The organism is Pseudoxanthomonas mexicana (genome assembly GCF_014397415.1).
In the GTDB taxonomy this organism is placed as follows: domain Bacteria; phylum Pseudomonadota; class Gammaproteobacteria; order Xanthomonadales; family Xanthomonadaceae; genus Pseudoxanthomonas_A; species Pseudoxanthomonas_A mexicana.
Genome location: NZ_CP060731.1, coordinates 111,721 through 556,534 on the forward strand (window position 1 = coordinate 111,721; position 444,814 = coordinate 556,534).

Consider the following 444,814-nt stretch of genomic DNA (forward strand, 5'->3'; position numbering starts at 1 on the left):
CACATTGGCACCGTCGCGTGCCGCACGCAGGGCGATGGCCAGGCCGATGCCGCGCGAGGCACCGGTGATGAAAAGGGTCTTGCCGGCCAGTGACGTCATGGCGTGCTCCGGAAGGGAATTCGGGTGGATGCGGACATGCTCACGGCTTCGGCCCCTGCCCCTCGTTGTCTTCCCACTTCAGTACGCGCCGGGTGAGGAAGCGGTACACCGGCTTGCCGGTACGGAACCACAGATCGCGCAACCAGGACGTGCGCCTGAGCACGCGCTTCTCGGTGGGGGTGAGGGACGCAGCGCAGTATGTACGCTTGTGCTTGAGCAGATGGCGCAGGTCCTGCCGCGCCAGCAGGCGCATCCAGCGCGAACGCGGATGGCCACGGGTGGCGAGCTGGAAATCGATGATCGCCGGGCGCCCGTCTTCCAGGACCAGCCAGTTGGCTTCCTTAGCCAGATCGTTGTGGGCGATGCCGCGGCGATGCAGCTGCTTGAGCAACCGGTGCGCGGCACGGAAATAGGGAAGGTCCCCGCGCGGCGGCCGTTGGTACATCGCCGCGCCCTCCATGTAGCTGCGGTCCAGCCGGCGTCCGGTCCAGGCCAGCAACTGCGGCACATCGGCCATTCCGGCGACCTTGCGCAATGCCAGCGCTTCGCGCCGCGCCAGCCACCACGCCGGCAGTCTCAACCACAGCGGCACATGCGCCAGATCGCGGCGTACGAACGTCCCCCCCTGGCCCTGCATCAGCGAGATGCGGCCGAAGGTGTCGGCCTTGAGTGCGGCGATTTCGGAAGGCGAGCGCAGGTCCACCTGGTCATTCTACCGTCCGCGGAAGGGGGGCGCCGGTCAGCAGGCGCCGCCTATAATCCCGCGATGGAATCCTCCTGGTTCGACAACCTGCTGGCCTGGATCAGCGCGCATCCCGTGGCCGCAGGGCTGGTGATCTTCGCCATCGCCTTCTGCGACGCCGTGATCATCCTGGGCGCCATCGTGCCCGCGCTTCCGCTGCTGTTCGCCGTGGGTGTGCTGATCGGGCTGGGCGAGATCTCCGGGCCGTACGCCGTCGTGTGCGCGACCCTGGGTGCGCTGATAGGCGACGCGAGCAGCTATTGGGTGGGCCACCGCTGGGGCCCGCAACTGCGGACGGTGTGGCCATTCCGCCGCTATCCGCAATTGCTGGACCGGGGCGAGGTGCTGTTCCGCCGCAATGCATGGAAGAGCATCTTCGTGGCTCGTTTCGTGGGACCGATCCGGCCGTTCGTGCCGGCCGTGGCCGGCATCTCGCGGATGCCGTTGCGCCGCTACGGCACGGCCAGCGCCGCGGCCTGTCTGGCGTGGGCGGTGTCGTTCCTGCTGCCGGGCTGGGTGCTGGGCCACGCCTACGACGCCGTCGCCGCGGTGGCAGGCCGTCTGGCGCTGGTGCTGGGCCTGCTGGTGGTGGTGCTGGCCCTGGCCTGGGCGCTGGTGCTGTACACCTATCGCTGGTTCGCCGCGCATGCCGATGTGCTGCTCGCGCGCGCGTTGGCATGGTCCCATGCGCACCCGGTGCTGGGCCGCCACACCGCCGCGGTCTTCGATCCGACCCGGCGCGAATCGGTGCCCCTGGCACTGCTGGCGATCCTGCTGCTGGCCATCGTGTGGGTGTGGTTCGCCTTCCTGATCATCGTCGTCGGCCATGGCGAACCGCTGGCCATGGATCTGTGGGTGCACGAACTGATGCGCGCCCTGCGCAATCCGCTGGCCGACCGACCGCTGGCGGCCCTGGCCTCGCTGGGCGACGAGCAGGTGCTGGCGCCGGTTTCACTGCTGGTGCTGGCCTACCTGTGCTGGCGCAAGCGCTGGATGGCGGCCGGTCACTGGCTGGCGGCGCTGGCGTTCGGACTTGCGCTGACCGCGTGGCTGGGCGCGTCGGTGGACATCCCCAAGCCGCCGTCGGTGAGCAGTGGCTTCGGCTTTCCGTCGATCGCGGTGACCATGTCCACCATCATCTTCGGCTTCTTCGCGGTGCTGATCGCACGCGAACTGCCAGGACGCACGCGGGTGTGGCCCTACCTGGTCTCCGGCATCGTGGTGGCGTTGATCGGCTTCGCGCGGCTCTACCTGGGCGCGCACTGGCTCAGCGACGTCATCGGCGGCATGCTGTTCGGGCTGGTGTGGCTGCTGGTGCTGGGCATCGCCTACCGCCGCCGCATGGTGCGATCGTTCTGGATCAAGCCGATCGCATGGCTCTTCTATGGCAGCTTCGTGCTGGCGGGCCTGTGGCACGCGCCACGCAATGTGGAACGCATGCTGGCGCAGTTCCAGGCACCGGTGACCGAGCGCAGCGTCGCCCTGCAGGACTGGTGGACGCAGGGTTGGCAGTCGCTGCCCGCACGCCGTAACGAGTTCGACGACGAGCAGCGCTGGCCACTGGACGTGCAGATCGCCGGACCGCTGGCGCCCTTGAAGGCAAGCCTGGCCGCCGACGGATGGCGCGAACAGCCGCAGGCCGGCTGGGAAGAGGCCCTCAACCTGCTCGACAGCGATCTGCCCGACGATCAGCAGCCCGTGCTCCCCGCCACGCTCGACACCCGCGCCGAAAGCCTGCTGATGGTGCGCAAGGGCGACCAGCCGGGCGAAGTGTTCGTGTTGCGCCTGTGGCCGGCCGACACGCGCCTGCTGCCCGGCGATGTGCCGCTGTGGATCGGTAGCGCGCAGGTCCTGCAACAACAGCGTGCCTTCAACCTGGTGCGCCTGTGGCGGCCCCTGCGCGAAGCGCGCACCGCGCTGGATGCGGTGACGCGGGCCACGGCCGGACTCGACCATGCGATCGCACCTCACCCCGAGTCGGGGCTGCCGGTGCTGCGGATCTGCACTGCAGGCGGCCCTGCCCTGCCCTGACTCGTCAGGCAGGTTTTCGCAGGAGGGACGGCGTCAGTCGATCCACTCCAGCAGGCGCTGCAGCCGGGCATGCACATCGTCTTCCTGCAGCAGGGACACGCGCTGTTCGGGCGTGATCGGCAGTACCTGCGCCAGGCGCCATCCCACCCAGCCCGCATGTTCGAAGATCCGCGGCGGCAGTTTGGCCAGGTCGGTGCCCGCCTTCTCCATCATGGTCTGCAGCAGCGTACCCAGCAGTGCGTGCTCGGGACGGATTTCCCCGTCCTCGTCGGCGCACCGCCACTCGACATCCGCCATCACCAGCCCGTTGTCGCGCACGCGCGTGCGGACCACGTGGAAACGCCGATGGCCGCGCACGCGCAGGGACAACAGCCCGTCCTCGCCCATGTCGAAGTTCTCGATACGCGCTTCGACGCCGTAGGCCGCCGGCGTCGCGGGCGCCCCCGATTCGTCGCCCTCCAGGATCAGGCAGACACCGAACCCGCTCGCGGAACGCCCGCAGTCGCGTACCAGATCCAGGTAGCGCCGCTCGAAGATGCGCAGATCCATCGCCGCCCCCGGCAGCAACACCTCGTGCAGGGGGAACAGCGGCAGGGATTCGTGCGCCACGCCGGCCACTCAGCCTTGCAATGCCGCCAGGAACCGCCGCGGCGCGCCGTCGAAGCCGCCATTGGACATGAACACCACATGGTCACCGGGGCGCGCCTGCGTCCTCAGCGCCGCGATCAACGCATCCGCATCGGGCACCGTACGTGCGTCGCCACGGATGGCGGCGACGATCCTGCCGGCATCCCATGCGAGTTCCGGTCGGTGCAGGAAGACGACTACGTCCGCGATGTCCAGCGACGGCGCCAGCGCATCGGCATGTGCGCCGGAGCGCATCGAATTGCTGCGCGGCTCCATCGCCACCAGGATGCGCGCCTCGCCGACGCGCGCACGCAAGCCTTCCAGCGTGGTGTGGATGGCGGTGGGATGGTGGGCGAAATCGTCGTAGACGGTGATGCCGTCGTGCTGACCGATCACTTCCAGCCGCCGCTTCACGCTGCGGAACGCCGCCAGCGCCGGCAACACGGTGGCCACGTCCACGCCGACCGCATGGCACGCGGCCAGCGCGGCCAGGCCGTTGAGTACGTTGTGCCGGCCCAGCATCGGCCAGTGCACCTCGCCGATCTCGGTGCCGTGGTGGCGCACCGCGAAGGCGCTGCCGTCCTCACGGATCAGGCGCGCACTCCAGTCCAGCGACGGATCGAAGCCGAAGCGTTCCACCGGCGTCCAGCAACCCATCGCGAGCACTTCGGCCAGGCGGGCGTCCTCGCCATTGACGATCAGGCGGCCACGGCGCGGTACGGTGCGCACTAGGTGATGGAACTGGCGCTGGATAGCGGCCACGTCCGGGAAGATGTCGGCGTGGTCGTATTCCAGATTGTTGAGGATGGCGACCAGCGGGCGGTAATGGACGAACTTGCTGCGCTTGTCGAAGAAGGCGGTGTCGTACTCGTCGGCCTCGACCACGAACTCGCGGCCGCCGCCGATGCGCGCGGATACGCCGAAATCCTCGGCCACGCCGCCGATCAGGAAACCCGGCGAGCGGCCGGCGGCTTCCAGCAGGTAGGTCAGGATGGTCGTGGTGGTCGTCTTGCCGTGCGTGCCGGCCACGGCCAGCGTGTCGCGTCCGGGCAGCACGCGCTCGGACAGCCACTGCGCGCCGGAGATGTAGCGCCGGCCCTGGTCCAGTACAGCCTCGACCGCCGGGTTGCCGCGCGACAGCGCGTTGCCAATGACGATCTCGTCGCAGTCCGGTGCGATGTTCTGCGGCTGGTAGCCCTGCGCCAGCGCGATGCCCAGCGTCTCCAGTTGGGTGGACATGGGCGGATAGATGGCCTGATCGCTGCCTTCGACCGTGTGACCGAGTTCGCGGGCCAGGGCGGCCACGCCACCCATGAAGGTGCCGGCGATGCCGAGGATGTGGATCTTCAAGACGGGAATTCCGGAGTGACTGCGCAGACTTTAGCCGAGCCGATGGGCTTCGGCACGCGTCGTGGCATGCCAGAAACAAGAAGCCCCGCGCGTGCGGGGCTTCGGAGCACGATGGACCTGCCGCGCGGGCTCAGCCCACTTCCTTGGCCGGTGCCAGCGCCTCGGTGATGCGGGTGAACACTTCGTCCAGCGAGCCCACGCCGTCCACGACGGTCAGTTCGCCCTGCTGACGGTAGAAATCGATCACCGGCGCGGTCTGGTCGGTATAGACCTGCAGGCGCTTGCGGACCGATTCCGGATTGTCGTCCGCACGGCCCTCGGCCTGGGCGCGGCCGGCGATGCGCTCGACCAGCAGTTCGGTGGGCACTTCCAGCTGCACGGCGAAATCGAACTTCTGCCCCAGCCTGGACAGCAGCTGGCCCAGCGCCGCGGCCTGCACCAGATTGCGCGGGTAGCCGTCGAGGATGAAGCCGGCCTTCGTGTCGTCGCGCGAGAAGCGGTCCTCCAGCATGCCCAGCAGGATGTCGTCGCTGACCAGCTCGCCGCGCGCCATCACTTCCTTGGCCTGCAGGCCCAGCGGACTGCCGGCGGCCACTTCGGCGCGCAGCAGGTCGCCGGTGGAGATGTGCGGTACCTGCAGGTAGTCCTTCAGGCGCGCTGCCTGGGTGCCCTTGCCCGACCCGGGTGGGCCCAGTAGAACCAATCGCATGCTGTCACTCCCAAACTGGAATCCTGCGGGCGGTGAATCGCGCCAGGCGCCGGGCGCCGCGCTGCACCGCGTCATCTGTGTGAAGCTTACCGCATCCCCGCACCCCGGAACGAACCCCACATGGCCTCTGGCACCCTACTTTATGCGCAGTCCGGCGGTGTCACCGCCGTCATCAACGCCTCTGCGTCCGCCGTCATTACCGAAGCGCGGGCCCGGAAAATCAAGGTCTTGGCCGCACGCAACGGCATCCTCGGCGCCCTGCGCGAGGACCTGATCGACACCAGCAAGGAATCGGCCGCCGCCATCCGCGCCCTGGCCCATACGCCGGGCGGCGCCTTCGGCAGCTGCCGGGTCAAGCTGAAATCGCTGGAGGCCGACCGGGCCAAGTACGAGCGCCTGCTGGCGGTGCTGAAAGCGCACGACGTGCGGTACTTCCTCTACAACGGCGGCAACGATTCGGCAGACACGGCGTGGAAGGTCTCGCAGCTGGCGCAGGCCTTCGACTACCCGCTGACCTGCATCGGGGTGCCGAAAACGGTGGACAACGACCTGGCCGTCACCGACACCTGCCCCGGCTTCGGTTCGGCGGCGAAGTACACGGCCGTCTCCGTGCGCGAGGCCGCGCTGGACGTGGCCGCGATGGCGGAAACCTCCACCAAGGTCTTCGTCTACGAAGCCATGGGCCGGCATGCCGGCTGGCTGGCCGCAGCCGCCGGACTGGCCGGGCAGTCGCCGGACGACGCCCCGCACATCATCCTGTTCCCCGAGCGCGCCTACGACGAGACCCAGTTCCTCGCGCAGGTGAAGAAGGTCGTCGACCGCGTGGGCTGGTGCGTGGTGGTGGCCAGCGAAGGCATCCAGCATGCCGACGGCCGCTTCGTCGCCGATGCCGGCGGCGGCAAGGATTCGTTCGGCCACACCCAGCTGGGTGGCGTGGCCTCGTATCTTGCCGGCCGGGTGAAGGACCAGCTGGGCCTGAAGGTGCACTGGACCCTGCCCGACTACCTGCAGCGCTCGGCACGCCACATCGCCTCGAAGACGGACTGGGAACAGGCGCAGGCGGTCGGCAAGGCGGCGGTGCAGTTCGCGCTGAAGGGACAGAACGCGGTGATGCCGGTGATCGTGCGCACCTCCGACGCACCGTTCCGCTGGAAGATCGAAGCCGCGCCGCTGTCGAAGGTGGCGAACCACGAGAAGAAATTCCCGCCCGGTTTCATCCGCAAGGACGGCTACGGCATCACCGACAAGGCGCGCACCTACCTGCAGCCGCTGATCCGCGGCGAAGCCTACCCGCCCTACGGCACCGATGGCCTGCCCAAGTACGTGGCGTTGAAGAACGTGGCGGTGAAGAAGAAGCTGCCCGCCTGGGAGGGGTGACCGCGCGATGGCCATCCGGATCGTCCGCCTCGGCAGTCCGCGCGCCAGGGAAGAAGGCCTGCGCATCGGCACCGTGCGCAGGCCGCCGCGCGGCGTGCCGAAATCCGAGTTCGCCTCGCAGGACTGGTACGACGTCTGGTATCCCAACCTGGCGCCGAGCGCCGACCTGGTGAAGGAGGCGCAGGAGGCCGCCACGCTCAAGGCATGGGCCGCCTTCGCGAAGAAGTACCGTGCCGAAATGGGCACGCCCGAGAACGCGCGAACGCTGGACCTGTTGGCGGCGCTGTCGCATGGCAGCGATTTCTCGGTGGGTTGTTATTGCGAGGACGAGTCGCACTGCCACCGCTCGGTGCTGCGCGCGCTGCTGGCCGAACGCGGCGCCAACCTCATCGCAGGGTGAATTCGGGCAACGGTCCGGGGCCTGCGGTGGTGCCTGCATGGAATCGTCGCCACGCCGCCACGAGTCGCCGACGTTCCGCGAAAGATTGGCCGATTCCCCCGCTTGGCGGCGAGCGGACCTTGCGCTAGCGTGAGCGGCAAGGGGGGAATATGCGGACACCATGGAAGTGCGCGGGCACGGGCCTGCTGGTCATTCTGTGCGCCTGGTCGAGCGCTGCACAGGAAGCTCCGGCAACGGATGCGGCACCGCCGCCGCCCGTCGTCGCCGACGGCCCGGCTCCGCCGACAACCTGCTGCGTACTCCCGGACGGGACGCCGCTGGTGCTCGAGATCCTCGACCCCATCAGCTCGGCACGCGTCAAGCGCGGCGACATGTTCCGTCTCCGCCTGAAGGAGCCGGTGACGTTCGACGGCGTGACCGTTCTGCCGGCCGGTATCGAAGGCGTGGGCGAGATCGTCCACGCGGAACCGTCGCGCGGCGGCGGGAAGCCGGGCGAACTGATCCTGGCCGCGCGACGCCTGCAGGTGGGCGACCGCACCCTGCGACTGCGCGGCTTCAAGCTCGGCGGTGCGGGACGCGACACCAGCGGCGTCGCCCTCGGTGTCGCCCTGGGCATCGGTCCGTTCGCGCACTTCATCCACGGCAAGGAAATCGAGATTCCGGCATTGACGGCTGCGACCGCCAAGTTGGCCGAACCTTTCCCGCTCGACACGCCCGAGTCCGTACCCGATCCACTCGCGGCCGATCCAACCACATCGGTAACCGCGGCGCCGGATCTGTCTTCCCCTTCCGCTACCCCACCACCCGACCATCAGGAGTAAGCCGCATGCGCCACCCGCTGAACCGTTCACTGCTCTGTCTCGCCCTGCTGCTGCCGATCGCCGCCGTCCAGGCGCAGGATCCGGCCACCGCCACGCCCGCGCCTGCGGAATCCGCTACCGCGGAACCGGCGACGGAAGCCGCCAGCGCACCGGCGTCGGCCTCCGGCAACCGCCTGGTCGGCGCGCCTGCGGAGGGAATGGGACAGGTCGTGTTCTTCCGCGAGAAGAAGTTCACCGGCGCCGCCGTGAAGTACAAGGTCCGCGAAGGCGAGACCGAACTGGGCAAGCTCGGCAGCGGCACCTACTTCGTCGCCTCCGTCGCGCCGGGCACGCACCAGTACACCGTGCACTCCGAGGCCAAGGATGTGCTGACGCTGGAAGTGGAAGCCGGCGAGACCTACTACGTGCAGGGCTCGATCACCATGGGCTTCATGGCGGGCCGACCGAATCTCTCGCCGTCCGACGAAGCCGCGTTCAACGCCATGGCGGACGATCTCAAGCCCGCGAAGAAGTAACGCCGGGCCACGATGCATCACGGCGGCGGCTCCCTTGCGGGGCCGCCGCCGTCTTCATTTGCAGGCGGTGCCTTCCACGTCCAGCTTCGCCGCGAACAGGGTCAGCGAGGGCGCTCGCGCTGCGGTCGCTGCCTGTTGCTTCGCGTCCTGCAGGTAGATGCGCGTCTGGCCCTGCCCGTCCGCCGGCGGCAGCGCGGCGCTGCCGGGCTTGCGCCACACACGGACCACGGCCTGTTGCGAAGGGCACGAGGCGCTCGGGACGCGGATCACGTCGTTGAGCTTCCAGCCGGTTGCGGTGGATGGCTTGGCCTTGTCGAAATCGACGAAGCGCGCGCGCGGCTGGCATTGCGGACTGGTGCGCACGGGGGCATAGCGATAGGGCTGCGCCGTTTCGCCAGTGAAGGCGCCTTCCAGGCGCGCGCAGGCCTCCGGAATCTGGCGCAGGCTGTGGACGACGCCCACCGCCTGCGGCGCGGCGGCTGCCCGCTGGATCTCGGGCGCGGGCTCGGCCGCATGGACCGGGGCCGCCACCAGCAGGCATGCGGCAAGCAGCGGAAGTGCGACGGACTGACGCATGGCAACTCCTTGAAACGGATACGGAAACCTGAGCAAGGCCGCAAGGCTGGCACGGGCAGCCTGAACCGGTCCGTCACCGCTGGCGGCATGCAGCGCATCCGGTCATACTCGGGCCAGCTCCAGGGATGTCTGAACAAGGGTTTCGTGCTGCAGCCCATCGCAGCGGTCGAGTGCGCTCAATCGTTCAACAGGCTCCACCGGGATTGGGTTGCGTGTTCATGCGTTCTGCTGGACGACATCCATCAACCTTGGGAGGGGTCATGCTGGAACAACACGGTTTGACGCTGGCGCTGATCTGCGCCGGCGTGGCGATCATCTACGGCGTGCTGGCTGCGCGCTGGATCCTGAAACAACCCGCCGGCAACAGCCGCATGCAGGAAATCGCGGCGGCCGTGCAGGAAGGCGCCAGCGCCTACCTCAACCGCCAGTACACGACCATCGGCATCGCCGGCATCGTGCTGTTCGCACTGATCGGCTTCTTCCTTTCATGGCCCAGCGCCATCGGCTTCCTGGTCGGCGCGGTGCTGTCGGGCGCCGCCGGTTACATCGGCATGAACGTGTCGGTACGCGCCAACGTGCGCACGGCCGAAGCCGCCAGCAAGGGCATGAGCGCGGCGATGGACGTGGCGTTCAAGGGCGGCGCCATCACCGGCATGCTGGTGGTCGGCCTGGGCCTGCTGGGCGTGGCCGGCTACTACGCCATCCTCCATCTGCACTTGGGCTACGGCACCGCCGAGGCGCTGCATGCATTGGTCGGCCTGGCGTTCGGCTCCTCGCTGATCTCGATCTTCGCGCGCCTGGGCGGTGGCATCTTCACCAAGGGCGCGGACGTCGGCGCCGACCTGGTGGGCAAGGTGGAAGCGGGCATCCCCGAGGACGACCCGCGCAACCCCGCCGTGATCGCCGACAACGTGGGCGACAACGTCGGCGACTGCGCCGGCATGGCGGCGGACCTGTTCGAGACCTATGCGGTCACCATCATCGCGACGATGCTGCTGGGCAGCCTGATGGTCGCGCAGGCCGGCGAGCACGCCGTGCTGTATCCGCTGGTGCTCGGCGGCGTGTCGATCATCGCCTCGATCATCGGCGCGATGTTCGTCAAAGTGGGCAACGCTGATAAGAGCGGGGGCGGCTCGATCATGGGCGCGTTGTACAAGGGCGTCATCGTGTCCGGCGTGCTGGCGGCGATCGCGTTCTACCCGATCACCACGCAGCTGATGGCCGATTCCAGCTACGGCGCGATGAACCTGTACTTCTGCGCGCTGGTGGGACTGGTGCTGACCGGCGTGATCGTGTGGATCACCGAGTACTACACCGGCACGCAGTACGCGCCGGTCAAGCATGTCGCCGCGGCCTCCACGACCGGCCACGGCACCAACATCATCGCCGGCCTGGGCGTGTCGATGCGGTCGACGGCGTGGCCGGTGGTGGCGGTGTGCGCGGCCATCCTGGGCGCGTATGCGCTGGGCGGCCTGTACGGTATCGCCATCGCCGCCACAGCCATGCTGTCGATGGCCGGCATGATCGTGGCCCTCGACGCCTACGGCCCGATCACCGACAACGCCGGCGGCATCGCGGAAATGGCGGAACTGCCGCCGGAGATCCGCAACATCACCGATCCGCTGGATGCGGTCGGCAACACCACCAAGGCGGTGACCAAGGGGTACGCCATCGGCTCGGCCGCACTGGCGGCGCTGGTGCTGTTCGCCGACTACACGCACAACCTGCAGACCGCACACCCCGGCACGGTATTCACCTTCGACCTGTCCAACCACCTGGTGATCGTCGGCCTGCTGATCGGCGGCCTGATTCCCTACCTGTTCGGTGCGATGGCGATGGAAGCTGTCGGCCGCGCCGCGGGCAGCGTGGTGGAGGAAGTGCGCCGGCAGTTCCGCGAGATCCCGGGGATCATGGCGGGTACCGCCAAGCCGGATTACAGCCGCGCCGTCGACATGCTGACCAAGTCGGCGATCAAGGAAATGGTCGTGCCTTCGCTGCTGCCGGTGGTCGTGCCGATCATCGTCGGCCTGCTGCTGGGTCCGCAGGCGCTGGGCGGGCTGCTGATCGGCACCATCGTCACCGGCCTGTTCGTGGCCATCTCGATGACCACCGGCGGCGGCGCATGGGACAACGCCAAGAAGTACATCGAGGACGGCCACCACGGCGGCAAGGGCAGCGAGGCGCACAAGGCCGCGGTCACCGGCGACACCGTCGGCGATCCGTACAAGGACACGGCAGGCCCGGCGATCAACCCGCTGATCAAGATCATCAACATCGTCGCGCTGCTGCTGGTGCCGGTGCTGCCGGTGAATGGCTGGCTGGGCAGCGCCACCTCGATGGAGGCGTCCACGCATGCGGCCCCCATGGCGGCCGCCGACGTGGTGGATGGACGCAGCGCGCGCATCCTATTCGACAGCGGTTCGGCCGTGGTGCCGGCCGACACCAGTGCGCGCCTGTCCGGCGTGCTGGGCACGCTGGGCGCCGATCCGGCCACACGCGTCCGCGTGTCCGGCTTCCACGATGCCAGCGGCGATGCCGCCGCGAACGAAGCCCTGGCGAAACAGCGCGCCGAAGCCATCCAGCAATGGCTGGTGGTCAATGGCGTCGCGGCCGAGCGCATCACGCTGGACAAGCCGGCGCAGACCACTGGCAGCGGCGATGCCGACGAAGCAAGGCGTGTGGACGTGCTGGTGGAATAAGCGTACGCGCAATGCATCAGAAGAAGGGCGGCCAATGGCCGCCCTTCTTTTTGCGTTTCTGTAGGAGCGACGCAAGTCGCGACCGCACGCCATCCTCATACGGAAGCCTCACCCCTAGATGAGCAGGAAAGCGCCTGGCCTCCAGCGTACCCGCCTTTCCAACGCTTCATGACATGCGAGGCCGTGCGGTCGCGACTTACGTCGCTCCTACAGTGATTCCATCACGGATTACGACGTCGGCTGCAGCGCCACCACGCGTACGTCCACGTTCTTGCAGGCATCGTCCCTGCAGATGCCGTTCACCCATGCCTCGCCATTGCCGAACATCACGCCCTTGTAGTTGACCATCAACTCGGAATATCTCTGTCGCTTGATCGCCTCCGCAATCGGCGGCGTCATGATCCGGTCGTAGTCGCGCACGAAGGCCTCGGCGTCGGCGATCTTCAGCGGCTGGCCGTCGCGCACGGTGGCGAACGGGTAGTCGACCAGGGCCGCCACGGCGGCCGCGTCGTTCGCCGCCACCGCCTGCTGGAGCTGACGGATCACCGCCTCGTACCGGACATGGTCGCCCAGCGCCTCGTCGATGGCCTGGTTGACCGCGGACGGGTCATCGGCGATCGCGGGTGCGGGTGCGGCGGCAGGGGGCGCTGCGAAGCGACCGGCCGGCGCGGCGTCCCGGGTCGACGCGGGGGTATCGGGCGTAGCGGGCGTACAGGCCGCCAGCCACAGGGCCGCGAATACGGCCATCGATGTCTTCATCGTGCGGGTTCCTGTCAGGTGGAGACGCAGTGCGGCAGGCCATCCCCGGCGACAACGCAACGCCGGCAATGCCCCCCCATGCTAGCCAGCGCGGCGCGCGATTGCGTTCGGGAATCGTTAGTGAGCGCCGTGGTCCCGGCGCAAGCCGGGATGGAGGGCCTTCCTCCGCCCCAGCCCGCCTCTTCGCCTCAGCTCAACACCTCGGCCAGCACCTTGCGACCCATCGCCACCGTGGCCTCCTCGCCTTCCGGCACGGCCTCCGCAGCCGCGCGCGCTTCGGCCTGCTGCTTCAGGTATACCGGGCAGTGTTCCATCATGTAGTCGACGTCGAACTTCATCCGTTCGACCAGGAAATCGACGAACGCGCGCACCTTCGGCGACTGCACGTGACCGCGCGGGAACACCGCGTTGAACTCGTACTCCGGTCCGGTCCACCCCGCGAGGACGCGCTGCAGGTGGCCCTGCTCCAGGTACGGCTTGACCATCACGTCGGCGCCCAGCATCAGGCCTTCGCCGCACAGCAGTGCGCCCTTCAGTGCGGCCGGATCGTTGGCCACCAGGATGGGATTGATCGGATAGTCGTGCTCGCCATCGGTGCCCTGCAGCGTCATCGCCCAGCCGCTTCCGCGACGGTGCTTCTGCATCGCCAGCACGCGGTGGTGCTGCAGGTCATCGGGGTGGAGCGGCTCGCCATAGCGCGCCAGGTATTTCGGACTGGCGTACACCTGCGTGCGCAGCGTGCTCAGGCGGCGTGCCACCAGGTTGGAATCGGGCAGGCTGCCGATGCGCAGCGCCACGTCGATCTCACCCGAGATCAGATCCAGGTTGTCGTTGGCGAGGACCATCTCCACGCGGATCTCGGGATACTGGGCGTGGAATTCGCCCAGCAGCGGCGCGATCTTGTCGATGCCGATCGAGTACGGCGCGGTGAACCGCAACCAGCCGCGCGGACCGGCATGCAACTGGCTGACCGCACTCGCCGCTTCGCTCAGTTCGCGGGCGATGCGCTGGCAGTGCTCGTAATAGACATTGCCGGCTTCGGTAAGACCCAGCTTGCGCGTGGTCCGGTGCAGCAGCTGCGCGCCCAGGCGCGTCTCCAGCTCCTGCACCTTGCGGCTCACCGTGGTCTTGGGCAGGCGCAGCACATTGGCGGCGGCGATGAAGCTGCCCTGTTCCACCACCTTGACGAAGATCAGGGTGTCGTTGAGATCGTGGCTCATCGTTTGACTCCGGGGGGAGGGGCATTGGCCCGCTGACGGGATGATTATTCCCCTAAATCAGGACTAATCAAGTCCTCATTGGGGGCGTAATGTCACATCCATCGTCACAGCACGGGTTCCCTCGCCATGTTGCTCGCCCGCCTCTTCCAGACTCTGGACCACCCGGCCGCCTCCCAGGAGGTCCCGTCCTATCAAGCGTTTCGTCGCTCCAAGCACCTGATCCGGCAGGAAGTCGCGGGGCCGGTGGTGGCGCCACGTTCGCAGCGGGGAGGGGTCGTCAGCGCTGGCCGGCGTCTTGCCCGGCTGGCCCCGGCCGATGGGATTATCCCCGTCGCGGGAGTATTCGTCCCATGAGCGGGACAGTCGCCCATCGCCATCCGACGAGCGGCACGCCGTCCGAGGCGACGGCGTCCCTGCGCCTTGGCCGTTGTCAGCCGTTCGCCGCGGCGGCGCAGGATCGTGCAACGGAAGCGCAGGATCCGGATATCGGTCATGTCCGGCGCGCCGCCACACTGCGCGGCATGCCTCGTTCCTTTCTCCGCGCCGCGCGACGCTGGCTCGACGCCGGCGTGCGCCTGGTCGCCCGCGTGTTCCGCGCATCGGCCGTCCCGTCGTCCTCCTCCCCCGCGACGGGTCGGCCGGTTTCGCGTGCACTCTTCGCCGGCAAGGCGTTGGGGTTTCGCGAATTCACCGCGCCGCGCGCCTTCAACGATGGCGGGCGTTCGCGTTTGCGCGTGAAGACGACGGGCGCCAGCGCGCGCGTCATGCCGCTGCGCCAGCGGAGCCCGCTATGAGCCTCAGCCGCAACAGCCTGACCCCAGGTGCGCTGGTGCTCGGCGCAGGCGGCAACGTCGGCTTCGGCGTGGTCGGCGCATTGCTCGAAGCGGGCAGCCCCGTGCTGGCGGTGGGTCGCGAAGGTCCTCGCATGAGCGCGCTGGCCGAGCACTTCGACGACGAACCCGGGCTCGACCTGTTGCATGCGCCGTGCATCCACGACGACCGCGATGCCGCGCGCCTGGCCGAACAGGTCCGCGAACGCGGCCGACCGTTGCGCGCGGTGTTCGCCAGCATGGGCACGCCCCCGCAGAGCGGTCGGTTGCTGGACCGCCCCGCGAGCTTCCTGCTGGAACGCCTGGAAGCGGACCTGATCCCCCACCTGGCCGCCGCACGCCACCTGTTGCCGCTGCTCGCCGAAGGCCAGCATGCGGCCAACTACGTGCTGATCGGCGGTCCGTACGCCGAGCGCGGCTGGTCCGGCTACGGACACGCCTCGGTGACGGGCGCGGCGATGCGCATGCTCGCGCAGGTCCTGCACGAAGAAGCGCATGCACTGGGCGTGCGCGTGCAGCTGTTGTCGGTCGACAAGCCCGTATGCACGCCCGAGAACGCCATCAACGCCTGCGCCGAATGGCCGGACGCACTGGCCGTCGGACGCAGTGCGGTGTCCTTGCTGACCCGCGGCGACCGCGCCTCGCAGTCCATCGTCCCCTGGTCCGCACGCGACGCCAGGCCACCGGAGCAGACGCTCGCCTGCGACTTCGAAGAGACGCTGTGGGCGGTCGCCGGCGCCCGGCGCAACGGTCGCGCCTCGGCCTGACTGTCACGCCAACGCATGCTCCGCCGTCCTCGCAGCAACGCCTCGATCTTCCGCTTGACCTCAACCTGACTTCAGGTCGCATCCTCGCCTGCCGCTTTCTCCTCTCCCCCAAAGAGACCACCACCACCATGAACACGCATCTCTTCTCCCTCCCGCGCTCGCAACGCCTGCTTGCGCTGGGCGCTTTCAGCATCCTCGCCCTGGCTGTGCTGGCCGGCTGCAGCGGACAGGCCGCCGAGCAGGGCGCGCCCCCGCCGCCCCAGGTCAGCGTGGCCGCGGTGCCGGTCAAGACCGTCAGCCAGTGGGACGAGTTCAGCGGCCGTGTGGAAGCCATCGAACACGTCGACCTGCGCCCGCGCGTCTCCGGCTACATCGACCGCGTCAACTACACCGAAGGGCAGGAAGTGAAGAAGGGCGACGTGCTCTTCACCATCGACGCCCGCAGCTACCGTGCCGAACTGGCGCGCGCACAGGCCGAGCTGGCCCGCGCCCGCACCCAGGCCGAACTGGGCCGCAGCGAGGCCGCGCGCGCCAAGCGCCTGGCCGACCTGCAGGCGCTGTCCACCGAAGAGTACGAACAGCGCCGCGCCAACGCCGACCAGGCGCAGGCCAACGTCGCCGCCGCCCAGGCCGCAGTGGAAAGCGCCCGCCTCAACCTGGAATGGACCCAGGTGCGCGCGCCCATCGACGGCCGCGCCGGCCGTGCGCTGGTCACCGCCGGCAACCTGGTCAGCGCCGGTGACGCCGCCAGCGTGCTGACCACGGTGGTGTCGCTGGACAAGGTGCACGTGCACTTCGACGCGGACGAACGCGCCTTCCTGCGCTACGCCGAAATGGCACGCAAGGGCGAACGCCCGAGCGAACGCGACGGCAAGGTGCCGGTGCAGGTCGCGCTGGCCGACGAGAGCGACTTCCCGCACGCGGGTGTGGTCGACTTCCTCGACAACCAGGTCGACCGAAGCACGGGCACCATCCGCGCCCGCGCCGTACTCGACAACGCCGACCGCGTCTTCACCCCCGGCCTGTACGCCCGCGTGCGCCTGCTGGGCAGCGGCGAGTTCAAGGCCGCGCTGGTGGACGACAAGGCCGTGCTGACCGACCAGGACCGCAAGTACGTCTACGTGGTCGACAAGGACGGCAAGGCGCAGCGCCGCGACGTGCGGATCGGCCGCATGGCCGACGGCCTGCGCATCGTCGAGCAGGGCCTGGCCGCCGGCGACCGCGTGATCGTCAGCGGCGTGCAGAAGGTGTTCTTCCCCGGCATGCCGGTGGACGCCAAGGCCGTGGCGATGGGCGCACAGGCGCCCGCGCCGACCCAGGCCGTCGCCAAGAACTGACGCCACCCGCACCGCAATGATGGAACCCACGCCTGCCGCTCCCGCGGCAGGCGGCGGGGACGCTCTTTCTTCTTTCCAGGAAATCCACCCATGGACTTCTCAAGATTCTTCATCGACCGGCCGATCTTCGCCGCCGTGCTGTCGATCGTGATCTTCGCCGCCGGCCTGATCTCGATCCCGCTGCTGCCGATCGGCGAATACCCCGAAGTGGTGCCGCCCTCGGTGGTCGTGCGCACGGTGTACCCGGGCGCCAACCCGAAGGTGATCGCCGAAACCGTCGCCACGCCGCTCGAGGAAGCGATCAACGGCGTCGAGGACATGATGTACATCAAGTCCGTCGCCGGCTCCGACGGCGTGCTGCAGCTGACCGTCACCTTCAAGCCGGGCACCGATGCCGACGAGGCGGCGGTGCGCGTGCAGAACCGCGTGGCGCAGGCGCAGGCAAGGCTGCCCGAGGACGTGCGCCGGCAGGGCGTGACCACGCAGAAGCAGTCGCCGGTCTTCCTGATGGTCGTCCACCTGGTGTCCAAGGACGGCAAGTACGACTCGCTATACCTGCGCAACTACATGCGCCTGCACGTGAAGGACGAACTGGCCAAGATCGCCGGCGTCGGCGACGCCCAGCTGTTCGGCGGCGGCGACTACGCCATGCGCCTGTGGCTGGACCCGGACAAGGTCGCCTCGCGCGGCATGACCGCCAGCGACGTGCTGCGCGCGGTGCGCGAGCAGAACGTGCAGGTCTCGGCCGGCCAGCTGGGCGCCGAGCCGATGCCGAACGGCAGCGACTTCCTGCTGCCGATCAACGCCAAGGGCCGCCTGGAGACGGTCGAAGAGTTCGGCGACATCGTGCTGAAGAGCGGCGCCGATGGCGAAATCGTGCGCTTGGCCGACGTGGCCCGCATCGAACTGGCCGCCGGCGACTACACGTTGCGCGCACGCCTCAACGGCCAGAACGCAGCGGCCATCGGCATCTTCCAGGCACCGGGCGCGAACGCGCTGCAGATCCGCGATGCGGTGGTCGCCAAGATGGAGGAGGTCCGCAAGACGCTGCCGCCGGGCGTCGAGATCACCTCGGTGTACGACACCACGGTATTCGTGCGCGACTCGATCAAGTCGGTCGTTTCCACGCTGCTGGAAGCCACCCTGCTGGTGGTGCTGGTGGTGATCCTGTTCCTGCAGACCTGGCGCGCCTCAATCATCCCGCTGCTGGCGGTGCCGGTGTCGGTGGTCGGTACGTTCGCGGTGCTGTACCTGCTGGGCTATTCGATCAACACGCTGACCCTGTTCGGCCTGGTCCTGGCCATCGGCATCGTGGTGGACGACGCCATCGTGGTGGTGGAGAACGTGGAGCGCCACATCGAACATGGCGCTACCCCGCTCGAAGCCGCGCATCTGGCCATGAAGGAAGTCTCAGGGCCGATCATCGCCATCGCACTGGTGCTGTGTGCGGTGTTCGTGCCGATGGCGTTCCTGACCGGGGTGACCGGGCAGTTCTACAAGCAGTTCGCGGTCACCATCGCCATCTCCACGGTGATCTCGGCGATCAATTCGCTGACCCTGTCCCCGGCGCTGGCCGCCAAGCTGCTGAAGTCGCACGACGCACCGAAGGACGGACCCTCGCGCCTGATCGACCGCCTGTTCGGCTGGCTGTTCCGTCCGTTCAACCGCTTTTTCAACCGCAGCTCGCAGCGCTACGAGGGCGCGGTGTCGCGTGCGCTGGGCAAGCGCGGTGCGGTGTTCGCGGTCTATGTGGTACTGCTGATCGGCGCGGGCGCGATGTTCAAGGCCGTGCCGGCCGGCTTCATTCCGGTGCAGGACAAGCTGTACCTGATCGCCGGCGTGAAGATGCCGGAAGGCGCCTCGATCGAGCGCACCGACGCCGTGCTGAAGAAGATGGCGAAGCTGGCGATGGAGGTCGAGGGCGTACAGGACGAGATCGCGTTCCCCGGCCTGAACCCGCTGCAGTTCACCAACACCCCCAACAGCGGCGTGGTGTTCTTCAACCTCAAGCCGTTCGGCGAGCGCAAGAACAGCGCTGAGCAGATCACCGCCGAGCTCAACCAGAAGTTCGCCGGCATCCAGGAAGGCTTCACCTTCGCCTTCATGCCGCCGCCGATCCAGGGCCTGGGCAACGGCTCGGGCTGGTCGCTGTTCATCGAGGACCGCACGCGCCTGGGCTACGGCGAACTGCAGAACGCCGTGCAGGCCTTCCAGGGCGCGGCGTCGCAGACGCCGGGCCTGGGCTTCCCGATCAGCAGCTACCAGGCCAACGTCCCGCAGCTGGACGCCGAGGTCGACCGGGTGAAGGCCAAGGCGCAGGGTGTGCCGCTGACCGAGCTGTTCGACACGCTGCAGACCTACCTGGGTTCGGCCTACGTCAACGACTTCAACATGTTCGGCCGCACCTGGCAGGTGATCGCGCAGGCGGACGGCGGCTTCCGCGACCAAGTGGAGGACATCGCCAACCTGCGCACCCGCAACGCCAACGGCGAGATGGTGCCGATCGGCAGCATGGTGAACATCAAGCAGACCTACGGCCCCGACCCGGTGATCCGCTTCAACGGCTATCCGGCCGCCGACCTGCTGGGCGAGGCCGACCCGCGCGTGCTGTCGTCCGGTGAGGCGATGGCCAAGGTCACCGAGCTGGCGCAGCAGGTGCTGCCGCCCGGCATGGGCATCGACTGGAGCGACCTGAGCTACCAGCAGGCCACCCAGGGCAAGGCCGCACTGGTGGTGTTCCCGCTGGCCGTGCTACTGGCCTTCCTGGTACTGGCTGCGCTGTACGAAAGCTGGACGCTGCCGCTGGCGGTGATCCTGATCGTCCCGATGACGCTGCTGTCGGCGCTGTTCGGCGTGTGGGTCATGGGCGGCGACAACAACGTGTTCGTGCAGGTGGGCCTGGTGGTGCTGATGGGTCTGGCGTGCAAGAACGCGATCCTGATCGTCGAGTTCGCCCGCGAACTGGAACTGCAGGGCAAGGGCATCGTGGAATCCGCCCTGGAAGCCTGCCGCCTGCGCCTGCGTCCGATCATCATGACGTCGGTGGCGTTCATCGCCGGCACGGTGCCGCTGGTGCTGTCGTCCGGCGCCGGTGCGGAAGTCCGCTCGGTCACCGGCATCACGGTGTTCGCCGGCATGCTGGGCGTGACCCTGTTCGGCCTGTTCCTGACCCCCGTCTTCTACGTGGCCCTGCGCAAGCTGGCCAACCGTCCGCTGGTGTCCCACGCGCCCGCCGTGACGCACGGATGACCTATCCCGCCAGGGTCGCTCCGTGCGATCCCTGGCATCCCACCCGACAAAGGAAACCCACATGAATACTGCATCCAAGATCGCACTGGTCACCGGCGCCACCCGCGGCATCGGCCGCGAAACCGTCCGCCAGCTCGCCGAAGCCGGCGTGCACACGCTCCTCGCCGGCCGCAGTCGCGAAAAGGCGGTCGAAGCCGCGCTGGACCTGCAGTCGCAGGGCCTGCCGGTCGAAGCGATCGCGCTGGACGTCACCGACAGCGCCAGCATCGCCGCCGCCGTGAAAGAGGTCGAGCAGCGCCACGGCAGGCTCGACATCCTGGTCAACAACGCCGGCATCCTGGTCGACGACGGCAGCAAGGGCGTATCCGGCCAGTCGCTCGAGACCTGGCGCACCACGTTCGACACCAACGTGTTCGGCCTGATCGAAACCACGCAGGCGTTCCTGCCGCTGCTGCGCAAGTCCGATGCCGGTCGCATCGTCAACGTGTCCAGCCTGCTGGGCTCGATCTCCGAACACCAGAACCCGGCCTCCTTCATCTACGAGTTCAAGGGCGTGCCGGCCTACAACGTCTCCAAGAGCGCGGTGAACGCGTGGACGGTGCACCTGGCGCACGAGCTGAAGGACACCGGCATCAAGGTCAACACCATCCATCCGGGCTACGTGCAGACCGAGATGAACAAGTCCGGCGACCAGCAGAACGGCGAGCTCTCCGTGCCGGAAGGCGCGCGCACCAGCGTGCGGCTGGCGCTGATCGGCAACGACGGCCCGACCGGGGGCTACTACTACTTCGACCAGGTGCTGCCATGGTGATCCGTCCGCTCGTCATCGCCGTCGCGTCGATGGTGCTGGCCGGCTGCGTCACCGTGGGCCCCGACTACGTGGCGCCGCAGACCGCACCGGCCACGCTGCAGCACGCGGCTTCTGCCGACTACGTGGCCGACCATCCGGTCGCCGCGTGGTGGAGCCAGTTCGACGACCCGGTGCTCGACCAGCTGGTGCGCGAATCGCTGCTCGCCAACCCCGATGTGCGCATCGCGGTTTCGCGCGTGGACGAAGCGCGTGCGGTGTTCTCCGAACGTCGCTGGGACCTGGCGCCGCACGTGACCGCCGGCGTGGAAGGCACCCGCACCAAGCAGCCTGTCGAAGACCAGGGCCGCGTGGAGACCGACAGCTACTCGGCCGGCTTCGATGCGGCCTGGGAACTGGACCTGTTCGGTCGCGTGCGCCGCAGTGCCGAGGCCGCGCATGCGGACCTGCAGGCGCAGCGCAACGACCTGCAGGCGATGCAGGTGACCGTGGCCGCCGAAGTGGCGCGCAACTATTTCGAGTTGCGTGGCACGCAGAAACGGCTGGACGTGGCGCGGCGCATTCTGGTCAGCCTGGGCGAAACCCAGCGCCTGACCGAGTCGCGCTTCGACCTCGGTGCCGGCAGCCAGCTGGAAGTGCAGAGCAGCCTCGCCCGCGTGAAGGCGGTCGAAGCCGAGGTGCCGCTGCTGGAAACCGCCGAAGGTCAGTCGCGCCATCGCCTCGCGGTGCTGGTCGGCAAGCGTCCGGGCGAGCTGGACGCCCTGCTCGCACCGCGCGAGGCCCCGGCGTTCGCCAAGGCCCTGCCGATCGGCGACACCACCGAACTGCTGCGTCAGCGGCCCGATGTGCGCGCCGCAGAACGTCGCCTGGCCGCGGCCACCGCGCGCGTGGGCGTCGCCACCGCCGACCTGTTCCCTCGGGTGAGCTTGCGTGGCTTCGTCGGCTTCCTGTCCGGCGGCTGGGGCAACCTGTTCAATGGCGACAACCGCGCGTGGCAGGTGACACCGTCGATCAGCTGGGCCGCGTTCGACATGGGCAGCGTGCGGGCACGACTGCGCGCGAGCGAAGCCCAGGCCGACGGCGTGGCCGCGCAGTACGAGAAGACCGTGCTGGGCGCACTGGAAGATACGGAAAACGCACTGCTGTCCTATGCCAAGCAGCAGGCCCAGCTGAAATTCCGGCTGGAACAATCCGTTGCCGCGCGCCGTGCAGCAGAACTGGCCGAAGTCCGGTATCGTGCCGGCTCGTCGGACTTCCTCACCCTGCTGGACGCCCAGCGCACGCAGCTGGCGGCGGACGATGCGCTCGCGCAGGCCGAGGCCGGGGTCAACGTCGGCGTGGTGGCGATCTACAAGTCGCTGGGCGGCTGGGGCGAACAGGATGTCGCGCCCGCGCTGGCGGCGCAGCCCTGAGCGGGCCGTCAGGCCGCTTCCCCGATGATTCGATACATGCCGCGCCTGCGGGCGCGGCCTTCTTCAACCCTCCGAGTGTCATCCGTGTCCGCTTCACACCGCAACGCACCAAGTTCTGCCCGCCTTCCCTCCCCCTCTCGCCCCCATGCCCTGCCCCGCCTGGCGCTCGGGCTGCTCATGGCCGCAGCCGCGACCCAGGCCTTCGCCGCGGAGCCGCGCAGCGCGTGGTACGTGCAGGGCGGTGTCGCCGAGGATGCGCAGTCGCTGACCGTCGGCATGAGCCGCGACTGGCAGTGGGAGAAGCAGTACCGCTATGGCCACATCAGCGGCCAGTGGCAGGGCGAGGTCGCGCGCTGGCACAGCGACAGCCGGACCAGCACGCAGCTGGGCGTGACCCCGGCGCTGCGCTGGCGCCCGAACGGCTGGGACAACGGTTGGTTCGTCGAGGGCGGCATCGGCGTGAACGTCATCTTCCCCAAGTACGACACCCGGAAGAAGGAATTCAGCACCACCTTCAACTTCGGCGACCACATCGCCATCGGCAAGCGCTTCGGCGCCGACCAGCAGCACGAGTGGTCGCTGCGCTTCCAGCATTTCTCCAACGGCCGGATCAAGAATCCGAACCCGGGGGAGAACTTCCTGCAGTTCCGCTATACGCACCGGCTTTGACGTTTCGGCTTCTGCAGGAGCGACGTGAGTCGCGACCGCGAGAACTGAGTCTCCAGGGAACCCGCCGCAAGCGCCGCGGATACTGGCGCTGCAAGGACCATCACACCGTGCGGTCGCGACTTACGTCGCTCCTACCACGGCAACATGCATCCTCTATTTCAGCGGCGCGGCCATGACCAGCGGCGCCAGGTCGTACCCCATCCCTTCCGCCTTCGCCTTCAGCTGCTCGAACAGCGCGCGATCCATCGACGGTTCGCGCGACAGGATCCACAGGTAGTCGCGGCCGGGTTCACCCACCATCGCCCACTGGTAGTCCGGGTCCAGCGCGATCACCCAGTAATCGGCCCATACCGCGGGCAGCCACGACAGCCAGTCGGGCGCAAAACGCACCTCCAGTCGGCCAGGATGGCCTTCCACGGGCCGGGCGACGCCCTGCGACTGATCCATGCTGCCGTCCTTCGTCCTGCAGGCATTGAGTACGCCGATCTTGCCGGGCGCATCCAGCGAATAGCGGGCGGTGATGTCGCCCACGCACTGGCGCTGGAAGAACATCGGCAGGTGCGCGATCTCGTGCCATTGCCCCGCGTAGCGCGACAGATCGAGCTCGGGCACCGAAGCGACCGGTTGCGCAGCGCTTGCCGCAGCGGAACAGAAGGCGAGCGCTGCGGCGATCACGCCGCGCACCGTCAAGCGATGACTCATGGAGTTCACTCCTGGAAAAGTGGGAAGCCATGCCCCGACAGAGAAGCGGGCGCATCCTACGCTGGGATGCGCCCGCTTCGTGCCACAACCCGGGCGGCGATTACCTCGAGGCGAGCTTGAGGCCGCCGGCTTCGACGCGCTTGACGCCCTTGATCTGCTTGGCGACCTCGACGGCCTTGTCCTTCTGCGCCTGACTGGTGACGGCGCCCGTGAGGGTCACGACGCCATCGACGGTTTCGACCTTGATGTCCAGGCCCGACACGTTCTCGGTGGCCAGCAGGTCGGCCTTCACCTTGGTGGTGATCCAGGTGTCGGTAACGGGCTGTGAGGAGTCGTTCTGTGCGTTTTCCTCGGGCTCGTTCGGCGGGTTGTCTGCCAGCACATGGCCGGCAGAAAAGAGCAGTGCAGTGGCGAACGTGGCCGCCAGCAGGGAAGGGGTGCGTGCGTGCTTCATGGGAGATGCCTCCTTGTGGTGTCGCGCCGCCAGTCTCGTGGCGCCTCCGTACAGTGCATGTGAAATGCGCCGAGATGTTCAGCCAGCGGTTGCACGGGATTCATCCTGGTGCACGCCAGGTCGACACGTGCGATCCACTAAGATGGTCGCATCACTCCCTGCCCGCATGCACGCATGAACGCTCCCCTCCGCGTCGCCCTGGTCGGTTATGGTTTCGTCGGCAAGGTGTTCCATGCGCCGCTGATCCAGGCCACCCCCGGCCTGGTCCTGCACACCGTCGTCTCGCGCGATGCCGGCAAGGTGCATGCGGACTGGCCCGATGTGCAGGTCGTGGGCGATCCCGACGCGGCCTTCGCCGATCCTGCCGTGGACGTGGTGGTGATCGCCTCGCCGAACGACTCGCACGCGCCACTGGCGATGGCCGCGCTCGCGCAGGGCAAGCATGTCGTGGTCGACAAACCGTTCACGGTGACGCTGACCGGAGCGCGCGATGTCGTCGACGCGGCACGCAGGGTGGGCCGCCTGGTCAGCGTGTTCCAGAACCGGCGCTGGGACGGGGATTTCCTCACCGTGCAGCGCCTGGTCGGTGACGGCACGCTCGGGCGCGTGGCGGAATTCCATTCGCACTTCGACCGCTTCCGCCCCGTCGTGCAGGACCGCTGGCGCGAGCACGATGCGCCCGGCGGCGGCCTGTGGTACGACCTGGGACCGCACCTGATCGACCAGGCTGTGCAGTTGTTCGGCCTGCCCGAGGCGATCAGCGTCGATATCGCACGCCTGCGCGATGGCGCGCAGGCGCCGGACTACGTGCACGCGACGCTGCGGTATCCCACCCATCGCGCGCACCTGCACGCGGGCACGCTGGTGGCGGGCAACGGCCTGCGCTTCGCCGTGCATGGCACGCGCGGCAGCTACCTCAAGCACGGCCTGGACGTGCAGGAAGACCAGCTGCGCGCCGGCGTGGTCCCGGGCGCGCCAGGCTGGGGCGTGGATACCCGCGCGGGCGAGCTCGTGCGTGAGCACGACGGACGCCTCATGGCGGAAGTCGCCCATGCAGAAGCCGGTGACTATCGCCGCTACTACGCCGCACTCCGCGATGCCGTCCTGCAGGGCACCGCACCGCCGGTGACGCCACAGCAGGCGCTGGACGTCATGCGGCTGATCGAACTGGGGGTGCGGAGCAGCGAGGAACAGCGCAGCCTTCCCGTGGACTGACCTCGCTGCTGTAGGAGCGACGTCAGTCGCGACCGCACGCGATCCGCTCTATGGAATGATCAGGGTGCATGCGCAGGTGGGTCGCATGGAGAAATGCAACGACGTGCCGGTTCTGCGGTCGCGACTGACGTCGCTCCTACAAAAAAGCAGGGCACTCAGGCCACCACGTGCCCGCGATAGGTCCGGTGATGCGCCATCGCCAGCATGGCCTGGTCTTCATGCGTATCGCCATAAGCATGGATGGCGGCGTAGGCCCGCGGATCGCACAGCGTGTGCACGCGGCGCACCTTTTCCTCGCCGACGCATTGCGGGCCCGCGTAACCGGTGATGCGTCCGCCGCGCTCCGCCAGAACGGAGCACAGCAGCTCGACGCCCTGACCAGCGCACCACGGCGCCAGATAGACATCCAGCCCTCCGGACACCACCACGACGCGGTCGCCGCGCTGGCGATGCCACGCCAGCCGCGCCATGGCCTCCTGCCGCAGCACGCCGGGCAGCACATCGCGTGCAAACGCAGAGCCCTGCGCCCGCAGACGTTCCGCATCCACCCCACGCAGACCCATCTGCACGATGCTGGCACGGGTGGGATTGCCCGCCACCCAGCCACGCCGGTAGCCGAACACCACCGGCGCCAGCAGCACGCCGCCGGCGAGCAGACGCGGCCGTGCGACCGCGTAACGCATGAACGCCGGAAACGTCTCGCGCGTGGTCAGCGTGCCGTCGAAGTCGAACAGGGCCAGGTCGGGCACGTGCGGGGGCTCACTCGGACGCGGCAGGCGTGTGTTCCATTTCCTCGGCGATCATCTTCTGCATGGCAGGCATCATGGCACCCATCCGCTCCTGCACCGCGTGCATGGTGTTCTGCATCACCATCGGCATCTTCTCGATGACGGCCTGGCCAGCCGGGGTACGGTAGAACGCCAGCATGCCATGGATCTCGTCCTCACTGAACGACTTGCTGTAGATGTCGACGTACATCGGCGCCATCACGTCCCAACCCATCTCCTGCTTCATCAGCGCGGTCATGCGGGCACTGAAGCGCTGCATCCGGGCCTGGGTCTCCGGCGTCACGTCGTCGCCCAGCGCCTGTTGCATCGAACCGGCATACATGGATTCCATCTGGCCGTACACCTGCTCCAGCATCTGGCGTGCCCGGGTCACCTCCAGCAGTTCGTGCACGGAGGCCTCACTGGCGGGCGCTGCGTGCACGGTGGCAGGCGCGATCACGACGAACAACAGGCACAGCATCCACTTCTTCATGCGTATTCCCTCACCGCGCCGACCTTGGCGCCGCCGCAGCATACGGCATCCCGACTGCGGGCTAGGTGTCGCCTTCCAGCAGCCGCGCCCCCGGCCCCTCGTCGGCCAGCTCGTCCCAGGGATTGCGCAGCGGGCACGCCTTCAACGACAGGCAACCGCAGCCGATGCAACCATCGAGCTGGTCGCGCAGACGGATCAGGCTGTTGATGCGGGCGTCCAGTGCATCCCGCCAGCGTGCCGAAAGTCTCTTCCAGTCGGCGGCGGTGGGCGTGCGGTTCTCCGGCAGCGACGACAGCGCCGCCTGGATTTCCGCCAGGGGAATGCCGGTGCGCTGGGCCACCTTGATCACCGCCACGCGACGCAGCACCTCGCGCGGGTAGCGGCGCTGGTTGCCGGCGTTGCGCCAGCTGTGGATCAGCCCTTTGGACTCGTAGAAATGCAGGGTGGAGACCGCGACGCCCGCGCGCGCGGCCACCTGGCCGACGGTGAGTTCCGTTTCGATGGGAGGATGCTGTTTTCCCGGCATGGCGCATTGACCTCAAGAATGCTTGAGGTTCTACCCTGTCGTCCCGCCTCCTGGCAACCCATCCCCATGCAAGATCCGCTTCATCTGGCCCTGCTGTACGGCAGCACGCGCGAGGGCCGCTTCTGCGACACCGTCGCGGACTGGCTGCGTGCGCAGCTCGCCTTGCGGCGCGACTTCACCGTCGACGCCATCGATCCCGCCCTGCTCGACCTGCCCCACCGCCACGGCGGCGCACCGAGTGCCGACCTGGTGAATCTGCAACAACGCATCTGGCGCGCGGACACCTTCGTGGTGGTGGTGCCGGAGTACAATCACGGCTACCCCGCTGCGCTGAAATTCGTGATCGATTCGGTCCAGGCCCACTGGCAGGCCAAACCGGTCGCGTTCGTCGCCTATGGGGGCCACAGTGGCGGCATCCGCGCAGCGGAACAGTTGCGGCAGGTGTTCTCCGGCCTGCATGCGGTGCCGGTGCGCGATGGCGTGTACTTCACCCAGGCGTGGGACCGCTTCGACACCGGAGGCAGGCCGCGCGACGGCGACGCCAGCGCACGCGCCGCCCGCCGCATGCTGGACCAGCTGGCCTGGTACGGCCACGCGCTCCGCCAGGCGCGTACGGCCTGGCCCTATCCCGCCGGCTGAGCCGGTACGTTTTCCCCGGCGCGCCGATGCGCGCCCACGATGGACCGACCGATGTTCCGATTCTTCGAAACCCGCATCAATCCGTATCCGAAGGGCGAGCCGACCACGCCGCCGCGGAAGCTGCTGCCGTTCCTGCTGCACTACTCGCGTCCGCTGCTGCCGTGGCTGCTGGCGATGTCGGTGCTGACCGGCGTGATCTCCGCGCTGGAGATCACCTTCTTCGACTACATGGGCCAGCTGGTCGACTGGATGGGCAGCACCGGCCGCGACAGCTTCCTGCAGGTGCACGGGGAGAAGCTGCTGTGGATGGGCCAGCTGGTGGTGGTGGCCTACCCGCTGCTGGTGCTGGTGCAATCGCTGATCATCCACCAGACCATCTTCGGCAACTACCCGATGATCGCCCGCTGGCTGTCGCACCGCTACCTGCTGCGGCAGAGCGTGGGCTTCTTCCAGGACGAGTTCGCCGGCCGCATCTCGCAGAAGGTCATGCAGACCGCATTGTCGATCCGCGAGACGGTGATGAAGCTGATGGACGTGTTCGTCTACGTCGTCGTCTACTTCGTCGGCACCGTGGTGCTGGTGGCGCAGGCCGACGTGTGGCTGGTGCTGCCGCTGGTCGTCTGGCTGGCCAGCTACCTGGTGCTGGTGTTCCATTTCGTGCCGCGCCTGCAGAAGGTGTCGATGGCGCAGTCGGACGCGCGCGCGCAGATGACCGGCCGCATCGTCGACAGCTACACCAACATCCAGACCATCAAGCTGTTCGCCCACACGATGCGCGAGCAGGACTACGCCCGCGGCGCGATGGACGAGTTCATGGTCACCGTGCACGCGCAGATGCGGCTGGTCACCCAGCTGACCGTCGCCCTGCATACGCTCAACGCCTTCCTGCTGGCCAGCGTGGCCGGCGTGGCGATCTGGGCCTGGCTGCAGGCCTCCATCTCGATGGGCGCCATCGCGGTGGCCATCGCGCTGGTGATGCGCATCCGCTCGATGTCGGACTGGATCCTGTGGGAAGTGGCCGGCCTGTTCGAGAACATCGGCACCGTCGAGGACGGCATGGGCACGCTGGCCCAGCCGCTGGCCATCGCCGATGCGAAGGACGCGAAAGACCTGGTGGTCGCGCAAGGCGAGATCCGCTTCGACCACGTGAAGTTCCACTACGGCCGCGAGGCCAAGGTGATCGACGACCTGTCGCTGGTGATCAAGCCGGGCGAGAAGGTCGGCATCGTCGGCCGCTCGGGCGCCGGCAAGTCGACGCTGGTGAACCTGCTGCTGCGCTTCTACGACGTGGAAGGCGGTCGCATCCTCATCGACGGCCAGGACGTGGCGCACGTCACCCAGGAGTCGCTGCGCCGGAACATCGGCATGGTTACCCAGGACACTTCGCTGCTGCACCGCTCGATCCGCGACAACATCCGCTATGGCCGGCCGGATGCGAGCGAGGAGGAACTGCTGGAGGCATCACGGCGCGCGCATGCGGATGAGTTCATCCGTGGGCTGACCGATGCCAAGGGCCGCAGCGGCTACGACACCCAGGTCGGCGAGCGCGGGGTGAAGCTGTCCGGCGGCCAGCGCCAGCGCGTGGCGATCGCGCGCGTGCTGCTGAAGGACGCACCGATCCTGGTGCTGGATGAAGCCACCTCGGCGCTGGACTCGGAGGTCGAGGCCGCCATCCAGGAACAGCTGTACGCCCTGATGGAAGGCAAGACCGTCATCGCCATCGCGCACCGCTTGTCCACCATCGCCGTGCTCGACCGCCTGGTGGTGATGGACGGCGGCCGCGTGATCGAAAGCGGCAGCCACGAGGAACTGCTCCAGCAGGATGGCCTGTACGCCGCGTTGTGGCGCCGCCAGTCCGGTGGTTTCATCGGCGTGGATCTGGAAGACGCGGAAGCATGACGATGGACGATGGACATAGGGTGGGCCTTGGCCCACCGCCGCCGTGCCGGATCGCTCGCGACAGATGGCATGTGGATGATGGTGGGCCAAGGCCCACCCTACGAAGCTCGTCTCGGCATGAAAAAGCCGCCGGTTTCCCGGCGGCTTTCTCTTTATCGAGCGAAGCTCAGGATAGCCAGCTGCGCGCCTGCGCCTTGTTCGCGTACCACAGCAGGAACAGCGCGATCGCCAGCAGCACCGCCGGCATCACCAGCCCCACGGGACCATAGGCCGACCACGCCGGGGTCACCACGTAGGCACCGATCATCTGCACCAGCAGGGCGATCAGCGACAGCAGGAACATCGTCGCCGCCCACTTCTTCTTCAGCAGCATGCCCAGCGCCCCCAGCACGCCGGCGAACACCGCCACAGCGAAGGCGATGTTGAGCCAGCCGGGCGTGGCCTCGTAGACCTGGCGTTGCGCATCGGTCATCGCCGCCAGCTGTTCGGCGGACATGTTGACCTGCAGGTACCACATCGCCACGCCGATCAGGTTCCAGACCAGCGCGAACAGGCCGATGATCCAGAAGCCGAGCGGGCGCTTGGGTGCCGCGGTGGTGGTCGTGTTCATCTCCCCTCCCCAGGGTTGGTTGTCGGACCGGGGCCGAGCATACCCCTGCCCGTGGCGATACGCGCGTTACGGTCCCGCGACGCCGTCAAGCTTCATCCTGACCCCACGCATCCACCGCGACCATGCCGTCGTCGTCCACGCTCACCCGCACTTCGATCGGGCGGCAGCAGACGTGGCAGTCCTCGATGTAGCGCTGGTCGCCGGCCGAATCGTCCACCACCAGGGTGATGGTTTCACCGCAGTACGGGCAGGCGATGTCGGCGGTCGGCAGGTGCGGCATCAGGCCGACCCCAGCGGCGTCACCGACGCGATGCGGTCCAGCCACAGGTAATGGGTAACATCGGGTCGGCGGTGGTCGTCGATGCGCACCACCGCATTGAAGCCCTCGTGGCCGTCGCCATCGCGGAACACCTGCACGCTGGGGCGCGTGGTGACCACGCCGGTGATCGATCCGCCCTCGGTGAGGTGCAGTTCCACTACCGCCTCGTCGGGCAACTGCGATACCAGCGCCTCCATCCGCGCGATGTCCTCCTGCCGGGTATACAGATGTTCGGGTGCCGCGCTCATGGACCACCTCCTTGCGGGCGCCACGCTACGCGCGCCGCGGTAAACCCTCGTGAAGCCTCAACGCAGCAGGCGCAGGACATCCTCGGCCGCCGCCTCGGACGAGGCCGGGTTCTGGCCCGTCACCAGCTTGCCGTCGGTGACCACGTACGACTGCCACACCGGGCCCCGCTCGTAGTGCGCACCGTTCTTCTTCAGCGCATCCTCCAGCGAGAACGGCACCACGCTGGCCAGGCCCACGGCCTCCTCCTCCTCGTCGGAAAACGCGGTGACCCGCTTGTCCTTCACCAGCGGCTCGCCCAAGGCGCCACGGGTATGCCGGAACACCGCCGGGCCGTGGCAGACCGCGGCCACGGGCTTGCCGGCGGAGAAGGCCTGTTCGATCAGCCGGATCGAATCCGCGTCCTCGGCCAGATCCCACAGCGGGCCGTGGCCGCCGGGATAGAACACGGCGTCGAACGTCTCGTCCAGCACGTCCTTCAGCCGGCGCGTGTTGGCCAACGCCGACAGCGCCTCGGCATCCTCGTTGAAGCGCACGGTGGCCGCGGTCTGCGCATCGGGCGCATCGCTCTTGGGGTCCAGCGGCGGTTGCCCGCCCTTGGGCGAGGCCAGCACCAGCTGCGCGCCGGCATCCTTGAACACGTAGTACGGTGCGGCGAATTCCTCCAGCCAGAAGCCGGTCTTGTGCCCGGTATCGCCCAGGCGGTCGTGCGACGTCAGTACCATCAGGATCTTCATGGAATGTCCTCCAATGCAGGCCCGCAGACTGGCACTGCGGGCGATAAGACCGGGTGATCAGCCCTGCTTCACCGCATGCCCGCCGAATTCGTTGCGCATGGCCGCCAGCAGCTTGTCGGCGTAGGAATCGTCGTCGCGCGAGCGCAGGCGTTCCAGCAGCGACAGGGTGATCACCGGCGCGGAGACGTTCAGGTCGATGGCCTCGGCGACGGTCCAGCGGCCTTCGCCGGAATCGGCCACGTACGGCGCGATGCCGTCCATCTGCGGATTCTTCTTCAGCGCATCGGCGGTCAGGTCCAGCAGCCACGACCTCACCACGCTGCCATGGCGCCAGATCTCCGCCAGCGCCCCCAGGTCGAAGTCCATCGTCTGCTTGTGCTTGAGGATGGCGAAGCCTTCGGCATAGGCCTGCATCATTCCGTACTCGATGCCGTTGTGGATCATCTTGGCGAAGTGGCCGGCGCCGCTCGGCCCCACGTGGCCCCAGCCGGTCTGCGGCGTGGGTGCCAGCGTGGCGAACACCGGCTGCAGGCGCGCCACCGCGTCGGCATCGCCGCCGATCATCAGGCTGTAGCCCTCCGCCAGGCCCCACACGCCACCGCTGGTGCCGCAGTCGATGTAGTGGATGCCGGCCTCGGCCAGCTGCGCGCCGCGGCGCTGGGTGTCCTTGTAGTTGGAATTGCCGCCGTCGATCACCGTGTCGTCGGCGGCCAGCAACGGGCGCAGTAGCGCGATCGTGTCGTCCACCACCTGCCCGGCCGGCACCATCAGCCAGACGACGCGCGGCGTGGGCAGCGCGGCGACCGCGTTCTGCAGGTTCGCGTGCGGAACGATCCCGCGCGCCTCGGCCTGCTGGCGCGCCGCCTCGCCGGGGTCGTAACCGCGTACCGTGTGTCCGCCGCGTACCAGCCGTTCGGCCATGTTGGCGCCCATGCGCCCCAGCCCGATCATCGCGAGTTCCATATGTACTCCCGTGCGTTCAACGAAAAGAAAGGGGTGCGCCATTGTCGCCGCGCGGCGTGGCGACGACATGCACCGATGTGCGTACCCGACGCCTCATGGCGCCTGCAGCCAGTCGCGCAGTACCGCGGTGGTCTCCTGCGGCACTTCCATCGGCGGCAGGTGGCCGCAGCGCGCGAACACATGCAGGCGCGCGCCGGGGATGCGTTCGTGCAGCAGCCACGATTCCTCCGGCAGGGTCATGCGGTCGTCCTCGCCCACGCCGATGAGCGTGGGCACGGCGATGGCGGGCAGCAGCGGCAGCGAATCGGGGCGGTCGATGATGGCGCGCTGCTGCCGCAGGAAGGCATGGCGGCCGACGCGCTGCGCCATCGCCATCACCGCGTCACCCACCTCGCTCTCCACCCGACTCTCATGCACCAGCTGCGGCAGCAGCTTGCGGGTGACGCCGGCAAAGCGTCCGGATTCGGCCAGCGCCAGGCCGGCCTTGCGCACGGCCCGCCGCTTCGGCGGATCGGTGCGCGCGCTGGTGTCCAGCAAAGCCAGACGCGCCACGCGCTCCGGTGCCTGGCGCAGGATCTCGAACGCGACATAGCCGCCCATGGACAGCCCGGCCAGCGCAAACACCGGGGGCGCAGCATCCAGCACGCGCGCGGCCATGCCGGCCACGCTGTCGTCCAGGGTCAGGTCGGCGTGATGGACCGGCGTCAGGTCGGCCAGCGCGGCCGCGGGGTCGCGCCACAGGCGCGCATCGCACAGCAGGCCGGGCAGCAGGACCAGGGGAAGGGAAGCCATCCGCATAGTGTAGGCGCGGCCCCGCCGGCCGACCGGCGGCCACCGCCGACGGTCCGTTCCACATCCGCAACACACGCCGCTGCGTAAGCTGTCCGGGTTTACGGAAGCCTTCCCATGCATGTCCTGATCACCGGCGGTACCGGCTTCATCGGCCAGGCGCTCTGCGCCGCGCTGCTGCAGGCCGGCCATACCCTCAGCGTGCTGACGCGCGATCCCGCCCGCGCGCGGTCCCAGGTGCCGCCCGCCGCGCGGGTGCTGGCGTCGCTGGACGAGGCGCGCGATGTGGAGGCGGTGGTCAACCTGGCCGGCGAACCGTTGATGGCCGGACGCTGGAACACCACGCGCAAGGCGGCCTTCCGGGCCTCGCGGCTGGACACCACGCGCGGGCTGATCGGCTGGATGGCGCGGCAATCGGTCCGCCCGCGCGTCCTGGTCTCCGGTTCGGCCATCGGCTATTACGGCCCGCGCGGGGACGAAGCGCTGGACGAATCCGCCGCCCCCGGCAACGACTTCGCCGCCCACCTCTGCCGCGACTGGGAAACCGAAGCGATGCAGGCCGAGGGCCTGGACGTGCGCACCTGCCGCGTGCGCACGGGCATCGTGCTGGGTGCCGACGGCGGCGCACTGGCGAAGATGCTGCCGCCGTTCCGGCTGGGCGCGGGCGGCCCGATGGGCGATGGCCGGCAGTGGATGAGCTGGATCCACCGCCACGATCTGGTGGGAATGATCCAGTGGCTGCTGGAACGCGACCAGGCCGGCGGCGCCTACAACGGCACCGCGCCTACGCCGGTGACCAACCGCGATTTCGCCCGCACCTTGGGCGCGACGTTGAACCGGCCCGCACTCATCCCCACCCCCGCCTTCGCCCTGCGCCTGGGCTTCGGTGAAATGGCCGAGTTGCTGTTGACCGGCCAACGCGTGCTGCCCGCGCACGCGCTCGCGGAGGGCTTCGCCTTCCGCTTCCCCACGCTGGAGAGGGCGCTGGACGACCTGCTGCGCCCGTGACATCGCCCCCGGGTCATGCGCCCCGGCAGCCGTCAATGGATCTTGTGGGCCCTCGCGATACCGTCAGCGAGAGGAGAGCGGACCTTTCTGGGTCTCGCGCTATCCTTAGTGTGAGAAGAACGGACCTTTTTGGGCCTCGCGATACCCTTAGTGAGAGAAGAGCGGACCTATTTCGTTCTCGCGCCACCCTTGGTGAGAGAAGAGCGGACCTTTTTGGTCCTCGCGACACCCTTAGTGAGAGAAGAACGGACCTTTTTGGTCCTCGCGACACCCTTGGTGAGAGAAGAGCGGACCTTTTTCGGTCTCGCGATAGCCTTAGTGTGAGAAGAGCGGGTCATGCCCACCCTCCGTCCCTACCATCCCAACGATGCCGCCGCGCTGACCGCGCTGTACGTCCGCTCCGTGCGCCATTACGGGCCGCGGGCATACACACCCGAGCAGGTTGCGGTGTGGGCGGCGACCGCGGATGTCGCCCACACGGCGGCGCGCTGCGGCGATGGACGCCACGTGGTGGTGGCGCAGGATGAGGCCGGCAGGCTCCTCGGGTTCGCCGACCTGGAGGCCGACGGTCATCTCGACATGCTGTACGTCGCGCCGGAAGCCGAAGGCCTGCACGTGGGCTCGCAACTGTATGCCGCGCTCGAAACGCATGCACGGCGCCGCGGCCTGCACCGGATCTTCGTCGAAGCCAGCGAACTCGCCCGCCCCTTGTTCGAACGCCGCGACTTCACCCTGCTCGGCCGCAACGACCTGGTGCTGGACGGCGTGGACATCCACAACTACCGGATGGAGAAGCGATGGTGACGCCTCCGCACGCACGTCGCTGCATCGCGAACACCCGCACTCAGTCCAGTCGACCGCTCGCAATGCCCTGTCCTGCTCCCCGCAGGAACTCACGCAGATGATCGTGCCCTTCCGCTTGCAGGCTGTGATCTGCGCCGGGGTACACCACCAGACCGATGTTCTGCTTGCCAGCCGCCCGGGCCGCACGCAGGACTTCGTGCGCGGACGCGGCCGGTACGCTGCTGTCACGCTCACCGAATCCGATGATCACCGGAATCCCTAGGGCGAGGTAGTCGACCAGGGGCGCGTGATCGAAGGTATCGAACCAGTAACGGTACGGATGACCGCGCCATAGCGCCTCCGCGCTGTCGGGATGCCGCGCGATGTCCTTCCATGCCGCTTCCACGACATCCGCGCCCATCAGCGAAGAAAGGTTGTCGCGCATGCTCCAGCCGCCATCTCCGACCACGATCAGGTGGGTGATGTCGCTACGCGCGCGTGCAACCCGGGCAGCGAGCGCGCCGCCTTCGGATCCCCCCACCAACACCACGTTCTTCCAGCGCCCAGGCTCCGCTGCCAGCGTCCGCGAGACGAATTCCATGTAGTCCGCCATCCAGTGCCGCGGCAGGTTCCATGCCCTGAATGCACGCGAGCAGGTGTCGCTACCGCCCCTCTGCGCCTGGCCCGACGCCACGTGCCGTTTGTTGAGCGCCATAAAACGAGCGGGGATAGCCATGCCATCCGCGAGTGTCGGTAACCAATAACGCGCAAGATCAGTGCACCCCGATCCGCCATAGGTGAACACCAGCGTATCCACCGCCGCCGGATCGCCCCGCACGATTTCGTATACGGTGGACGTGCCCCCGTCAGAAAAGCGGAAGGCCTTGCCACTGGCCGGCGTCTGGGCCATGACAGGACACAGCATGATCGTGAGCAATACACCGAATATTCCCTTCATGCCCCACCTCCATGCGTAAGCCGTCCCCGGATCATCGCATCTTTCGCGCCTGCATCTCCCGCGCCTGCCGCGCCATGTCTTCGTAATGCGCACGCAGGTCGTCGAGTTCCTTCTCCTCCAGCTCCTCCAGGTCCAGCAGCGCGTTGTTGGCGCTGCGCGAGACGCGGATCAGTTCGTCCAGCTTGATCTGCATGGCCTCGGTGTCGCGGTTCTGGGTGCTCTGGATCAGGAACACCATCAGGAAGGTGATGACCGTGGTCCCGGTGTTGATCACCAGCTGCCAGGTATCGCTGTAGCCGAACAGCGGCCCCGTGACCGCCCAGGCCACGATGATGCCCAGCGCCAGTGCGAAGCAGGCGGGACGGCCGGTGAAGGTGGAGGCTTTCTTGGCCAGGCGGGTGAAGGCGGATGGGCGGCTCATCGGCGGCTCCGGGATCAGGGGTGAACGACGTGGCGCCACTGTAGCCGGAGCCGCGGAACGCCGTGCGGCGGGCCTCATGCCGCTTCGAGGGCAGCCACCGCCCTCGACCCGCCGAGCCTGCACGCCACGCGCGCGTTCGCAGCGCTAGCATCTCGGCATGGATGTCGCCGCCCTAAAACGCCATTGCCGCGCCCTGCCGGGCAGCGTGGAAACGCTGCATGGAGAGCCTTCGAACATCCTGGTGTACGAGGTAGGCGGCAAGCGCTTCGCCTACTTCAAGACCAGCGAGCCCGAGCGCTGGCGTTTCAGCTTCAAGGTGGCGCCGGAGCGCTTCCTGGAGCTGACCGACCAGCCGGGCATCAAGCCCGCGCGCTGGCTGGGCAAACACCGCTGGGTGACCGTGGTGGACGTGTCCTCGGTGCCGGGCGCCTACCTGAAGGACCTGGTGGCGTGGTCGTACCGCCACGCCCTGACGAAGCTGAGCCGGCGCCAGCGCGAGGCCATCGCCGGGGCCGCCGCGGATCCCGGCGACGCCGTCCGCTGACGGGCGCGCAGGCCGGATGCATCTTCATCTCCGATGCTGTCGATTCCGGCCCCGCCGGTTCGTCGGAGAACACGAGCAGGCCGTGCCGGCCCTGCACCCGACCACCCGAGGAGCCCACCATGAACGTCAATCCGTACCTGATCCTCAACGGCGACTGCGAGGCCGCCTTCACCTTCTACGCGCAGGCGACCGGCGGCGAACTGGGGCCGATGATGCGGTTCGACGGCATGGAGGGCTGCGGCGACATCCCGCCCGAATACGGGCAGAAGATCATGCATACGCACGTGATGTTCGGGCAGACCGTGCTGATGGGATCGGACAACCACCCGGCACAACCCTACGAGGGCGTGAAAGGGTGCTCGGTGTCGTTGTCGGTGGACAGCATCAAGGAGGCCGAGCGCATCTTCGCCGCGCTGTCCGACGGCGGCCAGGTGACCATGCCACTGGCACAGACGTTCTGGGCGGTGCGCTTCGGCATGCTGGTGGACAGGTTCGGCGTGCCGTGGATGATCAACTGCGAGAAAGATGCGTGATGACGGTACGGACGCGGCGTGGACGCCATGTTGACTGCCTACGTTGCGCTGCGGCTTTCACCGGCCGTAGCGCCGTGGTCTGATGCACGCCATGTCCACGACATCGTCCACCCATCGCGCGATCGATGCCGTCTGGCGCATCGAATCGGCGCGCGTGATCGCCGGTCTTGCCCGCATGCTGCGCGACCTGGACCTGGCCGAGGAGCTGGCGCAGGACGCGCTGGTCGCCGCGCTAGAGACCTGGCCCCGTGACGGCGTGCCGGACAATCCGGGGGCGTGGCTGATGACCACCGCCAAGCGCCGCGCGATCGACCGCCTGCGCCGCCTGCAGTTGCTCGACCGCAAGCACGAAGAACTCGCGCGCGAACTGGAAGACATCCAGGACGAACGCCGCAGCCGCGACGAGGACGCGCTGGACCACGACATCGACGACGACCTGCTGCGGCTGGTGTTCGTCTCGTGCCACCCGGTGCTGTCGATGGACGCGCGGGTCGCACTGACGCTGCGCCTGCTGTGCGGCCTGACCACGGACGAGATCGCACGCGCGTTCCTCGCGGCGGAGCCGACGGTAGCGCAGCGCATCGTGCGCGCCAAGCGCACGCTGGCCGAAGCCGACGTGGCGTTCGAAGTGCCCCGCGGCGACGCGTTGCAGGAACGCCTGGCCAGCGTGCTGGGTGTGGTCTACCTGGTGTTCAACGAAGGCTATGCGGCCACCAGCGGCGATGATTGGGTGCGGCCGGCGCTGTGCGAGGAAGCGTTGCGACTGGGCCGCATGCTGGCCGCGCTGACGCCGCGCGAACCCGAGGTGCACGGGCTGGTGGCGCTGATGGAGATCCAGGCCTCGCGCCTGCACGCGCGCGTGGGCAAGGACGGCGAAGCCGTGCTGCTGCTCGACCAGGACCGCAGCCGTTGGGACCAGCTGCTGATCCGGCGCGGCCTGGAGGCGCTGGCGCGCGCGGAGCAACTGGGCGGCGCCTTCGGCCCATATGCGTTGCAGGCCGCGATCGCCGCATGCCACGCCCGCGCGCGCACGGCCGACGCCACCGACTGGGTGCGGATCGCCACGCTGTACGCAGCACTGGCCCAGGTGAATCCGTCGCCGGTGGTCGAACTGAACCGTGCGGTCGCGGTGTCGATGGCGACCGGACCGGCGAGCGCGTTGCCTCTGGTGGACCGGCTGCAGGACGATCCGGCGATGAAGCACTACCACCTGTTGCCCAGCGTACGCGGCGACCTGCTGTTCAAGCTGGCGCGGCACGACGAAGCGCGCGCCGAGTTCGAGCGCGCCGCCGCGATGACCCGAAACGCGCGCGAGCAGGCCCTGCTGCTGGCGCGCGCGCGCGAATGCGCCGCGGCGGGCTGAGGCGCGCTACATCCAGCGCGACAGGCGGATTTCCGGCCCGGCGAGCGCCGCGGTCTGGTCGTATTCCAGCTCGCGCAGTTCCTGCGAGGTGTACTTCACCAGGTCGCTGACCTTCAGGCGGCGCCGGTCGCCGGCGCCACCGCGCAGCATCCGCCGCCAGTTCTTCACCAGCGCGTAGGTGAAGGCACCATGCTGGATCGCGCCGTGTTCGTACTCGTAGGCGAACTCGCCCTCCTGGCAGGCATAGACCAGCAGCGGCATGTACGGCCCCTTGTGGCCCAGCGCCTTGCGCAGCTGGCGCGCTTCGCCCAGCGGCAGCGTGCGTACCGGCAGCGCGTAGCCCAGGCGCCCGCTCATGTCGCCCAGCGGCATGGTGTCCTGGTCCACGGCCAGCTGCTTGCGCTCGGCGACCTCCAGTTCGCGCGGCACCCACATCTCGCGCGCGGCGTCCCACTTCAGCGCGCGATGGCGGATGTCGTCGGGCGGATTGAGGCCGCGCATGCGCGCGGGGCCGCCCTTGGCCATGCCGCCGGAATGGCAGCAGTCCAGCAGGATGCTGAAGTCCACGTCGTACGGCAGCTGCACGTAGCGCTCGAACAGCCAGTCGTCGGTGAGCGCGGTGTCCTCGGTCCAGTCGAAGTCGTAAGGCACCAGCGTCTCGTCCATGCGGTCCACCCGGTCGCCCAGCCCGTAGGTGGGCAGCTGCGCGCCGTGGCCGCTGTAGTACAGGATGCGCTGGTCGCCGGAACGCACTCCGTCCAGCAGCCAGTCCACGCGCTCACGGATGCCGTCGGCGGTGGCCCGCTCGTCCAGCACCACGCGGATGTCGCCGGCGTCGAAGCCCTGTTCCTGCAGCATGGCGCTCATCAGGAACACGTCGTTGACGCAGCCGGCCAGCCGCTGGTCCGGATCGGGATAGTCGTTGATGCCGATCAGCAGCGCGCGCTTGCGCGGCGTGGCCACGCGCGCGGACACGGGGCGCTGTTCGCGCAGCGCACGGGTGATGCGCGCGGTCTCGTCGTTGAGCACGTCGTACCAGAACGTGCTGACGGCCTGCGGATGGCGCAGGTATTCCTCCGCCGCGTGGTCGGCATTGCCGGGAATGTCGAAGTGCGTGTCCACCTGGCGGAAGTTGTCGGCCGCGATCGAGACGCGCGCCGTGAACACCGAGTCGAAGCGGTTGTACAGGTGGTACCAGAAGCGCGCCTTCTCGATGGCGCTGAGGCGCCCGGCCTGGTACTCGCCGCGCACGAACGGATTGCCGATCTGCGAGCCCAGCGAGACGAAGTAGCGCCCGCTGGCGGTGGCACGCGACTCCTCGTGGGTGAAGGTGTCGTAGCAGACCAGCGAGCCCAGGCTGTGGCCGAGCACGACATGCGGCTTCACCGCCTCGATGCGCTCGACCAGGCGATCGCGCGTCTGCTTGCGGAAGGCGGGACTTTCGACCCACTTCACCACCATGCCCGCGGTGTGCCGCAGGCGCGAATCGTCGCCGCGCGCGCGTCGGAACGGGGCGGTGATGCCGTTGGCCAGCAGGCGCGCGAGGGCTTCCAGCGTGTCGCCCAGTCCCACCTTGTGCTGGGCGAAGATGTCGTCGTAGTGGCAGTACTGGATGTCGAGCGTGCGTTCGGCATCGACCTGCCGGCACGCCTCGTGGATCGCGGCCTCCCAGGCCTGCTGCCACGCCCCGCCGGGCGGGTGCTGGCCCACGCCGTGTACGCAGAGGATCCGTAGTGCGGTCGCCATCGCTGCTTCCCTCGCTGGAGTGGTCCCGGCATCCGCGCAGGCGACGGTTGTCGCAAGGCGTGGAGGCCCGGACGACAGTATCGGAGGGTCACGTCGCATGCCGTGACACACGCAGCACTCCGTCGCCGCAGGCGACCGGCTTCTCGGAGGAAGCCGCCGCGCGGCAGGGATCGCGCGGCTCTTCCTGTCCAACGCCGGTGGGCGGCCGGAGCGGACAGGCTGCCCCGGCGCCGGCTCAGGCCTGGGGACCGAGATAGTCCAGCTTGCCCAGCGGTACGCCGTTGTGGCGCAGGATCGCGTAGGCGGTGGTGGCGTGGAAGAACAGGTTGGGCAGGACGAAGCCCAGCAGGTAGCCGCGGCCGTCGAACTTCAGCTCACCGCGCGTGCGCGTGGTCAGCGTGATGCTGCGGTCCTCGCTGCCTTCCAGCGCAGCCTCGTCGAAGGTACGCAGATAGGCGCTGACCGCATCCAGTCGCGCGTACAGTTCCTCGAATGTGGTTTCCACATCGTCGAAGCGCGGCGATTCCACGCCGGCGAGGCGGGCGACGGCGAACTTCGCCGTATCCGTGGCGAACTGTACCTGGCGCACCAGCGGAAACATGTCCGGCGCCAGCCGCGACTGCAGCAGGATCGTGGGCTCATAGCCCTTGTCCCGCGCATGCGCCTCGCCTTTCGCCAGCACGTGGCGCAGGTTCGCGAGCGCACGGAGAAGAACAGGGACCGAAGCCTGGTACATCGAAAGGGCGTTGCTCATGGGGCATGTCCGGGAGAGGTGGAAGGCGAGGATAGCCTTGCGGCGGCACGCTGATTAGCCGCCCGGCGCGGGAGACTGCATCCCAGACCCCGCAGGCTGCGATAGCATCATCGGCCCACCTGGAATTCCACCGCCCATGGCCTGGACCGACCTGCTGCGCGATATCCCCGACTTCCCCAAGCCCGGCATCCTGTTCAAGGACATCACGCCGGTACTGGCCGATGGCGATGCGTTCGCCGACGCGATCGCCGCGATGGCCGAGCCGTGGCGTGGCGTGGCGCTCGATGCCGTCGTCGGCGTGGAGGCCCGCGGCTTCATCCTGGGGGCGGCGCTGGCGCGCGAACTCGATGTCGGGTTTGTGCCGGTCCGCAAACCCGGCAAGCTGCCCGGGCATACGCTGTCGCAGGACTACGGACTGGAATACGGACGCGACCGTCTGGAGATCCATGCCGATGCGCTTCCGGCCGATGCGCGCGTCATCGTCGTCGACGACGTGCTGGCGACGGGCGGCACGTTGAAAGCCGCTCTCGTGCTGGTCGAGCGGCAGGGCGCACAGGTCGTGGGCACGGCCGTCCTGGTCGAACTGGGTTTCCTGGGTGCGCGCACCGGCTGGACGCACCCCGCTCCCCTGCACGCCGCTGCCGTTTACTGACGCTGGCGCCGTGCGTGCGCATGGAGCGAACGCACGGCGCGTCCATGGTGAATCAATACACCTCGAGTTCGTAGATGCGTGCGGCCGGATCGCCGTTCTGGGTCGGCGTGCTGATGTTGAGCCGTACGTAGCGCGCCGTGCGCGGAGTGATTGCGTGCGTGGTCACGCTGGCGCTACTGGCGCTCACCGTCGCCACCGTGGTCCATGTGGCGCCGTCGGTGGAGGTCTGCAGCGTGAAGGCCTTGGTATTCCACGCGGTGGCTTCTCCGCCTGCTCCGGCATGCTTGATCACGAAACTACGGACCGTGCGGGACGACCCCAGGTCGACGCGCAGCCACTTCGAGGATGCGAGCGAGCAGAACTTGTCTGTGGTGCCGCCCGAAACGCTGCCGTTGACCGCCTTCGCCGCGCTTTCATTGGCGTTGCACACGATCGATCCCGTCGCAGGCCGATTGAGCGCCAGGTTGGCGCCGACCGTGACCACATTGCTGCGGCTCGCGGTGGCGCCGTCGTCGTCGGTCACTGTCAGCGTGACGGTGTAGGTGCCATTGGCGGCATAGCTGTGGCTGGGGTTGGTTGCCGTGGATGTGGCGCCATCGCCGAAGGTCCACTGCCGCGCAACGATGGTCCCGTCGCTGTCGGTGGATGCGTCCGAGAAAGCCACGGTGGACCCTGCGACGCTGGAGCTGAAGTTGGCGACGGGCGCTGCATTGCCACCAAACACCGCATTGATCGCGCCAGCGTACTGGGCCGTGGTGCCTTGCGACCAGCATGCCTGGATATCGTCGTACAGCCAGATGAAGCCACCGACGATCCCGGCGGAATTCTTCCAGTTCGTCATCTTGCTCTGGACCGTGGCAGGACTGTCTCCCGCCGTACATCCGCTGCCGTGCTTCGACCAGACGCCCGGGTCGACCGCCATGCCCAGCGTGGTGGACCACGTGGCCGGATTGTTGCCGGCACCTCCGTCGTAGACCTGCAGGTGGATGCCGTCGACCTTGCCGGCGAGATTGTCCGCCAGGCTCTTCCAGTAGGTCATGTTGGTGTAGGGCGCCAGCGTGATCGAATAGCCCAGGCCCCACAGCATGTTGCCGAATGCAGTCGACGAGCCCAGGTCGTAGGTGCTCTCGTCATCGAAGTCGATCGCATCGGCGCCGGTGATCTGCTTCAGTGTCTGGAAGTTCTTGTAGAGAACGCTGGTCGGACCGGTGCCCTGCGCAGCGATCAGGTTCTTGATGTTCTGGAAATCGCCCGTGCCCCAACCGCCGACCGAGGCCTCGATGCGGGTAACCGAGGTCGGCGCGGTCTTCAGCGTCGCCAGGCGCGCAGGCCAGCCGGGGTCGCCGATGTAGGTGCCGTTGGAAATGATCGGATCGTTATTGAAGTGCAGATCGCCGTTGGTCTGCACATGCACGCCGAACAGGATCACCGTAGTGAAGCCCGACGCGCGCAGGTCATCCATGACGGCCTGCCCTCCGTGATAGAAGGGCCCGCCGCCATAGATGGCCGAGTCGGCGGAAGCGTGGAACGAAACAAGACAGAGAATCACAGCGAGCAGCAGAGACCGCTTCGTGCGCCGGATCCGGCGGAATCGATCGAACATCGTGAACTCCTTGCGTCGAGATGAATTGGCTGTGCGTGTCGTCGGACCCCTTGCGCATGTGAGCGCTGGAGCGTGACGGGCCGGAGCTTCGACGTGCGCCATCGATCGCGTCAAATTTGGATCGATACAATCGCAAGAAAAACGGTGATTATCGAGTGACTTAAACGCGATGACCCGTGACTTGGCCATGAAAATCAGTGCGATAGCGGGCATCACTCGAGGAGCGCGCACCGGCTCGCCGATCGGTCATCGACATATGCGTCGCGTCGCGCGCTGCAATGCAACAGGACGTCTGCGTGGAAGGTCCGGAGCGGACCGCTGCAATGTCGGTCAGGCCGTGGAAAGAGGGCGGTCAGGCCCGCGGCGCATCGAGGGTGTACATACGCCCCACCGCATTGAGTCCTGCAGAGCATTGCGAAGAAAAAAGCGAGGGGGAGGCATTGCACCTCCCCCTCTGGCGCCGAAGCGCGATGCCTGCCATGTGTCGGGCATGGCAGGCGACAGGGTCGCCCCCCTGGGGAGGGGAGGCGCCCTCTAACTGCCAGACAGGGGACGTCGGCAGATAGACCTAGAGGGTCATGGACGGCCTGCAGACACGTTCAACGGCTGGTCCGTCCTCCCCTCTGGATTTCCTGGCCGGCATCCTCTGGCCCTCGAGGCTTCCGGCGATGTTTCATGACGCCCGCATCGCCCGACTCAGATGCTTGGTGTTGTTGCGATGCAGGTAGCGCTGCACCAGGGCATGCAGGTCCAGCGCACGCGGGTCCTGTGGAGCCAGACACGCCAGCACGCCCTCCCAGTTGCCGTCCTGCGCCCAGCGTATGAAGCGCACGTAGATGCCATGCCACGAACCGAATTCGCGTGGCAGGTCGGACCAGTACGCACCGGTCTGCGCCACCCACAGCACGGCCTCGATGAAACGGCGCGCATTGCCACCCTGACGCGCACGCGCGCCGACCCGGCCCGGCAGGGCCTGCATCAGCACCTTCCATTCGTCTTCGGTCAGGCGCTGCATGATCGGCCACTGACTCGTGGCGCGCGGCCCCAACCCCGGGGGAATGGGCCAGTTTCTGGCGGGTAGCGAGGCCGCGTCGTGGTGGGCATTCCTCACACTGCCTTCGTCCTGCGGGTGCCGCCCCTCCATCATTCCGTCATTCCCCATGCGGGCGACCTCCGGCCATGGCCACCCCCCATCCCTCCGTCGTGACTGACGCCATCCGACTGCAGGCTTCGTTAAACCCGCGCATGACATACTCGTTGCCGATCATCTACGTGGAAATCTCCATGCCGTTCGTTCCCCAGGCCAGCGCGACTCCCTTCGCTCCCGACGGACCGCTCGCACAGAACCTGTGTTACGGCTCGCGTGCGAATCGCCCGCGGGGTCATTTATGGGATGGAATCGTGATGACAGGCCCAGTCCGGACATGACAGCGCGGCGGCAACCAGGCAGCGTTACGGCAAGCACCCGCCTGGACCCGTGGACGCAAGGCGACGCGGCCATGCCGATGCCGGATGAGGAATCCGTGACCCGCCTGCTGGGTGATGCCGGCAGCGGGAAACCCGACGCGTGGAACCGGATCTATGCGCTGCTCTATCGCGACCTGCATCAGATCGCGCGCGCGCAGATCCGCCAGCAGCGCCGCTCGCACGTACGCTCGCCCACGTCGCTGATCAGCGAGACCTGGCTGAAGCTGGCCAGCGCGGATTTCAGCGTCGAGAACCGCGCGCATCTGGTGGCGCTGGTGGCCAGGGCCATGCGGTTCGTGCTGCTTGATGAGGTACGGCGTGCACTGGCGGAAAAACGTGGCGAGGGCATGGACCTGCTGCCTCTGGACGAGACCACCGAGCCGGTCCAGACCTCGCGGCTGGAGCAGTTGCTGATCCTCGACCAGGCATTGACGGACTTGGGCAAGCTGGACGCCCGTCTGGCCCAGGTGGTGGAGATGCGCTACTTCGGTGGCCTCAGCGAACTGGAGATCGCCGACGTGCTGAAGGTCACCGAACGCACGGTACGGCGCGACTGGCGCAAGGCGCGCGCTTTCCTGTTCAGCCACCTTGGCGAAGGCGAGCTGCCCGAGCAGTGGTAGCCCACGGACACCGGTGCGACCGACGGCGTCCTGATCCACGCCCGTAGGGCGAACTCTGGTGTGTGAACCGATACGAATCCCCTCCTCCGACACGGCCACGCATGCCGGAACACGGTACGCCCGCCGACCCGCCCCGGGTGGCAGCACATGAATCCGACGCAGGATCGCTCTCGCGGGCGATGAGCCTGTTCGATGCGTACTCGGACATGCACGACGAAAACCAGGCTGCCGCCCTGGCCGCCCTGAGGATGCGCGACCGCCCATTGCATGACGCGCTGGTGCGGCTGCTGGTGGCCGACGCACTGGATCATGCACTGGATGTTCCTCCCTGGCAGGTGCACGCGCTGCAGGAAGGCGGACCGGCCCCGCGGCCTCGCCCAGTGGCCCCGGCAGCTGCCCCAGCCTCGCCCGACGCAACGTAGCAGCAGGCGGGCCACCCGCGCGTTCCCGCACGCCGATGCAAGGCGATCCACGCACACTGCATCATGCTGGCGACGCGGGCCGCCACTCGCGCCACACGGGACGCCACCATGTCCATGCAGGCCTATCCTGCGGGGCGCACCGCACTGCTCCTGATCGATCCCTACAACGACTTCCTCGCCGAAGAGGGCAAGTTGTGGCCGCTGGTGGCGGAGGTGGCGCGCCACGTGGATCTGCACGTCCGGCTCGAGGCCGTGCTGTCGTGCATCCGGCAGGCGGGACTGCCCGTGTTCATCGTGCCGCACCACCGCTCCGAACCCGACGACTTCAAGGGCTGGGACCATCCCACGCCCTACCAGCTGGGGGCGGCGCGCATGCAACCTTTTGCCCGCGACAGCTGGGGCGGGCAGTGGCATCCGGATTTCGCCCCGCAGCCCGGTGACATCATCGTCAGCGAGCACTGGGGCAGCAGCGGATTCGCCAACACCGACCTGGACTACCTGCTCAAGCAGCACCGCATCAGTCACGTGATCCTGGTGGGCCTGATCGCCAACACCTGCGTCGAGGCCACGGGCCGGTCCGCGGCTGAATTGGGCTATCACGTGACCCTCGTCCGCGATGCCACCGCCGCCGCCAGCGCGGCCGCGATGCATGCCGCGCACGAGATCAACGCCCCCACGTACGCGCACGCCATCCTGACCACCGAAGGCCTGCTGGACGCGCTCACCGGCCGCGCGCGTTCCTGAGGTGCGGCAAGCTCGAAGGGCCGCCGCGTGCTGTGGCGTGCGTCGCATTCCGGCTCACATTGCCGCCCGCGCACGCGCATCGATGCGTGTTCATCCCTGCATCGACGTGCGGAACTGCGACGGCGTTAGCAACTCCCCCACCCCGGGGGCTCGCTAGCATGGTGGCTCTCCGCCACCACCGCGTCCGTCCCGTACAAGGAGTGTCCATGCCCCCCCATGCCGCCGCCGCCTTCGCCGGCACCTGGCACCTGCTCCCCGAACAATGCGACTACCAGCTGGGGCACCCGCCGCGCAGCGGGCACTACCGCCTCGCCTGCACGGAAGACGGCATGCTCTCGATCAGCTCGGAATGGTTCGGCAAGAACGGCAAGCGGCATCGCGCCGCGTTCGGCGGCCGCGCCGACGGGGCGCCCTATCCGTTCCACGACACGCCGCATGCCGACGCCCTGAGCTTCGAATCGGTCTCGCCCACGCTGCTGCACTCCACCACCTGGCACGATGGCCGCGAGGTGCAGTGGTCGGAACGCGAGCTGGTCGACGGGGATACGCTGGTGATCCGCATGCGCGGCCATCTGAGCGACGGCCGCAGCTACACCAATGTCGGGGTGTTCCGGCGCCAGGCGGACTGACCCGCAGCCTGTACGTCCCGCACGCCGCAACGGCGAAGGGCGCCCTTTCCGGGCGCCCTTCGCTTGTTCCACCCTCAGGCGCGGATACGGCTCAGCGGGTCTGCACGCAGTTCTGCAGCCACAGCACGCGCTTGAAGTCGTCGTAGCGCAGGAACTGCCCCTTGAACGTCACCTTGTCGCCCTTGCGGAAGGTCAGCACGTTGGCCAGCTGGTTGGGCTTGAACAGGCAGGCCACGCCCACGCGCGGCTCGTTGTCGCCCGGCACCTGCAGCAGCCCGGAACCCTGCTCGGGGATGTCGAAGGAAACGTTGTAGTCCTGGCCATCCTCCTGCACGTAATCGACTCGACCGCGCAGGGCGTAATGACGGCCCTTGTGGCGCGCCGTCACGGCCACCGCATTGCCCTTGGCCTCGCGCGCGATCTCGCGCGAGAACACGTAGACATCCTTCACCGTCACGTCGGCGTTGTTCTGCGTCTTCGCCCCCTGCGCGGCGGCCGCACGGCCTTCCTTGCCGCCCTTCACCTTGGCCAGCAGCTGGCACATGTACGGACGGATCGCGTCCTGCTTGGCCATCTGGCCCTTTTCGGTCTTCACCGTCATCTGCACGGTGGCGGCACCGCCCTCGGCGCTGATGGCGATCAGCGTGGGGATGGCGCGCGTGGTATTGGTGGAGCGCTGTTCGACCAGCATCGTGCCGGTCTCGGCATCCTCGGTGATCACGTCCATCTTCTCGGCGATCATGATGCCGCGCATCTGGCCCATCGCGTCCTTGACCGACAGATCGGGCACGGTGACGCGGCTGGAGAAGTCGGTACCGGAGAATATGCTGCCGGACTTGCTGAAGTTGTCCTCGCATTCACCCGCGAAGGCGGCGGGCGCCACGGTCGTCAGGGCGAGCGCGATGGCGGCAAGTAGCTTGTAGGTCATGTGGTCCTCACAGAGTGGAAGTGTCGATCGATCCGGTACGACGGGCACCGCTTCCTGCCGGCACCGGCGCCGGCTCCGGCGCCCCGGCATTCTTGCAAGGGGCGAGTGTCGCCACAAGCGCGTCGACCTACAATGCGGACTGCGCCCACATCACACTTGGCGACCATGGCCTCTGCCCGACGCATCCCCCGCACGCTGGTCCGCCTCGCATTGCCGGTCTTGTCGTTGACGAGCGCTGCTGCGGGCGCGCAGGCCGATGCACCGCTCCGGACGCTCCCCGCCCAGGTGCAGGCCGACGTCGCCGCGATCGCGGAGCACCTGTCGAGCGTGCAGGAGGCGGCACCCGCGCTTGACTGCGACAAGGCCGTGGAGAACGCGCGCTGGGGCGTGGACACCATGCTGGAGGTGAGCGGGAAGAACCTGCGCAGCGGCTACCTGAGCCAGGCCGCCTACGACGCCGCCACGCCGGCGCTGGAGGCACTGCTGGCCGTATTGACCGTGCAGGACTGCCATGCCGCCACCGGCGCGCGCCGGGATTTCTACCAGTGCATGTCCAGCGACTACAACCATGTCTATGCGTGCGGCAAGGCGCATCCCTTCGAACCTTGACCGTTCGCATGCACGCGGCCACCCTTCCGGCATGAACATGCGCGTCGAGATCCTTTCCACAGCGGCTTCCTTCGAGGCCGGGCGATGAGCGGGCCCGAACTCGCCGGCTGGGTACGCGAAGGCACCGAGGCGGCGATCCCGATCGCGCAGGCGCTGGCCGTCCTGCTGGCCGCCTGGCTGCTGTTGCGCGTGCTCCGCCTCGTGGTGAAGCGCCTGTGCGCGCACTACCACCTGCCGGCGCAGGTGGCGGTCAGCGCGCGCCGGCTGTTGGGCGTCGTGGTCTACGTCTCGGCGTTCATGGTCGCGCTGGGGCGGCTGGGCGTGTCGGCCAGCGTGCTGTGGACTGCCCTGACCGGCTTCACCGCGGTGGCCGCCGTCGCGTTCTTCGCCGCCTGGAGCGTGCTGTCCAACATCTTCTGCAGCGTGCTGATCCTGACCACGCGACCTTTCCGCGTGCACGACCACATCGAGGTGCTGGAGAACGGCGACAAGCCCGGCCTGCGCGGCCGTGTCATCGACATCAACCTGCTCTATACGACCCTGCTGGAAGAAGACGCACTGCGCGGCGACACCGTGCTGCAGATCCCCAACAGCCAGTTCTTCCAGCGCACCACGCGGCGCTGGCGTTCCGGTTCGCCTCCCGCGGCGTCCTCGCCGGAGTAGGCCTGCAGGCAGGATCGGGAAGTCGCTCAGCGCGACGGACAGGCCGCTTCCACCGTGGCGTACCGGGCCCGCAGCGTCTGCCGCGCCCCGACGTAGATCAGCAGGCCGGCGACCGCCATCGCCGCGCCGACGTAGCCCGTCGAGGTCCAGCCGAGCCCGGCGGTGATCGCCATGCCGCCCAGCCACGGACCCAGCGCGTTGGCGGTGTTGAAGGCCGCGTGGTGCGACGCTGCCGCCAGCGTCTGCGCGTCGCCGGCCACGTCCATCAGGTGCGACTGCAGGATCGGCCCCAGCGCGCCCATCAGGCCGATGCCCACGGTGGCCAGCAGGATCGTCGGCAGCGTCTGCGCCATCAGCGGGAACAGCAACAGCATCGCCATGGCCCAGACCAGGACGATCCACGCGCCGCGCAGCTGCATGCGGTCGAACAGCCAGCCGCCGACGAAGTTGCCGATCACCCCGCCCACGCCGAAACCGGCCAGGCCCAGCGGTATCCACGCCGGGGCCACCCGCGTCACCTCCAGCATCGTCGGCGCGAGATAGCTGAAGACCGCGAACATGCCGGCGAAGCCGATCGCGCCGATGCCCAGCGCCTGCCAGACCGGCAGGCGGTTGAAGGCCCGCAGTTCGTCCAGCGGATGCGCCTTGGCGCCATCGATCCCCCTGGGCAACCAGATCGTCAGCAGCGTGGCGGTCGCCAGCGCGATCAGCGCGACGAAGGCGAACACCCAGCGCCAGTCGATCACCTGGCCCAGCCAGGTCGCCAGCGGATTGCCGATCAGGATGGCCAGGGTCAGCCCCAGCATCACCAGGCTGATCGCGCGCCCACGCTTGCTCGGCGGGCTGATCGCCACCGCCGTCAGTGCGGCCACGCCGAAATAGGCGCCGTGCGGCAGGCCGGCGATGAAGCGGAACACCAGCAGGCTTTCGTAGGTGGGGCCGAGCGCGCTGGCCAGGTTGCCGAGGGCGTAGAAGCCCATCAGCGCCAGCAGCAGGGTCTTGCGCTTCCAGCCCGCGCCCAGGATCGCCAGCAGCGGCGCACCGACGACGACGCCGAGCGCATAGGCGCTGATCAGGTGACCCACCTGCGGCTCGGTCACGCGCAACGAGGCCACCATGTTCGGCATCAGCCCCATGCTGGCGAACTCGCTGGTGCCGATGGCGAAACCGCCCAACGTCAGCGCGAACAGGATCAGGTCGATCTGGCGGGGCGTCAGCGCCTCGGCGACGGACGAAGAGGAAACGAGGGGCGGTGCGACATCCATCCCGCCATTATGCTGCAGCGCAACAGTAAGGGTCGACCCTGCGGATGGAACGCTGCGGCCTCAGCCGCCGCGGTACTCGGCCATCACCGCCTCGGCGTCGGGATTGGCGCGGGCGCGCTTGCGCACGAAGACGATCGGGATCGGCCCGTTCATCACCGACATCACCCGGTTCGCCTCGTCCTGCGACGACAGCGTGCTGAAGTTCGCGCTCTGCGACCGCGTGTACGGAATGCCGGCGTCGTCCAATCGTCGCGCCAGCGCCTCCGCCCGCTGCGCCGCGTCGGACGGGCAGTTGGCGGGCGCGAAGATCACCACGTGATGGCCGGACTGTCCATCCGGCAGCGGGATGTCGACGAACCCGTGGCGGCTGGATGCGCCGGATTCCGTCGCGGCCTCGCCGGTGACGCGCGCAGCCACCGCCTTCACCGCATCGCGCGGCAGGTATTCGCGCGCGGCCAGCACCGCCAGCGCCGCCACAGCGGCGAAGAAGCCCACCTTCAGCACGTTCATCGCCACTACTCCGCGCGCGCGATGTCCGCCACGGGTGCCGCCGCCTGCTCCCGCGCCGACAAGGATACGAGCGCACCCACCTGCAGCAGCAGGCCCATCATCCCGTTCCGCATATGTTCCCCTTGGAGGCGCCCCCCGGCGCGCATGCCCTATTCCATCGCACTCCGTCGGGTCGCGCAATCGGCGCCCCTGCCCGCACGTCCCGGTGCCTCGGGGCGCGGCGCTAGAATGCGCACATGAACACCATCCTGATCCCCGTCTCCATCGGCGAACTGGCCGACAAGCTGTCCATCCTGGAAATCAAGGCCGCGCGCATCGACGATGCCGGCAAGCGCGCGCATGTGCAGGTGGAACTGGAGGGTCTGCGCACGCTGTGGGACGCGCAGGTGGCGGCGCAGGCCGACCTGGCGGCCATGAAGGACGCACTGCGCGCAATCAACGAGCGCATGTGGGACGTGCAGGACGCGCTGCGCGCGAAGGAAGCCGCGCAGGTGTTCGACGCGGACTTCGTCGAACTGGCGCGCTCGGTGGCGCGCCACAACGGCGAGCGCATCCAGGTGAAGAACGTCATCAACCGCCTGGCCGGTTCGCGCTTCATCGAAGAGAAGCAGTACCAGGCCTGATAGGGGTCCTGCGCCGGACCGGGGCGCGATCGATGATCGCTCCGGGCGCCGTCATCAGGACGCCGCATGCGATCCGTGCGCCCTGAGTCCCGATGGAAGCCGTGCCGCGCGAGGATTCGTCGGGGTCAGTTCGCGCCCCGCCCTGATCGTGCCTGGATCGACCTGCTCCGGGCGGCCCTCTGTCCAGGGCGACATCAGGCCAATCCGAAGTCATTCGATCGGGACGATGCGCGGCACGGTCGTCCTCTTCCTGTTCGTGGATGGGCCGCTACGACCCGCTCGCGGTCACCGTGCACTGCAACTCCACCGTCACCTGTCCCCCCACCGGCAGGGTAGGAATGGTGATGCCGCTTCCCAGCAGGCTGCTCACCGGCACGGTGGGCGACGGACAACTCGCACCGCCGGTGGCGGTGCAGGTGGCCGTCGTGGAAGGCGTGGTGCAGTCCTGACCGGCACCGGCCGTGTCGGTCAGCAGGACATTAGTGGCGGCCAGCGGACCGTTGTTGCTCACCACGATGCGGTAGGTCACCACTTCCCCACTGATCACAGTGCCCGGATCGGCGGTTTTCACCACCTGGAGGTCTGTCTGCTGCAGCGTATTGGTGAACGTGCACTCGATGTTGGCCCCTGCCGCCGTGGCCGCCGCGTCAAGCACCACCGTACGATTGGCCAGGTCCGGCGTCGCCGTGCCGCCGGCACCCAGGCCCGTGCAGGTGATGTCGCTCACCCGATACGTTGCGGGCGAGGTGCTTTCCGTCACCGTGGTGGCGGTTGCGGCCGCAGTGAGGAGCTGGGTGGCGCCCGCGACCGGGGTGCCGGCGGTGATCGTGGTCAGCGTCTGCGCGGGCACGCCGTTGGTGCCGGTGAACCCGAAGCTGTCCACCCCGCCCACGCTGATCTTGCGGATGGTCAGCCGCGCCGTGGACTGGTCCGCGTCCGTGGCGGTGTTGTTCGCAAGGTTGGTGTCGCCGACGGCACTGGGCGGGGTGATGGTCACCGTGTTGGTCAGCTCGCCGGTGTATCCAGCCGGCACCGTCATCGTGAGCTGATAGGTGGCGACCGCTCCCGGCGGCAGGTCCAGACCGGTGTCGTTCAGCGCGCCCGTGCCGCTGGCGGCACCGCAGCGCGCACCGCCGGAGGTGGCACTGCACGTCCAGCTGACGGTGGCCGGATCGATGCCCGCCGGCACCGGATCGCTGACGATGACGTTCTGCGCACCGAACGAGCTGCTGGTGTTGCGCACCACGATGGTGTACGTCCGCACGCCCGCCACATAGGTGTCGTCCGCCAGGTCGTTGGGGCCGGATGCCGGCGTGTTCGTCTTGGTCACCGACAGGTCGGCGTCGAACAGGATCGGGGCGGCGGAGCAGTTGGCGCCGTCAGCGTTGCTGGACGACGGTGCCGTGCTCATCAGCGTGGCCGTGCCGGTGGTGGGATCGAGGGCATAGATCGAACCGCCGCTGGTGGCGAACAATCCATTGCTGAAACCCCACATCGCGATGGCGGTGAAGAGGGGCGACGTGGAGCCGATCGTCGCAACGGCGCCGGTGGCGGGGTCCACCCTGACCAGCTGGCCGCCGCTCACGCCGTACAACATTCCGTCGTACCAGGCGAAGTCCGACACCTGGATCGAGGTGCTGAGCGTGATCGGAGTTGCGGTGCGCGTGGCGATATCGATCCGGTACAGGGTGGTACCGCCGAAACCGGACATGACGTAGTAATCGCCCGTCGGCGAGATCACGCCATTGTTGTAGTTGCTCAATGGCAGCCCGGCGATCGGTCCAAGGTTCACGCTGCTGCCATCCGCCCCTACGCGTATCAGTTCATTGCCGCTATATCCCACCCATTCGATGCCATAGATGTAGTTGTCGAGTGGGTTGAAGCCGATGCCGTTGCGGGCCGAACCGGTGCCCAGGCTGGTATAGGTGAAAGGAACCGCTGCATAGCCCACGTTGTACAGCGTCGACACGGTGGCTACCGTGTCGACCTGGTCCAGGAACATCCGCCCGTCGCAGGTGCCGAACGAGGCCTGCTGGGCCTGCGCCGGCAAGACCAGCGCCAGCATCAGCAGGCAGAACACCACCAGGAATCGCACATTCATATCGAATCGCTTCTTCATTTCCTGCAAATCCATTTGTCGTTGATCCACCCGTTCGGGCGCGCCGATGCGAAGGCATCAGGCCGGGACGCGTGGCATGACGGAGGCGGTGCGCCATACCTGTTCCCGTATGCGCACGCACTTACCGCGCCCGTAGCGCGACGTAGCACTTCCGAACCCATCGAAGGCACGCGAGCGTCACCTCAGACGTTGGTGCGGCCATCGCCGTTGCCGCCAGCGCACCCGGCACCGTTCAGGCCATAGCTCAGGCCGGATGCGTAGAAAGGCCGATCGCGAATGGACAGCCACACCTCGGTGCTCAGGTCGCCGGCGTTCTCCGCGCGGTTCTGCCAGTAGCCCTGGGTGAACTGGCATGCACCTTCTGCACGGGCATCGGTCATGGCCAGCAGTCCGGCAGCGGCCATCAACAGGCCCGCCGTCGCATTGCGAAACAGCATCATGCTTGGGATCCTCGATTGGGTGGTGGTGAAGCACGGGCATCGCGCCCATGCCATCGGCCGCCTCGCACTACGCGCCACAGGCGCCATGTGCCCAGCGGCAACACCCTTTCAATTCGTGACGCGCGTCAAAAAAAGGACAGCGGACTCGCACGCAGGCGGGCCGACCAGGGGAGCAGTCGACTCACTTTTGCATCACGACGAGGGAGGCCACGCAACGCGAAGGAGATAGGCCGCTTGTGCAGCATCGGGACCTACCGGTATCCGCGGCGACGCACATCACCGTAAGAGTTCGCGCACGACGGCTCAGACGATGGCAATCCCACCGCTCCGGGGCGGGCATGCGCCACACGCTCTGCCGCGCCTCCCGCAGCGGCCGCAGTGGCTCATGCCAGCGGCCGGCGACACGCTGCCGGTTTCAGAGGGCGGACGGGAAAGGCGCCACGGTGCCGGCGCCACCGTCCACCCAACACTCACTCGCAGAACGCGATCACGTCGTTGTCGACCGGCAACTGGTCCGATCTCGGCGCGTGGTCCTTGCTGGACCGCGATGCGGGCTTGCCTTCCATCACCGCCTCCAGCGACGTCACCGTGCCGCGCGGCCGGTGGCATTCGAACGTGTACGGCAGGCCCTCCGCCGCCAGCGGCGACGGTGCATCCGCCACGTGCAGGTGCAGGTGCGGCGCATCGGACTGGCCCGAATTTCCCAACTTGCCGATCACCTGCCCCTTCGTGACCGTCTGACCCGGGCTGACGGTCACGCTGCCGGGAATCAGGTGGCCGTACGTCACGTACCGGCCCTGGCCGATATCCAGGATCACCGCGTTGCCGGCAATGGTGTCCAGCGAAATCCTGCCTTCCGGCAACTGGCCGGGCGTGTTGTCGGGCAGTTGCTCGCGCACGCTGACCACCGCACCGTCGGCCACCGCCAGCACGGGCTCCGCATAGCCGGCCCACGCCGCGTTCTGGGTGGCATCGGCCTTGAACGCGCGACCACCCGCGTCCAGCTTGACCAGGTCGATGGCGTACCGCTGGGCGATCCGTGCCTGTCCGTCCAGCACCACCTGTGTTCTGCGATGGTCGGCGTCGTTCGACAGGCCATTGGCCACCAGCCAGTCGCCGCCCTTCAGCGGCGGCCCCAGTACCACGACTTGGCTCGACGGCGCGACGGCCACGCGTGGCCCATCGAGCTGGACGCGGCTTGGATCGGCGTCCGGCGGGCCCGCGATGCTCAGGCGGTGCGAGAGTACGCGCGGCGGTGCGGCGTCCACCGGCACCTGCACTTCGATGAACAGCGTTCCGAAGCTCCCCGGCGCGAGCCTGCCGCTCGGTGTGCCGGCCGCCTGCCCCGGCACCGCCAGCATGCCGGCCAGGTCGGGTGCCGCGAAGCGGGCCAGCAGGCGGCCGTCGTCCGCCACGACGTCCAGCTGCGCCAGCGCGATCTCGCGGCTGGCGAAGTTGGACAGGCGCATCTCGTAGAGGAAGTGCCGCATCTCGCCGCTGCGGATGACCGCGGGCGGCACGGAGACGTCGACATCGAGCGGCACCACGGACGGGGGAGCCGCCTGTGCGGTTGCGCCCAGCACGCACAGGGTCGCAACCGCCACCGCGGCCAGGCCACGACGACGTGCAGGATCGAATGGGGAAGGCAGACGCTGGCGCATGGGAGGGTCCTGGCAGAGAGCCTCCATTCTTCGAAAGCGCGGAAGGCCGCCGGAGTGCCACTGGTCATGGGCCGTGTCCTGTCACAGCGGCCGGCTTGGCGGTAGAGTCGCGGCATGAGTGTGCGCACGATCGTCGAGCATGGCTGCCCGCTGACGGTACAGACGCTGGAGCGCGTGGATGCGCTGGGCGCGACGTACTGGCAGGCGCGGGCGATGTTCCGCACCGCCTCGGGCCAGGCGCGCGTGGACGTGGTCACCCGTACCCGCCACGCCACGCGCGAGGCCGCCGAACGCGCGGCGCTGGCGCTGGCGCGCGACAATGGCTGGGGGCGCGCGCAAGTCGTCGCCGCGGCATGCGGCGGGGAGCGCTCCGGCAGCGCGCCACGCCCCCTACAGGAATCCCATGATCGGCCGCGACGCACTCCTTCGTGATGGCTATGTCCTGCTGCGCGGGGCCATTCCGTCCGACTGGCTGGACACGCTCCGCGCCACCTTCGACGACGGTGTCCTGCCCTCGCATGCCTGGCCGGTGCCGCGCGGGCCCGGGTGGCGGCATGCGCTGGTGGACCTGGACCCCACGATACAGGCGGTGTGCCGGCTGCCCGCGGTGCTGGCCGCGGCCGGTACGCTGATCGGCGAGCGCTTCTTCCTGGCGCAGGTGGAGGGCCGTGAGCCACTGGAGGGCGCCGGCCACCAGGGCCTGCATCGCGACCTGTCGGCCGAGCGCTGCGGCGATACCGTCAATGCGCTGGCCTTCTTCGACGACTACGGCCCGCACAACGGCGCCACCCGCCTGGTGCCGGGCAGCCACCGCCCCGCGACCCGCGATGCGGCGCTCGATCCGGCCGACGAAGCACGTGCGGTGCAGCTGTCCGGCCACGCCGGCGACATCCTGGTGTTCGACGCCGACCTGCTGCATGGCGCCAGCCTCAATCCCAGCGGCGCGCGCCGCCGCTCCATCCTGTTCGGCTTCTTCGCCGAGCCGCGCCATGCCGCCCACCTCGTCACGGCGCACCTGCGCAACGTGCGCATGGCCACGGACGAGCGCTTCGATCCGGTGCCGTGGCCACCGGTCGCACCGACCGCGTAGGCGGTCCCCGGCACGCGTGGTACGGCCGGGGAAGTGGTAGCGTGGCCGTCCTGAGGCCACGGGCCGCCATCCGGGGGGATGCACCATGAGACCGTTGTTGCCGGGTTGGCCGACATGGTGGTTCTTCGTGCTGGCCGGACTGGCGCTGCTGCGCGCGTACACGCCGTCGACGCCGGTGCGCACGCGCGTCGCCGCCGCGCCTGCCGACGCCCCGGCGTCCGTCGTGGACGCATCGCACCAGGGCGTGCGCACGGCGCGCGCGCGCGCCGGTGGCAGGCGCGGTCCGCCCACCCCGACGGCCGCACCGGACGACCCGTTCGCGCCGGTGTACATCGTGACTTCCGACGCGACCTGGCAGGGCATCCGCGGCCTGGCCCGTGGTGTGGCCACCCCGCGCGACAGCACCGGCATGCCGCTGGTGATCGCCGAAACCCGGGCCGATCGCCTGGGCGACATCAGCCGCTACGTGCACGAGAACGAGCGCCGCTGCGGCGGCTACTTCGCCTTTCCCGACCGCGCGCAGGCCGAGGCCTTCGTGCGTGGCGACCGGGCGAAGCTGGCCATGGCCAAATCGGCGCTCGCCCGCTACGCGCTGGACAACCAGGCCACCGTCGGCCGCTGGCTGCCGCAGGTGCAGGAACAGCGCCTCTACGACACCATCAACCACCTCTCCCGCTACCGCAACCGCTACTACGCCAGCAGCCACGGCAGAACCTCGGCCGAATGGATCCGCGACCACTGGCAGTCGCTGGCCGCCGGCCGCAGCGATGTCACCACCGAGCTGTTCACCGCCTGCAGCACCTGCAGCACGCAGCCGTCGGTGATCCTCACCATCCGCGGCTGGGACCTGCCCGATGAGGTGGTGGTGCTGGGCGCGCACCTGGATTCGATCAACGGCAACACCCGCAACGATCCCAACCAGCTGGCACCGGGCGCCGACGACGACGCCTCCGGCATCGCCACGCTGACCGAAACGCTGCGCATCGCGCTGGCCGACGGCTGGCAGCCGCGGCGCACGGTGAAATTCATGGGCTACGCGGCCGAGGAAGTCGGCCTGCGCGGCTCCAACGCCATCGCGCAGTCGTTCCGCGCCGGCGGCGTCAACGTGGTCAGCGTGCTGCAGGTGGACATGACCAACTACAAGTCCGGTGCGGTCACGGACATGAAGCTGATCAGCGATTACTCCAACACCGACCTGAAGAACTTCTTCGTCACCCTGTTCGACACCTACCTGGCGCCCATGGGGCTGACGCGCAGCAACACCGCCTGCGGCTACGCCTGCTCCGACCATGCGTCGTGGACGAACGCCGGCTATCCGGCGGCGATGATGTTCGAGGCCGGCGATCCGGGCGGCAGCTTCCCCTATATCCACACGCCGTACGACACGCTGGGCACCATGGGCGAGTCGGCGCAGCACAGCGTCAAGTTCACCCAGTTCGCGCTGGCCTACCTGGGCGAAACCGCGAAGACGCGCGGCCGGGTCACGGGCGGTCCCGCGCAGGTGTTGCCGGCGCAGTGAAGACCCCGCACGCGCGCCCCTTCTCCTCTTCCGTCACAGGCGTCGACGACATGCAACGCGTGTACCGCGCCACGCGCGCAAACGAGCACTACACCCTCGAGCTGGCCGAGACCCGGATCCGCTTCACCCGCGACACGGGCACGCGCGAATCGTTCGGCGGCAACGACATGCCCTACGCGCGCTTCCTGCGCAGCGAAAAGTGGCACGACCATGTGCGCGAGATCTACGGCGAGGACGTGCTGGCGGCGGCGCTGGCCGCCGCGCGGGAGAAATGCGGCTGAAGCCGACGCGGCCTCGATGGCCGTGTCGGTCACGCGCCTAGTCCGGACGGCCGTGCAGCGCCACGTTCAGGCGGTCCACCACCATCGCCCAGTCGGCGTCGTCGAGGCGCTCTTCGCGCAGCAGCTGGGCCTGGGCAGGCGTCCAGAACGGGGCTTCTTCCAGGCGCATGCCGTCGGGCAGCGGGGAATGGGTGGCGATGAACTGCTGGATGCTGGCGTGGTCGTCGGGCAGGCCCAGTTGGGCGAACAGTTCGGAGAAGGGGTGGATGGCGTGTTCCATGGCGATGCCTCGTGGGAGAGGTGTCAGGGTAACCCTGGCGGTGTGAAGCGGGTGGTGGACGCCGCTGCCCGGACGGGTTGCAGCACCCCCGGGTGCGCTGCATGCTCTGGGCTCTTTCCTTGTCCCCTCCTTCTCGATGCGCCGCGGTCTTCTGCCTTTCGCGTTGGTGTGCGTGGTGCTGGGTGGCCTGGCATACCGCTACGTCGTTCCGACCACGGGAAGAGGCACCGCTTCCCTCATGTCCACGACGAAGACGGAATCTGCGTCGTCCCTCGATCCGGCGCAGCAGGCCAGCACGCAGAGCGGCATGACCGAGGCAGCCGGCCTCGCGGCGCTTCCGGCGCTGCACCGTGAAAGGATCGAGGTCGGCGATGCGTTGTGGGAGGCCGCCACGCCCGAGCAGGCCGCCTGGCTCAACCGCCACGGCTTTCCCACCTCGGGCCAGTTGGCCGCCTTCAATGGCGCACAGGCGGCGCAGTTGCCTGCGGACGGGCGGGCGCGTTCGCCGGTGGATGTGGTGGTGGCGGAGAGTGTGGCGATGAGCGATCCGGTCTCGAAGGCGCGGGCGTTGGCGCTGCTGCGGGGGGCGAGCGAAGCGGGGTCTTCGTATGCGCTGCAGTCGCTGGCCCGCATCGCGCAGTTGTCCGAGCGCGATCCGGTGAAGGCCGAGGGCTACTATCGCGCCGCGTTGCTGCGCGGGGACTGGCTGGTCGGCCTGCGTGAAATTCCGCGTCTTGCGCCGGAACAGAACTATGCGGCGGACCTGCGCGCCGCCCGCCTCATCGAGCAGATCAACCACGCAAGGCGGCAGCGGGGGCTTCCCGCGTTGGGCGTGGACCTGCGTCCCGGCGCCGAGGAAGCCTTCGAACTACTGTCCGACGGCAAGCGATAGCGCCGTAGGGTGGGCCCTGGCCCACCGTCTGGTTTGCACTGTGAGTGATGGGAAGGCGGGCTTGAGCCCGCCCTACGCCGCACGAAAAAGGCGGGCCGAAGCCCGCCTTCCGTCTGCATCGCGCGCCGGGTTACGCCGTCGGTTCGGGTTCGCGGCGCCGCTTGCGGTCGAAGCGGGCGCCCAGGGATTGCCGCAGGGCGTCCAGGCCTTCGCCGCGGCCGGCGACTTTCAGCAATGCGTAGCCTTCCAGCGAGGCCACCATCAGGTCGCTGCCCAGGGCCATCTCGCTGTCGGCCATGCGCTCGTACAGGCGTTGCACGCGCGCCAGGCGTGGGCGCAGGGCATCCAGCGCCGCCAGGTCGGCGCGGTAGGCGTCCACGTCGAAGTTGCGCGGCAGCACCTGTGCGTTATCGGCCAGCACGGTGACGGCCTGGCGGCAGAAGGCTTCGGACTTGTCGCCCATCTTGGTGAGTTCGCGGCGTTCGTCGGGGCTCAGGCCGATGAGGTCGGTCAGTTGGCCTTCCAGTGCGGTGATGATGGCGTCGAGGGAATTCAGGCGGTCGACGTCCAACTGCAGGGCGATGCGGTTCTGGCTCATGGTCACTCCTTGATCCACGTTGGGAATACCGGCCGGGATGGCCGGCCCTGGCAGGCTAGCGCGCGCCGCGCGCGATTGCCTCTCACATTCGCAGTGTGAGAGGCGCGATATGCCACGCGCCAACGGGGAGCGACGGGGTGTTGGGTGTGATCGATGGGGCTCTGAGTGTGAGCGATGGCGCTCGGCGTGCCATCGATGGGGCTCTGAATGCGATGTGCCGGGCTCAATGTGAGACGGATGGCCTTCGGAAGGCCATCGATGGGGCTCTGAGTGTGATGTCCCGGGCTCGTTGTGTGATGTGCGGGGCTCAGAGCGCCATCGATGGCATTCCGAGTGTGATGTGTGGGGCTCAATGTGAGACAGATGGCTTTCCGAGTGCCATCGATGGGGCTCAGTGTGAGAGCGATAGGGCCTGGAGAGCCATCTCGGGCATAGGGTGGGCTCGTCCACCTCACTCCAACGGATGGGGAGGCGGGCTGAAGCCCGCCCGCGGACCTTTACGTGGAAGGCTGGAGCTTGGCGACGCGTGCGCACGAGGCAGCGGCATAAGCCGTAAACACGGGCTCCGCCTCTGCCTTGTACCGGCTGCGCTCCTCCAGCCACATGATGTCCAACTGGGCAAGCATCAGCCCCGGGAAGAGCGCATCGTCCTCCGCATCGATCTTGAAGATGTCGATGACGGTCTTGAAGAACGGGTCGTCGCTTGAGCCGACATTTTGAACTTTCGCGGCTTCGTTCATAACACTCATGAGCTTGCCGCGCGCATGCGCATAGACCGCCGCGCTGGCGATCCTCGTGCACTTCATCGCGACAGTGCTCCGCTCCTCCACGCCCGACGCTGTTTCCGCGAGATCGATCGTCACCTTACGTTTCGAAGTGTTCTTCGCGAACGTTTCCGTGCATGCAAGCAAGGAGAGAACAAAGAACATGTACTTCATGGTGCTCCTAGATAAGGGCTCGTGGGGTTGGCCATGGCTACCCGCTTGGATTGCGCGGCGGCTGATGGGGAGGGGGGCTGAAGCGCGTAGCGCGGGCCCTGGCCCACCGCGCACATCACGCGCGGCGGGGTGCGAACCAGCGGCGAACCGAAGGCAGGAAGAGCATCGGCACCACGGCGATGCGCAGCAGGGACGACAGGCCGGTAAGCCACTCCGTGGTCCACATGCCACGGCGCACGAACATCAGCAACACGAAAGCGGAGAGCACGGTGGTGATCACCAACCAGACTCTCGCCCACCGCCATCGACGCCACAGTGCGAAGCACATGGCGAGGCAATAGATCCCGTTGACCAGGGCGATGGGAAGGAAGAGCTCGACCGTTCCCAGCGCACTTCGCCACATCGACGCCACTTCCAGCGCGTAGTGCGCCAGGTAGCACGCGAGTGTTGCCAAGAGCGCCGGAGGTACAGCTGGGTGCTCAAGCATTGGAAGCGGCGCATTCGAAGCCTGGTAGGGATTGGGGAACTCGCTCATTGCGCCACCGCACCCGACTGCGCCTTCGCCGTCAGCGCCTCGGACAGCAAGGATTCGTAGAGCTGCAGGCGGATACGCATGAGGTTGGCCACCATCATGGCGAAGTAGAACACGATCAATCCGAAGCCGAGGATGAATTGCCAAGTGGGCATGTCCAACAGATCGTCTCCGTGGCGGAAGAAAAGCCATGCCGACACCAGCACCGGCAGTACGCCGAGACGTTCAAGTCCGCCGGTGAACATGCCGATCTTGGCGGACATCTGCGCCAGTGCCAGCCGCGCCATGCGCTGGTGTTCCTCCAGGGCGGCGGTTGGACGTTCGCTCAGCCACACGATGATCGTCCGGAACAGCGGCATGTCATGGTCGAGTTGGCTGACCTGGTCGGCACGCCACCGCCAGAGCGACCAGCCCAGCACGCCGTATGAACGGGCAATCCCGGGCAGCAGTGCGAGCAGGAATACCGCGAAGCCGATCTGCGCCCACGTGATCATCCACTTGCCGGGGGTCATGATGTGGACCAGCACGAACGGGACCAGCGTGAACATGGCCGCGACGGCGCCCACGACATTGGCGATACGGAAGAGTGGCGGTGTGTTGAGGGTAGCCGCAGGGCCGTCGGGCATTTCCCTGAGCCGGCGGTCCAGTTCGGTGAAGCTCAATGTGTTCTCGATGGTCATGGGGGCGTCCCCGCCAGCTCATTAATCCACGGGTAGGGGCGACCCGTGATCCGCATCGCCCATGCTCACTTCGAACGGCAGCTCATGGCGGCATGGTGCATCACGTGGCGGGTACTTCCATCGGCTCACCGATGCCAGTACGGCGTCCTGGTAGGGCTTGGGCCCTTCCTTGATGTTGGGGCCCGGGCGCCAGTCGGTGGAAGCAATGCGGGGAGATTCGACAGACCCATCGCGACGGATGACGAATGCCACGACAAACCTTGCCTGGAACTCGCTATCCACGCTGAAGGGAAATCTGCCGTGTGGGCTGGCGATCGGCGCGACCGCGGACGGACACGTTCCGATACGAGAGACTTCTGTATGACTGCACTTGGCCGAAGACGCCTCTTGCGCATGCGTGCACGCCGCGCCATCGGGGGGATCATTGCTCGAATGTCGCGTACGGCTCTCATCTACACATCCTGACAGCAGCATCATGGTCAGCAGCAGCGGTGACGACAAGCCAAAGCGATGCCCGTGCCGACACGGTGCGCGTGCGATCTTCCCACTGCTTTCGGACACCATTGTTTCTTCGCTGCGCATGTCATCCCCTTACGCTTGTCGCCCCGGCCCGACAAGCGGGCTGGCTCTACCATTGAAAGTCGCTTCGCGCGACCGGCCGTAAGCGCCGAAGGCCCACCCTAGACCCGGCTATCACGACGCTAGAGTGGCCATCGGTCGCGAAGTCGGTCATGCCAAGTACTCACCCGATGCAGCCGCTGCACTACTTCATCCAGTAAAGCGGGCGAGTAATAGGTTTCGCGCTGGTCGTCGGACGTTGGCAAACCCGCCACGCATGCCATGCGCTCTCCATCCAGTGGGGGACTCCATCGACCGTGCACGAGGTCGTTCCTGATCTGTCTAAGTGCGTCGAGCTCATCGAAAAAGTCTGCATATTCCCTGGCGCCTTCCGAGCCGGGTGCATATACGGTGGCGACTCGCTTCCTCAGGAACTCGATCCGCGGCCCCACGCCCTGATTGTTGTAGCGATGAGTGAGACCAGGCAGCTCTTTTGCGCCATCGGTCCATACCAACTGAAGGCCGAGGCTGACGTCGAGGCGAGAGTAAGCGAACAGGAGCAACCCCAGCCGCTCAGCGATTGCGCTCTCGACCCGTTCTGCTTCGTCACCAAACAGCATCATCGGGCCACACACCCTACAGACCGCGGCGTCACGGGATAGCAATCCTCCACCGAGGTGCCAGGGCAATAGACATGATTCGATCGCGCGGTGATCTGGGTCCAGCTGTTGCCGTCGCGGTACAGCAGTGTGCCGCCGGTGCAGCGGTAGCCGGGCGGGATGGGATGGATGACGGGGGCGGGACGGGGCGGAGGGACGGTGGCCGTACGGATGGCGGCCTGCATCTCGCGTTCCAGCTTGGCGGTTTCCTGCTGGATCAGGCGCACGGCTTCTTCGGCATCGCGCTGTGCCTGGTGGCGCTCGTAGGCATTGAAGATCAGCAGCGCGGCCAGCACACCGACGCCAACGGCCACGCCGATCTTCCAGGCGAAGCCTTCATTGCTGCGGGAATGAGACGGATGCGACGGGCCACGATAGGAGCGTGGACGGAACTCGACGTCCTTCATGTCCTTGTCGGAACTGGGCTCCTGACGTTCCATGGCATCCCCTTGCCTTGTAGTTTCGACGGGTAGCGCCCGCTCTTTTCAACTCGTTCTACGCGCATGCTTGGAGCCGTGTCTTCTTCTCGTTCTTGCTCCCTTCATAGCACCTTCGTCTAGCGACTTTGCGGCAGAAGAATCGCCACTGGCGATGGACGCCATCAACGACTCACCGATAGACACGAGTGCCATCATTGAGAAGAAGAAAAAAGGAGCCGGCAGAAGAGGTGATGCGACACCAAACACGCCAATCACTATCAGCAAGAAAAGACTTAGAACCAACGTGAATGCCGAGCGAAACAGGGAGGTCATCAGGACTTTGTATCGCCCTGCATCCTCGATATTCGAGGGCTTCGCGCCTGATTCCAGTGAGGTTACGTACCGGGGATAGATGATTGCGATCCATATCCCAAAGACCGTAACGACCACTCCAGCCGCACCAATCAAACCGCCCAGCACCTCAATAACCTTAATCTCACCGCGCGCCAAATGAGCTAACGCAGCGCCAACTAGCGCTATCGCCATAACGCTAGAGCGAAATGCAACGAAATGCCATCGACCGTTCACAACGCTTCATTCAGTAGTCGCTGTAGGTGACCCGCGCCTAGTATGTTTGCAAGGCTCTCGGGATCGACCATTCCCCCTTCCGTGCGCGCGACATCCAAGACTGACTTCTCTCTCGCGTAGCTCCCGCTCAGCCAATGGATTTTACTGGCTTGCTTTGCCATCACGAACCCAACATCACTCCAAGCATCATCAACCTCGCCAGGCGCGCATTCGGCGATGATCTGCTCAAGCTTTTCGGGCGTGAGCCGCACCTTGAAGTCATACTCGAAATTAATCCCCGCACTCTGACGGTTGTTGGGGGTGAGGCCGAGGATTCCGTACGCGGATTCGTACATGGGCCTGTGCTCGGGTAGCTTGGGATAGATGATCGCGCGCCTAATCACCTTTCTTATGTTGGTGACTTGGCGCCTAAGCCAATCTGTATCACCGCCCCGTCGCACCAGCTGATACCGGAAGAGCGGCAAGAATGCCGAGTCAGCATCCCACTTCGCCATGTCTTCGCAGTACCCAAGCAACTTGGTGTCATCGTCTTCGTCCCACACACAGAAGTCGGAAGACTCTTGCATAAAACCGAGGATGTACCGTCTAAACGGCTGACTGCCGTTCAATCTATGTTCGAATCGCAGATTGAGAATCAGCCCACGCTCGGGCATCACCACAAAGTAAGCCGGGTATCCGGGACTAGCTTGCGGATCTATGTCTACGTTTGATACATCCGCTTCGCCTATAGCGGAATCTACACTCAACAGCTGGATCGAATCGTCCTTTGAGTCCGATTCATTCCACATGGCTAGCAAATAAGCCTGCTCACCTGGTATCCGACGAGCGTCGAAGCAATAGGCTCGAAGAAATGGGTCGTCAGGCTTAGGCTCGTAAGTGCACGACTCTCCGACCGTAGCTAGCTTGCCGATCCACTGGAGAAGATTCTCCATAACTGCAGCCGCATCACCAAACTCTTCGCCAGTTGCTTCGTCAAAGAATCGGCAATCTGCAATCTTGTTGTGGGTTAGGCCAAAAGGCGCTAGTGATCAGCACCGTGGCTCAGGCTTTAGACCGATATGGTTGACGTGCCGGTCTAGCGAAAGACAGGCATAAGGCGCTAGTTCCTGAAGCGCGAATAGTCATATGGCGCTAGTTCCGTCGCGCGCCCTAGCTAAGGCATTAAAATCAACGATTTGCATGCTGGCCGACTTGCTCTAGGTTCCATCTTCGCTCAAGGTCGCGCACCTGGCTGCAGGTCACCCGCGCGCAGGGTCTGACGTACGCCTCGCGATGCTGCGGGACCTCTGCGGCTACCTGCTGGGAGCGAAGCCGACCAAATACCCCGCTCCCCGTCTGAGCCACTGCTCCGGTAAGCCAGTAGTACGTGGCGAAAGTGGACATCCGATCGGAACACGGTCCGATTCGTCGCAGCATGTGCGACCGGCAAGGGGAATCCTCATGTGCACCGCCGCTCCAGGACTACCATGACAACCCCAACCGAAAGAACCAGAGCTTTGCTTTGGGCTGGCAGCTTGCTTGTCGATCTTAGCGAGGATGAAACTCTACCGTTGCCACTAAGGCGACGAGCGGTGACGATCGCAAGACATTTCCCGACAATTGAGGATGTCTCTTGGATAACTGAGTCCTTGAGAGAGTCAGTCCTCAGCATTCAAATGGCATCGCCGGAACAGGTTCTTACCGAAGAGAGCGACTTGGACTTCGCTCCTTTACGCCATTCCACAAGGCTCAGGTGGCCTGATGAGTAGCCGCGTCAGCCGCGAGATCTACTCCTGATTTCGCGCCACCACACTGTGATGACCGCACAGATTAGGCGGCGCTTTCTATCCATTAGGGGACAAGTGTCCGCCTGCCCTACTCCACCACCGCGGCACTTTTCACCGCCGCGCATCGATGCGATGTCCGCTTCCGGCCAGAAGCGGACATCGCCCAACACCAGAATTAAGCCGACCCGCGAAGCGGGTTCGGCTTGAATGAATTGTTAGGCGGCACCGCCAGCAGCCTAGCCGCCATAGCGGTCTACCAGAGAGGATTTTGCTGCTACCAGTCGATCACCGTAGTCAGAAGAGAACGGAGTGATCAGTTGCTTCTCCAAGCTGGCGAGAACCACCCCCAAGGCATGCTTCTCCGCTGTGTCCATGACTGGCTCGAGCTTTCCAGACGAAAGCAGCTCAAACAGCACCAGAGCTTCGTCGTCTGACAGTTGAACTTGAGTCGCCATAGTTCTCTCTTGCCGCCTAACACCTGAATTAAGCCGACCCGCGAAGCGGGTTCGGCTTGAATGAATTGTTAGGCGGCACTCGCGTGTTAGTCATAGATAAAACTCCCGAACTTGAACACGATGGATTCACCACGGAAGACGCCAAAAAAATTGGCGGCGTTCCTGGGGCAATAGACGTGACGCACGTGATCTCCCGGCCCAGTGAGTGCAATTGCCTCGGTCCATTCGGGTGAGGCTGCCAGATCAGGAGCGCCAAGCCTACGGGCAAAGTCCAGTGTCCCATCGCGGCTTAGTCGGACGGAAACCTCACAGCCGGCAAGTCCAATCTCTCGAGAAAACTTCCTTGGCTCCAGCTCAGGTCTGGCTGATTGATGAGCGCAGCCGCCAGTGAGCAGCGAACTGAAGAGGGCCAGTCTGAACAGTCGAGATTCAAGTCCTGAAGTGCGGAAGGTCATGCTGTGCCGCCTAACACCTGAGTTAAGCCGACCCGCGAAGCGGGTTCGGCTTGAATGATTTGTTAGGTGCCACCTAGAGGATATCGATGGGACCGTATCCGTACTTAAAATGGAACTGTCCGCCAGGGGAAACCTTGAAGAAGAACTGGCTCCATGGATGTCCTGCATCCGTTGCGGCTAAGCGCATCCTGACGAGAATCTGCATGGCGTCGTCATAGATATCAAATCCTGGGTCCAGCGCCTTGGCATCTCCCGAACGATCCATGTACGAGAAATCGGCGGTACCATGGTCATCTGCCAGCTTGCCGTGGATTTGAGCGGACGCCCAAGAGGTCGGCAATAGTGCTTCCAAGCAAGCCCATAGCGCCTGAACGTCTTTCGGGTCGATCGCTGGAATTGTCTGCATGGCACCTAACACCTTGAGTTTAGCCGACCCGCGAAGCGGCTTCGGCTTGAATGAATTGTTAGACATGTGCGATTCGAACGAAATCGCGGCCTTGGTAGGCAACACAATGTACGAGCCCAGACCCCAGGTTTGGGGGTAGTGTTTTCTGATTCGCCTCTGCGATTCCATCGTAGCTGTAGATCGAGACTTGGCTAGCGCATTGATCTTTGATGCCAGCCCACCGCTCACGTCTGCGCTGATTCGCTTCAGTCTCACCCCGCCGTCCAAATATGAGCGTCCCGCGGGCGATAGGGTTATAGAGTGTGTCGTAATTCCCAACTCGCAAAGGCTCGATCTGCTGCATGAGAGTTTGTGAATTTTGATGCACCCATTGCATCCAGTCACGTACTTGCTGCAGCGCTTGATTGAACTCTTTCGTGAACTCATCATTCTGAGTAAAAATATTTTTTTTAGGTGATTCGATTTCTACTAGGTGCATGTAGGTCCGGCCGGACATGGGCTGCACATAAGCAAAGTCAGGAATGTAATCCGCGCCAAGCTTGAATTTCCTTATTACTACGTTGCCAAGGAGGTAAATCGAGCCAGTCAGTCCTTCTGGAAATTTCTCAAAGAAATTCTGGACGTCAGGCTCATCCGCACCGCCGTTAACAACATCAAGAAGTGTCATTTGATTGGTCATGTCTAACACCTGAGTTAAGCCGCGCCGCGAAGCGGCGTCGGCTTGGACGAATTGTTAGGCCCCATGGCTGGGAAGCCTGACCGCCCCAATAGACCCGTACCCATCCATTGAAGCGACGGAGACGGGCACTGAAACCTCCACGACGCCCAGGGACGACCACCGCGACTCAAACCACTGGATAGCACAGTCGGCCAAGGCGTCGGAGACCGAAAAGGCGTCTTCCCCGGGAGACATTACAGGCAGCGGCGGCTCGAATCCGGTAGCGGTCATGACAGTACCAAATAGCTCAGCTGTTTCCGCAATTGACCGATTGAGAACATACAGATCGGGGCCCGCGAGGTGGACACGTGCTGTTAGGAACCCCTCGCCGTCTTGGTCAACGTGGACCCCAATGATCACTTCTTTCGCCTTGGCGGGCAGAGTCTGTAGCGTGATCTGGAGCCGACTAGCGATCTGATCGATGCGCGAATCGAGAACAGCTCTTACTTCACGACAATAGTGTTCTTCATCCATGGCGCCTAACACCAGAATTAAGCCGACCCGCGAAGCGGGTTCGGCTTGAATGAATTGTTAGGCCCCGACATGGTGCCGGAGACCTTTGTCAGCGGGCCAGGCCTGCCAATCGCCGCTCGGTGTGGTCTCACCGTAAGCTGATGCGGTGCGGTCATAGCCGAAGCAGTAGCCTTGAAGGTCATCCCCCAGCAGAACGATATCAGTGCGGCTGAAGGTGGCGCCGTAAACGTCTTGGGGCGCAACGGGGCCGCTGTAGATCATACGACCACTAACAGCCTCGCCCCAGCCGACATCACGAAGGTAAGCGAAGTACTCCGATGGGAGCGTCGGGTGTGCGGCCGAAAGCGCTGCAAGCTTTGTGTCCGACAACTTGGTTGTGTCCATCGGGGCCTAACACCTGAATTAAGCCGACCCGCGAAGCGGGTTCGGCTTGAATGAATTGTTAGCCCTCACTCGCTGACCAGCGGGCAAGGCGCTCGTCCAAACGCGGCCGCAATGTATCAAAGCTCGCCCAAACATCCGGCACATGATATGGGGAGGCTAGACTGCTGCCCAGCATCTCCTCGTAGTCCGCTAGGTACTGCCCGTCCTCGTAGTAGGCGACGGCGAACTTATTGCCACGATCGCTAAGGTCCTCGTCTGTGAGCTTGCCGTCGCAAACTTTGAGGAAGAACGACCCAGGTGTGGTCGTGCGATTGCAGAGCTCGTTAACTAGCTCAGGCTCCTCCACCGTGAACAATTCACCACCCAGTCCGACTAGCACCGCCCAAGCAAGGAATATGCCCGTATGGGTCGCACCAGCCGAGTCTGGTAGATCAGATGGAAAATTGCCGCCGTAGTGCCATGAGGCATCGTCATATTTCATGAGGGCTAACACCTGAATTAAGCCGAGCCGCGAAGCGGCTTCGGCTTGAATGAATTGTTAGGGTCCACCCGCGGCCCCATGGCTAACCGTCCTCCTCAATGCGAACGCCAAGTGCAAGGAGCCTTTGAATGGCTCTCCCAGCCAGGGCGTCATCGTCAATTGGGAGATAGAAGTCTCGACCCTCGGGGCTTGTATAGCAAAGGCAATAGGCACCGGACGCTCGGCTGATGAAGTATTGACGCAACTCAACACCTTGCCCGAACAGGTATTGGTCGACCCGCTCATTGGTCCATTGCTCTTTTCGGCGATCGGAAGTCATGTGTGGGGCCTAACGCCAGAGTTAAGGCGTGCCGCGAAGCGGCATCGCCTTGAACGAGTTGTTAGCCTTGCCGACCAGTGACATTGAGACCATTGCCTGAGCGGTGGCGTCAGGGCTGTCGGAGGTAGTAAGGACAAACAATAGCTCATCTTTGTCTTCTGGCCGCGACCATGAGTAGGCCGCCGTCCGGGTGTGCGGGTCTTGAGGACCAAGTGTGGCTGCGTCCTGCGCCACTGCCACCAGCGGCTCCGGGGCCGTACCAACTAACGCCGAAAAACCGACATGAGCCTCATCAGCGTTGGCGCGCTGAGCGAAAACTGCGCACACCGTGTCCTCTCGGAGCGCGACAACATATGCGGTAGAAGGCGCTATGACGAACCACGCCTTGCCTGGGTTGCCGCCAAGAAAGAACTCCGCTTTCTCGGGAGGCGCCTCCGGAGCGCCTGTGTCGCTCATTGCCTTCCGCAGAGCATCTTGTGCGTAGAAGTGCTTCATGCATGTGCCGGCGAAAAGGTCGCCGATGCTGTCAGGCGGCGGAGACGCCACAGCAAAGGCCGGAAGTAGTGCCGTGGTGGCTAGAAGCTTGCGCATACTCTGTCTCGGAAGGCTAACACCTGAGTTAAGCCGACCCGCGAAGCGGGTTCGGCTTGAATGAATTGTTAGGCGCTCGGCCCGGACTGGGTCGTGTGCGCCTGTAGCTTGGTAAAAATGGAGTGCAACTCGCGGGCGTACTTGAACTGCCGGAAGAGCCTGTGAGCGTGGAGCGCCAGAAGACCAGCAAAAGCAGCACCAACAAAGACGGGGTGGCCCGTGACCCAGCCACCAATAGCAAGCGCCAACGGGACGATCAGCTCTACGAACCACGTAGGGAAGCGAGCCTTGGAGCTTGGAGGCATCGCCGCGAAAAGTGCGACGACGCGCTGTTCTTCTTGAGATAGCTGCACTGCTTCCTCCGACGCCTAACACCAGAGTTAAGCCGACCCGCGAAGCGGGTTCGGCTTGAATGAATTGTTAGGCACCAAGCCCGCCAAGCAGATGCGCGGGCACTGGGCCACGGTAGAAGGTGCTACCAACAGGCACCGCGCGCCAGCCAGTAAATGCGCCTAGCGTGATGTGCTCAAGCGTTGCGACGCAGCCAAGGATGGTGTCGGGCTCGTCCTCACACCAAACGAAGATCGCCATGCCATCTTTTGCCGGTATTGCAGCGAGGGCATCTTTGTCCAGGGCATAGATGCTCTCGTCGCCACCAGCGGCCCAGCCGCAGGCATTGAAGTCGCCCCAAACGAAGGGCATTTGCCGATTTGGTAGATGACCTTCCATTGGTGCCTAACACCTGAATTAAGCCGGCCCACAGCAGGGCGGCGACTGAGTGCAAATATAGCCGAAGGCGCGCACTTAGGCGCCGCCCTGATGTGGGCTCGGCTTGAATGAATTGTTAGGCCCCAGCGACGCGACCCAATCAGCATAGAAGCTCTTTTGATTGGCCACAGAGGCCGGTGTTACGTCCGGGCCAGAATCAAAGATGTGTACACGAGTCTCCGCCGATCTACCAAAAGTCAAAACGTACGCAACTGTGCCCGAAGCCATTTGCCGCGACATGCGGGAGGGGTAGACGTTGAGACTTGCACCGTAGCAAAAGGGAATAAGCGAGTCCGCCTCCAACAGGTGTCGGATGCCGCAGAATGCATCAAAAAAATCATCAGCAGATGCATCAATGCGCTTGCCACGGAATAAGAATGATAAACAGCATTCGTCACCCCGACGATCGGGCGTAAGAATGCCGGATTCGTCGTCGCCGCCGCCGATTAGATAGATCTGGTGCTCTTTCATGGGGCCTAACACCTGAGTTAAGCCGACCCGCGAAGCGGGTTCGGCTTGAATGAATTGTTAGCTGCGTCCATGCATAGCCTCTTCTGCGATCTTCTGAGCTTCTTGAGCGCTCATGCCATGATGATAGTGGACGGCTAGTGGATGGTCGCTTGGTTGTAACTCAAGATATGGTCTCGCATTGCCATTCCTGGGCCGCACATTTGTCTTTAGATTGATTGTGTCAGGGTAGTACGGAAGGCGATTGCTGAACCAGCCAAAGTAGCTGTCTGATTCATCATGCTCACCCCAGGTTGACGTGTACTTGTCAAAGCTCTCTTTGCTAAGTGAAACCCAGACGCCCCATAGGAACGGCTCCTCAGCTCCATGGATGGGAAGCTCCAAAACAACCCGCGCAAAGTAGTCAGTGCCCTCGGGGTGGTCGATCTTGCAAAGGTCGTCGTTGATCTGCGCGATTGATTGCTTGTCATGCTCTGACAAGTGATCAAAGGGCATTGGGGTCTTGTAACCGAAGCTGGGCGAGCCCTCATGCAGCTCTCCGCAGCATGAGCAGGTGAATGCAAAGATCGCGGCCATGTCTGTTAGCAGCTAACACCAGAATTAAGCCGACCCGCGAAGCGGGTTCGGCTTGAATGAATTGTTAGGGCCCAACCGCGACCCATGGAAGAGCTGACCGCTTTAGGCCTACGAGAAAAAGCACAGTTGATAGCGATGGCTCGATACTAGCGGAGCTATCAAGCCGAACGGTATAGCCGAATGGCGGCGGACTAGCTTTGTAACGGATGAGCTCAACGTAATTGCCATCAGAGAGCTGGAATCCAGTTGCGAGCCAGTCACCAAGTCCACACTCGGTGCCCTCAAGAAGGTCTCCGAACACCTCGGTCACACCCAGATCGTCTAGAGGAAGTACGGCCACATCTCGGTAATCACCGCTAGGCCAGGATGTGCCAGGAGCAACTTTCACGAGTGTGGACACAGGATTGGGCCCTAACGCCAGAATTAAGCCGACCCGCGAAGCGGGTTCGGCTTGAATGAATTGTTAGGCCTCTCCGCCGGGAAGGCCCGCCACCACAAGCTTAAGCCTTGAGACCGCCTCTGTGGAGCCGAAGCGGCCGGCCGCGCGATAGCTCTCTTTTGCCGCGTCCGCGTCCGAGCAGGCCTTGGCAAGAATGGTCGCCGCCACTGTCTGATGGAGCGCGACGCGCGCAGCGTACTTGGCCAGCAAGATCTGACCTGCCTGATCCGACTCGTGGCCATCTAAGGCGAACGACCAATAGAAGTTGTCGTACTCAGCGCAGAAGTCAGCAAACGACATGTGTCCTGCAGCGCACTCACGCACAAGATGATCAGAGCGATCCAATGCCGCAAGGAGATCAATCTCTGTCGGGTACGAGTTCATATCTTGAGAGGCCTAACGCCTGAATTAAGCCGACCTGCGAAGCGGGTTCGGCTTGAATGAATTGTTAGGTGCCAGCCACGACACCGAAGAAACGACCAGAGGCTGCGGCAATCTTTGGGAGCTGACCAAGCTCGCTGGTGAGGTCGCTCGACAGCTGCCATTCTTCAGGAACGCCAAATAGCCCGTGGATTGAAATAGAGAATGTCACCACCCCTAGAGCCGAGCAACGGGCGGAAATGGAGAGATCGCCCTCAAGCGACGTGCATTGCTCGATGTCAGGCCAAGGACGCTCATAGGAAGCGAGTCGCAAGAAGAACTGAGTGAACTCGGATGAGCCGAGAGGACAGTAGATCTCTCGGACTGCATAAATCCCAGCACCTCGAAGCTCCACTGAGAATACGTATTCGCCGATGCCAAAGAACCGGAGTTCCTTGTCATTTGATGTGGACTTGATGGAGAACGAGGAGTCTTCCATGGCACCTAACACCTGAATTAAGCCGACCCGCGAAGCGGGTTCGGCTTGAATGAATTGTTAGGTGCCGCCTCACGACGTTGCACAGAACGCCTCCCAGACATCGTCAACGATCCGTTGAAGATCAGCCACGTCAGTTGCGATAGCAACAGGATCTGGCAAGTGCACGTCATAGAATCCGCGGCTGTACTGTGTATCTGATTGGAGCCTAGCGACCGTCTCCTGGCACTTGAGCTTGGAGGGCTGGTCCAGCGCAATCCAGAATCCGATGCCAGACGGATCAATGCTTGAGAAGCTAGAAAACTTGTCTGATCTTTCTATCGTGGCCATCAAATAGCGCGGAGAAACTCCGGGTCTTTTGAGTCCAGATACCTTCCTTACCCCATGCAGCCCAGCCTCTGACGAGGCAAGCACTACAACATCTATGGGCAGCGGCATGCTCATGCGGCACCTAACGCCTGAGTTAAGCCGACCCGCGAAGCGGGTTCGGCTTGAATGAATTGTTAGGTGCCAGTCGATCGCTTGTAATCAAGCGAAGTACAAAGCACCCACCCTTCAACTCCATTAGCTGTGCGAACGTAGCATGCCCAATAGTCTTTGCCATAAGTATCGTGTAGAACGTTGACATTAGCGCCGCGACTCAACGTTACGAGAGGAATTGGAGCCGGGCGATTGATTGAGCCCTCATATGCGGCCATCTCCTCGGAGCCGAAAACACTGGCCTGCTCGATCGCGCGTGATGAAACGCCGTTGGAGCAGCCGGCGAGAGTGGCGACCAAGCAAGCAGCCGTTGCTTTTATGACCTCGCGATTAGCTTGCATGGCACCTAACACCGGAATTAAGCCGACCCGCGAAGCGGGTTCGGCTTGAATGAATTGTTAGGCCTACTGGCTGTGGAGTTGGACACAGTAGTCGTAGACCGTCCAGTACGTGATGGTGATTGTATCCCCGCCAGCATCATCTTCTTCGCTGCTTTGTTGTTCCGGGTTTGCGACACAGAAGACGCCTCCAGGCTTGAGCAGCCCAATGTATGAGCGCTCCTCTTGCCACTGCGGGTCTACGACAAAGTGTCCCGCCTCTGAGTAGTCATAGGAGCCAGAACGCTTGCGATAGGCAAATGAGCCCGCGGCATCACTTTGCTCCGTCTTGTAGAGCCATCCCTCAGGGAGCTGACTTGAAGCAAGGCGAAGCTGTGCGTCAAGCCGTTGCTTTTCATGTCCTGCCCAGGTGCTATCTCCGAAGGATGGCGCTTGCACGCTCGCGCAGCCGACCAGACCAAGTAGCAGTAGAACTGACAGTGGCTTCTGAACTTTCACAGTAGGCCTAACACCTGAATTAAGCCGACCCGCGAAGCGGGTTCGGCTTGAATGAATTGTTAGGCGTCACGTCAGTGAGCCTTGGCCCTTGCGGGATGATCGAAAGGAACTATTGATGTGGGGACGTCTGATATTGGAAGGAACGGCATACTTAAAGCCCTATCTACTAGCTCGCCATCTGAAAGAGGATCAAGGCACTCCACGATAAGCCAACGTGCGCCCGGTGGATCAGGGCATCCGGCGCAGAAATCAATCAGGATATTGTCAAGCTCATCCCGCGATAGTTCGTTTTCTTCTGGCTGCGTCAACAATTGCAGAAGCCTAAGCAACTCTTCTCTTTGTCTTGCTCTCATTCATCACCTGCGAGAGTGTTGGGGTGACGCCTAACGCCTGAATTAAGCCGAGCCGCGAAGCGGCTTCGGCTTGAATGAATTGTTAGGCCACATTAGCCCGCACAGTACTGCTCTGTGTTCGGGAGCTCGCCGCCCAGCCAGCACTTGCGGATCTTGTAGCTAGCACGGTTGAAAGCGCTGAGGCTCTCATCGCCAGGCATTGGGTGCACTAGCTCAGTGGCGCCCGTTTGCTTGTCTATCTGAAAGGTGCCGGTGACGTGTCCGAGCTGTTCGAGACGCTTGGTGCCGATCCGCCGGTATTCCGTGCAGATGAACTCATAGCAGCATGCCCGGTCTGTCTCGGACTGCTTCCGGATGCCGATGTAATGCCGGTCTAGATAGTCTTCTGACTGCATGGATGTGTCCGAATGTGGCCTAACACCGGAATTAAGCCGACCCGCGAAGCGGGTTCGGCTTGAATGAATTGTTAGATGCCACCCACATATCACGCAAGTGCATCCAGAAAGCTACGGACTGCGGCCATGTCCTTGTCGGACTCAGCCTTGCGACGTAGCAACGGTGCCAGATGGTACTCAATCAGCCGCCTGTCCTCCGCGCTTGGCGGTACAAAGTCGCGAATCACACTGATTAGGCTTGTGACAGACATAAATGACGCAAACGCCTCATACCCTCGGGCGCTCGCGAATGGAATCTTAGAGAAGTAGTACTTGGCTAGCCGGATTTGATCCCGCTTTTCCCAGGATCTGTGAGGAATGACCAGCAGCGCCTCGCCCCATTGGACGTCACTGATGGGGTAGTGCTCCATCAACCAATCTGCCGCCTCCGAAGATTGCAACTCACGAAGATGGCCACAGATTTGCCTTTGCTTTTCGTCCATTGGCCTCGGTACCGTCCTATGGCATCTAACACCTGAATTAAGCCGACCCGCGAAGCGGGTTCGGCTTGAATGAACTGTTAGCGCCCGCCAACGGAAACACCGAACATCCGAGTGACAGGGCCGGTAACTAGCGCTCCGATGATTGAACACGGTGTGCCCCACAGAAGGACCGCGACATAGATCATTGATGCGCCACCGCCGGCATATGGGCGGACGCAATCAGTGTAATAGGCAAATACAAGCCACGGTGCAAACAGGAGGCACGCCCCTATCGCTCTCAATGGATTTGCCGTGGCAAGTGAAATGATTGCTGGGAGCAGTGGAACCATCAGAAAGACGCCCAAGACCGCCAGGAAAGCGAGAAAGCCATGGTCATAGCAAGCGAAGCTATTGAACGCTTGAATGCCAACGACGCCGAGGATGGCGGCGATTCCGAAAAGTATGGCTCGGTTCCGACCAATCACCATAGGGCGCTAACACCAGAATTAAGCCGACCCGCAAAGCGGGTTCGGCTTGAATGAATTGTTAGGCTGCACCCAGCACCTCTGACCATACCGCAGGCGCGAGGGCCAGCACGAGAACGATAGTAGGTCCGACTGCCGCAGCGAGCCACAGGGAAATGCGCTTATGCCGATAGACCGCAACCGCAGCCAGCATGCTCCCCAAGATGACCGCTCCCCAGAAAGTTGAATTGCCTCGGGCAAGCGGGACGTCGGGAAATACAAGGCGAACCGTAAGGTAGAGGATCAAAGGCGGCACTACTAGTCCGGAAGCAAACGCCGTGAACGAATGGCCGAAGCGCCAAGCTCGAGGGACACCTGAGGGCGTCGCTTGTGGAGGCTGGTACGGATTGCTCATGTGCAGCCTAACACCAGAATTAAGCCGACCCGCGAAGCGGGTTCGGCTTGAATGAATTGTTAGGCCCCAAGACGGATCGCTGAATCAGGATCGGGGATGCTCAAGACCTTGGCCAATGCTAACGCATTGGGACGAATCCAATCCGGAGAATCCTTGTCAAAGGGCGCGGGGAACCCGCTGAGGTTGTAGAGGGTCTTGGCACAAACCTCCTCAAAGCAGTACTGGGTATTGCTCAGGCGGTCACCGGCCCGCTCCGCGGCCAAAGTCTTGGAACGAATCCTTTGAAACAACTCGTGTCCCTCAGACCACTGACTTGGCTCGGCAGCCATCGTATCGAGAGCCAGTAAGGTCTGGCGGTCATTGCAAAGAGGGAGGAACAGCCAAACGAGCCGTTGGATTTCTGCTGCAGTTTGCGTTGCTGTCGCCATTGGGGCCTAACACCAGAATTAAGCCGACCCGCGAAGCGGGTTCGGCTTGAATGAGTTGTTAGCGCTCAAAGTTGATCGCAACGCCGTAATCTCTGGGAAGTCCAGCCCCAAACTCGCGCTGCCATGCGCGAAGTACTGCACGAACCGTGCGTGATGCGGCCCAGCGATGCGATAGCTCGATGGTACGGCAATCGCCGGAGTGACCCACGAGGTGGTAAATGCGACTAGTGACATGGGCATCGAAGTACTCTGGATCTGCGACGAACCTTAGCTCGGACCACGAAGGTTCAAAGCCGAATGTCGCGACTGCCCATTGTGCGAGGGCCTGACGAGTACGTATTCGCAAGCAATTCAGTTTTGGCTTCATGCCGCGAGGTCCTGGTTGAGCGCTAACGCCTGAATTAAGCCGACCCGCGAAGCGGGTTCGGCTTGAATGAATTGTTAGGCCCCGGCACGTGCAACCGGAGCCTCTTTGCCATGATAAGCAGAGTATGCCAATAGTACGTCTGCGGGATCGAGTGGAGCACCGCTGGCCAAGCGGCTGAGAATTGGCTCAAGCCATGTCCTAACTAAGTCATAGTGCTCGGGCCAATCGCCGAGAAGCTCACCAGCAGATATGCGCGCAGCGTGCGTGTGGTAACCAACACCGGACCAAACCCAGAATGGCCGCGTAGGGTCGTCAGGAGCAAAGTCCACTCCGATGAACTCGGAACCCGATGCTGTGCGCTCTTTTGCAATCTCGTGGCTGAGTTTGGTCATGGGGCCTAACACCTGAATTAAGCCGACCCGCGAAGCGGGTTCGGCTTGAATGAATTGTTAGGCGGCGTCCCGGGCAAGCCATGCGCTGATGGGACCAAAGGCCGCCTCAAATGTGGGTACCACCTGCTCTGAGATGAAGTCATCGTCCGGGTATCCATACCAGTACTCAATTACTAAAGCCTTGTCTCTGCGTCGGAAGTCAACGGAATGAGACTTCTTGGCACCGAGCGCAAAGAGCAAAGGGGTGGCGCCATCATGTCTGATATAGGCATGGAAGTCGTTTGCCAAGAGCCTATCAGCAATGTCTCTCAGACTAGCCTCGTCGCTATTCTCCATAGCCGCCTAACACCTGAATTAAGCCGACCCGCGAAGCGGGTTCGGCTTGAATGAATTGTTAGGCCGCGGCCGTTTTACTGGCCACGACCACCTCTAGTGCGATCTCGGCTTGCTCTACCCGCCCGTCAGGCTGTGGTTTACAATCATCGAGGGCGTAGATGATCTCAACGAAGTTTCCGGGCACAAAATAACCACGATCTTTCTGGTCGTTGATGTAGATGCCAATGGTTTCGCTTGAGCCATCCGGCCGTTCGACGGTTACGGTATTCACAGGGCCGCTGTTGTCTTGCCCGGCGCGATAGACGCGGGAGATAACGCCAGCAACACGCCTTGTGGGCATCCTTCCTGAGTTGACAGCTTGCCACCAAGAAGCGGTTGCGAATAAGCCGTACTTGCCAGCCAAGCCCATGTAGGGGCGGGAGTGGTCTTTAGTCAGCGCGTGAGTTTGCGCAAGCTGCTCTGGATCGTGATCTAGCTTCTCGGAGAGCCAATAAACGCGCTTGGCACCCTGTGGCAGGTGGGAGCAGAGCGAGACTTGCACCGACGCCCGCGTCGATCTTCTGCCTGAGATCAGTTGTAACAGACGCTTCATGCGCTCATCCGCGGCCTAACACCTGAATTAAGCCGACCCGCGAAGCGGGTTCGGCTTGAATGAATTGTTAGGCGGCGTCCCGGGCAAGCCATGCGCTGATGGGACCAAAGGCCGCCTCAAATGTGGGTACCACCTGCTCTGAGATGAAGTCATCGTCCGGGTATCCATACCAGTACTCAATTACTAAAGCCTTGTCTCTGCGTCGGAAGTCAACGGAATGAGACTTCTTGGCACCGAGCGCAAAGAGCAAAGGGGTGGCGCCATCATGTCTGATATAGGCATGGAAGTCGTTTGCCAAGAGCCTATCAGCAATGTCTCTCAGACTAGCCTCGTCGCTACTCTCCATAGCCGCCTAACACCAGAATTAAGCCGACCCGCGAAGCGGGTTCGGCTTGAATGAGCTGTTAGGCCTCAAGCTACACCGCAGACTTGCGCGCGACAAGCCAGACGCCGAGCGCCAGCAAAGCTGCACCAGCAGAGACATGAAGCAAAAGCTGGGTGAGTGAGGACGGCGGGCCAAAGGGACTGGAGTCGTTGGCGAGTTGCGCGCCTTGAGGGTCAGCAATGGCCAGTAGGCCGAAGGTGACGATGCCTAGGCCGAGCGCGGAGGCCGCATAGCCAATTGCTCTAGTTGCTCTAGCGACGAATCCCATGATGCTCGCTCTTGAGGCCTAACACCTGAGTTAAGCCGACCCGCGAAGCGGGTTCGGCTTGAATGAATTGTTAGCTGCCATCGCTGCTTGCCGGAATGAGGACCGCTTTGCGTCGCAGCATGAGCGCGGAGGCGACCTGGGCAATGCCTACGATTGCGGCGAATGCTATGACAGCACCAAGCGTGCCCATTGGGATGCGCTGTGTCCCCAACATTGTCATGGCAATTCTAAGAGCAAGTCCAACGACGGCGAGGCTAGCGACCATCGCTGCCACGGACCATGCCTGAGACCTACCGGAGAACTCCGAAACTCCAGAACACAAACTACAAACGAACTTATGGCGGACCAGCCTAAACCCCGGCAGGAAGCGGAAGAGCCCCGAGCTCGGGGTCTTGCCGCAGTGAGGACACATGAAGCTAGGCATGGCAGCTAATGCCTGAATTAAGCCGAGCCGCGAAGCGGCTTCGGCTTGAATGAATTGTTAGCGCTCTCACGCGTACTAACGCATTGTGGGCAGGCGAACCAATCGTACCTGCGAGATACTAACGGGATTACCCGGGCCGGGTGCTAAGCGACTATCCAACTGAAGTATAGGACCGGCCACGCCGACCATGACGCCGCCCACTAATCGAGCGTCACGAATGGAGAGCAGCGTGTAGCCTCGACCCACGTAACGCTTTGTTGATCCGTTGGGTGGTGTTTGAAACCCTCCATCTAGCCGAGCATGTATGGCTGGTTTGCCGGCCAAAACCGCGCAGAAATCTTCCGATGCTTCTAACAACGACCGTTGATCATCGCTGGATACATACTCAAGGCTCAACTGCGAAAGTGGCTCGCAAGGCAGGCTTTTCGCAGTCTCGATCTCATGCCTAGTGCAGCCGGCGAGAGTAATAGCACACAAAACCGCAGCAATTCTTGCCATGAGCGCTAACACCGGAATTAAGCCGACCCGCGAAGCGGGTTCGGCTTGAATGAATTGTTAGATCTGTGGCCTGCGAGCCAGAAGATCCGCTATTTGTGGGCGAGTGTACTTTGCTACTGGATCGGTATCAGGTGGATCGGAAGCGGCGACATACTCTCCGTCGTCAAATGCCAAGAACACATCCTTTGCGAAGCCGGAGAGTTCGAATGAAGACTCAGCCCACAAGAAGTTGGCCACGGCATCTGCGTCCTCATAGCTAAGGCCGCCAGAGGCGAACCCGCTGGCGATGTAAGTAGCGACTAAGTCGTAGACCTGCGCGCGACTGAACCCTGACAAGCTACATAGGTCATCAATGTCATCACTAGCGACGTACCCCGCTCGAATGCTCTTTAAGATCAGCTTGTCGAGATGCTGTTCCACGGGTCTAACACCTGAGTTAAGCCGACCCGCGAAGCGGGTTCGGCTTGAACGAACTGTTATGCGCGCCAAGGTAAGCCCGAAGTCGACTGCCCGCAACGGTCACGCGATACCCGGGAACACGGAGAAACGGCCCGTCAGCACGGAGCAGGTCGAGGCCAGCAAGGACCGAAGCCGGGAGCGCCGCAAATCTGTAAGCCATGAAGCCATCCTTTGCCGAGCGGCGCGAATGCCATGTATCCGAAGCCGAGTGGAGCGAAGCCGGGAAACGTCAGTGAATCCGACGTGTCAGCGACCGATCAACGCCGAAGCCAGTATGGGAGCAGAAGTTGCAGCATCACCGAAGCCAACAACACCAACACACCCACCCACGCATAACACCAGAATTAAGCCGACCCGCGAAGCGGGTTCGGCTTGAATGATTTGTTAGGCATTGCTGCCTAGGATGCCAGCTCGATCGCTTAGCCAGCCGGTAGGTAACTCTTCTCGTCGAATGAACCCATCGATATCTTGCTTGGCAGCGGGGGAAGCCTCTGAAAGAAGATGGTTAAAGACTCGGATTGTTGACTCATCTTTCGTGCCGTACCCATTGGCGATTGAGCCAACGAGATCTCCGGCCCGATCCGGCAGGTCCTCGATTAGTCGGGGAAGCTCGTTGATGAGGGCCGTGCAGTACGAAACTTCACCAAACCGCCACGCGGCTCGGTCGGCTATTTGGTAAGCACCGTAGTCATTCTCTGCCTGTAACGATTCAAACACTGCGAGAACATACTCAAATCCTTCCGATCCCTTAAGTGCATCGAGCATCTCAACGTAGCGATTGTAGCGAGCTTGTCTTTCGCCCCATTCAATCGAGTCATCTCCATCCTGCACGATGTTACCTACGTGCAGGAGCTCCGCTCTCCATTCTTCAAAGCTCGCGGTCATAGTTGATGCAATGCCTAACGCCTGAATTAAGCCGCGCCGCGAAGCGGCGTCGGCTTGAATGAATTGTTAGGCCGCATCTCAGTCAACGCACTCACTGACCGCGACCACGTTAGCAAGATGATCAACGCAGTTGCGAACCTTGAACTCTGATTGGTCAGTTGAGCAGTGACCCGAAGCCGTGCAATACCCCTGACACTGCGAGCTGTCACTGCAAGGAGAGCCACCGTCCGAGGACGGCCAGACGCACTCTAAACGGAAGTTCGTGCGTTGAATGATCTCTCCGCCTTTAGCGGGACAGATGCGCTCTTGCCGTGCATTCATGGCCTGCCAGTCATACGTCGAGCATCCAGCCAGAAAGACTACCAATAGCGAGAAAGCTCTCATGCGGCCTAACTACCTAATAGCCGGATCCCTGGGTCCGGTTATACGACTTATCCACAGCGCACCGTATGGTGGGCTATCCCCTTGATACGGCTCGATCTTAGGGCGGCTGGGTCCGGCTAACAAGCCGACGTATAACCGGACCCACAGAAGTCCTCGCCGAGGGTACTCTGCCCTCGTTTGACCCCCAACCGGAGCGACCCTCATGGGGTGAACTTACCTGCACCACCCCACCTCCTTTGCGGCTCATGGACCAAGTGTCCGTGGTGTGCCGCCGCCGGCATCTAAGTCGCCGAACCGAGCAGGCATACCGGTTCTGGATTCGCAGGTACATCCATTTCCATAGCCGCCAACATCCACGTGTCGTGGGACCACCCGGCATCGTCGCCTTCATCAACCACCTAGCCAGCGTGGGGGCAGTGTCGGCCTCCACTCAGTCTCAAGCCCTCAACGCGCTTCTGTTCCTCTACCGGGATGTCCTTGAGGTGGACACTGGTCACCTGAGCGGACTCAGGCGGATTCAGCGCCAGGATCGCCTGCCGGTCGTGCTGAGCGTGGATGAGGTTGCCTCCATCCTCGCGCAGATGGAGGGCATAACTGCCCTGATCGCACACCTGCTCTATGGGTCTGGGTTGCGGGTGACTGAGTGCATGACACTCAGGGTCAAGGATGTAGACATGGGCGCGGGCCTGATACACGTCAGGGCGGGGAAAGGCGGCAAGGACCGAACCACGTTGCTGCCTCGCCAACTGGAGCGTCTGCTGCAGCGACAACTATTGAGGGTTGCCGGCTTACACAAGCAGGACCTCGCGCGAGGCGCAGGATTCGCTCCACTGCCAAAGGCCTTGGAGCGCAAGTATTCCAGCGCCAGCCAGAGTTTGGCCTGGCAGTACCTGTTCCCATCTCGCGTCGTACGGACCTGCCCAAAGACCGGACGCCGCCTTCGCTGGCATGCCTCCGAGTCCGGCGTACAGGTGGCCTTCAAGGCAGCACTGCATCAAGCCGGTATTGCTAGGCATGCGTCAGTCCACACGCTACGGCATTCGTTTGCCACTCACTTGCTGGCGGCAGGCACAGACATTCGGACGATCCAACTACTCCTGGGGCATCGCAACCTGAAGACCACCATGATCTACACCCATGTGGAGCAGGCGATCCGGACAACCGTCAGCCCACTCGACCGACTGCACGCCCGATGAGCACCGTTGGCGGACATCGCTTCGATGTCCGCTTTGGGTCGGGAGCTGACATCGGCCATACGCTCGATGACAGAGCCTCGGCGCCGCAAACTGAGGCGCCGCAGCCCTCTAACTTAGGTTGTAGTGAAACTCCGAATAGTATTCTCCGGCGCCAACTGGTATCTCGGCGAGAATTGTGCTGATCTTCGATGGAATTAGCGCAACCATACGCCTTGCCTCTTCATCCGCACCTGAGGCAATCAAGGATGTGATGATCCCTCGATGGTAGTAAGGATCCAACTTCTCACGGAGGATCTTCCCAGCCCGCTCCGAGCTACCTGCCACGCAGATGCAGGAAGTAACTCCTTCACCTGTCGCTAGGTAGTTCATATAACCGATGTAAAGGCCCTTCTCGAATATTGATGAAGCATCATCGTTTTTCATATCTCAGCCCCCGTAAGCTAGGAACATTTTCTGGCCAGCATCTTTTCTGCCGCGGTCACGCTGCTCCGGCCAATGAACACCGTATAGCTGTGGCCTTGGGCGCGCGCCTTGACGTGCTTCAACTTGGAAAAGTCATTCCGCTTATATGAATTAAGTGTGCTCACACCAAGGCGACGGCATATCGAGGCCACAGACTCATAAGCACTGCCGAACTGCCGCACCGAGACCTCAAGAATCCTCACTCGACCGGCATAACTCGTTTGCTTCAAATAGCCAAGCCTTCGAAGCGACGTCACAACTGCCGCGGTGCAACCCAGTATCTGTCCCGATTCGAACAGAGTGATGAGCGAAGGCTTGTCATACAATTGCGGGAGTACTGTCTTCAGCGCTTCTGCCTGGACCTGCGCCACACCCATGCCGGAACCCGGAACTTTTCCTATCACTAGGGAGGGGTTATCAAGAAGATAGGCAAATGTGTCGGCTTTTTGCTCTGGCGAAGCAGCGGCCTCAAAGAAGAGCCTGTCCAAAGAGATAGCATCGCTATTGCGGCAATGCTTCTTTCCTTTTAATAGCTCGCCTAGCCGCTGAGCTAGCTCTCGCGTGTCTTCTCCGGACAGGCTTCCCGGAAAGGCGGAACGGTGTGCCGCCACATAGACGCCTTTGCTTACCATCACACGAAGCGTCTCAATGGAAACGCCAACGACTTTCGCAGCGTCACGAATTCCGATCGCAGGTTCCCGGGTAAGTCGCTGACGCCTTGCCCAGTCCAGGTCGACGATGAACGGTCGACTGCCCGTGGGCGAGACTCGACGCACGGGAATTTCTCCAGCGCCGATTAGCTTTTGCATGGTCAACATATGCAGTCCGAGGATCTCGGCGGCCTCACTAACAGTTCCCCACTTGATGGCATCCAAGGCAGGCGCGTTCACATCCCTCCCCGCCCGTGACAATGCGCGCTGTGTCCAGTAGTTCGCGCCAAACTTGAATACCTCGTTGGCCACGAAACGGTAGGCCTCCCCGCCGTCCGGATCGTTCTTGATCAGCCGGTCGAACACCCAGCTAAAGCATCGGTGGAAAGGAGGCTGGGACTCGGCCGTCGACAGTGTCTGACCATACATTTCTTGCAGGAGGGACTGGAAGCCGGTCGGCCAGCTTGCTAGCGCCATCGCAACGCGCTCCGCCTCGACTTCGTAGCGAAGTCTCGATTTTGGCTTGTGCTTCTTATCCTCCCCTGCGAAGTGCAATGTGCTGCTCATTACCCACGTCAGTTTGCACAACTGTCTCAGGTCTAGATTTTTCAGCACAGTCAGCGCCGTCGGACATTGAAGATCTACGTAGCCGCGATACACCTGACAACGCATCACACCCATCAGATCGCACAAAGCGGCCGACGCCGATTGAGCGTGCCAGGTCGTGATGTCTGAGCCACATGGGCACCTTTTCAGCTTGCTCCTAGACCATCGCAGCGGGCTCGAACAGTCTGGGCACCGCGACATCAGCTGGGTGCGATGAATCGGGCATGCCCTGGCCTGACTGAGGTCCCAGAAGGCTTCGCAGTGGCCATGCTCAGCCAGGCACTGCGGACATACTTTGGGAGCGCGCAATGCCATCTCGTAGGCGGGTAGTTCTTGCCCGAATATCCGGATGTACGCCCGATTGCCCTTCTGCGGCTTCAGGGACAGACGCTCTGCATCGACAGGTGAGATATCGGCCAGATCCATCAAAGCGCTTGCGTCGAGCTTCAATGTCATCTGAGGCGACGACTCGTCTCTCAAGAGTTCCTGCAAGAACGCCACGTTCGGATAGCCGTTGCGCTCGGACGTTCTGAGCAAGTATCCCGTCAGGGACTCGGTGGGATATGGCTTGGGCCTGACTACCAGCTTCACAGGACACCCCGCAATTCGCCCGACGCTTTACGTGACGATTTGTCGGACCCTCGGGAACCCTTAGAACGTAAGCTTCCCTTGGGTGCGCCTCTCTTTGTCGGCTCTTGGGGCAGGTCGGCCCTATGCACCTCAACGGCACTGCTCTGGTCGGCGACCGGTTCCGCGGCCGCATTTGCAAACACCGCCTCCCTCACCCCCCGCCCTTCCAGATCCTCCAGCGCGGCCAAGAATGGGCCGCCTGGAATCGGAAAGGACGAGGCACCCCAGATGGCGCGCTTGTAGGCGCTAGCCAGATCTTCCAGTCTGATCTCCAGCCGTTTTTGCCGAATTGCCATACGAACAGCGCGGTCGAGCAGCTTGGCTACCAGCCCGATCCTTCCGGCCGTAGCCAGAAAGACCCTCAAACTCATCTCCCGGCTAGCCAGGTTTGGCAGCTCAAAGGGATGAAGCTGTTTCTGGAACTGCATCAGCACCGCCCGGAACTGGGCGACCGAAGCTTTGTCGGTCCAGTCGAAGGTAGGCATACACAGTGGCTCGTCACAACGCTGTTTCAGCTGCTTGTGTTGTGCCACGACAGACGCCGACTCCGGCAGACCCACGGCGATCAGGCCGAACTTCGAACTCTCCAGCAGCACTTTCAGCCAGTCCGCGAGCAAAGCTGCCTTGCCACGGCCACACAGATGTTGAAACTCGTCCAGGATGACCAGCTTGCACTCCACTTCATGGAGCAAAGTATGCAAGCGCATGGTCATGCTCGAGATGGTGCCTTTGCTCCACAGCGGATCGCCCAACCCCTTGAGCAGCGATTCCAGCAACCCTTTTACCGATGCTTTGGCTGGTGCGACCGCATACACCACGGTGCGAATTGTCCGCTCATCGGCCTGGCGAGGGTGATACGTTTCAAGCACTTCGCGAACCACACTGGACTTGCCCGTGCGACTTTCACCGATGATCAGGAGGAAAATCGGTGTCGCCGTGTAGCCTATGGCGTCGTAAGCCTCAATGATTTCATCTCGGACGGCCACATAGTCCTCGTGATCCACCCGGATGCGCGAAACGATGTCCAAGTACTGACGAAGATCCTTGGGAGGGCGACGGGTCACGATGCAGCCCCCGCAGAGCGCTTACGACTTTCCAGCACCGGAATCTCGTCCGCATCCTCAAGCTCAGGCATGACCGGTGCGGCCGTCGTCGATCGGGACGGCTTTGGCGCCGGGAGAACTTTGGGCGCCGGCGGCGGATTGCTAGCTGCAGGCTCAACCGTAGGGGGCATGGCAGCCGGCTCACTTTGCATGAAACGTTGCTGAGCGTTGCGAGTGGACTTGCGCTTCCCACCCATGTCTTGCTGGATCAAGGCACGAATCCGCAGCTTGGCATCGAGCAGGGAGATCTCAGCGGCTTGATCGTCTTGGAGACGATTCTTGTAGCGTTTGCAGACACTGTGCTGCCAACGCGTCAGGCCCTTCGCATACTCCACATCCAGCGCCGGGACGTGGATCAGAGTCTTGCCGTCCGGACCGATGACCACAATGGAGCCGAGGTCATCATCACTGGTTCGGACTTCAACGGTCATGCCATCCCCATGTTCGGCGCGAAGCGCACCCAGCTCGGGGCTGTTGTAAAGCAGCGTGTCGAACTCGATACCTTTGTGCGTCAAGCGACGCGTGTGACTGACGCTGAAGGCGGCCTCGGTCGCGATGGAAGATGGGGGAAGGTAGCGATCAACGCGCTCAATCCCTTCATCCCACGCCTGTTGGGGCGTCATCTTCAGCACCGAGTGAGGTGTCTGATGGTAGATGTCAACGATCCAGATGTTGATCACGCGCTTCAATGTTTCTAGCGTCATAACCGCGTGCTTTGCAGGATCGTAGTCCCCTTTGAGTACAAGACTGGAGAATGTTTTTCCCTTCATGTCTATCAGAAGGGAGGTGTTCAATGTGCCGAAGAACCGCTCGATCTTGCCCTTGTACCAGGGCTTGCGCCGCGGACAGAACTGAACCGTGATACCAAAGCGTCCGGCACCGTTCTCCAAGGCGTGGCTGTGGAACTCCATGCCGTTGTCCACCACCAGCGTTTCCATGACGCCCCACGCGTCCCACGATGCTTTGACATCTACGATCCCGTCCTTGGGTGCCAAAGCATGGCGCAGTGCGCGAGCCATACTTACGCTGCTGGGCTCTTCAAACGATAGATAGAAGCCCAGGACGTACCGAGTATGCTCATCAAGGATGAGCGTCAGCCACGGCCTTCCCAAGGGCAAACAGGTGCGCTCATCGATGACAAACACGTCCATGCGGGTGTGATCCATGGCGGCCCGCTCCAGCGGACGCAGGGTCACGACACCCCGTCCCGACGTGCGGAACTTCAGATCTGCCACTCGCTTTCCATAACGAGCACGACAAACATCGTAGGCTGAAAGCCCGCTAATCTTCCTCTTGATGTAGCCAATGGAAGGAACGGTTAACAGCTCACTATGGATAAAGCCAGCGTTAGCTGTGGCGATCAGACCTTTGAGTTCTTTCCTTATTTCTTGGACTGGAGGACGTTCTGGTGTGAGATAGCGAGTCTGAATCAAGTCATCGACCATTTCCTCTACCGCGGGCCTGACGCGATTGTCTCTGTTTCCCTTCTCCTGCTCCCTATCCACCAAGGCACGTATGTCGTCGCCAGCGTCTTGGTAGACCCGAATCCATTGGGCAACGGTCGTGAAATGGGGCGGCCTCTTCTGAAGCGTGATCCCTGACTTCTTGTTCCTCTTCCAGACTTCCTCGATAGCCGGCACCATCAGCCGTTCGGTTCTTGGTAGCTGCTTCAGCGCCTGAACATACGTCAGCTTTACCTTCGCGACTAACTGGGCCTCCTTCGAGTACGACTGCCGGAAGGCATCGGCGCGCGCCATTTGAATGGCGCCGGTGAGCTGCGAAGTGGCTGCGTCCACCAGCTTGCCACCAAGGGTGAGATGACCAGACTTCCATGCCATCAGCAGGTCGGCCAGCTTGACCTCCTGCATACGTCCGGTGCCGAGCTCCTCGACGATCAAGGCTCCCTTGCCCAGATCTCGACAGATTCGCCAGAGCTGATCCTTGAGCTGGTAGCGTTGGGATACACAGAAGCTACCCATCACCATGTCAGGGCCTCCCGCGTTGACCCCTGGTTAGCCCACACACGCGTACGTGCGGTGAGCGGAACACTCGCATCCAGCGAAGCACGCCCCTGCACAAGCAGGTATGCGATAGAGCAGGCCGCTACACTTCCGGGGACGTCCCAGTCGAATGTGGACAATTCGGCGCAGCCCAAGCGGACAAGCCTGTCCAGTACGGTGGTCAACTGCACCTTGCATGTTGCATGGCGGGCACGGCGCAGCACGCGTATGGCGCGCTGCAGATTGTCACCACCGCGTATCTGATCCTCGGTAAGCAACTGGTACTGGACGCCTGTTGCACGCAGCGCCCCCTGCAGAAGCGCGGTCCTTTTTTGGACATTCTCATCTACATCCGACTGAAACTTGACCTCAAACAACAAAAGGCGGCCTTGGTGTGTGAGCACAGCAAGGTCCGGCACGTGGTGACGGGCTTGGCCATCCAAGTGATAGTGAATGCGTAACGCCTGTTCGCTGAAGGTCGCGACGGCGCCTTGAGCATCCAGTATCTGGATGGCATCGACTTCCAATGCCGACTCGCACTGCACGACCCGGCCCAACTTGACGGAAGTGATTTTTGATACCGGGCGTTGCGCGCCGCGGTGCACTAGATCACGTATTCTGTGCGCGCCGGCGGGCGGCAGCTCGATCCGAAGTCCATGGCTCGCGCCGTCGTACATAAGTCGCATCAACGCCTGCCTCAGGGCTGTTGGCGAATGCGGTGATGTCGCAATGCTGCTGCGCGTAGGCTGCAGCATCTGTAATGCTGGTGAATTCACGATATTTCGTCTCCCGTGACCCGGGTATGCCGCAGGTCACGTACTTGATCGGGTGGACGATCAGGGCCTGTGGACGGACAGGCAGCCGCCAGCGCTTTCACCGTTGACACGGCAAATCTGCTTGGTAAGCTGGGAGACGCTGAGGTGGCAATTTCAGCGTTTCTCGCAACGGCTCGGGTTACGACCCCGGGCCGTTGCTGTTTCCAGCCCTTATGTTGTCGACGCTGCCGGCTGCTAACGGGTCATCAGACACCTCCGAGTGGATCGGCCAGAAGTACGCGTGCTGACCACCGCTACGTCTCTGAGGGGTTGATAGCGCTGCCCCCCGGCGCGACCTGCTGGGCCATACGGCGCTGGCTGATAAGCCAATCACACGCTTCTTGAGTCAATGCAAAGAGGCCTTGGCGGCCCGGTAAGGCGAAGAGGGACACCTCTACCTCGCCTAACGACCTGGCTCGCTGGAAAGCTGCCGCGGTGCGGAAGCCCAGGAACTGACGCAGAAGCTCGCCCCCCAGCACCGGTCCGTAGCGATCAATCTGATCCGCGATCCAGTTGGATTCGTCGAATCCCGGGGCCCTTCTGGAGACAGACATGCCGATTTCCCGCGAGTTCACGTGCTCTCGTGCCAGCTTGTCTCTTAACATTCGCCCTGCCAAGCATTAGAAACGACCCGGTTTCCAAAGTGTCCAGACCCTCTCGCAGTCCTCTGATCCGTCTCCAGCGCAAGATCTGGGCTCGCCGCTTACGCATCCATCACACCCGGGGTCCAGAGTCCGCCAATGTAGGCTGGGCAGCGTTGGAGCGAGCCCTCCTGGACCAGAACGCCATAGCCAAGGCCTGCAGATCAGTCATGGAGCGGCCGCAGACCTTGGTCTCGGTGGCGGAGAAAGGGACAGATCCGCGAGGGGTACGCAGGATCCCCTCGGAGACGCTTACCGCGGCCGACATGCAGGCCCTAACCTCGTTATCTGGCGGTGACAGCTGGTCCAAAGAGCGACTTCCCTCAGGACCCCTCGCGGCAGATGAAAGCAGGACGGCTCTGGAGTATTTCGAGTTCCCTGTTGACCTGGTGGAATGCGCAGAGCAGCTACATCCAGGCTCAGGAGAGTGGATGAAGGGCCATCTGATCTGGACCCTGACCCACCCTATGCTGCCGCCCCTGGATGAGCTGCGAGAGGAGCTAGCGCGCCTAAAGTGGTCTCTCAAACTGCGAACGCCCTCGCCGCTCCAGCGCGAGGCTATGACGGGTGAGCCTGCCTTCCTTCCCCTGGACCAAGCCGCCACCCGGTATTCCGAGTCACTGACGGTCTTGTCGACGCAAGTCGACGCAAGATCGTTAAGCGTACTGGCAGGCCTGATTGCCGAGAGTCACATCATCGGTGACGAGACGCTGCTCAACATCCATAAAGAGCACTTTCAAAGTGCGGTTGATCTATTGCTCGACCACGAGTGGATGGCCAGCCTGCGCGCTCCCTTCAAACGACTTGTCGCCAGTCGCTTCATTTTCTGCAGCTGGGAGTCACCGGCACTCCAACACCGCTCCTCGATCCATGCCCCGTTTGTCGCTATTGATGACTGGGAGCGACAAACCGGTGTCACTGGATGGCGCGGGCATGATTGGTGAGACTTAAGCACGCCCCGCCAAGAATAAGACTCATGCCAACCTATCTGACGCCCACCGAAGCCAACTTCCTGGTCGATGCCATTCAGGCCGGCCTTCCCGCAATGTACGCCACGATCTACCCGTCAGATGTACAGGAGGCCTTCGCCGCAGAGGCTAGCGCCATGTTGGAAGTGGTCGAGCCGGAGCAACAGACCGCAGTGTCCGAGCGCCTGGAGTCGCTCGTGCTGGTGACCGGGGGCTTCGAGTGACCGCTGGCCCCGTTTCGATCATTCTGTTCCAGCGGCTTTTGATTCACTAGAATCCAAGAATGGACGAAGACGGGGTAGCGGACCCGCGGGCGGCGAGGCCAGTGCAATTGCGGGAAGCCAGCGGGGATAGCGGAAACGATCTGACTCAGATCAATCCGGGGGCTGCTAAGAAGGGGAGCAGGAGCTTGAAGCAAGGAAAGAAGAAGAAGGCCATTTCTTTGATCAGCGGCGTCATAGCGCAATCGCGCTTTGGCCGTCATGAGCGTTTGTCAAAGAGTGATCGCATCTCGACAAGGAAGAGGGCTGAGCCTGACAGCGTTCTCCGTGCCTTCGCCTTCAGGGTGGGCTTGGACAAAGCACTGCTTGAGGCGCGAGGAAGATTGACAACGTCTCAGGTCGAGGCGTTCTTTAAAGATGTTGAGCGCTTACTGGCGATCGATGCAGCCCGGTTCGACAACGTCCCGATAGGTTTCGCGCATCTGAGTCATATGCACGATGCGCCCGAGAAGTCACTCAAGTTCGAACTAAACTGGCTCGCTGAAAGAATGGCGAGCTCATCGGCACGCCTGAACGCGTTTCTCGCATCGCGGTCAGTCATTGAGCAAGATCTCCTCAATGGCCAGTTCGATCGAGCATCAGAACGGCTTGGTGACCTAGAAACCAGGGAAGGCGTCTCATTGTGGTCGACGTCGCTGCGCATCGCAGTTGCGCAGGAGTTGCAGGGAGATGAGGGGCAGAAACAGATCGCGGCAGATATCCGCAAACATTATCCCAAGGGCATTCTTCAATTTCTTGCCAGAAACTGGTCTCAACGCGCAGAGCGATCCGTACCCATCGGCTGGTTCTTGGACAACGCCACCCGTCGTCTTGGTGCGCTAGCTGAGGGCGATGTACGCACCTATCTTTCGTACAAGCTGCTCTCTGAGTGGCCAAAGGCGGACAAGTCCGTTGCTTCGATTCTAAGGACAGAACAGAGCCATCACGTCTTCGACATGTACGAGACCTTGGTCTCTGCGCTGCAGCACTTCGCTATCAGCGCTACATCCAAAGCACAGAGGCTCCTGGCTGCAGGAGCACTCAAGCGGATGCAGACGATCAATGATTTCAGGCTCTGTAAGCTAGCTCAGAGCTTCGGGGTCCCCGACTGGCCGCACTCGGCACCTGTTGCGCCAACGGGCATAAGCGACCTATTGATCACGGGTGCCGCGGCGTCGGCCTATCGTGCAGTCAGGAGCGCGAGGAATGATGAGGCCAGATCCGGTTTCACTGTACTTACGCGCAGCCTTATCCTCTCCAGTGCGCGCCAGCCACGCTTGCCGGCACACAAGAGCACAGATCTTGAATCAAGAATTGCGCTAGCCCTAGTCGCTCAGGCGGATCCTCTGCGCTTTGCAGCAGATGTTGATATCGATGCCGCACGTAAGCTAGGGCACCTGTACGCATGCATACCTGCAGGCACAGCAACGCGTGCCCTACATGCTGCCCTTAATGCCAGCTCGGCGACAGATCACTTCTCTCTTCTGAAACTAGCGATACTCAATTTCGGCCACGTGAGCTTCATGGACGTGGCTATCAATGCAGATCAGAAAGACGACGTGCAGAAATACCTGGCCACAATACCTGCAGGCAAGACGCGCGCCTTGGCCAATCTGTTCGGGAAGCACGCTCAGTCCAATGAACAGGATGAGATAGAACCTGGCGCGAAGGCATATGCGCTGGCCTGTGCCGCTCACCTGGCAGGAAACTATGATGCTGTCGAAGCGTTCATTGGTCCTGCTCTGCAGTCTCAATCAGTACTGCTCTCCAATGCCTCCACGACGCTCGCCCTATCCGCTTACGGTGCCAATGGAAATCTGGCACCTGCAGCCGCCTTGATCAGCACGGAGCTGGCGGTGAAGGGAAGAAGGCCCGACTCGTTGCCGATCCGATCAGCATTGGCAGATCTGAAGTGGGATGACGTGAAGCCATTCGCTGCCGACATCGCCATCTCCAATGCGTTCGCAGCTCTATCGGACATCGAGCCTACCGACAAGACCAGGACGATCCGAACCTTTGCGCTTCAGAAAGTGCTTAGGACGCTGGGGATCGACAAACCATCGAAAGTCAGGAGTATTGCTCGGAAAGAGAGGACTGCCGAGTATGCGTACTTTCTGTACCGAGCATGCTCGACAGACGTCCTTGACATGATCGGGCCACTGAAAGGCTCGAGAGCCGTTCTGGAAGAGAGACGAGAGATCTATTCTGCGCTGGTCGAGCTCAACCCCGCTCTGGCTGAAGAGTACCGCTATCAGGTCTTGACCATCTCAAAAGAGATCAGAATCGGCCAGGGCCGGCAGACCATTGACGCAAGCCGGGTTCACGTCGACATCGGCGCCTTGAAGTCGATTCTCCGGCGTGACCTGATAGACACCTATAGTCGTTACGCTCAATTGGTACGTGATGAGGGGCCAGCGGAAAGCTTCGACGATGTCATCAGAAACATGTCAAAGCCCGAAGTTCTAGTGAAGCAACTACTGGCAGCAAGCGATAGGGAATCAGACGTGCTTCTCATCCTGATGATGAGGCAGGCTCGGGACAGTTATCTTTTCAACATCCCCCATGGCCTCGATAGCTATCTAAGCAAGCGCGTGCGGCACGGCTCGATCGTCGGCCATCTGCGCGCTCCAGTAGAAGCCGAAGGGATGATCACTCAGCAACACATAGATGGAACCTACAAAGACAACGTCAAGTGGGGGCACGTGATAGCGACAGCGCGAGATCCGGAAGAGCTGATCAGAGCCTTCAACAGCTTCGCGAAATCGCTAGATCAGTACCTACTGCGCTTAAAGGATGTGCTCCTTCACGTCAGGAGTGAAGAGCGCCCAATCGGGATGTTCGACATCAAGTTTGCGCCACTCCAGTACAGGCTGGTTCGGGCCGTTGCATCGCGAGATCCGACTATAGAGATGTTCTTAGAGACTGTGCTGGCCACGTTGCGTGGCTTGCTCAATGTGTCGCTTCAGGCAGCGCATACGCAGATCAGGACAGACGCATCGCGTGACATTGGCGAGTTATTCAATCAGCTACGCGTAGCGGTATATAACTCGCTGCCACCAGGCAATGATCGCGCCGATCTCATCGGTGCTCTCAACAACGCCTCAGCCAATGCGCAGGCCGCTGTGAAGTCCGCAGCCAATTGGTTTGTTCCAACTGAAACCGAGGACGTGAAGTTTGCACTGGACGTGGTCTATGAGATTGCACTGACGTCTGTGCGCTCGTTCACGCCAGGATTCGAGCCTGAGCTTACATTCAAGGACGACACTGGGCTTCAGTTCACGGTGCAGCAAATGCCTGTCGTTCAAGACGTTCTATACGACGTTCTGAGCAATGTGGCGAAGCATTCCTCGATGCTTTCTCCCCGCGTATCAATCACAGCCTCATACGATGCCAATCAGGAGCTGCTCAGCTTCTTCGTCACAAATCAGATTGCGGAAGATCGTGACATAGCTTTACTGCGTGCAAAGTTGAGCGACACCAGATCCAAGCTAAGAGATCCAGCGTATCTAGCCAGAGCGCGAACCGAAGGCAAGTCGGGAATCGCAAAACTGGCTAGCACGGTGTTTCAGTCAGAGCACGGAAAACTCCATTTTGATGTCAATGATAAGTGCGAGTTCGTACTCGAGCTCGCTCTCTCTGTTCACCGAGATCAATGAGCATGCGCATTCTTGTCGCGGAAGATGAAGATCCAAAGCTGAATAGCATCACTGACTGGTTGGCAGTTGCAGTGCCAGAAGCAGAAGTCTTGGTGTCGAGGTCCGTGCGATCCACGATCGATATAGCGCTCGAGCACCAGCCAGTCATCGTCCTGCTAGACATGTCCTTGCCCACATTCGACATCGCACTCGGTGAGTCCGGCGGTCGGCCTCAGGGCTTCGGAGGCGCCGAGGTCCTGAGACACTTCGACGGAAACGAACTCAAGACCAAAGTGATCGTGATCACGCAGTACGAAGGCTTCGATAACAACGGCAAGAAGTTCGACTTAGAAGAGCTGTCCAATGTGTTGAGGAACGAGCACCCAGATACGTTCATTGACTGCCTTCGCTATAACGTCGTCAACGATGAATGGAAGGCCCGGCTAGAGAGTCATCTTCGGAAAATAATGGAGTGAACATGCGCGTTCTGATCGTAGACGACAACGGGCGACGAGTCGCAACCATCGTCAAGAATCTGGTAGAGCGCTCAGCGCTGGCCTATGACGATCTTGTGTGTATAAGAAGCGCCTCAGAAGCAAGACAGTGCCTTGCCAAAGAGAAGTTCGATCTGATGCTCCTGGATCTTAGGATTCCGGGGCGAATCGATGAAGACGCCGATGTAGCCCATTCACTGCAGCTCCTCGCAGAGATTGATGCGGGCGAAGATCTGCTGATGCCCGGCAAGATTGTGGGCATGACCGCTTATGACGATGCAGCTGAAGCGGCGAAGCAGACGTTTCGCGAATCTACCTGGACCCTGCTTCCTACAAGCGACTTCACCGATAGTTGGGCAGACACCATCGTCAAGTGCGCCAACTATCTGAAGAGAGAGCGCCATCAACGGGATCAGGAAGAAGAGAGCGTCGATGTCCTCATCGTTGCAGCGCTGGCATCAGAGATCGATGCTATCAAGTCTCTGGACTGGTCTTGGGGAGCATGGGAGCCTGCCGATGACACGGTATTCATTAGCCGGGGCAAGTTTGAGGCCAATGGCAAGACGTTCACCGTGGCGGCGGCGCATGCCTCAAGAATGGGCATGGTCGCTGCTGCAGTCCTGACATCGAAGCTGGTGTCGATCCTCTCGCCGAAGATCTGTGTAATGCCCGGCATCTGTGCGGGGCTGCCTGAACGAGCAGAGATTGGCGATGTGATCTTCGCCGAATGCTCTTGGGACTACCAGAGTGGTAAGCATGCGGTCGATGACGATGGAGGAACGGTCTTTCACCAGGACCCTCATCAGATATCAGTCGACGCTAAGGTAATCGCGAGAATTGATCAGCTCGCCAAGGACGCCGCTAGTCTGCGGGGGATCTGGGATAAATGGCCAAACAAGCCGAAGAACCCTTATGAAGTGAAACGAGGGCCAATGGCCTGCGGATCTGCGGTGCTTGCCAACAGCGATTACGTCGGCTGGATTCAGAAGCAGAACCGCAAGATTCGGGCGATCGAGATGGAATCCTATGGATTTCTTCATGCTATCAGTGAGGCCAACGAGCCTAGGCCGACAGCGATCGTGGCAAAGAGCGTCTGCGATTTCGCCGACAACCTGAAAGGTGACGATCATCAGGCCTATGCTTGCTATACGAGTGCAAGGACGGTGGGGCTGTTCTTGGAGCGGTACGCTGACGATCTTCGTTGAGCACGATGGTCGACATACTTTGGGGCGATTGCTAACAAATGGCGCGTGCAAAAAAGGGCTCCCGCGAGGGAGCCCTTTGTAGTCTTAATCACTAGCCGACAGGCCACTAGCAGCCTATGCCTTTCCAACTAGCAGCTTATGCCTATCCGTGCAGACCACTAGCGGCTTATGTGTACCAAACTAGGCGCTTATGTGTACCAAACTAGCGGCTTATGGGTACCCACACACTTGTATGCGGTTACCGAGACTTCTGCCATGCATCACCCGCACTTCGAATAACCACAGTTCAAACACGTCGCGCACCCGTCCATGATGACGAGGGCCTTGGTGCTGCACTTGTGGCAGAGGGTCGCAGAGGGCGGGAAGCTGGCGCCATCGCCGGTGACGGCGATGTCCTCGGCGGCGCCCAGGGCGGGCGCGGCCGGTGCAGCGGGCGCGGCGGCCGGGGCCGCGCTTACGTCAGCGTTTTTTTTTGCGCGGTCTTCGTACTGCTTGCGCTTCTCGGCCAGGATGGCACGCTGGTGCGCGCTCATTTCCGGGTCGTGGATCAGGCCGATCGACTTCATGTGCTCTTCCACGATGGCGCCCAGCTCCGCCACCAGCGACGGCATGTACACGCCACCGGCCTTGAAGTAACCACCGCGCGGATCGAACACCGCCTTCATCTCGTCCACCAGGAACGTCACGTCGCCGCCCTTGCGGAACACCGCCGACATGATGCGCGTCAGCGCCACGATCCACTGGAAGTGCTCCATGGACTTGCTGTTGACGAAGATCTCGAACGGACGGCGCAGCTCGTGCTCGGTGCCGGCGTTCAACACGATGTCGTTGATGGTCACGTACATGGCGTGCTCCACCAGCGGCGACTTGATCTTGTAGGTGCTGCCGATCAGGACTTCCGGGCGCTCGATGCGCTCGTGCATCTGGATGATGTTGTCCTGCGGGGTTTCCTTTTCCACCGTCTCGCGCGCCACCGACGCCGTGGGGACCGGCGCTGCGGCTTCGCGCGCCTTGTCTTCCGGGGTGAGCACGCTGTAGCCCTTGATTTTCTTGTCGATCTTGACGGCCATGACGGGAGAATCCTGTTCGTGTTCTGAAAGTTGTCGTCGATGGGCGGGGCCTGGCCTTCCGGGCCGGCGACCGCCCAAACCCTCCCCCGGACCCGGGGGAGGAGGGGTGAAGCATCAGGTCTTACTTACGGGCCGCTTTTTTCGCGGCTTTCTTCGGGGCCTTGCGGACGGCCTTCTTGGCCGCTTTCTTCGGGGCGGCTTTCTTCGCCGCCTTCTTCACGGGCGCCTTGCGGGCGACCTTCTTCACTGCCTTCTTGGCGGCCTTCCTGGCCGGCGCCTTCTTGGCCGCGGCCTTGCGGACGGTCTTCTTCACCGCCTTCTTGGCCGTGGCCTTCTTGCTGGCCGCCTTCTTGGTGGCCTTCTTGGCGGCCGCCTTCTTGGTCGCCTTCTTCGCGGCCTTCTTGCCGGTCACCTTCTTCTGCAGGCTGGCGGCTTCGGCCTTGGCGCTGGCACTGGCCGCGGCCAGCGTCTTCTTCGCCTTGGCGACGGTCTTCTTGACCGCCTTGGTGGCCTTGTCGGTGCGCTTGGCCACGGCCTTCTTCGCCTTGGCGATGTCGGCAGTGACCGTCTTGCGCGCCTTCTTGGCCGCCTTCTTGGCCTTGGCGACCGTCTCGCTGGCGGTGGAGGCCACCGCTTCGCCGATGCCGGCCACTGTTTCCTTCACGCTCTCGGCGGCGCCGGAAAGCGTCGCCGTGACACCATTACCGTTGCTCATGCTGCCCTCCTTGTGGGCGAGGTTGTGACGCTGCCGATGCTATACCCGATGGCGCGGGGTGGAACGGTGAAACCGGTGAATCTTTGGTTCAACTTTCTGGAGCCGCTCTCCCCGCGGGCGGGGATGGTGGCCTCTCCTTCTCCCCGCACGCGGGGAGAGGTTCTTGCCTCACCTTCTCCCCGCGAGCGGGGAGAAGGTGCCGAAGGCGGATGAGGGGCCGCTTTTCGCATGGAGCAAAAGCAGCTCGCTGCGCTCGCTCCCCTCTCCCGCCCCTTCGGGGCACCCTCTCCCACCAGGGGAGAGGGGTAAGGCCGGTGCCTCAGAACTTGCCGTAATAGCCTTCCTTCAACGCATCGAACAGGTTGGCGGCGGTGTGCATCTCGCCGTCGTACTCGATCTGCTCGTTGCCCTTGACCTCGATGACGTTGCCGTCTTCCAGCTCGAAGCGGTAGGTGGTGTTCTCCAGGTCGGCTTCCTTGACCAGCACGCCCTGGAAGGCAGCCGGGTTGAAACGGAACGTGGTGCAGCCCTTCAGGCCCTGCTGGTGGGCGTAGCGGTAGATGTCCTTGAACTGCTCGTACGGGTAGTCCGTGGGCACGTTGGCGGTCTTGGAGATGGAGCTGTCCACCCACTTCTGCGCGGCGGCCTGCACGTCCACGTGCTCCTTGGGGGAGATGTCGTCGGCGGCGATGAAGTAGTCGGGCAGCTTGGCTTCCGGGTCGTCCGAGAACGGCATGGCCTTGGGATTGACCAGTTCGCGGTAGGCCAGCAGCTCGTAGGAGTAGACGTCCACCTTTTCCTTGGACTTCTTGCCTTCGCGGATCACGTTGCGGCTGTAGTGGTGCGCGAACGAGGGCTCGATGCCGTTGCTGGCGTTGTTGGCCAGCGACAGGCTGATGGTGCCGGTGGGCGCGATGGAGCTGTGGTGGGTGAAGCGGCTGCCGACTTCGGCCAGCTCGTCCACCAGGTCCGGCGCGACTTCGGCCACGCGCTGCATGTAGCGGCTGTACTTGGCGTGCAGCACCTTGCCGGGGATCTCCTGGCCGGCCTTCCAGCCGTCCTTCGCCATTTCCGGGCGCTGGCGCAGCATGGCGGCGGTGACGGTGAACAGTTCGTCCATGATCGGCGCCGGCCCCTTCTCCTTCGCCAGGGCCAGGCCCATTTCCCAGCCGGCCACGGCCATCTCGCGGGCGATGGCTTCGGTGAACTCGCAGGATTCGGCGCTGCCGTACTTGTGCTTGAGCATGGTCAGCGTGCTGCCCAGGCCCAGGAAGCCCATGCCGTGGCGACGCTTGCGCAGGATCTCCGCCTGCTGCTGCGGCAGCGGCAGGCCGTTCACTTCGACCACGTTGTCGAGCATGCGGGTGAACACGCGCACGACTTCCTTGTATTCCTCCCAGTCGAAACGGGCCTGGTCGGTGAAGGGATCACGCACGAAGGTGGTCAGGTTGACCGAGCCCAGCAGGCAGGCGCCGTAGGGCGGCAGCGGCTGCTCACCGCACGGGTTGGTGGCGCGGATGGTCTCGCACCACCAGTTGTTGTTCATCTCGTTGACGCGATCGATCAGGATGAAGCCCGGCTCGGCGTAGTCGTACGTCGAGACCATGATCATGTCCCACAGATGACGGGCACGGATGTGGCCGTAGATCTTGCAGGCCACCAGGCCGTCGTCGCGGACGATGTAGTTCTTGTGGGTGGGCCACTCGCGCCAGACCACCTGGGCGGCGTCCTCGATGTCGATGTCGCCCTTCTCCTTGATGTTCACCGGGAACACCAGCGGCCAGTCGGCGTCCTGGTCCACGGCCTGCATGAAGCCGTCGGTGATCAGCAGCGACAGGTTGAACTGGCGCAGGCGGCCGTCTTCGCGCTTGGCGCGGATGAAGTCCTTCACGTCCGGGTGCGAGATCTCGAACGTACCCATCTGCGCGCCACGGCGGCCGCCGGCGCTGGAGACGGTGAAGCACATCTTGTCGTAGATATCCATGAAGGACATCGGGCCGGAGGTGTAGGCACCGGCGCCGGCGACGAAGGCGCCCTTCGGACGCAGGGTGCTGAACTCGTAGCCGATGCCGCAGCCGGCCTTCAGGGTGAGGCCGGCTTCGTGGACCTTCTCCAGGATGCCGTCCATCGAGTCCTCGATGGTGCCGGACACGGTGCAGTTGATGGTGCTGGTGGCCGGCTTGTGCTGCTGGGCGCCGGCGTTGGAGGTGATGCGGCCGGCCGGGATGGCGCCGCGGCGCAGCGCCCACACGAAGCGCTCGTACCAGTAGGCGCGCTTTTCGGGGGTGGCTTCGGCGTCGGCCAGGGCGCGGGCCACGCGCTGGTAGGTGCCATCGATGTCGGCGTCCAGGGCCTCGCCCTGCTTGGTCTTCAGCCGGTACTTCTTGTCCCAGATGTCCTGGGACGCCGGTTGCATGGGGATCAGGGTGGGCTGTTCCGTCTTGACCGCCTCGAGGCGCACCGTACTCATGGTTGTGTTGTTCTCCTGAAAACGACTGGAACTTCTCTAATGACTGTGGCGGGCGGGCCTGGGCCTGCCCCGGTATCTCATCGCGGACCCGGACGACGGGGACGCCGGCGCGGGCCGCCGCACAGGATGCGCTGCCCGGATGGCCGGATTGTGGTGGTGGGCCCTGCCGTTGCCGTGCTGCCCACTGCGTCCCTCGACCTCATGCGCCAATCCCCAAAGGCGCCCGATTTCCCAAGCGCAAAGCCCGACGTGAAACACCAGTGCTTGGGTCCGCTTCGTGCTGGACCGCAACATCTTGTGTCCGCACGAAGCCGTCAAACTACGCCCGGGGGTGCCCCCTGTCAACCGGATTGACATGACAATTGCATCGCCCTAAACCCGCCGTCCGTCGGCGCGCGGTGGACCCGGCCAGGGCGGCGCGGTGGGTGAACTTCATTGCCGGTTTAGGGGTCCGTGCGCAGACTCATTCAGGTTCCGCGGGACGCCCCTGGCGCCCGCTCCCTCCGACGCAACGAGCTGCCGACCGACCATGAAGAAAGCGCTGCGCCCGTTCCCCACCCTGATCGCCCTGTCCGCCGCCGCCGCGTTCGGCGGGTTCGCCGCCACCGGCCTGAACGACCTGCTGCAGAAGCCCGCCAACGCCGCGCCTGCGGCCGCGGCCGCCGTACCGGCCGCTGCCGCCCTGCCCACCGCGGTGGACGGGCAGGCGCTGCCTTCGCTGGCGCCCATGCTCAAGCGCGTCACCCCCGCGGTGGTCAGCGTGTACAGCCGGCAGACGGTGCGCGTGGCCAGTCCGCTGGGACCGTTCGGCGACGACCCGATCTTCCGCCGCCTGCTGGGCATTCCCGACATGCCGCGCGAGCGGGTGGAACGCGCGCTGGGCTCGGGCGTGATCGTGGATGCCGCGCGCGGCTACGTGCTGACCAACCACCACGTGGTGGAGAACGCCGACGGCGTGTCGGTCACGCTGAGCGACGGCCGCCAGGTGGAAGCCGAGTTCATCGGCTCGGACCCGGACACCGACGTGGCCCTGATCCGCATCCCCTCCCAGAACCTGACCGCCGTGCCGATGGCCAACAGCGACCAGCTGCAGGTCGGCGATTTCGTGGTGGCGATGGGCAACCCCTACGGCCTGGGCCAGACGGTCACCTCGGGCATCGTGTCGGCGGTGGGCCGCAGCGGCATCCCGGTGGCGGGCTACCAGAACTTCATCCAGACCGACGCCTCGATCAACCCGGGCAACTCCGGTGGCGCGCTGGTCGACCTGCAGGGCCGGCTGGTCGGCATCAACACCGCCAGCTTCAACCCGCGCGGCAGCATGGCCGGCAACATCGGCCTGGGCTTCGCCATTCCCATCAACATGGCTCGCGGCATCATGGAACAGCTGATCGCCAACGACGGCGTGGTGCGCCGGGGCACGTTCGGGGTGGAATCGCAGGACGTGGACGAGCGCGTGGCGCGCGGCCTGGGGCTGGACCTGCCCCGGGGCGCACTGGTGACACGCGTGTATCCCGGCTCGGCTGCGGCCGAGGCCGGACTGCAGCCCGGCGACGTGGTGCTGGCGGCCAACGGCCAGCGCATCGACAACCGCGCGGCGCTGCACAACTTCGAAGGCCTGCAGCCGGTCGGCACGCGCGTGGCGCTGGACGTGCGCCGCGACGGCAAGCCGCTGCAGCTCAACGTGGCGCTGAAGGAGGGCGCGCGCAGCGCCGACGGCGCCAGCCTGGATCCGCGTCTGGCCGGCGCCACCCTGAAGGAGATGGACGAGTCGGCGCGGCAGGCCGTGCGCGGCATGATCCGCGGCGCGCAGGGCGGCGTGCAGGTCGGCAACGTGGCGCGCGACAGCCGCGCCTGGAACAGCGGCCTGCGCCCGGGCGACATCATCGTGGCCAGCAGCAGCGGCGAGTTCGGCGACCTGCCGGGTTTCCGCGCCAGCTTCGAGCGCAAGCCGGCGCAGCTGGTCCTCAATATCCTGCGCGGACGCGGCACCGGCCGGCTGCTGATGCAGTGAGGGGTGCGGGGAACGGGGAACGGGGACTTAAGGTGTTCTGCATCCGAAGTTCGTGAACCTGCGGATCGCTTGATGCGTACATTCCCTGTTCCCTGTTCCCCATTCCCCGCTCCACCTAACAGCCCGTTCACTCCCGTGCATTAGAGTGGTCCCATCCCCCGCCTGCAGGAGACACCCATGAGCATGCCCACCAACACCGATGCCCTGAAGTCCAACCTCGGCGAAGCCGGTTCGCACCTGGCCTCGGCGGCCGCGGCCGCTGGCGAAGCGATCAAGGGCGCGGCCAGCGCCGCCGGCGACGAACTGCGCCTGGGCAAGGCGAACGTGAAATCCGAGCTGGCCGACAGCGCGCTGTCGGGCATCGCCGCGGCCGAAGCCGGCGGCGGCGCCGCGCGCGAGCAGGTCGACGCGCTGATGGACAAGGGCCGCGACCTGATCGACAGCGCGGCGGACCTGATCCGCGAGCGGCCGCTGGCCTCGTTCGGCGTGGCCTTCGCCGCCGGCTGGATCATCGCCAAGCTGGCACGCAGCGGCGGCGACAAGTAAGCCCGCCGCGTGAGCGACGCGCCCCGCGATACCGACACCCCCGCGCCGCCCGACCTGGCCGACACCCTGAGGGAAGTCGGTGCGGCGGGCCGCGCGGCGTTCGGTTCGGCCAAGGGGGCCGGCCGCGCGTTCCGCGGGCTGGTATCCGCCGATTTCGCCCTGGCGCGCAGCGCCTTCGGCCGCGCACTGGCCTGGGCATGCGTGGCGATCGTGTTCGGCGCCTCGGCGTGGCTGCTGGTGACGGGCGCGCTGATCGCACTGATGCAGCGCTTCGGTTTTTCGTGGTTCCAGTCGCTGTCGGTGGCCGCCCTGCTGAGCCTGGCGGTCACCGCGTTCGCGGCCTGGAAGGTGGGGCGCTACTTCGACTACACCGGCATGCATGCCACGCGGCGCCAGCTGTCCAAGCTGGGCCTGTTCGACGAGGACGCCGCCATCGACGACGACCCGCCCCCTGCCGGCACCGCGCACGATCCGCGCGCCGCCGACCACGGAGGCGCGTGATGCGTTTCGAGAAGCTGCTGCAGCACGTACAGCGCGCCGAGCAGCGGGTCGAGCTGCGTGCCACCCACGCGCAGCTGCAGTGGGCCACGCTGAAGCAGGCCTGGCGCGAGGGCTGGACGCCGGGCCGCATCGTCATCGCCGGGCTGGTCAGCGGCTTCCTGGCCGGCCGCGCCGAACCGCTGCGCGCCATGAACGGCGCGCGCTGGATGCAGATGTTCACCGCGGTCTCCAGCTTCCTGGCCACGGCGCAGGCCGCGGCCGCCGCCGAGACCGCCGAGCAGGCGGCCGATACCGCACAGGAAGCGCAGGAACAGGCCGACGTGCAGGCCGACGAGGAGCCGCTGGTGGACGAGGCCTTCGACGAGGACGAGATCGTGGTCACCGCACCGCGCCCGGCCGAAGCGGCGACCGAGCTGTCCGAGCGCTGAGGCGCCCAGGGCTGCTGTAGGAGCGACGTCAGTCGCGACCGCACGCCATCCATCGGGGGAAAGCCGGCCGTTCCTTTTCCGGTACGCGCTGCGGCGCGTTCACCCTCTTGCATGCGGCGCCGCTATCGGCGCGCGCCCGCGACTCACGTCGCTCCCACAGGGGCCGTTGCACAATCGCGCATCCTTCAGGCGACCCTCTGCCCATGAGCACACCTGCCCCACCCGACGCACCTGCGGTCCCCGCCCCGCCGCCACGCCCGCGCGCCTCCGCCCCGGTGCTGGTCTTGGCCACGCTCGCCGTCGGCTACACGCTGTGGGCCGCGCAGGACCTGCTGCTGCCGGTGCTGCTGGCGATGTTCTTCGCCCTGGTCGGCAACCCGATCATCCGCGTGCTGCGCCGGCTGTACGTGCCCCGCTTCCTGGGCGCACTGATCGTGCTGCTCGGCGGCATGGCCGTGACCGGGCTGCTGGCGCAGAAGATGCTGCCGTCGGCGATGGAATGGGCGCAGCAGGCGCCGCGCGAGATGCGCCAGCTGGCGCCCAAGCTGCGCGAGCTGACCAAGCCGGTGCAGGACGCGAACAAGGCCGCCGAGAACTTCGCCCGCGCCGCCGCCGGTACCCAGACGGGCCGGCAGCCGCAGGTGGTGCAGGCAACGCCGGACGACCCCTACGGCAAGCTGCTGGCCACGCCGCGCGTGCTGGCCTCGCTGCTGGCGGTGGTGCTGCTGACGTTCTTCTTCATGGTGTACGGCGAGAACCTGCAACGCAACGCCATCGCGCTGCTGCCCGGACGGCAGCAGAAGAAGTTCACCGTGGAGATCCTGCACTCCATCGAACGCGAGGTGTCGCGCTACGTGCTGACCATCAGCATCATCAACACGGTGGTGGGCCTGGTGTTCGCCTGCGTGCTGTACCTGCTGGGACTGCCGCTGGCCGAGGCGCTGTTGTGGGGCACGATGGCGGCGCTGCTGAATTTCGCGCCGTACGTGGGGCCGCTGATCGGGATCGTGGCGATGCTGCTGGTGGGGTTCATCAGCTTCGAGGAGCCGTTCCAGTCGATGCTGCCGGCGGTGGCGTACCTGGTGCTGCACACGATCGAGGGGCAGATCGTCACCCCGATCATCCTGGGCCGGCGGATGGCGCTGTCGCCGCTGGTGCTGATCCTGGCGCTGATGCTGTTCGGGTGGTTGTGGGGAATCATCGGATTGTTGCTGGCGGTGCCGCTGCTGGTGTGCGTGAAGCTGGTGCTGGCGCGGGTGGAAGGGATGGAAGGCTGGGCGCGGTTGTTGGAGTGAGCGCGGCGCCTTCGATGTATTGAGCCCCTCTCCCACCGGCGACCGAAGGAAGTCACTGTGGGAGAGAGGGGTTGGGGTGAGGGGCAACGAAGACCGCATCTTCGATCTGCTCTGCTGGCACAACATCCACGATCACGCTTTGGTTTCATGGCGCCTTGCGGGATGGATCTTCTTGCTCACGCATGGTGCCGCTCGCCGCGGGGGCCCTACTTTTCTTTGCTTGTGCAAAGAAAAGTAGGCAAAAGAAACACCCCCCGGCGGTCCGCCCGCCGCTGCGCGGCGGGTGCGCAGTCCCGGTGGGAATTTTCGGACGGGGCATCCTGCCCCGGCCGAAAACGGCGCACATCCTTGTGCGCCGCCCTGCGGGTTTTACCCGCCGGGACTGCCGGACCTAAGGGGCCCCGGGAGCAAAAGCAAACGCGTCCGCGATCTGCTGTTGCTGTTGCTCCTGCTTTTCGGGGCCCCCATGAGGCACGGCGAGTGGGCCGGGTAAAACCCGAAGGGCGCCGTCATGGATGACGGCGTTTTCGTATGGCACAGGGATGTGCCATACGAAAATTCCCGGCCCGCCCGCGGACCCGGAGCGAAGCGCAGGGCGTGCCGCCTGGGGCGTGTTTCTTTGGTTCCTTTCTTTGCACGAGCAAAGAAAGGGACGCCCCCGCGGCGAGCGGCGCCATGCGTGGGCCAAGCGGTCTATTCCGCAAGGCCATAAAGCGGACGGGGCGACAACATGGGAAGCTTAGAGACAGGGGCTTCGTTGCCCCTCTCCCCAACCCCTCTCCCGCAGGGAGAGGGGCCTCCTCCTGGGGCCGATGAAAGGGCCCCTGCCTGCCGGGTGTAAAATCGCCCCGATGAGCTTCCCCGTCCGCGCCATCACCCTCGACCTCGACGACACCCTCTGGCCGTTCGCCCCCATCGGCGCACGCATCGAGCGCGTCCTCGACGACTGGCTGCGCCAGCACAGCCCCGCCACCGCCGCCATGTTCCCCGTCGAGCGCATGCGCGCCGTGCGCGAGCAGGTGTTCGCCGCGCATCCGCAGCACAAGCACGACCTCAGCACCCTGCGCCGGATGACGCTGGAACACGCCCTGCGCGAGAGCGGCGCCGACATGGCCCTGCTCGAGCCCGCGTACGACACCTTCTACGCCGCACGCAACCAGGTCGAGTACTACCCGGACGCGCTGGCGGCGCTGGAGCGCATCGCCGCACGCGTGCCGGTGGCCGCGGTGACCAACGGCAACGCCGACCTGCAGCGGATCGGGCTGGGCCACCTGTTCGTGCACCAGATCCATTCGCGCGAACACGGCGCCGCCAAGCCGGAAGCCAGCATCTTCCTGGCCGCCTGCGAACGGCTGGGCGTGCCGCCGGCCGAGGTGCTGCACGTGGGCGACCACATCGAGATGGACGTGCTGGGCGCCGCACGCGCCGGCCTGCGCAGCTGCTGGATCAACCGGCCGGAAGACCACAACGGCCAACCCCGCGCCTGGACGCACGAAACCCTGCGCCCGGACCTGGAATTCCATACCCTCACCGCGCTGGCCGACTGGCTGGACGCCCACCCCGACTTCGCCACGGAACACGCCGCCGCATGAGCGCCGCCCTCGCCTACACCGATGCCTCCACCACCGCGCGTGCGCTGCACGTGCTGGACCGCACGCAACTGGCCGCCTGGCGCACGACCCAGTCCGCCACGGTCAATGCCTGGATCGACGCGCAGGGGTTCGCGGCCGGCGCGGGTTCGCTGCTGCTGCTGCCGGGCGAGGACGGGCTGGCAGGCGCGGTCATCGGCATCGGCGATCCGCTGGATCCCTACAGCTACGCACACGCACCGTTCGGTCTGCCGGCCGGCGACTGGCAGCTGGCCAGCGACCTGTCCGCCGACGCACGCACCGCGCTGCAGCTGGGCTGGGGCCTGGGCAGCTACAGGTTCGACCGCTACAAGCAGCCGGCGCGCAAGCCCGCGCGCCTGGTGCTGCCGCAGGCCGACGCCGAAGCGCTCGACCTGCTGGCGGCCAGCCTGCAGGTGCGCGACCTGGTCAACACGCCCACCGAGCACATGGGGCCGGACGAGCTGGAGGTCGCGGTACGCGAACTCGCCGCCACGCACGGCGCGCAGGTGGAGGTGGTCGCCGGCGACGCGTTGCTGGCGCAGAACTTCCCCGCCATCCACGCGGTAGGCCGCGCCTCCCACCGCGCACCACGCCTGATCGCGCTGCGCTGGGGCGATGCGGCGCAGCCGCACGTGGCGCTGGTCGGCAAGGGGGTGTGCTTCGACACCGGCGGCCTGGACATCAAGCCGGCCGACGGCATGCGCAACATGAAGAAGGACATGGGCGGCGCGGCGCATGCGATCGCGCTGGCCCGCCTGGTGATGGCACGTCAACTGCCCGTGCGGCTGACCCTGCTGGTGCCGGCGGTGGAGAACAGCATCGGTCCCAACGCCTTCCGCCCGGGCGAAGTGATCGCCACCCGCAAGGGCGTCAGCGTGGAGATCGACAACACCGACGCCGAAGGCCGCGTGATCCTGTGCGATGCGTTGGCCTACGCGGGCGAGCAGTCGCCCGACCTCCTGCTGGACTTCGCCACGCTGACGGGCGCAGCGCGCATCGCGCTGGGTCCGGACCTGCCGGCGCTGTTCGCCAACGACGATGCGGTGGCCAACGACTGGATCGCCGCCGGCGAACGCACGCGCGACCCGGTGTGGCGCATGCCGCTGTGGCGCCCGTACCTACGCTACCTGACCAGCGGCATCGCCGACCTGGCCAATGCCGGCTCGCGCATGGCCGGCGCGGTCACCGCCGCGCTGTACCTGGAGCGCTTCGTGCCGGACGGCATGAAGTGGGCGCACCTGGACGTGTATGCGTGGAACGACAGCGACCGTGCCGGCCGCCCCGCCGGTGGCGAGGCCCTGGCCCTGCGCAGCGCCTACGCGATGCTGAAGGCGCGCTACGGCGCGTGACGTTGCCCCCTGTAGGAGCGACGTAAGTCGCGACCGTGTCCCCGAAGCCACGTGAACCGGTCAAAGACGCGACGAGCGTCGCATGCCCATGCCTGAGTAAAACGCGAGCCATCGAAGCGCGGGACGCGTGCGGTCGCGACTGACGTCGCTCCTACAGAAGGCACTTCATTTCCTACAACCACCCGCGCTGCCGCGCCAGCCGGTAGGCTTCGATGCGGTTGCCCACGCCGAGCTTGCCGATGGCTTCGGACAGGTAGTTGCGCACGGTGCCCTGCGAGAGGTTGAGCTGCCGGGCGATGTCGCCGGCGGACTGGCCCTCGCCGGCCAGCCGCAGCACCTGGCGCTCGCGGTCGTTGAGTGGATCGGCGTCGGACCAGGCTTCCAGTGCGAGTTGCGGATCGATGGCGCGACCGCCGCGGTGCACCTTGCGCAGCGCCTCGGCCAGATCCTCGGCCGGCGCGTCCTTCAGCAGGTAGCCGGACACGCCGGCCTCCAGCGCGCGGCGCAGGAACCCGCTGCGCGCGAACGTAGTGACGATGACCACCTTGCACGGCAGCTCGTGCCGCTGGATGCGCTGCGCGAGTTCCAGGCCGCTCAGGCCGGGCATCTCGATATCGGTGACCAACAGGTCGGGCTTGAGCCGCTGCAGTTCGCGCCAGGCGGTCTCGCCATCGGCCGCACTGCCGATCACCTCGATGTCGTTTTCCATGCCCAGCAGCGCGGTGAGCGCGCCACGCACCATGGCCTGGTCTTCGGCAAGCAGGACGCGGATCATCGGGATGTCGTGGCAGAAAGATTGAACGTCACGCTAGTAAATCACACTCGTGAAGTGGACTGCCCATTGCAGGAGTGGTGCAGGCAAGTCTGCACCGGTAAGTCGCGACCGTACGGGTGGCGCAGCCCTGGAAACTAGCGAGGCAGCCCGCATCCGCGCACGTGTGTCGAGATGAGGATGCGTCCGGCCATGCGGTCGCGACTTACGTCGCTCCTACAGGGGCTTTCTCTGGTGCCGTCACGACATCGGACCCCGACGGCAACGGCAGCATGATCTCCACGCAGGTGCCCTGCCGCAGGGTGGAATCGATGCGCAGGCGGCCACCGCGCGATTCGACGCGCTCGCGCATGCCGCCCAGGCCGTTGCCGGGCACGGCCGCGCTGCCGACGCCGTTGTCGCGGATGCGCAGGGCGACGTGGCCGGGCGTGGACGACAAGGCGACCTCGGCGAGCGTGGCGCGCGCATGGCGCTGGATGTTGGTCACCGCCTCGCGCAGACTCAGGGCGAGCACGGTTTCCAGATCGGCGGGCAGCGCGACTTCCTGCGCGTCGTAGCGCAGGGTGACGCCATCCGATTCCAGCAGCAGGCGCGCGGAGGCGAGTTCGGCCGCCAGTCCGGCCGCGCGGATGCCGGTCACCGCACGCCGCACCTGCGCCAGCGCATCGCGGGCCACACGGCTGACTTCGTTGATCTCGTTGCGGGCGGCCTGCGGATCGCGGTCGATCAGGCGCCCGGCCAGGTCGGACTTCAGCGCCACCAGCGACAGCGTGTGGCCGAGCAGGTCGTGCAGGTCCCGGCCGATGCGTTCGCGTTCGGCCAGCGCGGCCAGCCGGCGCACTTCCTCGTGCGAGAGCTTCAGCTCGGCGCGCTTGCGCACGGTCTCCGACTGGAAGTAGTTGCCGGTGAATACGGCCACCGAGATGATCGCGGTCAGCACCGACACGAACACCGGGAACCCCAGCCACATCGACAGGCCGTGATAGGCCCCCAGCAGCGCCGCCAGCACCGCCAACCGCACCCACAGGGCGCCCGGCAGCAGCGCCACGAACGCCGCCGCGTAGATGATGTAGGTGTTGGAGAAAGCGTTGTACGCCATCAGCCCGCAGCCGAGCGCGGCGATGCCCAGCGTGCACAGCACCCGCGTCATCGCGCTGCCGCGGTAGGCCAGGAAATACATCGGCAGGAACGCTGCGATCGAGGCCAGCGTGGGCCACAGGCGCCACTGCAGGTTGCTGCCCCAGTCGCTCCCGGACGGCACCAGCACCGGCATGAACAGGAACACCAGGTAGCCCAGCAGGAAGAGGGGCATCCAGCCCAAACCCAGCGCCTCCGGCACCAGGGCGTCGCGCAGGCGGGTCAGCCGGCGCAGCAGCGGAGAGGAAGACAGGTTCATCGGGGGCTCCTTGCTCGGCGGTCCGGTCACTGCACCAGGCGGCGGCGCGCCAGCACGAAGAACACCGCGGTGATGGCGGCCAGCACGGCCAGGTGCAGCCCCAGCGGACGCCCGGCGCCGACACCGACGGCCTGCTGCGCGACCTGCGCCAGATGATACGCCGGCCATGCCGGCGCCAACGTCTGCAGGAGCTTCGGCAGCATCGTCAGCGGCACCCACAGCCCCGACAGGAACGCCATCGGCAGGTAGACCAGGTTGATCAGCGCCGGCGCGCCGCGGCCGCCGACCAGCGTGCCCAGCCACAAGCCCAGCGCGCTGAAGGGCAACACGCCGACCAGGCACGTCGCCGCCCAGGCGGCCCACTGTGCGGCCGACAGCTGCACGTGCGCCACGCCGGCCGCGAGCGCGGCGAGCAGCAGCAGGATGATCGCGGCGAACAGCAGTGCCATCGCCATCTTCGCGACCAGGTACGCACCCGGCGGCATCGGCTGCGCGCGCTTGAGCGTCAGCAGGCCCTGTTCGCGATCCAGCGCGACCGTCACGCCGAAGCCGAACAGCGCCACGCCGATCACGCCGAACACGCCATAGCCCGCCAGCAGGTACTGCGCCGCGACCGGTCCGCCCTTGCCGCCCAGCAGTACCCCGAACAGCAGGTAGAACACCGGCGGGAACAGCAGGCATGGCAGCGAGAACGAAGGCGTGCGCAGCAGGCGTAGGAATTCGTAGCGCGCTTCCAGCAGGTAGGCCCGCGTGGACGAAAACGGAACGGTGGCGACGGTATCCATCAGGCGGCTTCCTTCTGCGTATCGCGGGTGAGGGCGAGGAAGGCATCCGCCAGGCCGGCGCGCTGCACTTCCAGTTCGGTGAGTGCGGGATCCTCATCCAGCAGGCGGCGGACCACCGGCTCGGCCACCTCGACGACGATGTCGAGGCGCTCGCCCTCGCGTTGTGCGCGCTGCACGCCCGGCCAGCCCTGCACTTGCGCGGCCGGCAAGGTGGTGCTGCAGCGGATGCGCCGCTGCGCCACGTGCGCGCGGATCTGCGCCACCGTGCCTTCGGCGACGACGCGCCCGTGGTTGACCACGACGACGCGGTCGGCCAGCGCTTCGGCTTCTTCCAGGTAATGCGTGGTCAACAGCACCGCGCAGCCCTGCGCACCCAGTTCGCGGATCGCCTTCCACAGCGTCTGCCGCGCATCGATGTCCAGGCCGGTGGTGGGTTCGTCGAGGAACAGCAACTCGGGCCGTCCGCAGAGGGCCAGCGCGAACTGCACGCGCCGCTGCTGTCCGCCGGACAGCTGGCCGTAGCGGCGGTCCATCAGCCCGTCCAGCCCGGCCAACGCCATGCAGTCGGCGACGCTGCGCGGGCGCGGGTAGTAGCTGCGGGTCAGGTCGATCAGCTCGCGCACCTTCAGCGTGTCCGGCACGGCCGCCGTCTGCAGCATCACCCCGACGCGGCGGCGCGCGGCCAGGTCCTGCGGCGGCAGGCCGAACAGGTCCGCCTGCCCCGCCTGCGGACGCTGCAGGCCCAGCAGCAGGCCGATCGCGGTGGTCTTGCCGGCGCCGTTGGGGCCAAGCAGGGCGAGCACCTGGCCGGCAGGCAGCGCCAGATCCAGGCCATCGAGCGCCAGCACACGGCCATACTGGTGGCGCACGCCCTGCAACCGGGCCAGTGCGGGGGAAGGGAGGGTCGCCATGTCCATGCCAGGGCCTTGTCGGAAGATGGACACAGCCTGCGCCGTCGCCCCGCCTGTGATCAGTGGCGCCCCTCAGGCGAATCAGGTGACAGGTGTCACTGGGATGCGCGCGCCGGAGCCTCGATGATGCCCACCATCCCGGCCCCGCTGCCGTCCCGGACCGGCCGGTTCCTGCATGAAGTGACTTCCGGCAACTAGGCTTCCGTTACCCTTGCTGGTCACACTTCCCCGCATTCACCGTCTGGATACGCATGAACACGTCTGCCGACCTGCTGAAGGAACTCCGCATCGACCGCAAGGCACCGCCGCCGGAGCCCACGTCGCGCCGCGGCCTGTGGATCACGCTGGGCGTGATCGTCGTGCTGCTGGCGCTGGCGGCGGCCGGCTGGGCGTTGTTCGGGCGCGAGAAGCCGATCGAAGTGCGCACCGCGCCGACGGTGGCGATGGGCAACGGCGGCGCGGCCGCCTCGGTGCTGGACGCCTCCGGCTACGTGGTCGCGCGGCGCATGGCCACGGTGTCGGCCAAGATCACCGGCAAGGTGCGCGAGGTGCTGATCGAGGAAGGCATGAAGGTCGACGCCGGCCAGGTGATGGCCACGCTCGACCCGGTGGATGCCGACGCCAGCCGTGCGCTGTCGCAGGCGCAGGTCGAGGCCGCGCGCTCGCAGGTGGCGAACGTACAGGCGCAGCTGACCGAGGCCGAGGCGAATGCGCGACGCCTGTCCTCGCTGGTGCAGCAGCAATTGGTCGCCCGCTCGCAGTACGACCAGGCGGTCGCCGCGCGCGACGCCCTGCGCGCGCAGCTGCAGGCCGCACAGCGCAACGTCACCGTGGCCAGCCGCAGCCTGGCCATCTCCGACAATGGCGTGGACAACACCATCGTCCGCGCGCCCTTCGCCGGGGTGGTGATCGCCAAGGCCGCGCAGCCGGGCGAGATCGTCTCGCCGCTGGCCACCGGCGGTTTCACCCGCACCGGCATCGGCACCATCGTCGACATGGACTCGCTGGAAGTGGAAGTGGAGGTCAACGAGTCCTTCATCGGCCGCGTGCAGCCGAAGATGCCGATCCAGGCCACGCTGAACGCCTATCCCGACTGGCAGATCCCCGGCGAGGTGATCGCCATCATCCCCACCGCCGACCGCAGCAAGGCCACGGTGAAGGTGCGCGTGGCGCTGGCGGTGAAGGATCCGCGCATCGTGCCGGACATGGGCGTGCGGGTGAGCTTCCTGGAAGCGGCCAGGCCGCAGCAGGCCGCGCAGCCCAAGGGCGTGCGCGCGCCGGGCGCCGCCGTGGTCGAGCGCGATGGCGCGCAGGTGGCCTTCGTCGTGGGCGACGAGGACACCGTGCAGCAGCGCGCGCTGAAGGTCGCCGGCAAGCTGGGCGACGACGTGCACGTCACCGAGGGACTGGACGCGGGCGAGACCGTCGTCCTGGACCCGCCCGCCGAACTGAAGGACGGTGCCAAGGTCGTGCTGGCCGAAGACACCGAGTAAGCCTGCAAGGCGCCGCGTGAGGATGTCCTCGCGGCGGCGAACCACCGAAATACCGGGCGCCGTTCCACCGGCGCCTGTCGATCCCGGGCGACGCCCTCCGTCGTCCCACGGGCGCCCCGTGTCCTTCGAGGACGGGATCCGCCCTGTTTGAACCGCAGCATCGCCGTTCGCCTTTCCGTCTCCTACAAGGATCCTGCCGATGTCTTCCCTGGTTTCCATCCGCAACGTCACCAAGACCTACCAGCGCGGCCCCGAGAAGGTGCAGGTGCTGCATGGCATCGACCTGGACATTCCGCACGGCGATTTCGTCGCGCTGATGGGGCCGTCCGGTTCGGGCAAGACCACCCTGCTGAACCTGATCGGCGGCCTGGACACCCCCACCGGCGGCGAGATCGAGATCGAGGGCCAGCGCATCGACCGCATGAACGACGGCCAGCTGGCGCACTGGCGCAGCTCGAATGTCGGCTTCGTGTTCCAGTTCTACAACCTGATGCCTACGCTGACGGCGCAGCGCAACGTCGAGCTGCCGCTGCTGCTCACCAAGCTGGGCGCGGCGCAGCGCAAGCGCAATGCGGAGATCGCGCTGCAGCTGGTGGGCCTGGCCGACCGCAAGTCGCACCGTCCCAACGAACTGTCCGGCGGCCAGCAGCAGCGCGTGGCGATCGCCCGCGCCATCGTCTCCGACCCGACCTTCCTGATCTGCGACGAGCCCACCGGCGACCTGGACCGCCATTCGGCCGAGGACATCCTCAACCTGCTGAAGATGCTCAACCGCGAGCACGGCAAGACCATCATCATGGTCACGCACGACCCGAAGGCGGCCGAGTACGCCACCCACACCATCCACCTGGACAAGGGCGAACTGGTCGACGCCCCGGCCGCCGCGCACTGACCCGGAGGCGGACATGAAATATTTCTCGTTGATCTGGTCGGCGCTGTTCCGCAGCAAGACGCGGACGCTGCTGACGCTGCTGTCGGTGGTCGCGGCATTCCTGCTGTTCGGCCTGCTGGACTCGGTGCGCGTGGCGTTCAACTCCGGCGGCAGCGTCGCCGGCGCGGACCGCCTGGTGGTGGCCTCGCGCCTGTCGATCACGCAGATGCTGCCGTACAGCCTGCTGACGCGCATCGAATCCACGCCCGGCGTGAAGAAGGCCACGTACGCGGCCTGGTTCGGCGGCATCTACAAGGACCCGAAGAACTTCTTCCCCAACTTCTCCGTCGGCCCTGGCTACCTGGACATGTACCCGGAATACATCGTCGATCCCGCGCAGGTGAAGGCGTGGGAGGCCGACCGCACCGGCGCCATCGTCGGCGAAAACCTGGCCAAGCGCTTCGGCTGGAAGATCGGCGACACCATCCCGCTGCAGGCGACGATCTTCCCGCAGAAGGACGGCAGCAATGCCTGGCCGCTGACGCTGCGCGGCACGTTCAGGCTGGCCGATTCCAAGCGCAAGGGCGAGGAGAACCAGTTGATCTTCCACTGGAAGTACTTCGATGAAGCCAACCAGTACGTCAACGGCCAGGTCGGCTGGTACATGGTGAAGCTGGACAACGTGAACCACGCCACCCGCGTGGCGAAGGCCATCGACGCGATCTCGGAGAATTCGGCGCACGAGACCAAGACCCAGACCGAGCAGGCGTTCAACCAGTCCTTCGCCAAGCAGTTCGCCGACATCGGCCTGATCGTCACCGCGATCATGGCGGCGGTGTTCTTCACCCTGCTGCTGCTGACCGGCAACACCATGGCGCAGGCGGTGCGCGAGCGCATCCCGGAACTGGCGGTACTGAAGACGCTGGGCTTCACCAACGGCACCGTGCTGGTGCTGGTGCTGGTGGAATCGGTGCTGCTGATCGTGCTGGGCGGCGTGCTGGGCATGGGCCTGGCGTCGGTGATGATTCCGGTGGTCAGCGGCGCCAGCAACGGCATGATCGCCCTGCCCAGCATTCCCGCACAGACCTGGGCGCTGGGGCTGTCGCTGATGGTCGCCATCGGCCTGATCGTCGGCGCGCTGCCGGCGACACGGGCGATGCGCCTGAAGATCGTCGACGCCCTGGCCGGCCGCTGAGAGGAGACAGACATGAAGAAGCAATGGTTGGGCAATCTCATCTCCGTGGTGCTGCTGGTCGTGGGCCTGGTGGCCTGGATCATGTCGCCGTGGTTCGTCGTCGCCGGCCTGGCGGTGCTGCTGGCGCTGTGGCTGTTCCTCACCCGCAGCGGCCGGCTGTCGCTGGAAGCGGCCAGGATCGGCATCGCCAGCCTGCCGCAGCGCTGGGGCGCCTCGTCGGTGATCGTGGTCGGCATCGCCGGCGTGGTCGGCGTGCTGGTGGCGATGCTGGCGATGGGCGAAGGCTTTTCGGCCACGCTCAAGCAGACCGGCAGCGACGACACCGCCATCGTGCTGCGTGGCGGTTCGCAGGCGGAGACCAATTCGGTCATCACCCGCGACCAGGTGCCGCTGATCTCGACGCTGGCCGGCATCGCCAAGGACAAGGACGGCCGCGCCCTGCTCTCGCCGGAACTGTCGCAGATCGTCAACCTGCCGACCGCCGGCAGTGGCGAAGACGCCAATGCGCAGTTCCGCGGCGTCAGCGAGGCCGCGTGGGCGATCCGTCCGCACATCAAGCTGATCGAAGGCCGCAAGTTCAACATCGGCGTGCGCGAGATCGTCGTCGGCCAGGGCGCCAAGGGCCAGTACCGCGGGCTGGAGATCGGCAAGACGCTGCGCCTGGGCAACCAGGACTGGACGGTGGTCGGCGTGTTCGCCGCCGGCGACGCGCACGATTCGGAACTGTGGACCGACATCGATACGCTGTCGTCGGCCTACGACCGCCGCGCGTACCAGTCGGTCACCGTGCGCACGGCCGGCAAGCCGGGCTTCGAGCAGTTCAAGAAGGCGATGGAGAACGACCCGCGCCTGAAGCTGGACGTGCTGACCACGCGCGACTACTACACCAAGCAGAGCACCGGCCTGACCACGCTGATCAGGGTGCTGGGCACGGTGATCGGCACCATCATGGCGATCGGCGCGGTGTTCGGCGCGCTCAACACCATGTACGCCGCGGTCGCCGGCCGTGCGCGCGAGATCGCCACCATGCGTGCGATCGGCTTCCGCGGCCTGCCGGTGGTGATGGCGGTGATGCTGGAGACGATGCTGCTGGCCCTGCTGGGCGGCCTGCTGGGCGGCCTGATCGCCTGGGTGGTGTTCAACGGCTACAGCGTGGCCACGCTGGGCAGCAACTTCAGCCAGGTGGTGTTCCAGTTCAAGGTCACGCCCGGACTGTTGTGGAGCGGATTGAAGTGGGCCCTGGGCATCGGCCTGGTGGGCGGGCTGTTCCCGGCCCTGCGTGCGGCGCGCCTGCCGATCACCCAGGCCCTGCGCGCGATCTGACGGACGTTGAGGAAGTGCCGGCGCATGCCGGCACTTCTTCACGTCGGCGCGTCGAGCCACCCTCGCGACACCGCCTCGGCGACATCCTCCGGCGTGTCGATGTCGACACCGAGAACCGGCGCATCGCAGGCGATGACGCCGGCCCCGTCGGCATTCAGCACCTCGCGCAGGCCGCGATCTCCCTGTAAGTCCCGTGCGGCGCGCAACACCGTCGGCGCCACGACAGCAGGCACCCCCACGCGGTCGCCGAAACGCGTGGCGGCAGAGCCTGATGGCGCCGCACGCGCTGCTGCCAGCAGCACCTGCACGTGCACGAGATCCAGCGCCGGCTGGTCGCAGGTCAGCAGCAGCGTCGCGCGATCGTGCGCAGCGAGCGCATCCACGGCGACCCGCACGCTTCCGGCCAAGCCCTCGTTCCATCGCGGGTTGACCAGGCACTCGACCGGCAGGTCGCGCACCGCAGCCACGACGTCGTCCGCCTGCGCACCGACGATCACCCGCACGCGTGCGGCACCCGACGCCAGCGCCAGCCGCGCGGCACGGTGCACCAGCGTCTCGCCGTCGCGCGTCAGCAATTGCTTCGGTCGGCCCAGGCGCGTGCTGCCCCCCGCCGCCAGCACCACCGCGACATGCGGCACGGTCATGGCGTTTCGCCGTGCCGCCAGGCCTGCAACTGGGCGGCGATGCTCAACGCGATGGCCTCGGGGCCTTGCCCGCCCAGTCTGAGCCCCACGGGCGAGCGCAGGCGCGGCACCAGCAGCGCATGCGTCGAGTCGGGTAGTACGCGCAACAGGTCTTCGCGGCGACGCACCGGCCCCAGCAGGCCGATGAACGGGATGCGGGTATGCGCCAGCGCCTCCAGGGCCTCGCGGTCGTGTTCGAAGTGGTGGTGCATGACCAGCGCGGCATCGGGCGCGGGCTGCAGTGCGCGCAGCGCGTCGTCCGGCGCCTGCATCAGCCACGCGTCGGCGATGTCGGTATCGGGAATCCAGTGCGCGCGGCGCTCCACCACGCTGACGTGCCATCCGAGCGGACGCAGCGCCTGCAGCAGCGACGGGGTTTCCGGTCCCGCACCGAAGATCGCCACACGCGCGGGAGGTGGCACGCTGACATCGCCGGCCAGACTGACCGTCGGCGCCTCGGCATGGCGCGCCAGCGTCCAGTGCAGGCTCACCTCGCCCACCCGCACGTGCACGTCGCCATCGGCCGACAAGGTCAACGTCAGCGCGCCGTGGCCCGCCCACCACGCCTGCACGGCCGTTGCCCAGCCGGGCATGCGATCCAGCGGCAGCAGCACCAGCCGCAGACGGCCGCGACACCCGACAGCGGAGCCGGCGAACAGGTCCTCATCGTCACGGGTGTCGATCTCCATCGCACCCGCGGCACCCACGGCGGCGGCATGCCGCGCACGCCTGGCGATCTCCGGCTCCAGGCAGCCGCCGCTCAGCCAACCCACCTGCGTCTGGTCCGGACCGAACAGCGCCATGGCCCCCGCACGGACATACGTCGAACCTTCGGTGGCCATGACGACGGCCAGTGCACGGCCATCGGTGTCCTCACCGGCGTGGGCGGACGCGAGCAGCACATGAGCGGTTGCGGTCATGGCACCACGATGGCGCAAGCCGCGGGGCGAAGGCAACGCCCGGCGCGCCGGTCGGGGCATCGGGCAAGCATCCCGCAGGATCGTGCAAACATCGACCCATGCCTTCACTGGCATGCAACGTGGGCGCGGAGTATCGTCGCCCGGTCCCACGCCGACGCCAGGAGACGCCATGAAGTTGAACGTCAACGGGGCCGAGCGCGAAGTCGACGCGCCGGACGACATGCCGCTGCTCTGGGTCCTGCGCGACCTGATGGGCCTGACCGGCACCAAGTTCGGCTGCGGCATCGCGCAGTGCGGCGCATGCACGGTGCATGTCGACGGCGCCCCCTTGCGCGCCTGCGTCACGCCCGCGTCGGCCGTCGCCGGCAGGAAGATCACCACCATCGAAGGCCTGTCGGCCGACGGCTCGCATCCGGTGCAGAAAGCCTGGGCGGAACTGGACGTCGTCCAGTGCGGCTACTGCCAGTCCGGCCAGATCATGTCGGCCGCCGCCCTGCTCGCCAAGGTGCCGTCGCCCACTGATACCGACATCGACCAGGCGCTGTCCGGCAACCTGTGCCGCTGCGGCACGTACCAGCGCATCCGCGCCGCGGTGCATCGCGCGGCCGACATCGGCAAGGCGTGATCCGGTGCGGCGACGCGGGTCGCCGCCTTCCCCATCGTTCGACGGAGGCTGTTCCGTGAACCTCGAAACTTCTTCCCCGCGCCGCGACTTCCTGCGCGCCACCGCACTGGCTGGTGGCGGCCTGGTGATCGGCTTCCTCGTGCCCGGCGCGCGCCGCTTCGCCATGGCCCAGGAGGCCACGGCGGCAGCGCCCACGGCCTTCGTGCCGAACGCGTTCCTCAGCATCGCGGCGGACGACACCATCACCGTGCAGCTCGCGCATGCCGAGATGGGCCAGGGCATCTGGACCACGCTGCCGATGCTGATCGCCGAAGAACTGGATGCCGACTGGTCGAAGATCCGCGTCGAACACGGCGCGGCGGACAAGGCCTACACCAGTCCGGTATTCGGCATGCAGGGTACCGGCGGTTCGACCACCACCTGGTCCGAGTTCGACCGCTACCGGCAGGCCGGTGCGACCGCGCGGACCATGCTGCTGCAGGCGGCGGCCGCGCGACTGAAGATTCCCGCCGATCAACTGCGCACCGAGAACGGCGCGGTGGTGTCCGGCACCACGCGCCTGCGCTACGGCGAACTCGCCAACGACGCCGGCCAGCAGACCCCACCAGCACTCGATACGCTGAGGCTGCGCGACCCGAAGGACTGGAAGCTGATCGGCAAGCCGACCAGGCGCCTGGATACGCCGGAGAAGATCACCGGCAAGGCCAGGTTCGGCATGGACGTGCAGTTCGAAGGCCTGCTCACCGCGGTCGTGCTGCGTTCGCCGGTGTTCGGCGGTACGGTCAAATCCTTCGACGCCACCAAGGCGCGCGCGGTGGCCGGCGTGCGCAACGTGGTGCAGGTGCCCAGCGGCGTGGCGGTGATCGCCGACCACTACTGGGCCGCCAAGCTCGGGCGCGACGCGCTGCAGGTGGTGTGGGAGGCGGGCGACGGCGCCCAACTGGACAGCACCGCACTGCGGCAGCAGTTCTCGCAGCTGGCGACCGAAGAAGGACCGACCGCGGTGCGTGCCGGTGACGTGATGGCCGCCCTCGGCAAGGCCGCGAAGACCGTAGAAGCCGAGTACGCCGTGCCCTACCTCGCCCACGCGGCGATGGAGCCGCTGAACTGCACGGTGAAGATCGGCGACGGCGAGTGCGACATCTGGTGCGGCACGCAGTTCCCCACCCTGGACCAGAACAGCGCCGCGCGCATCCTCGGCATTCCGCCGGAGAAGATCCGCATCCACACGCCGTTCCTCGGCGGCGGTTTCGGCCGTCGCGCCACGCCGACGTCGGACGTCGTCTCCGAGGCAGTCGAGGTCGCAAAAGCCGCCAAGGCGCCGGTCAAGACGGTATGGACGCGCGAGGACGACACCCGCGGCGGGTACTACCGCTCGGCGTTCGTCGAGAAGATCAAGGTCGGCCTGGGCGAGGACGGTCTGCCGATGGCCTGGCACCAGGTGATGGTGGGCCAGTCGATCATGGCCGGCACCTTCATGGAAGCGATGATGGTCAAGGACGGCATCGACGCCACCTCGACCGAAGGCGTCGCCAATTCGCCGTACGTGCTGGGCACGCCGGCGCACCGCGTGGACCTGCATTCGCCGAAGACCGGCATCCCCGTGTTGTGGTGGCGCTCGGTGGGCCACAGCGTCAACGGCTTCGTGATGGAAGGCGTCGTCGACGAACTGGCGCACGCCGCGGGCCAGGACCCGGTGGAGTACCGGCGCACACTGCTGAAGGATCACCCCCGCCACCTCGCGGCGCTGAACCTGGCCGCTGAGAAGTTCGGCTGGGGTACGCCGCCCGCGCAGGGCCGCGGCCACGGCATCGCCGTGCACGAATCGTTCGGCAGCTACGTGGCGCAGGCCGCCGAAGTGTCGATCGAGGAGGGAAGGATCCGCGTGCACCGCGTGGTGTGCGCCATCGATTGCGGCGTGGCCGTCAATCCGGCGGGCGTACAGGCGCAGATGGAGTCCGGCATCGTGTTCGGCCTGAGTGCCGCGCTGCATTCGACGCTCACGCTCCGCGAGGGCCAGGTGCAGGAATCCAATTTCCACGACTACCCGGTGTTGCGGATGAACGAGATGCCCCAGGTGGAGGTGCACATCGTGCCCAGCACCGAGCGCATGGGCGGCGTGGGCGAACCCGGCACGCCGCCGATCGCGCCCGCGGTGGCCAACGCGGTGTTCGCCCTGACCGGCCAGCGCCTGCGCGAACTGCCGCTGCGTCTGCCGACGTCCACCTCTTCGATGCCGACCGCCTGAGGCCCGCCATGCGCATCCTGATGATGTCCCTGACCGTGCTCCTGCTGGTGGCGTGCAAGCCGCGCATCAGCGAGGAACAGAAAGCCCAGGCGCTGACCGCGTTCGCCACGGTGGAGCAGGTGTTCCAGCATCCGCGCTGCAGCAACTGCCACATTCCGGGCGACGCGCCGCTGCAGTTCGATGCGCAGACGCCGCATGCGATGAACGTGGTGCGTGGCCCGGACGGCAAGGGCGCGCCCGGCCTGCCCTGTTCCACCTGCCATGGCGAACAGAATTCGCCGGCCAGCTACGGCCCGCACGCACCGCCGGGCGCACCGCACTGGCAGCTGCCGCCGCCCGACCAGAAGATGGCGTGGATCGGCCTGCCCGCGGACCAGCTGTGCGCGATGATCCAGGACAAGGACCGCAACGGCGGCCGCGACTTCGATGCGCTGCTCAAGCATGTCGCCGAAGACAAGCTGGTGCTGTGGGGCTGGAACCCCGGTGGCGAACGCGCACCGGTGCCGGTACCGCACGACCGGTTCGTCGCGGCGTTCAAGACGTGGGCGGAGGCGGGCGGCCCCTGCCCCTCGCCTGGCGCCAACGCGACGGGCGGCGCCGCGCGCTGAGCCTTACTTGCCTGCGGACGCCGCGACCAGCGCGTCGCGGCGACGCGCGCGCCACAGGCCGTCGCTGGCGAAGATCACCAGGCCGGCCCAGATGGCGGCAAAGCCGACCGCGCGCGTGGCATCGAAGGCTTCCTTGAACACCAGCACGCCGATCAGCAACTGCAGGCTGGGCGCGACGTACTGCAGCAGGCCCACCACGGACAGCGGGATGCGGCGCACACCGTAGGCGAAGCCGATCAGCGGCACCGCACTGACCACGCCGCCGAGGACCAGCAGCAGGTCGTCGCGCCAGCCGTAGCCGTCGATGAAACCGCCGCCGTGGCCGAACTCGCCCCACACGACGTAGGCCAGGCCGGGCAGGAACAGGTACAGGCTTTCCACCCCCAGTCCGGCGACGGCATCCACCGCCACGGTCTTGCGCACCAGACCGTACAGGCCGAACGAGAACGCCAGGCCCAGCGCGATCCACGGCGGCGACCCGGCCTGTACCGTCAGCCACGCCACGCCGGCCAACGCGAACCCCACCGCGATCCATTGCGCGGGCGACAGGCGTTCGCGCAGCACCAGCACGCCCAGCACCACATTGATGAGCGGATTGATGAAGTAGCCCAGGCTGGTTTCCACCACATGCCCGGCGTTCACCGCCCAGATGTACAGGCCCCAGTTGAACGCGATCAGCAGGCTGCTGACACCCAGCAGCGGCACCGCGCGCGGTTGCGCGCGGATCTGTCGCCACCAGGCGAGGCCGTTCTTCAACAGGAGCCAGCCGAGCACCAGCACCGCGCTCCACACGATGCGGTGGGCGATGATGTGGAACGACGGCACCGCCTTGAGCAGGTGCCAGTACAGCGGCACCACGCCCCAGATCAGGAAGGTGCCGACGGTGATCGCCAAGCCTTTGCGGTCGAGCGGTGGGTGGGTCATTTCGACTGCCGCGCGCGCGCCAGCGTGATCACCACCACACCGGCCAGGATCACCGCCATGGCGCCCAGGTCGTGCGCGGTGAAGGTTTCGCCGGCGATGAAAGCACCCAGCGCCACCGCGATGACCGGGTTGACGTAGGCATAGCTGCCGACCAGCACCGGGCGCGCGTGGTGGAGCAACCACACGTAGGCGGTGAACGCGACGATGGAACCGAACACCGCCAGGTAGGCGACCGCCAGCCCGCCTTCCAGCGTCCAGTCCGCCACGTGGAAGCGCTCGCCGTGCAGCAGGCCCGCACCGACCAGCATCACGCCCGCCGCCAGCATCTGCGCCGCGGCCGTCATGAAGGGCGACGGCAGGTCGCGCCCACGCGACCACACCGAGCCGTAGGCCCAGGCGATCGGTGCGATCAGCAACAGCACCAGTCCCACCGGCGAACCGGTCAGCGAGCTGCCCGCATTGAGCCAGACCACACCCGCGAAGCCGACGATGATGCCCAGCCATTCGCCGCGCGTCGGGTGCTGTCCGCGCATGGCGCCGAACAGGCCCATCCACAACGGCATCGACGCCACCGCGACCGCGGCGAGCCCCGACGACACCGTCTGCTCGGCCAGCACCACCATGCCGTTGCCCATCAACAGCAGCAATGCGCCCATCACCAGCAGGTTCTTCCACTGCGCGGGCGTGGGCGCCGCGACGCCGCGCCAGCGCAGGAACAGGAACATCACCAGTCCCGCCGCGACGAAACGGCTGCCCGACACCATCAGCAACGGCGGGAATCCGCCTTCCAGCGCGAAGCGGATGCCGAGATAGGTCGAGCCCCAGACCACGTACACGATGGCCAGGGCGGCAGCGACGGCAAGGCCGCCACGCGCGGGCGCGGCGGCGGAAACGGAGGCGTTCATGGGAAACCGTGGGGGAATGCGGTGTGAGGCAATTCTAGGCCAGACGCGGACCGGCGGCATGTCGAACCCGCCCTCGGCCGTTTGAAACCTTTCCCATCCGACTTGAACAGCATTCAAGTCTTTTGCCGCACGTGCTTTGGTTGACGGGAGTGGCGCCAGGCGCGGCAAGGAGGCTCCCGCCTGCGTGCCGTTCTTCTCCATCGCGCATTGCCACCTCCTGCGCCATCACGACCGACATCGTTCCCGCCGCGAAGGTGGCGGATCAGCCGCGTTCCCGCGCAAGCAACTGCTGCTTGCGCGGCAATCCCCAGCGGTAGCCGCCGAGCGAGCCATCGCCACGGATCACGCGGTGACAGGGGACCACCACGGCGATGCGGTTATGCGCGCAGGCGCTGGCCACCGCGCGCGCGGCGCGCGGGGCGCCCAGCTGCCGCGCCAGGCCGGCATAGCTCACCGTCTCGCCCTCGGGCACTTTCATCAGCGCATCCCACACGCGTTGCTGGAAGCCGGTCCCCAGCAGGTCGACCGGCACGTCCGCCTCGCGACCGGCAAGGCGCTCGGCGACGGCCTGCAGGCGCGGAGCAAGGAAATCGTCACGGCCGGCTTCCACGCGTTCGAGCTGCGCATGCGGGAATTCATCGCGCAGTCGCCGTTCCAGTGCGGTGTCGTCCGCGCCCAGTTCGATCGCGCAGATGCCGCGCTCGGTGGCGGCCACCAGCGTGCGGCCGAGCACGGTGTCGACGAGTGTCCAGCGGATCGCCACGCCGCGGCCACCGGCACGGTAGGTGGCCGGTGTCATGCCGAGTTTCGCCGCTCCCTGCTCGTACAGCCGCGACGGCGAACCGTAGCCGGCATCGTAGAGCGCGGTGGTGACGTCACGGCCTTCGCGCAGGGCCGCCTTCAACGTGCCCAGCTTCTTGCGGGCCAGGTACTCGGCAGGACTCAGGCCGAAGCGCGCGCGAAACCGGCGCTGCAGATGCGAGGCGCTGAGACCGGTGTGCGAAGCCAGGTTCGCCAATGACGGCTCGCCCTCGTCGAGCAGACGGCGCGCCAGATCAAGCGGATCGGCAGCGATGGCGGTCGGGGTGGGCAAGGATCGGCGCGGCATGGTGTCCATGCGCCCAGACTAGGGCGCGCGCGACGGTGGGACTATCCGGATCTTGCGCTTGGAACGAGGAGTGAGTGCGAAGGCGTGAGGAGCGAGCAGGAGCGCATGCTGACGCTCACTCCTCACTCCTCATCGCTCACCACTGCCTCATTCGGCCCAGCGACCGGGGCCGGGCGAATCCGGCAGCACCTGCGCGGACAGCTTGCGGTCCTGGCCGAGGATCTCGATGGCATCGCCCAGGATCGCCGCCGACTCGCGCAGCAGCGGGTCCGGACGCTTGTCGGCCAGTTTCTCGCGCTGCGCGTCCTTCACGATGTCGCGCTCGGAAGCACCCAGGCCGTCATCGGCCAGGTCCTCGGCCAGCGGGTCCAGTGCCAGTCCCAGCGCCTTGCGCTCGGCCTGCCGCTGCTTGCGCTGCGCCTCCTGGCGGTCGCGCTCGGCACGGCGTTCGGCTTCGTTGAGCGAAACGTACTTCTTGGCGGCCTCGGCGCGGAACTGGGCCACGTCTTCCGACCACCACTGGAACTCCTTGTCCTTCGCCGAGCGCGCGGCGTGCAGCGCTTCCAGCCGGGGCAGCAGCGGCGCGAAGTTGCCGTACTGCAGGTGCGGCACGGCGGCGATGCGCGTCCACGGCAAGGCGTTGTCGTAGGTGCTTTCGCCGTACTCGCTGGCGTCCACACTCACCGGGAACGCGATGTCCGGTACCACACCCTTGTGCTGCGTACTGCCGCCGGCCACGCGGAAGAACTGCGCGATGGTCAGCTTCACCGAGCCGAAGCGCGGCGCCTCGTTGGCCGGCCAGCGGTCCAGGTCCACCATGTTCTGCACGGTGCCCTTGCCGAAGCTGGTCTCGCCGATCACCAGGCCGCGTCCGTAATCCTGGATGGCGCCGGCGAAGATCTCCGATGCCGATGCCGACGCGCGGTTGATCAGCACGGCCAGCGGGCCGTCCCACGCCACGCCGGTCTTGCGGTCGCTGTTGACGGTGACGCGGCCGCCGGATTCGCGCACCTGCACCACCGGGCCCTTGTCGATGAACAGGCCGGTCAGCTCCACCGCCTCGTCCAGCGAGCCGCCACCGTTATTGCGCAGGTCCATCACCACGCCATCCACGCCCTGCGCCTTGAACTGCGCGAGCAGCTTGGCGATGTCGCGGGTGGCCGAGTTGAAGTCGTTCGGATTGCGGCGACGGCCCTCGAAGTCCTGGTAGAACGCCGGCAGCTTGATCACGCCGATGCGGCGTGCGGGTTCGCCCGCGCTGGCGGGCAGCGTGATGGTTTCGGCCTTGGCCGCCTGCTCTTCCAGCTTGACCTTCTGCCGGGTGATGGTGACCTGCGCGTGCTTGCCGTCGATGCCGGCTTCCACCGGGATGTACTCGATGCGGACCTGGGTGTCCTTCTTGCCGCGGATCTGCGCCACCACATCGTCGATGCGCCAGCCGATCACGTCGGTCATCGGCCCGGACTTGCCCTGGCCAACGGCAACGATGCGGTCACCGACCTTCAGCTTGCCGCTCAGGTCGGCCGGGCCGCCGGGCACGATCTCGCGGACGGCCACCAGGTCGTCCTGGCGCTGCAGCACCGCACCGATGCCTTCCAGCGACAGCGACATCGACTGGTTGAAGTTCTCGGCGGTGCGCGGGGTGAAGTAATCGGTATGCGGGTCGATCGCGCCGGTATAGGCATTGAGGAAGGTCTGGAAGACATCCTCGGTCTTGAGTTCGTTGATGCTGCGCTGCAGGTTGGCGTAGCGCTTGTCCAGCGTCTTGCGGATGTCGTCGGGCTTCTTGCCGGCCAGCTTCAGGCGCAGCCAGTCGTTCATCACCGACTTCTTCCAGATCGCATCCAGTTCCTTGCCGTCGGCCGCCCACGGCGCATCCTCGCGGTCGTATTCCCAGCGCTGGCTGCCGGTGAAGTCGAAGTCCTGCTTCAGCAGCGCGCGCGCATAGGCCACGCGCTGGCCCACGCGCTGCTTGTAGACGGCGAAGATCTCGTAGGCCGGCGCCAGGTCGCCGCTGCGGATCGCGTCGTCCATCTTCGTCTTGTACGGGGCGAACCGCGCCACGTCGGCGGCGGTGAAGAACTGCTTGCCGCCGTCCAGCGCCTCGAAATAGCGCCTGAAGACCTCCTGCGACAGGGCGTCGTCCAGCGGACGCGGTCGGTAGGCATAGCGGCTGTCCGACAGCAGGCCGTACACCAGCTTCGAGGTGTTGGACTGGTCCGCGTTGGGCGCCACCGCAACCGCGTCGCCGTCACCGCGCGCCAGCAGCGCCAACGGGGTCGACAGGGCCAGGGCCAGCAGCAGGAAGGGGGCTTTCTTCAGTGTCATTGCGTACTCGTGGCCCGGGGGCCCGTCAGGCTGGAACGGATGGCGGATTCGACAGTCCGACAGTGCACAAAGTTGCGCGCCTTGTCATCTGCCTTTCGGCAGCCTAATGGCCGGAACGTAGGAAAAGGTGAACCCTGGCCGTGCCACGACCGGGTCGCTCGGCCCGACGGTACGCCCCGGGGGCGTTCGTCATGGAACGAGGCGTCAGCCCACCTGGCGTGCGGCGTGGGCGGCCTGCGCCGCCTGCTGGTCGGCGTGGTAGGAGGAGCGCACCAGCGGACCCGACGCCACATGGCTGAAGCCCAGCGCCATGCCGTACTCCTCCAGCGCCTTGAACTCCTCTGGCGTCCAATAGCGCAGCACCGGGTGATGGTGCGCCGTGGGCTGCAGGTACTGGCCGATGGTGACCATGTCCACGTCATGCGCGCGCAGGTCGCGCAGCGTGCCCTGCACCTGCTCCATGGTCTCGCCCAAGCCCAGCATGATGCCGCTCTTGGTCGGCAGGTGCGGATGCTGCTGCTTGAAGCGCTGCAGCAGGGTCAGCGACCACTGGTAGTCGGCGCCGGGGCGGACGTTCGGGTACAGGTCCGGCACGGTCTCGATGTTGTGGTTGAAGACGTCCGGCGGATTGACCGCCAGGATCTCCAGTGCGCGGTCCATGCGGCCCTTGCCACGGAAATCCGGGGTCAGGATTTCGATGCGGGTCGCCGGCGAATGCGCGCGGATGGCCGCGATGCAGTCGACGAAATGCTGGGCGCCGCCGTCGCGCAGGTCGTCGCGGTCCACACTGGTCACCACGACGTACTTCAGGCCCATGTCGGCCACGGTGTTGGCCAGGCTCAGGGGCTCGGAGGGGTCCGGCGGCTTGGGGCGCCCATGGGCGACGTCGCAGAACGAGCAGCGACGCGTGCACACCTCGCCCAGGATCATGAAGGTGGCCGTGCCGTGGCCGAAACATTCATGGATGTTCGGGCAGCTGGCTTCTTCGCACACGGTGACCAGACGGTTCTCGCGTAGCTTGGCCTTGAGCTTGGCCACCGAGCCATCGGAGGGAATACGCACCCGGATCCACGACGGCTTGCGCAACACGGGCGCGTCGGCGAACTGGACCGGCGATCGCGCGATCTTGTCGCCCCCCAGCTGTTTTGCGCCTGCCTCGAGCGGGGCGGGCGAGGAACTGACGACCTCAAGGGGGATTACGCGTGCGGGGGTGTCGGCCATAGGCCAATTCTAACGCTTCGCCGGTCGCCTCTGGCCGGCACCTGCCTCCGGGCACGGGAAGGCGACTGGGGCAGAGTCCCCTGAGTCAAGGGGGGCGCGGCGAAGCCGCGGGGGGTGGTGGCGCGGCTCGGGGCCCAAGGTTTGCGCAGCAGAACCTGGATTTTCATTCCTGCGCAGCAGGAATAAAAAAGCCCGCAAAGGCTGGGCCATTTGCGGGCTTGCTCCCTCCCCCACGTCGGGATGCGGGGCCATCGTGAAGGGTGCGTTACGGGTGTTGCACGCTGCACTGCAAAACAAAAACGGCGAATTCAAGGCAGTCTGATGTGATGTCACAAACATGAACGCGAGCGAAATCCTTGCCCCACCAACATGTTACCGATATCAGACCAATTTCTGTGCCGCTCGTCAGAATGCTGATTACGTTCTTCACCGCATTTACCTGAACAGGGATGGCCCAGGTCCTGTGCGGGCCGCTATCTCAGGTAGTGGGGCCTACCGTCGTACCAGGTCTTCGCGCCCACGGGATGGAACCTGCGCTGCGCCCCTCGCATCTCCACCCCCAGGCTCAGCGCGCGCCAGCGGGCGTACAGGTCGCCTTGCCGCTGGGCGCCCTGCAGGCGCAGCCGGGCCAGGACTTCATAGCGATCGTTGACAGCCCGCATCCGGTCCAGCACCAGCACGTCTCCCCGCCAGTGGACACGGCCCCGCACCTGCGCCTGGCCGGCATCGACCAGCTTGTATACCCAGACCGGATACTCCTTCTGCCGCGAGAACAGCGCCAGCAGGAAGCCGACATCGCGCATGGTCACTTCGGCCCCGCCACTGCCACTGACGGGCGAGTCGACATCCAGCCTGGCCCGGTCCAACCGGATCCGCGCCCACCAGCCGCGACGCGACTCGCCGCCCGACTCGGTGAAGCCGATGTTCCCCAGCCGGAGGGTGCTGCCATCGGCAACGAACGCACGCTGCCTCAGGTCGGCACGCCGCAGTTTCAGGTCCAGGTCGATGTCGCCACGCAACTGCAGGCCGGCCATGTGCATGCGCGCACCGCGACCGGCCACGCGCAGGGTGCCGTGGCCCAACTCGCCGGCGGCGTCCAGCGACAGGTCGCCGCTCAGCGTCCCGGCACCCCCATCGAAGCGCATCTGCGCGCTCGGCAGGAAGGCGTTGTAGACGCGCAGGTCGGGCACGCGGGCCCCGGCGAACGTGACGCGCGCTTCCAGCGTGTCGCGCAGCCGCGCGGGATCGCCCGCCGCATTCACCGACAGCCGCAGGTCGCGCCCCTGTACGTAGACCGCGGCCGGCGCCTTCGACGACGCCACCTGGAAGTGCTCCATCACCACCTGCAGGCGCGGTATCAATTGGTCCTGTGCACCGGCATCCAGCTGCAGCTCCGCACGCGCGCGCCCACGCACGCGGTTGCCCATCACCTCGGCGACGGCATCCACGCCCGGCACGGCGATGCGGCTGCCCGCGGCCAAGCGTCCCCCGGCGACCCGCACATCGGCGTGCACGTCGCCCGCGCCATCGAACGACAACCACCCGGCCTGGGCCACCATGTCCGAGAGCCAGCGCAGCGAACTGAAATGCCAGTCGCCCACGACATGGCCCGAAGCGCGCGGCAGCAAGCTGGCGAATCGCTTCAACGGCACGTCGTTGCCGCGCAGGGTGAGGTCGGCGTCCAGCGACATCCGGCCATCGTCCCGGCGCGGCATCGTGGCCTTCACCACGATGTCGCGATCGACCGCCAGCGCCAGGCCCAGCGCATCACGACGCGACGCGCCGGTCGCGTCGTGTCCTCCGAGCGGCATGCTCCACCGCACGCGGCTGCCCGGTGCCAGCCGTCCGCGCGCGAACATCACGTCAAGATCGGCCGTACCGGTACCCGGCACCAGCCTCAACGCCCCCTTTCCGTCGGGACCGATGGTGATATCCACCCCGGAGGTCTTGCCCTTCAGCGCCACCGCCAGTTCCGTCTTCAACAGCTTGTCGATCCCGGCCGCTTCGTCGCGCCGGTGCCGGTCCATGGCGAAGCGCACCTGCGCATCGGCCTCGCGCACCACCTCCGCCCCCGCGTAGGCGAGCCTGGCCTGGCGGAAGCGGACGACGGACGGCATCAGCGCCATCGGCCCGCCCCGCAGTTGCTTGTAGAACCCGACCTGGACGGTGCCATCGCCTTCTAGCACCAAGCCATCGAAATAGGCCCGCCGGACCGACGCGCTGGCGATGCGGTCGAACTGCAATTCCCAGCCGCCCGCGCGGGCCGGCGGCGCGACCAGGTCCCGCTCGACACGCCGCACCCCGCCATGCACCTCGTCCGCCCGCACATCGGACACGTGCAGCCGCCGGGACAGCAGCGGCCACAGCGCGATACGGCCTTCCAGCCGCATCGCCCTCGTTTCCCAGACAAGGCGCCGTGACTGGCCCCGCAGGACGACATCGCGCAGGCTCACGCGCCCGGGCCACCAGGTGCGGCCCGACGACCAGTGCATCTGGAAACGCTCCGGCTTCGCATTCAACGCACGCGCACCCAGCGCCGTATTGAGGAAGGCGTTGCCGGCCATCAGATAGAGCGCGTACGTGGCAGCCAGGACAATCAGTCCCCGTCGCAGCCAGCGCACGCCCGTATTGCGGAGGGAGGTCCATGCCATCCACACAGGATGCCGCATCCGGCGATCCGCACAAGTCGGCGATCCACGCACGGCGACGGCCTTCGACCTCCCGACTGTCACGCCCGCCCTGCAGACCGGCACGCGCCGCGCCACATCGAGATGATGTCCGCCCGTATCGGTCCGGACCTCAGGCGCGCTCCGACTCGGCCGTCTCACCCATGAGGGCGGCGATCGGCCGGGGCTTGCCGAACAGATAGCCCTGCAGCAGCGTGCATCCCAGCCCGCGCAGCATCTCCAGCTGCTCCTGGACCTCCACGCCTTCGGCGACCACGGTCAGCTGCATCGAGCGCGCCAGCTGCACCACCGAGGCGATGATCGACCGCGTCATGTCGCGCGCGCCTTCCTGCAGCAGCGCCGCCGCGAACGACTGGTCCAGCTTGAGGCTGTCGAACGGCAACTCGCGCAGCTGCGCCATCGACGAGTAACCCACGCCGAAATCGTCGATCGCGATGCGCACCCCCGCCGCGCGCAGGCGCTGCAGCATGGCGCGTGCGGCGGCCGGGTCGCGGGCCAGGACGGACTCGGTGATCTCCAGTTCCAGCCGGTCCGCCGGCAGCCCGACGCGTTGCAGGACGTCCATCACCGAGTCCACCAGGGACGGCGATGCCAGCTGTATCGGCGAGACGTTCACGGCCAGGAGGGTGTCCGGCGCCCAGGCCAGCGCATCGCGGCAGGCCCGCTCCAGCACCCACAGGCCGATCGGCACGATCAGTCCCGATTCCTCGGCCACCGGAATGAAGTCCATCGGGGGTATGCGTCCATGCACCGGATGCCGCCAGCGCACCAGCGCCTCGTAGCCGCGCACGCGCAGGTCGTCGGCCGCACGCAGCGGCATGTAGTCCAGCTCCAGCTGACCGGCATGGGCTGCCAGCGCCAGATCGCTGACCAGCGCCAAGCGTTCGCGCAGGCGTTCGCTCATCCGCGGCGAGTACTGGCGGAACATGTCGCGCCCCTCGTTCTTCGCCGCGTACAGCGCATTGTCCGCCTGCCGCATCAACTCGCCGGTTTCCGCCGAATCGACCACCCTCGATACGCCGATGCTGGCACGCACATCGACGCGATAGTCATTGACCCATTCCGGAATCCGCAGCACGTCCAGCAGGTGTTCCAGGCGGGCGCATGCTTCGGCGTCGGCATCCGTTGCCGGCAATCCACGCAGCAGCACCGCGAACTCGTCCCCGCCCAGCCGTGCCAGCAGGTCGCCCGGCCGACACCCCTGCTGCAGGCGCCGCGCGACCGCGCACAGCACCTGGTCGCCCACGGCATGGCCCAGGCTGTCGTTGATCGTCTTGAAGTTGTCCAGGTCGATCATGGCGACCGCATGCGGCCCCTCCCTTTCCACCTCCATGGCGTCGAGGAAGGCCCTTCGGTTGGGCAGCCCCGTCAGCGGATCGTGGTGGGCCAGGTGGTGCAGCTTGCGTTCGCGCACCAACGCCTCCGCCTCCCGCAGCCGGGCATCGGTGACCTCGCACCCCACGCCACGCCACCCGATCCATTCACCCGTGGGCGCATGCAACGGCTTGGCGCTGAGCGACCAGCTGCGCGGCTGCTGGTCCACCATTGCTTCCACCACCACGCCGCTGAACGGCCGCCCGCCGCCCAGGCGCTTCCGCAACGCGGCCGGCCCCACCGCGGCTTCGCCGCCCAGGGCGAGCAGCGCGTGCGGGGCGAACAGCGTGTCCAGTCGCTTGCCCACCAGGTCGGCGTCCAGTCCCAGCATCTGCGCGAGCCGGCTGGCCGGGCGGGTCAGCACCCCGCCGCAGTCGCTTTCCCACAGCCAGTCGTTGGCCTTGCTTTCGAAATCGCGCAACAGCAGGCCGACGATCTGGCGCTGCCGGTCCGCTGCCAGTTCGGCCTCGATGCGGCGGACGAACAGGTGCGAGGCGAACAGCAGGGCCGAAGAGAGCATCACCGCGTAACAGCACAGCAGTGTCACCGTCATGCCCTGGGCCAGGAAATCCAGCCTCGCCACCATCAGGCACGCCGATATCGTCAGGATCGCCAGCCAGGTGAAGGACACCAGCGGCGTGGTGATCCCGACCAATACGCCCGTGGCGATCAGCCCGGGCGTGTAGGCGCTGAGCAGCAGGCGGCTGGCGTCGCTGGCTGCAAGTGGCGCACCCAGGTAGATGCCCGCACCCGCGGCCAAGGCACACAGGGCGCACCAGAACATGGAAGCGTACAGGTCGCCATGTCGCAGTGACTGTTCGCCTTGGCGTTGCTGTCTGCGCGCGCAGCGGACCGCATGCCACCCCCACCCCAGGTGGACAAGCACCAGGCATGCGAGCCAGGCCCACGCGAGCGTGGCGTCGAGGAAGGGCCACATGACCAGCAGCACGCCGCCACCCGTGTAGCAGTTGGAGGCGACATACCAGGGCACGACGCGGAACAGATTGCGCAACTGCCGGTTCAGCAGCAACGCGCGCACATCCTCGCTGGCGTCGGGCAAGGTCCAGCACCGGCGCAGCCGCTCCCATGCCCCCCGCATTGCCCATCTCCTGTCAGGCGCAGCCTCTTAATGCGAGAAAAGTCACGTTAATCAGAGGCTTGCAATGGAGATATTAACCATTGAAGGGCCATGCTTCACAAGCATCGATCGCGCCCGGGGTGCTGGCATTGCCGCGGTGGGGCAAAACGCGGTGAGTCTTCGTTCTTCAAGCCGCCTGTTCCATCCCGGCTCCTCGCGCACGCCGCATGCGCACGGCCGCGGCCAAACGCTCGAGCACCTGACCGCTCGCTTCCCATCCCAGGCAGCCATCGGTGATGCTTTGACCGTAACGAAGGGGCTGGCCGTCGACCAGATCCTGGCGTCCGCCCACCAGGTGGCTTTCCACCATCACGCCGACGATGCGACGCTCCCCCGCCTCGAGTTGTGCCGCGATGTCGTCGATCACCGCGGGCTGGTTGTCGGGATCCTTGCCGCTGTTGGCATGGCTGGCATCGACCATCAGTCGCGCGGGCAGGCCGGCCTTCGCGAGCACCTGGCTCGCCGCCTCGATGCTGGCCGCATCGTAGTTGGGCGTCTTGCCGCCGCGCAGGATCACGTGGCAGTCCGGGTTGCCTGCCGTGGCGGCGATCGCCGAGCGGCCCTCCTTCGTCACCGCCAGGAAATGATGCGGATGCGAGGCCGCACCCACCGCGTCCACGGCGATTTTCACGTTGCCGTCGGTGCCGTTCTTGAAGCCCACCGGGCACGACAGGCCGCTGGCCATCTCGCGGTGCACCTGGCTCTCGGTGGTGCGCGCGCCGATCGCACCCCACGCCACCAGGTCGCTGATGTACTGCGGCGAGATCGTGTCCAGGTATTCGCACCCCGCGGGCAGCCCCACAGCATTGATGTCGCGCAGCAGGCGGCGTGCCGTGCGCAGGCCGCGGTTGATGTCGAAACTGCCGTCCAGCGCGGGATCGTTGATCAGGCCCTTCCATCCCACCGTCGTGCGCGGCTTCTCGAAATAGACGCGCATGACGATCTCCAGTTCATCGGCCAGCGCATCGCGCAACGGCTTCAGTCGCTGCGCGTACTCCATCGCGGATGCGGGATCGTGGATCGAGCACGGACCGATCACCACCACCAGGCGGTCGTCGCGCCCCTCCAGGATGTCGTGCAGCGCGGCGCGCGCTTCGGACACCGTCTGCGAAATCGCATCGTCACACGGCAGTTCGCCAATGATCGCGGCAGGCGTGACCAGTTCATCAAGCTTCCTGATGCGCAGGTCGTCGGTGTGGGGGGCCATCGGGGGGTTCTCCGGAGTCAATAAAAAAGCCGCCAGTTTCGCTGGCGGCTTCAAGGGGATTCTTCTGGTGTCTACCTAGAATGAACGCAGCCCCGCCACCGCCGTGGGATCGCGGTAATACCAAAACCAGAAGCGGGCGCGGGTCGGATTCATTGGGGCGTAGTGATATCACGCCTTTCCCAGGCGCGCGAATGTTTCATCTGCAACGTGCAGCAGCCGATCCAGGATCCAGCATGCACGTCCATGAAACGTCGCTTGCGCGCAGCAGCGCAAGCAACCGCCAGACGGTGGCCGTGGGCGATGCACCCTCCCGTTGGCGAGGTTGTCGCATTCCGCGATGTCACCGGCTCCGGTGCACCATGGCCCTGTCCCGCCGACACCTGCTCGCGGCGCCCGCCGCCCTCGCCACCACGGCCCTGCTGCCCGGCCCGCTGCTCGCTGCCGTGGCCGCGCAAACCCCCACCCTGCCCGACCTGTCCGACTGGGAGGCGGTACGCGCGCAGTTCGCACTTGATCCGGCCTACCTGCACTTCGCCTCGTTCTTCATCGCCAGCCACCCGACGCCGGTGCGCGAAGCGCTCGAGGGCTATCGACGCGCGATGGATGCGAACCCGTTCCTGGTGGTCGAACGGGCGATGTTCGAGGACGACGCGCACAACCTGCCGTTGCAGGTCTGCACCGAGGCAGCGGACTACCTGGGTGGACGCGCCAACGAAGTCTGCCTGACCCGCAGCACCACCGAAGGCCTCGCGCTGGTCTATTACGGGCTGCCGCTGAAGGCCGGCGATGAAGTGCTGACCACTGTCCACGACCATTACTCGCACCACGAATCGATCCGGCTGGCCACTGCACGCGCCGGCGCCACGATGCGCAAGATCGCGCTGTTCGCCTCGTCCGCGGATGCCAGCGTCGACGAGATCGTCGGCAACCTGAAAGCGGCGATACAGCCGGCCACGCGGGTGGTCGGCATCACCTGGGTGCACTCCAGCACCGGCATCCGCCTGCCGATCCGCGAGATCGCCGCGATGCTGCGCGGCCTTCACGACCCGCCGCTGCTGGTCGTCGACGGCGTGCACGGGCTCGGCGCCGCCGATGACACCGTCGCCACGATGGGCGCGGACTATTTCTGCGCCGGCACGCACAAGTGGATGTTCGCGCCGCGCGGCACCGGCCTGGTGTGGGCGAACGCGGCGAACTGGGGCCGCCTGCGGCCGCTGGTGCCCAACTTCACCGAGATCGAGAGCTACAACGCCTGGACCGAAGACCGACCGCCGGCCGGCCCCGCGAACGCGGCGCGGATGATGCCCGGCGGTTTCCACGCCTTCGAACACCAATGGGCGATTGGGGCCGCCTTCCGCATGCACAAGCAGATGCAGCGTCCGCGCGTCGCCGCCCGCATCACCGCGATGAACGACCAGCTCAAGCAAGGCCTGGCCGGCCTGCCGAAGGTGAAGATGCACACGCCCCGCGCGGCGGCGTTGTCGGCGGGACTGGTGGCCTTCGAGATCGATGGCGTGGGACCCAACGACATCGTGAAACAGTTGCTCGCGCGACGCATCGTCGCCAGCACCAGTCCGTACGCCGTCAGCTACGCCCGGCTGGCGCCCAGCCTGGTGAACACGCCCGCCGAAGTCGACGAGGCCCTGCGCGCGGTGCGTGCACTTGCCAGCTGAACACGCCGACACCACCGCATCCGCCAGACGGTGGCCCATGACGCGAGGATTGCGCGTTGGTTCCCCATGCCGGTCGTTGCAAGGCGACCTGCCGTTTCCTTCGCCCCACCGGATCGTCATGCCCCCGAACGACGCTTCTCCCCGCCCGCTGGACGACATGTTCGGCGAGGTCTACCAGGAATTGCGCCGGCTGGCGCACAAGCAGCGCCTTCCGCGAGATGGCGCCACCCTCGACACCACCGCGCTGGTGCATGAGCTGTATCTGCAGATGAGCCACCAGCAACCGCAGTTCACCCACACGCGGCAGTTCTACGCCTACGCGGCTCGCGCCATGCGGCACATGCTGGTCGACCGTGCGCGCGAGCGGGCGCGCATCAAGCATGGCGGCGACCTGCGGCGCACGGACTATCGCGACACGCTTGCCGGCCAGGTGACGATCGACCCGCAGCATGCGCTCGAACTCGATCAGGCGCTGCGGCGCCTGGCGCTGGACGATGCACGCGCCGCCGAAGTGGTGGAACTGCACTACTTCGCCGGGCTGCCGCTCGAGCGTATCGCCGAGCTCTGCGAGCTGAGCGTGCGCACCGTCCACCGCGACTGGCAGTACGCGCGCGCCTTCCTCGGGGCCCAGCTGGCCGCATGAACGCGGCTCCATGTCAGGGTCCGGCCCCAAAAAGCGCTTGATGGCAGACCCATTCCCGCAAGTACCCACCATGCCTTCCCTGCGCCAGTCGTTCGATGCGGTCGTGGACCTGCCCCCCGAGGCACGGCGCGACTGGATGGACCGGCACTGCTCCGACCCGACCGATCGCCACCACCTGGAGGCGCTGCTCGCCGCGCACGCACGCACCGAACCGCTGCTGCTGGACACCCCGGTGGCGGCCGTGATCCATGCGATGAAGGGCGAAGACGCCCACCCGACGCAGGCATGGATCGGCGAGCGCATCGGCGCGTTCCGGCTGATAGCGCCCCTCGGCCAGGGCGGCATGGCGAGCGTGTTCCTCGGCGAACGCGAAGACGTCGACTTCCATCAACGCGTGGCGGTGAAACTGTTGCGGCGCGGCCCGTATTCGGAACTGCAGCAGCAGCTGTTCCGGCGCGAACGGCAGACGCTGGCCGCGCTCGCGCACCCGGCGATCGCGCGCCTGATCGACGGCGGCGTCACCGACGCCGGCGTGCCCTACCTCGTCATGGACCACGTGGATGGGCTGCCGATCACGCGCCATGCGGACGTGCGCGCCCTGGACGTCACCGCGCGCCTGCGGCTGCTGTGCGAAGTCTGCCGCGCAGTGGAGGCGGCGCATCGGCAGCTGGTGGTCCACTGCGACCTCAAGCCGTCCAACATCCTGGTCACGGCCGAAGGCGCGCCCCGTCTGCTGGACTTCGGCGTCGCCCGCCTGCTCGACGCCGCGGGCGATAACGAAGGTGCGGCGGCCATCGGGCTTACCCCCGGCTATGCGGCGCCCGAGCAGTACACCGGCACCGCCGTGACCACAGCCACGGACGTGTACGCGCTGGGCGTGTTGATGCAGGAGTTGCTCAGCGGCGAACGCCCCGGCGATGCCACGCCTGCATCGTCCACGCTGAAGGGCGACCTGGCAGCGATCCTCGCGAAAGCCATCGCGACCGATCCCGCGCAACGTTACGTATCGGCCGGTGACCTGGCCGACGATCTCGAACACCAACTGCGCCACGAACCCGTGCGCGCGCGTACGCCTTCGCCGTTGCATCGCATGCGCCTGTTTGTCCGTCGTCATCGCGGCGGCGTGGCGGTGGCCGCCGTGCTGATGGTCGCCGTGCTCGCCAGCCTGTCGGCGGCGTTGTGGCAGGCGCATACGGCACGCCTGGCCGCCGCCGAGGCGCAGGACCAGGCCTGGCGTGCGCGCCACGAAGCGCAGCGTGCGAATGCCGTGCGCGATCTGTTGGTGCAGCTGTTCGAGAACGAAGTGCCGAAGGGGCCGCGCAGCACGCTGCCGGATACCGCCACGCTGCTCCAGCGTGGTGCCGAGCGCGCACGCACCGACCTGGTCGCGACGCCGGCCCTGCAGGTGGAGATGCTGGTGGTCATCGCGCGCATCTACGATGAGATGTCCCGCTACGACGACGCGCGTCCGCTGCTGGCGAGCGCTGTCGCTACCGCGCGTACCCTGCCCGCGCGCGACCATGCCGCGCTGGGGATGGCGCTCAGCCAGCAGGGACAGCTCGCCTCCAGCGAGAAGGACTACCCGGCGGCACTCGCGCTGTTGAACGAAGCACTCACGGTCCAGCGTGGCGTCGATCCGCAGGGACTTGCCGCGGCGCTGACCTACCATCGCCGCGCGATCGTCCACAGCGAAGTCGACGAGCATCAGGCCGCCATCGCCGACCACCTGACCGCCATCCGGATCCAGCAGGCACGGCTGGCCCCCCGCGATCCGCGCCTGATCCGCAGCTACGGCGCGCTCGGTACCGCCTACACGCGCGCGCACCAGCCCGGCCAGGCGGTGCGTTGGCAACGGCATGCCCTGACGTTGACGCGCGCCGCGTACGGCGACGAGCACCCCGAGACCTCCCGGCGGCTCAGCAACTACGGCATCGCCCTGATGGCTGCGGGCCGGATGTCCGAGGCCGAAGCGCCGCTGCAGGAGGCGGTCGCCATCGCCCGCCGCATCTATCGCGGGCCGAACGCGGACGTGGCCCCGCGCGTACACAACCTAGGCGGCGTCTACCTGGCGCTCGGCCGTCTCGACGAAGCGGAGCCGCTGCTCCGCGAAGCGATCGACATCGAGCATGCGATCGGCCGCGAGCGCGCGCCCGGCATCGGCTTCTCGCTGGCGAAGCTGTCCCGCATCCAGGAGCTGCGCGGCGACCTGGCGGGCGCGCGCACGCTGGCCGATGCGGCGCGCGCGCAACTGGACAAGGTGCTGCCGCCCACCCATGAACAGCGGCTCGATGCCGAGTTGCGTGCCATGCGCCTGCAGCTGGTGGCCGGCTTGCATCGCGACCTGCGCGAGGACGCCATCGATCTGCAGCGGCGGGCCGATGCCCTGAAGGAACCGTATCTGTCGGCGACTGCGCTGTACGTACGCGCGCTGGCGCATGCGCGGCAGGGCGAGGATGCACGCGCCATCGCGATGATCCGGCAGGCGCTACATATCAGCGCACGCCCGCGCTCATTCCCGCACGACCTGATCGCGTGGTACGCCACGCTGGCGCACCTGTACGAACGCACCGGCGACCCTGCGGCCGCCGCGCGCACACGCAGCGAAGGTCTTGCGTTCGCTGACCGCCTGGAGGTCCCCAAGACGCATCCCGCGCGCCGCGCATTGGTAGCGCCCGCAACCGTCACGATGGCCAACGCCCCCTGAACCACCGCGGATTGGCGCGTGTCAGTGAGCATCACCGGAAAGCGCTTGTCTCTATGGACCCACACGCAGAGACCGGACTTCCATGTTGCTCTCCCGCCACGCTACGCCCGCCCCCGATTCGCTGACCGACGCTTCCACGCCCCCTGTCTCCGCCGCCCAAGGCGACGTTCCCGAAACCCCGCTGCCCGCCGCGCCGCCTCGCCTGTGGGCACGCGTGGCGCAGCGCCTGGCCGGCGTATTCGCTCCACACCACGCGGCCCGCCAGGGCCTGCTGAAACTCGATGAAGCGTCCGCGTTCGCCGGTTGCCCTCGCGGCATCGAGGGCTGCCCCGAACATCGGGAAACGCTGTCGCTGCGCGGCCGACGCGTACAGATGGTGTCCTGGGGCGATCCGCGCCGGCAGCCCTACGTGTTGTTGCCGCCGCTGGACGCGACCGGTCGCGATGCGATGGCAGCCTGGGTACGCGCGCTGACCGCGCAGGGATTCGCCGTGGTCGCCTTCGCCCGCGAGGGCCGCACGGTGGCCACGCAGACATCGACGCTACTGGAGACCGCGGGCGACATGCTCGAAGTCGGCCGTCGCTGCGGCGAAGCGGCGGCGGTGATCGGGCACTCGCTCGGCGCCATGTCGGTCGTGCTCGCGCTGCACCAAGGCCTGCGGGCCAAGCAGGCGATCCTGGTCTCCGCACAGGCCGATCCGCGCGCCGCGCTGCATCGTTTCGTCGATCGCGCCGGGATGGGACCGCGCGTGGGCGCACGCATGCTGGCGCTGCTCGAGTCGCGCATCGGCCAGGGGCTGGACGGGCTGCAGGCACACCGCATCGCGCCGGCCATCGGCATCCCGGTGCTGGTCGTCCACGACCTGCTGGACGACGAAGTGCCATGGGACGAAGGCGAGCGCTTCGCCCGCCACCTGACCGCCGCACGCCTGCTGACCACGCTGGACCTCGGCCACCACGGCGTCCTGAACGATCCGACGGTGCTACGCGACTGCCTGCGCTTCCTCAAGGGCGAAGCGATCGGCGACAAGGTCGTGTCTTCGCCCAACCTGCCGTATGGCGTCACCTGAGCCGGTGTCGGCACGCCACCGGGACGGCGCCGCGCCCGCATGCGTCGTCCGCTTCCGCCACGCACGACGCAACCCGGGCCACGACGGCGACGATGCCAGCGGCCTCTGCCTGCGTGGCGGGCGCGGCATGCACGCGCCCGCGGCGCGCGGCGGCTGCACGCTGGTCATCGCGCTGCGCGGCACCGTCGACGTCGAGGCCGACGACGGCGTGTTCCACCTCGGAGGGCGCCGCTTCCTCGCGCTTGCCGGCAACGTACCGCGCCGGATCCTCGCCGGCCCCGGTGCCGACTGGATCCTCGTGCACGCGCCTTCGCGCTGGGTGCAGGCGCTGACCGCGCCCACGGATCGGCGTGGCCTAGCGTCGCCACTGTTGTTGCCCGCGGCGCTGCCGATGGACCGCGGCATGCTGCATCGCGTCTCGGCCCTGCTGCGCCTCGCGCCGCACCCGTGCGACGGCGAGGCAGGCCGGGAGCTGGCGGGCTTGGTGCTGGCCGCACGCGAGGCACAGACGCATGCGGTGGACTGGGTGGAACGCGCCTACGGACGCAGCGAGCGCCATCGGCGCGCCGTCGTCGCCCGCTTGCTGACGGCCCGCAACCGCATCCTCAACGCACCCTTCGATACGCACGACCTGCGCGCGCTGGCGGATGCCGCGCGCTACTCGCCCTCGCACTTCCTGCGCTCGTTCCGCGAAGTTTTCGGGATGACGCCGCACGACCTGCTCACCCACACCCGCCTGCTGCGCGCCTGTGCGCTGATCCAGGACGGCAAGCTGGCGATCTGCGAGATCGCCGCCAGGGTGGGCTACGAAAGCCGGCACGCATTCTCCCGCTCGTTCAAGCGGGCCACCGGCATCACCGCGACCCGCTTCCGCGCCTCGCACCGCTGAGCCGTCGGCGTCCCTCGCCAAAGCGCGACGATGGCGTCGCCGCGATCGAGGGCATCTCCCGCCGACCGTGGCACACGACACTGACGGCACAACACCCATCCCACTGCGCATCGGGGCACTCTCTCCCCGGTGCGTCTTTTTGTGCGCGACAAAAAGGCCGCGCCCTTGCGGACGCGGCCTCGTTCTTCCCACCCGAGGATCAGAACTTCTGCTGGTACTTCAGGTAGAGGAACCGGCCGATGTCGTAGCCGCCGTAGTACGAGTAGCCGGAGTTGGGTTGCGAGAACATAGGCGGCCCGTAGCGTTCGAACACGTTGTTCGCGCCGAGCGAGATGCTGGCGTTCCACGGCGCCTGGTAGCGCACCTGCACGTCATGGAACGTCGTCGAGGGGCGCTCATTCAATCGCAGGCGCTGTCCACCCGTCCACGGCGCGCTGTAATCGGGCAGGCTGCAGAGGTCGTCGAAGTTGCAGCGCTCCTTCAAGCCCGAGTAGTACCGCATGCCCCAGGAGATGCCCCAGCTCCCGCGCTCCCACCCCAGGTTGAGGTTGGAACGCACGCGGAAGTTGGCGCCGGTGCCCACCGACAGGCCATTCAACTGCTGCGGCGGATTGTCCTCCAGGTCGTCGGTCTTGAGTTCTAGCTTGCTGATGTACGTACTCAGCCAGCTGGCGCTGAAGGTGCCCCAGTCCGTGGCCCGGCGGTAGTTGACGTCGAAGTCGAAGCCCTCGGTCTCGACATGGCCGACGTTGATCGGCGTCGTGATGAACGAGGTGATCTGGCCGTCGGCGTCGCGCACGAACCGCGAGCCGGTCGACGCATGGCAGCGCGCTTCGATCCCGCGCAGGTAGCAGTCGTCCAGCACCTGCGTTTCGGTGTCGGCGACGATGGTGTTCTCGATGCGGATCGTCCACCAGTCGAGCGACAGGTTGAGGCCCGGTGCGAACGAGGGGCTGAACACCACGCCCAACGTCACCGATTCGGACGTCTCCGGCGTCAGGTCGGGATTGGCGCCCGCGACGAACGGAATCGGCGTCTGCGTGCCGGGGCCGTTGGCGACGCCGTCGGCGTCGTTGGCGGGCTGCCGGAAATCGACGGGCACGTCCTGCAGGCAACGCGCATTGCCCCGCGCCGCACCGAACTCGGTGTCGCAGGGATCGGTGTAGAACGAGAACGTCTGCGAGGCGCCGCCATACAGGTTGCTGACGTCAGGCGCACGGAAACCTTCGGCCCAGGTGCTGCGCACCAGCACCGAATCCACCGGCTTCCACTTCAGGCCAAGCTTGCTGTTGGTGGTGTCGCCGAAGGTGTCGTAGTTCGAGTACCGCGTCGCCGCGCTCAGCGTCAGTTCCTCGGCGAAAGGCACATCGGCGAGCAACGGCACCTGCACTTCGGCATACACCTCGTCCAGGCTGTAGCCGCCCGACGTGGGCCCTGCGGCGAGATCGGTCGAGCCGCCGGATTGGGCGAGCGCGTCGGGCGAGAACTCGCCGTACTCCTTGCGATGCTCCACGCCCACCGCGATCGCCAGGTCGCCGGCCGGCAGTGTCGCCAGCGTGCCGGTGAGGTTGGCGAAGTAGTCCTGCGTCTTCGTCATCGAGACCGCCTGGCCCACCGGAAAGATGAACTGCCGCACCGCCGGATCCATCGCCGAGCCATCACCCGGGCCGCCATAGCCGAGCGGCAACAGCGGATTCCACGGCGTGCACTCGCCCTGGCTGGTGCCCAGCGGAATGGGATTGTCCGGCGTGCCGCACTGGACCACACCCTGGCTGTTGAGGAACGAGGGACCCACCGCCATGCGCACCGCCGCGAGATTGAGGTTGCCGGTGCCGACCTGCACGCCCTTGTTCTGGTTGTACAGATAGCCGACATCCCAGTCCCAGCTGCGGCCGCCCAGTTCGAAGTAGCCCGACAGCGCGCCACTAAAGCGGTAGGTACTCAGCGACAGCCGGTTCTCGCGCGGCACCTCCCAACCGCGCCGGGTGAAGTGCACCTCGGTGGGATCCGCATCACCGCTCTGGTTGCCGACCGGGTTGTAGTAGCTGTCGATCGACATCGGTGTGTCGAACGCCTGCGACGAATACGGATAGCCCGCATTGCGCGAGAACGACGCACGATCGGTGTACAGCATGTCGCCGGCGAAGCGGAGACGGTCGCTCAGCGCGTAATCGATGTTGACGAACACCGACTTGCGTTCGATGCCCGCCAGCAGCGTGGACTGCTGGACCGGCAACGAGAAATCCGTCGCATCCAGCGCGCGGAAGCTGTCCAGGTGACGCGGATCGAGACCGGGCGTCTCGCGCCGCAGGGTGAAGTTGCCGCGCCCGGGAACGATCAGCCGGCCGTATTGGGTGGTCGCGCTCTCACCGCCCGGCCGCGGCGTCCTGCCCTCGCCCATCGGGAAGCGGTTCGCCGAGAACCAGCGGTCGATTGCCCACACGGGGTCCTCTTCGGTGTACTCCGCACCCACCGTCACCGAGCCGCGATCCGTGCCGAAGCCTGCGACCAGGTCGACCACGGTGCGCTGGCCATCGCCCTGCGAGTACTGGCCGCCGTAGACGCTCGCCTGCATGCCATCGAGGTTGCGCCGGGTGATCAGGTTGATGACGCCGGCGATCGCATCCGAGCCGTACAGCGTCGACGCGCCGTCCTTCAGTACCTCGATGCGTTCGATCATTGCCGCCGGTATCTGCGAAATGTCCTGCAGGCCGCTGGTGGTAATGCCCAACCGCTTGCCGTTGACCAGCACCAGCGTGCGGTTGGGGCCGAGGTTGCGCAGGTCGATGTACGCGCCGCCCACCGCCTCACCCGCGGCCAGGGGCGCCGTGCGGCTGACCGCCGGGCTGCCGGCGCTGGTGATGTTCTGCAGGATATCGGCGACCGAATTGAAGCCCTGCTTCTGGATGTCCTCGCGCGAGATCACCAGGACCGGCGCCGCAGTCTCCACGTCGACCTGGCGGATGCGCGATCCGGTGACTTCGATGCGGTCCAACGTGGTGGGTGGCGCGCCTTCCGGCGCTGATGGCGTCTGCGCGTGGGCCGCCGTCGCGGTGGCCGCGCACGCGACCAGAGCGACGCGGATCGCGTCGCGCAATGCATGTCGTTTCATCTGACTTCTCTCTCCCGATGGATGTCCTGCGGACGTGCTCGGTGAAAACTGCGTTAAGCACCGAAGTTCGTACGCTACGGAGCGGGTCCGGCGGAGAGGTGTCCCGCGCGCGCCTTTATGGGAGCGCTTGTTGCGGTTTCGCGATGCGCATATCGCGAAAAACAAAAAGCCCCGCATCGCTGCGGGGCTCTTCGTGGAACGGTGACGCGGGAAGCGGACTTAGAAGTCCATGCCGCCCATGCCGCCCATGCCACCGCCGGCCGGCATCGCCGGCTCGTCCTTCTTCGGGGCCTCGGCCACCATCGCTTCGGTGGTGATCATCAGGCCCGCGATCGAGGCGGCGTTCTGCAGCGCGGAGCGCGTGACCTTGGTCGGGTCCAGGATGCCGAACTCGATCATGTCGCCGAACTCGCCGTTGGCGGCGTTGTAGCCGAAGTTGCCCGAACCTTCCTTGACGCGGTTGACGATCACCGACGGCTCTTCGCCGGCGTTGGTGACGATCTCGCGCAGCGGGGCTTCCATCGCGCGCAGGGCGATCTGGATGCCGTGGTTCTGGTCTTCGTTAGCGCCCTTCAGGGTGCCGATGCTCTGCAGCGCACGGATCAGCGCGACGCCGCCGCCCGGGACCACGCCTTCCTCGACGGCCGCACGCGTGGCGTGCAGGGCGTCTTCGACGCGGGCCTTCTTTTCCTTCATTTCGATTTCGGTCGAGGCACCGACCTTGATCACGGCCACGCCGCCGGCCAGCTTGGCCACGCGTTCCTGCAGCTTCTCGCGGTCGTAGTCGGAGGAGGTCTCCTCGATCTGCGCCTTGATCTGCTTGATGCGCGACTGGATGCGCTCGGCATCGCCGGCGCCGTCGATGATGGTGGTGTTCTCCTTCGAGACCACGACCTTCTTCGCACGACCCAGGTCGTTGATGGTGGCCTTCTCCAGCTGCAGGCCGACTTCCTCGGAGATCACCGTGCCGTTGGTCAGCGTGGCGATGTCTTCCAGGATGGCCTTGCGGCGGTCACCGAAGCCCGGCGCCTTGACGGCGGCGACCTTGACGATGCCGCGGATGGTGTTGACCACCAGGGTGGCCAGGGCTTCGCCTTCCACTTCCTCGGCCACGATCAGCAGCGGCTTGCCGGCCTTGGCGACGCCTTCCAGCACCGGCAGCAGTTCGCGGACGTTGGAGACCTTCTTGTCGTGGATCAGGATGAAGGGGTCGTCGAATTCGACCTGCTGCGACTGCTGGTTGTTGATGAAGTACGGCGACAGGTAGCCGCGGTCGAACTGCATGCCCTCGACGACGTCCAGCTCGTTCTCCAGGCCCGAGCCTTCCTCGACGGTGATCACGCCTTCCTTGCCGACCTTCTTCATGGCCTCGGCGATGATGTCGCCGATGTTGCTGTCGGAGTTGGCCGAGATGGTGCCGACCTGGGCGATCGCCTTGTCGTCGGCGGTCGGCTTGGAGAGCTTCTTCAGCTCTTCGACGGCGGCCTTCACGGCCTGGTCGATGCCGCGCTTGAGGTCCATCGGGTTCATGCCGGCGGCGACGGCCTTGGAGCCTTCGCGGATGAACGCCTGGGCCAGCACGGTGGCGGTGGTGGTGCCGTCACCGGCGTTGTCGGAGGTCTTGGACGCGACTTCCTTCACCATCTGCGCGCCCATGTTCTCGAACTTGTCGGCCAGTTCGATTTCCTTGGCGACGGACACGCCGTCCTTGGTGATGGTCGGGGCGCCGAAGCTCTTCTCGAGCACGACGTTGCGGCCCTTCGGGCCGAGGGTGGCCTTGACGGCATTGGCGAGGATGTTCACGCCGCGCACCATGCGCGTACGGGCGTCTTCACCGAAACGGATATCTTTTGCAGCCATTTGAATAACTCCGGTAGGCGTGAATCCCAGGCCGGCGGCCGGGATTCGGGATTAGAGATTTGGGAATTCGGAAAGCGATGGCGGGGACGGGTGGATCGGGCATGCAGCCATCGCTGCTGCCGGTCCCGTCGCCCCATGCCGGCTCTTAGGCCAGGATCGCCAGGACGTCGTCTTCCTTGATGATCTTGTACTCGACGCCGTCCTGCTTGTAGGCCGAACCGGAGTACTGACCGTAGATCACCTTGTCGCCCACCTTCACCTTCGGGGCGCGCACGCCACCGGTGGCGTCGATGAACTTGCCCTCGCCGACGGCGATGACTTCACCCTTGGTGGGCTTTTCCTTGGCGGCGTCGGGGATGATGATGCCGCCGAGCGAGGTTTCTTCGGCTTCGATCGGCTTGACCACCAGGCGGTCGTACAGCGGCTTGATGTTGCTCATGTCAATCCTCTTAAGTGATTGATTGGACTAGGAAAGGGGCGGCGATGTTAGCAGTCTCCACCGGAGACTGCCAACGACGCGGACGCAAAAACCCGGCAACGCCGGATGCCGTCCGATGTTGGGCGGGGCCCGGCGGCTTTCAAGGCCCTCCAGGAAAATTTTTTGCCCGGGGCCGGCTCCGGCGGGTCTGCGATAATCGCCGGCCCATGCCCGTCTTCCTGATCCTGTCCACCTGCCCGGACGCCGACACCGCCCAGCGGCTGGCGCGGATCCTGGTGGAGGAACGACTGGCGGCCTGCGTCAGCCTGTTGCCCGGCGGGGTGTCGACGTACCGCTGGCAGGGCCGGGTGGAACAGGCGGCCGAGGTCCAACTGCTGGCCAAGACCCCGGCCGACCGGCGCGACGCCCTGATGGCCCGGCTGGCCGAACTGCATCCGTATGAACTGCCGGAGATCCTGGCGGTCGAAACCGCCGCCGGCCTGCCCGCCTACCTGGACTGGGTGACCGCGGAAACCCGCACCGACGCCTCACCCGAGTGACCCGATGACGCCGATCCGCACCCTGCCCGCCCTCCTGCTGCTGTTCCTGGCCTCGCTGCTGGCACCCGCGGCCTCGGCCGCGATCACCCAGGACGACCTGCTGCCGGTGGACGAGGCGTTCGTGCTGACCGCCACCGCACCGGCCCGCGACCGGATCGAGATCCGCTGGAAGATCACCGACGGCTACTACCTGTACCGTCACCGCACCGGCGTGGAGGCCGACGCGGGCTTCGCCGCGCAGCCGCTGCAACTGCCCAAGGGCAAGGCGTACCGCGACGAGTTCTTCGGCGATGTGGAAACCTATCGCGGCGAACTGGTCGCCACCCTGCCCGGCCGACCCGCATCGGGCACCGACAGCGTCAGCCTGAAGATCAAGTACCAAGGGTGCGCGGATGCCGGCATCTGCTACCCGCCGCAGACACGCACGCTGAAGGTGGCGCTGCCGCCCACGGCAGGCGACGCCTTCGTCCCGCTGCGCGGTGGCGCGCTTGCCGGCAATCTGCTGGGCCAGACGCCGCAGGCCGGCATGGACGCATTGCCGTTGCCGGAGGAGCAGGCGTTCGCCTTCGAGACGATCGCCTTCAACGGCAACGAACTGCTGCTGCGCTTCACCCCGGCGCGCGGTTACTACGTGTATCGCGACCGTACCTCGATGGCGCTGGAAGGTGCGCAGGGCGTATCGCTGCAGGCGCCGCGCTGGCCGAAGGGCAACGCGCATCGCGATGAACATTTCGGCGACGTCACCGTCTACTTCGACCAGGCCGAAGTGCCGGTGCCGCTGAAGCGCGACCGCGCCGACGCGGTGACCGCGACGCTGCGGGTGACGTTCCAGGGCTGCCAGACCGATGGCATCTGCTATCCGCCGATGACGCGGCGGGTGAAGCTGGCGATCCCGTCCGGGACGGTCACGCCCGCCAGTACGCCTGACACGCCCGCACCCGCCACCGTGGCGCCGCCGCCGACCGCGACGAGTCCGGTCGATGCCGCCGTCGCCACGCCGGATACGACCACGTCGGCAGCCTCCATCGCGACCGATGTCGAACGCACGCGCCCGCCCGAAGAAGTGCTGGCCCGCAACCCGCGCGGCACTTCCTCGCTGCTCGTCGCGCTGGCGCTCGCGCTGACCGGTGGCCTGATCCTCAACCTGATGCCGTGCGTGTTGCCGATCCTGTCGCTGAAGGCGCTGTCGCTGGCCGAAAGCGGGCGCGAGGGCGGCGATGCCCGTCGGCGCGCGCTCTGGTACACGGCCGGCGTGCTGGTCAGTTTCGTCGCCGTGGGCGCGCTGGCCATCGCACTGCGGGCGGCGGGCCAGGCGCTGGGCTGGGGTTTCCAGCTGCAGCAGCCGTGGGTGGTCGGACTGCTCGCGTACGTGATGTTCGCGGTGGGCTTGAGCCTGTCGGGCGTGTTCGCGATCGGGCATAGGCTGGCGGGAACCGGTCACGGGCTGGCGTCGCGTCGCGGCCCTGTCGGCGACTTCTTCACCGGCGTGCTGGCGGTGGTCGTGGCCAGCCCGTGCACGGCGCCCTTCATGGGTGTGGCGCTGGCGTATGCGTTCACCGCGCCCACGCCGCTGGCGCTGCTGGTGTTCGCGGTGCTCGGCCTGGGGCTCGCCCTGCCGTTCCTGCTGATCGGTTTCGTGCCGGCGCTGGCGAGCCGCCTGCCGCGTCCCGGTGCGTGGATGGGCACGCTGAAGCAGGTGCTGGCCTTCCCCATGTACCTGACGGCGGTCTGGCTGCTGTGGGTGCTGGGCAAGCAGCGCGGCATCGACGCCGTGGGGTTGGCGCTGGTGGGCCTGGTGCTGCTGGCACTGGGGCTTTGGTGGTTCCAGCGCGCGCGCTTTGGCGTTGCGCCGTGGCAGCGCGTGCTGGCGCTGGCACTCGCTGTCTCCGCGCTGGTACCGCTGGCGATGCTGCATCGACTGCCGACGGAGACAGCGGCGGCATCGACGACCGAAGGACACGCGGCCTACTCGGCCGAACGCCTGGCCGCCCTGCGCGCGGAGGGCCGCATCGTGTTCGTCGACATGACCGCCGACTGGTGCGTCACCTGCAAGGCCAACGAGAAGGCCGTACTCGATACGCCGGCCTTCCGCGAACTGCTGGCGACCCATGACGCGGTGATGATGACCGGCGACTGGACCAACGTGGACCCGGCCATCACCGCCTTCCTCGAGGCGCACGGCGCGGTCGGCGTGCCGCTGTACGTGCTGTACCCGCGGGGCGGTGGCGCCGGGGAAGTACTGCCGACCGTCCTCACGCAGGACGGCATGCGCCGGGCCTTCGAGCGCGCCGCGCGATGAAGGCGACGACCTCGCGCGTGCTGCTGGTGGCGGTGGCCGCCGGCGGCCTGGGCCTGCTGGCCAGCCTGTGGTTCAACGGCAATCCGTTCTGGCGCACGCAGGTGGGCGAGCGCGCCCTGCATGCGGCCACGAACGCCACCGCGCCCGCGCCCCCGCCCGGCGTCACGCCCGCCGGCATCGGCGACCCCATGCCGGCCATCGCGCTTCCGGGACTGGACGGCGCCATCGTCGACCTGCACGCGCGCTACGCGGGCAGGCGGCTGCTGATCAACGTGTGGGCGAGCTGGTGCGGACCGTGCATCGAGGAGATGCCCGAGCTGGACCGTTTCGCGGCGACCCAGGGCCGCGAGGGCGTGCAGGTGATCGGTCTTGCGCTGGATACGCCGGAGGGCGTACGTGATTTCATCGCCAGGGTGCCGGTGCGCTATCCGATCCTGCTGGATGCGCCCGGCCCCGCCGATGCGAGCGTCTGGCTGGGCAATGCCAAGGGCGTGTTGCCCTACACCGTGCTGGTGGATGCCGATGGCCGTATTGCGCGGCAGAAGATCGGCCCCTTCGAGCCCGGCGAGATCAGCGGCTGGGTGGAGTAGCCAAGCGCGCGACCCCGCGCCGTGCGGATCACCCTCACCCTGATCGACCGGTCCGCGCCACGGCTGCAGATTCCCGAGAATCAAACAGTCGCTTAAAACGAAGCAAACTTCGGCGAACTGGACAGCATCACCGGGTTCAAGCAGACTGCCGCCCTTCCGCTGGAGACGCGAATGGCGAAGCTGCTGGTCCTGCATGGCCCCAACCTCAATCTGCTCGGTACCCGCGAGCCGGAGGTCTATGGCCATGCGACGCTGGCGGACATCGACCGGTCCCTGGCGGCACAGGCCCAGGCCGTAGGCCACCAGCTGGACAGCTTCCAGTCCAATGCCGAGCATGCCCTGGTCGACCGCATCCAGGCGGCCCGCACCGACGGCACGGCCTTCATCCTGATCAACCCGGCCGCCTTCACCCACACCTCGGTCGCCATCCGCGACGCACTGGCCGGCGTGGCGCTGCCCTTCATCGAAATCCACCTGTCCAACCCGCACAGCCGCGAGCCCTTCCGCCACACCAGCTATTTCAGCGACAAGGCGGTCGGCGTGGTCTGCGGCTTCGGCGCCGACAGCTACCGCTACGCACTGGACGCCGCCCTGCAACGGCTGCCCGCCTGACCCCTCATTTATCTTGTTCCGCGCGCGGAACATCGTTCAACCACGAGGCTCCCATGGATCTCCGCAAAATCAAGAAACTGATCGACCTGCTGGAAGAGTCGAACCTGGCCGAAATCGAGATCAAGGAAGGCGAAGAGTCCGTGCGCCTGGCGCGTACGCCGAAGGGCGGCTATGCGGCGCCGGCGGCACCGGTCGCCTACGCCGAGCCGCGCCCGGCCGCGCCGATGCCGATGAGCTCGCCCACCGAAGCCTCCACCGGCGGCACCGCCAAGCCCGGCAACGCCCTTCCCGACGGCCACGTGGTGCGCGCGCCAATGGTCGGCACGTTCTACGCCTCGCCGGCGCCGGACAAGCCGGCGTTCGTCAGCGTGGGCCAGGCGGTGAAGGCCGGCGAGACGCTGGCCATCATCGAAGCCATGAAGATGTTCAACCCCATCGAGGCCGACGTATCGGGCACGGTGCTGTCGGTCCTGGCTGAAAGCGGCCAGCCGATCGAGTTCGATCAGCCGCTGTTCGTGATCGGCTGAGGTCCGCACCATGCTGGACAAGGTCGTTATCGCCAACCGGGGTGAGATCGCGCTGCGCATCCTGCGCGCCTGCCACACCCTCGGCATCCGCACGGTCGCGGTGCACTCCACCGTCGACCGCAATCTCAAGCACGTGGCCATGGCCGACGAATCCGTCTGCATCGGCCCCGCCGCCTCGAAGGACAGCTACCTCAACATCCCGGCGATCATCGCCGCGGCCGAGGTCACCGACGCCCAGGCCATCCATCCCGGCTACGGCTTCCTGTCGGAGAACGCCGACTTCGCCGAGCGCGTGGAGCAGTCCGGCTTCATCTTCATCGGCCCCAAGGCCGACACCATCCGCATGATGGGCGACAAGGTGGAAGCGATCCGCGCCATGCAGGCCGCCGGCGTACCGTGCGTGCCCGGCAGCGGCGGCCCGCTGGGCGACGACATCGTCGCCAATACCAAGATCGCGCGCGAGATCGGCTACCCGGTGATCATCAAGGCGGCGGGCGGCGGCGGCGGTCGCGGCATGCGCGTGGTGCATGTCGAGGGCGCGCTGAAGGCGGCCATCGAGACCACCAAGTCCGAGGCCAAGGCGGCCTTCGGCAACGGCGAGGTCTACATGGAGAAGTTCCTGGAGAATCCGCGCCACGTGGAGATTCAGGTGCTGGCCGACGGCCAGGGCAACGCCATCCACCTGGGCGAACGCGACTGCTCGATGCAGCGCCGCCACCAGAAGGTGGTGGAGGAAGCGCCGGCGCCCGGCATCACCGAGGAGCTGCGCAACGAGATCGGCAAGGTCTGCGTGGAGGCCTGCCTGCGCATCGGCTACCGCGGCGCGGGCACGTTCGAGTTCCTGTTCGAGGACGGACGCTTCTACTTCATCGAGATGAACACCCGCATCCAGGTGGAGCATCCGGTCACCGAACGCATCACCGGCATCGATCTGGTCTGCGAACAGCTGCGCATCGCGGCCGGCCACAAGCTGAGCATCAAGCAGTCCGACATCGTGCTGCGCGGCCACGCGATCGAGTGCCGCATCAACGCCGAAGACCCGGATACCTTCATGCCGCACCCGGGCCTGATCCAGCATTTCCATCCGCCGGGCGGTCCGGGCGTGCGCGTGGACACGCACATCTACGAAGGCTACCGCGTCCCGCCGAACTACGATTCGATGATCGCCAAGCTGATCGTGCACGGACCCGACCGCGAAACGGCGATCGCGCGCATGCGCGTGGCGCTCAGCGAAATGGTCATCGACGGCATCAAGACCAACATCCCGCTGCAGCAGCGCATCATGCGCGACCAGGGCTTCCAGGCCGGCGGCCAGAACATCCACTACCTGGAAAAGCGCCTGGCCGAACGCAAGAACAAGGCGATCTCGCTGGTCTGATACGCCACGGCCCCGCGTCCGCCGCGGGGCCGCCTGTGTCGAAAGCTGGGCGGGGCGCGTGTCCGGCGGGGCACCGCTCCGGCGTTGGAGGAAACGGACCCCCGACGAGAACGCACGATGCGTCCCCTGCCCCGCCCCCTGTTCCTGGCCCTCGCCACCGTCATCGCGGCCGCCCCCGCCGCCAGTGCCCCCTCCGCCGGCCCGCCCACGCAGGTCTGGATCGACGTGGCCACCCATCACATGGCCGGCATGCCCGACCTCGGCCCGCTTGGCGGCATGGCCTCGCGCATGATGGGTGGCGGAGCGCAGCAGGCGCACTATGGGCAGACGCGGATGCCGATGATGACGGGGCAATACCTCGACATCGCGTTGTACAACCGCCCCAATCCCGGCAAGCAAGCCGAACAGCGCATTCCCGCCGGGTTGCGCCTGGGCGCATCGCTGCCGTTGGTGCCGCCGGTGCGCACGCCCGCACCGCCCGAGCGCCGCGGCGAGTACGCACCGCCCGAGGGCCAGGCCCGCCTGCTGGTCTACTGGGGGTGCGGCAGCACCGTGCGCCCGGGACAGCCGAAGATCATCAGCATCAGCGCCAGTGGCGGCAAGGTGGAGGTCAGCGGCTCGATGCAGGGCCGCTATGCGCCGGATCGCGACATCGAAGCCGACCCCGCCTACGCCCTGTGGCCGAATCCGAAGTCCGGCAAGCGCGTGCCCGATGGCGCATCGCTGCAGGGCGCGCACCGGATCACCGGGCCGGGCATCCCCGAATCGCTGGCGTTCGAGCTGAAGCAGGTCGCCGACTTCATGCCGAAGATCGACCTGCAGAGCACCGGCTCACTCGCCGACGGACAGACGTGGCGCTGGACGCCCGTCGATCGCGCACAGGCGTATTTCCTCCATGCGGTCGGCACCCAGGGCAAGGACGTGGTGCTGTGGAGCAGCGCGGATGTGCCCGATGCAGGACAGGGCATCTTCGACTACCTGACCGGCTCGCTGATCGAACGCTGGACGAAGGAAAAAGTACTGCTGCCCCGCACCGCCACCCAGTGCGCGATACCGAAGGGCATCTTCGCCGGCCCCGGCGAAGCGGGGCGCGGCGGCGGCGGCGGCCTGCTCAGCATCATCGCCTACGGTCCCGAGAGCCACATCGCCTGGCCGCCCAGGCCGTCGGACCCCAAGCAACCGTGGAATCCCGAATGGAACGTGCGCGTGCGCACCAAATCCACCGGTAGCGCGATGCTGGGCATGGACCTGTCGCGGATGCAGGAGATGGAAGACGGCAGCGAAGCGCAGCCACAGGAACAGAAGAAGCCGTTGCGCAGCCTGCTGAAGGGCCTGATCGGCGGCTGACACCCCTCGATCCCGTCGAAAACGACAAGGGCCGGGAGTGCGCCTCCCGGCCCCTGCGCATGCCCACCCTGCGCGCCACGCGCGTCGCGCTACTGCGGCGCCTGCTGGGTGCCCGGCACCGGCTCCACGCCCAGCGGCGACGACGGATCGGTGATGCGCACCGTTTCGGCCGAACCGTCGGGCCATACCACCTTGATGGTGCTGCCGGGGGAGAGCGTGGAGAACGGCGTGCCGCTGCGCGCGCGGTACAGCGCGGCGACCTGCGCGGCTCCCAGGCGGCGGGCGTCTTCCGGTGCGTGGATCGTCATGTGCCCGATCCGCGACAGATCGCGGTACTCGGGGTCACGCGTCTCGATGACGAGCGTGGCCGCCGCCGCCGCGTAGGCCACCGCCACCAGGCTCCAGACCAGCAGATTGCTCCCCGGTCGCGTGCGCTTGTATTTCATCCTTCGACTCCCGTGCGGGACAGCAAGGTCCCCACCATCTCTTCCACGTTGTCTTCGCCCTGGCGGGGAATGCCGGCGTCCCGCGCGAAGCTGCTGAAATCCTGCGATTCGTCTTGCGAGCAGATGCCGCCATTGACGCAGTAGTTCGTCATCATCGATCCCTCCGGGCTGCAGTCCATGCCCAGCCTGCACGACGCGATGCGCCACGCGATCTCGCTCAGCTCGCTGCCGGAGACTTCGCCAAGCGTGTCGCGATGCGCACCGCCCGCGCTGCCCATCGCGGGCGCGATGGCGACGAAGGCGAACGGATCGCCGGAATCGAGCACGCGCTGCACCAGGTCGCGGCGGTAGTCGTCGCCGTCTTCCAGCGGACGCTCCATTGCCAGCAGCGCGGCTTCGGCGGCCAAGCTGCCCGAGCGCGCCGCCTGCGTACGCTGGTTGACGATCATCGGCAACGAGAAACCGTCCTGCGGCACGAAACGCGCGCAGCGCTGCTGCACGCGCTGGCGCGCGGACAGCATGGCCGCACCACCGGACAGGCCGAGACGCTCGATCACGCGCGTGTCCTGCGCGTAGCCGACCGGGTCTGCCGCATAGCCGGCACAGTAGTCGTGCACCAGGCTGAGCAGCCACATGGCATCGGCATCGCCGGCCGAGGCCAGCACCATCAGCTCGCGGGAGTAGGCGAACAGGTCGGCGCTTTCTTCGAACGCGCGCCTCAGCGGGGACAGCGCGGGCGTCGCGCGCAGGGCGACAGGGCGTAGCCTCGCTTCGGAAGCGGGCGGTGCATCGGCGGAAACGCCACCGGCGGTCTCCGCAGCGGGCGCGGTGGAGAACACCGACGGCGACAGGCCCGCCTGGCGCAGCGGAATCCACGCCAGCGCGCCCAGCAGGCCCACCAGCATCATCGGCATCAGCAGCTTCCGGGGCACGCGGCCATTATCCGGGCAGCGTCCAGGCCTTTCAACGCGCCGCGCGCACGCCTGCGCGCCCCATCCCGCCTTTCATCGCCCCGGGTGCGGAAGGCGCATGAGACAATCGCCGCCTGTCCACGCCCTTCGTACCCCGCATGCCCTATCTGGAACTCTCCCTGCGCTGCACCGAAGTCGAGCAGCCGCGCTACGAGACCGCCCTGGAGGATATCGGCGCGCTGTCGGTCACGCTGCTGGATGCCGATGCCGACACCGGCAACGAGCGCGCCATCCTCGAGCCGGGCGTGGGCGAGACGCCGCTGTGGAAAGCGCTGGTACTGACCGCCCTGTTCGACGCCGACGCCGATGCCTTGACCCTGCTCGCCGCGCTGGAGGCCTTCGACCCGGGACTGGACTGGACGCAGGTCGGTTTCCGCAAGGTCGAGGACGAGGATTGGGAGCGCGCCTGGCTGGACCAGTTCCAGCCCATGCGCTTCGGGGCGCGCACCTTCATCGTGCCGTGGAATCACGACGTGCCGTCCGATGCCGACGACGATGCGGCCATCGTGCGGCTCGACCCGGGACTGGCATTCGGTTCCGGCACCCATCCGACCACCGCGCTGTGCCTGCGCTGGCTGGACGCACTGGCCGCCGATGGCCTGCTGGAAGGCCGGCACGTGCTGGATTTCGGCTGCGGGTCCGGCATCCTGGCGCTGGCCGCACTCAAGCTGGGCGCTGCGAAGGCAGTGGGCGTGGACAACGACCCGCAGGCCCTGCTGGCCAGCGCGGACAACGCGCAGCGCAACGCGGTGGACGCGGACTTCAGCGTGTATCTGCCCGACGACGAACCGGTAACGACCTATCCGGTGGTGGTGGCGAACATCCTGGCCTCGGCCCTCGATGCATTGGCGGAACGGCTTGCCGCACGCGTCGCGCCCGGCGGCCGCATCGCCCTGTCCGGCATCCTGAAGGGACAGGAAGACGAGCTGCTGGCGCGCTATGCGCCCTGGTTCGATGCCCTGTCCGCGACCCGCGACGGCGACTGGATGCGCATCGACGGCATTCGCCGCTGAGCTGCGGGCGCGCCACGCCCACGGTCACAACACGCCCCTGTGCGCGCGTGGTTGAATAAGCCCATGCCGATCTCCTGCCCGCAGTGCCAACGCCCTGTCGATCCGGAACCCCAGCACGATGCATCGCCCGCGCCGTGCCCGCACTGTGGCGCCCCCCTGACTGCCTACGCCCCCGCGGGTGGCGGGTCGCCCAGTCTGGCGATCTTCCTCCACCCGGCGACAACCTCCCCACCGACGCGACAGGATGACGCATCCGGCCCGGCGGACCCGCCACCAGCGCATGCGGATGTCGCGCCACGGGATGTCCCTGAAACCGCACCTGAGGTCGACGACACTGCGCCAGGCGAGGACAGCGTGCATGCCGGTGCACGCCACGCCGCGACGACGGACATCACGCCCGAGCCGGCGCCCGGTCCTGCGCGCAGGACCACCGCCCCCCGCTTCCTGCACGCTGCGCGCACCACGTCGGTGCAGACGCGAAAGGCACGCCGGCAATGGGCGGCGGTCGTCGCGCTGACCCTGCTGCTGTGCGTGCAGATCGTGCTGGCCGATCGTGCACGACTGGCGACACAGGCGACCTGGCGTCCCCTGGTGATGGCGCTGTGCGGCGCGTTCCGCTGCGACGTGCCCACCTGGCGCGAACCGACCGCCTTCACCATGCTCAGTCGCGACGTGCGTCCGATCCTGGGCCAGCCCGGCACGCTGCAGGCGCAGGCGACCTTCCGCAACGATGCGCGCTGGGCGCAGGCCTGGCCGGTGATCCTGCTGACGCTCAAGGATGCCGACGGCCGCACGCTGGGCGCGCGCGCGCTGCAACCGGACGACTATCTGCCGCAGGACGAGCGACCGGTCCCGATCGGCCCGGGGCAGAGCGCGCAGATGGCGGTGCGCATCCGCGAACCCAGCGCGAACGTCGTCGCGTTCTCCTTCGACTTCCGTTAACGCCCCCGGTTCATCAAAAAGCGGATGCGCGCACCGCGATCAGGCGCTAGACTCCTCCCCCCGCCGCATACCCACAAGCACATGGCGGACATCTGCTGCTGTTGCGCCAGGGGATCCGATTGAACGCTGCCTCCACCCGCCAGGACTCGCCACGCGCCACTGCGCGTCCGCCGCTGCGCGAGCATGTCGCCCAGTCGGTGCGCCGCTACCTGCGCGATCTCGACGGCTGCGAAGCCGATGACGTCTACGAGATCGTGTTGCGCGAGATGGAGATCCCACTGTTCGTGGAAGTGCTGAACCACTGCGACGGCAACCAGAGCCGCGCCGCGGCCATGCTGGGCATCCACCGCGCCACGCTGCGCAAGAAGCTCAAGGACTACGGGCTGGCCTGAGGCTCCCCGGGACCGGTTGCTGCGGCGCGTTATAATCCGCGCCCCGCTCCGCACCGCCCCGCTCATGACCCTCGATCTCCTGCCCGTGCGACGGGCGCTGCTGTCCGTTTCCGACAAGACCGGCCTGCTCGACCTGGCCCACGCGCTGGCGCGCCATGGCGTGGAACTGCTGTCCACGGGCGGTACCGCCAAGACATTGCGTGACGCCGGCCTGGCCGTGCGCGATGTCGCCGAGGTCACGGGATTCCCGGAAATGATGGACGGCCGCGTCAAGACGCTGCACCCGAAGGTGCACGGGGGCCTGCTGGGCCGCGCCGGCGTGGACGATGCGGTCATGGCCGAGCATGGCATCGGCGCGATCGACCTGCTGGTGCTGAACCTCTATCCGTTCGAAGCGGTCACCGCCAAGGCCGGCTGCACCCTGGCCGACGCGGTGGAGAACATCGACATCGGCGGACCGGCGATGCTGCGCTCGGCAGCGAAGAACTTCGCGCGCGTGGCGGTGGCGACCGATCCCTCGCAATACGCGGACCTGGTGGCCCAGCTCGACGCGAACGGCGGCGCCCTGACGGCGGCCACGCGCTTCGCGCTGTCGGTGGCCGCGTTCAACCGCGTGGCCCAGTACGACGCGGCGATCAGCACCTACCTGTCCTCCGTCACCGACCCCTCGGGCGACGTACCGGCGCGCGCCGCGTTCGCCGCTCAGGCCAACGGCAACTTCGTCAAGGTGATGGACCTGCGCTACGGCGAAAACCCGCACCAGCAGGCCGCGTTCTACCGCGACCTGTATCCCGCGCCCGGATCGCTGGCCACCTTCACCCAGCTGCAGGGCAAGGAGCTGAGCTACAACAACATCGCCGACAGCGATGCGGCCTGGGAATGCGTGCGCCAGTTCGATGCGCCGGCCTGCGTGATCGTCAAGCACGCCAATCCCTGCGGCGTGGCCGTCGGCGTGGCCTGCGGCGACGCCTACGAACTGGCCTACGCCACCGACCCTACCAGCGCCTTCGGCGGCATCATCGCCTTCAACCGCACGCTGGACGCGGCCACGGCGAAGGTCCTCCTGGACCGCCAGTTCGTCGAGGTGCTGATCGCGCCGGACTACGAACCGGGCGCGCTCGATTACGCGGCCAAGAAGGCCAACGTGCGCGTGCTGCGCATCCCGCTTGCCCCGGCCTCGCGTGGTTTCATCGACACCAAGCGCGTGGGCTCGGGCATGCTGATGCAGACCGCCGACGACCGCGTGGTGACGCGCGACGAGCTGAAGGTGGTGACCAAGCTCGCGCCGACGCAGGCGCAGTTCGACGACCTGCTGTTCGCATGGAAGGTGGCCAAGTTCGTGAAGTCCAACGCCATCGTCTACGCGAAGGACCACCGCACCATCGGCGTCGGCGCAGGCCAGATGAGCCGCGTGTACTCGGCACGCATCGCCGGCATCAAGGCCGCCGACGCGAACCTGGTGGTGGAGGGTTCGGTGATGGCCAGCGACGCGTTCTTCCCGTTCCGCGACGGCATCGATGCCGCCGCCGCGGCGGGCATCAAGGCCGTCATCCAGCCCGGCGGTTCCATGCGCGACGGCGAAGTGATCGCCGCGGCCGACGAACACGGCATCGCCATGGTGTTCACCGGCGTGCGCCACTTCCGCCACTGACCGACCGCCATGTGGATCCGCGCCGGGACCCGCGACGACCATGATGCGATCCGTCGCGTCACCGACGCGGCGGTCGCCTGCCACGACGCATTCACTCTCGCCCGATCCTTGCCGGAGCACGCATGCCCATGACGAAGCGACGGTATCCCGCCCTGCTGGTGCTGCTGGCCAGCCTGTCCGCAATGACCGGCTGCCAGGACACGCCGCGCGCCCTGCAGCAGGCACGCGACACCCTCGCACGCACCCTGCCCGCGCCCTACTTCGAGGATCTGGTGACCGAATCGGTGTCGGTCGAAGGCGACCGCCTGGTGCTGCTGGTACGCAGCCCGACGGGCGATGCGGACAAGACCCGGCAGGTGCCCGGGTTCGACGCGCTACGCCAGAGCGAGCAGCAGCAGATGGCATCGCTCTGCGCGCTGCCCGCCGTGCAGCCGCTGCTGGGCACCGATGCCGTGCTGGTGCGCCGTTTCGTCGACCGCCACGACACGCTGTTCTTCGAAACCGAACTTCCCGTAAGCGAGTGCCCGGCGCCGCCGGCGTGATCGCGCCATCCCTGCATGAGGAATGCCCCTTGAAAGTCCTGGTCATCGGTTCCGGCGGTCGCGAACACGCCCTGGCATGGAAACTGGCGCAGTCGCCGCGCGTGGACGAGGTGATCGTCGCGCCCGGCAATGCGGGCACGGCGACGGAGACGAAATGCCGCAACGTCGCGATCAAGGTCACCGATATCGAGGGCCTGCTGACGCTGGCGCAGGATGAAGGCGTGGGCCTGACCGTGGTCGGCCCGGAAGTGCCGCTGGTGGCGGGCGTGGTGGATCGTTTCCGCCTGGCGGGCCAGCGCATCTTCGGCCCCACGGCGGCCGCCGCGCAGCTGGAAGGCAGCAAGGCCTTCGCCAAGGACTTCCTGGCACGCCACGGCATTCCCACCGCGTTCTATGCCGTGCATACCGATGTCGACGCGGCGCTGGCCTACATCCGCGAGAAAGGCGCGCCGATCGTCGTGAAGGCCGATGGCCTGGCGGCGGGCAAGGGCGTGATCGTGGCGATGACGCTGGACGAAGCCGAGGCCGCGGTGCGCGACATGCTGTCGGGCAACGCCTTCGGCGATGCCGGCGCGCGCGTGGTGATCGAGGAATTCCTCGAGGGCGAGGAAGCCAGCTTCATCTCGATGGTCGATGGCGCCACCGCGCTGCCGATGGCCACCAGCCAGGACCACAAGCGCGTCGGCGACGGCGACACCGGGCCCAACACCGGCGGCATGGGCGCCTATTCGCCCGCGCCCGTGGTGACCCCCGAGGTGCATGCGCGGGTCATGCGCGAGGTGGTGAACCCCACCGTGCAGGGCATGATCGCCGATGGCGTGCCGTTCACCGGCTTCCTGTATGCCGGCCTGATGATCGATGCCAGCGGTGCGCCCAAGGTCATCGAATTCAACGTGCGCTTCGGAGACCCGGAAACGCAGCCGGTGATGCTGCGCCTGCAGTCGGACCTGGTGGACCTGGTGGAAGCGGCGATCGACGGCAAGCTCGAGGCGACCGGGGCGCAGTGGGACCCGCGCCCGTCGCTGGGCGTAGTGATGGCCGCCGCGCCGTACCCGGACGCGCCGCGGACCGGCGACGTGATCGTCGGACTGGACGACGTGCCCGCGACGGCCAAGGTCTTCCATGCCGGCACGGCACTGGATGCGGAAGGCCGCGTCGTCAGCGCCGGCGGGCGCGTGCTGTGCGTGGCCGCGCTGGGCGAGTCGGTCTCCGATGCGCAGCGCAACGCGTACGCGGGCGTCGCGAAGGTGCGATGGACGAACGAGTTCCACCGCACCGACATCGGCTGGCGCGCGATCGCGCGCGAACGCGCGGACGCCTGAGCCCTACGGGGCCTGCACGAAGCTCGCCGCGTACTCGCGAGGCGCGCTGCGCAGGTACTGCGGCGCGATGGCGATCCGCTCGCCCAGCGCCGCGGCTGCGTGCCAGGGCCAGCGCGGGTCGTAGAGGATGCCGCGGGCGATCCCGACCGCATCGGCCTGCGCCTGCTGCAGGATGCCTTCCGCCTGCTGCGGCGTGGTGATCAGGCCGACGGCGATCACCGGCATGCCCACCTCGCGCTTGATCGCCTCGGCGAACGGCACCTGGTAGCCGGGCGCCAGTTCGATCTTCTGCGCCGGATGCAGGCCGCCGCTGGACACATGGAGGAAGTGGCTGCCGCGCGCCTCCAGCGCCTTCGCCAGCACGAGGCTCTGCGCCAGGTCCCAGCCGCCGTCGACCCAGTCGGTGGCGGAGATGCGCACGCCGACCGCCATCGAGGCCGGCACCGCGGCCTTCACCGCATCGAACACCTGCAGCAGCAGGCGCATGCGGTTCTCCAGCGAACCACCGTAGGCGTCGTCGCGCTGGTTGCTCAACGGCGACAGGAACTGGTGCAGCAGGTAGCCGTGCGCGGCGTGGATCTCGATCAGGTCCAGGCCCAGGCGTACCGCCCGGCGCGCGCTTGCGGCGAAGGCGGCGATGACGGCGTCGATGCCCGCCTGGTCCAATGCGTGCGGCGGATGCTGGCCTGCGCTGTAGGGAAGCGGCGATGCCGACACCGTCTGCCAGCCGTGCGGCGCTTCCGGCGGGATCTGCGCGCCGCCGTGTTCCCAGGGGCGATGCGTGGATGCCTTGCGCCCCGCGTGCGCCAGCTGCACGCCCAGCGGCATCTTCGAATAGCGGCGCGTCGCCGCCAGCGCCCGGGCGAACGCGGCCTCGGTGGTGTCGTCCCACAGGCCCAGGTCCGCCCAGCTGATGCGGCCCTCCGGCAACACCGCGGTGGCCTCGACGATCGCCAGCCCGGCACCGGACTGGGCGAGGTTGGGCCAATGGAAGGCATGCCAGTCGGTGGCCCGCCCCTCCTCCGCGGAGTACTGGCACATCGGCGCGATGACGATGCGGTTGGACAGGCGCAGCGGCCCGAAATCGAGCGGCGAGAACAGACGGCTCATGGCAAGGGGCATCAGGGACGTGGGGGCGCCACTATCCGCCCGCTCCCGGTCGGCATCAACGCCGCAAACGGAACACTGTCGGGCGCGACGGCTGGCAGCGTCACCGCGATTTGCTAGGCTGCGCGCAACCCACGGAGGGCGCATGTCCGGCTACAGCCAGTTCTCGCTGCTGACACAACGGCGGTTCCTGCCTTACTTCACCGTCCAGGCCCTGGGCGCCTTCAACGACAACGTGTACCGGCAGGCCATCATCGGCCTGCTGATCTTCCTGGGCGCGAGCACCGAGGACCGCGCGCTGTACGCCATCGTGGCGCCCGCGATCTTCATCCTGCCGTACTTCCTGTTCTCCGCCATCGCCGGCCAGATCGCCGAGAAGCTGGAGAAGCAGCGCCTGATCGTGATCACCACCACCATGGAGATCGTGATCATGTCGCTGGCGGCCGTGGGCTTCCTGCTGCAGAACCTGCCTGTGTTGCTGGTGGCGCTGTTCTGCACCGGCGTGCAGTCCACGCTGTTCGGGCCGGTGAAATATTCGGTGCTGCCGGCGATCCTCAAGCCGGAGGAGCTGACCGGCGGCAACGGCCTGGTCGAGATGGGCACCTCCATTTCGATCCTGTGCGGCATGATCGCCGGCGGCATGATCTTCCAGGTGGCCGGCGCGCATGGCCCGCAGGCCGCCGCCATCGCCATCGTGCTGCTCGCCGTGCTCGGCAACGTGCTGTCGCGGATGATCCCGCGCATGGACGCGGGCGCGCCCGACCTGAAGGTGCACTGGAATCCGATTCCCGAGTCGCTGGCGGTGCTGCGCATGGCCAAGCAGCAACTGGCCGTGCGCAACGCAATCCTGGGCGTGTCGTGGTTCTGGTTCTTCGGCACCCTGCTGACCTCGCAGCTGCCGACCTACGCACAGCTCCACCTGGGCGGGCCGGCCGATTCGGCCACGCTGTACGTGTTCGCGCTGGCGCTGTTCTCCATCGGCACCGGCGTGGGTTCGCTGCTGTGCGAAAAGCTGTCCGGCCGCACGGTCGAGATCGGCCTGGTGCCGGTGGGCGCGTTCGGCATGAGCGCGTTCCTGCTGGACCTGTATTTCGCGCGACCCGGCCTGGCGCCCGTGGGCGGGTTGGACCTGGCGCAGTTCCTGCGCCAGCCCGGCAGCGTGCGCCTCATCGTGGACCTGCTGGGGATCGGCCTGTTCACCGGCATCTTCGTGGTGCCGCTGTTCGCGTTGATCCAGAGCCGCACGCACGCCTCGCAGATGGCGCGCGTGTTCGCCGCACTGAACATCCAGAACTCGGGCTTCATCGTGCTGGCCGCACTGGCCGGCCTGGCCCTGCAGCGCGGGCTGGGCTGGAGCAGCCCGCAGATGTTCCTGGCGCTGGCGATCGCCAACGCCGTGGTGGCGATCTGGATCTTCACGATCGTGCCCGAGTTCCTGATGCGCTTCCTCAGCTGGCTGCTGGTGCGCACGCTGTACCGGCTGCGCCTGCACGGCATCGAGAAGAACGTGCCGGACGAGGGCCCGGCGCTGATCGTGTGCAACCACGTCAGCTACATGGACGCGCTGATCCTGGCCGCCACCATTCCGCGTCCGGTGCGGTTCGTCATGTACTACAGGATCTTCAACATCCCGGTGATGAGCTGGATCTTCCGCACCGCCAAGGCGATTCCCATCGCCGGCGCGAAGGAGGATCCGGAGCTGATGCGCCGCGCGTTCGAGGAGATCGACGCGGCGCTGGCGGCGGGCGAGATCGTGGGCATCTTCCCCGAAGGCGCGCTGACGAAGGACGGCGAGATCGCCGCGTTCAAGTCCGGCGTGGAGAAGATCCTGGAACGCCGCCCGGTACCGGTGGTGCCGATGGCCCTGAAGGGGATGTGGACCAGCATGTGGAGCCGGCGCGATACGCGCCTGGGCCGCATGCGCGTGCCGCGCCGCTTCCGCGCGCACGTGGAGGTGATGGCGGGCGAGCCGATGGACGGCGCGACGGCCACCGCCGATGTACTGGAGGCCCGCGTGCGCGCGCTGCGCGGCGACGCGGCGTGATGCTTCCACCCGGCCGCCATCCCGGCTAGGCTGTCCGCGGGGATCCTCGTTCGCTACACGTGCCTGCCGCCTGCGGTGGACGTTCCCGTCCGTCTTCCTGCCGCAAGAGAACCGTCATGAGCGCCATCCCGCCCGCCACGCCAGGCCCCTATGTTCCCAACCATCTGGTGTGGGCCATCCTCAGCACGCTGTTCTGCTGCCTGCCGCTGGGCATCGTCTCCATCGTGTTCGCCGCGCAGGTGGACGGCAAGCGCGCCGCAGGCGATCTGGCCGGCGCGCAGGAGGCCTCGCGCAAGGCGTTGAACTGGGCCATCGCATCGGCGCTGATCGCGCCCATCCTGATCGCGCTGTGGTTCTTTTTGTTCGGCGGTCTGGCACTATTGGGCGGCCTGAGCGGCATGTGAGCCGGCTCGCACGATCTCTCCACTCTTCACAAGGAACGCCTGCATGAGCGCCGTACCTCCCATGCCTCCGACCACCGCACCGGGCAACGTGCCCAATCACCTCGCATGGGCCATCGTGTCGACGGTGCTGGCCACCTGCCTGTGCTGCCCGCTCGGCCTGATCGGCATCGTGGCCATCGTGTTCTCGTCGCAGGTGAACGGCAAGCTCAACCAGGGCGACCTGGAAGGCGCGCAGCGCGCGTCGGCCAATGCCAAGACCTGGTGCTGGGTCGCCACGGCGTTCGCCATCATCGGCCTGCTGATCAACATCGCCATGTTCGCCACCGGCGGCATGGAGCAGTACATGATGATGATGGAACAGATCCAGCAGTCGCAGTGATCGCACTGCGTGCCCCGCACTATCTGGCACTGACGGCGGCGGCCCTTGCGGCCGCCGTCGGCGTCTGGCTGTTGCGGGAATTCGATCCGAACGCGGCGCACAGCCCGTTCCCCGGCTGCATGTTCCGTGCGTTGACCGGCTATTTCTGCGTCGGCTGCGGGCTGACCCGCGCGCTGCATGCGCTGGTCCACGGCGATCTGGCGCGCGCGTTCTCGATGAACCCGCTCGCCATGCTGCTGCTGCCGGCCATCCCGATGATGATCGCGCACGGACAGGGCTGGCGCCCGCGCACGCTGGAGCCCGTCATGCGCGTCCTGCTGGCGCCGCGGTTCTGGCTGGTCCTGCTGCCGGCCTACTGGATCGCGCGCAACCTGCCCTGGTTCCCCTTCTCGATGCTGGCCCCGGGCTGAGCAGCGCACGCGGCTACCCTTTCCTTCCACTCCATCCACCCGGAGATCCTTCGCTTGAACACCAGCCCGTCCTACGTCCCCAATCATCTCGTGTGGGCGATCCTGTCCACGCTGTTCTGCTGCCTGCCGCTGGGCATCGTCTCGATCGTGTTCGCCGCGCAGGTCAACGGCAAGCTGGCCGCCGGCGACGTCGCGGGCGCACAGGAAGCCTCGGACAAGGCGAAGAAGTGGGCCATGTGGTCGGCGATCGCCGGCGTGTCCCTGGTCGTGCTCTACATCATCTTCATCTTCGCGATGGGCGGCATGGCGGCGCTCTCGCAGTAACCGGGCAGCCAAGCCTGCGATGGAAAGGCCCGCTTCGGCGGGCCTTTTCATGTCCCGGGTCAGCCCACCCAGCCGCCGATCACGAACACCGCCAGCACTGCCAGCCACAGCAGCAGGATGCGCCACACCAGGCTCATCGCGTCGCGCAGTTCGGGCAGCTCACGCATGGCCTGCACCATGCCTTCCTCGGCGTACTCTTCGGCCTCTTCCGCCAGTTCGCCGCGCACGCTGGCGCGCGCGGCGCTGCCCAGGAAGCCGGTGTGCAGACGGAACTGCGTGCCGCCCGCTTCGCGCCAGGTCGAGAACACGGTGTCGAAGTTGCCCACCAGCGCCATCGCCAGCGTCATCAGCTGGGCCACCGGCCAGTCCAGGGCGGTGACCAGTGCGCGTGCGCCCACGCGGGTCTGTTCCGGCAGTTCGGTCGCCGACTCGCCGTCGACGGCCAGCGAGGACATGCGATAAAGCAGCGCCCCCACCGGCCCCAGCAGCAGGAACCAGAACAGCACGCCGAACCAGCGGCGCAGGGCATTGGCGAACACCGCTTCGACCAGCGCCGGACCGTCCAGCGCCGCCGCTTCGCCGGTCAGGCCCAGGCGCGCGATGGCGGCGCGGCGCGTGGGCGCATCGTGCGCGTCGATGATCGCTTCCACATCCACGTCGAGATCACGCGGACCCCAGGCATACACCAGCACCACGATGTCGAACAGCAGGCCCGGCAGACCGTACAGCGGCCCGTCCAGCAGCCACTGCAGCAGCGCGACCACCAGCAACACCGGCACCAGCGCCAGCGCGATGCCGTAGCGGCCACCCCAGAATCCGGCACTTCCGCGCCCGCCCTCGCCCAACCAGCGCAGCCATGCGTCGTACCAGGCGTGCCGGCGGAACGCCGCGACCAGCGAAGGGGCCACGTGGCCCAGCACCAGCGCCAGCACGACAGCGACAAGCGTGATCGACATGCGGTTCCTCCAGCAGGGGGATTCTAGTCCCGCCGCCCGTTAATGCCCGGTCTCGGCTTGCGTCGGCGCATCCACGCGGCGCGTCCGCATGCCGGCGTGCCAATGTTCGATCAGGGCGCGCGCGATGGAGATGGAAGGCGACAGCAGCAGGCCGGCCCCGTCGTCGTTGCCGTCCCGGGCCAGCGCCGCGCCGATCTCCCCGAAGGTGAACCAGCGCGCGTCCTCCAGCTCGCCATCGACCTGCGGCGGGTCGGGCTCGGCGACCGCGCTGAAGCCGAGCATCAGCGCGCCGGGGAACGGCCAGGGTTGCGAACCGAGATAGCGGCAATGCCGCACGCGCACCTGTGTCTCTTCCAGCACCTCGCGCGCCACGGTCTGCTCCAGCGTCTCGCCGGGCTCGACGAAACCGGCGACCACCGAGTAGCGCCTGGGGGGCCAGGCCGCCTGCCGCCCCAGCAGCAGGCGCTCGCCATCGCTGACGGCGACGATCACGGCCGGGTCGACGCGGGGATAGTGGTCCTTGCCGCAGTGGGTGCAATGGGCGATGTAGCCCGCGCGCCGGAACGTGATGGCGCCGCCGCAGGCGCTGCAGAAGCGCGTGGCGGACTGCCAGTGCAGCAGCGCGCGCGCCATGGCGAAAACGCCCGAATCGAAGGCGGGCCATGCCGCCGCCGCGCGGCGTAGGTCGATCCGGGATGGCGCATCCACCGGATGGTGCCGCGCATCGGCGGCGAACCAGGCCTCGCCGTCCTTCAGGCCGAGGAACAAGCTGGCTCCCGGGCCGCCGCCCAGCGTCGCGCCCGACATCGCGGACAACATGCCCGCCTCGTCCGCCAGCGCACGCCCGTCCTCGTCGAGCAGCAGCACGCGCGCGGACGGCCACAGGCGCGCCAACGCCTCGGCATCGTCACGCAGCGCATCGGCGCGATCCAGCGTATCGCCTGCGAAGGCGAAGCCGGCCAGCGGAACGGGGAGAGCGATCGGACCTGTCACGGAACGCGGCAGGCCGGGGTTCACATGCTGAAACTGCTGCCGCAGCCGCAGGTGGTCTTGGCATTGGGGTTGCGGATCACGAACTGCGCCCCCTGCAGGCTTTCGCTGTAGTCCACTTCCGCGCCCATCAGGTACTGCAGGCTCAGCGGGTCCACCAGCAGCGAGACGCCATCGGTATCGACGGCCACGTCGTCCTCGGCGCGGTTCTCGTCGAACTCGAACCCGTACTGGAAGCCCGAACAGCCGCCGCCCTGGATGTAGACGCGCAGCGCCAGGCTGTCGCTGCCCTCTTCGTGGATCAGTTCGCGCACCTTCGCCGCCGCGGCGGGCGTGAAGTTCAGCGGCCGGTCGATCGACTGGTAGTCGGGCGCGGCGGGTGCGGTGGGCAGTGAGACGACGGTGGTCATGGCGGAAGGATGGGGGCTGGCGGAAGTCAGTTCAAGCTCAGTGCGTGTCGGCGCCCTCGCCTGCGCCTTCCTTCGCCGCGGCCTGCGCCCACGGGAACGACTGTTCCACCGCGGCGCCGCCCTGTGGCACCACACGCGCGATGACCCGGACGGGCTTGAAGCCAGGCGGCAGCAGCAGGTCGCCTTCGACCTGCTGGAAATACTTGAACGAGTAAGGCACGCCCGGTGCATTCGGCTGCTGGCGCAGGTCGGACCAGGCCAGGCGGCGCAGCTTGCCGGCCTCGGTGCCTTCCACCGATACCAGCAGGCGGCCGGCGTTCACGGCGCCGCGATTGAGGTTCTGGGTGAGCGTGGCGGTGAAGTGCCAGGCCTGCTCGTCCTGCGGCTGCAGGGTCAGTTCGTGCACGGACAGACCGCGGCGCTGGGCGGTGGCACCGACGAAGCGTTCGTAGAAGGCCACATCGGCGCGCAGGCCGGCGATTTCCTCGTCGCGTTCGGACAGCGTGGCCTGCAGGTCGCGGTTGGCGTCGCGGCTGATCTGGTCCGAGCGCGACAGCGTAGCCACCTGCTGTTCCAGCGATTCGATCCGGCGCTGCTGCGCGCGCAGCTGCGCAGGCGTGGCGTCATCGCCCGCGCCGCCTGCCAGCCCGCGCCACAGGCCCCAGCCGCCCAGCACCAGGGCGATGGCCACGGCGATGCCGGCGATCACCGGCCCCCTGCGGAAACGGGGCGGTGGCACGGTCGGCGGAGCGGGCCTGGCGTTCATGGCCGCAGGATAGCGCGGCCGGTCCCAGCAGGCTCTGAATGCCCGGTCAGGCGTCGGCGGCCGCCCAGGCTTCCGGCTGGACCGCGCCCTCGTGCCCCGCGGCGGGCACGGCATCGGCATGCACCAGGCGCCCGGTCAGCTGCGCACCCGCGCTCATCTCCACCACCTTGTAGTGCAGGTTGCCCTGCACGCGGGCCTTGCCCGCCAGTTCGATGCGCTCGTGCGCGTGCACGTCGCCGGTCAGGCGACCGTTGATCACCACCACCGGTGCCTGCACCTCGCCCTCGATGCTGCCCTGCTCGGCCAGGGTCAGCACGGCGCGTTCCCCGGCTTCGGCGATCACCTTGCCCTGGATGTGCCCTTCCACGTACAGGCCACCACAGAACATCACGTCGCCGCGGATGGTGACCTGGGGACCGATCAGGGTGTCGATGGCGCCCACGTCGGGACGGATGGGCTTGGGCTTGAACATCTCACTTGCCTCCTGCGGCTGTGGCGGTTTTCCAGTCGAAGGCCTGCTCCACCGCCGCGTCCTCGCCGTTCAGCGTCACCTTGACGCGTTGCGGCGTGAACCCGTGCGGCAGCATCACGTTGCCGTCCAACTGCTGGAAATAACGGAAGGAATAGGTCTGTCCGGGCGCGCCGCGCTGCTGGTGCAGTTCGTCCCACTGCACGGCGGCGAGCTTGCCGTCGCGCACGCCCTCGACGCTGAAACGCATCTGCCCTTGGCTGATCGCGCCGCGGTTGAGCGTCTGCGTCAGCATGATCTGGTAACGCCAGGTGCCGCCGGCTTCCGGGGCGAACTCGGCCACATGCACGCTGAGCCCCTTGCGCTGGCTGGTCGATCCCACCAGGCGCTCGTAGAAGGCCACGTCGGCGCGCAGTGCGGCGATTTCCTCGTCGCGCTCGGCCAGCGCATCCTGGACCTCGGCGTTGGCGGCGCGGCTGATCTGGTCGGAACGGGCCAGGGTGGATTCGCGCTGGCGCAGTGTGCGCGCCTCGGCCTGCGCCGCCTGCAACGCCTGCTCCGCGCGCACCCGCGCCGCATCGGCCTGCGCCAGGCGTGGGGCCGCGGTATGGCTGGCGACGAACCAGACCGCGCCCAGGCTGGCGAGCCAGGCCAGGCCCAGCAACAGCGACGTGCCGCGGCGGCGTACGGCCACGTCGCGAGGCACGATCCGGAAGCGGGAAGGAACAGGTGCGGACATGACGGACGGGCGGCGGGCGATGCTCAGCCGGCAGCCAGACGGGACCCCTATACTCGCCGCAGTGGCGCGAGCCCACGAGTCTAACGGGAGTGGCCGGGATGTCCGAAGCGCATCTTTTCGTAATTGGGATCCTGTTGGCATGGATGGCCGGGATCCGCGTCTACCTCACCGTGTTCGGCGTGGGCCTGGCCGGCGCCCTCGGCTGGCTGGACCTGCCGCCCGCGCTGCAGGCCACCCAGTCCTGGTGGGTGCTGGGCACCTCCGGTGCGCTGGCCCTGGCCGAGTTCTTCGCCGACAAGATCCCGGGCGTGGATTCGGGCTGGGACCTGCTGCAGACCCTGGCCCGCGTGCCGGCGGGCGCCTTCCTCGCCGCGGCCACGCTGTCGCCCGACGGACAGCTGAGCGGCGGCGCGCTGGCCGCGGGGGCCGGCATCGCCCTGACCAGCCATGTACTGAAAAGCGGATCGCGTGCGCTGATGAACACCTCGCCCGAACCGGTCAGCAACTGGGCCGCCTCGGTCACCGAGGATGCCGTGGTGGTCGGCGGGCTGGCGTTGGCCTTTGCGCACCCCTGGATTGCGTTATGTCTGGTGATCGGGGTGTCGCTGCTGATCGCCGTGGCGGTGTGGTGGGTCTGGCGCAAGGTCGCGCGCGGACTGAAGCGCCTGCTGCAGACGGCGCCCTCGGCGCAGGCGACACCCCCGACCTCCGGCCCGTGACAGGGGCCGGCGCTTCGGGGATCATGGCCCTCCTGCCTCGGCCGTGAACTTGATCGCATAATGGGGCTCAGCTTGGGGAAGCCTGATGTCCGTCCTCGATTCCACGTCCCGCCCGCAGGATGAGCCCTCGCGCTCGCGCCTGCGTGCGGAAACCCCGCCGGCGCATCATTGGCGCCGCTGGGTGGGCGATGCCACGCCCGAGGACATGGAAGAGGCCCCCGATGCCGGAGAGTCCCCCACGATGAATTCCCTCCCGCAGCCCCCCGTCGACACCGCGCCGGCCACCCCGCCCACGGAGGCGCCCGCCGCGGCCGCGCCCCAGGCCCCCGAGCCGGTCGATCCCGAATCCCCGTACCGCGTACTGATCGTCGAGGACGACCGCGGGCAGGCGCTGTTCGCGCAGAGCGTGCTGCACGGCGCCGGCATGCAGGCCGAGGTGCAGATGCAGTCGGACGGCCTGCTGGACGCGATGCGCCGCTTCCGCCCCGACCTGGTGCTGATGGACCTGCACATGCCGGGCAAGGACGGCATGTCGCTGACCATGCTGCTGCGCCAGCAGCCCGAATACCTGCACCTGCCGATCGTGTTCCTGACCGGCGACCCGGACCCGGAGCGCCAGTTCGAGGTGCTGGAAAGCGGCGCCGACGATTTCCTCAACAAGCCGATCCGGCCACGCCACCTGATCGCGGCGGTCTCCAACCGCATCCAGCGCGCGCGCCAGCGCACCCAGGCGCTGCAGGCCCCGCGCCCCTCGGTCAACAGCGACACCGGCCTGCCCACGCGCACCTTCGTGCTGCAGCACCTGGCCGACTCGCTGCAGCGGCAGTCGCGCGGCGGTCTGTTCTTCGTCGAGGTCAACAGCGCGCTGAGCCTGCGCGAACGCTACGGCTACGCGGTGTTCGAACACCTGATGAACCAGGCGGGCCGCCAGCTGGCCGCCGCTGCGTCGCCGCACCCGGTGGCGCGCCTGAACGACAACAGCTTCCTGATGCTGGCCGACGGCGTGGACGAAAGCACGCTGCCGGCACTGGCCCAGCAGTTGCGCGACGGGCTGGGCAGCCATGATTTCCAGACCCGCGCCAACGAAGTGCTCAAGCTGCGCAGCTCGGTGGGCTATACCGCGCTGTCGCTGGGTTTCGCCGACGCCGGCAGTGCGCTGGAGGCGATCGAGCGTGCGGTGCTGCAGGCCCGGCTGAAGCCCGACAGCGTGGCCGAGTACGTCCCGGCCGAGATCGACGACGATGCCCCGCGCATCTCGCTGGAGGACGGGCAGTTCGAGCTGGCCTATCAGCCCATCGTGGCCGTCGCCGGCAGCGAGCAGGCGCAGTATCAGGTGCTGCTGCGCATGCGCCAGCCCGACGGCTCGCTGCTGCCCGCCTCGCAGGTGATTCCCGCCGCCGAACTGGCCGGCGGCATCGCCCAGATCGATCACTGGGTGCTGGAACACGCGCTGTTCGTGCTGGCCGAACGGCAGGCCCAGGGCCCGTCGCTGCGCCTGTTCGTTTCGCAGTCGCCGCGCTCGCTGGCGCGCGAGTCGCATGCGCAGTGGCTGCTCGACGCTCTGCGCGCGCGCGGCATCGAGGGCACGTCGCTGGTCATCGACCTGCGCCTGGCCGATGCGCTGATCCACACCGTCACCCTGCGCCAGTTCTGCCAGCAGCTGATGCCGGCGGGCGTGCAGTTCTGCCTCAGCCAGTTCGAGCCGGGCGCCGAAGCCGATGCGCTGCTCACGCAGTTGCCGCTGGGCTTCGTGCGCGTGTCCAGCAAGTACGCCAGCGCCCACGCCGACATGCAGTTGCGCGACCAGCTGCGCGGGATCATCGACAACGCCCACCGCCAGGGCCTGCAGGTGATCGGCCAGCAGATCGAGGATCCGCAGGCCGCCGCGGCCATGTGGATGGGCGGCGTCGACTTCATCCAGGGCAACCTGGTGCAGGCGGTCGGCAGCGAACTCGGCTTCGACTTCCACAACGCGGTGCTGTAACGATGCCCGCCGCCGGACGGACGCCGGTGATGCCTTGGGTGACGGCCGCGTTCGCCGCGGCATCGCTCGCGTCGGTCGGGTTGCAGCAGGCCGGCATCGCGGGCCCTTGGCTGCCGGTCGCCCTGGGCAGCGGTGCCTGCGCCCTGGCGTCCGCCATCGCGACTGCGCTGCAGTCGCGTGCGCAGGCGCACCTCCAGGCCGGCATCCAGGCGCGGGCGGCGATGGCCGAATCCGAACGCGACGGTCTGCAGCGCGACCTGCAGCGCCACGACCGCCTGGAACAGGAGCTGCTGCGCGCCAAGCAGGCCGCCGAATCGGCCGCGATGGCGAAGGGCGAGTTCCTGGCCACGATGAGCCATGAGATCCGCACGCCGCTCAACGGCATCGTGCCGATGCTGGAGATGCTGTCGCGCGCGCCGCTGGCGCCGGACCAGCGCGAGATGCTGAGTACGGCGACCGCCTCCTCGCACCAGTTGCTGCGCATCGTCGACGACATCCTCGACTACTCCAAGCTGGAAGCGAACAAGCTGGACCTGGAGATCACCGGGTTCAACCTGCGCGAACTGCTCGACAGCGTGTTGCAGCTCATGTATCGGCCGGCCGAGAACAAGGGCCTGCGCCTGAGTCTGCAGCTGGACCCGGCCGTGCGCCTGCCGGTGCGTGGCGACCCGGTGCGCCTGCGCCAGGTGCTGACCAACCTGGTGGGCAACGCCATCAAGTTCACCGATCGCGGTTCGGTCACGCTGGTGGTGCGCCGGCTGGGGGAGACGGCGGCGCAGCACCTGCTCCGCTTCGAGGTGCGCGATACCGGCATCGGCATCGAGGAGGATGCCCGCCACCGCCTGTTCCATTCCTTCAGCCAGGCCGACGCCTCCACCACGCGCCTGTACGGCGGCACCGGGCTGGGCCTGGCGATCTGCCGGCGCATCGTCGACCTGATGGGCGGGCGCATCGACGTGGTGTCCGAGGTCGGTCGCGGCTCGACGTTCTGGTTCGAAGCGCCGCTGATGAAGGTCATCGGCGACCTGCGCCAGCGCGACAACGGCGCGCTGGACCACGGACGGGTGCTGATCGTGTCGCCCGATGCACGCCTGCGCCAGCGCCTGACCCTGCTGGCCACCAACTGGGGCATGCAGCCGGTGGCGGTGGAGACCACGCAGGAGGCGATGGATCGGCTGCGCCTGGTCGGAGAGCAGGGACAGCAGGACTACCTGGCCGTGCTGGCGGACATCGGCGGCATCCGCAGCACCGCCCTGGCACTGCACCGGGCGATCGCGCGACGGCCCTCGCCGGACGCGCTGCGGCTGGTGTGGCTGTACGGCGACGAGGCCGTGCCGACCGAACTGCAGCCGCGCAGCACGCAGCTGTCGCGGCAGTCGCCGGATGCGGACCTGCGCGCGGCCCTCACCGGTGCTGCGCCGGAGCAGGACGCGACTGACCTGCTGCCGACGATGGAGGAGATCTTCCCGGAACCTGTGCGCGAGCCGGCCCAGGCCGCACCCGTCATCGATGCTTCCGCATCACCGCAGCCCCCCGCTTCCGTGACCACGCCCGCCGTCGTCGAACCGGCTGCGGCGGCCCCGGAACCCGCCATCGTCAGCGCCATGCGCACCGAGCCGCGCCTGCTGCTGGTGGAGGACAACCCGGTCAACCTGCTGGTGGCGCAGAAGCTGCTGGCCGCGCTGGGCTTCAACTGCGACACCGCCGCAAACGGCGACCTGGCCCTGAAGCGCATGCAGGCCGATGCGTTCGACCTGGTGCTGATGGACTGCCAGATGCCGGTGCTGGACGGCTACGCCGCGACGCGCCGCTGGCGCGAACTGGAAGCCGAGCGCGCCGACGGCGCCCGCCTGCCCATCGTGGCGATGACCGCCAACGCAATGGCCGGCGACCGCCAGCGCTGCCTGGACGCGGGCATGGATGATTACCTGGCCAAGCCGGTCTCGCGCGAACAGCTGGAAGGGTGCCTGCATCGCTGGCTGCCGGACCGCATGAATTTCGTGCTGCGCAACGCAGCCTTGGTCCCGCCCGCCGAACCGGCCCCGCCGCCCCCCGCGGTCGCCACCGCGCGCGCGCCGGCGCCGAGCTTCCCGGTGCTGGACCAGACCATGCTGGAGGAACTGCGCGAGATCGCGGGCGACGAGACCACGCGCATCATCACCATCTTCCTGGAGGATGCGCCGCGCCTGATCGGTACCTTGGAGAAGGCCGCGGCGGTGCCGGACCTGGACGCCATGCGCGATGCCGCGCACACGCTGAAGTCCTCCAGCGCCAACGTCGGTGCGATGGCCCTGTCCGCCGCCGCCAAGCGGGTGGAACTGGGCGCGCGTGCGCGCAAGCTGGAACGCCCGGCCGTCGCCGTGGCGCTGGTCATCGCCGAATACGCGCGCGCGCGCATGGCGCTGCAGGGCTATGCGGCGCAGCAGCTGGGCCGGCCGCTGCTGCCGGTGCCGCCGCAGGCGCGGCCGCCGTCACCGGTGCAGCCGGCGTCGGCAACGCCTCAGTCGTCGAGCTTGGTCAACAGGTAGTTCGGCTCGCCGATGCGGTCGATCACCGACAGCTGGGTTTCCAGCCAGTCGATGTGTTCCTCTTCCGAATCCAGGATGTCCACGAACAGCTGCCGGCTGACGTAGTCGGCCACCGATTCGCAATAGGCGATCGCTTCGCGCAGCGGCGGCAGCGCTTCCTGTTCCAGCGCCAGGTCGCACTCGAGGATCTCGCGCGGCGTCTCGCCGATGCGCAGCTTGCCCAGCGCCTGGAAATTGGGCAGCCCATCGAGGAACAGGATGCGCTCCGACAGCTTGTCGGCGTGCTTCATCTCGTCGATGGATTCCTTGTACTCGTGCTCGGCCAGTTCCTTGAAGCCCCAGTTCTTCAGCATCTTGGCGTGCAGGAAGTACTGGTTGATCGCGGTCAGCTCGTTGTAGAGCGCCTTGTTGAGGTACTCGATGACCTTGGCGTCGCCTTTCATGGCCATGCTCCGTGGGCGGATGGACGGCACAGGTTAGCCCGCGCACGACCCCGGTGCCGGAACGCGAATCGTGATCATCTTGGCGCGCAGGGACCCGCCGACGGCGGCGCGGCTGGCCGCGTCAGGCGGCGTTCGACAGGGTGAGGATCGGGAGCAGCGACTCGCGCGGGGCCGGTTGCGCCGCCTGCAGGATGTCCGCCGCCATCTCCAGGCAGCTGCCGCAGGTGGCGCCGGCGCCGGTCCGCATGGTGAGTTCGGCCACGGTGGCGCACCCGGCGGCGGCGGCTTCTCGGATCTGGCGGTCGGTCACGCCATTGCAGATGCAGACGTACACGGTGTCGGCGGCAGGACGGCGAGCACGGGGTGGCCCGCGACCATTCCACCTTGAATGAGAATGATTGTCAATTCTTGGCAGGTTCGCCGGTCCCGCCCCGTTTACGTGCGGGCCGGTCGCGGCCACGACGACGCGGCCCGTCCGGCACGCGGGGGGCGGCAGCGGGCAAGGCGGCAGGGATGGCCTGGGGGCCGGCCACGGAGCGGGCGAAGGTGGCCAGGTGGCCCAGGGCACGGGCATAGACGCGGCGCTTGAAGATCACCACGTGTTCCAGCGGGTACCAGAAGTCCACCCAGCGCCAGTGGTCGAACTCGGGGCTTTCGGTCAGATCCAGCCGCAGGTGGGCTTCGTCGCCGATCAGGCGCAGCAGGAACCAGACCTGCTTCTGGCCGATGCAGACCTGGCGTTCATTGCGGCGGATGGCGCGGGGCGGCAGGCGATAGCGCAGCCAGCCGGGCGTGACGCCCAGAACTTCGACATGTTCGGGCAGCAGGCCGGTTTCTTCGCGCAACTCGCGGTACATGGCCTCGACCGGGGTCTCGTCCGTGTTCATGCCGCCCTGCGGGAACTGCCAGCCATCCCGGCGCACGCGCCGTGCCCAGAACACCCGGCCATCGGGCCGCATCAACACGATGCCGACATTGGGTCGGTAGCCGTCCGGATCGATCACGATGCGGACTCCTGAAATCTACTGTCCCCGACTCTGCCACGCCCCGCTGCAGGCGACAAGCGCGGCCGCCCTGCTTGACAGGCAGGGGGTCGAAATGAAGAATACGCGGTTCACGCGGCTATGTAGCTCAGCCGGTTAGAGCACAGCACTCATAATGCTGGGGTCGGTGGTTCGAGTCCACCCATAGCCACCAGATTCCCGAGCGGAATCAACGCGTTGAGAGAAACCCGCCGAGAGGCGGGTTTTTTGTTGCCGGGACGGGAGCTGCCGGTCACGGGCGACCCCCACGATGCCGATCGCCGCGACTCCGGCGTCCCACCCCGTCATTCGTCGTGCCAGAGCTCATGGCTGTCCACGAGGACGCGAAGACGGGCTTCCTCGGCCGCAATACGCGCTTCAGTCTCGTTCAATGCAATCTGGCGCTGCATCCGCTCGGCCATCAACCAGTCCGACAGCGGGAGTTCGCCCAGCTGCCAACCGCGATGCACGCGCTGGCTGGCAGCTTGGCTGGCGTCCCATGCACGGCGCTGGGCCTGCCACTGCGCGTATCGGACGCGTACGGCTTCGACGCTTCGCTCCGCCTCGCGACGGATGTCGCGGTGCAGGGCGGCGGCGTCGCCATGCAGTGCCGCGGCCGCGGCGGATTCCGCGGCCGCGGTGGCGCTGCGGTACCGCCCGCCGATCGGTACGGACACCACCACGCCGAGCGCCTGTTCGGCGCCGCCGCGATCATTCATCAGGCGCAGGCCGATGGTGGGGTCGGCGAAGCGGTCGGCGCGACTGCGCGCAGCAAGGGCATCGGCCTGGGCGGCATCGGCTTCGAGGGCGGCGATCTCGTGACTCCGCTCGACGATGCGCCGAGCCCAGACCTCAGCGGGCTCCGTCAGCGGTTGCGGGACCGTCACCTCGGGAACCCGCGCCGGCAGCGGCAACGACGGAAAATCGGTCGTCAGCGCCTGCCGCGCGACGTCCACCGCACTGCTGGCCGCCAAGTGCTGCGCCTCGGCCTGGGCCAGATCCACTCCCAGCAGATCGAGATCCTTCTGCGCGGCATCGCCTACCTGTACGCGACGCCCCAGCGCAGCGTGCTCCCGCCGCAGGGCCTGCAATTGGGCATCCAGCTCCCTGCGCTGTGCGTCGGCGCGCAACCAGGCCGTCCAGCCGTCCAGGAGTCGGCGGGCCGCCTGGTGGCGCGCATCGTCCAGGCGCAACTCCGCAGCCAGCACGCCCAACTCACCGATGCTGCGGTCCAACGCCACCTTGCCCGGCAGCCGGAAGGCGCGCCCCACCTGCACCTCGTATTCGCGATAGCCACGCCCGCCTTCGGCCTCGTCGACGTTGCGCTGCTGGACGATGGCGCTTGCAGTGACCTCATGAGGACCCACCGCACGGGCGCGGGCCTGCGCCCGTGCCGCGTCGAGCCGGGCACGGGCAGCCTGCACTTCCGGTTGCGCGCCGATAGCCTGGGCGACGCGCAGGGGATTCGGCAGCCATTGCGCTGCGTGCACAGGCGAGACGACGAGGGACAGCAGCACCAGAAGCACGATCTTCATCCTAGCCTTCCCATCGCCAGCACAGGTTCGGTCCACCAACGCACGTCGTGGGAATCCACATGCGTACGCAACAATTGAAGTACGTCCTCGACGCGATCGGCCTCCACCACCATCCACAGCACCCGCCGCTGGATCCGTCCACGCACCTGCTCCGCGCTGGAAGCGCGGCTGAAATCGCTGCTATGACCCTCGGCATGCAGCAAGGTGAACCCGGGCATCGAGGCATCCGCGCTGATCGCTTCGGTGATGGGCTCTTCCAGCCCTGGCGGAAACAGCACGCTCAGACGCAGCAAGCTCATGCCGTGGCTCCTTCAACGGGTGCGATGCCATCGTGCGCGCGCAGGGTATCGGGCTGACCGAATCGGTAGTACAGCAACGGCATCAGCAGCAAGGTGAGCGCCGTGGCCGATACCAGCCCACCGACCACCACGATCGCGAGGGGGCGCTGGATTTCCGAGCCCGGCCCCGACGCGAGCAACAGCGGCACCAGACCCAGTGCGGTAATGCTGGCCGTCATCATCACCGGACGCACTCGCCGCCATGCGCCCTCGCGCACCACTCGCTGCATCGGCAATCCCTGTGCATGGAGCTGGTTGAACTGGGTCACCAGCACCAGGCCGTTGAGCACGGCCACCCCGAGCAGCGCGATGAAGCCCACCGAAGCCGGCACCGACAGATACTGGCCGGACATCCATAGTGCAAGCACGCCACCCACCAGCGCGAAGGGGACATTGCACAGGATGAGCAGCGCCTGCCTGGCCGAGCCGAACGTCATGAACAGCACCACGAAGATCAGGCCCAGCGCCACCGGCACCACCAGTCCCAGGCGCGCGGCTGCACGCTGCTGGTTCTCGAATTGTCCGCCCCACTGCAGCGAGTAGCCTGCGGGAAGTGCGATCCGGGACGCCACGGCTCGCTTGGCCTCATCCACGAATCCGACCAGGTCGCGCCCGTCCACATTGGCCTGCACCAGGGCGAAGCGCGCGCCGCCCTCCCGCCCGATCTTGACGGGACCACTGCCAGGCCGGATCCGGGCCAGCGCCGATAACGGTACCTCACCGCCCTCGGGCAGGCTGATCTGGATGCGAGCGAAGCGTTCGGCGGACATCCGCACCTCATCGCCTCCGCGAACGAGTATCGGCGTGCGCCGGTCCGGCTCGATGACATGCCCCGCCGCCACGCCCTCGACCTGCGCACGCAGCTCATCCTGCACATCGGCCACCGACAACCCGTAGCGCCCCGCGGCGGCGGCATTGATGTCGAGCTTGAGGTAGTCCACGCCCTCGGTCGTCTGGGTCAGCACATCACGCGCACCCGGCACCTTCTCCACGGTTGCCGCCACGCGCGTGGCAAGATCACCCAGCACCCCAAGGTCGGGACCGAACACCTTGATGGCCAGGTCGCCGCGGCTGCCGGTGAGCATCTCCGAAACACGCATCTCGATAGGCTGGGTGAAGCCGTACTCGATGCCGGGAAACTCGATGAGCTTCCGACGGATCTGCTCGATCAACCAGCCCTTGTCCGGCTCGCGCCACTCGCTTTTCGGCTTGAGCTTCAGGAACATGTCGGTCTCGTTCAGGCCCATCGGATCCAGACCCAACTCATCGGACCCGACGCGCGACACCACGTGGTCGACCTCGGGCAGGTTGCGAAGCGCACGCCCAACCGCGATGTCCAGCTCCACCGACCGCTCGAGTGAAATGGAGGGCGATTTCTGCAACTGCACCAGGATGTCGCCCTCATCCATGGTCGGCATGAAACTCTTGCCAACGCCCAAATAGCCGACGACGCCCAGCACCAGCGCCAGCCCTGCCCCGATGAAAGCCATGCCCGGCCTGGCCAACACCTTGTCCAGCAGCGGCCGGTAGAAGCCGTCGATCTTCCGCATCAGCCATGGTTCGCTGTGTGCATGCTCTTTCAGGACGAACGAGGCCACCACGGGCACGAAGGTCAAGGACAACAGCAACGACGCCCCGAGCGCGAACACGATGGTCAACGCGACCGGACTGAACAGCTTGCCCTCCAGTCCTTCCAGGGTCAGCAGCGGCAGGAAGGTCAGTACGATGATCAGCATGCCTGCGGCCACCGGCGTGGCCACCTCGCGCGCCGCCGCGTAGACCCGGTGGAGACGCGGCAGATGCGCGCCGGCGGCCTCGGGGCCGAGCCGGGCCACGGTGTTCTCCACCACCACCACCGCCGCATCCACCAACATGCCGATGGCGATCGCCAAGCCACCCAGGCTCATCAGGTTGGCGCTTTGACCGGTCAACTGCATCAGCAGGAAGGTGAACAAGGAGGCGAACGGCAGCATGGAAGCGACCACCACCGAGGCGCGCCACTCGCCCAGGAACAGCAGCAACAGGATCACCACCAGTACGGTGGCCTCCATCAGCGCGCGGGTCACCGTTCCAACCGCGCGTTCGATCAGCGCACTGCGGTTGTAGAACGGCACGATCCGGACGCCAGCGGGCAGGCTTGGCCCGAGCTCGGCCAGGCGCGCCTCGACACGCGCTATCAGCTGCGAAGCGTCGGTACCCCGCAGCGCGACGACGATGCCCTGCACCGCCTCGTCCTCGCCATCCTTGGCCACCGCGCCATAGCGCGTCAATGCGTCCACCTTCACCTGTGCGACGTCCCTGATCCGGATCGGCGGCATGCCGGCGCGCACCACGACGTTGCCGATGTCCTCGAGCGAACGCAGTGCGCCTTCGGCGCGGACGATCAAGGCCGATTCGCCGGCCCGCAGGCGGCCCGCGCCGTCGTTCCGGTTGTTCCGCTCGAGCGCATCGGCGATATCGCGCAGGCGCAAGCCGGTCGCGGCCAAGCGGACGCGGTCCGGCACCACCACGAAGCTGCGCGCATGGCCACCCAGCACGTTCACGTCCGCCACGCCGGGCAGCGTGCGCAGGGCCGGACGCAGGGTCCAGTCGAGCAGGCTGCGGCGCTCCTGCAGACTCAGGTTGCCGCCCTCGACGGTGAACATGTAGACGTCCGACAGCGGGGTGGAGATCGGCGCAAGACCTCCGCCCACATCAGCGGGCAGCAGCGGGACGACGTTGCCGTAGCGCTCGGCCACCTGCTGTCTCGCCCAGTAGATGTCCGTCCCTTCTGCGAAATCCAGCGTGATGTCGGCGATGGCGTACTTGGACGTGGACCGCAGCATCACGGCGCGCGGCACGCCCAGCAACTCCATTTCCAGCGGACCGATGACCCGCGCCTCGACTTCCTCGGGCGTCATCCCGGGCGCCTTGAGCACCATCTTCACCTGGGTGGGCGAGATGTCGGGAAACGCATCGATCGGCAGGCGGCCGAAGGCGATCATGCCAGCTGCCGCGATGCCGAACGCAACCAGCAGGACCAGCAGGCGCTGGCGCAGCGAGAACTCGATCAGGCGTGCGAGCACGGCGACTTACTCCGTCGGTGCCAGCGACTTGAGTACGCTGGCACCCGCAACCACTACCTGCATGCCAGGACGCAGGCCCTTTGCACTGACCACGGCACGCCCGCCATCGCTGCCGAGCGGTACGACCACCAGCCCGCGATAGCCGGTCTCATCGAGGAGATACAGCACCTGCTGCTCACCATGCGGGAGCAGGGCCGATGCCGGCACCTCCACCGCATCCTCCGGCGGCGGCAGGGACAGCGCCACTTCGAACTGCTGGCCCGGGACCAACGCACCCGCGTGTTCTGCGCGCGCACGCACGCGCAGGCTCTGGCTCAGCGCGTCGGTATCCGCCCCCACCGCCACCACAGTGGCGACGCCCCCATCGGGCAGGTGCACGGCAAGGCCGGGCCGCAACGTACTGTGCAGGCCGATGGGCGAGGTGAACACGATATCCAGTTCGGTACTCCCGGCCATCACGAATGCCGGGGCCATCGCCTCCATCGCTTGTCCCGGCCTGACGCCGCGCCGAAGGATGCGGCCGGCTTGAGGAGCCAGGATGTCGTATTCGCCAGGCATGCCTTCGGCGGGGCGACGCAACTGGGACAACATGGCGCTGGCCTCCGTCACGCTCGCTGACGCCGCCGCAGAACGCGCCTCGCTCTCGATCCTGCGCGCCGCCGGAATGATGCCCTCTTTGGCCAACAATGCATCCCGGCGGGCCTGCTCCTTCGCTGCGCCCGATTCGGCACGGACACGCGCCAACTCGCCCTGCAAGGCGATGAAGTCCCGGCTCTGCACCCGCAACAACGGCTGTCCGCGCCGCACCTGTTCGCCTTCATCCACAAGCACGCGCGTGACCACGCCGGCAAACGGAACGGTGACCTGGGTAGTGGTCGCGAGCGGCGACATCGCCTCCGCGGGCAGCCCCGTCACCGGCACGTCCGTCGCGGCGCGACTGCGTTCTGTCCTGATGCCAAGATTGCGTTCCTGTTGACGGGTCAACCGGACCCGTCCCTGCGCATCGGTGGAGACCGGTGTTTCGCTCGTCGGGGCATCCGCGCCCTGCGGCCACAGCCACCACGCCAATAACGCTCCAGCAACGGCTGCGATGGCTACCCAATGCGGTGCGCGCGGATGCATGTACGCCATTCCTCTGATCAGTGACCGCCTATGCTGCCCGGGCAAACTTGGGCAATGCTTAAAGACGGCATCCGCGCGTGCGGCGCGACGAGAAGGCACCACGCGGCCAGGACACGGCGCAAGCGAACGACGGCTTCTACAGCGCGGGAAGCGGCCCCAGCGTGGCAACGACCTCACCTTGCTCCAGTGCAAACACCAGCTGCAGGCCCAGGGCGCTGGCGAGCGCCTGCGAAAGCGCCAGGCCCAGTCCAGCATGATGGCGGTCTGCGTCGCGGTCTCCGCCCCGCCAGTAACGCTCGCCGAAACGCACAACGTCCTCGGCACGCACTTCGGCTGCCGCATTCGATACACACACCCGGTAGCCATCGGCGTCCAGCCGCAGCTGCACCTGCACCGGTTTCGCGGGATCGCCGTACTCACGCGCGTTGTGCAGCAAGTTGGCCAGAATCCGTTCCAGCATGCCGGTGTCCGAGTGCACCCATGCGCTTGGCGGTCCTTGCAACTGCACCGGCGGCAGTCCTGCCCACGGGACTGCGCTGGCTTCGATCAACTGACGCAACAGCATCGAGAGGTCCAGCGGATCGGGTTCGGGCGACTCCAGTCCGGATTCCCAACGAGAAAGCGCCAGCAATGCATGGATGCTGCGTTCCATGCGGGCATTCGCGCACAAGGCGGCCTCCATTCCCTTCCGCAATGCCGGCGCGTCGCCTTCGCGTAGCGCGTGTTCGACGGCGAGACGGACCTCCGCCACCGGCGTGCGCAACTCATGGGCCACGTGGCGCGAGAACCGGCGCTCCCGCTCGAGCGCCTGGTGAGAACGCTCCAATGCATCCCGCACCGCGCGCGCGTACGACTGCATCTCACGCGGCAGATGGTCGACGTGAAGCTGGGCCGCCTGCTCGGGCGACATCGCCGCCAACCTGCGGCCCTCTTCCGTCATGGTGCGGAACGCATGCCTTACCAGCAGCAGACACATGGCCACGGCCAGCAGGATGGCAAGCACGATGCCGCCCGCCATGATTCCATGCATCCGCCGCTCGGTGCGGTCCCAACTTTCGCGTTCGGTTGCCAACACCAGCCACCCGCCTCTGGACAGCGGCAGGGCCAACGCGCGCCCGCGGTGTCCGTCGGGCAGCACCGTATCGTAATGAAGGCTGGCGCCGGCGCGCCGCGGCAATGGCACCGCACCGCCCGCACTGTTCCCCGACTTGGTCTGCAGCCGGCCGCTTCCGTCGTAGATCGCAAAGAATTCCGTATGTCCGGCCAGGTCGTAAGCGGCGAGCAAGGTATCCAGGTCCGCAGGGCCGCGCCGTTGCAGTTGAACCGAGAAGGCGTCCGCCCGCGCTGCGAGAAACTGATCCAGCCGCTGGTACATCGCCAGGTCCAGCAGCAGGTCGAGTGCGATGAAGAGCATGCCGAGCAGCAGGCCGATGCCAAGCGTCAGACGCCACAGCAGGCGCCGCTGCAGCGAGGGCGGGGAATCGGCCTCAGGGGATGACATAGCCGAATCCGCGGCGCGTCTCGATGACATCCGGCGCCCCTGCCTTGGCCAGTTTGCCGCGCAGCGTGCTGAGGATGACCTCGACCACCTTGTCGGAGGCCTCGCTCTGGCTGTCGTAGAGCCGATCGAAGATCTGAGCCCGTGTCAGCAGATGGCCCCGCTCCCGCAACAGCAGCGCCATCAGGGCGTATTCCTTGGGCGTGAAATGGAGGTCCTGCCCCCTCCATGACGCACGGCGCGAACGCAGTTCGAGCTCCAGTTCACCCAATGCAAGCCGCGTCTCCCCACCTTCGCGCGGGCGTCGCGCCAGCGCCCGCAGGCGGGCCAGCAACTCATCCAGCGCAAACGGCTTGACAAGATAGTCGTCGGCGCCGGCATCCAGCGCCATCACGCGATCGACCACCTGGTCGCGCGCGGACAACATCAGCACGCGCGTCTGCGCACCCCTTTCCCGCAGCTCCCGCAGAATATCGATGCCTTCGCGACGCGGGAGCATCCAGTCCAGCACCAGGATGTCGTAGTCGTACTGGGCGGTGTAGGCCGCCGCGCTGACCCCATCCCCGGCGTGATCGCAGGCGTATCCTTCGCGTGCCAGGCTGGCATACAACGCATCTGCCAGCGTCGGCGAGTCTTCAACGATGAGAATGCGCATGCCCTCGCCCAACCATTTTCTTGGGGCGCGCACCCATGGCAGTCCGCGTCCGTGAGGCCCCCAGGGATTTGCCGGCCCGATCCGATTGTGCGCCAGCCGATCGCCGGAAAGATAGGCAACGCAGCGGCGCGGCGGCGGTGTCTCGCCCCCGTCGCGGCCCGCCTCCGGCAGTGCCATGCGCCGCTCGCCCTGCGCGCAGGACCCGTCCACGGCACCGGACAGCGGCAAAGGACGCGACCGAGCGCCCTCGGCAGGCCGGGGCTGCAGAGCTGGGCTGGGGCTGGGCCACACTCGGATGCCGGGAGGGAACAGAAGGTCCCATGACACGTTTCCGCAGGGAGAGACGACAGCATGCACACTCATGCTTGGGAAGCGCTTTGGACGCAGGAATTCGATCTGGACCGGGATCTGGCGCGGCGCGCGGCCAACCTGGCAGGGCCCATTGCCAGGCTCCTGCGCGTGGGAGCCCGTCACAGGCCTGCAGAGAGGATCGATGCCAGATGGGCGGTGCTCCTAGCCTGGAGATCGAGGGCGCAATGCCGGACCACGCCCGACGGGACGTTCGAAGCTGCGACACTACCGCATCCGGATGTGGAACACCCTCATGCACGCCCTGCGCAACCTCCTCCTCAACACCGACAGCTACAAGGCCAGCCACTGGCTGCAGTATCCGCCGGGGACCGATGCCACGTTCTTCTACGTGGAATCGCGCGGCGGCATCCATGACCGCACCGTATTCTTCGGCCTTCAGGCCACCCTGAAGGAATACCTCGCCACGCCCGTCACGCACGCCGATGTGGATGAGGCGCGCGATGTGTTCGCCGCGCATGGCGAGCCGTTCAACGAAGCCGGCTGGCGCGACATCGTCGACCGCCACGGCGGCCACCTGCCGATCCGCATCCGCGCCGTACCGGAGGGCACCGTGGTGCCCACGCACGAAGCGCTGATGACCATCGAGTCGACCGATCCAAAGGCGTTCTGGGCGCCGTCGTACCTGGAGACGATGCTGCTGCGCATCTGGTACCCCATCACCGTGGCGACCATCAGCTGGCATGCGAAGCAGACGATCCGCCAGTTCCTGGAACGCACCAGCGACGACCCGGAAGGCCAGCTGCCCTTCAAGCTGCACGACTTCGGCGCACGCGGCGTGTCCAGCCTGGAGTCGGCCGCCCTCGGCGGCGCCGCGCACCTGGTCAACTTCATGGGCACCGACACCGTCTCCGGCCTGTTGCTGGCGAAGGCGCACTATCACGAACCGATGGCCGGCTTCTCCATTCCGGCCGCCGAGCACAGCACCATCACCAGCTGGGGCCGCGACAACGAGGTAGAGGCCTACCGCAACATGCTGCGGCAGTTCGCCAGGCCGGGGGCGATCGTGGCAGTGGTGTCGGACAGCTACGACATCTTCCATGCCATCCGCCAGCACTGGGGCACCACGCTGAAGCAGGAGGTGATCGATTCCGGCGCGACCGTCGTGATCCGTCCCGATTCGGGCGATCCCGTCGCCGTGGTCCACCAGTGCCTGGACCTGCTGGACGAGGCCTTCGGCCATACCGTCAACGGCAAGGGCTACAAGGTGTTGAACCACGTGCGCCTGATCCAGGGCGACGGCATCAACCCCAGCAGCATCCGCGCCATCCTGGAGCGCATCACCAGCGCCGGCTACGCCACCGACAACCTGGCCTTCGGCATGGGCGGCGCACTGCTGCAGCGTCTGGACCGCGACACCCAGAAGTTCGCACTCAAGTGCTCCGCCGCGCGCGTCGACGGCGAATGGATCGACGTGTACAAGGACCCGGTGACCGACAAGGGCAAGCAGAGCAAGCGCGGCCGCATGACCCTGCTGCGCCATCGCGAGTACGGCGGCTTCCGCACGGTGCCCGTGCCCGCCTACGCCGCCTCGCTGGACGATGTCGAAAGGCCAGCCGGTTACGACGACGCCATGGTCACCGTCTGGGAAGACGGGCGCCTGCTGCGCGACTGGACCTTCGCCGAGATCCGTGCGCGCGCCGACGCGGCACGTCTCTAGCGCGTCATCCCTGCGGCACGCCGGTCATGTCGGGCAGGCGGTGCGCCACGCCCTTGTGGCAGTCGATGCAGGTCTTCTTGCCGGTGCCCAGCCACAGCTTGTGCACCTGCGCGGCGCGCGAGCCCTGGCGGGTGAGGTCCATCGAGTCGTAGTCGTGGCAGTTGCGGCATTCCAGCGAGTCGTTGGCCTTCAGCCGGTTCCATTCGTGCGTGGCCAGGATCAGGCGCTCGTCCAGGAACTTCTCGCGCGTGTTGATGGTGCCGAAGATCTTCCCCCACACCTCCTTCGAGGCCTGCATCTTGCGTGCGATCTTGTCCGTCCAGTTGTGCGGCACGTGGCAGTCCGGGCAGGTCGCGCGCACGCCGGAGCGGTTGCTGTAGTGGATGGTGGTCTTCAGTTCCTCGAAGACGTTGTCCTGCATTTCGTGGCAGCTGGTGCAGAACGCCTCGGTGTTGGTGGCCTCCAGCGCCGTGTTGAATCCGCCCCAGAACAGGATGCCGGCGATGAATCCGGCCACCGTCAGGAAGCCCAGGCTGTAGTGTCGGCTGGGCAGTCGCAGGGTGCGCCACAGGTCCAGTATCCGCGCCTTGGTCCGTGACCACATGGGCTACTCCTTCGCCGTCGGCGGCGACAGCACGCTGTCGATGTCGCGGAACTGGTTGGCCACCAGCACCGGCGCGTCGGTCTGCACCACGTGGCACTGGTTGCAGAAATAGCGGCGCGGCGAGATGGTCGCCAGGAACTGGTCGTCGCGGTCCATGTAATGGGTCACGCTGACCGGCGGCGCCTGGAAGGTGGACGCATTGGCGCGCGCGTGGCACAGCATGCAGCGGTTGCTGTTCCGGTCGACCTGGTAACCGTCGATCGTGTGCGGGATGGTCGGCGGCTGCATGGGGTAGGCGCGCGCACGTTTGAGGTCGGCGTTCTCCACGGGCGCCAGCGGCGGCGGGTGCCCTTCCTGGTCCACCGGCACGCCCCGGCGCAGCGCATCGATCTGTCCCGCGCCGGGGATGAACACCGCGCGCGCCTCCACCGGCACGGGTGCGGTGTCCGCCACGGCGTCCACGTGCTTCGGCCGGCCTACCAGCCAGCCCGCCACGAACACCAGCGCCATCAGCACGCCTGTCAGCGCCACCGCGATCCACAGCTGCTTGTTCTGCATGGCGAGCCTCCTAGGCGGCGACGACCTTGACCGCGCACTTCTTGTAGTCGGTCTGCTTGGAAATCGGATCGGTGGCGTCCAGGGTGACCTTGTTGATCAGCTGGCCCGCGTCGAACCACGGCACGAACACCACCCCGCGCGGCATGCGGTTGCGCCCGCGCGTCTCCACCCGCGAGCGCATCTCGCCGCGGCGCGACGCCACGATGATCTCGTCGCCGCGCTTGAGTCCGCGGTCCTTCGCGTCGTCCGGATTCATGAACACCACCGCGGCGGGGAACGCCTTGTACAGCTCGGGCACGCGCATCGTCATCGAACCCGAATGCCAGTGCTCCAGCACGCGCCCGGTGACCAGCCACAGGTCGAAGTCGTCGTCGGGCGATTCCGCCGGCGGTTCGTACGGCAGCGCCCAGATCACCGCCTTGCCGTCCTTGTTGCCGTAGAACTCGAAACCGCTCCCCGCTTTCACGTAAGGATCGGCGCCTTCGCGATAGCGCCACCGCGTCTCCTTGCCCTTCACCACCGGCCAGCGCAGGCCGCGCGCCTTGTGGTAGTCGTCAAACGGCGCCAGGTCGTGGCCATGGCCGCGACCGAAGGCGGCGTATTCCTCGAACAGGCCCTTGTGGACATAGAAGCCGAACAGCGCCGATTCGTCGTTGGCGTAACCGGGTTCGATGTCGGAAGTCGGAAACCTGTCCACGTTGCCGTTGCGGTACAGCACGTCGAACAGGGTCTTGCCCTTGAACTGCGGGTTGGCCGCCAGCAGCTCGGCCGGCCAGCACTCGTCGGTGGTGAAGCGCCTGGAGAACTCCATCAGCTGCCACAGGTCCGAGCGCGCTTCGCCGGGCGCATTCACCAGCTGGTGCCAGAACTGCGTGCGGCGCTCGGCATTGCCATAGGCGCCCTCCTTCTCCACCCACATCGCCGCGGGCAGGATCAGGTCCGCCGCCTGCGCCGTCACCGTGGGATAGGCATCGGAGACGACGATGAAGTTGTCCGGATTGCGGTACCCCGGCCACGTCTCCTCACGCAGGTTCGCCGCCGCCTGCATGTTGTTGTTGACCATCACCCAGTACGCATTGAGCTTGCCGTCCTTCAGCGCGCGGTTCTGCTCCACGGCGTGGTAGCCCACCTTCGGATTGATGGTGCCGTGCGGGATCTTCCAGATCTCCTCGGCATGCTTGCGGTGCTCGGGATTGGTCACCACCATGTCCGCCGGCAGGCGGTGGCTGAAAGTGCCCACCTCGCGCGCCGTGCCGCACGCCGACGGCTGCCCGGTCAGCGAGAACGGGCTGTTGCCGGGGGTGGCGATCTTCCCGGTCAGCAGGTGGATGTTGTAGACCATGTTGTTGGCCCACACGCCGCGCGTGTGCTGGTTGAAGCCCATGGTCCAGAACGACATCACCTTCGTCTTCGGGTCGGCGTACAGCTCGGCCAGCTGCTCCAGCCATCCGCGCTCCGCGCCCGTCATCTCGACGGCCTTCTCCAGCGTGTACGGCGCGACGAAGGCGGCGAACTCCTCGTAGCCGATCGGCTGCCCACCGTTGGGGTCCTTGGCATGCTTCGCCTTCACCTCCAGCGGATGCTCCGGGCGCAGGCCGTAGCCGATGTCGTCGTTGCCGCGCTTGAAGGTGGTGTGCCTGTCGACGAACGCCTTGTTGACCTTGCCGGTGCGGATGATGTGGTTGGCGATGTAGTTGAGGATCACCAGGTCGGTCTGCGGCTTGAAGATGATCGGGATGTCGGCCAGTTCGAAGCTGCGGTGCTCGAACGTGGACATCACCGCCACCTTCACGTGCGGATGCGACAGCCGGCGGTCGGTCACCCGCGTCCACAGGATCGGATGCATCTCGGCCATGTTCGAACCCCACAGCACGAACGCATCGGCCGCCTCGATGTCGTCGTAGCAGCCCATCGGCTCGTCCATGCCGAAGGTGCGCATGAAGCCCGCCACCGCCGAGGCCATGCAGTGGCGCGCGTTGGGGTCGATGTGGTTGCTGCGGAACCCGGCCTTCATCAGCTTGTTGGCCGCGTAGCCTTCGAAGATCGTCCACTGGCCGGAACCGAACATGCCGATGGCGTCGCTGCCCTTGTCCTTGAGCACGCGCTTGAACTGCGCGGCCATCACGTCGAAGGCCTCGTCCCAGCTCACCGCGGTGAAGTCGCCGTCCTTGGCGTAGGCGCCGTTCTTCTTTCGCAGCAGCGGCTGGGTCAGGCGGTCGGCGCCGTACAGGATCTTGGAGAGGAAGTAGCCCTTCACGCAGTTGATGCCGCGATTGACCTCGGCGTGCACGTCGCCGTGCGTGGCCACCACGCGCCCCTCCTTCACCGCCACGTTCACGCCGCAGCCGGTGCCGCAGTAGCGGCAGGGTGCCTTGTCCCATTTCAGCGTGGTCAGGTCGCCTTCGGTGACGACGTTGCTGCCGGTGCCGGTCAGCGGCAGGCCGGCCGCGGCGGCCGCCGTGGCCAGCGCGCTGTGGCGGATGAATTCACGACGTGTGCTCATGGGCATCTCCGGTCGCGGACAGGATGGACAGGGGAGGCAGTGCCTCGTCGAGCGCGTGCGCGGGCTCGGCGTGGTGGTAGACCAGCAGCACGTTCAGCACGCCCGGCACGGCCTGCAGCTGGTCCACACGCGCCATCACCGCGTGGCGGTCGGCGGATTCGCAGATGACCACGCTGCGCGTGCCGCTGGCGAGCGCCAGGTCGAGGTCGGCGTGTTCGCGGATCATCGCCGCCAGTGCGTCGGCCGCGGTTTCGCGGTGCTGGACGACGAAGCTGGCGATGTGGACTTCGGCATCGGGAGCGGGTGCGTTCAAGCGACGGCCTCCATGGCGGGTGCGTGATGCAGGGCGATGGCGTCCACGGGACAGGGAACGACGCAGGCGCCGCAGCCCGTGCATGTTTCGGGATCGACCGTGGCGGCGCCGCGCGCGCCGGGCGGCACGCGGATCGCGGATGCGGGGCACACCTCGCGGCAGCTGGCGCAGACCACGCCCTGCGCCGACAGGCAGGTGTCGGAGACGCCAGCCACGAGCGTCCACGGCGGATCGCGCGCGGGCTCGAACGCACCGCTGCCGCACGCGGCCACGCAGTCGCCGCAGAACGTGCACTCGCCCGCGCGCGCCTCGAAGCGCGGCAGGCCATCGGCGTCGCGCAACAGCACCTGCTCGGGGCAGGCGCGCACGCAGGCATCGCAGCGCGTGCACGCGGCGAGGAATTCAGGTTCTGACTTCGACCACGGCGGTCGGCATGCGGCAGGTGGCGGCGTGGCCGGCACACGACCGAACAGCAGGGCACGACGGGAAGGAGAGCGGATGTCGTCCATCGCTCAGGGCCCGGTCGGCGGCCCGGCGAACAGCAGTTGCCACATCCACACCAGGAAGCCGTAGCCGGCGACGAACAGGATCGCCATCAGAGGGAACACGACCAGCGTCAGCAGCAGGAACGCCAGGCGCTCCTGCTGTCTGCTTGCAACGGCTGTTCCTGCGCCCTGCTCCATGATGCCTACCTTGTGGGTAGGTATTGGGTGCGACGGTGCTGCGGACGCAGGCTATCACATTAATGTGACGCGTCCGACCCGCTCATCCGCTGCGGGCCTGGGTCGCCGATTGCTGCAGTGCGATCCAGTCTTCCGGCGTGTTGCAGTTGCGCAATGCCCGATCGAAGTGCGTAGCAGGCAGATGCTGCGTGTCGATGCCCTGCTGCAGGGCCCGCAGCGAGCGCTCCCGGCCTGCGCGCGCGCCCATGGCATGCATCAGCGCGCGCATGCCGTCGTCCACGCGCAGCATCATCGGCAGGGGATGGCCTTCCACGCAGGCGCATGCCGCATCCGCCGCCCGCAACGCATGCAACAGGTCGGTGGACAGCAACGGCATGTCCACGGGCACGACGATCCATGTCCCGTCGGTCAGACGCGATGCGAGCTGTGAGAGCGCCCCCATCGGTCCGGTATCGCGCGTCGCGTCGGGCACGCCGCCCATGTCAGGGCGGTCCCCGCTGACGACCACCTCGACCGCGCCCGCGTCGATGAGCATGCCGCGCATGTGCGTCAACAACGTGCCGTTCCCCCACGGCAGCAAGGCCTTGTCCGTGCCCATGCGCGAGGAACGCCCACCTGCCAGCAGCACCGCACGCCATGCGGGCGATGTCTGGCTCATGCCGGCATCCAGGCGGGCGACTGCAGATGGCTCAGGCCATGCACCTGCACGCGCGTGCCGGCGGCGACGTCGCCGAGATCGGACGGCAACGTGATCCACGCCGTCGCCTGCGAGAACGGCAACAGGCGGAACGATGCCTGCGCCTGCGCCACGTGCGCATGCAGGCGACCGTCGCGGTCGCAGCGCAGCGTGCCGTGCAGGACGGCATGCAGTCCTGCGCGCGAGCGGCAGTCGTCGGCCAGCGGCAGCCAGCACGGCGTTTCCGGCGGCAGGCCCAGCCAGGCGCGCAGCAGCGGCTCCACCAGGAAACGCAAGCCCACCGCCGTGGACAGCGGATTGCCCGGCAGGCCGACGAACATCGCGCCTTCGCGCAGGCGCGCAGCCAGCACGGGCTTGCCCGGACGCAGCGCCACCCCATGGAACAGCGTCTCGGCGCCGCGCGCCTGCAGCGCGGACGGCACGAAGTCGTAGCACCCTTTCGACACCGCACCCGTGCTGAGCACCAGGTCCGCGCCCTCGGCCAGCGCGGCGTCCACCGCGGCCTGGAAGACCGGGACCTCGTCGCCGACGCGCCGCACGAAGACCGGTTCCGCACCTGCCGCGACGAGCGCGGCACGCAGATAGGGCGAGGTCGCATCGTGGATGCCGCCCGGCGGCAGCGGCGTGCCTGCTGCCACGATCTCGCCACCGGTCGCCAGCACGGCCACGCGCGGACGCCGTGCCACCCGGATGCGCTCGATACCCAGCCCGGCGACCAGCATCACGGCGGCCGGATCCAGCACGTGCCCTGCGGGCAGCACGCACTGCCCGGGCTGCACGTCTTCGCCGCAGCGACGGATGTTCGCGCCCACCGCCACGTCTCCCTGCACGCGTATGCGCGAAGCGCCCGACGTGGCGGCAGGCAAGGCCTCTATCCGCTCCACCGGCACCACCGTGTCGGCGCGCGCCGGCAACGGTGCTCCGGTCATGATCTCCCAGGCGGACGCGTCGTCCTGCGGCGCGGGCTGTCCGGCGGCGATGCGCGCGCCGATCTCCCACTCCTGCGCCGTGGCATCCGGCCGTCCGGCCGCGACCAGCGCAACGCCATCCAGCGCCGCGTTGTCGAAAGGCGGCAGCGCCACCGGGCTGACCACCTCGTGGGCAAGCACGCGACCGATGGCATCGCCGGGGGCACAGGGCTGCACGCCCAGCCGGTCCGCGCCGCCGCACAGCCGCTCCACCGCTTCCCGGTAACCGATCACCCTGTCCCCTCGCCGACAACGCCCGGCCCAGCCTAGTGCCGGCCGCGGGCCTTTGCCAGCCGCCGCCATACCTTCACGTGACTGAACCTGCGACCGCAAGCCGCAGCCGATTGACCCATATCAAGGACAGTCGCGTGGTGCGGGCCTAGGCTGCACCCATGGCCAACCTGTCCTCCCTGTTCGATCCCGACCTGCTGCGGCGCTACGACACGCCGGGGCCGCGCTACACCTCGTATCCCACGGCGCCGCAGTTCTCGCCCGGCTTCGACGAGAGCGACCTGCGCGCCATGGCGGCGACCAGCAACGGCGACCCCATCCCGCGGCCGCTGTCGCTGTACCTGCACATCCCGTTCTGCACCAGCCCGTGCTTCTACTGCGGCTGCAACCGCATCATCACCCGCGACACGGCGCGCGGCGCGGCCTACCTGACGCGGCTGTACCGCGAAGTGGCGATGGCCTCGGCGCTGTTCGACCGCGACCGCGACGTGGAGCAGGTGCACTTCGGCGGCGGCACGCCCAACTTCCTGACCCCGGCGCAGATCACCGAAGTGATGGACGTGCTGCGGCGGCACTTCTCCTTCGCCGCACCGGCGCGGCTGGACTGTTCGATCGAACTGGATCCGCGCTTCATCACCCCGGACGACGTCGGCGCGCTCGCCGCCGCCGGCTTCAACCGCGCCAGTCTGGGCGTGCAGGATTTCGACCCCGAAGTGCAGCGCGCGGTCAACCGCATCCAGAGCGTGGAGCAGACGCTGGCGATCATCGACGCCTGCCGCACCCATGGCCTGCAGTCGGTGAACGTGGACCTGATCTACGGCCTGCCGAAGCAGAGCCTTGAGGGCTTCTCGCGCACGCTCGACATCACCCTGGAGGCGCGCCCCGACCGCCTGGCGATCTACAGCTACGCGCATCTGCCGTCGATGTTCCGCCCGCAGCAGCGCATCAACGCCGAGGACCTGCCTTCGCCCGAGGTCAAGCTGGGCCTGCTGCAGTGCGCGATCGACAAGCTGGGCGAAGCCGGCTACATCTACATCGGCATGGACCACTTCGCCCTGCCCGGCGACAGCCTGGCGCAGGCGCAGCAACGCGGCGACCTGCACCGCAACTTCATGGGCTACACCACCCACGCCGAGAGCGACCTGGTGGGCTTGGGCGTGAGCGCCATCAGCCACATCGGCCCGAGCTTCAGCCAGAACCCGCGCGACCTGGGCAGCTGGGAACAGGCCATCGACCAGGGCCGCCTGCCCGTGTGGCGCGGCATGCGGCTGGAGGAAGACGACGTGATCCGCGCCGACGTGATCCAGCAGCTGATGTGCCACGGCACGCTGGACTACCGCGATCTGGGCCGCCGGCATGTGATCGAGTTCACGACTTACTTCGCCGATGCCCTGCAGCGGCTGCGCCCGCTGCAGGACGACGGACTGGTGGAACTGCGCCCGGACGGATTGCAGGCCACCTCGCGCGGACGGATGCTGTTGCGTATCATCGCCATGTGCTTCGACCGCTACCTGCCCACCGCTGCAGCCTCGACGCCTCGCTTCTCGCGCACCGTCTGACCACTCCGGGAGTGTCCGCATGAGCTCGCCGCTGGTTTTCCCGCGCACGGACGCGAGCATCGTCGCCGACGACGGCGATGCGCTGAGCTTCTGCTCCACCTGCGCGTTCTCGCAGGCCTGCCTGTCCGAGGGCATGGACAAGCGGGCGCTGATGGACCTGCATGTGCTGGTCGAACACGTCGGCCCGCTGCGCGCCGGCGAACACGTGTTCCGCGAGGGCGATCCGTTCGGCGCCATCGCCGCCGTGCGCGCGGGCACGGTGAAGACCTACCAGATCGACCGCAACGGGCACGAGCAGGTGCTCGGCTTCCATCTGCCCGGCGAAGTCATCGGCCTGAACGCGATCCACGGCGACCGCTATCCCTGCAACGCCATCGCCCTGGACACGGTGATGCTGTGCCGCTTCTCGTTCCCGAAGATCGCACTGCTGGCCACGCGCCTGCCCAACCTGCAGCAGCACCTGTTCAAGCTGATGAGCCGCGACATCGGCGTGGCCTCGCTGTTCGCCCGCGACAACACCGCCGACGAGCGCATGGCCGCGTTCCTGATCGGCCTGTCGCGCCGGCTGGCCGCGCGCGGATTCTCGCCGCGCCGGTTCCAGCTGACCATGGCGCGTACCGACATCGCCAACTACCTGCGCCAGGCGCCGGAAACCGTCAGCCGCGTGCTGCGCCGTTTCGAGCAGGACGGCCTGCTGCACATCAAGCAGCGCGACGTCGAGATCCTCGACCTGCCGCGCCTGGAAGCCCTCGCGTTGGCCGTGCTGCGGGATTGATCGCGGGTTGCCCCGGCGCGTTTCGCGCGCCCATCCCCTTTATCGCGACACCCACGACACGGCGATGGTGTGCCGAGGCACACCCTACGTGGCTGCGGGATTGAGGGCGGCGGATCCCCTGTAGGAGCGACGTCAGTCGCGACCGCACGGCCAAACAGTCGAACAAGCCGATCGTTCGCCAGTCGGGCGCGCTGCGCGCATTCTTCACCTTGAATACCCAAGGTATTTCGGGGCGCGGTCGCGACTCACGTCGCTCCTACAGAGAGCACACCGTCCGATCCGCTCCCCGCTTGACCTGCGTCATGGAGCCCCCGTGCCGGGGCGCCGATGATGCGGCCGTTTCCCGAGGAGAGCCGCATCATGAATTCGACACGCAAGTTGTGGGTGGGGTTGGCAGCCCTGCTCATGGCGTCGTTCGCCGTCCTGCTATGGGTCGGCAGCGAGACCTACCGCCAGGCGCCACCCATGCCCGAACAGGTGGTCACCACCGACGGCAAGGTGGTCTACACCCGCCAGGACATCGAGACCGGCCGCCAGGTCTGGCAGTCGATCGGCGGCCAGCAGCTGGGCTCCATCTGGGGCCACGGCGGTTACGTGGCGCCCGACTGGGGCGCGGACTGGCTGCACCGCGAAGCGGAGGCGATCCTCGACCTGTGGGCCAAGCGCGACACCGGCGCGGACAGCTACAAGACGCTGGACGAAGCCACGCAGGCGGCCTACGCCAAGCGCGTGCAGTCGCTGTTGCGGCCCAACACCTACGACGCCGCCACCGGCACGATCACGGTCGACGCCGACCGCGCGCAGGCCATGGCCCAGGTCGCCGACCACTATCAGCGCCTGTTCGGCCACGACCCTTCCACCGCCGAGCTGCGCGAGGCCTATGCCATGCGCAACGACACCGTGGCCGATGCCGAACACCGTCGCCAGCTGACCGCGTTCTACTGGTGGGCATCGTGGGCGTCGGTCACCGAGCGCCCCGGTTCGGAGATCACCTACACGGCCAACTGGCCGCATGACGAACTGGTCGGCAACACGCCGGCGTCCAACCTGCTCATCTGGACGGTGTTCAGCGTGCTGTTCCTGATCGCCGGCATCGGCCTGCTGGGCTGGCACTACGCCACCAGCCACGGCGAGGAAATGGTGCCGGTGCTGCCGAAGAAGGACCCGCTGGCCGCCATCAAGGTGACGCCCTCGATGCGCGCCACCGCCAAGTACTTCTGGGTGGTGATCGCGCTGTTCCTGGTGCAGATCCTGCTGGGCGCGACCACTGCGCACTACCAGGTCGAAGGCCAGGAAGCCTATGGTTTCGCGCTCGCCGAAATCCTGCCCTACTCGCTCACGCGCACCTGGCATACCCAACTGGCGGTGCTGTGGATCGCGACCGCCTGGCTGGGCATGGGCCTGTACATCGCCCCGGCGATCTCCGGACACGAGCCGAAGTTCCAGCGCCTGGGGGTGAACTTCCTGTGGGCGTGCCTGTTGATCATCGTGGTCGGTTCCTTCACCGGCCAGTGGCTGGCGGTGATGCAGAAGCTGGGGCTGGCCAGGAACTTCTGGTTCGGCCACCAGGGCTGGGAATACGTGGACCTGGGCCGCTTCTGGCAGTGGTTCCTCTTCGTCGGCCTGCTGTTGTGGCTGACCCTGGTGGGACGCGCGCTGTGGCCGGCGATCCGCAAGGGCGATGATTCGCGTTCGATCGTGGGCCTGCTGTTCCTGTCGGTGGTGTGCATCGGCCTGTTCTACGCGGCCGGCCTGATGTGGGGCGAGCACACGCACCTGTCGATGGTCGAGTACTGGCGCTGGTGGGTCGTGCACCTGTGGGTGGAAGGCTTCTTCGAGGTGTTCGCGGTGGCGGTGATCGCCTTCCTGTTCACCCGCCTGGGCCTGCTGCAGGTCCGCAGCGCGACGCTCACGGTGCTGTTCGCCACCATCGTGTTCATGGCCGGCGGCGTGCTGGGCACGCTGCACCACCTGTACTTCACCGGCACCACGCCGTCGGTGATCGCCCTGGGTGCGAGCTTCTCCGCGCTAGAAGTGGTGCCGCTGGCCTATGTCGGCTTCGAGGCCTACCACAACTACAAGCTGGGCAAGGCGACGCCGTGGATGGCCAAGTACAAGTGGCCGATCATGTTCTTCCTGGCGGTCTCGTTCTGGAACCTGGTGGGTGCAGGCCTGTTCGGCTTCCTGATCAACCCGCCGCTGCCGCTTTACTACATGCAGGGCCTGAACCTGACCGCCAACCATGGCCACACGGCGATGTTCGGCGTGTACGGCATGCTGGGCATCGGCCTGATGCTGTTCTGCCTGCGCGGGCTGAAGCCGGACGTGGCGTGGAACGAGAAGCTGCTGAAGACGGCGTTCTGGGCGCTCAACATCGGCCTGGCCGGCATGGCCGCTTTCACCCTGCTACCGCTGGGCATCCTGCAGCTGATCGCCTCGATCGACCACGGTTACTGGTACGCGCGCTCGGCCGAGTTCATGCAGCAGCCGATCGTGGAGATGCTGGTGTGGATGCGCGTACCGGCCGACACGCTGTTCAGCGTGGGCGCGGTGGCGCTGGCCTGGTTCGTGTTCCGCCTGTGGGTGGCCCCGCGCCGCGAGCCTCTGCCCGCCGCGCAACCGAGCGAAGCCTGACCCTGGAACCGGCATCCGCGGATGGGGATGCCGGGCCACCTGCTGCAGGTTGCAGCCAGAGAGCCGCGCAAGCGGCTCTCTTTTTGTGCGCGGGCGTCAGATTGGAATCCTTCTCCCCGTTCACGGGGAGAAGGTGGCCGAAGGCCGGATGAGGGGCGCCGAAGCTGCAGACCCCTGCGCGTCCGGAAGCTCGCCCGGCGCAAACTCTGCGCAGCGTTTTGCCACTAACATCCACCGAGGCGGCGGACATCGCCGCTTGCTGGCGACTGGTGTTTCCACCTCAAGTGAACCCGATGCAATCGATGGAGCGATCATGGGCTACGAAATCCATATCACCCGCAAGACCGAATGGTTCGACGAAGACGGACCGGAGATATCGCTCGAGGGCTGGAAGGCCTACATCGCATCGGACCCCGAAATGCGGCTGGACGGCTACGCGGAAGCAACCATGGAAAACGGCGACGTTTTCCGCACTGAGCACGACGGCATTGCGGTCTGGACCGCATATTCCGGACATGGCGTCGACGGCAACATGGCCTGGCTCTACCCCGGCTCAGGCGGCATCGTGGCCAAGAATCCGGACAGGGAAATCCTGGCCAAGATGTTCGAGATCGCCCAGGCGCTCGGCGCCCGCGTGGTGGGCGACGAAGGGGAAGAGTACGGGGAGGATGGGGAAATGGCCGAGGCCGCCGAGGCGGTCGAAGAAGCTGCATCGCCCGGCATGAAGCAGGCCAAGCGTCCGTGGTGGAAGATATTCTGATGCGGATAGGCTCACGGGCTGGGCTGAGCAAAGCCCAGTACCCACACCGACTCGACCATGGAGCAAGAATCGTCCCGGCGGATAAAGATCACGCTGTTGGGGCTTGCAGGCTTACCCCAACCTATGCGCTGCATGATCGCGTTCCGACTGCCCGCCATACCATCCATCCACTCGCGGACCTAAAGCCACTGGATGCAAAGCTTTACATCGACGAGATCGACGAAGAGAAATATGTTGGCACTACCAAGAACTACATAAGCAGACTTGAGGAACTGGCGAACGTTTCTCAGTTGATCGCGCTTGTGGAAAGCGTCTTGGATAGCGCCATTCATATGGATCGAGATATGGAACAGTCGATTGGCGCTTTGGACCTCACCCCATGATCGCCCACATCACACCGACGCCGCGCCAACGACTGATCGCGCTCAGCAGGGCCAGTCTCCCCTTTCTCGCCGGTTGCGCAGTGGCGCTGGCCGCGCGCCTCTATTCGCAGCACGCCGCGGACCTCCCCACCTGCGAGCAGTTGCCGTGGATGCGAGTCATGGTGACGATGATGGTAGCGATCTGCACCGGCGGTGCATGGCTGTCCGGCCGCAGCGCCTTCCGAATCTGGCGCTCCGGACAGTATCCCGCCCCCGGCACCGCAGTATTGTTCCGTACCCGCGTGCGTACCGGCCGGTGGGCGCATGCGAATGCATGCGCCTATTTTGTCCTGTCGATTCTGATCGCTGCGTTTCTGGTGGCGCTCCTGAACCTGTTCCTCCTCTCCGAGGCTGGCCTGTTCGTCATCGGGCTGCGTGGCTGCGAACCTTGATCCCGGAACGCGTCGGGGCCACGCTGTCGGCAGCACAGGGAGGAACACCATGAGCATTTTCGAAGCGCTGATCCGCCTGGCATTCCCCGACGAGACGCGTCCGCTCGCGAGTGACTGCTCCGACGTCGCCATCTACCAACGTATCGGCATTCACATCTTTCCCTATTTCGGCGAAGAGGAAACGGTATACGTTGCCGAACTGACGGACGGTGCAGTGCGACAGGCGATCCGTAGCCTCGACTGGGAACAAGGATTCCACCAGGTCATCGTGGTCCGGGAGCCCGGCGTCTCGATGGAAACCAGCGGCAGCCTGCTACCCAACCATGGACTCTCCGTCATCCACGAAGACAGGACGACCAACGCCACCCTAATGGCCAGGGAGGTGCCCGAGACCATCCCCGAGCTGGAGGCCATCCAACTCGCCTTCATCAAGGGCGGCGATGCATGGCGCAGCGTACGCGAGTTCTACGCGATCAAGCGCCGCTGAACCCCCGAACCCTTCCCCCTCACCAAGGACGCGCCATGAAGACAGCATTGCCGAAGCTCCTGCTCGCCCTACCGCTGGTGACGACCTGTGCCGCGCTGGCGGCCCAGGACACGACCACCGCTGCCGACTACGGCAGGACACGCGAACAGGCCATCGAAGTCTGCAAGCCGGATGGCCAGCGTGCCTACCTGGCGCGTCTGGTGTGTCCGGACCAGTCGCATCCGAAGTTCGAACGCCGGGGTAGCGTGGGGCCGCGCAACGATCTGCCGAAGGATCTCCCGCAGGAGCAGATGATGCAGCGACTGCTGGGCGACCGCTTCGCGCCGCTCGCCGACGGCGCGACCGACCATCACATGATCGATGCCTACGCCGTGCAGTGCGGAAAGACCACCCATACGCTGTATCTCGACCTGTACCACTGCCACACGCCAGCACCCGATACGGCACCGGAAGGCTTCACGATCCTGCGCTGATCAATGCGAACACCCACCACAGCACTGCCCCGCCTTGTGACCGCGCGGTTCGCTGTCGCCGGCTTCGGCGTGTTCGCCGACCTCCTTGAGGATGGCGATCACGCGCTCGGTGGGCAGCGTGGTCATCACCATCAGCCTGCCGGTGCCGGCTTCCAGGCTGACTTCGGCCTCCGGGTCCCAGGCGCGCAGGGCCTCGGTCATGGCCTGCTGGCGTTGCGCGGAGGGTGCATGCGTGTGGTCGGACATCGGGCTTCCTGTGGTCTTGGGTGCGCGCTGGCGCGGGTGGCAGGACTGTAGGCGTTCGCCACGCGCACGGCCTTGACCGGAATCAAGGCGACACAGGCATGCGAATCGCGCCCGGCCTGACCCACGTCAAGGCGGTCGCGGGTCTGTGCGGGCACGCTGGTACCCATGAAGATCGACATCGTTCCCCCGCCTCGTCCGCGCGCCGCGCCGCCGCAGGCCGGCCTCTCGCCGGCGTGGCTGGCGCATGCACCGCACCGGCTGATGTTCTTCATCGGCGCCGGCAACGTGTTGCTGGCGATGCTGTGGTGGGCGCTGTGGCTGATGGCCACACGCTGGGGCCTGTGGACGATGCCCGAGACGCCGATCTACGCCGGCTGGCTGCATGCGTTCCTGATGCAGTACCTGGTGCTGCCCAGCTTCATCTTCGGCTTCCTGCTGACCGTGTTCCCGCGCTGGATGGGCATGGCCGACCTGAAGCGCTGGCATTACGTGCCGGTGGGCCTGGGCCTGATGGGCGGACAGCTGGCCATCCTGCTGGGCGTGGCGGGCTGGCAAGCGGGACTGACCGTCGGCCTGTGGATGGCGCTGGCCGGCTGGACCACGGCATTGCTGACGCTGGGCCGGTTGCTCGCGGACGACACCGCCAGGACCTGGCACGCGCGTTCGTGCTTTGCCGGGTTGCTGCTGGGCTGGCTGGGGCTGGTGATGTTCATCGCCTTCGCGCTGGGCGCGTCGCCCACGTGGGCGTTCGCCAGCATCAAGCTCGGTGGCTTCGGCCTGCTGCTGCCGGTGTACGTGACGGTGGCACACCGCATGTTCCCGTTCTTCGCCGGCAACGTGGTGCCGGGTTACGTGCCGTGGCGCTCGCTGCCGTGGCTGGGCGCGGTGTGGGCGCTGCTGATGGCGCATCTGGGCCTGGAACTGGCGCACGCCTACGCCTGGCTGTGGCTGGCCGACGTGCCGCTGCTGCTCCTGACCGCGTGGGCGGTGCATCGCTGGTGGCCGCGCGGGCGCATGCCGGGACTGCTGGCCGTGCTGTTCATCGGCACCGCATGGTTGCCCATCACCTTCCTGCTGTACGGGGTGCAGAGCATCACCTTCCTGACGACGGGCGAGTTCGTGCTGGGACGTGCGCCGATGCATGCGATGTTCATCGGTTTCTTCGGCAGCCTGCTGGTGGCGATGGTCACGCGGGTGACGCAGGGCCATTCCGGACGACCGCTGGAGATGCCGAAGGTGGCGTGGTTCGCCTTCGTCGCGATCCAGGGGGTGGCGGTGATGCGCATCGTGGCCGATGTCGCGCCGGATGCGATGGCGTGGCAGGCCGCCGCCGCCGTGGGCTGGCTGCTGGCGCTGGCGCCGTGGGTCGGGCGCATCGGGGGCATCTACCTGCGTCCGCGTGCGGACGGGAGGCCCGGATGAGCGCCATGATGACCTTCTACCCCGACATCAAGCTGGTCCACATGGGCGCGGCGATGACCAGCGGCACGCTGTTCGCGCTGCGCGCACTCGCGCTGCTGGCCGGCATGCGCTGGCCGCGCGCGGCGGTGGTGCGCTACACCAGCTACACCATCGACACCGTGCTGCTGACCGGCGCGATGATGCTGCTGACGATCCTGCCGGCGGGCATGTTCGCCAACGGCTGGCTGACGGTGAAGATCGCCTTCCTGGCCGCCTACGTGGGGCTGGGCATCGCCGCGTTCCGTCCCGCACGCGGCAACGGTGCGCGCACCGCACTGGTGGTCGCGGCGGCGCTGTGCTTCCTGCAGGTGTACGGCATCGCCCGCGCCCACGATCCGTGGGGCTGGCTGCTGTGGTTTGGGAGTTGAACGCCATGGATACCGCTTTCGATACCGGACTGTTGCCCGAAGCCTTCGCGACCTGCGCCTGCTGCGTGCGCGAATCGCTGGACGCCGCCGGGCTGTCGCTGGACTGCGCGCCCGACCACCAGGACCCGGAGCCGGACGCATGGCACATGCCCTGACCCTGGTGCGGCTGGACGTGCGCGACCTGGCGGCGCCGGAGCCGATGGAGCGCATCCTCGATTGCCTGCGCACCCTGCAGCGCGGTGAGCGCCTGGTGGCGCAGACGCCGCTGTTTCCCGCCCCGCTGCTGCCGATCCTGGACCAGTGGGGATTCGCATACCGGGTGCGCGATACCGAAGCGGGCAACGCCTGCATCGCGATCTGCCACGTCGCCGACCGGCATGTACTGGAGCCCCCGCAGGCGGCATGAGCGGACTGGCGTTCGCGTCGGCGCCGCGGCCGTCGCTGCCGATGCGCTTCCTGATCGCGGCGCTGGCGTGGGGCGCGGCGGCGGGGCTGTGGCTGGCCTGGCAGGGCGAGATCGCGCTGCTGTCGCGCTGGACGCCCGCGACGCTCGTGCTGGTGCACGTGTTCGCGCTGGGCCTGCTGGGCAACGCGATGCTGGGCAGCCTGGTGCAGTTCCTGCCCGTCGCCGCCGGCAGTCCCTTGCCGGGCACGCGTGTCGTGCCGTGGCTGCATGCGGCGTTCAACGCCGGCCTGGCCCTGCTGCTGGCGACGCTCGCCGCGTCGTCGCACGCGCTGGCCCTGCCGGCGGGCGGACTGCTGGGCGGATCGCTGGCGATCTTCGCGCTGCTGGCACTGGCGGCCGTCATTCGCGGCAAAGGCGCACGCGCGGTGCGCGAGGGCATCGGCCTGGCGCTGCTCGCGTTGATCGCGACGGCGGCACTGGGCCTGCTGTTGCTGGCGGCACGCACCGGTTGGCGCGGGCCTGCGGCCGCGGGCATGGTGGACGTGCACGCGGCCTTCGGCGTCATCGGCTGGGTGCTGGGACTGCTGGCCGCCGTGGGCGGAGTGACGCTGCCGATGCTGCAGGGCACGCGCACGCTGCCGGTCCCTGCATTGCGCACCTGGCAGATCGCATCGATGCTGACGCTGGGCATTTCGGTGGCGACGCTGGCGGACGTGGTGCCCGGCAGCGCCTGGCGCCTCGCGGCGTGGCCGCTGGCCGCGTTCGCCCTCACCGTATACGTACTGCAGGCGCGCGCACCGCATCGTCGCAATCCGGTCCTGCGCCGCTTCTGGCAGGCCGGCTGTGCGTGCCTGTTCGCCGCCAGCCTGCTCGCGCTGCGACCCGACGTGCCGCTGGTGCCGCTCGGCGTCCTGGTGCTGGGGGTCGGCCTGCCGCTGCTGGTCGTTGGCATGGCGCTGGAGATCACGGCCTTCCTCACCTGGATCGCGTTGCGCCAGCGCGTACCGCGCGGCGCCCGTGTGCCCGGCGTGGGCAGCCTGTTCGAGGAAGCGGACAGGCGGCGCGCCTTCGTCCTGCATGCCGTCGCGGGCGCATGGCTGGTGGCGGCCGCATTCGCGCCGGCCCTCGCCCGCAGCGCCGGCCTGGCGATCGCGCTCGCCTATGCGGTGAGCCTGCACGGGCAATGGCGCTGCTGGCGGCAGGCGGCGACGTGGCGGCGCGCTGGCGACTGATGTTCCAGCACCGCCCTCGTCCTGGAAGTCTCAACGACGGGCCGTTCGTGGCGAGCCTGTCGAACCACGCGTCGGATAGCGGCAAGGGCCCGTTGATTCCTCGCAGAACGAACGGCATCGAGGGTCAGCGACCGCTCGACGCCGTTGTCAGCCGATACCGGTGCGTCAGTAGCGCAGGTTTAGCTTCATCCAGGCGGTGCGGCCAGGCTCGTTGATCCGCACCGGATCGGCCGGATAGCCGAAGGCGCTGTTGCCGCCCAGGTTGAGGTGCTCGCTGTAGGCGCGGTCGAACAGGTTGTCGATGCCCGCCGTGAGCTGCAGGCGATCGCTGAAGCGATAGCCCCCGTTGAGCGAGAACACCGCAAAGCCCGCGCTCGGCCCAAGATCGCGGCCGACCACATTGCCCTGCGTGGTGCTGACGCGATCCTGCGCGGCCGCCACGCGCCACAGCGCGCCCCACGACCATGACCCGCGTTCATGGCTGACCGAGAAGCGCGCCTCCAGCGGCGGCATCTGCGGCAGCGCCGTACCGGTATCGCGGACTTCGCCCCAGGCGTAGGACGCGGCGCCCGACAGTTTCCAGCCCTGGGCGGGACGCCAGTCGATGCCCGCTTCGCCGCCGCGGATACGGGCGTCCACGTTGTGTGCGCGGGTGGTGCTGCCCATCATCCCGGCGGTGTAGTCGAACAGGATGAAGTCCTGCACGCGGCCCGCGTACAGCGAGGCCCAGGCATCCACCTTGGCGCCGTTGAACTGCAGGCCGATGTCCAGCTGCGTGGTGCGCTCGGGCTGTACGCCGGCAAAGGCGTTGGGCGCACCGACGGGGCCGCGCGTGGGCGAGAACAGCTCCCAGTAGTCGGGCATGCGCTGCGTGTGGCCGAGGCCGGCGTACGCGCCCCAGCGGCCACCCATGTCGTGCTCGTAGCGGACGAACGCACTGGGCAACGTCTCCCTGCGGACCCTGCCGGCGGTGGGATTGGGCATCGGCATCATGCCGCCGGCGCTGGCGCGCAGGTCCTGCGCTTCGGCGCGGTCGACGCGCACGCCGCTCATCACGTGATGGGTGTCGGTGATGTGCCAGTGCGATTCGGCGAAGGCGCCCCAGCTGTGGAACTTGGCGTCCACGCTCCACGGCAGCGCGAGGTAGCCCCCCCGCCCGCTGGCGCTGCGCCTGCGGTGCCGGCTGTCGCGCAGGTCCACGCCGGTGGTCACTTCCCAGCGCCCGGCCTGCCAGGTGGTGGCGACGCGGCCGCCGCGCGTGCGGTGCGCCACGTTGCTGGCCATCGGCATGGGCATGCTGCCGGTGGGGTCGGGGTCGCGCAGGCTGTAGTTGTCCATCACGTGGTCCACGTCATTCTGGTAGACATTGGCGACCACGGCGTCGAGCACGCCACCGATGTGCTTCTTCTCGAAGCGCAGGCCCAGGCTGTCGCGGCGGAACTGCGCGCCATCCATGCCGCGGCCGGCGTAGCGCGCCTGGGCGTCGCCGATGCCGGCGCTGAGTTCCAGCACCGTGTCTTCGTCGGGCGTCCAGCCCAGCGCGGCGTCTGTATTCCACTTCTTCCATGCCGACGGCACCCCGTCGCCGTTGCCGTCTTCGTAGTCGTCGGCCTCGGAACGGTTGGCGGACACGCGCGCATAGCCCCGCGGCGTACCGGCGCTGATGTCCAGCACCTGGTCGTTGCGGTCGCGGCTGCCGGCCAGCAGGCTGCCGGTGGCCTGCACGCCCGGCTCGGCGAAGTACGGGATCTCGCGCTCGAAGCGCACCGTGCCGGCGGAAGCGCCGCCGCCCCACAGCACCGTCTGCGGCCCCTTGACGACGATCAGGCGGTCGTAGGTTTCCGGCGCGATGTACGACAGCGCGTTGTCCATGCGCGAGGGACAGGCGCCGCTCATCGCGCCGTCGTTGGTCATCAGGTTGATGCGCGAGCCGAACATGCCGCGCAACACCGGATCGCCGTTGGTACCGCCGCTGCGCAGCGTGGCGAAGCCGGGAATGGTCTTCAGGTAATCCGCTCCGTCACTGGCCGGCACCGGCTGCCGCGGCAGTTTGGGATCGGTGACGAAGGTGGCGGCCATGGCGGGCGCCACGCCGACCACCACGATGCCGTCCAGCGTGGTGGCGGGCATCGCATCGGCGTGCGGCGCGACGTGCGCTTCCTGTGCATGCGCGATCGGCATGTTCGCGAGCGCGCCCAGCAGGGCCATGCACAGCAGATTACGGTTCATGACGCTTCTCCTCATGTGATGCCGCCATTCTCACGACGCACCCTGGAGCGCAGATGCGACAAGGTGTCGCATCGATACGCGCGCTTGACGTGAGTCAAGCCCGTGCGCGAATCCGCGCGTTCGCGCCCTTTCGATTGATTCAGATCAACGAGGCGCCGTGCGTGCATTTCCACCATGGCCGCACACCCACCGATGATCGACCGAGGAACGCACCATGAAACGCCTGTATCCCTCCCTGCTCGCCTGCGCACTCGCGGCACTGTCCGCTGCCCCCGCCTTCGCTGGCGAACAGGGCGGCCGCATCACGCCGGCCGGCGAAACCATCCACGCCGTGATGACGGCGCCGCCGATGGTGCCCCCGCCGATCACGCGCAAGACACCGGCCCATGTCGTCGTCGACCTGGAGATGATCGAGAAGGACATGCGCATGGCCGATGGCGTGACCTACAACTTCTGGACGTTCGGCGGCACCGTGCCCGGCAGCTTCATCCGCGTGCGCAAGGGCGACACGGTGGAGTTCAAGCTGAAGAACCGCCACGACTCGCACATGTCGCACAACATCGACCTGCATGCCGTCACCGGCCAGGGCGGCGGTGCGGAAGCCACGTTCACCCTGCCGGGGCATGAAACGCAGTTCTCCTTCAAGGCGCTGAACCCCGGCCTGTACATCTACCACTGCGCGATGGCGCCGGTGGGCATGCACATCGCCAACGGCATGTACGGCCTGATCCTGGTGGAGCCGGAAGAAGGCCTGCCGCCGGTGGACAAGGAGTTCTACGTGGTGCAGGGCGACTTCTACACCGAAGGCGCGTACGGCGAACCCGGCCTGCAGCCCTTCAGCCTGGAGAAGGCGATCGACGAGCATCCCACCTACGTGGTGTTCAACGGCTCGGTGGACGCGCTGCAGGGCGACAACGCGCTGACGGCGAAGGCGGGCGAAACCATCCGCATGTTCGTCGGCAACGGCGGCCCGAACCTGGTGTCCAGCTTCCACGTGATCGGCGAGATCTTCGACAAGGTCTACACCGAAGGCGGCAGCAAGTACCAGGAGAACGTGCAGACCACGCTGATCCCCGCCGGCGGTTCGGCCATGGTCGAGTTCAAGGCCGACGTGCCCGGCAACTTCGTGCTGGTGGACCACAGCATCTTCCGCACGTTCCACAAGGGCTCGCTGGGCATCCTGAAGGTGGAGGGACAGAAGAATCCCGACATCTACACGGGCCAGCAGCACGACATCGAGTATCCGGAAGCCAAGCCGGCGGCCGGCCAGTGAGGACAGGATGAAACGGATGCCGCCTTCGACCGCCACGTTCCTGCTGCTCGCGCTGGCATCGGCGTTCGCCGTCGCCGGCGACGCGGACAGCGGATACCGGCGCATCGAGGGCGGCGATTTCCGTTCGTCCGTGCGCTTCGAGGAGGACACCCGCGTGGTGCGGGTGCCCTCGTTCGCGCTGATGGCACGGCCCGTCAGCAATCGCGATTTCGCCGGATTCCTCGCGCGCCAGCCGCAGTGGCGACGCGACCGCATTCCCGCCGTGTTCGCCAGCCCGGGCTACCTGGGCCACTGGGCCACGGCCGACGCACCCGGGCCGGCGCTCGATCCGGACGCGCCGGTCGTGCACGTCAACTGGTACGCCGCCGATGCCTACTGCCGCGCGCAACAGGCGCGGCTGCCGCGCTTCGTCGAATGGGAATACGCGGCCGCCGCCGACGCCACGCGCCGCGACGCGCGCGCCGATGGCGCTTGGCGGATGCGCCAGGTCAACGACGGCACGCCGCATGCCATCGATGCGGCCGCGGACGCGCCGGCCAATGCCTACGGCGTCCATGGCCTGCACGGCGCGCACTGGGAATGGAGCGAGGATGTCGCCTCGCTGCTGGGCGACGGCGACCGCCGCGGCCAGCAGGACGGCGACGCCCTGCGCTACTGCGGCGCCACGGCCATGAGCTTCAACGACCCCGGCGACTATGGTGTGGTCAAGCGCTTCGTGCTGCTCTCCGCGCTGCCACCCGACGCCACGCTGGGCAACCTCGGTTTCCGCTGTGCCAGGAGCACGCCATGAAGATCGCCTCCCTGTTCCTTTCCCTGCTGGTCCTCGCCGCGCCGCTGCGCGCGCAGCCGCTGCCCGGCGATTCGGTCTACCACCTGCAGGCGAGTACGCAGGCCGCCGACGGGCAACCGGTCGCCTGGTCCTCGCTGCGCGGCCAGCCACGCGTGGTGTCGATGTTCTATACGAACTGCCACCTGATGTGCCCGCTGATCATCGAGAACGCCAAGAGCCTGCAGAAGCAGTTGACGTCCGCCGAACGCAAGCGGCTGGGCGTGGTCATGGTCAGCCTGGACCCGGCACGCGATACCCCGTCCGCCATGCAGGACGTCGCGCAGCGCCATCGCGTGCCGGACGGCTGGCGGTTCCTCACGCCTGCGGCCGACGACGTGCGCGCCATCGCCAGCGTACTGGACGTGCGCTACCGGTTCCGCGACGACGGCAGCATCAACCACACCAGCGTGCTGGTGCTGCTGGACGCCGACGGCCGCGTGCGCGCGCGCAGCGAGGTGACCGGTGCCGCCGCAGATCCGCAGTTCCTGACCCAGGTCAAGGCGCTGCTCGCCGGACCGTGATGTCATGGTCCCACACCCACCCAAACGATGAACGACGGAGCCACACGATGAAACTCTCCCACTCCCTGCTCGCCCTTGCCCTGTTCGGCGCCGCCGGCATGGCCCAGGCCGCCGGCAACTGCACGGTCAGCCTGAAGGGCGACGACGCCATGAAATTCGACCTGAAGGAGGCCACGGTCTCCGCCAGCTGCGCCACCATCACCCTCGAGCTGACGCACAGCGGCAAGCTGCCGGCCGCGGCGATGGGCCACAACGTGGTGGTGTCGAAGACCGCCGACCTGGCCGGCGTGGCGCGCGATGGCATGAAGGCCGGCGCGGCGGGCGCCTACGTCCCGGCCGGCGACGCGCGCGTGATCGCGCATACCGCCCTGATCGGCGGCGGACAGAAGACGAAGATCACCTTCCCCGGCAAGAAGCTGACCGCCGGCGGCGACTACAGCTTCTTCTGCAGCTTCCCCGGCCACTCCACGCTGATGAAGGGCAAGCTGGTCGTCACCAAGTAACACCGCTGCTGCGCCGCCTCCGGGCGGCGCAGTACGTTCCGGAGTCCGCGCATGGAATACGTCATCCGCCTGGACGATGCGCCCGCCGACCTGGCCGCGATCGAACGGCAGCTGCTCGATCTCGATCCCGCCGCCCTGCTCGACCGCGACGCCGCTTCCGGCGCGCTCCGTTGCTCGACCAGTGCGCTCGCGGTGGAACTGATGCTGGTCTTCGCCCAGGCCGGCCACCGGCTCGCGCCCGACGCCATCGAGCGCCTGCCGTCGGTGTGTTGCGGCGGCTGCAGCGGCTAGGTCGCGCCGCGCGCGCTCACGCCAGGCAGGGCAGCTCGACCGATACCGACAGGCCACCCCAATGCGGCGACTGCGCCAACCGGACGGTGCCGGCGTGCGCCGTCACCACTTCCTTCACGATCGCCAGGCCCAGCCCACTGCCCTCGTGGCGGCTGCCCAGCCGGCGATAGAAGCGATCGAACACACGCTCGTGTTCGTCGTCGGGAATGCCCGGACCGCTGTCGTCGACCGACAGGAAGGCGCGGCCATCGGCCTTCCACGTGCGCACCTCGACGGTGGCGCCGGCCGGTGCATAGCGCGCGGCATTCTCCACCAGGTTGCGCACCAGCAGGCCGAGCGCGATTTCGTCGCCCGACACCAGCACCGGCTGCAGATCCAGGCGCAGGGTCTGGCCCCGTGCATCGAGCAACGGCCGGGCGGCGTCGATCTCGATGCCGGCCAGCGCGGCCAGGTCAAGCCGCGTACGCGCCACTACGCGTCCCGTGCTTTCCGCGCGACTCAAGGACAGCAACTGCGCCACCAGACGTTCGACGCGCTGCACGCTGGCGGTCAGCAGCTGCTGGGACGCTTCGCGTTCGTTCTCGTCGCCGGCATGGCATGCGTTGTCGGCATGCACCTTCAGCGCGCTGATGGGCGTGCGCAGTTCGTGCGCGGCATCGGCCACGAAGGTGCGCTCGCGCGCCAGGGCAGCGTCCAGCCGTTGCAGCAGGCCGTTGATCGCATCGACCAGGCCACGCGCCTCCAGCGGCACCTGGGCCGGATCCAGCGGCGTCATCCGCTCGGGATCGCGCTGGCCGATCTCGTGCGACATGCGCCGCAGCGAGTGCGTGGCCAGTGCGACGCTCCACCAGACCAGCAGGGCGATCAGCGGCAGCGACAGCAGCAGCGGCAGCAGCGTGCCGCCGGCGATGTCGCCCGCCAGCTCCTCCCTGATGTCGGTGAGTTCGGCCGACTGGAACCATCGTCCGTTCGGCGACCGCAGGGTGAACGCGCGCCAGTGCGCGCCATCCACCACCACGTCCTCATATCCGGCCTTCAACGTCGCCAAGGGCCGCGCCGGCGCACTGTCTGAGCGCAGCAGCAGCCGACCTTGGGCGTCCCAGACCTGGAAGGCCAGCTTGTTCTCGTAGGCATGGCCGTCGTTGAACGCCAGCGCTTCGCCCACGCCGTGCGCCTGTCCGTGCCAGCCGCGCAGCACGATCGGCTCGCCCGGAAACGCGTTCAGTTCGCTGAGCGGCTCGTCGACCAGGCTGACCAGCACGCGGGTGGACTGCACCAGGCGGGCATCGAACATCTCGCCGGCTTCCTGCAGCCCGGCCCGGTAACTGAGCAGGCCCGCCGCCGCCATCACCACGGCCAGCGTGCCCAGCAACAGCCACAGCAGGGTGGCGCGCATCGATCTCATGGGGCATCCCCGACGGCATCGCCCAGGGCATAGCCCAGTCCGCGCACGGTGCGGATGATGCCGGGCTCCAGCTTGCGGCGGAGCTGGTGGACATGGACATCGACGGCGTTGCTGGCCACGTCCGCATCCCAGCCGTACAGGTGCCGCTGGATCGCGTCGCGCGCCATCGGACGACCGCGCTGCTCCATCAGCACGCGCAGCAGCGCGAACTCGCGGCGGGTCAGGTCGAGCGGCCGCCCTTTCCAGCTGGCGGTGAGCGTGGCCGGATCCAGCCGCAGCGGGCCCGATTCCAGCGTGGGATTGGCGCGGCCGGCGCTGCGCCGGATCAGCGCACGCACGCGCGCCAGCAGCTCGGCGGTATCGAAAGGCTTGCCCAGATAATCGTCCGCGCCCACGTCCAAGCCGAGGGTGCGGTCGGCCGGGCGCTCGCGCGCGCTCAGCACGAGGACCGGCACGGTATCGCCGGCGGCGCGCAGCTGGCGGATCACCTCGATGCCGTCCATCCGGGGCAACCCAAGGTCCAGCACGACCAGGTCGAAACCGCCGCCTCGCAGGGCCAGCAGCCCGCTGGCCCCGTCCTGCACCCAGTCGACGGCGAAGGCGCCACGCCGCAGCGCGGTACGGATGCCTTCGCCCAGCGACAGATCATCTTCCACCAGCAGGATGCGCATGCAGCCAGTCTGGTGGCCGTCACCTCAGTGCGCAAGGTGCGCCGTCACGTCCTTCAGCTTGGCCTGCGCCTCCTGGCGACGGCCAGCATCGGCCACCTCGCGGCCGGGGCGAGCGGGGGCCGCCAGCGCCTTCTGGAAGGCCGTGCGGGCACCGGCCCAGTCTTTCTGGTCGCGCAGGAAATCCGCGTAGAAGTAGTTGGCGTCGATGCCGTCCGGATCGATGGCCAGTCCCTTGCGCAGCATCGTGCGCGCGGCCGCATCGTCGCCGAACCCCAGCGGCCAGCCGGGCACCTGGTAATACAGGGCACCCAGGCTGGTGTAGGCGGCACCGTCCAGCGCGCCCGCATCGAGCTTGATGGCCGCCTCGAAATCCGCGCGCGCCCGCTTCACCAGGCCCAGCGCGCCCATGCCGCCCTTCTCGCCGGCCAGGCTGGACAGCACGATGCCCTCCCAGATCAGCGCCGCGGCATCGCGCGGAGTGGCCTGGCGGATCTTCTCGGACTGGTGCAGCAGTTCTTCGAACGCCGCCTCCCGCTGCGGCTTGGGCAGCTGGTAGTTGATCTGCGCCCAGCGGTCGCGCACCTGGTTGACGCTGCCCGTCGCCGGCTCGCCGGCCACGGCGATGCCGACCAGCAGCGCCGTGGACATCAGGATGAGGAAGAACATGGATTTACCGTGGCTGCGCTTCATGGGGAACGTGCTCCGTCGTGGACAGGGGTGACCGTCGCGCATGCTTGCGGACGGCGGGAAGGCGGGACCGCAGGCTGCGGTCGACAAGGCCCGGCAGCAGGCCGTTGAGACGGGCGAACAGCTTCTCCGGCCAGCCGATCTGCATGCGTGCGGTGCCGCGTTCGATGGCGCGGACCAGGTGGCGTGCCACATCGGCGGGCGCATCGCTGGCGGTCTTCAGTTCGGCGTTCAGGGCGTCGACGGCCGGCGTGTTGAAGGGCGTGCGCGTGGCACGTGGCGACAGGTACTGGAAGCGCAGCGGCGTGTCGGCGTACTCCCGTGCCAGGGCTTCGGTCAGTCCGCGCAGGCCGGACTTGCTGGCGCTGTAGGCGGCGAAGCCGGGAAACGCCAGGCTGCCGAAGGTCGAGCCGACCACGACGACCGACGCCGGCGTGTGCGTGCCCAGCACCGGCAGCAGTGCGTGCACCAGCAGCATGGGCGCCACCAGGTTGGTCTGCACCAGCCGTGCCATGTCTTCGGGGGACTGATCGGCGAACAGGCCGAACGCGCCCTGGGCGTGCGCCAGCACCAGCACCGAGGGCGTGGGGTTGGCCGCGGCCGCGGCGCGCACCACCTGCGCGCGTCCCTCGTCGGTGGCGACATCCGCTGCCACCCATGACAGAGCACCCGCGGGCAGGTGCTGGGCGAGCCGGCGCAACCTGCCTTCGTTGCGGCCCACCGCCAGCACGCGCGCGCCCGCGGCGATCAGGGCCGCGCACAGCGGCTCGCCGATGCCGCCGCTGGCGCCGGTCACCATCACCGTCCTGCCGGCGAGTTCCATCACGCCGCCTCCGCCAGGCGGGCACCGCCGTCGCGCAGCGTGCGGAAGATGTCGCCGTACAACACGTAGAAGCGGCGTGCTGCGTGCACGATGGCGGCCTTGTCGCCCTCATCGTCGATGCGATCCATCAGGCGCTTGAAGAAGCCCACATGCTCGATGTCCAGGTCGCCGTGCGAGAGCAGGTAACTGAAGGCGTTGCGGGGAAGGTCCAGCGACGTCTGCAGCGTGTTGGCGGCGCGCGTGGCGAGCGCGACGCTGGTGCCTTCCAGCACCAGCACCATGCCGAAGAAGCCCACCGGATTGCCGCGCTGGATGGTGTCGTAGGCGTAGCTGACCATCAGTTCGGTGGCGAGCGAAGGGGAAGACGCCTCCGCGGCGGCCCGGTCCTCGCCGCAGGCGGCGATGTCGTCCAGCACCCATTCGTGGTGCCCCATTTCCTCTTCGATGTACTCGCCCACCGCCGTACGCAGCCACTCCAGCCGGGCCGGCAGCCGCGCCCCGCAGGCCATCAGCAGCGGCACGGTATGGCGGACGTGGTGGAAGGCCTGGTTGAGGAAAGCCACATAGTCATCGCGCGCGATCCTGCCCGCCAGCGCGGACTGGATGATCGGGACGGACAGCAGACCGTTGCGTTCGTGCGCGGTCTGCGCGACCAGCTCATCATGGAAACTCATGCGGCAACTCCGGAGGGGGATACGTTCGGGGGGCGGCGGTAGCAGGCGTCGACCTCGGCCTGGTAGCGGCCGAGGATCGCTTCGCGGCGCGGGCGACCGTTGGCGGTCATCAGGCCCGCCTCGGCGGTAAAGGGGGCGGCGGCACGCACGAAGCGGGCGACGCGTGCGTAATCGGGGAGGCCCGCGTTGATGTCGGCCAACGCACGCGCGAGACGCGCGTCGTCGATGTCGGCACGTCGCGGCACCAGCACCGCGACGTTGTCCGCCTGGGCCTCGCCCCAGACCACGGCCTGGGCGATGGCGGGATGCGCCAGCAGTTCGCTTTCGACCCACTCCGGCGACACGTTGCGGCCGAACGCGGTGATGAAGACGTTCTTGCGGCGGCCGGTGATGTGCACGTAACCCTCGTCGTCCTGGTAGCCGAGGTCACCGGTGCGGACAGGACCGTCCGGCAGCCGCTCACCGCCGAGATAGGCGAGTGCACGCGCGCCTTCGACCTGGATCTCGCCCTCCACGATCGAGATGCGGGCGTGCGGCAGCGGACGGCCGACGCTGCCATCGCGCGTGGCCTCCGGGCGGTTGAGGCACACCACGGAGCCGCATTCGGTCAGACCATAGCCTTCGAACACGGGCAGCCCGAGCGCGCGAGCGCGCTGCAGCAGGCCCGGCCCCACGCGCCCGCCACCGACGGCGATGTAGCGCAGCGATGCGGGGAGCGGCGCGCCCTGCTCGGCCGCCATCACCAGCGCCAGCAACAGCTGCGGCACCAGGATCACGCTCTCCGGCTGGTAACGGTGAAGGCAACGCAGCAGCGTGGGCACGTCCAGGCCGGTGGCGCCGGTGTAGCCGATCTCCGACAGCGATGGCAGCGCGATTTCCGCATCCGCCAGCAGCGTCGCGTACAGGCCCGCCACGTTCTCCAGCAGCGTCGCCAGCGGCATCAGGCACAGGTGCCGACGCGGCGCCACGGCCGACGCGGCGTCGACCAGCGAGCCTGCGACAGTGAACAGGGTCTCCGCGTCCAGGCATACGCCGCGCGGACGTCCCGTGGTGCCGGACGTATAGGTGATGCAGGCCGTCCGATGCGGCAGTGCCGGTCCCGGCGTGTCGTGCGCCGGGGTGCGCCAGTACGCCAGCCGCTCGCCGTCGAGGAACCCGCTGAGCGCTTCCACGCCTGGCGGCATGGCGTCCTCGCGCGCCGTCACCACGCACTGCGCGCCGCTGCTCGCCAGCGCATGCCGCACCTGCGCCTCGGAGAAGAACACCGGCAGCGGCACATGCACGCCCCCGATCTCGCGCAGGGCCAGGTCCAGCACGAACCAGCCGGATCCATTGTCCAGGCGGCTGGCGACGCGGCGGATGCCGGTCCTGGCCAGCCACGCCACCAGCGCGTCGATCCGTGCCGCCAGTGCGGCATCGTCCAGTGTGCCCTCGGCGCTGATGACGCGCGGCGCATTCAGCCGTGTCCCGCGCAGCACGACATCCATCGGCCGCGTCATGGCGCACCCGCCAGGCAGGCATCCGGCGCGGTGCAGGCCGCCGGCCGCTCCACGCCGCGCAGATAGGCGACACCCTCGGCCAGGTTGCCGCAGATGAGCCGGGGACGCGCGTCGTAATAGCGCCCCCAGTCCGCACCGGCATCGCCCAGGCGCTCGGCGCGCGCTTCGGCCAGCTCCAGCATCGGCAGGCGCAGCCGCTCGAAGGCGTTGCGCAGCTGCTGCGTGGCGACCAGCAATACCCAGTCCATGCCGGCCGCCTGCAGGGTCAGCGCCAGCTGCAGGATCAGTTCGCGTGCGATCCCGGGCGAGGTGGCCGCGAAATTCCCCACCTCCACCACGCGGCGGCGGTCGACGTGCGCGATGCCTCGCCGTGTCATGGCATGTTCCACCGGTCCGTCCAGATAGTGCTCGACGAACAGCGGCCCCTCCGCGCCGGCGCGGATGCCCACGGCGGCGGCCAGGCGGCCGTCGCTGTCCCGGTAGGCGATCAAGTGGGGGAAGAAGTTCCGCAGGACGGCGCCGTAGCGGTCCCGATAGACGTCGGCGATGAAGGCTTCCACGGCCTCGCGGCCGGGGTCGTCGCGCTCGACCAGCTGGACGCTGACGAAGCGTCCGGGAAGGGGCGCCAGGGCGATGTGGGGACGGATCCAGTGCATGGCGGGCATGCTGGAAGCGCCGGATTAAGGCTCGATTAGGTACGAGTTAAGCGCTCATTAGATTCTCGGCACGAATTCGTGAGAATGGGCACCGCATCACCGTGCAGCTAAATTGCTTCTGAACAGGTGCGTCGAAAGCGCGCACCTCGCTCGCTGCGGCGCGACTGCACGGAACCTGCAGGGATGCAGCAGAACCCGCCTGCAAGGCCGCACAGCGCCCTTCCCCGCCATCACGTCCTCGTAGGGTCGTGATGGAAATGCCGCTTGAACGGCACCTCGCCGTCGCGCCGCGCGTCCAGTTCCTGCGCATATCGATGGCCGGCGTACACCGCGTGCGCGATCAGCCCCGGCGCCAGCGCATCGCCGATGCAGGCCACGCTGCGGATGCCCGCATCAATCCATTCCGGCTCGCGTGCCTTCAATGCCTGGTAGAGCGCATCGTCGGGCAGGCGGGCGGTGACCACCACGACCGCGTCGCACTCGAGCGAAGACGCCGCACCGCTCCATGCGTGCTCCAGCGCGAGCGTGGTTCCCGTATAGCCGGTGACCAGGTGCGATACGCGCTGCACGACGCCCAGCTCGGCCATCCGCCACTGGATGTGGCGGTAGTCCAGGGTGTTCGCGCTCCACGAGGCGATGGTGTCGTCCGGGGTAAGGTACGTGACCTCGCAACCGCGCAGGCACAGCGCCTCGGCGACCACGCTGGCGGTGTAGAAGTAGTCGTCGTCGTAGACCACCACGCGACCCTCGGGCCAGCGCCCGTCCATCAGGTCGTCCGGGGTGAACACCCGCGGGTTGTCGGCGATGCCCAGCCCGTGGCTGCACCCGAATCCGTCACGCCGCAAGTGGCAGCCCGCGGTGATGACGACGTGCTCGGCGCCGAAGTCGAGCACACGCGCCCATTCGGCCAGCCCCGGCAGGCGCGCCTCGCGCGTGACCCGCCCGCCCAGTTCACGACGCTGCCGCCGTACCTGTCGGACTACCTGACCAACTACGAGTTCGGCTGGAAGACCACGTGGCTGGACAACCGGCTGTCGTTCAACGGCTCGGTGTTCCGCCAGGACTGGGAGGACTTCCAGTTCTCCATCCTCGGCGCCAACGGCCTGACCGAGATCAAGAACGCCAACCAGGCGCGCATCAACGGTGCCGAGTTCTCGCTGGCGTTCGCGGCCACTTACAACCTGCAGCTGACGGCAGGTGCCGCGTTCTACGACGCGGAACTGACCGAGAACTACTGCGGCTTCACCGACGACGACGGCAACCCGGTCACGGAGTGCGCCGACCCCGAGGCGCCGGAAGGTACGCAGCTGCCGGTCACGCCGAAGATGAAGGGCAACCTGACCGCGCGCTACACCTTCGACGTGGCAGGCGGCGAGGCCTTCCTGCAGGGGGCGGTGGTGCACGTGGGCGACCGCAAGTCCGACCTGCGCCTGGCCGAACGCGAGATCCTCGGCGACCTGGATGCCTACACCACGGTGGACGTATCGGCCGGTTACCGCCGCAACGACTGGAAGGTGGACGTGTACGTCAACAACCTGTTCGACGAACGCGGCGAGCTGAACCGGTTCACCCAGTGCGCGGAGTCCGTCTGCGGCGCCGCGGGCGTGGTGCCGGAGTATCCGAACGGCCAGGTCTATACGGTGGTGACCCAGCCGCGCACCATCGGCGTGCGGTTCTCGCAGGAGTTCTGAGGCCGAACGCGATGGATCGCGGCAACGAAAAGCCCCGGTGCGAGCCGGGGCTTTTCACTTGTGGACGACCCGATGGCGCGGTCAGGAATCGCGATCGTCCGCGTCGCGATCATTCTCCCGCATCTCGTACCACATGCCGTTGAGGATGGCGAAGCTCGCGGCCAGGCCGGCGCCCAGGATCCAGCTGAAGTACCACATGCGACTCTCCTCAGTAGGCGTTGGGGTTGCGTCCCATGCCGTCGCCGTCGACCTTGCCGCGCAGCACGCGGAAGACCCAGGCGGTGTACAGCAGGACGATGGGCAGGAAGAACGCCGTGGCCAGCAGCATGATGAACAACGTCATGTGGCTGGACGAGGCGTCCCACAGGGTCAGGCTGGAGCCGGCCTGCGTGGACGACGGCAGCAGGAACGGGAACGTCGCAAAGCCTTCGGTCAGGATGATGCCGATGATGCTGGCCGACGACGCCAGGAACGCCAGCCCCGCCCGACCGGCACGCAACAGCACGGCGCTCAGCAGCGCACCCGCCACTCCGATCGCCGGCAGCAGCCAGGTCACCGGCCAGCGGGCGTAGTTGTCCATCCACGCGCCAGGCTTCGCCACGGCGATCTTGGCGAGCGGATTCGACGGACCGGCGGTATCCATCGCGACCTGCAGCGCGTATCCGTCGAGGCGCGCGACCCAGATGCCGCCGATCACGAACAGCACCGCTGTCGCAATGGCGGCGATGCTGCCGTAGCGCCGCGCACGCTCAGCCACCGCGCCGGAGGTCTTCATCGCCAGCATGCCCGCCCCGTGCATCAGCAGCATCGCCACGCTCACCAGCCCGCACAGCAGCGCGAACGGCGTCAGCAGGCCGAACAGGCCGCCTTCGTAGTACACCCGCAGGGTGTCGTCGAAGTGGAACGGCACGCCCAGCAGCACGTTGCCCATGGCGACGCCGAACACCAGCGAAGGCACCAGGCCGCTGGCGAACAGCGCCCAGTCCCATACCGCCCGCCAACGCGGATCGGGCACCTTGCTGCGGAACTTGAAACCGACCGGCCGCAGGATCAACGCCACCAGGATCAGGAACATCGCGATGTAGAAGCCCGAGAAGCTGACCGCATACAGCGGCGGGAACGCCGCGAAGATCGCGCCGCCGCCCAGGATCAGCCAGACCTGGTTGCCTTCCCACACCGGCCCGATGACGTTCAGCACGATGCGCCGCTCCTCGTCGGTGCGGGCCACCGCGGGCAGCAGCGTGGCCACCCCCAGGTCGAAGCCGTCCATCACCGCGAAGCCGATCAGCAGGATGCCCAGCAGCAGCCACCAGATCAGCCGCAGCGTGGCGTAGTCGAGAGGAATCGTATCCATCCGCAGTCTCCCGTCAGCCTGCCAGGGCCGGTTGAGGCGAGGGGGTGTCGGGCGCCGGGGCAGCCAGGTGCTCGGGGCCCTTCAGGATCAGCTTGCGCATCAGCCAGACCTCGACGATGGCCAGCACCGTGTAGATCAGCACGAATCCGCTGAGGGTGATCATGATCTGGTGCAGCTTCAGCCCGGATGCGGCCAGGAAGGTCGGCAGCACGCCATCGATGATCCAGGGCTGGCGCCCGTACTCGGCGATCAGCCAGCCGGCCTCGATTGCCACCCAGGGCAGCGGCAGGCTCCAGAATGCCAGCTTGAGGAACCAGCGGTACCGGTCCAGCTGCTGCCGGCTGGCCAGCCAGAACGCCAGCGCGAAGAAGGCGATGAAGTAGAAGCCCAGCCCGACCATCAGGCGGAAGCTCCAGAACAGCGGCGCCACGTGCGGGATGGTGTCGTGCGCGGCCTGCGCGATCTGCGCCTCGGTGGCGTTGCCGATGTCCTCGCGGTAGCGCTTGAGCAGCAGCGCGTGGCCGATGTCGCGCCAATGGGCCTCGAAGACGACGCGCGCGGTGCCGTCGTTGCGGTCGGCGCGCAGCCGCTGCAGCGCCTCGTAGCCCAGCAGGCCATTGCGGATGCGGCCTTCGGCGCGCTCCACCAGCTCCAGGATGCCCGGCATCTCGGTATTGAACGAGCGCGTGCCGATCAGGCCCATCACATACGGGACATGCAGGGCGTAGTGATTGGTCTGGTTCGCCTGGTCCGGGATCGCGAAGGCGTTGAAACCGGCCGGCGCCGGCTCGGTCTCCCACATGGCCTCGATCGCGGCCAGCTTCATCTTCTGGTGCTCGCTGGTGGCGTACCCGCTCTCGTCGCCCAGCACCACCACGGACAGGGCCGCCGCCAGGCCGAAGCTGGCAGCCACCGCCATCGAGCGCTTGGCGAAGTCGATGTTGCGGCCCCGCAGCAGGTAGAACGCGCTGATCGCCATCACGAACATCGCACCGGTGACATATCCGGCCGACACCGTATGGACGAACTTGGCCTGCGCCACCGGGTTGAAGATCACCGCCATGAAGTCGGTGATCTCCATGCGCATGGTCTCGGGATTGAAGACGGCGCCGACGGGATTCTGCATCCAGCCGTTGGCCACCAGGATCCACAGCGCCGAGAAGTTGGACCCCAGCGCCACCAGCCAGGTGACCACCAGGTGCTGCACCTTGCTCAGCTTGTCCCAGCCGAAGAAGAACAGGCCGATGAAGGTCGCCTCCAGGAAGAACGCCATCAGGCCTTCGATGGCCAGCGGCGCGCCGAAGATGTCGCCCACGTAATGGCTGTAGTAGGACCAGTTGGTGCCGAACTGGAACTCCATCACGATGCCGGTCGCCACGCCCATGGCGAAGTTGATGCCGAACAGCGTGCCCCAGAACAGGGTCATGCGCCGCCAGATGTCGCGCCCCGTCATCACGTAGACGCTTTCCATGATGGCGATCAGGAAGGACAGCCCCAGCGTCAGCGGCACGAACAGGAAGTGGTACATCGCGGTGAGCGCGAACTGCAGGCGGGACAGTTCGACGACGGTCATGTCGGGCATGGGGGAGCTCCTGGGACCTGGCGGCATTCTAGACCCGCCCGTCGGCGGCAGGGGGGCGACCATCTGTCGCACCCGCCATGCACAGTCTATGCTCCATCCTTGCACCCCTTCCGCCAGGGACCCTGGCGGGAGCTTTGATCAGAATCAATGCGGTCCCGATGTCCGGGGCCGAGAATCCCGCCGTGGAAAACTAGGAGAGGCCGCATGCAAGGCGTCCAGGGGACTTATAACGACAAGGTAGTGCGCCAGTTCGCGGTGATGACCGTGATCTGGGGCATCGTGGGGATGACCGTGGGCGTGCTGATCGCTGCCCAGCTGTACTGGCCCGCATTGAACTTCGACCTGCCGTGGCTCAGCTACGGGCGCCTGCGCCCGTTGCACACCAATGCAGTGATCTTCGCCTTCGGCGGCAGCGCGCTGTTCGCCACCAGCCTGCACGTGGTGCAGCGGACCAGCCACGCACGGCTGATCTCGGACAAGCTGGCGGCGTTCGTGTTCTGGGGCTGGCAGCTGGTGATCCTGCTGGCGGCGGTGACCCTGCCGCTGGGCCTGACCCAGGGCAAGGAGTACGCCGAGCTGATCTGGCCGATCGACGTGCTGATCGCGGTGGTATGGGTGGCCTACGGCGTGCTGTTCTTCGGCACCATCGCCAAGCGCAAGGTCAAGCACATCTATGTGGCGAACTGGTTCTACGGCTCGTTCATCATCGCCGTGGCCCTGCTGCACATCGTCAACAGCCTGGCGCTGCCCACCGGCCTGCTGCACTCCTACCCGGTGTACAGCGGCGCGGTCGACGCGATGGTGCAGTGGTGGTACGGCCACAACGCGGTGGGCTTCTTCCTGACCGCGGGCTTCCTGGGCATCATGTACTACTTCGTGCCCAAGCAGGCCGGCCGCCCGATCTACTCCTACCGCCTGTCCATCGTGCACTTCTGGGCGCTGATCGCGGTATACATGTGGGCCGGCCCGCACCACCTGCACTACACCGCGCTGCCGGACTGGGCGCAGAGCCTGGGCATGGTGTTCTCGCTGATCCTGCTGGCCCCCAGCTGGGGCGGCGCCATCAACGGCATCATGACCCTGTCGGGCGTGTGGCATAAGCTGCGCACCGATCCGATCCTGAAGTTCCTGATCGTCTCGCTGTCGTTCTACATGATGTCGACCTTCGAAGGTCCCATGATGTCGATCAAGACGGTCAACTCGCTGAGCCACTACACCGACTGGACCGTCGGCCACGTGCATTCCGGCGCGCTGGGCTGGGTGGCGATGATCTCGGTGGGCGCGGTCTACGCCCTGCTGCCCAAGCTGGTCGGCCGTGAGCAGATGCACTCGGTGAAGGCCATCGATACCCACTTCTGGCTGCACACCATCGGCGTGGTGTTCTACATCGCCTCGATGTGGATCGCCGGCGTGATGCAGGGCCTGATGTGGCGCGCCACCAACGCCGACGGCACGCTGACCTACAGCTTCGTCGAGGCGCTCAACGCCACCTATCCCTACTACCTGTTCCGCCTGGCGGGCGGCCTGCTGGTGCTGAGCGGCATGTTCCTGATGGCATGGAACATGGTGAAGACGCTGCAGGGCGCCAAGTCCACCGCGGCGCAGCCGATCATGGCGCCCGACGCCTCGCAAGCCCGCGCCTGAGGACCGACGAGATGAGCAACGGAAATTCCCACGAGAAAATCGAGAAGAACGTCGGCCTGATGGCGGTGCTGATCGCGGTGGCGGTGTCCTTCGGCGGACTGGCGGAGATCGTGCCGCTGATGTTCCAGGCCGAGGCGATCAAGCCGCTGGAAGGCGTGAAGCCCTACCCCGCGCTGGAGCTGGCGGGCCGCGACATCTACGTGCGCGAGGGCTGCTACAACTGCCACTCGCAGATGGTGCGCACACTGCGCTTCGAATCCGAACGCTACGGCCACTACTCGCTGGCCGGCGAATCGGTCTACGACCGCCCGTTCCAGTGGGGCAGCAAGCGCACCGGGCCGGACCTGGCCCGCGTGGGCGGACGCTACTCCGACGACTGGCACCGCGTGCACCTGGTCAACCCGCGCGACGTGGTGCCGGAGTCGAACATGCCCGCCTTCCCCTGGCTGCAGAAGGCCACGGTGGACGGCGCCGAAGTCGCCTCCCGCATGAAGTCGCTGAAGACGCTGGGCCATCCGTACAGCGAGGCCGAGATCTCCAGCGCCGCCGCCGACGTGGAAGGCAAGACCGAATTGGACGCCGTGGTCGCCTACCTGCAAGGGCTGGGCAAGGCCGCGCCGAGGGGGGGCTGAGCCATGGTATCCGGCATCGTCACGGGGGTATTGCTGGTGTTGTTCCTGGCCGGCTGGGCGTGGGCGTGGAGCCCGCGCCGCAAGGCCGATTTCGAGGATGCGGCGCGCCTGCCGCTGGGTGAGGAAGGGGAGAAGAACCCATGAGCGCTGGTTGGATCGGATTCATCGTCGCGCTGGTCGTACTGAACATCCTGGGCTGCGTGTGGCTGCTGTGGTGGACCAGCCGCCGCCGCCCCGGCGATCCCGCGCCGGAAGACACTTCGCACGTGTGGGACGGCGACCTCACCGAGTACAACAAACCGCTGCCGAAGTGGTGGATCAACCTGTTCTACATCACCATCTTCTTCAGCATCGGCTACATCGCCTGGTATGGCGGCCTGGGCATCATCCCCGGCTACGCGAAGTGGACCTCCACCGGCGAGCACGACCAGCAGAAGGCGCTGGAAGACAAGAAGCTGGAGGCGACGTTCGCGCCGTTCGCCGGCAAGCCGATCGACCAGCTGGCCAAGGATCCGAAGGCGCAGGCGCTGGGCCGTTCCATCTTCAACAACACCTGCGCCACCTGCCACGGCTCGTCCGGCCAGGGCGCCACCGGCTACCCCAACCTGACCGACGACATCTGGCACTGGGGCGGTACCCCGGACCTGGTGCTGCAGACCGTGCTGGATGGCCGTGAAGGCGTGATGCCCGAATGGGGCACCGCACTGACCAACATGGGCGGTGCCAATGCGGTCGACTACGTGATCGCCTACGTCAACGTGCTGAACAACCCCGAGGAAGGCATGAAGAACAACTTCATGGCAGCCCAGGGCAAGCCGCTGTACGATGGCCTCTGCGTGGCCTGCCACGGCGTGGACGGCAAGGGCAACCAGGAACTGGGCGCGCCCGACCTGACCGACGGCTACTGGCTCTACGGCAACAGCAAGGAGAGCATGCGTACCACGATCACCCAGGGTCGCCATGGCGTGATGCCCGCGCACCGCGAGCTGCTCGGCGAGACGCGCGCGCGGCTGGTGGCGTCGTACGTATGGTCGCTGTCGCACAAGCAGGCGGCCGGCGCGGCGCAATGACCGACTTCACCGAGCCCCGCCTCGACCATCCGCCCCGGCCGCTCGCGCAGCGCGTCGGGGCGGTGCTCTGGCCCAGCTTCTTCGCGGCCGGCGTGGCGACGATGGTGTTCTTCGCCTTCGTCGACCCGCTGACGCTGCGCGACATGACCTTCCCAGACCTGGCGATCAGCCGCGAGTTCGGCTACACGCTGGGTTTCTTCATGTTCTGGCTGGCCACCGCGGCCAGCAGCCTGTTCACCTGGATCCTGCTGCGCCCCGCCAGCCGCTTCAACCGCGCGCTGCCGCCGGACTGAGCGCGCCCGCAGCGTCCTCCTGCCGCCTGCGCGCGACGGAAGCACGCACCTGCGACAAACCGTCGCTACCTCGCGCACGCCCGCGGCGCGAGCATGACGCCAGCCAAGACAGAGCCCTCCATGTCCACGCCAGCCTCCTCCTCACCCTCCGATTCGACCAGGCGCCGCATTCCGCTGGACGTCGTCGATGCGCAGGGCAATTCCTTCTACGTCAGCGAGCGCAAGGTCTATCCGCGCGACGTCGCCGGCACGCTCAACCGCCTGCGGGTGGCGGCGGTGTGGTGGCTGCTGGGCATGTACTACGTGTTCCCGTGGGTGAAATGGGACGGTCGCCAGGCGGTGCTGTTCGACCTGCCGGCGCGCAAGTTCTACGTGTTCGGGCTGGTCTTCTGGCCGCAGGATTTCCTGTTCCTGGCCATGTTGCTGATCATCGCGGCGATGGCGCTGTTCTTCTTCACTTCGCTGGCCGGCCGGCTGTGGTGCGGTTATGCCTGCCCGCAGACGGTGTGGACGGAAGTATTCCTGTGGATGGAGCGCTGGACCGAGGGCGACCGCAGCGCTCGGATGAAGCTGGACGCGGCGCCGTGGAGCGCCAACAAGCTGCTGCGCAAGGGCGGCAAGCACGTGCTGTGGGCGGTGTTCGCGCTGTGGACGGGCTTCACCTTCGTCGGCTTCTTCACCCCCATCCTGGACCTGGGCGCGCGCCTGTGGCCGTTCGCCTGGGGCGGATGGGAGACGTTCTGGGTGCTGTTCTACGCGCTGGCCACGTGGGGCTTCGCCGGCTTCCTGCGTGAGCAGGTGTGCAAGTACATGTGCCCGTACGCGCGCTTCCAGAGCGCCATGTTCGACCGCAACACCCTGATCATCGCCTACGACCCGATGCGCGGCGAACCGCGCGGCCCGCGCAAGCGCGGCCTTGGCAGCGTGCTCGAACGCGCACGCGGGCTGCTGTCCAAGGAGACGGCGTACGACTACGTGTTCCGCGCGGGCAAGCATCCGTCCGCCGCCAGCCAGGCCGCGCACGCCAAAGGCACCATCACCTGGGACGGCGATCTGGGCGACGTGGCGCCGCTGCCGAAGTTCGCGCCCGAGGAGCTGGGCGACTGCATCGACTGCACGATCTGCGTACAGGTCTGCCCCACCGGCATCGACATCCGCAACGGCCTGCAGTACGAGTGCATCGCCTGCGGCGCCTGCATCGACGCCTGCAACGACGTCATGGGCAAGATGGGCTATCCGCAGGGCCTGGTCCGCTACACCACGCAGAACGCCATCGACGGCAAGCCGTCGCGCGTGCTGCGCCCGCGCGTGTTCGTCTACGGCGGCCTGCTGCTGGCGCTGGTGGCCGGCTGGGCCTGGGGCGTGACCCATCGCAGCGACCTGATCGCCGAGGTGCTGCGCGACCGCAATGCGCTGTACCGTGAAGTCGCCGGTGGACAGGTCGAGAACAGCTACACGCTCAAACTGATCAACAAGGACCAGCAGACGCGCAGCTACCGCGTCACCCTGGCCTCGCCCACACCCGGCATCGTCCTGCGCGGTGGCGAGATGACGGTGATCGCCGAGCCCGAGCAGGTGCTGTCGCTGCCGGTCGTCGCCACCGCCCCCGCCACGGTCACCGGCCGTCATGCGGTCACGCTGACCGTGGTCGCCACCGAGGGCGGCAACGAGAAGACCGTCGACACCAGCTACTTCGGACCCACCCCATGACGTCGAATGCCTCCCCTGCCAGCGACCGCAAGCGCCCGTTCTGGAAGGAACCCATGATGTGGGTGGTGCTGGGCATCCCGCTGGCCTCCATCGTCGCCGGCGTGGGACTGGTGGTGGTGTCGGTGCGCTCCGGCAGTGCGGACGCGGTGATGGACAAGGTGGACCGCGTCTCGCAGATCCAGACCACCGACCTGGGCCCGGACGAAGCCGCTGCCGCACGCAAGCTCAGCGCCATCGTGCAGATCCGCGCCGACCATGTGGAACTGGTGCCGGTGACGGGCGAATTCGCGGGCACGTCGCCGCTGGTGCTGACCCTGGCCCACCCGACCGAAGCGGCGAAGGACACCACCCTGACCCTGGCCCGCGATACCGCCGGCTGGACCGCGCCGGCTCAGATCGACACATCCCACGACTGGAATGTCCAGCTCGCCACGCAGGACGGCCTGTGGCGCATCCGCGGGCGCCTGCAGAAGGACACCCGGGCGGTACGGCTCGCTCCCGCGCACGGGGGCGGCTGAGTCCGGCATGGACATGCCCCTGGTGCCCTGCCACCACTGCGGTGAGCCGGTCGCCGATGCCGCCCACCGCGTCGATGCCGGTGGGCACGCGTTCTGCTGCAGCGGCTGCGCCGCGGCGGCGGCCTGGATCGAGGAAGCGGACTTGGGCAGCTACTACCGGCTGCGCAGCGCCAACGCCAACCGCGTGCAGGCCGACCGCCTGGACCTGGACAGCTGGGACCGCAGCGAACTGCTGGACCAGCACAGCCGCATTGTCGATGGCGGTCGCGAGATCGTGCTGCTCACCGACGGCATGCGGTGCGCCGCCTGCGCCTGGCTGATCGACCGCGCCCTCGCGCGCGAGGCCGGCGTGCTCGACACCACCGCCAACGCCGTCACCGGCCGCATCCGCATCGCCTGGGATCCGGCGCGCACCAAGTTGTCGGCCCTGTTGCAGCGACTGGCGATGCTGGGCTACCGGCCCTACCTCGCCACCGGCGATGCGCGCGAGCAGAAGCGGCTCTCCGACCGCCGCCGCTGGCTGCTGCGCCTGGGCGTGGCCGGCCTGGGGTCGCTGCAGGCGATGATGCTGGCCGAGGCGCTGTACCTGGATGTCAACGCGACAATGCCGGTACCCACGCGCGACATGTTCCGCTGGCTGACCTTCCTGGTCAGCACGCCGGTGGTGTTCTACAGCGGCTGGCCGTTCCTGGCCGGCATGGCACGCGAACTGCGCGCGCGCCACGTGGGCATGGACACGCTGATCGCCGGCTCCACCCTGCTGGCCTACTTCGCCAGCCTGGTCGAGACGATCCGCGGCGGCACCCACGTGTGGTACGACGCGGCGGTGATGTTCGTGTTCCTGCTGCTGGCCGCGCGCATGCTGGAGCAGCGCGCGCGCAACGTGGCGACCGCGCAGGTGGATGCACTGGCACGGGCGCAGCCGGTGTTCGCGATCCGCGAATGCGACGACGGCACGCGCGAATCGGTGCCGCCGTCCGCACTGCGGGTGGACGACGTGGTCTGCGTGTCCGCGGGTGATGGGGTGCCCGCCGACGGCGTGCTGCTCGACGGCGCGGCCGACTTCGAGGAAGCGCTGCTGACCGGCGAATCGCGACCCGTGCGCCGCCACGCCGGCGACACCGTCTACGCCGGCACCACCTGCCGCGAACGGCCGGCCCGCGTGCGCGTCACCGCCACCGGCACCGGCACGCGGCTGTCGCAGCTGGCCGAACTGGTCGACCGCGCGCAGGGCCACCGCCCGCCGATGGCGCAGCTGGCCGACCGCGTGGGCCGCCACTTCGTGCTGTCGCTGCTGGTGCTGGCCGCCTGCGTCTATGCCGGCTGGCGGATGTACCAGCCCGAGCGCGCGTTCGAAGTGACGCTCGCGTTGCTGGTGATCAGCTGCCCCTGCGCCCTGTCGCTGTCGGTGCCGGCGGTGCTCGCCGCCGCGCATGGCGCGCTGGCGCGCTGCGGCGTGCTGGCCACGCGGCCCGAGGCGCTGGACACGCTGGCGCGCGCGACCGACGTGGTGTTCGACAAGACCGGCACGCTCAGCGACGGCCGCCCGGCCTGCGTCGCGGTGGAGGTATTCGATGGCCTGGACGCGGACGCCGCGGCCCGCATCGTCGCCGCACTGGAAAAGGACAGCGGCCATCCCATCGCGTCGGCCTTCGCCGACATCGCCACGCATGCCCCGGCGCAGGCCGTGGTGGCACGGCCGGGCCAGGGCGTGGAAGGCGACATCGACGGGCGCCACTGGCGTTTCGGACGCGGCGACTGGGCGGCCGGCCGCGACGACGACGGCACGCTGTGGCTGGGCGATGGCACGCGTGGCGTGGCCCGGTTCACCCTGACCGAGAAGCCGCGCGACGACGCTGCCGCGACGATCGCGGCGCTGCGCGGCCAGGGGCTGGCCATCCACCTGGCCAGCGGCGATGGCGAGGGCGCGGTCCGCCGGCTCGCGCACGCACTGGGCATCACGTCCGCGCACGCCCGGCAGTCGCCGGAGGACAAGCTGGCGGCCGTGCGCCGGTTGCAGGCCGAAGGCCGCATCGTCGCCATGGTCGGTGACGGCCTGAACGATGCGCCGGTGCTGGCGGGCGCCGACGTGTCCATCGCGATGGGCGAAGGCGCGCCGCTGGCGCAGCAGGCCGCGGACCTGGTCGCCACCGGCCCCTCGCTGCTGCGCATCGCCGATGCCGTGCGCGTGGCGCGCCTGTCGCGCCGGCTGGTGAAGCAGAACCTGGCCTGGTCGGCCGGCTACAACCTGCTGGCGGTACCGCTGGCGGCGGCGGGCATGGTCACGCCCTGGATCGCGGCGCTGGGCATGGCGGTATCCTCGCTGGTGGTCACCCTCAATGCGCTGCGGCTGGCGCGCACCTCCACGGAGATGGCGGCATGAACATCCTGCTGATGCTGTTGCCGATCAGCCTGGTCCTGCTGGGCCTGGCCATCGCCGCGTTCGCGTGGGCGGTGCGCAAGGGCCAGTTCGACGACCTCGACACCCCGGCGCTGGACATCCTGGACGACGCACCGCCGCGTCCGTCCGCGCCCGCGCTCCGCGAAGGCGACGATGGGACCTGATGTTCCGGTGCTGCTGGCCGCGCTGCTGGCCGGCCTGGTGGGCAGCACGCACTGCGCCGTGATGTGCGGCGGGATCGCCACCGGCTTTTCCGCCATGTCGTCCCGCCCGGGCTGGGGCAGCGCGCTGCAGCTCAATCTCGGACGCGTCGCCGGCTACGCGCTGGCCGGCGCGCTGGTGGGCGCCTTCGGTGGCGGCCTGCTCTCGTTGGCGCGGCACCAGAACGCCGTGCTCGCCATGCGCGTGGGCGTGGGCCTGGCGCTGGTGGTGCTGGCGCTGCGCCTGCTCGACCAGCGCGGCCGGCTGGACTTCCTCGCCCGCCCCGGCGCGAAGGTGTGGCAGGTGCTGCGCCCGCTGCATGCGCGCGTGCTGCCGGCCGATACCGTGCCACGGCGACTGATGGCCGGCGCGCTGTGGGGCTGGCTGCCGTGCGGCCTGAGCCTGAGCCTGCTGACGGTGGCCTGGTTGCAGGCCAATGCACGCGATGCCGCGCTGACGATGGCGATGTTCGGCCTGGGCACGCTACCGATGATGGTGACCCTGACATGGTCCGGCGCGCGCCTGGGTCGCCACTGGCAGCGCACCTCGGTGCGGCGCGCGGCCGCCGTGTTCGTGCTGGCGGCCGGGCTGCTGACGATCGCTTCGCCGTGGCTGATGCAGCATCCCGCCTTGCACGGCGTGCTGGCAGCGCTCGGATGCCAGCCGCTGCCGACGTGAGCGCAAACGCGATGGAGCCACCGACCGGCGCCACGGCGAAGGCGCGCCTGCAGGCATTGGGCGCAGTCGCGCGCGCGCCCCTGCGCGCCGCCGCGGCGCTGGGCGTGATCGGCGGCGTGCTGGTGGTGCCGCAGGCGGCGCTGATCGCACTGTGCCTGCAGCGCGCGTTCGTGGAAGCCGCCCCGCCCGCCGCGCTGCTGCCACTGCTCGGCGCGCTGCTGGCAACGCTGCTGCTGCGCGCAGGCCTGACGTGGGCGGGCCGCCGACTCGCCGACCGCGCCGTCGAACGCATCCGCGTCGACGTGCGCGCGCGGATCGCGCGTGGCCTGGTCGCCCGCGGGCCGGTCTGGGTGCGCGCGCAGCAGAGCGGCGCGCTGGCCGAACGCATGGGCGCGCACGTGGACGCGCTGGAAGGCTATTTCGGCGGCTTCGTGCCCCTGCGGGCGGACGTGGTGGGCGTGCCGCTGGCGATCCTGTTGGCTGTGTTCTTCGTGGATCGCACCGTCGGCCTGGTGCTGCTGCTGACCATGCCGCTGGTGCCGGTCTTCATGATGCTGGTCGGCTGGGGCGCGCAGGCCGCCAGCCAGCGCCAGCTGCAGGCGCTCACGCGCATGGGCGGGCATTTTGCCGACCGCCTGCGCGGACTGGGGCTGATCCGCCTGTACGGACGCGGGGCATCGGAGCTGCACGGCATCCGCGCAGCGGCCGAGGAACTGCGCGTGCGCAGCCTGCGCGTGCTGCGCATCGCCTTCCTGTCGTCGGCGGTGCTGGAGTTCTTCGCCTCGCTCAGCGTGGCGATGATCGCGCTCTACCTGGGCCTGACCTACCTGGGCATGCTCGACCTGCGTACGGCGCCGCTGACGCTGGGCATGGGCGTGTTCTGCCTGCTGCTGGCGCCGGAGTTCTACGCGCCGCTGCGGCGTCTGGCGACGCATTACCACGACCGCGCCGCGGCCCTGGCGGCGATGGACGAGATCGCGCTGGTGCTGGACGACGCACCGCCTGTCGTAGCGAGCGACGCAGACGGGGGAACGCCCATCGCCGCAACACCGCTCGTCAGCGTGCGCGATGCCACGCTGCGCCATCCCGCCGCCGCGCGCGACGTGCTGTCCGACCTCACGCTGGACCTGCATCGCGAGCAGCATGTCGCCCTGGTCGGTGCCAGCGGCGACGGCAAGAGCACGCTGCTGGAAGCCCTGGCCGGCTGGCTGCCGCTCCACGCAGGCACCCTGCGGCACGCGCCCGGCCTGCGCATCGGCTACGCGCCGCAGCGCCCGTTCCTGTTCGCCGGCAGCCTGCGCGACAACCTGCGCATGGCCAAGCCCGGCGCCCGCGATGCGGAACTGGAACAGGCGGCCGAGGCCGCGCAGGTGCTGCGCTTCGCATCGCGCCTGCCGGAGGGCCTGGACACGGTGATCGGCGAACGCGGCTTCGGACTGTCCGGCGGCGAGGCGCGGCGGGTGGCGCTGGCGCGCGTGTTCCTGCGCGATCCCGACCTGCTGCTGCTCGACGAGCCCACCGCCTTCCTCGACCCCGACACCGAAGCCGCGGTGCTGCAGGCGATCCGGACGTTCGCGCGCGGCCGCTGCGTGCTGATGGCGACCCACAGCCCGGCCGCACAGGCGGCGATGATGCAGGTCTGGCACGTGCACGACGGTCGCATGCGTACGCAAGGAGGCATGCCGTGAGCCTGCATCGGCATGACGATGCAACGTCGCTGCACGACGTGCTGGCGAGGCATCGTCCGCGCATCACGCTGGCCGTGGTCCTGCTCTTGCTGACGCTGCTGGCGGGCACCGCACTGCTGGGGCTGTCCGGACACTTCCTCACCGCGGCGGCCCTGGCCGGCAGCGCCGCGGCCGGCTTCAACTTCTTCGGCCCGTCGGCCGGCATCCGCGCACTGACCTTCGTGCGCATCCTGTCGCGCTATGGCGAGAAGCTGCTGGGCCACGACGTGACCCTGCGCATCGCGCGCGACCTGCGCGCCTGGTTCTTCGCACGCGCGCTGCCGCTGGCGCCGCTGGGGCTGGGCCGGTTCCGCGTCGGCGACCTGATGGCACGGCTGATGGCGGACATCGACGCGATCGACGGCTTGCTGGTGCGCGCCATCGGCCCACTGCTCGCGCTGCTGTCGCTGTGCCTGCTCGCCACGGCGGTGACGCTGGCCGTGCTGCCACTGGCCGGCACCGTGCTGCTGGTCGCGCTGGCAGCGATCGCGGCACTGGCGCCGTGGCTGGCGGCACGCAGTGTCTCCGCCCTCGAAGGCGAGCGGGCGCAGGCCCGCACCCGCCTGCGCGCCACCGTGCAGGAAGGCATCGAAGGCCAGCAGGACCTGGTGGCGATGGACGCGACCGCGGCATGGCTGGCCGCGCTGGATGCGCGCAGCCGCGAGGTCGCGCGCTGGGAGGACCGCCGCAAGCAGCGGCTTGCGCTGGCGACGCTCGCGCATGGGCTGGTCACCGCATTCACGCTGCCAACGATGCTGTGGGTGCTGGTGGCGGCCGTGCAGGCGGAACGCATCGGCGCCGCGGCGGCGGGCGGCCTGTTCTTCATGACCGTCGCCGTGCTGGAAGCCTGCTCCGCCATCGGGCCCGCCTGGCAGGCCTGGCGCGCGGCGACGGTGGCGGCGCAGCGGCTGCAGCAGGTGGTGGATGCACCGGCGGCGCAGGGCGGTGCCGACGGCACGCGGATACCGGCAGCCTGCGGTGCGCTCGAACTGCAGGACATCGTGTTCGCCTGGCCGGGCACCACGCGGCGTGTGCTCGACGGCGCACAGCTGCGCATTGCGCCGGGCGAGCGCGTGCTGGTGGCCGGCGACAGCGGCGAGGGCAAGTCGTCGTTGCTGGCGCTCGTGCTGGGACTGCACGCACCACAGTCCGGTCGAGTGTCTTTCGCCGGCGACGACCTGCGCACCCTGGACGCGGCACGGTGGCACGCCCGCATCGCCTGGCTGCCGCAGGACGCGCCGGTGTTCTCCGGCAGCGTGCGCGAGAACCTGCAGCTCGGCGATCCGGATGCCGACGACGCGCGCTTGTGGCAGGCACTGGCGCATGTGAAGCTGGACACGCGCTTCCGTGATACCGGCCTCGACACGTGGGTCGGCGAGAACGGTGCGACGCTGTCGGCCGGCCAGGCGCGCCGCCTGGCGCTGGCGCGCGCCCTGCTGCGCGATGCGCCACTGTTGCTGCTGGACGAACCGACCGAAGGCCTGGACCAGGACACCGCGGATGCGCTGATGCGCGACATCGCGGCGGCGACCCAAGGGCGCAGCGTGCTGATCATCAGCCACGCGGCGCTGCCGGATGGCGTGGTGGATACGCGCTACCGGCTGGGGGACGGGAAGTTGACCAAAGAATGTGCGTCCCGCTCCTTATAGGAGCGACGCAAGTCGCGACCGTAGCAATGAAGCACTCGCGCGCCATCTGGTGAAAAACTCAACGGAGGCTTCGCTTTCCGATCACCCATGCGTGCTGTCCAGGCCTGCGGTCGCGACTCACGTCGCTCCTACAGAAAGCGGACCCTCAGGCCCGCGCTTCGGCCAGGGCGTCCAGGCGCTTGCGGTTGAGCAGACGCACGTGGTGCGGGTCGTCGGTGGCGATGCTGCCTTCCTGGCGCAGGCGGGTGAAGCTGCGGCTGACGGTTTCCACGGTCAGGCCCAGGTAATCGGCGATGTCGGTGCGCGTCATCGGCAGGATGACTTCGGTGTCGTCCTGGCCCTGGCGACGACGGCGCTGCGCCATGTCGACCAGGAAGCCGGCCAGCCGCTCCATCGGATTCAGGCGGGCCAGCGCCATCAGGTTGCCGCGGGTGGCGTCCAGCTCGACGCAGGCGCGTTCCAGCAGTTCGCGCTCCAGTTGCGGGTGGTCGTGGCACAGGCCGCGCATGTCGGCCATCGAGAACTCGCACAGGGTGCTGTCGGTGATGGCTTCGATGGTGTGCTTGTAGTGCGAGGTGCCCGAAAAACCGATGAAGTCGCCCGGCATCAGGAAGCCGGCCACCAGCCGGCGCCCGTCGGGCAGCAGGCGGATGCGGCGCAGCGCGCCCTTGGTCACCGTGAACACGCCGCGCCGGGCTTCGCCTTCGCGTACCAGCGGTTCGCCGGCCACCAGACGGACATCGTCGGCCAGCGCTTCCATCGCATGCGCCTTCTCCACCGGCAGGGCGGCGCACACGGCCAGGTGCCGGACCAGGCAGCCGCTGCAGCCGCGCGCGACCTGGCACACCACGCCATCGCCGGGCGCGGCGGGCACCGGGGTGTCGTTAAGGCGGAGGATGCGAAGGCTCATGGCGTCGGCTACGTGGGTCTTCGGGGGCCATGATACGCCCCCGCGTCACGTATTTACCGGCTGCGACAATCGGTCGCGGACCCGGGGCTTTCAGGCGCCGTTCCCCCATTCAGGCCCGGATTCGGTTACAGTGCGCGCCGCTTGCCTGCGGCCGTTCGTTTCCCCGATGGTCCGCCGGCGCCGGGAATCCGCTCTGGTTTCCCGCGCCCGCCCCGCTCCGACTTCTTTCGTTGCGCAAGCTCGGTCGCGCCGTTTTGGCGCCGCCGCACCCCTTCTCGCAGCGCGGTTTCAGGGAACGCTTCGAGTCACGGCCAGTCCCGCATTCCGCGTGCATGCGCCGCCACACCCGCGTGTGGCGACTGCGCACGCGTCCGGTCGGCCGCCATTGGAGCCTTACCCATGACGTTTGAAACCCTTGGCCTTGCGCCCGCCCTGCTGCGCGCGCTGGACGAACAGGGCTACACCCAGCCCACCCCCATCCAGGAACAGGCCATTCCGCTGGCCCTGGAGGGCCACGACCTGCTGGCCGGCGCACAGACCGGCACCGGCAAGACCGCCGCCTTCGGCCTGCCGCTGATCCAGTACCTGGCCACCACCCCGCAGGAAGTCCAGCGCGGCGCCCCGCGCAGGCCGCGCGCCCTGGTGCTGACGCCGACCCGCGAACTGGCCGTGCAGGTGCACGACAGCCTGCGGGGCTACGGCAAGTACCTGCGCATCCCCAGCACCACCATCTACGGCGGCGTCGGCATGGGCAACCAGCTGGATGCGCTGCGCCGTGGCGTGGACCTGGTGATCGCCTGCCCGGGCCGCCTGATCGACCACCTTGAGCGCCGCAGCGTGGACCTGTCTGGCATCGAGATCCTGGTGCTGGACGAAGCCGACCGCATGCTCGACATGGGCTTCCTGCCCTCGATCAAGCGCATCCTGGCCAAGCTGCCCAAGCAGAACCGCCAGACCATGCTGTTCTCGGCGACTTTCGCCGACCCGATCCGCGAGCTGGCGCTGGAGTTCATGCGCGAGCCGAAGCAGATCCAGGTGACCCCGCGCAACACCGTGGCCGAGACCATCACCCACCGCGTGCACCCGGTGGACGGCAGCCGCAAGCGCGACCTGCTGCTGCACCTGCTGGCGCAGGACAGCCGCCTGCAGACGCTGGTGTTCGCCCGTACCAAGCACGGCAGCGACAAGCTGGCGACGTTCCTGGAGAAGAGCGGTATCAAGACCGCGGCGATCCATGGCAACAAGTCGCAGGGCGCCCGCCAGCGCGCGCTCAGCGACTTCAAGGCCGGCCGCATCAACGTGCTGGTCGCCACCGACATCGCCGCGCGCGGCATCGACATCGACCAGCTGCCGCAGGTGATCAACTTCGACCTGCCGATGGTGGCCGAGGACTACGTGCACCGCATCGGCCGCACCGGCCGCAACGGCTCGACCGGCCAGGCGATCTCGCTGGTGGCGCAGGACGAAGCCAAGTACCTGCGCGCCATCGTCCGCCTGCTCAACCGCGACATGGACCTGCGCGACGTGCCCGGCTTCGAGCCGCAGACGCCGATCCGCTGGGGCAACAGCGCGCCGGGCAAGGCCGAGCTGCCGGGCGGCGAGCGCACCCCGCGCCGCAACGGCCCGCAGAAGCACGCGCGCCGTCCGCACGGCGACGCACCGCGGCATGCGCACGCCGGGCCGAAGAAGCACGGCGGCCAGCGCCGTGACGGCGGCCGTTCCGGCGGTGCCCGCCAGGGCCAGTCGCGCCCGGCCCGCTAAGCTGTCCCGTGCGCGCGGCACCTGTGCAGGTGCCGCGCGCCTCCCCGCTCCAGGAACCGCCGCATGGACATCTTCAAGGTCTTCACCGTCGAAGCCGCCCACCGCCTGCCGCACGTACCGGAAGGCCACAAGTGCGCGCGCCTGCACGGGCATTCGTTCCGCATCGAGCTGCATCTGTCCGGCCCGGTCGATCCGCAGGCCGGCTGGGTGATGGACTTCGCCGACGTGAAGGCGGCCTTCAAGCCCATCTACGAGCGGCTGGACCACCACTACCTCAACGACATCCCCGGCCTGGAAAACCCCACCAGCGAGCAGTTGGCGAAGTGGATCTGGGACCAGGCCAAGCCGCTGCTGCCGTTGCTGAGCGCCATCGTGGTGCACGAAACCTGCACCTCCGGCTGCCGCTATACCGGCCCCTGAGAGGGATGGAACCGGTTTCATACCACCTCTTACAAGCGTTTGATTTGTAACGGCTCCTGACCGTTCGTCGGATTTCCATACGGCGGTTATTGCATTGCAACATCGGCCCGCCTATGCTGCGACGCAACAAACGGGATTCCCCTTTCAGGAGCACGCCATGAACGCGCAATTCAACGAAAGCTTCAGCCAGTTCACGCACCAGTTCGCTGCGGCCGCCTCGCGCGCCAACCGCCTGGCCCTGGAAAGCGCCGAAACCGTGTTCGGCGTGCAGCTGAAGACGTTCGAGAAGAACATCGACGCCACCACCGCCTTCTTCGGCGAGCTGGCCGAGACCCGCGACCTCGACGGCTACAAGAACCTGTGGCCGAAGGGCCTGCAGGTGGCCAAGGACAACGCCGAGCGCGTCGTCGCCGCCAGCCAGGAAGTGTTCGGCCTGAGCCTCAAGACCGGCGAAGCCTTCGGCCAGCTGGTGAAGAGCCAGTTCGAGAGCGCGACCGACAGCGTCCAGGCCTCGGTGGCCAAGGCGACCAAGGCCGCGAAGGCCAAGTAAGCGCGCTTCAACCAAGCCCGCTTCAACCGGTTATTGCGCGGCCCTCCCCTCCCTCCGCGCAAACCCGACCCGGCAGCCCCCACGCTGCCGGGTTTTTTATTGCCCGCAGTTTTCCTGTACGAGGACCTTCGGACCCTGCTACAGGGGAATCGCGAGGTGCCGGCTGAGTTGTCCGGCGTCGATGTCCGGCGCATGCGGCAACCGTCCCCAGCACGGCACCGGCATGCGCGCCGAGAGCAGGGCGAAGTTCTCGTCGCGACGCGCCATCGCCGGATCGACTTCGTTGGCGATCCAGCCCACCAGGCGTGCGCCGTCTTCCTGGATGGCACGCGCGCTGAGCCGCGCATGGTTGATGCAGCCCAGCCGCATGCCCACCACCAGCACCACCGGCAGACGCAGTTCCTGCACGAGGTGGCGCTGGTCGAGGGTGGCGGTCAGCGGGGCGGCCCAGCCGCCGACGCCTTCCACCAGCACCATGTCGGCCAGGGGATGCAGGCGCTCGAAGGCGGACACCAGGACACCCAGTTGCACATCCACGCCGGCATCGCGCGCGGCGATCTCCGGCGCCAGCGGGGCGGGCAGCGCGTAGGGATTGACGTCATCGTAGGGCGGCCACGGATCGCTGGCCGCCTGCAGGGCCAACGCATCCTCGTTGCGCCACCCTTCGGGCGCGCGTTCGCAGCCGCTGGCGACGGGCTTCATGCCCACGGCGCGCCTTCCGTGCGCGCGGAACGCATGCAGCAGGGCCGCGCTCACCACGGTCTTGCCTACTCCCGTGTCCGTTCCGGTGACGAAAAGCCTGTCCACGGCCCGCTCCATCACGCGTCCGGGACCATTTCGCTACCGTCGCGCGCCGCCGTCGCGACGCATGGGGCCTGTGTACTCATGCGAGGAATGATAGCGGGCCCTCACCGGACGCGCGGAGTAGAATCGATGGCATGTCATTCGCCCATCAGACGCTCACCGGTAGCAAGCCGGAACAATACGCACAGCTCGCCGACCAGGCCCGCGCCCTGTTGGCCGGCGAACCGGACCGGATCGCCAACGCCGCCAACCTGGCTGCGCTGATCTACCACGCCCTGCCCGACTTCAACTGGGTGGGCTTCTACTTCTTCGATGGCCGGGAATTGGTGGTCGGTCCGTTCCAAGGCTTACCAGCCTGCGTGCGGATCCCGTTGGACAAGGGGGTCTGCGGAGCCGCCGCACGCACCCGCCAGACCCAGCGCGTGGACGACGTGGACGCCTTCCCGGGCCACATCGCCTGCGATTCCGCCTCGCGCTCGGAACTGGTGGTCCCGCTGGTGAAGGGGGATGACCTGGTCGGCGTGCTCGACCTCGACAGCCCGCGCCTGGCGCGCTTCGATGCCGACGACCAGGCGGGCATGGAACGCATCGCCGCCATTTTTCTGGATTCGTTGACATGACAGGCACCAAGCTGCGCAACATCGGCCCCAAATCCGCCGCCTGGCTCCGCCAGGTCGGCCTGCGCACGCAGGAGGATCTGGAGTCGGTAGGCGCGGTGGAGGCCTTCATCCGGGTCAAGCGGGCGGGGTTCCGCCCCAGCCTCAATCTGCTCTATGCACTGGAAGGCGCCCTGCTGGACTGCCATTGGCAGCAGTTGCCGGAGGCCCGTCGGGGCGAACTGCTGGTGGCCTACGATGCGGCCGCCGCGCTGCTGCCCCCGCCGCGCGGCCGCCCGGCCGCCGGACCGGTGACCACGACCCACACCGAGCAGGAAGAGGACGCAGGTCCCTCGCTGAACCTGTTCGACTCGCGCGGCGACGACTGACGCCGGCAAGCATCGCGAACCTTTGTAGGAGCGCCCCATGGGCGCGATGCCTTTCGCGCAGCACCCGGCGCAGAAACATCGCGAGCCGGCCTGCTTCTGCAACGGGACATGCCGGGCAAAAGCATCGCGGGCATGGCCCGCTCCTACAATGGATTTCCTGCCAGGAAATGCCCCTTGGGCACGATGGGCGCACGCTTCCCGTATACTGCGCGCGCTTTCAGGTGACCCGTGCCTCGTGCCGGGTTGAAACGGGAAGCCGGTGACCCGCGCAGGCGGCATGCCGGCGCTGCCCCCGCAACGGTAGGCGAAGAAAGCCGCGGCATCGGCCACTGTGCGTCCACGACGCATGGGAAGGCGCCCCGGCGGAGTGCCCTGCACTCGCTCGCAAGCCCGGAGACCGGCCCGGAAGTCCACTGGTTGCGATGCGGAGGGCGTCGCGGCGTGCCGCGCCGCTTCGCCTGCGCTGTCCGCTCCGCATTCCTTTCCATCGCGACTCCACGCCGAACAATGCGCGCGGGGCGCGCGATGGAGCAGTTCCGATGCAGAGCCGTACCTTTTCCTCCCCTTCCCTACTGGCCCTCGCGGTCGCGATGGCGCTGCCATTCGCGGCCCAGGCGCAGGAAGCCACCGATCTCGACGAGGTCGTCGTCTCCGGCACGCGTACCGAGGTCGCCGTCGAAGACAGCCTGGTGCCTGCGCAGGTGATCGGCCGCGACGCGATCCAGCGCAGCCAGGCGCGCTCGCTGGGCGAGCTGCTGCAGGGCCGCGCGGGCATCTCGATCGCCAACCAGGGCGGCGCCGGCAAGATCACCACGCTCAACCTGCGCGGCGCCGAATCCGATCACGTGCTGGTGCTGGTGGACGGCGTGCGCATGGGCTCGGCGACCGCCGGCCTGCCGGCGCTGCAGGACCTGCCGATCGACCAGATCGACCGCGTCGAGATCGTCCGCGGTCCGCGCTCGAGCCTGTGGGGCTCGGAAGCGATCGGCGGCGTGATCCAGGTGTTCACCCGTCGCAACACCGGCAAGGTGCGTCCGAACGTCCGCATCGGCGTGGGCAGCGACAGCACCCGCGAAGCCAGTGCCGGCATCGGCGGCGGCGTCGGGCGCGGCTGGTTCGGCGCCGATGTGGCGTACACGCGCACCGACGGCTTCAACGCCTGTCGCGGCACCGGCGGGGATGCCGCGAACCCGTTCGGTGCCGGCTGCTTCACGGACGAACCCGACCGCGACGGCTACCGCAACACCTCGGCCACCCTGCGCGGTGGCTATTCCTTCACCGATACGCTGGCATTGGAAGCCAACGCGCTGCGCGCCGAGGGCAAGAGCGAGTTCGACGGCAGCTTCACCAACCGCTCCGAGACCGTGCAGCAGGTGCTGGGCACCAAGCTGCGTTACACGCCCAGCGACAAGGTCAACCTGCTGCTGAGCCTGGGCCGCAACCACGACAAGTCCGACGACTTCCACGACGACGTGCAGTCCGGCTATTTCCAGACGCGACGCTACGTGGCCTCGGCGCAGGGCGACTTCACCGTGGCCGCCAACCAGCTGCTGACTGCGGGCATCGACTGGCAGGACGATCGGGTGGAAAGCACCACCCTGTTCGCCGTCACCCGGCGCGACAACCTGGCCGGCTTCGTCGAGTACCAGGGCCGTCTCGGCGCGCACCAGCTGCAGGCCAGCATCCGCAACGACGACAACGAGCAGTTCGGCAACCACACCACCGGCAGCCTGGGCTACGGGTTCGGTTTCGGCAACGGGTTGAAGCTGACCGCGAGCGTGGCCACCGGCTTCAAGGCGCCGAGCTTCAACGACCTGTATTACCCCTTTTTCGGCAACCCGGATCTGAAGCCGGAAGAATCCGAGAGCGTCAACCTGGGCATCGCGCAGTACGCGGATACCTGGAACTGGACGTTCAACGTCTACCAGAACAAGGTGGACCAGCTGATCTCCTACGATTCTCAGATCTTCCTGCCCAACAACATCGACGAGGCGCGCATCCGCGGCGCCGAGTTCACCGTCGACTTCACGCTGGCCGGCTTCGACATCGCCACCCAGCTGAGCCACACCGATCCGCGCAACCGTTCGGCCGGCCCCAACCACGACAACCTGCTGGCCCGTCGTCCGCGCAACACCGCGCGCATCGACGTGGACCGCGCGTTCGGCGACTTCCGCACCGGTCTGACGTTCAACGCCGCGGGCGAGCGTTACGACAACCTGGCCAATACCGATCGACTGGGCGGCTACAGCACGCTGGACCTGCGACTGGAGTACGCCATCGCGCCGGCATGGACGCTGCAGGCGAAGGTGGGCAACGTGTTCGACCGCGACTACGAAACCGTCGCCTGGTACAACCAGGCCGGGCGCACCTATGGTCTGAGCCTGCGCTACCAGCCGCAGGACTGACGTGGATGCCGGTGACCCGCCTCCCGCGGGTCATCGGCGCGCGCCCTCAATGCAGCATGCCGTGCCGATGCGAGCCCAGTGAAACGACAGGCTCGCCGCGTACCGCCCGCAGCGTGTGCACGAGCTGGTGATACGTGGATGCCAGCTGAGCGAACAGGTCCGCATAGGCGCTGCGCCCGCTGTCGGCCACGCCCTGGTAGGCGCCGCGCCCCAGGTCGATGAAGTACTCCACGCTGACGCGGCGCCGCTGCGCCAAGGCAGGGAACAGGCCTGCGATCAGCAGACAGCGGTCGCCGACATCACGCAAGGCATCGGTGCGTGCGCTGCCCACGCGCAGCTGCGCCTCCAACCATTCCAGCGCCTGCGTACGCGCCAGCAAGTGTCCGTCGCGCTGGTGCCGCAGCAGCACGAACACAAGATAGCTCTCCTGCGCTTCGTCCAGCGACTGTCCGCAGCGCGTGCAGGCCTCGCGTACCAACGACTGCCACAGCTCGGCCGCTGCACCCTGTCGAATCGTATCCATCGTCTGCCTCCCCTCGGGTCGACGACGCCGAGACTATCGCCGAAGCGCAGGACGCGCTGGCAGGCGCGCGCAGCGAGTGCCAACAGGCAGCGGCCACGTGCACAACGGCCTCGTGACCGACGTCAAACGACGGTGTCGAACAGCCCTGGCTGGGTGGCGACCTCGTCGCGATCACGGAAGCCGGACAGGCCCACGCCGACCAGCCGGTAGCGCGTCGAGGCCGGCAGGTCCACGCGTTCGCGCAGGGCCAGCGCGATATCGACGAACTCCTGTGCCGATGCCGGCGGCGCTTCGGGGGTGAAACTGCGGGTCAGGATGCGGAACTGCGCGGTCTTCAGCTTCAGTACCACCGTGCGGCCCACGCGCTCGGTCTTGCGGCTGGCCTGCCAGGCCTTCTCCGCGATGCGGACGATATGCGGTTCCAGTTCCGACAGCGGCAGGTCGGTCGCGAAGGTGTCTTCGGAGGAGATGGACTGCACCGGCTGGTCGGGTTCGACAGGCCGCTCGTCGATGCCGCGCGCGCGCCGGTACAGGCTGCCACCGAAGCTGCCAAAGCGCTGCTCCAGATCGCGCTGGTCGAAGATGCGCAGGTCGCGTACGGTGTGGATGCCGGCCGCATTCAACTTGCCCTGCATCACCTTGCCCACGCCCGGAATGCGCTCCACCGGCAGCGGTGTGAGGAAAGCCTCCACCTGGTGTGGCCGCAGCACGAACTGCCCATCAGGCTTGCGCCAGTCCGACGCGATCTTGGCCAGGAACTTGTTGGGCGCCACGCCGGCCGAGGCGGTGAGCCGCGTCTCTTCGCGGATCTGCGCGCGGATGGTTTCGGCCACGGCGGTGGCCGTCGGCAGGTCGGACTTCGGCGCGGTGACGTCCAGATAGGCTTCGTCCAGCGACAGCGGTTCGACCAGGTCGGTATGACGCAGGAAGATCTCGCGCACCTGTCGCGACACCGCCTTGTAGCGTGCGAAGTCCGGCGGCACGAACACCGCCTGCGGACACAGCCGCTCCGCGCGCACGGCCGGCATTGCCGAGCGCACGCCGAACACGCGCGCTTCGTAGGATGCCGCGCACACCACCGAACGTTCGCCGCGCCAGGCCACCACCACCGGCCGTCCGCGCAGCGACGGATCGTCGCGCTGCTCCACCGACGCGTAGAACGCGTCCATGTCGATGTGGATGATCTTGCGCATCACGCGATGATATCGGCCGCCGTACGCGATCGCATGGAGGCTTTCCGATCCGATGCGCATGCGCGTGCAGAATGCGGGCAGGCTTCGCCAAACCCTTGCCGCAATTGGGTTATGGCGATGGTACGCCGGCGTATGGAAAAACCCGCGTTGATCTGCATCAAGACAAGCGTATGCACATGTGTGCATTATTTGTGCTTCGCAGAACGGACCCCGCCATGAACGCCCCCGCCTCCTTCTCCCGCGAACAGCTGCTGGCCAGCGCGCGCGGCGAACTGTTCGGCCCCGACAGTGGCCGCCTCCCGAACGACCCGATGCTGATGTTCGACCGCATCACCGAGATCCGCCAGGACGGGGGCGCGCACGGCAAGGGCATGGTGCGTGCGGAACTGGATATCCACCCGGACCTGTGGTTCTTCAAGTGCCACTTCATCGGCGATCCGGTGATGCCCGGCTGCCTGGGCCTGGATGCGATGTGGCAGCTGACCGGCTTCTTCCTGACCTGGATCGGCGCGCCGGGCCGCGGCCGCGCGCTCGGTTCCGGCGAAGTGAAGTTCACCGGCCAGGTGTTGCCCACCGCCAAGCGCGTCAGCTACGAGATCGACATCAGCCGCGTGGTCAACCGCAAGCTGGTGCTGGCCGTGGCCGACGGCCGCATGCTCGTGGACGGCCGCGAGATCTACACCGCGCGGGATCTGCGCGTGGGCCTGTTCACCTCGACGGAGAGCTTCTGATGCGTCGCGTCGTCATCACCGGCCTGGGCATCACCTCCTGCCTGGGCAACGATGCGGATACCGTGTCGGCCGCGCTGCGTGAAGGCCGTTCGGGCATCCGCCATATCCCGCAGTACGCCGAACTCGGCTTCCGCAGCCAGGTGGGCGGCGCGCCGGAGATCGACCTTGAGGCGCAGATCGACCGCAAGCAGAAGCGCTTCATGGGCGATGCCGCCGCGTTCGCGCACATCGCCCTGCGCGATGCGATCGCCGATGCCGGCCTGGACGAGGCGCTGGTCAGCCAGCCGCGCACCGGCCTGATCGCCGGTTCCGGTGGCGGTTCGGCGGAATGGCAGATCGAAGCCGCCGATCTGCTGCGCAGCCGGGGCATCCGAAAGGTCGGGCCGTACATGGTCCCGCGCACGATGTGCTCGACCGTGTCCGCCACGCTGGCCACCGCGTTCAAGATCAAGGGCGTGAGCTATTCGATCTCCGCCGCCTGCGCGACCTCCGCGCACTGCATCGGCGCGGCCGCGGACATGATCCGCGCCGGCCGCCAGGACATCATGTTCGCCGGTGGCGGTGAAGAGCTGCACTGGGCGCTGACGATGATGTTCGACGCCATGGGCGCGCTGTCCAGCAAGCGCAACGACGATCCGACCCATGCCTCGCGTCCTTACGATGCGGACCGCGACGGCTTCGTCATCGCCGGCGGCGGCGGCATGCTGGTGCTCGAGGACTACGACCACGCGGTGAAGCGCGGCGCGCACATCCATGCCGAACTGCTGGGCTACGGCGTGACCTCCGATGGCGCCGACATGGTGGCGCCGTCCGGTGAAGGCGCCGTGCGCTGCATGCGGATGGCGCTGGAAGGCGTCTCCCGGCCCCTGGACTACCTCAACACCCACGGTACCTCCACCCCGCTGGGCGACATCATCGAACTCGAGGCGATCCGCACCGCGCTCGCCGACACGCTGCCGCCGATCTCCTCCACCAAGGCGTTGTCCGGCCACTCGCTGGGCGCTGCCAGCGTGCATGAGGCGATCTACTGCCTGCTGATGATGCGCGATGGCTTCATCGCAGGGTCGGCCAACATCGAGACGCTGGACGAAGGCGCGGCGGGCTTCCCCATCGTGCAGGCCAGCCGCGACGCCACGCTCGACACGGTGATGTCCAACAGCTTCGGTTTCGGCGGCACCAACGCCAGCCTGGTGTTCGGCCGCGTCTGAGTGAGGTTCAGCGCGCGTCCACCGCGCGCCGCCCCAGCGCGGGATCGTCGGTGAAGAAGCCGCCGATCCCCAGCGCAAGATAGACGCGGATCTCGACAAGCGCTCCCGCCTCGTTGCGCGTGCGCGGGTCGCCGCCTTCCTGCAGGGCGGCGGGCAGGAAGTGATTCTCCGGCCGGAAGGTATATGGCCACACCTGAAGGCCCGCCCTGCGCGCATCCGCCATCAATGGCGTCGGCGCCCCCAGTGCGCCGTCCTCCGTCACCGGGATCAGCTGACGCGTCCACGGCCCGATGATGTCGGCATAGCCGGCGATGTCCTGCAACCCCTCGGGCGTCGTCAGGTCTGCGTAGCGTGTCGGCTTTCCCGCCGCCAGCGCATCGCCCGGCTGCGTGTCCGCCGGACCCAGCAACTGCAGCAGGCGGATGTTCCGGTGCGAAGGCCCAAGGTGCTTGCGCAGCTCGCGCAGGTTCGCCTGTTCGAACGACTGGATCACCACCGGCACTTCGCGCGTATACGCGTGCCCCGCCAGTGCCTGCAGCAGGCGTTCCTCCATCGGCAGGCTGATGCGCTGGAAGTGGCTGGGATGCTTGATCTCGGGAATCAGGCCTATCCTGCGACCGGTGCGCGCGGCGTGCTCCGACGCCAGCGCGATGATCTCGTCCAGCGTCGCGATTTCATATCGACCGTCGTGTGCCGTGCCACGCAGTCCGGGCAATCGCTCGCGTGCGCGCAGGGTCTTCAACTCGGCCAGGGTGAAGTCTTCGGTGAACCAGCCTTCGAACGCCTCCCCATCGATCACCTGCCGGCGCTTGCGGGCGGCGAAATCCGGCCGCTGCGCGACATCGGTGGTGCCGCCGATCTCGTTCTCGTGCCGCGCGACCAGCACGCCGTCGCGGGTGGCGACCAGATCCGGCTCGATAAAGTCCGCACCGTCCTCGATGGCGCGCGCATAGGCCGCCAGCGTGTGCTCCGGCAGCACCGCGCTCGCGCCCCGGTGCGCGATCACGACGGGGCGCCCCGGCGCCTCACCGGCGATGGCAGGTATGAGAGGCGCGACCACCATCAGGAGCGGCAGCAACGTGCGGAACGGCATCGAGTGGTCCTCATGGTGTCAGCATGCCACGGGCGCGGTGCCACCCGGAAAGCACAAAGCCCGGCAGGGCCGGGCTTTGGTGCAACGCGGGAGGAGAGAGGTGCCTCGTTGCGGAGAGGATTGTGCAGGCCGCGTGTTACAGGCGGGAGACAGGCGTCACCGGCGCGTCATGACGACAGCGCCAGCCCCCCTGCCGTCGGTGCCGCATCGCCGCTTGACAAACATTACATGTAAGCAATAGCTTTCATTTCATGACAGCCACCCGTCCCGCGATCAAGGCCTCCACGTTGCATGTCCGCAACTACCGGGAGCGCATGCGCGAGCAGGGCCTGGTGAAGAAGGACGTGTGGATCCGACCCGAGTACGCCGAAGAGCTGGCCGCCATCGAGAAATCGATGCGCGACGCCGAGCGCGACGCTGGCATCCCTTACCTGCCGACCCAGCCCGCCGAAGCCGGCTGGACCGTCGCCGCCATCCGCCATGCCCTGCAGCAAGCCAGCACCGTGCGCGACGGCCGGATCAGCCTGGAGACCATCGAGGGCGCGGAGCCCAGTCTGCATCTGGTGATGCACGAGTACGGCGACCTGTCGGTGTTCCTTGCCGTGGGCGGCGAGCAGATCCTGGTGGAGGCCTACCTGTGGCCGGTCGAGGACGTCACCGACGTGGCGGCGTTCAACGCCCACGTGCTCAGCACCCACGTGCTGCTGCCTCTCTCGACGATCGGTTTGCAGCGTATAGGCGGCGTGGCGGGCTACACCATGTTCGGCGCGCTGGATACGCACTCAAGCCTCGCCAATGTGATGTTCGAGATCGAGACGCTGGCCGAGAACGTCATCAGCGCCACAGAGGCCTATCGCCCCTTCCTGCGGACGGCTACGCGGAGGAAGGCCTGATGCCCGACACGCTGAAGACCCTGTTCAAGCGCATCCAGGAAGGCATGGAAGGCGTCGCCGATGCGGTACTGGGCGACCGTGCCGAACGCTTGCTGGACGAGGAGATCCGCGCCATCGACGACGCCCTGCACGGCGCACGCGGCGAGCATGCGGCGGCGAAGGCGCGGCGCGTGGCCAACGAGCAGCACCAGGCCGCCATCACCGCCCGCATCGGCGAAGCGGAGGCCCGGGTGGAAACCGCGCTGAAGCAGGGACGCGCGACGCTGGCGCGTACGGCCGCGGACCAGGTCGTCCACCTGGAGGCCGAACGCAGCCAGCGGATGCACGAGGGGCACGTGCTGGGCACGCAGGAGCGCCAGTTCGCGCACGTGGTCGAACAGCTCGAGGGCCGTCTGCGCCGACTGAAACACCAGTTGGATATCCTGCGCGCATCCAACCGCCTGCAGCGCGCACAGGCAACGGTGGCGCGGCGCCAGCCCGGCGATGCACTGTATCCGGAACCCGCGTTCGCCTCCGCGGCGCGCATGAAACAACGCCGTGCGCCCATTGAGGGGACAGGCGTCACGGGCCAGCGCAAGCACCGCAAGACCGCCGACGATCCGGCACAGGCCGTGCTGGACCGCGCACGCAAACGCATCACATCGTCCGCGCGCAAGCGCTGAATCTGGGGGAGCCACGATGACCGAGTTCCTGAACACCGTCCTGACCTTTCCCACGCTGGTGTACAGCGTGCTGCTCGCGTTCTGCACGGTGTACTGGTTGCTGGCGGCCACGGGCATTGTCGATTTCGACGCGGTCGATGGCTGGCTGACCACCGACGGCGACACGGCCGAACCCAACGTGGTGGCCGGCATGGTGGCCAGGCTTGGCCTGTCCGGCGTGCCGATGATGCTGGTCCTGACGGTCCTGTCCTTCTTCGGCTGGCTGATCACCTACTTCGCGCACCTGTTCCTGTTGCAGCACCTGCCGGATGGCCTGCGCTGGATCGCCGGTGCAGGCACGCTGATCGTCGCACTGCTGCCCGGCGCGCTGGTGACGTCGCTGCTGCTGCGCCCGCTGGCCGCCGTGATCGCACGCCTGCGCCCCCCGGTGCCGCCGTCCGTGCTCGGTCGCGCCGGCGCGGTGATCTCGCCGTACGCCGATGCCGACACGGGGCGCGCCCAGTTCGACGACGGCGGCGCCGGCCTGATCCTGCAGGTCCGCACGCTGCCGGGCGAACGGCTGGCGCGCGGCGACCGCGTCGTGCTGATCGAGCACCTGGAGTCCGACAACACCTACCGCGTCATGTCCGAAACCACCTTCCACCAGCAGTAAGCACCCGCGCCGTCTACAAGGAGTTCCGCAATGAGCACTGCATCGATCCTTCCCTTCGTCATCGGCCTCGGCGTCCTGCTGGTGCTGGGACTGGGCTTCATCGGCATCTTCAAGGCCTTCTACAAGAAGGTCGAACAGGGCACGGCCCTCATCGTCAACGACATGAGCTCGCAGCCCAAGGTGCATTTCACCGGCGCACTGATCATCCCCGTGCTGTACAAGGCCGAGCTGATGAAGATCAGCCTGATCACCCTGCAGGTCGACCGTCGCGGCAAGGAAGGCCTGGTCTGCAAGGACAACATGCGCGCGGACATCGCGGTGGCGTTCTACCTGCGCGTCAACGAGACCCCTGGCGACGTGCTGCGCGTGGCCAAGGCGATCGGCGCCGACCGCGCCTCGGACAAGCACGCGGTGGACGAACTGTTCAACGCCAAGTTCTCCGAGGCGCTGAAGACAGTCGGCAAGAAGTTCGACTTCACCGAGCTGTTCGACAAGCGCCAGGAGTTCCGCGACGAGATCGTCGCCGTCATCGGCCAGGACCTCAACGGCTACGTGCTGGAGGACGTCGCCATCGACTACCTGGAGCAGACGCCCAAGCACCTGCTCGACCCCAGCAACATCCTGGACGCCGAAGGCATCCGCAAGATCACCGAGCTGACCGCGCGCCAGAACGTGCAGACCAACGAGCTGGAGCAGAACGAGAAGCTCGCCATCACCAAGAAGAACACCGAAGCCCGCGAGGCGCTGCTGGCGCTGGAACGCCAGCAGGCCGAGGCCGAAGCGCGCCAGCAGCGCGAGGTCGAGACCGTGCGCGCCCGCGAGGCGGCCGAAACCGCCAAGGTGATCGAAGAGCAGCGCCAGGTGTCCGAGCGCGCGCGCCTGGAGACCGAAGAGCAGATCAAGATCCGCGAGCAGGAACAGCTGCGCCAGGTGGAAGTCGCCGAGCAGAACCGTCGCCGCGCCGTCGCCATCGAGCTCGAGCGCGTGGCCCGCGCCGAGCAGCTGGAACGCGTCAACACCGAGAAGGAAGTGCAGATGCAGGAAGTCGACCGCGACAAGGTGGTCGAGCAGGGCCGCATGGAAGTGGCGAACGTCGTGCGCGAGCGGACCCAGATCGAGCAGACCGTCGCCGTGGCCGAAGAGAAGATCAAGGAGACCCGCGAGGTCGCCGAGGCCGACCGTGCCAAGCAGGTGACCGTGCTGGCAGCGGAGGCAGCTGCCCAGGAGACGCTGGTCAAGGACGTGAAGGCCGCCGAAGCGGCAGAACAAGCCGCGCGCCACCGCGCCGTCGAGATGACCGTGCTGGCCGAGGCGGAACTGCAGGCCGCCGGCAAGCAGGCCGAAGCCAAGCGCGTGCTGGCCGACGGCGTGCGCGCCGAAAGCGCCGCGCCCGGCCTGGCCGAAGCGCAGGTACGGGAAGCCAACGCCGTGGCCATGGAGAAGACCGGCCTGGCCGAGGCCCGCGTGCTGGAAGCCAAGGCCGACGCCACCTACAAGCAGGGCAATGCCGACGCGCGCGTGCTGACCGAACGCCTGACCGCCGAAGCCGAAGGCGCGCAGAAGCTGGGCCAGGCCAACGCCAGCGCGACGCAGGCGATGGGCGATGCCGAAGCCAGCAACATCGCCAAGAAGATGTCCGCCGAGGCCGAGGGCCTGACCTCGAAGTTCGATGCGATGGGCAAGATGAGCCCGGATGCGCGCAGCCACGAGGAGTTCCGCATGCTGCTGGAAACCCAGCTGCGCCAGCTGCTGGCGTCGATCGACGCCGGCAAGGCGATCTCGCGCGAGAACGCCGAAGTGCTGGCCGGGGCACTGAAGAACGCCAACATCGAACTGATCGGTGGCGACGGCGGCGTCTTCAACGCACTGACCAAGGGCATCTCGCTGGGCAAGGCGCTGGAAGGCATCGTCGGCGAGAGTCCGATCGCCTCGCAGCTGCTGGGACGCCTGGCGGGCAGCGGCCTGCCCGCACCCGGTAGGCCGGCGGAAGCCACCGACGCCTGACGTCCTGTGCCTGAGCCGGGCCGGCGACGATGTGCGCCGGCCCTGATTTCCGCATCGACCGCCCAGGACGGGCGAGGATGAGGTCCGATGTCCGATACGCCGAATACCGATGCTCCCTCCGCCGAGACGCAGGTCGACCAGGCCGTCGCCCAGGGCGGCGCCTACGATGTGCTTCGCCGGCGCCTCGACGAGCAGGGCGCGCGTCTGCGTGCGCTCGTCGAAGCACTGAACACGCGCCGCCTGCAGGAGTTCGGCGACAGCCGCATGGAGGCCATTGGCCGCCTGCGCATACGCACCGAGCACAACTCCGTCGGGCGCGACATCGTGCAGGTCGGCGACCTGCTGCTGTTCGGCTTCAACGTCTACATGGGCCTGAAGGCGACCACCTCGGTCGCCGACGTGTTCGGCATCTACCGGCTGGTGGAGACGGGCGATGGCTACGATGTGGCGCCGGTCGACATCGCGGCGACCTTCCTGGCCGATGATGCGTTCCAGCGCGACTTCAGCGAGCTGTACAGCTATTACAAGGACGCGCGGCTGCTGCAGCTGATCGTCCGTGACGGCCGCCTGCTGATGGCCTTCCAGATCGGCCTGAAGAACACGGACGTGCGGGTGTTCCGCTGGACGCTTACGGCCGAGGGCGAGGTGAACTACCTTGATGCGCGCGGCGAGCGCGACATCGTGCTGCCGCCCCCGTTCGATTTCGAATGGACGCGGGCGACCAAGGACATGGAAGTCAGCGGCCGCCACCCGCACCTGAACATCCTCGACACCCTGTTCGTCGAGACCATCGGCGGCGACCTGACGCTGAAGGTGGAGAACAACACGGAGACCGGCGCGGGCGTCTACAGCGAACCGGTCGAGGACCGCACGCAGTCGCTGGACGACGCGCACATCGAGTTCGCGCGCGTGGGCTCGCTGATCCTGCTCAAGGTGCTGCCGTACCGCGAAAGCACGTGGCGCGGACTGGTCTACAACACGCAGACCGGCAAAGCGACCCGGCTGGATGCCATCGTGCAGGCCTGCATCCAGCTGCCCGAGGACCACGGCATCATCTTCCCGGGCGGCTACTACCTGCAGAACGGCGAACACAAGGCCTTCGACGCCGCCGTGCAGCACATGCAGTACAAGCGCACGATCCGTTCGCCGAACGGCGAAGACGTGATGTACGTCTTCTACGAGCGCGAGACCGGCCAGGCCGCCCTGCTCGTCTACAACCTGGTGCAGCGCCGCCTGCAGCCGCCGGTGCTCGCGCACGGCTATGCGCGCCTGCACGACGGGCGCATGGTGCTGTTCCGCGCCGAGAACGACGACCCCACTCGCGTCCACCCGATGCAGGTATGGCAGACGCCCTTCAGTTCCGACGAGTTCGCTGCAACGCGCCCGGCGGGCACCTCGTTCATGGCGAAGCTCGGCAACGCCGAACTGGTGCGCGCGGTCTCGAACCTGTTCGACCTGGCCCGCGAAATCGAACGACCGGACGTGTCCGCGCAGCGCTACCAGCTGCTGACGCACGGCACGCGACGCCTGTTCGACCTGCACCACTGGATCGACGACGCCCAGTGCGACGGCCTGGCCACGTTGCTGCACGAGATCGCCGGCACCGGCGAATCGGTGCTGGACGAGTACGAGAAGGTGCAGGAAATCCGGCGCCAGTCCGAGACGGCAATGGCACAGGCGCAGCGCGACCACCGTGCCCTGCTCGGCCGGCTGCAGCCGGAGGGATGGAACGGCATCGGCGAGTTCGTCGACGCACTGGGCGCGGTCTCCCGGCTGCGTGGGCACCTGTTGACGCTGCGCGACTTCCGCTACATCGATACCGCCGCCATCGACGCCATGACGGCCGCGCTGCAGGAGGCGCACGAGCGGGTCGGCGCGGCGACCGGGGAGTTCCTCGGCGGCGAGAAGGCACTCGCGCCCTTCCAGCAGCGCCTGATCGAGTTGGATGCACGCGCGCAGAAGGCCGCCAGTGCGCGCGAACTGGCCGACGCCATCGAGGCCATGCAGGGCATGGCCGGCGAACTCGACATGCTGTCCGAGCTGATGGCGACACTGCGGGTGGACGACGCGACCCAGCGAACCCGCGTGGTCGACGCGCTGTCGGCCATCTACGCCCGCCTCAACCAGACCCGCGCACGCGCCACCCAGCGACGCCGCGAGCTCGGCTCCGCCGAAGCCGTCGCCCAGTTCGGCGCGCAGTTCACGCTCTTCAGCCAGGCCGTGAGCAACGCATTGGCGATGGCCACTACGCCGGAGCGTGCCGATGAGCAGCTATCGCGCCTGATGGTGCAGCTGGAGGAACTGGAGAGCCAGTTCGGCGAACACGAACAGTTCCTCAGCGACATCCTGTCCAAGCGCGAGGAGATGCTGGACGCCTTCGAGGCGCACAAGCAGGCGCTGCTCGACGAGCGCCAGCGCAAGGCGCAGTCGGTGCAGGAAGCGGCCAACCGCATCCTGGAGGGCCTCGGTCGGCGTACCGAGCGCTTCACCACGCCGGACGAACTCAACGCCTTCTTCGCCGGCGACGCCCTGATCCTGAAGCTGCGCGAGCTGGCCGGCCGCCTGCGCGAGCTGAAGGACTCGGTGAAGGCCGACGACATCGAGGCGCGGATCAAGGGCGCGCGCGACCAGGCGGTGCGCGCGCTGCGCGACCGCAGCGATCTTTTCGAAGATGGCGGCAATGTCATCCGTCTCGGTCCGCGCCACCGTTTCAGCGTCAACACGCAGCCCTTGGACCTGACGCTGATCCCGCGCGGCGACACGCTGGCCGTGCACCTGACCGGTACCGACTACCTGGAGCCGCTGCAGGAACCGGCACTGGATGCGCTGCGCGCCTACTGGGACGTCAGCCTCGAATCCGAATCGCCCTCGCTCTACCGCGGCGAGTATCTTGCGTGCCGTCTGCTGGACGACGCGCTGGCGGGCGAAGGCGGACTGCGCGTGCAGGCGCTGGAGCAAGCGCTGGCCGATCCCGAAGCGCTCGACAGGATCGTCCGCGAGTACGCCGCGCCGCGTTATCGCGAAGGCTACGAGAAGGGCATCCACGACCACGACGCGGCGGCGATCCTGCGCGCCTTCCTTCCCTTGCGCAATGCCGCGGGCACCTTGCGGCACGCGCCGGCCGCGCGTGCGCTTGCGGTCGCCTGGTGGTGCCGCAGCGACGCGATGCCGCAGGAGGCGATCGACCGCATCCGGGCCTCCCGCGCGATCGATGCCCTGTCGTCGGCGGGCCGCGCCGTGGCGACGCTGCGCGACGAGCTGGCGGCCACGATCTGCGAATGGATGCAGCGCGATGCGCTGCCCTTCGTCACCACCGATGCGACGGCGGCGGCCACGTTCCTGGTGGACACCGTCACCACGGCGACACCGACCTTCCGGTTCACCCACTACGCCGACGCCCTGGCATCCGCGCTCCGCGCGCGCCTGGTCGACGATGCCGGCGGTGCCGTGCTGGCCAGCGCACTGCAACGGCTGGAGGCGAAACCCGCCGCGGCGTGGTCGCTGCTCCGGCAGGCGCTCGAAGCCCTGACCGCCCTGCCCGACCACGCACATCTCGCCGTCTACGTGCCGGAAGCCATCGCGCTGCTACGGCATGGCCCGCACCTGACCCACGTGGTCGAACACGTCACGCTGATGGCCACCGTCGACGGCCTGCTGGGCGAACACGCGCGCATCCGCGAGGGACGCCTGGCGCTGGCGGTGGACGATCTGCCGGCCCGCTTCGCCGCGCACCGCGAACAGTTCCTGCCGGCATGGCAGCAGTACCAGGCATTGCGCGGCGAAGTGGCACAGCGGGAGCGCGCGGCGATGCGCCTGTCCGAGTTCAAGGCGCGTCCGTTGAGCTCCTTCGTGCGCAACCGGCTGATCAACGACGTCTACCTGCCCGTCATCGGCGACAACCTCGCCAAGCAGATGGGCACCGTCGGCGAGAACAAGCGCAGCGACCTGATGGGCCTGCTGATGATGATTTCGCCGCCCGGCTACGGCAAGACCACACTGATGGAATACGTGGCGCACCGGCTGGGGCTGGTCTTCATGAAGGTCAACGGCCCGGCGCTCGGCCACGAGGTGCGTTCGCTGGATCCGGCGCAGGCGCCGGATGCGACCTCGCGGCAGGAGCTGGAGAAGCTCAACCTGGCGCTGGAGATGGGCAACAACGTGATGCTGTACCTGGACGACATCCAGCACACGCATCCGGAGTTCCTGCAGAAGTTCATCTCGCTGTGCGACGGCACGCGCCGCATCGAGGGTGTCTGGCGCGGCAAGACCAAGACCTACGACATGCGCGGGCGCAAGTTCGCGGTGGTGATGGCGGGCAATCCGTACACGGAATCCGGCGAAGTCTTCAAGATCCCGGACATGCTGGCCAACCGCGCCGATATCTACAACCTGGGCGATGTGCTCGGCGGCATGGAAGACGCCTTCCTGCTGAGCTACGTGGAGAACTGTCTGACGTCGAATCCGGTACTGGCCCCGCTCGCCACCCGCGACATGGCCGACCTCTACCTGCTGGTCGACAAGGCGCGCGGAAAAGACGTCAGCACCAACCAGCTCTCGCATGCCTACAGCGGCGCGGAGATCGGCGAGATCGTCGCGGTGCTGCAGCGCCTGCTGACCGTGCGCGACATGGTCTACCGCGTCAACCAGCAGTACATCGCCAGTGCCGCGCAGGCGGACAAATACCGGGTGGAGCCGCCCTTCCGGCTGCAGGGCAGCTACCGCAACATGAACAAGCTGGCGGAAAAGATCTCGCCGGTGATGAATGCTGCCGAGCTGCAGCAGTTGATTTCCGACCACTACCTGGGCGAAGCGCAGTTGCTGACCACCGGCGCCGAGGAGAACCTGCTCAAGCTCGGCGAGCTGCGCGGCACGCTGACCGCCGAGGAACAGGCACGCTGGCAGCAGATCAAGGCCGACTTCCTGCGCAACAAGGCGATGGGCGCGGAGGATGCGGATGTCGGTGGCCGTGTGGTCGCGCAACTGGCCGACATCGCCGTCGGTCTGCAGCGGCTCGGCGAACCTGTCCCTGTGGAACCCCCTGCCCCTGCGCCATGGGAGGCATTGCTTTCCGCCCTGCATGCACTGCGCACGCCGGAGACGACCACGCCTTCCACGTCCGCTCCCGTGGCGCCTGTGCTCGATACTGCTCCCGTGCTGGAAGCCCTGCAGCAGACGATGGTGCGGCAGGACCAGCTCAACGCTGCCGTCGTCGCGCTGGCACAGGCGATGCGCAGCCACGGGCCGGCCCCGGCGTCTGCAGGTACGCGCAAGGCGAAGGCCCGGTCGCCGCGCGAAGCGGAATTCGACCAGGTCATCGCCAGCCTCGCCTTCAAGGAAGAACGTCCGACGCCCATCCTGGACATATCGCCATCGACGCCCGACACGGATGAAGAAGGAGAGCCGCGGACGTGAGCCTGCCGCTTCCCCCGGACGCCGACACCCTCGGCGTGGCCGAGCACGCCGCCGCCATCCGCGCATTGGCCCAGGCCGGCGCGGGCGATCTGCAGGCGACGCTGCGCGACCTGCGTACGGTGCTGCTGTCCGCCGATCCGCGCGCCTTGCGCCGGAGCGTCGGTTTCTGGGGCCGGCTGCTCGGTCGCGACATCCGTCTCGCCGCCGAGGCACGGTCGCTGCGCGAACGCAGCGGCATCCTGCTGCGGCAGGCCGGCTTCGAGGCATCCCGGCTGCGCAACCAGCACGCAACGCTCGTCACGCATGCGCAGCAGTTGCGCGAGGCCTGTGCGAAGCTGCAGCACGAGATCGACGGACTCGCGCACCAGCAGGCCACGACGGAAGGCGGCATACCGCGCCTAACGCATCTCATCACCCTGCGCAGCGCCTACGAGGTGACCGCCAGCCAGTTGGACCTCGTCGCCGCCAATGCGCTCGCCATCGCCGAGCGCCACGCGCAGCAGCTGCCGCGGCTCACCGTGCTGCTGGACCAGCAGCTGGGCGTCGCCGCCGGTGCCGGCCACGGAATGCAGCTATCCTCCGCCATGCAGACGATAGACGCACTGGAAGCCCATATCGAACACCTGCCCGCGCCGCCCGTCGTATCCGCGACGTCGGCGCGCACCACCCACACCCAGGAGGCCCCATGACGACGACGAACCCCGAACAGACGCTCGTGCCCGCGGCGCTGTCGCCGCAGTTGCTGACCGACCTGGGCCTGGAAAGCGCCGACATCCCGCGCATCCAGGAGGCCACGAAGGCGCTGCAGGACATCGCGCCCGGCAACCTGCACACCTACGGCCGCGAAGCGACCACCAAGACCAGCGCCTTCAGCACGCAACTGCTGGACAAGGTCCGCAACGCCGATCTGGACAGCAGCGGCGACAAGCTGGGCGAAGTCGTGCGCATCGCCCGCTCGCTCAACCTCGAATCGTTCCATGGTCGCTCGAAGCTGCCCATCCTCGGCCCGCTGATCGACAAGATGCGCGCGACCAGGGATGACCTGGTCCAGCGCTACAGCTCCACCAATCGCCAGATCGACCAGCTGATGGCCGACGTCGGCAAGACCCAGCAGATCCAGCAGCAGCGCGTGCGCGAGTACGACCAGATGCACGACATCGTGCTGGAAGAACGCCGCGAGCTGGGCGTGCATGTGGCCGCCGGCCGCGTGCGCATCGCCGAACTGGAGGCGGAGCTGGCGTCGCTGTCGGGGAAGGAAGATCCGGAATCCCGCACGCGCCGTGCCGCCCTCGATACCGCACTGCGCCTGATCGACAAGCGCGTGTCCGACCTGCAGGTACTGCAGCACGCGGCCGACCAGACACTGCCGATGATCCGCCTGATCCAGGCCAACGCGATCCAGCTGATCGAGAAGTTCAGCGCCGTGCGCGACATCACCATCCCGATGTGGCGCAACCAGTTCGCCATCCAGCTGTCGCTGGCCGACCAGCGCAACGCGGTCGAACTGGCCAATGCCATCGACGACGCCAGCAACGAACTGATGCGCAAGAACGCCGAACTGGTCCATTCGACCGCCGTCGGCACCGCACGCGCCAACCAGCGCTCGGTGATCGACATCGAGACCCTGCGCACCGTCAACGAGACCCTCATCCGCACGGTGGAGGAAGTCCGCGAGATCCACCGAGAAGGCATGGCCAGGCGCAGGCAGCTTTCGACGGAGCTCGTCGACATGCGCGAGGACCTGGAGAAGCGGTTGGCGCTGCCGACGGCGGGCAACGGCACGCCGTAGCGCGCGTAGGACGCACCCGCTGCCGGCCAGGTCCACGCATCGCCGCATTGGCAGTGCGCGTGGACGGCGAAGATCGGCGTGTGCGCCTTTCCGGATTCGATGCTGGCGACGGGGGCTGCGGCATGGTGGAGCCTGTCGACGCCACTGCGTCACGTCACATCACGTTATCGACGATTTCTTCGGTCCCGACGCTGCGCTTTCCTTCGCTCGGCGCGGCCAACGCGCTCCCGCGCGGTTAAACTGGCCCGCCGCACGGATGACCGCGCCGGGACAGCATCGGATCGAAGAGAAGAAGATGAGCGACGACGCCTATGTCACCTCCCGTCAGGCCAGTGGGTTGAAGGCCTGGGCATGCCATCCTGACAAGCGCCTGCTGGCAGGAAGCATGGACAGGACGATCGACCGCCGATGACGACCACCCTGATCCGCAACGCGGAGGTGTACGCGCCCGAATCGCTGGGGCGCCGTGATCTGCTGCTTGGTGGCGGCAAGGTGCTCTGGATCGGGACCGATGCACCCGATCTTCCCGCCGCCTTCGGCGCGCAGGTGCTGGACCTCAGTGGCCGTCGGCTGCTGCCGGGGCTGATCGACGGCCACGTGCACGTCACCGGCGGCGGCGGTGAGGCCGGCTTCGCCAGCCGGGTGCCTGCGCCGACGCTGTCGCGCTATACCCGCAGCGGCGTGACCACGGTGGTCGGCCTGCTGGGCACCGACGATGTCGCCCGCGGCACGCGCGAACTGCTGGCCCACGTCAACGCACTGCGCGAGGAAGGCCTGTCGGCCTGGGGATATGCCGGCGGCTACCATCTGCCGCCGGCCACCCTGACTGGCAGCGTGCGTGCGGACCTGGTCTTCATCGATTGCCTGATCGGCGTGGGCGAGCTGGCGATCAGCGATCACCGCTCCAGCCAGCCGACCCTGGACGAATTGCTGCGGATCGCGTCCGAAGCGCACGTGGCCGGGCTGATGACCGGCAAGGCGGGCATCGTCCACCTGCACCTGGGCGACGGCTCGCGCGGCCTGGACCTGGTGCGGCGCGCGCTCGACCAGAGCGAACTGCCCCCGCGGGTGTTCAACCCGACCCACGTCAATCGGCGCAAGGCGTTGTTCGAGGAAGCCATTGCGCTGGCGCGGCGCGGCTGCAGCATCGACATCACCGCCTTCCCGGTGGACGAAGGCGAGGACGCATGGAGCGCGGCCGATGCGCTGGTCCGCTACCTCGACAGCGGCGCACCGCGCGATCGGGTCACCGTCAGTTCCGACGCCGGCGGCTGCCTGCCCTGCTTCGACGCGCAGGGCCGCGTGTGCAGCATGGACGTCGGCCACTCCGGCGCCCTGGTCGACACGCTGCGCGAGCTGCTGACCCGCGGCATCGCCCTGCAGGACGCGCTGCCGGCCTTCACGTCCAACGTCGCCGGGCTGCTGCGGCTGCCGGGCAAGGGCCGCATCGCGGTGGGTGCCGACGCGGACCTGGTGGCGCTGGACGCCGACGGCGCGGTGACCGACGTGTTCGCCGGTGGCCGCCCGCACCTGCGCGATGGCGCGGTGCTGCGGCGTGGTACGTTCGAATCGCAAGACACCTGAAGCACCGGAGCACTCGATGCCAAGCAAGCCCGTCAACGGGGAACACCGCGGCTGGATCATCCCGATCGGCGGCGCAGAGGACAAGGACACCAACCCGCGCATCCTGGCGCGTTTCGTCGAACTGAGCGGCGGCGCCGACGCCGACATTGTCGTCATCCCGACCGCGAGCCGGCTGAAGGATTCCGGCACCCGCTACGAGACGCTGTTCCAGGGCATGGGGGCGGCGCGGGTCGAGGTGCTGGACTTCGACACCCGCCGCGATTGCCAGGAGGAAGGCCGTCTGGCGCGGCTGGCGGAGGCCAGCGGCATCTTCTTCACCGGCGGCAACCAGCTGCGCCTGTCCACCATCCTCGGTGGCACCCAGGTGGCGCGCTGCATCCGCCTGCGCAACGCCCAGGGGGTGACGGTGGCCGGCACCAGCGCCGGTGCCGGGTTCCTGAGCGAGCACATGATCGCCTTCGGTGCCGAGGGCTCGTCGCCGCGCGCCAGCAGCGTGCGCCTGGCGCCGGGGCTGGGCCTGACCAACCGCTTCGTGATCGACCAGCACTTCCGCCAGCGCGACCGTCTGGGCCGCCTGACCGCGGCGCTGGGCTACAACCCGTTCGCGATCGGCATCGGCCTGGACGAGGACACCGCCGCCTTCATCTCCCCCGACGATACGCTCGAGGTCGAAGGCAGCGGCGCGGTCACCGTGGTCGACGCTCACGACCTGCAGTTCTCCTCAATGGCCCAGGCCGGCGAGGACGATCCCGTCTGCCTGCTGGGGCTGGGCGTCCACATCCTGATCGCCGGCGCCACCTTCAACCTGCATACGCGGCGGGCTTCGGCCGGCCGACTGGCGACCCGCAAGACCTGATCCGACAAGGGGACATCCTGCATGCGCATTCTCGAACGCTCCGTCTACGTTGGCCCCTCGCAGCATGCGCACTTCCCGGTGATCCGGCTGCTGCTGGACCTGGGCGACCTGGAACAGTGGCCCACCGCGCGCCTGGGCCCCGGCTTCATCGACGGCCTGGTGGCCGCGGTGCCCAGCCTGGCCGAGCACGGCTGTTCCTACCGCGAGCCCGGCGGCTTCCTGCGCCGCATGCGCGAGGGCGAAGGCACCTGGCTGGGCCACGTGCTGGAACACGTCGCGATCGAACTCCAGAACATCGCCGGCGAGGACGTCACCTTCGGCAAGACCCGCAGCGTCGATGGCCGTCCGGGCGTCTACAGCGTGGTCTACGAATACGCCCAGCGTGAGGAAGGCATCGCCGCGGGCGAACTGGCACTGCGCCTGCTGTGCTCGCTGCTGCCCGAAGGCATCCGCCCCGCCGGCAGCATGCCGGTGGACTGGGACTGGGAACCGGCGCGCGACGACTTCATCCGCTACGCGCAGCGGCGCGCACTGGGGCCGTCCACCGCCTCGCTGGTGCGCGCGGCCGAGGAGCGCGGCATCCCCTGGCTGCGGCTGAACAACCAGTCGCTGGTGCAGTTCGGCCACGGCAAGTACCAGCAGCGCATCCAGGCCACCATCACCGGCAAGACCCCCCATATCTCGGTCGAACTGGCCAGCGACAAGGAAGAGACCAACAAGATCCTCGGCTCGCTCGGCCTGCCGGTGCCACGCCAGCATCTGGTCACCAGCCAGACCGAAGCGATCAAGGCCGCGCAACGACTCGGCGGGCCGGTGGTGCTCAAGCCCTACAACGGCAACCATGGCCGCGGCATCACCATCAACATCACTGGCGAAGACGAGATCCGCGCCGCATTCGACGCCGCACGCGAGCATTCTCGCTCGGTGATCGTGGAGACCTTCCAGGAGGGCGCCGACCATCGCCTGCTGGTGGTCAATGGCGAACTGATCGCGGCGACCCGGCGCACGCCCGGTCACGTGGTCGGCGACGGCAGCAGAACCATCACCGAGCTCGTGGAGATCGTGAACCAGGACCCGCGCCGCGGCGTCGGCCACGAGAAGGTACTCACGCGCCTCGAACTCGATCGCGAGGCGAACCTGATGATGGAACGCGTCGGCTACACGGCCGACTCGGTACCGAAGGAGGGCGAAGTGGTGTTCCTGCGCTCCACCGCCAACCTGTCCACCGGCGGCACGGCCACCGACGTCACCGATGTCATCCACCCCGACAACCGCGACATGGCGGTGCGCGCAGTACGCGCGATCGGCCTGGACGTGGGCGGCGTGGACTTCATCAGCCCCAACATCGCCGAGAGCTACAAGAACATCGGCGGCGCGATCTGCGAGGTCAACGCCGCGCCCGGCTTCCGCATGCACGTCGCGCCCAGCGAAGGCACGCCGCGCGACGCCGCCGGCCCGGTGATCGACATGCTGTTCCCGCCGGGCACGCCCTCGCGCGTACCGATCGCGGCGGTCACCGGCACCAACGGCAAGACCACCACCGCGCGCATGCTCGCCCACATCACCAAGATGGCCGGCTACACGCCGGGCCTGACCACCACCGACGGCGTGTACATCGACGGCCAGCGCACGGTGGAAGGCGACATGACCGGCCCGGTGTCGGCGCGGATGGTGCTGTCCGATCCGCACATCGACCTGGCGGTTCTGGAGACTGCGCGTGGTGGCCTGCTGCGCGCCGGCATGGGCGTACCCGAAGTGGACGTGGGCGCGGTACTCAATATCGCCGCCGACCACCTGGGCCTGAAGGGCATCGACACGCTGGAACAGCTGGCGGAGATCAAGCGCATCGTGGTCGAGGTGGCCAAGGACTGCGCGGTGCTCAACGCCGACGACGTCAACGTGCTGAAGATGTCGGGCTATACCGATGCGAAGACCATCTGCTACGTGACGATGAACCCGTCGCATGCGCTGGTGCGCGAGCACATCCGAGCCGGTGGCCGCGCCTGCGCACTGGAGGCCGGCGTCAACGGGCACATGATCACGCTGTACGACAAGGGCAGCCATATCCCGCTGATGTGGACGCACCTCGTCCCGGCCACGCTCGAAGGCCGTGCGCTGCACAACGTGCAGAACGCCATGTTCGCCGCGGCCATGGCGTTCTCGCTGGGCATCAAGCTCGACGCGATCCGCCAGGGCCTGCGCACCTTCGACACCACCTTCTTCCAGGCCCCGGGCCGGATGAACGTGTACGACGAGCATCCGTTCAAGGTGGTGATGGACTACGCGCACAACGCGCATGCGGTGGGAATGATGGCCGACCTGGCCCAGCGTCTGGACGTGGCCGGGCGTCGGATCGTGGTGGTGGCCGCCCCGGGCGACCGTCGCGACGAGGACATCCAGGACATCGCCCGCGCGGTGGCCGGTCGCTTCGACCACTACGTGGTCAAGCGCGACGACAGCCTGCGCGGCCGCGATGGCGACGAGGTCCCGCGGATCATCGCCCGCGCGCTGCAGGCGGCGGGCGTGGCGGAGACGGCGATCACTCAGATCCCCGACGAGCAGCAGGCCATCGACGCCGCGTTGCGCATGGGCAGGCCCGGCGACCTGCTGCTGGTGTTCGCCGATGCCCTGGCCCGCTCGTGGAAGCAGATCACCAAGTTCACGCCCGAAGGCGCCGAGCCGCGCAGCGCCCGTACGGTCGAATTGCCGTCGCTGGCGCCGGCGCCCAGCGCCGACGAGGCGGCGGTGGCGGCGATGGAGGGCGTGATCCGCGAGGAGCGCGGACTGGTGTTCGCACGCCACGACGAGGACAGCGATTGAGCGGTGGCGATCCACAACCGCCCGATCGCGCTCTCCACCCACGACCTGCCGCATGAGTGAATCCGTTCCCTTGCCGTTCGACGACCTGCGCCGCCTGACCGGGCCCAACCTGTACTTCGCCGGACCCGGCGCTGTGCTGGAAACAAGGGTGGGTGCCCCGGTGCCAACCGCCCTGATCGAAGACTGGAAGCGACGCATCGCCCGCGCGCGCGCCGCTCTGGGCTGGCCGGATGGCCCGGTGACGGTGCGGGAGCACGCCAGCGGCGCCAGCCTCGCCTTCGCCGCACCCGGCGACATGCTGTACACCGCCGCCGACGTGAACGAATGGGCGTGGCTGTCTGCCTTGGCTGCGGCCGGGATGACCACGGGAGAACCCGCGCTGCAGCCGGGCCATCCCTCGTTCGTCGACGAAGACGCGGACCTGCGCCTGCTGCGTGTCGTCGCCGCGGCTGAAGGCCTGCCGCGACTGCCCGCCTTGCGCGAGGCCGCGCATGCGCACGGCCTGCCGCTGCTGCTCGACGACGAGCAGCTCTCCATCGGCATGGGCAGTGGCAGCCGCACCTGGGACAACCCTGCCCTGCCGACGCCCGATGACGTGCCGTGGCAGGACGTGCACGCGATTCCCGTGGCGTTGGTCACGGGCTCCAACGGCAAGACCACCACCGTGCGCCTGCTGACCGCGATCGCCATCGCCCACGGCTGGCACACCGCCAATAGCTGCACCGACGGCCTCTATCTCGACGGCGCCCTGATCGAGGGGGGCGACTACTCCGGCCCCGGCGGCGCGCGCAGCCTGCTGCGCGATCGCCGCACCCAGGCCGCGATCCTGGAAACTGCGCGCGGCGGTCTGCTGCGCCGCGGCCTGGCGATCGAACGCGCCGACGTGGCCGTGGTCACCAATGTCAGCCCCGACCACTTCGGCGAATACGGCATCCACGACCTCGACGGCCTGGCCGACGTGAAGCTGACCGTGGCCCGCGCCATCGACGCAGACGGCATGCTCGTGCTCAACGCCGACAATGAACTGCTGCGTCGCCATGCTGCCCGTGTCGATGTGCCGCTGGCCTGGTTCTCGACCGACGACGACCATCCGCTGTTGCGGCAGGCGCGCGCCGCGGGTCGCCGCAGCTGCGGCGTGCGTGACGGCCACCTGTGGCTGTTCGACGGTACGAATACCCATGATCTCGGCGCGGTCACGGACATGCCGCTGACCCTCGGCGGCCTGGCCGCGCACAACGTGCAGAACTGCGCAGCCGCCGCCCTCGCCGCCAGCGGGCTGGGCATCGCCCCGGCGACGATCGCGGCCGTGCTCGCCCGCTTCGGCCGCGACAACCGCGACAATCCCGGCCGCCTGCAGCGCTGGGTGCTCGGTGGCGGCGTGCAGGTCTACGTGGACTACGCGCACAACCCCGACGGCCTGGCCCAGTTTCTCGATCTGGTGCGCCAGGCGCACCGCGACGGTGGCCGCCTGCACCTGCTGCTGGGCCAGGCCGGCGACCGCAGCGACGCGGCCATCGCCGACCTCGCCGCCACCGCCGCGTCGTTCCATCCCGACCACGTGGTGCTCAAGGACATGGAAGGCTATATGCGCGGACGCGAAAGCGGCGAGGTGGGCCGGGTGCTGCGCGCAGCACTAGTGCGCCACGGTGTGGCCGACGCCGCCATCGAGGAATGCCGTGACGAAACAGAGGCCGTACGCGCGATCCTGTCCGCCGCCCGCCCCGGCGACAGCCTTGCCCTGCCGGTGCACGGCGTCGGCGCGCGCGAACGCGTCAACGCCCTGCTCGACCGCCTGCAGGCGCAGGCGTGGTCGGCCGGCGATCCCGTCGCCGGCGACTGATTACTCCACCGTCACCGACTTCGCCAGGTTGCGCGGCTTGTCCACGTCGGTGCCGCGGGCCAGGGCGGTGTGGTAGGCCAGCAACTGCACGGGGATGGTGTGCACGATGGGACTGAGCACGCCCACGTGGCGCGGGGTGCGGATGACGTGCACGCCTTCGGACTCGCTGAAGTGGCTGTCCTGGTCGGTGAACACGAACAGTTCGCCGCCGCGCGCGCGCACTTCCTGCATGTTCGACTTCACCTTCTCCAGCAGCACGTCGTTCGGCGCGATCACCACCACCGGCATGTCCGCATCCACCAGCGCCAGCGGACCGTGCTTCAGCTCGCCGGCCGGATAGGCCTCGGCGTGGATGTAGGAAATTTCCTTCAGCTTGAGCGCGCCTTCCAGCGCGATCGGGTAGTGCAACCCGCGGCCGAGGAACAACGCATCCGACTTCGGTGCGAAACGTTCCGCCCACGCGGCGATCTGCGGCTCCAGGTTCAACGCGTGCTGCACGCTGCCCGGCAGATGGCGCAGCTGCTCCAGGTAATCGGCTTCCTGCTCCGGGGTGACCTTGCCTCGCAGCTTGCCCAGCACGACGGTCAACTGGAACAGCGCCGCCAGCTGGGTGGTGAAGGCCTTGGTGGACGCCACGCCGATCTCGGCGCCGGCACGCGTGTAGCAGACCAGCTCGCTGGCGCGCGGGATGGCGCTCTCGGGCACGTTGCAGATCGACAGCGTGTGCTCGTGGCCCAGCGACTTGGCGTACTTCAGCGCCTCCATCGTGTCCAGCGTTTCGCCGGACTGGGAGATGGTGACGATCAGGTGCTTGGGGTTCGCGTACGCGGCGCGGTAGCGGTATTCACTGGCGATCTCGACGTTGCACGGCACGCCGGCGATGGCTTCCAGCCAGTAGCGCGCGGTCATGCCGGCGTAGTAGCTGGTGCCGCAGGCGAGGATCTGCACGCCCTCGATGTCCTTCAGCGCCGCTTCGGCATTGGCGCCGAACAGCGCGGGCGAGAAACCGCCATCGACCACGGCCTCGATGGTGTCGGCGATCGCGCGCGGCTGCTCGTGGATTTCCTTCTGCATGAAGTGGCGGTACGGGCCCAGCTCCAGCGAGGCCAGCGACACGTCGGAGACATGCACGTCGCGCTGCACGGGCTGGTCCTTGCCGTCGAACACCTTGACCGACTGGCGCGTCACTTCGGCGGTATCGCCCTCCTCCAGGAAGATCACACGGCGCGTGGCCTGGATGATCGCGGAGACGTCGGAGGCGATGAAGTTCTCGCCCTCGCCCAGGCCGATCAGCAGCGGGCAGCCCATGCGGGCGCAGACCATGCGCTCGGGCTCCTGGCGGCTGACCACAGCCAGCGCATAGGCACCGGTCAGCTCCTTGACCGTGCGCTGCAGCGCGGCCAGCAGGTCGTCGCCGCCCTTGAGGTGGTGGTGCATCAGATGGGCGATGACTTCGGTATCGGTCTGCGACTCGAACACGTAGCCGAGAGCGCGGAGCTTCTCGCGCTGTTCCTCGTGGTTCTCGATGATGCCGTTGTGCACCAGCGCCACGCCGTGGCTGATATGCGGGTGCGCGTTGGCCTCGGTGACGCCGCCATGGGTCGCCCAGCGCGTATGGCCGATGCCCAGCCGCGCATTGAAGCCCTCGGCAGCGGCGGCGCCCTCCATTTCGGCCACGCGCCCGGTGCGGCGCACGCGGCGCACGTCCTGCTGCTCGACCACCGCGATGCCCGCGGAATCGTAGCCCCGGTATTCCAGCCGCTTCAGTCCTTCGATCAGTACCGGCACCACGTCGCGATCGGCGATCGCGCCCACAATTCCGCACATAGGCCTGCTTCTTCCTTCTGAGTGAAACGAGCGGACATTCTACGTGTCCGGTACTGGACAGGCCCTGTCCGGCGAGTGTCCGCGGACACCCGGACAGCCTTCAGCGCCGGACAACCCCCTTTTGAATCAATCATTTGCGTTTGGCACGCATCCTGCTGAGTACGGCAGGTCATTCCAAACAACGCATGCCGACGATGATTCGGGACACCTCCGCGCAAGACCGAGTGCTCAGTTCCACCCAGGCCCGCCCGGCCTGGCGCCGTTGGGTATGGCCCGCCGCGGGCGGCGCCCTGCTGCTGGCCGGCATCGTGTTCGCCGCGCGCGGCTGGCTGGCCGGCACCACGTCGGTCGACGGCGCCCGGCTGCGGATCGCCGAAGTCACCCGGGGCGACCTGGTCCGCGACATCGCCGCCGATGGCCGCGTGATCGCCGCCAACAGCCCCACCCTGTACGCAGTGGCGGGCGGCGTGGTCACGTTGAAGGTGGTCGCCGGCGACAAGGTGACCCAGGGCCAGCCGCTGGCCGAGATCGACAGCCCGGAGCTGCGCAGCAAGCTGGCGCAGGAGCAGACCACGCTGGCCGGCCTGGAAGCCGAAGCCAGCCGCGCCACGCTGGATGCCAGCGTCACCCGCGCCAATGCGCAGAAGGCGCTGGACCAGGCCGGGATCGAGCGCCAGGCGGCCGAGCGCACCCTGCAGCGCTACCAGCGCGGATTCGAGGGCGGTGCAGTGCCGCAGGTCGACGTGCTGGAAGCGCAGGACAACCTGCGCAAGGCCGAGATCGCGCTGGCCCACGCACGCAAGGACGCGGGCCTGCAGGGCCAGGGCGCGGGCCTGGATGCGCGCAACAAGCAGCTGCTGGCCGAGCGCCAGCGCGCGGTGGTGGCCGAAGTGCAGCGCCAGGTGGATGCGCTGACCCTGCGCGCGCCGTTCGATGGCCAGGTCGGCCAGATCCAGGCCGTGCAACGCTCCAACGTGGCGATCAACGCGCCGGTGCTGAGCGTGGTCGACCTGTCGGTGTTCGAAGTCGAGATCAAGGTGCCGGAAAGTTTCGCCCGCGACCTCGCCATCGGCATGCCGGCCACGCTGACCAGCGCCGGCCAGCCCTACCCGGGCGAGATTTCCGCGGTGTCGCCGGAAGTGGTGAACGGCGAGGTCGTCACCCGCCTGCGCTTCTCCGACAAGCAGCCGCCCGGCCTGCGCCAGAACCAGCGTCTGTCCGCACGCATCCTGATGGAGACGCGCCGCAACGTGCTGATGGTCGAACGCGGCCCGTTCGTCGAACAGGGCGGCGGCCGCCAGGCCTACGTCATGGACGGCAGCTCCGCGGTGCGTCGCCCGGTGCAGCTGGGCGCCAGCAGCCTGAGCCACGTCGAAGTGCTGGGCGGCCTGCAGCCCGGCGACAAGGTGGTCGTCTCCGGCAGCGACCAGTTCGGCGACGCCGAGCGCGTCTCGGTCAACTGATCCGCATCACCCGCCTTCCCCACGCGTCCTCCCCTGCGTCATTCACTCCGCACCCGAACCCGAATAAGGAACCCGCCATGCTTGAGATGCGCCAAGTCGCCAAGGTCTACCGCACCGAACAGGTGGAAACGCATGCGCTGCGTTCCCTCGACCTGCATGTCCGCGAGGGCGAGTTCGTCGCCGTCACCGGTCCGTCGGGTTCGGGCAAGACCACCTTCCTCAACATCGCCGGCCTGCTGGAGACCTTCACCGGCGGGCAGTTCCTGCTCGACGGCCAGGACGTGAGCCACCTGGGCGACGACGCGCGTTCGCGCCTGCGCAACCAGAAGATCGGCTTCATCTTCCAGGGCTTCAACCTGATCCCCGACCTCAACCTGTTCGACAACGTCGACGTGCCGCTGCGCTACCGCGGCATGCCCGCCGCCGAACGCAAGCAGCGCATCGAAGACGCGCTGGCGCGCGTGGGCCTGGGTTCACGCATGAAGCATTACCCGGCCGAACTGTCGGGCGGACAGCAGCAGCGCACCGCGATCGCACGTGCCCTGGCCGGCAGCCCGCGTCTGCTGCTGGCGGACGAACCGACCGGCAATCTGGACTCGCAGATGGCCCGCGGCGTGATGGAGCTGCTGGAGGAGATCAACCGCCAGGGCACCACCATCATCATGGTCACGCACGATCCCGAACTCGCCGCGCGCGCGCAGCGCAACGTGCACATCGTGGACGGCATGGCCACCGACCTGTCGGTGGAGCCTGCGCTGATCCGCGCGGCGCATGCCGCCGAAGCCAACGCCTCCGCGTAAGGCGCACCCCCAGCCCACCGCAGACAGCATCCAGACGACCACATGGTGGGCCAGGGCCCACCCTACGGAGCCAAGCATGTTCGGCTATTACTTCTCCCTCGCGCTGCGCAGCTTCAAGCGCAACAAGGCGCTGACCTTCCTGATGGTGCTGGCCATCGCGCTGGGCATCGGCGCCAGCATGACCACGCTGACCGTGTTCTATGTGCTGTCCGGCGATCCCATCCCGCAGAAGAGCGACAAGCTGTTCTACCCCCGCATCGACCCGCGCTCGGCGAATGGCTTCACCCCCGGCGACGAGCCGGAGGACCAGTTCACCCGCTACGATGCCGAACGCATGCTGCGCGACAAAAAGGGCGACCGGCAGGCCTTCATGACCGGTGGCGCTTCTTCGATCGAGACCGAAGACGGCAGGATCGAACCCTTCCGCATCGATTCGCGCTACACCACGGCCGATTTCTTCCCGATGTTCGATGTGCCGTTCCGCTACGGCAACGGCTGGTCGGCGGCGGATGACGAATCGCGTGCACGCGTCGCCGTCATCTCCAAGGCGCTGAACGAAAAGCTGTTCGGCGGCGCCAACAGCGTGGGCCGCGAGATCAAGGCCTCCGGCGCGACGTTCCGCGTGATCGGCGTGCTGGACGAGTGGCGGCCGGCTCCCAAGTTCTACGACATGACCCAGGACCGCTTCACCGAAGTGGAGCAGCTGTTCGTGCCGTTCTGGACGGCGCTCAGCCTGAAGATGGGCACCCAAGGCAACATGAACTGCTGGGGCGACTCCAGCGGCGACGAAGAAGGCTCGCGCGGACCCAATGCACCCTGCTCGTGGCTGCAGTACTGGGTCGAGCTGGGCACGCTTGAGAAGGTCGAGGCCTACAAGCAGTACCTGAAGAACTATTCCGACCAGCAGCGTGCAGCGGGCCGTTTCGAGCGCCCGACCAACGTGGACCTGCACAACGTCATGCAGTGGCTGGACAAGCAGGGCGCGGTGCCCAGCGACGTCCGCCTGCAGGTATGGCTGGCGTTCGGCTTCCTGGCGGTCTGCCTGCTCAACACCGTGGGACTGCTGCTGGCGAAGTTCCTGGGCCGCGCGTCGCAGATCGGCGTGCGGCGCGCCCTGGGTGCGACGCGCAAGGCCATCTTCGCGCAGTGCCTGGTGGAAGCGGGCACGGTCGGCCTGGTCGGCGGCGTGCTCGGCCTGGTGCTGGCCTGGCTGGGCCTGCTGGCCGTTCGCCAGCAGCCCGCCGGCTATGCCGACCTCGCGCACATGGATCTGAAGATGCTGCTGGCCACCTTCGCGCTGGCGATCGTCGCCAGTCTGCTCGCCGGCATGCTGCCCGCGTGGCGCGCCATGCAGGTGACGCCCGCGATCCAGCTCAAGAGCCAGTGACCCATCCATCCAAGAGGCACGTCATGGACATCCGCCCCATTCTTTCCACCCTGGCCCGCCACAAGACGGCCGCCGCGCTGATCGTGCTGGAAGTGGCGCTGTCGTGCGCCATCATCTGCAACGCGGTCTTCCTCATCACCCAGCGCCTGGAGCGCATCGACCGTCCCACCGGCATGGCGAACGAGGAGATCGTGCGCATCAGCATGGGCAACCTTGGTGACAACCCCGAGGCCGACGCGCTGGTGAAGCAGGACGTCGCCAGCCTGCGTGCGCTGCCGGGCGTGAAGGCCGCAGGCAGCATCAACCACGTGCCGTTCGACAACTCGTCGTGGAACAGCTCCATCCAGCTCGCTCCCGAGCAGGAACGTCCCAGCGCGCAGGCCAACATCTACCTGGGCGACGCCGTGGTCGAAACGCTGGGCCTGAAGCTGGCTGAAGGTCGCGACTTCAACCAGGACGAGTATTCCAACTGGACCGAGATGAACAAGCAGAACGCCCGGGTGAACCTGCCCGCGGTGATCCTGAGCCGCGATTTGGCGGAGAAGCTGTTCCCGGGCGAGAGCGCCATCGGCAAGAACATCTATTCGTGGAATGCCGACAACACGCCGCACCGTGTGGTCGGCGTGGTCGATCGGTTGATCCGCACCAACGACAACGGTGGTCCTGCCGAAGCCGGTTACACGATGATCCTGCCGGCCAGGGATCTCACCATGGGCACCTTCGTCCTGCGCACCGCACCGGAGCGTCGCACGGAGGTGCTGAAGGCGGCGCTGGCGACACTGGAGAAGAACAGCGCCCGTCGGCTCGTGCTTCGCGACGGCACGTTCGAGGACATCAAGCACAACTACTATCGCGGCGATCGCGCGATGGCCTGGCTGCTGCTGACCGTGATCGTCTCGCTGCTGGTCGTCACCGCGCTGGGCATCGTGGGCCTGGCCAGCTTCTGGGTACAGCAGCGCACCAAGCAGATCGGCATCCGTCGTGCGCTGGGCGCGACCAAGGGCCAGATCCTGCGCTACTTCCAGACCGAGAACTTCCTGCTGGCCACGCTGGGCATCGTCATCGGCATGATCCTGGCCTACGGCATCAACCAGATGCTGATGGGCAAGTACGAACTGCCGCGCCTGCCGCTGCTCTACTTGCCGATCGGGGCCGTGCTGCTGTGGCTGCTGGGCCAGGCGGCCGTGTACGGTCCGGCCCGTAAGGCCGCCTCGGTGCCGCCGGCGGTCGCCACCCGCACCGCCTGAGCCTTGCGCTCCCTGCCGCGCACGCCCCGCCGGCGTGCGCGGCCCCTCGGGGTTTCCATGTCTTCCTTCCTGCTGCTGGGACGCCACCATGCGGGCATCGGGTGGATCGCGCTGCAACTGGCGATCGGCGTGGTGCTGTGCCTGCAGGCGTGGCAGGCGCTCGTCGGGCTACATGTTGCGCGTACCACACCCGACGGGATCGACGACACCGGCCTGCTGCTGGTGCCGTGGATGCAGATGGCGCCGGCATCGGATCCGGGCGTGGCCGATGTGCTTGGCCGGCTGCGCAACGTCCCGGGCGTGCTGTCGGCCACCGCGGCCAACCAGGCGCCATATGACGCCACCGCGTGGAGCGTGCAGGTCTGGACCGCGACGCATCCCGCAACGAAGCACGTCGTGTCGGTCTTCCTCGGCGACGAGGACTTCGCCTCCACACTCGGCATGGCGACGTCCGCAGGGCGACATTTCATGACAGATGAATTCCGCGACTACCGTGGCGACCAGACCGATCTGCAGGCGGGCACCCACTCCGTAGTCGTGTCCTCGGCTCTGGCCTCCCGGCTCTACGGCAGATCGGATCCGCTTGGGCGCCCCTTGCTGATGGCCCCGGGCGCGCGGCTGCGCGTGGTCGGTGTGTTCGAGCGCCTGCCTCCACCGGCGGGCGCCCGCGATACGGGTGACCTGGCCGTGGTGCTGCCGGTGCGGATGTCGCGGGCAGCAGACGCCCGGTTCATCGTCCGCCATGCAGCCGATCCGGAGATCGTCGCAACGCGCATCCGAGCCGCGCTGTCCACCGCGCATCCCTCCGTCGTGGTGGCACATCCCGTGGACATGGCCGCGCTGCGCGAAGCGTCCCTGCATGCGCCGCGATCCCGCGCATGGTGGTGGTCGGGCGCCTGCATCGCATGGTGGCTCTCGACACTGGGCCTGCTGATGCTCGGCGGACAGCGCTGGGTGCAGGAACATGCTCGGGAACTCAGCCTGCGTCGCGCGGCCGGCGCCACCGGTCGCCAACTCGCGCGACGGTTGCGTCTCGAGTACCTCGGCCTGGCCTGCGCGGCGGCGTCGGTCGGGCTGGCGGGTGGACAATGGCTGTTGCCCCATCTTGTGCGCGGGTCTGCCCCGCCCTCGCACGGGGCGCTGGTGGCCGCCGCCGCGTGGGCGATGCTGGCCGTGCAGCTGGCCGCCGCATGGCCGGCCCATCTGGCCCGCCGCATTCCGCCGCACCTCGTCAGCCGCAGCCCTTCGGTTAGGCTATAGCGCATGCCTACCATCCTCGTCATCGACGACAACCGCGCCGTCAGCACGGCGCTGGAAGTGCTGTTCTCCCTGCACGACATCGACACCCTGCACGCCGAATCGCCGGCGGCCGGACTGGCGCTGCTGCGCGAGCAGCCGGTGGACCTGGTCATCCAGGACATGAACTTCAGCGAGGACACCACCTCGGGCCTGGAGGGCGAGCAGCTGTTCGCCGACCTGCGCAACGAGTGGCCGGACATGCCGGTGATCCTGCTGACCGCCTGGACGCACCTGGAAGCCGCGGTGAACCTGGTGAAGGCCGGCGCCGCCGATTACGTGGCCAAGCCCTGGGACGACCGCAAGCTGCTGGCCACCGTCAACACGTTGCTTGAACTGACCGAAACGCGACGCGAGCTCGACCGTCGGCGCAGCCGCGAACGCCGCAGCCGCCATCAGCTGGAGCAGAAGTACGACCTGCGCAACCTGGTCTTCGAGGACCCGGCCAGCGAACGCGTCGTCGCGCTCGCCTGCCAGGTGGCGCGCTCGGACCTGCCGGTGCTGATCACCGGGCCGAACGGTGCGGGCAAGGAGAAGATCGCCGAGATCATCCAGGCCAACTCCAGCGTGAAGCACGGGCCGTTCGTGACCCTCAACTGCGGTGCGCTGCCGTCGGAACTGATCGAGGCCGAACTGTTCGGTGCGGACGCAGGCGCCTACACCGGCGCCAACAAGGCGCGCGAAGGCAAGTTCGAAGCCGCCGACGGCGGCACGCTGTTCCTCGACGAGATCGGCAACCTGCCGCTGACCGGCCAGATGAAGCTGCTGCGCGTACTGGAGACCGGGCGCTTCGAGCGGCTGGGCTCCAACCGCGAGCGCAAGGTCACCGTACGCGTCATCAGCGCCACCAACGCGGACCTGCCCGCGATGATCCGCGACGGCAGCTTCCGCGAAGACCTGTACTACCGCCTCAACGCCATCGAACTGGCATTGCCGCCGCTGGCCGAACGCCCGGGCGACATCCTGCCCCTGGCCGAGCGCTTCCGTCCCGACGACAAGCCGCTGGGCGAAAGTGCGCGTGCGGCGCTGCTGCGGCACGCCTGGCCGGGCAACGTGCGCGAGCTGCGCAACGTCGTCCAGCGCGCCGGCCTGCTGGCGATGGGCGAGCGCATTGAGGCCGGCGACCTCAACCTGCCGAAGCCCGCGCCGGTGCGCACGGCGATCGTCGCCGAACCGGAGCGAGCCGACATCGAGACGGCCCTGGCCCGCGCCGGCGGCGTCATCGCGCAGGCCGCCACCGAACTCGGCATGAGCCGGCAGGCGCTGTACCGGCGCATGGAACGCTTCGGCATCAAGGCCACATGATCCGCCGCTCGCTCGCCGGCCGCGTGCTGTCCTGGCTGCTGCCGCTGCTGGCGGTGGCGCTGGTGCTGCCGGTCGCCCTGTCGCACTGGCTGCAGGACGACGTGCTGGCAGTGCTGCTGTCGGCGATCATCGTGCTGCCGCTGGCGGCCTGGGCCATCCATCGCGGCCTGCGCAGCACACGATCGCTGTTCCGCGCGTTGTCCGGCAGCGTCAACAGCTACCGAGACGGCGAATACAACTTCGGCATCCACTGGCAAGGCAGCGACGAACTCGCCGAGCTCGTGCGTTCGCACGCCGCCCTGGGCGAAGTCCTGCGCGAGCAGCGGCAGACGCTGGTGCAACGCGAACTGCTGCTCGACACGATGGTGCAGAACACCCCCGTGGCGATGCTGCTGGTGGCGCCCGGGGGCGACGGCGTGCGGCGCGTCGTGTTCGCCAACGTCGCCGCACGCAAGCTGCTGCACGGCGGCTGGAAACTGGAAGGCCAGGACTACGACAGCCTGCTGTCTGCCTCGCCGGTGGAGATGCGCGAGGCGCTGGCCCGTAGCGGCGACAGCCTGTTCGCCATCGGAAGCGAGGAGGAGGATGGCGAGGAGCAGGTCTACCACCTGGCCCGCCGCAATTTCCGGCTCAACGGACGCCCGCACGAACTGCTGCTGCTGCGCCTGCTGACCAACGAACTGCGCCGGCAGGAAGTGATGACGTGGAAGAAGGTGATCCGCGTGATCAGCCACGAGCTCAACAACTCGCTGGCACCAGTGGCGTCGCTGGCGCACTCCGGCGCGGAACTCGTCCGGCGCGGCAAGCATGAGCGGCTGGAGGAGGTCTTCGGCACCATCGAGGACCGCGCACGCCATCTGGAGGGCTTCATCCGCGGCTATGCGCGTTTCGCCAAGCTGCCCCAACCGCAGCTGCAGACGGTGCACTGGCGCGGCTTCCTGGAAGGACTGCGGCGCCAGATCGGCTTCGAACTGGAGATGCGCGATGCCGACGTCGAAGGCCGCATCGATCTGGCGCAGATCGAGCAGGCGCTGCTGAACCTGCTGAAGAACGCGCACGAGTCCGGCACCACCGCCGATGGCGTGTCCGTGCGCGTCAGCCGTCTGCCGGGCTGGGTGCGCATCGAGGTGATGGACCATGGCACCGGAATGAACGACGCGGTGCTGCAGAACGCGCTGGTGCCGTTCTATTCCACCAAGCGCAACGGCACCGGCCTGGGCTTGGCGCTGACGCGCGAGATCATCGAAGCGCACGGCGGCCGCCTGTCGCTGCACAACCGCGATGGCGGCGGCCTGTGCGTGGCGATCCAGTTGCCCGAAACCTGATCTGTCCGAAGGTAGGCCGGCAGCGGCACCGCGCTGCACCCGAAGCCGAACCCGCAGGGCACCGACTCCTCTCTACCACCGGGAGAGGGCAAGGGGTGAGGGCTGGCAGCCGCGATCCCGAGTCAACGGACTTTCGTCCAGATACTCCACCCATGGCGGGCTTCAGCCCGCCCTACGTCACTTCGGCTTTTTCTGCGGCCGCTGCCAACCCTCGACCGTCATCTGGCGCGCGCGCGCGACCGTCAGCTTGTCGGCCGGCGCGTTCTTCGAGATCACCGAACCGGCGCCGATCGTCGCGCCATCGGCCAGCGTCACCGGCGCGACCAGCGACGAGTTCGAGCCGACGAACACGCGGTCGCCGATCGTCGTGGTGGACTTGTTCACGCCGTCGTAGTTGCAGGTGATGGTGCCGGCGCCGATGTTGGTGCCCGTGCCGATGACGGCATCGCCCAGATACGTCAGGTGGTTCGCCTTGCTGCCCGTGCCGATGCGCGCGTTCTTCGTCTCGACGAAGTTGCCCACATGCACGCCATCGGCGAGCACGGTGCCCGGGCGCAGCCGCGCATAGGGGCCGATCAGCGCCGCGCCCTCGCTGGCAACGCCCTCCAGATCGCAGTGCGCGCGCACCTGCGTGCCGGCGGCGAGGGTCACGTCCTTCAGGCGCGTGAACGGGCCGATGACCACGCCATCGCCCAGTTCCACCCTGCCTTCCAGCACCACGTCGACGTCGATCTGCACGTCGCGGCCCACGGTCACCGTGCCGCGCTGGTCGAAGCGCGCCGGATCGACCAGGCGTGCGCCCTGCACGCACAGCGCACGCGCGGCGCGTAGCTGATAGGCGCGCTCGAGCTGCGAGAGCTGCCACGGATCGTTGGCGCCCTCGGCCTCGATGGGCTCGCCGACCAGCACCATTTCCGCCGGGGTGAATTCCTCCGCCGCCATCGCGAAGACGTCGGTCAGGTAGTACTCACCCTGCGCATTCGCGTTGGACAGGCGGGCCAGCCAGCCCTTCAGCGCGCTGCCATCGGCGGCGATGATGCCCGTGTTGATGGTGCGGATGCGGCGCTGCTCCTCGTCGGCGTCCTTGTGCTCGACGATGGCGGCCACGCGGCCGGCCTCATCGCGCACGATGCGTCCGTAACCGGAGGGATCGGCGGGTTCCGCGACCAGCACCGCCAAGCGGCCCGGCGCGTCCAGCAGGCGTTGCAGCGTCTCGCTGCGGGTCAGGGGAACATCGCCGTACAGCACCAGCACGCGTGCGCCGTCCGGTACGTCCGGCATCGCCTGCATGACGGCATGGCCCGTGCCCAGCTGCTGCGCCTGGTGCGCCCAGTGCAGATCCGCCTGGTCGGAGAAGGCCGCCTGCACCTGGTCGCCGCCGTGGCCGTAGACCACGTGCACGCCCGCGGGCGACAGCGCGCGCGCCGCTTCGATCACGTGCGCCAGCATCGGCCGCCCGGCGATGGGCTGCAGCACCTTGGGCAGCGCGGACTTCATGCGCTTGCCTTCACCGGCGGCGAGGATGACGACGTGGAGTGGTTTCATGTGACGTGTCCTTGTGGCTGTGCGGCGTCGCGATGTCGTCGCATGGTAACAATTCCCCCTTCAACGCAGATCGTGCCCGCGAGGTGCCATCGGCCCTCACCCCGGCAGGTACCATGCACGCATGAACCCTTCCTCTCCACGCCAGCTGCTGTTCCGCCAAGGCGGCAGCTTCATCGCCGTCGGCCTGGCACAGTTGCTGTTGGACTGGCTGGTCTTCGTCGGATTGACCGCGCTCGGTGTGCCGGCAGCGCCCGGCAACCTGGCCGGGCGCATCAGTGGCGCGCTGCTCGGTTTCTGGTTGAACGGACGCGTGACCTTCGCGCGCGATGGCACCGCACGCCTGGGCTGGTGGCGGTTCGCCAAGTTCCTGCTGGTGCGGGTGCCGCTGACGGTGGTGAGCACGCTCGCGGTGACCTGGGTAGCCACGTCGCTGGGCCTGGCGCACGCCTGGTTGGCCAAGCCGCTGGTGGAAGGCGTGCTGGCCGTCGTGGCCTTCTTCCTCTGGCGGCACGTGGTCTATCGCTGACCGCATCGCGCGCGCTGCGCACGCGACGGACATGAAAACGCCGGCGCGAGGCCGGCGTTTCCGATGCAGCGTCCGCGCGGAAACTTCAGTGCTTGAGGTTCTTGCGCAGGCGCTCCAAGGCGCTGAGCTGGGCGATGCTCATGGCCAGCTGGGCCTGGGCTTCTTCCACGCTCATCTTCGGATCCTTGTGCGCCAGCACGCGCTCGGCTTCTTCCTTCGCCTTGCGCACCTGCGCCTCGTCGATGTCCGACGCGCGCACGGCGGTGTCCGCCAGTACGGTGACGACCTGCGGCTGCACTTCGAGGATGCCGCCGGAGATGGCGAAGTCCAGCTGCTCGCCACTGGCCAGCGTCACCACCACCTTGCCCGGCTTCAGGCGGGTGATCAGCGGCGCATGCTTCGGCGCGATGCCCAGCTCGCCCAGTTCGCCGGTGGCGACGACCAGGGTGGCTTCACCATGGAAGATCTCCTGCTCGGCGCTGACGATGTCGCAACGGATGGTGCTCATGGAACTCTCTTTGCCGTGTAGGGCGGGCCTTGGCCCGCCGCCGGTTGCCGCGAAGGTGGGCCTGGGCCCACCCTACGTGCTTACGCCTTCTCGGCGAGCTTCTTGGCCTTCTCGACCGCTTCTTCGATGCCGCCGACCATGTAGAACGCCTGCTCCGGCAGGTGGTCGTACTCGCCGTCGACGATCGCCTTGAAGCCGCGGATCGTGTCCTTCAGCGAGACGTACTTGCCCGGCGAGCCGGTGAACACTTCGGCCACGTGGAACGGCTGGCTGAAGAAGCGCTCGATCTTGCGCGCGCGCGACACGGCCTGCTTGTCCTCTTCGGACAGTTCGTCCATGCCGAGGATGGCGATGATGTCCTTCAGTTCCTTGTACTTCTGCAGGGTGGCCTGCACGCGGCGCGCGGTGTCGTAGTGCTCGTGGCCGATGACGTTCGGGTCCAGCTGGCGGCTGGTCGAGTCCAGCGGGTCCACGGCGGGGTAGATACCCAGCGACGCGATGTTGCGGCTCAGCACGACGGTGGCGTCCAGGTGGGCGAACGTGGTGGCCGGCGACGGGTCGGTCAGGTCGTCCGCGGGCACGTACACGGCCTGGATCGAGGTGATCGAACCGGTCTTGGTGGAGGTGATGCGCTCCTGCAGCACGCCCATTTCCTCGGCCAACGTCGGCTGGTAGCCCACGGCCGACGGCATGCGGCCCAGCAGCGCCGACACTTCGGTACCGGCCAGCGTGTAGCGGTAGATGTTGTCGACGAACAGCAGCACGTCCTTGCCCTTGCCGGACGCGTCCTTCTCGTCGCGGAAGTACTCGGCCATGGTCAGCCCGGTCAGCGCGACGCGCAGGCGGTTGCCCGGCGGCTCGTTCATCTGGCCGTACACCATCGCCACCTTGTCGAGGACGTTGGAGTCCTTCATCTCGTGGTAGAAGTCGTTGCCCTCGCGGGTACGCTCGCCCACGCCGGCGAACACGGACAGACCCGAGTGCGCCTTGGCGATGTTGTTGATCAGTTCCATCATGTTGACGGTCTTGCCCACGCCGGCGCCGCCGAACAGGCCGACCTTGCCGCCCTTGGCGAACGGGCACATCAGGTCGATGACCTTGATGCCGGTCTCCAGCAGGTCGTTGGCCGAGGACTGGTCTTCGTACGACGGGGCCGCACGGTGGATTTCCCAATGGTCGGAGGCCTGCACCGGACCGGCTTCGTCGATCGGGTTGCCAAGCACGTCCATGATGCGGCCCAGCGTGCCCGCACCGACCGGCACCGAGATGGCCTTGTCGGTGTTCACGGCCACCAGGTTGCGCTTCAGGCCGTCGGTGGAACCGAGGGCGATGGTGCGCACGACGCCGTCGCCGAGCTGCTGCTGCACTTCCAGCGTGATGTCGGTGTTCTGCACCTTCAGCGCGTCGTACACCTTCGGCACTTCGTGGCGCGGGAATTCGACGTCAACCACCGCACCGATGATCTGAACGATCTTGCCCTGACTCATTGCTGCATTCCTCTAGATGAATTCTTGTGACTACGCGCGTCAGACTGCCGCCGCGCCGCCGACGATTTCGGAAATTTCCTGGGTGATCGCCGCCTGGCGGGCCTTGTTGTAGACCAGCTGCAGGGTACCGATGAGCTTGTTGGCGTTGTCGCTGGCGGCCTTCATGGCCACCATGCGCGCCGCATGCTCGGACGCGATGTTCTCCAGCACGGCCTGGTACACCAGCGACTCGATATAGCGCGTGATCACGTGGTCGAGCACGGTCGCGGCATCGGGTTCGTAGATGTAGTCCCAGTCGTGGCGGGCGACCTGCGTTTCAGCGGCGGGAAGCGGCAGCAGCTGGTCGAACGCGGCGCGCTGGGTCATGGTGTTGACGAAGTCGTTGTAGACGACGAACACGCGATCCAGCTTGGCCTCGGTGTAGGCGTCCAGCATCACCTTGATCACGCCGATCAGCTGGTCCAGCTTGGGCGTGTCGCCCAGGTGGGACACGCTGGCCAGCATGTTGACCTTGACCCGGCGGAAGTACACCGAAGCCTTCTGGCCGATGGTGACCACATCGACTTCGACGCCCTTCTCGTTCCACTGGCGGATCTCGCCCAGCATCTTGCGGAACAGGTTGTTGTTCAGGCCGCCGGCCAGGCCGCGGTCGGACGACACGATGATGAAGCCGACGCGCTTCACGTCCTTGCGCTCCACCATGAAGGGATGCTGGTAATCGGTGTTGGCCTGGGCCAGGTGGCCGATCACCTGCTTCATCGCGCGCGCGTACGGGCGCGAGGTCTTCATGCGGTCCTGCGCCTTGCGGATCTTGGAGGCCGAGACCATCTCGAGCGCGCGCGTCACCTTGCGGGTGTTCTGCACGCTCTTGATCTTGGTTTTGATTTCGCGTCCGCCTGCCATGCTCTGCTCGCTTGATTCGTCTTCGTAGGGCGGGCCTGGCCCGCCGCCTTCACGAATGGTGGGCCGGGGCCCACCCTACGCTTACCAGGTACCGGTCTGCTTGAACTCGGCGATGCCCTTCTTGAAGGCGCCTTCGATCTCGTCGTTCCAGTTGCCGGTGCTGTTGATCGTGTCGACCAGCGCGCCCTGGGTGTTGGTGAAGTGCGCGTGCAGCGCTTCTTCGAACGCCAGGATCTTGCCGACCGGCACGTCGTCCAGATAACCCTCGTTGACGGCGTAGATGGACAGCGCCTGCAGGGCGATGGACATCGGCGCGTACTGCTTCTGCTTCATCAGCTCGGTGACGCGCTGGCCGCGCTCCAGCTGCTTGCGGGTGGCTTCGTCCAGGTCCGAGGCGAACTGTGCGAACGCGGCCAGCTCACGGTACTGGGCGAGCGAGATGCGGATGCCGCCCGACAGCTTCTTGATGATCTTGGTCTGGGCGGCGCCACCGACGCGCGACACCGAGATACCGGCGTTCACGGCCGGGCGGATGCCGGCGTTGAACAGGTCGGTTTCCAGGAAGATCTGGCCGTCGGTGATCGAGATCACGTTGGTCGGCACGAACGCGGACACGTCGCCGGCCTGCGTTTCGATGATCGGGAGCGCGGTCAGCGAACCGGTCTTGCCGGTGACCTTGCCTTCGGTGAACTTCTCCACGTACTCCTCGGACACGCGGGCGGCGCGCTCGAGCAGGCGGGAGTGCAGGTAGAACACGTCGCCCGGGTAGGCTTCGCGGCCCGGCGGACGCTTCAGCAGCAGCGAGATCTGGCGGTAGGCCACGGCCTGCTTGGACAGGTCGTCGTACACGATCAGGGCGTCCTGGCCGCGGTCCATGAAGTACTCGCCCATGGTGCAGCCGGAGTAGGCGCTGATGTACTGCATCGCGGCCGACTCGGAGGCGGTGGCGGCGACGACCACGGTGTGGGCCAGCGCGCCGTTCTCTTCCAGCTTGCGCACGATGTTGGCCACGGTCGAAGCCTTCTGGCCGATCGCGACGTACACGCACTTGATGCCGGTGCCCTTCTGGTTGATCACGGCGTCGATGGCCATCGCGGTCTTGCCGGTCTGGCGGTCGCCGATGATCAGCTCGCGCTGGCCGCGGCCGATCGGGATCATCGCGTCGACCGACTTGTAACCGGTCTGCACCGGCTGGTCGACCGACTTGCGCCAGATCACGCCCGGGGCCACGCGCTCCACCGGCGCGGTCAGCGAGGTGCCCAGCGGGCCCTTGCCGTCGATCGGCTCGCCCAGCGCGTTCACGACGCGGCCGAGCATCTCCGGACCGACCGGCACTTCCAGGATGCGGCCGGTGGTCTTGGCCACGTCGCCTTCGCGCAGGTGCTCGTAGTCGCCCAGGACCACGGCGCCGACCGAGTCGCGCTCCAGGTTCAGCGCCAGCGCGTAGGTGTTGTTCGGCAGCTCGATCATTTCGCCCTGCATGACGTCGGCCAGGCCGAAGATGCGCACGATGCCGTCGGACACGCTGGTGACCGTGCCTTCATTGCGCGACTCCGCGGCCAGCTTGACCTTCTCGATACGGGTCTTGATCAGGTCGCTGATTTCAGAGGGGTTGAGCGTGGTAGCCATGGGTAAGTCCTGTGTGCCGGCTCGCGCGCGGCGGTTCAATGGGAATTCAGTGCGTCAGCGCCGACTGCAGGCGCGCCAGCTTGCCTTTCAGCGAGCCGTCGATCACCACGCTGCCGGCGTCGATCACGGCGCCGCCGATCAGCGAGGCGTCGATGGCCGTTTCGACCTCGACCTCGCGGCCGAAGCGCTTCTTCAATGCCGCCTTGATCACGTCCAGCTCACCGTCCGGCATCGCCGTGGCGGAGGTGACCCTCGCCTTGACGACGTGCTCGGCTTCGGCGCGCAGCTCCTCGAACAGGCCGGCGATTTCCGGCAGCTGCGGCAGGCGGCGCGCATCGGCGAGGATGCCGAGGAAGCGGGTGAACGCCTCGCTGGCGCCTTCCGGCGACAGCAGCGACACCGCATCGGCGGGCAGCAGCTGCGGATTGGGCAGCAGCGCGGCCACGCGCGGGTCCGCCGCGGCGTGCGCGGCGAAACCCAGCGCCTGCGACCAGGCGGCGAAGTTGCCTTCGTCGCGCGCCGTCGCGAAGGCGGCGCGGGCGTAGGGGCGGGCGACGGTCAGGGCCTGGCTCATCGATCAGCTCGTCCGGATCAGATTTCGGCGGCGAGTTCGTCGAGCAGCGCCTTGTGGGCGTTGGCGTCGATCTCGCGCTTGAGCAGCTTCTCGGCACCGCTGACGGCCAGCGCGGACACCTGCTTGCGCAGGTCCTCGCGGGCACGCGTGGCGGCGGCCTCGATCTCGGCCTGCGCCAGTTCCTTCTGGCGGTTGGCTTCGGCGATCGCCTCGTTCTTGGCCGCGTCGACGATCTGGTTGGCGCGCGCGTGGGCCTGGTCGATGATCTCGTTGGCCTTGACGCGGGCTTCCTTCAACGCTTCGTTGACCTTTTCCTGCGCCTGCGCCAGGTCCTTCTGGCTGCGATCGGCCGCGGCCAGGCCTTCGGCGATCTTCTGCTGGCGTTCTTCGATGGCAGCCAGCAGCGGCGGCCAGATTTTGGTCGCAATGATCCAGATCAGGCCGGCGAAGGCCAGCGCCTGGGCGAACAGAGTGAGATTGATATTCATCGTAAACCTGCCGGTGATGAAGGGCCCGCGCACATCGCGCCGGCCCAGCTACGCCTGGTGACTGACCGCGGGCCGAGGCCCGTGGTCAGGCGTGCACGCGACGGATCAGCCCGCCAGCTTGGCCAGCTGCTCGGTGAAGATCGTGATGAACGGGCTGGCGAAGGCGAACAGCAGGCCGACGGCGACCGAGATGATGAACGCGGCGTCGATCAGGCCGGCGGTGATGAACATGCGCACCTGCAGGACCGGGATCAGTTCCGGCTGGCGGGCAGCCGATTCCAGGAACTTGCCGGCCATGATGGCCAGACCCAGACCGGCGCCCAGCGCGGCCAGGCCGATCATGATGCCGATGGCGAGGGCGGTCGAAGCCTGGACCTGGGCGAGGTTGGTGAGGATGCTTTCCATGGTGATCTCCGGAACTAAGTGCTTGAAAGGTGGATGGTACGAAGGGAACGGTGAAGCGGAAACTCAGTGGCTGTCTTCCGACAGGCTCAGGTAGACGATCGACAGCATCATGAAGATGAACGCCTGCAGCGGGATGACCAGCAGGTGGAACAGCATCCAGCCCAGGCCGAACGTCGCACCGCCGAGCATGCCGAGGATGCCGGCGCCGCCCAGCACCCAGATCAGCAGGAAGACGATCTCGCCGCCGAACATGTTGCCGAACAGTCGCATCGCCAGGGAGATGGGCTTGCTGACCCATTCGACGATGTTGAGGATCAGGTTGAACGGCATCATCCACTTGCCGAACGGCGCCGTCAGGAACTCGTGGGTGAAGCCGCCCAGGCCCTTGGAGCGCAGCGCGAAGACGATCATCAGGAAGAACACGCTGATCGACATGCCCAGGGTGGCGTTGACGTCGGCGGTGGGCACCGGCTTCCAGTAATGCACGCCCATCAGTTCGAGCGGCTTGGCGATGAAGTCTGCCGGGATCATCTTCAGCAGGTTCATCATCAGGATCCAGAAGAAGATGGTGATCGCGATGGGCGTCACCAGCTTGCTGGTCCCGTGGTAGGTGTCGCGGGCCTGCTTGTCGACGAATTCCAGCATGATCTCGACGAAGGCCTGCCACTTGCCCGGCACGCCGGCCGTGGCCTTGCGGGTGGCCAGCCAGAACGCGAACACGATCAGCAGCCCCATCAGCACGGCCGTCACGAAGGTGTCGACATTGATCGTCCAGAAGGGACCCTCTCCGCCGACCTGGGCCGTGAGGTTCTTCAGGTGGTGCTGGATGTAGTTGGTGGGAGTAAGCGCCTCGCCCGCCATGTGTCGGAAACCTTTCGTCTAGATTGGGTTTATCGCTGCTTGCCAACCGCAACCAGCATCTGTGCCACCAGTCCGGCGACCACGCCTGCCAGGAGGGGCAGCGGGGGCAGCCTGTACAGCCCCGCGCCGATCACCAGCACGCCGATCACCACGACCCACTTCACCACCATCCCGCCGACCAGCCTGAGGACCGCCGAGACGGCCCCCAACACGCCGCCGCCGAAGGCCAGCCAGGCCGCCAACAGCGCACCGGCCACGATCGCCAGCCCCCCGACGGCCGCCGCCACTGCCTGGGGCACGCCCCGGAGCAGGAACAACAGCGCGACCAGCAGCACCGCTGCCGTCTGCCAGACGGCGGCGCGCAACACCAGCCGCCGGCCCGCAGCGACGGAATTCAGCACACGAAAGCCCTACGGAATTGGCGGGTACAAGGCAGTAAAGCGCCTCGCCGAGCCGCAAAAGTATAGCAGCGGGACAATTTCAGGGACAACCGCCAAAGGTCGAAGTGCAGGTATCCGCTCCCGGCCCGCCGGCAAGCCTTGTGCGGCCTGCATGTAACCGTTTCCCCTATTCAGAATTTTCTTCCCGGTTTTCCGGAACTTTGGAAAATCGGGCCTGTCAGTCCCTGTAGGCCTGCTGCTCAACTTCCTCGTCCGATGCTCCGTTGCAGGCCTCTCCGAAGCCCCGGCTGCCCCCGGGGCTTCGCCTTTTCTGCGCCCCCGGGCCGACGCCAGCATGGTTCAGCCACTTCACCCGTTGTCGACCCGTCTGCCGCCACGGTAACGGCTCCCCCCTGTTTCGCATGGAGCCATGATGACCCCCGCCTTCCCCCGCCGCCGCGCCACCCTCTTCTGCTGCCTGTCGCTGGCGCTCGTCGCCTCCACCGCGCACGCCGCCGACACCGACGACCGCTTCACGCTGCGCCTGGGCGCCATGAATGTGGATGCGCAGGGCGAACTGCGCGGCAGCACGGTCTTCGAGGGCAGCGACCTGGCGTTCTCCGAGGATTTCGACTTCGGCAGCAAGGAGTGGGTGCCGCGGGTGGACGGGGTGTTCCGCATGGGCGAGCGCCAGCGGCTGATCTTCGATTACTTCCAGTACGACAAGTCGCAGCGCGCCACGCTGAGCGAAGACCTGTCCTACGACGACGTGACCCTCCCCGCCGGCAGCTTCGCCAAGGGCCAGGTCGAGTTTCAGCTGGCCAGCCTGATGTACGACTTTGCGGTGGTCGAAACCGAGCGCTCGAGCATCGGCCTGCAACTCGGGGCCGAGTGGGCCAAGCTCAAGGGCAGCGTGTACGCCGAGGCCGGCGAGGACAGCTACCGGGACAGCCGCAGCGAGACCGGTTACGCGCCGGTGGTCGGCGTGCGCTTCACCACCCGCCCGTCGGACAAGTGGCTGCTGAACCTGCAGGGCCAGTACCTGGATGCGGGATGGGGCGATTTCGGCGACTACGACGGCAGCATCACCCGCGCCAACGCCCTGGTGGAATACCGCTTCACCGAGAAGTTCGGCGCGTTCGTGGGCTACGACTGGTTCAAACTGGATGTCGAACAGGCCGGCAGCGACGGCCTGCTGGGCCTGGACCAGCGCTTCAAGGGGCCGGTGGCGGGCGTGACGCTGGCATTCTGAGCCGTCAATAGAGAACAGCTATCGATTCGAACGGATCGTTTCATTGGACGGGGCGCGCGCCCACCCCATAATGAGATCAATTCTCATCTGGAGGCCTCGTCGTGAACAAGACCCTGAGCTTCGCGATCCTGCACTTCTCGGTGGCCTTCACCCTGGGCTACCTGTTCACCGGCAGCCTGCTGGTGGGCGGCATGCTGGCGCTGATCGAACCGGCGACCAACACCGTGGTGTTCCACTTCCACGAAAAGGTGTGGAAGCGGATCGAGGCCAGGCGTGCGGCGCGCGCGACCGCGTTGCCTGCCTGAGCCACGGCCGCGCAAGCAAAAGAAAGGCCACGCATCCGCGTGGCCTTTCGGTTTCGGCCCGTCTGACGGTGGGTTACTTCTTCTTCGGGATGTACAGGTCGGTGATGGTGCCCTCGTACACCTCGGCCGCCATCGCCACCGTTTCGCCGAGCGTCGGGTGCGGGTGGATGGTCGCGCCGATGTCGCCGGCCTCCGCGCCCATCTCGATGGCCAGCGCCAGTTCGCTGATCAGGTCGCCGGCATGCACGCCCGCGATGCCTGCACCGATGATGCGGTGGGTGTGCTCGTCGAAGATGAGCTTGGTGAAGCCCTCGCCGCGACCGATGCCGACGGCGCGCGCCGACGCCACCCACGGGAACTTGCCCACGCCGATCTTCAGGCCCTTGGCCTTGGCTTCGGTCTCGGTCACGCCGACCCAGGCGATCTCCGGATCGGTGTAGGCGACGGACGGGATCACCCGCGCCACCCACTCCTTCTTCTCGCCGGCGGCCACTTCCGCCGCCAGCTTGCCCTCGTGCGTGGCCTTGTGCGCCAGCATCGGCTGGCCCACCAGGTCGCCGATGGCGAAGATGTGCGGCACGTTGGTGCGCATCTGCGCATCGACCGGGATGAAGCCACGGTCGGTGACCGTCACGCCGGCCTTGTCGGCATCCAGCTTGCCGCCGTTGGGCGAACGGCCCACCGCGACCAGCACGCGGTCGAACATGCCCGATTCCAGCTCCGGCTTCTGGCCTTCGGCGGCGCTCTCGAAGTGCACGGTGATGCCCTTCTTCGACGCCTCGACCTTGGCGGCCTTGGTTTTCAGGTGGACGATGACGCCCTGCTTCTTCAGACGGTCGGCCAGCGGCTTCACCAGGTCCTTGTCGGCACCCGGCATCAGCTGGTCCATGAACTCGACCACGGTGACCTCCGCGCCCAGCGCGCGGTACACGGTGGCCATCTCCAGGCCGATGATGCCGCCGCCGACGACGAGCAGCTTCTTGGGCACCTCGGCCAGCTGCAGCGCGTCGGTGGAATCCATCACGCGCGGATCGTCCCACGGGAAGTTCGGCAGCTTCACCGCCTGCGAACCGGCCGCGATGATGCACTGCTCGAAGCGCAGCAGCTGCGTCTTGCCGTCGCTGCCGAGGATTTCCAGCTCGTTCGGCGAGACGAACTTCGCCACGCCCTGCACCGTGCGCACCTTGCGCTGCTTGGCCATGCCGGCCAGGCCCTTGGTGAACTGGCCGACCACCTTGTCCTGCTTGAAGCCGCGCAGCTTGTCCAGGTCGATCTTCGGCTTGCCGAAGCTGATGCCGATGTCGTCGGAATGCGCCGCTTCATCGATCAGGGCCGCCGCGTGCAGCAGCGCCTTCGACGGGATGCAGCCCACGTTGAGGCAGACGCCGCCCAGGGTGTCGTAGCGTTCGACCAGCACGGTATCCAGGCCGAGGTCGGCGGCGCGGAACGCCGCCGTGTAGCCGCCGGGACCGGAGCCGATCACGACGATGCGGCATTCGATATCGGCCGGCTTGCCGGTGCCCAGTGCGGGCTTCGGCGCCGATGTGGCGGGCGCAGCAGGCGCGGCGGGCGAGGGCGTGACCGGTGCGGGCTTGGCGGGAGCGACCGCAGCGCCCTCGCCTTCGATGATCGCCACCAGGCTGCCCTCGGCGAGTTCGTCGCCGAGCTTGACCTTGATCTCCTTGATCACGCCGGCGGCGGGCGACGGGACTTCCATCGTCGCCTTGTCCGATTCCAGCGTGACCAGGCCCTGGTCCTTCTTCACCGTATCGCCGACCGCGACCAGGATCTCGATGACCGGCACGCCATCGTAGTCGCCGATGTCGGGGACCTTGGCTTCGATCAGGCCACCGCCGCCGACAGCGGCCGGCGCCGCGGCGACAGGTGCGGGTGCAGCGGCGGGCGTCGGCGCAGGTGCGGCGGGAGCAGCAGGCGCGGCCGGTGCCGGCGCGGACATTGCAGCACCTTCGGTTTCCAGCACAGCCACCACACTGCCTTCGGACAGCGTGTCGCCCAGCTTGACCTTGAGTTCCTTCACCACGCCGGCGGCCGAGGACGGCACTTCCAGCGTGGCCTTGTCCGATTCCAGCGTGACCAGGCCCTGGTCCTTCTTCACCGTGTCGCCGACGGCGACCAGGATTTCGATGACCGGCACATCGCTGTAATCGCCGATGTCGGGGACTTTGACTTCGATCGTGTTCGCCATACCACTCTTCTCTTTCGTAGGGTGGGCCTGGGCCCACCGTGGTTTGTTCGGGTCGGTGGGCCGGGGCCCACCCTACGGACTTACAGCAGCACGCGGCGCATGTCGGCCAGCAGCTGGGCGAGATAGGCGGTGAAGCGCGCGGCGGCGGCGCCGTCGATCACGCGGTGGTCGTAGCTCAGCGACAGCGGCAGCATCAGGCGCGGCTGGAACTGCTTGCCGTCCCACACCGGCTGGATCGAGGACTTGGACACGCCGAGGATGGCGACTTCCGGTGCGTTGACGATGGGTGTGAAGGCCACGCCGCCGATCCCGCCCAGCGAGGAGATCGAGAAACAGCCGCCGGACATCTCGGCCGGGCCGAGCTTGCCCTCGCGCGCCTTCCTGGCCAGCTCGCCGCTTTCCTGGGCGATCTCGTTGACGCCCTTCTTGTCGACGTCGCGGATCACCGGCACGACCAGGCCGTTCGGCGTGTCGGCGGCGAAGCCGATGTGGAAGTACTTCTTCAGCGTGAGGTTCTCGCCGCTGGCGTCGAGCGAGGCGTTGAAATCGGGGAACTTCTTCAGCGCCGAGACACTGGCCTTCATCAGGAAGGCGAGCATGGTCAGCTTGATGCCTGCCTTCTCGTTTTCCTTGTTCAGCGCCACCCGCAGCGCTTCCAGGTCGGTGATGTCAGCGTGGTCGTGCTGGGTGACGTGAGGGATCATCGCCCAGTTGCGCGCCAGGTTGGCGCCGGAGATCTTCTTGATGCGCGACAGCGCGACGACTTCGGTCTCGCCGAACTTGCTGAAGTCCACCTTCGGCCACGGCAGCAGGTTGAGCCCGCCCCCGGCGGCGACCGGCGCTCCGGCGGCGGCCGGCGCGGCCACGCCACCTGCCAGCGCGCCCTTGACGTACTTCTGCACGTCTTCCTTGCTGATGCGGCCACCGCGCTCGCTGCCGCTGACCTGGTTGAGGTCCACGCCGAGTTCGCGCGCGAACAGGCGCACGGCCGGGCTAGCGTAGGCGACCTTTTCCGGCAGCACGCGGTCGGCGTTGAATTCGACCGGCGGCGTGCGCGGCGGCGAAGCTTCGGGATCGATGCCCGGCTTGTCGTCCAGCACGCGCGAGGCCGCGGGCGCGACGGCCGGTGCGGCGCGCTCCTGCGCGATCTCCCGTTGGGCGATCTTGTCGGGGGTCGGCGATACCGCGACCGGTTCGACCTTGGCGCCGGTTTCCGTGGTGGCGGTCGGTGCGGGTGCAGCGGCGGGCTTCGCCTCGGCGGCGCCTTCGCTGACTTCGATCAGCGCCACGACCGCGCCTTCGGCGATCTCGTCGCCCAGCTTGACCTTGATTTCCTTCACCACGCCGGCGAATGCCGACGGGACTTCCATCGTGGCCTTGTCCGACTCCAGCGTGACCAGGCCCTGGTCCTTCTTCACCGTGTCGCCCACGGCCACCAGGATCTCGATCACCGGCACGCCGTCGTAGTCGCCGATATCGGGGACCTTGGCTTCCTTGATGTCGGACATGGCATTACTCCGGTGCGTGCGTGAAGAGGGAACCCCTATTGTGTCCGCAGCGGCGCCACGCGCCAACCATCCATTGCGGCCGATCGATGTCTCCATCGGGACATCGGGGCCCGCATCGCGCGCAGTGGTATCGCTTTGGTCGGGCCGCCACACGATTCCCATGCGGCAATACGCACCCGCACTGTTCATCCACGGCGCCCTGACGCGCGTATCTGGATGCGGCGTTCACAGGCCCGTGCCTAGGATCGCCCCCCATCCGCAAGAGGAGATACCCATGCGCTGGCTCGTCCTGCTGTTGTCGCTCGCCATGCCCGTCGTGTCCTGGTTTTCCCAGCAGGGCGTATTCGGGCCCACCAATGGCGCCATCTCGGACCGCTACCCCACGCTCATCGTGGCCGCAGGCTATGCGTTTGCGATCTGGGGCCTGATTTTCCTGTGGGACATGGTGTTCGGTGCGTGGCAGGCGTTCTCGCGACGCGCGGCAACGGACCCACTTGCGGGGATCCGCCCCTGGGCGGCGGCGGGGTTCGCGCTGACGGCGGTGTGGATGCCGGTGTTCTCGCAGCAGCTGTTCTGGCTGGCGCTGCTCATCATCTGGTCGGCGTTGGCGTGCCTGCTCACCTGTGCGCTCAAGCTGTCGACCGCGCGCATCACCGCACCCGGCCTGACGGCCTGGGCATGGGCACCGCTGTCGCTGCACGCAGGCTGGCTATCGTTGGCCGCATTCCTCAACACCGCGCAGGTGATCGTGGCATACCGCCTGCTGCCGACCGACGCCATGCTGCCGTGGACGCTGGTGCTGTTCGCCCTGGCGACCGCGCTGCTGCTGTGGGCTAACCACCGCATGCGCGGCAACCTGCCGTTCGTGGCGGCGGCGCTCTGGGCGCTGGCCGCGGTGTACGTGAAGCAGTCCGGCTGGCGCCTCCCCGGCAGCGATACCGCCGCGCTCGTGGCGGTCGTGGTAGCGCTCGTGCTGGCGGCGCAGACCGTCTGGCTACGCCTGCGCCCGCAGCCCCGTACCGCCGTGGGCTGAGCCCTCCCGCCACGGCGCCAGCACGCTCCAGGCCTCCCGCAGCGCCTCCAGCCCCATCGCGGCGTGCGCCGGACTGGTGGAAGGCAACGCGATGCGCTGCACGGGCTGGCGGAGCTCGGGCAGGTGTGGCTCGACGTGGCGGCGGAACAGCGACGCCGCCGTGGCGCCATTGAACGCGATCACGCGCAGCTGGCCCAACGAGACGATCAAGGGCACCAGCGCATTGGCCCGCTCACTGCCGCGCACGATCGCGCTGTCCAAGCTGCCGGCGCGCCGGCATTCGCCGATCACGTCCCACAGGCCGATCCCGCCCCGCTGCAGCGCGACCAGCCGTTCCCCATACGACGCCTCTTCCGGAACGTCGGCCAGCGCGGCCATCAACGGCCAGAAGCGGTTGCGCGGATGCGCGTAATAGCGACTCGCCTGGATCGAAGCCGCACCCGGCATCGACCCCAGTATCAGTACCCGGCAATCGGATGCGACCACCGGTGGAAGACCGGTCAGCACTTCTTCCATGCGTCAGCCGCCCGAGGCCTGCCACGGCTTCACCACCAGCACGGCACCCGCCACCACCAGCAGGAGTCCGACGATGCGGAGCGCATCGACAGGCTGGCGCGCGTGCAGCACGCCGTAATGGTCCAGCACGACCGAGCCCACGAGTTGCCCGGCCACCACCAGGCAGATCAACGAGGCCGCGCCCAGGCGAGGCACCAGCAGAGTGGCCGAGGCGACGAACACCGCGCCGATCACACCCCCCATCCAGGCCCACCACGGCACTTTCGCCAGCGCCGCAGGCACGAACACAGGTCGCGTCAGCAGCCACCACGCCAGCAGCACGCCCGTCCCGACCATGAAGGACGCCAGCGAGGCGAACACGGGACCGAAGGTCTGTTTGCCGAGCGATGCGTTGATCAACGCCTGCAGCGGCAGCAACATGCCGATGAAGAGGGCCAGGGCCACGCCGGTCGCGTTCATGTCGTGTCTCGTGCGGAGGGAGAGCGACACGATACGACAACGCGCCATCGTCCCCTCACACCGCGCCACGGTCCGGCGGCAGCAAGGCCAACGCGACAGCGAAACGCGCTCAGGCAGCGCGCCTCCCCGGACAGGCGGGAGACGGGGGTCGCCGATACGACGGCGGGTCACTTCCGTGCGCGGCTGGCTTCGTATTGTGCAATATGCGCGTCCACCGGCGTGGAGGCGATCACGCCGCCGACCACCTCGGGCAGCAGGTCGTCCAGCGCCTTGAAGCGCAGGCAGCTCTTGCCCATGTCCAGCGCCTTGCCGGCGTCCGCGTACGCGTTGCGCAGCGCCACGTCCTGGGTGGAGTTGGCGTAGCACGCCGTCAGGTAAAGCGCGTAGTACTGCTTCTGCGCTGCGAGCGCGACGTACGCCAGGGGCTGTCTGTTGTAGGTGTCAGGATAGCGCGACAGCGGAACTTCCCAGCTGATCATGCCCCAGCTCATCGCCTCGACGTAGCCCGGGGGAAGATGCCGGTTGACCAGGTCGCGTACCGCAGAGACCACGGCCCGGCGTTGCTCTGGCAGTTCCGTCAGGTAGTCGTCGACCGTCTTCGCCTTGCTGCTCGCCATGCTGGCCACTCCGTTTGTACGAACAGTAGCGCAGCCGCGGGGCCCGCGTCATGCCGTGCGCCGCCGCCTCGGTGCACTGCGATATCGCATGGATCACTGAACGGAGATGGCGCGTGCGCTCAGCGACATGCACGCACCGTGAAATGCAGGTGCAGTAGCAGGACATTTCCGCCATGTTCGCGATCGGTTCACGTCGCGCAGCAGGAGATGTTCATGCAGGGGTGGTTACGGTGCGCTCGCCCTGACGGCGACGACGCATCACGCATCGCACCGCGCGGAGGGGACATAAGAAAACAGAACAGGAGATTCCTGCATGAAATCCATTCGTACCCTCACGATTGCCCTGGCTTCCCTCATTGCCATGCCTGCCCTGGCGCAGGACGCAACGACCGACACGACATCCGATGCCGCCAGCAAGCGCTTCGCCGTGGTCGGCGGCGCCGCCATCCTCAAGCCCGATCGTGATCCCGCGCCCGGCCTGAAGATCGACGGCGACGTCGCGCCGGTGATCAGCGCCAGCTGGTATGCGACCCCGAACATCGCCGTCGAGCTGTGGGGTGCCGCCGACAAGTTCAACCACCGTGTGCGCGCCGATGGCGCCGGCAAGATCGGTACCGTGGACCAGCAGCCCATCGCGCTGAGCGGCCAGTACCACTTCGGCACCGCCGACCAGGTGATGCGCCCGTTCGTGGGCCTGGGCTACTACGAGTCCAATTTCAGCAACGAGACCATCGGAGGCGACGGCGCGCACGTCGGCCTGGAGACCGCCAAGGGCGCCATCGCCACCGCGGGCGTGGACTTCAACATCAACCAGACTTGGTTTGCGCGTGCCGATGCCCGTTACATGAAGGGCGATGCAGGCGTGCGCGTGGCCGGCCAGGGCACCGGCGAAGAACTGACGATCGACCCGTGGGTCGTGGGTGTGGGTATCGGCGCACGCTTCTGATCCATCGCACCATCGCGTCGATGCGGCGGCGGGCTTCCGGGCCCGCCGCCTTTTCCTGAGGGCGGAGGGATCACCGTGTGCCGTGACCGCGCAGGCGCTGCAGGCGCGCGACACGCCACTTCACACCCCACGCGTAGACCAGGTAGTAACCGAGCAGCAGGCCGGCCACCGCCAGCAGGCTGCCGTGCCCGCTCAGCAGCGCATGGGTCGCCGGCACGCCATCGCTCTGCCAGTACTGCGCCATCTGCACGAACCCCAGCACGATGCGCCCGGCCACGATGGCGACCAGCAACAGGGCAAGCCAGGCATTGGGCTGGTAGAAGACGCCCTGCGGCGCGACCTCCCAGCGCGTGAGCCACACGCCCAGCAGGCCGAGCAGGCTGCCTGCAGCCAATCCCACCCCCGCGCCGGCCAGGCTGTCCGGCCACCAGAAAAGGCCGAACGCACTGACCGCCATGAAAATCGCCACCGACACCAGCAGGCTCCACGCGTTGAGCGCCAGCAGCCAGCTGCGGGCCATGCGGCGCGACCGCCCGTAGCGGTAGCGCTGCCACAGCGAGAGCGGCAACAGCACCACCCACAGTGCGAGCAGCAGGAATACGAACAGCAGGACGAGGACGATAGGCATGCACGCATCATGCCGCATCGCGCGTCAAGGATGTTCTGCCTCCACGTGGACCTTTTCGCGCCGCAACAGATAAAGTCCGCTGGCGACGATGATGCCCGCGCCGATCCAGGTCACGCCATCCGGCAGCACCGACCACAAGGCCACGTCCAGCAGCACGCCCCAGACCAGCGCGGTGTACTCCAGCGGCGCGATCAGCGAGGCCTCGCCACGACGGAAGGCCTCGGTCAGCGCCACCTGCGCTAGCGAACCGGAGATGCCGACGCCGGCGATGATCCAGCCGTGCGCGGGCTGCAGCGGCTTCCATGCAGGCAACGCCAGCAGCCACGCGCCCAGCGACAGCAGCACGACGAACCAGAACACCATCGCCTGCGTACTGTCGCGCTGCGCCAGCATGCGCACGGTGACCGCACCCAGCGCATAGCAGATCGCCGCGATGAGGATCGCCAGCCCGCCGCCGGTCAGCATGCCTTCGCCGGTCGGGCGCAGGATCACCAACACGCCGACCAGACCGATGACGATCGCGATCCAGCGCCCCGCCCCCACCCGCTCCTTCAGCAATGGGCCCGCCATCGCCGTGACCAGCAGCGGCGCCACGAAGGTGATGGCGTAGGCCGTCGACAAGGGCATCGTGCGCAAGCCGTACACGAACCCGGCCATCATCGCGATGCCCAGCGCGCCGCGCAGCAGGTGCAACGGCCAATGCACGCGCAGCAGCGAGCGGGCGGGCACCGTGGCCAGCACCCACAGCGTCACCAGCGGCAGCGAGGACAACCCGCGCAATGCCGCGACCTGCAGCGGCGGGTACTGCGATGAAAGCAGCTTCAATCCCGCGTCCATCAACGCGAACAGCAGCACGGCGGCCAGCATGAGCAGGACGGCGGACGTGAGCGAGGAACGGGGCGTGGCCATGCGCCATTATCGCCTCCGCTGGACACGTTCCCTCACGCCTGCGCTACCCTGCGCGCAACCACCCGCGCAGGCAGGCCGATGACAGGGATCGCTCCACGCACCAGCGCGTCGCCCCGCTCCCGCATGGCCCTGCACCTGGCCTGGGCCGCGCTGTGGCTGCTGCTCGGCATCGCCAGCCTCGAGTTCCTGCTGGCCGCCTACGGCAAGTACCGGCACCTGGATTCGGCTGCCTACGGCATGTTCATGATGCGGCGCAGCTGGCTGTGGATGCATCTGGCCGGCGGGCTCACCACGGTGCTGCTGGGGCCCGTGCAGTTCTTCACCCAATGGCGCCACCGCTATCCGCGCCCGCACCGCCTGGTGGGCCGCCTTTATCTGTCCGGCCTGCTGGTGGCCGCCACCGGCGCCGTCGGACTGATCGCCAGCTCGCCCGCACCGTTCGCCATCCGCCTGGCGTTCTCCGCGACCGCCCTTGCCTGGTTGACCACGGCGCTGACCGGCCTGGTGGCGATCAGGCGCGGGGCCGTGGAGCGGCATCGTCGCTGGATGGTCCGCCATTACGCCGTGACGCTGGCGCCGATCCTCTTCCGCCTGTCGTTGCCGCTCGCCATCGCGGGCGGGCTCGCGCCCTCGCCGGCCCTGATCGCTACCTTGCTTTGGTGCAGCTGGGTGGTGCCCCTGCTCGCATGCGAGACCGTCTGCCGGCTGGCCGGGCTGTGGCGCGCCACACGCGTGCCGCCACCCGGAGCGGTGCCGCTTGCCGGCGCACGGTAGAATTCCGCGTCCGGTACCAGGAATTCCCCCATGCCCTCCTTCGACGTCGTTTCCGAAGTCAACATCCACGAACTGACCAACGCCGTGGACCAGGCCAACCGCGAACTCTCCACCCGCTTCGACTTCAAGGGCGTGGAAGCGAAATTCGTGCTGGACGACAAGCTGATCACCCAGTCCGCGCCCAGCGATTTCCAGCTCAAGCAGATGACCGACATCCTGCGCGCGCGCCTGATCGCCCGCCAGATCGACGCCCGCTGCCTGGAGTTCGGCGACGTGGAAACCAACCTGGCCGGCGCCCGCCAGAAAATCACGGTCAAGCAGGGCATCGAGCAGAAGCTGGCGAAGAGGATCGTCGCCACCATCAAGGACGCCAAGCTGAAGGTGGAAGCCCAGATCAACGGCGACAAGCTGCGCGTGACCGGCAAGAAGCGCGACGACCTGCAGGACGTCATCGCGCTGCTGAAGAAGACAGAATTCGAGCTGCCGCTGCAGTTCGACAACTTCCGTGACTGATACGTCCGCGGCCGCCGACGGGGTGCGCGATCCCATCGACGCTACCCGCCGCTGGGTGGAACGTGCCGTCATCGGGCTGAACCTGTGCCCGTTCGCCAAGGCGGCGTACGTGAAGCAGCAGGTGCGCTTCGTGCTGAGCGATGCCAGCACGCCGGAAGCCCTGCTGGAGGAACTGGCCGAGGAACTGGTGCTGCTGCGCGACGCCGATCCCGAGCAGATCGACACCACGCTGATCGTTCATCCCGACGTGCTGACCGACTTCCTGGACTACAACGATTTCCTCGACAACGCCGACGCCGCCGTCGAGGCGCTGGACCTGCAGGGCGTGATCCAGGTTGCCAGCTTCCACCCCGACTACCAGTTCGCCGGCACGATGCCGGACGACATCAGCAACTACACCAACCGTTCGCCCTACCCCACCCTGCACCTGCTTCGCGAAGCCAGCATCGACCGCGCGGTGGAGGCCTTCCCCGATGCCGATGTCATCGTCGAGCGCAACGTGAAGACGCTGGATGTACTGGGGCATGCGGGGTGGGCGAAGCTGTTCGCGGACTGACGACGCTTTGTGCTTTCTGTAGGAGCGACGTCAGTCGCGACCGGACGCCATCAGCGCTCAGGATCGGTCTGCAAGGCACTCGTTCCCAAGCCACACGGCATCCCAGTACGGATACTTTCCAATCTCATCGACCAGTCCTGCGCGCAGAGGATTTGCGATCACATAGCGCGCCGCGACCCTGAGGTCGTCGCTGGACCGCAGCGCACGATCATGGAAGCCTGGAGCCCAGACACCGTCATGCTGCCGCCCGACCCGGAAAGATCGGGAGGTATTGGCTTTCAACCGCTGGACACAAACAGGAAGGGTCTCCGTCGCTCCCAGTTCGATCAGTCCATGCCAATGGTCCGGCATCAGCACCCAGGCCATCAGGCGCGAGCGATACCACAGTCGCTTGTCCGTGATCGCACGCGCCATGTCGTGAGCGATGACCGGATCCGAGAACAACGGTCGTCGATCACGGGTGACGAAGGTCACCAGGTAGACGTGCCCGGCAATCGACCTGCGCCCACGACGGAGACCGGCATGACCCTGCGCAGGACGATGGTGTGCGGATTGATCCATGCCTGCGAGCATGGTTTCCTACATCGCCGGCGCGACATCGGGAGATGGCGGGAAAACGGGTCGGATTTTGCCGTGCGGTCGCGACTGACGTCGCTCCTACATCAGCTCACCGGCAAACCGCCGCTCCAGCAGCCGACGCGCATCGTCCAGCGACGGCAGGATGGTGTGGCCGAGCGAACGCACGGCATCGTCCGGCTCCAGCAGGTCCGGAATCTGTATGGGATGCATGCCGGCGGCCAGCGCGGCACGCACGCCGGTAGGCGAGTCTTCCAGTACCAGGCACTGCGCCGGGTCGACGCCCAGCGACGCTGCGGCCAGCAGGTAGATGTCCGGCGCGGGCTTGGGATGCTCGACGTCGCTGCTGGTGCATATCGCATCGAACCGGGGCAGCAGGCCCGCGGCCTCCAGCTTCTTCAGGGCCAACGGACGCCGCGTCGATGTCGCCACCGCGCGTGGAATCCCGCGCGCCTGCAGGAAATCCAGCATCTCGATGATGCCGGGACGATGCGGCACGCCTGCCGCGACGACCGCGTCGTACAGCGCATGCGAACGCTGCAGCACCTGCGCGCGTTCCAGCTCACCCACCGCCTCGTCCAGCAGGTGGCGGCAGACGGCTTCGCTGTGGCCCACCATCGACAGCCACAGCATCTCGGGCAGGTCATGCCCTCGTTCGCGTGCGGCCTCCGCCAGGCACGCGATGATGGCGCGTTCGCTGTCCAGCATCAGCCCGTCCATGTCGAAGACCACCGCCATGGGCGTGAACGGCAATGCCGCCCGACTCATGCCTCGGCTCCGAACAGCTGGCGGAGATCCCCCTGATCGAGAAGGCGCCACTGCCCCGGCGCAAGGTCGCCCAGCGTCAGCCCGCCGATGCGGCTGCGATGCAACGCCTGGACGTGGTTGCCGACCGCGGCGAACATGCGGCGCACCTGGTGGTAGCGACCCTCGGTGAGCGTCAGCTGCGCATGGCGCGCATCGATGACGTGCAGGTGTGCCGGCGCGAGCGGCGTCTGCTCCGACTCCAGCATCAGCGTGCCGCTGGCGAAGATCGCGGCTTCGTCGCCGCGCAGGTCCTGCGCCAACGTCGCGTCGTAGACCTTGGGCAGGTTGGCCTTGGGCGAGATGATCCGGTGCAGCAGGCCACCGTCGTCGGTGAGCAGCAGCAGGCCACTGGTCTCGCGATCCAGCCGGCCCACGGTGGACAGCACCGGCGAACGCTCACGAAATCGCGACGGGAACAGGTCGTAGACGATGCGGCCGGTATCCTTGGTCGAGCAGGTGTAGCCCACGGGTTTGTGCAGCAGGATCGCCACGCCCGGCGCAGGGTCGAGCGGCTCGCCATCCACGCGGATGTTGTCGTGGTCGACCGGGTCGTCGGCATACAGCACCTCGCCCGCGGCGTCGGTGATCCGCCCCTCGCGGAACATCCACTGCACGTCCTTGCGGCTGCCATAGCCGAGGTTGGCGATGTGCTTGACGATCTTCATGCGCTCACCGCCTCGCCTTCACCGCGGCGATGACCTTGAAGCCATCGCGTTCGCCGGCCACGCGCACCTCGCCGAACTGATCGTTCAGGGTCTGCTCGTAAGGCAGATGGCGGTTGGCCACCAGCCACAGCCGGCCGCCGGGCTTGAGCGCGGCGGCCGCGGCGGTGATGAAGCGTTGGCCGATGTCGGGGCGATCCGCGCGGCTCTGCGTATGGAAGGGCGGATTGCTGACGATGAAGTCGTAGCGCTGCGGCAGTCCGGCGGTGACGTCGTGCCAGTGGAAATCGAGCGTTGCGCTCGCGCCCGCTTCCGCGAGGTTCGCCCTGGCCAGCGACAACGCGCGTGCCTCGGCCTCGTACAGATCAAGCGCGGTGATGCCGGGATTGCGCGCCAGCAGGGACAGCGACAGGAATCCCCATCCCGCGCCCAGGTCGGCGCCGTGCCCGGTGATGTCCGTCGGCAGGCACTCGACCAGCAGCGCGGACGCCGGATCGATCCGGTTCCAGGCGAAGACGCCCGGACGGCTGAGGTAGCGGCCGTTCTCGATCCGACGCGGCGCGTCCAGCGCCGACCATTGCGCGAGCAACGCGTCGTCGACGCTGTCCGCGCGCTTGCGCGTCCAGAACGTGCGGCAATGGAACTTGGTCAGCGTGCCCGCCAGGCCCGCGAGTTGCTTCAAGTCGGCTTCGCCCGACTTGGCGCCCTCGTTGTTGGTCATCGCGGCGACGACGACGCCATCGGGCGCCGCCAGTTGCACGGCGCGCGCAAGCAACGCGCGCGCTTCTTCGCGCTGGCGCGGCGGCAACACCAGCACCAGGGCATAGCGCGTCTCTTCGGCAGCCGCATCGGCGACGACGCGCAAGCCGGCGCGTTCCAGCAGTTCGGCGTCGGGACGGAAACTCTGTTCGCATACCAGCTGCGGCAACGGGAACTGGCGCAACGCGGCGCCATCGCGCGCTCGCAGGAACAGCACCGGCCCGGATGGCCAGGCAAGCACGCCCTGCGCGAAGGGAAGCATCAGGGCATCGAGAGCGGGATCGGAGAAGGGAGAGGCCACGATGCGGCGCGCAGGCGGGGAATGAGGCGTCATTCTAACGGCAGCCACTCGCGACCGATTCCATCACCGTCGGTCGGGCTTCGAAAATAAAATAAAAAAAGTGTTGCGCATCGCAAACAAGCGGCGTATCGTGCGCGCCCGTCGGCCACGTGGCCGTTTTTTCAGCAATCGAATTCTTCCCATGAAGCCCGCCTATTCCTTCGACAGCAAGCCCGCCCTGCAGCCCTCGCGCTGCGGCCTGGCGCTGCGTGCGAACGGCAGCGACCTGCGCGGTACCGAACGCGCACGGCACCTGGACTTCTGACATCCGGCTGACTCCCTGGGAGATCGGCCACCCCGATCTCCGAGGAACGCGAACGCCCTCGGGTCGCCATACCCGGGGGCGTTCTGTTTTCGGCGTTCGCGGAGGGTGCGCATGCATCGAGGTTCGTTTCTTTCCACCACGGAAGTTCCTTTCCGCCCTGGGGCATCCGGGTAGTGCGCGTGCGCGCCCCGATGCAGGGGCGCGGCTGCGACTGGCGCATGTGCGCTGCGTCGTGATGCCCCGACGCGGGCTGCACGTGGAGAGAACACCCACAAGGGCGCGTCGCGCCCGAACGGATTGCCGGTTGGCGACAGCCGGCAATGCGGAACATCGACCGAACACGCTACAGCGGTACGGGCTAGCGTCCCGTCCGGTGCGCGCGGCGCTGCCGCGGCGTATGCCGAAGCGGGGGAGACGGTGTTCCTCGAGCGGACGGAAGCTCAGAGGCAGAGCAGCGGCGCATGCCGTTGGCCACCGGTTCGAATCCGGTTCGTCCACCACTGGATAGCTCAGATGGTTAGAGCATCGGACGGTTAATCCGACTGTCGCGGGTTCGACTCCCGCTCCAACGCCCGCAAGGGCACATGACCTTTCACGTCATGACACCGGGACGCAAGTCCCACCCAGGAAACACCCCGTGCGGCGTGTCGTCTTTCCACGATGGAATGCGGGACGACGGCGCAACGCAGCGGGGACGGTGCCGGCACCGCGCCCTCGACGTGGAAGCGCGCAGCGTTCGACGCAGTCCACGGACCGCGCCGTCGCTGCGATGCCTCCGCCGACAGCGCCGGTCGCCCGCATCGCCTCCGTCCAGGGGCGTTTCCACCTTCTTCCGCCGATCGCCAATCGCGATGGGCACCTTTCGTCGCGGGATTCGATCCACCGCGGCGATCCGTTGAATCCGGATCGAACCACCAGAGCCAACAAGGAGAACAACGCCATGTTCTGGACCAAGAGGGTCGTGATCGGTGACGGCGAGCGCGGCCTGGTGTATCGCAACCGTCGGTTCGAGCAGCTGCTCGCGCCCGGCGTGTACCGCTGGTTCGACCCGCTGGGTCGGATCGAGGTGCGCACGTTCAACATCGCAGCGCCGGAATACGCCGGCCACGACGTCGACGCGCTGATCGCGCGCCTCGGCGAGCGCCTGGGCGAGACCTTCGTTCTCGCCGACATCGGCGTGGACGAGGTGGGCCTGGTGCTGAAGAACGGCAAGCTGGAAGACGTGCTGCCGCCCGGCACGCGGCGCCTGTACTGGATCGGCCTGGTGAAGGTCGAGGTGCAGGCGGTGGCGCTCGCCACGCCGGACGTGGACGTCGCCGTTGCGCGGCGCCTGCGCCAGTTGGGCGCGTTGTCGAAGCTGGCCGTGGTGACCGATGTGCCGGCGGAATTCGCCGGCCTGGTGTTCATCGACGGCAAGCTCGAGCGCACGCTCGCCCCGGGCAGCTACGCCTTCTGGAATTTCCAGAAGAACGTGGTCGTGGACATCGTCGACCTGCGCGTGCAGGCGATCGAGGTCTCGGGCCAGGAGCTCCTGACCCGCGACAAGGTCAGCCTGCGCGTGAACCTGGCCGCCAGCACCCGCGTCACCGACGTGGTGGCGGCGCGCACCAAGGTCGCGAAGGTCGGCGACTTCGTCTACCGCGAGCTGCAGTACGGCCTGCGCAAGGCGGTCTCCGCCAAGACGCTGGACGAGCTGCTGGGCGACAAGGCTTCGCTGGACGCCGACATCTTCGCCTACGTGCGCGGCCAGATGGCCGGGCTCGGCGTCGAGGTGCTGGGCGTGGGCGTGAAGGACGTGATCCTGCCGGGCGAGATGAAGGAGATCCTCAACGGGGTGGTGCAGGCGGAGAAGACGGCGCAGGCCAACGTGATCCGCCGCCGCGAGGAGGCGAACGCCACGCGTTCCCTGCTCCACACCGCGAAGCTGATCGACGAGTCGCCGGTGCTGATGCGCCTGAAGGAGCTCGAGGCCCTGGAGAAGGTCACCGAGAAGATCGACAAGCTCACCGTGTTCGGCGGCCTGGATGGCGTGCTGAAGCAGCTGGTGACATTGAAGTAGTACGGCCCGCGCGGTGGACGGACCCGCCGCGACGGGCCTTCTGTAGGAGCGCCCCATGGGCGCGATGCTTTTCATGGAAGAAGCGGAGACAAGCGCATCGCGCCCATGGGGCGCTCCTACAATGGACAAGGACATCACATGAACACACAAACACACTTCGAACTACTGCACGCCGAGGGCAGCACCACGCCGATCAAGGGCTGGGTGCGCGGCGTGCCCCTGGACCAGGGCGCCCACGAGCAGCTGCGGAACATCGCGGCGATCCCCTTCGTCGGCCCGTGGGTCGCGGTGATGCCCGACGTGCACCTGGGCAAGGGCGCGACCGTGGGCTCGGTCATCCCGACGCGCGGCGCCGTCATTCCGGCGGCGGTCGGCGTGGACATCGGCTGCGGCATGGCCGCGGTGCGGACCACGCTGCGCGCGAAGGACCTGCCGGACAACCTGGCGCAACTGCGTTCGAGCATCGAACGCAGCGTGCCGGTCGGCAACGGGCGCGGCGGAGAGCATTGGAAGCTGCCGGACAGCATCCGCACGCGCATCACGCAGTCGGGGCTGGAGCCACGCCTGGAGGCGATCAAGCAGAAGCACCGCAAGATCCGTACCGACAAGCTGGATCGCCAGATCGGCACGCTGGGCGGCGGCAACCACTTCATCGAGATCTGCCTGGACGAGGCCGATGCGGTGTGGGTGATGCTGCACAGCGGTTCGCGCGGCACCGGCAACCTGATCGGCAACTACTTCATCGAGCGGGCGCGCGAACAGCTGGCGCACCGTGTGCTGGGCTTCCCCCTGCCGGACAAGGACCTGGCCTTCTTCATGGAAGGCGAGCCCTTGTTCGACGATTACGTGGAAGCGGTCTCGTGGGCACAGGACTACGCCCGCGAGAACCGCGAAGCGATGATGTCGCGCGTACTGGCGGAGATGCGCCACCGCCTGCCGAAGTTCCAGTTGGAGAAGATGGCGGTGAACTGCCACCACAACTACGTGCAGAAGGAGACGCACGGCGGCGTGGACCTGCTGGTGACCCGCAAGGGCGCGGTGAGCGCGCGTGTCGGCGAGCTGGGGATCATTCCCGGCAGCATGGGCGCGAAGAGCTTCATCGTGCGCGGCAAGGGCAACGCGGACAGCTTCCACAGCTGCAGCCACGGGGCCGGCCGCGTGCTGAGCCGTACCGCCGCGCGCCAGCAGATCACCCTGTCGCAGCACCGCGAGGCGACGGCGCACGTCGAATGCCGCAAGGACGCCGACGTGATCGACGAATCACCGGCGGCGTACAAGGACATCGACGCGGTGATGGCGGCGCAGAGCGACCTGGTGGAGGTCGTCCACACGCTGCGCCAGGTGGTGTGCATCAAGGGGTGAGCTTCGGCTCGCCCCTTTTTTGCGGCTCACCCATTCCTTTGTGTGTGTAGGAGCGCCCTCGGGCGCGATGCTTTTTCTTGATCCTGCCGCGAAAGCAAGAGCATCGCGCCCGAGGGCGCTCCTACAAGCGGAAGAGCCTCAGCTCTGCAGTTCCCGCAGCGTCACCGACGGCGGCGCATCCAGCACCTTGCGCGTGGCGAACAGCCCCGCGCACAACGCAGCCAGCATGCCCAGCCCGCCGCCGATGGCGGCCAGCTGCCAGTTGGCCTTCCACGGCAGGTCGAACACCTGGGTCGCGACCACGCCCGACAATACCGACGCCGCGATCGCCGCCACCAGACCGGCCAGCAGGCCGATGGCGGCGAACTCCGAGGCCTGCGCAAGCCGCAACTGGCGACGGCTGCCGCCCAGCACGCGCATCACGCCGCCTTCGAGCAGGCGCTCGTCCTGGCTGGCACTCACCGCGGCCATCAGCACCAGCAGGCCCGCCGCCAGCGAGAACCAGAACACCACCTGCACCACCTGCGAGACCTGTTCGGCCGTGCTGCGCACCTGGTTCAGCACCGCCTCCACATCGATCACCGACAGGTTGGGGAACTGGTTGACCAGTTCGCGGGTGAAGGCGGCATCGCCCGACGGTACGCTGACGGCGGTGATGTAACTGGCGGAATATCCATCGAGCGCGCCCGGCGAGGCGACGACGAAGAAGTTGGGGCGGAAGCTCTCCCAGTCCACGCTGCGCAGGCTGGTGATGCGGCCCTCGAAACGCTGGCCCGCGATGTCGAACGCAACGCGGTCGCCGAGCTTCCAGCCCAGGTCCTCGGCGAACCCCTCTTCCACCGACAGTTCAGGCGACGACGGAGTGCGACCGCTCCAGAACTCGCCCGCGGTCACCTTGTTGTCGTCGCGCAGGGTCGCGGCCATCGACAGGTTGAACTCGCGGTCTGCGCGACGCTGCGTGCGTTCGTCGGCGCCCTGATAGTCGGCACCACTGGTGGGCGTGCCGTTGAGTTCGACCAGACGGCCCCGGATCATCGGGTAGAGGTCGACCGCCGACAACCCGCGCGCTTGCATGAAGGCCTTCACCGGGTCCACCTGGTCCGGCTGCACGTTGATGATGAAGCGGTTCGGCGCATTGGCCGACAGCGCCAGCTGCCAGCGGTCCAGCAGGTCGGTGCGCACGAAGGTCAGCAGCAACAGCGCCATCAGACCGAGGCCGAGCGCGGATACCTGTGCGATCGACGTGCCGGCGCGCCGGCTGACGTTGGCCAGCCCGTAACGCAGGCTGCCGCGCAGGCGGGAGCGCAGCCGGCGCACCAGCACGATCAACGCCCACGCCAGCAGGGCAAGCACGGCGAGCGTGCCGACGATGCCGACCAGCATCGCGGTGCCGAGCGTGGGCGAACCCGCCTTCCACCACAGCAGCGCGCCCAGGCCGACGAAGCCGGTCAGCGCGACCAGCCATGCGCTGGGTTCGGTCCGGTCCAGGTCACGACGCAGCACGCGCAGCGCGGGCACACGTCGCAATGCCAGCACCGGCGGCGCACCGAAGGCGAGCAGCACGATCATGCCCACGCCATAGCCCTGCAGCGCCGGCATGAGGCCCGCCGGGGGAATGTCGATCTGCAGCGACTGCTGCAGCCAGCGGCCAATACCCCATTGCAGGCCGAACGCGATGAGAACGCCGACCGTGCAGGCGGCCAATCCCAGCAGCACCAGTTCGCCGACGTGGATGCCCACCAGCGTGCGCTGCTGCGCACCCAGGCAGCGCATGACGGCGGTACCGGACAGATGGCGCTCGCTGTGGCGCCGCGCGGCCATCGCCACGGCGACGGCGGCGAGCACGACGGACACCAGCGCCGCCAGGCCGAGGAAGCGGCTGGCCCGATCCAGCGCGGAGCGCACTTCCGGGCGCGCGTCCTGGATGGTTTCCATGCGCTGACCGCGCGCGAGTTGCGGCTTGACCGCCGCGGTGAAGGTTTCGACCGCGGCCGCATCGCCGGCCACGACCAGGCGATAGCGCAGGCGACTGCCTTCCTGCACCAGTCCGGTGGACGGCAGGTCGGCGAGGTTGAGGAAGACTTTCGGCGCGACATTGAAGTAGTCGAGCGCCGCATCCGGTTCCTGCGTCACCAGCGCGGCCAGCTTCAACGTGCGCGTGCCGATGCCGATGGCGTCGCCCGGTTTCGCGCCCAGCGTCTCCGCGCCCGCCTGGCTGATCCAGAGCGTGCCCGGCGCGGGGAGGCCACGGGCATCTCGCTCGGCCGCACCTGCGCGATCGACGATGCGGAAGCTGCCGCGCAGCGGAAATCCTTCGCCCAGCGCGCGCAGGTCGCCCAGCGACAGCGACTCGCCGGCGCGGATCATGCTCTGCAGCTCCTGCGTTTCGGTCACGCGCAGGCCCGGTGCCGCGGCCAGCGCACGCAGCGCCTCGGTGGGCGGCGCATCGCCGCGCACCACCACGTCGCCGCCCAGCAGGCGGTTCGCCTCGATCGCCAGCGCGCGCTCGGCGCGATCGGTGACGAAGCCCACCGAGGTCACCGCCACCACCGCCAGCACCAGCGCGGCGAACAGGATGCGGATGTCGCCCGCGGCCAGGTCGCGCCGCAACTGGCGCCAGGCCAGCGCCAGCGTCCTCATGCGGCCCCACCCTGCAGGCGTCCGGCATCCAGCCGGAGCAGGCGCTGGCAGCGTGCCGCCAGGTGGTCGTCGTGCGTCACCAGCACCAGCGTGGTGCCGGCATCGGCGTTCAGCGCGAACAGCAGCTCGATGATCGCCTGCCCGGTGTGGGTGTCGAGATTGCCGGTGGGCTCGTCCGCGAACAGCAGCGACGGCCGGGTGACGAAGGCTCGCGCCAGTGCCACGCGCTGCTGTTCGCCACCGGACAGCTGGCGCGGGTAATGGGCCAGGCGCTCGCCCAGGCCCACCTTCTGCAGGATCTGCCGCGCCGGCCCTTCCACGTCGGTATCGCCGCGCAATTCCAGCGGCAGCATGACGTTCTCCAGCGCCGTCAGCGAGGGCAGCAGCTGGAAGCTCTGGAACACGAAGCCGACCTTCTCGCCGCGCACGCGTGCCCGGCCGTCCTCGTCCATGGCGGAGATCCGCTCGCCATCGAGCGTCACCGAACCCGTGCTGGGCACGTCCAGCCCGGCCAGCAGGGACAGCAGCGTGCTCTTGCCCGATCCCGATGCCCCGACGATCGCCACGGTATCGCCATGGCCGATGCGGAAGCCCACCTCCTCGAGTATCGTCAGTTCGCCGCCGGGCAGCGTCACGTGCTTGCCCAGCCCCTGCACGTCGAGGACGGCGCGGGCGGAGGCGTGGGCTTCAGTGTGCAGTCTGCTGGCGTCGGCCATGATCGTCTCGTCGGTCATTTCGTGGATCATCGGGAGCACGGTTCGCATGTTTCGTTATTTAGGCAGGTATGGGGCCGGGCGCGCACGCATGCAATGGGCGTCGGGCCTGGTCATGCTGCTGTTCGTCGCATTATTCGCACGTCCCGTCGTGGCGCAGACCGCACAGGCCGCACCCGCGAAGGCCGCCCGCACCCTTCTGGTGATGGGCGATTCGCTGTCGGCCGCCTATGGCCTGTCACCCGCACAGGGCTGGGTGGCCCTGACCGCTGACCGTATCGGCAAGACCCGGCCGGGATGGCGGGTGGTCAACGCCAGCATCAGCGGCGAGACGACTGCCGGCGGCGCGGCGCGCATCGAGGCGGAACTGCAACGCCACAAGCCCGCCGTCGTGGTCATCGCGCTGGGGGCGAACGATGGGTTGCGCGGCCTGCCGCTGGCGCAGACGCGCGCCAATCTGGAAAAGATGATCAAGGCCGCGCAGGCACGCAAGGCGAAGGTGCTGCTGGTGGGCATGCGCATGCCGCCCAACTACGGACCGGACTACACGCGCGGGTTCGAGCAGAACTACAGCGTGCTGGCGAAGCAGTACGGCACCGCCCTGCTGCCGTTCCTGCTGGAACCCATCGCGCTGGACCGCAACGCCTACCAGGCCGACAACCTGCACCCGGTCGCGAGCGCGCAACCCAAGCTGCGGGACCATGTCTGGAAGGCCCTGGAGCCCCTGCTGCGCTGAGGCCGGGCGTCCTACCTACAGCCGCGTAGGACTTTTCCTACGCGGATCCGAGACTTCCGCCGAATGTGATAACTGGCACATTCGCGCACAGTCTGCACGCCGGTTCCCTGCCCGGCGTGTTGACCGGAGTCCGTCATGCCCCGCCTGCTGTTCACCATCGCCGCCAACGACAAAGGCTGGCAACTCTACGAAGGCCAGTACGGCCGCAACTGGTTCGACAACCTGGGCGATGCGCGAGAAAGCGCCAAGCTGCTCGCCGCCACCCTGCACCAGCACCATGGCATCCCGACCGCCGTGGTGGTGGAAATGCCCAGCAACGAGTCCGTCCTGCTGGCCCGCCACGGCTGATCCTCTTACGCCGCCATCCCCGACAGCTGTCGCAGTGCCTGTTCGAACACGTCCGCAGGCTGGCCGCCCTGTATCAGGTGGCGGTCGTTGAAGATCACCGCCGGCACCGCGCGTATGCCCTGCTGCTGGTAGAAGCGTTCTCGCTCGCGGACCTCCGCGGCGAAATGGCCCGTAGCCAGGACTTGGCGGGCCTCGGCCGCATCCAGTCCCGTCGCTTCGACGATCGCAACCAGCGTGTCGTGGTCGGACACGTTGCTTCCTTCGCCGTGATACGCCTGCAGCAGGGCCCGCTTGAGCGCGAGCTGCGGTGCGGCGCCCTGTCCGCCCGCCCAGTGCAGCAGGCGGTGCGCATCGAAGGTGTTGTAGATGCGGTCGCGCTTCTGCAGGTCGAAGCGGAACCCGAGCGCCTCGCCTCGCTGACGCAGCGCCTCGCCGTTCTGGGCCAGCTGTTCCGCACTCAGGCCGTATTTCTTCCCGAGATGTTCGGCGATCGACTCGCCCTGCGGACCCATGTCGGGATTGAGCTCGAACGGCTGGAAGCGCAACTCGACCTGCAGATCGTTGCCGATGTCCGCCATGGCGCGTTCCAGTGCGGCCAGGCCGATCGCACACCAGGGGCAGGCGACATCGGAGACGAAATCGATCTTCACGGGCCTGGGCATGCGCGGGACCTCACTCGCCGGCAGAGTTCTTGTACACGTGGCCCTGCTTCATCACGAAGCCGACGTTCTCCAGCACGGCCACGTCCTGCAGCGGGTCGCCGTCCACGGCGATCAGGTCGGCGAAGTAGCCGGGCTTCAGCACGCCGACCTCCTTGTCGATGCCGAACAGCCGCGCATTGACCAGCGTGGCCGAGCGGATCGCCTGCAGCGGGGTCATGCCGAACTGCACCATGCGCGAGAACTGGCGCGCATTGAGGCCGTGCGGATACACGCCGCCATCGGTACCGAAGCCCATGATGGCGCCGGCCTGGTGCGCCTTGCGGAAGTTCTCGCGCTGGGTGGCGCCCACACGGCGCTCCTTTTCCAGCGATTCGGGCAGGAACCCGGCCTTCTCGCCTTCGCCGAGGATGTACTCGGTGTTGTAGATGTCCATCACCAGTACGGTGCCGTTCTTCTTGGCCAGCGCGATGCCTTCGTCGTCGATGAAGCTGGCGTGCTCGATGGAGTCCACGCCGGCGAGCAATGCATTACGGATGCCGGTGGCGCCGTGCGCGTGCGAGGCGACCTTGCGGCCCAGCGCGTGCGCTTCGTCGACCAGCGCCTTCAGTTCCTCCAGCGAGTACTGCGGCGCACCGACCTCGGTGCCCTTGGACAGCACGCCGCCGGTGGAACAGGTCTTGATGAAATCGGCGCCGAACTTCACGTCCTGCCGCACCTTCTGCCGCACGGCCCAGGGACCGTCGGCCACGCCGTCGCCCACCGCCTTGTACTCGGCCGGCAGCAGGTTGTTGTCGCTGCAGTGGCCGCCGGTGATGCCGATGGCGACGCCGCCGGCGAGGATGCGCGGACCCTCGACCTCGCCGTTCGCGATGGCATCGCGCAGCGCCACGTCGGCGTAACCGGGTGAGCCGGGCACACGAACCGTGGTGAAGCCGGCCAGCAGCGTGGTACGCGCATTCTTCGCGCCCTTGATCGCCGCCGCCGGCAGCGAGATCGCCAGGCGCCGGTAGCCCTGCAGGTCGGCGTCGCCGTGCAGGTGCACGTGGGCATCCATCAGGCCGGGCAGCACGGTTTTTCCCGACAGGTCGTGCACCGTCGCGCCGGCCGGCACGGGCGTGCTGGCGGCCGGACCGATGGCGGTGATGCGCGTGTCCTCGATCACGATGGCCTGGTCGGTCAGCATGCGCCCGGATTCGACATCCAGCAGGCGGCCGGCCTTGACGTAGGTCGTCGCGGCGAACGCGGGCATGCAGGCGAGGGAAAGGGCAGCGGCGAGGACACTCACCATACGGGCATGCAGGCGCATCGGAACTCCGGGCTGGAAGGGGGCTGCGCGACTCTAGCAGCCGCACGCATCCGGTGACGAAGCAGGGCGGGCGATCCCGCCCCGCATACGTGGATCAGACCGGCGTGGGATTGCGGTAGGCGAAGCCGGCCTGGTGCCAGTACGGGTACGGCTTTGGCCGCTGGCTGGCCTTGTCCAGCTTCGCGACCTGCTCCGGGGTGAGGTTCCAGCCGACCGCACCGAGGTTCTGCCTCAGCTGCGCTTCGTTGCGTGCCCCGATCACCACGGTGCTCACGGTCGGACGCTGCAGCAGCCAGTTCAGCGCGACCTGCGGGATCGACCTGCCGGTTTCCTGCGCGACCTCGTCCAGTGCATCGACCACGTCGTACAGGTAATCCAGGTCGACCTGCGGGCCGGCATCGTGGGCGGCCTGCGACTGCAGGCGGCTGTTCTCGGGCAGCGGCTGGCCGCGGCGGATCTTGCCGGTCAGGCGGCCCCAGCCCAGCGGGCTCCACACCACCGCGCCCACGCCCTGGTCGGCGGCCAGCGGCATCAGCTCCCATTCGTAGTCGCGACCGACCAGCGAGTAGTACGCCTGGTGCGCCACGTAGCGCGTCCAGCCATGCCGGTCGGCGGCGGCCAGCGACTTCATCAGATGCCAGCCGGAGAAGTTGGACACGCCGAGGTAGCGGATCTTGCCCGCCTTCACCAGCGTGTCGAGCGTGGACAGCACTTCTTCCACCGGCGGGCGCGCGTCGAAACCATGCAGCTGGAACAGGTCGATGTAGTCGGTGCCGAGCCGCTTGAGCGCCGCGTCGACGGCGTTGATGAGGTGGTGGCGGGAAGAGCCGACCTGGTTCTCGCCATCGCCGAAGCGGAAGGTGGCCTTGGTGGAAATGATCAGCGCATCGCGCGGCCTGCCCTTGATCGCTTCACCGAGGATCTCTTCGGCCGCGCCCTTGGAGTAGACGTCGGCGCTGTCGAACATGGTCAGGCCGGCGTCGAGGCAGATGTCGACCAGGCGGCGCGCTTCGGCCACGTCGGTGCTGCCCCAGGCACTGAACAGCGCACCCTGGCCCCCGAAGGTACCGGTGCCGAAGGAGAGGACGGGCACGCGGAAGCCGGACGCGCCGAGGTAACGGTATTCCATGGGGAGAGTTCCAGAAGCGGGGGAGTACGCCATTGCACTCCCCCGTTCCGCGGGCGGCAACCCCTGGGCGTGGAATACTTTGTTGCCTGCCGACGAAACGTCAGTTCGGGCTGGCGGCCGGCCGCACGATGACCTCGCTGACGTCCACGTCGTCGGGCTGTTCGACCGCATAGGCGATCGCGCGCGCCACGGCCTCGGCGGGAATCGCGACCTGGCGGAAATCCTCCAGCCACGCCTTGATGCCGACATCGCTGGTGGTCTCGGCCAGCTCGCTGGTGGTGACGCCGGGCGACACCACGGTGACGCGCAGCCGGTCGTGCTCCTGGCGCAGGCCTTCGGACAGCGCGATCACCGCGTGCTTGGTGGCACAGTAGACCGCGGCGCTCGGCCACACCCGATGGCCCGCGGTGGAAGCCACGTTGATGACCTGCCCCCTGCCCTGTTCCTGCATGACCGGCAACGCCGCCGCGATGCCGTGCAGCACGCCGCGGAGGTTGACGTCGATCATGGCATTCCACTCGTCGATCTTCAGTGCGGCCAGCGGCGACAGCGGCATGACGCCGGCATTGTTGACGATCACGTCGAGCCGGCCGTATTCGGCCTGGGCGAACGCCACGAACGCCTGCACGTCTTCAAGGCGGGTGACGTCGAGCGCACGGCAGCGCGCGCTGCCGCCGGCAGCGGTGATCTCGGCGACCAGCCGCTCCAGCCGGTCGGTGCGTCGCGCGCCGAGGACGACGTGGGCACCGCGGCGGGCGAGTTCGCGCGCGGCCGCTTCGCCGATGCCGCTGCTGGCACCGGTGATGGCGATGACTTTTCCTTGGATTCCGGACATGGGACACCTCTTGAGGGGAAGCCCGGCGCGGGCTGCGTCGGGAAGGGGCGCAGTCTGGGCGCCGATGGCGCTTGCCCGATATCGGATTCCTCCACGATCCTTGCCCGATCCTGCCCAGGCGCCTTCCGCGCCATGTCATCCACCCCGGCGCTGCGTAGACTCGTTTCCCTCCCCCGCGTTCGCACCACAGGGACAATCCATGCCCGACAACACGCCCGCCCATGAAGCCTGCCTGCGCGAACTGGCCGGCCTGATTGAACGATCCACCGGCGAAGACGGCCTGCACACCACCACGATTCCCGCGCTGCATTTCTCCCGGCTGAGTGCCCCCATGCCGCTACCGGCGCGCGGCGTGCAGGAAGCCGCCCTGTGCCTGATCGTGCAGGGCGCCAAGCGCGCGATCCTGGCCGACGAGGTCTACGACTACGATGCCAGCCGCTTCGTGGTCGCGTCGGTCGACCTGCCGGTGACCGCCCAGGTCACCCAAGCGGCCCCCGACGCGCCCTACCTGTGCCTGGTGCTGAAGCTTTCCCCGTCCACCATCGCCGAGCTCGTGACCGAGGCCGAATCAGCGAGGGCGCCGCTGCCGCCGCCGTCGCGCGGCCTGTGCCTGGCCCCCAGCAGCGTGGAACTGCTGGAGGCCGCGATCCGCCTGGTGAAGCTGCTCGATGCGCCGCAGGACATCCCATTGCTGGCGCCGCTGGTGGAGCGCGAGATCCTGTACCGCGTGCTGTGCAGCCCGCAGGGCGCGATGTTGCGCCACATCGGCATCGCCGACAGCCAGGGCCAGCGCGTGGCCAAGGCGATCCATTGGTTGCGCCAGCACTATGCGCAGCCCCTGCGGATCGACCACATCGCCCGCGAGGTGCACATGAGCCCCTCGGCCCTGCACCATCATTTCAAGGCGGTCACCGCGATGAGTCCGCTGCAGTACCAGAAGCAGCTGCGCCTGCAGGAAGCGCGTCGCCTCATGCTCAGCGAGGTGATGGACGCCGCCAGCGCCGGCCATCGCGTGGGCTATGAAAGCCCCTCCCAGTTCAGCCGCGAGTACAGCCGCATGTTCGGTGCGCCGCCGCTGCGCGACGTGGAGCGCATGCGCAACCCCGGACAGCATGAGTCCCGCCCTGAACCTTCCGTAAGTCGGCCCGTTGGCGACGTGGCCGCCGGTTTGCGGCCGGGCGCACAATCGCCCTGGTTACCTGCCGAGGAACGCCCATGAAAGCCCCCGCCCTGCTGCTCACCGCCTTCATCGCGCTGGCCGCCGCGCTGCCCGGCCAGGCGAGACCGAAGAACGTCACCGACCCGGACATTCCACGCAGTCTGCCCACCGACGGTGGCGCGGTCAGCGTCCAGTGGACCGATCCCGCACAGTTCAGCGAGATCAAGTTCAGTGGCAACCGCTGGGAGTCCGAACAGGGCACGTGGGTCGTCGACCTGGCGCGATACCTGCGGGATGAAGCCGGCCAGCGCCTGGCGCGCGGCCAGACCATGGACGTCACCATCACCGACATCGACCGCGCGGGCCGGTACGAACCCGTCGTGCGCGCAGCGATGCAGGACATCCGCATCGTCAAGGACATCTACCCACCGCGGATGACGCTGCGTTTCGTCGTGAAGGGCGCTGACGGGCAGGTGCTGGCCGAAGGCGAGCGCAAGCTGGTCGACCATGGTTTCCTGACGGGCACCAACGTCAACAGCAACGACAGCCTGCGCTACGAGAAGCGCCTGATCGACGACTGGCTGCGCCGCGAGTTCAAGGACAATGCCGCGCTGACGGCCACGCCCTGATCGCACGCCCATACCGGCGCCACACCGCGTGACGCCGGCGACGGCCACGTCGCAGAGGGGTGGCGGCGATGCCGCTGCAGGTTGTGATGGGTACGGACCGGCACCATATCGGGGTACCCCCTCCTGCGGAGCACCTTCATGACGGCCTTCGACCTCACCCCGCCGACCGATGCGCAGCGCACGGCGCTGATCGCCGGCCTGAGCGATGACGAGCGCCGGGTGCTGCTGCATCACGGCACCGAGGCGCCGTTCTGCGGCGTGTTCCTGGACAACAAGCAGGACGGCGTCTACACCTGCCGCCTGTGCGGCCTGCCGCTGTTCCGGTCCAGTGCCAAGTTCGACTCCGGCACCGGCTGGCCGAGCTTCTTCCAGCCGGTGGACGAGGCGCACATCGGCCGCATCCGCGACACGAGCTACGGCATGGTCCGCACCGAGATCGTGTGCGCGCGCTGCCACAGCCACCTGGGCCATGTGTTTCCGGACGGGCCGCCCCCGACCGGCGAACGCCACTGCCTGAACTCGGTGTCGCTGGCCTTCACCCCGAACGGTGAGCCGCTGCCCGATCCGCTGCAGCGCGGCGGGGCGGAGTCGCACGCGGCGGGGTGACGATAGCCGCCTGTCACGAGACCGGCACATGGCGACGGTAGCCTGATCGTCACCCCATCGTCGCCAGGCTGTCATGCATGGCCACCCCGCACGATCACCCAGCCTCCTTGCCGGCGTCCGCCGGATGGTCCGCCGCGCTCTGGCTGTACCGGTTCGATGGCGACGGACGCGCCCATCCGTGCGATGCGGCCACCTACGATGCGGGCACGTTGCGGCGGCCTCCCGGCGATGACTGGCACTGGCTGCACCTGGACCTGAGCGATGTCCGCAGTGCGCAGATCGTCGCGCTGCTGGCGCTCCCCGAGGAGGCGCAGGCGACGCTCCTGTCGCCCGACACGCACGTCAATCTGCAGCTCGAAGACACGGTGGCGCACGGCGTGTTCGTCGACTGGGTGCACCAGCGCGGCGTCGATCCGGCGGCCGAAGGCCAGCTGCGCGGCGACGACGGCATCGGCTGGCTGCATTTCGCCATGGCCGGACGCCTGTTGGTCACCGCGCGACGGCAGGCGCTGCGCTCGCTGGAAGCGGCGCGCCGCGCGGTGGTCGCCGGCGCAGCGGCCGATTCTCCGGTGCGTCTGCTGGAGATGGTGGCCGCACGCTTCGCCGACACGGTGGAACGCAGCAGCGACGGACTGTCCGTGCGGCTGGACCGCATCGAGGACCGCGTGCTGGCGGACAGCATCGGCGAGGAGCGCCGCGACCTGGCGCAGCTGCGCCACCAGACCGTGCGCCTGCACCGCCCGCTCACCGCCATGCGGCGCGTACTGAAACCGTTCGAGCAACGTCATGCGGGCGATGCCGACGACGCGCTGCTCGCCGCCATCGCCCGCCTCAACCAGCGGTTCGACGACCTGGACGGCGATGTCGGCACGCTGCAGGAACGCGCGCGCCTGCTGCAGGACGAAGTGGCCGCCAAGCTGGCCGAGCGCACCAACCGCCACCTGTACGTGCTGTCCATGATCACCGCCCTGCTGCTGCCGCCCAGCCTGGTCGCCGGCCTGTTCGGCATGAACCTGCCCGGCCTGCCGTTCGCGCACAGCGCCCATGGGCTGGCGTTCGCGCTGCTGCTGGGCGCCGCCTCGAGCGTCGGGGTCTACCTGCTGTTGCGGCGCATGGGTGTGGCGCGCTCCACCTGAGCCCGATGCGCCGGCGCGCTATCCTAGCGGCCTGATGACGCTCCCCCTCCGTACCGCCACCCGCTACGTCACCCCACTGCGCGAAGGCGGCTCCATGCCCGCCGTCGTGGAAGCCGACGACGAAGGCCTCTACGTGCTCAAGTTCCGTGGCGCTGGCCAGGGCCCGAAGGCGCTGGTGGCCGAAGTGATCGCCGGCGGACTCGCCAAGGCGCTGCAACTGCCGATGCCGGACCTGGCGCTGATGGACCTGGACGCCGAACTCGCGCGCACCGAAGGCGATCCGGAGATCCAGGACCTGATCAAGACCAGCGCCGGACTCAATCTGGCGATGGATTACCTGCCGGGCGCGGTGAACTTCGACCCCGTTGCCGAACAGCCCGATGCGGACCTGGCGTCGCGCATCGTCTGGTTCGATGCCTTCATCAGCAACGTCGACCGCACGGCGCGCAACACCAACCTGCTGATGTGGCACCGCAGGCTCTATCTGATCGACCACGGTGCCGCGCTGTACTTCCACCATGGGTGGGACGGCGAGGTGTCGGGCGCGGACAAGGCGTTCCCGTTGATCCGCGACCACGTGCTGCTGCGCGGAGCTTCGCGGCTGGCGGAGATCGACGGCGGCATGGCGGCCGTGCTGACCGAAGCCACGATCGCCGGCATCGTCGCCGACGTACCCGATGCGTGGCTGCAGGGCCCCGATGGTTTCGGCGATCCGGCGACGCAGCGCGCCGCGTACGTCCGATACCTGGTCCGCCGTGTGGCGCAGCGCGATGCGTTCGTGCAGGAGGCGATACGTGCGCGCGCATGACACCTACGACTACGCCGTGATCCGCGTCGTCCCGCGCGTGGAACGCGAGGAGTTCGTCAACGTCGGCATCATCCTGTCGTGCGAGCGTGCGAAGTTCCTCGAGGCACGCATCGAACTGGACGATGCGCGACTGCTCGCACTCGATCCCACGCTCGACCTGGAATCGCTGCGTCGGCACCTGGATACCATCCCGGCGATCTGCCGCGGCGGCGAAGCGGCCGCACCGATCGGCCTGCTGCCGCCGCGTGCGCGCTTCCACTGGCTCACGGCCAAACGCAGTTCGATCATCCAGACCTCGCCGGTGCACATGGGCCGCTGCGGCGACCTGGCGGCCACGCTGGAGCACCTGATGGACCGCATGGTGCGACCGCCGAAGGCCACCCTGCCGCGATGAGCGTCTACGTGGACGACGCGGTCACGCTGTGGCGTGGCCGGCGCTGGGCCCACCTGATGGCCGACACGCTGGACGAACTGCACGCGATGGCGGAACGGCTGCGCGTGCCGCGGCGCGCGTTCCAGGACAAGCGCAGCGGCGCGCATTATGACCTGACCGAGGAACTGCGCGAGCAGGCGTTGCGGCTCGGCGCCGTTGCCATTTCCCGCCATCGCGACCGCGATCAGGTCCGCGCCATCATCCGCATCGCCCGCTTGCAGTGGAGCGGACACGCGGCAGAATCCTGATGCCGTAGAGCCGAGCTTGCTCGGCTCCTTGGTCTTTCAATCTCCTGTGGTGGAGCCGGAGAGCAGCGCAGCAAGCTCCGCTCTACGGGGCACTCAGAGCTGTTGCGCCTTGCCGCTGCGGATCGCCTCATCCAGCAGGCGATCGACGTCGCGCCGCAGCCTGTCGGTCGCCGCCATCTGCTTGCGCGCCAACGCCTCCTGCTGCCGCGCGAGGGGCTCCTGCTGGCGGGCGAGCACCTCCTGCTGCCGGGCCAAGGCCTCCTGTTCGTCCTGCAGCGCCTTCATGCGGCGGTCGTTGGCGGCCTCGCGAGTGTCGGCGCCACGCAGGGCGGCGGCGGCCTGATCCTGCGCGATCTCCGCCATCTTCACGCCCAGCTCGCCTTGTCTCGAGCCCAGCTCGCCCTGGCGTTCGCCGAGCGCACCCTGCTGTTCGCCGAGCTTGCCCTGCTGCTCACCCAGCGCATGGACCGGCGCATGCGCGTCTTTCATCCGCTGCACCGTGGCGGCATCGCGCACCACGTACTGCTTGCCGTTCTTCCGCACCCACAGCACCGGGGCATTGCCCTGCTGCAAGAGCTGGGCGGTGCGGATGTCGTCACTGTGGCCCGCCATCGTCACGTCGTCGCCTTCGATCAGCACGTAGGCATCACCGCCGCGCGTATCACTGATGCTGAGGGTGCCCCGCATGCGGAGCGTGGGCGGCGGCGGTGCCGGCGGCGCGATGGTCGGCGCTGCGGGGGGAGCGGGCGGCGCCGGAGGGGCCGGCATGTCGCGCGCGTCGGCGACCACGACGGCGCGGGGCGCGGCAAGCGGCGACGGCGCCACGGTGGGCGTGGCCGGTGGCGCGACCACGATCGGCGCCACCGGTGCGGCAGGCGCGGGAGGCGCGGCCGGCGTGCCGCTGGCGATCACGCGGTACGGCACCACGCCCAGCAGCACGATGCCGATGGTCAGGGCCAGCGCGCCGGCGCGCAGGGGGGAAGCGGTGTGCTGCAGCATCAGCAGTCTCCTCTTGAGGATGCGGAACGTGGGGGACGCGCCGGCGAGTGCCGGCGACGGTGCGGTGGAAACGCCCAGCTTCACCAGCAGGCGTCCGTAGTCGTGGGGGGCGTGCTGTTCGTCCTGCAGCACGGCGGCATCGCAGGCGACTTCGCGGGCGAAGGCGTATTCGCGGGCGGCCAGGTGCGCGACCGGATGGAAGAAGAACAGGTGCTGCGCGAGCGCCGGCATCCACGCCCACCAGAGGTCGCGGCGCTGCAGGTGCGCCAGTTCGTGGTGCAGGGCCATGCGCAGGTCGTCGTCGCCCATCGTGGCGAGGGAGGAGGCCGGCAGCATCAGCACCGGACGCCAGGGCCGGGCCAGCATCGGCGAGTCGATCGCGTCGCTGACCCGCAGCTCTGGGGCCGCGACGACGCCGAGCCGCTGCGCCAGCGCGCGGTAAAGCGCCTGCACGCGGCGGTCGCGACAGGGACGCGCGTGCCGCACCAGTCCATGCAGGCGCCAGGCGTGGCGCAGCGTGTTCGCCAGCATCACCGCGACGCCCGCCAGCCAGGCGACGAGCAGCAGGACGCCGGTGTCGAGCTGCGATGCCTGCGTCGCCGGCACCGGTCCGGCCGCCATCGCGGGCACTGCGTATGTCGCTGGCTCGGCAGCCATCGCCAGCACGACCGGCGCGGCGACGGGCTCGGCCGGCAGCAGGGGCAGCGCCACCGGTGCGTACCAGACCAGGCCGACCACCATCTGCGAGGCGACCAGCCACCACAGCCAGGCCCGGGTGCGTGCATGCAGTCGCGGCAGATAGCGACACAGCACCCACACCAGGGCGGCGAGCAACAACGCCTGCAGCCCGACGGCGAGCAGCCGCGACAGCAGGCCATCGGCCAGTGCGACGAGATCCATGTCAGCCCTCCTTCCGCTTGGACTGCAGGTTGGCGACCAGCGCTTCCAGTTCGGCCAGTTCGTCGTCGCTGACCTCGGTACGCTGGGACATCCACGCCACGAACGGCGACAGCGAGCCCTGCAGGGTCTTCTCCACGAAGCTGCCGACCGCGCTGCGCATGACGTCGTCGGACTGGGCCGCCGCCGCGTAACGGTACACGCCGTCGACCTGGCGTCGCCGCAGGTACGCCTTGGCCCGCAGCCGCTCCATCATGGTCAGCACGGTGGAGCGGGCCAGCCCGCGCGGTTCGCCGAAGGCAGCGGCGACTTCACCGACGCTGGCCTCGCCGTGTTCGGACAGATGCTGCAGCAGCGCCAGTTCCTGGTCGCCGATGGACTTGCGGGCCTTGCCGGGCATGGGATCGCCTCGTGACTACAGTTGTCGTCAACTTGCCCGTGACGACAGCTGTAGTCAACCCTGCCGAAGGTCATTGCCCGGGCAGGTGCCGACGAACGGTCGTCCCTCAAGAAACGGATGACCGGGCCGATCCTGAGGAAACCCTACCCTGCGCCCATGTCGCCATGCTCATCATCGTCGGCTTCATCATCGTCACCCTGAGCGTGATCGGCGGCTACCTGGGCTCGCACGGCAAGCTCGGCGCCCTGTGGCAGCCGTTCGAACTGGTCATCATCGGCGGCGCCGCGCTGGGCGCGTTCATGGCCAGCAACCCCACCAAGGTGGTCAAGGGCACGCTGACCGCCACGCTGTCGGTGTTCAAGGGCGCCAAGTACAAGTCGTCCGATTACCTGGACGTGCTGACACTGATCCACGAGATGCTCAACAAGGCGCGTCGCGACGGCTTCATGTCGCTGGAAGAGCACATCGAGAACCCGACCAACAGCCCGCTGTTCCAGAAGTACCCCAAGATCCTTGGCGACCACCACCTGCTCGACTTCCTGACCGAATGCCTGCGCCTGATGGTGGGCAGCAACATCGAGCCGCACGAACTGGAGCCGCTGCTCGAGCTGGAGCTGGAAAAGCACCACCACGAGGCGATGGCGCCGGCGCACGCACTGCAGAAGGTGTCCGACGGCCTGCCCGGCTTCGGCATCGTGGCCGCGGTGCTCGGCATCATCGTGACGATGGGCTCGATCGGCGGCGACATCGCCGCGGTCGGTGCGCACGTCGCCGCCGCGCTGGTCGGCACCTTCCTCGGCATCCTGCTGGCCTACGGCTTCGTCTCGCCGCTGGCCGCGGCCATCGAGGCGCAGGTGGAGCAGGACAGCCGCATGTACGAATCGGTGAAGACCGCGCTGCTGGCCTGTCTGCGCGGCTACAACCCGGCGGTGGCGCTGGAGTTCGCGCGCAAGACGCTGCCCTCGGACGTGCGTCCGCCGTTCGCCGAGTTCGAAGCGCACCTGAAGGCCAACAAGTAAGCCACGGCGATGAGCGAACAGCGCCCCACCATCATCGTCCGCCGGGTCAAGAAGGTCGCCGGCGGCGGCCATCACGGCGGCTCGTGGAAGGTCGCCTACGCGGACTTCGTCACCGCGATGATGGCGTTCTTCCTGGTGATGTGGCTGATGGGCGCCACCACCAACAAGGAACGCGCGGCGATCTCGGAGTATTTCCGCAATCCCAGCCCGCTGAGCGGCAAGAGCTTCTCGCCCGCGCCCGGTCCCGCCGGCCCCGGCGGCGCCAGCACGTCGATGATCAAGCTCGGCGGCACCATGGACATGCCCAAGGGCGAGAGCGACAACCCCTTCGCCAAGCCGCCCGGCGATGCGCAGCAGGCGTCCGAGGCGCAGCGCAAGGCGGAGGAAAAGCAGCGCCTGGAATCGCTGATGCAGGCGCTGGAGGAAGCCATCGGCAAGAGCCAGGCGCTGGAACCGTTCAAGGACCAGCTGTTGCTGGATCTGACGCCGGAAGGCCTGCGCATCCAGATCGTCGACAAACAGAACCGGCCGATGTTCGACCTGGGCGGGACCGTGCTGAAGCCGTACACGCAGGCGATCCTCGCGGAGCTGGCGACCTTCATCAACCAGGTGCCGAACCACATAAGCATCACCGGCCACACCGACACCACCCAATACGCCTCCAGCCGCGACTACACCAACTGGGAACTCAGCGCCGGACGCGCCAACGCCGCGCGGCGTGCGCTGGTGGCCGGTGGCATGCACGAGGACAAGGTGTCGCGCGTCGTCGGCCTGTCGTCGTCGGTGCTGTTCGACAAGCAGAACCCGCAGAATCCGATCAACCGCCGCATCAGCATCGTGGTGATGACCAAGGCGGCCGAGGACGCATTGCAGGGCGAAGGCCGACTGCTGTCGCCGGGTGCGCCTTTGCCGGATGCCGACACCGCGATGCCGCAGGCGCCCGTGCAGGCGGTCGCCTCATCCGCCCCGATCGCCAGCGCGCCCGACCCCGGCCATCCGTGAGGCAGGCCCTTTCAGCTCGATCGTGTTGCCGTCGGGATCCTGGAAGTACAGCGACAATCCGTCGCCTTCCGCGCCGAAGTTGATGTCCGCCGGCCCCACCGGTGCGATGCCGAAACGCGCCAGATGCACCCGGAGCGCCGTTTCGTCGAAAGGATCGATGCGCAGGCACAGGTGGTCGACATTGCGCCCTTCCACGCCCGCCGGCGCCCCGCCCCGCGCACCCAGTTTTCCCGCCACGTCGACGAGATCGATCATGGAAGCGCCCGCACGCAGGTGCGCCAGGCCCAGGTGTTCTCGCTGGCGCTCGATGTGGCAACCCAGCACTTCGCCGTAGAAGCGGATGCTGCGTGCGAGGTCGCGCACGCGCAGGACGAGGTGGTCGATACGCTGGACGTCGAAGGGCGGGATCATCGCGGGTCTCCAGGACAGTCTTCACAGCGACGAACGATCCGCCCCGGTTTCGACACGGATGCGGTTCACTCCACTTCGATATCGAAGTGCATCACATCCTCGCGCGTGCCCAGCTTGGTATACAGGGCCACCGCAGGGTCGTCGCCGTAATCCGCCTGCACGAACACGACCCAGGCGCCCCGCGCGGCGGCGATCCGGCGCAATTCCGCTATCAGCGCGGTGGCGATGCCGCGGCGGCGGTGCGTCTCCGCCACCGCCAGGTCGTACAGATAGACCTCGCTGCGCGCACGTTCGAACTTCGGCAGCACATAGGCGGCCAGTCCGCCGACCACCACCCCGCCCTGCAGCGCCGCCACCGCGATGAAGGTATCGCTGTCGAGAAGGCGGGCGAGGTACGCGTCATCCGGCTGTGCCGCCGTGTAGGTCGGCACGTCCTCGAAGGCCCGGCCGAACATCCGCAGCATGTCCCGCATGAGGCCGATGTCGGACGGCCCCAAGGGGCGCGGTATGGTTTCCGGATCAGGTATCGCCATCGGTGCTGTCCTGCTGCTGCGGCGAAGGGGAGCGGGCCAGCGAACGCAGCACCTGCTCGGACACCGTGCGCAGATGCAGGTCCTGCTGCGGGAAGGGGATCTCGATGCCGGCCTCCGTCAGGGCGGCGTACAGCCGGGCCATCAGGTCGCTGCGGGTCGTGCCCCAGTCGTCGAAGCGGCGCGTCCACGCGCGGATGGCGAAGTCCAGCGAGCTGGCGCCGAACCCGGTGAACAGCACCGCCGGAGCCGGATCGTCGGCGATGCCCGGTGTGATACGCGTGGTCTCCTGCAGCAGTTGCATCACCCGCGTCACGTCGGAGCCGTAGGCCACGCCCAGGTCCACGTCGACGCGGCGGTTCTGGTCGACCAGCGTCCAGTTGGTCACCTTGTCCGACAGCAGCATGCCGTTGGGCACCACCACGTCGGCGCCGTCGTAGCTACGCACCGTGGTGGCGCGCATGCCGATGGTGCGGATGCGGCCGGCGGTGCCGCCGATGTCCACCGCATCGCCTGGCTTGACGGGCCGCTCGAACATCAGGATCAGGCCGGAGACGAAGTTGCGCACCACGTCCTGCAGGCCCAGGCCGATACCCACGCCCAGTGCGCCGAACATGAAGGCCAGTTGCCCGATCTTGAAGCCCGCCGCCGACAGCGCCGCCAGCAGGCCGACCAGCAGCAGCACGTAGTAGCTCAACGACGCCACGCTGTTGTCCACGCCGCGCGGCAGCGACATGCGCGGCAGCACTTCCTCGCGCAGCAGCGCACGCAGGGTCCGCGCGACCCACACCGCCAGCACCACGCCGATGGAGAACACCAGCACGTGGCCCAGGCTGATGGACAGCTCGCCGTACTCGAAGCGATGCGTGACGATGGCCTTGGCCGTGTCGTACACCGGCCGGAAGATACGGAAGCGGGTCATCGTGTAGGCGATCCAGCCGATCACCGCCGCCACGCGCGCCCAGCGCGCGAGCGTGTCGAGCAGGTTGCCGCCATGCCGGCGCATCAGCCACAGCCGGCGCACCTCGGGGCGCGCACCCAGCCGGCGCAACAGGGCTTCCAGCACCGTCACCGCCGCATACAGGACCAGCGCGAAGTAGCCGCTCTCGATGATGCCGGCCGTCAGCATTTCCGCCAGCGACACGTTGCCCAGCACGTTCGCGACGATCGCCACCGACAGGATGACGACGCCGCCCCAGGCCAGGCCATGCACGAGTTGCCCGGCGCGGCCAGCCACGCCGGCGTAGCGCTCGCCGCGCGAGCGCCACAGCAGCCAGCCGGTCGCGGCCAGCGCCAGCAGGGAGAGCGCCAGGTAGTACAGCCGGTAGAGGTAGTCGCTGGCCATCAGCAGGACCGCCAGGTGCTGCAGCAGGTAGAACGCGGTCGCCAGGTAGGGCCACGGCCCAAGCAGGCGACGGCCTTGCTGCGGCATCAGCCGCAACACCGGCACCAGGGCGACCAGCATCGCCAGCTGGTGCAGGAACAGCGGCGCGTTCGGCTCGAACACCAGCACGCCGATCATGGACAGCAGCAACCATGTGGAGAACGGACGTCCGACCACGCGCGACTCGGCCTCCGTCGCCAGCACCGCGGTCGGATCGAGGCGGCGGCGCCGGTGCCGCCACGCAATCCACAGCAGCACCGGCAGCAACAACAGCTGCAGCACATGCAACAGCCGCTGATTGCCGACATCCGCCGCGGCGTACTGGGCGACGAAGCTGTTCTCCTGCTGGACCTCACGCTTCAGGCTGTCCGCCACGTCCTGCCGCAGGACCGTGCGGTCCTGCACGCGCCACAATGGCGGAGCATCCAGGCGGAACAGGCGCCGGTCGGCGTAGGCGATGGCATCGTCCACCGCCTGCTGGCCGGCCTGGATGCGCGCGGCGAGCAGGTTGGCGCGTTGCCCCAGGCGGATCTGCCCGGCCAGCGGGGTGGACAGCGCCTGCTCGGCCGCCTGCAGCCGCGCGGAGACGCCCTCCACGCGCGAGCGCAGCGCATCCGGCGTGCCGTCCGCCGCCATGCCCTGCCGGGTGAGTTCCCAGTCGGCGCGGCGCAGCGCCAGTTCCGCCGCATCCTGCGCATACGGCGCCACCGAAGCCTGCATGTCGCCGCGCCAGCGCGCGTACTGGCGCGCGTCGAACTTCCAGTGGCGCTCCATGCTCTCCAGGCGCAGCACCGGCAGCGTGCGCAGTTCCCCGTAGGCGAACAGGCCGTTCTTCTCCGCCACCGATTTCTCGATGGCCGCCAGCCGCGGCACCAAGCGGCCGAGCGGATCGGCGCGCGCCGCGCGCAGCGACACTTCCTCCGCGTAGCGCTCGTCGGCATCGGCGCGGCCGGGGATGTCGGCCAGCGTGATCGCTTCGGGCGCCTTCGGCTTGGAGGGCGACAGCAGCGTGGTGACGTCCTGCGCCTTTGCGGCATTCGCCACCGACAGCACCAGGCAGGCAAGGCAGGCCAGCAGCACGCGCATGACGGGCGATCTCGGAACGGGGCGACGACGCGAGTCTAGCGTGTGCGTGGCCGTAGCGACGCGATCAGAACGCGTCGCTGCCCGGCCGGATCTCCACGCCCATCACCGCCGCCAGCTGCTGCATGCCGTCGTCGTCGCGGCGCAGCGCCATCCAGCCGGCGTAGGCATCGCCGCCGGTATTCCAGTTCCACAGCGTATAACCGTGTTCGCGCAGGCGGTCGTAGGCGGTGGCCATCAGGGCGGGCACATCGGTGCCGTCGAGGAAGTCCTCGTCGCTGGGGTCGCCGCCCCAGTCGATCTCGATGGCATAGCGCGTCGCCAGCTGGTTGACGCAGTCGATGAAGGTCTCGGTGTCCTTCCAGTCCACGTAGAAGCCGGATGTCCAGTCGATGGCGTCCTTCAACGTCCACAGCACCTGGTCGGGCTCGGTGCCCGCTTCGCCGGTGGCGTCGCGATAGGCGGCGAACTGGCGCAGCGCCGTCTCCTCGTCACCCGGATTGATCAGGACCAGCAGATTCCACACCAGCGCCTCGGTGTCGTCCAGGTCCATGTCGTCTTCGTCGTCGAAGGCGTGGCGGAAGTTGTCGTCGGGATCGAACTCGTGGTCGGGCAGTGTCATGGGCGTGGGCGATCGGACAGCGTCAAGGCTGGCTGAATATTAAGGCCATGTGATGCATCCGCGCGTGAGGGCGGCGCGTACGTGTTGCCGCAGTTCCGACACCTCACCCGACCACCCAGGAGATACCGATGAATCGCACCGTCCTTTCCGTTGCGCTGCTGGCCGCCTTCACCGCCGCCGCATGCTCGCCGAAGACCGCCGACGCCGAAGCCGGCGCGGCCCCCATGCCGGTGGCTGAAGCCAGCGACCCGGCCCCGGCCGAAGCCACCACGCCCGCCGTCGAGCAGAAGGACGTGGTGGACACCGCCATCGCTTCGCCCGACCACACCACGCTGGTCAGTGCGGTGCAGGCTGCGGGCCTGGTGGACACGCTGAAGGGCGCGGGCCCGTTCACCGTGTTCGCGCCCGTCAACGCCGCCTTCGACGCGCTGCCGGCCGGCACGGTGGATACGCTGCTCAAGCCGGAGAGCAAGGCCGACCTGACCGCGGTACTGACTTACCACGTGGTGCCCGGCAACGTCGACGCCGCCACGCTGACCCAGCAGATCCAGGCCAGCGGCGGCACCGCCACGCTGAAGACGGTGCAGGGCGGCGAACTGAAGGCGCAGGTGACCGACGGCGGCGTGACGCTGACCGATGCCAAGGGCAACGTGGCCAAGGTGACCACGGCCGACCTGAAGGCCAGCAATGGCGTGATCCATGTGGTCGACAAGGTGCTGATGCCGTAATTCCTCGACGGCAGCACACGCCGGGGCGGTCGTGGTGGGCCGCCCCAGCGTTCTTTGTTTCCGCCCGCGCGGCGGTCTATCGTGGCGGTGCCGGCGCGCTTGGCCGCATGCCGGGGAGGCCGCGCCATGTTCAATCCGCATCCCCAGGTCCAGTACCTGCCCCTTGACGGACAGGCCGCCTGCGTCGTCATCGACGATGCCCTGCTGGCACCGGAACGGCTGCCTGCGTTCGCGCAGGCGTACCGGGAGGATTTCCAGGCGGCACCGCCGGCCGTGTTCCCCGGCCTGCAGCTGCGGATGCCGGAGGAATTCACCGCCCTGCTGCACGATGTCTTCCGCGATCACGCCAGACGCGCGTTGGGGGCCCGCCGTGTGCTGCGCAGCGCCAGCCGCCTGGCGCTGCTGACATCCCCGGCAGCGGCGCTGGCACCCACGCACTGGATTCCGCGGCGCGAGCGTACCTTCACGTCGGAGCAGTGCATCGCGGTGGCGGAGTTGTTCCTGTTCCACGACACCACCCTCGGTGGCACGCATTTCTTCGCCCCGCGCGTGTCGGCACAGGTGCTCGAGCAGTTGGAACACGATGCGGACGCGTTGTCGCCGGACGCGTTCTCCCAACGCCATGCCATCGCCGCAGACTTTCCGCATGCGAGCAGCGCGTATTTCGCCCACATGCGCACGGTGCCGGCACGCTGGAACAGGCTGCTCATCCACGACGGCGCGGCCTTCCACGCGCCGGCCATCGCCGACCCCTCCCGGCTGGCAACCGATCCGCGCCAGGGAAGGCTGACGCTGCAGGCCGTCCTGGTGTGCAGCCGCAACCGCGTGGCGTGGTGAACGGCGCGCTTCGGGTATCCTGTCGCCTTTCCGCCCGCACGATGCACGACCATGTCTGATACCCCTCCCGACCGCCTGGCCTCCGATCCCCGCAGCCCCTTCCATGACGCCCAGGCGATGGACCGTGGCGTGGGCATCCGCTTCAACGGCGTGGAGCGCGACAACGTGGAGGAGTACTGCATCAGCGAGGGCTGGGTGCGCGTACCGGTCGGCAAGTCCAAGGATCGCCGCGGCAACCCGATGACGATGAAGATCAAGGGCACCGTGGAGGCCTGGTACCGCTCGCCCGCCGCCGAGTGAGCGCGTCGCCGCGCCTGCCGCGGCCGTGGCGCCGTCCATCACGAGGGCGTGGCACAATCCCGGCCTGCACGGCTCGCCGGGAGGGCGCATGAAGTTCCTGTTGCTGATCTATACCGACGACACGCTGCTCGAAGCGCTGCCTGCCGGTGCGTTCGACCAGATGATGCACGGCTGCATCACCCACGCCGACGAACTGAAGGCGCAGGGCACGCTGCTCGAATCGCAGCAACTCGAGCATGGGAGCACCGCACGCACTGTGCGTGTTCGCGACGGCAAGACACAGGTCGTCGATGGCCCGTTCGCCGAGACCAAGGAGATCCTGGGCGGCTACAACCTGATCGAGGCCGACAGCCTGGACGAGGCGGTGAAGATCGCGCAGGAGTTCCCGTGGATCGGCACCGGCAGCATCGAGGTGCGGCCGGTGCGCGATTTCGACGCGGTACGCAGGCGCGTGGGCGCCTGAGCGCGCGTCATTTGGCGGCCGCGCCGCCGAGGTGGCGCGACAGGAACCCCAGCAGCCGGTTGTAGTACGCACGGCGGTTTTCTTCGGCGTAGAAGCCATGCCCCTCGGTGCGCACGTACAGCGCTTCCACCGGCACGCCCGCCGCCTTCAATGCCTTTTCCATCCTCTCGGTGTGCGCCTGCGGGGCGATCTCGTCCTTTCCGCCCGCGGCCAGGAAGACCGGCACACGGATCTTCGTCGCCAATGACGTGGGCGAGATATCGGCCAGCGCCGCGCGCTCGTCGCCCACCCAGTCGTCCATGTAGTTGCCGAGCCACTTGGCATGGCGCGATTTCTGCCGGTGCATCAGCTCCAGGTCGTACACGCCCACGTAGCCGGCCGCGCAGCGATACAGCGCCGGCTCCTTCGCCACGCCCATCAGTGCCGCATAGCCGCCATAGCTGGCGCCGTACAGGCAGATGCGCTGCGGGTCGGCGATCTTCTGCTCTATCGCCCAGCGCGTGGCATCGGTGAGGTCGTCCTGCATCGCACCGCCCCATTCGCGTGCACCGGCCTGCATGTGCGCGCGCCCGTAGTTGCCCGAGCCGCGGAAATTGAGCCGGAGCACGGCGTAGCCGGCGCGCGCCAGCATCTGCGCCTCGTCGTCGATCTCCCAGCGATCGAAGATGCCGATCGGTCCGCCATGCGGCATCACCACCAACGGCAGCGGACCGCGGCTGCCGCGGGGGCGCGTCAGGTACCCATGGAGCGGCAGGCCATCGCGCGCCTTCAACGCGACCGATTCGCTGGGCGCCAGCGTGGCCGGATCCAACCAGCTGCGCCGGCTGAAGATCAGGTCGGCCGCGTTGGTTTCGGTGTTGAACAGGTAGAAGTCGCCCGGACTGGTGTCGTTCCAGATGTGCACGACCTTCAGCCTGCCGTCCCGCGTGCCCGAGGTGATCAGGACCGAATGACCCGGAAATGACCGCTCGAGCTTGCGGTAGAGGCGCGCCGTCTCCGATGTTTCGTCGAAGAACACCGTGCGCAGCCTGTCGTGCATGAAGAAGCTGCCCACCGGCGTGCGACCGCCCGGGGCGCGGATGATCCGGTAGGGATCGACCACCGCATCGCGGAGTACCTGCGTGCGCTCGCCGGTCACCGTATCCAGCGCCACGATCGCGTCCGGCCCGTCGCGCTGCTCGACCTGCAGGTAGGCCGTGCGGCCGTCGGGCGCAAAGCCCCTCGGCACTTCGACACGCTGCGTCGTGTTCTCGTCGTTGATCAGCGTCCAGGGAGCGTCGCTGGTGGCGCGGTGATAGAGCTTGCTGGCATTGTCCTCGCCCGCACCCAGCGCGAAGCGGACCTCACCCGTCGCATCCACGACGAAGTCGGCGCGGCGGATGGGGGCCGTCGCCACGGTGTCGAGCTTGCCGTTGTACGCGTCCAGGGTCATCAGCCGCGTGTTCGGCATCGAGGTGTCGAGCGCGTACATGCTGATCAGCACCTTGCGCGGATCGTCCGGCATCGGGTCGACCAGCTCGGCCGCGCGCGGCAGCGGGTCGTTGCCATCCAGCCCATAGCGCCCGAAGATCTGCCGGCGCACCGAGCCGTCCACGTTCGTCGCATACAGTTCGCCGGTCGCATAGGGCTGGTCGCGTGAACCGTATTTCTTCGCCACCGACACGACGACGCGATCGTCGCTGACCCACCAGACATCGTCAATGATGCTGTCGGCGCCGGCGCTGATCTTCGCGGTGATCTGACGGTCGCTGCGCCGCTGCACGGCGAGGATGGTCTGGTCCTCCAGCGGCACGGTCAGGGCGTAGTACTCGCCGGTCGGCGAGATCTTCAGCGTTTCCAGCACGTCCTGCTTCAGGAACGGCTCCAGATCCACCTGGGCCTGCGCCAGCGGCGCCAGCAGGCATCCCAGCAGAATGCCCGCACTCCGTGTTCCCCACCCCATGGATGCCTCCTTGGCATCGCTGTCCCCGCGTGGATTAAACCGCAGGGCGACGGGACGCGACAAGCGAAGGATCAGCGCGCGAGTGCGGCGGGATCCCGCTGCGGTTCCACCGGCAGCGCGGGGAGGATCGGCTGGAGTTCCTGCAACCGCTGCTGGCCACCGCGCAGCCACGCCTGCCCGTGTTCGCTGTGCAAATGGTCGCGCCCGATCCGGTCGATGGCGGCGGTATCGCCCTGCTTCGCTGCCTGCAGCAGCTGTTCGACCATGTTCGCCGGCGATGCCGCTACCGGCGTGGGTCCGATCTCGACCGGATGCCAGCGCAGGCTTTCGGTCATCGCCGCATTGCGGGGCTGGGCATCGAGGCAGTCGATCCTGCACAACGCTGGTGGCGCCAGCTCTTCCTGCCTGCCGCGGACTCCCCCCTTGTCGTACACGGAGGTGCGGTAGAAGAACTGGTGGTCCTCGGACCGATGGATGACGTTCCGCGCCGGATCGGTGGGTTCCTCGCGCTTCTGCAGGAAGGGCGGATCGCTCAGCGCGTTGAGGTAGTCGATCATCAGGTTGCCGCTGCGGATGGACAGCCCGTCCAGCGCGTAGCTTCCGCCGATGTCGCTGTGCGCACCCGCGACGGTGACGTTGAGAAAGCGCCCGCCATCGGTCACGCCGGGATCCAGCACGCGCGTGGACTGGAACAGGTTGCGTCGCTCGTCTTCGGCGGTGATCTGGAATCCCGACACCACCGAGGGCGGCAGCCGGCGATCATGGTTGCGCGGCTCACCGGTACCCACCGGATCGAACAGGCCGACGGCCTGGATGACGGTGCCGGGTTCGCGCAGGGGCGGGCGCGTGAACTCGAGCCGCTCGATGAAGCCGTTTCGATCCCGGACCACCTTCATGCCCGCGGGATCCTGGATGCCCCGCTCTTCGATCAGGCGGGTGAAGCCGGCGGCCTGCTCGGCACCTCGACTGAAGCCGATGGCGGCGATGCGGATGTCGGCGTTGGGGTTCTCCTGCAGCCATTTGGCAGCCTTATGGGTGAACTGGAGATACATCTCCTCCATCCTGGCTTCGTAAGTGCCGCCACGTATCGCATCCGAAAGCCCGGGCAACCCGCCTTGGGTTCCGGGCCCTTCGACATACCCCGTTGCGATCTGCGAAGCCTCGCCTCGCTTGTGGAGCGCCTCAACCTGCTCGCGGATCCTCGCTACATTCGTGAGGTTCTCAGGAGCATCCTTATGCAAACTGTTACCGGTTCCATCGAATGCCGCGACGAATAGTCGCTCCCGAGTCCGGTCCCCATCCACCAGGACAGGAGCCTGAAATGCCGCGAGTTGCGCCCGCGCCTGCGTGTAGGTCGCCAGGTCTTCCGGCGTTGCCGGGTAGGTTTCCACGCCATCCGGATGTCGATCGCCGCCCATCTTCACGCTCCTTGTGCGTCTTCCCGCTAGTAGGTCTTGCTCCACGCCAGAATCAGGTCATCCCGGAAGCGGCTGTACTCGTTTCCTGGGATCTGCGGGACCCGGGTAGGCACGAACGCCTTCATGTAGACGTTGATCGTCCTGTCGTTCACTTCCAGAATGATGCCGGGGTCGCCGATGTCGCCATCCACGGCTCCATTGGGCACATGATGAAGGACGCGCTGGTCCCGGAATATGCTTGCAATGTCAACGGAAGCCGAATGCTTCACACCATCCTTCGACTTCCACACCACTTGGGCTGGTTCTGGGAAATTACCGACCGAGAGATAGCTCGCATCCAGGTTCGCAGGGTACTTCTCGCCGAGCGAGGCTGAAGACAGCTGGAGCACATCGTCTGGCTCGGAGATGTGCATGAACCCGTTGTAGGTCACCCGGCAGCCATAGGTCGAGTAGCAGAACGCACCGAAGTTATGCCGCACGAACGTCAATGGTTCGCTATTCGTTGAGTTTCCCCCCCCCGAGGGCACGTGCCCGGATTCCTGCGTCATCGCCATGCCTTGGCACCCTGTGGTTACGACCATCGATACGATCATCCCTGCGAAAGCGGAGCGAACGCCATTCCTGCCGGCAGGCGCTGGTCTTCGGATCATCGCGAGGCCTCCTGCCAGAAACAGCCTTATCTGTACGACACGGTGCCACGCGACGCAAGCCGCGACGCGCTAATGTGAGCAACGCCGCGCACTGCATTCATTTACTTCAAAGCCCCACCGGCTGCATCAGTCGGTAGACGGTCTGGCCTCATCCATGTGCACGACCTCCCACAGGTGGCCATCGAGATCCTCGAAGCCGCGCTGGTACATGAAACCGTAATCCTTGGCTTCCATCGGCTCACGACCGCCGGCCGACAGTGCCTTGGCGACCATCGCATCCACCTCGCTGCGGCTGGCGACCGACAGGCACAGCAGCACCTCGGTATGCGTCCGCGCATCGCATAGCGACTTGCGGGTAAAGCCCAGGAAGAACGGCTCCACCAGCAGCATCACGTAGATGCTGTCGCTGATGACCAGGCAGGCGGCTTCGTCGTTGGTGAAGCTCGGATTGGTCGCGTAGCCGAGCGCGTTGAAGAAGGCCTTGGACGCCGACAGGTCGCGTACCGGCAGGTTCACGAAGATCTGGGTGCTCATGCGCTGCGCCTCACTGCGGGTTGCGGGCGTGGAGGTCGGCTGCCAGACGCGCTTCCTGCTCGCGCAGTTCGGGCGTCAGCGCGTCGCCGAAGTCGTCGGCTTCGAACACCGGGCGCAGTTCGATCTCCGCACCGCCATCGAACGGCGCGCGCTTGATCCATTCGATGGCTTCGTCGAGATTGCGGACCTGCCACAACCAGAAACCCGCCACCAGTTCCTTGGTTTCGCCGAACGGCCCATCGATCACCGTGCGCTGTCTGCCGTCGAACCGCACGCGTGCGCCACGCGAACTAGGATGCAGGCCCTCGCCAGCCAACAGGATGCCGGCCTTCACCAGCGCTTCGTTGAACCTGCCCATCTCGGTGAGCAGTTCGGTGCCCGGCATCTCGCCGGCTTCGGATGCGGGGCTGGCCTTCACCAGGACCATGACTTTCATGCGGGTTCTCCGTCGCGCGTTGCGCCGGGCGATCCGGCGCTTTCAGGGAGACGACGAACGGAAGGGGCGGCGATCGACACGCCGATCCCGCGCCTAGGGCAGGCGCAGCGGCAGGTCGCGGCGCGCCTGCGCCTCGTTGCCGCTGTGGTCGCGGGCGGTGATGCGCAGCAGGTAGTCGCCGGGCGCAAGCGACGCGGGCTGCCACGCGCCTTCGGCCCAGGCGCCGTCGCGCACGGTGTTGGTGACGCTGTAGCGGAACCGGGTGACGGCGCTGCCGTGCACGGTGATGCCGCTGCCCGGCGCGTAGGCCACCTGCACGGCATCGTCGGAAGGCAGGCGCTGGAAATCGATGGTCATGCGCGGCGTTTCGAAGCCGGGTACCGGTGTGCCGTCGGGGTGCAGCAGTTGGTAGCCCAATGCATGCAGACCCAGGCGCCTGCGCGGCAGGTTGCGGTCCACCTGGTCCCACGCATCCACCACGATGCGGATGCCCTGCAGGTCGCGCGGCACCACGATGCGGCCGTCCTGCTTCGCATCGATGGGCTGGTCCAGCGTATCGAACAGCGCCACTTCGTCGATCCGCGGCGGATAGACATCGGTGAAACCGGCGAAGCCCAACGCGATCGCATTGCGCTCGTAGCCGGGCGGGCCGAGGGACAGGTGCACGTGGGCCATGCGGTTCACCGTGCCCAGTGCATCTCCCACGGAAAAGCGGGTGCCGCGGCGCACGCGGATGCGGGAAGGATCGCCGCTGAGGTCATGCAGCAGCTGGAAGCGCGCAGGATCGAGCAGGTCGCCGCGGGGCGTACGCCCCACCTTCATGTGGATGTAGGCCAATGCGCCGACGGCCAGCCCTTCGCCCAGGCCATCGAATCCCCATGCAGCCGAGGGGCTGCTCACCTTGCCATCGGCGATGGCCAGCACGGTGGCACCCACATCGCCACGGATGTCGAGCCCGCCGTGCAGGTGGTGGCGGCTCTCGCCCTGGTAGTCGCCGCGCACTTCGCCCAGCGTCCCCACGACTTCGTGCCATCCGTCCTGCGGCGCGAGCGGCCAGCGGCCCCCGGTGTCGGGCAGAGGATCGTCCGGCGCGGGACCGACCGGCGTGACGGCGGCCGCCGCAGCCGCCGTCATCGGTGCGATGCGATGCACGCGATGGCTGCCCGCGTCGGTGAAATGCACATCGCCGGCGGCGTCGACGGCCAGTCCTGCGGTCCGCGAGAACCGCTGCCCCGGCAGATGGCCGGCCAGCGCCCGCCAGCGTCCATCGCGCATCACCTGCATCACGCGGCCGGTGGACAGCTCGCCGACGTACAGGTGGCCATCGTGGGTGAGCGCCAGCGCCAGCGGGCGGCGCGGCCCGGCCTGCGTGTCCAGATCGGGCTGCAGCGGAAGCGTGCTGACGCCGCCCTTCGGCCCGATGCGCCGGATCGCGTCGTTGCGCAGGTCGGCCACCCACGCGACCCCTGTCGCATCCACCGCCACGGCGGTGGGCGTATCGAAGCGCGCCTGATCGCCGGTGCCGTCCTGGAAGCCAGGGCCGTCGCCACCGGCCAGCGTGCTCACCTGACCCTCGCGGCTGATCACGCGGATGCGGTCGTTGTAGGTGTCGGCCACGTAGACCCGGCCGGCGCCGTCCACGGCCACGCCGATGGGTCCATTGAACAGGGCCTGCCGCGCCGGCCCGTCGCGGAAGCCGGGGCCGCCTCCCCCGGCGAGCGTGGTCACCACGCCCTGCGACGTGACCTTGCGGATGGCATGGTTGCCGGTGTCGGCGACATACAGGTTGCCGTCGCCGTCCAGCGCCAGCGCCGAGGGCGTATGGAAGGCGGCCGTCGCGCCCGTGCCATCGGCGAATCCCTCGCGTCCGCCCGCCAGGGTCGACACGGTACCGTCGGGCGCGATGCGGCGGATCCGGTTGTTGTCGCCCGCGTCGGCGACATAGCGCGTCCCGTCGGCCGCCACCACGATGCCCCAGGGGTCGTCGAACCGTGCCGCCGCGCCGGTCCCGTCCCGGAGCCCGCGCATGCCATCGCCCGCCACCAGCGACAGCTGCCCGGACCATCCGAACGGGGTGGCTGGCGGCCCGGATTCGGGCACGGGGACGGGGAAACGGGGGGTGACCAGGAAGGTCGCGGCGAGCGCGACGGTGGTCAGCACCACCACCGCCCAGGCCCAGGCAGTACGACTCATCACTTCAATGCAGCGGATCGGGACGCCGCATCATGGATGACGGGCGACGCGCTTGGGAAGCGCGTGCGGACCTACAGGCCGCTGGCCGTCACTTGGCAGGGGACCGTAAAGGTCACGGTCCCGCCGACCGGCAGGGTCGGCACCGCCACGCCCGCCCCCACCAGGCCCGGCAGCGAGGCCGCGCCCGGACAGGCGGCGCCGCCACTGGCGCTGCAGGTGATCGGATTGCCCGAGACCGGGCAGTCCAGGCCGGCACCGGGGGTGTCGCTGACCACCGCGCCATCGGCGGCAAGCGGTCCGGCGTTGGAGACGACGACGGTGAAGCTCGCCACCTGCCCGCTGATCACCGGGCCCGCCGCGGCCGACTTGATCACCGACACGTCGGTCACCTGCCCGCTGTTGGTGACGGAACAGACGATCGCCTGCCCGGCGTGTGCATTCGTGAGGGTCAGCGTGTTCCCGCTCAGGGTGCCGCCGGTGCACGTCCAAGCGCTGGCGGTGTAGGGTCGCGCATTGCCCGCGCCCAGCGTTTCGGACAGGGTGATGACGTTCCCGGGCGCCACCTGCACGGCGGCACCGGTATCGGTCTCGGCGGCACTGTTGGCGACGGACGTGAGCGTGGCGGTGTTCGTGCCGCCGCTGCCCGACAGGGTGGCGGTGTCGTTGACCGCGGCATTGGTCCACGTCTTGGCCAGGGCCAGCGTGGCGGGTGCGGCGTTGCTCAGCGTGCAGGTGATGGTCTGGTTGGCGCGGTAGTTGGCGGACGGAATGGTGACCTGGCGCGCGGCCGTGTCGACGTTGGCAGACACCGTGGCGCCGTTCTGGTCGGTGCAGGCGGCTCCCAGCAGCACATAACCGGAAGGAACGTTGGATTCGGTCAGCGTGATCGCCGCCGCGTGGTCGGTGAGCGGATACGTGTTCGACGCCACGGGCGTGTTCTGCGCCGTCGTGACCAGGTTGAAGGCCTGCGACAGCGCATTGCCGGCCGTGATGCCGAATGTGCCGGTGCCGCCGACGGACTGCTTGCGCACGACCATCTTCGCGCCATCGAAACTCCAGCGCAGTTCGAACTCGTCGCCCGCACCTCGGTCGCCCGCCATGTCCACCGCGAAGGTAAGCCGGGTGATGCCGGTGCCATTGAAGCGGACCGATCCGCAGGCGGTACCGTTCGACGTGGACAGGCATTCTGCCGAACCGGTCCCACCGAACGTCCCGGTCGTCGCGCGCAGGAAGCGGTTCTGCGCCGGCGTCACGGTGAACTGGTTGTTGCCCGACAGTCGCTCCAGCGCTACCGATCCGCCCGTCGCGGTGAATCCGGTCAGTGTCCAGCGCGCGCTGTTCGGCCGGTTGTTGTCGTAGTAGCCGCCAAGGCGATCTACATGCAGCACCGGATTGTCCACCGCCTTGCTGAAGGTGAACACGTAGTTACGCGTGCCGGCATTGTCGTAGACCATCGTCAGCGAGGGACCGCCGTTGACGCCACCGCCGTAGGGGTCGTTCCACCAGTTGGTGTTGTTGAAGGTGCCGGTCGAATAGGCCTCGTCCGCCTGCCCCGTCAATGTCACGGTGATGCCGTTGACGGTGGCACTGGCCGAAGCGGTGCCATTGGTCGTCCAGCCCGTGGTGATCAGCGCCAGCGCGGGGCCGGCCAGCAACAGGCCGACGAGCACCAGGCCGGCCCGGAAGGCGCCAGCCTTTCGGCGCCGCAGCGGCGCGGTCATCGCGGCGTTGGGAGCGTGCGGGTGGCGTGCGGAAGGTGCGCCGCTCGGGCGCAGATCACCATGAGCGCGGTACGACATCGACGAACGGAACCCCTGACGCGTCTGTTGACGAGGCGCTGCCCGGGTCGGACCTCCCTGATGGCCCCGCCTGCCCCTGTGGTGAACCCTCCCCGTGGCGCCGGTCCTGGCGAGGCGGGGTGGATCCAAAGTGTGATCTGTATCTTAACTTACAGACGGCACATTTGATAACCACGTCACAGTTGTGGCCACCAAGAGGCAGCCAACGGGGCGCCGATGTTCCGAACGGGAGATCTACCCGGCGGTGACCGGCCTGAACGGGGAATCCAGCACGACCGGCTGCGAAGGGGACGCATCCTCTGCTCCCATCGCCGCCCGGCATTCGGGCGACTGCTGCCGGGCCTCGCGCTCCTGGCGCCGGTACTCACGCAGGCCCGGGCCGCCCATCGAGAAATCCACGGGGATCGCCACGCGGGTGGCGACGGGCGCTCCGTCGATCTCCTCGGGCACGTAGCGCAACGAGGCCACCCAGGTGCGCAGCGCCTGCTCGAACAGCGGCAGCTGCCCCTCCTGGGCCTCGATCGTCTCCACCGTGGCGCGCCCATCGGTGCCGATCTGCAGCACCACGCGGAACGCGCCCCCCTTGTTCCGCCTCGCGGCCTCGACCGGATAACGCGGCGCCGGATGGAAGTAGCGTCCGTCCGCATAGCCTGGCCCGTTCCAGCCATAGTCCACCGCCAGCCGCATGGCGCCGTCTACCGACGGAACGGCGCACGCATCCACGAAAACGGTCGTGGCGCCCGCACGCGGCTGTTCGCCGGCCCGGGCGGGCTCGAAACGCCATTGCCCCACGCGTTGCGCGATCGCATCGCGGATCACGGCAGGCAGCTTCTGGTCCACGTCCACCTGCTGCGGCACGCCCTGCGCATCCAGCGCGACCCGCGCATGCGCACGGAAGTGGATCGGCTTGGGCGCCGGCTCGGCCGACGCCGCACTGAGGGCCACCATCAGCAGCCCGATTCCCCACATCTTGCGCATGGCTTCTCTCTCCCCAGGGTCGGTCGAAGCATAGCGCCATCCCGACTCAGCGCGCGGGCAGCGGATCTTCCTTGTAGATGGCCACATGCGGCACGCCATCGGCGCCGATCCAGCCGCGGTACATGCCCTCGGTATTGAACGGGAACGCCATGCTGCCATCGGCGCCCAGCGCGATCGCACCGCCATCGCCGCCGGCCTTGGGGATGTCGCGGTTGATCACGCTGTCCGCGGCGCGCGCGAGGCTCTGGCCGGCCAGGCGCACGCGGGCGCAGACCTCGTGCGCGGCGGCGGCACGGATGTAGTACTCGCCCCAGCCGGTACCGGAGAACGCGCAGCGGTCGTCGGCCCAGGTGCCCGCGCCGATGATCGGCGAGTCGCCCACGCGGCCGTAGCGCTTGTTGGTCATGCCGCCGGTCGACGTGCCCGCGGCAAGCTGGCCCTTCGCATCCAGCGCCAGCGCGCCGACCGTGCCGAAGTAGGCCTTGCCCGGCAGGTCCTGCGGCATATTGCTCGCCTGCGCCTGCTGCTCTTCCTTCAACGCGTTCTGCAGCTGCTGCCAGCGCTTTTCGGTGCGGAAGTAGGACGGATCGACCAGGGCGATGCCCTGCTCCTTGGCGAACGCCTCGGCGCCGCCGCCGACCATCATCACGTGGCGCGACCGGTCCATCACCGCGCGCGCCAGGGTGATCGGGTTCTTGACGCGATGCACGCCGGCGACCGCGCCGGCCTTGCCGGTGGCGCCGTCCATGATCGAGGAGTCGAGTTCGTTCCTGCCGTCGTGGGTGAACACCGCACCGCGGCCGGCGTTGAACTGCGGCGCATCCTCCAGCACGGTGATCGCGGCGGTCACGGCCTCCAGCGCGGGCTTGCCCGCCTTCAGCTGCGCGTGCCCTGCGCGCAGTGCCGCTTCCAGTGCGGTGCGCGCGACGGCTTCGTCGGCCGGGGTCATGCCGGCGCGCTCCACGCCCGCACCGCCGTGGATCACCAGCACCGGCGCATCCATCGCCACCAGCACGCCGTTGCGCACCGCGTAGCGACGCTCGGCCGCCGGGTTGTCGACGCGTCCGCTGGGCAGGTGCAGCACGGAATCCACGCCGGCGATGACGGTATCGACGCGGTCCAGGTTCATCGGCTCGTCTTCGACCTGCTTCTGCGCAAAGCCGCCCTTCACCACCGTGGCGCCGGCGCCCGGCGCGGTGGCGTACACGCGCGCGGTGCCGTCGCCTTCCACGGCGACCGCGGCATCCTCGTCCACGCCCAAGCCCAGGATCGGCCTGCCGGCCAGCGACTCGGCCTTGGCGACGAAGGCGATCAGCCGGCCCAGGCGGTTGCGCTCGCTGAAGTGCGTATCGGTGATCACGCCCTTCAGCAGCGCCAGCTGCAGGAAATCCGTCTCGATGGTGTTGTCCGGACCCAGCGGGTCGGCCAGCGCATGCGGGCTGATCACGCTGCCACCGTCCATCGCGCCGTAGAGGTATTCGCCCTGCATGGCCAGGCCGGCGCTGGTGCCGCCCAGCGGCTTGCCCGCGCGCACGTGCGCATCCAGCGCCGCGCCCACCGGCGTGCCGCGCCAGTAGCGCACGTAGCGCGACTGGTCGCCGCCGGCCAGGAAGATGCCGTCGGCGCGCTTCAGGCTGCGCAGCACGGCCGGATCGCTTGCGCTTTCGCGGTCGCTGAAGACGTAGGTTTCCACCGAGGCGATGCCGCCGACCTCGTTGAAGAACTCCTCGCCGATCTCGCCCGCCTGCGAGGCGCGCAGCACCACGATGTGGCCGTTGCCCGCCTTCTTCATGAACCAGCGCATGGCCTCGAAATTGCGGTCGCCGCCCCCCATCAGCAGCAGGCCCGGCTCGACCTTGCCCGGCGTCCTGGCCGACACGTCGCCGAGCACGTAATGGGCGGGCTTGGCCGCGAACGCCGGCAGCGCCGCCGCCAGCAACAGCATGCCCAGCGCACCGCGCCGCACCGCACTAAGGACAGACACCATGCCATGCACTCCACGTCGAAGGTCGCGGCAGGATGCCACGTACCGGTGACTTGTGGAGACGAAGCGGGGCCGCGCTTCCCCCATGCCGCGGCGCGCGCGCTTGGGCTAGAGTGCGGGCATGCCCACTGAATTCGATGCGTGGTTCGTCCGCGAAGTGCTGGTCCATGAACGGGCACTGGCGCTGTTCCTGCAACGTCACTGGCCGCACCGCGACGAATGGCACGACCTGCGCCAGGAGGTCTACGCGCGGGTCTATGAAGCCGCCGGGCGCGTGCGCCCGGACGCGCCCAAGGCCTTTCTGTTCACCACCGCGCGCCACCTGATGACCGATCGCCTGCGCCGCAGCCGGGTGGTGTCGATCGAGCCGGTGGGTGATTTCGAGTCCTCGAACGTCTACCTGATCGACGAGGTGTCGCCCGAGCGCTGGACCGGGACCCGCCAGGCGCTCAAGCGCGTGGTGGAGGCCCTGGACCGACTCCCCGACCGTTGCCGCGAAGTGGTGTGGCTGCGACGCGTGGAGGAGCTGCCGCAGAAGGCGGTCGCCGCGCGCCTGGGCATCAGCGAGAAGACCGTGGAAAAACATCTGGCCAAGGGGATGCGCCTGATCGCCGACCATCTGTACGGTGGCGACGATGCGCACGCGCCGGGCGGGCGCAGGAATGCCCGCCTTGTCATGGACGAGGACGACGGACATGACCGACAGCAAGCGGATTGAACAGCAGGCGGCCGACTGGCTGGTGCGCCGCGACGCGGGAGACTGGGCGCCGCACGACCAGCAGGCGCTGGAGGCATGGCTGTCGGCGTCGGCGCGCCACAAGGTCGCGTTCCTGAGGCTAGAGGCCGCCTGGGCCGAGGCCGGCCGCCTGCAGGCGCTGGCGGCCGGCCTGCCGGCGGGTGGACCGCCGCCGCGCACCGAGGCCGCCGGCCCCGGTGCTCCTGCGCCTGGCCTACCCGACCTGCGCGGCATCACCTTCGCGCCGCGCCATGCGCACGCGCGCCCGGGCCGCTGGCGGCACGGAGTGGCGGCCGCGCTGGCGATGCTGGCGCTGGGCTCGGCGGCATGGGGCGGCTGGCAGCTGACCGGGCGCCAGCAGGCGCACTACGCCAGTGCCGTCGGCCAGGTGCAGACCCTGACCCTGCCGGACGGCTCTCTCGCCACCCTCAGCAGCGACAGCCAGCTCGACGTGCGGATCACCCGCCAAGAACGCCATGTCGCGCTGAAGCGCGGCGAAGCCTTCTTCGACGTGGCCCACGACCGGCGTCGCCCCTTCGTGGTGGAAGCGCAGGGCCGCCGCGTCGCCGCCGTGGGCACCCGCTTCTCCGTGCGCCGCAACCCCGAGGACGTGCGCGTGGTGGTGACCGAGGGCAAGGTGCGCCTTGAAACCCGCATCGGCGACGACGGCCGCGCGCAACCGGTATCCCTGCTGCCGGCCGGCAGCGTGGCCACCGCCGGGCGCAACGGCGTGCTGGTGCGCTCGGTCCCGGTGGCCGATGCCGAACGCTACCTGGAGTGGCGGGAGGGATTCCTGACCTTCGACGACACCTCGCTGGCCGAGGCCGCCGCCGAGTTCAACCGGTTCAATGCACGCAAGCTGGAGCTGGCCGACGCCACGGTGGCCGACCTGCGCGTGGGCGGGAACTTCCGCTGGTCCAATGCCGAGGGCTTCGCGCGCCTGCTGGAACAGGGGTTCCCGGTCCGCGTGGAGCGGCACCCGGAGCGCATCGTCCTGCACGCACGCTAGCGGGCCGCCGCGCCACCGACGAACGTCGCGGGGGGATTTGTCCGGTTCGTTCGTCCTGATGTCCAGAAGGCGCCATTCCGAGCGCCCCGGGGAGAGTCTTCCATGCGGTATCCAATGCGAGTCCTGCTGTTGAGCATGGCCTGTAGCGCGGCGCTGTCCGCGCAGGCCCAGGCGGCGCCCGGCCGCATCGACCTGCCCGCCGGCGAGCTGGCCACGGCGCTGAACACGCTGGCCAAGCAGTCCGGCACGCAGCTGGTGTACCGCGCCGACCAGATGAAGGGCCGTCGCACCACGGGCGTGCAGGGCGCCGCGAACACCGAACAGGCGCTGGAACGGCTGCTCAAGGGCAGCGGCTTCGAAGCCAAGCGCGACGCCTCCGGCGCGGTGCTGATCGTGCAGGCCGCCGCCACCCCGCGTCGTGCCCCGGCGCCGCGTCCCGCGCCTCAGGAGGCGCCTCCCGGCGGCGGTGCCGCACAGGCCGAAGAACCCGTAACCCAGCTGGAGACCCTGCAGGTCACCGGCTCGCGCATCCCGCGTGCGCAGATCGAAGGTCCGGCGCCGATCACGGTGGTGACGGCGGAACAGATCCAGGCCGCCGGCCTGACCTCGGTGCCCGAGGTACTGCGTTCGCTGAGCCAGAACAGCGGCAGCGTGCAGGGCCAGCAGAACACCACCAGCGCCCAGTCCACGCCCGGCGCACAGGCGGTCGACCTGCGTGGCCTGGGCCCCAACCACACGCTGGTGCTGATCAACGGCCGCCGCATCGCCGACTTCCCGCTGCCGCTCAACGGCCGCAGCAACTTCACCGACATCGGCAACATCCCGCTGGGCATGATCGACCGCATCGAAGTGCTGACCGGCAGCGCCTCGGCGGTCTACGGCTCCGACGCCATGGCCGGCGTGATCAACTTCATCCTGAAGAAGTCCACCGACGGCACCATCATCGACTACCGCTACGGCGACACCGAACGCGGTGGCGGCGAATCGCACAAGCTCACCCTGACCACCGGCTTCGAGCGCGATGCGTTCAGCGGCATCGTCGGCGTCGAACTGCTCGACAAGCGCCCGCTGTGGGGCTACGAGCGCAGCAACCAGGACTCCACCCTCGACGCGCCCACCTCGCGCCGGAGCCTGCCGCGGCTCACCGCGCAACGCTACGACTGGGATGACGACGTCCTCATCGGTCCCGACGACGACTGCGCGGCGATGGGCGGCCTGAACGAAGGCACCACCGTGCTCGCGGAAAACCGCTGGGGCGAACCCTACTGCGGCAGCGAGCGCGCCATCGCGTACCGGACCATCCAGAACGAGCGCAAGGGCGTCACCGCGTACGGTTCGTTCGAGTACCGGTTCTCCGACAGCCTGTCGTGGTTTGCCGATGTGCAGGCCGGCCGCCAGGAAGTCAGGCTGCTCACCGGCACCAACGGCAACGACGTGGTCAGCGACGTCATGGGCTGGGAGTTCCACGATCCCAACTCCACGGACAACAACGACAAGGTCTTCTACAACGCCCTCACCGGCCATTACGAGGTCTGGTCCCGCCAGTTCACGCCCGAGGAAATCGGCGGCCTGCGCAACCGCATGAACGTCACCACGCAGAAGACGTTTGCGGTCACCACCGGCCTGCAGGGCGCCTTCGGCGAGGCCTGGAACTGGGAAGCGGCCTACAACCATTCGCAGTACAAGGCGGAAGTGGGCATGCCGCGCATCCGCGCGCAGGCCGCCAACGAGCTGTTCCTCGGCGAACGCCAGGGCTACGACGCCGACGGCTACGCGATCTATAGCCCCGACCCGACGCGCCTGTTCACCCCGCTGACGCCGGCCGAGTTCGCCAGCATCGCGGCGATGTCCACCTTCCGTCCCAAGGCCGACAACGACAACCTCAGCTTCACCCTCGACACGCCGGCGCTGTTCACCCTGCCGGCCGGCGACGTCGGCTTCGCCGCGGCCATCGAGTACGGCCAGCAGTCGTACGAGATCAATCCCGATCCGCTCGCCCTGACCGCCGACGCCTACTACGGCCCGCGCTACGGCGACGGCGAGGGCGATCGCGACCGCTGGAGCGTGGCCGCCGAGTTCCGCATGCCGCTGCTGTCCACCCTGGAAGCCAGCCTGGCCGGCCGCTACGACCGTTACGACTACGGCAACAAGAACCCGGGCAAGTTCACCTACAGCGCGGGCTTGGAATGGCGTCCGCTCGACACGCTGCTGGTGCGCGGCTCCTACGGCACCGGCTTCCGCGCGCCGGACATGCACTACCTGTTCGCCGGCGACGACTACTACCGCACGCTGTCGACCGACTACTACCAGTGCCGCACCGACGAGCCGACCTTCAGCGACGACGAGTGCTACGACGACGGCACGTGGGACATCAACACGTTCGACGTCTACACGGGCAACATGGACCTGGACGTGGAGACCAGCAAGTCGTTCTCCGCGGGCTTCGTGTGGTCGCCGTTCGCCAACTTCGACCTGGCGGTGGACTACTACCGCATCCGCGTGTCCAACCAGGTACAGGCGCAGAGCCGCGAGCAGCTGCGCGTCGACGAGGCCAACTGCCGCCTCGGCACCACCGACAGCGGTGCCGCCGTGGACATCAATTCGCCGACCTGCGTGGACGCCCTCGCGCGGGTGATCCGCGATGCGGACGGCAACATCACCAGCGTCCGCTTCGCGCCGATCAACATCGCCAACGAGGAAACGTCGGGCATCGACGTCACCGCCAACTATCGCCTGCAGACGGCGAACGCGGGCGACTTCCGCTTCACCGGCACCTACACCTGGGCCGACAAGCACACGCGCCAGCAGTATCCGGGCGACCCGGAAGAGGACATGCTGGACGTCAGCTTCAGCGCCACCACGTTGCCGCGGCAGAAGGGCAACCTGGGCGTGAGCTGGGACCGCAACGCCTGGGGAGCCAGCCTGTTCGGCAACTACCTGGGCCGCGTGGCCAACTACGCCAACGACGCCTGGACCAAGGCGACATGGCGCTTCAATGCAGGTGCGCGTTACGACATCAACGACCACCTGCGCGTGTCGCTGACCGTCAACAACTTGCTGGACGACATGCCACCCAAGGACGCCACCTGGGCGAACTATCCGTACTACGACACGTCCTGGTTCGACTCCACCGGCCGCAGCTACTTCCTGCAGGTCACCTGGAAGCTGGGCGGCGAAGCGCTGTAACCCGCAACCCCAGGGAAGGGAGCGAGGCCCGCCGCAAGGCGGGCCTTTTCTTTTCGGACGCCGACGGCCAACCGCTCAGGAGATTCGCGACCCGTCCTCCCGGCGAATGCCGGAACCCCGCGTCTCTGCACGCCTCCCATGCTGCACCGAACGCCCACGAGGCAACCGCGACTTCGTCATCCTGGCGCACGCGCTGGCCCAACTCCGACCAGGTCCAGGCCCCTCGACGCTCACACCGTCCCGCGGTTCTTCCCCTGCCACGGTTGGTACCACGCACGGATCGCAGCCATGTCGGTGTCCATGTCGCCGGTGGGGTAATACACATCGCCGATGCCGATGGTCTTCTCGGGATAGTGGAAGTACGCCATCAGGATGGGTACCTGCGCCTGCTGGGCGATCTTCAGGAAGCCGCCCTTCCACTTGTCCACGCGCTTGCGGGTGCCTTCAGGTGTCAGCGCGAACCACATCCTGTCGGACTGACGGATCATGCGGACCGCCTGTTCCACCGTGCCCTGCGGCGAACTGCGATCCACTGGCACCACGCCCAGCTTGCGCAGCAGCGGCGACAGCGGCCACCAGAACAGCTGCGCCTTGCCCAGCACGCGCACCTGGAAACCCATCGCGATCTTCGCCGCCATGCCCCAGATGCCGTCCCAGTTGGACGAGTGCGGCGCCACGATCATCACCAGCTTGGGGATGTCCGGCAGCGTGCCGACGATCTTCCAGCCGAACACGCGCAGGAAAGTGCGGCCCATCCAGCGGGTGAAGCGGTTGGGCGGCACCTGCGGCATGTTCGGCGGGATGCGCGGGACGATGTCGTGGCTCAAGCGGTTACTCCCATTGGTTCTTCTGCGACCGGCCGCGCTTGACCTCGCTGCGTCCGCGCTTGGCGTCCAGCCGGCGCGCCTTGGCCGCGCGCGAGGGCTTGGTGGCGATGCGCTTCTTCGGCACCACCAGCGCCGCGGCGATCAGCGCGGCCAGGCGCTCGCGCGCGTCTTGTCGATTGCGGTCCTGCGTGCGGAAACGTTGCGCGTCGATCACCAGCACGCCTTCGTCGGTGAGGCGGCGGTCGCGCCGGGACAGCAGCCGCTCGCGCAGGGCGTCGGGCAGCGACGGCGAACCGGCCACGTCGAAGCGCAGCTCCACCGCGGTGGCGACCTTGTTGACGTTCTGCCCGCCCGCGCCGCTGGCGCGCACGAACCGTTCGACGAGTTCGTTGTCCGGTATCGACAGCGTCGGCGTGATCTCGAGTGCGGTGCTCCCCATGCGCGGATTGTAGTCAGGATGCGGGGCCGTTCGCAGCGCGCTGGCGCCCCGATCGTCGTCGATTAACACCAGATTTACTCCCGGACAGGCACCCTACGACCCTGTTCCACGCCGTCCACGCCGCATGCCCCACCCTACGTCGACCACGGCCCGCGCCCTGTCCCGCCTCCTGATCGCTCTCGCCCTGGCGGCGTCCGCACCGACCTTCGCCGCCGAGCCCACCGACGCGGACATCGACCGCCTGCTCAAGGCATCGCGCGCCGAAAGCCTGCTCGCGGGCGTGGTGCCGCAGATGGAGGCGGTGCAGCAGCAGGAGTTCGACAAGCACTTCGCCGGCAAGGAGATGACCGAAGAGCAGAAGGCCGAGGTGGCCCGCATCCAGGCCAAGACCCAGGAGATCGTGCGCAAGGCGCTGTCGTGGGAAGAGATGCGCCCGGTGTACCTGGACGTCTACAAGAAGACCTACACGCGCGAGGACGTGCGGGCGATCACCAAGTTCTACGAAAGCGCCGCCGGCCAGCGCATGCTCGACAAGAATCCGGCGCTGATGCAGAACATCATGACCGCCGTGCAGCAGAAGATGGTACCGATGCTGGACGAGCTGCAGGCCGAGATCAAGAACATCCCGGTCACGCCGCCGCCCCCGGTTTCGCCACCCCAGAAGCGACGCCGGACGCGCTGACGCCTGAGTAGGCGTTTATGGCGTGGGAGCGACGTAAGTCGCGATGCTTTACCGGTAACGCCTCATCGCGACTTACGTCGCTCCCACAGACCGCCATCCCACACTGCGCGCTCAAAGCACCAGTTGGTCGCGCGGCGGCAACCGCCAGTCGATAGGCGACAGTCCCCGCTGCGCCAGGTACTGGTTGGTGGCGCCGAAGTGCCCGCATCCCAGGAAACCACGATGCGCCGACAGCGGCGAGGGATGCGGCGCGCGCAGCACGCGGTGCCGGCGCGTGTCGATCACCTTGCCCTTGGCCTGCGCGTAGCTGCCCCACAGCAGGAACACCAGCCCTTCGCGCTCACGCGCCAGCGTCTCGATGGCGTGGTCGGTGAAGCCTTCCCAGCCCTTGCCCTGGTGGGCGCCGGCACGTCCTTCTTCCACCGTCAGCACGGCATTGAGCAGCAGCACGCCCTGGCGCGCCCACGACAGCAGGCAGCCATGGTCCGGCGGCGCGATGCCCAGGTCGGCATTGAGCTCCTTGAAGATGTTCGCCAGCGACGGCGGCACCGGCACGCCGGGCAGCACCGAGAAGCACAGCCCGTGCGCCTGCCCGGGGCCGTGGTAGGGGTCCTGGCCCAGGATCACCACTTTCACCGCGTCGAACGGCGTGGCGTCGAAGGCCGCGAAGATCTGCGGCCCCGGCGGATAGATGCGCGCGCCCGCGGCCTTGCGCTGGCGCAGGAACGCGGACAGCTCGCGCATCTCCGGCCGCTGCAGCCAGTCGCCGATGCGCGCCTTCCAGGAAGGCTCCAGCCTGATGCGGTCTTCTTCGGTCATGCCGGACGCACGCGCCTCAGACCAGCGCGCGCGATGCGTCCATGCGCGCCAGACGCAGCTGGAACAGGACCTTGGTCACCAGCAGGCGCTCGGCGATCGGCTTCAGCACGAGGTCGTTGGCGCCGGCCTGCAGCAGCTCGGCCTGGTTGTCGCGATTGCTGTCGCCGGTCATCACCAGGATCGGCAGGCGCCGCTTGCCGTAGGCGAAATCCACGCGGATGCGCTGCACGATGTCGCGCCCGCTCAGCTCGCCCTTCAGGATCACGTCGGTCAGTACCAGGTCGAACTTGTGCGTGGACAGGCCCAGCGATTCGGCGGTAAGCAGGGCGAACGCATCCTCCGCCTTCAGCACGTGCACCACGTTGAGCGACTGACGCTCCAGCATGCGCCGCGTGGTCTCGGCCACCACGCGGCTGTCCTCGATGTAGAGGATCGTCGCACCCACCACCGGCTCGGGCTGCACGTAGCCGCGGATGAAGGTCGCCAGCGCCTCGTGGCCCAGCGCCTTGTCGAAATAATCGGTGACGAACTCGGTGAAGCGGCGCTCTTCTAGGTGCTGCTGGGCATCGCCGGACACCACGATCACCGGCACATAGGCCTGGCCCGCCGCCTCGCGCACGCTGCGCGCGATCTCCAGCCCGTCGCCGTCGGGCAGCGCCAGGGCGGTGGTGACCAGGTGCACTTCGCCCTGTTCCAGCGCGACGCGCGCCTCGGCGATGCTGGAGCAGCCGATCACCTGCACCCCCGGCACTTCGCGCTGCAGCACGTCGGCGATCAGCTTGCGCACCAGCTTCGACCCATCCACCACCATTACGCGGGGCGCGTCGCTGATCAGATGCCGGAGCTCTTGGGCCATGAAGATGCGGAAGTCAGGTGGCAGTCGGGCGAGTCTGACGCAAGAAGTGGCCGGTCACCAGCCATGCGCCCAGCCAGCCCACGATCGTGGCCGCCAGGACCACGAGCGCAGCACCCAGCGGATCCAGCCCTGACAGCGTGAACGGGCTGCCATAGCTGCGCGCCAGCGCGGCCAGCGGATCACGCAGCGCCAGCGCTGCCAGCGTCAGCAGTCCCAGGGCCAGCGCACCGGCCGCCAGGCCATACCAGGCCCCCAGGTAGACGAAAGGCCGGCGGATGAAGCCGTCGCTGGCACCCAGCAACTGCAGCACGCCGATCTCCTCGCGCCGCGACTGGATGTCCAGGCGCACGGTATTGCCCACCACCAGCAACGCACCCAGCCCGAACAGGGCGGCCAGCACCCAGGTCAGGCGCTCACCGAACCCCATCCAACCGGTCAGACGTTCGCGCCAGGCCGCATCGTGCTGCAGCAGGTCCGTTTCCGGCAACGCCTCCAGCGCGGTGACCAGCCGCGCCTCATCGCCCTGCGGCACCACCACCAGCAGGGCCGGCAGCGGATTGCCGTCCAGCAGGTCCAGCGAATCGGCCAGTCCGCTGCGCTGGCGGAACTCGGCCAGGCCCTGGTCGGGGGTGCGCAACTCCACGCTGGCCACGTCGTCGCGCGCGCGCAGCGTTTCCGCCAGCGCCTGCGCGCGCGCCACCGGCGTCTCGGGCGTCAGGAACAGGTCGATCTCGCGCGACTGCTGCACATCGCCGGCGAAGTGGCCCACGTTCTGCAACGCCAGCCACAGGCCCAGCGGCAGCGCGAACGCCACCGCCATCACGCCGACGGTCAGCAGCGTGGCCCACGGGCGGCGCACGGCCCGTCCCAGGCTGGATACGACACTGTAGAGATGCTGGTCCAGCCAGATGCCTGCACCGGAGCGCGCCTGCGCACGGCTGTTCTTCGCGTCGCTCATTCGGCCAGATCCGCCGGGGAAATGTCGTCGACCAGCTTGCCGTGGTCGAGGATCAGCACGCGCTTCTTCATCCGCTTCAGCAGCGACAGATCGTGGCTGACCACCAGCACGCTGGTGCCGCGCTCGGGCATGGAGGCGAACAGCGACATGATCTCCGCCGCCAGTGTGGGGTCGAGGTTGCCGGTGGGCTCGTCCGCCACCAGCAGGCGCGGCTCGGCGACGATGGCGCGTGCGATGCCCACGCGCTGCTGCTCGCCGGCGGAGAGCTGCGTGGGCAGCGCATTCTCCCGGTGGCCAAGCCCCAGCCGCGCCAGCACCTCGCGCACCCGCTTGCCGATATCGCCCCGGCGGTCGCCGCGCAGGATCAGCGGCAGCGAGACGTTTTCCATCACCGTGCGGTCGGTGAGCAGGCGATGATCCTGGTAGACCGCGCCCACCTCGCGACGATGCAGCGGGATACGGCCGCCACGCACCTTCAGCAGGTTCCTGCCACCAAACACCACCGCACCGCGGCTGGGCCGCTCGCTCAGGTGGATCAGTTTCAGCAACGTGCTCTTGCCCGCGCCGGAATGCCCGGTGACGAACAGCATCTCGCCTTCGGCCACCTCGAAGCTGACGTCCTCCAGCGCCGCGTGGCCGCCGGGGTACTGCTTGCTGACGTTTTCGAATCGCAGGACGCTCATGTGCGCCGATTATGCCGGACCGACGAAGACGCTGGCGATGCCGACGCGCAAAGAAAAAGCCGGGACATGCCCGGCTTTTCCACGACACGCACGATGGCCAGGCTCAGCCGCCAGATACCAGCGCGCGGATCTTGCGTCCCAGCCGGGTCAGGAAACCCGCATTGTCGTCGGCAGGCTTCGGTGCGGCGACCGGCTTGGGTGCGGCCGGTGCGACATTCACCACGGCGCCCTCGGCCCCTTCCAGTGGACGGCCATGACGACGGCGACGGCGCTTGCGTGGCTTTCGCTCGCCTTCGGGCAGCGCGGCGGCCTCGGGACGCGGCACGGCAGCGGCGGGCGCCACCGGTGCGGCCGCCTCGCCTTCGGGGCGCGGCGCACGCGGTGCGCGCGGCGGGCGCGGCTTGCCGTCGGCCGAACGCGGACCGTCGCGGCGGGTACCGTCGCGACGACCGGCACCGCCGGCGCCACCGGGCTTGCGGCCACCCCCACGGCGTTCTTCGTCGGCGGCCTTCTGTTCGCGCGCCTCGCGGAAGATCTGGCCGATGCTTTCTTCTTCGTCATCGCCTTCGCCTGCCACCGGCTTCGGACGCTCCGGACGCGGCAGCGCCGTCAGCAGTTCCGCGGTGACCGGCTCGGACGGGATCTTCTGCTCGATATAGGCCTCGATGTCGGGCAGCGACATCGCATAGCGCTCACACGCGAAGCTGATCGCATCGCCCTCGGCGCCCAGGCGAGCGGTGCGGCCGATGCGGTGCACATAGTCCTCGGCATCGAACGGCAGGTCGAAATTGAACACGTGCGACACGCCATCGATATGCAGGCCGCGCGCGGCCACGTCGGTGGCCACCAGCAGTTCCAGCTGGCCGGCCTGGAACTTCTTCAGCAACGACTCGCGCTTCTTCTGCGGCACGTCGCCGGACAGCACGCCGACGCGGTAGCCGGCGCGCTCCAGCGCGCGCGCCACGCGCTCGACGAAGGCCTTGGTGTTGACGAACACCATGGTGCGCGCGCCCTCGCTGCGCGACAGCAGGCCGATCAGCAGCGGGATCTTCTCCTCGTCGGCCGGGTAGTACAGCTTCTGCCGCACCTTGGCCGCGGTGATGAACTCGGTCTCGACGACGAGCTTCTCCGGCTCGTTCATGTGCTCGTAGGCCAGTTCCAGCACGCGGTGCGAGAGGGTGGCCGAGAACAGCAGCGTCTGCCGGGTGGTGCGCTCGGGCATGCGCCGCAGCAGGAAACGGATGTCCTTGATGAAGCCCAGGTCGAACATGCGGTCGGCTTCGTCCAGCACGCACACCTCGCAGGCGTGCAGGCTGACCACCTTGTGCTGCTTGACGTAGTCGATCAGCCGGCCGGGCGTGGCGATGATGACGTCCACGCCCTTCTGCAGCAGTTCGCGCTGCTTGTCGTAGTCCACGCCGCCATAGACCAGGGCGAAGCGCAGGCCCAGGTCGGCGCCGAACTTCACCGCGTCCTTGTGGATCTGGATGGCCAGTTCGCGCGTGGGCGCCAGGATCAGCGCGCGCGGATCCTCGGGCTTGCGCTCGGCCAGCGCCGGGCGGCTCAGCAGGCGGTTCATCACCGCCACCAGGAACGCCAGCGTCTTGCCGGTGCCGGTCTGCGCCTGGCCGGCGACATCGCGCCCCGCCAGGGCGACCGGCAACGTCATCGCCTGGATCGGCGTGCAGCGGGAGAAACCTGCGCCTTCCAGCCCGGCGAGCAGCGCCGGATGCAGGTCGAACGAGGAGAACGTGATGTCGGTTAACGGTTTGTCGCTCATGCCTTCTTCTTTTGCGTCGCTGTGTTCCGCGCGCGTGTGGTGTGAATGCGGTGGGTGTGCTTGCATCGGCCGAACCGGCGTCGCACACTGCGCCCCCTGTGCCGGGTTGCGCGACCACCTGGGTAACCTTGAAAAGGTCGCGGAACGCCCCAGTTTACCCCAATCGTGGAGGCCGTCCCGGCCCGAACCCGTCCGCGCCCGTCCGCGGACCCCGCAGGAGATCCCCGTGAGCGACAAAGTGACCCACGTCGGCGATGCCGATTTCGACGCCGCCGTGCTGCAGTCCGGCGAGCCGGTGCTGGTGGACTTCTGGGCCGAATGGTGCGGCCCCTGCAAGATGATTTCGCCGGTCCTGGACGAACTGGCCGAGACCTACGGCGGCAAGCTGAAGGTCGCCAAGGTCAACGTGGACGAGAACCGCGCCACCGCCATCAAGTACCACGTGCGGTCCATCCCGATGCTGCTGCTGTTCAAGGACGGCCAGATCCAGGCCACCCAGATCGGTGCCGTCGGCAAGGGCCAGCTGACCCAGATGATCGACAAGGCGCTGGGCTCCCAGGCCGCCTGAACCGCTGGCGCCCCGCATGGCGGGGCGCGCTGGCTGAATCCGCTTGAACCCGCCGTGGCGGCCCGGCTTGCCGCCACCCAGACCCGGTGATAGTGTCGAACCCGAATTCCGGCGCAGGGGATGCGCCGCACCCATCTGAAGCCCCCGTCTCCTTTTACTCACCCGCCGCCGCAACGCCGGCGCTCGCCACCTAGCGAGGATTCGCAACTTGTCCGACAGCAGCAACGAAACCGGCGCCCCCGCCGAGAAGCGCGTGCGCAAGACCCGCGCCCCCAAGACTCCCGCCGCCGATACCGCCGCCCCCGCCGAGCGCGCGGCCGATCCCGCGCCGCAGCTTCCGCTGCCGCCGGTCGCCGAACGCGCCGCGGCCCCCGAGGCGCCCCCGGCACCCGCCGCCCCGGCACCGTCGCAGGGCGCCAGCGAGAACGCCGGCGCGCAGGCGCAGGGCGGCCAACAGCACGAGGGTGGCGACCGCGACGGCAACCGCTTCGGCAACAACCGCCGCGACCGCTTCCGCAACCGCCGCGATCGCAACCGGGAGCGCGACCGCCAGGGCCACGACGCCATGCCGCAGGACGGCAACGGCGGCCAGGAGCCATTCGTTCCGCGTGCGATGCCGAACGTGCCGGAGGGTTTCCCGCAGTACTCGCTGGGCGATCTCAAGCGCATGCCCGCGCCCAAGCTGCTGGACATCGCCGAGCAGCTGAACATCCAGGAAGGCGTCGCCCGCGCCCGCAAGCAGGACGTGATCTTCGCCCTGTTGAAGGTGCTGACCCGCCACGGTGAAGGCGTCGCCGCCGACGGCGTGCTGGAAATCCTGCCGGACGGCTTCGGCTTCCTGCGCGCCGCCGAGGCCAGCTACCTGGCCGGCCCGGACGACGTCTACATCAGCCCCAGCCAGATCCGCCGCTTCAACCTGCGCACCGGCGACCACCTGGCCGGCCGCATCCGCTGGCCGAAGGACGGCGAGCGCTACTTCGCGCTGTCGACCATCGACACCATCAACGGCGAGCCGCTGGAAGCGTCGAAGAACAAGGTGCTGTTCGAGAACCTGACCCCGCTGTTCCCGCGCCGCCGCTTCACCCTGGAGCGCGGCAACGGGTCGTCGGAAGACATCGCCGGCCGCATCCTCGACCTGATGGCGCCGCAGGGCAAGGGCCAGCGCGCGCTGATCGTGTCGCCGCCCAAGGCGGGCAAGACGATCATGATGCAGCAGATCGCTACCGCCATCACGACCAACCACCCGGACGTGCACCTGATCGTGCTGCTGGTGGACGAGCGTCCGGAAGAAGTCACCGAGATGCAGCGCACCGTGCGCGGCGAAGTGGTCAGCTCGACCTTCGACGAGCCGGCCGCGCGCCACGTGCAGGTCGCCGAGATGGTGATCGAGCGCGCCAAGCGCCTGGTGGAGCACAAGAAGGACGTGGTGATCATGCTCGACTCGATCACCCGCCTGGCCCGCGCCTACAACAACGTCGTGCCCAGCTCCGGCAAGGTGCTGACCGGTGGCGTGGACGCCAACGCCCTGCATCGCCCGAAGCGCTTCTTCGGCGCCGCGCGCAACGTGGAAGAAGGCGGCTCGCTGACCATCATCGCCACCGCGCTGGTCGAGACCGGCAGCAAGATGGATGAGGTGATCTACGAAGAGTTCAAGGGCACCGGCAACAGCGAAGTGCACCTGAACCGCCGCATCACCGAGAAGCGCGTCTATCCGGCCATCGACATCAACCGCTCCGGCACCCGCCGCGAGGACCTGCTGATCGAACCGGAGCTGCTGCAGAAGATCTGGATCCTGCGCAAGCTGCTGCACCCGATGGACGAGATCGCGGCGATGGAGTTCCTGCTGGACAAGATGAAGAACACCAAGTCCAACGACGAGTTCTTCAGCTCGATGAAGCGCTGATCCAGCGCACGATCGACGAAACGCCCCGCGATGCGGGGCGTTTTCGTTACCGGCACTGGAAATCCTGCGCGCCCAGCGGCGCGCAACCATCGCCCCAACGCCCGGTCTGGCGCCAGTAGTCGACGATACCGGCCTGCACGAGCAGCGCCTTGAAGCCCGGGTGCGCGCGCAGGCCGGAGTACGGCGCGTTCCAGAAGGCGACATAGGAGTACTGCGCCATTGTGCCCTCGCCGAACCCCGGCTCGGCCTCCAGTTCGCGGCGCAGCGCGGCCACCGCCAGGTCCGCATCGCCCAGGGCATCGGCCACGCCGGTTTGAACGTACATAGCCTCGCCCGCGTAGGCCTCGTCTCGGATCGCCCGGCGCACGAGTTCGAGCATCGCATCGCGATCGCCGAGCACGTTTCCCAGTTCGCGGAAGAACGGCGTATCGAAGCCTTCGTGCGCCTGCAATCGCCGGTGCAGATCCCGGAGTTCAGGCTGGCCCCCGCCACGCTTCCCCGCCAGCTGGCGGACGAAGGCGACATAGTCCGCCTCGTGCTGGCTGCCTTCCAGCCGCCGGCCACGCTGATACTCGGCCTCGGCGTCCTGGTAACGGCGGGCAGCGGTGTAGTCGTACTGCAGGTCGCGCGAGAGGAACAGGGCCCTGGGCTCCACGGCGCGTACCCGTTCCACCAGGGCGATGGTGTCCTCCAGGTGTCCCACGGCGTAGAGCATGTAGGCATAGTCCCAGGTACGCTCCTTGCTCAAAGGCCCACCGTCGGCAACCTGCTTGGCCAGCTCAATGGCGTCGGCGTAGCGACCTTCCCGCCAGAGCGCATTCGAGCGGTCGCGCCTGGCCACCCAGCTGCCCGGCGCGATGCGGGCGATATGTGCGCGGACCTGCGCGGCCTCTGCCCGCAGCCGGTCCGCCTGCGGACCATCGAGTTCCTTCGCCATCGCGGTGAGCGACGACGCCAGCGTGTCCTGGCACAGCACGCATGCCGGATCCAGCGCGACCATCTCGCGCGCAAGGCGCAGACGCTCCCGGTCATGGTCCACATCGAACTGCTCGCGCATCACGATGTCGCGCCAGCGCAGGAAGCGCTCATAGGCATCGACCCGGGTGGTGCCGCCCTGCTCGCGGTTGAACCTGGCCACGTCCAGCTTCACTCGCAGGGCGAGGGCCACGTCCCGCGCGATGCCGTCCTGCACCGCGAAGATGTCGCGCAGGTCGCGCGCATAGGTCTTCGACCACAGATGGGACCCGTCTTCGGCACGAACCAGCTGCGCGGTAACCCGCAGGCGACTCCCCTCCCGGCGTACGCTGCCTTCCAGCAGATATGCCACGTCCAGCGCACGGCCGATCGCACGCAGGTCGTCGTCCCTGCCCCGGAACGCGGCACTGGACGTGCGACCCACCACGCGCAGGGCGGGCGACTGCGCCAGCTGGTCTCGGATCTCCTCGGCCAAGCCATCGGCGAGATAGCCCTGGTCACGGGCCTGCGAGAGGTCGACGAACGGCAGCACCGCCAGCGACGGTTGCGCCTGCGCCACGAGGACAGCGCGCGGCGAGGCGGGCCCGACGGGTCCGCGCATCTTCCACGCGACGGCACCGACGACCAGTAGCCCCAGTACGGCCACGGTCGCGACCCGCGGCCAACGTGGCCGCGCCCGGCCGGCCGGGACGGCAGGCGCCGCGACACCTTCCGTGGCCGGCACGTCGAAGCGGTAGCCGATGCCGTACACGGTATGCAGCAGGCGCGGCTGCTGGGCATCCTCACCCAGCGCCTGGCGCAGCAGGCTCATGACGCGATTGAGCACGCTCTGGGTCACGTGCCGGTGGCCCCAGACCGCATCCAGGATTTCGTCGCGGCCGAACACCCGGCCCGGCGACGACGCCAGCAACGCAAGCACGGCGAACGCCTTGGGTTCGAGCGCCTGTTCGGCCCCGCCGCGCAGCAGGCGCCGGCCGGCGAAGTCGATGACCACGTCGCTGAAGACAAGGCGATCGGGATCCGGCTGCGGCATGCGCTTTCCCAGCGGACAGGGCCCTCGGCCTCCGAGTATAGGTGCGCGGGCGGGCGTCCCGCGCGACCGTCGAAGTGCACGGCCTCACGACTTCCTGCGACTGGCCTAACGATCTGGACGACGCCATGGGCGAGGCTGCGGGTCGATCGCGATCCGCTGATGGCACCGGAGAAACCCCATGGACCTGTCGCCCGCACGCGCCCGCCCGCCCGGCGCCGATGCGCCCGAGCAACGCCTGCTGCGCGGGCTCGGCCGCACGTTCCAGCTTCTCGCACTGGTCGGGCTGGTCGCCTTCGGCCTTTACATCGTGCTGCGCGCCGCCGGCGCCAGCCAGCGGAACTTCGGTCAATGGCATGCGCTGGTGGACGGGCTGGCGATGCCGACCGCGGCGGACTGGATCGCAAATCTCGGCATCGGCCTGCACTTCGCGATGGGCACCGTGCTGGTGCTGGCGTGGCCGATCCTGCTGTCGTCGCGCATCCGCAGCCGCCATCGTGGCGTGCACCGCTGGACGGGCCGCGTCTACGTCACCGCCGGCGTCCTCGCCGGCGTGGGCGGCATGTCGTTCATCCTTACCCATGGCGCCTACACGCCCGCGGCGTCGATCGCCTTCGGCCTCTGGGGCGCGGTGATGATGTTGTGCGCCGTCATGGCCTTCGTGCACGCCCGGGCGAAACGCTTCGACCGGCACCGCGCATGGGCGATCCGCCTGTTCGCGATGGTGCTGGGGTCCTGGGTGTTCGATCTGGAGATCCGCGCCTGGAAGGATCTCACCGGCGGTCTCGGCATGGGCGCCGGCGACACCAGCGGACCGTTCGACTACGCCATCCTCTATCTGTTCTTCTTGCCCAACCTGCTGGTGGCGGAGTGCTTCATCCGCAACCTGCACCGGCGCATCACGCTACCGCGCCGGTGGGCCTGGCCCGCCATCGCGGGGTTCGCGCTGGCGGGCGGCGTATTCGCCTATGCGGTCGTGACGGTGACGGCCACATCGACGGGGAAGTACGGCAAGCACCTGTTGCAGGCACTCGGCGGCGGATGACCATCGCCTTCCGCTGCGCCGACCGGGACGCTACGAGCCCTCGCCACCCAGTGGGGTGAGCAGTTTCGGCCCCCGGGTGTCGCCCGCCATGTGCACGCCACCGTCTGCGAGCGTATCGAGCGAGAATCCGGGGCGGTCTTCATCCCGCGACCAGGAGACGCGCTCGCGCGGGCCGGGCACGTAGGCTTCCCACTGGCCGTAGCGGCGCTTGCCGCCGAAGTTGAAATCCACCGGCACGCGCACCACCCAATACGGCTGACTGGCGGCTTCGCCCCGGCTGGGCGGCTTGAACGTCCATTTCTCCGCCGCACCGACGGCGGCACGCGCGAACCGGTCGCGGAACTGGCGCATTTGCGCCTCGCTGGCGACCATGCGCAGGTTCACCTGCTCGGCGACCACGTCGCTGACGGAACCATCGGGATCGATCTTCAGCAGCAGGTACACCGTCCCCTGGGCGCCACTCTGCGCGGCCGCCATCGGATAGCCGGGCGGCTTCATGACCACGCTGCTGACGCGCTCCTCCGGCGGAGTCGCCTCGTAGTCGCCGAAGTCCGCGCCACGCACCGACACCAGCATCTTGCCGTCGCCGGTGGACTTGGCCACCAGACGCGCACTCATCTTGGTGCGTACTTGCTTGGCGGCACCGTCGATGACCACCGGCTCGAAGCGCCATGACGCCGCAACCCCGGAAACGAAGGCGGGGATGCCCTCGGGCAACCGGTCCGGCGTGTCCAGCTCCACCGCCGCTACGCTGCCGTCGGTGCGGATCGTGAGCATGCCGGTCACCCGCATGCTGGCCTCGACCTGCTTGCGCACGGCGCCCGGGCCCTGCGCCCAGGCGCTCTGCACGAAAGCCGCCATGCCTACGAGCATCCACGCCAACCAAACACTGCGCTGCCTCATACGCCCTCCTCTATCCCTGGAAGCGGGCCGGTCCGGCCCTGTCCGCCGCATACTATCCCCACGAGGTGATGCATGCACGGTAGTGGTCTGGAGTTGGCGCTGGTGTTCCTGCTGGCCGCGGTGATCGCGGTGCCGGTGTTCAAGCGGTTCGGGCTGGGCGCGGTGCTGGCGTATCTGGTGGCCGGCGTGGTGCTGGGCCCGGATGGCCTGGCGCTGGTGCGCGACGCCGACCGCATCCTCAACGCCGCCGAGATCGGGGTAGTGATGATGCTGTTCGTCATCGGCCTGGAGCTGTCGCCCTCGCGCCTGCGGGTGATGCGCAAGCCGGTGTTCGGCGCCGGCGGGTTGCAGGTACTGCTGAGCGCGCTGCTGCTGGGCGGGATCGCGCTGTTGTTCGAGCATCACTGGAAGACCGCGCTGGTGGTCGGCCTGGGCCTGGCCCTGTCGTCCACCGCGGTCAGCCTGCAGCTGCTGTCCGAACGCAAGGAACTGACCAGCGAACACGGCCGGCTCGGCTTCGCCATCCTGCTGTTCCAGGACCTGGTGGCGATCCCGCTGCTCGCCGCGATCCCGCTGCTGGGCGGCGCCAAGAACGAGACGCTGACCTGGACGATGGTGTTCCATGCGATCGGCGCCATCGCGATCGTGATCTTCGGCGGCCGGCTGGTGTTGCGCCACCTGTTCCGCATCGTCGCGCGCACGCGCATGCCCGAGGTGTTCACCGCCACCGCGCTGCTGGTGGTGCTGGGCATCGCCTGGTTCATGCAGCTGGCCGGCCTGAGCGCGGGCCTGGGCGCGTTCCTGGCCGGCGTGCTGCTGTCCGATTCCGAATTCCGCCACGAGCTGGAATCGCAGATCGACCCGTTCAAGGGCCTGCTGCTGGGCCTGTTCTTCATCGCCGTCGGCATGGACATCGACCTGGACGCGGTGGTGGCGCAGCCCGAACTGATCACCGCGGGCGTGGCGACCCTGCTGACGGTCAAGTTCGCGCTGCTGTTCGGCATCGGCCGCTGGCCGGGGCGACTGGACCCGCGCGGCGCGCTGATGCTGGCCGGTACCCTGTGGCTGGGCGGCGAGTTCGCCTTCGTGGTCTTCAGCGAAGCGGCCCGGGTGAAGCTGATGGACGCCCAACTGCGCAACCAGCTGACCGCCATCGTCGGCGTCTCGATGGCACTGACGCCGGTGCTGCTGCTGGGCCTGCATCGCCTGCTGGCGGAGGTGAAGCGTCCACCGCCGCAGGGCCGTACCTTCGACGAGATCCCCGACGCGCAGCCGCAGGTGCTGATCGCCGGCATGGGCCGGTTCGGCCAGATCGTCGCGCGCCTGCTCACCGCGCAGCGCATTCCCTTCGTCGCGCTGGAACACAGCACGGAAACCGTGGACACGCTGCGGCGCTTCGGCAACATCCGGCTGTACTACGGCGACCCGACCCGACCGGACCTGCTGCGTTCGGCGGGCGCGCAGCACGTGAAGGTATTCGTGATCGCCATGGACGACCCCGACACCAACATCAAGGCCACGCGGTTGATCCGGCGGATGTTCCCCGAGGCCCGCGTGCTGGCGCGCGCACGCAACCGCCAGCATGCGTGGCGGCTGATGGACCTCAGCGCGGAAGCCTATCGGGAAACGCTGGGCTCGAGTCTGGAGATGGCGCAGCAGGTCCTGGTGGAGCTGGGCGTGCCGCCGGAAACCGCCGCCGAGCACACGCGCCGTTTCCGCGCGCACGACGAGAAGCTGCTGCGCGCGCAGTACCTGGTCTACGACGACGATGGCGCGGTGATCCAGACCGCGCGCGACGCGATCAGCGACCTGGAGCGACTGTTCGAGGCGGATGCGAGCGGCGACGGTACGCCGCCCGGCGCGCGCTAGCCTCGGTCGCGCAGGAAGCGCGCCATCGAGGCGCCCGCGCCCGGCGCGACCGGTACGAACTCGGCGGCCACATCGATGAAACCGCGCATCACCGCGATCTCGCGCGGCGTGCGGTTAAGGGTGTCGCGCAACTCCGGATCGGCGCCGGCGCGCAGCAGCCGGCTGACCACCCGCAACAGGCCGTGCAGCGAGGCCAGATGCAGCGGGCCGAAGCCCCGCGGGTCCTGCACGTCCAGCGACACGCCTTCGTCGAGCAGGCGTTCCAGGCCGGCCAGAACGACTTCTTCGTCGCATGCCGTGCCAGGCTCGGCACGGGCGCCGAGCAGCAGCAGCAGCGGCGTCACCGCGCCGGCGGCCACCTGCTCGGATTCCGCGCCCGACAGCAGCAGCGTGTCGAGCAGGGCGACCAGGCGCGGCTTCTCGCGCGCGGTGAAGCCGTACAGCGCCGCGCAGTGCAGCGGCGTCAGCCCCTGCGCATCGCCGGCATGCACATTGGCGCCGGCGGTGATCAGGCGCGCGACGATCTCCGGCAGGCCCAGCGCGGCCGCGAGCATCAGCACGGTGACGCCGCCGGGCAGGCGGTGTTCGATGTCGGCACCGGCCGCGAGCAGCGCGCCGACGATATCGGCCTGGCGCATGCTGACCGCCGCCGACAGCGGCGTGGCGCCGGTGGTGGCCGCGCGCTGCGGATCGGCGCCGCGGGCCAGCAGCAGGTCCACGGTGGACCCGAAGCCGCCACCGGACGCGCGCAACAGGGCAGTGCACCCTTGCGCATCCGGCGAATCGACATCGAAGCCCAGGTCGAGCAACCGCCGCACGGCGTCGCGGTCGCCGGCCATCGCCGCCGCCGGCAGGTCCGACGCACGCAGCGCGCGCCGCGGCAGCGACCAGGTACGCCAGTCCAGCCAATCGGCCAGGTCGCGACGACCGCAGGCCAGTGCGACGCCCAGCGGCGTCTGCCCGTCGGCGGCGCGCGCATCGGGCGATGCGCCCTTCGCGATCAGCTGCTTCAGCGCGGTTTCGCGGCCGAGCACGGCCGCCAGGTGCAGCGCGGTCATGCCATGGCTGTCGCGCGCTTCGCGGTCCACCCCAATGTCGAGCAGGCGGTCGAGCAGGCGCTGCCAGCCCAGCCGCACCGCCAGCGACAGGGCCGGATCGCCCTGCGGTGAAGGCGCGAACGGGTCTGCGCCGCGCTCCAGCAGATCGAGGGCGAAGGATTCCAGGGTCCGCGCGGCCTGGTCGTCCGCCGCGCACGCCGCCATGAAGCGGGCCAGCCCACCGGCCCCGGCCGGCGAGACGCCGCGCGCCAGCACCGAGACCAGCGCCGGCACGGCGGCCGGGCCAAGGGACATCAGCGAGAACACCAGGGTGTCGCCGCGTGCGTCGCGGCTGTCCGGATCGGCCCCGTGGCGCAGCAGCCACGCCAGGCGTGCCGGACGCTGCATCTCCGGGTCGTGCAAAAGTGCGCCCAGTTCGTCCCGCGCACTCAGGCGCGCCAGTGCGTCGAGGCCTTCCACCTGCCCACTCGCCAGACCGTCACGCAGCAGCGCCACCGGCGCGCGATCGGGCGGGGCTTCGTCGTCGCCGGCCGACACCGCGGTAGGCAGCGCATAGCCGGGGTCCAGCACGGAGACTAGCGCCCAGCGCCCGGCTTCCGCCGCCAGGTCGACGGCGCGCCGGTCCTGCGCGTCGGTCGAGGCGGGATCCACGCCCCATTCCAGCAACCGGCGCACCAGGGCCGGGGACCCCTGCTCGGCGGTGCACGCCAGCATCAAGGCATTGCGGCGGTCGGCATCCACGGCGTGGCGATCGGCGCCGGCATCGGCCAGCTTGTCCAGCACGTTCAGATGCGCGCCGCGCGCGGCCTCCAGCCAAGGCGTGCGCTGCAGGGCGTCACGGGCGTGCACGTCGGCGCCGGCGGCCAGCAGCGTGGCCGTGATCTCGGCATGGCCGGCATGGGCCGCCTCGTGCAGGGCGCTGCGGCGCTGCGCGTCGCGCGCGTCCACCTTCGCCTTGTGCTTGAGCAGCAGCTGCACGCCGGCGGGATCGTCCTCTTCGGTCGACGCGGCGGCCAGCAGGACCGGCTGTCCATCCTGCGGGTCGGGACGTGCGCCGCGTTCCAGCAGGAATTTCGCCAGCCGCCAGTTGCCCGCCACGCAGGCCACCCCCAGCGGCGTCAGGCCGTCGTGGTTCAGCGCATCGAGTTCGGCGGCGGCGTCGCGCAGCAGCGCCACCACGCCGGGGTCGGAACTGCGGGCGGCATGGTGCAGCGGCGTGTTGCCGTCCGCATCGGCGATGCGGGGATCGGCACCGTTGGCCAGCAGGGTGGTGACCGCGTCGGGCCGGCCGTGCCAGCTGTCGCGGGTCGCCGCCAGCAGCGGGGTGACCCCGGCATGCGCGTGGTTGAGGTCCACGCCATGCGCGATCAGCGTGCGCAGCAGGCGCAGGTCGGGCAGCACCGCCGCCAGCGCGCCCAGGCTGCGCTGGTCGCGCGCGCCTTCGGGTGGCAGCGAATGCGGATCCGCCCCGGCTTCGATCAACTCCAGCGCGCGCTCGACGCGCCCGCCGCGTGCGGCTTCGAACAGCGCCTGGTCCAGATCCAGTGCCTGGGCAGCTGTCTCGATCACCGGTTCGGGCGTGGCGGCGTCGCTCCGGATATCCGGCATGTCCACGACCGGCAGCACGCCTGCGCCCTCCAGCCGCTGCACGCCCCAGTGCAGCACCGGCAGCAGCAACGCGTAGGCCACCGCCGAACCGGTGCGCACGCCGTCCGGCACCAGGCCGGGCCAGGCCAGCCAAAGCCCGCCGCCGACGGCCAGCGCCAACAGGGTGGCCACCGCCAAACCGCGCCATGCGTGGAAGTCGCGTTCCACCAAGCCACGCCAGTGTGCGGACAGGGCGCCGCCGTCGCGTTCCAGCCCGTGCCACAGCGGCCACGTGCGCCACAGCCCCACGATCACCGCGCCGACCACCGCGCTGACGCCCAGCGCGGCAGGCAGGCTGCCGGTGTCGCGCAACGAAGCCAGCGGCCATGCCAGCAGCACCGCCGTGCCGGCAAAAGCAGCCGCCCAGGCCAGCAGCAGGGCGGGTACGTCCTCGCGCCATGCACGGGCCGGCGCCAGCACGCGCGTGCCACGCAGCCAGGACACCCCCAGCGCGACGGCCGGCTGTGCCAGACAGGCGCCGAGTGCGGCCAGCACGCCCCCGGCCAAACCGCCGGCGCCAGCCAGTAGCAGGCCCGCCAGCAAGGCGACCACGGCGACGGGGCGGGTCTGCAGCCGGGACTCAGGCATCGGGACGGGCGGCAGGGTCGGGTTGCGGCGGGAACTGGATGTGGAAGCCCTGCGCCGCCAGGTTGGTGCGTACGACGGCGGCGTCCTCGCGGGCCAGCTTGCGGTCCGCGGTCAGGGCCACGTCCAGCACGAACGTCAGCGCGCCCAGTTGCGTGCGCAGCGGCTCAGGCACGCGACCGAAATCGTCGCGCGCCGCCAGGTAGACGAACGTGTCGGCCTTGCGCTGGCTCTTGTAGACGTAGGCGTGCATCCGCGCGTCGTGCGCCCTGCGAGTGGACAAGCGGGGATTGTGCGGGAAATACCCCATGCGCGAAACCCGCGCCGCTGGCGCGCGGGCCGTGACGATCGGCGGCCGGAGCCGGGTGGAGGGGCTGGTAATCTTCGCCTCTTCACCTTGCACTAACGGATGCCCGATGCGCCCCGCCCTGCTTGCCTTGCTGCTGCCGTTCGCCCTCGCCCCCTCGATGAACGCCCAGACGTCCGCGCCGTTCACGCTGGAACAGGCGATGGCCGAACCGGACTGGATCGGTCCGCCGGTGGAACGTGCCTGGTGGACCTGGGACGGCAAACAGGTGCAGTACGAACTCAAGCGCGACGGCAGCAGCGTGCGCGACACCTTCCAACAGGCGCTCGACGGCGCCGCCGCGCATCGCATCGCCGACGACCAGCGCGCGCACCTGGACGCCGCGAACCCGGTCTACGATGCCGCCCGCCAGCGCATGCTGCTCACGCGCAACGGCGACCTGTTCGTGCGCGACCTGCGCAGCGGAGCGCTGACCCAGGTCACCCGCACCCATGAGGTGGAACAGCAGGCGCGCTTCGGCGCCGACGGCGCGGTGCTCTGGCGGGCGGGCAACAGCTGGTACCGCTGGACCGCCGGCACCGGCACCGCGGTCGTCGCCGAACTCAAGGCCGAACGCGATCCGCTGGCCCCGCCCAAGGCCGATGCGCTGCGCGAGCAGCAGCTGCGCACGATCCGCACGCTGGCCGACGACCGCGCCCAGCGCGAGGCCGCGCAGAAGCAGGCCGAGGCATGGCGCAAGGCCGATCCCACGCGCGCGCCTGCCCCGATCTACCTGGGCGCCGAGGTGGAGATCGAATCCAGCTCGCTGTCGCCGAATGGCCGATGGCTGCTGGTGGTCACGCGGAAGAAGGGCGCCGATGCCGGACAAGGCGGCAAGATGCCCAAGTACGTCACCGAATCGGGCTACGAGGAATTCCAGGACGTGCGGACGCGCGTGGGACGCAACGCGCCCCTGCCGCATGCGCTGTGGCGCGTGGACCTGGCCGATGGCAGCGTGAAGCCGCTCGCGTTCGACCCGTTGCCCGGCATCGACAAGGATCCGCTGGCGGCGCTGCGCAAGAAGGCCGGCCAGGAGCCACTGAAGGGCCACCGCGACGTGCGCGTGGAGAACGACAGCGACGGCAGCGCGATGGCGTGGACCGACGACGGCACGCAGGTGGCGGTGCAGATCCATGCCGTGGACAACAAGGACCGCTGGATCGCCACGGTCGATCTGCCCGGCGCGCGCCTGCAGCCACGCCACCGCCTGACCGACGAGGCCTGGATCAACTGGGGCTTCAACCAGTTCGGCTGGCTGCCGGACAACCGCACGCTGTGGCTGCTGTCGGAAGAGTCCGGCTACTCGCACCTCTACACGGCGACGGGTTCGGACAGATTCCGCGCACGCACGTCGGGCAAATGGGAAGTCTCCGAGCCGCAGGTGGCGCCGGACGGCAACGGTTTCCTGTTCCTGTGCAACCGCGCCTGGCCGGGCGACTATGAAGTCTGCGCACTCGACCTCGCCAGCAACCATGTGCGCGAAGTCACCGCACTCGACGGCGTGGAGAGCTTCAGCGCCTCGCCGGACGGCCGCCAGCTGCTGGTCCGCCATTCGCGCAGCTACACGCCCGCGCAGCTGTCGGTGGTCGGCATGGATGGCCGCCAGGCGCGGCAGCTCACCGATACCCGCTCCGCGGCCTTCAAGGCGCGCCGCTGGCACGAGCCGCAGTACGTGCAGGTACCGTCGAAACATGGCGCCGGCGCGGTCTGGGGCAAGTACTACGGCCCGGAGACGATGGAACCGGGCAAGCGCTATCCCATCGTGATGTTCGTGCACGGCGCGGGCTATCTGCAGAACGTCACCGCGCGCTATCCCAACTACTTCCGCGAGCAGATGTTCCACCACCTGCTGGTGGAGCGCGGCTACATCGTGCTCGATCTGGACTACCGCGCCAGCGAAGGCTACGGACGCGACTGGCGCACGGCGATCTACCGCAACATGGGCCACCCCGAGCTCGAGGACTATCTCGACGGCCTGGACTGGCTGGTGGAGCAGAAGCAGGGCGACCGCGACCGCGCCGGCATCTACGGCGGCAGCTACGGCGGCTTCATGACCTTCATGGCGCTGTTCCGCTCGCCGGGCACCTTCAAGGCCGGCGCCGCGCTGCGGCCGGTGGTGGACTGGACGCAGTACAACCACGAGTACACCAGCAACATCCTCAACACGCCGGAACTGGACCCCGAGGCCTACCGCGCCTCGTCGCCGATCGAGTACGCCGACGGCCTGCAGGACCACCTGCTGATCGCGCACGGCATGATCGACGACAACGTGTTCTTCAAGGACTCGGTGGTGCTGACGCAGAAGCTGATCGAACTGCGCAAGGACAACTGGGAACTGGCGGCGTATCCGCTGGAGCGCCACGGCTTCACGCGATCGGACTCGTGGCTGGACGAGTACAAGCGCGTGCTGAAGCTGTTCGAGCAGAACCTGAAGTAGCGCATGGCCGCATCGCCTTCCACTACGAACGGCACCGCCTTCGTCACCGTCACCGCGAAGGTGTCGATCGTGATGGGCATCGTGGCGACGCTGTACGCCGCCGTGCAGGTGCTGGTCGCACTGCTGGTGCTGCACGGCGGCGCGACCGACAGCGTCCTCGCCTTTCTGGCAACGCAGCCGAGTCCTGCGGGGGTGCGGTGGGTGCTGTCGCATCTGGTGGCCATCACGGTCGGATTGCTGCTGGTGAGCGGCGCCTTCCTGGCGGTGTCGGTGGGCCTGCTGCGCCGCCGCGCGTGGGGCTGGTGGGGTTTCGTCGCCTTCCTGGTGCTGGGCGCGGCCGCCAACTTCGGCGTCATCGCCGTGATCGACGCGCTCTTCGCCTGGATCGACCACCTGCCGAAGGCGCCCGATGCCGCGTCACTGGCGGCCGAACTCGCCGCGTTGCGCCGCCTGTCGCTGGCACTCGCCTGGGCCACGGCGGTGGCGTTCGGGGCCCTGCATGCGCTGATCGTCTGGCAGCTGTGCCGTCCCCACGTGCGCGCCGAGTTCGGGTGGGTGCAGCGCAGCCGGTAGAATGCGCGGCATGAACGACATCACGCCCGTCCGCGATTACCTGACCGACCTGCAGGACCGCATCTGCGCCGCCATCGAGGCCGCCGATGGAAGTGCGCGCTTCCATGAGGACGGCTGGAGCCGCGCACCCGGCGATCCCTCGCCGATCCGCGGCGGGGGACGCACGCGCGTACTGCGCGATGGCGCGGTGTTCGAACAGGCCGGCATCGGGTTCTCGGATGTCTCCGGCGATCGGCTGCCACCCTCCGCCTCCGCACATCGTCCCGAACTTGAGGGCGCCTCCTGGCGCGCGGTCGGCGTGTCGCTGGTGTTCCATCCGCGCAACCCCTACCTGCCCACCACCCACGCGAACGTGCGCCACTTCCGCGCCGAGCGCGATGGTGAAACGGTGGCATGGTGGTTCGGCGGCGGCTTCGACCTGACCCCGTTCTACCCGGTCGACGAGGACGTGCATCACTGGCACCGGACCGCGCGCGACCTGTGCGAGCCGTATGGAGGACAGGCCCGCTACGACGCGCACAAGCGCTGGTGCGACGAGTACTTTTTCCTCAAGCACCGCAACGAGACCCGCGGCGTGGGCGGGCTGTTCTTCGACGATCTGTGCGAGGACTTCGATCAGGACTTCGGCTATCTGCGTGCGGTCGGTGACGGCTTCCTGAATGCGTACCTGCCCATCGTCGCGCGCCGCAAGGATGCGCCTTACGGCGAGCGCGAACGCCAGTTCCAGTTGTACCGGCGCGGCCGCTACGTCGAGTTCAACCTGGTCTACGACCGCGGCACGCTGTTCGGCCTGCAGAGCGGCGGCCGCGCCGAATCCATCCTGATGAGCCTGCCGCCGCTGGTGCGCTGGGAGTACGGCTATGTACCGGAAGACGGCAGCGACGAGCAGCGGCTGGCGGACTACCTGCGCCCACGCGACTGGCTGGCCGAATTCGCCTGAGCTCGCTCTCCTGTAGGAGCGACGTCAGTCGCGACCGCACGTCATCCGATGCGTCAGGATTCGATTCAGCGCGGAAGAGCCGCCGTGGCGTCGCTTTAGAGGATGCATCAACTGCCTGGCGGCAACAGGATTGTCGAGGGCGCGCGGTCGCGACTGACGTCGCTCCTACAACCGCTGTCAGGGCTGCCGGCCCACCACCGTGATATGTCCGTTGTTCTCCAGCACGGCCAAGCGGATGTCGGCCATGTCCAGGCAACCGGCTTCGCGCATCGCCTTCTCGAAATCCTCGCGACTGATCAGCTCCCGCCGCAGCACCTCGCGATAGACCTGCCCGTCCCTTGCCAGCAGCACCGGCACGCCTTCGATCCAGCGCTCCACCTTCGGCGACCGCGCCGACACCAGGCCCACGCTCCAGTTCAGCGCGATCAGGGTGGCGGCCAGCAGCAGGCCGCCGCCGACCGACGTGTCATCGCCGAGCAGCGCGTTCTGCACCGCGTTTCCCAACAGCACGACCAGCAGCATGTCGAACGGCGTGAACTGCCCCATCGTGCGCTTGCCGGTCATGCGGATCATCGCCAGCAGAATGAAATACACCGCACAGGCGCGCAGCACGAACGCCCACCACGGCATGGCCAGCTGGAACATCGGTTCGAGGATCGCGCTCATGCGGCACCGCGTGGTCGAGGACTCCGCGCACGGTAGCGCACGGCATCGAGCCAAACGACAGGCAATAAAAAGCCCCGCAGACCAGGGGGAGATCGGCGGGGCCAGAGGAGCGGGACCTGGGGAGGGGTCGTCGCTCCGGGGGAGATCGCTCCAGGGGATGGGAGAGATCAGCGACAGACGTTGCATCTGTCGCGAGCTATATGACCACTCCGCACATGGATGGTTCGTGAAGATTCCGGTTAAAAAACCGTAAGATTCAGGAGGAATTCAGTTTATTGAACTGGCCGGTATACAAATATACCTGTCAGGGTTTTCCTGAACTTTTCGCAAGTGCATGTTCTGCAAGGAAAACGTTTTCAGACCCGGCTCAATGGGCCTCTTCCCAGTTGTCTCCCACCCCACTGTCGACCACCAGCGGAACGCTCAGTTGCGCGGCGGCGGCCATCCGTGAAGTCGCTTCGGCCAGCAGTTCCGGCACGAAACCGGCGTCGGCTTCGAACACCAGTTCGTCGTGCACCTGCAGGATCATCAGGGCCTGGTCGCGGTGATCCGCAAGCCACGCATCCACGCCGATCATCGCGCGCTTGATGATGTCCGCCGCCGTGCCCTGCATCGGCGCGTTGATCGCCGCGCGCTCGGCGCCGGCACGCTGGCCCTGGGTGCCCTTGTTGATGTACTCCAGGTACAGGCGGCGGCCGAACACGGTTTCGACATACCCGTGCTCGCGCGCCTGCTGGCGCGTGCGTTCCATGTAATCGCGCACGCCGGGGTAACGGCTGAAGTACAGCGCGATGTAGTCCTGCGCCTCGCCACGCCCGATCCCCAGCTGGCGCGCCAGCCCGAACGCACTCATGCCGTACATCAGGCCGAAGTTGATCGCCTTGGCGGCGCGGCGTTCGTTGGCGGTGACCTCTTCCAGCTTGCGGCCGAATACTTCCGCCGCCGTCGCCTTGTGGATGTCGGCGCCGGATTCGAACGCGCGCACCAGGCCCGGGTCCTGCGACAGGTGGGCCATGATGCGCAGCTCGATCTGCGAGTAGTCGCAGGCCACCAGCTTGCGGCCTGGCGGTGCCACGAAGGCCTTGCGGATGCGGCGCCCGTCGTCGGTACGGATCGGGATGTTCTGCAGGTTGGGATCGGTCGAGGACAGCCGCCCGGTCGCCGCACCCGCCTGGTGGTAGCTGGTGTGAACGCGACCGGTGTCGGGATTTACCATCTCCGGCAGCTTGTCGGTGTAGGTGCTGCGCAGCTTGGCCAGACCGCGGTATTCCAGGATCACCCGCGGCAGTTCGTGCTGGTCGGCGATGGCTTCCAGCGCCTCCTCGTTCGTGCTGGGCTGGCCGGTCGGCGTCTTCACCAGCACCGGCAGCTTCAGTTCGTCGAACAGCAGGGCCTGCAGCTGCTTGGGCGAGTCCAGGTTGAAGGTGCGGCCCGCCAGCTCGGTGGCCTTCTGCTGGGCGGCGAGCATGCGCTTGGACAGGTCGGCGCTCTGCCGGCGCAGTTCGTCGCCGTCGATCATCACGCCGTTGGCCTCGATGCGGGCCAGCACCGGCACCAGCGGCATTTCGATGTCGCGGTACACACGCTCCAGGCCAGGCTCCGCCGCCAGCCTCGGCGCGATCACGCGGTGCAGGCGCAGGGTGATGTCAGCGTCCTCGGCAGCGTAGCGGGTGGCGTCGTCGACGGCCACCTGCGAGAACGGGATCTGCTTCGCGCCTTTGCCGGCCACGTCTTCGTACTTGATGGTGTCGTAGCCGAGGAAGCGCCTGGCCAGGCTGTCCATGTCGTGGCGGTTGCTGCCGGCGTTCAGCACGAAGCTCTCCAGCATCGTGTCGTCGGCATAGCCCTGAACATCCACGCCATGGCGGCGCAGCACGTGCAGGTCGTACTTGCCGTGCTGGCCCAGCTTGCGCTTGCCGGGGTCGGACAGCACCGGGGACAGTGCAGCGAGAACCGCAGCGCGATCCAGCTGCGGCGGCGCACCGGGGTAGTCGTGCCCGACCGGCACGTACACCGCCTGGCCGGTCCGGGTGGCGAAACTCAGGCCCACCAGGTTGGCCTGCATCGGATCCAGGCTGTCGGTCTCGGTGTCGAAGGCGAATTCGTCCGCGGCGCGCAACTGCGCCACCAGCGCCTCCAGCTGCTCCGGCGTGGTCACGGCAGTGTACTCGCCGGCGGCGCCCAGCGCCGGGTCGACGGCTTCGTCCGGCGCCGTCGTCGCGACGCGTCCGGTACCGCGCGCGCGACCCGGCTCCTTCTCGGCCACGGCGGATGCATCGGGCGACCCGCCTTCCAGTTCCTTCAGCGCCTGGTTGAAGCCGTAACGTGCGTACAGCTCGCGCAGCTCGTCGACATGGCGTTCGCGCAACGGCAGCGTGTCCGGACCGCCGTCCAGCGCCACGTCCGTCTTGATGGTGACCAGCTCGCGATTCAGCGGCAGGCGCGGCAACGCGGCGCGCAGGTTGTCGCCGATCTTGCCCTTGATCTCGCCGGCCCTGTCGATGATCGCGGCCAGCGAGCCATATTCGCCCAGCCACTTGGCAGCGGTCTTGGGCCCGCATTTCTCCACGCCGGGCACGTTGTCCACCGTGTCGCCCATCAGGGCAAGGAAGTCGACGATCTGCTCGGGGCGCACCCCGAATTTCTCGACAACGGCGTCGGCGGAGTCCAGACGGCTGCCGCTCATCGTGTTGACCAGCGCCACGCCCGGCCGCACCAGCTGGGCGAAGTCCTTGTCGCTGGTGGAGATGGTGACCTCCATGCCCTGCGCCGCGCCCTGCAGCGCCAGCGTGCCGATCACGTCGTCGGCCTCCACCCCATCCACGCGCAGCAGCGGGAATCCCAGCGCCTGCACGATGCGGATCATCGGTTCGACCTGCGCGCGCAGGTCCTCGGGCATGGGCGGCCGGTTCGCCTTGTAGTCGGGATAGAGTGCGTCGCGGAAGGTCGGGCCGCTGGCGTCCAGCACGAAGGCCACGTAGTCCGGCTTTTCCTTCAGCGTGGCGCGCAGCATGTTGACCACGCCGAACAGCGCACCGGTCGGCTCGCCCTGCGCGTTGGTGAGCGGGGGCAGCGCATGGAATGCGCGGAACAGGTAGCTGGAGCCGTCGATCAGTACGAGTCGTGTCATGCCGGCATTCTACGCCGCACCCCTGGGCACAGCGTCACGCGCGCCGTGCCGGCATCCGGCGCATAATCGGGCTGTCACTCCCCACCGGACGCCACCATGAACCGCATGACGACCCTTGCCCTGCCGTTGTCCTGCCTGCTGGCCGTGGCCGGTTGCGCTTCGACCGCGGGCAGCACGCCTGCCGACATCGACCTGGCCAACGCGCAGGTCGCGGTCCGCACGGAGAAGAACGGCGACACCATCGAGGAATACCGGGTAGCCGGCAACCTGCGCATGGTCAAGGTGACGCCGGCGCGCGGCGCGGCCTACTACCTGTACGACTCCGACGGCGACGGGCGCCTGGACAAGAGCAAGGACAACGTCGACGTATCGCCGGTGTACTGGAAGCTCTACGGCTGGTGAGGTCCCGCGCTCAGCGGATCACCAGCACCGGCACGCCGCAGCGGGCCAGCACTTCGCTGGTCTGGCTGCCCAGCAGCAGGCGGCCCAGGGCGCGCCGCCCGTGCGAGGCCATCACGATGAGGTCGCAGCCCTGGCGCTCGGCCGTGTCCACGATCGTCTCCGCCGCATAGCGGTCGGCCACGTGCAACAGCTGTGGCGTCACCCCTGCCTGCGCACCCTCTGCGGCCGCCGCATCCAGCACCTTGCGCGCGGCTTCGTTGCGGGCGTTCTGGAAATCCGGCAGCGAGGTCGCCACCGCGCTCCAGCCCAGTGCATCGTCGAAGCCGGTGTTGATGGGTTCGCTGACGGTCAGCACCGTGGCCTGGGCCTGCAGGCGGGCCGCCAGCGCCAGGCCGTGCTGCACGCCCTTGCTGGCCCGTTCCGAGCCGTCCGTCGCGATCAGGATATGCCGGTACATGCCGCACCTCGTGGTGATGGGGTGCGGCCATTACACGCCTGCCGGGCTTAGGGCGCCGTGATCTGGATCAACGGGCAGCGCCTAGACGGCCTGCAGGTTGGCGTAGGCCAGCACCAGCCACTTGCTGCCCTCGTTGGCGAAATTGACCTGCACGCGCGCGTGCGCCCCGCTGCCCTCGTAATCGGTCACCACGCCCGGCCCGAACTTGGCATGGGTGACGGTCTGGCCCAGCTTGAGTCCCGGTGTTTCCAGGCTGGCATGACCGGGCGCGGGACGGGTGGCGAAGCCGGAGGCCGGCCGGCTGACCTGCACGCGCGGACGCACTTCGTTGAGCAGGCTCGCCGGGATCTCGCGCAGGAAGCGCGACGGAATGCCGTACATGTCCTGGCCGTGCAGGCGGCGCGCCTCGGCATAGGTCAGGACCAGCTTCTGCCGGGCGCGGGTGATGCCCACGTAGGCCAGGCGGCGCTCCTCTTCCAGCCGGCCACTCTCGTCCAGCGAACGGTTGCTGGGGAACAGCCCCTCTTCCAGTCCGGCCAGGAACACCAGCGGAAACTCCAGGCCCTTGGCCGAATGCAGCGTCATCAGCTGCACGCCGTCCTCGCCGGCCTCCACCTGGCCTTCGCCGGCTTCCAGCGCGGCGTAGGAGAGGAAGGCGACCAGTTCGCTCATGCCTTCCGTCGCTTCGTCGTCGTCGATGCGGCGCACGAAGCGCGAGGCGACCGACACCAGCTCGTCCAGGTTCTCGGTGCGCGATTCGGAATCCAGTCCACCGCGGCTTTCCTTCGCCCAGTGCTCGCGCAGGCCCGATCGGACCAGTACGTGGTCCACGCGCTCGGCCAGGTCCAGTTCCGCGGTTTCACCCGCCAGTTGTTCGACCAGCGCCATGAACGCGGCCAATGCGTTGCGTGCGCGCACGGCCAGTTCCGTGCCCTGCGTGGCCAGCATGGCCGCGCCCCACAGCGACACGCGCGCGTTGCGTGCGAGACGGCGCACTTCGTCCAGCGTGCGCTCGCCGATGCCGCGTGCCGGCGTGTTGACCGCGCGCTCGAAGGCGGCATCGTCCCCGCGGTTGGCCACCAGGCGCAGATAGGCCAGCGCGTCCTTGATTTCAGCGCGCTCGAAGAAGCGCATGCCGCCGTACACGCGATACGGCAGCTGTTCCGACAGCAGCGCCTCTTCGAACGCGCGCGATTGCGCGTTGCTGCGGTAGAGGATGGCGGCGTCGCCCAGGCTGCCGCCGTCGCGCACCCATTGGCGGATGCGCTCGACGACGAAGCGTGCTTCGTCCATCTCGTTGTAGGCGGCATACAGGTCGATCGGCTCGCCATCGCCGGTATCGGTCCACAGCTGCTTGCCGATGCGGCCGGGGTTGTGCGCGATCACCGCGTTGGCCGCGCCCAGGATGTTGGCGCTGGAACGGTAGTTCTGCTCCAGCCGGATGGTCCGCGCGGAGGGATGGTCGCGCAGGAACTGCTGCATGTTCTCGACTTTCGCGCCACGCCAGCCATAGATGCTCTGGTCATCGTCGCCGACCACGAACACGTGTCCGGTGTCGCCGGCCAGCACGCGCACGAAGGCGTACTGGATGGCGTTGGTGTCCTGGAACTCGTCCACCAGGATTTCGCGGAAGCGCATGCGGTAGTGCGCCAGCAGGGCCGGCGTGTCGCGCAGCAGCTCGTGCGCGCGCAGCAGCAGTTCGGCGAAATCCACCAGTCCGGCGCGGTCGCAGCGCTCCTGGTAGCCGGCATAGACCTGCCGGCGCACGTCCAGCCAGTCGTCGTTCGGCGCCGGCTGGATGTGCTCGGGCCGGCGGCCCTCGTCCTTCTGCTCGTTGATCCACCAGGTGAGCTGCTTGGGCGGATACTTGCCCTCGTCCAGCTCCATCGCCTGCACCACGCGCTTCACCAGTCGCTGCTGGTCGTCGCTGTCCAGCACCTGGAAGGTTTCGGGCAACTTCGCCTCCTGCCAGTGCAGGCGCAGCAGGCGGTGCGCCAGGCCGTGGAAGGTGCCGATCCACATGCCGCGGCTGCCATTGCGCAGCTGCACGTCGGCGCGCGCGCGCATCTCGCCAGCGGCCTTGTTGGTGAAGGTCACCGCCAGGATGCCATGGGCGGGGACGCCATGCACCTCGTTCAGCCAGGCGATGCGGTGCGTCAGCACGCGGGTCTTGCCGGAACCGGCGCCGGCCAGCACCAGGTAATGCCCGGGCGCGGCCGAGACGGCGTCGCGCTGGGCGGGATTCAGATCATCGAGCAGGTGGGAGACATCCATCCGCGCATTTTACGGCCTGCGGAGGACCAAACCCTGAGACTCGGGCGATTCGACCCGGCTGGATGAGCCTGACGGAGATCCGCTTGCGGTGGCTATCGACCCATCCTGCGCCAGGATGGCGGCGATTCCCCTCCGGGAACGTCGCCATCGACAGGTCGCGGGTCAGTGCGCGGCGTGCTTTGCCGGCGCCGCACCATTCATCAACTTGTCGGTCCAGGCGATACCGATCGCCGACAGGATGAAGACGCAGTGGATGATCGTCTGCCATAGCACGCCATCCGGCGTGAGCTGCGTGCACTGGGCACTGGTGATCGCCATCTCGGCCTTCATCTGCGCCAACTGCGCGGACGAGCAGAACGGCAGGCCATTCAGCGCCCCCGCCGCGATGAAGGTCTTCAAGAGATGGATCGACGAGATGCCGATGATCGCCATCGCCAGCTTCACCTTCAGCACGCTCGCATTGACGTGGCTCAGCCATTCCGGCTGATCCGGATGGCCTTCCAGGCGCAGGCGCGACACGAAGGTCTCGTACCCCCCCACGATCACCATCACCAGCAGGTTGGAGATCATCACCACGTCGATCAGGCCCAGCACGATGAGCATGATCTCCTGCTCGCCCAGGCCCGGGGCTCGGTGGATCAGGTGCCACAACTCCTTGCCGAACAGGAACACGTAGACGCACTGCGCGACGATCAGGCCCAGGTACAGCGGCAACTGCAGCCAGCGCGAGGCGAAGATCAGGTTGGGCAGGAAGCCGAGACGGGAATTGGAGGGCTGCATGGGCCGGAACGGTCTTTTCCAAGGATGGCGCAGGGTAGCGGCCGGATCTGACGCTGCCAAGTCCGCGGCCGCGGCTAGACTGGCGGCTCTCCCCCGCGAGGAACCGCCATGATCGACCTGTACTACTGGCCTACGCCCAACGGCCACAAGATCACGCTGATGCTGGAAGAACTGGCGGAAGCGGGGGCCAAGCTGGAATACCGGATCATTCCGGTGGATATCGGCAAGGGCGATCAGTTCAAGCCGGAGTACCTCGCGTTCTCACCCAACAACAAGATGCCGGCGATCATCGACCACGCGCCCGCCGATGGCGGCGAACCGATCAGCGTGTTCGAATCCGGCGCCATCCTGCTGTACCTGGCCAACAGGACCGGTCGCTTCTTCGGCGCCGACACGCGCCAGAAAGTGGCCGTGAACCAGTGGCTGATGTGGCAGATGGGCGGCCTGGGGCCCATGACGGGACAGTACGGCCACTTCACCGTCTACGCGCCGGAAAAGATCCCCTACGCCATCGACCGCTACACCCGCGAAGTGCAGCGCCTGCTCGGCGTGCTGGACAGGCAGCTGGCGAAGCACGCCCATGTGGCAGGCAGCGACTACAGCATCGCCGACATGGCGATCCATCCCTGGGTCAATGCCTACGACAAGGCGCCGCTGGACCTGTCGCCCTATCCGCATCTGCAACGCTGGCACGCGGAGATCGCGGCACGGCCTGCGGTGCAGCGTGCGTACGCGCTGAAAACGCAGGTCAATCCGGACGCCGGCAAACCGCTGACCGACGAAGAGCGCAAGCATCTGTTCGGCCGGTAGCGTGCGCCATGCGCACGACGCACGGTGTCGGGCCCAGCGGTCGTGCGCGCGGCGCACGCTACGGCGGCGGGTGCAATAATCCGGGCCTGACCGGCCCCGCCGCCCGAGAAACCTCATGCGCCTTGCCCTGTTCGCCCTGATGACCGTTGCCACCGCCCTGCCCGCCCACGCCGAGAAGCTCACCCTGGAAGCCATCACCGGCAGCGCGCCGCTGTCGGGTCCGACGCTCACAAAGCCGCAGATCGCACCGGACGGATCGCGGGTGACCTTCCTGCGCGGCAAGGACACCGACCGCAATCGGCTGGACCTGTGGGAATACGACATCGCCAGCGGGCAGACGCGCCTGCTGGTGGATTCGTCGGTGGTGCTGCCGGGCGAGGAAGTGCTGAGCGACGAGGAAAAAGCGCGCCGCGAGCGCCAGCGCATCGCCGCGCTGTCGGGGATCGTCGACTACCAGTGGTCGCCCGATGGCAAGGCGCTGCTGTTCCCGCTCGGCGGGGAGCTGTATTTCTACGACCTGACGAAGTCCGGCAGGGACGCGGTGCGCAAGCTCACCAACGGCGGCGGCTTCGCCACCGATCCGAAGATCTCGCCCAAGGGCGGCTTCGTCAGCTTCATACGCGACCGCAACCTCTGGGTCATTGACCTGGCCAGCGGCAAGGAAGTGCAGCTGACCCGCGACGGCAGCGACACCATCGGCAACGGCGTGGCCGAGTTCGTCGCCGACGAGGAGATGGACCGCCACACCGGCTACTGGTGGGCGCCGGACGATGCGGCCATCGCGTTCGCGCGTATCGACGAAACGCCCGTGCCGGTGCAGAAGCGTTATGAGGTCTATCCGGATCGCACTGAAGTGGTCGAGCAGCGCTACCCCGCCGCCGGCGACCACAACGTACTCGTGCAGTTGGGCGTGATCGCGCCGAAGACCGGTGCCCGGCCGCGCTGGATCGATCTGGGCAAAGGCCCGGACATCTACCTGGCGCGCGTGGACTGGCGAGACCCGCAGCGCCTGACCTTCCAGCGCCAGTCGCGCGACCAGAAGAAGCTCGAGCTTATAGAGACAACGCTGACGAACGGCACGCAGCGCACGCTGGTGACGGAGACCTCGACCACCTGGGTACCGCTGCACAACGACCTGCGCTTCCTGAAGGACGGACGCTTCCTGTGGTCGTCGGAGCGCAGCGGGTTCGAGCATCTCTACATCGCGTCGGAAAACGGATCGACGCTGACCGCGCTGACGCAGGGCGAATGGGTCGTCGATGGCCTGCTGGCGATCGATGAAACCGCCGGCCTGGCCTATGTGAGCGGCACGCGCGACGGCGCCACGGAAGCGCATGTCTACGCCGTGCCTCTGTCCGGCGGCGAGCCGCGTCGGTTGACGCAGGCGCCCGGCATGCACGCGGCCACCTTCGCGCGCAACGCCAGCGTCTTCGTCGACAGCTGGTCCAGCGACACCACCCTGCCGCAGATCGAACTGTTTAAAGCCGATGGCACCAAGCTGGCGACCCTGCTCGTCAACGACGTCTCCGACGCGACGCACCCGTACGCGAAGTACCGCGCCGCGCACCAGCCGACCGCCTACGGCACGCTGACCGCCGCGGATGGCACCACGCCGCTGCACTACAGCCTGATCAAGCCGGCCGGCTTCGATCCGAAGAAGCAGTACCCCGTCGTGGTCTTCGTCTATGGCGGCCCCGCCGCACAGACGGTGACGCGCGCCTGGCCCGGCCGCAGCGACAGTTTCTTCAACCAATATCTGGCCCAGCAGGGCTACGTGGTGTTTTCGCTGGACAACCGTGGCACGCCCCGTCGGGGTGCGGCCTTCGGCGGTGCGCTGTACGCCAAGCAAGGCACGGTGGAGGTGGACGACCAGCTACGCGGCATCGAATGGCTGAAGTCGCAGGCGTTCGTCGATCCGGCGCGCATCGGCGTGTACGGCTGGTCCAACGGCGGCTACATGACGCTGATGCTGCTGGCGAAGCACAGCGAGGCCTACGCCTGCGGTGTGGCGGGCGCGCCGGTCACCGACTGGGCGCTGTACGACACCCACTACACCGAGCGCTACATGGATCTGCCGAAGGCGAACGAAGCCGGCTACCGCGAGGCCAGCGTGTTCACCCACGTGGACGGCATCGGTGCCGGCAAGCTGCTGCTGATCCACGGCATGGCCGACGACAATGTGCTGTTCACCAACTCCACCAAGCTGATGAGCGAACTGCAGAAGCGCGGCACGCCGTTCGAGCTGATGACCTATCCCGGCGCCAAGCACGGCCTGCGCGGCAGCGATCTGCTGCATCGCTACCGGCTGACCGAGGATTTCCTTGGCCGCTGCCTGAAGCCGTAAGCGTTCAACGGGAAACGACCGGAGCCCGCGCATGCACGCCACCACCCCACCCCCCTCCACCTGGTGGAGCCGCAACTGGAAGTGGTGCGTACCGGTGCTGGCGGCGCTGCTGCTCGCGCTGTTCGCCGCCTTCGTGTTCGGGATCCTGATGCTGGTCTTCGGCGCGATGAAATCCTCCGAACCCTACCGGCATGCGATGAAGCAGGCGCAGACCGATCCTGCCGTCACAGCCGCGCTCGGCGCCCCGATCCAGGCCGGTTGGCTGGTGCAGGGCAATTTCAGCAGCAACGGCCCCGACGGCGAAGCCAACCTGTCCATCCCGCTGGACGGCCCGAAGGCCGACGGCACGCTGTTCGTCGTGGCGAAGAAGCACGCCGGCGAGTGGCGCTACGAAACACTGGCGGTGAACGTGGACGGCGGCGAGCGGATCGTGCTGGAAGACGACGCGGCGATGCCACTGCCCTGATCCCCGAACGAAGAAGGCGGCCCAGGGCCGCCTTCGCGCATCCGATCCTGGCGGACTGCGTCAGGGTTTAGGCGCGGGATCGGGTACCACGAGGGACGGATCCACCGGCGTGCCCGGCGGCACGTAGATGGCCACACCGGCGGCCTGCTTCTGCGTGGTGGGAATGCCCACGCTCAGTCCGCCACCCGAGTGGCGGCCGTAGCTGCCTGCACCGACCGACATGCCTACCGGCGAACCGCTGGAGCCCACGCCCAGCAGGACGACGCCGTTGGCGCCGAGGGCGGCAGCTTCGCGCTTCAGGCGCGCCACGGCGGCATCGGTCTGGCCCTGGGTGCCGAAGCCGACCGCGCTCTTGGACTCCAGCTGCGCGATTTCCTGCGAACCTGCCGGTGGCGTGCGATAGATCTGCACCTGCGCAGGATCGATCGGCGCGCGGGCCTGGCCCAGCATGACCTTGGAGCTGCCCGCGCACCCGGCGACAAGCGCGGCGGCGAGCACGATGGCAACGGTACGGAACGACATGGTGGCTTCTCCCGGTGGCCCAGCGGCGATGTTCCGCCGCACCGCCTGAATACTGGCATATCCCGTCGCCGGGCGGTGCCACGGGGCGGCGGGTTATCATTTCACCTTGACCATGCGCCTGTTCCCCGCACGATGAGCTCCGCTCCCGACCTCCCGCCCGCGCCGCAGCGGCTGGCGGTCGACTACATCCACGCTCCCGGCCCGCAGGCGCTGCTCGGCATGTCCGAAACGTTGGCGGTGTTCGGGTTCGGCGCGCTTGCGCCCAGCTCGGCCGCCATCGACGATCCCCGCTACCTGCACGTACCGCTCTCGCCGCTGCGTGAAGCCGCCGCGCCGTACGAGGTGTGGCGCTCGGCCGGCCCGGTGGCGACGGGGCGCGAAGGCGCCATCCGCTACAGCCACGATGGCGCGCTGATGTTCGGCGTGCTGGAGTGGGAAGAACCGGACGGCGGCATCCTGCATGCGAGCGCCCATGCGTATGCCGCGCTGGTGGCATTCTGGCGGGACAGCGACTATCCGCACCTGCTGCGCATCTGGAACTACTTCGATGCGATCACCCTGGGCGAAGGCGACAGCGAGCGCTACCGGCAGTTCTGCGTCGGTCGCGTGCAGGGCCTGGGCGATGTGGACACGCGCACGCTGCCGGCCGCCACCGCCATCGGCAGCCGTGACGGTCGCCGCGTGCTGCAGGTGTATTGGCTGGCCGCTCGCGAGCCCGGCGTGCCGCTGGAGAATCCGCGCCAGGTCAGCGCCTACCGCTACCCGCGCGAGTACGGCCCGCAGTCGCCAACGTTCGCGCGCGCCCTGTTGCCGCCTTCGCCACGCGTGCCGCTGCTGCTGTCGGGCACGGCGAGCATCGTCGGCCATGCGTCGCAGCATGCCGATTCGCTGCGCGCCCAATTGGACGAAACACTGACCAACCTCGACAGCCTGCTGGGCGCGGCGCGCGAACGCGCACCGACGCTGTCGCCGCACCTGGACGGCACCTCGCGACTGAAGGTCTACGTGCGCGACGCGGCCGATGCCGATGCCGTCGCCGCGCAGCTGGAAGCCCGCCTGGGCACGCGCGTGCCGTGGCTGATGCTGCATGCCGATGTCTGCCGGCGCGAACTCTTGGTCGAGATCGAGGGCATGCACGGCGTCGGCGCTTGAAGCGGCGCCGCCGCGTCTGCATAGTGCAGGCATGAGGCGCCGCAACGCGCGCCCGACCGCGGAGGATGTGCGATGGGACTGATCAGCCTGCTGTGGGGCATCGTCGCGATGCTGTGGATGGTGCTGGCCCTCATTCCCCTGCTGGGCTGGGGCAACTGGTTCCTGATCCCGTTCGCGGCGGTGGGCGCGATCATCGCGGCCGTCGGCATCCTGTTCACCCGCACCGAGCACCGTGGCCGCGCCAAGGCCGGGCTGGTGCTCAACGGCATCGTCATCGTGGTGGGGATCATCCGCCTGTCGCTGGGTGGCGGGATCGTCTGACACGCCTCCGAACGCAGCGTTCCGCGCTGCGACCGCCTGTCGCAGGCCCGGCCGGGCCGCGCGGGCGTATCATGCGGCGCTCTGCCAGGAGCCCACGATGGCCTTTCCGTATACCCGCCCGCGCCGCATGCGCCGCGACGAGTTCTCCCGCCGGCTGATGCGCGAGAACGTGCTGACCACCAACGACCTGATCTATCCCGTGTTCGTGCACGAGGAGAAGGGCCGGGTGCCAGTGGCCTCGATGCCGGGCGTCGAGCGGCTTTCGATCGATGAACTGCTGCGCGTGGGCGAGGAAGCGCTGGAACTGGGCGTGCCGGTGCTCGACCTGTTCGGCGTGCCCGATCCGGCGGCGAAGACCGCCGACGGCCGCATCGCCTGGGACGAGCACGGCATCATCCCGCGTGCGATACGCGCCCTGAAGGCGCGCTTCCCCGAACTGGGCGTGATGAGCGACCAGGCGCTGGATCCGTACACCACGCACGGCCAGGACGGACTGATCGACGACACCGGCTATATCCTCAACGACGAGACCATCGAGGCGCTGGTGAAGCAGTCCCTCGCGCATGCCGCCGCCGGCGTGGACATCCTCTCGCCCAGCGACATGATGGATGGCCGCATCGGCGCGATCCGCGAGGCGCTGGAGAAGGCCGGCTTCATCAACACCCGCATCATGTCGTACGCCGCCAAGTACGCCAGCGCGTTCTACGGCCCGTTCCGCAGCGCGGTGGGCAGCGCCGGCAACCTGGGCAAGGGCAACAAGTTCACCTACCAGATGGACCCGGCCAACTCGAACGAAGCCCTGCACGAGATCGCGCTGGACCTGGACGAAGGTGCGGACATGGTGATGGTCAAGCCGGGCCTGCCGTACCTGGACGTGATCCGCCGGGTGAAGGACGAGTTCGGCGTGCCGACGTTCGCGTACCAGGTGAGCGGCGAGTACGCGATGATCAAGGCCGCCGCCGCGAACGGCTGGCTGGACGAGAAGGCGTGCGCGCTGGAAGCACTGACCGCGTTCAAGCGCGCTGGCGCGGACGGCGTGCTGACCTATTTCGCGCTGGATGCGGCGCGCTGGCTGCGCAGCGGCTGACGTCGACCGCATGCGCTGGCGTGAAACGGGAGCCCTGCGGCTCCCGTTTTTGTTCCTGTTCCCGAATCAGAACCGCGCTTCGACGCCCAACGTCACCGTGTCGGCACGGTTGAAGTCGCAGTCGTAGGTGTAGTCGTCATCGCAGTCGCTGTCGTAGTACTCGTCGGCGTAGACGAATCCCGTGTACCCCAGCGTGATGTTGAAGTGGCGGTTGATGTCCACGCCGACCGCGAGGCCGGCATAGCCGCCATCGGTGGAGAAGTCGCCACCGCCGGGGATGTCCTGTTCCGCGTCGAAGTAACCGCCGCGCACCATCATGAACCAGGGGCTCTCGCCGAAGCTCATGCGCGCGTTGGCGCCCACGGCCTTATAGGTGGCCTTCGGATAGCGCCAGCCACCATCGGTCGTTTCGTCCAGCCGGCCTCCCGACAGCTCCACGCCCACCTGCGTCCACGGACCGGCCTGCCAACGGTAGCCGGCGCTGACAGCCACGGCGTCCTGTTCGACGTCTTCATAGATCCAGCCCTGGCCGGCCTGCACGCCGACGAAGAAGCCGCCGTCGTCCTGTTCGCGCGCAGCGGTGTCGAAGGTGGCGGCATAGGGGGCCGGTGCCGGCGCCGCGACGGGAGCAGGTGCCGGCGGCGCGGCATCGGTCTGCACCGGCGTCGCCGGTTGCGTGGGCGCGGGTGCCGGCGCTTCCTTCTTGCGGAAGGCGTCGTAGGCCGGCGAGAGGGACTGGGCCTGGGCGTGGAAGGCGAAGGCCACCAGGGCCAGCGGCAGGCAACGGAACAGCGTCATCGGATTTCCCCTTTCGGTCATGGTGATGTCCCCGCGTCCTTGCGGTACCGGCGGGGTGGCGTGGGTGCTCGGCTTGCGCCGCTAAGGCCTGCACATGCGGGGGCGTCGCGTGGCCGGTTCGCGGCCCGTGGATGCCCGCCCGGTTCCGGATGCGATGGAGGGTGACCGGACTCCCCTTCCGGCCCGCCTGTCGCCGTGATCCCTGGCGCCTTTGCAGCGGCGGCACAGTGCCGCGGCACCCACGGCCTGTCAAGCCGCCGGCCGCGCGCGGTAGACTCGGTCGGAGCGGCAGCGGCGCCCTCGTTCGCGGCGCGTCCCTGCGGCATCCCATTCCTCCTTTCCGACGGGGTCCCGCACCATGTCCAGCCATCGCTACGCCGTCTTCGGCCATCCCGTCGCCCATTCGTTGTCGCCACGCATCCACGCCGCGTTCGCGCAGCAGGCCGGCATCGCGCTGGAATACACCGCCATCGATGCGGCCCCGCACGATTTCGTCGCCGCGCTCGACCGCTTCGCCGACGACGGTGGCGCGGGCGCCAACGTCACCCTGCCGCTGAAAGAAGCGGCCTTCGCGATCTGCGCGCAGACCACCGACCGCGCGCGCCGCGCCGGTGCCGTCAACACGCTGACCCGGAACGAGGGCCAGTGGCATGGCGACAATACCGACGGCGCCGGACTGGTGCGCGACCTGACCGGTCGCCACGGTCTGGACCTGCGCGCACGGCGTGCGCTGCTGCTCGGCGCCGGCGGCGCGGCGCGCGGCGTGGCGCCTGCGTTGCTGGACGCGGGCATCAGCGAACTGATCATCGTCAACCGCACGGCCGAACGCGCGGACGCGCTGGCCGATGCACTGGGCGAACCCGACCGCGCGCACTCGCGCTACTGGCGGGACCTGGGCGACTTGGGCGACTTCTCGCTGATCGTCAACGCCACCTCGGCCTCGCGGCAGGACCAGGGCGCATTCACCCTGCCCTTCCACCTGGCCACGCCGCGCACGCTGGCCGTGGACCTGAACTACGGCGAGGCCGCCATCCCGTTCCTCGCCTGGGCGCGCGCCGCCGGCTGCCACGATGCGGTGGATGGACTGGGCATGCTGGTGGAACAGGCCGCCGAAGCGTTCGAGCACTGGCATGGCGTGCGCCCGGACACCGACCCGGTCTACGCCGCGCTGCGCGACCGGGACAAGGTGCTGGTGACGGCGGATTGAGCGGCGCGCCTGCGTTACCCTGCATGCAATCACGAATGGAGTAGCGCATGGACGGCTTCCTCACCCAACTGCTGACGATGCTGGGCTACCAGCTGCCCGAACTGCTGGCCTGCGTGGCCGGCGTGGCCATGCTGTCGATGTGGGCGCCCGCCGCGCCGGGACGGCCGCTCGCGCTGGCGGGCACGGGACTGATGCTGGCGGCCGCGGTGCTGCGCGGCGCGATGAGCGCCTGGCAGGCCTGGCTGATCCACAGTGCGGCCGATGGATACGCCTCGATCAGCGGGATGATGTCGCTGTTCGGCGCCGTCGGCATGCTGCTCGGCGTGGTGTCCGCGGCAGGCCTGGTGATGCTGGCCTGGGGTGCCAGCAAGGCGATGCAGGCGGCACGCGCACCCGCCTAGGCGATAACTGCATACCCGCGGCGCGGATCGGAATAGGTCCGTGCGCACTTCGCGCGATGCCGGCCGGTAGCATCGTGGCATGACCCGACGCCTGCTGACCCTGCTCCTGTGCCTGGCAACCCTGCTGCCCTGCATCGCCCTGGCGCAAGACCAGTTCAAGGTGCTGGTGGTGGCCATTCCCAACCGCTACCACCACGACTACACCGTGGTCGCCAAGCCGCAGTTCGAACGCATGGCGCAGCGGCATGGCGTCGACCTGACCTGGTCGTGGAACAGCGCCCCTTTCGACGGCGACCTGTCGCCGTATGCCGCCATCGTGCTGCTCAACACGCCGGGCGATGAGTTGAAGGCCGCACAGCGCAAGAACTTCGAGACATACGTGCGCAAGGGTGGCGGCGTGGTCGCGGTGCATCGCGCCCTGATCTTCAACCCGCCCGGCGAGTGGCCGTGGTTCGAACGCCTGATCGGCCGCACGTTCCGCATCCACCCGAAGGTGCAGACGGCGACCGTGCGCGTGGAGGATGCGTCGTTCCCCGCCACCTTCGGCCTGCCGGCACGCTGGATCTGGACGGACGAGTGGTACGAGTTCAACGCACCGGTCACGCGCGGCCTGCGCACGGTGCTGAGCGTGGACGAAACGACCTACGACTCCACCCGCATCTGGCCCGGCCAGACCGCCAACGGCATGGGCGCGCACCATCCCGTGGCGTGGTACCACCATTACGACGGCGGGCGCGTGTTCGTGACCGCGCTGGGCCACACGCCGGCGCTGTACGACGATCCGCTGTACCTGGAACACCTGTACGGCGGGATCTGGTGGGCCGCGACCGGCAAGGGCATCGACGCGGCGCGCTGAGACTTCAGTCCGCCGTGGAAGCGGCGCACAGCTGCAGGCGGCGGCACAGGAAGGCGAGGTGCGCCTGTGGCGTATCCGCGCCGTCATACGGCAACACGGTCCAGCGTTCGCGTGCCTGCATGGCCTCGCCCGGCGCCAGCGTGCGGTACGGCGCATGCACTTCCATCTCCAGCAGGCCCGCGGCGATGTCCTCGCCGTGATCGAGATAGAGCTCGACCTGTCCCTGTTGCGGGTGGATGGCGCTGCGCGGCTGATGATCGAACCGGATGACAAAGGCCTGGCGATGCGCGAAACCGGCCATCCATCCTGCCGAGGGCTGCATCAGCACCTTCCCGCGACGGCTGGCGCCCGCCGTCGATGGCGGCAGGAAGGCGAACACCCCGGCGTCGATGCGCCATGCGGGCGCCATCGCTTCCGCGGCTTCGATGCGGACGTCGGCGGCAGTGGCGACCGGCACGTACACGCGGGTGGCGGCCGAGGTGCGCGTGTTGAACCAAAGATCGCGCGACACGGGCCGGTCGCGGATGTTGCGCGCCAGCGCGGACACCTCCAGCGTGGCCGGATCGGCGGGATCGAACGCGAACGACTTCAGCAAGCGCACGCCGGTGACCGGGCTGTCGATGCCTTCCAGCACCAGCCGATCGGGTGCGCGCGCCACCACGCGCGTCTGCGCGAAAGCCAGGTACGGATCCGGCGGCCACACGGCGCGGGCGTCGCGGCGCGCCGCGTTCACCTGCTGGTCGGACCACCATCCGCTCTGTGGACCGAGCCATACATCGTGGCCGAGATAGCCGATGTCGTCCGCGGTCGCCGATACCGCCGGGTTCGGTTGCGAGGCCACCGGATCGCCGATCTTGATCAGGCTGGGATGCCCCACCAAGCCGAAGGCGAGCACGCGCCCGCCCAGTGCAGGCGTGACCTCGAGGACTGCGTCACGCGACTGCAGGCGGATGCGTTCGACGTCCGCGGCATCGGCTGCGAACACGTGCATCCAGATCGCCGTCGCGAGCAGGAGGACCGCCTTCGTGCGCATGCCCGCCACTACAGCACGCCGTCTCGCTTCACCGCCAGGTAGCGCTCCACCAGCGCCGCCGGCAGCTCGTCCGCGGTGACATCCAGCACCATCACCCGGTGGCTGCGCAGGGCCTCGTGTGCGGCGGTGCGCTGCTCCAGGTAGCGCGCGACCGCGCCGGCATGGAGGGCGCCCTGCAGGTCGCGCACCTCCTCGGCGAGCGCGGCGTCCAGCGATTTCTCGCGCAGGCTGGCCACGAAGACCAGGTGGCGCCGCTGCAGCAGCCGCACCGACGCCAGCAGATCGTCGATGTCCTCGTCGCGCACGTTGGTGACCAGCATCACCAGCGCGCGCCGGCGTTGCCGCAGGCTCAGTTCGGTGGCCGCGGCCAGGTAGTCGGTGGCCACCGCGCGCGGTTGCAGGTCGTAGCTGGCGCGCAGCAGCGTGTCGATCGCCGCCATGCCGCGCTGTGGCGCAACCCAGCGGCTGTCGCCGCCGGCGGCGAACAGGCCCACGCCGTCGCCCTGCCGCAGCGCCAGGTACGACACCACCAGCGACGCATTGAGCACGTGGTCGAAATGGCCCAGCGCATCCTCGCGCGCCATCATCCGGCGGCCGGTGTCGATCAGCATCACCAGCTGCTGGTTCTTCTCGTCCTGGTACTCGCGCGAGATCAGCTTGCGCGAGCGCGCGGTGGCCTTCCAGTCGACCTGGCGCAGGCTGTCGCCGACGCGGTACTCGCGCATCTGGTGGAAGTCGGTACCCTCGCCGCGCCGGCGCTTCAGGTGCGCACCCACCAGGCGCGAAGCCTGTTCGGCACTGAACAGCGCGAAACGCGCCAGCGGCGCGAAGTTGGGGTACACGCGCACCCGCTGCGGCACGCCGGCCACACGCGACTGCCGCCACAGCGCCAGCGTCGAGCGCAAGCGCAGCTGCACGCCGTCGAAGCGGGCATCGCCGCGCGCGGTGGGACGCAGGCGGTAGGTGAAGCGCGTCGCCGACACCGGCGCCAGCGACAGCCGGCGCGGCAGGCCCGACGACGTCCATCCGCCCGGATGCAGGTCGAATACCTCCAACCGCTGCCGGACGTGCGTCTCGAAGCACAGCGCCACGTCGCGCTCGATGCCCAGCGGCAGCGCTTCCGGCACTTCGCGCACCACGTCCGGCGTGGGCCGGCCCCGCAGGCGCCACGCATCCAGCGCCGCGATCATCAGCATCGCGCCGCCCGCCAACTGCCATTGCCACAGCGGCCAGCCGAGGAACGGCACAGCCAGGCCGGCCAGACCCCAGCCTGCGAGCAGGGCGATGAGCAGCGGTGCCGGCCTCATTTCCGGGGCGCGTCCACCTTGGCCAGCAACGCACGCAACGCATCGTCCGGCGACTGGCCTTCGATCTGCAGTTCGGGCGCCAGTGTGATGCGGTGGCGCAGCGCAGGCCGCGCGATGTCGCGCACGTCGTCAGGGGTGACGAAGTCGCGCCCCTGCAGCACCGCCTGCGCACGCGCCGCGCGCACCAGCGCCAGGCTGCCGCGCGGTCCCGCGCCCAGCGCGATGCCGGGCCAGGTGCGCGTGGCGGCGACGATGCGCACGGCATAGTCGATGACTTCCGGATCCACCCGCACGGCCGCGGTGTCGCGCTGCATGGCGACGATGTCGGCCGCGCCCAGCACGCGCCCGACCTGCGACAGGTCGAAGTCGGCGGCGGTGCGTCCGGTGGTGATGGCATCCACCATGCGCTTCTCGTCCTCGATCGCCGGGTAGTCGATCAGCACCTTCAGCAGGAACCGGTCCAGCTGCGCCTCCGGCAGCGGATAGGTGCCCTCCTGCTCCACCGGGTTCTGGGTGGCCAGGGTGATGAAGGGCGGCGCCAGTTCGAACGACTTGCCTTCGATGGTCACCTGGCCTTCCTGCATCACCTCCAGCAGCGCCGACTGGGTCTTGGCCGGTGCACGGTTGATCTCGTCGGCCAGCAGGATGTGGGTGAACACCGGGCCGCGACGGATCTTGAAGCTCTCGGTCTTCGGGTCGTAGACCGCGTGGCCGCTGACGTCGCCGGGCATCAGGTCCGGGGTGAACTGCACGCGCGCGTAGGTCAGTTCCAGCGCCTGCGCCAGCGCGCGCACCAGCAGGGTCTTGCCCAGCCCGGGCACGCCCTCGATCAGCACGTGACCCCCGGCGAGCAGGGCGATGAGGATCTGGTCCAGCACGTCCGGCTGGCCGATGAAAGCCTTGGACACCTCCTCGCGCACGGCATCGACGCGCGCGGACAGCGCAGTGCCGGGCGTCGGGGGAAGCGCGGGCGGGGCGGCGGCGGTCTGGTCGTTCATAGGCGGTTTCTCAGGTGGATCAGCAGGGCGATGCGGTCGCGGAAAGCCTGCCGGTCGTGCGAGGCAGGGGCATGGAGGGCGGTGTGGATGCGGTCGGCGGGCAGGCCGGTGCGCTCGGCGATGGCGGCCACCTGCGGCTCGCCCGACAGCGCGGCGGCCACCGCATCGCGGCGGCGCAGGCGTGCCAGGAAAGCCTGGCGGACCGCGGCGTACAGCATGACGCCGCGACCGTAGCGGTAGAGGTGCTCGCCGCTGGCGCGCACGTGTTCCAGCAATGAGCGGCGTTCCGCCGCCGGCGCAGGCACGGGTGGACCGAAGCGCTGCATGCGCATCCACAGCCAGGCCGCCAGCGCGAGCAGCAGCGGCGCCCACACCATCCAGCCGCGCAGCAGCATCGTGCGCCACAGCGAGGGCATCTGCGCCGCATAGACCAGGTGGACGGTACCGAGCCCGTAGTTGGGGGCGAGCACCTGACGCGCCAGCGCACGGTGCGGTCCGTCGCGCAGGCCGCCGTCGGGCGGCACGTCCATCGCCTGCCGCGCCAGCGGGCGCGACGCGGTGTTGGTCATGAAATCGAAGTCGGCCAGCAGGTCCACATGGCCGCGTCCGCGCGCCAGTCGCGCATAGACATACCCGGCCTGCAGGTCGCCCCAGGCGAGCTCGGGGACCTCGCCCTCGAAGGCGAAGCGGCGGCCGGCACAGAACTCGACGTGGTGGTCTTCGCCCTCGACCTGGAAATCCACGCAGCCCGGGCTCTCTTCCACCAGCCAGGCCGACAGGCGGTCCAGCAGCGGAACCTGCGGTGCATCCGGACCCGCCACATCCTCGCCCGGCGAATACAGCGGCGTGCGCACCAGCAGGTGGCCGCCCCCTTCCACCCAGTCCAGCAGGCGTTCGGCATCGGGGGGCGAGAGCGTGCGCGGATCGTTGAACAGCAGCAGCGTGTCCGTGGGCGCGAGCGCGTTGTCGTCCAGCAGCAGGCGCTGGCGCGCGTTGACCTTCACGCCATCGGCTTCCAGCGTCTTCGCCAGCGCGTACAGCGGGTTGTAGGCGGCTTCGCCGGTGGGCGGCAGGTACAGCGTCTTCTCGACCCGGTGGAACGTGTGCCGGAACCACGCCACCAGCAGCACCAGCACCAGGGCGATCACCAGCACGGCCACGCCCACCAGCCGGCCGTTGCGACGCGCCGCGGTCACGACACCCACCCGTAGCGCTGCTGCAGTTCGCCCAGCAGCGCCTCGAATTCGTCGTCATCCGGCAGCCGCTCCGCATAGGCCGCGTACTGCCAGATCCTGACCACGCGCGCGAAGGCCTGGCGGTCCGCCGCCTGCGGCATGCGGCGCGAGGCGCGCAGGCACTCGGCCTCGGTCGCGCCCGGCGGCAGCACGATGTCGGCGCGCCGCACCATGCTGTCCACGCTGGCGCGATAGAGCAGCGCCAGCGCATGCCGCGGACGTCCTTCGCGCCATGCGCGCCGTGCCGCGGTGGCGATGTCCTCCGGCAGGGTCTCGGGCAAAGTGAGGGCTTCGGTCACGGCCGGCTCCGGCGCCACCGCGGGCGAGCGCGCCAGGCCCCGCATCCACGGCCACCAGTGGCGCACCGTCACCAGCAGGGCCAGCACCAGCACGCCCACGACCAGCCACAGGCCCCATTCGCCGATGAAGGCCACCACGTTGCCAATGCCGCCCAGCAGGGCCTTGTCGCGGACCGCCACCTCCGGGTCCTGTTCCGGCGCGCGCTGGCGTCGTTCCCACGAGGTCTGGGTGTGCCGACGGTCGAGCAGCGGATCGCGGTACGCCTGGTCGGCCGCCTTGCGGAACGCACGGTCATCGACGCGCTGGTCGCCGAACACGATCGGCAGGGTCGGCGGTGTGGGCGCATCGCGCGGCGGCGCCGGTGCGGCGGATGGTGGCGTGGGACGCTCGCCATGCCGCTCCTGCGCCAGCGCGCCGTCCGTGCCGGTCCACAGCATCACGGCCAGCAACAGCGGCGCAGCAGCCGACAGGCGCGCACGCAGGGTGCGGAACACGATCTCCAGGTCCCAGGCCTCGATCTGCGTGCGCCGGTTGAGATACAGGCCGAAGCCCGCCCCCACGTAGAACGGCTCCACCACGCTGATCGCCGCCCACGCCAGCGCATTCCACCCCAGCTTCAGCCATGCCGGCCATTCCGTCGCCAGCATCCCGAACGCCGCCTGCATGCTGTCCGGCAGCAGGTCCTGCGGCAGGTACATCACCACCGCCGCCACACCGCCCAGCAGCAACGCGGTTTCGAAGTGCAGGCACACCAGCGTCAGCAGGATGGCCGTGCCGTAGGCCTGCCCGGCCAGTATCCGGCGACGCTGGCGCAGGCGTTCGCCCTGCACCCCCTCCAGCAGGTCGATCGGCAGGTACAGCGAGCGCACCGGCGACAGCCGCCGCCACGTCAGCAGGTGCGGCAACACGCGTACGCCCCACGATGCCTGCGCGCGCAGCGTCTCGCGCGTGCCCGGCACGCTGCCGAACACCGCGCGCGAGATGACGTACAGCGGGATGCGGTCGAAGGCCGGCTTCAGCCACCACATGAGCGCGGCCGCCAACCAGAACTGGTCGATCCACCACGCACCGAGATTCAGCAGCGCGAACACCGGCAGCGTCAGCCACCACCAGGGCTTCCAGATGGCGCCTGCATGCCGGCGCACCAGCGCCATGCCCAGCTCCACGGCCTCCCAGTCCGAACGCGCGCGCAGCCGGACGGTCAGCTGCTCAATCCGCATCAGCCACCCCGCGTCCGCCGAAACCCAGCCACACCGCCACCAGCGTCCACAGCACCCCGGACACGCTGTACTTCACCGCCGCGGGAATGGACTGCGTCGACGACCAGAACGCCTCGATGAAGGCCGCCACCAGCAGCATGAAGGCCACGCCGAGGCACAGCCGTGCGCCTTTGGCGCCGGCATGGGCCAGCGCATCCACGCGCCGCCGTCGCCCGGGCGCGATCAGCCCCAGCCCCAGTCGCAGGCCGGCGCCACCGGCCAGCACGATGGCGGTCAGTTCGAACGGCGCATGCCCGCACACGAACCGCCATAGCGGATCGCCATAGCCGATCTGCTGCAGGTGGCCGAACACCGTGCCGATGCCCACGCCGTTGACCACCAGCACGAACAGCGCACCCACGCCCGCCAGCAGGCCGCCGGCGAAGGTGCGCAGGCCGATGCTGATGTTGTTCCAGATGTACACGCCGAACATCTGCCAGTCGCTGCCGCTCTCGCGCCCCAACGCATGGCGCGCATCGCTGGGGTCGTACATGCGCTCGTACATGGCCACCTGCTCGGGCGAGGCCAGGCTGTACACCAGCTCCGGCCGGACCTGCAGCAGCACGAACATCAGCACCAGCGGCACCACGAACACCACCGCGGCCACCGTCATGCAGCCGGCCTCGCTGCGCACCAGCCGAGGGAAATCCGCCAGCAGGAAACGCACCGCGTGCTGCCAGCGCGGCGGCGGCGTGCGGTACAGCACGCCATGGCCCTGCTGCATCAGCGCCTGCAACCGGTCCACCACCACCGGGCTGTAGCCGCGCCGGCGCGCCAGCGCCAGGTGCTGGCAGATGCGCCGGTAGCGTGCGGGCACGTCCTCGTCGGTCAGCACGCCGTTGTTGCGCTCATGGCGCGCGCGGCGTGCGCTGCCACCGCGCGCCTGCAGCCAGGATTCGAAGGCCACCCATTCGGCCTGGTGGCGGGCGACGAACTGCTCCTGCCTCATCGCCGCCCCAACAGCCAGTTGGCCATGCCGTACAGGCGCTGCACGCCCACCTGTCCGCGCGCGCCGGTGACCGGCTCGGCCAGGTTGGCCAGTTCCTCCTGCCGGGCAGGCGTGAGCCGCGGCGCGCGTTCGCCGAAGGCGACGATGGCGCCCTGTTCTTCCGGCGACAGCCGCGCCGGCGGCACGAACACGGTATTGACCGGCGCCGGCGCGTGTTCGCGCTCGCCGCCGGCATGCACCACCAGCGTGCCCGCCACCATGTCGCCCAGCCGGCGCGCGTGCGGATCGGCCAGGCAGGCGACCAGGCCGGCGGCATAACCGAACGGCAGCATGTCCACGGTGCGCAGCAGGTTGCGCGTGATCGCGGCCAGCCAGCCCACCGGAGCGCCATCGGCCGACACCACCCGCAGGCCGAGCGCCTTCTTGCCCGGCGTCTGCCCGCGCCAGACCGACTCGAGCACGATGGGGTAGGCCCAGAACACCAGGAACAGGCCGATCAGGTACAGGCCTTCGCCCACCTTGCCCAGCATCGCCAGCACCATGCCCATCAGCATCAGCACACCGATCCGGATGGCCAGGTCGATGCCCCACGCCAGCGCGCGCGGCACCGGGCCGGCGGCGGGCAGGTGCAAACCCACGCCTTCGGGCGTGACGACTTCGCGGTAGGTGTCCAGCATCAGGCGCGCACCCGGCGACGTCCCGCCTGCATGGGCAGGGGGGCCGCGCTGCATCCGATGTGGTTGAAGTGGTGTATTCCGCTGTCCATGCGCCGTCCCCGTGCCCGGCGACTTTAGCCGGCCGCGCCAGACTTGCCCAGCCGCACTAGACTGCGCGTCATCGTGGACACCGTCTTTCACTGCCGCACCGGCTGCGGGGCCTGCTGCACCGCCCCCTCGATCACCTCGCCCATCCCCGGCATGCCGCACGGCAAGCCGGCAGGCGTGCCGTGCGTGCAACTGGATGAGGCGCTGCGCTGCCGGTTGTTCGGGCGGCCGGAACGACCGGCGTTCTGCGCCACGCTGAAGCCCGGCCCCGACATGTGCGGGGCCAGCCGGCAGGACGCAATGGCGCTGCTGGCCGCGCTTGAACGCGCGACCGCACCCTGACCTCGCGATTCCGTCATTCCACCTGCGTGGAGATCCACCACGTGGTGCCGCCGGCATCGCGGAAGCCGCCGCGGCGGTCGCCGTCGCCCTTTTCCTGTGGCGCCTGCACCGGCGTGGCGCCGGCCGCCAGCGCGCGCGACCACGTGGCGTCGACATCCGGCACGTACAGGTGTACATGGCTGGCGACGGGCGGCCAGCCGTCCATGCCGTCGGCCAGCATCAGCACCGTGTCGTCGATGCGGACTTCGGCATGGCCCAGCCGCTCGCCCATCGGGTGCATGCGCAGCGGCTGGGCATCGAACACGGCGGTGAGGAAATCGATCGTGCGCTGCGCGCCGTCGACCACCAGGTACGGGGCCACCGAGGTGTAGCCGTCCGGTTTCCAGGCCATGCGGGTCTCCCAGGCGGCGCGGAGCGCGCCACGCCCATCATGCCGCGGGCGATGTTGGCTGCAGGTAACGGTCCTTCAGCTTGACGTAGTGGCCGGCCGAATAATGCAGGCTCTCGATTTCCTTCTCGGTCAGGACACGCGCGAAGCGGGCGGGATTGCCCAGCCACAGCTCGGCCTCGCCGACGACTTTGCCCGGGCCCAGCACCGCACCCGCGCCGAGGAAGCCGTACTTCTTCACCGTCGCGCCGTCGAGGATGCAGGCGCCCATGCCGATCAGGCACAGGTCCTCGATGGTGCAGGCATGGATGATGGTGCCGTGGCCGATGGTGACGTCCGCGCCGATCAGCGTGGGATAGCCGGCCTTGTTGTACGGGCTGTGATGGCTGACGTGGACGATGGTCCCGTCCTGCACGTTGGTGCGCGCACCCACGCGGATGAAGTTGACGTCGCCGCGCAGGATGGTGCCCGGCCAGATCGAGACGTCCTCGGCCAGCTCGACATCGCCGATCACGGTGGCCGCCGGATCGACGTAGACCCGCGGGCCCAGGACGGGAAAGCGGCCAAGATAGGGGCGCAGGGCGGTCAGAGTGTCGGTCATGCGCGGATTGTAGTGCGCCCGCTCGCAAGGGAAGGCATACACTCGGGCCATGACGACCTTCCCGCACGCCACCACGACCGCCGCGAACGCCGCCATCACCGCCGCCAACGCGGCGATCTCGGCCGCCTCCACGACGGCGCCGACCGACCCCGCTTCCGCCGCCTCCGCAGCCGGTGGCCCGCTGCGCGACACGCCCGTGTCCGATCTCGCGCCCACCCTGGACCGGCTGCGCCAGGCCTGGCAGGCACGCAAGCCGGACTACGACCAGCGCCGCGACGACCTGCACCGCCTGCGCGATGCATTGAAGCGGCGACTGCCGGAGATGGCCGAAACGGTCGCGGCCGACTTCGGCCACCGCTCGCGGCACGAGTCGCTGATCGCCGACGGCATGACGGTGCTCAACGAGATCGACCACCTGGCCTCGCACCTGCGCCGCTGGATGAAGCCGCGCCGCGTGGGCGTGGGCTGGCGCTTCTGGCCGGCGCGCGCGGAAGTGCGGCAGGCGCCGGTCGGCGTGGTCGGCGTGATCTCGCCATGGAACTATCCGGTCAACCTGGCGCTGATCCCGCTGGCCACCGCCATCGCCGCAGGCAACCACGTCTACCTGAAACCCTCCGAGCACACGCCGCGCACGACCGCGTTCCTGCGCTCGCTGCTGGCCGAAGTGTTTCCGCTGGAACGGGTCGCCGTGGCCGCCGGTGGCGCCGAGGTGGCGGGCGCGTTCGCCGCGTTGCCCTTCGACCATCTGGTGTTCACCGGCTCGACCGCGGTGGGCCGCAAGGTGATGGCCGCGGCCGCGCCGAACCTGACACCGCTGACCCTGGAGCTGGGCGGCAAGTCGCCGGCCATCGTCTGCGACGACTACCCGGTGGAACAGGCTGCGGCGCGTCTGGCCACGGGCAAGTGGTTCAACGGCGGACAGACCTGCATCGCCCCCGACTATGTGCTGCTGGTGGGCCGCAGCCGGCGCGACGCGCTGGTGCAGGCCCTGCGCGCGCAGGTGGCCGCGCGCTACGGCGACCTGTCCGATGCCGGCGACTACACCCGCATCATCAACGACGGCCAGTTCGCGCGGCTCGACGGCTATCTGGACGACGCCCGCCAGCGCGGACACGAGGTGGTCCCGCTCGCCGCCCACCACGACCGCGCGCAGCGCCTGTTCGCACCGGCGCTGGTGCTGGAGCCGGGCGACGAAGCGAAGGTGATGCAGGACGAGATCTTCGGCCCCATCCTGCCGATCCGCACCGTCGCATCGCTGGACGAGGCCATCGCCTACATCAATGCGCACGACCGTCCGCTGGCGCTGTATCCCTTCAGCCACGACCGCAAGCGGGTGGAGAGGATCCTGCACAGCACGCTGGCCGGCGGGGTGACCGTCAACGACACGGTGCTGCACTTCGGCATCAATGCGCTGCCGTTCGGCGGCATCGGGCCCAGCGGCATGGGCGCCTACCACGGGCGAGCCGGCTTCGACGCGATGAGCAAGGCGCTGCCGGTGCTGTGGCAGCCGCGGCGCGCGGGCAGCGACCTGCTGAAGCCGCCGTACTCCAAGGTCGCGCGGTTCATCGACTTCATCATCCGCTGAGGCACGCGGCATCCCCGAAGGCGGGTCCGCACGACCGTCACACCCCCTCTCCGCGGGAGGGCATGAGGGCGGACCCGTACCGCCATCCCGCGATCCAAGGACAACATCCGTCCGCAGCCTCGTCGAGAATCGCCTTTCCCGTTCGTCGGACGGGAAGACGCCCCCCTGACGGACCGCCATGTCGAACGTGAACCCGCCCGCCAAAGCCACCCGCCGCGAATGGATCGGGCTGGCCATCATCGCCCTGCCCTGCATGGTCTATGCGATGGACCTGACCGTGCTGAACCTGGCGCTGCCGGCGATCAGCGCCGAACTGGACCCCAGCGCCAGCCAGCTGCTGTGGATCGTCGACGTGTACGGCTTCCTGGTGGCCGGCTTCCTGATCACCATGGGCACGCTGGGCGACCGCATCGGCCGGCGCAGGCTGCTGCTGATCGGGGCAGCGGCATTCGCGGCCGCCTCGGTGATCGCCGCCTTCTCGCGCAGCGCGGAAATGCTGATCGCGATGCGCGCCCTGCTGGGCGTGGCCGGCGCCACGCTGGCACCGTCGACGATGTCGCTGATCCGCAACATGTTCCATGACGAACACGAACGCCAGTTCGCCATCGGCGTGTGGATCGCGGCGTTCTCGGTCGGCGGCGCGATCGGCCCACTGGTCGGCGGCCTGCTGCTGCAATGGTGGTGGTGGGGCGCGGCATTCCTCGCCGCGGTGCCAGTGATGGTGCTGCTGCTGGTGCTGGGGCCGAAGCTGCTGCCCGAATACCGCGATCCGGACGCCGGCGCGCTCGATCCGCTCAGCATGGTGCAGTCGCTGTTCTCGGTGCTGGCGGTGGTCTACGGGCTGAAACGCATCGCGGAGTACGGCACCGATGCGCGCGGCATCGCCGTGCTGCTGGTCGGCCTCGCGCTGGGTGTGCTGTTCGTGCGTCGGCAGAAGCATCTGGCCTATCCGTTCCTGGACGTGACCCTGTTCCGGCGGCCGGCGTTCTCCGCCGCCATCGTCGCCTACGCGCTGGCGGGCCTGTCGATGATGGGCGTGTACATCTTCATGACCCAGTACCTGCAGCTGGTGCTGGGCCTGACGCCGCTGCAGGCCGGCATCGCGACCGTGCCGTGGTCGCTGTGCTTCACCGTCGGATCGCTGCTGGCGCCGCGGCTGGCGCGACACTGGGGCGCGCGCCGGGTGATGGTGCGCGGCCTGCTGCTGGCCGCGGTCGGCTTCGGCATCACGGCCCTGGTGGTGCCGCCGTACGGGTTGTGGATCCTGATCGCGGGCATGCTGGCGATGAGCCTGGGCATGGCGCCGGTGTTCACGGTGGGCAACGAGCTGATCATCACCACTGCGCCGGCGGAACGTGCCGGCGCCGCTTCGGCCCTGGCCGAGACCAGCGCCGAACTCAGCGGCGCACTCGGCATCGCCGTGCTGGGCAGCCTGGGCATGCTGGCGTACCGGCTGTGGCTGGATCCCGCCCTGCCCACCTCACTCGCCGACGCCGACACGACCCGCGCGCTGTCCACGCTGGGCGGTGCGGTGGCCGTGGGGGGCGAACTCGGCGGTGCGGCCGGCATGGCTGTCGTCGACACCGCGCGGACCGCTTTCACCGGCGCCATGCGCGCGATCGCCGTGTTCGGCATGGCGATGATGCTGCTGGCCGCCTGGATGGCCGCGCGCCTGATGCGCGATGGCGAAGGCGAGGCGCACGTCGCCGTCGTGGCCGAAGACGCCGCGGGCGCCTGACCGTCCCGCTGGCTTAGAATCGCCGCCATGAAAATCGCCAGCTGGAACGTCAATTCGCTCAACGTGCGCCTGCCGCACCTCACCCAGTGGCTGGGCACGTTCGCGCCGGACATCGTGGGCCTGCAGGAAACCAAGCTGGAGGACCACCGCTTCCCCGACACCGCACTGGCGGAACTGGGCTACCGCAGCGTGTTCGCCGGACAGAAGACCTACAACGGCGTGGCGCTGCTGGCACGCGAGGCCATCGGCGACGTGCAGGTGGGCATCCCGGGTTTCGAGGACGAACAGAAGCGGGTCATCGCCGCGACGGTGGGCGAGGTGCGCGTCGTCAACCTGTACGTGGTCAACGGCCAGGACGTGGGCACCGACAAGTACGCCTACAAGCTGCGCTGGCTGGACGCGGTGCACGACTGGCTGGCCGCCGAGCTGCAGACGCATCCGAAGCTGGTGGTGATGGGCGACTTCAACATCGCGCCGGACGACCGCGACGTGTTCGACCCCAAGGTGTGGAACGACGACCATATCCTCACCTCCACCGCCGAGCGCGCGGCGCTGCAACGGCTGTACGCGCTGGGCCTGCACGATGCCTTCCGCCTGCACAGCGACGAAGCCAATGTCTACAGCTGGTGGGACTACCGGATGGGCGGCCTGCGCCGCAACCTGGGCCTGCGCATCGACCTGACGCTGGTGTCCGATGCGTTGCGCGGACACGCGGTGGAATCGGGCATCGACCGCGAGCCGCGCACCTGGGAGCGCCCCAGCGACCATGCGCCCGCATGGGTACGACTGGGTGGTTGAACCACGCCTGCTGCGCTGGCGCCGAACGAGCAAAGGCCCGGCTTTCGCCGGGCCTTTGCATTGCCACGGGCCTTGGGTGCGTCTCGAACGCGCACGCGGCCGCAGCGGAACCGTTACCTCGCGCGCCCGCGGGTGAACAGGTTGACGATCAGCAGCAGGACGACCGCGCCGATGAAGGCGGTGATCAGGAAGCCGACCCAGCCGCCGCCCAGGCCCAGGCCCAGTGTCGGCAGCAGCCAGCCACCCAGGAAGCCGCCGATGATGCCGACCACCACATTCAGGATGATGCCCTGCGACCCGTCACGCTTCATCACCAGGCTGGCCAGCCAACCGGCGATACCACCCACGATCAGATAGATGAGAAAATTCATTTCGCTGCTTCCTCCCTTGAATGGACAGAACCCCATGCCGCGGGGCGCGCTTGAATCTTCAACGCACGGCGTGAAACCGCCGTTAATTCACGTGGGGGAAGCGTCCTTGCCCGTGCTTCATAACGCCATCGCCACCGCCTTGCACGCCGTGCCGCACCACGCCGGATGCCTGCGCACGTGAACTGGCGCGACGCACCCGCCGACTGGCGCCATGACGGCATTGCGGTGTGGCTGCTGCCGCATGCCCCGCGGCAGCGCGGCGAACCGCAGGCACGCGAATCACTGGCGCATACGCTGGGCTTCGCACCTGAAACGCTGCCCATCACCCGCGACGCGCAGGGGCGGCCGCACTTCATCGCACCGCTGCACCATCTGGAAACGGGCTGGAGCCACAGTGGCGAGGCGCTGCTGCTGGCGCTGGGCGAAGACATCGAACTGGGCGTCGATATCGAACGCCTGCGTCCGCGCCCACGTGCGATGGATCTGGCGGAGCGCTTCTACCATCCCGAGGAGACCGCCTGGTTGCGCGGCTTCGACGACGACGATGCCCGCCTGCTGGCCTTCGTCCGCCTCTGGTGCATCAAGGAGGCGGTGCTGAAGGCCCACGGCCAGGGCATTTCGTTCGGCCTGCATCGCTTCCATGTCGCCCTGGACGAAGCGACCCCGCGCCTGGCCACGTGCGATCCCGGCCTGGGACGCCCCGACGACTGGCACCTGCACGAATGGGCGCCCCGGCCGGGCTACCGCGCCGCGCTGGCCTGGCACCCGCGGGGGCGGCGCGAAGGCCTGCGATAATGCGGCGATGAACGACACCGCCTTTCCTGCCGACCTGCGCGAGACCCTGCATCGTGGACTGCTTGCGCTCGGCCTGGACGCCGACGCGCTGGCGCCGCGCCTGCTGGCCTATCTGGCCCTGCTCGACCGCTGGAACAAGACCTACAACCTCACCGCGATCCGCGATCCGCGCGAGATGGTCACCCGCCACTTGCTGGACTCGCTGGCGATGCATCCGTTCGTCGACGACCTCGCCGCGCGCGGCGGCGCGTTGGCCGACCTCGGCACCGGTCCGGGGCTGCCCGGCATTCCGCTGGCCATCGCCAAGCCCGGCCTGCGCGTGACCCTGGTCGAGAGCAACGGCAAGAAAGCGCGCTTCCTGCGCGAAGCGGTACGCACCCTCAAGCTGGACAACGCCCGCGTGGCCGAGTCGCGTGCCGAGGCGCTGGACGAACCGCAGGCCTACGACGCGCTGACCGCGCGCGCGCTGGACGTGCTGGCCGGAATCATCGAGGTCGGCGGCCACCTGCTGAAACCGGGCGGCACGCTGCTGGGGATGAAGGGCGTGCGACCTGACGAGGAGATCGCCGCCCTGCCCGCCGGCTGGTCGGTGGCCACCGTCGAACCGCTGACCGTGCCCGGCCTGGTCGGCGAGCGCCACATGGTCGTGGTCCGCCGCGACTGAACCGCGCACCCCGTCGGGGCGTGCGGTGTAACTCCTTGATATGACTGACCGCGACAGCGCCCGGCCGCACATGCGCGTGCGCGGATGACCGGATATGCCCCCTGTTGTCCGTTGGGACGATTTCGCACGCCCGCTCCAGAGCCCGCATAATCCCCCATCCACCCCGTAACCGATAAGGCGCCCTCGCATGGCCCGCATCATTGCCATTGCCAACCAGAAAGGCGGAGTCGGCAAGACCACCACCGCGGTGAACCTGGCGGCTGCGCTGGCGCGTGCGCCGCAACGCGTGCTGCTGGTCGACCTGGATGCGCAGGGCAATGCAACGATGGGCAGCGGTGTGGACAAGCGCGAGGTCGAGGCCTCGACCTGCGACGTGCTGCTGGGCGAAGTGGAGGCCAGGGCCGCGGTGGTGACCACCGCCGAGGGCTTCGACCTGATGCCGGGCAACATCGACCTGACCGCGGCGGAGATCCAGCTGATGGAATCCGACGGCCGCGAGCAGCGCCTGAAGACCGCGCTGGAAAGCCTGCGCGGCGACTACGACTTCATCATCATCGACTGCCCGCCGGCGCTGTCGCTGCTGACGCTCAATGCGCTGACCGCCGCCGATTCGGTGCTGGTGCCGATGCAGTGCGAGTACTACGCCCTGGAAGGCCTGTCCGCGCTGATGGAAACCATCGAGGCGCTGCGCGCGCGCCTGAATCCCGGCCTGGAGATCGAAGGCGTGCTGCGAACGATGTTCGACATCCGCAACAACCTGGCCAATGCCGTCTCCGGCGAACTGACCACGCATTTCGGCGACAAGGTGTTCCGCACCATCGTGCCGCGCAACGTGCGCGTGGCCGAAGCGCCCAGCCATGGCCAGAGCATCGTCGGCTACGACCGCGCCTCGCGCGGCGGCGTGGCCTACCTGGGCCTGGCCGGCGAGATCCTGCGCCGCGCCGCCGACCGCAAGAAGCAACAGCAGCACATGGAGCACGCGTGATGAGCGCCCCGAAGAAGCGCGGCCTGGGTCGCGGACTGGAAGCCCTGCTCGGCCCGAAGGCCGCCGAGACGCCCCCGCCGGAAGCCCAGCCGGGCGAAGCACTGCGTACCCTGCCGGTGCAGCAGCTGCAGCCGGGCAAGTACCAGCCGCGCATGCAGATGGATGCCTCCAAGCTCACCGAGCTGGCGGAATCGATCAAGGCGCAGGGCGTGATCCAGCCGATCGTCGTGCGCGAGCTGTCGCCCGGCAAGTTCGAGATCGTCGCCGGCGAGCGCCGCTGGCGCGCCTCGCAGGAAGCCGGCCTGGCCGAAGTGCCGGTGGTCGTGCGCGAACTGGACGACCGCACCGTCATCGCGATGGCGCTGATCGAGAACATCCAGCGCGAGGACCTCAATCCGCTGGAAGAGGCGCAGTCGCTGCAGCGCCTGATCAACGAATTTTCGCTGACCCATGCCGAAGCCGCCGAGGCCGTGGGCCGTTCGCGCGCCGCGGTGTCCAACCTGCTGCGCCTGCTGGAACTGCCGCCGGCCATCCGCGCCCTGCTGGAAGCCCGCCGCTTGGAGATGGGCCACGCCCGCGCGCTGCTGACGCTGTCGCCGGATCTGGCCAGCAAGCTGGCCTCCGACGCCGCCGAACAGGGCTGGTCGGTGCGCGAGGTCGAACACCGCGCGCAGCAGTTCGCCGCCGGCAAGGTGCCGATCAACGGCAAGAAGACCAAGCCCGCCAAGGCCGCGCCGCAGCCGGACATCGCCTCACTGGAAACCGAGCTGTCCGAAAGCCTGGGCACCCGCGTGACCATCGCCCACGGGCGCGGCGGCAAGGGCAAGCTGATCATCCAGTACACCGACCTGGACACGCTGGACGGCGTGCTGGAGCGCCTGCGCCCGAAGGGCTGAGGCCGGATCCCTGCAGGAGCGACGTCAGTCGCGAGCGCACGTCTTCCGTTCCCGCATCCCCGGACCTTGCGGCAAGGGCGCGGCATGTCCTCCTGCATCGCCGCGATCGATCAGGTCGTCCGGATCGCCAGGCCCCACGGTCGCGACTGACATCGCTCCTACAGAAAGCGCGGCCCCTGTGCCTGCATTACCATCCGTTTTCCGCTTCCACCGGATGCCTGCCTTGAACCTCCGCATCGCCGCCCTTCTGCTCGCCTGCGCTCCGCTGCACGCGCTCGCCTTCGCGCCCTCCGACGCCGACAAGCGCTTCCAGGCGATCTACGAAAAGGAATGGACCTGGCGGCAGGAGCAGACCGGCCAGGCCGACGAGGACACCGACACCAGCGGCGACAACACCCGCCTGCCCGACGTGGGCGCCCCGGCGCAGCAGGCGCGGCTGAAGGTCTGGGAGCAGGTGCTGAAGGACCTGGACGGGATCGACCCGGCCGGACTCTCGGCCGAGAACCGCATCAACCTGGCCATCTACCGCCCGCAGGTGGAGAACCTGGCGGCGGAAGTGCGCCTGCGCGCGTACGAGATGCCGTTCAATTCCGATTCCTCGTTCTGGTCGAACCTGTCCTTCATGGCGCGCCGGCAGATGAAGACGGCCGACGACTACCGCGCCTATGCGGCACGCCTGCGCGACGTGCCCCGCCACTTCGACCAGCACATCGCCAACATGCGCGCCGGCCTGGCGCGCGGCTTCACCGTGCCGCGCGCGGTGCTGGACGGCCGCGACGTGTCGATCGCCGCGGTGGCGGAGCTGAAGGATCCGGAGCAGTCCGCCTTCTATGCACCGTACAGGAAGATGCCCGCCCGCATTCCCGCGGCGGAGCAGGAAGCGCTGCGGAAGGAGGCGCGCGTGGCGATCAGCGAGCGGGTGGTTCCCGCGTTCGGCACGCTGCTGGCGTTCTTCCGCACCGAATACGTGCCGAAGGCCCGCACCACGCTGGCGGCCGAAGCGATGCCGGGCGGCAAGGACTTCTACGCCCAGCAGATCCGCGAATACACCACGCTGGACCTCAGCGCCGAGCAGATCCACCAGATCGGCCTGGAAGAAGTCGCGCGCATCCGGGCCGAGATGCAGGAAGTGATCGAGCAGTCCGGCTTCAAGGGAACGTTCGCCGAGTTCCTGACCTTCCTTCGCACCGATCCGCAGTTCTACGCCAAGACGCCGCAGCAACTGCTCGACCGCGCGGCGTGGATCTCCAAGCGCGTGGACGGCGAGGTCGGCAAGTTCATCGGCACGCTGCCGCGCGGGCGCTTCACCATCGTCGAGGTGCCGGCCGACATCGCGCCGTTCTGGACGGCCGGCCGGGGCGGACTGGGCACGTACTGGCTGAACACCTACGACCTGCCCTCGCGCCCGCTGTACAACCTGCCGGCGCTGACGCTGCACGAATCCTCGCCCGGCCACTCGCTGCAGGCCGCGCTGGCGCAGGAACAGGGCGAACAGCCCGCCTTCCGCCGCGACAACTACATCTCCGCCTATGGCGAAGGCTGGGCGCTGTACACCGAGAAGCTGGGCAAGGAGATGGGCATCTACGAGACGCCCTACGAGGATTTCGGCCGCCTGACCTACGAGATGTGGCGCGCCGCGCGCCTGGTGATCGACACAGGCGTGCACCACAAGGGCTGGAGCCGCGACCAGGCCCTGGCCTACCTGCGCGACCACACTGCCCTGTCCGAGCACGAGGTGACCACCGAGGTCGACCGCTACATCTCCTGGCCTGGGCAGGCGCTGAGCTACAAGCTGGGCGAGATCGCCATCGTCCGCCTGCGGGCCGAGGCCGAGCGCGAACTGGGTCCGAAGTTCGACATCAAGGCCTTCCACGACGCCGTGCTGAAGCAGGGCTCGGTGACCCTGCCGGTGCTGGAAAGCCAGATCCGCGCCTTCATCGCCGCCAGCAAGGCCGGCCCGGCCAAGGCGGCCGCGGCCGCACCGTGATCCGATAGGGTGGGCCCCGGCCCACCTCGCCTTCCAGCCGCCGAGACGCGCCGATGTCGGGCCGAGGCCCGACCTACGCTGGGCAGGCGGGCTTCGGCCCACCGTGCCGCCCGCCCTAAGTGCTTGCGACACAAGGGAAACCCCGGCATAATGCGCGGCTCGCTGTGTCCGGCCTGGCCGGATCTGCGGCCGGAAGCGCGATTCCGGCTTGGGTCAGCAGCGGTTTTCCTGCCGTATCGCGTGGTGTCCGACCTGCCCTGCAGGCCGTCCATCGGGCCGCCGTCCCCCAGGCTATGGGCGACACAATTACTTATCGAGGTGCGTATGTCCCGCGTATGCCAAGTGACCGGCAAGCGTGTGATGACGGGTAACAACGTCAGCCACGCCAACAACAAGACCCGTCGTCGTTTCCTGCCCAACCTGCACGAGCGCCGCTTCTGGGTCGCCAGCGAAAACCGCTGGGTCAAGCTGAAAGTGTCCGCGCACGCGCTGCGCACCATCGACAAGAACGGCATCGACTCCGTTCTGGCCGAGCTGCGTGCGCGCGGCGAGAAGATCTGAGGAGTAATCGAACATGGCATCCAAGCGCGACAAGATCCGTCTGATCTCCTCGGCCAACACCGGCCACTTCTACACGACGGACAAGAACAAGAAGAACACCCCGGGCAAGATGGAAATCAAGAAGTACGACCCGGTCGTGCGCAAGCACGTGATCTACAAGGAAGGCAAGATCAAGTGACCTAGCGGCGCGTTCGCACAGCGAACGCCTTTGCCGCTAGGTCATCCCCGCGAAAGCGGGGATCCAGCGCCTCAAGGAAAACCCCGCCTCGGCGGGGTTTTCTGCTTTCAGTCTTCGGCGAGCGAAAAGCTTCCCCTCATCCGCCCCCGTATCGAGTACGGGGCAGGCTCTTCGGGCACCTTCTCCCCGCGTTGCAGGGAGAAGGGAACGGCACTCGGGTTTTCATTTGTTCGCCGGCCAACGCAGAATCAGGGCATTCCCTCCCCGGACACCCGCACCGCATGGACTGGTCCCTTGGCACCGCGCTGCTGATCGTCGACTGGCTGATCCGGCTGGCGGCGCTGTGGTGGATTCCCAGCCGGACCACGCCGGCCGCGGCGCGCAGCTGGCTGCTGCTGGTGGGCTTCGTGCCGCTGCTCGGCCTGCCGCTGTACCTGTTGCTGGGGCATCCCTGGCTTTCGCGTGAGCGTGTCGCGCGGCAGGCGCGCGCCTCCGATGTGATCCGCGAGGAACAGCGTCCGCTCAGCGCCCTGCGCTGGACGCCGCGCGACGGTGCCGCGGCCGAAATGGCCCCGCTGATCGAACGCCAGGGCGCCTTCATGCCCACGCATGGCAATGCGGTGACGCTGCTGGATGACTACGACGCGTCGCTGCGTGCGCTGCTGGACGACATCGGCGCGGCCAACCGGCAGGTGCACCTGCTGTACTACCTGATGTTCGACGACCCGGTGGGCGAAGCCGTCACGTCCGCACTGTGCGCGGCCGCCGCGCGCGGCGTGACCTGCCGCGTGCTGCTGGATGCCGTGGGCGCCAAGCGCGGGCTGCGCGCATACCGCGCCCGCCTGCGCGCAGCCGGCGTGTTGGTGCACGACATGCTGCCGGGCGGCCTGCGCTGGCGGCGCAGCGGCCGGATGGACCTGCGCAACCACCGCAAGGTCGCAGTGATCGACAACCGCATCGGCTACGTGGGGTCGCAGAACCTGGCGGAGGCCACGTTCGTGGCGGGCCATCCGAATCGCGAGCTCGTCGCGCGCGTGCAGGGGCCGGTGGTCTCGCACCTGGAAGGCGTGTTCGCCAGCGACTGGTACATCGAGACCGGGGAACGGCTGGACGTGCGTCCCGACCTGTCCGTGCAGCCGCAGGATGTGGCCACGCAGCTGCTGCCCAGCGGACCCGCCTACCCCTTCGAGAACGCGCGCGACACCGTCAACGCGCTGATCCACCTGGCGCGCCACAAGGTGGTGCTGACCACGCCCTACTTCGTGCCCGACGACGCCACGCTCAGCGCACTGCGCATCGCGGCGCTGTCGGGCGTGGACGTGCAGCTGGTGCTGTCGGCCACCAACAACCAGACGCTCACCGCGTGGGCGCAGCAGTCGTACTACGCCGAGCTGCTGGCCTGTGGGGTGAAGATCGCGCTGTACCGGCCGCACTTCCTGCACGCCAAGCACCTGACGGTGGACGACGGCATCGCCCTGGTCGGCTCGATCAACCTGGACATCCGTTCGTTCGCGCTGAATGCGGAGATCGGACTGGTCTGCTACGACGCCGGCCTGGTGGCGCGCATCCGCGCGATCGAAGCCGACTACCTGGCACATGCCGATGTCGTGCAGGCCGAAGCCTGGCGACGGCGCCCCGGGTGGCAACGCAGCCGCGAAGGCATCGCACGGCTCGCCGATTCGCTGATGTAGCCCGGCACCGGGCCGATCCGGCGCATTCGCTACAATGCGCGCATGAGCGAAGACACCCCGACCGCCCCGCTGCCGCCCTGCGACCTGGCGATCATCGGCGGCGGCGCCGGGGGCGTGCTGGTGGCGATGCAGGCGTTGCGCCAGGCCACGGCGCCGCTGCGCATCGTGATGATCGAGCCACGCAGCGTGCTCGCGCAGGGCGTGGCCTATGCGACGACGCATGGCGAACACCTGCTCAACGTGCCGGCGGCCCGCATGAGCGCGTTCGACGACCGTCCCGAGGACTTCCTGGACTACGTGGTCGCCACCACACCACCGGGCGGTCCGGAGCGCGCATCGTTGGCGCACGCCTTCATCGAGCGCCGTCGCTACGGCGAGTACCTGCGCGTACGTCTGGCCGAGGCCATCGCCGCGAGTCCGGCGCAGCTGCAGGTCGTCCACGACCGCGTCGCCGAACTCGAGCCGCGGTCCGACGGCGCGACGCTGCGCCTTGCCCGGCATGGCGAGCTGCAGGCCGCGGGCGTCGTGCTCGCGGTCGGCAACACGCCCAAGCCGCTGCCCGCGCGCGGCGCGCCGCAGCTGCCGGAAGGACGCTCGCTGGCGGCATGGGACTTCGACGCCGTCAAGGCGATCCCGCGGGATGCCGACCTGTGCATTGTCGGCTCGGGCCTGAGCATGGTCGATACGGTGCTCAGCCTGGCCGAAAACGGCCATGCGGGCACGATCCATGTGCTGTCGCGGCACGCGCTGCTGCCGCTGCCGCATTGTCATGGCCCGGCCGCCACCTTCGACCCCGCCCCGTTGCAGGCGATGGACCTGCGCGCCCGCATGCGCTTCCTGCGTACCGCGGCGAAAGAGGCCATGGCCGAAGGCCTGCCGTGGCAGTCGGTGATGGAGCGCATCCGCCCCCAGGTGCAGGCGCTGTGGCAGTCGCTGCCGCTGCCCGAGCAGCGGCGCTTCCTGCGCCACGGGGTACGCCAGTGGGACGTGCACCGCCACCGCATCGCGCCCGAGGTCCACGCCCGGCTGCAGTCGCTCGTCGAACGCGGCCAGCTGCGCCTGCATCGCGGCCGCCTGGACACGGTGATGGCCGAAGGCCCGCGCCTGCGCGTCAGCACGCATGCACGCGACGGGCGCATCGATGAGTTTGATGTCGACTACGTGGTCAACGCCACGGGCGTGGAAATGCGTGCGCAGACCATGCGCAATCCGCTGCTTCACGACCTGCTGGGCAAGGGCCACGCCCAGGCCGGGCCGCACGGGATCGGCCTGAAGGCCGCACGCGACGGCCGCATGGTCGATGCGCAGGGACAGCCGCAGCCCCGCGTGTTCATCCTCGGCAGCCTGCGCATCGGCTGCATCTGGGAAAGCATCGCCATCCCGGAACTGCGCGGCCAGGCCGACACCGCCGTGCGCGGCCTGCTGGCCCCGCCCGCCGCCTGACCGCACGCCGCCGGACCGGCCGCACAGTACACTCGGCGGCGGGTTGAGCGCCGGGAGAGGGCGTTGGTTTCCAGCTGGATCCTGCTGTTGGTGTCCATCGGCTATGCCGCACTGCTGTTCGGCGTGGCGTGGTGGGGCGACCGCCGCCCGATGTACCCCGACCGCCCGTGGCTGCGCCCGGTGGTCTACAGCCTTGCGCTGGCGGTGTACTGCTCGTCGTGGACGTTCTACGGCGCGGTTGGCAGCGCGGTGCGCAACGGCCTGGGCTACCTGCCGATCTACCTGGGACCGCTGCTGCTGCTGCTGTTCGGCTGGCGCATCATCGAGCGGCTGGCGCTGATCGCGCGAAGCGAGAACACCGTTTCCATCGCCGACTTCATCTCCTCGCGCTACGGCCGCTCGCGTCGGCTGGCCGCGCTGGTCACCGTCATCGCCCTGATCGGCGTGGTGCCCTACCTGGCCCTGCAGTACAAGGCCGTGGCGATGAGCCTGAGCGTGCTCAGCGGCGACGGCGGCGATAGCGCCCATGGCTTCTTCACCGACCCTGCGCTGTACGTGGCACTGCTGATGGCGCTGTTCGCCGCGCTGTTCGGCACACGCCAGGTGGACGCCACCGAGCACCACCACGGCATGATGCTGGCGATCTCGCTGGAATCGGTGGTCAAGCTGGTGGCGATGATCGCGGTGGGCGTGTTCGCCTACCTGTGGCTGGGCGACAACGCCTTCCGCGTCACCCACTCCGCACGCACGCTGTTCGAGAATGCGCCGCCGGTAGGCTTCATCGCACAGACGCTGCTGGGCTTCCTGGCCATCGTCTGCCTGCCGCGCCAGTTCCACGTGGCGGTGGTGGAATGCAGCGACGTGGGCGACATACGCAAGGCGCGCTGGCTGTTCGGCGGCTACCTGGCGCTGTTCTCGCTGATGGTGGTGCCCATCGCGGCGGCGGGTGCGTCGCTGTTCGGCGGCACCAGCGTGGCCGACGACAGCTACGTGCTGGCGCTGCCGCTGGCCGAGGGGCGCACCGCATTGGCGATCGTCGCCTACGTGGGCGGCTTTTCGGCGGCGACCGGCATGGTGATCGTCGCCAGCATCGCGCTGGCGACGATGGTCAGCAACGACCTGATCATGCCGGTGCTGCTGCGACGCGGCTGGGCCGAGCACCACGCCGAGGCCGACGTGGCCTCGCGTGTGCTGTGGATCCGCCGCGTGGCGATCCTGTTGCTCGCCCTCACCGCCTATTCCTACTACCGCAGCAGCAGCAACGACAGCACGCTGGCCTCGTACGGCCTGATGGCATTCGCGGCGGTGGCGCAGTTTGCGCCGGGCCTGATCGGTGGACTGTACTGGCGCGGTGCCAGCCGGCGCGGGGTGGAGGCCGGCATGGTGCTGGGCTTCGCGACGTGGATCTACACCCTGCTGCTGCCGACGATGACGCAGGCCGGCTGGTTCGGCATGGCGTGGCTGCACGACGGCCCCTTCGGCATCCACTGGCTGCGCCCGCAGCAGCTGTTCGGCCTGAGCGGCTGGGATACGCTGACCCACGGCACGTTCTGGTCGCTGCTGGTCAACACCGGCACGATGATGATCGTCTCCGCACGCTCGCGTCCTGGCGTGGACGAGCGGCTGCGCGCCGCGCCCTTCCTCGACCCGTATGCGCAGCGCCCTGCGCTGGTGGCCGGCGAATGGCCCGGCAGCGTGCGCGTGGGCGACCTGCGTACCCTGGCCGAACGCGTGGTCGGCGAACGGCATGCGCGCCGCGCCTTCGCCGAGCAGGCTCAGCTGCTGGAACGCGAGCTGCAGCCCAACGCGCCCGCGGACCGCGCCTGGGTGCAGTTCACCGAGCGCCTGCTGGCCGCCGCCATCGGTGCCGCCTCCGCCCGCATCGTGCTGACGAGCGTGCTGCGCGGCTCGGGCATGGAACTGGGCGAAGTGGTCGCCGTGCTGGACCAGGCGGGGCAGGAGCTGCGCTTCAACCGCGAGATCCTGTCCACCACGCTGGAGAACATCAGCGCCGGCGTCAGCGTGGTGGACCCGGACATGCGGCTGGTGGCCTGGAACCGGCGCTACCAGCAGATGTTCGGCTACCCGGACGGCATGCTGTACGTGGGACGCCCGGTCGCGGACCTGATCCGTTACAACGCCGAGCGCGGCGAACTGGGCGAAGGCGATGTGGACGCGCAGATCGACAAGCGCATCCGCTACATGCGCGCGGGCTCACCGCATATCTTCGAGCGCGTGCGCGCGGACGGGCAGGTGATCGAGATGCGCGGCCAGCCGCTGCCCGGCGGCGGCTACGTCACCAGCTACAACGACATCACCGACTTCAAGCGCGCCGAAGCCCTGCTGCTGGAGACCAACGAAACGCTGGAACAGCGCGTGGCAGAACGCAGTGAGGCCGCCGAGCATGCGCAACAGTCGCGTACACGCTTCCTGGCCGCGATCAGCCACGACGTGCTGCAGCCGCTGAACGCAGCGCGCCTGTTCGTCAGCGCACTGCGCGACAGCGAACAGGGCGACGATGCACAGGCACAGGAACGCAAGCACCTGAGCGAACGCGTCGATGCCTCGCTGCGCGCGGCCGAGGAACTGCTCGACGGCCTGCTGGATGTGTCGCGCCTGGACGCCGGCGGCCTGCACACCCAGATCAGCGACTTCGATGTCGGCGAACTGCTGCGCGAACTGGCCGCACAGTACGCGCCCGTCGCCGCGGGCCGTGGCCTGCAACTGCGCGTGCACGCACGCACGGTACCGGTACGCAGCGACCGCCGCCTGCTGCGCCGGGTACTGCAGAACTTCCTGGCCAACGCGCTGCGCTACACGCGTGAAGGCCGCATCGTGATCGGCATGCGGGTACGCGGCGACCACGTCGCGCTGCAGGTCTGGGACACCGGACCCGGCATCCCCGAAAACCACATGCGGCAGATCTACGACGAGTTCCACCGCTACCAGCAGCCGTTCGACTGGGGCGAGCGCGGCCTGGGCCTGGGGCTGTCGATCTGCCAGCGCATCTCCCGGTTGCTGCAGCACGAGCTGGATGCGCGCAGCACGGTGGATCACGGCAGCATGTTCTCCATCGTGGTCCCGCGCGGCAGCCAGCTGAGTGAACGCCGCGCGTCGACGCGACGCGGCACCCTGGCCAGCGACTCCCTGGCCGGCCTGCGCGTGCTGTGCGTGGACAACGACCGCGAGATCATCGACGGCATGCAGGCGCTGCTCGGCCGCTGGCAGGTGGATGTCATCACCGCCACCACCGTGGACGAGGCCTTGCAGAAAATCGCCGAAGGTCCGTCGGTGATGCTGGTGGACTACCACCTGCACGACCGCCTGGATGGCTTGGCCACGCTGGACGCGCTGCGCGCCGCCAGTCCCGGCCCCGTCGCCGGCGCCCTGCTCACCGCCGACGGCCGCGACGAACTGAAGCGCGAAGCCCGCGAGCGCGGCTACCGCCTGCTCACCAAACCCGTGAAGCCCGCCTCGCTACGCGCCTTCCTCGCCGCCCACCACATCCCCCTCCAACTCCCCGCCCTCGACTGAAGCCGGATACCACCCCGACATGAGGCTGATAAACCAATAACAGATCGCTTTACGCTGATAGAACCTTTCAAGAAATCCGGCCAGGCACTTAAGTGGCGATCCAGTTCATTGATTTACAAAGAAAACGATATTGACGCACCTCGGCGAACGGCTGAATACTCGGCGCTATCACCCCTTTTTGGGGTCTACTAGGTGTTAGGCATCTTGTGAAAGAGTTCACGCGCCCACCAACAAAGCGAGAACGAGCGCTCGCAATCGGTCTCAACACGCTTCTTGCCTGCCTGTTCGGCTCATTGGCAGCGCTTCTGCTATACCGCGGAGCTACTGTGGCGGCTGTAGTCTGTGCTCTCATCACCAGCATTTGGATTGGCTTGCTTTACCGCGCAGCATTCGGTCAGCCGCGAGCTCTTGGTACGCGCGGCAGCCACACTCTCTCCTGGGTGCTTCTTCTCGGCGGCCTGGCAGGTTTCGTGCTGGTGGCACTTGTTCCTGGGGCTGCCGTTCATAGGCTCATGGTGCTCGGTGGCTCCCTTACCTTCTTCTCGGCAGGGCTTGTTGGCGTCCGGTCTCGAGGGCAAGATGCCTAACAATTCATTCAAGCCGAACCCGCTTCGCGGGTCGGCTTAATTCAGGCGTTAGCCACTAGAACATGCATCTCGAACTTAACCACAACGACCCAACGTTGAAGGTGGTCTATGAGCTCTTCTACGAGCTCCGGGACGATCCAGAACACGTTCAGATCGTCCAGGCCCTTAGCCTGAACAACGACAAGCCATTCTTGGGGCTCAAGCCTGTGCATGGCTTGTTTGGCTCAAATGACTGGTGGGAGAGCATCAGATCAGGACGCATCAAAACCGCCCATGTGACCGGTACTATCCGGGACTTGGTATTCGCGGGGCAGGACTCCCGATGGGGTGATAGCGTCAACTCTTTCAACCTTCAACTAGACGACGGCACAGTCATGCTCGAGAGTATCTACGCTCACGAAAAGCACGACCGCAAGCTGTTCCGTGTTGGAGCCAAGGTCTCCTGCTGGTATGCACTACTAGAGCTAAAGTGCCAACCGGCCCCGGACGGCGGAGTCAACTACGCTGAGACTCTGCTAGAGATGGCGGTTTCCGCATAACCTCTAGTGGCTAACAATTCATTCAAGCCGAACCCGCTTCGCGGGTCGGCTTAATTCAGGCGTTAGGCCATATGACAAAGAGTTTCGCCTCTGCATTGAAAGCAAGCGCAGCGGTGTCGCTGTTCGCCACTCTCGTCCTTTCGTACATCATGGCGGGAACATCCGTCTACAACGTCACGCCTGAAGAGCTCGCAGCGCTCAAGTACTACGATGCGATCAAGCTAATCGAATCTCGGACTCAGACCACAACTGGCTTTTCAGCTCTCCTCTACACCGCTTTTAGCCCATCATTCGCCTTAACATTTCTTGGTATCTGGGCTGGCTTGACGGGTCTTTGCATGAGCGCATTTCTTGTCTTCTTTCGGATTGCTCGACCGCAAGCACCTGGCTGAACCAGTAATCGGCACTATGGCCTAACAATTCGTTCAAGCCGAGCCCGCTTCGCGGTCTCGGCGCCAAACCGGCTCTCCTCGGGCGGGCCGGCTTAACTCAGGCGTTAGACCGCATGGCAGAGTTCACTGACGATTGGCCTGACGATGCAGATGGCGGCGTCTTCCGCAATCTCGCTGCCAATGCATTCGACTTCTCCAAGCAGTATTCCGTCGACTACAACGTAGACTTCGATAGCTGGCCCCCTCAGGCAGCCGCCCTCGACCTTCTTCGGGCAATGTACGGCGAGCTTGGCCTGTATCCGCCTGACGAGCACGGCGACGGTTACGTCCAATTCCAAGTTCTAGGCAAGGTCTCATACGAGGGTGTGACGTCAGTCCAACGCCAGGCTAGCGCGGCAATGGGGCAATTCGGCGGCGTTTGCGAGTCCTGGGGAGTCCTGCACTAATGCGGTCTAACAATTCATTCAAGCCGAACCCGCTTCGCGGGTCGGCTTAATTCGGGCGTTAGATGCCACAGGACGGTACCGAGGCCCATGAACGAAAAGCAAAGGCAAATCTGTGGCCATCTTCGTGAGTTGCAATCTTCGGAGGCGGCAGATTGGTTGATGGAGCGCTACCCCATCAGTAACGTCCAATGGGGCGAGGCGCTGCTGTTCATTCCTCACAGGTCATGGGAAAAGCGGGATCAAATCCGGCTAGCCAAGTACTACTTCTCTAAGATTCCATTCGCGAGCGCCCTAGGGTATGAGGCCTTTGCGTCATTTATGTCTGTCACAAGCCTAATCAGTGTGATTCGCGACCTTGTACCGCCAAGCGCGGAGGACAGGCGGCTGATTGAATACCATCTGGCACCGGTGCTACGTCGCAAGGCTGAGTCCGACAGGGACATGACCGCGGTCCGTAGCTTTCTGGATGCACTTGCGTGATACGTGGGTGGCATCTAACAATTCATTCAAGCCGAACCCGCTTCGCGGGTCGGCTTAACTCAGGTGTTAGCCATCATGTCAGACAGTCCTCCACAGCTAGTCGATGTAAGGCCCCTCACAGCAGAGGAGCTCGACCTCCTTAGCACCATCAGCATGGTTGGCTTCGGGGTCTGCGTGCTGGCCTTTGTCTGTGTAGTGGCAGCAGCTTCATTCGTCGCCGCTAAGACACGCTTACCTGGACGCTTTAGCGTTCTCGCCAGTACGTTTGTACTCCCAATCTGGTGGGTATTCGAGCAATACATGGGCGGCAGCTTAGAGATGACATTCGGCCCGGTTGCACTTCTGGCTACTCTTATCGTGTATGCAGTTTTCTCAGCACTTTTCTCCTTTGGATTCGTGCGCATGTGCATGCACTTTCTCAAGCAACCGCCAAGCATTATGGCTAACAATTCATTCAAGCCGAACCCGCTTCGCGGGTCGGCTTAATTCCGGTGTTAGGCGCCAGCCATGGCCAACCCGCGAGTCGTTGAAATACCCATCTGGATTATGCTGGCTCTTCCCACTGCCTGGATCGTTTCCCTTTTCTGCGCTATTGCCTTCCGCTCCCATCCCGCAATCGTTCAGGGTTCAGTGCTAACGAGCCTCTTTTGCACTGCTGCTGCATTTGTTGTCGTTCCGGCAGCAATTTATGCATTGATTGCCAACCCATCATTACGCACTTTGCAGCAAGGTCTTGGCGTGGCAATCTGCGCTTTACCCATCCTGGGAATGGTTGCAGCCTTCCTTTTTGGCGGCATTTAGTCGTGCAAGCCGGCGCCCACGCCTCCTCGTTGGCGCCTAACAATTCATTCAAGCCGAACCCGCTTCGCGGGTCGGCTTAATTCCGGTGTTAGGCAGCAGACCAAACAATGCCGTACTTCAAAGTCATGCTGTCCGGCCGGGGAATCGACTTGCTATTTGATGGCACGCCCGTCGTTGGCTTCTTTACCACCAGACTTGTTCGCGCCGATGACTTGATGACAGCGGAGCGACAGGCCAAGGATCTTGTTCTGTTCGACTGGCAGCCTGGTGGCAGCTATGCGGCTATCAATCGCGGCTCCATACCATCTATGACAGTTGAGGATTCTTTCCCGGTCGGCTTTGTCACCGGCACATTCGCGCGCAAGCCCTCTGGCTATACCTTCTATAGTCATGAGGACTAGACTGCTGCCTAACAATTCATTCAAGCCGAACCCGCTTCGCGGGTCGGCTTAATTCAGGTGTTATGCGTGGGCGGGTGTGTTGGTGTTGTCGGCTTCGGTAATGCTGCGACTTCCGCCGCACCTTTGGCTTCGGCGTTGGTCGGTCGCTGACCTATCCGTTTCACTCACGCGTCTTGGCTTCGCTTCAATAGGCTTCGGACGCATCGCGTTCGCGCCGCTCGGCAACGGATGGCTTCCTGGCTTACGGATTGGCGGCGCTCTCGGCTTCGGTCTTTGCTGGCCTCAACCTGCTCCGTTCTTGCGGAGGCTTCTTCCGGGCCCCCTGCTCCCCCCGACCCGTTGCGGGTCGCCGGCTTCGGGTTTACCTTGGCGCGCATAACAGTTCGTCCAAGCCGAACCCGCTTCGCGGGTCGGCTTAATTCTGGTGTTAGGCCTTATGCAGATCAAGACCGCACATCCGCGTCTCTACTTTGACGGCAACTCCCAGCTCGCAGAGCGCTCTTTTGCTCTGGTGCAAGGCACGCTTGATGACCTTCGAGCTTTGGGTCAAACACCTGAGTCTGCCTTAGGCTCGCATTTCACCTTCGTCCAAGAGGAACTAGGCCCATCGGGTCAATGGGATGCGCTGCTATTCAATGGCACAATCGCTCACAGTTCTGCTCTCGGACACTTCGCGTTGGCAGATACGGGGGGCGTGCATTGGCTGTCGGAGATTGCCAGCCATGAGGCCTAACAAATCATTCAAGCCGAACCCGCTTAGCGGGTCGGCTTAATTCTGGTGTTAGGCCCCATGACCAAACTCAGCCACGAGATTGCAAAAGAGCGCACAGCATCGGGTTCCGAGTTCATCGGAGTGGACTTTGCTCCTGACGACCCTACGCGGCCATTCTGGGTTTGGTCCGGTGTTGGTTACCACACGCACGCTGCGCGCATATCTGCTGGTGAGCTTCTAGGCGATTGGCCCGAGCACTATGGCTTAGTTAGGACATGGCTTGAGCCAATTCTCAGCCGCTTGGCCAGCGGTGCTCCACTCGATCCCGCAGACGTACTGTTGGCATACTCTGCTTATCATGGCAAAGAGGCTCCGGTTGCACGTGCCGGGGCCTAACAATTCATTCAAGCCGAACCCGCTTCGCGGGTCGGCTTAATTCAGGTGTTAGGCCCCGGAACGGACTTCATGGACACCCGGACAGACTTCGAAGCATTTGAACTATGGCTCGGCGTTAAACTAGCCCCCGAGTTAGTTGCGTTCATCGCGCAGCACGGCGGCGGCTACGTGAACGACTCCAGTGTGCTGTATGCGCCGAGCCAGCTCACGGACCGAAACGAGTGCTACGAGACGAAGCAGTACTGTCCGGGTTGGATCACTATAGGGGTCGATGGCGGTCCTCGGCAGTTCGTAGTGGCGCCAACCTTGCGTCCGGCCGGCGTTTTTGCCGTCGACGGCGGGGATATGACAGAGGCCTGCTTTGAGCTGGTGGCGCCGAGCCTCAGCGAATGGAAAGCTCTCGGGTTTCCAGACGAGCCGGGGCCTAACAATTCGTCCAAGCCGAAGCCGCTTCGCGGCTCGGCTTAACTCAGGTGTTAGCCCCCAATGGAAAGTCCAGCGCTAGATGTTATGCAGTCCTTGCGGTCGGCCGGTGCACTTTGCTCCGGCGGCCAATACGAGCAGGCTCTCGCTGAGGTGAACGACCTTTGGAATGGCTTGCCAAGCAACAAAGTCGAGGTGCCAAATGCGTACATGGTCCTTGAGTACGCGGTGGCAATTTTGTTGCAGCTTGCGCGTTTGGATGAGGCACGTTCTTGGGCAGAGCGAGGCCTCGCCTTTCACGAGAAACGTCACGACTTAGGTGAGGCAGAGTTTCTTCTTGCAAAGGTTTCATACGAGCAGGGCAATCTTGAGGAAGCTCGCCAACTGCTTAGCACAGCTTTAGAAAAGTCAGGTGGCCGCATACTGCACGGCGAGGACTCAAAGTACCGCGCCCTCATTCGCCAGTCGGTTGGGGGCTAACAATTCATTCAAGCCGAACCCGCTTCGCGGGTCGGCTTAATTCTGGTGTTAGGGCTCATATGAAGCGTCCGCTAACCCCGCAGGAAAAGAAGGCTCTTAGCCTTGAGAATGATCGGCGCAACGTCGTCGCCGAAAGTCAGTGGGGCGGCCGAGACGCAATTGCCAAACGCAAGCAGTGGGTCAATCAATCTCACCGCAAGGCCGTGCACCAAGAGCTTTCTGCTTTGTCAGGTGGTCTGCCGGCTGACCCTGAGGCTGTAGAGTCTGCTGTAGCTGCTACAAAGCGCCACAATTGGCGCAAGCAGCCGGACGTGCCACTCAAAGAGGCTCTTCTGCTACGTCGCTCGATCAAGCCCGAGGGATCTGACAATGAGCCCTAACAATTCATTCAAGCCGAACCCGCTTCGCGGGTCGGCTTAATTCCGGTGTTAGCACCTGTATCGGGGTACGCATGCTCTTGAAGCACATAGTTGTCCTGGGTCTCGCGCTCGCTGCTACATCACCTGTCGCAGCTTCCGCTCAATCACTTTCGCCAGTCGATGCGGCCAAGCTGTTCGGTGAGAGCTTGCGTAATGCTTCAGCTGTCGAGTTCTTTTTCCTTTCAAGGACTGAAGAGTGGAGCTACAGCCCATCAGAGGTGGTAAAGAACTCCACAGTTCGTGCGTACCGGGCTTGCGGCGGCAATTGCGAGAACTTTATGGCACCCGTACTTTCGCACTTGCGGAGCGCCAAGCCTTCAAGGTGTTTTCCTGGCCAGCAAGATGCAGTCATTTTTGGCCGAGGCGCTTGGGCGCTTCTGTACAGTAATCAGGGGCATCAGATCCAGATTGGCTCTCATTGCTACTGGAGCGAAACGGGCATTAGAGAAGTGGTCGCAGGTGACAGCATGTTGTTTGGCGGTTAGTGCCCCAGCAGGTGCTAACAATTCATTCAAGCCGAACCCGCTTCGCGGGTCGGCTTAACTCAGGTGTTAGGCCCAAGATCATTCCATCGTGAAGTACAAGCTAATCAAAGCTATGGCGCACAACTGGACCCACTCCTTCATGAGTGGCATGAACTATGTTAATGGCGCCTTTGTGTTTGATGACATGTATCAACTCGCCCGCGAGCGGAAGGGCCAGAAGGTCACAATCACATAACTTCCAGAGCATCACGACGAGCTGTTTTCCCTTACGCCGCGGGTGCGGGAGTCGCTCAAGCACTATCGCAAGGCTCTGCCAGAGCACATGAGCCGGCATAAGATTGAGGCTGGCGCCATTTCTGAGATGCGCACCGAGGTGTATGTGGCGGAGAATCACCGGATGTACGTACGGTCCTACGTCCTGGACAATCGTGGCAAAGAGCACGTTCAGTTCGTTTGGGCCTAACAATTCATTCAAGCCGAACCCGCTTCGCGGGTCGGCTTAATTCAGGTGTTAGACCGCTCGTTAGCATCCGGCGCCAGGAGCCGCAGATGAAGTACAAGGAATCGCTAATTCCGAAGACCCAAAAAGACCTTCACGACTATATCTGCAATGTCATGCTATCTGCCCCCACTCGTCGATTCTTGGACTTCGAAGATTTTGATGGTGCCTTTTTTGTACTGGAGCGCGGAATTGACAACCTTTTAGGTCGCTTCGGTGATATGAAGTCCAAACAACTATTGGACATGCTTCAACAGGCCAAGACTCACTATGAGTCTGGCGACAACAAATTGGGAGGCGCGCTTATGGAGGATACAAGGAAGGTCGTCATGGGGCGTCAGCCTTGGGCATACCCCAAGGAACTCTATCGCTGGGCGGTCTAACAATTCATTCAAGCCGAAGCCGCTTCGCGGCTCGGCTTAATTCAGGTGTTATGCGTGGGTAGGCGTGTTGGTGTTGTCGGCTTCGGTGAAGCACTGACTTCGGTTGTATGGCGGGCTTCGGTGTTGGTCGTACGTTGACTCATTCGGACCACTTTAGTTTCCGCACTTCGCTTCACTCGGTTTCGGACTCATCGCGTTCGCGCCGCTCGGCAAAGGATGGCTTCATGACTTTCGGATTGGCGGCGCTCTCGGCTTCGGTTCTTGCTGGCCTCGACCCGTGCCATGCTGACGGATGCCTTGTCCGTGCTCCCTGGTCTCCTGGACCCGTTGCGGGCCGCTGGCGTCGGGTTTACCTTGGCGCGCATAACAGTTCGTTCAAGCCGAACCCGCTTCGCGGGTCGGCTTAACTCAGGTGTTAGGCGGCTATGGCCATGGATACACAAGACACTGGGGATCGATGGGCACGACGCGGTGTGTATTTCCTTGTCATGGGTCTAGGCGCCTTTTTTGCCTACTTCAACGAAATGCATGGTTGGGTCCAAGCTCCGGAGTACCCTCGCCTCGGCGACTTCTTATTTGACCGGATCGACCCATACATACAGCCTCACCTCCCAAGTACTGTTCTCGCACTGGGCGGGCTGTTTCTTCTGGCATCAGGCTACAGTTTCTATCGCTTCATTAAGGCCGACTCTGCAGGCGGATCAGCCGCCTAACAATTCGTTCAAGCCGAGCCCGCTTCGCGGCCTCGTTTTTGCGGTAACGTGTACCACAACGCTCAGCCGCTACGCAGGCCGGCTTAACTCAGGCGTTAGGGCTCATGAAAAGCCTATTCTTCGCCGCCCTGCTAACAACCAGCCCCGTGGCAGCTGATGGATACGAGCCTGCGGTGTGGTCGTCTAATCCTCGCATACTCGCTTGCACCCTGGGTACCTTTCGAGCCTCTCAATCATTAGTGCTCTCTTTGGGTTCTGGACACGGGCGTGAGCTGGCCATCCGGCGTGTTTCCGACAACTCGTGGTACTTCCTCGTAGCGGGCTCACCTCCGGAAGGAGAGCCGCAACTGATGACCACAGGAGAGTTCGCCTCGGCCTCTCGTATTGAGGTGCCAGCATCGTTCCAGGGCCGCGCCTCAGTCAACGGACCGCTAGAGCGGATTTTCAGTCGTGTGGGAACCTACGAGGCATATCTGTCTGATAACCTCGAATCCGAGGATGGTGGCTACATGTGCAGCTTCAAGTACATCGGCATGAGCCCTAACAATTCATTCAAGCCGAACCCGCTTCGCGGGTCGGCTTAACTCAGGCGTTAGGGCTCAGGCGATGATCCACAAGGCGTTCGTGCTTTCCTTGGTGGCGTATCCGCTATTGGTGCTTTTCTACTTCTTCCTCTACAGCCAGTTTTACTCGGCGCTCCGAGAGCAAAGACCCGCGTGGCTCTCTTACAAGGGCGAGCCGAGCGTCTTCTATATGGGCATGCCGCGCAGATTCGACCCAAATGTGAGCCTCCGCGTCATTGCCGTAGCTCTCAGCCCTCGCGCAAGACAACTGGACTCATCCGCCTACGGGTACGCTCGCGCTATCCGCATAGTTCTGTCAATCTCCATTGCAACGTTTGGGTTCATTCTTTGGTACGTCACGGTCAGGGGCTGAGCCCTAACAATTCATTCAAGCCGAACCCGCTTCGCGGTTCGGCTTAATTCTGGCGTTAGGCGCTATGACACGACTGCATCGGTTATGCCTTGCGACTATCCTGGCACTCATGCTTGGCTGCACGCCGCACGTCTCTCGTGAACAGTCAGGTGACTTGGCTGCGATGAGTTCCGTTCTCCTTGAACATCCCGCAGGAGACATTCCTCAATCAAGCTGGCCGGAAGCTGTAGCCAACCTCAAACCAAAGCGCGTCTACCGCACTGATGAGGGTGTATACATCTGCACATACGAGCTCTTCATTGAGGAGCGTGGCGTTTTCATACTCGACCCAGCATCATCCTTCATGCCAGGTCGCAACGGAGATCCCAGCTATGATGTCGTCGCCCCAGGCGTCTTCACCTATCGCAGCGCTGGCTAGGGCCGCGCCTAACAATTCATTCAAGCCGAACCCGCTTCGCGGGTCGGCTTAATTCCGGTGTTAGGTGCTATGGGAAAGTCTGCTATCCGCCCCAAATTCGAAATCATGCATCTCTCAACCGTCAGTGAGGGGCGCCAGCTCGAACTTAATTCCGTCTTTGGCAATATGTCGCACGCACTCGCGGCGATCATCGCGGATGATGCAGACGAGTCGCTTTGGTTCGAGGTGTACGTCGGTGATCAAGCCGTCCAACTGCCATTAGAGATCGTCCGTGAAGCACTCGCACTCGCTCACGAGCACGTGCACTCCGAGGCATGGTACGAACAGCAAGGCGCCTATGACCCTGGCCTAAGTGCCGCGGCACGAGCGCTTGCCAAGCGAGAGCCCGGGCATGGCACCTAACAATTCATTCAAGCCGAACCCGCTTCGCGGCGCGGCTTATTTCAGGCGTTAGACCCCGCATCAGGGTTCACGATGACCACGCAGTCCTCGACAGCATCAGATAGTCGGCCATTCGTAGTAGTCGCAACGATGTCGTTGCTTCTTTTTGTTCCTTCTTACATCGGCCTTTGTCTAGTCGTGCTGCGCAAGCCCGACTGGCTACCTACCGGTTCAATCTTGAGCGCCTCGCTTATTGGTCCGCCTTATTGGCTCGTTTGGGGGCCCGGGGCACACACCATGTTCTGGGGCTCCACTCTCGCGATTGCGGTCGTCGCAGCTATTGGTGCGTGTTCGCGCGTGCTTGTGCTGCCTTGTGCCGGGATTTGCTTTCTCGTGTGGCTCAGCTCAGGATTTCTAGCAGTGGCCATGTCTGTGTAGATGGGCGGGGCCCAACAGATCACTCAAGCCGAACCGGTAGTTCCTACGGTTTGGTGGAACACCCTGATTCACCTTGCGGTTCAATCCGCTTCCGGCGCCATGCACGAACGCGGCTCGCGAACGCTCTACCCACTTGGACGTGGCTATTCCTCTACTACGTGGGATTGGGTAATGAGGTGCTATAGGCCATGCCTGACAGCCCATTCAACCCAAGCAGGCTCCGTCGGCCGGCTTGATCCAAGCGCAAGGCCCGTCCATTCCGGAGATCCACGATGGAGATTTCAGCGATCGTCAAGAACGCCGGTGGCGAACACCTGGTTGCGGTGCGCACCGGGAACGACGAGCGGCCGCTGTCCATTCCCGCCAAACACGCCGGCCAAGGCTCCGGTGTCAATGGCGGCGAGTTCCTGATGCTCGCCCTGGCCACGTGCTACTGCAACGATCTTTATCGCGAGGCCGCTCGTCACGGCATCACCCTGGACGCGGTGGAGGTGGAAGCTACTGCGCATTTCCCTGGCATCGGCCTTGCCGCTTCCGATATCCGCTATCGCGCCAGGGTGGCCTCGCCCGCCGACCCCGCCACGATAGCCGCATTGCTTCAGCACACGGATGCAGTTGCGGAAGTGCACAATACCGTCAGGTCGGGCCAGCCCGTGGTCTTGGTCACCGAGTCATCGATCGAGCCCTGACGGCTCGCCCAAGCCGAACCCGCTTCGGCCTGTTTGGGACCGCCTCGCGCCGGGCCATGCTTTTCCACGACGCGGTCCGATTCGTGCCACCCGCGCAAGATCTGCTTTATTGGAGAAAGGCATGCTCGAACTGCCCACCCGAGACCCGTGCGACCTGTGCATGATCGCCGCCGAGGAACGATGGAAGATCATTGACGAGAGCGAGCACGCGCTGACGGTGATCAATCCCTGGCAGTTCGAAGTGGGGCAGTGCTGCGTGATCACGCGCCGCCACGTCGCGACGCTGCTGGATCTTTCCGATGCCGAGTGCGCGGCCGTCATGGCCGCCGCGAAGCGGATCGCGGAGGCGCAGGTCCGCGCCTACCGGCCGCTCGGGATCCTGACGTTCCAGAACAACGGTGTGTACAGCGGGCAGGAAACGCCGCATTTCCATTTCCACGTGGTGCCACGCCAACCGGGCAGTGATTGGGGAATAGGGCCGCCGCAGCTGGCGACCTTCGACGGTGCCGGGCGCATGCAGGGCAACGTGCATGATCCAGGCGACGATACCGCACGTCGGGCGCGCGTTCGGGCTTCCCGCGAGCAGCTTGCCGCCGCGCTAGCCCTGCTGCGGTCGCAGCTTCCGGCATAGTCCCCTCGCGCGCACGCAGGCACGCGGCGCGACTCACGAACGGGCCGGTTCGGCGCCTCATCGATTACGCCAACGCGCGCCCTTGCCTCCACGCCATGCCGTGGCGCGCGGCTTCGCCCTACTCAGCCTCTTCCGGAGGAAGGACGATGCCATCCGGGTCCACCGCCAGCCGGCCCGCGGCCAGTACCGCCTGGGTGCGGTTGGTGACGTGCAGCTTGCGCAGGATGGCGGTGACGTGGGCCTTGATGGTGGCTTCGGACACGCCCAGGTCGTAGGCGATCTGCTTGTTGAGGCGGCCGGCACCCAGCATCTGCAGCACCTTGAACTGCTGCGGGGTGAGATCGCGCAGGCGCTGCGCGGTTTCCTGTTCGTCGCGGCTGGTGGCCGGCGCATTGTGCGCTTCATCGGGCACCCAGCGTTCGCCATCGAGCACGGCGCCGATGGCCTGGCCGATGGTGTCCGAATCGGCCGACTTGGGAATGAAGCCCAGCGCACCGTGGTCCAGCGCGCGCCGCATCACCGCCGGTTCCTCGCGCGCCGACACGATGACCACCGGCAGCTGCGGGTGCAGTGCGCGCAGGTGCACCAGCGCGTTGAAGCCGTGCGCACCGGGCATGTTGAGGTCCATCAGCAGCAGGTCGGCGTCGGGATGGGCATCGACCAGGGTATACAGCGCGTCGACGCTGTCGGCCTCATGCAGCTTCACCCCAGGCATCACGCGCTGCACGGCGCCGCGCAGGGCTTCGCGGAACAGCGGGTGGTCGTCGGCGATCAGCAGGGTAGGCATGGGAGCGAGGAGTGAGTGGGGAGGAGTGAGGAGTGAGAGGTGCGGCTTCAGGATAGTCGAACGAAAGTGCTTCTGCTTTTACTCACTTCTCGCTCCTCTTATCTCACTCCTGCTTCACTGCACTTTGCGTTCTGCGACCAGCGACTCGACCACCGACGGATCGGCCAGCGTGGAGGTATCGCCCAGCTGCTCCGGCGCGTTTTCGGCGATCTTGCGCAGGATGCGGCGCATGATCTTGCCCGAGCGCGTCTTCGGCAGGCCGGGCGCCCACTGCAGGTGGTCGGGCGTGGCGATGGGACCGATCTCCTTGCGCACCCAGGCCACCAGTTCCTTCAGCAGCTCGTCGCTCTGCGCCTCGCCCGCCTTCAGGGTGACGTAGGCGTAGATGCCCTGGCCCTTGATGTCGTGCGGGAAGCCGACCACGGCCGCTTCGGCCACCTTCGGATGCGCCACCAGCGCACTCTCCACTTCGGCCGTGCCGATGCGGTGACCCGACACGTTGATGACGTCATCCACGCGGCCGGTGATCCAGTAGTAGCCATCGGCGTCGCGGCGGCAGCCATCGCCGGTGAAGTACGTGCCCGGGTAGGTGCGGAAGTACGTGTCGATGAAGCGCTGGTGGTCGCCGTAGACGGTGCGCATCTGGCCCGGCCAGGAATCCAGCAGCACCAGGTTGCCTTCGGTGGCGCCTTCCAGCTGCTCGCCGTTGGCGTCCACCAGCGCGGGACGCACGCCGAAGAACGGCAGCGTGGCCGATCCGGGCTTCAGGTCGATGGCGCCGGCCAGCGGGGTGATGAGGATGCCGCCGGTTTCGGTCTGCCACCACGTGTCGACGATGGGGCAGCGCGCGTCACCGACCACGTCGTAATACCAGCGCCAGGCCTCGGGGTTGATCGGCTCGCCCACGCTGCCCAGCAGGCGCAGCGAGGCGCGCGAGGTCTTCTTCACCGGCGCTTCTCCCTCACGCATCAGCGCGCGGATGGCGGTGGGCGCGGTGTAGAAGATGGTGACCTGGTGCTTGTCGATGACTTCCCAGAAGCGCGACACGCTGGGGTAGTTGGGCACGCCTTCGAACATCACCGAGGTGGCGCCGTTGGCCAGCGGCCCGTAGACGATGTAGCTGTGGCCGGTGACCCAGCCCACGTCGGCCGTGCACCAGTAGATGTCGTCCTCGCGCAGGTCGAACACCGCCTCGTGCGTGTACGCTGCATACAGCAGGTAGCCGCCGGTGGTGTGCAGCACGCCCTTGGGCTTGCCGGTGGAACCGGAGGTGTAGAGGATGAAGAGCGGGTCCTCGGCGTTCATGCGCTCGGGCTCGCACTCGGCCGGCTGGGCATCGACGACCGCATCGAACCAGCGGTCGCGCGGCATCTGCATGTCCACTGCACCGCCGGTGTGGCGTACCACCAGGACGGTCTCGACGGAGTTGGTGCCCGGCAGCTTCAGTGCGGCATCCACGTTCGCCTTCAGGGGCACCTTCCTGCCGCCACGCAGGCCTTCATCCGCAGTGATGATCAGCTTGCTGCCGCAGTCGGCCACGCGGTCGGCGATGGAGTTGGGCGCGAAGCCGCCGAACACCACCGAATGGATCGCGCCGATGCGCGCGCAGGCCAGCATCGCCACGGCGGCATCCGGGATCATCGGCAGGTAGATCGTCACGCGGTCGCCCTTCTGCACGCCCAGCGCGCGCAGCGCGTTGGCCAGCCTGCACGTACGTTCGTACAGTTCGCGGTAGGTCACGCCGTAGGACGGCGAGTCCGGGCCATCGGGTTCGAACAGCAGCGCGACCTTGTCGCCGCGCTCGGCCAGCTGGCGGTCCAGGCAGTTCACGCTGGCGTTGAGTTCGCCATCGGCGAACCAGCGGATGTGGAAATCGTCCAGGGCGTAGCTGACGTCCTTGACCTGGGTGGGCTTCCTGAACCACTGCAGGCGTTCGGCCGCCTGGCCCCAGAAGGCGTCGGGATCGTTGATGGACGCCTGGTAGTCGCGGAGGTACTGCTCGCGCGTGATGCGGGCCTTGGCCGCGAATTCCGGCTTGACCGGATACAGATCAGTCATGAGGTCCTCCCGGGACGTTCCTGTGATGCGCCGATTCTGAGGCATGGATGAGGGCCGGGCGAAGCACGGCATGACATGCAGCACAGCGCCGGCGCCACGAGTTTGACGCATACGGTCGTGCGGCATCGCAGCATCCGGCTTAGACAATGGTCGTAAAGCCCAAGGGTGCTGCCTGCGACCGGGCGTCGCACCCCTTGTGCAGCAAGGGTTTCTCCGACGGCGCGCCGCGTTACGACTAATGGCGAATAGGCGCCGTCGGCGCACAGGCGCAAGTCTCCGTCAGCCGCGCAACGCGGCCATCAACCTTTCGGGAGGGGTTATGACCCAACGTTCCGCACTCATGGCGCGACGGCCACTGGCCGCTGCGCTCTTCGTCGCCCTGATCGCGCCGGGAATGGCGTTCGCGCAGACCGCCAAGGAGAAGGCCCTGGAGGCCCGCGTGGCCGAACTGGAGCGGCAGGTGCAGCTGCTGCTTTCGTCGCAGCAGCAACAGCAGACCCAGATCACTACCACCCAGGAGCAGGTCACGCAGGTGCAGGCCGCTCAGGCCGCCAAGCCGGCCGTGCCGGCGGGCAAGCAGCCGATCCAGGGCACCACCATCATGACCGCCGCCAACCCGGGCACGACGTTCTCGTACGGCGGCTTCATCAAGATGGACGCGATGGCGACCGACACCAGCGATGGCCGTATCGCCGACGGTTCTTCCGGCCGCCTGTTCTATGTGCCCAGCACCATTCCGGTGGCCGGCGCGGGCGCCGATGGCGGCGACCCGTATGCCGACTTCCATGCGCAGTTCTCGCGCTTCTGGCTGAGCGCGGACCACGTGACCGACAGCGGCGACAAGTTCAAGGGCTTCGTGGAGATGGATTTCTTCGGCGGCGGCAGCAATGCGCTGGCCGGCAACGAGACCGCCACCAACACCTACGCCGTCACCCTGCGTCATGCCTATGTCAGCTGGAACAACTGGCTGGCCGGCCAGACCTGGTCCAACTTCATGGACGTGGCCGCGCTGCCGGATGCGGTGGACTTCGTCGGCCCGACCGACGGCACGATCTTCGTGCGCCAGGCCCAGCTGCGCTACACCCAGGGCCCGTGGTCGTTCTCGGTGGAGAATCCGCAGACCACCGTCACGCCGTACCGCACCGGCACCCGCTTCAACAGCGGCGACAACGCCCTGCCGGACGTCACCGCGCGCTGGCTCACCAAGGGCGACTGGGGCCACTTCACCGTGGCCGGCATGGTGCGCCAGTTCAAGCTGCTGGACGAAACCGACACCGGCGCTTCCGTCAGCGTGTCGGGCAAGTTCAACCTGGGCAAGAGCGACGACATCCGTTATGCGGTGAACGCCGGCCAGGGTATCGGCCGCTACCTGGCCTTCGGCGTGGGCAGCGACGTGGTGACCGAAGCCGATGGCGACATCAGTGCGCTGGACGGCTACGGCGGCTTCGTGGCCTGGCGCCACGTGTTCAGCCCGAAGGTGCGCACCAACCTGATGTACTCGGCCTCGCACTTCGACAACGACGCCGCCATCACCGGCTTCGGCGTCACCGAGCGCACGCAGTCCATGCACGCCAACGTGATCTATTCGCCATTCCCGAAACTGGACCTGGGCGCCGAACTGATCTACGGCCAGCGTTCGCTCGAGGATGACCGCGAAGGCGACCTGAAGCGCCTGCACACCACCGTCAAGTACACATTCTGAGGGGAATCCGCATGAGCTCCACGACCGTGAAGCATTCCGCCGCAGGCGAGCTGACGAAGGGCCACAAGAAGGTCATCTTCGCCTCCAGCCTGGGCACCGTGTTCGAGTGGTACGACTTCTACCTGTATGGCTCGCTGGCGGCGATCATCGCCAAGCAGTTCTTCAGCGGCGTCAATCCGACCACCGGCATGATCTTCGCCCTGCTGGCGTTCGCGGCGGGCTTCTTCGTCCGTCCGTTCGGCGCGGCGTTCTTCGGCAGCCTGGGCGACCGCATCGGCCGCAAGTACACCTTCCTGGTCACCATCCTGATCATGGGCATCTCGACCTTCCTGGTCGGCGTGCTGCCCAACTACGAAACGATCGGCATGGCGGCGCCCGTCATCCTGATCCTGCTGCGCCTGGCGCAGGGCCTGGCGATGGGCGGCGAATACGGCGGTGCGGCCACCTACGTGGCGGAACACGCGCCGGACGGCAAGCGCGGCCTGTACACGGCCTTCATCCAGACCACCGCGACGCTGGGCCTGTTCCTGTCGCTGCTGGTGATCCTGGCGTGCCGCCTGTCGCTGGGTACCGAGGCGTTCGAAGCCTGGGGCTGGCGCATCCCGTTCCTGGGTTCGATCATCCTGCTGGGCGTGTCGGTGTGGATCCGCCTGCAGCTGAGCGAGTCGCCGCTGTTCCAGCAGATGAAGTCGGAAGGCAAGGGCTCCAAGACGCCGTTCCGCGACTCGGTGAAGGGCGGCAACCTGAAGCTGATGCTGCTGGTGCTGTTCGGCGCCACCGCCGGCCAGGCCGTGGTGTGGTACGGCGGCCAGTTCTACGCGCTGTTCTTCCTGCAGAGCATGCTGAAGGTGGACCCCACGGTGTCCTACCTGCTGGTCGCTGCTTCGCTGGCCCTGGCCACGCCGTTCTTCCTGTTCTTCGGCTGGCTGTCGGACCGCATCGGCCGCAAGAAGATCATCATGGCAGGCTGCCTGCTGGCGGCGGTCACCTACATGCCGATCTTCAAGGGCATCACCCACTCCGCCAATCCGGCCATCGAGGAAGCGCGCGCCACGTCGCCCGCCGTCGTGATCGCCGATCCGGCCACCTGCAGCTTCCAGTTCGATCCGGTGGGCATCCGCAAGTTCACCAGCTCGTGCGACGTGGCTACCGCCGCACTGACCCGCGCCGGCGTGCCGCACTCGATCCAGGCCGGTCCGATCGGCAGCGTCGCGCAGGTCCAGGTGGGCGGCGCCACGGTGACCTCGTACGAAGCCGCCGGCCTGTCCAAGGAAGATGCGAAGGCGCAGGGCGACACCTTCGGCGCGGCGCTGAAGGGTGCGCTGACCAGCGCCGGCTATCCGGAGAAGGCGGACACCGCACGCATCAACATCCCGATGACGCTGTTCCTGCTGTGGGTGCTGGTGATCTACGTGACCATGGTCTACGGCCCGATCGCCGCGTACCTGGTGGAACTGTTCCCCACCCGCATCCGCTACACCTCCATGTCGCTGCCGTACCACATCGGCAACGGCTGGTTCGGCGGCTTCCTGCCGGCGATCTCCTTCGCGCTGGTGGCGGGCACGGGCAACCTGTACTACGGCCTGTGGTATCCCATCGGCATCGCGGTGATGACGCTGGTCATCGGCACGCTGTTCCTGCGCGAGACCAAGGACGTGGACATCACGAAGTAGTTCTACGGTCCTCCCCCGCCGGCCCTACCCAGGGCCGGCATCCCGACGCCGGCCTTCGTGGCCGGCGTTTTTCTTTGGACGCGGCGTCGGAGGTCCCAGACCAGGGGCATGGTCCGGGTCGTGTGAGCGTCAGGGTGTCTCCGCCGCCAGAGTCCGTTGACGACGAAGCGCGTTTCGCAGGCGAACTTCGTACTCATCGCCTGCGGGCCGCGTGATGAGGTGACGGCCGACGTTCACCACGATGACGGGGTCGCCCACCGCGAGCCGCTCTCCACCGCATCCCAGCGGAACAACGAGGCGGCGCGGCATGATGCCTTTCAGCGTCGTGGACGCCGTGACGACCCAGACCGCTTGCCCGCGCACGGCCGTCGTGGGGAAGTCATGACGGGCGTCGACGCGTCCCACGCTGATGCCGGTGGCCACCGTCGCATCCTCTTCCGGGTTCGCCGGAATGGGAATGCATGCCTTCGCTTTCGCGCTGGTAACCAGCACCACGACGCCGACAATGCGAATCCATCGAGCCAGGGGTGGCTTCATGGTGATCTACCGCGGCGGCGCCGCCAGTTCCTTTTCACCCAGAAACCCGTCGCGGTCCACGTCCTGGCGGCGGAAGCGCTCGGCCAGCTGGGCCAGGTGCGCTTCGCGGGTGATCGGCTTGCCTCGCCCGCCCGGCAGCTCATCCGCCGACAGGGTGCCATCGCGGTTGCGATCCATGCCCTCGAAGGCGTAGCTCATCCAGGCCTGGTATTCGGCCAGGCTGACACGACCATCGCGGTCACTGTCCATCCGCGCCAGATAGTCGCCGGTGGCGGTGACCTGGGCCCGCACGGCGCACGGCAGGCAGGCGAGGGCGAGGACGAGCAGGCGGGCGTACATGGCCGCATTGTAGGGCGATGGCCTGCGCGGCGGAGGTGGCGCGGATTCGGTTACGCTGCACCGGCTCGCCCCCCGCCCCACTCCGATGAACCTGTCCCCCTCTCCTGCCGCGACGCCGCCGCTCGCGCCCCTGTTCGAACTGGACCGCGCCACCGTGGTGCGCGGCGCCACCCGCGTCCTGCACGACCTGTCGCTGCGCATCCCGCTGGGCCAGCACACCGCGATCCTCGGCCCCAACGGCTGCGGGAAGTCCACCTTCATCAAGTTGATCAGTCGCGAGCTGTACCCGCTCGCACGCGAAGGCGACGCGCCGGTGAAGGTGTTCGGCCTGCGCCGCTGGAACGTGAACGAGCTTCGCAACCGCCTGGGGCTGGTGACCAGCGACCTGACCCGCGACCTGCAGCAGATGCCTTACCTGCGGGTGGAAGATGCGGTGGTCACCGGCTTCTTCTCCAGCTTCGTCGTGCCGCCGCACCGGCAGGTCGACGCCGACATGCGCGCGAAAGCGCGGCGCGCGCTAGAGCAGGTGCGCGCAACGCCGTTGGCGGACCGCCAGGTGGCCGAACTGTCCACCGGCGAGATGCGGCGCGTGCTGATCGCGCGCGCACTGGTGCATGAACCCCAGGCCCTGCTGCTGGACGAACCCACCGCCGGCCTGGACCTGGTGGCGCGCCGGCATTTCCTGGGCCTGATGCGCAGCCTCGCGCAGCGCGGGATCACCCTGGTGCTGGTCACGCACCATATCGAGGAGATCATCCCGGAGATCGACCGGGTGCTGTTGCTGCGCGATGGCGCGGTCTGTGCGGACGGCGACCGCGCCGGCACGCTGACCGAAGCCCAGCTGAGCCACGTCTTCGGTGGCCCGGTGCAGGTGCGCCGGGACGGCGAGTACTACGGCGCGGTGCCCGGTCATGCCTGAGCTGCCCGAGGTCGAAACCACGCGCCGAGGACTGGCGCCTCATGTGGAAGGCAGGCGCATCCAGGCGGTGACGCTGCGCCGGCCCGACCTGCGCTGGCCGATCCCGCCGGAAGTGGCGCGCGACCTGCCCGGCCAGCGCATCCAGGCCGTGCGGCGCCGCGCGAAGTACCTGCTGATGGACACCGAGGCCGGCAGCGCGCTGCTGCACCTGGGCATGTCCGGCAGCCTGCGCGTGCTGCCGGCGACCACGCCGGTGACGGCGCACGACCACGTCGACATCGCCCTGGCCGGCGAGCGCGGCGGCGCGGGCCGCGTCCTGCGCTTCAACGACCCGCGCCGCTTCGGCTGCCTGCTGTGGCAGGCCCCGGGCCAGATCCACCCGCTGCTGCAGGGACTGGGGCCGGAGCCGTTGTCGGACGGCTTCGACGGCGACTACCTGTTCGCGATGAGCCGCGGACGCAAGGCGCCGGTGAAGACCTTCCTGATGGACCAGGCGGTGGTGGTGGGCGTGGGCAACATCTATGCCGCGGAGAGCCTGTTTCGTGCGGGCATCTCGCCGCTGCGGCGGGCCGCCGGCAAGGTGTCCCGCGAGCGCTATGCGGCGCTGGCCGATGCGGTGAAGGCGATCCTGGCCTACGCCATCACCCGCGGCGGCACCACGTTGCGGGATTTCCTCAGCCCGGACGGGGCGCCTGGCTACTTCGAACAGGAACTCTCGGCCTATGGCCGGGGTGGCGAATCCTGCCCGCGCTGCGGCCGGCCGATGAAGCAGGCCCTGGTCGGCCAGCGGACCACCGTGTGGTGCGGCTACTGCCAGCGTTGACCCGTCCGCCCGTGCCATGGGGCAGATGCCCGGCGACTGTGAAATAACGTTATATTCGCGCCCTTGGCTCCGCAGGGGAGAGGGATGGCCGACGCACCCGACATCACGCTGTGGCTGGACTCGGCCAGGGGCGGCGACCGCGCCGCGCTGGACCGCGTGCTGGCCACGCTGTACCAGGAACTGCACACCATGGCCCGCCGGCAGCTGTCCGGCCAGCACGGCTACACGCTGGACGCCACCGCGCTGGTGCACGAGTCCTACCTGAAGCTGCTCGGCTCCACCGGCACGGCCAAGTTCGAGGACCGTGCGCATTTCTTCGCCTACGCCGCGTCCTCCATGCGCAGCGTGGTGGTCGACTACGCGCGCAGCCGGCTGGCGCGCAAGCGCGGCGGCGACCTCAAGCGCGTGGCCGACATCCCGGAAGAAGTGGAAGGCAACCTGCGCCTGGACGAGGACATGCTGGCGCTGAACGATGCGCTGGAGAAGCTCGCCGCCGCCGACGAGCGCCTGGCCCAGGTGGTGGAGATGCGCTACTTCGCCGGCCTGTCGGAGCTGGAGATCGCCGAACTGCTGCAGCGCTCCGAGCGCAGCATCCGCCGCGACTGGCAGAAGGCGCGCATGTTCCTGCTGTCGGCCATGCAGGACAGCTGAGGCCGGCGCGCAGCGCACCGCGATGGACGCCGAACGCTGGCAACGCCTGTCGCCGCTGTTGGACGTCCTGCTTGAGCTCGATCCGGAGGCACGCGCGCAGCAGCTGGAGATCCTGCGCGCGGACGATCCGGAGACCGCTCGCGAACTGGAAAAACTGCTCGCGCTGGAAGAGGAAGGCGACGACTTCATCGACCAGCCCCTGGTCGACAAGCCCGGCCAGCTGAAGCCCGGCATCCGCATCGGTCCCTACCAGCTGGAATCCATGCTGGGCGAGGGCGGCATGGGCATGGTGTGGCTGGCCTCGCGGGCGGACGGCCTGTACCAGCGCCGCGTCGCGCTGAAGCTGCTTCGCCCCGGCCTGGCCGACCCCAACCTCCGCCTGCGCTTCACCCGCGAGCGCGAGATCCTGGCGCGGCTCGAACATCCCAACATCGCGCGCCTGCTGGACGCCGGCATCGGCAGCGAAGGCCAGCCGTACCTGGCGCTGGAATACGTCGAGGGCGTCTCGATCACCGACTACTGCCAGGCCAACAACATCGGCCTGGAAGAACGGCTGCGGTTGTTCCTGCAGATCTGCGAGGCGGTCAGCCACGCGCACGCCAACCTGATCGTGCATCGCGACCTGAAGCCGTCCAACATCCTGGTGACGCCCTCGGGCGAGGTGCGCCTGCTGGACTTCGGCATCGCCAAGCTGCTGGACGATCCGGAGCCGGTACCCGTGCATCCGCGCACCGAGGTGCGTGCCTTCACGCTGCACTACGCCGCACCGGAACAGGTGCGCGGCGAACTGGTCACCACCATGACCGACGTCTATTCGCTGGGCGTGGTGCTGTACGAACTGATCGCCGACACCAAGCCCTACCGCCTGCGCCGGCAGACCGATGCGGAGTGGGAACAGGCCATCCTCGCGGTCGAACCGCTCAAGCCCTCGGTCGCCACGCTGCGCACCACGGACGGCAGTCGCAGCCGCTGTCCGGATGCGCGACGCAACGCCCGCCGCCTGGCTGGCGACCTGGACAACATCGCCCTGAAGGCCCTGCGCAAGGCGCCAGAGCAGCGTTATCCCTCGGTGGAGGCGCTGTCGCGCGACCTGCAGCGCCATCTGGAGGGCCGGCCCGTGCTGGCGCGTCCGCAGAGCCTCGGCTACCGCCTGCAGAAGTACCTGTTGCGGCAGCGCTGGACGCTGGCCATCGGCGGAATGGCGACCACGCTGCTGGTGGCGGCGCTGGCGGCCAGCCTGTGGCAGGGCCGGCAGGCCATGCGCGAAGCCGCGCGTGCGCAGGCGATGCAGGACTTCGTGATCGGCCTGTTCGACAACGCCAGCGCTTCGCAACAGGGCAGCACCTTCGACGCTCGCGAACTGCTGGCCGCCGGCGAGCGTCGCGGTATGCGTGAGCTTGCCAGCCAGCCGCTGGCGCAGGCCGAGCTGCTGGGCGTGATCGCGCGCCTGCGGTTGGGCCTGGGGGACTACCGCGAATCACTCGCGTTGCTGGAAAAGCAGGCACGCGTGCTGGACGCCACGCCCGATGCACCGGACAGCCTGCGCCTGCAGGCCGCCACCCAGCACGGGCGCGTGCTGCGCCTGCTCGGCCGTTCGCGCGAGTGCGTGCAGGCGATGGCGCAGATGGAGGCGCGGTTGCCGGGCCTGTCCTCGCGCTTGCCGCTTCCGGTGGCGGAGTTCCAGTCGCAGAACGGCCGCTGCCGTGCCGATGCGGGCGAGAAGCAGGTGGCGCGACAGATGTTCGAGCGCTCGCTGGACACCCGTCGTTCGTTGAAGGACGAGGCCGGCGTGGCGGAAAACCTGCGCGACCTCGCCCAGCTGGACGTCGAGCTGGGCAATGCGGAGGCGGGCGTGCGCGGCTATCGCGCCGCCCTCGCCCACCTGCAGGCGCATGGCTATGCCAGGCATCCGCTGGTCATCGAGATCCAGCGCAGCCTGGCCCTGCTGTACCGCAATCGCGGCGAGACCGACGCGGCGCTGGCCTCGTTCCAGCGCGCACGCGAACTGTCCGAGGAGATCCATGGACCGCGCCACCCGCTCACCCAGGCCTTGCGGCGGCACATCGCGGCCGTGCATGTCGACCAGGGCCGGCTGCGCCAGGCGGACGAGGAACTGCGACTGCTGCATGCGATGACGCTGGAGACCCTGGGGCCGCGTCACCGCGACGCCGCCTCGAGCTGGAACTCGATGGGCATCATCGCGTGGGAACGCGGCGACGACGCCACCGCGGTGCGCGACGTCGCGCAGGCCATCGCCATCTGGCGCGAGAACGAGAGCCTGCAGATCCTGCCCGGCGGCCTGTTCAACTACGGCATGGTGCTGCACAGCGCCGGCCGCCACGACGAGGCACTGGCCGCCCTGGAGGAATCCCGCCGCATGCGGGTGGCCACGATCGGCGCCAGCCATGCGCTGATCGGGGAAACCGACCGCATGATCGGCGAGGTGCTGGCTGCCAAAGGCGACCTGGACGGCGCCACCGAGCGCTTCGACCGCGCGGTGCGGCTCACCCGGGTGGGCTTCGGACCGGAGCACCCGCGCACCTGGTTCGCCGAACTGTCGATGGCACGGCATCAGACGCGGCTGGGGCGCCCGCAGGAGGCACTCGCGGCCCTGGAGGCGCTCGCACGCCATGAAGGGGGCGGCAGCGAAGCCCCCAAGCTGCGCTGGCTGGCGCGCGGCTACCAGGCCGAAGCGCGGTGCCGGATGGGCGAACGCGAACGCGCGCAACGCGACCTCGACGCCCTGGCCGCCGAGCTGCGCAGCGCGCAGCCCGACGGCGGCGTCATCCCGCGCGAGATCGCCGCGCTGCGCGCGGCCTGCCGCTGAGGCGGCTCACTCCAGGGGCAGCCCGGGCTGCAGGGGATCGATGCGTCCCTCGCCGCGGGCGATCTTCTTGAACTCGGCGCGGCTGACCGACACATAGCGCTCGTTGCCGCCGATCTCCACCTGCGGCCCATCCTGCACCGCCAGGCCCTGCTCGTTGACCCGCACGGTCATGGTGGCCTTCTTGCCGGTGTGGCAGATGGTCTTGATCTCGCTCATCTCGTCGGCCCAGGCCAGCAGGTACTGGCTGCCTTCGAAGAGTTCACCGCGGAAGTCGGTACGCAGGCCATAGCAGAGCACCGGGATGCGCAAGGCATCCACCACCTCGCTGAGCTGCCAGACCTGCGCACGGGTCAGGAACTGCGCCTCGTCCACCAGCACGCAGTCGAGCTTGCCGTGCGCGGCGATGTCGTCGCGGATCCAGCGCTCCAGGTCGTCGTCCCGCTCGAAGGCGACCGCCTCCGAACGCAGGCCGATCCGTGACGCCACCACCCCGGCGCCGGCGCGGTCGTCCAGCCGCGGGGTGAGGATCGCCACCCGCATGCCGCGCTCGCGGTAGTTGTGCGCGGACTGCAGCAGCGTGGTGGTCTTCCCGGCATTCATCGCCGAGTAGTAGAAGTAGAGCTTGGCCATGTCGCCATTGTAAGGGGCCGCCCCCTCCGCTACTCGCCTTCGGGCGGCCCGGCCTGCTCGACCTCGCCCACCTTCACGCTGCCTTCCGGGGGCGCTCGCCATTGAGCATCCTGCCAGGCCTGGTATTGGGCCGGATCCCAGAAAGTGGACGAGAAGAAGCGGCTTCCATCGATCCGCGTGGGAACGCCATGATGGTCGTACACGGTTACTGTTCTTGGAGGCGCCACCGTCCTCGACGACCATTGGATGTCGCGCAGGTGCCGACGCAGATGCCGCTCAAACCGGCCACGGGCGACACCATCGCCATACTCGGCCAGGCGCGCCGGACCGTTCTGCGCCACGCGGGCCTTTTCGGCACTATCCAGCGCGCGCCAGTAGCGTTCACGCACCCCGACGAATACGGCATAGCCGCGCTCGGCCGCGATATCCGCCCAAGTATATGCAGACGCGCGATCCACGGCCGCGCCCTCGCCCTTCCAGTCCATCTCCGCCAGCATCGCTTGCGACGGCTTGTCGCCGTACCAGGCGGCCTTCAGGAATTGGGCGCGCGCCAGCGCGAAATCCCCCTCGGCATAGGCATCCCATCCCTGCTTGCGGTGCTTCATGTCCGGGTGTGCGTTAAGGAACACCGCACTGCTCAAGGTGGCCTGCTGCTTCCGCGAGATCGGCTTGGTCACCTCCTGTGCCGCCAACGCCTGCACGGCCGCCAGACAGGCCAAGACAAGGGCCCAAGACAACCCACCCCCATTGCGGTTCACGCCCATGCACGCCCTCTGTGGTACGCCGGCACCCGCGGATCCTAGGGCTTACCGGACGCCGCCTTGGACTCCACCGACTCCAGTTCGCCCACGCGCACGCGCCCTTTCAGCGGCGCCTTCCACAACGCATCCTGCAGTTGCCAGTACTTCTCGGGCTGCCAGTACTGCGGGGCATAGTATTCATCGCCGCGCAGTGTCATGCCCGTCCCCGCCAGCGGGCCGGTGTTGGGAATGATGGTCAGGTTGCCCACGAACCCCACCCGGCTTCCCGTGACGCGACGCATTTCACGCTTGAGGATCTTCTCCAGCCGCGGCTTGGCGACATCGTCCCCATACTCGGCCAGCACGGCCTGTCCGCGCTCCAGCGCATCACGACGCTGCGCTTCGTCAAGCGCCCGCCAGTACCCTTCCCGGCGCACGAGGAAGTCGTGATAGAGGCGCTCGGCAGCGACGTCCATCCATGCGTACGCAAGCGCGCGGTCCGTCGGCACCCCGATGCCGCCCCAGTACATCTCGGCGATGATCGCCTGTGCAGGCTTGTCGCCATAGTAGGCCGCGCGCTTCAGCTCGGTCAGCGCGGATGCGTAGTCCTTGCGCTCATAGGAGCGCACGCCCTCGGCACGCCAGCGCAGATCCGGATGGGCTGCCAGGAAGCCCTCCGTCAGTACTGCCGGATCGATCCTCGCCTCCTGGGCGACAGCGGGTGCCGAAAAAAGCGCCCAGGCAAGAACAAGCAGACAGCATCCGAGAATGCGCATACAGGTGACCTCCATGTGAGCCAGCCCGGCCATCCTATAGGGACTCGGGCGGGGTTGTCTGTAAACTGACGACCTACGCAGAAGTACGCCCCATGCACGGTCTCAACCCCCCCCAACGCGCCGCCGTCCTTCACAGCAAGGGCCCCCTGCTGGTGCTCGCGGGCGCCGGCAGCGGCAAGACGCGGGTGATCGTGGAGAAGATCGCGCACCTGATCGCGGGCAACCATTTTCCGGCGCGCCGGATCGCGGCGATCACCTTCACTAACAAGTCCGCCAAGGAAATGCGCGAACGCGTATCCAAGCGGATCAAGGGCGACGCTGCCGAAGGCTTGACGATCTGCACCTTCCACGCGCTCGGACTGAAGTTCCTGCAGATCGAACACGCCGCCGTGGGCCTGAAGCGCGGCTTCTCCATCTTCGACGCCGACGACGCCAGCGCTCAGGTCAAGGACCTGATGTACGGCGCCAAGCCCGACGAGGTGGAGATGGCGAAGAACCTCATCTCGCGTGCGAAGAATGCCGGCCTCTCGCCGGAGGAAGCGCTCGCCGCCGCACGCACCAACCGCGAGAAGGAGGCCGCGCTGCTCTACCAGCGCTACCAGGACCGGCTGACCACGTTCAACGCCGTCGACTTCGACGACCTGATCCGGCTGCCGGTGCAGGTGCTGGAAAACAACCCGGAGATCACCGCCGCCTGGCGCGAGCGCATCGGCTACCTGCTGGTCGACGAATGCCAGGACACCAACGACGCGCAGTACCGCCTGCTGAAGGCGATCGCCGGCGAGCGCGGCGACTTCACCTGCGTGGGCGACGACGACCAGAGCATCTACGCGTGGCGCGGCGCGAACCCCGACAACCTGATGCAGATGGCGAAGGATTATCCGGCCCTGCAGATCATCAAGCTGGAGCAGAACTACCGCTGCAGCAACCGCGTGCTGCGCGCCGCCAATGCGCTGATCGCCAACAACCCCCACGAACACCCTAAGAAACTGTGGAGCGACCAGGCCGACGGCGAGCGCATCCGCGTGTGGGAATGCCGCGACAGCGAACACGAGGCCGAGAAGGTCGCGGCCGAGATCTCCTTCGTGCACGCGTCCAAGAGCGCGGCCTGGAGCGATTTCTGCATCCTGTTCCGCGGCAACCACCAGTCGCGCGCACTGGAAAAGGCGCTGCAGCTGCTGCGCATTCCCTATCACCTGACCGGCGGCACCGCCTTCCTGGAACGCCAGGAAGTGAAGGACGCCCTGTCGTGGCTGCGGCTGCTGGTGAACCCCGACGACGACGCTGCTTTCCTGCGTGCCGTGCAGTCGCCCAAGCGCGAAGTCGGCGCGACATCGCTCGCGAAACTCGCCGAGATGGCGCAGCACGCGCACCTGCCGCTGTCGCGCGCCGCCGAATCGATGGGCGCAATGAAGGCGCTGCCGCCGCGCGCGGCCAACGGCCTGAGCGCGTTCGTCGACATCCTGCGCGACCTGCGCCGACATGCCGAGGAACTTCCGCCGGCCGACCTGGTGCGACGCCTCAGCGAACGGTCCGGCCTGCTGGCCGACCTGCGCGCGCAGTGCAAGGACGAGGCCTCGTTCCAGCGCCGCCGCGCCAACCTGGACGAACTGGCGGACTGGTTCGAGGGCGGCCCGCGCGGCAGCTCGGCCGGCGACCTGGCCGCGCAACTCGCGCTGCTGTCGCGCAACGACAAGGACGATGGCGGCAACCAGGTGCGCCTGATGAGCCTGCACGCCGCCAAGGGACTGGAGTTCCCGTACGTGTTCATCGTCGGCTGCGAGGACGGCACGCTGCCGCACGAGACCAGCGTTGAGGAAGGCAATCTGCAGGAAGAACGGCGCCTGATGTACGTAGGCATCACCCGCGCGAAGATCCAGCTGTGGCTCAGCCACAGTCGCGAGACCCGCCGCTTCGGCGAACGCCTGCGCCTGCAGCCCAGCCGCTTCATCGACGAACTGCCGGCCGACGAGCTGCAGCGCGACGGCGCGGACCCGGTGGCGGATGCCGAACGCAAGAAGGAACGCGCCAGCGCCGGCCTGGCCGCGATCCAGGCGATGTTCGACTGACGCGCAGCGACGACGGTTGCGCTACGCTGCGCGGCATCGCATACGTACGGAGCGGGGCATGACGCGCGACAGCAGGGCTTGGCGGTGGATCGGCTTCCTGATCGCCCTAGTCGGCGTGGGCTTTCCTTACTGGCAGCTGGCGACGGAGCAAGCCGGCCTGCCGCGCGCCCTGTACGGGCCCGGGCTGGTGGCGGTGGGCGTGATCGCCATGCTGCTGCGTGCGTTCGGCGCGGGCCGCTTCCTGACATTGTGGCTGCTGATCGCGGCGGCCGTGCCGGTCACGGTGCTGGTGCGGATCGCGATGAATGCAGCGCGCGGCGTCGCCGGCACCGGCCCGGCGGTGGCGGACGTGGTGGTCGGCTTCGGCCTGGGCCTGGGTGCGTCGCTGGTCGGCATGCTGGTGGGAAGCCTGTTCCTGCTGCGCAGCAGCCGGCGGCCGAAGTGATGCCGGAAGGAGGCACCGCGATGGAACCCCGCCTTTCCGGTATCCGCCAGATCGCCATCACCGTGAGCGACGTCGATGCGGCGCTGGCGTTCTACCGCGATGTGCTCGGCCTGGCGTTCCTGTTCCAGCCTGCGCCGACGCTCGCATTCCTGGGCGCCGACGGCATCCGCCTGATGCTGACCACGCCGCAGGGCGCCGGCACAGCGGGCGCAAACTCGATCCTCTACTTCCAGGTGCAGGACATCGTCCCCACCCAGGCGGCGCTGGTGGCGCGTGGTGCGACGGAGGAACGGCCACCGCAGTTGGCCGCGCGCATGCCGGACCACGAACTGTGGACCGGCTTCCTGCGCGATCCGGACGGCAACCTGGTCGGACTGATGGAAGAGAAGCGCTGACAGGAACGGGACGTGACCACTGATGCACGCATGACGCTGCTGGCGTCCTACAACCAATGGATGAACCGGCGCCTCTACGACGCGGCCGCGACCTTGCCGGATGAAGCGCTGGCCGAGGATCGGGGCGCGTTCTTCGGTTCGGTGATCGGCACGCTGAATCATCTGGTGGTGGCCGACACGATCTGGCTCAAGCGGTTCGCATCGGCCGCCGATGCCTCATCCGTGCTTGCCGCGCTGGACGACACGCCGATGCCGACCGCGCTGGACGCGGTGCCGTACCCGACGCTTCCCGCACTGCGTGCGCGGCGCGAATGGCTGGATGCGTTGATCCTGCGCTGGGTGGACACCCTCACGCCGGCGCAGGTGGCGTCCCGCCTGACGTACACCAACACGAAGGGGGCCACGTTCACGCGCAGCGTCGAGGGTCTGCTCACGCATCTGTTCAACCACCAGACCCATCACCGCGGACAGGTCACCACCCTGCTGTCGCAGGCGGGCGTGGACGTGGGCGTGACCGACCTGCTGGCGCTGCTGCCGGACGAAGCCTGACGCTCAGGCTTCGCGTGTCGCGAGCAGATCGGCCAACTGTTCGCGCAACGCCGCAACCTCGCCCTCCAGCGCGGCGACGCGCGCTTCGAGTTCCGCATGCGCGGGCTCGCCGGCCGAAGCGGAGGGCAGTCGTGCCGTGATCGCGGCCACGTCCATCGGACCACAGAGCAGATGCATGTAGCGGTCTTCCCGCTGCCCCGGCCCGCGCGGGATCTGCACGACGAGCGCCGTTTCGCGCTGGATCATGCGGTCGAGGTGATGGCGAACATCGTCCGCATCGTTGAACTTGAACAACCGCTCGCTGCGCGCGAGCAGTTCGTGCACCGTCTGCGCGCCACGCAGCAGCAGCAATCCCAGCAGCACGGCCTGCTGTTGCGGAATGCCGAAGAACGCCGCGGTACGGTGCTCGTAGCGCTCGGCGCGCGAAGAGAACACCTGCTTCGCCAGGCCCTTCTGCTCCAGCTGCCGCAGCGCATGGTTCACCGCACCGGGATCCAGCGCCATCACCGGCTCGCGCGCGGT

General features: G+C 67.5%; 430 protein-coding genes, 3 tRNA genes, 4 pseudogenes and 1 riboswitch (2 of these 438 running past the window's edge). Of the genes and pseudogenes, 228 read left to right on the plus strand and 209 right to left on the minus strand.

The genetic code is table 11. From position 1 onward, the window contains the following. Positions 1–99, minus strand: partial view of an SDR family oxidoreductase gene (locus IAE60_RS00550; RefSeq protein ID WP_187573450.1) — the 5' portion only. 720 nt of this gene lie to the left of the window's left edge; only the first 99 of its 819 coding nucleotides appear in the window; the start codon lies at positions 97–99; the stop codon falls past the left edge of the window. A 40-nt stretch (positions 100–139) separates the two neighbouring features. Next, entirely contained in the window at positions 140–736 is a 597-nt protein-coding gene (locus tag IAE60_RS00555) for a protein kinase family protein (protein WP_244966688.1), read from the minus strand. Positions 737–865: 129 nt separating this feature from the next. On the opposite strand from IAE60_RS00555, the gene IAE60_RS00560 reads away from it, so the two are divergent. Beyond that, a complete protein-coding gene (locus IAE60_RS00560; RefSeq protein WP_187573451.1) occupies positions 866–2,872 on the plus strand; it encodes a bifunctional DedA family/phosphatase PAP2 family protein in 2,007 nt (668 codons plus the stop codon). 33 nt (positions 2,873–2,905) lie between these two features. Here the strand turns inward: IAE60_RS00560 and IAE60_RS00565 are convergent, their stop codons facing one another. From IAE60_RS00565 to IAE60_RS00575, 3 genes are all read right to left on the minus strand, one after another. Beyond that, positions 2,906–3,490, minus strand: a complete 585-nt coding sequence (locus IAE60_RS00565; protein ID WP_425504445.1) for an LON peptidase substrate-binding domain-containing protein — start codon at positions 3,488–3,490, stop codon at positions 2,906–2,908. Then, positions 3,491–4,813: a UDP-N-acetylmuramate:L-alanyl-gamma-D-glutamyl-meso-diaminopimelate ligase gene (gene mpl, locus IAE60_RS00570; RefSeq protein ID WP_187574617.1), complete on the minus strand. Its 1,323-nt coding sequence runs from the start codon at positions 4,811–4,813 to the stop codon at positions 3,491–3,493. A 166-nt stretch (positions 4,814–4,979) separates the two neighbouring features. Continuing rightward, positions 4,980–5,558 (minus strand): adenylate kinase, encoded by a 579-nt coding sequence (locus tag IAE60_RS00575; RefSeq protein ID WP_187573452.1) that lies wholly within the window; start codon positions 5,556–5,558, stop codon positions 4,980–4,982. Between the two features lie 120 nt (positions 5,559–5,678). Between IAE60_RS00575 and IAE60_RS00580 the strand changes: the two genes are divergently transcribed. The 4 genes from IAE60_RS00580 (at position 5,679) to IAE60_RS00595 (ending at position 8,671) form a co-directional block, all read left to right on the plus strand. After that, a complete protein-coding gene (locus tag IAE60_RS00580; protein WP_185894223.1) occupies positions 5,679–6,935 on the plus strand; it encodes a 6-phosphofructokinase in 1,257 nt (418 codons plus the stop codon). Between the two features lie 7 nt (positions 6,936–6,942). Then, entirely contained in the window at positions 6,943–7,335 is a 393-nt protein-coding gene (locus IAE60_RS00585) for a DUF488 domain-containing protein (RefSeq protein WP_187573453.1), read from the plus strand. 149 nt (positions 7,336–7,484) lie between these two features. Next, a complete protein-coding gene (locus tag IAE60_RS00590; RefSeq protein ID WP_187573454.1) occupies positions 7,485–8,156 on the plus strand; it encodes a hypothetical protein in 672 nt (223 codons plus the stop codon). Positions 8,157–8,161: 5 nt separating this feature from the next. After that, a complete protein-coding gene (locus IAE60_RS00595) occupies positions 8,162–8,671 on the plus strand; it encodes a DUF2846 domain-containing protein (RefSeq protein ID WP_187573455.1) in 510 nt (169 codons plus the stop codon). A 54-nt stretch (positions 8,672–8,725) separates the two neighbouring features. Here the strand turns inward: IAE60_RS00595 and IAE60_RS00600 are convergent, their stop codons facing one another. After that, positions 8,726–9,247, minus strand: coding sequence for a hypothetical protein (locus tag IAE60_RS00600; protein ID WP_187573456.1), 522 nt, complete (start codon positions 9,245–9,247; stop codon positions 8,726–8,728). 260 nt (positions 9,248–9,507) lie between these two features. Here IAE60_RS00600 and IAE60_RS00605 point away from each other — a divergent pair. Next, positions 9,508–11,550: pseudogene (locus tag IAE60_RS00605) on the plus strand (sodium-translocating pyrophosphatase); the annotation flags it as partial. A 60-nt stretch (positions 11,551–11,610) separates the two neighbouring features. Continuing rightward, positions 11,611–11,946, plus strand: a complete 336-nt coding sequence (locus tag IAE60_RS18680; protein WP_244966689.1) for an OmpA family protein — start codon at positions 11,611–11,613, stop codon at positions 11,944–11,946. 228 nt (positions 11,947–12,174) lie between these two features. Here the strand turns inward: IAE60_RS18680 and IAE60_RS00610 are convergent, their stop codons facing one another. Further along, positions 12,175–12,705 (minus strand): hypothetical protein, encoded by a 531-nt coding sequence (locus IAE60_RS00610; protein WP_187573458.1) that lies wholly within the window; start codon positions 12,703–12,705, stop codon positions 12,175–12,177. A gap of 188 nt (positions 12,706–12,893) precedes the next feature. Further along, on the minus strand, positions 12,894–13,925 hold the full coding sequence (locus tag IAE60_RS00615) for a LysR family transcriptional regulator (protein WP_187573459.1): 1,032 nt from the start codon (positions 13,923–13,925) through the stop codon (positions 12,894–12,896). Between the two features lie 350 nt (positions 13,926–14,275). Here IAE60_RS00615 and IAE60_RS00620 point away from each other — a divergent pair, with 350 nt between their 5' ends. From IAE60_RS00620 to IAE60_RS00650, 7 genes are all read left to right on the plus strand, one after another. After that, a complete protein-coding gene (locus IAE60_RS00620; protein ID WP_187573460.1) occupies positions 14,276–14,719 on the plus strand; it encodes a hypothetical protein in 444 nt (147 codons plus the stop codon). Continuing rightward, positions 14,716–15,522: an SDR family NAD(P)-dependent oxidoreductase gene (locus IAE60_RS00625; protein ID WP_185894232.1), complete on the plus strand. Its 807-nt coding sequence runs from the start codon at positions 14,716–14,718 to the stop codon at positions 15,520–15,522. The genes IAE60_RS00620 and IAE60_RS00625 overlap by 4 nt, the downstream gene beginning before the upstream one ends. Before the next feature lie 128 nt (positions 15,523–15,650). Beyond that, the gene (locus tag IAE60_RS00630) at positions 15,651–16,859 is read left to right on the plus strand and encodes an efflux RND transporter periplasmic adaptor subunit (protein ID WP_187573461.1); all 1,209 of its coding nucleotides are present in this window, start codon (positions 15,651–15,653) and stop codon (positions 16,857–16,859) included. A gap of 90 nt (positions 16,860–16,949) precedes the next feature. Beyond that, a complete protein-coding gene (locus tag IAE60_RS00635) occupies positions 16,950–20,108 on the plus strand; it encodes an efflux RND transporter permease subunit (RefSeq protein WP_187573462.1) in 3,159 nt (1,052 codons plus the stop codon). A 61-nt stretch (positions 20,109–20,169) separates the two neighbouring features. Further along, positions 20,170–20,919, plus strand: a complete 750-nt coding sequence (locus IAE60_RS00640) for an SDR family oxidoreductase (RefSeq protein WP_187573463.1) — start codon at positions 20,170–20,172, stop codon at positions 20,917–20,919. Then, on the plus strand, positions 20,913–22,328 hold the full coding sequence (locus IAE60_RS00645) for an efflux transporter outer membrane subunit (protein ID WP_187573464.1): 1,416 nt from the start codon (positions 20,913–20,915) through the stop codon (positions 22,326–22,328). Before IAE60_RS00640 ends, IAE60_RS00645 begins: the two co-directional genes overlap by 7 nt. A 177-nt stretch (positions 22,329–22,505) precedes the next feature. Continuing rightward, positions 22,506–22,997 (plus strand): acyloxyacyl hydrolase, encoded by a 492-nt coding sequence (locus tag IAE60_RS00650; protein ID WP_187573465.1) that lies wholly within the window; start codon positions 22,506–22,508, stop codon positions 22,995–22,997. A 153-nt stretch (positions 22,998–23,150) separates the two neighbouring features. Here the strand turns inward: IAE60_RS00650 and IAE60_RS00655 are convergent, their stop codons facing one another. Together IAE60_RS00655 and IAE60_RS00660 are read right to left on the minus strand one after the other, a co-directional pair. Next, positions 23,151–23,699: a lipocalin family protein gene (locus IAE60_RS00655; protein ID WP_187573466.1), complete on the minus strand. Its 549-nt coding sequence runs from the start codon at positions 23,697–23,699 to the stop codon at positions 23,151–23,153. Between the two features lie 100 nt (positions 23,700–23,799). Next, positions 23,800–24,153 carry a BON domain-containing protein gene (locus tag IAE60_RS00660; RefSeq protein ID WP_187573467.1) on the minus strand — a complete coding sequence of 118 codons (354 nt, stop codon included), beginning with the start codon at positions 24,151–24,153 and terminating at the stop codon, positions 23,800–23,802. A gap of 174 nt (positions 24,154–24,327) precedes the next feature. Here IAE60_RS00660 and IAE60_RS00665 point away from each other — a divergent pair, with 174 nt between their 5' ends. After that, positions 24,328–25,368, plus strand: a complete 1,041-nt coding sequence (locus tag IAE60_RS00665) for an oxidoreductase (RefSeq protein ID WP_187573468.1) — start codon at positions 24,328–24,330, stop codon at positions 25,366–25,368. A gap of 155 nt (positions 25,369–25,523) precedes the next feature. Here the strand turns inward: IAE60_RS00665 and IAE60_RS00670 are convergent, their stop codons facing one another. From IAE60_RS00670 to soxR, 3 genes are all read right to left on the minus strand, one after another. Next, positions 25,524–26,117 (minus strand): HAD-IB family hydrolase, encoded by a 594-nt coding sequence (locus tag IAE60_RS00670; RefSeq protein ID WP_187573469.1) that lies wholly within the window; start codon positions 26,115–26,117, stop codon positions 25,524–25,526. 10 nt (positions 26,118–26,127) lie between these two features. Continuing rightward, a complete protein-coding gene (locus IAE60_RS00675) occupies positions 26,128–26,628 on the minus strand; it encodes a DUF2059 domain-containing protein (protein WP_187573470.1) in 501 nt (166 codons plus the stop codon). A 61-nt stretch (positions 26,629–26,689) separates the two neighbouring features. Next, positions 26,690–27,154: a redox-sensitive transcriptional activator SoxR gene (gene soxR, locus IAE60_RS00680; protein WP_185894243.1), complete on the minus strand. Its 465-nt coding sequence runs from the start codon at positions 27,152–27,154 to the stop codon at positions 26,690–26,692. Positions 27,155–27,220: 66 nt separating this feature from the next. On the opposite strand from soxR, the gene IAE60_RS00685 reads away from it, so the two are divergent. Together IAE60_RS00685 and IAE60_RS00690 are read left to right on the plus strand one after the other, a co-directional pair. Then, a complete protein-coding gene (locus IAE60_RS00685) occupies positions 27,221–27,793 on the plus strand; it encodes an NADPH-dependent FMN reductase (RefSeq protein WP_187573471.1) in 573 nt (190 codons plus the stop codon). Between the two features lie 51 nt (positions 27,794–27,844). Then, positions 27,845–29,692 (plus strand): ABC transporter ATP-binding protein, encoded by a 1,848-nt coding sequence (locus tag IAE60_RS00690; RefSeq protein WP_187573472.1) that lies wholly within the window; start codon positions 27,845–27,847, stop codon positions 29,690–29,692. Positions 29,693–29,858: 166 nt separating this feature from the next. Here IAE60_RS00690 and IAE60_RS00695 read toward each other — a convergent pair whose 3' ends face one another. The 6 genes from IAE60_RS00695 to IAE60_RS00720 form a co-directional block, all read right to left on the minus strand. Beyond that, positions 29,859–30,302 (minus strand): hypothetical protein, encoded by a 444-nt coding sequence (locus tag IAE60_RS00695; protein ID WP_187573473.1) that lies wholly within the window; start codon positions 30,300–30,302, stop codon positions 29,859–29,861. 85 nt (positions 30,303–30,387) lie between these two features. After that, the gene (locus IAE60_RS00700) at positions 30,388–30,582 is read right to left on the minus strand and encodes a CPXCG motif-containing cysteine-rich protein (RefSeq protein ID WP_187573474.1); all 195 of its coding nucleotides are present in this window, start codon (positions 30,580–30,582) and stop codon (positions 30,388–30,390) included. Continuing rightward, positions 30,582–30,869, minus strand: coding sequence for a DUF3247 family protein (locus IAE60_RS00705; RefSeq protein ID WP_187573475.1), 288 nt, complete (start codon positions 30,867–30,869; stop codon positions 30,582–30,584). Before IAE60_RS00705 ends, IAE60_RS00700 begins: the two co-directional genes overlap by 1 nt. A gap of 57 nt (positions 30,870–30,926) precedes the next feature. Next, the gene (locus IAE60_RS00710) at positions 30,927–31,604 is read right to left on the minus strand and encodes a type 1 glutamine amidotransferase domain-containing protein (protein WP_187573476.1); all 678 of its coding nucleotides are present in this window, start codon (positions 31,602–31,604) and stop codon (positions 30,927–30,929) included. A gap of 57 nt (positions 31,605–31,661) precedes the next feature. Next, positions 31,662–32,567 carry a phosphogluconate dehydrogenase (NAD(+)-dependent, decarboxylating) gene (gene gnd, locus IAE60_RS00715; protein ID WP_187573477.1) on the minus strand — a complete coding sequence of 302 codons (906 nt, stop codon included), beginning with the start codon at positions 32,565–32,567 and terminating at the stop codon, positions 31,662–31,664. A 93-nt stretch (positions 32,568–32,660) separates the two neighbouring features. Then, entirely contained in the window at positions 32,661–33,359 is a 699-nt protein-coding gene (locus IAE60_RS00720; RefSeq protein ID WP_222937173.1) for an alpha/beta fold hydrolase, read from the minus strand. A gap of 114 nt (positions 33,360–33,473) precedes the next feature. On the opposite strand from IAE60_RS00720, the gene IAE60_RS00725 reads away from it, so the two are divergent. Next, complete coding sequence (locus IAE60_RS00725; RefSeq protein ID WP_187573479.1) at positions 33,474–34,364, plus strand: TIGR01777 family oxidoreductase; 891 nt, start codon at positions 33,474–33,476, stop codon at positions 34,362–34,364. 336 nt (positions 34,365–34,700) lie between these two features. Beyond that, on the plus strand, positions 34,701–35,168 hold the full coding sequence (locus tag IAE60_RS00730; protein WP_162110101.1) for a GNAT family N-acetyltransferase: 468 nt from the start codon (positions 34,701–34,703) through the stop codon (positions 35,166–35,168). 40 nt (positions 35,169–35,208) lie between these two features. Here the strand turns inward: IAE60_RS00730 and IAE60_RS00735 are convergent, their stop codons facing one another. Both IAE60_RS00735 and IAE60_RS00740 read right to left on the minus strand, forming a co-directional pair. Further along, entirely contained in the window at positions 35,209–36,105 is an 897-nt protein-coding gene (locus tag IAE60_RS00735; protein ID WP_187573480.1) for an alpha/beta hydrolase family protein, read from the minus strand. Positions 36,106–36,136: 31 nt separating this feature from the next. Next, a complete protein-coding gene (locus IAE60_RS00740; protein WP_187573481.1) occupies positions 36,137–36,526 on the minus strand; it encodes a low affinity iron permease family protein in 390 nt (129 codons plus the stop codon). A 157-nt stretch (positions 36,527–36,683) separates the two neighbouring features. Between IAE60_RS00740 and IAE60_RS00745 the strand changes: the two genes are divergently transcribed. The 3 genes from IAE60_RS00745 (at position 36,684) to IAE60_RS00755 (ending at position 38,966) form a co-directional block, all read left to right on the plus strand. Further along, entirely contained in the window at positions 36,684–37,070 is a 387-nt protein-coding gene (locus IAE60_RS00745; RefSeq protein ID WP_162110098.1) for an MmcQ/YjbR family DNA-binding protein, read from the plus strand. Between the two features lie 119 nt (positions 37,071–37,189). After that, positions 37,190–37,603 carry a VOC family protein gene (locus IAE60_RS00750; RefSeq protein ID WP_187573482.1) on the plus strand — a complete coding sequence of 138 codons (414 nt, stop codon included), beginning with the start codon at positions 37,190–37,192 and terminating at the stop codon, positions 37,601–37,603. A gap of 82 nt (positions 37,604–37,685) precedes the next feature. Next, positions 37,686–38,966 carry an RNA polymerase sigma factor gene (locus tag IAE60_RS00755; protein WP_374501988.1) on the plus strand — a complete coding sequence of 427 codons (1,281 nt, stop codon included), beginning with the start codon at positions 37,686–37,688 and terminating at the stop codon, positions 38,964–38,966. Positions 38,967–38,972: 6 nt separating this feature from the next. Here IAE60_RS00755 and IAE60_RS00760 read toward each other — a convergent pair whose 3' ends face one another. Then, entirely contained in the window at positions 38,973–40,712 is a 1,740-nt protein-coding gene (locus tag IAE60_RS00760; RefSeq protein ID WP_187573484.1) for a caspase family protein, read from the minus strand. Between the two features lie 235 nt (positions 40,713–40,947). Further along, positions 40,948–41,466 (minus strand): DUF1993 domain-containing protein, encoded by a 519-nt coding sequence (locus IAE60_RS00765; protein ID WP_244966620.1) that lies wholly within the window; start codon positions 41,464–41,466, stop codon positions 40,948–40,950. Between the two features lie 136 nt (positions 41,467–41,602). Between IAE60_RS00765 and IAE60_RS00770 the strand changes: the two genes are divergently transcribed. Further along, on the plus strand, positions 41,603–42,118 hold the full coding sequence (locus IAE60_RS00770; RefSeq protein ID WP_187573485.1) for an adenine phosphoribosyltransferase: 516 nt from the start codon (positions 41,603–41,605) through the stop codon (positions 42,116–42,118). A gap of 52 nt (positions 42,119–42,170) precedes the next feature. Here the strand turns inward: IAE60_RS00770 and IAE60_RS00775 are convergent, their stop codons facing one another. Together IAE60_RS00775 and IAE60_RS00780 are read right to left on the minus strand one after the other, a co-directional pair. After that, positions 42,171–43,721 carry a PKD domain-containing protein gene (locus IAE60_RS00775; protein WP_187573486.1) on the minus strand — a complete coding sequence of 517 codons (1,551 nt, stop codon included), beginning with the start codon at positions 43,719–43,721 and terminating at the stop codon, positions 42,171–42,173. Between the two features lie 673 nt (positions 43,722–44,394). Beyond that, positions 44,395–44,736, minus strand: coding sequence for a transposase (locus IAE60_RS00780; RefSeq protein WP_162110093.1), 342 nt, complete (start codon positions 44,734–44,736; stop codon positions 44,395–44,397). 484 nt (positions 44,737–45,220) lie between these two features. Between IAE60_RS00780 and IAE60_RS00785 the strand changes: the two genes are divergently transcribed. The 4 genes from IAE60_RS00785 (at position 45,221) to IAE60_RS00800 (ending at position 47,603) form a co-directional block, all read left to right on the plus strand. Beyond that, on the plus strand, positions 45,221–45,808 hold the full coding sequence (locus IAE60_RS00785) for an ECF-type sigma factor (RefSeq protein WP_162110092.1): 588 nt from the start codon (positions 45,221–45,223) through the stop codon (positions 45,806–45,808). A gap of 179 nt (positions 45,809–45,987) precedes the next feature. Beyond that, a complete protein-coding gene (locus IAE60_RS00790) occupies positions 45,988–46,230 on the plus strand; it encodes a hypothetical protein (protein WP_187573487.1) in 243 nt (80 codons plus the stop codon). A 114-nt stretch (positions 46,231–46,344) separates the two neighbouring features. Further along, positions 46,345–46,974 (plus strand): cysteine hydrolase family protein, encoded by a 630-nt coding sequence (locus IAE60_RS00795; RefSeq protein WP_222937176.1) that lies wholly within the window; start codon positions 46,345–46,347, stop codon positions 46,972–46,974. Positions 46,975–47,180: 206 nt separating this feature from the next. Continuing rightward, on the plus strand, positions 47,181–47,603 hold the full coding sequence (locus IAE60_RS00800; protein WP_162110642.1) for a hypothetical protein: 423 nt from the start codon (positions 47,181–47,183) through the stop codon (positions 47,601–47,603). Between the two features lie 91 nt (positions 47,604–47,694). Here IAE60_RS00800 and IAE60_RS00805 read toward each other — a convergent pair whose 3' ends face one another. Continuing rightward, positions 47,695–48,531 carry a hypothetical protein gene (locus tag IAE60_RS00805; protein ID WP_162110643.1) on the minus strand — a complete coding sequence of 279 codons (837 nt, stop codon included), beginning with the start codon at positions 48,529–48,531 and terminating at the stop codon, positions 47,695–47,697. 165 nt (positions 48,532–48,696) lie between these two features. On the opposite strand from IAE60_RS00805, the gene IAE60_RS00810 reads away from it, so the two are divergent. Then, positions 48,697–49,140, plus strand: a complete 444-nt coding sequence (locus tag IAE60_RS00810; RefSeq protein WP_187573489.1) for a hypothetical protein — start codon at positions 48,697–48,699, stop codon at positions 49,138–49,140. An 84-nt stretch (positions 49,141–49,224) separates the two neighbouring features. Then, positions 49,225–49,803, plus strand: a complete 579-nt coding sequence (locus tag IAE60_RS00815) for a mechanosensitive ion channel family protein (RefSeq protein WP_187573490.1) — start codon at positions 49,225–49,227, stop codon at positions 49,801–49,803. A 26-nt stretch (positions 49,804–49,829) separates the two neighbouring features. On the opposite strand, the gene IAE60_RS00820 is transcribed toward IAE60_RS00815, so the two are convergent. After that, positions 49,830–51,068, minus strand: coding sequence for an MFS transporter (locus IAE60_RS00820; protein WP_187573491.1), 1,239 nt, complete (start codon positions 51,066–51,068; stop codon positions 49,830–49,832). 60 nt (positions 51,069–51,128) lie between these two features. Then, entirely contained in the window at positions 51,129–51,578 is a 450-nt protein-coding gene (locus IAE60_RS00825) for a hypothetical protein (protein ID WP_187573492.1), read from the minus strand. A gap of 236 nt (positions 51,579–51,814) precedes the next feature. On the opposite strand from IAE60_RS00825, the gene IAE60_RS00830 reads away from it, so the two are divergent. Next, a complete protein-coding gene (locus tag IAE60_RS00830; RefSeq protein WP_187573493.1) occupies positions 51,815–52,201 on the plus strand; it encodes a DUF6165 family protein in 387 nt (128 codons plus the stop codon). A 268-nt stretch (positions 52,202–52,469) separates the two neighbouring features. Here the strand turns inward: IAE60_RS00830 and IAE60_RS00835 are convergent, their stop codons facing one another. The 3 genes from IAE60_RS00835 to IAE60_RS00845 form a co-directional block, all read right to left on the minus strand. Continuing rightward, on the minus strand, positions 52,470–54,302 hold the full coding sequence (locus IAE60_RS00835) for a DUF11 domain-containing protein (RefSeq protein WP_187573494.1): 1,833 nt from the start codon (positions 54,300–54,302) through the stop codon (positions 52,470–52,472). Between the two features lie 200 nt (positions 54,303–54,502). Continuing rightward, a complete protein-coding gene (locus tag IAE60_RS00840; RefSeq protein ID WP_187573495.1) occupies positions 54,503–54,760 on the minus strand; it encodes a hypothetical protein in 258 nt (85 codons plus the stop codon). 470 nt (positions 54,761–55,230) lie between these two features. Beyond that, complete coding sequence (locus tag IAE60_RS00845; protein WP_187573496.1) at positions 55,231–56,421, minus strand: M23 family metallopeptidase; 1,191 nt, start codon at positions 56,419–56,421, stop codon at positions 55,231–55,233. A gap of 114 nt (positions 56,422–56,535) precedes the next feature. On the opposite strand from IAE60_RS00845, the gene IAE60_RS00850 reads away from it, so the two are divergent. The 4 genes from IAE60_RS00850 (at position 56,536) to IAE60_RS00865 (ending at position 59,311) form a co-directional block, all read left to right on the plus strand. Beyond that, positions 56,536–56,853, plus strand: coding sequence for a hypothetical protein (locus IAE60_RS00850; RefSeq protein ID WP_187573497.1), 318 nt, complete (start codon positions 56,536–56,538; stop codon positions 56,851–56,853). Further along, positions 56,825–57,511, plus strand: a complete 687-nt coding sequence (locus tag IAE60_RS00855) for a phytanoyl-CoA dioxygenase family protein (RefSeq protein ID WP_187573498.1) — start codon at positions 56,825–56,827, stop codon at positions 57,509–57,511. Before IAE60_RS00850 ends, IAE60_RS00855 begins: the two co-directional genes overlap by 29 nt. A gap of 85 nt (positions 57,512–57,596) precedes the next feature. Further along, positions 57,597–59,030 (plus strand): M20/M25/M40 family metallo-hydrolase, encoded by a 1,434-nt coding sequence (locus IAE60_RS00860; RefSeq protein ID WP_187573499.1) that lies wholly within the window; start codon positions 57,597–57,599, stop codon positions 59,028–59,030. A gap of 50 nt (positions 59,031–59,080) precedes the next feature. Continuing rightward, complete coding sequence (locus IAE60_RS00865) at positions 59,081–59,311, plus strand: hypothetical protein (protein WP_187573500.1); 231 nt, start codon at positions 59,081–59,083, stop codon at positions 59,309–59,311. Between the two features lie 37 nt (positions 59,312–59,348). Here the strand turns inward: IAE60_RS00865 and IAE60_RS00870 are convergent, their stop codons facing one another. Continuing rightward, positions 59,349–59,591, minus strand: coding sequence for a DUF2789 domain-containing protein (locus IAE60_RS00870; protein WP_185894275.1), 243 nt, complete (start codon positions 59,589–59,591; stop codon positions 59,349–59,351). A 238-nt stretch (positions 59,592–59,829) separates the two neighbouring features. Here IAE60_RS00870 and IAE60_RS00875 point away from each other — a divergent pair, with 238 nt between their 5' ends. Then, complete coding sequence (locus IAE60_RS00875; RefSeq protein ID WP_187573501.1) at positions 59,830–60,483, plus strand: hypothetical protein; 654 nt, start codon at positions 59,830–59,832, stop codon at positions 60,481–60,483. 130 nt (positions 60,484–60,613) lie between these two features. Here IAE60_RS00875 and IAE60_RS00880 read toward each other — a convergent pair whose 3' ends face one another. From IAE60_RS00880 to IAE60_RS00915, 8 genes are all read right to left on the minus strand, one after another. Beyond that, complete coding sequence (locus IAE60_RS00880) at positions 60,614–61,081, minus strand: hypothetical protein (RefSeq protein ID WP_187573502.1); 468 nt, start codon at positions 61,079–61,081, stop codon at positions 60,614–60,616. Positions 61,082–61,578: 497 nt separating this feature from the next. Then, complete coding sequence (locus IAE60_RS00885) at positions 61,579–62,019, minus strand: hypothetical protein (RefSeq protein WP_187573503.1); 441 nt, start codon at positions 62,017–62,019, stop codon at positions 61,579–61,581. 115 nt (positions 62,020–62,134) lie between these two features. Then, positions 62,135–62,554 (minus strand): hypothetical protein, encoded by a 420-nt coding sequence (locus tag IAE60_RS00890; RefSeq protein WP_187573504.1) that lies wholly within the window; start codon positions 62,552–62,554, stop codon positions 62,135–62,137. Further along, on the minus strand, positions 62,551–63,231 hold the full coding sequence (locus tag IAE60_RS00895) for a hypothetical protein (RefSeq protein WP_187573505.1): 681 nt from the start codon (positions 63,229–63,231) through the stop codon (positions 62,551–62,553). The genes IAE60_RS00890 and IAE60_RS00895 overlap by 4 nt, the downstream gene beginning before the upstream one ends. 701 nt (positions 63,232–63,932) lie before the next feature. Beyond that, positions 63,933–64,412 (minus strand): hypothetical protein, encoded by a 480-nt coding sequence (locus IAE60_RS00900; protein WP_187573506.1) that lies wholly within the window; start codon positions 64,410–64,412, stop codon positions 63,933–63,935. Next, positions 64,409–64,888, minus strand: a complete 480-nt coding sequence (locus IAE60_RS00905) for a hypothetical protein (protein WP_187573507.1) — start codon at positions 64,886–64,888, stop codon at positions 64,409–64,411. Before IAE60_RS00905 ends, IAE60_RS00900 begins: the two co-directional genes overlap by 4 nt. Before the next feature lie 45 nt (positions 64,889–64,933). Beyond that, the gene (locus IAE60_RS00910) at positions 64,934–65,455 is read right to left on the minus strand and encodes a hypothetical protein (protein WP_187573508.1); all 522 of its coding nucleotides are present in this window, start codon (positions 65,453–65,455) and stop codon (positions 64,934–64,936) included. Then, complete coding sequence (locus tag IAE60_RS00915; RefSeq protein WP_187573509.1) at positions 65,452–66,387, minus strand: hypothetical protein; 936 nt, start codon at positions 66,385–66,387, stop codon at positions 65,452–65,454. Before IAE60_RS00915 ends, IAE60_RS00910 begins: the two co-directional genes overlap by 4 nt. A gap of 534 nt (positions 66,388–66,921) precedes the next feature. Here IAE60_RS00915 and IAE60_RS18945 point away from each other — a divergent pair. Then, positions 66,922–67,203, plus strand: coding sequence for a BPSL0761 family protein (locus tag IAE60_RS18945; RefSeq protein WP_338052599.1), 282 nt, complete (start codon positions 66,922–66,924; stop codon positions 67,201–67,203). Positions 67,204–67,457: 254 nt separating this feature from the next. Here the strand turns inward: IAE60_RS18945 and IAE60_RS00920 are convergent, their stop codons facing one another. The 20 genes from IAE60_RS00920 to IAE60_RS01010 all read right to left on the minus strand — a co-directional run bounded on the left by IAE60_RS00920 (position 67,458) and on the right by IAE60_RS01010 (position 83,049). After that, on the minus strand, positions 67,458–67,676 hold the full coding sequence (locus IAE60_RS00920; RefSeq protein ID WP_187573510.1) for a hypothetical protein: 219 nt from the start codon (positions 67,674–67,676) through the stop codon (positions 67,458–67,460). A 528-nt stretch (positions 67,677–68,204) separates the two neighbouring features. Next, positions 68,205–68,603 (minus strand): hypothetical protein, encoded by a 399-nt coding sequence (locus IAE60_RS00925; RefSeq protein WP_187573511.1) that lies wholly within the window; start codon positions 68,601–68,603, stop codon positions 68,205–68,207. Beyond that, positions 68,596–69,216: a Shedu anti-phage system protein SduA domain-containing protein gene (locus IAE60_RS00930; RefSeq protein ID WP_187573512.1), complete on the minus strand. Its 621-nt coding sequence runs from the start codon at positions 69,214–69,216 to the stop codon at positions 68,596–68,598. The genes IAE60_RS00925 and IAE60_RS00930 overlap by 8 nt, the downstream gene beginning before the upstream one ends. Before the next feature lie 54 nt (positions 69,217–69,270). Then, positions 69,271–69,729, minus strand: a complete 459-nt coding sequence (locus IAE60_RS18975) for a DUF6389 family protein (protein WP_222937177.1) — start codon at positions 69,727–69,729, stop codon at positions 69,271–69,273. 57 nt (positions 69,730–69,786) lie between these two features. Next, the gene (locus IAE60_RS00935) at positions 69,787–70,113 is read right to left on the minus strand and encodes a hypothetical protein (protein WP_187573513.1); all 327 of its coding nucleotides are present in this window, start codon (positions 70,111–70,113) and stop codon (positions 69,787–69,789) included. 58 nt (positions 70,114–70,171) lie between these two features. After that, on the minus strand, positions 70,172–70,594 hold the full coding sequence (locus IAE60_RS00940; RefSeq protein ID WP_187573514.1) for a DUF7832 domain-containing protein: 423 nt from the start codon (positions 70,592–70,594) through the stop codon (positions 70,172–70,174). A gap of 340 nt (positions 70,595–70,934) precedes the next feature. Further along, positions 70,935–71,408 (minus strand): NMCC_0638 family (lipo)protein, encoded by a 474-nt coding sequence (locus IAE60_RS00945; RefSeq protein ID WP_187573515.1) that lies wholly within the window; start codon positions 71,406–71,408, stop codon positions 70,935–70,937. 516 nt (positions 71,409–71,924) lie between these two features. Further along, entirely contained in the window at positions 71,925–72,206 is a 282-nt protein-coding gene (locus IAE60_RS00950) for a hypothetical protein (RefSeq protein WP_187573516.1), read from the minus strand. A gap of 102 nt (positions 72,207–72,308) precedes the next feature. Further along, positions 72,309–72,743, minus strand: a complete 435-nt coding sequence (locus IAE60_RS00955) for a hypothetical protein (RefSeq protein ID WP_187573517.1) — start codon at positions 72,741–72,743, stop codon at positions 72,309–72,311. A 57-nt stretch (positions 72,744–72,800) separates the two neighbouring features. Continuing rightward, complete coding sequence (locus tag IAE60_RS00960; protein ID WP_187573518.1) at positions 72,801–73,316, minus strand: DUF2199 domain-containing protein; 516 nt, start codon at positions 73,314–73,316, stop codon at positions 72,801–72,803. Positions 73,317–73,779: 463 nt separating this feature from the next. Further along, on the minus strand, positions 73,780–74,055 hold the full coding sequence (locus IAE60_RS00965; RefSeq protein ID WP_187573519.1) for a hypothetical protein: 276 nt from the start codon (positions 74,053–74,055) through the stop codon (positions 73,780–73,782). A gap of 148 nt (positions 74,056–74,203) precedes the next feature. After that, positions 74,204–74,614 (minus strand): DUF6228 family protein, encoded by a 411-nt coding sequence (locus IAE60_RS00970; RefSeq protein ID WP_187573520.1) that lies wholly within the window; start codon positions 74,612–74,614, stop codon positions 74,204–74,206. A gap of 69 nt (positions 74,615–74,683) precedes the next feature. Beyond that, positions 74,684–75,055 (minus strand): hypothetical protein, encoded by a 372-nt coding sequence (locus IAE60_RS00975; RefSeq protein WP_187573521.1) that lies wholly within the window; start codon positions 75,053–75,055, stop codon positions 74,684–74,686. A gap of 1,317 nt (positions 75,056–76,372) precedes the next feature. Continuing rightward, on the minus strand, positions 76,373–76,675 hold the full coding sequence (locus IAE60_RS00980) for a hypothetical protein (protein WP_187573522.1): 303 nt from the start codon (positions 76,673–76,675) through the stop codon (positions 76,373–76,375). 89 nt (positions 76,676–76,764) lie between these two features. Further along, positions 76,765–77,157, minus strand: coding sequence for a hypothetical protein (locus IAE60_RS00985; protein WP_187573523.1), 393 nt, complete (start codon positions 77,155–77,157; stop codon positions 76,765–76,767). 917 nt (positions 77,158–78,074) lie between these two features. Next, positions 78,075–78,443, minus strand: a complete 369-nt coding sequence (locus IAE60_RS18685; RefSeq protein WP_244966621.1) for a hypothetical protein — start codon at positions 78,441–78,443, stop codon at positions 78,075–78,077. Positions 78,444–79,596: 1,153 nt separating this feature from the next. Continuing rightward, the gene (locus IAE60_RS00995; RefSeq protein WP_187573525.1) at positions 79,597–80,130 is read right to left on the minus strand and encodes a hypothetical protein; all 534 of its coding nucleotides are present in this window, start codon (positions 80,128–80,130) and stop codon (positions 79,597–79,599) included. Positions 80,131–80,546: 416 nt separating this feature from the next. Further along, positions 80,547–80,783 (minus strand): hypothetical protein, encoded by a 237-nt coding sequence (locus IAE60_RS01000; protein WP_187573526.1) that lies wholly within the window; start codon positions 80,781–80,783, stop codon positions 80,547–80,549. Between the two features lie 979 nt (positions 80,784–81,762). Continuing rightward, positions 81,763–82,125 carry a hypothetical protein gene (locus tag IAE60_RS01005; protein WP_187573527.1) on the minus strand — a complete coding sequence of 121 codons (363 nt, stop codon included), beginning with the start codon at positions 82,123–82,125 and terminating at the stop codon, positions 81,763–81,765. 423 nt (positions 82,126–82,548) lie between these two features. Next, positions 82,549–83,049, minus strand: coding sequence for a hypothetical protein (locus IAE60_RS01010; RefSeq protein ID WP_185894508.1), 501 nt, complete (start codon positions 83,047–83,049; stop codon positions 82,549–82,551). 629 nt (positions 83,050–83,678) lie between these two features. On the opposite strand from IAE60_RS01010, the gene IAE60_RS01015 reads away from it, so the two are divergent. Then, positions 83,679–84,629: an integron integrase gene (locus tag IAE60_RS01015; protein WP_187573528.1), complete on the plus strand. Its 951-nt coding sequence runs from the start codon at positions 83,679–83,681 to the stop codon at positions 84,627–84,629. A gap of 108 nt (positions 84,630–84,737) precedes the next feature. Here the strand turns inward: IAE60_RS01015 and IAE60_RS01020 are convergent, their stop codons facing one another. Genes IAE60_RS01020 through IAE60_RS01040 form a run of 5 tightly spaced genes read right to left on the minus strand, consistent with a single transcriptional unit; the run spans position 84,738 to position 90,757 of the window. After that, entirely contained in the window at positions 84,738–85,052 is a 315-nt protein-coding gene (locus tag IAE60_RS01020; RefSeq protein ID WP_187573529.1) for a hypothetical protein, read from the minus strand. A 17-nt stretch (positions 85,053–85,069) separates the two neighbouring features. Further along, positions 85,070–86,938 (minus strand): TniQ family protein, encoded by a 1,869-nt coding sequence (locus tag IAE60_RS01025; protein ID WP_187573530.1) that lies wholly within the window; start codon positions 86,936–86,938, stop codon positions 85,070–85,072. After that, entirely contained in the window at positions 86,935–88,005 is a 1,071-nt protein-coding gene (locus IAE60_RS01030; protein ID WP_187573531.1) for a TniB family NTP-binding protein, read from the minus strand. Before IAE60_RS01030 ends, IAE60_RS01025 begins: the two co-directional genes overlap by 4 nt. Before the next feature lie 32 nt (positions 88,006–88,037). Next, a complete protein-coding gene (locus IAE60_RS01035) occupies positions 88,038–90,065 on the minus strand; it encodes a Mu transposase C-terminal domain-containing protein (protein ID WP_187573532.1) in 2,028 nt (675 codons plus the stop codon). Continuing rightward, positions 90,059–90,757: a hypothetical protein gene (locus IAE60_RS01040; RefSeq protein WP_187573533.1), complete on the minus strand. Its 699-nt coding sequence runs from the start codon at positions 90,755–90,757 to the stop codon at positions 90,059–90,061. The genes IAE60_RS01035 and IAE60_RS01040 overlap by 7 nt, the downstream gene beginning before the upstream one ends. Before the next feature lie 1,210 nt (positions 90,758–91,967). Between IAE60_RS01040 and IAE60_RS01045 the strand changes: the two genes are divergently transcribed. Genes IAE60_RS01045 through IAE60_RS01065 form a run of 5 tightly spaced genes read left to right on the plus strand, consistent with a single transcriptional unit; the run spans position 91,968 to position 98,098 of the window. Beyond that, entirely contained in the window at positions 91,968–92,480 is a 513-nt protein-coding gene (locus tag IAE60_RS01045; RefSeq protein WP_187573534.1) for a hypothetical protein, read from the plus strand. Between the two features lie 32 nt (positions 92,481–92,512). After that, on the plus strand, positions 92,513–92,728 hold the full coding sequence (locus IAE60_RS01050; RefSeq protein WP_187573535.1) for a hypothetical protein: 216 nt from the start codon (positions 92,513–92,515) through the stop codon (positions 92,726–92,728). Positions 92,729–92,787: 59 nt separating this feature from the next. Then, entirely contained in the window at positions 92,788–96,420 is a 3,633-nt protein-coding gene (locus IAE60_RS01055) for a hypothetical protein (RefSeq protein ID WP_187573536.1), read from the plus strand. Next, on the plus strand, positions 96,417–96,875 hold the full coding sequence (locus tag IAE60_RS01060; protein WP_187573537.1) for a DNA-binding transcriptional response regulator: 459 nt from the start codon (positions 96,417–96,419) through the stop codon (positions 96,873–96,875). Before IAE60_RS01055 ends, IAE60_RS01060 begins: the two co-directional genes overlap by 4 nt. A 2-nt stretch (positions 96,876–96,877) precedes the next feature. Then, positions 96,878–98,098, plus strand: a complete 1,221-nt coding sequence (locus IAE60_RS01065; RefSeq protein ID WP_187573538.1) for a phosphorylase family protein — start codon at positions 96,878–96,880, stop codon at positions 98,096–98,098. A gap of 260 nt (positions 98,099–98,358) precedes the next feature. On the opposite strand, the gene IAE60_RS01070 is transcribed toward IAE60_RS01065, so the two are convergent. The 3 genes from IAE60_RS01070 to IAE60_RS01080 all read right to left on the minus strand — a co-directional run bounded on the left by IAE60_RS01070 (position 98,359) and on the right by IAE60_RS01080 (position 102,353). Then, the gene (locus IAE60_RS01070) at positions 98,359–99,168 is read right to left on the minus strand and encodes a TSCPD domain-containing protein (protein WP_162110669.1); all 810 of its coding nucleotides are present in this window, start codon (positions 99,166–99,168) and stop codon (positions 98,359–98,361) included. Between the two features lie 121 nt (positions 99,169–99,289). Next, on the minus strand, positions 99,290–99,883 hold the full coding sequence (locus IAE60_RS01075; protein WP_187573539.1) for a hypothetical protein: 594 nt from the start codon (positions 99,881–99,883) through the stop codon (positions 99,290–99,292). A gap of 319 nt (positions 99,884–100,202) precedes the next feature. Continuing rightward, a complete protein-coding gene (locus IAE60_RS01080) occupies positions 100,203–102,353 on the minus strand; it encodes an adenosylcobalamin-dependent ribonucleoside-diphosphate reductase (RefSeq protein ID WP_187573540.1) in 2,151 nt (716 codons plus the stop codon). Between the two features lie 541 nt (positions 102,354–102,894). Here IAE60_RS01080 and IAE60_RS01085 point away from each other — a divergent pair. The 7 genes from IAE60_RS01085 to IAE60_RS01115 all read left to right on the plus strand — a co-directional run bounded on the left by IAE60_RS01085 (position 102,895) and on the right by IAE60_RS01115 (position 110,093). Then, on the plus strand, positions 102,895–104,364 hold the full coding sequence (locus IAE60_RS01085; RefSeq protein WP_187574619.1) for a Do family serine endopeptidase: 1,470 nt from the start codon (positions 102,895–102,897) through the stop codon (positions 104,362–104,364). A gap of 183 nt (positions 104,365–104,547) precedes the next feature. Further along, on the plus strand, positions 104,548–104,910 hold the full coding sequence (locus IAE60_RS01090) for a hypothetical protein (protein WP_056878612.1): 363 nt from the start codon (positions 104,548–104,550) through the stop codon (positions 104,908–104,910). A 9-nt stretch (positions 104,911–104,919) separates the two neighbouring features. Next, entirely contained in the window at positions 104,920–105,411 is a 492-nt protein-coding gene (locus IAE60_RS01095) for a phage holin family protein (RefSeq protein WP_187573541.1), read from the plus strand. Further along, positions 105,411–105,839, plus strand: a complete 429-nt coding sequence (locus IAE60_RS01100; protein WP_162110674.1) for a protein sip-5 — start codon at positions 105,411–105,413, stop codon at positions 105,837–105,839. The genes IAE60_RS01095 and IAE60_RS01100 overlap by 1 nt, the downstream gene beginning before the upstream one ends. Before the next feature lie 203 nt (positions 105,840–106,042). Continuing rightward, on the plus strand, positions 106,043–107,134 hold the full coding sequence (locus IAE60_RS01105) for an AI-2E family transporter (protein ID WP_187573542.1): 1,092 nt from the start codon (positions 106,043–106,045) through the stop codon (positions 107,132–107,134). An 851-nt stretch (positions 107,135–107,985) separates the two neighbouring features. Beyond that, the gene (locus IAE60_RS01110) at positions 107,986–108,726 is read left to right on the plus strand and encodes an HAD family hydrolase (protein ID WP_185894293.1); all 741 of its coding nucleotides are present in this window, start codon (positions 107,986–107,988) and stop codon (positions 108,724–108,726) included. Next, positions 108,723–110,093 (plus strand): leucyl aminopeptidase family protein, encoded by a 1,371-nt coding sequence (locus tag IAE60_RS01115; RefSeq protein ID WP_187573543.1) that lies wholly within the window; start codon positions 108,723–108,725, stop codon positions 110,091–110,093. The genes IAE60_RS01110 and IAE60_RS01115 overlap by 4 nt, the downstream gene beginning before the upstream one ends. A gap of 172 nt (positions 110,094–110,265) precedes the next feature. On the opposite strand, the gene IAE60_RS01120 is transcribed toward IAE60_RS01115, so the two are convergent. The 4 genes from IAE60_RS01120 to IAE60_RS01135 form a co-directional block, all read right to left on the minus strand. Continuing rightward, a complete protein-coding gene (locus IAE60_RS01120) occupies positions 110,266–110,868 on the minus strand; it encodes a response regulator transcription factor (RefSeq protein ID WP_187573544.1) in 603 nt (200 codons plus the stop codon). Positions 110,869–111,070: 202 nt separating this feature from the next. Continuing rightward, positions 111,071–112,261, minus strand: a complete 1,191-nt coding sequence (locus IAE60_RS01125; RefSeq protein ID WP_187573545.1) for a sensor histidine kinase — start codon at positions 112,259–112,261, stop codon at positions 111,071–111,073. Between the two features lie 26 nt (positions 112,262–112,287). Next, positions 112,288–113,046 (minus strand): ABC transporter permease, encoded by a 759-nt coding sequence (locus tag IAE60_RS01130; RefSeq protein ID WP_187573546.1) that lies wholly within the window; start codon positions 113,044–113,046, stop codon positions 112,288–112,290. Beyond that, positions 113,046–113,957 carry an ABC transporter ATP-binding protein gene (locus tag IAE60_RS01135; protein ID WP_187573547.1) on the minus strand — a complete coding sequence of 304 codons (912 nt, stop codon included), beginning with the start codon at positions 113,955–113,957 and terminating at the stop codon, positions 113,046–113,048. Before IAE60_RS01135 ends, IAE60_RS01130 begins: the two co-directional genes overlap by 1 nt. Before the next feature lie 251 nt (positions 113,958–114,208). Between IAE60_RS01135 and IAE60_RS01140 the strand changes: the two genes are divergently transcribed. The 4 genes from IAE60_RS01140 (at position 114,209) to IAE60_RS01155 (ending at position 118,839) form a co-directional block, all read left to right on the plus strand. Further along, positions 114,209–115,450, plus strand: a complete 1,242-nt coding sequence (locus tag IAE60_RS01140) for an efflux RND transporter periplasmic adaptor subunit (protein WP_187573548.1) — start codon at positions 114,209–114,211, stop codon at positions 115,448–115,450. Positions 115,451–115,649: 199 nt separating this feature from the next. Then, on the plus strand, positions 115,650–116,342 hold the full coding sequence (locus tag IAE60_RS01145; RefSeq protein WP_187573549.1) for an ABC transporter ATP-binding protein: 693 nt from the start codon (positions 115,650–115,652) through the stop codon (positions 116,340–116,342). A gap of 13 nt (positions 116,343–116,355) precedes the next feature. Then, complete coding sequence (locus IAE60_RS01150) at positions 116,356–117,516, plus strand: ABC transporter permease (RefSeq protein ID WP_187573550.1); 1,161 nt, start codon at positions 116,356–116,358, stop codon at positions 117,514–117,516. A 12-nt stretch (positions 117,517–117,528) separates the two neighbouring features. Beyond that, positions 117,529–118,839, plus strand: a complete 1,311-nt coding sequence (locus IAE60_RS01155) for an ABC transporter permease (protein WP_187573551.1) — start codon at positions 117,529–117,531, stop codon at positions 118,837–118,839. A 38-nt stretch (positions 118,840–118,877) separates the two neighbouring features. On the opposite strand, the gene IAE60_RS01160 is transcribed toward IAE60_RS01155, so the two are convergent. Further along, complete coding sequence (locus IAE60_RS01160; RefSeq protein WP_187573552.1) at positions 118,878–119,483, minus strand: nucleotidyltransferase family protein; 606 nt, start codon at positions 119,481–119,483, stop codon at positions 118,878–118,880. After that, entirely contained in the window at positions 119,480–120,442 is a 963-nt protein-coding gene (locus IAE60_RS01165) for an XdhC family protein (RefSeq protein ID WP_244966622.1), read from the minus strand. Before IAE60_RS01165 ends, IAE60_RS01160 begins: the two co-directional genes overlap by 4 nt. Before the next feature lie 169 nt (positions 120,443–120,611). On the opposite strand from IAE60_RS01165, the gene IAE60_RS01170 reads away from it, so the two are divergent. Genes IAE60_RS01170 through IAE60_RS01180 form a run of 3 tightly spaced genes read left to right on the plus strand, consistent with a single transcriptional unit; the run spans position 120,612 to position 123,923 of the window. After that, positions 120,612–121,067: a (2Fe-2S)-binding protein gene (locus IAE60_RS01170; protein ID WP_162111125.1), complete on the plus strand. Its 456-nt coding sequence runs from the start codon at positions 120,612–120,614 to the stop codon at positions 121,065–121,067. Positions 121,068–121,122: 55 nt separating this feature from the next. Continuing rightward, positions 121,123–123,315: a xanthine dehydrogenase family protein molybdopterin-binding subunit gene (locus IAE60_RS01175; RefSeq protein WP_244966623.1), complete on the plus strand. Its 2,193-nt coding sequence runs from the start codon at positions 121,123–121,125 to the stop codon at positions 123,313–123,315. An 8-nt stretch (positions 123,316–123,323) separates the two neighbouring features. After that, entirely contained in the window at positions 123,324–123,923 is a 600-nt protein-coding gene (locus tag IAE60_RS01180; RefSeq protein ID WP_187573553.1) for a hypothetical protein, read from the plus strand. A gap of 3 nt (positions 123,924–123,926) precedes the next feature. On the opposite strand, the gene rarD is transcribed toward IAE60_RS01180, so the two are convergent. From rarD to IAE60_RS01220, 8 genes are all read right to left on the minus strand, one after another. Then, positions 123,927–124,847, minus strand: coding sequence for an EamA family transporter RarD (gene rarD, locus IAE60_RS01185; RefSeq protein WP_185894305.1), 921 nt, complete (start codon positions 124,845–124,847; stop codon positions 123,927–123,929). Next, positions 124,844–125,752: a drug/metabolite exporter YedA gene (gene yedA / locus IAE60_RS01190; protein ID WP_185894306.1), complete on the minus strand. Its 909-nt coding sequence runs from the start codon at positions 125,750–125,752 to the stop codon at positions 124,844–124,846. Before yedA ends, rarD begins: the two co-directional genes overlap by 4 nt. Before the next feature lie 262 nt (positions 125,753–126,014). Further along, entirely contained in the window at positions 126,015–126,860 is an 846-nt protein-coding gene (locus IAE60_RS01195; protein WP_187573554.1) for a methylated-DNA--[protein]-cysteine S-methyltransferase, read from the minus strand. Between the two features lie 147 nt (positions 126,861–127,007). After that, positions 127,008–129,188, minus strand: a complete 2,181-nt coding sequence (locus tag IAE60_RS01200; RefSeq protein ID WP_187573555.1) for a carboxy terminal-processing peptidase — start codon at positions 129,186–129,188, stop codon at positions 127,008–127,010. Positions 129,189–129,392: 204 nt separating this feature from the next. After that, entirely contained in the window at positions 129,393–130,409 is a 1,017-nt protein-coding gene (gene lipA, locus IAE60_RS01205; protein ID WP_185894309.1) for a lipoyl synthase, read from the minus strand. A 473-nt stretch (positions 130,410–130,882) separates the two neighbouring features. Then, positions 130,883–133,060, minus strand: a complete 2,178-nt coding sequence (locus tag IAE60_RS01210) for a translocation/assembly module TamB domain-containing protein (protein ID WP_187573556.1) — start codon at positions 133,058–133,060, stop codon at positions 130,883–130,885. A 148-nt stretch (positions 133,061–133,208) separates the two neighbouring features. Continuing rightward, positions 133,209–135,569 (minus strand): putative bifunctional diguanylate cyclase/phosphodiesterase, encoded by a 2,361-nt coding sequence (locus tag IAE60_RS01215; protein WP_187573557.1) that lies wholly within the window; start codon positions 135,567–135,569, stop codon positions 133,209–133,211. Positions 135,570–135,735: 166 nt separating this feature from the next. Continuing rightward, the gene (locus tag IAE60_RS01220) at positions 135,736–136,815 is read right to left on the minus strand and encodes a 3-deoxy-7-phosphoheptulonate synthase (RefSeq protein ID WP_187574622.1); all 1,080 of its coding nucleotides are present in this window, start codon (positions 136,813–136,815) and stop codon (positions 135,736–135,738) included. 359 nt (positions 136,816–137,174) lie between these two features. Here IAE60_RS01220 and IAE60_RS01225 point away from each other — a divergent pair, with 359 nt between their 5' ends. From IAE60_RS01225 to IAE60_RS01245, 5 genes are all read left to right on the plus strand, one after another. Next, a complete protein-coding gene (locus IAE60_RS01225) occupies positions 137,175–138,488 on the plus strand; it encodes an aminotransferase class V-fold PLP-dependent enzyme (RefSeq protein ID WP_187573558.1) in 1,314 nt (437 codons plus the stop codon). Between the two features lie 118 nt (positions 138,489–138,606). After that, positions 138,607–139,131: an ECF-type sigma factor gene (locus IAE60_RS01230; protein ID WP_187573559.1), complete on the plus strand. Its 525-nt coding sequence runs from the start codon at positions 138,607–138,609 to the stop codon at positions 139,129–139,131. A gap of 40 nt (positions 139,132–139,171) precedes the next feature. After that, positions 139,172–141,835, plus strand: a complete 2,664-nt coding sequence (locus tag IAE60_RS01235) for a tetratricopeptide repeat protein (protein WP_187573560.1) — start codon at positions 139,172–139,174, stop codon at positions 141,833–141,835. A gap of 82 nt (positions 141,836–141,917) precedes the next feature. Continuing rightward, positions 141,918–142,904 (plus strand): alpha/beta fold hydrolase, encoded by a 987-nt coding sequence (locus tag IAE60_RS01240; RefSeq protein ID WP_187573561.1) that lies wholly within the window; start codon positions 141,918–141,920, stop codon positions 142,902–142,904. Further along, positions 142,891–143,793 (plus strand): helix-turn-helix transcriptional regulator, encoded by a 903-nt coding sequence (locus tag IAE60_RS01245; protein ID WP_187573562.1) that lies wholly within the window; start codon positions 142,891–142,893, stop codon positions 143,791–143,793. The genes IAE60_RS01240 and IAE60_RS01245 overlap by 14 nt, the downstream gene beginning before the upstream one ends. 199 nt (positions 143,794–143,992) lie before the next feature. Here the strand turns inward: IAE60_RS01245 and IAE60_RS01250 are convergent, their stop codons facing one another. The 3 genes from IAE60_RS01250 to IAE60_RS01260 form a co-directional block, all read right to left on the minus strand. Next, positions 143,993–146,905, minus strand: coding sequence for a TonB-dependent receptor (locus IAE60_RS01250; protein WP_187573563.1), 2,913 nt, complete (start codon positions 146,903–146,905; stop codon positions 143,993–143,995). A gap of 219 nt (positions 146,906–147,124) precedes the next feature. Then, positions 147,125–148,765, minus strand: a complete 1,641-nt coding sequence (gene groL / locus IAE60_RS01255; protein ID WP_162111161.1) for a chaperonin GroEL — start codon at positions 148,763–148,765, stop codon at positions 147,125–147,127. Positions 148,766–148,910: 145 nt separating this feature from the next. After that, complete coding sequence (locus IAE60_RS01260; protein WP_162111162.1) at positions 148,911–149,204, minus strand: co-chaperone GroES; 294 nt, start codon at positions 149,202–149,204, stop codon at positions 148,911–148,913. A 206-nt stretch (positions 149,205–149,410) separates the two neighbouring features. On the opposite strand from IAE60_RS01260, the gene cutA reads away from it, so the two are divergent. The 7 genes from cutA to IAE60_RS01295 all read left to right on the plus strand — a co-directional run bounded on the left by cutA (position 149,411) and on the right by IAE60_RS01295 (position 156,496). Beyond that, positions 149,411–149,743, plus strand: a complete 333-nt coding sequence (gene cutA, locus IAE60_RS01265; RefSeq protein ID WP_187573564.1) for a divalent-cation tolerance protein CutA — start codon at positions 149,411–149,413, stop codon at positions 149,741–149,743. Positions 149,744–149,747: 4 nt separating this feature from the next. After that, a complete protein-coding gene (locus IAE60_RS01270; RefSeq protein WP_187573565.1) occupies positions 149,748–152,042 on the plus strand; it encodes a protein-disulfide reductase DsbD family protein in 2,295 nt (764 codons plus the stop codon). Next, complete coding sequence (locus IAE60_RS01275) at positions 152,039–152,632, plus strand: TlpA family protein disulfide reductase (RefSeq protein ID WP_187573566.1); 594 nt, start codon at positions 152,039–152,041, stop codon at positions 152,630–152,632. The genes IAE60_RS01270 and IAE60_RS01275 overlap by 4 nt, the downstream gene beginning before the upstream one ends. A 171-nt stretch (positions 152,633–152,803) precedes the next feature. Then, entirely contained in the window at positions 152,804–153,244 is a 441-nt protein-coding gene (gene aroQ, locus IAE60_RS01280) for a type II 3-dehydroquinate dehydratase (protein WP_187573567.1), read from the plus strand. Between the two features lie 53 nt (positions 153,245–153,297). Then, positions 153,298–153,771 (plus strand): acetyl-CoA carboxylase biotin carboxyl carrier protein, encoded by a 474-nt coding sequence (accB, locus tag IAE60_RS01285; protein ID WP_187573568.1) that lies wholly within the window; start codon positions 153,298–153,300, stop codon positions 153,769–153,771. Between the two features lie 10 nt (positions 153,772–153,781). Continuing rightward, on the plus strand, positions 153,782–155,149 hold the full coding sequence (accC, locus tag IAE60_RS01290; RefSeq protein WP_185894321.1) for an acetyl-CoA carboxylase biotin carboxylase subunit: 1,368 nt from the start codon (positions 153,782–153,784) through the stop codon (positions 155,147–155,149). Positions 155,150–155,266: 117 nt separating this feature from the next. After that, positions 155,267–156,496 carry a hypothetical protein gene (locus IAE60_RS01295; RefSeq protein ID WP_187573569.1) on the plus strand — a complete coding sequence of 410 codons (1,230 nt, stop codon included), beginning with the start codon at positions 155,267–155,269 and terminating at the stop codon, positions 156,494–156,496. Between the two features lie 89 nt (positions 156,497–156,585). Here the strand turns inward: IAE60_RS01295 and IAE60_RS01300 are convergent, their stop codons facing one another. Both IAE60_RS01300 and IAE60_RS01305 read right to left on the minus strand, forming a co-directional pair. Further along, positions 156,586–156,942 (minus strand): hypothetical protein, encoded by a 357-nt coding sequence (locus IAE60_RS01300; protein WP_185894323.1) that lies wholly within the window; start codon positions 156,940–156,942, stop codon positions 156,586–156,588. Next, entirely contained in the window at positions 156,939–157,874 is a 936-nt protein-coding gene (locus tag IAE60_RS01305; protein WP_244966624.1) for a hypothetical protein, read from the minus strand. The genes IAE60_RS01300 and IAE60_RS01305 overlap by 4 nt, the downstream gene beginning before the upstream one ends. Before the next feature lie 137 nt (positions 157,875–158,011). Here IAE60_RS01305 and prmA point away from each other — a divergent pair, with 137 nt between their 5' ends. The 6 genes from prmA to purD all read left to right on the plus strand — a co-directional run bounded on the left by prmA (position 158,012) and on the right by purD (position 163,775). Continuing rightward, positions 158,012–158,926 (plus strand): 50S ribosomal protein L11 methyltransferase, encoded by a 915-nt coding sequence (gene prmA, locus IAE60_RS01310; protein ID WP_187573570.1) that lies wholly within the window; start codon positions 158,012–158,014, stop codon positions 158,924–158,926. A 354-nt stretch (positions 158,927–159,280) separates the two neighbouring features. Beyond that, positions 159,281–159,868, plus strand: coding sequence for a DUF3426 domain-containing protein (locus tag IAE60_RS01315; RefSeq protein WP_244966625.1), 588 nt, complete (start codon positions 159,281–159,283; stop codon positions 159,866–159,868). Between the two features lie 119 nt (positions 159,869–159,987). Next, the gene (gene fis, locus IAE60_RS01320) at positions 159,988–160,260 is read left to right on the plus strand and encodes a DNA-binding transcriptional regulator Fis (RefSeq protein WP_187573572.1); all 273 of its coding nucleotides are present in this window, start codon (positions 159,988–159,990) and stop codon (positions 160,258–160,260) included. A gap of 64 nt (positions 160,261–160,324) precedes the next feature. After that, positions 160,325–161,911 (plus strand): bifunctional phosphoribosylaminoimidazolecarboxamide formyltransferase/IMP cyclohydrolase, encoded by a 1,587-nt coding sequence (gene purH, locus IAE60_RS01325; RefSeq protein WP_187573573.1) that lies wholly within the window; start codon positions 160,325–160,327, stop codon positions 161,909–161,911. A 128-nt stretch (positions 161,912–162,039) separates the two neighbouring features. Then, complete coding sequence (locus tag IAE60_RS01330) at positions 162,040–162,453, plus strand: hypothetical protein (RefSeq protein WP_187573574.1); 414 nt, start codon at positions 162,040–162,042, stop codon at positions 162,451–162,453. A gap of 29 nt (positions 162,454–162,482) precedes the next feature. After that, positions 162,483–163,775: a phosphoribosylamine--glycine ligase gene (gene purD, locus IAE60_RS01335; protein ID WP_187573575.1), complete on the plus strand. Its 1,293-nt coding sequence runs from the start codon at positions 162,483–162,485 to the stop codon at positions 163,773–163,775. Between the two features lie 3 nt (positions 163,776–163,778). Here purD and IAE60_RS01340 read toward each other — a convergent pair whose 3' ends face one another. Further along, entirely contained in the window at positions 163,779–164,885 is a 1,107-nt protein-coding gene (locus IAE60_RS01340) for an NADH:flavin oxidoreductase/NADH oxidase (protein WP_187573576.1), read from the minus strand. A 142-nt stretch (positions 164,886–165,027) separates the two neighbouring features. Between IAE60_RS01340 and IAE60_RS01345 the strand changes: the two genes are divergently transcribed. The 5 genes from IAE60_RS01345 (at position 165,028) to IAE60_RS01365 (ending at position 168,443) form a co-directional block, all read left to right on the plus strand. Further along, entirely contained in the window at positions 165,028–166,926 is a 1,899-nt protein-coding gene (locus IAE60_RS01345) for an MFS transporter (protein WP_187573577.1), read from the plus strand. A 116-nt stretch (positions 166,927–167,042) separates the two neighbouring features. Next, positions 167,043–167,330, plus strand: a complete 288-nt coding sequence (locus IAE60_RS01350; RefSeq protein WP_185894331.1) for a CD225/dispanin family protein — start codon at positions 167,043–167,045, stop codon at positions 167,328–167,330. Positions 167,331–167,373: 43 nt separating this feature from the next. Beyond that, complete coding sequence (locus tag IAE60_RS01355; RefSeq protein ID WP_162111174.1) at positions 167,374–167,709, plus strand: CD225/dispanin family protein; 336 nt, start codon at positions 167,374–167,376, stop codon at positions 167,707–167,709. Continuing rightward, complete coding sequence (locus tag IAE60_RS01360; RefSeq protein WP_185897104.1) at positions 167,709–168,119, plus strand: DUF2752 domain-containing protein; 411 nt, start codon at positions 167,709–167,711, stop codon at positions 168,117–168,119. Before IAE60_RS01355 ends, IAE60_RS01360 begins: the two co-directional genes overlap by 1 nt. A 54-nt stretch (positions 168,120–168,173) precedes the next feature. Next, complete coding sequence (locus IAE60_RS01365; protein ID WP_185894332.1) at positions 168,174–168,443, plus strand: CD225/dispanin family protein; 270 nt, start codon at positions 168,174–168,176, stop codon at positions 168,441–168,443. A 59-nt stretch (positions 168,444–168,502) separates the two neighbouring features. On the opposite strand, the gene IAE60_RS01370 is transcribed toward IAE60_RS01365, so the two are convergent. Genes IAE60_RS01370 through IAE60_RS01395 form a run of 6 tightly spaced genes read right to left on the minus strand, consistent with a single transcriptional unit; the run spans position 168,503 to position 172,773 of the window. Then, a complete protein-coding gene (locus tag IAE60_RS01370) occupies positions 168,503–169,399 on the minus strand; it encodes a regulatory signaling modulator protein AmpE (RefSeq protein ID WP_187573578.1) in 897 nt (298 codons plus the stop codon). 39 nt (positions 169,400–169,438) lie between these two features. Further along, positions 169,439–170,392 (minus strand): NAD(+) diphosphatase, encoded by a 954-nt coding sequence (nudC, locus tag IAE60_RS01375; protein ID WP_244966626.1) that lies wholly within the window; start codon positions 170,390–170,392, stop codon positions 169,439–169,441. Positions 170,393–170,412: 20 nt separating this feature from the next. After that, positions 170,413–170,799, minus strand: coding sequence for an iron-sulfur cluster insertion protein ErpA (gene erpA, locus IAE60_RS01380; protein WP_185894334.1), 387 nt, complete (start codon positions 170,797–170,799; stop codon positions 170,413–170,415). Between the two features lie 37 nt (positions 170,800–170,836). Beyond that, the gene (locus IAE60_RS01385) at positions 170,837–171,565 is read right to left on the minus strand and encodes a DUF6776 family protein (protein WP_185894335.1); all 729 of its coding nucleotides are present in this window, start codon (positions 171,563–171,565) and stop codon (positions 170,837–170,839) included. Positions 171,566–171,611: 46 nt separating this feature from the next. Continuing rightward, entirely contained in the window at positions 171,612–172,037 is a 426-nt protein-coding gene (locus IAE60_RS01390; protein ID WP_185894336.1) for a bactofilin family protein, read from the minus strand. Position 172,038: 1 nt separating this feature from the next. Further along, positions 172,039–172,773 (minus strand): DUF6776 family protein, encoded by a 735-nt coding sequence (locus IAE60_RS01395; protein WP_187573579.1) that lies wholly within the window; start codon positions 172,771–172,773, stop codon positions 172,039–172,041. A gap of 98 nt (positions 172,774–172,871) precedes the next feature. Here IAE60_RS01395 and IAE60_RS01400 point away from each other — a divergent pair, with 98 nt between their 5' ends. The 3 genes and pseudogenes from IAE60_RS01400 to IAE60_RS01410 form a co-directional block, all read left to right on the plus strand. Further along, positions 172,872–173,492 (plus strand): DUF4126 domain-containing protein, encoded by a 621-nt coding sequence (locus IAE60_RS01400; protein WP_187573580.1) that lies wholly within the window; start codon positions 172,872–172,874, stop codon positions 173,490–173,492. A gap of 85 nt (positions 173,493–173,577) precedes the next feature. Then, positions 173,578–175,476, plus strand: a complete 1,899-nt coding sequence (locus tag IAE60_RS01405; RefSeq protein WP_187573581.1) for an EAL domain-containing protein — start codon at positions 173,578–173,580, stop codon at positions 175,474–175,476. 29 nt (positions 175,477–175,505) lie between these two features. Next, positions 175,506–177,899: pseudogene (locus tag IAE60_RS01410) on the plus strand (hybrid sensor histidine kinase/response regulator); the annotation flags it as partial. Between the two features lie 77 nt (positions 177,900–177,976). On the opposite strand, the gene bfr reads toward IAE60_RS01410, so the two are convergent. From bfr to IAE60_RS01425, 3 genes are all read right to left on the minus strand, one after another. Next, complete coding sequence (gene bfr / locus IAE60_RS01415; RefSeq protein WP_162111468.1) at positions 177,977–178,447, minus strand: bacterioferritin; 471 nt, start codon at positions 178,445–178,447, stop codon at positions 177,977–177,979. Positions 178,448–178,568: 121 nt separating this feature from the next. Continuing rightward, positions 178,569–178,781 carry a (2Fe-2S)-binding protein gene (locus IAE60_RS01420; protein WP_162111469.1) on the minus strand — a complete coding sequence of 71 codons (213 nt, stop codon included), beginning with the start codon at positions 178,779–178,781 and terminating at the stop codon, positions 178,569–178,571. A 67-nt stretch (positions 178,782–178,848) separates the two neighbouring features. Further along, positions 178,849–179,451, minus strand: a complete 603-nt coding sequence (locus IAE60_RS01425) for an RNA pyrophosphohydrolase (RefSeq protein WP_187573583.1) — start codon at positions 179,449–179,451, stop codon at positions 178,849–178,851. 116 nt (positions 179,452–179,567) lie between these two features. Here IAE60_RS01425 and IAE60_RS01430 point away from each other — a divergent pair. Next, positions 179,568–179,644 (plus strand) — tRNA-Met (locus IAE60_RS01430). A 130-nt stretch (positions 179,645–179,774) separates the two neighbouring features. Here IAE60_RS01430 and IAE60_RS01435 read toward each other — a convergent pair. The 6 genes from IAE60_RS01435 to IAE60_RS01460 all read right to left on the minus strand — a co-directional run bounded on the left by IAE60_RS01435 (position 179,775) and on the right by IAE60_RS01460 (position 187,859). Then, on the minus strand, positions 179,775–181,004 hold the full coding sequence (locus IAE60_RS01435) for a TolC family protein (RefSeq protein WP_187573584.1): 1,230 nt from the start codon (positions 181,002–181,004) through the stop codon (positions 179,775–179,777). Continuing rightward, on the minus strand, positions 181,001–181,303 hold the full coding sequence (locus tag IAE60_RS01440; protein WP_187573585.1) for a DUF3240 family protein: 303 nt from the start codon (positions 181,301–181,303) through the stop codon (positions 181,001–181,003). The genes IAE60_RS01435 and IAE60_RS01440 overlap by 4 nt, the downstream gene beginning before the upstream one ends. Then, positions 181,300–184,407, minus strand: a complete 3,108-nt coding sequence (locus IAE60_RS01445; RefSeq protein WP_187573586.1) for an efflux RND transporter permease subunit — start codon at positions 184,405–184,407, stop codon at positions 181,300–181,302. The genes IAE60_RS01440 and IAE60_RS01445 overlap by 4 nt, the downstream gene beginning before the upstream one ends. Positions 184,408–184,413: 6 nt before the next feature. After that, entirely contained in the window at positions 184,414–185,529 is a 1,116-nt protein-coding gene (locus tag IAE60_RS01450) for an efflux RND transporter periplasmic adaptor subunit (RefSeq protein ID WP_187573587.1), read from the minus strand. A gap of 136 nt (positions 185,530–185,665) precedes the next feature. Next, entirely contained in the window at positions 185,666–186,943 is a 1,278-nt protein-coding gene (locus IAE60_RS01455) for a sensor histidine kinase (RefSeq protein WP_222937183.1), read from the minus strand. 73 nt (positions 186,944–187,016) lie between these two features. Next, on the minus strand, positions 187,017–187,859 hold the full coding sequence (locus tag IAE60_RS01460; RefSeq protein WP_244966627.1) for a response regulator transcription factor: 843 nt from the start codon (positions 187,857–187,859) through the stop codon (positions 187,017–187,019). Positions 187,860–188,286: 427 nt separating this feature from the next. On the opposite strand from IAE60_RS01460, the gene IAE60_RS01465 reads away from it, so the two are divergent. Further along, entirely contained in the window at positions 188,287–189,711 is a 1,425-nt protein-coding gene (locus IAE60_RS01465; protein WP_187573589.1) for a nicotinate phosphoribosyltransferase, read from the plus strand. Positions 189,712–189,715: 4 nt separating this feature from the next. On the opposite strand, the gene IAE60_RS01470 is transcribed toward IAE60_RS01465, so the two are convergent. The 8 genes from IAE60_RS01470 to IAE60_RS01505 form a co-directional block, all read right to left on the minus strand. Beyond that, positions 189,716–190,315, minus strand: a complete 600-nt coding sequence (locus IAE60_RS01470) for a NapC/NirT family cytochrome c (RefSeq protein ID WP_162108199.1) — start codon at positions 190,313–190,315, stop codon at positions 189,716–189,718. Between the two features lie 3 nt (positions 190,316–190,318). Next, on the minus strand, positions 190,319–190,873 hold the full coding sequence (locus tag IAE60_RS01475) for a nitrate reductase cytochrome c-type subunit (RefSeq protein ID WP_187573590.1): 555 nt from the start codon (positions 190,871–190,873) through the stop codon (positions 190,319–190,321). 10 nt (positions 190,874–190,883) lie between these two features. After that, positions 190,884–193,376, minus strand: coding sequence for a periplasmic nitrate reductase subunit alpha (gene napA, locus IAE60_RS01480; RefSeq protein ID WP_244966628.1), 2,493 nt, complete (start codon positions 193,374–193,376; stop codon positions 190,884–190,886). Beyond that, positions 193,360–193,689 (minus strand): chaperone NapD, encoded by a 330-nt coding sequence (locus IAE60_RS01485; protein WP_244966629.1) that lies wholly within the window; start codon positions 193,687–193,689, stop codon positions 193,360–193,362. The genes napA and IAE60_RS01485 overlap by 17 nt, the downstream gene beginning before the upstream one ends. Further along, the gene (gene napF, locus IAE60_RS01490) at positions 193,686–194,198 is read right to left on the minus strand and encodes a ferredoxin-type protein NapF (protein ID WP_187573593.1); all 513 of its coding nucleotides are present in this window, start codon (positions 194,196–194,198) and stop codon (positions 193,686–193,688) included. The genes IAE60_RS01485 and napF overlap by 4 nt, the downstream gene beginning before the upstream one ends. Positions 194,199–194,201: 3 nt before the next feature. Next, entirely contained in the window at positions 194,202–194,372 is a 171-nt protein-coding gene (locus IAE60_RS01495) for a periplasmic nitrate reductase, NapE protein (protein ID WP_187573594.1), read from the minus strand. Positions 194,373–194,454: 82 nt separating this feature from the next. Then, on the minus strand, positions 194,455–195,030 hold the full coding sequence (gene mobA, locus IAE60_RS01500; RefSeq protein ID WP_187573595.1) for a molybdenum cofactor guanylyltransferase: 576 nt from the start codon (positions 195,028–195,030) through the stop codon (positions 194,455–194,457). Next, entirely contained in the window at positions 195,027–196,271 is a 1,245-nt protein-coding gene (locus IAE60_RS01505; RefSeq protein WP_187573596.1) for a molybdopterin molybdotransferase MoeA, read from the minus strand. The genes mobA and IAE60_RS01505 overlap by 4 nt, the downstream gene beginning before the upstream one ends. Before the next feature lie 158 nt (positions 196,272–196,429). On the opposite strand from IAE60_RS01505, the gene hemN reads away from it, so the two are divergent. The 8 genes from hemN (at position 196,430) to IAE60_RS01545 (ending at position 203,770) form a co-directional block, all read left to right on the plus strand. Continuing rightward, entirely contained in the window at positions 196,430–197,827 is a 1,398-nt protein-coding gene (gene hemN, locus IAE60_RS01510) for an oxygen-independent coproporphyrinogen III oxidase (RefSeq protein ID WP_187573597.1), read from the plus strand. A 19-nt stretch (positions 197,828–197,846) separates the two neighbouring features. Further along, positions 197,847–198,602, plus strand: coding sequence for a helix-turn-helix domain-containing protein (locus tag IAE60_RS01515; protein WP_185894350.1), 756 nt, complete (start codon positions 197,847–197,849; stop codon positions 198,600–198,602). Between the two features lie 360 nt (positions 198,603–198,962). Then, positions 198,963–201,236, plus strand: a complete 2,274-nt coding sequence (locus IAE60_RS01520; protein WP_187573598.1) for a nitric-oxide reductase large subunit — start codon at positions 198,963–198,965, stop codon at positions 201,234–201,236. Positions 201,237–201,549: 313 nt separating this feature from the next. Beyond that, on the plus strand, positions 201,550–201,996 hold the full coding sequence (locus IAE60_RS01525) for a hypothetical protein (protein ID WP_187573599.1): 447 nt from the start codon (positions 201,550–201,552) through the stop codon (positions 201,994–201,996). Further along, complete coding sequence (locus IAE60_RS01530) at positions 201,981–202,379, plus strand: hypothetical protein (protein ID WP_187573600.1); 399 nt, start codon at positions 201,981–201,983, stop codon at positions 202,377–202,379. Before IAE60_RS01525 ends, IAE60_RS01530 begins: the two co-directional genes overlap by 16 nt. Then, entirely contained in the window at positions 202,376–202,810 is a 435-nt protein-coding gene (locus IAE60_RS01535) for a hypothetical protein (RefSeq protein WP_187573601.1), read from the plus strand. Before IAE60_RS01530 ends, IAE60_RS01535 begins: the two co-directional genes overlap by 4 nt. Positions 202,811–202,859: 49 nt before the next feature. Next, on the plus strand, positions 202,860–203,297 hold the full coding sequence (locus IAE60_RS01540) for a hypothetical protein (protein ID WP_187573602.1): 438 nt from the start codon (positions 202,860–202,862) through the stop codon (positions 203,295–203,297). A 35-nt stretch (positions 203,298–203,332) separates the two neighbouring features. Then, entirely contained in the window at positions 203,333–203,770 is a 438-nt protein-coding gene (locus IAE60_RS01545; protein WP_187573603.1) for a hypothetical protein, read from the plus strand. Here the strand turns inward: IAE60_RS01545 and IAE60_RS01550 are convergent, their stop codons facing one another. Beyond that, entirely contained in the window at positions 203,771–204,016 is a 246-nt protein-coding gene (locus IAE60_RS01550) for a hypothetical protein (protein WP_187573604.1), read from the minus strand. It abuts the gene before it with no gap. Positions 204,017–204,181: 165 nt separating this feature from the next. Between IAE60_RS01550 and IAE60_RS01555 the strand changes: the two genes are divergently transcribed. Genes IAE60_RS01555 through IAE60_RS01575 form a run of 5 tightly spaced genes read left to right on the plus strand, consistent with a single transcriptional unit; the run spans position 204,182 to position 207,483 of the window. Then, entirely contained in the window at positions 204,182–205,438 is a 1,257-nt protein-coding gene (locus IAE60_RS01555) for an NnrS family protein (RefSeq protein ID WP_187573605.1), read from the plus strand. Next, positions 205,435–205,845, plus strand: a complete 411-nt coding sequence (locus IAE60_RS01560) for a SirB2 family protein (RefSeq protein WP_338052603.1) — start codon at positions 205,435–205,437, stop codon at positions 205,843–205,845. The genes IAE60_RS01555 and IAE60_RS01560 overlap by 4 nt, the downstream gene beginning before the upstream one ends. A gap of 5 nt (positions 205,846–205,850) precedes the next feature. Continuing rightward, entirely contained in the window at positions 205,851–206,000 is a 150-nt protein-coding gene (locus IAE60_RS01565) for a hypothetical protein (RefSeq protein ID WP_162108212.1), read from the plus strand. Then, a complete protein-coding gene (locus IAE60_RS01570; RefSeq protein WP_187573606.1) occupies positions 205,985–206,251 on the plus strand; it encodes a DUF2249 domain-containing protein in 267 nt (88 codons plus the stop codon). Before IAE60_RS01565 ends, IAE60_RS01570 begins: the two co-directional genes overlap by 16 nt. Then, positions 206,248–207,483: a hypothetical protein gene (locus IAE60_RS01575; RefSeq protein WP_187573607.1), complete on the plus strand. Its 1,236-nt coding sequence runs from the start codon at positions 206,248–206,250 to the stop codon at positions 207,481–207,483. The genes IAE60_RS01570 and IAE60_RS01575 overlap by 4 nt, the downstream gene beginning before the upstream one ends. Positions 207,484–207,648: 165 nt before the next feature. On the opposite strand, the gene IAE60_RS01580 is transcribed toward IAE60_RS01575, so the two are convergent. Continuing rightward, on the minus strand, positions 207,649–209,712 hold the full coding sequence (locus tag IAE60_RS01580) for a TonB-dependent copper receptor (protein ID WP_187573608.1): 2,064 nt from the start codon (positions 209,710–209,712) through the stop codon (positions 207,649–207,651). A 214-nt stretch (positions 209,713–209,926) separates the two neighbouring features. Between IAE60_RS01580 and nirK the strand changes: the two genes are divergently transcribed. From nirK to IAE60_RS01605, 5 genes are read left to right on the plus strand one after another with little or no spacing between them, the layout of a single operon-like run. Next, positions 209,927–210,985 carry a copper-containing nitrite reductase gene (nirK, locus tag IAE60_RS01585; protein ID WP_187573609.1) on the plus strand — a complete coding sequence of 353 codons (1,059 nt, stop codon included), beginning with the start codon at positions 209,927–209,929 and terminating at the stop codon, positions 210,983–210,985. A gap of 16 nt (positions 210,986–211,001) precedes the next feature. Continuing rightward, the gene (locus IAE60_RS01590; RefSeq protein WP_244966630.1) at positions 211,002–211,775 is read left to right on the plus strand and encodes an SUMF1/EgtB/PvdO family nonheme iron enzyme; all 774 of its coding nucleotides are present in this window, start codon (positions 211,002–211,004) and stop codon (positions 211,773–211,775) included. Beyond that, a complete protein-coding gene (locus tag IAE60_RS01595; protein WP_185894359.1) occupies positions 211,772–212,335 on the plus strand; it encodes an SCO family protein in 564 nt (187 codons plus the stop codon). Before IAE60_RS01590 ends, IAE60_RS01595 begins: the two co-directional genes overlap by 4 nt. Before the next feature lie 47 nt (positions 212,336–212,382). After that, a complete protein-coding gene (gene azu / locus IAE60_RS01600) occupies positions 212,383–212,838 on the plus strand; it encodes an azurin (RefSeq protein ID WP_162108219.1) in 456 nt (151 codons plus the stop codon). Between the two features lie 51 nt (positions 212,839–212,889). Next, complete coding sequence (locus IAE60_RS01605; protein ID WP_187573611.1) at positions 212,890–213,129, plus strand: hypothetical protein; 240 nt, start codon at positions 212,890–212,892, stop codon at positions 213,127–213,129. A gap of 16 nt (positions 213,130–213,145) precedes the next feature. On the opposite strand, the gene IAE60_RS01610 is transcribed toward IAE60_RS01605, so the two are convergent. The 8 genes from IAE60_RS01610 to IAE60_RS18690 all read right to left on the minus strand — a co-directional run bounded on the left by IAE60_RS01610 (position 213,146) and on the right by IAE60_RS18690 (position 220,437). Then, positions 213,146–214,513 carry an ATP-binding protein gene (locus IAE60_RS01610; RefSeq protein ID WP_187574626.1) on the minus strand — a complete coding sequence of 456 codons (1,368 nt, stop codon included), beginning with the start codon at positions 214,511–214,513 and terminating at the stop codon, positions 213,146–213,148. Positions 214,514–214,530: 17 nt separating this feature from the next. After that, entirely contained in the window at positions 214,531–215,205 is a 675-nt protein-coding gene (locus IAE60_RS01615) for a response regulator transcription factor (protein WP_187573612.1), read from the minus strand. Between the two features lie 24 nt (positions 215,206–215,229). After that, complete coding sequence (locus IAE60_RS01620) at positions 215,230–215,871, minus strand: tetratricopeptide repeat protein (RefSeq protein WP_187574627.1); 642 nt, start codon at positions 215,869–215,871, stop codon at positions 215,230–215,232. Between the two features lie 4 nt (positions 215,872–215,875). After that, a complete protein-coding gene (locus tag IAE60_RS01625; RefSeq protein WP_187574628.1) occupies positions 215,876–216,715 on the minus strand; it encodes an SDR family oxidoreductase in 840 nt (279 codons plus the stop codon). Beyond that, a complete protein-coding gene (locus IAE60_RS01630; RefSeq protein ID WP_187573613.1) occupies positions 216,715–217,389 on the minus strand; it encodes an iron-containing redox enzyme family protein in 675 nt (224 codons plus the stop codon). Before IAE60_RS01630 ends, IAE60_RS01625 begins: the two co-directional genes overlap by 1 nt. After that, complete coding sequence (locus IAE60_RS01635; protein ID WP_187573614.1) at positions 217,386–218,888, minus strand: AMP-binding protein; 1,503 nt, start codon at positions 218,886–218,888, stop codon at positions 217,386–217,388. The genes IAE60_RS01630 and IAE60_RS01635 overlap by 4 nt, the downstream gene beginning before the upstream one ends. After that, on the minus strand, positions 218,885–219,544 hold the full coding sequence (locus IAE60_RS01640; RefSeq protein ID WP_187573615.1) for a thermostable hemolysin: 660 nt from the start codon (positions 219,542–219,544) through the stop codon (positions 218,885–218,887). Before IAE60_RS01640 ends, IAE60_RS01635 begins: the two co-directional genes overlap by 4 nt. 230 nt (positions 219,545–219,774) lie before the next feature. Beyond that, the gene (locus IAE60_RS18690) at positions 219,775–220,437 is read right to left on the minus strand and encodes a hypothetical protein (RefSeq protein ID WP_244966631.1); all 663 of its coding nucleotides are present in this window, start codon (positions 220,435–220,437) and stop codon (positions 219,775–219,777) included. On the opposite strand from IAE60_RS18690, the gene IAE60_RS18695 reads away from it, so the two are divergent. Then, positions 220,414–221,235, plus strand: a complete 822-nt coding sequence (locus tag IAE60_RS18695) for a TonB-dependent receptor domain-containing protein (protein WP_313495946.1) — start codon at positions 220,414–220,416, stop codon at positions 221,233–221,235. The two genes, IAE60_RS18690 and IAE60_RS18695, sit on opposite strands and share 24 nt — an antisense overlap. A gap of 81 nt (positions 221,236–221,316) precedes the next feature. On the opposite strand, the gene cydX is transcribed toward IAE60_RS18695, so the two are convergent. The 3 genes from cydX to IAE60_RS01660 are packed head-to-tail and all read right to left on the minus strand — an operon-like array spanning position 221,317 to position 224,171. Next, the gene (cydX, locus tag IAE60_RS01650) at positions 221,317–221,433 is read right to left on the minus strand and encodes a cytochrome bd-I oxidase subunit CydX (protein WP_185894370.1); all 117 of its coding nucleotides are present in this window, start codon (positions 221,431–221,433) and stop codon (positions 221,317–221,319) included. A 10-nt stretch (positions 221,434–221,443) separates the two neighbouring features. Further along, a complete protein-coding gene (gene cydB / locus IAE60_RS01655) occupies positions 221,444–222,589 on the minus strand; it encodes a cytochrome d ubiquinol oxidase subunit II (protein WP_187573617.1) in 1,146 nt (381 codons plus the stop codon). Between the two features lie 13 nt (positions 222,590–222,602). Then, entirely contained in the window at positions 222,603–224,171 is a 1,569-nt protein-coding gene (locus IAE60_RS01660; RefSeq protein WP_187573618.1) for a cytochrome ubiquinol oxidase subunit I, read from the minus strand. Positions 224,172–224,375: 204 nt separating this feature from the next. Here IAE60_RS01660 and ccoN point away from each other — a divergent pair, with 204 nt between their 5' ends. The 12 genes from ccoN to cydC all read left to right on the plus strand — a co-directional run bounded on the left by ccoN (position 224,376) and on the right by cydC (position 236,694). Beyond that, positions 224,376–225,815, plus strand: coding sequence for a cytochrome-c oxidase, cbb3-type subunit I (gene ccoN, locus IAE60_RS01665; RefSeq protein WP_187573619.1), 1,440 nt, complete (start codon positions 224,376–224,378; stop codon positions 225,813–225,815). Between the two features lie 11 nt (positions 225,816–225,826). Further along, positions 225,827–226,447, plus strand: coding sequence for a cytochrome-c oxidase, cbb3-type subunit II (ccoO, locus tag IAE60_RS01670; protein WP_187573620.1), 621 nt, complete (start codon positions 225,827–225,829; stop codon positions 226,445–226,447). A 3-nt stretch (positions 226,448–226,450) separates the two neighbouring features. Next, positions 226,451–226,591, plus strand: coding sequence for a cbb3-type cytochrome oxidase subunit 3 (locus tag IAE60_RS01675; RefSeq protein ID WP_187573621.1), 141 nt, complete (start codon positions 226,451–226,453; stop codon positions 226,589–226,591). Then, complete coding sequence (gene ccoP, locus IAE60_RS01680; protein ID WP_187573622.1) at positions 226,588–227,517, plus strand: cytochrome-c oxidase, cbb3-type subunit III; 930 nt, start codon at positions 226,588–226,590, stop codon at positions 227,515–227,517. The genes IAE60_RS01675 and ccoP overlap by 4 nt, the downstream gene beginning before the upstream one ends. Then, the gene (locus IAE60_RS01685) at positions 227,514–227,810 is read left to right on the plus strand and encodes a hypothetical protein (RefSeq protein WP_162108240.1); all 297 of its coding nucleotides are present in this window, start codon (positions 227,514–227,516) and stop codon (positions 227,808–227,810) included. Before ccoP ends, IAE60_RS01685 begins: the two co-directional genes overlap by 4 nt. Before the next feature lie 120 nt (positions 227,811–227,930). Continuing rightward, complete coding sequence (locus IAE60_RS01690) at positions 227,931–229,520, plus strand: 4Fe-4S dicluster domain-containing protein (RefSeq protein WP_187573623.1); 1,590 nt, start codon at positions 227,931–227,933, stop codon at positions 229,518–229,520. Next, on the plus strand, positions 229,517–230,038 hold the full coding sequence (locus IAE60_RS01695) for a FixH family protein (protein WP_187573624.1): 522 nt from the start codon (positions 229,517–229,519) through the stop codon (positions 230,036–230,038). The genes IAE60_RS01690 and IAE60_RS01695 overlap by 4 nt, the downstream gene beginning before the upstream one ends. A 7-nt stretch (positions 230,039–230,045) precedes the next feature. Next, a complete protein-coding gene (locus IAE60_RS01700; RefSeq protein WP_187573625.1) occupies positions 230,046–232,421 on the plus strand; it encodes a heavy metal translocating P-type ATPase in 2,376 nt (791 codons plus the stop codon). Beyond that, the gene (gene ccoS / locus IAE60_RS01705; RefSeq protein ID WP_187573626.1) at positions 232,418–232,603 is read left to right on the plus strand and encodes a cbb3-type cytochrome oxidase assembly protein CcoS; all 186 of its coding nucleotides are present in this window, start codon (positions 232,418–232,420) and stop codon (positions 232,601–232,603) included. Before IAE60_RS01700 ends, ccoS begins: the two co-directional genes overlap by 4 nt. After that, positions 232,593–233,318 carry a sulfite exporter TauE/SafE family protein gene (locus IAE60_RS01710; protein WP_185894379.1) on the plus strand — a complete coding sequence of 242 codons (726 nt, stop codon included), beginning with the start codon at positions 232,593–232,595 and terminating at the stop codon, positions 233,316–233,318. Before ccoS ends, IAE60_RS01710 begins: the two co-directional genes overlap by 11 nt. Then, the gene (gene cydD / locus IAE60_RS01715; RefSeq protein WP_425504446.1) at positions 233,297–235,006 is read left to right on the plus strand and encodes a thiol reductant ABC exporter subunit CydD; all 1,710 of its coding nucleotides are present in this window, start codon (positions 233,297–233,299) and stop codon (positions 235,004–235,006) included. Before IAE60_RS01710 ends, cydD begins: the two co-directional genes overlap by 22 nt. A 2-nt stretch (positions 235,007–235,008) precedes the next feature. Further along, complete coding sequence (cydC, locus tag IAE60_RS01720; RefSeq protein WP_244966691.1) at positions 235,009–236,694, plus strand: thiol reductant ABC exporter subunit CydC; 1,686 nt, start codon at positions 235,009–235,011, stop codon at positions 236,692–236,694. A 145-nt stretch (positions 236,695–236,839) separates the two neighbouring features. On the opposite strand, the gene IAE60_RS01725 is transcribed toward cydC, so the two are convergent. Then, on the minus strand, positions 236,840–237,604 hold the full coding sequence (locus tag IAE60_RS01725) for a Crp/Fnr family transcriptional regulator (RefSeq protein ID WP_185894380.1): 765 nt from the start codon (positions 237,602–237,604) through the stop codon (positions 236,840–236,842). Between the two features lie 399 nt (positions 237,605–238,003). Here IAE60_RS01725 and IAE60_RS01730 point away from each other — a divergent pair, with 399 nt between their 5' ends. The 3 genes from IAE60_RS01730 to IAE60_RS01740 all read left to right on the plus strand — a co-directional run bounded on the left by IAE60_RS01730 (position 238,004) and on the right by IAE60_RS01740 (position 240,335). After that, positions 238,004–239,365, plus strand: a complete 1,362-nt coding sequence (locus IAE60_RS01730) for a DEAD/DEAH box helicase (protein ID WP_185894381.1) — start codon at positions 238,004–238,006, stop codon at positions 239,363–239,365. A 63-nt stretch (positions 239,366–239,428) separates the two neighbouring features. After that, the gene (gene queD, locus IAE60_RS01735; protein ID WP_185894382.1) at positions 239,429–239,785 is read left to right on the plus strand and encodes a 6-carboxytetrahydropterin synthase QueD; all 357 of its coding nucleotides are present in this window, start codon (positions 239,429–239,431) and stop codon (positions 239,783–239,785) included. A gap of 157 nt (positions 239,786–239,942) precedes the next feature. Further along, complete coding sequence (locus IAE60_RS01740; protein ID WP_162108250.1) at positions 239,943–240,335, plus strand: phasin family protein; 393 nt, start codon at positions 239,943–239,945, stop codon at positions 240,333–240,335. Positions 240,336–240,473: 138 nt separating this feature from the next. On the opposite strand, the gene bioD is transcribed toward IAE60_RS01740, so the two are convergent. Then, positions 240,474–241,154 (minus strand): dethiobiotin synthase, encoded by a 681-nt coding sequence (bioD, locus tag IAE60_RS01745; RefSeq protein WP_185894383.1) that lies wholly within the window; start codon positions 241,152–241,154, stop codon positions 240,474–240,476. A gap of 119 nt (positions 241,155–241,273) precedes the next feature. Here bioD and IAE60_RS01750 point away from each other — a divergent pair, with 119 nt between their 5' ends. The 3 genes from IAE60_RS01750 to btuB all read left to right on the plus strand — a co-directional run bounded on the left by IAE60_RS01750 (position 241,274) and on the right by btuB (position 244,529). Then, positions 241,274–241,759 (plus strand): GAF domain-containing protein, encoded by a 486-nt coding sequence (locus IAE60_RS01750; RefSeq protein ID WP_185894384.1) that lies wholly within the window; start codon positions 241,274–241,276, stop codon positions 241,757–241,759. Then, on the plus strand, positions 241,756–242,124 hold the full coding sequence (locus IAE60_RS01755) for a TfoX/Sxy family protein (protein ID WP_056880820.1): 369 nt from the start codon (positions 241,756–241,758) through the stop codon (positions 242,122–242,124). Before IAE60_RS01750 ends, IAE60_RS01755 begins: the two co-directional genes overlap by 4 nt. Before the next feature lie 202 nt (positions 242,125–242,326). Next, positions 242,327–242,544: riboswitch (cobalamin riboswitch) on the plus strand. A 119-nt stretch (positions 242,545–242,663) separates the two neighbouring features. Then, entirely contained in the window at positions 242,664–244,529 is a 1,866-nt protein-coding gene (btuB, locus tag IAE60_RS01760) for a TonB-dependent vitamin B12 receptor (RefSeq protein WP_187573627.1), read from the plus strand. 46 nt (positions 244,530–244,575) lie between these two features. On the opposite strand, the gene IAE60_RS01765 is transcribed toward btuB, so the two are convergent. Together IAE60_RS01765 and dinB are read right to left on the minus strand one after the other, a co-directional pair. Further along, positions 244,576–245,052 carry a hypothetical protein gene (locus IAE60_RS01765; protein WP_187573628.1) on the minus strand — a complete coding sequence of 159 codons (477 nt, stop codon included), beginning with the start codon at positions 245,050–245,052 and terminating at the stop codon, positions 244,576–244,578. Positions 245,053–245,174: 122 nt separating this feature from the next. Continuing rightward, positions 245,175–246,245, minus strand: coding sequence for a DNA polymerase IV (gene dinB / locus IAE60_RS01770; protein WP_187573629.1), 1,071 nt, complete (start codon positions 246,243–246,245; stop codon positions 245,175–245,177). Positions 246,246–246,460: 215 nt separating this feature from the next. Between dinB and fabA the strand changes: the two genes are divergently transcribed. Further along, the gene (gene fabA, locus IAE60_RS01775) at positions 246,461–246,976 is read left to right on the plus strand and encodes a 3-hydroxyacyl-[acyl-carrier-protein] dehydratase FabA (RefSeq protein WP_185894387.1); all 516 of its coding nucleotides are present in this window, start codon (positions 246,461–246,463) and stop codon (positions 246,974–246,976) included. Further along, the gene (fabB, locus tag IAE60_RS01780; RefSeq protein WP_187573630.1) at positions 246,976–248,184 is read left to right on the plus strand and encodes a beta-ketoacyl-ACP synthase I; all 1,209 of its coding nucleotides are present in this window, start codon (positions 246,976–246,978) and stop codon (positions 248,182–248,184) included. The genes fabA and fabB overlap by 1 nt, the downstream gene beginning before the upstream one ends. 7 nt (positions 248,185–248,191) lie before the next feature. Here fabB and IAE60_RS01785 read toward each other — a convergent pair whose 3' ends face one another. After that, positions 248,192–249,277, minus strand: coding sequence for a glycerophosphodiester phosphodiesterase (locus IAE60_RS01785; RefSeq protein ID WP_187573631.1), 1,086 nt, complete (start codon positions 249,275–249,277; stop codon positions 248,192–248,194). Positions 249,278–249,528: 251 nt separating this feature from the next. On the opposite strand from IAE60_RS01785, the gene IAE60_RS01790 reads away from it, so the two are divergent. The 11 genes from IAE60_RS01790 (at position 249,529) to IAE60_RS01840 (ending at position 267,789) form a co-directional block, all read left to right on the plus strand. After that, positions 249,529–250,170: a YjfI family protein gene (locus IAE60_RS01790; protein WP_162108258.1), complete on the plus strand. Its 642-nt coding sequence runs from the start codon at positions 249,529–249,531 to the stop codon at positions 250,168–250,170. Then, entirely contained in the window at positions 250,170–250,832 is a 663-nt protein-coding gene (locus tag IAE60_RS01795; protein ID WP_187573632.1) for a PspA/IM30 family protein, read from the plus strand. The genes IAE60_RS01790 and IAE60_RS01795 overlap by 1 nt, the downstream gene beginning before the upstream one ends. A 16-nt stretch (positions 250,833–250,848) precedes the next feature. Next, on the plus strand, positions 250,849–251,484 hold the full coding sequence (locus IAE60_RS01800; RefSeq protein ID WP_187573633.1) for a hypothetical protein: 636 nt from the start codon (positions 250,849–250,851) through the stop codon (positions 251,482–251,484). Positions 251,485–251,514: 30 nt separating this feature from the next. After that, positions 251,515–253,488, plus strand: a complete 1,974-nt coding sequence (locus IAE60_RS01805; protein WP_187573634.1) for a flotillin family protein — start codon at positions 251,515–251,517, stop codon at positions 253,486–253,488. Positions 253,489–253,575: 87 nt separating this feature from the next. Next, the gene (locus IAE60_RS01810; protein ID WP_187573635.1) at positions 253,576–258,900 is read left to right on the plus strand and encodes a DNA repair ATPase; all 5,325 of its coding nucleotides are present in this window, start codon (positions 253,576–253,578) and stop codon (positions 258,898–258,900) included. Then, positions 258,897–259,589, plus strand: a complete 693-nt coding sequence (locus tag IAE60_RS01815; protein WP_187573636.1) for a hypothetical protein — start codon at positions 258,897–258,899, stop codon at positions 259,587–259,589. The genes IAE60_RS01810 and IAE60_RS01815 overlap by 4 nt, the downstream gene beginning before the upstream one ends. Further along, complete coding sequence (locus IAE60_RS01820; RefSeq protein WP_187573637.1) at positions 259,586–260,689, plus strand: toxic anion resistance protein; 1,104 nt, start codon at positions 259,586–259,588, stop codon at positions 260,687–260,689. Before IAE60_RS01815 ends, IAE60_RS01820 begins: the two co-directional genes overlap by 4 nt. Before the next feature lie 408 nt (positions 260,690–261,097). After that, entirely contained in the window at positions 261,098–262,273 is a 1,176-nt protein-coding gene (gene iadA, locus IAE60_RS01825; RefSeq protein ID WP_187573638.1) for a beta-aspartyl-peptidase, read from the plus strand. Positions 262,274–262,289: 16 nt separating this feature from the next. Further along, on the plus strand, positions 262,290–263,129 hold the full coding sequence (locus IAE60_RS01830) for a cyanophycinase (RefSeq protein ID WP_187573639.1): 840 nt from the start codon (positions 262,290–262,292) through the stop codon (positions 263,127–263,129). A gap of 21 nt (positions 263,130–263,150) precedes the next feature. Beyond that, positions 263,151–265,949, plus strand: coding sequence for a cyanophycin synthetase (gene cphA, locus IAE60_RS01835; RefSeq protein ID WP_187573640.1), 2,799 nt, complete (start codon positions 263,151–263,153; stop codon positions 265,947–265,949). A gap of 52 nt (positions 265,950–266,001) precedes the next feature. Continuing rightward, on the plus strand, positions 266,002–267,789 hold the full coding sequence (locus tag IAE60_RS01840) for a Mur ligase family protein (RefSeq protein ID WP_187573641.1): 1,788 nt from the start codon (positions 266,002–266,004) through the stop codon (positions 267,787–267,789). Here the strand turns inward: IAE60_RS01840 and glmS are convergent, their stop codons facing one another. After that, positions 267,790–269,616, minus strand: coding sequence for a glutamine--fructose-6-phosphate transaminase (isomerizing) (glmS, locus tag IAE60_RS01845; protein ID WP_187573642.1), 1,827 nt, complete (start codon positions 269,614–269,616; stop codon positions 267,790–267,792). A 194-nt stretch (positions 269,617–269,810) separates the two neighbouring features. On the opposite strand from glmS, the gene IAE60_RS01850 reads away from it, so the two are divergent. From IAE60_RS01850 to IAE60_RS01880, 7 genes are all read left to right on the plus strand, one after another. Beyond that, a complete protein-coding gene (locus IAE60_RS01850) occupies positions 269,811–271,079 on the plus strand; it encodes an efflux RND transporter periplasmic adaptor subunit (protein ID WP_185897130.1) in 1,269 nt (422 codons plus the stop codon). Between the two features lie 77 nt (positions 271,080–271,156). Next, positions 271,157–271,879, plus strand: coding sequence for an ABC transporter ATP-binding protein (locus tag IAE60_RS01855; protein WP_093489866.1), 723 nt, complete (start codon positions 271,157–271,159; stop codon positions 271,877–271,879). Between the two features lie 76 nt (positions 271,880–271,955). Then, entirely contained in the window at positions 271,956–273,266 is a 1,311-nt protein-coding gene (locus IAE60_RS01860; protein WP_187573643.1) for an ABC transporter permease, read from the plus strand. A gap of 23 nt (positions 273,267–273,289) precedes the next feature. Then, the gene (locus tag IAE60_RS01865) at positions 273,290–274,513 is read left to right on the plus strand and encodes an ABC transporter permease (RefSeq protein ID WP_187573644.1); all 1,224 of its coding nucleotides are present in this window, start codon (positions 273,290–273,292) and stop codon (positions 274,511–274,513) included. Between the two features lie 57 nt (positions 274,514–274,570). Next, entirely contained in the window at positions 274,571–275,773 is a 1,203-nt protein-coding gene (locus tag IAE60_RS01870) for an ABC transporter permease (protein WP_187573645.1), read from the plus strand. Positions 275,774–275,776: 3 nt separating this feature from the next. Beyond that, on the plus strand, positions 275,777–277,114 hold the full coding sequence (locus IAE60_RS01875; RefSeq protein ID WP_187573646.1) for a sigma-54-dependent transcriptional regulator: 1,338 nt from the start codon (positions 275,777–275,779) through the stop codon (positions 277,112–277,114). Further along, positions 277,111–278,439 (plus strand): sensor histidine kinase, encoded by a 1,329-nt coding sequence (locus IAE60_RS01880; RefSeq protein ID WP_187573647.1) that lies wholly within the window; start codon positions 277,111–277,113, stop codon positions 278,437–278,439. Before IAE60_RS01875 ends, IAE60_RS01880 begins: the two co-directional genes overlap by 4 nt. Before the next feature lie 177 nt (positions 278,440–278,616). Here the strand turns inward: IAE60_RS01880 and glmU are convergent, their stop codons facing one another. Next, positions 278,617–279,984, minus strand: a complete 1,368-nt coding sequence (glmU, locus tag IAE60_RS01885) for a bifunctional UDP-N-acetylglucosamine diphosphorylase/glucosamine-1-phosphate N-acetyltransferase GlmU (RefSeq protein ID WP_187573648.1) — start codon at positions 279,982–279,984, stop codon at positions 278,617–278,619. Between the two features lie 121 nt (positions 279,985–280,105). Between glmU and IAE60_RS01890 the strand changes: the two genes are divergently transcribed. After that, the gene (locus tag IAE60_RS01890; protein ID WP_187573649.1) at positions 280,106–280,510 is read left to right on the plus strand and encodes a GtrA family protein; all 405 of its coding nucleotides are present in this window, start codon (positions 280,106–280,108) and stop codon (positions 280,508–280,510) included. An 85-nt stretch (positions 280,511–280,595) separates the two neighbouring features. On the opposite strand, the gene IAE60_RS01895 is transcribed toward IAE60_RS01890, so the two are convergent. The 9 genes from IAE60_RS01895 to IAE60_RS01935 form a co-directional block, all read right to left on the minus strand. Further along, a complete protein-coding gene (locus IAE60_RS01895; RefSeq protein ID WP_187573650.1) occupies positions 280,596–281,018 on the minus strand; it encodes a F0F1 ATP synthase subunit epsilon in 423 nt (140 codons plus the stop codon). A gap of 80 nt (positions 281,019–281,098) precedes the next feature. Continuing rightward, a complete protein-coding gene (gene atpD / locus IAE60_RS01900; RefSeq protein WP_187573651.1) occupies positions 281,099–282,505 on the minus strand; it encodes a F0F1 ATP synthase subunit beta in 1,407 nt (468 codons plus the stop codon). A gap of 39 nt (positions 282,506–282,544) precedes the next feature. Then, complete coding sequence (atpG, locus tag IAE60_RS01905) at positions 282,545–283,408, minus strand: F0F1 ATP synthase subunit gamma (protein WP_187573652.1); 864 nt, start codon at positions 283,406–283,408, stop codon at positions 282,545–282,547. Between the two features lie 81 nt (positions 283,409–283,489). Continuing rightward, positions 283,490–285,037, minus strand: a complete 1,548-nt coding sequence (gene atpA / locus IAE60_RS01910; protein WP_162108280.1) for a F0F1 ATP synthase subunit alpha — start codon at positions 285,035–285,037, stop codon at positions 283,490–283,492. 46 nt (positions 285,038–285,083) lie between these two features. Further along, positions 285,084–285,611 (minus strand): F0F1 ATP synthase subunit delta, encoded by a 528-nt coding sequence (locus IAE60_RS01915; protein WP_187573653.1) that lies wholly within the window; start codon positions 285,609–285,611, stop codon positions 285,084–285,086. 17 nt (positions 285,612–285,628) lie between these two features. Further along, the gene (locus IAE60_RS01920; protein ID WP_185894407.1) at positions 285,629–286,099 is read right to left on the minus strand and encodes a F0F1 ATP synthase subunit B; all 471 of its coding nucleotides are present in this window, start codon (positions 286,097–286,099) and stop codon (positions 285,629–285,631) included. Between the two features lie 105 nt (positions 286,100–286,204). Further along, the gene (gene atpE / locus IAE60_RS01925; RefSeq protein ID WP_055939490.1) at positions 286,205–286,504 is read right to left on the minus strand and encodes a F0F1 ATP synthase subunit C; all 300 of its coding nucleotides are present in this window, start codon (positions 286,502–286,504) and stop codon (positions 286,205–286,207) included. A gap of 63 nt (positions 286,505–286,567) precedes the next feature. Beyond that, the gene (gene atpB, locus IAE60_RS01930) at positions 286,568–287,365 is read right to left on the minus strand and encodes a F0F1 ATP synthase subunit A (protein WP_187573654.1); all 798 of its coding nucleotides are present in this window, start codon (positions 287,363–287,365) and stop codon (positions 286,568–286,570) included. Between the two features lie 29 nt (positions 287,366–287,394). Further along, positions 287,395–287,766 carry a hypothetical protein gene (locus tag IAE60_RS01935; protein ID WP_187573655.1) on the minus strand — a complete coding sequence of 124 codons (372 nt, stop codon included), beginning with the start codon at positions 287,764–287,766 and terminating at the stop codon, positions 287,395–287,397. A gap of 412 nt (positions 287,767–288,178) precedes the next feature. Between IAE60_RS01935 and IAE60_RS01940 the strand changes: the two genes are divergently transcribed. Beyond that, a complete protein-coding gene (locus IAE60_RS01940) occupies positions 288,179–288,997 on the plus strand; it encodes a hypothetical protein (RefSeq protein ID WP_187574631.1) in 819 nt (272 codons plus the stop codon). Positions 288,998–289,098: 101 nt separating this feature from the next. Continuing rightward, positions 289,099–289,302 carry a DUF2061 domain-containing protein gene (locus IAE60_RS01945; RefSeq protein WP_187573656.1) on the plus strand — a complete coding sequence of 68 codons (204 nt, stop codon included), beginning with the start codon at positions 289,099–289,101 and terminating at the stop codon, positions 289,300–289,302. Between the two features lie 73 nt (positions 289,303–289,375). Here the strand turns inward: IAE60_RS01945 and lpdA are convergent, their stop codons facing one another. Together lpdA and IAE60_RS01955 are read right to left on the minus strand one after the other, a co-directional pair. Next, complete coding sequence (lpdA, locus tag IAE60_RS01950; protein ID WP_187573657.1) at positions 289,376–291,508, minus strand: dihydrolipoyl dehydrogenase; 2,133 nt, start codon at positions 291,506–291,508, stop codon at positions 289,376–289,378. Positions 291,509–291,588: 80 nt separating this feature from the next. Continuing rightward, positions 291,589–293,016 (minus strand): dihydrolipoyllysine-residue acetyltransferase, encoded by a 1,428-nt coding sequence (locus IAE60_RS01955; protein ID WP_187573658.1) that lies wholly within the window; start codon positions 293,014–293,016, stop codon positions 291,589–291,591. A gap of 274 nt (positions 293,017–293,290) precedes the next feature. Here IAE60_RS01955 and IAE60_RS01960 point away from each other — a divergent pair, with 274 nt between their 5' ends. Beyond that, entirely contained in the window at positions 293,291–294,049 is a 759-nt protein-coding gene (locus IAE60_RS01960) for a hypothetical protein (protein WP_187573659.1), read from the plus strand. Here IAE60_RS01960 and IAE60_RS01965 read toward each other — a convergent pair. From IAE60_RS01965 to IAE60_RS01975, 3 genes are all read right to left on the minus strand, one after another. Then, positions 294,011–294,565 carry a DNA-deoxyinosine glycosylase gene (locus IAE60_RS01965; protein ID WP_187573660.1) on the minus strand — a complete coding sequence of 185 codons (555 nt, stop codon included), beginning with the start codon at positions 294,563–294,565 and terminating at the stop codon, positions 294,011–294,013. The two genes, IAE60_RS01960 and IAE60_RS01965, sit on opposite strands and share 39 nt — an antisense overlap. Positions 294,566–294,568: 3 nt before the next feature. Continuing rightward, positions 294,569–295,024 carry a DMT family transporter gene (locus IAE60_RS01970; protein WP_187573661.1) on the minus strand — a complete coding sequence of 152 codons (456 nt, stop codon included), beginning with the start codon at positions 295,022–295,024 and terminating at the stop codon, positions 294,569–294,571. 167 nt (positions 295,025–295,191) lie between these two features. Continuing rightward, positions 295,192–295,641 (minus strand): DUF1801 domain-containing protein, encoded by a 450-nt coding sequence (locus IAE60_RS01975; RefSeq protein ID WP_187573662.1) that lies wholly within the window; start codon positions 295,639–295,641, stop codon positions 295,192–295,194. Between the two features lie 313 nt (positions 295,642–295,954). On the opposite strand from IAE60_RS01975, the gene IAE60_RS01980 reads away from it, so the two are divergent. Next, positions 295,955–296,587, plus strand: coding sequence for an OmpW/AlkL family protein (locus IAE60_RS01980; protein ID WP_187573663.1), 633 nt, complete (start codon positions 295,955–295,957; stop codon positions 296,585–296,587). 70 nt (positions 296,588–296,657) lie between these two features. On the opposite strand, the gene IAE60_RS01985 is transcribed toward IAE60_RS01980, so the two are convergent. After that, a complete protein-coding gene (locus IAE60_RS01985) occupies positions 296,658–297,215 on the minus strand; it encodes a CcdC protein domain-containing protein (RefSeq protein ID WP_187573664.1) in 558 nt (185 codons plus the stop codon). 24 nt (positions 297,216–297,239) lie between these two features. Then, entirely contained in the window at positions 297,240–298,124 is an 885-nt protein-coding gene (locus IAE60_RS01990) for a DMT family transporter (RefSeq protein ID WP_187573665.1), read from the minus strand. Between the two features lie 123 nt (positions 298,125–298,247). Here IAE60_RS01990 and IAE60_RS01995 point away from each other — a divergent pair, with 123 nt between their 5' ends. From IAE60_RS01995 to IAE60_RS02005, 3 genes are read left to right on the plus strand one after another with little or no spacing between them, the layout of a single operon-like run. Further along, complete coding sequence (locus IAE60_RS01995) at positions 298,248–298,898, plus strand: DUF2306 domain-containing protein (protein ID WP_244966633.1); 651 nt, start codon at positions 298,248–298,250, stop codon at positions 298,896–298,898. A 30-nt stretch (positions 298,899–298,928) separates the two neighbouring features. Beyond that, on the plus strand, positions 298,929–299,411 hold the full coding sequence (locus IAE60_RS02000) for a YajQ family cyclic di-GMP-binding protein (RefSeq protein WP_187573666.1): 483 nt from the start codon (positions 298,929–298,931) through the stop codon (positions 299,409–299,411). Further along, positions 299,404–299,967, plus strand: a complete 564-nt coding sequence (locus tag IAE60_RS02005) for a DUF1415 domain-containing protein (RefSeq protein ID WP_187573667.1) — start codon at positions 299,404–299,406, stop codon at positions 299,965–299,967. The genes IAE60_RS02000 and IAE60_RS02005 overlap by 8 nt, the downstream gene beginning before the upstream one ends. A 57-nt stretch (positions 299,968–300,024) precedes the next feature. On the opposite strand, the gene IAE60_RS02010 is transcribed toward IAE60_RS02005, so the two are convergent. The 4 genes from IAE60_RS02010 to IAE60_RS02025 form a co-directional block, all read right to left on the minus strand. Continuing rightward, complete coding sequence (locus IAE60_RS02010; RefSeq protein ID WP_244966634.1) at positions 300,025–300,528, minus strand: REP-associated tyrosine transposase; 504 nt, start codon at positions 300,526–300,528, stop codon at positions 300,025–300,027. Positions 300,529–300,624: 96 nt separating this feature from the next. Beyond that, a complete protein-coding gene (locus tag IAE60_RS02015) occupies positions 300,625–301,311 on the minus strand; it encodes an HAD family hydrolase (protein ID WP_187573668.1) in 687 nt (228 codons plus the stop codon). Then, a complete protein-coding gene (locus tag IAE60_RS02020; RefSeq protein WP_185894422.1) occupies positions 301,308–302,015 on the minus strand; it encodes a pseudouridine synthase in 708 nt (235 codons plus the stop codon). The genes IAE60_RS02015 and IAE60_RS02020 overlap by 4 nt, the downstream gene beginning before the upstream one ends. Positions 302,016–302,019: 4 nt before the next feature. Next, entirely contained in the window at positions 302,020–303,072 is a 1,053-nt protein-coding gene (locus tag IAE60_RS02025) for a class I SAM-dependent methyltransferase (protein ID WP_425504462.1), read from the minus strand. A 181-nt stretch (positions 303,073–303,253) separates the two neighbouring features. On the opposite strand from IAE60_RS02025, the gene IAE60_RS18890 reads away from it, so the two are divergent. The 5 genes from IAE60_RS18890 (at position 303,254) to IAE60_RS02045 (ending at position 306,797) form a co-directional block, all read left to right on the plus strand. Further along, complete coding sequence (locus IAE60_RS18890; RefSeq protein WP_260618834.1) at positions 303,254–303,376, plus strand: hypothetical protein; 123 nt, start codon at positions 303,254–303,256, stop codon at positions 303,374–303,376. Positions 303,377–303,806: 430 nt separating this feature from the next. After that, positions 303,807–303,876 (plus strand) — tRNA-OTHER (locus tag IAE60_RS02030). A 2-nt stretch (positions 303,877–303,878) separates the two neighbouring features. Continuing rightward, positions 303,879–303,944: transfer RNA gene (locus IAE60_RS02035), tRNA-Asn, on the plus strand. Positions 303,945–304,316: 372 nt separating this feature from the next. Next, entirely contained in the window at positions 304,317–305,435 is a 1,119-nt protein-coding gene (locus IAE60_RS02040) for a slipin family protein (protein ID WP_187573670.1), read from the plus strand. Positions 305,436–305,573: 138 nt separating this feature from the next. Further along, positions 305,574–306,797: an RtcB family protein gene (locus IAE60_RS02045; protein WP_187573671.1), complete on the plus strand. Its 1,224-nt coding sequence runs from the start codon at positions 305,574–305,576 to the stop codon at positions 306,795–306,797. Positions 306,798–306,935: 138 nt separating this feature from the next. Here IAE60_RS02045 and IAE60_RS02050 read toward each other — a convergent pair whose 3' ends face one another. Further along, a complete protein-coding gene (locus tag IAE60_RS02050; RefSeq protein ID WP_187573672.1) occupies positions 306,936–309,437 on the minus strand; it encodes an ABC transporter permease in 2,502 nt (833 codons plus the stop codon). Beyond that, on the minus strand, positions 309,434–310,201 hold the full coding sequence (locus IAE60_RS02055) for an ABC transporter ATP-binding protein (protein WP_425504447.1): 768 nt from the start codon (positions 310,199–310,201) through the stop codon (positions 309,434–309,436). The genes IAE60_RS02050 and IAE60_RS02055 overlap by 4 nt, the downstream gene beginning before the upstream one ends. Before the next feature lie 40 nt (positions 310,202–310,241). Between IAE60_RS02055 and IAE60_RS02060 the strand changes: the two genes are divergently transcribed. Further along, the gene (locus IAE60_RS02060; protein ID WP_187573673.1) at positions 310,242–310,886 is read left to right on the plus strand and encodes an arylesterase; all 645 of its coding nucleotides are present in this window, start codon (positions 310,242–310,244) and stop codon (positions 310,884–310,886) included. 135 nt (positions 310,887–311,021) lie between these two features. Next, a complete protein-coding gene (locus IAE60_RS02065) occupies positions 311,022–311,234 on the plus strand; it encodes a hypothetical protein (RefSeq protein ID WP_162108305.1) in 213 nt (70 codons plus the stop codon). Positions 311,235–311,239: 5 nt separating this feature from the next. Here IAE60_RS02065 and IAE60_RS02070 read toward each other — a convergent pair whose 3' ends face one another. The 4 genes from IAE60_RS02070 to IAE60_RS02085 form a co-directional block, all read right to left on the minus strand. Beyond that, on the minus strand, positions 311,240–311,896 hold the full coding sequence (locus IAE60_RS02070; protein WP_187573674.1) for a DsbA family oxidoreductase: 657 nt from the start codon (positions 311,894–311,896) through the stop codon (positions 311,240–311,242). A gap of 10 nt (positions 311,897–311,906) precedes the next feature. Beyond that, positions 311,907–313,145: a Xaa-Pro dipeptidase gene (locus IAE60_RS02075; protein ID WP_276509854.1), complete on the minus strand. Its 1,239-nt coding sequence runs from the start codon at positions 313,143–313,145 to the stop codon at positions 311,907–311,909. 151 nt (positions 313,146–313,296) lie between these two features. Continuing rightward, positions 313,297–314,331, minus strand: a complete 1,035-nt coding sequence (locus IAE60_RS02080; RefSeq protein ID WP_185894430.1) for an aldo/keto reductase — start codon at positions 314,329–314,331, stop codon at positions 313,297–313,299. A gap of 100 nt (positions 314,332–314,431) precedes the next feature. After that, positions 314,432–315,166 carry an SDR family oxidoreductase gene (locus IAE60_RS02085; protein ID WP_187573676.1) on the minus strand — a complete coding sequence of 245 codons (735 nt, stop codon included), beginning with the start codon at positions 315,164–315,166 and terminating at the stop codon, positions 314,432–314,434. Between the two features lie 199 nt (positions 315,167–315,365). Here IAE60_RS02085 and IAE60_RS02090 point away from each other — a divergent pair, with 199 nt between their 5' ends. The 7 genes from IAE60_RS02090 (at position 315,366) to IAE60_RS02120 (ending at position 320,185) form a co-directional block, all read left to right on the plus strand. Further along, positions 315,366–316,385 (plus strand): AraC family transcriptional regulator, encoded by a 1,020-nt coding sequence (locus tag IAE60_RS02090; RefSeq protein WP_187573677.1) that lies wholly within the window; start codon positions 315,366–315,368, stop codon positions 316,383–316,385. Continuing rightward, entirely contained in the window at positions 316,382–316,954 is a 573-nt protein-coding gene (locus tag IAE60_RS02095) for a DUF3016 domain-containing protein (protein ID WP_187573678.1), read from the plus strand. Before IAE60_RS02090 ends, IAE60_RS02095 begins: the two co-directional genes overlap by 4 nt. Positions 316,955–317,092: 138 nt before the next feature. Continuing rightward, positions 317,093–317,560, plus strand: coding sequence for a peptide-methionine (R)-S-oxide reductase MsrB (msrB, locus tag IAE60_RS02100; protein ID WP_187573679.1), 468 nt, complete (start codon positions 317,093–317,095; stop codon positions 317,558–317,560). 77 nt (positions 317,561–317,637) lie between these two features. Further along, on the plus strand, positions 317,638–318,696 hold the full coding sequence (locus IAE60_RS02105; RefSeq protein ID WP_187573680.1) for a CorA family divalent cation transporter: 1,059 nt from the start codon (positions 317,638–317,640) through the stop codon (positions 318,694–318,696). 34 nt (positions 318,697–318,730) lie between these two features. Further along, complete coding sequence (locus tag IAE60_RS02110; RefSeq protein ID WP_187573681.1) at positions 318,731–319,504, plus strand: HipA family kinase; 774 nt, start codon at positions 318,731–318,733, stop codon at positions 319,502–319,504. Continuing rightward, positions 319,491–319,898, plus strand: coding sequence for a DUF3037 domain-containing protein (locus IAE60_RS02115; protein ID WP_187573682.1), 408 nt, complete (start codon positions 319,491–319,493; stop codon positions 319,896–319,898). The genes IAE60_RS02110 and IAE60_RS02115 overlap by 14 nt, the downstream gene beginning before the upstream one ends. Then, complete coding sequence (locus tag IAE60_RS02120; protein ID WP_187573683.1) at positions 319,895–320,185, plus strand: DUF4031 domain-containing protein; 291 nt, start codon at positions 319,895–319,897, stop codon at positions 320,183–320,185. Before IAE60_RS02115 ends, IAE60_RS02120 begins: the two co-directional genes overlap by 4 nt. A gap of 93 nt (positions 320,186–320,278) precedes the next feature. Here the strand turns inward: IAE60_RS02120 and IAE60_RS02125 are convergent, their stop codons facing one another. Both IAE60_RS02125 and IAE60_RS02130 read right to left on the minus strand, forming a co-directional pair. Beyond that, positions 320,279–322,084 (minus strand): M56 family metallopeptidase, encoded by a 1,806-nt coding sequence (locus tag IAE60_RS02125; RefSeq protein WP_187573684.1) that lies wholly within the window; start codon positions 322,082–322,084, stop codon positions 320,279–320,281. 1 nt (position 322,085) lies between these two features. After that, positions 322,086–322,481, minus strand: coding sequence for a BlaI/MecI/CopY family transcriptional regulator (locus tag IAE60_RS02130; RefSeq protein ID WP_187573685.1), 396 nt, complete (start codon positions 322,479–322,481; stop codon positions 322,086–322,088). 164 nt (positions 322,482–322,645) lie between these two features. On the opposite strand from IAE60_RS02130, the gene motA reads away from it, so the two are divergent. Together motA and motB are read left to right on the plus strand one after the other, a co-directional pair. Continuing rightward, on the plus strand, positions 322,646–323,500 hold the full coding sequence (motA, locus tag IAE60_RS02135) for a flagellar motor stator protein MotA (protein WP_187573686.1): 855 nt from the start codon (positions 322,646–322,648) through the stop codon (positions 323,498–323,500). A gap of 9 nt (positions 323,501–323,509) precedes the next feature. Then, positions 323,510–324,434: pseudogene (gene motB / locus IAE60_RS02140) on the plus strand (flagellar motor protein MotB); the annotation flags it as partial. Between the two features lie 23 nt (positions 324,435–324,457). Here the strand turns inward: motB and IAE60_RS18700 are convergent. The 4 genes from IAE60_RS18700 to IAE60_RS02155 all read right to left on the minus strand — a co-directional run bounded on the left by IAE60_RS18700 (position 324,458) and on the right by IAE60_RS02155 (position 328,526). Beyond that, positions 324,458–324,913: a VOC family protein gene (locus IAE60_RS18700; RefSeq protein ID WP_244966636.1), complete on the minus strand. Its 456-nt coding sequence runs from the start codon at positions 324,911–324,913 to the stop codon at positions 324,458–324,460. Between the two features lie 65 nt (positions 324,914–324,978). Then, a complete protein-coding gene (locus IAE60_RS02145) occupies positions 324,979–325,446 on the minus strand; it encodes an AAC(3)-I family aminoglycoside N-acetyltransferase (protein ID WP_187573687.1) in 468 nt (155 codons plus the stop codon). Further along, on the minus strand, positions 325,433–327,913 hold the full coding sequence (locus tag IAE60_RS02150) for a mechanosensitive ion channel family protein (protein WP_187573688.1): 2,481 nt from the start codon (positions 327,911–327,913) through the stop codon (positions 325,433–325,435). Before IAE60_RS02150 ends, IAE60_RS02145 begins: the two co-directional genes overlap by 14 nt. 64 nt (positions 327,914–327,977) lie before the next feature. Next, positions 327,978–328,526, minus strand: a complete 549-nt coding sequence (locus IAE60_RS02155; RefSeq protein ID WP_187574634.1) for a DUF6630 family protein — start codon at positions 328,524–328,526, stop codon at positions 327,978–327,980. 230 nt (positions 328,527–328,756) lie between these two features. On the opposite strand from IAE60_RS02155, the gene IAE60_RS02160 reads away from it, so the two are divergent. From IAE60_RS02160 to IAE60_RS02175, 4 genes are all read left to right on the plus strand, one after another. Further along, on the plus strand, positions 328,757–329,260 hold the full coding sequence (locus IAE60_RS02160) for a fasciclin domain-containing protein (RefSeq protein WP_221893595.1): 504 nt from the start codon (positions 328,757–328,759) through the stop codon (positions 329,258–329,260). Positions 329,261–329,386: 126 nt separating this feature from the next. After that, on the plus strand, positions 329,387–330,097 hold the full coding sequence (locus IAE60_RS02165) for a DUF6445 family protein (RefSeq protein ID WP_187573689.1): 711 nt from the start codon (positions 329,387–329,389) through the stop codon (positions 330,095–330,097). 51 nt (positions 330,098–330,148) lie between these two features. Then, the gene (locus tag IAE60_RS02170; RefSeq protein WP_162108327.1) at positions 330,149–330,397 is read left to right on the plus strand and encodes a DUF3297 family protein; all 249 of its coding nucleotides are present in this window, start codon (positions 330,149–330,151) and stop codon (positions 330,395–330,397) included. Between the two features lie 88 nt (positions 330,398–330,485). After that, positions 330,486–330,860: a YciI family protein gene (locus tag IAE60_RS02175; protein WP_187573690.1), complete on the plus strand. Its 375-nt coding sequence runs from the start codon at positions 330,486–330,488 to the stop codon at positions 330,858–330,860. 7 nt (positions 330,861–330,867) lie between these two features. On the opposite strand, the gene IAE60_RS02180 is transcribed toward IAE60_RS02175, so the two are convergent. The 10 genes and pseudogenes from IAE60_RS02180 to IAE60_RS18710 form a co-directional block, all read right to left on the minus strand. Beyond that, complete coding sequence (locus tag IAE60_RS02180) at positions 330,868–332,802, minus strand: alpha/beta hydrolase family protein (RefSeq protein ID WP_187573691.1); 1,935 nt, start codon at positions 332,800–332,802, stop codon at positions 330,868–330,870. 71 nt (positions 332,803–332,873) lie between these two features. Beyond that, positions 332,874–334,220 (minus strand): phospholipase effector Tle1 domain-containing protein, encoded by a 1,347-nt coding sequence (locus IAE60_RS02185; RefSeq protein WP_244966693.1) that lies wholly within the window; start codon positions 334,218–334,220, stop codon positions 332,874–332,876. 26 nt (positions 334,221–334,246) lie between these two features. After that, entirely contained in the window at positions 334,247–334,774 is a 528-nt protein-coding gene (locus IAE60_RS02190; RefSeq protein WP_244966637.1) for a hypothetical protein, read from the minus strand. A 222-nt stretch (positions 334,775–334,996) separates the two neighbouring features. After that, positions 334,997–335,404, minus strand: coding sequence for a VOC family protein (locus tag IAE60_RS02195; RefSeq protein WP_187573693.1), 408 nt, complete (start codon positions 335,402–335,404; stop codon positions 334,997–334,999). A 10-nt stretch (positions 335,405–335,414) separates the two neighbouring features. After that, a complete protein-coding gene (locus tag IAE60_RS02200) occupies positions 335,415–335,840 on the minus strand; it encodes a YciI family protein (protein WP_187573694.1) in 426 nt (141 codons plus the stop codon). A gap of 93 nt (positions 335,841–335,933) precedes the next feature. After that, on the minus strand, positions 335,934–338,033 hold the full coding sequence (locus IAE60_RS02205; RefSeq protein WP_185894453.1) for a gluconolaconase: 2,100 nt from the start codon (positions 338,031–338,033) through the stop codon (positions 335,934–335,936). A gap of 71 nt (positions 338,034–338,104) precedes the next feature. After that, positions 338,105–339,754: a prealbumin-like fold domain-containing protein gene (locus IAE60_RS02210; RefSeq protein WP_187573695.1), complete on the minus strand. Its 1,650-nt coding sequence runs from the start codon at positions 339,752–339,754 to the stop codon at positions 338,105–338,107. Positions 339,755–340,066: 312 nt separating this feature from the next. Then, positions 340,067–340,810 (minus strand): energy transducer TonB, encoded by a 744-nt coding sequence (locus tag IAE60_RS02215; RefSeq protein WP_187573696.1) that lies wholly within the window; start codon positions 340,808–340,810, stop codon positions 340,067–340,069. Positions 340,811–340,856: 46 nt separating this feature from the next. Next, entirely contained in the window at positions 340,857–341,813 is a 957-nt protein-coding gene (locus IAE60_RS18705) for an isoaspartyl peptidase/L-asparaginase family protein (RefSeq protein ID WP_244966694.1), read from the minus strand. Positions 341,814–342,083: 270 nt separating this feature from the next. Further along, positions 342,084–342,881: pseudogene (locus IAE60_RS18710) on the minus strand (cyanophycinase); the annotation flags it as partial. Positions 342,882–342,915: 34 nt separating this feature from the next. On the opposite strand from IAE60_RS18710, the gene IAE60_RS02225 reads away from it, so the two are divergent. The 3 genes from IAE60_RS02225 to IAE60_RS02235 all read left to right on the plus strand — a co-directional run bounded on the left by IAE60_RS02225 (position 342,916) and on the right by IAE60_RS02235 (position 347,725). After that, positions 342,916–343,512: an RNA polymerase sigma factor gene (locus IAE60_RS02225; protein ID WP_185894457.1), complete on the plus strand. Its 597-nt coding sequence runs from the start codon at positions 342,916–342,918 to the stop codon at positions 343,510–343,512. Then, positions 343,490–344,539, plus strand: a complete 1,050-nt coding sequence (locus IAE60_RS02230; RefSeq protein ID WP_187573698.1) for a FecR family protein — start codon at positions 343,490–343,492, stop codon at positions 344,537–344,539. The genes IAE60_RS02225 and IAE60_RS02230 overlap by 23 nt, the downstream gene beginning before the upstream one ends. A gap of 135 nt (positions 344,540–344,674) precedes the next feature. Further along, a complete protein-coding gene (locus IAE60_RS02235) occupies positions 344,675–347,725 on the plus strand; it encodes a TonB-dependent receptor (protein ID WP_244966638.1) in 3,051 nt (1,016 codons plus the stop codon). Between the two features lie 230 nt (positions 347,726–347,955). On the opposite strand, the gene IAE60_RS02240 is transcribed toward IAE60_RS02235, so the two are convergent. After that, positions 347,956–348,516 carry a lysophospholipid acyltransferase family protein gene (locus IAE60_RS02240; RefSeq protein WP_162111245.1) on the minus strand — a complete coding sequence of 187 codons (561 nt, stop codon included), beginning with the start codon at positions 348,514–348,516 and terminating at the stop codon, positions 347,956–347,958. 40 nt (positions 348,517–348,556) lie between these two features. Further along, positions 348,557–348,991, minus strand: coding sequence for an alternative ribosome rescue aminoacyl-tRNA hydrolase ArfB (arfB, locus tag IAE60_RS02245; protein ID WP_187573700.1), 435 nt, complete (start codon positions 348,989–348,991; stop codon positions 348,557–348,559). 124 nt (positions 348,992–349,115) lie between these two features. On the opposite strand from arfB, the gene IAE60_RS02250 reads away from it, so the two are divergent. Continuing rightward, entirely contained in the window at positions 349,116–349,673 is a 558-nt protein-coding gene (locus IAE60_RS02250) for a DUF2059 domain-containing protein (RefSeq protein ID WP_187573701.1), read from the plus strand. Positions 349,674–349,784: 111 nt separating this feature from the next. On the opposite strand, the gene ung is transcribed toward IAE60_RS02250, so the two are convergent. The 5 genes from ung to rhlB all read right to left on the minus strand — a co-directional run bounded on the left by ung (position 349,785) and on the right by rhlB (position 354,769). Continuing rightward, positions 349,785–350,492, minus strand: coding sequence for a uracil-DNA glycosylase (gene ung / locus IAE60_RS02255; protein ID WP_187573702.1), 708 nt, complete (start codon positions 350,490–350,492; stop codon positions 349,785–349,787). A gap of 16 nt (positions 350,493–350,508) precedes the next feature. Beyond that, positions 350,509–351,348, minus strand: a complete 840-nt coding sequence (locus tag IAE60_RS02260) for a response regulator (protein WP_185894463.1) — start codon at positions 351,346–351,348, stop codon at positions 350,509–350,511. A gap of 13 nt (positions 351,349–351,361) precedes the next feature. Beyond that, positions 351,362–352,306: a permease-like cell division protein FtsX gene (gene ftsX / locus IAE60_RS02265; protein ID WP_187573703.1), complete on the minus strand. Its 945-nt coding sequence runs from the start codon at positions 352,304–352,306 to the stop codon at positions 351,362–351,364. Beyond that, positions 352,303–352,989, minus strand: a complete 687-nt coding sequence (gene ftsE / locus IAE60_RS02270) for a cell division ATP-binding protein FtsE (RefSeq protein WP_162111233.1) — start codon at positions 352,987–352,989, stop codon at positions 352,303–352,305. Before ftsE ends, ftsX begins: the two co-directional genes overlap by 4 nt. Before the next feature lie 103 nt (positions 352,990–353,092). Continuing rightward, entirely contained in the window at positions 353,093–354,769 is a 1,677-nt protein-coding gene (gene rhlB / locus IAE60_RS02275) for an ATP-dependent RNA helicase RhlB (RefSeq protein WP_187573704.1), read from the minus strand. Between the two features lie 226 nt (positions 354,770–354,995). On the opposite strand from rhlB, the gene trxA reads away from it, so the two are divergent. Together trxA and rho are read left to right on the plus strand one after the other, a co-directional pair. Then, the gene (gene trxA, locus IAE60_RS02280; RefSeq protein WP_062350453.1) at positions 354,996–355,337 is read left to right on the plus strand and encodes a thioredoxin TrxA; all 342 of its coding nucleotides are present in this window, start codon (positions 354,996–354,998) and stop codon (positions 355,335–355,337) included. A 208-nt stretch (positions 355,338–355,545) separates the two neighbouring features. Next, entirely contained in the window at positions 355,546–357,240 is a 1,695-nt protein-coding gene (gene rho / locus IAE60_RS02285) for a transcription termination factor Rho (protein ID WP_187573705.1), read from the plus strand. A gap of 46 nt (positions 357,241–357,286) precedes the next feature. On the opposite strand, the gene IAE60_RS02290 is transcribed toward rho, so the two are convergent. Continuing rightward, positions 357,287–359,248 (minus strand): winged helix-turn-helix domain-containing protein, encoded by a 1,962-nt coding sequence (locus tag IAE60_RS02290; protein WP_187573706.1) that lies wholly within the window; start codon positions 359,246–359,248, stop codon positions 357,287–357,289. 178 nt (positions 359,249–359,426) lie between these two features. Here IAE60_RS02290 and IAE60_RS02295 point away from each other — a divergent pair, with 178 nt between their 5' ends. Continuing rightward, complete coding sequence (locus tag IAE60_RS02295; RefSeq protein WP_187573707.1) at positions 359,427–360,290, plus strand: DUF2306 domain-containing protein; 864 nt, start codon at positions 359,427–359,429, stop codon at positions 360,288–360,290. Between the two features lie 30 nt (positions 360,291–360,320). On the opposite strand, the gene IAE60_RS02300 is transcribed toward IAE60_RS02295, so the two are convergent. Next, on the minus strand, positions 360,321–361,151 hold the full coding sequence (locus tag IAE60_RS02300) for an energy transducer TonB (RefSeq protein WP_244966639.1): 831 nt from the start codon (positions 361,149–361,151) through the stop codon (positions 360,321–360,323). A 114-nt stretch (positions 361,152–361,265) separates the two neighbouring features. Between IAE60_RS02300 and IAE60_RS02305 the strand changes: the two genes are divergently transcribed. Continuing rightward, entirely contained in the window at positions 361,266–363,062 is a 1,797-nt protein-coding gene (locus IAE60_RS02305; RefSeq protein ID WP_187573708.1) for a monovalent cation:proton antiporter-2 (CPA2) family protein, read from the plus strand. On the opposite strand, the gene IAE60_RS02310 is transcribed toward IAE60_RS02305, so the two are convergent. Beyond that, a complete protein-coding gene (locus IAE60_RS02310; protein ID WP_187573709.1) occupies positions 363,059–366,355 on the minus strand; it encodes an ankyrin repeat domain-containing protein in 3,297 nt (1,098 codons plus the stop codon). The genes IAE60_RS02305 and IAE60_RS02310 overlap by 4 nt on opposite strands. Beyond that, positions 366,348–366,605 (minus strand): YcgL domain-containing protein, encoded by a 258-nt coding sequence (locus IAE60_RS02315; RefSeq protein ID WP_162110799.1) that lies wholly within the window; start codon positions 366,603–366,605, stop codon positions 366,348–366,350. The genes IAE60_RS02310 and IAE60_RS02315 overlap by 8 nt, the downstream gene beginning before the upstream one ends. 163 nt (positions 366,606–366,768) lie before the next feature. On the opposite strand from IAE60_RS02315, the gene IAE60_RS02320 reads away from it, so the two are divergent. Genes IAE60_RS02320 through hemF form a run of 3 tightly spaced genes read left to right on the plus strand, consistent with a single transcriptional unit; the run spans position 366,769 to position 370,648 of the window. After that, complete coding sequence (locus tag IAE60_RS02320) at positions 366,769–369,135, plus strand: S9 family peptidase (RefSeq protein ID WP_187573710.1); 2,367 nt, start codon at positions 366,769–366,771, stop codon at positions 369,133–369,135. 3 nt (positions 369,136–369,138) lie between these two features. Continuing rightward, positions 369,139–369,708 (plus strand): hypothetical protein, encoded by a 570-nt coding sequence (locus tag IAE60_RS02325; protein WP_185894471.1) that lies wholly within the window; start codon positions 369,139–369,141, stop codon positions 369,706–369,708. Positions 369,709–369,718: 10 nt separating this feature from the next. Then, positions 369,719–370,648 (plus strand): oxygen-dependent coproporphyrinogen oxidase, encoded by a 930-nt coding sequence (gene hemF / locus IAE60_RS02330; RefSeq protein ID WP_187573711.1) that lies wholly within the window; start codon positions 369,719–369,721, stop codon positions 370,646–370,648. Positions 370,649–370,825: 177 nt separating this feature from the next. On the opposite strand, the gene IAE60_RS02335 is transcribed toward hemF, so the two are convergent. Beyond that, positions 370,826–371,314 carry a DUF421 domain-containing protein gene (locus IAE60_RS02335; protein ID WP_162110782.1) on the minus strand — a complete coding sequence of 163 codons (489 nt, stop codon included), beginning with the start codon at positions 371,312–371,314 and terminating at the stop codon, positions 370,826–370,828. 367 nt (positions 371,315–371,681) lie between these two features. Then, the gene (polA, locus tag IAE60_RS02340) at positions 371,682–374,444 is read right to left on the minus strand and encodes a DNA polymerase I (protein WP_162110783.1); all 2,763 of its coding nucleotides are present in this window, start codon (positions 374,442–374,444) and stop codon (positions 371,682–371,684) included. Positions 374,445–374,549: 105 nt separating this feature from the next. Between polA and IAE60_RS02345 the strand changes: the two genes are divergently transcribed. Next, positions 374,550–374,846 (plus strand): DUF2782 domain-containing protein, encoded by a 297-nt coding sequence (locus IAE60_RS02345; RefSeq protein ID WP_162110800.1) that lies wholly within the window; start codon positions 374,550–374,552, stop codon positions 374,844–374,846. A 10-nt stretch (positions 374,847–374,856) separates the two neighbouring features. On the opposite strand, the gene IAE60_RS02350 is transcribed toward IAE60_RS02345, so the two are convergent. The 3 genes from IAE60_RS02350 to IAE60_RS02360 all read right to left on the minus strand — a co-directional run bounded on the left by IAE60_RS02350 (position 374,857) and on the right by IAE60_RS02360 (position 378,357). Further along, the gene (locus IAE60_RS02350; protein ID WP_162110784.1) at positions 374,857–375,303 is read right to left on the minus strand and encodes a universal stress protein; all 447 of its coding nucleotides are present in this window, start codon (positions 375,301–375,303) and stop codon (positions 374,857–374,859) included. Positions 375,304–375,384: 81 nt separating this feature from the next. Then, entirely contained in the window at positions 375,385–377,577 is a 2,193-nt protein-coding gene (gene uvrD, locus IAE60_RS02355) for a DNA helicase II (RefSeq protein WP_187573712.1), read from the minus strand. 162 nt (positions 377,578–377,739) lie between these two features. After that, positions 377,740–378,357 (minus strand): TIGR00645 family protein, encoded by a 618-nt coding sequence (locus IAE60_RS02360; protein ID WP_162110786.1) that lies wholly within the window; start codon positions 378,355–378,357, stop codon positions 377,740–377,742. A gap of 108 nt (positions 378,358–378,465) precedes the next feature. Between IAE60_RS02360 and IAE60_RS02365 the strand changes: the two genes are divergently transcribed. The 3 genes from IAE60_RS02365 (at position 378,466) to IAE60_RS02375 (ending at position 381,977) form a co-directional block, all read left to right on the plus strand. Further along, a complete protein-coding gene (locus tag IAE60_RS02365; RefSeq protein ID WP_187573713.1) occupies positions 378,466–379,167 on the plus strand; it encodes a glutathione binding-like protein in 702 nt (233 codons plus the stop codon). Positions 379,168–379,282: 115 nt separating this feature from the next. Continuing rightward, positions 379,283–381,511, plus strand: coding sequence for a S9 family peptidase (locus IAE60_RS02370; RefSeq protein ID WP_187573714.1), 2,229 nt, complete (start codon positions 379,283–379,285; stop codon positions 381,509–381,511). A gap of 31 nt (positions 381,512–381,542) precedes the next feature. Continuing rightward, a complete protein-coding gene (locus IAE60_RS02375; RefSeq protein WP_187573715.1) occupies positions 381,543–381,977 on the plus strand; it encodes a cytochrome c oxidase assembly factor Coa1 family protein in 435 nt (144 codons plus the stop codon). Positions 381,978–382,037: 60 nt separating this feature from the next. Here the strand turns inward: IAE60_RS02375 and IAE60_RS02380 are convergent, their stop codons facing one another. Continuing rightward, positions 382,038–382,499, minus strand: coding sequence for a hypothetical protein (locus IAE60_RS02380; RefSeq protein WP_162110790.1), 462 nt, complete (start codon positions 382,497–382,499; stop codon positions 382,038–382,040). Positions 382,500–382,631: 132 nt separating this feature from the next. Here IAE60_RS02380 and IAE60_RS02385 point away from each other — a divergent pair, with 132 nt between their 5' ends. From IAE60_RS02385 to hemB, 3 genes are all read left to right on the plus strand, one after another. Beyond that, positions 382,632–383,651 carry a chorismate transformation FkbO/Hyg5 family protein gene (locus IAE60_RS02385; protein ID WP_187573716.1) on the plus strand — a complete coding sequence of 340 codons (1,020 nt, stop codon included), beginning with the start codon at positions 382,632–382,634 and terminating at the stop codon, positions 383,649–383,651. 72 nt (positions 383,652–383,723) lie between these two features. After that, positions 383,724–383,972, plus strand: a complete 249-nt coding sequence (locus IAE60_RS02390; protein ID WP_162110792.1) for a hypothetical protein — start codon at positions 383,724–383,726, stop codon at positions 383,970–383,972. Positions 383,973–384,069: 97 nt separating this feature from the next. Next, positions 384,070–385,059 carry a porphobilinogen synthase gene (hemB, locus tag IAE60_RS02395; RefSeq protein WP_187573717.1) on the plus strand — a complete coding sequence of 330 codons (990 nt, stop codon included), beginning with the start codon at positions 384,070–384,072 and terminating at the stop codon, positions 385,057–385,059. 66 nt (positions 385,060–385,125) lie between these two features. Here hemB and IAE60_RS02400 read toward each other — a convergent pair whose 3' ends face one another. Further along, complete coding sequence (locus IAE60_RS02400; RefSeq protein WP_187573718.1) at positions 385,126–385,857, minus strand: outer membrane beta-barrel protein; 732 nt, start codon at positions 385,855–385,857, stop codon at positions 385,126–385,128. 358 nt (positions 385,858–386,215) lie between these two features. Between IAE60_RS02400 and aroE the strand changes: the two genes are divergently transcribed. The 3 genes from aroE (at position 386,216) to IAE60_RS02415 (ending at position 388,321) form a co-directional block, all read left to right on the plus strand. Next, positions 386,216–387,064, plus strand: coding sequence for a shikimate dehydrogenase (gene aroE / locus IAE60_RS02405; RefSeq protein ID WP_187573719.1), 849 nt, complete (start codon positions 386,216–386,218; stop codon positions 387,062–387,064). A 47-nt stretch (positions 387,065–387,111) separates the two neighbouring features. Beyond that, a complete protein-coding gene (locus IAE60_RS02410) occupies positions 387,112–387,465 on the plus strand; it encodes a hypothetical protein (RefSeq protein WP_187573720.1) in 354 nt (117 codons plus the stop codon). Positions 387,466–387,544: 79 nt separating this feature from the next. Next, on the plus strand, positions 387,545–388,321 hold the full coding sequence (locus IAE60_RS02415; RefSeq protein ID WP_187573721.1) for a ThuA domain-containing protein: 777 nt from the start codon (positions 387,545–387,547) through the stop codon (positions 388,319–388,321). 4 nt (positions 388,322–388,325) lie between these two features. Here the strand turns inward: IAE60_RS02415 and IAE60_RS02420 are convergent, their stop codons facing one another. From IAE60_RS02420 to IAE60_RS02450, 7 genes are read right to left on the minus strand one after another with little or no spacing between them, the layout of a single operon-like run. Beyond that, on the minus strand, positions 388,326–389,354 hold the full coding sequence (locus IAE60_RS02420; RefSeq protein ID WP_187573722.1) for a DUF4380 domain-containing protein: 1,029 nt from the start codon (positions 389,352–389,354) through the stop codon (positions 388,326–388,328). A gap of 8 nt (positions 389,355–389,362) precedes the next feature. Then, on the minus strand, positions 389,363–390,661 hold the full coding sequence (locus IAE60_RS02425) for a DUF58 domain-containing protein (RefSeq protein ID WP_187573723.1): 1,299 nt from the start codon (positions 390,659–390,661) through the stop codon (positions 389,363–389,365). Continuing rightward, positions 390,658–391,659: an AAA family ATPase gene (locus IAE60_RS02430; protein WP_187573724.1), complete on the minus strand. Its 1,002-nt coding sequence runs from the start codon at positions 391,657–391,659 to the stop codon at positions 390,658–390,660. The genes IAE60_RS02425 and IAE60_RS02430 overlap by 4 nt, the downstream gene beginning before the upstream one ends. Further along, entirely contained in the window at positions 391,656–392,855 is a 1,200-nt protein-coding gene (locus tag IAE60_RS02435; protein ID WP_244966640.1) for a DUF4350 domain-containing protein, read from the minus strand. Before IAE60_RS02435 ends, IAE60_RS02430 begins: the two co-directional genes overlap by 4 nt. Beyond that, positions 392,852–394,414, minus strand: a complete 1,563-nt coding sequence (locus tag IAE60_RS02440; protein WP_187573725.1) for a DUF4129 domain-containing protein — start codon at positions 394,412–394,414, stop codon at positions 392,852–392,854. Before IAE60_RS02440 ends, IAE60_RS02435 begins: the two co-directional genes overlap by 4 nt. After that, positions 394,404–395,402 (minus strand): stage II sporulation protein M, encoded by a 999-nt coding sequence (locus IAE60_RS02445; protein ID WP_185894491.1) that lies wholly within the window; start codon positions 395,400–395,402, stop codon positions 394,404–394,406. Before IAE60_RS02445 ends, IAE60_RS02440 begins: the two co-directional genes overlap by 11 nt. Continuing rightward, positions 395,399–396,079: an RDD family protein gene (locus tag IAE60_RS02450; RefSeq protein ID WP_162110928.1), complete on the minus strand. Its 681-nt coding sequence runs from the start codon at positions 396,077–396,079 to the stop codon at positions 395,399–395,401. The genes IAE60_RS02445 and IAE60_RS02450 overlap by 4 nt, the downstream gene beginning before the upstream one ends. A gap of 162 nt (positions 396,080–396,241) precedes the next feature. Between IAE60_RS02450 and IAE60_RS02455 the strand changes: the two genes are divergently transcribed. Further along, the gene (locus tag IAE60_RS02455) at positions 396,242–396,508 is read left to right on the plus strand and encodes a YkgJ family cysteine cluster protein (RefSeq protein ID WP_187573726.1); all 267 of its coding nucleotides are present in this window, start codon (positions 396,242–396,244) and stop codon (positions 396,506–396,508) included. Between the two features lie 13 nt (positions 396,509–396,521). Here IAE60_RS02455 and IAE60_RS02460 read toward each other — a convergent pair whose 3' ends face one another. Both IAE60_RS02460 and IAE60_RS02465 read right to left on the minus strand, forming a co-directional pair. Further along, on the minus strand, positions 396,522–396,899 hold the full coding sequence (locus IAE60_RS02460; protein ID WP_187573727.1) for a VOC family protein: 378 nt from the start codon (positions 396,897–396,899) through the stop codon (positions 396,522–396,524). Positions 396,900–396,936: 37 nt separating this feature from the next. Then, positions 396,937–397,497 (minus strand): gamma carbonic anhydrase family protein, encoded by a 561-nt coding sequence (locus tag IAE60_RS02465; RefSeq protein WP_374502402.1) that lies wholly within the window; start codon positions 397,495–397,497, stop codon positions 396,937–396,939. A 49-nt stretch (positions 397,498–397,546) separates the two neighbouring features. On the opposite strand from IAE60_RS02465, the gene IAE60_RS02470 reads away from it, so the two are divergent. From IAE60_RS02470 to xth, 3 genes are all read left to right on the plus strand, one after another. Continuing rightward, entirely contained in the window at positions 397,547–399,082 is a 1,536-nt protein-coding gene (locus tag IAE60_RS02470) for a coniferyl aldehyde dehydrogenase (protein WP_187573728.1), read from the plus strand. 178 nt (positions 399,083–399,260) lie between these two features. Then, on the plus strand, positions 399,261–400,820 hold the full coding sequence (locus IAE60_RS02475; protein ID WP_187573729.1) for an MFS transporter: 1,560 nt from the start codon (positions 399,261–399,263) through the stop codon (positions 400,818–400,820). Between the two features lie 27 nt (positions 400,821–400,847). Then, positions 400,848–401,618, plus strand: a complete 771-nt coding sequence (gene xth, locus IAE60_RS02480; RefSeq protein WP_162110933.1) for an exodeoxyribonuclease III — start codon at positions 400,848–400,850, stop codon at positions 401,616–401,618. A 113-nt stretch (positions 401,619–401,731) separates the two neighbouring features. On the opposite strand, the gene IAE60_RS02485 is transcribed toward xth, so the two are convergent. Next, a complete protein-coding gene (locus IAE60_RS02485; protein ID WP_185894497.1) occupies positions 401,732–401,989 on the minus strand; it encodes a GlsB/YeaQ/YmgE family stress response membrane protein in 258 nt (85 codons plus the stop codon). Positions 401,990–402,154: 165 nt separating this feature from the next. Between IAE60_RS02485 and IAE60_RS02490 the strand changes: the two genes are divergently transcribed. The 24 genes from IAE60_RS02490 to IAE60_RS02605 all read left to right on the plus strand — a co-directional run bounded on the left by IAE60_RS02490 (position 402,155) and on the right by IAE60_RS02605 (position 426,372). Then, on the plus strand, positions 402,155–402,784 hold the full coding sequence (locus IAE60_RS02490; protein ID WP_187573730.1) for a 4'-phosphopantetheinyl transferase family protein: 630 nt from the start codon (positions 402,155–402,157) through the stop codon (positions 402,782–402,784). A 7-nt stretch (positions 402,785–402,791) separates the two neighbouring features. Then, positions 402,792–403,448 (plus strand): 16S rRNA (guanine(527)-N(7))-methyltransferase RsmG, encoded by a 657-nt coding sequence (gene rsmG / locus IAE60_RS02495; protein WP_187573731.1) that lies wholly within the window; start codon positions 402,792–402,794, stop codon positions 403,446–403,448. Positions 403,449–403,635: 187 nt separating this feature from the next. After that, positions 403,636–404,433 carry a ParA family protein gene (locus IAE60_RS02500; RefSeq protein ID WP_185894500.1) on the plus strand — a complete coding sequence of 266 codons (798 nt, stop codon included), beginning with the start codon at positions 403,636–403,638 and terminating at the stop codon, positions 404,431–404,433. Further along, positions 404,433–405,329, plus strand: a complete 897-nt coding sequence (locus IAE60_RS02505; RefSeq protein WP_187573732.1) for a ParB/RepB/Spo0J family partition protein — start codon at positions 404,433–404,435, stop codon at positions 405,327–405,329. Before IAE60_RS02500 ends, IAE60_RS02505 begins: the two co-directional genes overlap by 1 nt. Before the next feature lie 235 nt (positions 405,330–405,564). Beyond that, positions 405,565–407,316 carry a DUF885 domain-containing protein gene (locus IAE60_RS02510; RefSeq protein ID WP_244966695.1) on the plus strand — a complete coding sequence of 584 codons (1,752 nt, stop codon included), beginning with the start codon at positions 405,565–405,567 and terminating at the stop codon, positions 407,314–407,316. 324 nt (positions 407,317–407,640) lie between these two features. Next, entirely contained in the window at positions 407,641–407,877 is a 237-nt protein-coding gene (gene rpmB, locus IAE60_RS02515) for a 50S ribosomal protein L28 (protein ID WP_055939185.1), read from the plus strand. 13 nt (positions 407,878–407,890) lie between these two features. Beyond that, positions 407,891–408,055 (plus strand): 50S ribosomal protein L33, encoded by a 165-nt coding sequence (gene rpmG / locus IAE60_RS02520; protein WP_027070918.1) that lies wholly within the window; start codon positions 407,891–407,893, stop codon positions 408,053–408,055. 281 nt (positions 408,056–408,336) lie between these two features. Continuing rightward, entirely contained in the window at positions 408,337–409,746 is a 1,410-nt protein-coding gene (gene cls, locus IAE60_RS02525; RefSeq protein WP_187573734.1) for a cardiolipin synthase, read from the plus strand. A gap of 42 nt (positions 409,747–409,788) precedes the next feature. Beyond that, positions 409,789–411,189 (plus strand): FAD/NAD(P)-binding protein, encoded by a 1,401-nt coding sequence (locus IAE60_RS02530; RefSeq protein ID WP_187573735.1) that lies wholly within the window; start codon positions 409,789–409,791, stop codon positions 411,187–411,189. A gap of 63 nt (positions 411,190–411,252) precedes the next feature. Beyond that, positions 411,253–414,723 (plus strand): hybrid sensor histidine kinase/response regulator, encoded by a 3,471-nt coding sequence (locus IAE60_RS02535; protein WP_187573736.1) that lies wholly within the window; start codon positions 411,253–411,255, stop codon positions 414,721–414,723. A gap of 649 nt (positions 414,724–415,372) precedes the next feature. Then, the gene (locus IAE60_RS02540; RefSeq protein ID WP_187573737.1) at positions 415,373–415,849 is read left to right on the plus strand and encodes a hypothetical protein; all 477 of its coding nucleotides are present in this window, start codon (positions 415,373–415,375) and stop codon (positions 415,847–415,849) included. Between the two features lie 71 nt (positions 415,850–415,920). Next, positions 415,921–416,241: a hypothetical protein gene (locus tag IAE60_RS02545; protein ID WP_187573738.1), complete on the plus strand. Its 321-nt coding sequence runs from the start codon at positions 415,921–415,923 to the stop codon at positions 416,239–416,241. A 113-nt stretch (positions 416,242–416,354) separates the two neighbouring features. Then, positions 416,355–416,687 (plus strand): ribonuclease E inhibitor RraB, encoded by a 333-nt coding sequence (locus IAE60_RS02550; protein WP_187573739.1) that lies wholly within the window; start codon positions 416,355–416,357, stop codon positions 416,685–416,687. A gap of 87 nt (positions 416,688–416,774) precedes the next feature. Beyond that, the gene (locus tag IAE60_RS02555) at positions 416,775–417,167 is read left to right on the plus strand and encodes a hypothetical protein (RefSeq protein ID WP_187573740.1); all 393 of its coding nucleotides are present in this window, start codon (positions 416,775–416,777) and stop codon (positions 417,165–417,167) included. A gap of 507 nt (positions 417,168–417,674) precedes the next feature. Then, entirely contained in the window at positions 417,675–417,968 is a 294-nt protein-coding gene (locus IAE60_RS02560; protein WP_187573741.1) for a hypothetical protein, read from the plus strand. Positions 417,969–418,075: 107 nt separating this feature from the next. After that, positions 418,076–418,369, plus strand: coding sequence for a hypothetical protein (locus IAE60_RS02565; protein ID WP_187573742.1), 294 nt, complete (start codon positions 418,076–418,078; stop codon positions 418,367–418,369). Positions 418,370–418,805: 436 nt separating this feature from the next. Beyond that, entirely contained in the window at positions 418,806–419,102 is a 297-nt protein-coding gene (locus IAE60_RS02570; protein WP_187573743.1) for a hypothetical protein, read from the plus strand. 444 nt (positions 419,103–419,546) lie between these two features. Continuing rightward, entirely contained in the window at positions 419,547–419,945 is a 399-nt protein-coding gene (locus tag IAE60_RS02575) for an SMI1/KNR4 family protein (RefSeq protein WP_187573744.1), read from the plus strand. Positions 419,946–420,053: 108 nt separating this feature from the next. Continuing rightward, positions 420,054–420,380, plus strand: coding sequence for a hypothetical protein (locus tag IAE60_RS02580; protein ID WP_187573745.1), 327 nt, complete (start codon positions 420,054–420,056; stop codon positions 420,378–420,380). Positions 420,381–420,439: 59 nt separating this feature from the next. Further along, on the plus strand, positions 420,440–420,760 hold the full coding sequence (locus tag IAE60_RS02585; RefSeq protein WP_187573746.1) for a hypothetical protein: 321 nt from the start codon (positions 420,440–420,442) through the stop codon (positions 420,758–420,760). A 1,073-nt stretch (positions 420,761–421,833) separates the two neighbouring features. Further along, a complete protein-coding gene (locus tag IAE60_RS02590; RefSeq protein WP_187573747.1) occupies positions 421,834–422,166 on the plus strand; it encodes a hypothetical protein in 333 nt (110 codons plus the stop codon). A 2,136-nt stretch (positions 422,167–424,302) separates the two neighbouring features. Next, positions 424,303–424,635: a hypothetical protein gene (locus IAE60_RS02595; RefSeq protein ID WP_187573748.1), complete on the plus strand. Its 333-nt coding sequence runs from the start codon at positions 424,303–424,305 to the stop codon at positions 424,633–424,635. Positions 424,636–425,324: 689 nt separating this feature from the next. Beyond that, positions 425,325–425,741, plus strand: a complete 417-nt coding sequence (locus tag IAE60_RS02600; RefSeq protein ID WP_187573749.1) for an OsmC family protein — start codon at positions 425,325–425,327, stop codon at positions 425,739–425,741. Positions 425,742–425,862: 121 nt separating this feature from the next. Then, on the plus strand, positions 425,863–426,372 hold the full coding sequence (locus IAE60_RS02605) for an HIT family protein (protein ID WP_187573750.1): 510 nt from the start codon (positions 425,863–425,865) through the stop codon (positions 426,370–426,372). A 118-nt stretch (positions 426,373–426,490) separates the two neighbouring features. Here the strand turns inward: IAE60_RS02605 and IAE60_RS02610 are convergent, their stop codons facing one another. Then, on the minus strand, positions 426,491–427,159 hold the full coding sequence (locus IAE60_RS02610) for a response regulator transcription factor (RefSeq protein ID WP_185894511.1): 669 nt from the start codon (positions 427,157–427,159) through the stop codon (positions 426,491–426,493). A gap of 114 nt (positions 427,160–427,273) precedes the next feature. Next, positions 427,274–429,217: an acetate--CoA ligase gene (acs, locus tag IAE60_RS02615; protein WP_187573751.1), complete on the minus strand. Its 1,944-nt coding sequence runs from the start codon at positions 429,215–429,217 to the stop codon at positions 427,274–427,276. A 319-nt stretch (positions 429,218–429,536) separates the two neighbouring features. On the opposite strand from acs, the gene IAE60_RS02620 reads away from it, so the two are divergent. Then, positions 429,537–430,919, plus strand: a complete 1,383-nt coding sequence (locus IAE60_RS02620; protein ID WP_187573752.1) for a DcaP family trimeric outer membrane transporter — start codon at positions 429,537–429,539, stop codon at positions 430,917–430,919. Positions 430,920–430,930: 11 nt separating this feature from the next. Next, the gene (locus tag IAE60_RS02625; RefSeq protein ID WP_187573753.1) at positions 430,931–432,592 is read left to right on the plus strand and encodes an MFS transporter; all 1,662 of its coding nucleotides are present in this window, start codon (positions 430,931–430,933) and stop codon (positions 432,590–432,592) included. A 129-nt stretch (positions 432,593–432,721) separates the two neighbouring features. On the opposite strand, the gene IAE60_RS02630 is transcribed toward IAE60_RS02625, so the two are convergent. Continuing rightward, on the minus strand, positions 432,722–433,129 hold the full coding sequence (locus tag IAE60_RS02630; RefSeq protein WP_187573754.1) for a hypothetical protein: 408 nt from the start codon (positions 433,127–433,129) through the stop codon (positions 432,722–432,724). Between the two features lie 6 nt (positions 433,130–433,135). Beyond that, on the minus strand, positions 433,136–433,468 hold the full coding sequence (locus IAE60_RS02635) for an EF-hand domain-containing protein (RefSeq protein WP_187573755.1): 333 nt from the start codon (positions 433,466–433,468) through the stop codon (positions 433,136–433,138). Between the two features lie 85 nt (positions 433,469–433,553). Here IAE60_RS02635 and IAE60_RS02640 point away from each other — a divergent pair, with 85 nt between their 5' ends. The 4 genes from IAE60_RS02640 (at position 433,554) to IAE60_RS02655 (ending at position 438,688) form a co-directional block, all read left to right on the plus strand. Further along, positions 433,554–434,387: an ABC transporter ATP-binding protein gene (locus tag IAE60_RS02640; RefSeq protein ID WP_187573756.1), complete on the plus strand. Its 834-nt coding sequence runs from the start codon at positions 433,554–433,556 to the stop codon at positions 434,385–434,387. Continuing rightward, entirely contained in the window at positions 434,380–435,210 is an 831-nt protein-coding gene (gene mutM, locus IAE60_RS02645) for a bifunctional DNA-formamidopyrimidine glycosylase/DNA-(apurinic or apyrimidinic site) lyase (RefSeq protein WP_187573757.1), read from the plus strand. Before IAE60_RS02640 ends, mutM begins: the two co-directional genes overlap by 8 nt. A gap of 84 nt (positions 435,211–435,294) precedes the next feature. Beyond that, positions 435,295–435,861, plus strand: coding sequence for an ECF-type sigma factor (locus tag IAE60_RS02650; protein ID WP_185894519.1), 567 nt, complete (start codon positions 435,295–435,297; stop codon positions 435,859–435,861). A gap of 22 nt (positions 435,862–435,883) precedes the next feature. Beyond that, complete coding sequence (locus tag IAE60_RS02655; RefSeq protein WP_187573758.1) at positions 435,884–438,688, plus strand: serine/threonine-protein kinase; 2,805 nt, start codon at positions 435,884–435,886, stop codon at positions 438,686–438,688. A gap of 6 nt (positions 438,689–438,694) precedes the next feature. Here IAE60_RS02655 and IAE60_RS02660 read toward each other — a convergent pair whose 3' ends face one another. The 3 genes from IAE60_RS02660 to IAE60_RS02670 all read right to left on the minus strand — a co-directional run bounded on the left by IAE60_RS02660 (position 438,695) and on the right by IAE60_RS02670 (position 440,834). Next, on the minus strand, positions 438,695–439,318 hold the full coding sequence (locus tag IAE60_RS02660) for a thymidine kinase (RefSeq protein ID WP_162110730.1): 624 nt from the start codon (positions 439,316–439,318) through the stop codon (positions 438,695–438,697). 29 nt (positions 439,319–439,347) lie between these two features. Continuing rightward, positions 439,348–440,055, minus strand: coding sequence for a sel1 repeat family protein (locus IAE60_RS02665; RefSeq protein WP_187573759.1), 708 nt, complete (start codon positions 440,053–440,055; stop codon positions 439,348–439,350). Positions 440,056–440,117: 62 nt separating this feature from the next. Beyond that, on the minus strand, positions 440,118–440,834 hold the full coding sequence (locus IAE60_RS02670) for an SEL1-like repeat protein (protein ID WP_222937187.1): 717 nt from the start codon (positions 440,832–440,834) through the stop codon (positions 440,118–440,120). Between the two features lie 92 nt (positions 440,835–440,926). Between IAE60_RS02670 and IAE60_RS02675 the strand changes: the two genes are divergently transcribed. The 4 genes from IAE60_RS02675 to IAE60_RS02690 are packed head-to-tail and all read left to right on the plus strand — an operon-like array spanning position 440,927 to position 444,292. Further along, on the plus strand, positions 440,927–442,903 hold the full coding sequence (locus IAE60_RS02675; RefSeq protein WP_187573761.1) for a UvrD-helicase domain-containing protein: 1,977 nt from the start codon (positions 440,927–440,929) through the stop codon (positions 442,901–442,903). Between the two features lie 58 nt (positions 442,904–442,961). Next, complete coding sequence (locus IAE60_RS02680) at positions 442,962–443,348, plus strand: hypothetical protein (protein ID WP_187573762.1); 387 nt, start codon at positions 442,962–442,964, stop codon at positions 443,346–443,348. 20 nt (positions 443,349–443,368) lie between these two features. Then, the gene (locus IAE60_RS02685) at positions 443,369–443,743 is read left to right on the plus strand and encodes a VOC family protein (RefSeq protein ID WP_187573763.1); all 375 of its coding nucleotides are present in this window, start codon (positions 443,369–443,371) and stop codon (positions 443,741–443,743) included. A 12-nt stretch (positions 443,744–443,755) separates the two neighbouring features. Then, complete coding sequence (locus tag IAE60_RS02690; RefSeq protein WP_244966642.1) at positions 443,756–444,292, plus strand: DinB family protein; 537 nt, start codon at positions 443,756–443,758, stop codon at positions 444,290–444,292. Between the two features lie 3 nt (positions 444,293–444,295). Here the strand turns inward: IAE60_RS02690 and IAE60_RS02695 are convergent, their stop codons facing one another. Further along, positions 444,296–444,814, minus strand: partial view of a YceH family protein gene (locus tag IAE60_RS02695; protein WP_187573764.1) — the 3' portion only. Its footprint extends 132 nt past the window's final position; 519 of the gene's 651 nt are visible here — the last part of the coding sequence; its start codon lies off the right edge, out of view; it ends in the stop codon at positions 444,296–444,298.

What these genes read in the sequence shown, in the direction of transcription:
- IAE60_RS02190 (WP_244966637.1), bottom strand. Translation starts at nt 334,774, where the DNA reads ATGGCGATGACGCAGGAATCCGGGCACGTGCCCTCGGGGGGGGGAAAC.
- glmU (WP_187573648.1), bottom strand. Translation starts at nt 279,984, where the DNA reads ATGAAACCACTCCACGTCGTCATCCTCGCCGCCGGTGAAGGCAAGCGC.
- IAE60_RS00840 (WP_187573495.1), bottom strand. Translation starts at nt 54,760, where the DNA reads ATGATGCTGTTTCGCAATGCGACGGCGGGCCTGTTGATGGCCGCTGCC.
- IAE60_RS01455 (WP_222937183.1), bottom strand. Translation starts at nt 186,943, where the DNA reads ATGCTCTTCATCGCACTCGACCTGCTGCTGGACCTGGCGATGTACCAG.
- IAE60_RS01240 (WP_187573561.1), top strand. Translation starts at nt 141,918, where the DNA reads ATGTTGCTCTCCCGCCACGCTACGCCCGCCCCCGATTCGCTGACCGAC.
- IAE60_RS01590 (WP_244966630.1), top strand. Translation starts at nt 211,002, where the DNA reads ATGCCGCCTTCGACCGCCACGTTCCTGCTGCTCGCGCTGGCATCGGCG.
- IAE60_RS02085 (WP_187573676.1), bottom strand. Translation starts at nt 315,166, where the DNA reads ATGTCCGGAATCCAAGGAAAAGTCATCGCCATCACCGGTGCCAGCAGC.
- IAE60_RS02110 (WP_187573681.1), top strand. Translation starts at nt 318,731, where the DNA reads ATGACGCTCCCCCTCCGTACCGCCACCCGCTACGTCACCCCACTGCGC.
- IAE60_RS01235 (WP_187573560.1), top strand. Translation starts at nt 139,172, where the DNA reads ATGGCAGACCCATTCCCGCAAGTACCCACCATGCCTTCCCTGCGCCAG.
- IAE60_RS02370 (WP_187573714.1), top strand. Translation starts at nt 379,283, where the DNA reads ATGCGCCTTGCCCTGTTCGCCCTGATGACCGTTGCCACCGCCCTGCCC.
- IAE60_RS01965 (WP_187573660.1), bottom strand. Translation starts at nt 294,565, where the DNA reads ATGGAAGAAGTGCTGACCGGTCTTCCACCGGTGGTCGCATCCGATTGC.
- IAE60_RS00875 (WP_187573501.1), top strand. Translation starts at nt 59,830, where the DNA reads ATGTCCACGACGAAGACGGAATCTGCGTCGTCCCTCGATCCGGCGCAG.
- IAE60_RS02260 (WP_185894463.1), bottom strand. Translation starts at nt 351,348, where the DNA reads ATGGCCCAAGAGCTCCGGCATCTGATCAGCGACGCGCCCCGCGTAATG.
- napF (WP_187573593.1), bottom strand. Translation starts at nt 194,198, where the DNA reads ATGGACGACATCCGCTCTCCTTCCCGTCGTGCCCTGCTGTTCGGTCGT.
- IAE60_RS00625 (WP_185894232.1), top strand. Translation starts at nt 14,716, where the DNA reads ATGAGCCTCAGCCGCAACAGCCTGACCCCAGGTGCGCTGGTGCTCGGC.
- IAE60_RS01565 (WP_162108212.1), top strand. Translation starts at nt 205,851, where the DNA reads ATGGATACCGCTTTCGATACCGGACTGTTGCCCGAAGCCTTCGCGACC.
- IAE60_RS01795 (WP_187573632.1), top strand. Translation starts at nt 250,170, where the DNA reads ATGCCCGACACGCTGAAGACCCTGTTCAAGCGCATCCAGGAAGGCATG.
- IAE60_RS02420 (WP_187573722.1), bottom strand. Translation starts at nt 389,354, where the DNA reads ATGCGCACGAAGGCGGTCCTCCTGCTCGCGACGGCGATCTGGATGCAC.
- IAE60_RS01785 (WP_187573631.1), bottom strand. Translation starts at nt 249,277, where the DNA reads ATGCCGTTCCGCACGTTGCTGCCGCTCCTGATGGTGGTCGCGCCTCTC.
- IAE60_RS01055 (WP_187573536.1), top strand. Translation starts at nt 92,788, where the DNA reads ATGGACGAAGACGGGGTAGCGGACCCGCGGGCGGCGAGGCCAGTGCAA.
- azu (WP_162108219.1), top strand. Translation starts at nt 212,383, where the DNA reads ATGAAACTCTCCCACTCCCTGCTCGCCCTTGCCCTGTTCGGCGCCGCC.
- IAE60_RS00655 (WP_187573466.1), bottom strand. Translation starts at nt 23,699, where the DNA reads ATGAGTCATCGCTTGACGGTGCGCGGCGTGATCGCCGCAGCGCTCGCC.
- rsmG (WP_187573731.1), top strand. Translation starts at nt 402,792, where the DNA reads ATGAACGACACCGCCTTTCCTGCCGACCTGCGCGAGACCCTGCATCGT.
- IAE60_RS02410 (WP_187573720.1), top strand. Translation starts at nt 387,112, where the DNA reads ATGGACGGCTTCCTCACCCAACTGCTGACGATGCTGGGCTACCAGCTG.
- IAE60_RS01975 (WP_187573662.1), bottom strand. Translation starts at nt 295,641, where the DNA reads ATGGCGAGCAGCAAGGCGAAGACGGTCGACGACTACCTGACGGAACTG.
- IAE60_RS02150 (WP_187573688.1), bottom strand. Translation starts at nt 327,913, where the DNA reads ATGCGCGTGCTGCTGGCCTGCCTTGCCTGCCTGGTGCTGTCGGTGGCG.
- IAE60_RS01225 (WP_187573558.1), top strand. Translation starts at nt 137,175, where the DNA reads ATGGCCCTGTCCCGCCGACACCTGCTCGCGGCGCCCGCCGCCCTCGCC.
- IAE60_RS02210 (WP_187573695.1), bottom strand. Translation starts at nt 339,754, where the DNA reads ATGACCGCGCCGCTGCGGCGCCGAAAGGCTGGCGCCTTCCGGGCCGGC.
- IAE60_RS02180 (WP_187573691.1), bottom strand. Translation starts at nt 332,802, where the DNA reads ATGGGGTGGGGAACACGGAGTGCGGGCATTCTGCTGGGATGCCTGCTG.
- IAE60_RS01295 (WP_187573569.1), top strand. Translation starts at nt 155,267, where the DNA reads ATGCGTCCCCTGCCCCGCCCCCTGTTCCTGGCCCTCGCCACCGTCATC.
- IAE60_RS01450 (WP_187573587.1), bottom strand. Translation starts at nt 185,529, where the DNA reads ATGCATCCGCGCGCACCGCATTGGGTAGCCATCGCAGCCGTTGCTGGA.
- ccoN (WP_187573619.1), top strand. Translation starts at nt 224,376, where the DNA reads ATGCAAGGCGTCCAGGGGACTTATAACGACAAGGTAGTGCGCCAGTTC.
- IAE60_RS02470 (WP_187573728.1), top strand. Translation starts at nt 397,547, where the DNA reads ATGACGACCTTCCCGCACGCCACCACGACCGCCGCGAACGCCGCCATC.
- IAE60_RS01400 (WP_187573580.1), top strand. Translation starts at nt 172,872, where the DNA reads ATGTCCGAAGCGCATCTTTTCGTAATTGGGATCCTGTTGGCATGGATG.
- IAE60_RS01580 (WP_187573608.1), bottom strand. Translation starts at nt 209,712, where the DNA reads ATGAACCGTAATCTGCTGTGCATGGCCCTGCTGGGCGCGCTCGCGAAC.
- IAE60_RS02175 (WP_187573690.1), top strand. Translation starts at nt 330,486, where the DNA reads ATGAAGTTCCTGTTGCTGATCTATACCGACGACACGCTGCTCGAAGCG.
- IAE60_RS02565 (WP_187573742.1), top strand. Translation starts at nt 418,076, where the DNA reads ATGCCGTACTTCAAAGTCATGCTGTCCGGCCGGGGAATCGACTTGCTA.
- IAE60_RS02605 (WP_187573750.1), top strand. Translation starts at nt 425,863, where the DNA reads ATGCTCGAACTGCCCACCCGAGACCCGTGCGACCTGTGCATGATCGCC.
- IAE60_RS01920 (WP_185894407.1), bottom strand. Translation starts at nt 286,099, where the DNA reads ATGAATATCAATCTCACTCTGTTCGCCCAGGCGCTGGCCTTCGCCGGC.
- IAE60_RS01475 (WP_187573590.1), bottom strand. Translation starts at nt 190,873, where the DNA reads ATGCAGAACAAGCAGCTGTGGATCGCGGTGGCGCTGACAGGCGTGCTG.
- IAE60_RS01555 (WP_187573605.1), top strand. Translation starts at nt 204,182, where the DNA reads ATGAAGATCGACATCGTTCCCCCGCCTCGTCCGCGCGCCGCGCCGCCG.
- IAE60_RS01065 (WP_187573538.1), top strand. Translation starts at nt 96,878, where the DNA reads ATGCGCGTTCTGATCGTAGACGACAACGGGCGACGAGTCGCAACCATC.
- IAE60_RS00635 (WP_187573462.1), top strand. Translation starts at nt 16,950, where the DNA reads ATGGACTTCTCAAGATTCTTCATCGACCGGCCGATCTTCGCCGCCGTG.
- IAE60_RS01755 (WP_056880820.1), top strand. Translation starts at nt 241,756, where the DNA reads ATGACAGGCACCAAGCTGCGCAACATCGGCCCCAAATCCGCCGCCTGG.
- IAE60_RS02630 (WP_187573754.1), bottom strand. Translation starts at nt 433,129, where the DNA reads ATGAAGCCACCCCTGGCTCGATGGATTCGCATTGTCGGCGTCGTGGTG.
- IAE60_RS18705 (WP_244966694.1), bottom strand. Translation starts at nt 341,813, where the DNA reads ATGGATGCGCCGGTGCTGGTGATCCACGGCGGTGCGGGCGTGGAGCGC.
- IAE60_RS00810 (WP_187573489.1), top strand. Translation starts at nt 48,697, where the DNA reads ATGGCCTCTGCCCGACGCATCCCCCGCACGCTGGTCCGCCTCGCATTG.
- IAE60_RS01180 (WP_187573553.1), top strand. Translation starts at nt 123,324, where the DNA reads ATGCGCATCCTGATGATGTCCCTGACCGTGCTCCTGCTGGTGGCGTGC.
- IAE60_RS01685 (WP_162108240.1), top strand. Translation starts at nt 227,514, where the DNA reads ATGACCGACTTCACCGAGCCCCGCCTCGACCATCCGCCCCGGCCGCTC.
- acs (WP_187573751.1), bottom strand. Translation starts at nt 429,217, where the DNA reads ATGACTGATCTGTATCCGGTCAAGCCGGAATTCGCGGCCAAGGCCCGC.
- fabB (WP_187573630.1), top strand. Translation starts at nt 246,976, where the DNA reads ATGCGTCGCGTCGTCATCACCGGCCTGGGCATCACCTCCTGCCTGGGC.
- IAE60_RS00675 (WP_187573470.1), bottom strand. Translation starts at nt 26,628, where the DNA reads ATGAAGAAGTGGATGCTGTGCCTGTTGTTCGTCGTGATCGCGCCTGCC.
- IAE60_RS01090 (WP_056878612.1), top strand. Translation starts at nt 104,548, where the DNA reads ATGCCCACCAACACCGATGCCCTGAAGTCCAACCTCGGCGAAGCCGGT.
- IAE60_RS00765 (WP_244966620.1), bottom strand. Translation starts at nt 41,466, where the DNA reads ATGAGCAACGCCCTTTCGATGTACCAGGCTTCGGTCCCTGTTCTTCTC.
- IAE60_RS01125 (WP_187573545.1), bottom strand. Translation starts at nt 112,261, where the DNA reads ATGAACCTGTCTTCCTCTCCGCTGCTGCGCCGGCTGACCCGCCTGCGC.
- IAE60_RS01440 (WP_187573585.1), bottom strand. Translation starts at nt 181,303, where the DNA reads ATGAGCTTGCTGCGTCTGAGCGTGCTGTTTCCGCCAGGGCTGGAAGAG.
- IAE60_RS00750 (WP_187573482.1), top strand. Translation starts at nt 37,190, where the DNA reads ATGAACGTCAATCCGTACCTGATCCTCAACGGCGACTGCGAGGCCGCC.
- IAE60_RS01660 (WP_187573618.1), bottom strand. Translation starts at nt 224,171, where the DNA reads ATGCCCGACATGACCGTCGTCGAACTGTCCCGCCTGCAGTTCGCGCTC.
- IAE60_RS02200 (WP_187573694.1), bottom strand. Translation starts at nt 335,840, where the DNA reads ATGAAAGTCATGGTCCTGGTGAAGGCCAGCCCCGCATCCGAAGCCGGC.
- IAE60_RS00900 (WP_187573506.1), bottom strand. Translation starts at nt 64,412, where the DNA reads ATGATGCTGTTTGGTGACGAAGCAGAACGGGTCGAGAGCGCAATCGCT.
- bfr (WP_162111468.1), bottom strand. Translation starts at nt 178,447, where the DNA reads ATGAAAGGCGACGCCAAGGTCATCGAGTACCTCAACAAGGCGCTCTAC.
- IAE60_RS02080 (WP_185894430.1), bottom strand. Translation starts at nt 314,331, where the DNA reads ATGGAATACCGTTACCTCGGCGCGTCCGGCTTCCGCGTGCCCGTCCTC.
- IAE60_RS02090 (WP_187573677.1), top strand. Translation starts at nt 315,366, where the DNA reads ATGCCCGACAACACGCCCGCCCATGAAGCCTGCCTGCGCGAACTGGCC.
- IAE60_RS02070 (WP_187573674.1), bottom strand. Translation starts at nt 311,896, where the DNA reads ATGCCCAGGCCCGTGAAGATCGATTTCGTCTCCGATGTCGCCTGCCCC.
- IAE60_RS02300 (WP_244966639.1), bottom strand. Translation starts at nt 361,151, where the DNA reads ATGGCGGCTTTCGTGCAGAGCGCCTGGGCGCAGGGCCCGGGCGCCGTG.
- IAE60_RS01345 (WP_187573577.1), top strand. Translation starts at nt 165,028, where the DNA reads ATGTCCGGCTACAGCCAGTTCTCGCTGCTGACACAACGGCGGTTCCTG.
- IAE60_RS01635 (WP_187573614.1), bottom strand. Translation starts at nt 218,888, where the DNA reads ATGACGCGGCCGATGGATGTCGTGCTGCGCGGGACACGGCTGAATGCG.
- IAE60_RS01800 (WP_187573633.1), top strand. Translation starts at nt 250,849, where the DNA reads ATGACCGAGTTCCTGAACACCGTCCTGACCTTTCCCACGCTGGTGTAC.
- IAE60_RS00650 (WP_187573465.1), top strand. Translation starts at nt 22,506, where the DNA reads ATGGCCGCAGCCGCGACCCAGGCCTTCGCCGCGGAGCCGCGCAGCGCG.
- IAE60_RS01140 (WP_187573548.1), top strand. Translation starts at nt 114,209, where the DNA reads ATGAACACGTCTGCCGACCTGCTGAAGGAACTCCGCATCGACCGCAAG.
- IAE60_RS02060 (WP_187573673.1), top strand. Translation starts at nt 310,242, where the DNA reads ATGCAATGGGCGTCGGGCCTGGTCATGCTGCTGTTCGTCGCATTATTC.
- IAE60_RS01675 (WP_187573621.1), top strand. Translation starts at nt 226,451, where the DNA reads ATGGTATCCGGCATCGTCACGGGGGTATTGCTGGTGTTGTTCCTGGCC.
- IAE60_RS01970 (WP_187573661.1), bottom strand. Translation starts at nt 295,024, where the DNA reads ATGAACGCGACCGGCGTGGCCCTGGCCCTCTTCATCGGCATGTTGCTG.
- IAE60_RS00740 (WP_187573481.1), bottom strand. Translation starts at nt 36,526, where the DNA reads ATGAGCCGCCCATCCGCCTTCACCCGCCTGGCCAAGAAAGCCTCCACC.
- IAE60_RS01495 (WP_187573594.1), bottom strand. Translation starts at nt 194,372, where the DNA reads ATGGAGCAGGGCGCAGGAACAGCCGTTGCAAGCAGACAGCAGGAGCGC.
- IAE60_RS02635 (WP_187573755.1), bottom strand. Translation starts at nt 433,468, where the DNA reads ATGTACGCCCGCCTGCTCGTCCTCGCCCTCGCCTGCCTGCCGTGCGCC.
- IAE60_RS02010 (WP_244966634.1), bottom strand. Translation starts at nt 300,528, where the DNA reads ATGGATCAATCCGCACACCATCGTCCTGCGCAGGGTCATGCCGGTCTC.
- IAE60_RS01155 (WP_187573551.1), top strand. Translation starts at nt 117,529, where the DNA reads ATGAAGAAGCAATGGTTGGGCAATCTCATCTCCGTGGTGCTGCTGGTC.
- IAE60_RS01160 (WP_187573552.1), bottom strand. Translation starts at nt 119,483, where the DNA reads ATGACCGTGCCGCATGTCGCGGTGGTGCTGGCGGCGGGGGGCAGCACG.
- IAE60_RS00745 (WP_162110098.1), top strand. Translation starts at nt 36,684, where the DNA reads ATGGATGTCGCCGCCCTAAAACGCCATTGCCGCGCCCTGCCGGGCAGC.
- IAE60_RS01100 (WP_162110674.1), top strand. Translation starts at nt 105,411, where the DNA reads ATGCGTTTCGAGAAGCTGCTGCAGCACGTACAGCGCGCCGAGCAGCGG.
- IAE60_RS00815 (WP_187573490.1), top strand. Translation starts at nt 49,225, where the DNA reads ATGAGCGGGCCCGAACTCGCCGGCTGGGTACGCGAAGGCACCGAGGCG.
- IAE60_RS01330 (WP_187573574.1), top strand. Translation starts at nt 162,040, where the DNA reads ATGACGAAGCGACGGTATCCCGCCCTGCTGGTGCTGCTGGCCAGCCTG.
- xth (WP_162110933.1), top strand. Translation starts at nt 400,848, where the DNA reads ATGAAAATCGCCAGCTGGAACGTCAATTCGCTCAACGTGCGCCTGCCG.
- gnd (WP_187573477.1), bottom strand. Translation starts at nt 32,567, where the DNA reads ATGGAACTCGCGATGATCGGGCTGGGGCGCATGGGCGCCAACATGGCC.
- IAE60_RS02400 (WP_187573718.1), bottom strand. Translation starts at nt 385,857, where the DNA reads ATGACGCTGTTCCGTTGCCTGCCGCTGGCCCTGGTGGCCTTCGCCTTC.
- IAE60_RS00825 (WP_187573492.1), bottom strand. Translation starts at nt 51,578, where the DNA reads ATGAACGTGCTGAAGGTGGGCTTCTTCGCCGCTGTGGCGGCGCTGGCG.
- IAE60_RS01020 (WP_187573529.1), bottom strand. Translation starts at nt 85,052, where the DNA reads ATGAAAAACGATGATGCTTCATCAATATTCGAGAAGGGCCTTTACATC.
- IAE60_RS18685 (WP_244966621.1), bottom strand. Translation starts at nt 78,443, where the DNA reads ATGGCGACAGCAACGCAAACTGCAGCAGAAATCCAACGGCTCGTTTGG.
- IAE60_RS02075 (WP_276509854.1), bottom strand. Translation starts at nt 313,145, where the DNA reads ATGCCCGCGTTCGCCGCGACGACCTACGTCAAGGCCGGCCGCCTGCTG.
- IAE60_RS02560 (WP_187573741.1), top strand. Translation starts at nt 417,675, where the DNA reads ATGGCCAACCCGCGAGTCGTTGAAATACCCATCTGGATTATGCTGGCT.
- IAE60_RS00945 (WP_187573515.1), bottom strand. Translation starts at nt 71,408, where the DNA reads ATGAAGCACTTCTACGCACAAGATGCTCTGCGGAAGGCAATGAGCGAC.
- IAE60_RS02505 (WP_187573732.1), top strand. Translation starts at nt 404,433, where the DNA reads ATGAGCGCCCCGAAGAAGCGCGGCCTGGGTCGCGGACTGGAAGCCCTG.
- IAE60_RS01270 (WP_187573565.1), top strand. Translation starts at nt 149,748, where the DNA reads ATGACGCCGATCCGCACCCTGCCCGCCCTCCTGCTGCTGTTCCTGGCC.
- IAE60_RS02490 (WP_187573730.1), top strand. Translation starts at nt 402,155, where the DNA reads ATGCCTGCGCACGTGAACTGGCGCGACGCACCCGCCGACTGGCGCCAT.
- IAE60_RS02020 (WP_185894422.1), bottom strand. Translation starts at nt 302,015, where the DNA reads ATGAAGATCGTCAAGCACATCGCCAACCTCGGCTATGGCAGCCGCAAG.
- IAE60_RS00620 (WP_187573460.1), top strand. Translation starts at nt 14,276, where the DNA reads ATGAGCGGGACAGTCGCCCATCGCCATCCGACGAGCGGCACGCCGTCC.
- IAE60_RS01390 (WP_185894336.1), bottom strand. Translation starts at nt 172,037, where the DNA reads ATGTTCAAGCCCAAGCCCATCCGTCCCGACGTGGGCGCCATCGACACC.
- IAE60_RS00860 (WP_187573499.1), top strand. Translation starts at nt 57,597, where the DNA reads ATGAGACCGTTGTTGCCGGGTTGGCCGACATGGTGGTTCTTCGTGCTG.
- IAE60_RS02065 (WP_162108305.1), top strand. Translation starts at nt 311,022, where the DNA reads ATGCCCCGCCTGCTGTTCACCATCGCCGCCAACGACAAAGGCTGGCAA.
- IAE60_RS02350 (WP_162110784.1), bottom strand. Translation starts at nt 375,303, where the DNA reads ATGTACCGGCATATCCTGATCGCGACGGACGGCTCGGAACGGGCCAGC.
- IAE60_RS00835 (WP_187573494.1), bottom strand. Translation starts at nt 54,302, where the DNA reads ATGAATGTGCGATTCCTGGTGGTGTTCTGCCTGCTGATGCTGGCGCTG.
- IAE60_RS18700 (WP_244966636.1), bottom strand. Translation starts at nt 324,913, where the DNA reads ATGATCCCGCCCTTCGACGTCCAGCGTATCGACCACCTCGTCCTGCGC.
- IAE60_RS01050 (WP_187573535.1), top strand. Translation starts at nt 92,513, where the DNA reads ATGCCAACCTATCTGACGCCCACCGAAGCCAACTTCCTGGTCGATGCC.
- IAE60_RS02575 (WP_187573744.1), top strand. Translation starts at nt 419,547, where the DNA reads ATGGACACCCGGACAGACTTCGAAGCATTTGAACTATGGCTCGGCGTT.
- IAE60_RS02625 (WP_187573753.1), top strand. Translation starts at nt 430,931, where the DNA reads ATGAGCTCCACGACCGTGAAGCATTCCGCCGCAGGCGAGCTGACGAAG.
- IAE60_RS00665 (WP_187573468.1), top strand. Translation starts at nt 24,328, where the DNA reads ATGAACGCTCCCCTCCGCGTCGCCCTGGTCGGTTATGGTTTCGTCGGC.
- nirK (WP_187573609.1), top strand. Translation starts at nt 209,927, where the DNA reads ATGAAACGCCTGTATCCCTCCCTGCTCGCCTGCGCACTCGCGGCACTG.
- mobA (WP_187573595.1), bottom strand. Translation starts at nt 195,030, where the DNA reads ATGAGCCAGACATCGCCCGCATGGCGTGCGGTGCTGCTGGCAGGTGGG.
- IAE60_RS01350 (WP_185894331.1), top strand. Translation starts at nt 167,043, where the DNA reads ATGAGCGCCATCCCGCCCGCCACGCCAGGCCCCTATGTTCCCAACCAT.
- IAE60_RS00615 (WP_187573459.1), bottom strand. Translation starts at nt 13,925, where the DNA reads ATGAGCCACGATCTCAACGACACCCTGATCTTCGTCAAGGTGGTGGAA.
- IAE60_RS01435 (WP_187573584.1), bottom strand. Translation starts at nt 181,004, where the DNA reads ATGAAGATCGTGCTTCTGGTGCTGCTGTCCCTCGTCGTCTCGCCTGTG.
- napA (WP_244966628.1), bottom strand. Translation starts at nt 193,376, where the DNA reads ATGAGCACACGTCGTGAATTCATCCGCCACAGCGCGCTGGCCACGGCG.
- IAE60_RS01820 (WP_187573637.1), top strand. Translation starts at nt 259,586, where the DNA reads ATGACGACGACGAACCCCGAACAGACGCTCGTGCCCGCGGCGCTGTCG.
- IAE60_RS01985 (WP_187573664.1), bottom strand. Translation starts at nt 297,215, where the DNA reads ATGCCTATCGTCCTCGTCCTGCTGTTCGTATTCCTGCTGCTCGCACTG.
- IAE60_RS00555 (WP_244966688.1), bottom strand. Translation starts at nt 736, where the DNA reads ATGCAGGGCCAGGGGGGGACGTTCGTACGCCGCGATCTGGCGCATGTG.
- mutM (WP_187573757.1), top strand. Translation starts at nt 434,380, where the DNA reads ATGCCTGAGCTGCCCGAGGTCGAAACCACGCGCCGAGGACTGGCGCCT.
- IAE60_RS02465 (WP_374502402.1), bottom strand. Translation starts at nt 397,497, where the DNA reads ATGACCGACACTCTGACCGCCCTGCGCCCCTATCTTGGCCGCTTTCCC.
- IAE60_RS02315 (WP_162110799.1), bottom strand. Translation starts at nt 366,605, where the DNA reads ATGCACGCCTACGTCTACAAGAGCCAGCGCAAGGCCGACACGTTCGTC.
- IAE60_RS01840 (WP_187573641.1), top strand. Translation starts at nt 266,002, where the DNA reads ATGAGTGAATCCGTTCCCTTGCCGTTCGACGACCTGCGCCGCCTGACC.
- IAE60_RS02000 (WP_187573666.1), top strand. Translation starts at nt 298,929, where the DNA reads ATGCCCTCCTTCGACGTCGTTTCCGAAGTCAACATCCACGAACTGACC.
- IAE60_RS01015 (WP_187573528.1), top strand. Translation starts at nt 83,679, where the DNA reads ATGGACCAAGTGTCCGTGGTGTGCCGCCGCCGGCATCTAAGTCGCCGA.
- IAE60_RS01700 (WP_187573625.1), top strand. Translation starts at nt 230,046, where the DNA reads ATGGACATGCCCCTGGTGCCCTGCCACCACTGCGGTGAGCCGGTCGCC.
- IAE60_RS00720 (WP_222937173.1), bottom strand. Translation starts at nt 33,359, where the DNA reads ATGGCTTCCCTTCCCCTGGTCCTGCTGCCCGGCCTGCTGTGCGATGCG.
- IAE60_RS01895 (WP_187573650.1), bottom strand. Translation starts at nt 281,018, where the DNA reads ATGAGCACCATCCGTTGCGACATCGTCAGCGCCGAGCAGGAGATCTTC.
- accB (WP_187573568.1), top strand. Translation starts at nt 153,298, where the DNA reads ATGGATCTCCGCAAAATCAAGAAACTGATCGACCTGCTGGAAGAGTCG.
- aroE (WP_187573719.1), top strand. Translation starts at nt 386,216, where the DNA reads ATGTCCAGCCATCGCTACGCCGTCTTCGGCCATCCCGTCGCCCATTCG.
- IAE60_RS00880 (WP_187573502.1), bottom strand. Translation starts at nt 61,081, where the DNA reads ATGAGCCAGAACCGCATCGCCCTGCAGTTGGACGTCGACCGCCTGAAT.
- IAE60_RS01940 (WP_187574631.1), top strand. Translation starts at nt 288,179, where the DNA reads ATGACCCCCGCCTTCCCCCGCCGCCGCGCCACCCTCTTCTGCTGCCTG.
- purH (WP_187573573.1), top strand. Translation starts at nt 160,325, where the DNA reads ATGACCCTCGATCTCCTGCCCGTGCGACGGGCGCTGCTGTCCGTTTCC.
- IAE60_RS01355 (WP_162111174.1), top strand. Translation starts at nt 167,374, where the DNA reads ATGAGCGCCGTACCTCCCATGCCTCCGACCACCGCACCGGGCAACGTG.
- IAE60_RS01145 (WP_187573549.1), top strand. Translation starts at nt 115,650, where the DNA reads ATGTCTTCCCTGGTTTCCATCCGCAACGTCACCAAGACCTACCAGCGC.
- IAE60_RS01960 (WP_187573659.1), top strand. Translation starts at nt 293,291, where the DNA reads ATGCGCTGGCTCGTCCTGCTGTTGTCGCTCGCCATGCCCGTCGTGTCC.
- cydX (WP_185894370.1), bottom strand. Translation starts at nt 221,433, where the DNA reads ATGTGGTACTTCAGCTGGATCCTGGGCGCCGGCCTGGCCGCGAGCTTC.
- aroQ (WP_187573567.1), top strand. Translation starts at nt 152,804, where the DNA reads ATGGCGAAGCTGCTGGTCCTGCATGGCCCCAACCTCAATCTGCTCGGT.
- IAE60_RS02555 (WP_187573740.1), top strand. Translation starts at nt 416,775, where the DNA reads ATGAACGAAAAGCAAAGGCAAATCTGTGGCCATCTTCGTGAGTTGCAA.
- IAE60_RS01275 (WP_187573566.1), top strand. Translation starts at nt 152,039, where the DNA reads ATGAAGGCGACGACCTCGCGCGTGCTGCTGGTGGCGGTGGCCGCCGGC.
- IAE60_RS02045 (WP_187573671.1), top strand. Translation starts at nt 305,574, where the DNA reads ATGAACACACAAACACACTTCGAACTACTGCACGCCGAGGGCAGCACC.
- arfB (WP_187573700.1), bottom strand. Translation starts at nt 348,991, where the DNA reads ATGGGGAGCACCGCACTCGAGATCACGCCGACGCTGTCGATACCGGAC.
- IAE60_RS02310 (WP_187573709.1), bottom strand. Translation starts at nt 366,355, where the DNA reads ATGCCTGAGTCCCGGCTGCAGACCCGCCCCGTCGCCGTGGTCGCCTTG.
- IAE60_RS01060 (WP_187573537.1), top strand. Translation starts at nt 96,417, where the DNA reads ATGAGCATGCGCATTCTTGTCGCGGAAGATGAAGATCCAAAGCTGAAT.
- IAE60_RS01395 (WP_187573579.1), bottom strand. Translation starts at nt 172,773, where the DNA reads ATGTCCGCACCTGTTCCTTCCCGCTTCCGGATCGTGCCTCGCGACGTG.
- IAE60_RS00940 (WP_187573514.1), bottom strand. Translation starts at nt 70,594, where the DNA reads ATGAAATATGACGATGCCTCATGGCACTACGGCGGCAATTTTCCATCT.
- motA (WP_187573686.1), top strand. Translation starts at nt 322,646, where the DNA reads ATGCTCATCATCGTCGGCTTCATCATCGTCACCCTGAGCGTGATCGGC.
- IAE60_RS02040 (WP_187573670.1), top strand. Translation starts at nt 304,317, where the DNA reads ATGTTCTGGACCAAGAGGGTCGTGATCGGTGACGGCGAGCGCGGCCTG.
- cphA (WP_187573640.1), top strand. Translation starts at nt 263,151, where the DNA reads ATGCGCATTCTCGAACGCTCCGTCTACGTTGGCCCCTCGCAGCATGCG.
- atpG (WP_187573652.1), bottom strand. Translation starts at nt 283,408, where the DNA reads ATGGCAGGCGGACGCGAAATCAAAACCAAGATCAAGAGCGTGCAGAAC.
- IAE60_RS01405 (WP_187573581.1), top strand. Translation starts at nt 173,578, where the DNA reads ATGTCCGTCCTCGATTCCACGTCCCGCCCGCAGGATGAGCCCTCGCGC.
- IAE60_RS00955 (WP_187573517.1), bottom strand. Translation starts at nt 72,743, where the DNA reads ATGAAAGAGCACCAGATCTATCTAATCGGCGGCGGCGACGACGAATCC.
- IAE60_RS01195 (WP_187573554.1), bottom strand. Translation starts at nt 126,860, where the DNA reads ATGCCGCGCCGATCCTTGCCCACCCCGACCGCCATCGCTGCCGATCCG.
- IAE60_RS02185 (WP_244966693.1), bottom strand. Translation starts at nt 334,220, where the DNA reads ATGGGCGGCGATCGACATCCGGATGGCGTGGAAACCTACCCGGCAACG.
- IAE60_RS01200 (WP_187573555.1), bottom strand. Translation starts at nt 129,188, where the DNA reads ATGACACTGAAGAAAGCCCCCTTCCTGCTGCTGGCCCTGGCCCTGTCG.
- IAE60_RS02550 (WP_187573739.1), top strand. Translation starts at nt 416,355, where the DNA reads ATGGCAGAGTTCACTGACGATTGGCCTGACGATGCAGATGGCGGCGTC.
- ftsX (WP_187573703.1), bottom strand. Translation starts at nt 352,306, where the DNA reads ATGAGCGACGCGAAGAACAGCCGTGCGCAGGCGCGCTCCGGTGCAGGC.
- IAE60_RS02445 (WP_185894491.1), bottom strand. Translation starts at nt 395,402, where the DNA reads ATGAGGCAGGAGCAGTTCGTCGCCCGCCACCAGGCCGAATGGGTGGCC.
- IAE60_RS00640 (WP_187573463.1), top strand. Translation starts at nt 20,170, where the DNA reads ATGAATACTGCATCCAAGATCGCACTGGTCACCGGCGCCACCCGCGGC.
- IAE60_RS01765 (WP_187573628.1), bottom strand. Translation starts at nt 245,052, where the DNA reads ATGGATACGATTCGACAGGGTGCAGCGGCCGAGCTGTGGCAGTCGTTG.
- IAE60_RS01995 (WP_244966633.1), top strand. Translation starts at nt 298,248, where the DNA reads ATGGCCCTGCACCTGGCCTGGGCCGCGCTGTGGCTGCTGCTCGGCATC.
- IAE60_RS02120 (WP_187573683.1), top strand. Translation starts at nt 319,895, where the DNA reads ATGAGCGTCTACGTGGACGACGCGGTCACGCTGTGGCGTGGCCGGCGC.
- IAE60_RS02145 (WP_187573687.1), bottom strand. Translation starts at nt 325,446, where the DNA reads ATGGCGATACCTGATCCGGAAACCATACCGCGCCCCTTGGGGCCGTCC.
- IAE60_RS00930 (WP_187573512.1), bottom strand. Translation starts at nt 69,216, where the DNA reads ATGACCAATCAAATGACACTTCTTGATGTTGTTAACGGCGGTGCGGAT.
- IAE60_RS00685 (WP_187573471.1), top strand. Translation starts at nt 27,221, where the DNA reads ATGCAAGATCCGCTTCATCTGGCCCTGCTGTACGGCAGCACGCGCGAG.
- IAE60_RS01245 (WP_187573562.1), top strand. Translation starts at nt 142,891, where the DNA reads ATGGCGTCACCTGAGCCGGTGTCGGCACGCCACCGGGACGGCGCCGCG.
- IAE60_RS00980 (WP_187573522.1), bottom strand. Translation starts at nt 76,675, where the DNA reads ATGCAGTCAGAAGACTATCTAGACCGGCATTACATCGGCATCCGGAAG.
- IAE60_RS01725 (WP_185894380.1), bottom strand. Translation starts at nt 237,604, where the DNA reads ATGAGCCTTCGCATCCTCCGCCTTAACGACACCCCGGTGCCCGCCGCG.
- IAE60_RS00970 (WP_187573520.1), bottom strand. Translation starts at nt 74,614, where the DNA reads ATGGAAGACTCCTCGTTCTCCATCAAGTCCACATCAAATGACAAGGAA.
- IAE60_RS02500 (WP_185894500.1), top strand. Translation starts at nt 403,636, where the DNA reads ATGGCCCGCATCATTGCCATTGCCAACCAGAAAGGCGGAGTCGGCAAG.
- IAE60_RS00725 (WP_187573479.1), top strand. Translation starts at nt 33,474, where the DNA reads ATGCATGTCCTGATCACCGGCGGTACCGGCTTCATCGGCCAGGCGCTC.
- IAE60_RS02365 (WP_187573713.1), top strand. Translation starts at nt 378,466, where the DNA reads ATGATCGACCTGTACTACTGGCCTACGCCCAACGGCCACAAGATCACG.
- accC (WP_185894321.1), top strand. Translation starts at nt 153,782, where the DNA reads ATGCTGGACAAGGTCGTTATCGCCAACCGGGGTGAGATCGCGCTGCGC.
- IAE60_RS00575 (WP_187573452.1), bottom strand. Translation starts at nt 5,558, where the DNA reads ATGCGATTGGTTCTACTGGGCCCACCCGGGTCGGGCAAGGGCACCCAG.
- IAE60_RS00600 (WP_187573456.1), bottom strand. Translation starts at nt 9,247, where the DNA reads ATGCGTCAGTCCGTCGCACTTCCGCTGCTTGCCGCATGCCTGCTGGTG.
- IAE60_RS02345 (WP_162110800.1), top strand. Translation starts at nt 374,550, where the DNA reads ATGACGACCCTTGCCCTGCCGTTGTCCTGCCTGCTGGCCGTGGCCGGT.
- IAE60_RS01830 (WP_187573639.1), top strand. Translation starts at nt 262,290, where the DNA reads ATGCCAAGCAAGCCCGTCAACGGGGAACACCGCGGCTGGATCATCCCG.
- cls (WP_187573734.1), top strand. Translation starts at nt 408,337, where the DNA reads ATGGACTGGTCCCTTGGCACCGCGCTGCTGATCGTCGACTGGCTGATC.
- rarD (WP_185894305.1), bottom strand. Translation starts at nt 124,847, where the DNA reads ATGACCCACCCACCGCTCGACCGCAAAGGCTTGGCGATCACCGTCGGC.
- IAE60_RS00830 (WP_187573493.1), top strand. Translation starts at nt 51,815, where the DNA reads ATGAACACCATCCTGATCCCCGTCTCCATCGGCGAACTGGCCGACAAG.
- rpmG (WP_027070918.1), top strand. Translation starts at nt 407,891, where the DNA reads ATGGCATCCAAGCGCGACAAGATCCGTCTGATCTCCTCGGCCAACACC.
- IAE60_RS00580 (WP_185894223.1), top strand. Translation starts at nt 5,679, where the DNA reads ATGGCCTCTGGCACCCTACTTTATGCGCAGTCCGGCGGTGTCACCGCC.
- IAE60_RS01135 (WP_187573547.1), bottom strand. Translation starts at nt 113,957, where the DNA reads ATGGCGACCCTCCCTTCCCCCGCACTGGCCCGGTTGCAGGGCGTGCGC.
- IAE60_RS01730 (WP_185894381.1), top strand. Translation starts at nt 238,004, where the DNA reads ATGACGTTTGAAACCCTTGGCCTTGCGCCCGCCCTGCTGCGCGCGCTG.
- IAE60_RS02230 (WP_187573698.1), top strand. Translation starts at nt 343,490, where the DNA reads ATGACCGACAGCAAGCGGATTGAACAGCAGGCGGCCGACTGGCTGGTG.
- IAE60_RS18890 (WP_260618834.1), top strand. Translation starts at nt 303,254, where the DNA reads ATGAAGCCCGCCTATTCCTTCGACAGCAAGCCCGCCCTGCAGCCCTCG.
- IAE60_RS00755 (WP_374501988.1), top strand. Translation starts at nt 37,686, where the DNA reads ATGCACGCCATGTCCACGACATCGTCCACCCATCGCGCGATCGATGCC.
- atpA (WP_162108280.1), bottom strand. Translation starts at nt 285,037, where the DNA reads ATGGCTACCACGCTCAACCCCTCTGAAATCAGCGACCTGATCAAGACC.
- lpdA (WP_187573657.1), bottom strand. Translation starts at nt 291,508, where the DNA reads ATGGCGAACACGATCGAAGTCAAAGTCCCCGACATCGGCGATTACAGC.
- IAE60_RS01040 (WP_187573533.1), bottom strand. Translation starts at nt 90,757, where the DNA reads ATGTACGACGGCGCGAGCCATGGACTTCGGATCGAGCTGCCGCCCGCC.
- IAE60_RS02670 (WP_222937187.1), bottom strand. Translation starts at nt 440,834, where the DNA reads ATGCGCATTCTCGGATGCTGTCTGCTTGTTCTTGCCTGGGCGCTTTTT.
- IAE60_RS01870 (WP_187573645.1), top strand. Translation starts at nt 274,571, where the DNA reads ATGTCTTCCTTCCTGCTGCTGGGACGCCACCATGCGGGCATCGGGTGG.
- IAE60_RS02160 (WP_221893595.1), top strand. Translation starts at nt 328,757, where the DNA reads ATGCCGGTGGCTGAAGCCAGCGACCCGGCCCCGGCCGAAGCCACCACG.
- IAE60_RS00965 (WP_187573519.1), bottom strand. Translation starts at nt 74,055, where the DNA reads ATGTCGTTTGCTGACTTCTGCGCTGAGTACGACAACTTCTATTGGTCG.
- IAE60_RS00785 (WP_162110092.1), top strand. Translation starts at nt 45,221, where the DNA reads ATGCCGATGCCGGATGAGGAATCCGTGACCCGCCTGCTGGGTGATGCC.
- IAE60_RS01130 (WP_187573546.1), bottom strand. Translation starts at nt 113,046, where the DNA reads ATGGATACCGTCGCCACCGTTCCGTTTTCGTCCACGCGGGCCTACCTG.
- IAE60_RS01630 (WP_187573613.1), bottom strand. Translation starts at nt 217,389, where the DNA reads ATGAGTTTCCATGATGAGCTGGTCGCGCAGACCGCGCACGAACGCAAC.
- IAE60_RS02595 (WP_187573748.1), top strand. Translation starts at nt 424,303, where the DNA reads ATGGGAAAGTCTGCTATCCGCCCCAAATTCGAAATCATGCATCTCTCA.
- IAE60_RS02380 (WP_162110790.1), bottom strand. Translation starts at nt 382,499, where the DNA reads ATGTCGTTCCGTACCGTTGCCATCGTGCTCGCCGCCGCGCTTGTCGCC.
- cutA (WP_187573564.1), top strand. Translation starts at nt 149,411, where the DNA reads ATGCCCGTCTTCCTGATCCTGTCCACCTGCCCGGACGCCGACACCGCC.
- IAE60_RS00630 (WP_187573461.1), top strand. Translation starts at nt 15,651, where the DNA reads ATGAACACGCATCTCTTCTCCCTCCCGCGCTCGCAACGCCTGCTTGCG.
- IAE60_RS02440 (WP_187573725.1), bottom strand. Translation starts at nt 394,414, where the DNA reads ATGCGGATTGAGCAGCTGACCGTCCGGCTGCGCGCGCGTTCGGACTGG.
- IAE60_RS01525 (WP_187573599.1), top strand. Translation starts at nt 201,550, where the DNA reads ATGGGCTACGAAATCCATATCACCCGCAAGACCGAATGGTTCGACGAA.
- IAE60_RS02530 (WP_187573735.1), top strand. Translation starts at nt 409,789, where the DNA reads ATGAGCGAAGACACCCCGACCGCCCCGCTGCCGCCCTGCGACCTGGCG.
- IAE60_RS01110 (WP_185894293.1), top strand. Translation starts at nt 107,986, where the DNA reads ATGAGCTTCCCCGTCCGCGCCATCACCCTCGACCTCGACGACACCCTC.
- IAE60_RS01370 (WP_187573578.1), bottom strand. Translation starts at nt 169,399, where the DNA reads ATGTCGATCACGCTTGTCGCTGTCGTGCTGGCGCTGGTGCTGGGCCAC.
- IAE60_RS01690 (WP_187573623.1), top strand. Translation starts at nt 227,931, where the DNA reads ATGTCCACGCCAGCCTCCTCCTCACCCTCCGATTCGACCAGGCGCCGC.
- msrB (WP_187573679.1), top strand. Translation starts at nt 317,093, where the DNA reads ATGACGGCCTTCGACCTCACCCCGCCGACCGATGCGCAGCGCACGGCG.
- IAE60_RS00645 (WP_187573464.1), top strand. Translation starts at nt 20,913, where the DNA reads ATGGTGATCCGTCCGCTCGTCATCGCCGTCGCGTCGATGGTGCTGGCC.
- IAE60_RS02240 (WP_162111245.1), bottom strand. Translation starts at nt 348,516, where the DNA reads ATGCCGCAGGTGCCGCCCAACCGCTTCACCCGCTGGATGGGCCGCACT.
- IAE60_RS01460 (WP_244966627.1), bottom strand. Translation starts at nt 187,859, where the DNA reads ATGGCACTGCCGGAGGCGGGCCGCGACGGGGGCGAGACACCGCCGCCG.
- cydB (WP_187573617.1), bottom strand. Translation starts at nt 222,589, where the DNA reads ATGGATACGATTCCTCTCGACTACGCCACGCTGCGGCTGATCTGGTGG.
- ccoP (WP_187573622.1), top strand. Translation starts at nt 226,588, where the DNA reads ATGAGCGCTGGTTGGATCGGATTCATCGTCGCGCTGGTCGTACTGAAC.
- IAE60_RS01120 (WP_187573544.1), bottom strand. Translation starts at nt 110,868, where the DNA reads ATGATCCGCGTCCTGCTTGCCGAAGACCAGGCCATGGTGCGTGGCGCG.
- IAE60_RS00915 (WP_187573509.1), bottom strand. Translation starts at nt 66,387, where the DNA reads ATGGAGAATCTTCTCCAGTGGATCGGCAAGCTAGCTACGGTCGGAGAG.
- IAE60_RS02015 (WP_187573668.1), bottom strand. Translation starts at nt 301,311, where the DNA reads ATGAGTCGGGCGGCATTGCCGTTCACGCCCATGGCGGTGGTCTTCGAC.
- IAE60_RS01105 (WP_187573542.1), top strand. Translation starts at nt 106,043, where the DNA reads ATGAGCACACCTGCCCCACCCGACGCACCTGCGGTCCCCGCCCCGCCG.
- IAE60_RS00905 (WP_187573507.1), bottom strand. Translation starts at nt 64,888, where the DNA reads ATGGAACGTCAGGAGCCCAGTTCCGACAAGGACATGAAGGACGTCGAG.
- hemF (WP_187573711.1), top strand. Translation starts at nt 369,719, where the DNA reads ATGAACGACATCACGCCCGTCCGCGATTACCTGACCGACCTGCAGGAC.
- IAE60_RS00820 (WP_187573491.1), bottom strand. Translation starts at nt 51,068, where the DNA reads ATGGATGTCGCACCGCCCCTCGTTTCCTCTTCGTCCGTCGCCGAGGCG.
- IAE60_RS01750 (WP_185894384.1), top strand. Translation starts at nt 241,274, where the DNA reads ATGTCATTCGCCCATCAGACGCTCACCGGTAGCAAGCCGGAACAATAC.
- IAE60_RS01570 (WP_187573606.1), top strand. Translation starts at nt 205,985, where the DNA reads ATGGCACATGCCCTGACCCTGGTGCGGCTGGACGTGCGCGACCTGGCG.
- IAE60_RS02290 (WP_187573706.1), bottom strand. Translation starts at nt 359,248, where the DNA reads ATGCCGCAGCCGGATCCCGATCGCCTTGTCTTCAGCGACGTGGTCATC.
- IAE60_RS01470 (WP_162108199.1), bottom strand. Translation starts at nt 190,315, where the DNA reads ATGTGGTCACGGACCAAGGCGCGGATACTGGACCTGTGGCGCACCCTG.
- yedA (WP_185894306.1), bottom strand. Translation starts at nt 125,752, where the DNA reads ATGAACGCCTCCGTTTCCGCCGCCGCGCCCGCGCGTGGCGGCCTTGCC.
- IAE60_RS00700 (WP_187573474.1), bottom strand. Translation starts at nt 30,582, where the DNA reads ATGCCGCACCTGCCGACCGCCGACATCGCCTGCCCGTACTGCGGTGAA.
- IAE60_RS00690 (WP_187573472.1), top strand. Translation starts at nt 27,845, where the DNA reads ATGTTCCGATTCTTCGAAACCCGCATCAATCCGTATCCGAAGGGCGAG.
- IAE60_RS18975 (WP_222937177.1), bottom strand. Translation starts at nt 69,729, where the DNA reads ATGGATGAAGAACACTATTGTCGTGAAGTAAGAGCTGTTCTCGATTCG.
- IAE60_RS01615 (WP_187573612.1), bottom strand. Translation starts at nt 215,205, where the DNA reads ATGCGCATCCTGCTGGTGGAAGATGATCTGTCGCTGGGCGAAGGCATC.
- IAE60_RS01890 (WP_187573649.1), top strand. Translation starts at nt 280,106, where the DNA reads ATGAACCCTTCCTCTCCACGCCAGCTGCTGTTCCGCCAAGGCGGCAGC.
- rpmB (WP_055939185.1), top strand. Translation starts at nt 407,641, where the DNA reads ATGTCCCGCGTATGCCAAGTGACCGGCAAGCGTGTGATGACGGGTAAC.
- IAE60_RS01805 (WP_187573634.1), top strand. Translation starts at nt 251,515, where the DNA reads ATGAGCACTGCATCGATCCTTCCCTTCGTCATCGGCCTCGGCGTCCTG.
- IAE60_RS02425 (WP_187573723.1), bottom strand. Translation starts at nt 390,661, where the DNA reads ATGAGGCCGGCACCGCTGCTCATCGCCCTGCTCGCAGGCTGGGGTCTG.
- IAE60_RS00610 (WP_187573458.1), bottom strand. Translation starts at nt 12,705, where the DNA reads ATGAAGACATCGATGGCCGTATTCGCGGCCCTGTGGCTGGCGGCCTGT.
- IAE60_RS02585 (WP_187573746.1), top strand. Translation starts at nt 420,440, where the DNA reads ATGAAGCGTCCGCTAACCCCGCAGGAAAAGAAGGCTCTTAGCCTTGAG.
- IAE60_RS02250 (WP_187573701.1), top strand. Translation starts at nt 349,116, where the DNA reads ATGCCCCACCCTACGTCGACCACGGCCCGCGCCCTGTCCCGCCTCCTG.
- IAE60_RS02685 (WP_187573763.1), top strand. Translation starts at nt 443,369, where the DNA reads ATGGAACCCCGCCTTTCCGGTATCCGCCAGATCGCCATCACCGTGAGC.
- IAE60_RS00660 (WP_187573467.1), bottom strand. Translation starts at nt 24,153, where the DNA reads ATGAAGCACGCACGCACCCCTTCCCTGCTGGCGGCCACGTTCGCCACT.
- IAE60_RS01210 (WP_187573556.1), bottom strand. Translation starts at nt 133,060, where the DNA reads ATGGCATGGACCTCCCTCCGCAATACGGGCGTGCGCTGGCTGCGACGG.
- IAE60_RS02305 (WP_187573708.1), top strand. Translation starts at nt 361,266, where the DNA reads ATGCACGGTAGTGGTCTGGAGTTGGCGCTGGTGTTCCTGCTGGCCGCG.
- IAE60_RS02295 (WP_187573707.1), top strand. Translation starts at nt 359,427, where the DNA reads ATGGACCTGTCGCCCGCACGCGCCCGCCCGCCCGGCGCCGATGCGCCC.
- IAE60_RS01515 (WP_185894350.1), top strand. Translation starts at nt 197,847, where the DNA reads ATGAGCTCGCCGCTGGTTTTCCCGCGCACGGACGCGAGCATCGTCGCC.
- IAE60_RS01865 (WP_187573644.1), top strand. Translation starts at nt 273,290, where the DNA reads ATGGACATCCGCCCCATTCTTTCCACCCTGGCCCGCCACAAGACGGCC.
- IAE60_RS01710 (WP_185894379.1), top strand. Translation starts at nt 232,593, where the DNA reads ATGGGACCTGATGTTCCGGTGCTGCTGGCCGCGCTGCTGGCCGGCCTG.
- rhlB (WP_187573704.1), bottom strand. Translation starts at nt 354,769, where the DNA reads ATGAGCGACAAACCGTTAACCGACATCACGTTCTCCTCGTTCGACCTG.
- IAE60_RS02095 (WP_187573678.1), top strand. Translation starts at nt 316,382, where the DNA reads ATGAAAGCCCCCGCCCTGCTGCTCACCGCCTTCATCGCGCTGGCCGCC.
- IAE60_RS01620 (WP_187574627.1), bottom strand. Translation starts at nt 215,871, where the DNA reads ATGTTCTTCCTCATCCTGATGTCCACGGCGCTGCTGGTCGGCATCGCC.
- IAE60_RS01980 (WP_187573663.1), top strand. Translation starts at nt 295,955, where the DNA reads ATGAAATCCATTCGTACCCTCACGATTGCCCTGGCTTCCCTCATTGCC.
- IAE60_RS01915 (WP_187573653.1), bottom strand. Translation starts at nt 285,611, where the DNA reads ATGAGCCAGGCCCTGACCGTCGCCCGCCCCTACGCCCGCGCCGCCTTC.
- IAE60_RS00560 (WP_187573451.1), top strand. Translation starts at nt 866, where the DNA reads ATGGAATCCTCCTGGTTCGACAACCTGCTGGCCTGGATCAGCGCGCAT.
- IAE60_RS00885 (WP_187573503.1), bottom strand. Translation starts at nt 62,019, where the DNA reads ATGAAGTACATGTTCTTTGTTCTCTCCTTGCTTGCATGCACGGAAACG.
- IAE60_RS01860 (WP_187573643.1), top strand. Translation starts at nt 271,956, where the DNA reads ATGTTCGGCTATTACTTCTCCCTCGCGCTGCGCAGCTTCAAGCGCAAC.
- IAE60_RS00795 (WP_222937176.1), top strand. Translation starts at nt 46,345, where the DNA reads ATGCAGGCCTATCCTGCGGGGCGCACCGCACTGCTCCTGATCGATCCC.
- IAE60_RS00865 (WP_187573500.1), top strand. Translation starts at nt 59,081, where the DNA reads ATGCAACGCGTGTACCGCGCCACGCGCGCAAACGAGCACTACACCCTC.
- glmS (WP_187573642.1), bottom strand. Translation starts at nt 269,616, where the DNA reads ATGTGCGGAATTGTGGGCGCGATCGCCGATCGCGACGTGGTGCCGGTA.
- IAE60_RS00995 (WP_187573525.1), bottom strand. Translation starts at nt 80,130, where the DNA reads ATGAAGCGTCTGTTACAACTGATCTCAGGCAGAAGATCGACGCGGGCG.
- dinB (WP_187573629.1), bottom strand. Translation starts at nt 246,245, where the DNA reads ATGCGCAAGATCATCCACATCGACATGGACGCGTTCTACGCGTCGGTG.
- IAE60_RS02335 (WP_162110782.1), bottom strand. Translation starts at nt 371,314, where the DNA reads ATGAGCGCGATCCTCGAACCGATGTTCCAGCTGGCCATGCCGTGGTGG.
- IAE60_RS01535 (WP_187573601.1), top strand. Translation starts at nt 202,376, where the DNA reads ATGATCGCCCACATCACACCGACGCCGCGCCAACGACTGATCGCGCTC.
- atpB (WP_187573654.1), bottom strand. Translation starts at nt 287,365, where the DNA reads ATGGCGGGCGAGGCGCTTACTCCCACCAACTACATCCAGCACCACCTG.
- IAE60_RS01790 (WP_162108258.1), top strand. Translation starts at nt 249,529, where the DNA reads ATGACAGCCACCCGTCCCGCGATCAAGGCCTCCACGTTGCATGTCCGC.
- IAE60_RS00855 (WP_187573498.1), top strand. Translation starts at nt 56,825, where the DNA reads ATGATCGGCCGCGACGCACTCCTTCGTGATGGCTATGTCCTGCTGCGC.
- IAE60_RS02620 (WP_187573752.1), top strand. Translation starts at nt 429,537, where the DNA reads ATGACCCAACGTTCCGCACTCATGGCGCGACGGCCACTGGCCGCTGCG.
- IAE60_RS02225 (WP_185894457.1), top strand. Translation starts at nt 342,916, where the DNA reads ATGCCCACTGAATTCGATGCGTGGTTCGTCCGCGAAGTGCTGGTCCAT.
- uvrD (WP_187573712.1), bottom strand. Translation starts at nt 377,577, where the DNA reads ATGGATGTCTCCCACCTGCTCGATGATCTGAATCCCGCCCAGCGCGAC.
- IAE60_RS01605 (WP_187573611.1), top strand. Translation starts at nt 212,890, where the DNA reads ATGGAATACGTCATCCGCCTGGACGATGCGCCCGCCGACCTGGCCGCG.
- IAE60_RS02545 (WP_187573738.1), top strand. Translation starts at nt 415,921, where the DNA reads ATGACAAAGAGTTTCGCCTCTGCATTGAAAGCAAGCGCAGCGGTGTCG.
- IAE60_RS01540 (WP_187573602.1), top strand. Translation starts at nt 202,860, where the DNA reads ATGAGCATTTTCGAAGCGCTGATCCGCCTGGCATTCCCCGACGAGACG.
- IAE60_RS02475 (WP_187573729.1), top strand. Translation starts at nt 399,261, where the DNA reads ATGTCGAACGTGAACCCGCCCGCCAAAGCCACCCGCCGCGAATGGATC.
- IAE60_RS01075 (WP_187573539.1), bottom strand. Translation starts at nt 99,883, where the DNA reads ATGAGCAACGGTAATGGTGTCACGGCGACGCTTTCCGGCGCCGCCGAG.
- IAE60_RS02055 (WP_425504447.1), bottom strand. Translation starts at nt 310,201, where the DNA reads ATGCGAACCGTGCTCCCGATGATCCACGAAATGACCGACGAGACGATC.
- IAE60_RS01465 (WP_187573589.1), top strand. Translation starts at nt 188,287, where the DNA reads ATGCACGCCCTGCGCAACCTCCTCCTCAACACCGACAGCTACAAGGCC.
- IAE60_RS01220 (WP_187574622.1), bottom strand. Translation starts at nt 136,815, where the DNA reads ATGGCCCCCCACACCGACGACCTGCGCATCAGGAAGCTTGATGAACTG.
- IAE60_RS02325 (WP_185894471.1), top strand. Translation starts at nt 369,139, where the DNA reads ATGGCCGCATCGCCTTCCACTACGAACGGCACCGCCTTCGTCACCGTC.
- IAE60_RS01625 (WP_187574628.1), bottom strand. Translation starts at nt 216,715, where the DNA reads ATGGAACTCGCCGGCAGGACGGTGATGGTGACCGGCGCCAGCGGCGGC.
- IAE60_RS00710 (WP_187573476.1), bottom strand. Translation starts at nt 31,604, where the DNA reads ATGAAGATCCTGATGGTACTGACGTCGCACGACCGCCTGGGCGATACC.
- IAE60_RS02415 (WP_187573721.1), top strand. Translation starts at nt 387,545, where the DNA reads ATGACCCGACGCCTGCTGACCCTGCTCCTGTGCCTGGCAACCCTGCTG.
- IAE60_RS01150 (WP_187573550.1), top strand. Translation starts at nt 116,356, where the DNA reads ATGAAATATTTCTCGTTGATCTGGTCGGCGCTGTTCCGCAGCAAGACG.
- IAE60_RS01385 (WP_185894335.1), bottom strand. Translation starts at nt 171,565, where the DNA reads ATGAACGCCAGGCCCGCTCCGCCGACCGTGCCACCGCCCCGTTTCCGC.
- groL (WP_162111161.1), bottom strand. Translation starts at nt 148,765, where the DNA reads ATGGCTGCAAAAGATATCCGTTTCGGTGAAGACGCCCGTACGCGCATG.
- IAE60_RS02375 (WP_187573715.1), top strand. Translation starts at nt 381,543, where the DNA reads ATGCACGCCACCACCCCACCCCCCTCCACCTGGTGGAGCCGCAACTGG.
- IAE60_RS01855 (WP_093489866.1), top strand. Translation starts at nt 271,157, where the DNA reads ATGCTTGAGATGCGCCAAGTCGCCAAGGTCTACCGCACCGAACAGGTG.
- IAE60_RS01260 (WP_162111162.1), bottom strand. Translation starts at nt 149,204, where the DNA reads ATGAGCAACATCAAGCCGCTGTACGACCGCCTGGTGGTCAAGCCGATC.
- IAE60_RS01560 (WP_338052603.1), top strand. Translation starts at nt 205,435, where the DNA reads ATGAGCGCCATGATGACCTTCTACCCCGACATCAAGCTGGTCCACATG.
- IAE60_RS00935 (WP_187573513.1), bottom strand. Translation starts at nt 70,113, where the DNA reads ATGGACACAACCAAGTTGTCGGACACAAAGCTTGCAGCGCTTTCGGCC.
- IAE60_RS02195 (WP_187573693.1), bottom strand. Translation starts at nt 335,404, where the DNA reads ATGAGCACCCAGATCTTCGTGAACCTGCCGGTACGCGACCTGTCGGCG.
- IAE60_RS01595 (WP_185894359.1), top strand. Translation starts at nt 211,772, where the DNA reads ATGAAGATCGCCTCCCTGTTCCTTTCCCTGCTGGTCCTCGCCGCGCCG.
- IAE60_RS00895 (WP_187573505.1), bottom strand. Translation starts at nt 63,231, where the DNA reads ATGACCATCGAGAACACATTGAGCTTCACCGAACTGGACCGCCGGCTC.
- IAE60_RS01010 (WP_185894508.1), bottom strand. Translation starts at nt 83,049, where the DNA reads ATGACCGCGAGCTTTGAAGAATGGAGAGCGGAGCTCCTGCACGTAGGT.
- IAE60_RS00590 (WP_187573454.1), top strand. Translation starts at nt 7,485, where the DNA reads ATGCGGACACCATGGAAGTGCGCGGGCACGGGCCTGCTGGTCATTCTG.
- IAE60_RS01215 (WP_187573557.1), bottom strand. Translation starts at nt 135,569, where the DNA reads ATGCGGGGGGCATGGGAGCGGCTGCGCCGGTGCTGGACCTTGCCCGAC.
- hemB (WP_187573717.1), top strand. Translation starts at nt 384,070, where the DNA reads ATGGCCTTTCCGTATACCCGCCCGCGCCGCATGCGCCGCGACGAGTTC.
- IAE60_RS02610 (WP_185894511.1), bottom strand. Translation starts at nt 427,159, where the DNA reads ATGCCTACCCTGCTGATCGCCGACGACCACCCGCTGTTCCGCGAAGCC.
- fabA (WP_185894387.1), top strand. Translation starts at nt 246,461, where the DNA reads ATGAACGCCCCCGCCTCCTTCTCCCGCGAACAGCTGCTGGCCAGCGCG.
- IAE60_RS02050 (WP_187573672.1), bottom strand. Translation starts at nt 309,437, where the DNA reads ATGAGGACGCTGGCGCTGGCCTGGCGCCAGTTGCGGCGCGACCTGGCC.
- IAE60_RS01000 (WP_187573526.1), bottom strand. Translation starts at nt 80,783, where the DNA reads ATGGGATTCGTCGCTAGAGCAACTAGAGCAATTGGCTATGCGGCCTCC.
- IAE60_RS00770 (WP_187573485.1), top strand. Translation starts at nt 41,603, where the DNA reads ATGGCCTGGACCGACCTGCTGCGCGATATCCCCGACTTCCCCAAGCCC.
- IAE60_RS01955 (WP_187573658.1), bottom strand. Translation starts at nt 293,016, where the DNA reads ATGTCCGACATCAAGGAAGCCAAGGTCCCCGATATCGGCGACTACGAC.
- IAE60_RS01875 (WP_187573646.1), top strand. Translation starts at nt 275,777, where the DNA reads ATGCCTACCATCCTCGTCATCGACGACAACCGCGCCGTCAGCACGGCG.
- IAE60_RS01695 (WP_187573624.1), top strand. Translation starts at nt 229,517, where the DNA reads ATGACGTCGAATGCCTCCCCTGCCAGCGACCGCAAGCGCCCGTTCTGG.
- IAE60_RS00780 (WP_162110093.1), bottom strand. Translation starts at nt 44,736, where the DNA reads ATGCAGCGCCTGACCGAAGACGAATGGAAGGTGCTGATGCAGGCCCTG.
- prmA (WP_187573570.1), top strand. Translation starts at nt 158,012, where the DNA reads ATGCCCTATCTGGAACTCTCCCTGCGCTGCACCGAAGTCGAGCAGCCG.
- IAE60_RS00735 (WP_187573480.1), bottom strand. Translation starts at nt 36,105, where the DNA reads ATGAAGGGAATATTCGGTGTATTGCTCACGATCATGCTGTGTCCTGTC.
- IAE60_RS02430 (WP_187573724.1), bottom strand. Translation starts at nt 391,659, where the DNA reads ATGAACGACCAGACCGCCGCCGCCCCGCCCGCGCTTCCCCCGACGCCC.
- IAE60_RS02320 (WP_187573710.1), top strand. Translation starts at nt 366,769, where the DNA reads ATGCGCCCCGCCCTGCTTGCCTTGCTGCTGCCGTTCGCCCTCGCCCCC.
- IAE60_RS02215 (WP_187573696.1), bottom strand. Translation starts at nt 340,810, where the DNA reads ATGCGCAAGATGTGGGGAATCGGGCTGCTGATGGTGGCCCTCAGTGCG.
- IAE60_RS01990 (WP_187573665.1), bottom strand. Translation starts at nt 298,124, where the DNA reads ATGGCCACGCCCCGTTCCTCGCTCACGTCCGCCGTCCTGCTCATGCTG.
- IAE60_RS00920 (WP_187573510.1), bottom strand. Translation starts at nt 67,676, where the DNA reads ATGGCGACTCAAGTTCAACTGTCAGACGACGAAGCTCTGGTGCTGTTT.
- IAE60_RS02650 (WP_185894519.1), top strand. Translation starts at nt 435,295, where the DNA reads ATGGCCGACGCACCCGACATCACGCTGTGGCTGGACTCGGCCAGGGGC.
- IAE60_RS00975 (WP_187573521.1), bottom strand. Translation starts at nt 75,055, where the DNA reads ATGAGCATGCCGCTGCCCATAGATGTTGTAGTGCTTGCCTCGTCAGAG.
- soxR (WP_185894243.1), bottom strand. Translation starts at nt 27,154, where the DNA reads ATGCCGGGAAAACAGCATCCTCCCATCGAAACGGAACTCACCGTCGGC.
- IAE60_RS01230 (WP_187573559.1), top strand. Translation starts at nt 138,607, where the DNA reads ATGCCCCCGAACGACGCTTCTCCCCGCCCGCTGGACGACATGTTCGGC.
- IAE60_RS02390 (WP_162110792.1), top strand. Translation starts at nt 383,724, where the DNA reads ATGGGACTGATCAGCCTGCTGTGGGGCATCGTCGCGATGCTGTGGATG.
- IAE60_RS01070 (WP_162110669.1), bottom strand. Translation starts at nt 99,168, where the DNA reads ATGGCCGTCAAGATCGACAAGAAAATCAAGGGCTACAGCGTGCTCACC.
- IAE60_RS02205 (WP_185894453.1), bottom strand. Translation starts at nt 338,033, where the DNA reads ATGAGTCGTACTGCCTGGGCCTGGGCGGTGGTGGTGCTGACCACCGTC.
- IAE60_RS02540 (WP_187573737.1), top strand. Translation starts at nt 415,373, where the DNA reads ATGCATCTCGAACTTAACCACAACGACCCAACGTTGAAGGTGGTCTAT.
- IAE60_RS02450 (WP_162110928.1), bottom strand. Translation starts at nt 396,079, where the DNA reads ATGCTGGACACCTACCGCGAAGTCGTCACGCCCGAAGGCGTGGGTTTG.
- bioD (WP_185894383.1), bottom strand. Translation starts at nt 241,154, where the DNA reads ATGGAGCGGGCCGTGGACAGGCTTTTCGTCACCGGAACGGACACGGGA.
- hemN (WP_187573597.1), top strand. Translation starts at nt 196,430, where the DNA reads ATGGCCAACCTGTCCTCCCTGTTCGATCCCGACCTGCTGCGGCGCTAC.
- IAE60_RS00845 (WP_187573496.1), bottom strand. Translation starts at nt 56,421, where the DNA reads ATGCGCCAGCGTCTGCCTTCCCCATTCGATCCTGCACGTCGTCGTGGC.
- ccoO (WP_187573620.1), top strand. Translation starts at nt 225,827, where the DNA reads ATGAGCAACGGAAATTCCCACGAGAAAATCGAGAAGAACGTCGGCCTG.
- lipA (WP_185894309.1), bottom strand. Translation starts at nt 130,409, where the DNA reads ATGGCCGACACCCCCGCACGCGTAATCCCCCTTGAGGTCGTCAGTTCC.
- IAE60_RS01550 (WP_187573604.1), bottom strand. Translation starts at nt 204,016, where the DNA reads ATGTCCGACCACACGCATGCACCCTCCGCGCAACGCCAGCAGGCCATG.
- IAE60_RS01545 (WP_187573603.1), top strand. Translation starts at nt 203,333, where the DNA reads ATGAAGACAGCATTGCCGAAGCTCCTGCTCGCCCTACCGCTGGTGACG.
- IAE60_RS02675 (WP_187573761.1), top strand. Translation starts at nt 440,927, where the DNA reads ATGCACGGTCTCAACCCCCCCCAACGCGCCGCCGTCCTTCACAGCAAG.
- IAE60_RS02125 (WP_187573684.1), bottom strand. Translation starts at nt 322,084, where the DNA reads ATGGATCTCGTCGCACTGGCCGATGGCCTGCTGTCGCGGCTGCTCGCC.
- IAE60_RS01575 (WP_187573607.1), top strand. Translation starts at nt 206,248, where the DNA reads ATGAGCGGACTGGCGTTCGCGTCGGCGCCGCGGCCGTCGCTGCCGATG.
- IAE60_RS02235 (WP_244966638.1), top strand. Translation starts at nt 344,675, where the DNA reads ATGGCCTGTAGCGCGGCGCTGTCCGCGCAGGCCCAGGCGGCGCCCGGC.
- IAE60_RS02460 (WP_187573727.1), bottom strand. Translation starts at nt 396,899, where the DNA reads ATGGCCTGGAAACCGGACGGCTACACCTCGGTGGCCCCGTACCTGGTG.
- ftsE (WP_162111233.1), bottom strand. Translation starts at nt 352,989, where the DNA reads ATGAGCGTCCTGCGATTCGAAAACGTCAGCAAGCAGTACCCCGGCGGC.
- IAE60_RS18680 (WP_244966689.1), top strand. Translation starts at nt 11,611, where the DNA reads ATGGCGGCCGCCGACGTGGTGGATGGACGCAGCGCGCGCATCCTATTC.
- atpD (WP_187573651.1), bottom strand. Translation starts at nt 282,505, where the DNA reads ATGAGTCAGGGCAAGATCGTTCAGATCATCGGTGCGGTGGTTGACGTC.
- IAE60_RS00695 (WP_187573473.1), bottom strand. Translation starts at nt 30,302, where the DNA reads ATGAACACGACCACCACCGCGGCACCCAAGCGCCCGCTCGGCTTCTGG.
- IAE60_RS00985 (WP_187573523.1), bottom strand. Translation starts at nt 77,157, where the DNA reads ATGGACGAAAAGCAAAGGCAAATCTGTGGCCATCTTCGTGAGTTGCAA.
- IAE60_RS02360 (WP_162110786.1), bottom strand. Translation starts at nt 378,357, where the DNA reads ATGCAGCCCTCCAATTCCCGTCTCGGCTTCCTGCCCAACCTGATCTTC.
- IAE60_RS00585 (WP_187573453.1), top strand. Translation starts at nt 6,943, where the DNA reads ATGGCCATCCGGATCGTCCGCCTCGGCAGTCCGCGCGCCAGGGAAGAA.
- polA (WP_162110783.1), bottom strand. Translation starts at nt 374,444, where the DNA reads ATGACACGACTCGTACTGATCGACGGCTCCAGCTACCTGTTCCGCGCA.
- IAE60_RS01115 (WP_187573543.1), top strand. Translation starts at nt 108,723, where the DNA reads ATGAGCGCCGCCCTCGCCTACACCGATGCCTCCACCACCGCGCGTGCG.
- IAE60_RS01035 (WP_187573532.1), bottom strand. Translation starts at nt 90,065, where the DNA reads ATGGTGATGGGTAGCTTCTGTGTATCCCAACGCTACCAGCTCAAGGAT.
- IAE60_RS00775 (WP_187573486.1), bottom strand. Translation starts at nt 43,721, where the DNA reads ATGTTCGATCGATTCCGCCGGATCCGGCGCACGAAGCGGTCTCTGCTG.
- IAE60_RS01045 (WP_187573534.1), top strand. Translation starts at nt 91,968, where the DNA reads ATGAAGGGCCATCTGATCTGGACCCTGACCCACCCTATGCTGCCGCCC.
- IAE60_RS02170 (WP_162108327.1), top strand. Translation starts at nt 330,149, where the DNA reads ATGTCTGATACCCCTCCCGACCGCCTGGCCTCCGATCCCCGCAGCCCC.
- ung (WP_187573702.1), bottom strand. Translation starts at nt 350,492, where the DNA reads ATGACCGAAGAAGACCGCATCAGGCTGGAGCCTTCCTGGAAGGCGCGC.
- IAE60_RS00925 (WP_187573511.1), bottom strand. Translation starts at nt 68,603, where the DNA reads ATGTCTAACAATTCATTCAAGCCGAAGCCGCTTCGCGGGTCGGCTAAA.
- IAE60_RS00790 (WP_187573487.1), top strand. Translation starts at nt 45,988, where the DNA reads ATGAGCCTGTTCGATGCGTACTCGGACATGCACGACGAAAACCAGGCT.
- queD (WP_185894382.1), top strand. Translation starts at nt 239,429, where the DNA reads ATGGACATCTTCAAGGTCTTCACCGTCGAAGCCGCCCACCGCCTGCCG.
- IAE60_RS01880 (WP_187573647.1), top strand. Translation starts at nt 277,111, where the DNA reads ATGATCCGCCGCTCGCTCGCCGGCCGCGTGCTGTCCTGGCTGCTGCCG.
- IAE60_RS02130 (WP_187573685.1), bottom strand. Translation starts at nt 322,481, where the DNA reads ATGCCCGGCAAGGCCCGCAAGTCCATCGGCGACCAGGAACTGGCGCTG.
- IAE60_RS00950 (WP_187573516.1), bottom strand. Translation starts at nt 72,206, where the DNA reads ATGCCCTTCGTTTGGGGCGACTTCAATGCCTGCGGCTGGGCCGCTGGT.
- IAE60_RS00730 (WP_162110101.1), top strand. Translation starts at nt 34,701, where the DNA reads ATGCCCACCCTCCGTCCCTACCATCCCAACGATGCCGCCGCGCTGACC.
- atpE (WP_055939490.1), bottom strand. Translation starts at nt 286,504, where the DNA reads ATGGAAAGCATCCTCACCAACCTCGCCCAGGTCCAGGCTTCGACCGCC.
- IAE60_RS01300 (WP_185894323.1), bottom strand. Translation starts at nt 156,942, where the DNA reads ATGAAATACAAGCGCACGCGACCGGGGAGCAATCTGCTGGTCTGGAGC.
- IAE60_RS00960 (WP_187573518.1), bottom strand. Translation starts at nt 73,316, where the DNA reads ATGGCCGCGATCTTTGCATTCACCTGCTCATGCTGCGGAGAGCTGCAT.
- IAE60_RS00595 (WP_187573455.1), top strand. Translation starts at nt 8,162, where the DNA reads ATGCGCCACCCGCTGAACCGTTCACTGCTCTGTCTCGCCCTGCTGCTG.
- IAE60_RS01520 (WP_187573598.1), top strand. Translation starts at nt 198,963, where the DNA reads ATGAATTCGACACGCAAGTTGTGGGTGGGGTTGGCAGCCCTGCTCATG.
- cydD (WP_425504446.1), top strand. Translation starts at nt 233,297, where the DNA reads ATGCCAGCCGCTGCCGACGTGAGCGCAAACGCGATGGAGCCACCGACC.
- IAE60_RS01250 (WP_187573563.1), bottom strand. Translation starts at nt 146,905, where the DNA reads ATGAAACGACATGCATTGCGCGACGCGATCCGCGTCGCTCTGGTCGCG.
- ccoS (WP_187573626.1), top strand. Translation starts at nt 232,418, where the DNA reads ATGAACATCCTGCTGATGCTGTTGCCGATCAGCCTGGTCCTGCTGGGC.
- IAE60_RS01165 (WP_244966622.1), bottom strand. Translation starts at nt 120,442, where the DNA reads ATGACCGCAACCGCTCATGTGCTGCTCGCGTCCGCCCACGCCGGTGAG.
- IAE60_RS01640 (WP_187573615.1), bottom strand. Translation starts at nt 219,544, where the DNA reads ATGCACTGGATCCGTCCCCACATCGCCCTGGCGCCCCTTCCCGGACGC.
- iadA (WP_187573638.1), top strand. Translation starts at nt 261,098, where the DNA reads ATGACGACCACCCTGATCCGCAACGCGGAGGTGTACGCGCCCGAATCG.
- IAE60_RS00800 (WP_162110642.1), top strand. Translation starts at nt 47,181, where the DNA reads ATGCCCCCCCATGCCGCCGCCGCCTTCGCCGGCACCTGGCACCTGCTC.
- IAE60_RS02570 (WP_187573743.1), top strand. Translation starts at nt 418,806, where the DNA reads ATGCAGATCAAGACCGCACATCCGCGTCTCTACTTTGACGGCAACTCC.
- mpl (WP_187574617.1), bottom strand. Translation starts at nt 4,813, where the DNA reads ATGGGTGGCGTGGCCGCCCTGGCCCGCGAACTCGGTCACACGGTCGAA.
- IAE60_RS02485 (WP_185894497.1), bottom strand. Translation starts at nt 401,989, where the DNA reads ATGAATTTTCTCATCTATCTGATCGTGGGTGGTATCGCCGGTTGGCTG.
- IAE60_RS00890 (WP_187573504.1), bottom strand. Translation starts at nt 62,554, where the DNA reads ATGAGCGAGTTCCCCAATCCCTACCAGGCTTCGAATGCGCCGCTTCCA.
- IAE60_RS02165 (WP_187573689.1), top strand. Translation starts at nt 329,387, where the DNA reads ATGTTCAATCCGCATCCCCAGGTCCAGTACCTGCCCCTTGACGGACAG.
- btuB (WP_187573627.1), top strand. Translation starts at nt 242,664, where the DNA reads ATGCAGAGCCGTACCTTTTCCTCCCCTTCCCTACTGGCCCTCGCGGTC.
- IAE60_RS00760 (WP_187573484.1), bottom strand. Translation starts at nt 40,712, where the DNA reads ATGGCGACCGCACTACGGATCCTCTGCGTACACGGCGTGGGCCAGCAC.
- IAE60_RS18945 (WP_338052599.1), top strand. Translation starts at nt 66,922, where the DNA reads ATGACAACCCCAACCGAAAGAACCAGAGCTTTGCTTTGGGCTGGCAGC.
- IAE60_RS00705 (WP_187573475.1), bottom strand. Translation starts at nt 30,869, where the DNA reads ATGAGCGCGGCACCCGAACATCTGTATACCCGGCAGGAGGACATCGCG.
- IAE60_RS02660 (WP_162110730.1), bottom strand. Translation starts at nt 439,318, where the DNA reads ATGGCCAAGCTCTACTTCTACTACTCGGCGATGAATGCCGGGAAGACC.
- IAE60_RS02640 (WP_187573756.1), top strand. Translation starts at nt 433,554, where the DNA reads ATGAACCTGTCCCCCTCTCCTGCCGCGACGCCGCCGCTCGCGCCCCTG.
- IAE60_RS01740 (WP_162108250.1), top strand. Translation starts at nt 239,943, where the DNA reads ATGAACGCGCAATTCAACGAAAGCTTCAGCCAGTTCACGCACCAGTTC.
- IAE60_RS02655 (WP_187573758.1), top strand. Translation starts at nt 435,884, where the DNA reads ATGGACGCCGAACGCTGGCAACGCCTGTCGCCGCTGTTGGACGTCCTG.
- erpA (WP_185894334.1), bottom strand. Translation starts at nt 170,799, where the DNA reads ATGACCACCGTCGTCTCACTGCCCACCGCACCCGCCGCGCCCGACTAC.
- IAE60_RS02105 (WP_187573680.1), top strand. Translation starts at nt 317,638, where the DNA reads ATGGCCACCCCGCACGATCACCCAGCCTCCTTGCCGGCGTCCGCCGGA.
- IAE60_RS01850 (WP_185897130.1), top strand. Translation starts at nt 269,811, where the DNA reads ATGATTCGGGACACCTCCGCGCAAGACCGAGTGCTCAGTTCCACCCAG.
- IAE60_RS02600 (WP_187573749.1), top strand. Translation starts at nt 425,325, where the DNA reads ATGGAGATTTCAGCGATCGTCAAGAACGCCGGTGGCGAACACCTGGTT.
- IAE60_RS01080 (WP_187573540.1), bottom strand. Translation starts at nt 102,353, where the DNA reads ATGAGTACGGTGCGCCTCGAGGCGGTCAAGACGGAACAGCCCACCCTG.
- IAE60_RS01340 (WP_187573576.1), bottom strand. Translation starts at nt 164,885, where the DNA reads ATGAGCCGTCTGTTCTCGCCGCTCGATTTCGGGCCGCTGCGCCTGTCC.
- IAE60_RS00850 (WP_187573497.1), top strand. Translation starts at nt 56,536, where the DNA reads ATGAGTGTGCGCACGATCGTCGAGCATGGCTGCCCGCTGACGGTACAG.
- IAE60_RS01170 (WP_162111125.1), top strand. Translation starts at nt 120,612, where the DNA reads ATGAAGTTGAACGTCAACGGGGCCGAGCGCGAAGTCGACGCGCCGGAC.
- IAE60_RS01810 (WP_187573635.1), top strand. Translation starts at nt 253,576, where the DNA reads ATGTCCGATACGCCGAATACCGATGCTCCCTCCGCCGAGACGCAGGTC.
- IAE60_RS02385 (WP_187573716.1), top strand. Translation starts at nt 382,632, where the DNA reads ATGAGCTCCGCTCCCGACCTCCCGCCCGCGCCGCAGCGGCTGGCGGTC.
- IAE60_RS00805 (WP_162110643.1), bottom strand. Translation starts at nt 48,531, where the DNA reads ATGACCTACAAGCTACTTGCCGCCATCGCGCTCGCCCTGACGACCGTG.
- IAE60_RS02680 (WP_187573762.1), top strand. Translation starts at nt 442,962, where the DNA reads ATGACGCGCGACAGCAGGGCTTGGCGGTGGATCGGCTTCCTGATCGCC.
- IAE60_RS00870 (WP_185894275.1), bottom strand. Translation starts at nt 59,591, where the DNA reads ATGGAACACGCCATCCACCCCTTCTCCGAACTGTTCGCCCAACTGGGC.
- IAE60_RS02590 (WP_187573747.1), top strand. Translation starts at nt 421,834, where the DNA reads ATGAAGTACAAGGAATCGCTAATTCCGAAGACCCAAAAAGACCTTCAC.